At 46.5% G+C, this 354,491-nt stretch carries 379 protein-coding genes, 1 pseudogene and 4 riboswitches (1 of these 384 cut by a window edge); of the genes and pseudogenes, 272 read left to right on the plus strand and 108 right to left on the minus strand.

What is annotated here, in order from left to right; all coding sequences use genetic code 11:
* On the minus strand, positions 1-378 hold the 5' portion of the coding sequence (locus RBB45_RS08800) for a hypothetical protein (RefSeq protein WP_306009452.1). Its footprint begins 273 nt before the window's first position; 378 of the gene's 651 nt are visible here — the first part of the coding sequence; the start codon lies at positions 376-378; its stop codon lies beyond the left edge, outside the window.
* Positions 379-633: 255 nt separating this feature from the next.
* Between RBB45_RS08800 and RBB45_RS08805 the strand changes: the two genes are divergently transcribed.
* The 4 genes from RBB45_RS08805 to RBB45_RS08820 all read left to right on the plus strand — a co-directional run bounded on the left by RBB45_RS08805 (position 634) and on the right by RBB45_RS08820 (position 3,263).
* Positions 634-882, plus strand: a complete 249-nt coding sequence (locus tag RBB45_RS08805; protein WP_009792511.1) for a hypothetical protein — start codon at positions 634-636, stop codon at positions 880-882.
* A gap of 15 nt (positions 883-897) precedes the next feature.
* Complete coding sequence (locus RBB45_RS08810; RefSeq protein ID WP_306009453.1) at positions 898-1,455, plus strand: GNAT family N-acetyltransferase; 558 nt, start codon at positions 898-900, stop codon at positions 1,453-1,455.
* Positions 1,456-2,070 carry a TetR/AcrR family transcriptional regulator gene (locus RBB45_RS08815; RefSeq protein ID WP_101552088.1) on the plus strand — a complete coding sequence of 205 codons (615 nt, stop codon included), beginning with the start codon at positions 1,456-1,458 and terminating at the stop codon, positions 2,068-2,070.
* Positions 2,071-2,333: 263 nt separating this feature from the next.
* A complete protein-coding gene (locus RBB45_RS08820) occupies positions 2,334-3,263 on the plus strand; it encodes a diacylglycerol kinase (RefSeq protein ID WP_224905552.1) in 930 nt (309 codons plus the stop codon).
* A 235-nt stretch (positions 3,264-3,498) separates the two neighbouring features.
* On the opposite strand, the gene RBB45_RS08825 is transcribed toward RBB45_RS08820, so the two are convergent.
* The gene (locus tag RBB45_RS08825; protein WP_022543270.1) at positions 3,499-3,828 is read right to left on the minus strand and encodes a hypothetical protein; all 330 of its coding nucleotides are present in this window, start codon (positions 3,826-3,828) and stop codon (positions 3,499-3,501) included.
* Between the two features lie 623 nt (positions 3,829-4,451).
* On the opposite strand from RBB45_RS08825, the gene rlmD (RBB45_RS08830) reads away from it, so the two are divergent.
* Together rlmD (RBB45_RS08830) and glsA are read left to right on the plus strand one after the other, a co-directional pair.
* Complete coding sequence (gene rlmD, locus RBB45_RS08830) at positions 4,452-5,828, plus strand: 23S rRNA (uracil(1939)-C(5))-methyltransferase RlmD (RefSeq protein ID WP_129613854.1); 1,377 nt, start codon at positions 4,452-4,454, stop codon at positions 5,826-5,828.
* 84 nt (positions 5,829-5,912) lie between these two features.
* Positions 5,913-6,842: a glutaminase A gene (gene glsA, locus RBB45_RS08835; RefSeq protein WP_306009454.1), complete on the plus strand. Its 930-nt coding sequence runs from the start codon at positions 5,913-5,915 to the stop codon at positions 6,840-6,842.
* 41 nt (positions 6,843-6,883) lie between these two features.
* Here glsA and RBB45_RS08840 read toward each other — a convergent pair whose 3' ends face one another.
* On the minus strand, positions 6,884-7,774 hold the full coding sequence (locus RBB45_RS08840; protein ID WP_148950650.1) for a TetR/AcrR family transcriptional regulator: 891 nt from the start codon (positions 7,772-7,774) through the stop codon (positions 6,884-6,886).
* 182 nt (positions 7,775-7,956) lie between these two features.
* Between RBB45_RS08840 and RBB45_RS08845 the strand changes: the two genes are divergently transcribed.
* Complete coding sequence (locus tag RBB45_RS08845) at positions 7,957-9,501, plus strand: DHA2 family efflux MFS transporter permease subunit (RefSeq protein ID WP_009792502.1); 1,545 nt, start codon at positions 7,957-7,959, stop codon at positions 9,499-9,501.
* Between the two features lie 78 nt (positions 9,502-9,579).
* Here the strand turns inward: RBB45_RS08845 and RBB45_RS08850 are convergent, their stop codons facing one another.
* Positions 9,580-10,254, minus strand: coding sequence for an NAD(P)H-dependent oxidoreductase (locus RBB45_RS08850; RefSeq protein ID WP_009792501.1), 675 nt, complete (start codon positions 10,252-10,254; stop codon positions 9,580-9,582).
* Between the two features lie 279 nt (positions 10,255-10,533).
* Here RBB45_RS08850 and RBB45_RS08855 point away from each other — a divergent pair, with 279 nt between their 5' ends.
* The 6 genes from RBB45_RS08855 to RBB45_RS08880 all read left to right on the plus strand — a co-directional run bounded on the left by RBB45_RS08855 (position 10,534) and on the right by RBB45_RS08880 (position 15,282).
* Positions 10,534-11,619 (plus strand): YsnF/AvaK domain-containing protein, encoded by a 1,086-nt coding sequence (locus tag RBB45_RS08855; RefSeq protein WP_306009455.1) that lies wholly within the window; start codon positions 10,534-10,536, stop codon positions 11,617-11,619.
* Between the two features lie 116 nt (positions 11,620-11,735).
* Positions 11,736-12,359: a LysE family translocator gene (locus RBB45_RS08860; RefSeq protein ID WP_306009456.1), complete on the plus strand. Its 624-nt coding sequence runs from the start codon at positions 11,736-11,738 to the stop codon at positions 12,357-12,359.
* Positions 12,360-12,425: 66 nt separating this feature from the next.
* Positions 12,426-12,656: an excisionase family DNA-binding protein gene (locus tag RBB45_RS08865; RefSeq protein WP_009792498.1), complete on the plus strand. Its 231-nt coding sequence runs from the start codon at positions 12,426-12,428 to the stop codon at positions 12,654-12,656.
* A 372-nt stretch (positions 12,657-13,028) separates the two neighbouring features.
* Positions 13,029-13,298: a hypothetical protein gene (locus RBB45_RS08870; RefSeq protein WP_306009457.1), complete on the plus strand. Its 270-nt coding sequence runs from the start codon at positions 13,029-13,031 to the stop codon at positions 13,296-13,298.
* A 306-nt stretch (positions 13,299-13,604) separates the two neighbouring features.
* Entirely contained in the window at positions 13,605-13,784 is a 180-nt protein-coding gene (locus RBB45_RS08875) for a hypothetical protein (RefSeq protein WP_306009458.1), read from the plus strand.
* A 448-nt stretch (positions 13,785-14,232) separates the two neighbouring features.
* A complete protein-coding gene (locus RBB45_RS08880) occupies positions 14,233-15,282 on the plus strand; it encodes an NAD(P)/FAD-dependent oxidoreductase (RefSeq protein WP_306009459.1) in 1,050 nt (349 codons plus the stop codon).
* A 43-nt stretch (positions 15,283-15,325) separates the two neighbouring features.
* Here the strand turns inward: RBB45_RS08880 and RBB45_RS08885 are convergent, their stop codons facing one another.
* A complete protein-coding gene (locus RBB45_RS08885) occupies positions 15,326-16,855 on the minus strand; it encodes a PH domain-containing protein (RefSeq protein WP_306009460.1) in 1,530 nt (509 codons plus the stop codon).
* The gene (locus RBB45_RS08890; RefSeq protein WP_306009461.1) at positions 16,852-17,346 is read right to left on the minus strand and encodes a PH domain-containing protein; all 495 of its coding nucleotides are present in this window, start codon (positions 17,344-17,346) and stop codon (positions 16,852-16,854) included. The genes RBB45_RS08885 and RBB45_RS08890 overlap by 4 nt, the downstream gene beginning before the upstream one ends.
* Before the next feature lie 333 nt (positions 17,347-17,679).
* Here RBB45_RS08890 and guaC point away from each other — a divergent pair, with 333 nt between their 5' ends.
* The 4 genes from guaC (at position 17,680) to RBB45_RS08910 (ending at position 21,415) form a co-directional block, all read left to right on the plus strand.
* On the plus strand, positions 17,680-18,663 hold the full coding sequence (guaC, locus tag RBB45_RS08895) for a GMP reductase (protein WP_306009462.1): 984 nt from the start codon (positions 17,680-17,682) through the stop codon (positions 18,661-18,663).
* Positions 18,664-18,738: 75 nt separating this feature from the next.
* On the plus strand, positions 18,739-19,329 hold the full coding sequence (locus RBB45_RS08900) for a sigma-70 family RNA polymerase sigma factor (RefSeq protein WP_306009463.1): 591 nt from the start codon (positions 18,739-18,741) through the stop codon (positions 19,327-19,329).
* Positions 19,310-20,473 carry a hypothetical protein gene (locus RBB45_RS08905; protein WP_306009464.1) on the plus strand — a complete coding sequence of 388 codons (1,164 nt, stop codon included), beginning with the start codon at positions 19,310-19,312 and terminating at the stop codon, positions 20,471-20,473. Before RBB45_RS08900 ends, RBB45_RS08905 begins: the two co-directional genes overlap by 20 nt.
* A 117-nt stretch (positions 20,474-20,590) precedes the next feature.
* The gene (locus RBB45_RS08910) at positions 20,591-21,415 is read left to right on the plus strand and encodes a hypothetical protein (RefSeq protein ID WP_306009465.1); all 825 of its coding nucleotides are present in this window, start codon (positions 20,591-20,593) and stop codon (positions 21,413-21,415) included.
* 50 nt (positions 21,416-21,465) lie between these two features.
* Here RBB45_RS08910 and RBB45_RS08915 read toward each other — a convergent pair whose 3' ends face one another.
* A complete protein-coding gene (locus tag RBB45_RS08915) occupies positions 21,466-22,674 on the minus strand; it encodes an MFS transporter (RefSeq protein ID WP_253616145.1) in 1,209 nt (402 codons plus the stop codon).
* A 182-nt stretch (positions 22,675-22,856) separates the two neighbouring features.
* Between RBB45_RS08915 and RBB45_RS08920 the strand changes: the two genes are divergently transcribed.
* Together RBB45_RS08920 and RBB45_RS08925 are read left to right on the plus strand one after the other, a co-directional pair.
* Positions 22,857-23,378, plus strand: a complete 522-nt coding sequence (locus tag RBB45_RS08920; RefSeq protein ID WP_009792486.1) for a sigma-70 family RNA polymerase sigma factor — start codon at positions 22,857-22,859, stop codon at positions 23,376-23,378.
* Positions 23,368-24,678: a DUF4179 domain-containing protein gene (locus RBB45_RS08925; RefSeq protein WP_306009466.1), complete on the plus strand. Its 1,311-nt coding sequence runs from the start codon at positions 23,368-23,370 to the stop codon at positions 24,676-24,678. Before RBB45_RS08920 ends, RBB45_RS08925 begins: the two co-directional genes overlap by 11 nt.
* Positions 24,679-24,720: 42 nt before the next feature.
* On the opposite strand, the gene RBB45_RS08930 is transcribed toward RBB45_RS08925, so the two are convergent.
* Both RBB45_RS08930 and RBB45_RS08935 read right to left on the minus strand, forming a co-directional pair.
* On the minus strand, positions 24,721-25,920 hold the full coding sequence (locus RBB45_RS08930; RefSeq protein WP_094767998.1) for an MFS transporter: 1,200 nt from the start codon (positions 25,918-25,920) through the stop codon (positions 24,721-24,723).
* Positions 25,917-26,315, minus strand: coding sequence for a MarR family winged helix-turn-helix transcriptional regulator (locus tag RBB45_RS08935; protein ID WP_170939467.1), 399 nt, complete (start codon positions 26,313-26,315; stop codon positions 25,917-25,919). The genes RBB45_RS08930 and RBB45_RS08935 overlap by 4 nt, the downstream gene beginning before the upstream one ends.
* A 232-nt stretch (positions 26,316-26,547) precedes the next feature.
* Between RBB45_RS08935 and RBB45_RS08940 the strand changes: the two genes are divergently transcribed.
* The 23 genes from RBB45_RS08940 to RBB45_RS09050 all read left to right on the plus strand — a co-directional run bounded on the left by RBB45_RS08940 (position 26,548) and on the right by RBB45_RS09050 (position 48,979).
* Positions 26,548-29,745, plus strand: a complete 3,198-nt coding sequence (locus tag RBB45_RS08940; RefSeq protein ID WP_306009467.1) for a DEAD/DEAH box helicase — start codon at positions 26,548-26,550, stop codon at positions 29,743-29,745.
* A gap of 230 nt (positions 29,746-29,975) precedes the next feature.
* A complete protein-coding gene (locus tag RBB45_RS08945; protein WP_371931565.1) occupies positions 29,976-30,515 on the plus strand; it encodes a bifunctional transcriptional activator/DNA repair enzyme AdaA in 540 nt (179 codons plus the stop codon).
* Positions 30,512-31,138, plus strand: a complete 627-nt coding sequence (locus tag RBB45_RS08950; RefSeq protein WP_306009469.1) for a DNA-3-methyladenine glycosylase family protein — start codon at positions 30,512-30,514, stop codon at positions 31,136-31,138. Before RBB45_RS08945 ends, RBB45_RS08950 begins: the two co-directional genes overlap by 4 nt.
* Before the next feature lie 44 nt (positions 31,139-31,182).
* Positions 31,183-31,410 carry a DNA glycosylase family protein gene (locus tag RBB45_RS08955; protein ID WP_306009470.1) on the plus strand — a complete coding sequence of 76 codons (228 nt, stop codon included), beginning with the start codon at positions 31,183-31,185 and terminating at the stop codon, positions 31,408-31,410.
* Positions 31,403-31,891, plus strand: coding sequence for a methylated-DNA--[protein]-cysteine S-methyltransferase (locus tag RBB45_RS08960; protein ID WP_306009471.1), 489 nt, complete (start codon positions 31,403-31,405; stop codon positions 31,889-31,891). Before RBB45_RS08955 ends, RBB45_RS08960 begins: the two co-directional genes overlap by 8 nt.
* A 91-nt stretch (positions 31,892-31,982) precedes the next feature.
* Positions 31,983-32,219 (plus strand): hypothetical protein, encoded by a 237-nt coding sequence (locus tag RBB45_RS08965; protein WP_371931562.1) that lies wholly within the window; start codon positions 31,983-31,985, stop codon positions 32,217-32,219.
* Positions 32,220-32,473: 254 nt separating this feature from the next.
* Complete coding sequence (locus tag RBB45_RS08970) at positions 32,474-32,785, plus strand: YrhK family protein (RefSeq protein ID WP_306009472.1); 312 nt, start codon at positions 32,474-32,476, stop codon at positions 32,783-32,785.
* Between the two features lie 316 nt (positions 32,786-33,101).
* Positions 33,102-34,157, plus strand: coding sequence for a glycoside hydrolase family 43 protein (locus RBB45_RS08975; protein WP_306009473.1), 1,056 nt, complete (start codon positions 33,102-33,104; stop codon positions 34,155-34,157).
* A 1-nt stretch (position 34,158) separates the two neighbouring features.
* Positions 34,159-35,400: an extracellular solute-binding protein gene (locus tag RBB45_RS08980; RefSeq protein WP_306009474.1), complete on the plus strand. Its 1,242-nt coding sequence runs from the start codon at positions 34,159-34,161 to the stop codon at positions 35,398-35,400.
* Between the two features lie 67 nt (positions 35,401-35,467).
* Positions 35,468-36,382 carry a carbohydrate ABC transporter permease gene (locus tag RBB45_RS08985; RefSeq protein WP_306009475.1) on the plus strand — a complete coding sequence of 305 codons (915 nt, stop codon included), beginning with the start codon at positions 35,468-35,470 and terminating at the stop codon, positions 36,380-36,382.
* 12 nt (positions 36,383-36,394) lie between these two features.
* The gene (locus tag RBB45_RS08990) at positions 36,395-37,231 is read left to right on the plus strand and encodes a carbohydrate ABC transporter permease (RefSeq protein ID WP_306009476.1); all 837 of its coding nucleotides are present in this window, start codon (positions 36,395-36,397) and stop codon (positions 37,229-37,231) included.
* A 33-nt stretch (positions 37,232-37,264) separates the two neighbouring features.
* Complete coding sequence (locus RBB45_RS08995) at positions 37,265-37,678, plus strand: hypothetical protein (protein WP_306009477.1); 414 nt, start codon at positions 37,265-37,267, stop codon at positions 37,676-37,678.
* Positions 37,679-37,710: 32 nt separating this feature from the next.
* Positions 37,711-38,787 carry a glycoside hydrolase family 172 protein gene (locus tag RBB45_RS09000; RefSeq protein WP_306009478.1) on the plus strand — a complete coding sequence of 359 codons (1,077 nt, stop codon included), beginning with the start codon at positions 37,711-37,713 and terminating at the stop codon, positions 38,785-38,787.
* Between the two features lie 22 nt (positions 38,788-38,809).
* Entirely contained in the window at positions 38,810-40,615 is a 1,806-nt protein-coding gene (locus RBB45_RS09005) for a glycoside hydrolase family 2 protein (RefSeq protein ID WP_306009479.1), read from the plus strand.
* Positions 40,616-40,828: 213 nt separating this feature from the next.
* Positions 40,829-41,815 carry a LacI family DNA-binding transcriptional regulator gene (locus tag RBB45_RS09010; RefSeq protein ID WP_306009480.1) on the plus strand — a complete coding sequence of 329 codons (987 nt, stop codon included), beginning with the start codon at positions 40,829-40,831 and terminating at the stop codon, positions 41,813-41,815.
* 33 nt (positions 41,816-41,848) lie between these two features.
* Positions 41,849-43,039, plus strand: coding sequence for a galactokinase (locus RBB45_RS09015; RefSeq protein ID WP_306009481.1), 1,191 nt, complete (start codon positions 41,849-41,851; stop codon positions 43,037-43,039).
* Positions 43,036-44,025: a UDP-glucose 4-epimerase GalE gene (gene galE, locus RBB45_RS09020; RefSeq protein ID WP_306009482.1), complete on the plus strand. Its 990-nt coding sequence runs from the start codon at positions 43,036-43,038 to the stop codon at positions 44,023-44,025. The genes RBB45_RS09015 and galE overlap by 4 nt, the downstream gene beginning before the upstream one ends.
* A gap of 12 nt (positions 44,026-44,037) precedes the next feature.
* A complete protein-coding gene (gene galT, locus RBB45_RS09025; protein WP_306009483.1) occupies positions 44,038-45,537 on the plus strand; it encodes a UDP-glucose--hexose-1-phosphate uridylyltransferase in 1,500 nt (499 codons plus the stop codon).
* Positions 45,538-45,582: 45 nt separating this feature from the next.
* On the plus strand, positions 45,583-46,638 hold the full coding sequence (locus RBB45_RS09030; protein ID WP_306009484.1) for an aldose epimerase family protein: 1,056 nt from the start codon (positions 45,583-45,585) through the stop codon (positions 46,636-46,638).
* Positions 46,635-47,594 (plus strand): glycoside hydrolase family 43 protein, encoded by a 960-nt coding sequence (locus RBB45_RS09035; RefSeq protein ID WP_306009485.1) that lies wholly within the window; start codon positions 46,635-46,637, stop codon positions 47,592-47,594. Before RBB45_RS09030 ends, RBB45_RS09035 begins: the two co-directional genes overlap by 4 nt.
* Before the next feature lie 267 nt (positions 47,595-47,861).
* The gene (locus RBB45_RS09040) at positions 47,862-48,134 is read left to right on the plus strand and encodes a hypothetical protein (RefSeq protein WP_009792471.1); all 273 of its coding nucleotides are present in this window, start codon (positions 47,862-47,864) and stop codon (positions 48,132-48,134) included.
* An 18-nt stretch (positions 48,135-48,152) separates the two neighbouring features.
* Positions 48,153-48,695, plus strand: a complete 543-nt coding sequence (locus tag RBB45_RS09045; RefSeq protein WP_306009486.1) for a GNAT family N-acetyltransferase — start codon at positions 48,153-48,155, stop codon at positions 48,693-48,695.
* Positions 48,696-48,778: 83 nt separating this feature from the next.
* Positions 48,779-48,979, plus strand: coding sequence for a hypothetical protein (locus RBB45_RS09050; RefSeq protein ID WP_009792469.1), 201 nt, complete (start codon positions 48,779-48,781; stop codon positions 48,977-48,979).
* A 104-nt stretch (positions 48,980-49,083) separates the two neighbouring features.
* Here the strand turns inward: RBB45_RS09050 and RBB45_RS09055 are convergent, their stop codons facing one another.
* On the minus strand, positions 49,084-49,392 hold the full coding sequence (locus RBB45_RS09055) for a hypothetical protein (RefSeq protein ID WP_306009487.1): 309 nt from the start codon (positions 49,390-49,392) through the stop codon (positions 49,084-49,086).
* A 273-nt stretch (positions 49,393-49,665) separates the two neighbouring features.
* Between RBB45_RS09055 and RBB45_RS09060 the strand changes: the two genes are divergently transcribed.
* The gene (locus RBB45_RS09060; protein ID WP_306009488.1) at positions 49,666-50,682 is read left to right on the plus strand and encodes an NADP-dependent oxidoreductase; all 1,017 of its coding nucleotides are present in this window, start codon (positions 49,666-49,668) and stop codon (positions 50,680-50,682) included.
* 261 nt (positions 50,683-50,943) lie between these two features.
* On the plus strand, positions 50,944-53,994 hold the full coding sequence (gene lacZ / locus RBB45_RS09065; RefSeq protein WP_306009489.1) for a beta-galactosidase, LacZ type: 3,051 nt from the start codon (positions 50,944-50,946) through the stop codon (positions 53,992-53,994).
* Positions 53,995-54,031: 37 nt separating this feature from the next.
* Here lacZ and RBB45_RS09070 read toward each other — a convergent pair whose 3' ends face one another.
* The 3 genes from RBB45_RS09070 to RBB45_RS09080 form a co-directional block, all read right to left on the minus strand.
* Positions 54,032-54,520, minus strand: a complete 489-nt coding sequence (locus RBB45_RS09070; protein ID WP_306009490.1) for a DUF2798 domain-containing protein — start codon at positions 54,518-54,520, stop codon at positions 54,032-54,034.
* Positions 54,521-54,636: 116 nt separating this feature from the next.
* Positions 54,637-54,993, minus strand: a complete 357-nt coding sequence (locus RBB45_RS09075; RefSeq protein ID WP_101552029.1) for a hypothetical protein — start codon at positions 54,991-54,993, stop codon at positions 54,637-54,639.
* Between the two features lie 33 nt (positions 54,994-55,026).
* The gene (locus tag RBB45_RS09080) at positions 55,027-55,731 is read right to left on the minus strand and encodes a FadR/GntR family transcriptional regulator (RefSeq protein WP_165352694.1); all 705 of its coding nucleotides are present in this window, start codon (positions 55,729-55,731) and stop codon (positions 55,027-55,029) included.
* 185 nt (positions 55,732-55,916) lie between these two features.
* Here RBB45_RS09080 and RBB45_RS09085 point away from each other — a divergent pair, with 185 nt between their 5' ends.
* Together RBB45_RS09085 and RBB45_RS09090 are read left to right on the plus strand one after the other, a co-directional pair.
* The gene (locus RBB45_RS09085) at positions 55,917-57,290 is read left to right on the plus strand and encodes an FAD-binding oxidoreductase (RefSeq protein WP_094768016.1); all 1,374 of its coding nucleotides are present in this window, start codon (positions 55,917-55,919) and stop codon (positions 57,288-57,290) included.
* 21 nt (positions 57,291-57,311) lie between these two features.
* Complete coding sequence (locus RBB45_RS09090) at positions 57,312-58,295, plus strand: bile acid:sodium symporter family protein (RefSeq protein WP_094768017.1); 984 nt, start codon at positions 57,312-57,314, stop codon at positions 58,293-58,295.
* A gap of 135 nt (positions 58,296-58,430) precedes the next feature.
* Here the strand turns inward: RBB45_RS09090 and htpX are convergent, their stop codons facing one another.
* The gene (gene htpX / locus RBB45_RS09095) at positions 58,431-59,309 is read right to left on the minus strand and encodes a protease HtpX (RefSeq protein WP_101552025.1); all 879 of its coding nucleotides are present in this window, start codon (positions 59,307-59,309) and stop codon (positions 58,431-58,433) included.
* A gap of 249 nt (positions 59,310-59,558) precedes the next feature.
* Here htpX and RBB45_RS09100 point away from each other — a divergent pair, with 249 nt between their 5' ends.
* The 7 genes from RBB45_RS09100 to RBB45_RS09130 all read left to right on the plus strand — a co-directional run bounded on the left by RBB45_RS09100 (position 59,559) and on the right by RBB45_RS09130 (position 66,703).
* Positions 59,559-60,299: a DUF1836 domain-containing protein gene (locus RBB45_RS09100; RefSeq protein WP_094768019.1), complete on the plus strand. Its 741-nt coding sequence runs from the start codon at positions 59,559-59,561 to the stop codon at positions 60,297-60,299.
* Positions 60,300-60,420: 121 nt separating this feature from the next.
* Complete coding sequence (locus tag RBB45_RS09105; RefSeq protein ID WP_129613878.1) at positions 60,421-61,935, plus strand: MDR family MFS transporter; 1,515 nt, start codon at positions 60,421-60,423, stop codon at positions 61,933-61,935.
* 147 nt (positions 61,936-62,082) lie between these two features.
* Positions 62,083-62,649: an RNA polymerase sigma factor gene (locus tag RBB45_RS09110; RefSeq protein WP_148950626.1), complete on the plus strand. Its 567-nt coding sequence runs from the start codon at positions 62,083-62,085 to the stop codon at positions 62,647-62,649.
* The gene (locus RBB45_RS09115; protein ID WP_129613880.1) at positions 62,636-63,406 is read left to right on the plus strand and encodes a hypothetical protein; all 771 of its coding nucleotides are present in this window, start codon (positions 62,636-62,638) and stop codon (positions 63,404-63,406) included. The genes RBB45_RS09110 and RBB45_RS09115 overlap by 14 nt, the downstream gene beginning before the upstream one ends.
* A complete protein-coding gene (locus tag RBB45_RS09120) occupies positions 63,400-64,278 on the plus strand; it encodes an ABC transporter ATP-binding protein (protein WP_129613881.1) in 879 nt (292 codons plus the stop codon). Before RBB45_RS09115 ends, RBB45_RS09120 begins: the two co-directional genes overlap by 7 nt.
* Complete coding sequence (locus RBB45_RS09125) at positions 64,275-65,531, plus strand: hypothetical protein (RefSeq protein ID WP_165352695.1); 1,257 nt, start codon at positions 64,275-64,277, stop codon at positions 65,529-65,531. Before RBB45_RS09120 ends, RBB45_RS09125 begins: the two co-directional genes overlap by 4 nt.
* Positions 65,516-66,703, plus strand: a complete 1,188-nt coding sequence (locus RBB45_RS09130; RefSeq protein WP_306009491.1) for a hypothetical protein — start codon at positions 65,516-65,518, stop codon at positions 66,701-66,703. The genes RBB45_RS09125 and RBB45_RS09130 overlap by 16 nt, the downstream gene beginning before the upstream one ends.
* 163 nt (positions 66,704-66,866) lie before the next feature.
* Here the strand turns inward: RBB45_RS09130 and RBB45_RS09135 are convergent, their stop codons facing one another.
* A complete protein-coding gene (locus RBB45_RS09135; protein ID WP_306009492.1) occupies positions 66,867-67,925 on the minus strand; it encodes a sulfite oxidase in 1,059 nt (352 codons plus the stop codon).
* Positions 67,926-68,099: 174 nt separating this feature from the next.
* Here RBB45_RS09135 and ypfJ point away from each other — a divergent pair, with 174 nt between their 5' ends.
* Positions 68,100-68,945: a KPN_02809 family neutral zinc metallopeptidase gene (ypfJ, locus tag RBB45_RS09140; protein WP_094768025.1), complete on the plus strand. Its 846-nt coding sequence runs from the start codon at positions 68,100-68,102 to the stop codon at positions 68,943-68,945.
* A 21-nt stretch (positions 68,946-68,966) separates the two neighbouring features.
* The gene (locus tag RBB45_RS09145) at positions 68,967-69,467 is read left to right on the plus strand and encodes a cupin domain-containing protein (protein WP_022543290.1); all 501 of its coding nucleotides are present in this window, start codon (positions 68,967-68,969) and stop codon (positions 69,465-69,467) included.
* 44 nt (positions 69,468-69,511) lie between these two features.
* Here RBB45_RS09145 and RBB45_RS09150 read toward each other — a convergent pair whose 3' ends face one another.
* Positions 69,512-69,889 carry a YidH family protein gene (locus RBB45_RS09150; protein ID WP_094768026.1) on the minus strand — a complete coding sequence of 126 codons (378 nt, stop codon included), beginning with the start codon at positions 69,887-69,889 and terminating at the stop codon, positions 69,512-69,514.
* Positions 69,890-70,036: 147 nt separating this feature from the next.
* On the opposite strand from RBB45_RS09150, the gene RBB45_RS09155 reads away from it, so the two are divergent.
* The gene (locus tag RBB45_RS09155) at positions 70,037-70,597 is read left to right on the plus strand and encodes a sugar O-acetyltransferase (protein WP_094768027.1); all 561 of its coding nucleotides are present in this window, start codon (positions 70,037-70,039) and stop codon (positions 70,595-70,597) included.
* A 51-nt stretch (positions 70,598-70,648) separates the two neighbouring features.
* Here the strand turns inward: RBB45_RS09155 and RBB45_RS09160 are convergent, their stop codons facing one another.
* The gene (locus RBB45_RS09160; protein WP_094768028.1) at positions 70,649-71,131 is read right to left on the minus strand and encodes a DinB family protein; all 483 of its coding nucleotides are present in this window, start codon (positions 71,129-71,131) and stop codon (positions 70,649-70,651) included.
* Between the two features lie 102 nt (positions 71,132-71,233).
* Entirely contained in the window at positions 71,234-72,031 is a 798-nt protein-coding gene (locus tag RBB45_RS09165) for a hypothetical protein (protein WP_094768029.1), read from the minus strand.
* Between the two features lie 211 nt (positions 72,032-72,242).
* Between RBB45_RS09165 and RBB45_RS09170 the strand changes: the two genes are divergently transcribed.
* From RBB45_RS09170 to RBB45_RS09190, 5 genes are all read left to right on the plus strand, one after another.
* A complete protein-coding gene (locus RBB45_RS09170) occupies positions 72,243-72,524 on the plus strand; it encodes a hypothetical protein (RefSeq protein WP_009792437.1) in 282 nt (93 codons plus the stop codon).
* A gap of 154 nt (positions 72,525-72,678) precedes the next feature.
* A complete protein-coding gene (locus RBB45_RS09175; RefSeq protein ID WP_022543291.1) occupies positions 72,679-73,353 on the plus strand; it encodes a response regulator transcription factor in 675 nt (224 codons plus the stop codon).
* Positions 73,343-74,728, plus strand: a complete 1,386-nt coding sequence (locus RBB45_RS09180; RefSeq protein ID WP_009792435.1) for a sensor histidine kinase — start codon at positions 73,343-73,345, stop codon at positions 74,726-74,728. Before RBB45_RS09175 ends, RBB45_RS09180 begins: the two co-directional genes overlap by 11 nt.
* A 192-nt stretch (positions 74,729-74,920) precedes the next feature.
* Positions 74,921-76,009 carry an NAD(P)-dependent alcohol dehydrogenase gene (locus RBB45_RS09185; protein WP_009792434.1) on the plus strand — a complete coding sequence of 363 codons (1,089 nt, stop codon included), beginning with the start codon at positions 74,921-74,923 and terminating at the stop codon, positions 76,007-76,009.
* Between the two features lie 224 nt (positions 76,010-76,233).
* Complete coding sequence (locus RBB45_RS09190; protein ID WP_224952170.1) at positions 76,234-77,148, plus strand: peptidoglycan recognition protein family protein; 915 nt, start codon at positions 76,234-76,236, stop codon at positions 77,146-77,148.
* Between the two features lie 28 nt (positions 77,149-77,176).
* Here the strand turns inward: RBB45_RS09190 and RBB45_RS09195 are convergent, their stop codons facing one another.
* Positions 77,177-78,163 (minus strand): NAD(P)-dependent alcohol dehydrogenase, encoded by a 987-nt coding sequence (locus RBB45_RS09195; protein WP_224952124.1) that lies wholly within the window; start codon positions 78,161-78,163, stop codon positions 77,177-77,179.
* A gap of 226 nt (positions 78,164-78,389) precedes the next feature.
* Here RBB45_RS09195 and RBB45_RS09200 point away from each other — a divergent pair, with 226 nt between their 5' ends.
* The 11 genes and pseudogenes from RBB45_RS09200 (at position 78,390) to RBB45_RS09250 (ending at position 85,420) form a co-directional block, all read left to right on the plus strand.
* The gene (locus RBB45_RS09200; RefSeq protein ID WP_224952126.1) at positions 78,390-78,905 is read left to right on the plus strand and encodes a hypothetical protein; all 516 of its coding nucleotides are present in this window, start codon (positions 78,390-78,392) and stop codon (positions 78,903-78,905) included.
* Between the two features lie 5 nt (positions 78,906-78,910).
* Positions 78,911-79,561, plus strand: coding sequence for a PspA/IM30 family protein (locus RBB45_RS09205; protein ID WP_022543294.1), 651 nt, complete (start codon positions 78,911-78,913; stop codon positions 79,559-79,561).
* A 103-nt stretch (positions 79,562-79,664) separates the two neighbouring features.
* Complete coding sequence (locus RBB45_RS09210) at positions 79,665-81,143, plus strand: aldehyde dehydrogenase family protein (protein ID WP_022543295.1); 1,479 nt, start codon at positions 79,665-79,667, stop codon at positions 81,141-81,143.
* 110 nt (positions 81,144-81,253) lie between these two features.
* Positions 81,254-81,670 carry a hypothetical protein gene (locus tag RBB45_RS09215; RefSeq protein WP_094768038.1) on the plus strand — a complete coding sequence of 139 codons (417 nt, stop codon included), beginning with the start codon at positions 81,254-81,256 and terminating at the stop codon, positions 81,668-81,670.
* Between the two features lie 68 nt (positions 81,671-81,738).
* Positions 81,739-82,749, plus strand: coding sequence for a GNAT family N-acetyltransferase (locus RBB45_RS09220; RefSeq protein WP_224952128.1), 1,011 nt, complete (start codon positions 81,739-81,741; stop codon positions 82,747-82,749).
* A gap of 43 nt (positions 82,750-82,792) precedes the next feature.
* Positions 82,793-82,984, plus strand: coding sequence for a hypothetical protein (locus tag RBB45_RS09225; RefSeq protein ID WP_224952130.1), 192 nt, complete (start codon positions 82,793-82,795; stop codon positions 82,982-82,984).
* A gap of 77 nt (positions 82,985-83,061) precedes the next feature.
* Positions 83,062-83,685 (plus strand): alpha/beta family hydrolase, encoded by a 624-nt coding sequence (locus RBB45_RS09230; protein WP_224952132.1) that lies wholly within the window; start codon positions 83,062-83,064, stop codon positions 83,683-83,685.
* Positions 83,686-83,695: 10 nt separating this feature from the next.
* A pseudogene (locus tag RBB45_RS09235) lies at positions 83,696-84,137 on the plus strand (NUDIX hydrolase).
* A gap of 143 nt (positions 84,138-84,280) precedes the next feature.
* Positions 84,281-84,490 (plus strand): helix-turn-helix transcriptional regulator, encoded by a 210-nt coding sequence (locus tag RBB45_RS09240; RefSeq protein ID WP_009792421.1) that lies wholly within the window; start codon positions 84,281-84,283, stop codon positions 84,488-84,490.
* Positions 84,487-84,876 (plus strand): hypothetical protein, encoded by a 390-nt coding sequence (locus tag RBB45_RS09245; protein WP_224952134.1) that lies wholly within the window; start codon positions 84,487-84,489, stop codon positions 84,874-84,876. Before RBB45_RS09240 ends, RBB45_RS09245 begins: the two co-directional genes overlap by 4 nt.
* Before the next feature lie 118 nt (positions 84,877-84,994).
* Positions 84,995-85,420 carry an organic hydroperoxide resistance protein gene (locus tag RBB45_RS09250; RefSeq protein WP_009792419.1) on the plus strand — a complete coding sequence of 142 codons (426 nt, stop codon included), beginning with the start codon at positions 84,995-84,997 and terminating at the stop codon, positions 85,418-85,420.
* Between the two features lie 36 nt (positions 85,421-85,456).
* On the opposite strand, the gene RBB45_RS09255 is transcribed toward RBB45_RS09250, so the two are convergent.
* Both RBB45_RS09255 and RBB45_RS09260 read right to left on the minus strand, forming a co-directional pair.
* Positions 85,457-85,906, minus strand: a complete 450-nt coding sequence (locus RBB45_RS09255; protein ID WP_009792418.1) for a MarR family winged helix-turn-helix transcriptional regulator — start codon at positions 85,904-85,906, stop codon at positions 85,457-85,459.
* An 84-nt stretch (positions 85,907-85,990) separates the two neighbouring features.
* Positions 85,991-86,506 (minus strand): CBO0543 family protein, encoded by a 516-nt coding sequence (locus RBB45_RS09260; RefSeq protein ID WP_224952136.1) that lies wholly within the window; start codon positions 86,504-86,506, stop codon positions 85,991-85,993.
* Positions 86,507-86,659: 153 nt separating this feature from the next.
* Here RBB45_RS09260 and RBB45_RS09265 point away from each other — a divergent pair, with 153 nt between their 5' ends.
* Positions 86,660-87,505, plus strand: a complete 846-nt coding sequence (locus RBB45_RS09265) for a P-loop NTPase family protein (RefSeq protein ID WP_224952138.1) — start codon at positions 86,660-86,662, stop codon at positions 87,503-87,505.
* Positions 87,506-87,593: 88 nt separating this feature from the next.
* Complete coding sequence (locus RBB45_RS09270; RefSeq protein ID WP_009792415.1) at positions 87,594-87,767, plus strand: hypothetical protein; 174 nt, start codon at positions 87,594-87,596, stop codon at positions 87,765-87,767.
* A gap of 47 nt (positions 87,768-87,814) precedes the next feature.
* Here RBB45_RS09270 and RBB45_RS09275 read toward each other — a convergent pair whose 3' ends face one another.
* Complete coding sequence (locus tag RBB45_RS09275) at positions 87,815-88,051, minus strand: alpha/beta hydrolase (RefSeq protein ID WP_318246888.1); 237 nt, start codon at positions 88,049-88,051, stop codon at positions 87,815-87,817.
* A complete protein-coding gene (locus RBB45_RS09280; RefSeq protein WP_263625798.1) occupies positions 88,012-88,545 on the minus strand; it encodes an alpha/beta hydrolase in 534 nt (177 codons plus the stop codon). The genes RBB45_RS09275 and RBB45_RS09280 overlap by 40 nt, the downstream gene beginning before the upstream one ends.
* Before the next feature lie 135 nt (positions 88,546-88,680).
* Between RBB45_RS09280 and RBB45_RS09285 the strand changes: the two genes are divergently transcribed.
* From RBB45_RS09285 to RBB45_RS09295, 3 genes are all read left to right on the plus strand, one after another.
* Complete coding sequence (locus tag RBB45_RS09285) at positions 88,681-88,977, plus strand: hypothetical protein (protein WP_224952140.1); 297 nt, start codon at positions 88,681-88,683, stop codon at positions 88,975-88,977.
* A gap of 458 nt (positions 88,978-89,435) precedes the next feature.
* On the plus strand, positions 89,436-89,930 hold the full coding sequence (locus RBB45_RS09290) for a GNAT family N-acetyltransferase (RefSeq protein ID WP_094768044.1): 495 nt from the start codon (positions 89,436-89,438) through the stop codon (positions 89,928-89,930).
* 15 nt (positions 89,931-89,945) lie between these two features.
* Positions 89,946-90,962 carry a S66 family peptidase gene (locus RBB45_RS09295; protein ID WP_009792409.1) on the plus strand — a complete coding sequence of 339 codons (1,017 nt, stop codon included), beginning with the start codon at positions 89,946-89,948 and terminating at the stop codon, positions 90,960-90,962.
* A gap of 56 nt (positions 90,963-91,018) precedes the next feature.
* Here the strand turns inward: RBB45_RS09295 and RBB45_RS09300 are convergent, their stop codons facing one another.
* The gene (locus RBB45_RS09300; RefSeq protein WP_022543298.1) at positions 91,019-91,330 is read right to left on the minus strand and encodes a hypothetical protein; all 312 of its coding nucleotides are present in this window, start codon (positions 91,328-91,330) and stop codon (positions 91,019-91,021) included.
* Between the two features lie 94 nt (positions 91,331-91,424).
* On the opposite strand from RBB45_RS09300, the gene RBB45_RS09305 reads away from it, so the two are divergent.
* Positions 91,425-91,763: a hypothetical protein gene (locus RBB45_RS09305; protein ID WP_022543299.1), complete on the plus strand. Its 339-nt coding sequence runs from the start codon at positions 91,425-91,427 to the stop codon at positions 91,761-91,763.
* A 220-nt stretch (positions 91,764-91,983) separates the two neighbouring features.
* Here the strand turns inward: RBB45_RS09305 and RBB45_RS09310 are convergent, their stop codons facing one another.
* From RBB45_RS09310 to RBB45_RS09330, 5 genes are all read right to left on the minus strand, one after another.
* Positions 91,984-92,166, minus strand: a complete 183-nt coding sequence (locus tag RBB45_RS09310; RefSeq protein ID WP_009792406.1) for a DUF1272 domain-containing protein — start codon at positions 92,164-92,166, stop codon at positions 91,984-91,986.
* A gap of 108 nt (positions 92,167-92,274) precedes the next feature.
* Entirely contained in the window at positions 92,275-93,096 is an 822-nt protein-coding gene (locus RBB45_RS09315; RefSeq protein ID WP_022543301.1) for an SPL family radical SAM protein, read from the minus strand.
* Between the two features lie 11 nt (positions 93,097-93,107).
* Positions 93,108-93,821 carry a 2OG-Fe(II) oxygenase gene (locus RBB45_RS09320; RefSeq protein ID WP_009792404.1) on the minus strand — a complete coding sequence of 238 codons (714 nt, stop codon included), beginning with the start codon at positions 93,819-93,821 and terminating at the stop codon, positions 93,108-93,110.
* A 277-nt stretch (positions 93,822-94,098) separates the two neighbouring features.
* Entirely contained in the window at positions 94,099-95,046 is a 948-nt protein-coding gene (locus RBB45_RS09325) for an L-lactate dehydrogenase (protein ID WP_306009493.1), read from the minus strand.
* A 197-nt stretch (positions 95,047-95,243) separates the two neighbouring features.
* Positions 95,244-95,570, minus strand: a complete 327-nt coding sequence (locus RBB45_RS09330) for a hypothetical protein (RefSeq protein WP_009792402.1) — start codon at positions 95,568-95,570, stop codon at positions 95,244-95,246.
* Positions 95,571-95,688: 118 nt separating this feature from the next.
* Between RBB45_RS09330 and RBB45_RS09335 the strand changes: the two genes are divergently transcribed.
* The 4 genes from RBB45_RS09335 (at position 95,689) to RBB45_RS09350 (ending at position 97,439) form a co-directional block, all read left to right on the plus strand.
* Positions 95,689-95,841 carry a YfhE family protein gene (locus tag RBB45_RS09335; RefSeq protein ID WP_009792401.1) on the plus strand — a complete coding sequence of 51 codons (153 nt, stop codon included), beginning with the start codon at positions 95,689-95,691 and terminating at the stop codon, positions 95,839-95,841.
* A 349-nt stretch (positions 95,842-96,190) separates the two neighbouring features.
* The gene (locus RBB45_RS09340; RefSeq protein ID WP_094768049.1) at positions 96,191-96,613 is read left to right on the plus strand and encodes a DUF1801 domain-containing protein; all 423 of its coding nucleotides are present in this window, start codon (positions 96,191-96,193) and stop codon (positions 96,611-96,613) included.
* 18 nt (positions 96,614-96,631) lie between these two features.
* Positions 96,632-97,150, plus strand: a complete 519-nt coding sequence (locus RBB45_RS09345; protein WP_094768050.1) for a GNAT family N-acetyltransferase — start codon at positions 96,632-96,634, stop codon at positions 97,148-97,150.
* 34 nt (positions 97,151-97,184) lie between these two features.
* Positions 97,185-97,439: a hypothetical protein gene (locus tag RBB45_RS09350; RefSeq protein ID WP_022543303.1), complete on the plus strand. Its 255-nt coding sequence runs from the start codon at positions 97,185-97,187 to the stop codon at positions 97,437-97,439.
* A 26-nt stretch (positions 97,440-97,465) separates the two neighbouring features.
* On the opposite strand, the gene RBB45_RS09355 is transcribed toward RBB45_RS09350, so the two are convergent.
* Positions 97,466-98,131 carry a hypothetical protein gene (locus RBB45_RS09355; protein ID WP_009792396.1) on the minus strand — a complete coding sequence of 222 codons (666 nt, stop codon included), beginning with the start codon at positions 98,129-98,131 and terminating at the stop codon, positions 97,466-97,468.
* A 93-nt stretch (positions 98,132-98,224) separates the two neighbouring features.
* Between RBB45_RS09355 and RBB45_RS09360 the strand changes: the two genes are divergently transcribed.
* Together RBB45_RS09360 and RBB45_RS09365 are read left to right on the plus strand one after the other, a co-directional pair.
* Positions 98,225-99,061 (plus strand): GNAT family N-acetyltransferase, encoded by an 837-nt coding sequence (locus RBB45_RS09360; protein ID WP_224952144.1) that lies wholly within the window; start codon positions 98,225-98,227, stop codon positions 99,059-99,061.
* A gap of 134 nt (positions 99,062-99,195) precedes the next feature.
* Positions 99,196-101,241, plus strand: a complete 2,046-nt coding sequence (locus RBB45_RS09365; protein ID WP_224952146.1) for a catalase — start codon at positions 99,196-99,198, stop codon at positions 101,239-101,241.
* 43 nt (positions 101,242-101,284) lie between these two features.
* On the opposite strand, the gene RBB45_RS09370 is transcribed toward RBB45_RS09365, so the two are convergent.
* Entirely contained in the window at positions 101,285-102,535 is a 1,251-nt protein-coding gene (locus tag RBB45_RS09370; RefSeq protein WP_224952148.1) for a GGDEF domain-containing protein, read from the minus strand.
* 420 nt (positions 102,536-102,955) lie between these two features.
* Here RBB45_RS09370 and RBB45_RS09375 point away from each other — a divergent pair, with 420 nt between their 5' ends.
* Positions 102,956-103,156, plus strand: coding sequence for a cold-shock protein (locus RBB45_RS09375; protein WP_009792392.1), 201 nt, complete (start codon positions 102,956-102,958; stop codon positions 103,154-103,156).
* Between the two features lie 95 nt (positions 103,157-103,251).
* On the opposite strand, the gene cypC is transcribed toward RBB45_RS09375, so the two are convergent.
* On the minus strand, positions 103,252-104,508 hold the full coding sequence (gene cypC, locus RBB45_RS09380; RefSeq protein ID WP_224952173.1) for a CYP152 family fatty-acid peroxygenase CypC: 1,257 nt from the start codon (positions 104,506-104,508) through the stop codon (positions 103,252-103,254).
* 172 nt (positions 104,509-104,680) lie between these two features.
* Positions 104,681-105,190, minus strand: coding sequence for an SRPBCC family protein (locus RBB45_RS09385; RefSeq protein ID WP_224952150.1), 510 nt, complete (start codon positions 105,188-105,190; stop codon positions 104,681-104,683).
* 230 nt (positions 105,191-105,420) lie between these two features.
* Here RBB45_RS09385 and RBB45_RS09390 point away from each other — a divergent pair, with 230 nt between their 5' ends.
* From RBB45_RS09390 to RBB45_RS09400, 3 genes are all read left to right on the plus strand, one after another.
* Positions 105,421-106,047, plus strand: a complete 627-nt coding sequence (locus RBB45_RS09390; protein WP_009792389.1) for a metal-dependent hydrolase — start codon at positions 105,421-105,423, stop codon at positions 106,045-106,047.
* Positions 106,048-106,205: 158 nt separating this feature from the next.
* On the plus strand, positions 106,206-106,781 hold the full coding sequence (locus tag RBB45_RS09395; protein WP_148975977.1) for a LemA family protein: 576 nt from the start codon (positions 106,206-106,208) through the stop codon (positions 106,779-106,781).
* On the plus strand, positions 106,781-107,515 hold the full coding sequence (locus RBB45_RS09400; protein WP_224952155.1) for a TPM domain-containing protein: 735 nt from the start codon (positions 106,781-106,783) through the stop codon (positions 107,513-107,515). Before RBB45_RS09395 ends, RBB45_RS09400 begins: the two co-directional genes overlap by 1 nt.
* Before the next feature lie 246 nt (positions 107,516-107,761).
* Here the strand turns inward: RBB45_RS09400 and RBB45_RS09405 are convergent, their stop codons facing one another.
* Positions 107,762-108,436 carry an AlkZ-related protein gene (locus tag RBB45_RS09405; protein WP_148950601.1) on the minus strand — a complete coding sequence of 225 codons (675 nt, stop codon included), beginning with the start codon at positions 108,434-108,436 and terminating at the stop codon, positions 107,762-107,764.
* Positions 108,433-109,392 (minus strand): DUF2268 domain-containing putative Zn-dependent protease, encoded by a 960-nt coding sequence (locus RBB45_RS09410; protein ID WP_306009494.1) that lies wholly within the window; start codon positions 109,390-109,392, stop codon positions 108,433-108,435. Before RBB45_RS09410 ends, RBB45_RS09405 begins: the two co-directional genes overlap by 4 nt.
* A 138-nt stretch (positions 109,393-109,530) precedes the next feature.
* Between RBB45_RS09410 and RBB45_RS09415 the strand changes: the two genes are divergently transcribed.
* Positions 109,531-110,349: a sugar nucleotide-binding protein gene (locus tag RBB45_RS09415; RefSeq protein WP_101551967.1), complete on the plus strand. Its 819-nt coding sequence runs from the start codon at positions 109,531-109,533 to the stop codon at positions 110,347-110,349.
* 30 nt (positions 110,350-110,379) lie between these two features.
* On the opposite strand, the gene RBB45_RS09420 is transcribed toward RBB45_RS09415, so the two are convergent.
* Positions 110,380-111,816, minus strand: a complete 1,437-nt coding sequence (locus RBB45_RS09420) for a carbon starvation CstA family protein (protein ID WP_022543309.1) — start codon at positions 111,814-111,816, stop codon at positions 110,380-110,382.
* 300 nt (positions 111,817-112,116) lie between these two features.
* On the opposite strand from RBB45_RS09420, the gene RBB45_RS09425 reads away from it, so the two are divergent.
* From RBB45_RS09425 to RBB45_RS09435, 3 genes are all read left to right on the plus strand, one after another.
* Positions 112,117-112,677 carry a CBO0543 family protein gene (locus tag RBB45_RS09425; protein ID WP_022543310.1) on the plus strand — a complete coding sequence of 187 codons (561 nt, stop codon included), beginning with the start codon at positions 112,117-112,119 and terminating at the stop codon, positions 112,675-112,677.
* A gap of 111 nt (positions 112,678-112,788) precedes the next feature.
* On the plus strand, positions 112,789-113,487 hold the full coding sequence (locus RBB45_RS09430; protein ID WP_224952157.1) for an HAD family hydrolase: 699 nt from the start codon (positions 112,789-112,791) through the stop codon (positions 113,485-113,487).
* Entirely contained in the window at positions 113,456-113,917 is a 462-nt protein-coding gene (locus tag RBB45_RS09435; protein WP_224952159.1) for a DUF4275 family protein, read from the plus strand. Before RBB45_RS09430 ends, RBB45_RS09435 begins: the two co-directional genes overlap by 32 nt.
* A 54-nt stretch (positions 113,918-113,971) precedes the next feature.
* On the opposite strand, the gene RBB45_RS09440 is transcribed toward RBB45_RS09435, so the two are convergent.
* Entirely contained in the window at positions 113,972-114,367 is a 396-nt protein-coding gene (locus tag RBB45_RS09440; protein ID WP_009792377.1) for a DUF2512 family protein, read from the minus strand.
* A gap of 205 nt (positions 114,368-114,572) precedes the next feature.
* Between RBB45_RS09440 and RBB45_RS09445 the strand changes: the two genes are divergently transcribed.
* Complete coding sequence (locus tag RBB45_RS09445; protein ID WP_009792375.1) at positions 114,573-114,791, plus strand: hypothetical protein; 219 nt, start codon at positions 114,573-114,575, stop codon at positions 114,789-114,791.
* Between the two features lie 56 nt (positions 114,792-114,847).
* Entirely contained in the window at positions 114,848-115,579 is a 732-nt protein-coding gene (locus RBB45_RS09450; RefSeq protein WP_094768062.1) for a ZIP family metal transporter, read from the plus strand.
* Positions 115,580-115,660: 81 nt separating this feature from the next.
* On the opposite strand, the gene RBB45_RS09455 is transcribed toward RBB45_RS09450, so the two are convergent.
* Both RBB45_RS09455 and RBB45_RS09460 read right to left on the minus strand, forming a co-directional pair.
* The gene (locus tag RBB45_RS09455; protein WP_224952161.1) at positions 115,661-116,380 is read right to left on the minus strand and encodes a DUF3784 domain-containing protein; all 720 of its coding nucleotides are present in this window, start codon (positions 116,378-116,380) and stop codon (positions 115,661-115,663) included.
* A 110-nt stretch (positions 116,381-116,490) separates the two neighbouring features.
* Positions 116,491-118,167 (minus strand): glycoside hydrolase family 55 protein, encoded by a 1,677-nt coding sequence (locus tag RBB45_RS09460; RefSeq protein WP_224952162.1) that lies wholly within the window; start codon positions 118,165-118,167, stop codon positions 116,491-116,493.
* A gap of 271 nt (positions 118,168-118,438) precedes the next feature.
* On the opposite strand from RBB45_RS09460, the gene RBB45_RS09465 reads away from it, so the two are divergent.
* From RBB45_RS09465 to RBB45_RS09490, 6 genes are all read left to right on the plus strand, one after another.
* Positions 118,439-119,272: a DODA-type extradiol aromatic ring-opening family dioxygenase gene (locus tag RBB45_RS09465; protein WP_094768065.1), complete on the plus strand. Its 834-nt coding sequence runs from the start codon at positions 118,439-118,441 to the stop codon at positions 119,270-119,272.
* Positions 119,265-120,674 carry a dipeptidase PepV gene (gene pepV, locus RBB45_RS09470; protein ID WP_224952163.1) on the plus strand — a complete coding sequence of 470 codons (1,410 nt, stop codon included), beginning with the start codon at positions 119,265-119,267 and terminating at the stop codon, positions 120,672-120,674. The genes RBB45_RS09465 and pepV overlap by 8 nt, the downstream gene beginning before the upstream one ends.
* 212 nt (positions 120,675-120,886) lie before the next feature.
* Positions 120,887-122,326, plus strand: a complete 1,440-nt coding sequence (locus RBB45_RS09475) for a PstS family phosphate ABC transporter substrate-binding protein (protein WP_224952164.1) — start codon at positions 120,887-120,889, stop codon at positions 122,324-122,326.
* Positions 122,327-122,436: 110 nt separating this feature from the next.
* Complete coding sequence (locus RBB45_RS09480; protein WP_009792368.1) at positions 122,437-122,775, plus strand: DUF6054 family protein; 339 nt, start codon at positions 122,437-122,439, stop codon at positions 122,773-122,775.
* Positions 122,776-122,874: 99 nt separating this feature from the next.
* The gene (locus RBB45_RS09485) at positions 122,875-123,585 is read left to right on the plus strand and encodes a hypothetical protein (protein ID WP_009792367.1); all 711 of its coding nucleotides are present in this window, start codon (positions 122,875-122,877) and stop codon (positions 123,583-123,585) included.
* 236 nt (positions 123,586-123,821) lie between these two features.
* Positions 123,822-124,541 (plus strand): YebC/PmpR family DNA-binding transcriptional regulator, encoded by a 720-nt coding sequence (locus RBB45_RS09490; RefSeq protein ID WP_009792366.1) that lies wholly within the window; start codon positions 123,822-123,824, stop codon positions 124,539-124,541.
* Positions 124,542-124,587: 46 nt separating this feature from the next.
* Here the strand turns inward: RBB45_RS09490 and RBB45_RS09495 are convergent, their stop codons facing one another.
* Positions 124,588-125,043, minus strand: a complete 456-nt coding sequence (locus tag RBB45_RS09495; protein WP_224952165.1) for a DinB family protein — start codon at positions 125,041-125,043, stop codon at positions 124,588-124,590.
* A gap of 170 nt (positions 125,044-125,213) precedes the next feature.
* Between RBB45_RS09495 and RBB45_RS09500 the strand changes: the two genes are divergently transcribed.
* A complete protein-coding gene (locus RBB45_RS09500; protein ID WP_224952175.1) occupies positions 125,214-125,609 on the plus strand; it encodes a VOC family protein in 396 nt (131 codons plus the stop codon).
* Positions 125,610-125,645: 36 nt separating this feature from the next.
* Here the strand turns inward: RBB45_RS09500 and RBB45_RS09505 are convergent, their stop codons facing one another.
* From RBB45_RS09505 to corA, 3 genes are all read right to left on the minus strand, one after another.
* Positions 125,646-126,515 (minus strand): hypothetical protein, encoded by an 870-nt coding sequence (locus RBB45_RS09505; RefSeq protein ID WP_009792363.1) that lies wholly within the window; start codon positions 126,513-126,515, stop codon positions 125,646-125,648.
* A 765-nt stretch (positions 126,516-127,280) separates the two neighbouring features.
* Positions 127,281-127,988 (minus strand): hypothetical protein, encoded by a 708-nt coding sequence (locus RBB45_RS09510; protein ID WP_129613639.1) that lies wholly within the window; start codon positions 127,986-127,988, stop codon positions 127,281-127,283.
* A gap of 24 nt (positions 127,989-128,012) precedes the next feature.
* Positions 128,013-128,963, minus strand: coding sequence for a magnesium/cobalt transporter CorA (gene corA, locus RBB45_RS09515; RefSeq protein ID WP_009792360.1), 951 nt, complete (start codon positions 128,961-128,963; stop codon positions 128,013-128,015).
* A gap of 208 nt (positions 128,964-129,171) precedes the next feature.
* Here corA and RBB45_RS09520 point away from each other — a divergent pair, with 208 nt between their 5' ends.
* On the plus strand, positions 129,172-129,441 hold the full coding sequence (locus RBB45_RS09520; RefSeq protein WP_009792359.1) for an IDEAL domain-containing protein: 270 nt from the start codon (positions 129,172-129,174) through the stop codon (positions 129,439-129,441).
* Between the two features lie 168 nt (positions 129,442-129,609).
* Complete coding sequence (locus RBB45_RS09525; RefSeq protein WP_224950847.1) at positions 129,610-131,844, plus strand: bifunctional diguanylate cyclase/phosphodiesterase; 2,235 nt, start codon at positions 129,610-129,612, stop codon at positions 131,842-131,844.
* 37 nt (positions 131,845-131,881) lie between these two features.
* Here RBB45_RS09525 and RBB45_RS09530 read toward each other — a convergent pair whose 3' ends face one another.
* Together RBB45_RS09530 and RBB45_RS09535 are read right to left on the minus strand one after the other, a co-directional pair.
* Positions 131,882-132,625, minus strand: coding sequence for a MerR family transcriptional regulator (locus RBB45_RS09530; RefSeq protein WP_224950849.1), 744 nt, complete (start codon positions 132,623-132,625; stop codon positions 131,882-131,884).
* 179 nt (positions 132,626-132,804) lie between these two features.
* A complete protein-coding gene (locus RBB45_RS09535; protein ID WP_022543312.1) occupies positions 132,805-133,176 on the minus strand; it encodes a winged helix-turn-helix transcriptional regulator in 372 nt (123 codons plus the stop codon).
* 174 nt (positions 133,177-133,350) lie between these two features.
* On the opposite strand from RBB45_RS09535, the gene RBB45_RS09540 reads away from it, so the two are divergent.
* Positions 133,351-134,562, plus strand: coding sequence for an MFS transporter (locus tag RBB45_RS09540; protein WP_009792355.1), 1,212 nt, complete (start codon positions 133,351-133,353; stop codon positions 134,560-134,562).
* Between the two features lie 36 nt (positions 134,563-134,598).
* On the plus strand, positions 134,599-135,438 hold the full coding sequence (locus RBB45_RS09545; RefSeq protein ID WP_306009565.1) for an aldo/keto reductase: 840 nt from the start codon (positions 134,599-134,601) through the stop codon (positions 135,436-135,438).
* Positions 135,439-135,482: 44 nt separating this feature from the next.
* Here RBB45_RS09545 and RBB45_RS09550 read toward each other — a convergent pair whose 3' ends face one another.
* The gene (locus RBB45_RS09550) at positions 135,483-136,913 is read right to left on the minus strand and encodes a vWA domain-containing protein (RefSeq protein ID WP_224950854.1); all 1,431 of its coding nucleotides are present in this window, start codon (positions 136,911-136,913) and stop codon (positions 135,483-135,485) included.
* A 206-nt stretch (positions 136,914-137,119) separates the two neighbouring features.
* On the opposite strand from RBB45_RS09550, the gene RBB45_RS09555 reads away from it, so the two are divergent.
* The gene (locus RBB45_RS09555; RefSeq protein WP_224950856.1) at positions 137,120-137,668 is read left to right on the plus strand and encodes a glutathione peroxidase; all 549 of its coding nucleotides are present in this window, start codon (positions 137,120-137,122) and stop codon (positions 137,666-137,668) included.
* A 44-nt stretch (positions 137,669-137,712) separates the two neighbouring features.
* Here the strand turns inward: RBB45_RS09555 and RBB45_RS09560 are convergent, their stop codons facing one another.
* Positions 137,713-138,306 carry a hypothetical protein gene (locus RBB45_RS09560; protein WP_148950588.1) on the minus strand — a complete coding sequence of 198 codons (594 nt, stop codon included), beginning with the start codon at positions 138,304-138,306 and terminating at the stop codon, positions 137,713-137,715.
* 172 nt (positions 138,307-138,478) lie between these two features.
* On the opposite strand from RBB45_RS09560, the gene RBB45_RS09565 reads away from it, so the two are divergent.
* Complete coding sequence (locus RBB45_RS09565; RefSeq protein WP_101552144.1) at positions 138,479-138,913, plus strand: DUF2383 domain-containing protein; 435 nt, start codon at positions 138,479-138,481, stop codon at positions 138,911-138,913.
* 299 nt (positions 138,914-139,212) lie between these two features.
* Here RBB45_RS09565 and RBB45_RS09570 read toward each other — a convergent pair whose 3' ends face one another.
* Together RBB45_RS09570 and RBB45_RS09575 are read right to left on the minus strand one after the other, a co-directional pair.
* Positions 139,213-140,706, minus strand: coding sequence for a peptide MFS transporter (locus RBB45_RS09570; protein WP_009792349.1), 1,494 nt, complete (start codon positions 140,704-140,706; stop codon positions 139,213-139,215).
* A gap of 363 nt (positions 140,707-141,069) precedes the next feature.
* On the minus strand, positions 141,070-141,777 hold the full coding sequence (locus RBB45_RS09575) for a nitroreductase family protein (RefSeq protein ID WP_224950858.1): 708 nt from the start codon (positions 141,775-141,777) through the stop codon (positions 141,070-141,072).
* A gap of 223 nt (positions 141,778-142,000) precedes the next feature.
* Here RBB45_RS09575 and RBB45_RS09580 point away from each other — a divergent pair, with 223 nt between their 5' ends.
* The gene (locus RBB45_RS09580; RefSeq protein ID WP_094768079.1) at positions 142,001-142,351 is read left to right on the plus strand and encodes a hypothetical protein; all 351 of its coding nucleotides are present in this window, start codon (positions 142,001-142,003) and stop codon (positions 142,349-142,351) included.
* Positions 142,352-142,406: 55 nt separating this feature from the next.
* On the opposite strand, the gene RBB45_RS09585 is transcribed toward RBB45_RS09580, so the two are convergent.
* Together RBB45_RS09585 and RBB45_RS09590 are read right to left on the minus strand one after the other, a co-directional pair.
* Positions 142,407-142,832 (minus strand): RrF2 family transcriptional regulator, encoded by a 426-nt coding sequence (locus tag RBB45_RS09585; RefSeq protein WP_009792345.1) that lies wholly within the window; start codon positions 142,830-142,832, stop codon positions 142,407-142,409.
* Positions 142,833-142,970: 138 nt separating this feature from the next.
* Positions 142,971-144,629, minus strand: coding sequence for a glutamine--tRNA ligase/YqeY domain fusion protein (locus RBB45_RS09590; RefSeq protein WP_009792344.1), 1,659 nt, complete (start codon positions 144,627-144,629; stop codon positions 142,971-142,973).
* Positions 144,630-144,902: 273 nt separating this feature from the next.
* On the opposite strand from RBB45_RS09590, the gene RBB45_RS09595 reads away from it, so the two are divergent.
* From RBB45_RS09595 to RBB45_RS09605, 3 genes are all read left to right on the plus strand, one after another.
* The gene (locus RBB45_RS09595) at positions 144,903-145,136 is read left to right on the plus strand and encodes a hypothetical protein (protein WP_129613631.1); all 234 of its coding nucleotides are present in this window, start codon (positions 144,903-144,905) and stop codon (positions 145,134-145,136) included.
* Between the two features lie 113 nt (positions 145,137-145,249).
* On the plus strand, positions 145,250-146,155 hold the full coding sequence (locus tag RBB45_RS09600; protein WP_224950859.1) for a hypothetical protein: 906 nt from the start codon (positions 145,250-145,252) through the stop codon (positions 146,153-146,155).
* Between the two features lie 39 nt (positions 146,156-146,194).
* The gene (locus RBB45_RS09605) at positions 146,195-146,389 is read left to right on the plus strand and encodes a hypothetical protein (RefSeq protein WP_009792341.1); all 195 of its coding nucleotides are present in this window, start codon (positions 146,195-146,197) and stop codon (positions 146,387-146,389) included.
* Positions 146,390-146,571: 182 nt separating this feature from the next.
* Here RBB45_RS09605 and RBB45_RS09610 read toward each other — a convergent pair whose 3' ends face one another.
* Positions 146,572-146,757 carry a hypothetical protein gene (locus tag RBB45_RS09610; protein WP_009792339.1) on the minus strand — a complete coding sequence of 62 codons (186 nt, stop codon included), beginning with the start codon at positions 146,755-146,757 and terminating at the stop codon, positions 146,572-146,574.
* 173 nt (positions 146,758-146,930) lie between these two features.
* Here RBB45_RS09610 and RBB45_RS09615 point away from each other — a divergent pair, with 173 nt between their 5' ends.
* The 5 genes from RBB45_RS09615 (at position 146,931) to RBB45_RS09635 (ending at position 154,049) form a co-directional block, all read left to right on the plus strand.
* The gene (locus RBB45_RS09615; RefSeq protein ID WP_224950862.1) at positions 146,931-147,674 is read left to right on the plus strand and encodes an alpha/beta hydrolase; all 744 of its coding nucleotides are present in this window, start codon (positions 146,931-146,933) and stop codon (positions 147,672-147,674) included.
* 236 nt (positions 147,675-147,910) lie between these two features.
* A complete protein-coding gene (locus RBB45_RS09620; RefSeq protein WP_050767264.1) occupies positions 147,911-149,068 on the plus strand; it encodes an MFS transporter in 1,158 nt (385 codons plus the stop codon).
* A 181-nt stretch (positions 149,069-149,249) separates the two neighbouring features.
* On the plus strand, positions 149,250-150,446 hold the full coding sequence (locus RBB45_RS09625) for a class I SAM-dependent rRNA methyltransferase (RefSeq protein WP_306009495.1): 1,197 nt from the start codon (positions 149,250-149,252) through the stop codon (positions 150,444-150,446).
* Positions 150,447-150,516: 70 nt separating this feature from the next.
* Positions 150,517-151,038, plus strand: a complete 522-nt coding sequence (locus RBB45_RS09630; protein ID WP_009792335.1) for a YflT domain-containing protein — start codon at positions 150,517-150,519, stop codon at positions 151,036-151,038.
* A gap of 284 nt (positions 151,039-151,322) precedes the next feature.
* Positions 151,323-154,049 (plus strand): dynamin family protein, encoded by a 2,727-nt coding sequence (locus RBB45_RS09635; protein WP_129613627.1) that lies wholly within the window; start codon positions 151,323-151,325, stop codon positions 154,047-154,049.
* A 124-nt stretch (positions 154,050-154,173) separates the two neighbouring features.
* Here the strand turns inward: RBB45_RS09635 and yiaA are convergent, their stop codons facing one another.
* On the minus strand, positions 154,174-154,647 hold the full coding sequence (gene yiaA, locus RBB45_RS09640; RefSeq protein ID WP_009792332.1) for an inner membrane protein YiaA: 474 nt from the start codon (positions 154,645-154,647) through the stop codon (positions 154,174-154,176).
* Between the two features lie 301 nt (positions 154,648-154,948).
* Here yiaA and RBB45_RS09645 point away from each other — a divergent pair, with 301 nt between their 5' ends.
* The 19 genes from RBB45_RS09645 to RBB45_RS09735 all read left to right on the plus strand — a co-directional run bounded on the left by RBB45_RS09645 (position 154,949) and on the right by RBB45_RS09735 (position 174,273).
* Complete coding sequence (locus RBB45_RS09645) at positions 154,949-155,908, plus strand: ABC transporter ATP-binding protein (protein WP_224950864.1); 960 nt, start codon at positions 154,949-154,951, stop codon at positions 155,906-155,908.
* Positions 155,905-156,645: an ABC transporter permease gene (locus RBB45_RS09650; RefSeq protein ID WP_009792330.1), complete on the plus strand. Its 741-nt coding sequence runs from the start codon at positions 155,905-155,907 to the stop codon at positions 156,643-156,645. The genes RBB45_RS09645 and RBB45_RS09650 overlap by 4 nt, the downstream gene beginning before the upstream one ends.
* Positions 156,646-157,767: a sensor histidine kinase gene (locus RBB45_RS09655; RefSeq protein ID WP_224950865.1), complete on the plus strand. Its 1,122-nt coding sequence runs from the start codon at positions 156,646-156,648 to the stop codon at positions 157,765-157,767.
* Positions 157,768-157,782: 15 nt separating this feature from the next.
* Complete coding sequence (locus tag RBB45_RS09660; RefSeq protein WP_224950867.1) at positions 157,783-158,388, plus strand: response regulator transcription factor; 606 nt, start codon at positions 157,783-157,785, stop codon at positions 158,386-158,388.
* A gap of 888 nt (positions 158,389-159,276) precedes the next feature.
* Positions 159,277-160,644 carry an aspartate kinase gene (locus tag RBB45_RS09665; protein ID WP_035401868.1) on the plus strand — a complete coding sequence of 456 codons (1,368 nt, stop codon included), beginning with the start codon at positions 159,277-159,279 and terminating at the stop codon, positions 160,642-160,644.
* Between the two features lie 101 nt (positions 160,645-160,745).
* On the plus strand, positions 160,746-161,144 hold the full coding sequence (locus tag RBB45_RS09670; RefSeq protein ID WP_101551918.1) for a MarR family winged helix-turn-helix transcriptional regulator: 399 nt from the start codon (positions 160,746-160,748) through the stop codon (positions 161,142-161,144).
* Positions 161,145-161,486, plus strand: a complete 342-nt coding sequence (locus RBB45_RS09675) for a DUF3147 family protein (protein ID WP_224950868.1) — start codon at positions 161,145-161,147, stop codon at positions 161,484-161,486.
* Positions 161,487-161,752: 266 nt separating this feature from the next.
* A complete protein-coding gene (locus tag RBB45_RS09680; protein WP_224950870.1) occupies positions 161,753-162,640 on the plus strand; it encodes an alpha/beta hydrolase in 888 nt (295 codons plus the stop codon).
* Positions 162,641-162,806: 166 nt separating this feature from the next.
* Positions 162,807-163,703 carry a phytoene/squalene synthase family protein gene (locus tag RBB45_RS09685; RefSeq protein ID WP_224950872.1) on the plus strand — a complete coding sequence of 299 codons (897 nt, stop codon included), beginning with the start codon at positions 162,807-162,809 and terminating at the stop codon, positions 163,701-163,703.
* Positions 163,693-165,189 (plus strand): phytoene desaturase family protein, encoded by a 1,497-nt coding sequence (locus tag RBB45_RS09690; RefSeq protein ID WP_009792321.1) that lies wholly within the window; start codon positions 163,693-163,695, stop codon positions 165,187-165,189. Before RBB45_RS09685 ends, RBB45_RS09690 begins: the two co-directional genes overlap by 11 nt.
* Entirely contained in the window at positions 165,182-166,579 is a 1,398-nt protein-coding gene (locus RBB45_RS09695; protein WP_224950874.1) for an aldehyde dehydrogenase family protein, read from the plus strand. Before RBB45_RS09690 ends, RBB45_RS09695 begins: the two co-directional genes overlap by 8 nt.
* Before the next feature lie 31 nt (positions 166,580-166,610).
* Positions 166,611-167,087 (plus strand): glycosyl-4,4'-diaponeurosporenoate acyltransferase CrtO family protein, encoded by a 477-nt coding sequence (locus RBB45_RS09700; protein ID WP_129613619.1) that lies wholly within the window; start codon positions 166,611-166,613, stop codon positions 167,085-167,087.
* A gap of 32 nt (positions 167,088-167,119) precedes the next feature.
* Positions 167,120-168,646 carry a phytoene desaturase family protein gene (locus RBB45_RS09705; RefSeq protein ID WP_224950876.1) on the plus strand — a complete coding sequence of 509 codons (1,527 nt, stop codon included), beginning with the start codon at positions 167,120-167,122 and terminating at the stop codon, positions 168,644-168,646.
* Positions 168,647-168,702: 56 nt separating this feature from the next.
* Entirely contained in the window at positions 168,703-169,809 is a 1,107-nt protein-coding gene (locus tag RBB45_RS09710; RefSeq protein ID WP_224950878.1) for a glycosyltransferase family 2 protein, read from the plus strand.
* Between the two features lie 292 nt (positions 169,810-170,101).
* On the plus strand, positions 170,102-171,115 hold the full coding sequence (locus RBB45_RS09715; protein WP_094768094.1) for a helix-turn-helix transcriptional regulator: 1,014 nt from the start codon (positions 170,102-170,104) through the stop codon (positions 171,113-171,115).
* A gap of 43 nt (positions 171,116-171,158) precedes the next feature.
* Complete coding sequence (locus RBB45_RS09720) at positions 171,159-171,953, plus strand: SDR family NAD(P)-dependent oxidoreductase (RefSeq protein ID WP_224950880.1); 795 nt, start codon at positions 171,159-171,161, stop codon at positions 171,951-171,953.
* Positions 171,954-172,036: 83 nt separating this feature from the next.
* Positions 172,037-172,861 (plus strand): class I SAM-dependent methyltransferase, encoded by an 825-nt coding sequence (locus tag RBB45_RS09725; RefSeq protein WP_306009496.1) that lies wholly within the window; start codon positions 172,037-172,039, stop codon positions 172,859-172,861.
* Between the two features lie 582 nt (positions 172,862-173,443).
* Entirely contained in the window at positions 173,444-173,842 is a 399-nt protein-coding gene (locus tag RBB45_RS09730; RefSeq protein WP_306009497.1) for a hypothetical protein, read from the plus strand.
* A 5-nt stretch (positions 173,843-173,847) separates the two neighbouring features.
* Positions 173,848-174,273, plus strand: a complete 426-nt coding sequence (locus tag RBB45_RS09735) for a hypothetical protein (protein WP_224950886.1) — start codon at positions 173,848-173,850, stop codon at positions 174,271-174,273.
* A gap of 153 nt (positions 174,274-174,426) precedes the next feature.
* Here RBB45_RS09735 and RBB45_RS26280 read toward each other — a convergent pair whose 3' ends face one another.
* Positions 174,427-174,630 (minus strand): DUF3995 domain-containing protein, encoded by a 204-nt coding sequence (locus tag RBB45_RS26280; RefSeq protein ID WP_224950888.1) that lies wholly within the window; start codon positions 174,628-174,630, stop codon positions 174,427-174,429.
* A gap of 222 nt (positions 174,631-174,852) precedes the next feature.
* Between RBB45_RS26280 and modA the strand changes: the two genes are divergently transcribed.
* The 6 genes from modA (at position 174,853) to RBB45_RS09765 (ending at position 178,970) form a co-directional block, all read left to right on the plus strand.
* A complete protein-coding gene (gene modA, locus RBB45_RS09740) occupies positions 174,853-175,650 on the plus strand; it encodes a molybdate ABC transporter substrate-binding protein (RefSeq protein ID WP_224950890.1) in 798 nt (265 codons plus the stop codon).
* A gap of 159 nt (positions 175,651-175,809) precedes the next feature.
* A complete protein-coding gene (locus RBB45_RS09745) occupies positions 175,810-176,379 on the plus strand; it encodes a YdhK family protein (RefSeq protein WP_129613612.1) in 570 nt (189 codons plus the stop codon).
* Positions 176,380-176,780: 401 nt separating this feature from the next.
* Positions 176,781-177,020 carry a helix-turn-helix transcriptional regulator gene (locus RBB45_RS09750; RefSeq protein ID WP_022543327.1) on the plus strand — a complete coding sequence of 80 codons (240 nt, stop codon included), beginning with the start codon at positions 176,781-176,783 and terminating at the stop codon, positions 177,018-177,020.
* Positions 177,010-177,360, plus strand: coding sequence for a DUF2178 domain-containing protein (locus RBB45_RS09755; protein WP_094768101.1), 351 nt, complete (start codon positions 177,010-177,012; stop codon positions 177,358-177,360). Before RBB45_RS09750 ends, RBB45_RS09755 begins: the two co-directional genes overlap by 11 nt.
* 31 nt (positions 177,361-177,391) lie before the next feature.
* Positions 177,392-178,261 (plus strand): ABC transporter ATP-binding protein, encoded by an 870-nt coding sequence (locus RBB45_RS09760; RefSeq protein ID WP_094768102.1) that lies wholly within the window; start codon positions 177,392-177,394, stop codon positions 178,259-178,261.
* A complete protein-coding gene (locus RBB45_RS09765) occupies positions 178,245-178,970 on the plus strand; it encodes an ABC transporter permease (RefSeq protein WP_224950892.1) in 726 nt (241 codons plus the stop codon). The genes RBB45_RS09760 and RBB45_RS09765 overlap by 17 nt, the downstream gene beginning before the upstream one ends.
* Positions 178,971-179,052: 82 nt before the next feature.
* On the opposite strand, the gene RBB45_RS09770 is transcribed toward RBB45_RS09765, so the two are convergent.
* Entirely contained in the window at positions 179,053-179,454 is a 402-nt protein-coding gene (locus RBB45_RS09770) for a DUF4362 domain-containing protein (protein ID WP_224950894.1), read from the minus strand.
* A 247-nt stretch (positions 179,455-179,701) separates the two neighbouring features.
* Between RBB45_RS09770 and RBB45_RS09775 the strand changes: the two genes are divergently transcribed.
* From RBB45_RS09775 to RBB45_RS09840, 14 genes are all read left to right on the plus strand, one after another.
* Positions 179,702-180,136, plus strand: a complete 435-nt coding sequence (locus tag RBB45_RS09775) for a DUF4181 domain-containing protein (RefSeq protein ID WP_187445479.1) — start codon at positions 179,702-179,704, stop codon at positions 180,134-180,136.
* 175 nt (positions 180,137-180,311) lie between these two features.
* Positions 180,312-180,695 carry a hypothetical protein gene (locus tag RBB45_RS09780; RefSeq protein ID WP_248138748.1) on the plus strand — a complete coding sequence of 128 codons (384 nt, stop codon included), beginning with the start codon at positions 180,312-180,314 and terminating at the stop codon, positions 180,693-180,695.
* 210 nt (positions 180,696-180,905) lie between these two features.
* Positions 180,906-181,355 (plus strand): hypothetical protein, encoded by a 450-nt coding sequence (locus tag RBB45_RS09785; RefSeq protein WP_224950897.1) that lies wholly within the window; start codon positions 180,906-180,908, stop codon positions 181,353-181,355.
* Between the two features lie 34 nt (positions 181,356-181,389).
* Positions 181,390-181,617, plus strand: coding sequence for a hypothetical protein (locus tag RBB45_RS09790; RefSeq protein WP_306009498.1), 228 nt, complete (start codon positions 181,390-181,392; stop codon positions 181,615-181,617).
* Positions 181,618-181,668: 51 nt separating this feature from the next.
* A complete protein-coding gene (locus RBB45_RS09795; RefSeq protein ID WP_224950901.1) occupies positions 181,669-182,142 on the plus strand; it encodes a GNAT family N-acetyltransferase in 474 nt (157 codons plus the stop codon).
* A 53-nt stretch (positions 182,143-182,195) separates the two neighbouring features.
* A complete protein-coding gene (locus tag RBB45_RS09800; protein ID WP_224950902.1) occupies positions 182,196-182,744 on the plus strand; it encodes a GNAT family N-acetyltransferase in 549 nt (182 codons plus the stop codon).
* A gap of 99 nt (positions 182,745-182,843) precedes the next feature.
* A complete protein-coding gene (locus RBB45_RS09805; RefSeq protein ID WP_224950905.1) occupies positions 182,844-183,356 on the plus strand; it encodes a GNAT family N-acetyltransferase in 513 nt (170 codons plus the stop codon).
* A gap of 146 nt (positions 183,357-183,502) precedes the next feature.
* Positions 183,503-183,706 (plus strand): PLDc N-terminal domain-containing protein, encoded by a 204-nt coding sequence (locus RBB45_RS09810; RefSeq protein WP_035401859.1) that lies wholly within the window; start codon positions 183,503-183,505, stop codon positions 183,704-183,706.
* The gene (locus RBB45_RS09815; protein WP_094768111.1) at positions 183,706-184,611 is read left to right on the plus strand and encodes an ABC transporter ATP-binding protein; all 906 of its coding nucleotides are present in this window, start codon (positions 183,706-183,708) and stop codon (positions 184,609-184,611) included. The genes RBB45_RS09810 and RBB45_RS09815 overlap by 1 nt, the downstream gene beginning before the upstream one ends.
* A complete protein-coding gene (locus RBB45_RS09820) occupies positions 184,608-185,387 on the plus strand; it encodes an ABC transporter permease (RefSeq protein ID WP_224950907.1) in 780 nt (259 codons plus the stop codon). Before RBB45_RS09815 ends, RBB45_RS09820 begins: the two co-directional genes overlap by 4 nt.
* 623 nt (positions 185,388-186,010) lie before the next feature.
* On the plus strand, positions 186,011-186,580 hold the full coding sequence (locus RBB45_RS09825) for a dienelactone hydrolase family protein (RefSeq protein WP_129613602.1): 570 nt from the start codon (positions 186,011-186,013) through the stop codon (positions 186,578-186,580).
* A gap of 155 nt (positions 186,581-186,735) precedes the next feature.
* The gene (locus RBB45_RS09830; RefSeq protein WP_187445495.1) at positions 186,736-187,257 is read left to right on the plus strand and encodes a YfiT family bacillithiol transferase; all 522 of its coding nucleotides are present in this window, start codon (positions 186,736-186,738) and stop codon (positions 187,255-187,257) included.
* A 145-nt stretch (positions 187,258-187,402) separates the two neighbouring features.
* Positions 187,403-187,969 carry a dihydrofolate reductase family protein gene (locus tag RBB45_RS09835; RefSeq protein ID WP_224951413.1) on the plus strand — a complete coding sequence of 189 codons (567 nt, stop codon included), beginning with the start codon at positions 187,403-187,405 and terminating at the stop codon, positions 187,967-187,969.
* Between the two features lie 346 nt (positions 187,970-188,315).
* The gene (locus tag RBB45_RS09840) at positions 188,316-189,614 is read left to right on the plus strand and encodes a DUF5667 domain-containing protein (protein ID WP_253616228.1); all 1,299 of its coding nucleotides are present in this window, start codon (positions 188,316-188,318) and stop codon (positions 189,612-189,614) included.
* Between the two features lie 288 nt (positions 189,615-189,902).
* On the opposite strand, the gene RBB45_RS09845 is transcribed toward RBB45_RS09840, so the two are convergent.
* Together RBB45_RS09845 and RBB45_RS09850 are read right to left on the minus strand one after the other, a co-directional pair.
* Complete coding sequence (locus RBB45_RS09845; RefSeq protein WP_129613600.1) at positions 189,903-191,678, minus strand: sensor histidine kinase; 1,776 nt, start codon at positions 191,676-191,678, stop codon at positions 189,903-189,905.
* Positions 191,675-192,385 carry a response regulator transcription factor gene (locus RBB45_RS09850; protein ID WP_009792285.1) on the minus strand — a complete coding sequence of 237 codons (711 nt, stop codon included), beginning with the start codon at positions 192,383-192,385 and terminating at the stop codon, positions 191,675-191,677. The genes RBB45_RS09845 and RBB45_RS09850 overlap by 4 nt, the downstream gene beginning before the upstream one ends.
* A gap of 174 nt (positions 192,386-192,559) precedes the next feature.
* On the opposite strand from RBB45_RS09850, the gene RBB45_RS09855 reads away from it, so the two are divergent.
* The 12 genes from RBB45_RS09855 to RBB45_RS09910 all read left to right on the plus strand — a co-directional run bounded on the left by RBB45_RS09855 (position 192,560) and on the right by RBB45_RS09910 (position 205,510).
* Entirely contained in the window at positions 192,560-193,765 is a 1,206-nt protein-coding gene (locus RBB45_RS09855; protein WP_224950911.1) for a DUF418 domain-containing protein, read from the plus strand.
* Positions 193,766-193,878: 113 nt separating this feature from the next.
* Positions 193,879-194,508 carry an NUDIX hydrolase gene (locus tag RBB45_RS09860; RefSeq protein ID WP_224950913.1) on the plus strand — a complete coding sequence of 210 codons (630 nt, stop codon included), beginning with the start codon at positions 193,879-193,881 and terminating at the stop codon, positions 194,506-194,508.
* A gap of 80 nt (positions 194,509-194,588) precedes the next feature.
* Entirely contained in the window at positions 194,589-195,014 is a 426-nt protein-coding gene (locus RBB45_RS09865) for an ASCH domain-containing protein (RefSeq protein WP_022543336.1), read from the plus strand.
* Positions 195,015-195,111: 97 nt separating this feature from the next.
* On the plus strand, positions 195,112-195,822 hold the full coding sequence (locus RBB45_RS09870) for a class I SAM-dependent methyltransferase (RefSeq protein ID WP_306009499.1): 711 nt from the start codon (positions 195,112-195,114) through the stop codon (positions 195,820-195,822).
* A 199-nt stretch (positions 195,823-196,021) separates the two neighbouring features.
* A complete protein-coding gene (locus RBB45_RS09875; RefSeq protein ID WP_224950916.1) occupies positions 196,022-197,257 on the plus strand; it encodes a cation:proton antiporter in 1,236 nt (411 codons plus the stop codon).
* A 262-nt stretch (positions 197,258-197,519) separates the two neighbouring features.
* Positions 197,520-198,302 carry a threonine/serine exporter family protein gene (locus RBB45_RS09880; protein ID WP_094768122.1) on the plus strand — a complete coding sequence of 261 codons (783 nt, stop codon included), beginning with the start codon at positions 197,520-197,522 and terminating at the stop codon, positions 198,300-198,302.
* 11 nt (positions 198,303-198,313) lie between these two features.
* A complete protein-coding gene (locus tag RBB45_RS09885) occupies positions 198,314-198,754 on the plus strand; it encodes a threonine/serine exporter family protein (protein ID WP_009792276.1) in 441 nt (146 codons plus the stop codon).
* Positions 198,755-198,971: 217 nt separating this feature from the next.
* A complete protein-coding gene (locus RBB45_RS09890) occupies positions 198,972-200,714 on the plus strand; it encodes an ABC transporter ATP-binding protein (RefSeq protein WP_009792275.1) in 1,743 nt (580 codons plus the stop codon).
* Entirely contained in the window at positions 200,695-202,542 is a 1,848-nt protein-coding gene (locus RBB45_RS09895; protein ID WP_148950556.1) for an ABC transporter ATP-binding protein, read from the plus strand. Before RBB45_RS09890 ends, RBB45_RS09895 begins: the two co-directional genes overlap by 20 nt.
* Positions 202,543-202,715: 173 nt before the next feature.
* Entirely contained in the window at positions 202,716-204,173 is a 1,458-nt protein-coding gene (locus tag RBB45_RS09900; protein ID WP_101551830.1) for an alanine/glycine:cation symporter family protein, read from the plus strand.
* A gap of 399 nt (positions 204,174-204,572) precedes the next feature.
* Entirely contained in the window at positions 204,573-205,088 is a 516-nt protein-coding gene (locus RBB45_RS09905; RefSeq protein WP_022543339.1) for a hypothetical protein, read from the plus strand.
* 137 nt (positions 205,089-205,225) lie between these two features.
* Positions 205,226-205,510 carry a hypothetical protein gene (locus RBB45_RS09910; protein WP_009792269.1) on the plus strand — a complete coding sequence of 95 codons (285 nt, stop codon included), beginning with the start codon at positions 205,226-205,228 and terminating at the stop codon, positions 205,508-205,510.
* Between the two features lie 185 nt (positions 205,511-205,695).
* On the opposite strand, the gene RBB45_RS09915 is transcribed toward RBB45_RS09910, so the two are convergent.
* Complete coding sequence (locus RBB45_RS09915; RefSeq protein ID WP_022543340.1) at positions 205,696-206,622, minus strand: DMT family transporter; 927 nt, start codon at positions 206,620-206,622, stop codon at positions 205,696-205,698.
* A 184-nt stretch (positions 206,623-206,806) separates the two neighbouring features.
* Here RBB45_RS09915 and RBB45_RS09920 point away from each other — a divergent pair, with 184 nt between their 5' ends.
* From RBB45_RS09920 to RBB45_RS09945, 6 genes are all read left to right on the plus strand, one after another.
* Positions 206,807-207,301 (plus strand): Lrp/AsnC family transcriptional regulator, encoded by a 495-nt coding sequence (locus tag RBB45_RS09920; protein ID WP_009792267.1) that lies wholly within the window; start codon positions 206,807-206,809, stop codon positions 207,299-207,301.
* A gap of 65 nt (positions 207,302-207,366) precedes the next feature.
* Positions 207,367-207,468, plus strand: a riboswitch (TPP riboswitch).
* A 61-nt stretch (positions 207,469-207,529) separates the two neighbouring features.
* Positions 207,530-208,195: a thiamine phosphate synthase gene (locus RBB45_RS09925; protein WP_101551826.1), complete on the plus strand. Its 666-nt coding sequence runs from the start codon at positions 207,530-207,532 to the stop codon at positions 208,193-208,195.
* Positions 208,179-209,330 carry a glycine oxidase ThiO gene (gene thiO, locus RBB45_RS09930; RefSeq protein WP_129613591.1) on the plus strand — a complete coding sequence of 384 codons (1,152 nt, stop codon included), beginning with the start codon at positions 208,179-208,181 and terminating at the stop codon, positions 209,328-209,330. The genes RBB45_RS09925 and thiO overlap by 17 nt, the downstream gene beginning before the upstream one ends.
* Positions 209,327-209,530 carry a sulfur carrier protein ThiS gene (thiS, locus tag RBB45_RS09935; protein ID WP_009792264.1) on the plus strand — a complete coding sequence of 68 codons (204 nt, stop codon included), beginning with the start codon at positions 209,327-209,329 and terminating at the stop codon, positions 209,528-209,530. Before thiO ends, thiS begins: the two co-directional genes overlap by 4 nt.
* A 1-nt stretch (position 209,531) precedes the next feature.
* Positions 209,532-210,299 carry a thiazole synthase gene (locus RBB45_RS09940; protein ID WP_009792263.1) on the plus strand — a complete coding sequence of 256 codons (768 nt, stop codon included), beginning with the start codon at positions 209,532-209,534 and terminating at the stop codon, positions 210,297-210,299.
* Positions 210,296-211,315 (plus strand): thiazole biosynthesis adenylyltransferase ThiF, encoded by a 1,020-nt coding sequence (locus tag RBB45_RS09945; RefSeq protein ID WP_306009500.1) that lies wholly within the window; start codon positions 210,296-210,298, stop codon positions 211,313-211,315. The genes RBB45_RS09940 and RBB45_RS09945 overlap by 4 nt, the downstream gene beginning before the upstream one ends.
* A gap of 571 nt (positions 211,316-211,886) precedes the next feature.
* Here RBB45_RS09945 and RBB45_RS09950 read toward each other — a convergent pair.
* The 4 genes from RBB45_RS09950 to RBB45_RS09965 all read right to left on the minus strand — a co-directional run bounded on the left by RBB45_RS09950 (position 211,887) and on the right by RBB45_RS09965 (position 216,317).
* Entirely contained in the window at positions 211,887-212,858 is a 972-nt protein-coding gene (locus RBB45_RS09950; protein ID WP_224952218.1) for an IS3 family transposase, read from the minus strand.
* A complete protein-coding gene (locus tag RBB45_RS09955) occupies positions 212,849-213,166 on the minus strand; it encodes a transposase (protein WP_224952183.1) in 318 nt (105 codons plus the stop codon). The genes RBB45_RS09950 and RBB45_RS09955 overlap by 10 nt, the downstream gene beginning before the upstream one ends.
* Before the next feature lie 274 nt (positions 213,167-213,440).
* Positions 213,441-215,108, minus strand: coding sequence for a hypothetical protein (locus RBB45_RS09960; RefSeq protein WP_306009501.1), 1,668 nt, complete (start codon positions 215,106-215,108; stop codon positions 213,441-213,443).
* Between the two features lie 30 nt (positions 215,109-215,138).
* Positions 215,139-216,317 (minus strand): hypothetical protein, encoded by a 1,179-nt coding sequence (locus RBB45_RS09965; protein WP_306009502.1) that lies wholly within the window; start codon positions 216,315-216,317, stop codon positions 215,139-215,141.
* Positions 216,318-216,647: 330 nt separating this feature from the next.
* Between RBB45_RS09965 and RBB45_RS09970 the strand changes: the two genes are divergently transcribed.
* The 9 genes from RBB45_RS09970 (at position 216,648) to RBB45_RS10010 (ending at position 225,866) form a co-directional block, all read left to right on the plus strand.
* Positions 216,648-217,781 (plus strand): zinc-dependent alcohol dehydrogenase, encoded by a 1,134-nt coding sequence (locus RBB45_RS09970; RefSeq protein ID WP_009792256.1) that lies wholly within the window; start codon positions 216,648-216,650, stop codon positions 217,779-217,781.
* A 110-nt stretch (positions 217,782-217,891) separates the two neighbouring features.
* On the plus strand, positions 217,892-219,370 hold the full coding sequence (locus tag RBB45_RS09975) for an amidase (protein WP_022543344.1): 1,479 nt from the start codon (positions 217,892-217,894) through the stop codon (positions 219,368-219,370).
* 176 nt (positions 219,371-219,546) lie between these two features.
* Positions 219,547-220,692 carry a DEAD/DEAH box helicase gene (locus tag RBB45_RS09980; protein WP_094768136.1) on the plus strand — a complete coding sequence of 382 codons (1,146 nt, stop codon included), beginning with the start codon at positions 219,547-219,549 and terminating at the stop codon, positions 220,690-220,692.
* Positions 220,693-221,099: 407 nt separating this feature from the next.
* On the plus strand, positions 221,100-222,572 hold the full coding sequence (locus RBB45_RS09985) for an amidase (protein ID WP_101552128.1): 1,473 nt from the start codon (positions 221,100-221,102) through the stop codon (positions 222,570-222,572).
* 76 nt (positions 222,573-222,648) lie between these two features.
* A complete protein-coding gene (locus RBB45_RS09990) occupies positions 222,649-222,783 on the plus strand; it encodes a hypothetical protein (protein ID WP_009792252.1) in 135 nt (44 codons plus the stop codon).
* An 87-nt stretch (positions 222,784-222,870) separates the two neighbouring features.
* Positions 222,871-222,957, plus strand: a riboswitch (cyclic di-GMP riboswitch).
* A 45-nt stretch (positions 222,958-223,002) separates the two neighbouring features.
* Entirely contained in the window at positions 223,003-223,881 is an 879-nt protein-coding gene (locus tag RBB45_RS09995) for an amidase (RefSeq protein WP_306009503.1), read from the plus strand.
* A 155-nt stretch (positions 223,882-224,036) separates the two neighbouring features.
* The gene (locus RBB45_RS10000; protein WP_022543345.1) at positions 224,037-224,366 is read left to right on the plus strand and encodes a PadR family transcriptional regulator; all 330 of its coding nucleotides are present in this window, start codon (positions 224,037-224,039) and stop codon (positions 224,364-224,366) included.
* Positions 224,353-224,916 carry a DUF1700 domain-containing protein gene (locus RBB45_RS10005; protein WP_009792249.1) on the plus strand — a complete coding sequence of 188 codons (564 nt, stop codon included), beginning with the start codon at positions 224,353-224,355 and terminating at the stop codon, positions 224,914-224,916. Before RBB45_RS10000 ends, RBB45_RS10005 begins: the two co-directional genes overlap by 14 nt.
* Positions 224,913-225,866, plus strand: a complete 954-nt coding sequence (locus RBB45_RS10010) for a DUF4097 domain-containing protein (protein ID WP_306009504.1) — start codon at positions 224,913-224,915, stop codon at positions 225,864-225,866. Before RBB45_RS10005 ends, RBB45_RS10010 begins: the two co-directional genes overlap by 4 nt.
* Positions 225,867-225,927: 61 nt before the next feature.
* Here the strand turns inward: RBB45_RS10010 and RBB45_RS10015 are convergent, their stop codons facing one another.
* The 3 genes from RBB45_RS10015 to RBB45_RS10025 form a co-directional block, all read right to left on the minus strand.
* Complete coding sequence (locus RBB45_RS10015; protein WP_306009505.1) at positions 225,928-227,694, minus strand: glycoside hydrolase family 66 protein; 1,767 nt, start codon at positions 227,692-227,694, stop codon at positions 225,928-225,930.
* A 60-nt stretch (positions 227,695-227,754) separates the two neighbouring features.
* Positions 227,755-230,292, minus strand: a complete 2,538-nt coding sequence (locus tag RBB45_RS10020; RefSeq protein ID WP_129613975.1) for a glycoside hydrolase family 31 protein — start codon at positions 230,290-230,292, stop codon at positions 227,755-227,757.
* A gap of 414 nt (positions 230,293-230,706) precedes the next feature.
* Positions 230,707-232,230 (minus strand): FAD-dependent oxidoreductase, encoded by a 1,524-nt coding sequence (locus RBB45_RS10025; RefSeq protein WP_094768142.1) that lies wholly within the window; start codon positions 232,228-232,230, stop codon positions 230,707-230,709.
* 211 nt (positions 232,231-232,441) lie between these two features.
* Here RBB45_RS10025 and RBB45_RS10030 point away from each other — a divergent pair, with 211 nt between their 5' ends.
* The 7 genes from RBB45_RS10030 to RBB45_RS10060 all read left to right on the plus strand — a co-directional run bounded on the left by RBB45_RS10030 (position 232,442) and on the right by RBB45_RS10060 (position 239,152).
* Positions 232,442-232,693: a hypothetical protein gene (locus RBB45_RS10030; RefSeq protein ID WP_009792243.1), complete on the plus strand. Its 252-nt coding sequence runs from the start codon at positions 232,442-232,444 to the stop codon at positions 232,691-232,693.
* Positions 232,693-233,811, plus strand: a complete 1,119-nt coding sequence (locus RBB45_RS10035) for a GerAB/ArcD/ProY family transporter (protein ID WP_306009506.1) — start codon at positions 232,693-232,695, stop codon at positions 233,809-233,811. Before RBB45_RS10030 ends, RBB45_RS10035 begins: the two co-directional genes overlap by 1 nt.
* Positions 233,805-235,397, plus strand: a complete 1,593-nt coding sequence (locus tag RBB45_RS10040) for a spore germination protein (protein WP_306009507.1) — start codon at positions 233,805-233,807, stop codon at positions 235,395-235,397. Before RBB45_RS10035 ends, RBB45_RS10040 begins: the two co-directional genes overlap by 7 nt.
* On the plus strand, positions 235,394-236,578 hold the full coding sequence (locus RBB45_RS10045; RefSeq protein WP_009792240.1) for a Ger(x)C family spore germination protein: 1,185 nt from the start codon (positions 235,394-235,396) through the stop codon (positions 236,576-236,578). Before RBB45_RS10040 ends, RBB45_RS10045 begins: the two co-directional genes overlap by 4 nt.
* Positions 236,579-236,675: 97 nt before the next feature.
* Positions 236,676-237,290 carry a YflT domain-containing protein gene (locus RBB45_RS10050; protein ID WP_009792239.1) on the plus strand — a complete coding sequence of 205 codons (615 nt, stop codon included), beginning with the start codon at positions 236,676-236,678 and terminating at the stop codon, positions 237,288-237,290.
* 90 nt (positions 237,291-237,380) lie between these two features.
* Positions 237,381-238,283 carry a phosphotransferase gene (locus RBB45_RS10055; RefSeq protein WP_306009508.1) on the plus strand — a complete coding sequence of 301 codons (903 nt, stop codon included), beginning with the start codon at positions 237,381-237,383 and terminating at the stop codon, positions 238,281-238,283.
* Between the two features lie 59 nt (positions 238,284-238,342).
* Positions 238,343-239,152 (plus strand): Fpg/Nei family DNA glycosylase, encoded by an 810-nt coding sequence (locus RBB45_RS10060; protein ID WP_306009509.1) that lies wholly within the window; start codon positions 238,343-238,345, stop codon positions 239,150-239,152.
* Positions 239,153-239,445: 293 nt separating this feature from the next.
* Here the strand turns inward: RBB45_RS10060 and RBB45_RS10065 are convergent, their stop codons facing one another.
* Complete coding sequence (locus RBB45_RS10065) at positions 239,446-239,598, minus strand: hypothetical protein (RefSeq protein ID WP_009792235.1); 153 nt, start codon at positions 239,596-239,598, stop codon at positions 239,446-239,448.
* 148 nt (positions 239,599-239,746) lie between these two features.
* On the opposite strand from RBB45_RS10065, the gene shc reads away from it, so the two are divergent.
* Entirely contained in the window at positions 239,747-241,633 is a 1,887-nt protein-coding gene (gene shc / locus RBB45_RS10070) for a squalene--hopene cyclase (RefSeq protein ID WP_306009510.1), read from the plus strand.
* A 15-nt stretch (positions 241,634-241,648) separates the two neighbouring features.
* Here shc and RBB45_RS10075 read toward each other — a convergent pair whose 3' ends face one another.
* The gene (locus tag RBB45_RS10075; protein WP_253616246.1) at positions 241,649-242,149 is read right to left on the minus strand and encodes a hypothetical protein; all 501 of its coding nucleotides are present in this window, start codon (positions 242,147-242,149) and stop codon (positions 241,649-241,651) included.
* A gap of 211 nt (positions 242,150-242,360) precedes the next feature.
* On the opposite strand from RBB45_RS10075, the gene RBB45_RS10080 reads away from it, so the two are divergent.
* The 5 genes from RBB45_RS10080 (at position 242,361) to RBB45_RS10100 (ending at position 245,907) form a co-directional block, all read left to right on the plus strand.
* Positions 242,361-242,705 carry a lmo0954 family membrane protein gene (locus RBB45_RS10080; protein WP_009792231.1) on the plus strand — a complete coding sequence of 115 codons (345 nt, stop codon included), beginning with the start codon at positions 242,361-242,363 and terminating at the stop codon, positions 242,703-242,705.
* A gap of 24 nt (positions 242,706-242,729) precedes the next feature.
* The gene (locus RBB45_RS10085; RefSeq protein WP_148973405.1) at positions 242,730-243,377 is read left to right on the plus strand and encodes a PspA/IM30 family protein; all 648 of its coding nucleotides are present in this window, start codon (positions 242,730-242,732) and stop codon (positions 243,375-243,377) included.
* A gap of 124 nt (positions 243,378-243,501) precedes the next feature.
* The gene (gene liaF / locus RBB45_RS10090) at positions 243,502-244,242 is read left to right on the plus strand and encodes a cell wall-active antibiotics response protein LiaF (protein ID WP_009792229.1); all 741 of its coding nucleotides are present in this window, start codon (positions 243,502-243,504) and stop codon (positions 244,240-244,242) included.
* Positions 244,239-245,282: a sensor histidine kinase gene (locus RBB45_RS10095; RefSeq protein ID WP_009792228.1), complete on the plus strand. Its 1,044-nt coding sequence runs from the start codon at positions 244,239-244,241 to the stop codon at positions 245,280-245,282. The genes liaF and RBB45_RS10095 overlap by 4 nt, the downstream gene beginning before the upstream one ends.
* The gene (locus RBB45_RS10100; protein WP_009792227.1) at positions 245,275-245,907 is read left to right on the plus strand and encodes a response regulator transcription factor; all 633 of its coding nucleotides are present in this window, start codon (positions 245,275-245,277) and stop codon (positions 245,905-245,907) included. Before RBB45_RS10095 ends, RBB45_RS10100 begins: the two co-directional genes overlap by 8 nt.
* 576 nt (positions 245,908-246,483) lie before the next feature.
* Here RBB45_RS10100 and RBB45_RS10105 read toward each other — a convergent pair.
* Positions 246,484-247,203 carry a tryptophan-rich sensory protein gene (locus RBB45_RS10105; RefSeq protein ID WP_306009511.1) on the minus strand — a complete coding sequence of 240 codons (720 nt, stop codon included), beginning with the start codon at positions 247,201-247,203 and terminating at the stop codon, positions 246,484-246,486.
* 108 nt (positions 247,204-247,311) lie between these two features.
* Between RBB45_RS10105 and RBB45_RS10110 the strand changes: the two genes are divergently transcribed.
* The 3 genes from RBB45_RS10110 to abc-f all read left to right on the plus strand — a co-directional run bounded on the left by RBB45_RS10110 (position 247,312) and on the right by abc-f (position 249,674).
* A complete protein-coding gene (locus RBB45_RS10110; protein WP_009792224.1) occupies positions 247,312-247,446 on the plus strand; it encodes a hypothetical protein in 135 nt (44 codons plus the stop codon).
* 26 nt (positions 247,447-247,472) lie between these two features.
* On the plus strand, positions 247,473-247,607 hold the full coding sequence (locus RBB45_RS10115) for an RAxF-45 family protein (protein ID WP_306009512.1): 135 nt from the start codon (positions 247,473-247,475) through the stop codon (positions 247,605-247,607).
* Positions 247,608-247,790: 183 nt separating this feature from the next.
* Positions 247,791-249,674, plus strand: coding sequence for a ribosomal protection-like ABC-F family protein (abc-f, locus tag RBB45_RS10120; RefSeq protein ID WP_009792221.1), 1,884 nt, complete (start codon positions 247,791-247,793; stop codon positions 249,672-249,674).
* Between the two features lie 45 nt (positions 249,675-249,719).
* Here abc-f and cotJC read toward each other — a convergent pair whose 3' ends face one another.
* The 3 genes from cotJC to RBB45_RS10135 are packed head-to-tail and all read right to left on the minus strand — an operon-like array spanning position 249,720 to position 250,776.
* Positions 249,720-250,289, minus strand: coding sequence for a spore coat protein CotJC (gene cotJC / locus RBB45_RS10125; RefSeq protein WP_009792220.1), 570 nt, complete (start codon positions 250,287-250,289; stop codon positions 249,720-249,722).
* Between the two features lie 12 nt (positions 250,290-250,301).
* Positions 250,302-250,568, minus strand: a complete 267-nt coding sequence (locus RBB45_RS10130) for a spore coat protein CotJB (protein WP_022543351.1) — start codon at positions 250,566-250,568, stop codon at positions 250,302-250,304.
* On the minus strand, positions 250,561-250,776 hold the full coding sequence (locus RBB45_RS10135) for a spore coat associated protein CotJA (RefSeq protein ID WP_035401830.1): 216 nt from the start codon (positions 250,774-250,776) through the stop codon (positions 250,561-250,563). The genes RBB45_RS10130 and RBB45_RS10135 overlap by 8 nt, the downstream gene beginning before the upstream one ends.
* 247 nt (positions 250,777-251,023) lie before the next feature.
* Here RBB45_RS10135 and RBB45_RS10140 point away from each other — a divergent pair, with 247 nt between their 5' ends.
* From RBB45_RS10140 to RBB45_RS10150, 3 genes are all read left to right on the plus strand, one after another.
* Entirely contained in the window at positions 251,024-252,349 is a 1,326-nt protein-coding gene (locus tag RBB45_RS10140; protein ID WP_129613982.1) for a polysaccharide biosynthesis protein, read from the plus strand.
* 51 nt (positions 252,350-252,400) lie between these two features.
* Positions 252,401-252,838, plus strand: a complete 438-nt coding sequence (locus RBB45_RS10145; protein WP_094768151.1) for a DUF1284 domain-containing protein — start codon at positions 252,401-252,403, stop codon at positions 252,836-252,838.
* Between the two features lie 82 nt (positions 252,839-252,920).
* The gene (locus RBB45_RS10150; protein ID WP_224950953.1) at positions 252,921-253,454 is read left to right on the plus strand and encodes an RNA polymerase sigma factor; all 534 of its coding nucleotides are present in this window, start codon (positions 252,921-252,923) and stop codon (positions 253,452-253,454) included.
* A 3-nt stretch (positions 253,455-253,457) separates the two neighbouring features.
* Here RBB45_RS10150 and RBB45_RS10155 read toward each other — a convergent pair whose 3' ends face one another.
* Both RBB45_RS10155 and RBB45_RS10160 read right to left on the minus strand, forming a co-directional pair.
* A complete protein-coding gene (locus RBB45_RS10155; protein ID WP_009792213.1) occupies positions 253,458-254,150 on the minus strand; it encodes a TrkA C-terminal domain-containing protein in 693 nt (230 codons plus the stop codon).
* 54 nt (positions 254,151-254,204) lie between these two features.
* Positions 254,205-254,471, minus strand: a complete 267-nt coding sequence (locus tag RBB45_RS10160) for a hypothetical protein (RefSeq protein ID WP_022543355.1) — start codon at positions 254,469-254,471, stop codon at positions 254,205-254,207.
* A gap of 191 nt (positions 254,472-254,662) precedes the next feature.
* On the opposite strand from RBB45_RS10160, the gene RBB45_RS10165 reads away from it, so the two are divergent.
* Complete coding sequence (locus tag RBB45_RS10165; protein WP_306009513.1) at positions 254,663-255,604, plus strand: magnesium transporter CorA family protein; 942 nt, start codon at positions 254,663-254,665, stop codon at positions 255,602-255,604.
* A gap of 826 nt (positions 255,605-256,430) precedes the next feature.
* On the opposite strand, the gene RBB45_RS10170 is transcribed toward RBB45_RS10165, so the two are convergent.
* On the minus strand, positions 256,431-257,372 hold the full coding sequence (locus RBB45_RS10170; RefSeq protein ID WP_306009514.1) for an SDR family NAD(P)-dependent oxidoreductase: 942 nt from the start codon (positions 257,370-257,372) through the stop codon (positions 256,431-256,433).
* 77 nt (positions 257,373-257,449) lie between these two features.
* The gene (locus RBB45_RS10175) at positions 257,450-258,037 is read right to left on the minus strand and encodes a TetR/AcrR family transcriptional regulator (RefSeq protein ID WP_009792209.1); all 588 of its coding nucleotides are present in this window, start codon (positions 258,035-258,037) and stop codon (positions 257,450-257,452) included.
* A gap of 199 nt (positions 258,038-258,236) precedes the next feature.
* On the opposite strand from RBB45_RS10175, the gene RBB45_RS10180 reads away from it, so the two are divergent.
* The 4 genes from RBB45_RS10180 to RBB45_RS10195 all read left to right on the plus strand — a co-directional run bounded on the left by RBB45_RS10180 (position 258,237) and on the right by RBB45_RS10195 (position 260,986).
* Entirely contained in the window at positions 258,237-258,764 is a 528-nt protein-coding gene (locus tag RBB45_RS10180) for an acyl-CoA thioesterase (RefSeq protein ID WP_009792208.1), read from the plus strand.
* Between the two features lie 118 nt (positions 258,765-258,882).
* The gene (locus RBB45_RS10185) at positions 258,883-259,362 is read left to right on the plus strand and encodes a DUF4367 domain-containing protein (RefSeq protein WP_009792206.1); all 480 of its coding nucleotides are present in this window, start codon (positions 258,883-258,885) and stop codon (positions 259,360-259,362) included.
* A 37-nt stretch (positions 259,363-259,399) separates the two neighbouring features.
* On the plus strand, positions 259,400-259,861 hold the full coding sequence (locus tag RBB45_RS10190; protein ID WP_009792205.1) for a GNAT family N-acetyltransferase: 462 nt from the start codon (positions 259,400-259,402) through the stop codon (positions 259,859-259,861).
* Positions 259,862-260,113: 252 nt separating this feature from the next.
* Complete coding sequence (locus RBB45_RS10195) at positions 260,114-260,986, plus strand: cation diffusion facilitator family transporter (protein ID WP_148950526.1); 873 nt, start codon at positions 260,114-260,116, stop codon at positions 260,984-260,986.
* 401 nt (positions 260,987-261,387) lie between these two features.
* Here RBB45_RS10195 and RBB45_RS10200 read toward each other — a convergent pair whose 3' ends face one another.
* The 5 genes from RBB45_RS10200 to RBB45_RS10220 form a co-directional block, all read right to left on the minus strand.
* The gene (locus RBB45_RS10200) at positions 261,388-261,732 is read right to left on the minus strand and encodes a DUF3243 domain-containing protein (RefSeq protein ID WP_306009515.1); all 345 of its coding nucleotides are present in this window, start codon (positions 261,730-261,732) and stop codon (positions 261,388-261,390) included.
* Between the two features lie 73 nt (positions 261,733-261,805).
* A complete protein-coding gene (tatC, locus tag RBB45_RS10205; RefSeq protein WP_306009516.1) occupies positions 261,806-262,537 on the minus strand; it encodes a twin-arginine translocase subunit TatC in 732 nt (243 codons plus the stop codon).
* Positions 262,538-262,555: 18 nt separating this feature from the next.
* A complete protein-coding gene (tatA, locus tag RBB45_RS10210) occupies positions 262,556-262,771 on the minus strand; it encodes a twin-arginine translocase TatA/TatE family subunit (protein WP_101551768.1) in 216 nt (71 codons plus the stop codon).
* Between the two features lie 20 nt (positions 262,772-262,791).
* Positions 262,792-264,501 carry a GMC family oxidoreductase gene (locus tag RBB45_RS10215; protein WP_306009517.1) on the minus strand — a complete coding sequence of 570 codons (1,710 nt, stop codon included), beginning with the start codon at positions 264,499-264,501 and terminating at the stop codon, positions 262,792-262,794.
* A gap of 19 nt (positions 264,502-264,520) precedes the next feature.
* Complete coding sequence (locus RBB45_RS10220) at positions 264,521-265,276, minus strand: gluconate 2-dehydrogenase subunit 3 family protein (RefSeq protein ID WP_022543357.1); 756 nt, start codon at positions 265,274-265,276, stop codon at positions 264,521-264,523.
* Positions 265,277-265,547: 271 nt separating this feature from the next.
* Between RBB45_RS10220 and cccB the strand changes: the two genes are divergently transcribed.
* Positions 265,548-265,877 (plus strand): cytochrome c551, encoded by a 330-nt coding sequence (gene cccB / locus RBB45_RS10225; RefSeq protein ID WP_022543358.1) that lies wholly within the window; start codon positions 265,548-265,550, stop codon positions 265,875-265,877.
* 342 nt (positions 265,878-266,219) lie between these two features.
* On the opposite strand, the gene RBB45_RS10230 is transcribed toward cccB, so the two are convergent.
* Positions 266,220-266,954, minus strand: coding sequence for a ZIP family metal transporter (locus RBB45_RS10230; protein WP_022543359.1), 735 nt, complete (start codon positions 266,952-266,954; stop codon positions 266,220-266,222).
* 512 nt (positions 266,955-267,466) lie between these two features.
* On the opposite strand from RBB45_RS10230, the gene RBB45_RS10235 reads away from it, so the two are divergent.
* The 10 genes from RBB45_RS10235 (at position 267,467) to RBB45_RS10280 (ending at position 273,848) form a co-directional block, all read left to right on the plus strand.
* Positions 267,467-268,066 (plus strand): hypothetical protein, encoded by a 600-nt coding sequence (locus tag RBB45_RS10235; RefSeq protein ID WP_009792196.1) that lies wholly within the window; start codon positions 267,467-267,469, stop codon positions 268,064-268,066.
* Positions 268,067-268,295: 229 nt separating this feature from the next.
* Positions 268,296-268,775 (plus strand): hypothetical protein, encoded by a 480-nt coding sequence (locus RBB45_RS10240; protein ID WP_022543360.1) that lies wholly within the window; start codon positions 268,296-268,298, stop codon positions 268,773-268,775.
* 154 nt (positions 268,776-268,929) lie between these two features.
* Complete coding sequence (locus RBB45_RS10245; RefSeq protein ID WP_306009518.1) at positions 268,930-269,505, plus strand: hypothetical protein; 576 nt, start codon at positions 268,930-268,932, stop codon at positions 269,503-269,505.
* A 143-nt stretch (positions 269,506-269,648) separates the two neighbouring features.
* Complete coding sequence (locus tag RBB45_RS10250) at positions 269,649-269,852, plus strand: hypothetical protein (RefSeq protein WP_306009519.1); 204 nt, start codon at positions 269,649-269,651, stop codon at positions 269,850-269,852.
* Positions 269,819-270,325 carry an alpha/beta fold hydrolase gene (locus RBB45_RS10255; RefSeq protein WP_306009520.1) on the plus strand — a complete coding sequence of 169 codons (507 nt, stop codon included), beginning with the start codon at positions 269,819-269,821 and terminating at the stop codon, positions 270,323-270,325. The genes RBB45_RS10250 and RBB45_RS10255 overlap by 34 nt, the downstream gene beginning before the upstream one ends.
* A 91-nt stretch (positions 270,326-270,416) precedes the next feature.
* Positions 270,417-270,797: a nuclear transport factor 2 family protein gene (locus tag RBB45_RS10260; RefSeq protein WP_306009521.1), complete on the plus strand. Its 381-nt coding sequence runs from the start codon at positions 270,417-270,419 to the stop codon at positions 270,795-270,797.
* Between the two features lie 126 nt (positions 270,798-270,923).
* Positions 270,924-271,346 (plus strand): HIT family protein, encoded by a 423-nt coding sequence (locus tag RBB45_RS10265; protein WP_371931563.1) that lies wholly within the window; start codon positions 270,924-270,926, stop codon positions 271,344-271,346.
* Positions 271,347-272,012: 666 nt separating this feature from the next.
* A complete protein-coding gene (locus RBB45_RS10270; RefSeq protein ID WP_306009522.1) occupies positions 272,013-272,534 on the plus strand; it encodes a GNAT family N-acetyltransferase in 522 nt (173 codons plus the stop codon).
* 305 nt (positions 272,535-272,839) lie between these two features.
* Positions 272,840-273,322: a GNAT family N-acetyltransferase gene (locus tag RBB45_RS10275; protein WP_306009523.1), complete on the plus strand. Its 483-nt coding sequence runs from the start codon at positions 272,840-272,842 to the stop codon at positions 273,320-273,322.
* 217 nt (positions 273,323-273,539) lie between these two features.
* Positions 273,540-273,848: a nucleoside triphosphate pyrophosphohydrolase family protein gene (locus tag RBB45_RS10280; RefSeq protein WP_306009524.1), complete on the plus strand. Its 309-nt coding sequence runs from the start codon at positions 273,540-273,542 to the stop codon at positions 273,846-273,848.
* 334 nt (positions 273,849-274,182) lie between these two features.
* Here RBB45_RS10280 and RBB45_RS10285 read toward each other — a convergent pair whose 3' ends face one another.
* From RBB45_RS10285 to mscL, 3 genes are all read right to left on the minus strand, one after another.
* Positions 274,183-274,602: an AhpC/TSA family protein gene (locus RBB45_RS10285; RefSeq protein ID WP_148950519.1), complete on the minus strand. Its 420-nt coding sequence runs from the start codon at positions 274,600-274,602 to the stop codon at positions 274,183-274,185.
* A gap of 325 nt (positions 274,603-274,927) precedes the next feature.
* Positions 274,928-275,566, minus strand: a complete 639-nt coding sequence (locus tag RBB45_RS10290) for a Bax inhibitor-1/YccA family protein (RefSeq protein ID WP_224950959.1) — start codon at positions 275,564-275,566, stop codon at positions 274,928-274,930.
* Positions 275,567-275,622: 56 nt separating this feature from the next.
* Positions 275,623-276,012 (minus strand): large conductance mechanosensitive channel protein MscL, encoded by a 390-nt coding sequence (gene mscL / locus RBB45_RS10295; RefSeq protein WP_009792187.1) that lies wholly within the window; start codon positions 276,010-276,012, stop codon positions 275,623-275,625.
* A 335-nt stretch (positions 276,013-276,347) separates the two neighbouring features.
* Between mscL and queF the strand changes: the two genes are divergently transcribed.
* The 4 genes from queF to panF all read left to right on the plus strand — a co-directional run bounded on the left by queF (position 276,348) and on the right by panF (position 279,550).
* Positions 276,348-276,845 (plus strand): preQ(1) synthase, encoded by a 498-nt coding sequence (queF, locus tag RBB45_RS10300; protein ID WP_009792185.1) that lies wholly within the window; start codon positions 276,348-276,350, stop codon positions 276,843-276,845.
* A 15-nt stretch (positions 276,846-276,860) separates the two neighbouring features.
* Entirely contained in the window at positions 276,861-277,490 is a 630-nt protein-coding gene (locus RBB45_RS10305; RefSeq protein ID WP_224950961.1) for a queuosine precursor transporter, read from the plus strand.
* Positions 277,491-277,814: 324 nt separating this feature from the next.
* Entirely contained in the window at positions 277,815-278,105 is a 291-nt protein-coding gene (locus RBB45_RS10310) for a YhdT family protein (RefSeq protein WP_094769790.1), read from the plus strand.
* Positions 278,102-279,550: a sodium/pantothenate symporter gene (gene panF / locus RBB45_RS10315; protein ID WP_306009525.1), complete on the plus strand. Its 1,449-nt coding sequence runs from the start codon at positions 278,102-278,104 to the stop codon at positions 279,548-279,550. Before RBB45_RS10310 ends, panF begins: the two co-directional genes overlap by 4 nt.
* Positions 279,551-279,596: 46 nt before the next feature.
* Here the strand turns inward: panF and RBB45_RS10320 are convergent, their stop codons facing one another.
* Positions 279,597-279,872: an acylphosphatase gene (locus RBB45_RS10320; protein ID WP_129613995.1), complete on the minus strand. Its 276-nt coding sequence runs from the start codon at positions 279,870-279,872 to the stop codon at positions 279,597-279,599.
* Between the two features lie 351 nt (positions 279,873-280,223).
* Here RBB45_RS10320 and RBB45_RS10325 point away from each other — a divergent pair, with 351 nt between their 5' ends.
* On the plus strand, positions 280,224-281,405 hold the full coding sequence (locus RBB45_RS10325) for a DUF4309 domain-containing protein (RefSeq protein ID WP_306009526.1): 1,182 nt from the start codon (positions 280,224-280,226) through the stop codon (positions 281,403-281,405).
* A gap of 499 nt (positions 281,406-281,904) precedes the next feature.
* Here the strand turns inward: RBB45_RS10325 and RBB45_RS10330 are convergent, their stop codons facing one another.
* The 3 genes from RBB45_RS10330 to RBB45_RS10340 all read right to left on the minus strand — a co-directional run bounded on the left by RBB45_RS10330 (position 281,905) and on the right by RBB45_RS10340 (position 287,187).
* The gene (locus RBB45_RS10330) at positions 281,905-283,137 is read right to left on the minus strand and encodes an aminopeptidase (RefSeq protein WP_306009527.1); all 1,233 of its coding nucleotides are present in this window, start codon (positions 283,135-283,137) and stop codon (positions 281,905-281,907) included.
* 189 nt (positions 283,138-283,326) lie between these two features.
* Positions 283,327-284,607: an MDR family MFS transporter gene (locus RBB45_RS10335; RefSeq protein WP_306009528.1), complete on the minus strand. Its 1,281-nt coding sequence runs from the start codon at positions 284,605-284,607 to the stop codon at positions 283,327-283,329.
* 483 nt (positions 284,608-285,090) lie between these two features.
* The gene (locus RBB45_RS10340) at positions 285,091-287,187 is read right to left on the minus strand and encodes a DNA topoisomerase III (RefSeq protein WP_022543364.1); all 2,097 of its coding nucleotides are present in this window, start codon (positions 287,185-287,187) and stop codon (positions 285,091-285,093) included.
* Positions 287,188-287,470: 283 nt separating this feature from the next.
* On the opposite strand from RBB45_RS10340, the gene RBB45_RS10345 reads away from it, so the two are divergent.
* The 5 genes from RBB45_RS10345 to hutH all read left to right on the plus strand — a co-directional run bounded on the left by RBB45_RS10345 (position 287,471) and on the right by hutH (position 291,519).
* Positions 287,471-288,016, plus strand: a complete 546-nt coding sequence (locus RBB45_RS10345) for a sigma factor-like helix-turn-helix DNA-binding protein (protein ID WP_101551177.1) — start codon at positions 287,471-287,473, stop codon at positions 288,014-288,016.
* On the plus strand, positions 288,009-288,173 hold the full coding sequence (locus tag RBB45_RS10350; protein WP_101551179.1) for a YvrJ family protein: 165 nt from the start codon (positions 288,009-288,011) through the stop codon (positions 288,171-288,173). Before RBB45_RS10345 ends, RBB45_RS10350 begins: the two co-directional genes overlap by 8 nt.
* A gap of 4 nt (positions 288,174-288,177) precedes the next feature.
* On the plus strand, positions 288,178-288,381 hold the full coding sequence (locus RBB45_RS10355) for a hypothetical protein (RefSeq protein ID WP_035401818.1): 204 nt from the start codon (positions 288,178-288,180) through the stop codon (positions 288,379-288,381).
* Between the two features lie 231 nt (positions 288,382-288,612).
* Positions 288,613-289,314 (plus strand): CDP-diacylglycerol--serine O-phosphatidyltransferase, encoded by a 702-nt coding sequence (pssA, locus tag RBB45_RS10360; protein WP_022543365.1) that lies wholly within the window; start codon positions 288,613-288,615, stop codon positions 289,312-289,314.
* Positions 289,315-290,031: 717 nt separating this feature from the next.
* The gene (gene hutH / locus RBB45_RS10365) at positions 290,032-291,519 is read left to right on the plus strand and encodes a histidine ammonia-lyase (RefSeq protein WP_306009529.1); all 1,488 of its coding nucleotides are present in this window, start codon (positions 290,032-290,034) and stop codon (positions 291,517-291,519) included.
* A gap of 24 nt (positions 291,520-291,543) precedes the next feature.
* On the opposite strand, the gene RBB45_RS10370 is transcribed toward hutH, so the two are convergent.
* Complete coding sequence (locus RBB45_RS10370) at positions 291,544-291,702, minus strand: hypothetical protein (protein ID WP_022543366.1); 159 nt, start codon at positions 291,700-291,702, stop codon at positions 291,544-291,546.
* 191 nt (positions 291,703-291,893) lie between these two features.
* Here RBB45_RS10370 and RBB45_RS10375 point away from each other — a divergent pair, with 191 nt between their 5' ends.
* Positions 291,894-292,463, plus strand: a complete 570-nt coding sequence (locus RBB45_RS10375) for a peroxiredoxin (RefSeq protein WP_306009567.1) — start codon at positions 291,894-291,896, stop codon at positions 292,461-292,463.
* A gap of 115 nt (positions 292,464-292,578) precedes the next feature.
* On the opposite strand, the gene RBB45_RS10380 is transcribed toward RBB45_RS10375, so the two are convergent.
* Positions 292,579-294,411: a solute:sodium symporter family transporter gene (locus RBB45_RS10380; protein ID WP_306009530.1), complete on the minus strand. Its 1,833-nt coding sequence runs from the start codon at positions 294,409-294,411 to the stop codon at positions 292,579-292,581.
* 149 nt (positions 294,412-294,560) lie between these two features.
* On the opposite strand from RBB45_RS10380, the gene RBB45_RS10385 reads away from it, so the two are divergent.
* From RBB45_RS10385 to RBB45_RS10405, 5 genes are all read left to right on the plus strand, one after another.
* On the plus strand, positions 294,561-294,938 hold the full coding sequence (locus tag RBB45_RS10385) for a DnaJ family domain-containing protein (RefSeq protein WP_306009531.1): 378 nt from the start codon (positions 294,561-294,563) through the stop codon (positions 294,936-294,938).
* A gap of 145 nt (positions 294,939-295,083) precedes the next feature.
* Positions 295,084-295,779: a DUF421 domain-containing protein gene (locus RBB45_RS10390; protein ID WP_306009532.1), complete on the plus strand. Its 696-nt coding sequence runs from the start codon at positions 295,084-295,086 to the stop codon at positions 295,777-295,779.
* Positions 295,780-295,920: 141 nt separating this feature from the next.
* The gene (motA, locus tag RBB45_RS10395; RefSeq protein WP_306009533.1) at positions 295,921-296,715 is read left to right on the plus strand and encodes a flagellar motor stator protein MotA; all 795 of its coding nucleotides are present in this window, start codon (positions 295,921-295,923) and stop codon (positions 296,713-296,715) included.
* On the plus strand, positions 296,708-297,517 hold the full coding sequence (gene motB, locus RBB45_RS10400; RefSeq protein ID WP_009792159.1) for a flagellar motor protein MotB: 810 nt from the start codon (positions 296,708-296,710) through the stop codon (positions 297,515-297,517). Before motA ends, motB begins: the two co-directional genes overlap by 8 nt.
* Positions 297,518-297,624: 107 nt before the next feature.
* The gene (locus tag RBB45_RS10405; RefSeq protein ID WP_306009534.1) at positions 297,625-298,842 is read left to right on the plus strand and encodes an MDR family MFS transporter; all 1,218 of its coding nucleotides are present in this window, start codon (positions 297,625-297,627) and stop codon (positions 298,840-298,842) included.
* A gap of 384 nt (positions 298,843-299,226) precedes the next feature.
* Here RBB45_RS10405 and RBB45_RS10410 read toward each other — a convergent pair whose 3' ends face one another.
* Positions 299,227-300,429 (minus strand): MFS transporter, encoded by a 1,203-nt coding sequence (locus tag RBB45_RS10410; protein ID WP_009792154.1) that lies wholly within the window; start codon positions 300,427-300,429, stop codon positions 299,227-299,229.
* A 78-nt stretch (positions 300,430-300,507) separates the two neighbouring features.
* On the minus strand, positions 300,508-300,927 hold the full coding sequence (locus RBB45_RS10415; RefSeq protein ID WP_009792153.1) for a MarR family winged helix-turn-helix transcriptional regulator: 420 nt from the start codon (positions 300,925-300,927) through the stop codon (positions 300,508-300,510).
* A gap of 154 nt (positions 300,928-301,081) precedes the next feature.
* Here RBB45_RS10415 and RBB45_RS10420 point away from each other — a divergent pair, with 154 nt between their 5' ends.
* From RBB45_RS10420 to RBB45_RS10430, 3 genes are all read left to right on the plus strand, one after another.
* Entirely contained in the window at positions 301,082-302,467 is a 1,386-nt protein-coding gene (locus tag RBB45_RS10420) for an alanine/glycine:cation symporter family protein (RefSeq protein ID WP_306009535.1), read from the plus strand.
* Positions 302,468-302,625: 158 nt separating this feature from the next.
* Entirely contained in the window at positions 302,626-303,723 is a 1,098-nt protein-coding gene (locus RBB45_RS10425) for a carbohydrate kinase (RefSeq protein ID WP_306009536.1), read from the plus strand.
* A gap of 17 nt (positions 303,724-303,740) precedes the next feature.
* A complete protein-coding gene (locus RBB45_RS10430) occupies positions 303,741-304,652 on the plus strand; it encodes a pseudouridine-5'-phosphate glycosidase (RefSeq protein WP_101551192.1) in 912 nt (303 codons plus the stop codon).
* Positions 304,653-304,762: 110 nt separating this feature from the next.
* On the opposite strand, the gene RBB45_RS10435 is transcribed toward RBB45_RS10430, so the two are convergent.
* Together RBB45_RS10435 and RBB45_RS10440 are read right to left on the minus strand one after the other, a co-directional pair.
* Complete coding sequence (locus RBB45_RS10435) at positions 304,763-305,383, minus strand: class D sortase (RefSeq protein WP_306009537.1); 621 nt, start codon at positions 305,381-305,383, stop codon at positions 304,763-304,765.
* Positions 305,380-305,727, minus strand: a complete 348-nt coding sequence (locus tag RBB45_RS10440) for a helix-turn-helix domain-containing protein (RefSeq protein ID WP_009792148.1) — start codon at positions 305,725-305,727, stop codon at positions 305,380-305,382. Before RBB45_RS10440 ends, RBB45_RS10435 begins: the two co-directional genes overlap by 4 nt.
* Positions 305,728-305,957: 230 nt before the next feature.
* On the opposite strand from RBB45_RS10440, the gene sipW reads away from it, so the two are divergent.
* The 5 genes from sipW (at position 305,958) to RBB45_RS10465 (ending at position 309,028) form a co-directional block, all read left to right on the plus strand.
* Positions 305,958-306,593 carry a signal peptidase I SipW gene (gene sipW, locus RBB45_RS10445; protein ID WP_009792147.1) on the plus strand — a complete coding sequence of 212 codons (636 nt, stop codon included), beginning with the start codon at positions 305,958-305,960 and terminating at the stop codon, positions 306,591-306,593.
* A gap of 82 nt (positions 306,594-306,675) precedes the next feature.
* Positions 306,676-307,272, plus strand: coding sequence for a CalY family protein (locus RBB45_RS10450; RefSeq protein WP_306009538.1), 597 nt, complete (start codon positions 306,676-306,678; stop codon positions 307,270-307,272).
* A gap of 71 nt (positions 307,273-307,343) precedes the next feature.
* Positions 307,344-308,255: an LPXTG cell wall anchor domain-containing protein gene (locus RBB45_RS10455; RefSeq protein WP_306009539.1), complete on the plus strand. Its 912-nt coding sequence runs from the start codon at positions 307,344-307,346 to the stop codon at positions 308,253-308,255.
* Between the two features lie 51 nt (positions 308,256-308,306).
* Positions 308,307-308,504, plus strand: a complete 198-nt coding sequence (locus RBB45_RS10460; RefSeq protein ID WP_022543371.1) for a hypothetical protein — start codon at positions 308,307-308,309, stop codon at positions 308,502-308,504.
* Between the two features lie 241 nt (positions 308,505-308,745).
* A riboswitch (cyclic di-GMP riboswitch) is annotated at positions 308,746-308,852 on the plus strand.
* Positions 308,853-308,887: 35 nt separating this feature from the next.
* The gene (locus tag RBB45_RS10465) at positions 308,888-309,028 is read left to right on the plus strand and encodes an anti-repressor SinI family protein (RefSeq protein ID WP_101551199.1); all 141 of its coding nucleotides are present in this window, start codon (positions 308,888-308,890) and stop codon (positions 309,026-309,028) included.
* A gap of 139 nt (positions 309,029-309,167) precedes the next feature.
* Here RBB45_RS10465 and RBB45_RS10470 read toward each other — a convergent pair whose 3' ends face one another.
* A complete protein-coding gene (locus RBB45_RS10470) occupies positions 309,168-309,491 on the minus strand; it encodes a helix-turn-helix domain-containing protein (protein ID WP_009792142.1) in 324 nt (107 codons plus the stop codon).
* A gap of 231 nt (positions 309,492-309,722) precedes the next feature.
* Here RBB45_RS10470 and RBB45_RS10475 point away from each other — a divergent pair, with 231 nt between their 5' ends.
* The 5 genes from RBB45_RS10475 to RBB45_RS10495 all read left to right on the plus strand — a co-directional run bounded on the left by RBB45_RS10475 (position 309,723) and on the right by RBB45_RS10495 (position 316,091).
* Positions 309,723-310,106 carry a MerR family transcriptional regulator gene (locus RBB45_RS10475; protein WP_101551202.1) on the plus strand — a complete coding sequence of 128 codons (384 nt, stop codon included), beginning with the start codon at positions 309,723-309,725 and terminating at the stop codon, positions 310,104-310,106.
* Positions 310,103-311,620, plus strand: coding sequence for a class I adenylate-forming enzyme family protein (locus RBB45_RS10480; RefSeq protein ID WP_306009540.1), 1,518 nt, complete (start codon positions 310,103-310,105; stop codon positions 311,618-311,620). The genes RBB45_RS10475 and RBB45_RS10480 overlap by 4 nt, the downstream gene beginning before the upstream one ends.
* 13 nt (positions 311,621-311,633) lie before the next feature.
* Positions 311,634-313,307, plus strand: a complete 1,674-nt coding sequence (locus RBB45_RS10485; protein WP_306009541.1) for an acyl-CoA dehydrogenase family protein — start codon at positions 311,634-311,636, stop codon at positions 313,305-313,307.
* A gap of 478 nt (positions 313,308-313,785) precedes the next feature.
* On the plus strand, positions 313,786-315,105 hold the full coding sequence (locus RBB45_RS10490; protein WP_009792136.1) for an FAD-dependent oxidoreductase: 1,320 nt from the start codon (positions 313,786-313,788) through the stop codon (positions 315,103-315,105).
* Positions 315,102-316,091, plus strand: a complete 990-nt coding sequence (locus tag RBB45_RS10495; RefSeq protein ID WP_101551213.1) for a class I SAM-dependent methyltransferase — start codon at positions 315,102-315,104, stop codon at positions 316,089-316,091. The genes RBB45_RS10490 and RBB45_RS10495 overlap by 4 nt, the downstream gene beginning before the upstream one ends.
* A 55-nt stretch (positions 316,092-316,146) precedes the next feature.
* Here the strand turns inward: RBB45_RS10495 and RBB45_RS10500 are convergent, their stop codons facing one another.
* A complete protein-coding gene (locus RBB45_RS10500) occupies positions 316,147-319,455 on the minus strand; it encodes an EAL domain-containing protein (RefSeq protein WP_306009542.1) in 3,309 nt (1,102 codons plus the stop codon).
* Between the two features lie 51 nt (positions 319,456-319,506).
* Positions 319,507-319,589: riboswitch (cyclic di-GMP riboswitch) on the minus strand.
* Between the two features lie 116 nt (positions 319,590-319,705).
* Here RBB45_RS10500 and treR point away from each other — a divergent pair.
* From treR to map, 4 genes are all read left to right on the plus strand, one after another.
* Positions 319,706-320,431 carry a trehalose operon repressor gene (gene treR, locus RBB45_RS10505; protein ID WP_306009543.1) on the plus strand — a complete coding sequence of 242 codons (726 nt, stop codon included), beginning with the start codon at positions 319,706-319,708 and terminating at the stop codon, positions 320,429-320,431.
* A 108-nt stretch (positions 320,432-320,539) separates the two neighbouring features.
* Positions 320,540-321,859: a lysine N(6)-hydroxylase/L-ornithine N(5)-oxygenase family protein gene (locus tag RBB45_RS10510; protein WP_306009544.1), complete on the plus strand. Its 1,320-nt coding sequence runs from the start codon at positions 320,540-320,542 to the stop codon at positions 321,857-321,859.
* Between the two features lie 61 nt (positions 321,860-321,920).
* On the plus strand, positions 321,921-322,445 hold the full coding sequence (locus RBB45_RS10515; protein WP_253616268.1) for a type 1 glutamine amidotransferase domain-containing protein: 525 nt from the start codon (positions 321,921-321,923) through the stop codon (positions 322,443-322,445).
* 831 nt (positions 322,446-323,276) lie between these two features.
* On the plus strand, positions 323,277-324,026 hold the full coding sequence (map, locus tag RBB45_RS10520; protein ID WP_009792130.1) for a type I methionyl aminopeptidase: 750 nt from the start codon (positions 323,277-323,279) through the stop codon (positions 324,024-324,026).
* Positions 324,027-324,085: 59 nt separating this feature from the next.
* On the opposite strand, the gene RBB45_RS10525 is transcribed toward map, so the two are convergent.
* The 3 genes from RBB45_RS10525 to RBB45_RS10535 all read right to left on the minus strand — a co-directional run bounded on the left by RBB45_RS10525 (position 324,086) and on the right by RBB45_RS10535 (position 326,140).
* Positions 324,086-324,808, minus strand: coding sequence for a class I SAM-dependent methyltransferase (locus RBB45_RS10525; protein WP_306009545.1), 723 nt, complete (start codon positions 324,806-324,808; stop codon positions 324,086-324,088).
* Between the two features lie 226 nt (positions 324,809-325,034).
* Entirely contained in the window at positions 325,035-325,856 is an 822-nt protein-coding gene (locus RBB45_RS10530) for an MBL fold metallo-hydrolase (protein ID WP_306009546.1), read from the minus strand.
* Between the two features lie 59 nt (positions 325,857-325,915).
* Positions 325,916-326,140, minus strand: a complete 225-nt coding sequence (locus tag RBB45_RS10535; protein WP_094769334.1) for a DUF1128 domain-containing protein — start codon at positions 326,138-326,140, stop codon at positions 325,916-325,918.
* Between the two features lie 170 nt (positions 326,141-326,310).
* Between RBB45_RS10535 and RBB45_RS10540 the strand changes: the two genes are divergently transcribed.
* From RBB45_RS10540 to RBB45_RS10555, 4 genes are all read left to right on the plus strand, one after another.
* Positions 326,311-326,778, plus strand: a complete 468-nt coding sequence (locus tag RBB45_RS10540; RefSeq protein ID WP_306009547.1) for a low molecular weight protein-tyrosine-phosphatase — start codon at positions 326,311-326,313, stop codon at positions 326,776-326,778.
* A 25-nt stretch (positions 326,779-326,803) separates the two neighbouring features.
* The gene (locus RBB45_RS10545; protein ID WP_022543382.1) at positions 326,804-327,190 is read left to right on the plus strand and encodes a YtxH domain-containing protein; all 387 of its coding nucleotides are present in this window, start codon (positions 326,804-326,806) and stop codon (positions 327,188-327,190) included.
* Between the two features lie 17 nt (positions 327,191-327,207).
* Complete coding sequence (locus RBB45_RS10550; protein ID WP_022543383.1) at positions 327,208-328,020, plus strand: YihY/virulence factor BrkB family protein; 813 nt, start codon at positions 327,208-327,210, stop codon at positions 328,018-328,020.
* 482 nt (positions 328,021-328,502) lie between these two features.
* On the plus strand, positions 328,503-329,495 hold the full coding sequence (locus tag RBB45_RS10555; protein WP_306009548.1) for a DUF3231 family protein: 993 nt from the start codon (positions 328,503-328,505) through the stop codon (positions 329,493-329,495).
* Between the two features lie 36 nt (positions 329,496-329,531).
* On the opposite strand, the gene RBB45_RS10560 is transcribed toward RBB45_RS10555, so the two are convergent.
* Entirely contained in the window at positions 329,532-331,451 is a 1,920-nt protein-coding gene (locus tag RBB45_RS10560; RefSeq protein WP_306009549.1) for a heavy metal translocating P-type ATPase, read from the minus strand.
* A 244-nt stretch (positions 331,452-331,695) separates the two neighbouring features.
* Entirely contained in the window at positions 331,696-332,877 is a 1,182-nt protein-coding gene (locus RBB45_RS10565; RefSeq protein WP_094769330.1) for an MFS transporter, read from the minus strand.
* Positions 332,878-333,029: 152 nt separating this feature from the next.
* On the opposite strand from RBB45_RS10565, the gene RBB45_RS10570 reads away from it, so the two are divergent.
* Positions 333,030-333,416 carry an OsmC family protein gene (locus tag RBB45_RS10570; RefSeq protein WP_306009550.1) on the plus strand — a complete coding sequence of 129 codons (387 nt, stop codon included), beginning with the start codon at positions 333,030-333,032 and terminating at the stop codon, positions 333,414-333,416.
* A gap of 43 nt (positions 333,417-333,459) precedes the next feature.
* On the opposite strand, the gene RBB45_RS10575 is transcribed toward RBB45_RS10570, so the two are convergent.
* Positions 333,460-333,921: a pyridoxamine 5'-phosphate oxidase family protein gene (locus tag RBB45_RS10575; RefSeq protein WP_306009551.1), complete on the minus strand. Its 462-nt coding sequence runs from the start codon at positions 333,919-333,921 to the stop codon at positions 333,460-333,462.
* 169 nt (positions 333,922-334,090) lie between these two features.
* On the opposite strand from RBB45_RS10575, the gene cax reads away from it, so the two are divergent.
* The 6 genes from cax to RBB45_RS10605 all read left to right on the plus strand — a co-directional run bounded on the left by cax (position 334,091) and on the right by RBB45_RS10605 (position 339,640).
* Positions 334,091-335,161, plus strand: a complete 1,071-nt coding sequence (gene cax, locus RBB45_RS10580; protein WP_022543387.1) for a calcium/proton exchanger — start codon at positions 334,091-334,093, stop codon at positions 335,159-335,161.
* A gap of 332 nt (positions 335,162-335,493) precedes the next feature.
* Entirely contained in the window at positions 335,494-336,105 is a 612-nt protein-coding gene (locus RBB45_RS10585; protein ID WP_009792115.1) for a YczE/YyaS/YitT family protein, read from the plus strand.
* Positions 336,106-336,170: 65 nt separating this feature from the next.
* Complete coding sequence (locus RBB45_RS10590; RefSeq protein ID WP_022543388.1) at positions 336,171-336,992, plus strand: YfkD famly protein; 822 nt, start codon at positions 336,171-336,173, stop codon at positions 336,990-336,992.
* Positions 336,993-337,153: 161 nt separating this feature from the next.
* On the plus strand, positions 337,154-338,131 hold the full coding sequence (locus RBB45_RS10595; protein WP_101551230.1) for a ring-cleaving dioxygenase: 978 nt from the start codon (positions 337,154-337,156) through the stop codon (positions 338,129-338,131).
* 484 nt (positions 338,132-338,615) lie between these two features.
* Positions 338,616-339,101 (plus strand): GNAT family N-acetyltransferase, encoded by a 486-nt coding sequence (locus tag RBB45_RS10600; RefSeq protein WP_009792109.1) that lies wholly within the window; start codon positions 338,616-338,618, stop codon positions 339,099-339,101.
* Positions 339,098-339,640 carry an HAD-IIIA family hydrolase gene (locus tag RBB45_RS10605; RefSeq protein ID WP_009792108.1) on the plus strand — a complete coding sequence of 181 codons (543 nt, stop codon included), beginning with the start codon at positions 339,098-339,100 and terminating at the stop codon, positions 339,638-339,640. The genes RBB45_RS10600 and RBB45_RS10605 overlap by 4 nt, the downstream gene beginning before the upstream one ends.
* Before the next feature lie 42 nt (positions 339,641-339,682).
* On the opposite strand, the gene RBB45_RS10610 is transcribed toward RBB45_RS10605, so the two are convergent.
* A complete protein-coding gene (locus RBB45_RS10610; protein WP_306009552.1) occupies positions 339,683-340,138 on the minus strand; it encodes an AraC family transcriptional regulator in 456 nt (151 codons plus the stop codon).
* A gap of 175 nt (positions 340,139-340,313) precedes the next feature.
* Between RBB45_RS10610 and RBB45_RS10615 the strand changes: the two genes are divergently transcribed.
* Together RBB45_RS10615 and RBB45_RS10620 are read left to right on the plus strand one after the other, a co-directional pair.
* Complete coding sequence (locus RBB45_RS10615) at positions 340,314-341,327, plus strand: NAD(P)-dependent alcohol dehydrogenase (RefSeq protein ID WP_306009553.1); 1,014 nt, start codon at positions 340,314-340,316, stop codon at positions 341,325-341,327.
* Between the two features lie 23 nt (positions 341,328-341,350).
* A complete protein-coding gene (locus RBB45_RS10620; protein WP_009792105.1) occupies positions 341,351-341,923 on the plus strand; it encodes an NUDIX hydrolase in 573 nt (190 codons plus the stop codon).
* An 11-nt stretch (positions 341,924-341,934) separates the two neighbouring features.
* Here RBB45_RS10620 and RBB45_RS10625 read toward each other — a convergent pair whose 3' ends face one another.
* Positions 341,935-342,270, minus strand: coding sequence for a hypothetical protein (locus RBB45_RS10625; RefSeq protein WP_009792104.1), 336 nt, complete (start codon positions 342,268-342,270; stop codon positions 341,935-341,937).
* A 188-nt stretch (positions 342,271-342,458) separates the two neighbouring features.
* On the opposite strand from RBB45_RS10625, the gene RBB45_RS10630 reads away from it, so the two are divergent.
* Complete coding sequence (locus tag RBB45_RS10630; protein ID WP_009792103.1) at positions 342,459-343,223, plus strand: 2-phosphosulfolactate phosphatase; 765 nt, start codon at positions 342,459-342,461, stop codon at positions 343,221-343,223.
* 107 nt (positions 343,224-343,330) lie between these two features.
* Positions 343,331-343,690, plus strand: a complete 360-nt coding sequence (locus RBB45_RS10635) for a hypothetical protein (RefSeq protein WP_306009554.1) — start codon at positions 343,331-343,333, stop codon at positions 343,688-343,690.
* A 43-nt stretch (positions 343,691-343,733) separates the two neighbouring features.
* Here the strand turns inward: RBB45_RS10635 and RBB45_RS10640 are convergent, their stop codons facing one another.
* Both RBB45_RS10640 and yfkAB read right to left on the minus strand, forming a co-directional pair.
* Entirely contained in the window at positions 343,734-344,036 is a 303-nt protein-coding gene (locus RBB45_RS10640) for a hypothetical protein (protein WP_009792101.1), read from the minus strand.
* A 60-nt stretch (positions 344,037-344,096) separates the two neighbouring features.
* Positions 344,097-345,212: a radical SAM/CxCxxxxC motif protein YfkAB gene (yfkAB, locus tag RBB45_RS10645; RefSeq protein ID WP_306009555.1), complete on the minus strand. Its 1,116-nt coding sequence runs from the start codon at positions 345,210-345,212 to the stop codon at positions 344,097-344,099.
* Positions 345,213-345,368: 156 nt separating this feature from the next.
* Between yfkAB and RBB45_RS10650 the strand changes: the two genes are divergently transcribed.
* Both RBB45_RS10650 and ggt read left to right on the plus strand, forming a co-directional pair.
* Entirely contained in the window at positions 345,369-346,223 is an 855-nt protein-coding gene (locus tag RBB45_RS10650; protein WP_306009556.1) for a hypothetical protein, read from the plus strand.
* Positions 346,224-346,392: 169 nt separating this feature from the next.
* Positions 346,393-348,081 carry a gamma-glutamyltransferase gene (gene ggt / locus RBB45_RS10655; RefSeq protein ID WP_306009557.1) on the plus strand — a complete coding sequence of 563 codons (1,689 nt, stop codon included), beginning with the start codon at positions 346,393-346,395 and terminating at the stop codon, positions 348,079-348,081.
* Positions 348,082-348,120: 39 nt separating this feature from the next.
* Here the strand turns inward: ggt and RBB45_RS10660 are convergent, their stop codons facing one another.
* Positions 348,121-348,630, minus strand: coding sequence for a DUF421 domain-containing protein (locus RBB45_RS10660; protein ID WP_483861643.1), 510 nt, complete (start codon positions 348,628-348,630; stop codon positions 348,121-348,123).
* Positions 348,631-348,809: 179 nt separating this feature from the next.
* Between RBB45_RS10660 and RBB45_RS10665 the strand changes: the two genes are divergently transcribed.
* The 5 genes from RBB45_RS10665 to rlmD (RBB45_RS10685) all read left to right on the plus strand — a co-directional run bounded on the left by RBB45_RS10665 (position 348,810) and on the right by rlmD (RBB45_RS10685) (position 354,173).
* On the plus strand, positions 348,810-348,995 hold the full coding sequence (locus RBB45_RS10665; RefSeq protein WP_009792096.1) for an SE1561 family protein: 186 nt from the start codon (positions 348,810-348,812) through the stop codon (positions 348,993-348,995).
* Between the two features lie 371 nt (positions 348,996-349,366).
* The gene (locus RBB45_RS10670) at positions 349,367-350,890 is read left to right on the plus strand and encodes a fumarate hydratase (protein WP_371931569.1); all 1,524 of its coding nucleotides are present in this window, start codon (positions 349,367-349,369) and stop codon (positions 350,888-350,890) included.
* Between the two features lie 112 nt (positions 350,891-351,002).
* Positions 351,003-351,800: a delta-lactam-biosynthetic de-N-acetylase gene (gene pdaA, locus RBB45_RS10675; protein ID WP_306009560.1), complete on the plus strand. Its 798-nt coding sequence runs from the start codon at positions 351,003-351,005 to the stop codon at positions 351,798-351,800.
* Positions 351,801-351,914: 114 nt separating this feature from the next.
* A complete protein-coding gene (locus RBB45_RS10680) occupies positions 351,915-352,760 on the plus strand; it encodes a DNA-3-methyladenine glycosylase family protein (RefSeq protein WP_306009568.1) in 846 nt (281 codons plus the stop codon).
* Positions 352,761-352,778: 18 nt separating this feature from the next.
* Entirely contained in the window at positions 352,779-354,173 is a 1,395-nt protein-coding gene (rlmD, locus tag RBB45_RS10685; protein WP_306009561.1) for a 23S rRNA (uracil(1939)-C(5))-methyltransferase RlmD, read from the plus strand.
* A 96-nt stretch (positions 354,174-354,269) separates the two neighbouring features.
* Here rlmD (RBB45_RS10685) and RBB45_RS10690 read toward each other — a convergent pair.
* Positions 354,270-354,491: hypothetical protein (locus tag RBB45_RS10690; protein ID WP_306009562.1), on the minus strand; the 222-nt coding region annotated here is incomplete at its 5' end.

Raw genomic sequence — 354,491 nt, forward strand, 5'->3', positions numbered from 1 at the left:
TTCTACAAACAGGAACTCTTTATTTTCATAGGCATCCTTATCCTTGTAGAGCAGATGGGCTTCGTGTATGAAATATCCCCCGGATGCGAGGAAGACTATGGTAAAAAGAGAGATAATAATTCCCCCCGACCAGCTTTCTGCAGTCCATACTAAAGCCAGGAAAGCAAGGCCTGCGCAAAGGCATATAGAGACAGCAATAATTAAGCTGAGTACCTCCGACCAGAGGAAATCGTTAATCAATCCGGACACACCCCAAAGAATGAGCGAACAAATCAAAAAGAAAAGGCTTCCAATGCCAGAGATTGCAGTCAGCCATTCCAGGACAGACTGCGGCCTTTTAATTTTTTTGTTTTTGAAGTTCGGCTTCTTTTTCTTCATATAAACCTCCATCTGCCTTTTTCTTTTTATACGTTAAAAAAGGAGAGAAGTTTCGTCAAGAAAAGCAGAAGGCATTCAGGGAGATCCGGAAAGCAAAGAGCGCCAAATCAGGACTCTATGCATTTTAATCAAGTAAAAGATAAAATGTTTGAATTTTTAGATATATATCCTTATAATTAAATAAACTAATTGGTTTATTTAATGGGGAAACAGGGAAACACAATGCGGTTGTTTTAAGAAAAGCGGGTGAGAAAGATGAGCAGAAGAAGAATCTCAAGCGAGATGAAGAAAACGAGCAAGAGCATCCATATGGAAGAATGGATATGGGAGCTTTCCGGGCATATCCAGCCTTGCCGGTCAGGTGCGATTAAGGAGCTGTTCTTAGATAGAATCAGAACAGAACTGGTGAAAGAGGGGCTGATAGGTGAAGATGCTGTTATTACCAAAGAGCATGGGGAACTTTTTGCAGTGCTGATGGAGAAGCGTGCAAAAAGCTGCGGATAGAAAGGATTTTGCGTGATGGAAAACTATTTTACAGGAAACCGGGTCAGTCTGCGGCCTTTTAGAGAAGGAGACAGCATCCATATTTATCAGGCCCTCCTCGATCCTGAGTTCAGGAAGCTTACAGGGACACAGACCTTTTTTACAGAAGACAGCCTTGAAAAAGCCTATAAGAACTTTGCTGAAGCCAAATCACGGATCGATCTTGTCATAACAGACAAAGAGACAGGAGCTGCGATAGGGGATCTGGCTCTGACGGAAATTGATTATATCAATAAAAATGCCAGCCTCAGAATTGCTCTTTATAAAAAAGAGCATTACGGAAAGGGGCTTGGAACGGAGGCTATTTCGCTTCTGCTTCAATATGCCTTTGAAGTACTCAGCCTTTACCGCGTGTATCTCAATGTGTATGAGTATAACAGCCGGGCCATCAGGGCTTATGAAAAACTGGGATTTGTAAAGGAAGGGGCTTTCAGAGGAGAACTGCTTTGGAATGGAGTCCACTACGACAATCTGATCATGGGCATTCTCAGGCATGAGTTCCGTCCTATGAGCACAAACAGGGAGGGGAATTGAGTGCCTCCGATTGTATCAGAGGAGTATAAACGGAATAAGAAGAAGGAGATTTTGGCCAGTGCGCTGAGATGCTTCGCCAGGAAAGGCTTCCAGGCTGCATCCATCGACGACATCGTTGCAGAATCAGGCATCAGCAAGGGTGCCATCTACAACTATTTTAAAAGCAAGGATGATATTTATATCACCCTTATGATGGAGCAGACGGAGGAAGCTAATGACCGCCTCCTGAAGGAAATCGAGGCACTTGATTCCGCCGGTGCCAGGCTTTCTTATCTTTTTGACCGCTACAGCCGCTCAAGGCCGGATAAAGACATGAAAGATTACATCGTCGTCCATTATGAATTTACACTTCATTCTTCGCGGAATGAAGAGATCAGCAGAGTGCTGAAACAGCGCGGCAATCAATTCTTCATTAACCTCATCCTCAAAATTGTGGAAGAGGGCAAGAAATCGGGAGAGTTTGCAGCTGAAACAGATTCCCGCCTTATTGCCAATATGTTCTGGGTGGTGGTTGACGGAACGAATATCCAGCGCATCCTCTTTGAAGATTTTCCTTCAGATAAAGTTTTTCAGACGTTTAAGCAGTTTATGATGTCGTATATTAAGAGTGGATGAGGCTGAGAATTACCTCACCGGAATATCCCCGAAAATCTGCCGCCGGCAGGTTTTTTATTTTTTCAGCAGCTGATGCAGAGAGAGGATAATTATCTCCAAAAGGGGTATAATGCCAAGGTGCATAATCGAAAAAATTAAGGGTAAAATTATGCTTTTCAAACTGTATGGTGTTAAAATTATGAAGGAAGCTTATTTCCTATATTAAGGAAAAAGTAATGGACAGTTTTGAATTGAGCGTCAATTTTATTAATAGGATGATGGGTATGAAAAGAGCAAGAATCATTTATAATCCAACCTCTGGACGGGAAATTTTCAAGAAGAATCTCCCTGAGGTGCTGCAGAAGCTGGAGGAAGCGGGCTATGAAACCTCGTGCCATGCTACAACCTGTGAGGGTGATGCCACTAAGGCGGCACGTGTAGCAGTGGAACGGAAATATGATTTGGTCATAGCAGCCGGGGGAGACGGAACGATCAATGAAGTGGTCAATGGGATGGCCGAGCAGGAGTACCGGCCGAAGCTTGGCATCATTCCGTGCGGCACAACCAATGACTTTGCCCGTGCGGTCCATATTCCCCGAGATGTACAGGCTGCAGTTGATATCATCATACAGGGCGATACGATTCCTGTTGATATCGGCCGGTTCAATGATAAATATTTTATTAATATAGCCGGGGGCGGAAGGCTGACCGAGCTTACTTATGAAGTGCCGAGCAAGCTGAAAACCATGCTGGGGCAGCTGGCCTATTATCTGAAGGGCATTGAAATGCTTCCTTCGATCAAATCCACGGAAGTCAGCATTGAATACGATGGGAAGCTGTATGAAGGTGAAGCCATGCTCTTTTTGGTTGGGCTCACCAACTCGGTGGGGGGCTTTGAACGCCTGGCCCCGGATGCGTCGATCAATGACGGGCTGTTTTCCCTGCTGATCCTGAAAAAGACGAATCTCGCCGATTTCATCCGGATTGCATCCATGGCAGTAAGAGGAGAGCATATCCATGATCCCCATGTCATCTATACACAGGCCAACCGGATAAAAGTTACCTCCAAAGAAAAAGTCCAGCTGAACCTGGACGGAGAATTCGGCGGACTGCTTCCAGCTGAATTCGTCAATCTTTACCGCCATCTTGAAGTATTCGTGCCGATCGATAAAATCCGCAAGGAAGACCGGCCGTACGAAACTGTGGAGGAATAAGAAACAGGGAAGAGAGCTGGTGTCTCTTCCCTGTTTTTTTTGTTTTACAAAAGGCGCGGAAAAGCTCCCGCGCCTTGTCTCATCTTATTTATGCTTTATGCTTAATCAAATCAGTAATTGCGTGGTAAATCTCCATTCCCTGGTAAAGAAACAGAGTAGACGCCGTTAATGAAAAAGCGCCGATCATTAAGAATCGAATCCACATAATATTGTCCTCCTTATTGTTTGTTTAGCTTTAGCTGAACAATGCAGGAGAACGGTCCACATAGTTGGACTGATAAAAGACGCTTTTCAGGAAAAAATGATGAAGTGCGAAAGCAAGATGGCGGACAGCCAGGAATACCATGATAGCTGCCAGCAGGATAACAGTGGAACTGCCGGGTAATGCGGAAGGTTCGTGCTTTTCATCCGCAGTCAGCTGGAATGATTCCCCGGTTTCTCCGAGAAGGGCTGCCTTGCTTTCATGGACGGGCTGGTGATCCTGATGGATTGGCTGATAATGAACGAACAAAAATGACAGGATTGTCATTAAAAGCAGTGCTGAAACAGCTCTCGCCTTTCTCATCTTCTCACACCCCTTCGCCAAATAGAATATTACCATCATATCGCCTTTGTTCATGTTTTAAAACAAAAAAGTTTTGACAAAATCCCCAGTTTTGACGCGATTTGGGGATGAAAAGGTTTACTTTGCTGCTGTATCAAGGGTGGGGAAATTTTGTGTGTTTTTCATGTGCATGCGGTTGGTTTCAGCTAGTGAGAATGTGGCAGGGGAGGCGGTTATTTGCGAGTTTTGGGATTTATTTGCGGGATATGATTTTTATTTGCGACTTTTAAGATATATTTGCAGTTTTCAATAATATTTGTGACTTTCGGCATATATTTGCGACTGTCCTCAGATCGGGGGACTCTGCAAGCAGGCCGCACATTCCGGTTATTAGCAACTTTTCAAGTTTATTAGCAAGTTTCCTGTTTTATTAGCAACTTTTCCCATATACTAGCAACTTTTCGATTTTATTAGCAACTTCTTCAATATATTAGCAACTCCACTCCGCCCAACCTCCAAACCCAGCTCCCCAGCCAACCCCTCATCCCCAAAAATCTCCCTGCCTTCGCTTTCCCCCACCCTTTGTGGTACAATCTTGCTAGTCAATAGAGCCACGGAAATTAACACAGCAAAGGACGAACGTGATGAAGGGTACTGTTCCAGTTCAGAAGAATGATTATATAGATGTAATGTTTGAAGATTTGACGCATGATGGGGCAGGAGTCGCGAAGGTGGATGGCTATCCGCTGTTTGTGCCGAATGGCCTGCCGGGCGAGAGGGCACAGGTGAAGGTGACGAAGGTGAATAAAGGGTACGGGTTTGGGCGTTTGATGGAGATTTATGAAAAGAGCCCGCACCGTGTCGTTGCTCCCTGCCCGATTTATAAGGAGTGCGGCGGCTGCCAGCTGCAGCATCTCAGCTATCAGGGCCAGATGCTGGCAAAGGAAAAGCAGGTGCGTGATGTGCTTACAAGGATCGGAAAGCTTGAGGACGTGAAGGTTCATCCGGTTCTCGGGATGAGTGAGCCGTGGAGATACCGGAATAAGGCACAGGTGCCGATAGGCGAGCATGAAGGCGGCCTGATCGGCGGCTTCTACCAGCAGCGATCTCACCAGATCATCGATATGAAAGAGTGTCTGATCCAGCAGGAAAAAAATGATGAAGTCGTCCAGACAGTCAAAGAGATCTGCGCCAAGTATGGAGTCAGGGCTTATAATGAAGGGCGCCATAAAGGTGAGCTCCGCCACATCATGGCGCGGCATGGACTTGTAACCGGAGAAGTGATGGTCGTGCTGATTACAAGGACCAATGAGCTTCCGAACCGGAAAAAGATCACCGAGGAAATTGCAGCGAGCATAAAAGGAATCAAGTCGATCGTGCATAATGTGAACCCGAAGAAAACGAATGTGATCTTTGGAGACGTCACCCGTGTCATCTGGGGCGAAGAAGTGATCTACGATTATATTGGCGATATCAAGTTCGCCATCTCAGCCCGCTCTTTTTACCAGGTCAATCCGGAGCAGACGAAGGTGCTTTACGAGAAGGCGCTTGAATATGCAGATCTGTCAGGCGAAGAAAGCGTCATAGATGCTTATTGCGGAATCGGCACCATTTCTCTTTTTCTCGCTCAAAAGGCAAAGAAGGTCTTTGGAGTGGAAATCGTGCCTGAGGCAATTGAGGATGCCAAACGCAATGCGGCTCTTAACGGGATAACAAATGCGGAGTTTGCGGTTGGGGAAGCGGAAAAGGTCATCCCTGATTGGTATAAGGAAGGAAACCAGGCGGATGTCCTGGTTGTCGATCCGCCGCGCAAAGGCTGTGATGAAGCCTTGCTGCAGACGATTCTAAGCATGAAGCCGAAAAAAGTGGTCTATGTTTCCTGCAATCCTGCCACGCTTGCCCGCGATTTGCGGATCCTTGAAGACGGCGGGTATAAGACAGAGGAAGTCCAGCCGGTTGATATGTTCCCGCAGACGATGCATTGTGAAGCAGTGGCAAAAATCACCCTAAAAGATCAATAATCCATAAAACTGAGGCAGCCCCAACCAGGCTGCCTTTTCACATACTTCCAAACACTCTGACCAATACTAAAACGGGTGATGAAAATGGCATGCCGTTCTAGTGATGAATTAAAAAAACTGGTTGAGGAAGCGCGGAAGGAGACGGTGCACGGAAGGGTGGCCGATTATATCCCTGCGCTTGGTAAGGCGGATCCGGGAGATTTATCCATTGCGATCCAATATCCTGGCGGCGAATGCGTCTCTGCCGGTGTTGTTGAGGAAAAGATTACGCTTCAAAGTGTGTCAAAAGTAATCAGCCTGGCCTATGTTTTAATGGAAAGGGGCCCTGATTATGTGTTCGACCGTGTGGGGATGGAGCCGACGGGCGATCCGTTCAACTCGATTGCCAAGCTTGAGACCATGGCGCCTGCCAAACCGCTGAATCCCATGATTAATGCAGGGGCGCTTGTCGTTACACACATGGTGGAAGGAAGTTCTCCTGGTGAGCGTTTCGAAAAGCTTCTTGGTTTCGTCCGGCGGCTCGCAGATGATGAAACGATCGGCTACTGCCGGGAAGTAGCAGAGTCCGAATTGAGGACAGCCGACCTGAACAGGGCGCTTTGCTATTTCCTGAAGCAGCATGATGTTATCCAAGAAGATGTAGAAGATCTGCTCGACTTATATACGAGGCAGTGTGCTATTGAAATGAACTGCCTGAACCTGGCTAGGATTGGCCTTGTTTTTGCGCTGGATGGAAAAGACCCGCGGACAGGCGGGGAAATCATGCCTAGGGACATCGCGCGGATCTGCAAGACCTTTATGGTAACCTGCGGCATGTACAATGCTTCAGGCGAATTTGCGATCAAAATCGGGATCCCGGCGAAAAGCGGTGTTTCAGGAGGGATCATGGGTGCGGTCCCTGGCCGTTTTGGCATTGGCATCTTCGGGCCGGCCCTTGATGAGAGGGGAAACAGCATTGCAGGGATCCGGCTTTTGGAACTGCTGTCGAAGAATTACAGTTTAAGCATGTTTTAATCCAATCATAAAACCCGCTGCAATTACAGCGGGTTTCTGGCTTATGCCGGTTCCTTGATCTGGTCAAAAAATGCCGAAATAAGCTGTTCAAGTTTGTCGGTATCCATCGGTTTGAATAAGCCGCTTGCCTTAATGGTTGCCAATGTGCTCTCAATCAAAAACCTTCTCGGATTCTTGGATCTTAGAAGCTCTTCCTGTATAAAATCAAGAAGCTCCACATATTTAGGCTCTTCTTTGTTGATTGCTTTTTTCAGCGTTAGGACCGTGTGGTGGAGATCCTTTTGGAAGCCGGGATTTGGGTGTCTGCAGTCTGGCGCCCATTTATCCAGAAGTTCAGGCTGAAACAGCTGGTCTTCTGTACTGGATACCTCTTCAACCATTTTCACAATTCTCTTTACACTGTACTGTACCACCTGGTGGATGCTGGCATTCACTTCATTCGCAATTGTGTGATATTTCAAGTTCTGGTTAAGGATCCCGAGAAATATGATCGAGCAGTCAAGAAGATAGTATTTCTTGCTTTCGCCGAACAGATCGATGAACCGCTGATACAGCCAGCGCAGCATGCGGAGCTGTCCGCGTTTGATGAATTCCTTCAGGTCTTCATCATTTAAGATGTAGACTTCTTCGAAAAGGGCGATCAGCTTATTCGCTCGGTTCGTTATCAGCTGAAGCTCGATCTGCTGGATGAATATATCTATATCGGCAGGATCCTGGCCAATGAGCAGTTCATTGCGTTCTTTTTCCAGCTGGGAATAGATGCTTCTGACCATTTCAATCAGGAGTTCATTCTTAGATGGAAAATAATTATAGAAGGTTCCTTTGGAGATGCCGCTGTACTCCAGGATATCCTGAATGCTGGTGGCCTGGAAGCCTTTATCGATAAACAGCTGGTGTGCCATTTTGATCACATGCTGTTTCCTGTCATTCATAAAATCACCTTTTTTAAGTAGTATACTGCCTGTATAAATTTTATAGTACACCATTTATTATGCCAAAACAAATCCAGTTATTTCAACGGAATTTAATGATTGCAATCTTTGTACCGATGGTATATGATATGTTTTGTGAAACAGGAGTCCAATATATTGGACTTAAAGTATAGGAGGAAAAAATGGAACAAAAAATAAATAATACAGGCAGGCCGCCGTACGGTATGATCGCGGTTCTGATGATTGGCGCCTTTATTGCTTTCTTGAATAATACGCTCTTGAATATCGCGCTGCCTTCTATCATGAAGGAGCTTGAAATCGGCGCATCAACCGTTCAATGGCTGACTACCGGCTTCATGCTCGTAAACGGAATTCTAATCCCGACAACTGCTTTCCTTATTCAAAAATATTCTGTACGCAGGCTGTTCCTTGCAGCCATGCTTTTATTTACAGCGGGGACTGTGCTGGCCGGAACTGCGCATATTTTCCCGGTATTGCTGGCTGGAAGGATGCTTCAGGCATCAGGTTCGGCTATTCTTATGCCGCTTTTGATGAATGTTATGCTGATCAGCTTCCCTGTTGAAAAAAGGGGAACGGCGATGGGTGTATTTGGACTGATCCTCATGTTTGCACCTGCAATCGGCCCTACGCTGTCAGGATGGATCATTGAGCACTATGATTGGAGAATGCTGTTCCACTTCATTACTCCGATTGCGGCTGTAGTTCTGCTTGTCGGATTCTTCCTGCTGAAGGATAAGAAGGAAAAAGTGAACATCCGCCTGGATATGCTGTCTCTTATCCTGTCCAGCATCGGTTTCGGCGGAATCCTTTACGGGTTCAGCTCCGCGGGGGACAAAGGCTGGGACAGCCCGCATGTGTATGTAACCATTACAGTGGGTGTTATCTCGCTGATTATTTTCATCCTGCGCCAGACAAAGCAGGAGCGCCCGATGCTGAACTTCGGGGTTTATAAATATCCGATGTTTGCTTTATCATCAGCCATTACAATGGTAGTCAATATGGCACTGTTCTCAGGGATGATCCTTCTGCCGATCTATGTGCAGACCCTTCGCGGAATCTCGCCTATGGATGCAGGGCTTCTGCTTCTGCCTGGAGCCATCATCATGGCATTCATGTCGCCTATTACCGGCCGTTTGTTCGATAAATTCGGAGGCCGCGTGCTTGCGATCATCGGACTTGCGATCACTGTAGTAACGACTTACCTGTTCTCAAAGCTTACTCTTGATACAACTTATACAAATTTGATCATTCTTTACTCTGTCCGTATGCTTGGGATGTCCATGGTTATGATGCCGGTATCAACTAATGGCCTTAACCAGCTGCCAGCCCAGTACTATCCGCACGGGACAGCGATGAATAACACTTTGAACCAGGTATCTGGCGCGATTGGAACAGCGTTGCTTGTGACAATCATGTCAACGCGGACCAAAACCCATGCTGAAGAGATTGCTGCTGATGCATTGCAGCAGTCGGCAGGGTCAAATGCCGGCGTCCAGCCGACAGAAGCTGCGCTTGCCCAAATGGAGCAGCAGATCGGCATGCAGGCTATGCTTGAAGGCATCAATGATGCTTTCCTTGTGGCAACCTTCATTGCTGGTGTTGCCCTTGTGCTTGCCTTCTTCATCAAGCGTGCCAAGCCGGCTGAAGAACCATCTGAAGCAAAATCTTCACAGGAAAAGACTGCACCAAAGCTGGCTGAAAACTAATAGAGAAAAGGAGAATGTCCATGGGGCATTCTCCTTTTTACATTAAAAAAAGGAAGAGCAGAATCTTCCTTTTCCCTTTTAATATGTTTTTACCACATCATCGAAAGCCCTTCTTGATTTCGGACGCGGATCTTTTGTACGGTAGCCGAATGCAACCATGACGGATATGCCGAAGTGGCCGTCCTCGAGGATGCCTTCCTCCTGGAGCAGTTCATTCATTTTTTCAATATTAAAGCCTTCGATCGGACAGGAATCGATGCCAATCTGGGCAGCAGCTGTCATCATATTAGCAAGGGCGATGTAGGTCTGCTTGGAAGCCCAGTCATACAGCGGACGGTCTCCTTCAAGAAGCTTGAAATCATCTTTCTGGAATTCCTCAACCCGGCCAAGGTATTTTTCGAGTATATCAGAAGGCATATTCAGAACATTGGTGAATTGGTCTTTTAAATAATCCGAATCATACTTAGTATCCATTTTGGTCCGCGCCAGAATGACGACGAAATGGCTCGCATCAGGCAGCTTGCTGTAAGCACCCCAGGAAGCGTTTTTAATTTTTTCCCGAAGTTCCGGGCTTTCAATGACAGCAAAGCGCCAAGGCTCAAATCCGAATGAGCTTGGAGAGAGACGGCCGGTTTCCATGATGAAGCGGAAGTCATCCTCCGGGATTTTTTTATCTGGATCAAATTCCTTTGTTGCGTGGCGGAAATGGTAAGCGTCCAGAATCTCCTGCTTTAATTCTTCTTTATTGCGCATCTCGTCAACTCCTTCTATTTTACTCTCATTAAAATTACCATAATCCATTTTTTAATTCATGAAATCGGCTCGGCGGGAAATGGTAATGGAAAAATCTGTTTATTATTCCTCTATTTCCATAAATTATTGGGCAGGCGGTGCGGGTACATAACAACTACACCTGAATAATAGAACATCTTGGAAAGGCTGGATGAGGCAGAACATTTTTTGTATGTTTCCAGCAGAGTCCATCGGGTAATTAAAAAGCATATTAAAATCTAAAATTTACAGGAGGTAATCATGATGAATGACAACAAAAAGTTCATTGGAGTATTCGATACACAGGAAGAAGCAATCAAGAAGATTGACGACTTAAAACTCCAGGGCTACGGAGAATCGGATATTTATGCGGTTGCGAAGGATGCCGATGATATCTCTATGGTAAGAGGGCGAACCGGTGCAGAAGTGGAAGGAACGGATGCAGACGGCGGTTCATGGCTGGACAAGTTTATGTCATTCCTGACTGGTGAGGATGAGGTCCGCGGAGGAATGCAGAATATGGGACTGACAGATGCAGAGGCTGACCGCTATTACAGTGATATTCAGGCGGGAAAAATTCTGCTGTACGTTGATAAGGATTATGATCAATACTATGGAGAACGGACACTTGCTAATGAAGCAAACCCTACGAGCCCTGCTGCTCCGACCCTTGATGCCACAGGCTATGGGGCAGTAACCGGTCCGAATAATACAGCAGGTACAGCCGGCATGGCAAACACTGCAGGAATGCGTACAGGCAGACTGACCGACGAGCCGGACGGCTATGTAGAGGGTGTCAAGGCAGATGAATTGACCGGCTCTGCTGATGTAGAGGGTGTCAAGGCAGATAAATTGAATGGCTATGCTGATGAAGATGACTTGACTGACGAACAGCGCCTGCGCCTGCGTGAGGAGCGCCTGCAGGTTGACAAAGAGCGCGTCCAGACCGGTGAGGTTCACGTTGAAAAAGACGTTGTAGAAGAAGAGCGTTCAGTTGATGTGAATGTCAGCCATGATGAAGTATATGTAGAACGGCGCAAAGTTGACGGGCAGGCCGTTGATGGAGATGCCGGACCGATTGTCGATGACAATGACGATATAAGAATTCCCATTACTGAAGAACGTCTGGAAGTTACGAAGAAACCTGTCGTGACTGAGGAGCTTGTTGTCGGCAAGCGGAAGGTTGAGGATACAGAGACTGTCAGGGATACAGTCAAGCGTGAAAAAGCCCATGTGGATGGTGCGGATGATTACGATGAAGATGACCGTGATTCCGGCACAGCCTATCTGGGCAGCGATCAGGACGACAGCCTGGCAGACCGTATGGACGATCGCGGCCGCTTCTAATCTGAATAAAGACGAAACAGCCAGCATCATGCTGGCTGTTTTTTCTGTGCAGAATTTTATTTACATTCACATATCGGTGGTATAAATTGGTATATAAAAAGAAAGCGGGTAAGCGTATGGTGAACTTCTATTTATTTGCTTTGATGTGCATTTTTCTGATCATCCTGCCAGGGCCTGATACAGCGGTTGCTACAAGAAATACACTCTCTGCAGGCAGGATGGGCGGACTCAAAACGGCGGCAGGCACATGCTCTGCGCTGGCAATCCATACACTTGCTGCGGTTGCCGGGCTTTCCGCCCTGATTGTCAAGTCGGCTATGCTTTTTTCTGTATTGAAATATGCCGGTGCTGCTTATTTGGTCTATCTTGGAATCAAAAGCCTGCTATCAATCAGGAATGGCGGACAGGAACTTGATAAGAACAGCGAGCAGGTGATTAAAGGGAAAACGTTCTTCAGGCAGGGCTTTTTGACGAATCTGCTGAATCCGAAGGTCGCTGTATTTTTCCTGACCTTTCTGCCGCAGTTTGTTGAAGAGGGGACCGCGCCATTTTTCCCATTCTTCCTTATGGGAGCGGTCTATACCATTTTGACTGCTGTCTGGTTTTTCTTATATGTACTCTTAATCCAGCAGATTAGTTCTTTTATGAAAAAACCGAAAACTCAGAAGGCAATCGAAGGGCTGACCGGGACCATTCTCATCGGTTTCGGGGTCAAGCTTGCTCTGGAGAAGGCGCGGTAGTCTCCTCATTTCCATTAAAACATGCTATTCTGTAAATAAGATCATAAGAACAGAAGGGCTGAGTCCATGTATTTAACTATTGAAGAAACGGCAGAATATCTGTCAATGCCAGCTGCTGCTGTCGAAAAGCTTGTACAGCAGAAGAAAATCCGCGCCATTTTTGACGGCGAGCAGTATCTCATTTATAAAGAGCAATTCAAGACTCATTTGGAACAGATGGAGAAGTATAAAAGGCTGGTCGAGGAAGTACTGAATGAACCGATTCCGGAAGATCGGGATATAAAGGATGAAGACTAACACAAAGCGCCTGGGCTGCCGGGTGCTTTTCTATTTTTTAAAAGCTCTGTTAAAATCTGTTGTTGATAATTTGATTACATGGAGATATAAAAACAGGAAGTCGCCTTATGGAGTGGCCAGCAAGCTTTAAAATAAGCGGAAATTTTCCGGTTAAGCTGCTAAATATGGCACGAGTGGGTATAAATAAGCGGAGAATTTCCGTTTAAGCGGAGCAAAGTTGCCCATTTTCCTGTTTTTTGAGTTGATAGGCGGAATTTCTCCGTCTATTTGAGCTGTTTTTAGAGGTTTTAAGAAATTAGGGGGAATTTCTCCGCTTATTTTTCAGCCGGTCACTGATTCCCTCATATCAGGTCAAGGAAGGTTCACTCTTTTATGGCTGGAAATGAAGACCTGGGTGAAAATCACTTTAATATTGATATAAGACCACTAAAGAATAAGATTGAATTCAGGAATAAAGGTGGTCAAAAAATATACAGACTTCAAAATGGAGAAGAAGCTATTTACATTGTTGACAGGAACCATACAAAGCTTGTCTTTGAAAAGGACCATTGGCAATACATGCTCGGTGTTTCAAAGAGGATTGCCGATAGAGTACCACCAGAAATGAAATGTTGGTTTCGATTGCTAACTCAACTTTTCTAGACTAATAAGACCTCTTTGTTATTAATAGCGATCACCGAAAAGGGACGCTTTTTTTCTTGGTAATTTGCCTTGTCAAAGTGATATTTAGTTTGTGTAAATAAAGAGTGCCTGTGTCTAATAGAAGCTGCCAATAGCATTAGGCGGCTTTTTTTTATTCTAGAAAAGGGGCAGGTTAGTATTGGAGGATAAGCCGATATAGAAACAATGAAACTTTTGTTTTATATAAGCGTATTAGTGTGTAAGAGGAACACATTAGGTTTTGTCAATGGCATTATTGAAGGAAATTGAGAAATAAGGGGATATTATATGTCACCATTTTCGTTAGGATTAATACTAGGTGCCTTTTTAGTTATAGGGGTACAACAAATGATTTACACTTTAATATGGGTATATACAGGGGAAAATATGGGGATGTTGCGAAACATTAGAACAGCTATAAAGATTCTAAAGAATAAGGAAAAAGAGAAAAGTGGAGAAAGTTATTAAGAAATTGTTGAATGACAACAAAGTCGGGAAAGACTTGAATTTGTCAATCAACTACCGTGTAAAAAAAAGTTCAATAAAGACTCGTTACAAATTTAGGATTGAGTCTTATTTAATGAGAATTTGGAACAAAAATTGTAGATATTGTATTATTAAAATGCAATAGTTATTTATGTTAAGATAAACAATTGTGAAAATGCACTTAAACAAACGGGTGCTTTAGTCTACCAAGCAATTATTACAAAATGGAACTTCCACAAATCAGGAAGTTCCATTTTTATTTTTAATCTCAACATGGAACTTAGCTCTATTAATTATGCACCAGCCTGGTGAGACAGAAAAAGAGAAACAATGACATTTTGGATAAGTTTATTGTTGTGCTGATGGATAAAAAGGAGTATATTTAAATGAGAATGATAATCAATTCTATTGGTTATGAGGAGTGAGCGGAATGAATCAGCAGGAGATTTTTGATGTCACCATTATCGGCGGGGGGCCAGCAGGCCTATATTCAGCCTTTTACAGCGGCCTCAGGGAAATGAAAACAAAACTGATTGAATTTCAGCCGCAGCTTGGCGGAAAAATACATGTTTATCCTGAAAAGATGATTTGGGACGTCGGCGGCCTGACGCCAACTCCAGGTGCAAAGCTGATTACACAGCTGGTAGAGCAGGGGCTGACCTTTGATCCGGAGGTTGTGCTTAATGAAAAGGTGGAAGCGATCTCCCGCAGGGAGGATGGAATTTTTGTCCTTTCCGGATCTTCGGGAAGGCTGCATTACTCAAGGACAATCATTGTCGCTGTAGGCAGCGGAATTCTGAATCCTCAGAAGCTGAACATAGAGGGCGCTGAACGGTTTGAGGTTTCCAATCTGAATTATACGGTAAAATCACTGCAGCATTTCAAGGATAAAACGGTCATCATTTCAGGCGGCGGCAATTCTGCGATTGATTGGGCGAATGAGCTGGAGCCGGTCGCACGCCAGGTGTATATCGCTTTCCGGAAGGAGAACCTTTCCGGACATGAGGCGCAGGTGTCCCAGCTTCTTGGGAGCTCGGCCATCTGCCTTGGCTGCACGTCTATCACAAAGCTGATTGCCGGTGAAAGCCATGAGGAGATTGAAAAGGTCGAGCTGACCAATTGTGAAACAGGAGAAGTTTCTTATCTGGATGTGGACGAAGTCATCATCAACCATGGCTATGAGCAGGATGCTTCATTATTGAAGAATAGCGGATTGAAGATTGATATTGCCCAGGATTTCTATATTTCCGGGAACAGCTGCAGTGAGTCATCCATTGAGGGTCTCTATGCAGCAGGGGATATCCTTCAGCATGAAGGCAAGCTCAATCTGATTGCAGGCGCGTTCCAGGATGCTGCCAATGCGGTGAACAAAGCAAAGCAATACATCCAGCCGGACGCCGGCAGGGCCGCGATGGTCTCGTCCCATAATGATGTATTTAAGCAGCGCAACCGTAAGATTGTCCAGCAGATGATTAAATAATAGACGTAAAGGCAGGTACCCTGATTTGGGCGCCTGCCTTTTTTTAGTATTCTTGATACTTGATTTCCGTTCCTCTTCCCACATACCATTCATAGAAGTCTGCCGCCATTTCTTTCGGCACATCATCAAGGCTGGAATGGAGGACCGGCTTGGCTCTGTTGACGGTTTCAATTGAAGCAAGTCCGAGCCACTTTTGAAAAAGATTGCTTGTTACACTGACCTCGATCACCTTTTCCCGTTTAGAAATGAACAGTGAAGTGGATAGGCTTCCGGATTTCATCTGGATGAACTGGCTGTTCAGAGTGTATCTTGTATTCCAGTAATCCAGGATTCTTAACAGGGCTATGATGATTAGGAGGCCAGCAGAAACGAACAGCCAGGCTCTCTCTGTATCAAGGATTTCAGGCTTGAACCATGCCAGCCCTGCAGTGGCCAGAATCCACACCCAGCTTGGCTTTAACAGGCGGATCCAGAAAGACTTCCCTGGCAGCCGCTTCATTTCCCTGGTGACCTCGTATTGCGGCAGGATTTCAGAAATCATTTCATAGGCTCTTTTAACAGGGAGGAACGGATACAATGTGCTGATTTCAGGCGAATCCTCACCGAGGCTTACACCGCCGGCGCTTGTCAGCTTTACTTCTGCAAGTCCCAGCAGCCTTTTGATGGGCGGCTGTTTCACCTCAATAGCCTGCACCCTCTCTTTTAAAATGGAGAATCTGGATTCATCGAGCACTCCCTGGACGATATAGATCCGTTCCTGATCTGAGGAAATTTCATATTTCCCGTATTTAAGATAAGTCCTTGTCACTCCGATCCCGGTCGAAACGAGCAGCAGAAGGATTAGGATGCCAGCAAGAAGAAGACTTGAACCCATCAATGCGGCAAAAAGACCCTGGGCCTTCTCATCCAGGTCAAATACTTCATCGATTTTAAAATAAATGGACACAATGGCGGAAAAAAGGACAAGAAAGCTGAAGGAAGTGAATGATGCTTTAAGGATGTCCTTTTTTCCAGGGGTAAAATGGACGATCCTCCCGGCAGGAAGCACAGGCTGTGCAGTTTTCTCGTTTCCGGCTTCCTGGCCAGCCGGAGGAGCGTCCGCCGGATCCACAAGTGAAATGCCTTCCTCCTGCGGACGGGAAACATGTTCTTCCAGCTTTTCAGCTTCTTCCTTTCGGATGACCTTGAATTCAATCGCTGAATCTGCGCCTGTCATTCCTGTTTCAAACCGGATTGAAGTCAACCCGAATATCCGGTGAAAAAGGGAGGTGCGGTAATTCACATTCTGTACCTTTGAAAAAGGGATGGTCTGATTCGATTTGGTAAAAATCCCTTCTTTTAAATGAAAGGAACTGCCGTCAAGCTTATAGGTGCTTGTCAGCCATTTCAGGACAATTGAAACAGCGGAAACAGCCATGAAAAGGAAGAATACCAGCCTTCCGTATTTAACATACGCAGCATCAGAGCCAAATTTGATGACAAACAGAAAGAAAACGATGAATATGGAACCCTTCACCAGCTGGTAAAGATTCATCAGCATGATAAGCGGGTGATGGCGTTTTTCCTCGATCATTGTTCCACTTCCTTTATTTTGGCGAAACGGGCAATCGTATCCCGCAGCTGCATAGCCACTTCGTCAGGCAATGCAGGAATAGTGTGGGAAGAGCCCATCGTTTCAATCGAGATGGAATAGAGGCCATATCTCCTCATCAATGGTCCCTGGCTGGCAGATACAGATTGGATTTTTGTCATAGGGACCAGCTGGTGCTTCTCGATAATCGCCCCGAACTTCAGCTTCAGGAATTCCTCGTCCACTCCATACCGCCAATTTTTATAAAGCAGCATCGGCCTGATGATCGACCAGGGAATAGAGAGAACTGTAATCACCACTAACCCGATCAGAATCCAGCCGATCCACTCTTTCCATGCAAAATAATGATCCAGATACAATAGTATGCCGAGAACGGCGAAGGCAATAATGTCGCCGATCATATCGGCCGTAATCCAAACTTTTACCGCGTTTTTTGATAATCTGTTTTGAGGCGGTGCGATCCGCGATTCCAAAAATACCACTCCTGAAAACAATTTAATAGAAAGATTAAGTCCTTATGTTACTTACGTCGAAGGTTCTCATAAAGATTCATTTAATTTTGCGGATAAGAGGGGGATTTCTAGTTTACAGCCTGTTTCACACGAAAAATGGAATGTATCTGTTTTCAAAAGATGTTTCACTTGTAAAATACGAACATTATTATAAGTTGACTTTTTATCGTTCGTATATTAAACTCTTTAATGGGTTGGGGCAATAAATGCCCGCCGAATAATAATAATAGTGACTCTGGATGCTTCCGAGGAAGCAGGACCTTGATTTTATACACATATAAGGAGTGTTTACTCATGGATAATGTATTTGATTACGAGGATATTCAATTAATTCCGGCAAAATCAATTGTGAACAGCAGGACTGAGTGTGATACAACGGTTGAGTTTGGAGGACGCACCTTTAAGCTGCCGGTTGTGCCTGCCAATATGCAGACCATTATTGATGAGCGCATTTCCATTCAATTAGCAGAAAAGAATTATTTTTATATCATGCACCGCTTCCAGCCTGAGAAGCGCCTTGCATTTGTAAGGGATATGAAATCACGCGGATTATATGCGTCAATCAGCGTCGGTGTTAAAGAGGAAGAATACACTTTCGTTCAGCAGCTGGCTGAGGAAAATCTGGTTCCTGAATATATTACAATCGACATCGCCCATGGCCATTCCAATGCAGTGATTAAAATGATTCAGCATATCAAGAAGCTCCTTCCGGGAAGCTTTGTCATCGCAGGAAATGTCGGCACGCCTGAAGCAGTCCGTGAGCTGGAGAATGCGGGTGCTGATGCAACGAAAGTTGGAATCGGGCCAGGGAAGGTCTGCATTACGAAAATCAAAACCGGCTTTGGAACCGGCGGCTGGCAGCTGGCGGCATTAAGATGGTGCGCCAAGGCAGCAAGCAAGCCGATCATTGCGGATGGGGGCATCCGCACACATGGCGATATCGCCAAATCAGTCCGTTTCGGCGCTTCCATGGTCATGATCGGTTCCCTTTTTGCGGGACATGAAGAATCCCCTGGAGAAACAGTCGAAGTCAACGGGAAGCTGTACAAAGAATACTTCGGATCTGCTTCCGAGTTCCAAAAAGGCGAAAAGAAGAATGTTGAAGGCAAGAAAATGCACGTAGAATACAAAGGTGCTTTAGAAGATACGCTGATCGAAATGGAGCAGGATCTTCAGTCCTCCATCTCCTATGCGGGAGGAAACAAGCTGTCCGCCATCAAGAACGTGGACTATGTGATTGTCAAGAACTCCATCTTTAATGGAGATAAAGTATACTAATCAGCAAGCCGCCTGTCCTGGATAGGCGGTTTTTTGCTGCATTCAGAGGATAAAAATAAAATAAGAGGGACTTTTTTGAAACCAAAAACGGTTTGGAATTGTCTAACTGCCAGGAAGAAGGGGGGAAGGAATTGGAGAAAAAAGAAAAGAGACCAATTGCTGACAGAAGCCATGGATGAATATGGGCATTACCTGACCCGGCTCGCTTATGCTTTTGTAAAAGACGAAGCGAAAGCCGAGGATATCATCCAGGAGGTCTATATCCGCTATTATCTGAAACTGGAACAATTCGAAGGCCGGTCCAGTGTTAAAACCTATTTATACAGAATGACCGTGAATGAATGCAAAAACTACCTGAAAAGCTGGGGTTTCCGAAAAATAGATTTTTTTAATAGAAAAAGTGTGATGCCTTCATCCGATTTTACGCCTGAAGAGGAAGTGCTGAGGCGGGATGAGGAAAGCAGGACTTTCCGGCTGATTGACAGGCTGCCGGTCAAATATAAGGAAGTTCTTTGGCTTCATTATTATGCAGAGCTTTCTGTAAAGGAGATCGGAGATATTTTGAAGTGCCCGGCCAATACGGTGAAAACCAGGCTGGCCAGGGGAAGGGAGATGGCTCGTCTGACAATGGGAGAGGAGGAGATTGATGATGCCAAAGAATATTAAACAGGAACTTGAGGACAGCATCCCGGATCATATCACCATGTCAGGCAGGCAGAAGCAGACAATTTTAACAGAGGCGGCCAAACGCCTCGAACGCAAGCCCCGCCGCACCAGCAGGCTCATTCTGCCCCTTGTCAGTGCTGCTGCTATCCTGGGATTGTCCGGTATACTTGCCGCACCCTATGTCAAGGAGGAGCTGAAAGAGAGTGAATTCCGCCAGCAGCTTGACGCCTCTTTAGAAAAAGTGACGGTTCCAGACGCAAGCTATCCTTCTTTAATCAACTCTCAATATATTGGGGACACCAAAGAGCTGGTCTACACAGACGGAAAAGGGTTCTATTCCTTTAATAAGGAAACGAAAACAACCGAGATGCTGGTCAAGCCGGAAGAGGGGGCGGGTTTGTATGAATTTGCGGTGAATGGAGATTGGCTTGTGTGGGACAGCAGGAACAAGCTGTACGCCTTTGACCGTCATACTAAAGAAATTGAAGAGATTCCTGGTAGTGCTGCTGCAGGCGATTTTCAGATTGAAGAGGATAAACTGAGCTACCTCTCGGCTGATGGCCAATCATGGGGATATAAACTGCTGGATTTGCTCACGTTATCTGAATCTAATTTCCATGAGATTACAGGAGAAGGCACAAACAGCCAGGCATCCTTAAATGAAGGACATATTGTCATACCAGAAACCATTATGGAAAATGGTGAAAAGAATATTCATTTTACCCTCTATGACTTAAAAGGCAGGGAAGAGGAAGAGGAATTCACAGTTCCTTATGATCAGGCTGTCAATGTTACACTGACCGATGACAAAATCTATGCGGAGCTTTCAAATGAGGGGAGGTCTCCGGTTTTAGCATACATCAGCCTGGAAGACGGGAAGCTTTACAAAGTAAAGACTCCTCCCTTCAATGCCTATGCCGTATACGAAGATTACCTGGCTTTGAGTATACCTGAAAAAGAAGATTCGAATACGGTCAAGCTGTACAGGATCGTCGATGACGGTGCAGAGCCCCTGCCTGCCTTTGAGCATGTAGAAGAACGGCTGGTCAAACCGAGGTTTACAGATGATGGGATGCTTGTGGTAAACGGGGAAGGCGAGGACTTTTCTATGTATCTTCTGGATACAGGAAAAATTAATAATTGAAGGAGAGATTTACTTCAGCTTGGTGCTGAGCAGAGAAAATCTCTCCACCCATTCGTCGCTGGCGCTATAATAATTGTAAATGGGAGATAAAAGAGGAGAGGGGCGGTTTCAATCGATTTGTTTGAATTGTACTATAAAAAATACAATGAAACGGTGCAGGCGGAGGATTATATTGAGTGGGCCATCGGCTGCCTGGCGCTTGGTACACGCGAAATCCTGAAGCTCGCCGGTATGAGGGCACCCTTAAATTTATTTGAAGTGGAAAGCATGTTTGCGGATGCAATGAAAAGTGCTGGATATGAAGCTCCTCCTGAAGAAGAGTGCCTTGAATACCATCTAAAGCAGCTGCATGCAAAGTTATTGATGCCTGCAGAGAATGCCATTGAAAGGGTTAAAGAGATTTATGTCTGTACGGCGCGAAATGGCTTATCAGAAGAACAGATGGATTGGCAGGAGGTCAGCGATGCCATTGATGACTTTGAGTTCGGTGATAATATCCCTGGCTATAACATGGATAAGATCCATGAACTGATCATTACAAACGCCAGGAGGCTCTGGCATACTAAATTCAGCAAAATATCTTTCGGGGATTTCATTGGGCAAAAAATTACTAAAGTCGAGACAGAAGGTCAATTTATAATTGAATTTGAGAAGGGATATCTCAGTATCGAGTGCCCCTGGAGGATACGAAAGGCAGATGGAATTCTGCTGGGAGAAACTGATATACGCTCAAATTCAAGAGAATGGAAGTCTGTCAAAGAACTTTTGGCCGGCAAAAGAATTGAGGATGTCAGGCTGCTGGAGCAGTGTCCGTTTCTTATAGTACAGTGCGGTGACCTGTTCCTGGATTTATTCCATGCAAGTTCTTTTTTCGACGGATGGACCTTGGCTGACGAGGAAGATTTCTATCTGTTTTCCATGCATGGCGGGAGTATAGCTTAACTATAAGAAGGAACAAGAAAAACGGCACCCATCCAGGTGCCGTTTTCTGGTTATCCGGCTTTCTCAGCCAGCTCCATCCCGTTTTTCAGGCTTTTGAACCTCAGGTAAAAGGCGCATGTCATGACCAGGGACAAGGCCCCGAAGATGACACTCATATACTGCAGGCCGACCGCGTCAAGCAGGAAGCCGGTCATCAGGAGGACAATCTGGAAGACCAGGCGGTCGAGCATGTTCCGGAAAGAGAAAAAGCGGCCATGGAAATCTTTTGGCACTCTTGTCTGAAAGATGGTGGCTGCAGTCGGGAAGAAGCAGCCGACCGCGAAACCGAAGATCAGGAATGCCAGGACAGACAGAACAGGTATATCAGCAAAATAAAGGATCAGCTGCGATATGCCGATGATAAAGGAAAAGAAAAACAGGATGCTGTATGGCGAGCTTTTGCCGCTGATTTTTTTTACCGCAAAGGCGCCGAGCATGAAGGCGACTCCCTCCGCAGTATAAATCCACCCTTTAATGGCCGAGCTGTCCTGAAGCTCGCTGATATTGATGACCATCAGGTTGAATCCGCCAAGAAATAACAGCGGGACAAGCGTCAGCACGAGTGTCATGAATACAATCGGAAGCCCCTTGATGACAGGGAAGACCTCTGAAAATCCTGCAGGCTTCTGTTTGACATCCTTCTGCTTCTCCAGCTCCTTTTTCTCATCAAAGCTCAGGAAGCATGTGAGAATGAATAAGCCCAGATAGGCAGCGAGGGACAAGAGATACAGCATGGATAAAGACATGATGACCAGGAATACCCCGGCAACGGCCGTTCCAAGTACTCGTGAAAGAGTGGATACATTCATGTACACGCCGTTCAGCTGCAAGAGATCTTTCTCGCCGACTACCATCGGGATTGCTGCCTGGAGGGCAGGGAAATAGAAGGCAGCCGAAATCTGCAGGCAGACGAGGAAGACGACCATCCACCAGACTGAGCCGGTGTGGATGGCGATCAGCATAAATACAACGCTCACAGAGCGGGCGAAGCCGGAAACAAGCATGACGGTTTTCTTGCTTGCCTGATCTGTAATCCTGCCGGCTGCAGGACCGACTGCAAGGCCGGCAAGCAGGCCTGCTGCAAGTATTAAAGATTTCAAGAAATCTGACGGCACTTTTTCCTGCATAAATTCAAGGTTTCCGATAATTCCGAGCCACAGGCCGAGCCCTGCAATGAACTCCCCTGTCAGTAAAATCCACACATTCTTATTTCTCCACATATCTGCAGCCTCACGTTTCTGAATTATTTCGTTTCTCTAAAGATACTACAGAATTGAAATTTAATGAATGGGTTTACAAAAACTTCTTGCTTTATACAAAAATAAAGAAAAAATTAGAAATGGAAGTCTTTTTGCGCTTGTGCCCTGTCTAACAGATAGAAATAAAAAAAGGGGGTATCTCCTTGGATACAGCAAAGTTCATTAAGAAAGCCAGGAAAGGGGATGATGAAGCTTTTTATGAGCTGATGCAAGCGCACAAAGTGCAGCTGCTCAAAATTGCCTATTCTTATTTAAGAAACGAGGAGGAGGCGCTTGAAGCCCTGCAGGAGGTCACATTCAGGGCATACCGGTCAATCCGCAGCCTTAAGAAGGCAGATTATTTCTCCACATGGCTGATCCGGATCATGCTTAACTACTGCCATGATCAAAGCAGAAAGAAGAAAAGAGCAGCACCTTTGGATCTTACAGAGTCATTGGCAGAAACATACAATTACAGCCAAGCGCTTGAAATTGAGGAAGCATTGGAAAAAATAGATTCAAAGTGCCGGGAAGTTATTATCCTGAAGTATTATCATGATATGAAAATAAAAGAAATCGCGAACCTGCTGGAAAGTCCGGAAAGTACCATTAAAACATGGCTGTATAAAGGGCTCAAGGCTCTTCGTGAGCAGCTGGGTGAAAGAGGTGAAGCCAATGTTCAGTAATGAAGAGAGAGAGCTGGACCGTTCAAGGAAAGAACTCGACCGTTTGATGGTTTCGAATGAGCTGGCAGACCAGGCCATCATGGCTGGAATCAGGCAGGCTAAAGCGGCAGGCAGGAAAAGGAAAAGATATGCCTCTCTTTTTACTGCAGGGGCCGCCGCTCTCATTTTGCTGTTTTCTGTTAAAGGAGGCAGCACGATGGCTGAGTATTTCTCTAAAATGCCAGGCCTTGAGAAAGTTATGGAGCTTGTCAGCGGCGACAGAGGTCTGATGGCAGCAGCTGAAAATGAATATATACAAAAAATCGGAGCGTCTGCTGAACATAATGGCATAAAGGCAACCCTGGACTCCGCGATTTACGATGAACAGGCATTGATTCTTTTTTACAGCTATGAGGCAGAAAATAAAACTGCAGATGTTTACACGACAGATATAACCCTGCTTGACCGGGAAGGAAATAAGCTGCCATACCAAGCGAATCATGGGACTTTTTGGACTGCGGATAGAGAAGATTTGCATGAAATCCGTTTTCAGCTGGATGATGCGGCAGATCTTCCTGATGAATTGAGCCTTTCAATGGGGTTCACAGTGAATGATAGCCGCCAGTCTGAATCGGTCGTTCTGCCGTTTGCACTGGATAAAGAGAAGCTGGCTGAGAAAAAGGTATACAGCCTGAATAAAACAGTAAAGGTTGAAGGGCAGAAGATGACTGTAAAGGATGTCAGCATCTATCCATCACAAACAGCGGTGAGTATTGCTTTTGATCCGGATAATACGAAAAAAATCTTTGGGTTTAACGATCTCCATATCGCTGATGAAAATGGGGGCAAGTGGAAGGCCAATCATGTAAAAGATGAAAAAGTGAATGACAACGAAACAGTCATTTATTTAGAAAGTAGCTATTTTGCAGATCCGAAAGAATTGTATCTGCGCTTCAACAGCATCCGTGCCCTTGATAAGGATGAACTCATTGTCCGGGTGAACCCCTCAGATAATAAAATCATAAAGGCGCCAAAGGATGGAAAGCTGAAATCAGCAAGTGTTTTCAAAGACGAGCTCCGTCTTAACCTGGAAGCACCTTTCAGTTTCCTAGATACAATGATTTTCATGCATGCAGCCGATCTGGAAGGCCGGACTATTGGAGAGGGGCTGTCTTTTGGGGCAGGCGGTTCGCCAGTCGATAAGGAGATCACCTATTATGTTCCGTATCCAAAGGAAGAAGCCGGTGATCAAGATATCCTTCTCGAGCTTCTTGACTACCCTGCATCCATCAATGGGAATGCAGAAATAAAATTGAAATAAGAAAAGGGGTATCCTCACATCTGAAGGATACCCCTTTTCTAATTACACTGCATCAGCAGCTGACCGTAAAGCAGAATCCTTCCTGCCATGCAGGAAATAATACAGCACAGCAGACAACAGGATCAGTGCAGCCATCATGATATACAGGCTGCTGTAGCCTGTTATGGGAATGACGAGTCCAAGCAGGTAAGGGCCGAATCCAAGGCCGGCATCAAGGAAAATAAAGAAAGTGGAAGTGGCCAGCCCCAGCCTGTGCGGAGCCGTCAGCTTGACGGCGATCGCCTGTGTGCTTGACTGCATATTCCCGAATCCAAGGCCGATCAGGACACCTGATAGGAGCAGGACAAAGCTTGACCCTGCTGTGCTTAACAGAATCATACCGGCTGCGAACAGGATGAATGCCGGATACATGATATAGTTGGCGCCCTTCAGGTCCATCATGCGCCCTGTAAACGGACGGGACAGCAGGACGGCAACTGCATAGACAATAAAGAAAAAGCTTGCCGCGTCCACAAGATCAAGCTCCATCGCATAGAAATTGATGAAAGAAAGGACGCTGGAATAACAAAATGCGATTGCCAGGGTGATGACCGCAATCGGCAGCGCTTTTGGTTCCACAAAGTCCGAAACCCTGAAGCCTTTTGCTTCTGCGCTCTTCGGAGAGCCTGTGACAGGCGGGACAGTGACAAGAAAGGCAGTCACAAGACTGATAATTCCCAATGCCAGACAAAAGCTGAATATCATTTCAAAGCTTGTATGCTGGCTCATATAAATCCCGATAAATGGTCCGACGGCTGTCGCCAGTGTCGCGCTCATGCTATAGTAGCCGATCCCTTCGCCTTTCCGGGCTGCCGGAATGATCTGCGCAACGATTGTGCCTGTAGCGGTACTGGCCATGCCAAGCGTAATTCCGTGAACGAAACGGTTGGCAAGAAGAAAGGCAACCCCGGCGTGGACAAAATATAAAAGAGTAGTCAGCGTAAAGAAAATCAGTCCGATGAACAGCATTCTTTTGCGGCCGACCAGATCGATATAGCGCCCGATGAACAGCCTCCCGATGAGCGTCCCGATAATAAAGATCCCTGTTACAAGTCCGGCCTGGCTTGTCGATGCATCATATTCATTGACGGCATAGACAGAGATGGTGACCATCAGCAAGTAAAAGACAAGTGTTAAAAAAAAGTTGATGGAGGATACAACGATGAAGTCCTTCGTCCAAAGTTTTGCTTCTGAGCTGTTCAATGTGCTTCCCCCTGTTCCATTAAGTTGCTGCGGATGCCTTCCATGATGCGAATGGCTTCGAGCTGTTCTTCTTCTGTAAAACCTTTAAGGATTCTCTGCTCAAATTCATCAATGGTCAGCCGCACTTCACTGTAGACTTTATGGCCGAGCCCTGTGAGCTGCATCCTTTTTTCACGTCGGTCTTTGCTTGGCACCTGCTCTACAAAGCCGAGCTCCTCCAGTCTGGTGATAGTCCGTGTGACGGTCGGTTTTTCGACACCCTGATAGTGGGAGAGCTCCACAAGAGTGGCTGAACCGAAATTAGCGATATAATATAAAATCGTCCATTGCGCCCTCTGAAGCTGATGCTGTGCAAGAAGCTGGTTAAGCTTATTTTCAAACGGGCGGTAGAGCATCAATAGCTGATGAAAAAATTTCTGAAACGTTTTGATAGCAAACACCTCTATATAGTTATCAATAATAATAGTTACCGTGAGTAACTATAATAATATAACAGAAAATGTCTGCCTCTGTCCAGGGAACAGGCTTTTTTTTACAATTTTAAGGCGGGGCGGCAGGAAAGAGACATGGGGTTTTCCCTTTCTCTATGATAAAATTTTATTATCAAAAACGGACGAGGGGATATAGTTGAACATTCAATTGGACAGCAAAAAAATAAAAGAGGCGTGCGGGCTGGTTTCTTTTAGGAAAGGGGATTCTTTCTACCGTTCCAAAAAGGTAGTGTTCAGCCTGTATGAGCCGGAATATTGCGAGGCAGATGTGATGGCTGCCGAGGATTTCCATGTCATCATCCAGGGGGATGGGAAAGGCGGCTATCATGCGGACTGCAGCTGTCCGAGACTTGCTTCGGTCAAAACAGACTGCCAGCATATTGCCGCCGTCCTGCTGGCCATTCTTGACCATCAGAAAAAGGGTACAGCCCCGTTGGCGGATGTGGAGAGAGCGGGGCATGAGTCGCTGGCGGAAAGTCTGCTGACGATTTTTGAAAAAGAGCATTCCCGCTCAAGCGGGGAACAGCTTCACTTCGAAGACAGACAGCCGGCAGAAGTCTCCTTTACCTGCATGCCGATATCTCTTGCGGATGGAAGCACCATGCTGGGAATAGAAGCCAGCATAGACCTGCATCCGGTCAGGGACATCAGAAAATTCCTTATGGATGTAAAAGAAAGAAGCTCGAGTGCAGTTTCCCCCTTCTTTACATACGAACCTGCCGGGCATTATTTTCGGAAAGAGGATGATGCTGTGCTCCAGGAGCTGATGCGGATCATTGAGGATGAGCAGGCCCATAAAGAAGGACAGACTTTAGAAGCTGAACCGTCTATCCTGCTGATCCCGCCTACCTCCTGGAGGCGGCTCCTTTCCCTTCTCACAGCTGCCCCGATGGTTCAGCTCAAAAATAAAGGGCAGGTATACGAAGGCATCAGCTTGCCGGTGGAGCCGCTTCCACTGTCGTTCCGTTTTGAATTAAACGAAGATAAAGGCGGCCGGCTTGTGGTGAAAGGCATGGACAAAATCTTAATTCTGCAGGCATATCAGTCTGTTTTATACCGGGGGATGATCTATCAGCTGGAAAATGAGGACTGCAAGCGCCTGGCGGACCTGAAGGGGATGCTCTCGGCTTCAGGGACAGACCGGATTCCCATACAAAAAGAACAGGTCGGCTTTCTGCTGGAAAAGGTCGTACCAGGATTGAAAAAGCTGGGGGAAGTGCATCTCCCGGGCGGGATCAATACCCAGCTCATCCAGTCGCCGCTGACAGCCAAACTCTACTTGGACCGCCTGAAAAACAGGCTCCTTGCAAGCCTTGAATTTCAGTATGATAATGTCGTCTTTAATCCGCTTGAGGAGAAGGAATTCCATACAGATTTCCTTCTGATCAGAGATGAAGAGAAGGAAAGAAGCATCCTGGAAGTGATGGAGGAAAGCAGCTTTGCCAGAACCGACAGCGGCTACTATCTCCAGAATGAAGAGCTGGAATATGAATTCCTGTACCGGCAGCTTCCAAAGCTTCAGACGATGGTCAAGGTCTATGCGACAACTGCGATCAGGAACCGCATCTTCAGGGAAAGCATTCATCCGCGCATTTCCGTTAAAGTGAAAAAAGAACGGACCAATTGGCTGGAATTCAAATTTGCTATGGACGGGATCCCTGAGCATGAAGTTCGCGGCCTTTTGGCTTCGCTTGAGGAAAAAAGGAAATATTACCGGCTGCGGGACGGGGCGCTGCTCTCCCTTGAATCCAGAGAGTTTGATGAAATCAGACGGTTTTTGAATGAGGTTCCTGCCCAGGATGAGGATCTGGAAGAGGGGCTGAACGTCCCCATGGTCCCAGGGCTCCGCCTTATGGGATCACTGGAGGAAGGGGAGGTATTCAGCTTTGAAGATTCTTTCCGGAACTTTATTGAGGAGGTCCGGACCCCTGGCAGCCGCCAAATTGCCGTACCTGAAAGCCTTGAGCCTGTACTGCGCGACTATCAAAAACAAGGCTATCAATGGCTGAAAACACTGGCGGTCTATGGTTTCGGCGGCATCCTTGCTGATGATATGGGACTGGGAAAGACACTCCAGGCTATCGCCTATATCCAGTCCGAGCTTCCGGCAATCCGGAGGCTGCAGCAGCCTGCCCTCATCGTATGCCCATCCTCCCTGACCTATAACTGGCAGAGTGAATTTGAGAGATTTGCACCGGAGATCAAGAGCATGGTGATGGACGGCAGCAAAGCTGAGAGGGAGAAGCTGCTCGCAGAAGCAGGAGAGCTGGATGTCCTGATTGTGTCATATCCGCTGCTCCGCAAGGACATCAGCAGCTATGAGAAACAGCCTTTCAGCACAGTCTTTTTTGATGAGGCACAGGCGTTTAAAAATCCTGTCACCCAAACGGCAAGGACGGTTAAAAAGATCCAGGCAGGAAACCGGTTCGCGCTTACAGGGACACCGATTGAAAATTCACTGGAGGAACTATGGTCGATTTTTCATGTGATCTTCCCGGAGCTCTTCCAGGGGCTCCGTGAGTTCAGCTTTCTTGAAAGGAAAACAATCAGCAGGAGGACCAGCCTGTTCCTCCTCAGAAGGTTAAAATCGGATGTGCTTTCTGAGCTCCCGGAAAAAACGGAATATCTTGAGTCGGCCGAGCTGCTGCCAGATCAGAAAAAGCTCTATGCCGCCTATTTGGCCAAGCTCCGCCATGACACACTCAAGCATCTGGACAAAGATACACTCCGAAAAAACAAGATCAGGATCCTTGCCGGACTCACCAGGCTGAGGCAAATCTGCTGCCATCCGGCCCTTTTCGTGGACGGGTACAAAGGAAGCTCGGCGAAATATGAGCAGCTGCTGCAGATCATTAAAGAATCACGTCTGTCAGGCAGGCGGGTGCTGATTTTTTCCCAATTCACAAAGATGCTCGATATGATTGGAAGAGAATTGGCCAGGCAGGGCATCGGCTTCTTCTACCTGGATGGCCAGACGCCCTCAGAGGAGAGGGTCAAGCTGTGCGGGCGCTTTAACAGCGGTGAGCATGACTTTTTCCTGATTTCCCTGAAGGCGGGCGGAACCGGCCTGAATCTGACCGGCGCCGATACGGTCATCCTTTATGATCTCTGGTGGAATCCGGCAGTCGAGAACCAGGCTGCAGACCGTGCCTACAGAATGGGCCAAAGGCATAATGTGCAGGTGATCAAGCTGCTGGCCCGCGGCACCATTGAGGAAAAGATGAACGAATTGCAGGATAAGAAACGGAATCTCATTGAAGAGGTCATCGAGCCTGGCGGAAAAAGTCAGGGAATGCTCACAGAGGATGATATCCGGGAGATTTTGAATGTTTGATACTCTTTTAAATAGCAGAAATAGACCTTGAGGACAGGACACAGTCTGCTAATAGAAATCTGGCTGCTGTTTAATTGGCTGGCCTGAGAAATGGCTCCGGGATTCGCAGAACCTGGACCATAACAGCAAGATTGAAGACAAAACCGGGAGCCTTATCCTGTAAAATGGCAGTACAAAGCTGAAGACAGGAGGGGAGAGGTTTGGAGAAACTTTCTTTGTCATTTGAAGAAATGTGGGAGAAAATCCTTGCCTGTGACCGGAAGTATGACGGACTCTTTTTTACAGCAGTGAAAACAACCAAAATCTATTGGAGGCCATCCTGCCGGTCAAGGAAGCCGAAAAAGATCAATGTAGAATTCTATTTTAGTAAGGCGGAGGCGGAGCAGAATGGCTATCGGGCCTGCAAAAGATGCCAGCCGGAAGTGGAGCATTCCCCTCAAGTCGGGCTGGTCCGGAAGGTCGTTGCTTTTCTGATCAATCATTACGGGGAGAAAGTGACGCTGCAGGATATTGCTGAGGATGCCGGAGTGAGCGCATTTTATCTGGAGCGGTTATTTAAGGAGGAAACTTCTGAAACACCGCGGGAATACCTGGAAAAGGTTCGGGTGGATAAAGCTGCCCATCTGCTGGCTCACTCCAGGCTGACGAATTTGGAGATATGCTTGGAAGCAGGCTTTCACAGTCCTTCGAGTTTTTATAAAAGCTTCCGGAGGTTGAATGGCTGCACCCCGAGTGAATACCGGAAACGAAAGCAGGTGCCTCAGGAATGAAGTGGAAGGACGATCAATCTTCAATGGAGCTGGAGCTGCCTGCACATTTTCACTTTAGAGAAGCCTTCGTCTTTCTGGGCAGATCCAGCTATGAAATTCTTCACTATGTTGAAGGTTCTGCAGTTTTTAAGGGGATTATCTTTGAAGGGGAAGTGATCCTTCTGAAGATAAGCTCGACAGAAACCCATCTTCAAGCGAGCTTTCTGCTTGGACCTCCATCCCATAATGGAAGAAAGAAGGCAGCAGCCTTTATTGAAGAGTGGCTTGATTTAAGGTGCGATGCAAGTGGATTTGCAAGGATGGCCGCTGGAGACCCGCTCCTGAAGGGCCTGGCAGAACGTTATGCTGGGCTGCGGATCATAGGAATCCCGGATTTATTTGAAGCGCTTGTCTGGGCGGTCATCGGCCAGCAGATCAATCTCACCTTCGCCTATAAGCTGAAAAAGGCATTCACCGAAAAGTATGGGACATGCTTTTCTTATGAGGGCAGGTGCTTTTGGTTATTTCCTGAACCAGGGATGATTGCTGCCCTTGAACCGGAAGAGCTGAAGCAGCTGCAGTTTACAGGCCGGAAAGCAGAATACATTATTGGAATTGCAAAGCTGATGGCAGAAAAAAGCTGAAAAAGGATGATCTGTTAGGCCAGCCGGGGGCAAGGGATGTGCTGATGTCTCTTAAAGGAGTCGGAGCATGGACCGCAGATTATGTGAGGATGAAATGTCTGCTGGACCCTGCCGCTTTTCCCATTGGGGACGCGGGGTTTCAGAACGCCTTAAAGCTGCAGATGGGCTTAGACAGAAAACCATCCATTGAAGAAGTTGAAAAAGCCGCAAGCCGGTGGGCTGGCTGGCAGGCTTATGCAGTCTTTTATTTTTGGAGGTCTTTATATGAATAAAATATACCGGGCTGATTATGAATCGCCAATCGGAACCATTGAAATTGCCGGCAATGACCAGGCTGTTGTCTCAATTTTATTTACTGATCGTGAAAAAGCAGAATACCCTTTGGAAAAAGGGCATCCTGATGCCATTAAAGAATGCTGGCAGCAGCTGGATGAGTATTTTAAAGGGGAACGCCGGGAATTTTCCTTCCCATACATGATGGAGGGAACTGATTTTCAGCAGCGTGTCTGGAATGCTTTGACTTCCATTCCTTATGCCAGCACAGGCACTTACAAGGATATTGCTTCCCTGATTGAAAACGAAAAGGCGGTAAGGGCAGTAGGGACAGCAAACGGAAGAAATAAGCTGAGCATTGTGCTCCCTTGCCACCGGATCATTGGCACAAATGGGACGATGACCGGCTATGCCGGGGGGATTTGGAGGAAAGAGTGGCTTTTGGAGCATGAGCGGAAGCATTTCAGCAAGAAGGACTGAGGGAAATTCACTCTGTACTTCTTTTTACTTATGTAAATTTTTAGAAAATAATGATAATATAATGGGAGAATGCAATGATAGGAGGCCATCTATGGACAGGAAATACAACGATTTAATCGGCGACATCCTTGAAAATGCAGGTGAAAAAGATAACTTCAACGGTAAAGGAAAGCCGTTGCCTAAAGAGTATTTGGAGCAGGATACCTACCAGCGCTTCCAGAAAATCGCCAAGGATGCCGGCTATTCTGCCCCCATGGCTCAAGCTCCAGAAAGAAATCTCCGAAATGGTCCATGCATGCCACTCAGAGCAGGATGCTGCTGCTATTAACGAAAAGATCAGGAAATACAATATGGCATGCCCCCCGCCGATGCAGAAAAACATTATCCGTTTCCATGACCTGGAACAGGCAAAGAGGATATGGCAGGTATAGGGGACTTTAACAGCTGCTTGCGGGCGGCTTTTTATTTTGTAAAAAGAGAAAAATTTGTGCACAGGCCATCACTCCTTCGACTTTGTTTTCCAGTAAATAACACGAATCCTTGCAGTGAAAAAGGGAAAACCCCAATGGGAGGGTGATAGCATTGCAGATTGAAAAAAAGGTACATGAATTTGATGAAGACGTGCATATCCAGATTGGGAAATATAAAATGATTGTTGAGAAAAGGTATAAGGTGCTTTCCTGGCTGAATGATTTTTTTCTTGGCGTCTTATATCTTATCGGCAGCAGCCTGTACCTGACAGATGTGGACCAAAGAATAGCCATATCATTTTTTCTCGCCGGCAGTGTCCTCATGATTGCCAGGGCGGTTTTGAATATATTGAAGGACTTGCATATCAGGAGTATTAAGCCGGGCAGCGGTAAAGGGAGATGGAAGGAACGGGATGATGAATAGGAGAGAAATCGAGGGAGGAGAAATTCTTCACTCGATTTTTTATTTCGGTAAAACTAACGATAATTTTACTAAAAAGTAGCTCTGTTTTTCTTATAATATATAATGAAATGTAAATTTTAGTTGAAATTTATTAAAACAAAGAAGGAAATTATAGATTGACATTTATTTGATATGAGTATATATTCGATTTATAGTAAAAATTTAATAAAATTTTACTTGAGTTATTTTTTTTGAATGATGATGAAAGCGCAATCATTCTACTAATCTGAGAAGCCAAGGAGGAGATCGAAGAATATATAGGTAAGGAGATGATGAATTGTTAGAAAATTTTAGTAAATCTAAAAAAGAGATTCTAATAGCTTTAACTATTATTCTACTTTTGGCCATGATTGGAATGATTTTGTTGTCTAAGAAGCAAAACGAAGCTGTTGCCTATACAAATCCTGTCGGGGACATGACAAACATTGGCGATCCTTTTGTTTTAAAAGATAAAGATAAATACTATATGTACGCCACTTCTGCGGCAACAATAGGCTTTAGAGCATGGGAGTCTAATAACCTTGTGGATTGGGAAGAGAAAGGTCTCGTATACGAGCATGAAAATCAGCCTGATCAGTGGGCTACTGGAGACTTTTGGGCGCCGGAGGTCATAAAGCATAATGAGCGATATTACATGAGTTACAGTGCACGCAATCAGGAAGGGCATTTGCAAATATCAATTGCTGCAAGCGACGAGCCGCTTGGTCCTTATCAGGATATAAGTACTGAAATCATCAAAGAGGAAGGCTCTTACATTGATGGCCATATTTTCATAGAGGATGATGGCACACCTTATCTCTATTATGTTAAAGATTGCTCAGAAAACATAATAGATGGCTACCATGTGAGCCAGATATTCGTTCAGGAAATGAGCGGGGATCTTACAGGGCTCATTGGGAAACCAAAGCTACTGCTTGAGCCTGATCAAGCATGGGAAGGGCTCGGTGGAGATTATCAGTGGAACGAGGGACCGTTTGTCCTTAAGAAAGATAAAAAGTATTACCTAATGTATTCTTCTAACTACTATGCCAGTGAGGATTATGGAGTCGGATATGCTGTTTCGGAAAGCCCTATGGGACCATTTAAAAAGGCGGAGGAAAATCCTGTACTTACAAAGGATCTTGAGAGGGGAATTTCCGGGCCCGGCCACAACAGTGTAACAACTGGGCTTGATGGTCAAACACTATATGCGGTTTACCATACGCATACCTTTCCTGAGGCTCCGAGTGGAGACAGGCAAATGAATATAGATAAAATATTATTCAAAGATGGCAAACTAGTGATTGATGGACCTACGAACACTGAACAAAAAATAAATACGGGGGGAAAATGAAATGAAAAAATTCAGGCTGCTTATGATTTTTGCAATCATGTCTGCTCTAATGCTTAGCGCGTGCAGCAATGAGGAAAAGGCTTCAAGTGAAGGTGGAAAGAAGGAGATTCTGTTGTGGAGCGGAACGACAGGACCGGATGGAGACCTTATCCAAAAGAATATTGATCAGTATAATGCAACAAACCCGGAATATAAGGTGAAAATAGTTGCTATGAAAGGTGATGTCCTCGGCAATAAACTGGCTTCTATCACTAGATCTGGTAAAGGTGTTCCGGATATTGCCCTGATCGCTTCAGAGGCTGTTTCCACGTACCATTCACAAGGAATGCTGGACTCATGGGACAAATATATCGAAGGTACTGAAGTTAAGGGAGAAAATTACCTTGAAGAAGCATGGAATGTAGGAACAGTTGAAGGTGAGCAATTTGGGCTTCCGGCTACCATGGGAAGCTGGGTGATGTACTATAACAAAGATCTCGTTGATAAGTATGCGCCTGGTGCTGCTGATGACAACATTATTACCTATGAGGAAATTGAAAAAGCTGGTGCAGCTGCGAAAGCAGACGGAATTTATGCTTACGGATTCTCTTGGCCAATGCAGAACTTCAACAACCTGTACCTGCAAATGGGCGGTAAATTCTCAGAAGACGGAAAACCGACTATTGATAACGAAACAGCAGCAGCAACTGCAGAAGAGTTTAAAATGCTTTTTGATAATGGCTATATGAACAAAAACGGTGAAGATGTTAACAAGCTTTTCAACAACGGCAAAGTAATCTTCCTTCCTGAAGGTACATGGATGCTTTCACAAATGGAAAAAATCCAGGATTTTGAATGGGCGCAAACATTTACCCCGCAGTGGGATGCTTCTAACATTATTCAGGGAAGCGGTGCTGACCAGTTTGCTATGTTCAAGAGCAAAGAGCGTTCAGAAGAGAAGATTAAAGCAACAGTTGAATTCATTGAATGGCTCCAGGGTAACCAGACAGAATGGATTAAATCAGGTGCTAACCCTACCTCCCTTGGAATGCTTGACAATGAAGAATATACTAGCATGCCTCAATCATTCCTATTAAAAACTGAGGAAGCGCGTGATGCTGTTACCATCATCACGGATCCAGGAAGCTCATATATCTTTGGAGAGATCGATGCTGCTCTTTGGGATATGATCCAAGGCAAATCGGATATTAAAGATCGATTAAAGCAAATCCAGCAAACTGTTAATGACAAAATGAATCAATAATGCAAAAAAAGGAGGGGGAGGAGAAATATTTCCTCCTTCTCTTTTTTAAAAATACGAGGTGAAGCAAATGGCAGCCCTTGCGGAAAAATCAAACGGCAAAGAAGGAAAAAAACGGAGCCGGCTCAGCCTATGGCCTGTTCTTTTTGTCGGCCCGCACCTTCTTTTATTTCTAATGTTCTTCCTTGTTCCTTCGGTGTTTGGGATCTATATTGCATTTACAAAGTGGGACTTATTCACATCCCCAGAATTTGTTGGCCTTGATAATTTCAAGACGATCCTATTTGACCAGGATTCAAGCTTTCACGGGCAGTTTTACAATGGCCTTGAAAATACCTTTATTTTTGTGCTTATTACTGTACCCTTATGTATCATTGTACCGCTGCTTATTGCTACAGCCCTATCGGCGAAGCCTAAGATGAATCGGCTTTTCCAATCTATGTTCTACCTGCCATCCTTATTTGCTATTTCGGCAGTGATGATTATATGGCAATTTTTGCTCAGTGTTTCTTATGGACCACTTCAAAATTATTTTAATATATCTACCAATATGCTGGATAATCAGCCGCATGCCTGGATATCGCTTGTCATTGTTACAGTTTGGTGGACAATCGGCGGTAACATGGTCATTTATCTTGCTGCACTCAACGGGGTGCCCAAAGATTTGATTGAAGCGGCAGAACTTGATGGTGCCGGCACTCTATCTAAGTTTTTCCGGGTGACCCTTCCGAGCATCAAGTATCAGATCCTTTTTACAACCGTTATGACTACTATTGCCCAATTCAATGTGTATGGACAGCCGCTCATGCTTACTGGGGGCGGGCCGACTGAATCTACCAAAGTGCTTTTAATGTATATACAGCAGAACGCGTTTGGCAGCGGGATGTCAGTTGCAGGCATATCCTCTGCAATGGCAGTCATGCTCGGTTTCTGCATTATGATTGTTTCAGCTATACAATTTTACCTGCTACGGGATAAGGATTAGGGGGGAGTTAAGATGAATCAAGGAAAAAAAACAAAGGCTATCGCATTCGTCTTTCTGCTGCTGATGGCTATTCTGTGGATTTTCCCTATCCTCTGGGGAGTCTTTACTTCATTTAAGTCAGAAGAAGAAATTACAGCAGCAGGAGTAAGCTTTCTGCCGATCCATTGGACGATCAGCAATTACAGCGAGCTGTTATTCAATAATGAGTCTAGCCCGGTTATTAAATGGTTCATTAATTCTTTAGTTATTTCTGTGAGCCATACTGTACTGGTTTTAGTAGTTGTTTCATTGGCAGCTTATGGTTATACCAGGCTTCAATTTAAAGGGAGAGACCTTTTATTCGGATTCCTGCTTGCATCGATGATGTTTCCAGGGGTAGTCAATCTGATTCCTTTATACAGCATAATGGATTCACTGGGATGGGTTAACAATCTTCTGGCCGTTATCGTGCCAGGTGCAGCGGGAGTATTTAATATATTCCTGGTTAGGCAGTTTGTTCTGGGTATTCCAAAGACTTTTGATGAATCAGCCAGAATTGATGGTGCAAACGAGTTTCAGATATTCTACATGATTATACTGCCGCTGCTCAAGCCTGTATTGACTGTTGTTGCTTTATTCAGCTTCACAGGGGCTTGGAACGACTTTTTATGGCCGTCAATCGTGTTGAACGATATAGATAAAATGCCGATCACCCCAGGACTTCAGCTGCTGCAAGGGCAGTATTTGACCTATCCGGGTATAGGTACAGCAGGCGCATTGATTGCACTCGTTCCAACCTTCCTTCTTTATCTATTTGCACAGAAATATTTCATGCAGTCTATGTCCTTATCTTCTGGAGTGAAGGGATAAATGAAAAAGAAGCACCATTGAGGAGTGAGCGAAATGAGCAGAGCTTTTGAACGCAAAATCATTTATGCTGCGGGCGGTTGGCAGATATTTACCGGGTTAATCACCGTATTTATTTACTCCTTGTATATAAAACAGCAGGGAGCGGGTCTTGAAAATCTGGATATTGTCCAGCAGAAAGGAATTCAATCCTATTTTGACAGCTTGTTTAGCTTTGCTGTAACGTATGGCATATTTTTTGTATTGGTTGGAGTCTTGAACATTATTTTTGCAAAAAAACTCCTAAAGGACAATACACTTCAGGTTAAAATCCCAATCTATCTGATCTGCCTTGCCTGCATCTTTTATTTTCTGACAGACTTTATCAGCCTGATGCTTTGCCTTGCAGCTGCAGTGATTGCTCTTGCAAAAAATAAGCCGGTAAAAGTTTTGCTGGCTGATATTAAATAATAGCCTGCTGTATCAGAAATAGGAGGGATTAAATGTTTAATGGATTAGGAATGGGATTGGGGCAGTTATCGCGCCTCTCTAGAGCTAAAACCCGCTCTATAAGCCCTGAAAATTTCACCGGTGACAAGGGAAAAGGCGGAATGGCCACATCTGGAACTGGTTCCGGCCCTTCAAGGGAGCTGGGGCAAGGCTGGAAGGTTTCTCCCTCGGTATTGGTCAAACAACAAAGTACTTTTACAATAGCAGAGATTAACGAACAGGGAGCCATTCAGCATATTTGGATGACTTGCCATCCGGATTCCTGGCGAAAAATGATCTTGAGAATGTATTGGGATGGAGAAGAATTCCCTTCTATTGAAGTGCCGCTCGGCGATTTCTTCTGCAATGGATGGGGCGAACGTGTCAATGTAAATTCCATTCCAATTGCAGTTAACCCTGCTGGCGGGTTTAACAGCTATTGGGAAATGCCTTACAGGAAATCGGCCAGGATTACAATCGAAAATATTTCTAATGAAGATTATTACCTCTATTATCAGATTGACTATACGATTACGGATGTTCCTTCTGATGCTGCTTATTTTCATGCACAGTGGAATAGGAGCAATCCAGTCAAATATAAAGATGTCCATACAATTCTGGAAGGGGTTAAAGGACATGGGCATTATGTGGGAACCTATCTTGCTTGGCAGGTTAACAGCTGTGACTGGTGGGGAGAAGGAGAAATAAAGTTTTATATGGATGGGGACAGTGAGTTCCCTACTATCTGCGGCACTGGAACTGAAGATTATGTTGGAGGTGCCTGGAACTGGGAGCAGCCTAAAGGCGAATATTGCACCTACTCCACGCCGTATCTCGGGATGCACCAGGTCATCAAGCCTGATGGACTCTACCGGAGCCAGCAACGGTTTGGGATGTACAGGTGGCATGTAATGGACCCGATTCGTTTTGAGGAAGATCTGAGAGTGACAATTCAAGCGCTGGGCTGGAGGTCGGAAGGGAGGTATCTGCCTTTGCAGGACGATATAGCATCGGTTGCTTATTGGTATCAAGCAGAGCCTCATAATCCTTTTCCTAAAATTGCAGGAAAAGATGAACTGGAAGTAATTTAATAGCTAAAGGAGAGAGAGATAGATGACTTCAAGACCGGAATATCCAAGACCGCAATTTGTAAGAGAAGAGTGGCTAAACTTAAATGGAGAATGGGATTTTGCTTTTGATGATGAAAAGATTGGAATGAAAGATAAGTGGCATGAACACGGGGCTCCTTTTGACCGGAAAATCAATGTGCCTTTTGCCTATCAGTCCAAGCTGAGCGGCATTAATGATCCTTCCTTCCATGACCAGGTCTGGTACCGCCGCAGCTTTGAAGTGCCTCAGGGCTGGAATGGCAAAAACGTAATTCTGCATTTTGGAGCTGTGGACTATCGTGCGTGGGTTTATGTGAATGGAAAATACGCAGGGTTCCATGAAGGCGGGCATGTTTCGTTCTCACTGGATGTTACGGAACTGCTGAGCTGGGGCACAGAGACGGTTGTTGTAAGGGTTGAGGATCCTTCTACAGATGAGACAATTCCACGCGGAAAACAATTCTGGGTTGAGAAGTCAGATGCTATCTGGTATACAAGGACAACCGGGATTTGGCAGACTGTATGGATGGAAGCAGTAAATCCTGTCCATATTGAAAAGCTTAGAACGACTCCGGATATTGACAGGGGTCAGATTAACATAGAACTGACTGCCGCAGGGGATTTCATCGGGAAGAAAGCTGAGTTTGAAATAAGCTTTAAAGGTGAGATAGTGGCAAAGGATGTAATCGAATTATTTGAAGCCTACAATAAAAGATCAATAGATCTATATAACCGGAAAATTTTCAGGACAGCCTTCCATCATTCAGGATGGAACTGGACTCCGGAAAATCCAAATTTATTTGATTTGAAAATTACCTTAAAAGATAATAATGAAACTGCAATGGATACTGTCGAAGCTTATTTTGGGATGAGGAAGGTCCATCAGGAAAATGGCATGGTCTATTTAAATAACAGGCCGTATTACCAAAAGCTTGTTCTTGACCAAGGCTATTGGCCTGAAGGTCTGCTGACAGCACCAACTGACGAAGATTTAAAGAGAGACATAGAACTGACACTCGAAATGGGCTTTAACGGATGCAGGAAACACCAGAAGGTTGAAGATCCAAGATTCCTCTATTGGGCAGACAAACTTGGATTCCTAGTGTGGGGTGAGTGTGCTGCATCACCTTCATACAGTGAAGATGCTGCGGCACGCTTAACAAGAGAATGGATTGAAATCATTGAGAGAGACTATAATCACCCTTCTCTTGTTGCATGGGTACCAGTTAATGAGAGCTGGGGAGTCCCCTTCATAAAAGACAATAAGCAGCAGCAGCACCATTCGCTTGCTCTTTATCACCTGATTCATTCTTTGGACACAACAAGGCTGGTTATTTCAAACGACGGCTGGGAGCTTACCAGAACTGATATATGTGCAATTCATAACTATAATCATGGGTCAGCAGAAGAAAAAGCTAAATATTTGGCATTTAAAGAGTCACTTTCAACAAAGGAAAGCCTCCTGAAATCTATGCCTGCTCTGCGCGGTATTTACGCAGACGGATTTAAACATAGAGGAGAACCAATCATTCTGACAGAGTTCGGAGGAATTGGTTTTAAGGTTGGGGAAGACAGTGGATGGGGCTATACCTCTGTAAAAAATGAAGAAGAGTTCGTAGGAGATTACAAGCGGGTTATGGAGGCAGTCTATGCTTCGGAAGCCCTTCATGGTTACTGCTACACACAGCTTACAGATGTAGAACAGGAAATAAATGGCCTCCTGGCTTATAATAGAGAGCCGAAGTGTGAGCTATCCAAAATCAAAGAAATTAACGATATGTGGCATCTGCCAACAGTTAAGCAAGATTAAAGTTTAAATTTTAGTAAAATAGTTGATATTTTTAGTAAAAGTATTATGATAGATGTAAGCGATTCATTTTTATAAAACGATAGCAAAGCAAATAGCATCCTTTCCTATTAGATCGCTGAGGAACCTTTTATTCGTGTTCGCCGTTCTTTTAAAAGGGGTGCTTTTTCTTTCGGAAAAAACTGATCTATTCTATTCAAAGAAAGGAGGAAGTGTATGGCGACAATTAAAGAAATTGCCGAGAAGGCAGGGGTCTCTATTTCGACTGTGTCACGAGTGCTGAATTATGATTCCTCGCTGTCGGTAACAGATGATACCAGAAAGAAAATCTTTGAAGTAGCTGAAGCGCTTTCTTATAAAAAAAAGGCCCTCAAGAAAGCGACGGCCTCCAAAATTGCCATCATCCATTGGTATACAGAAAAAGAAGAGCTGGAAGATCTTTATTACATGTCAATCCGCTATGGAATTGAACAGCGCTGCCAGCAGCTGGATATTCAGTACGTGAACTATTTTTACGATGATTTAGATGAGATAAAAAATGAAAACCTCCAGGGAATCATAGCAGTAGGAAAGTTCAGCAGAAAGCAGGCTGATTCATTAGCAGAAATCACAGAGAGCATAGTTTTTGCAGACTATAGCCCGGATGAGGATTATGATTCAGTTGTTATCGACTTTGAACGGGCAACAAGAAAAATCATTGACTATCTGCTGGAGAAGGGCCACCGCTCGATTGGGTTTATCGGGGGCAGGGAAACCTTTAAAGATGGCTTCAGCGAGATTGAAGATACCCGTGAAACTGCGTTTCGTTCCTATACAGCCCAGAAAGGCATTTTTGATGAACAATATATTTATATTGGCAGTTTCAGTGTCAATACTGGCTATATAATGATGAAAAAGGCTATAGAAGAGCACGGAGACCGCTTGCCAACCGCTATTTTCGCAGGCAATGATCTTATAGCCATCGGCTCCCTAAGAGCGCTCCATGAAGCAAATATCCAGGTGCCTGAGCGGGTGAATGTAATTGGAATTAATGACATCAGTGTGTCCAAGTATATTTTTCCATCGCTGACAACCCTCAAGGTTCACACAGAGCTGATGGGGGAGACGGCAGTTGATCTATTAGTAGAAAGAAACGAGGGCAGGAAAATTGCCAAGAAGGTATTTCTCGCTACTGAACTGATTGCCCGCAGCAGCAGTTTTTAATGCTTTGATATTACGATGCAAGGAGACAACAATATGGAACCTCATACACTCATTAATGAATTTCAGACTATATACCCCGATTCTGGAGCGGGAGAAACGCGGCTGTTCTTCTCTCCAGGGCGCATTAATTTAATTGGAGAGCATACGGACTATAACGGCGGGCATGTCTTCCCTTGTGCCATTACTTTTGGGACTTACGGGGCAGCGAAAAAGAGAAGTGACAGGCTTATCAGAGTATATTCAAAAAACTTTCAGGATGCAGGCATAATTGAATTTTCCCTGGATGAACTGAAATATAAAAAAGAACATAGCTGGGCGAACTTCCCGAAAGGCATGATAGGCTATATTGAAAAATCCGGCTGGAATCTTCCTTCAGGAGTGGATATATACGTGTACGGAAACATTCCAAATGGTGCCGGACTATCTTCATCTGCTTCTCTTGAAATGCTTGTTGGGGTCATGGTTAATGAGCTATTTGGGTTCAATATCAGCAGGATCGACCTTGTTAAGCTGGGGAAAAAGGTTGAAAACGAATTCATTGGCGTCAACAGCGGTATAATGGATCAATTTTCCATTGGCATGGGACAAAACGGCAGTGCCATCCTGCTTGACTGCAATACCTTGAAGTATGAATATGCTCCTATTAATCTGGAAGGCTATCAGATTATTATTATGAACACAAATAAGCGCAGGGAGCTGGCTGATTCTAAATATAATGAGAGGCGGAGCGAGTGTGAAGAAGCGCTTGCTAAGCTTCAGTCTAAGCTTTCCATTTCATCACTTGGTGAATTATCAGAGGATGAATTTGAACAGCATAAGCAGCTGATCGGAAATGAAATCCTTCAAAAAAGGGCAAAACATGCCGTCTATGAAAACCAGAGGACGCTAAAGGCATTCAAAGCTTTGCAGGAAGGGCGCCTTGAGGACTTCGGCAAGCTGATGAATGAGTCGCATCAGTCGCTCAAGAGTGATTACCAGGTAACAGGAAAAGAGCTTGATGCTCTGGTGGAAGCCGCCTGGCAGCAGGAAGGCACACTTGGGGCCCGTATGACTGGTGCAGGGTTTGGCGGATGTGCGATTGCGATTGTTGATAAAGACAAGGCTGCTTCTTTCATTGAAGAGGTAGGCAATAAATATATGGAAAGAATCGGCTATGCTGCAGATTTCTACGCAGCGAGTGTCGGGGATGGAACCAAGGAAATCATTTTGGAGGTGCAGGGATGAGTATTTTAGTTCTTGGCGGTGCAGGATATATCGGTTCACATGCTGTTTATCAGCTGATCGACCAGGATTATGAAGCGGTAGTTGTCGATAGCCTGGAGACAGGCCACAGGGAAGCGGTTCACCCTGATGCAAAGTTTCATCAGGGAGACATCCGCGACAAGGAGTTTCTGCGCAGTGTGTTTGAAAAGGAAAGCATTGACGGCGTCCTCCATTTTGCGGCCAACTCGCTTGTAGGCGAATCTATGGAGAATCCGCTGAAATACTTTAACAATAATGTTTACGGTACTCAGGTGCTGCTCGAAGTTATGACTGAGTTCGATGTGAAGAATATTGTGTTCTCTTCGACCGCTGCCACCTATGGAGAGCAGAAAACAATGCCGATCACGGAAGAGATGCCTGCCAATCCTACGAATGCCTATGGCGAAACCAAGCTGACGATGGAAAAAATCATGAAATGGTGTGAAACGGCCCATGATTTGAAATACGTATCACTCCGCTATTTTAATGTAGCGGGAGCAAGATCGACAGGAGAGATTGGCGAAGACCATCAGCCTGAAACACATCTGATCCCGATCATTCTCCAGGTCGCCCTTGGACAGAGGGAGCATATTTCAATATTCGGCGATGACTATGACACAGAGGATGGAACCTGCATCCGCGATTACATCCATGTCGAAGATCTAATCAATGCCCACCTGCTTGCCCTCCAGTATCTGCAGAATGGCGGAAAAAGCGAGATCATTAACCTTGGAAGCGGGCAGGGTTTTTCTGTTAAGGAAATGATCGAGGCAGTCCGTGAGGTGACTGGACATGAGATCCCGGATAAAGTCGTTCCTAGAAGAAGCGGGGACCCAAGCACCCTTATCGCTTCCTCGCAGAAAGCAAAAACGGTTCTCGGCTGGAATCCACAGAGAACAAGCATCAAGCAGATCATTGAAGATGCCTGGAGCTGGCATCAGGCACATCCGCACGGCTATAACGATTAAGGAGGGCTCGGAATGGATGTATATGCGAGCATAGAGACGCTGGTCAATAAGTCCGCTGCCTTAGGCATGATTGAGGATCGCGACAGAATATATGCACGAAATCAAATCATGTCTTTGCTCGGGCTAGTCGAGTATCCGGAACATGCCGAAGCGGTGGAAAAGGCCATTCCTGATGTATTGGAAGACCTTATCGGGTTTGCGGTTGCTGAAGGCAGGATAGCCGGCCTTGAAAGTGATAAAGATATTCTCTCAAGCAAGATCATGGATGTGCTTGTTCCAAAGCCTTCTGCCGTAAATAGAGAGTTCTATGGAAAGTATGAAGATAGCCCTGCAGAGGCTACCAGGTATTTTTACGACCTCAGCCGGAACAGCAACTATATTCAGACCAAAAGCATCGCAAAGAATATAAATTATAAAATCGCCACCGAATATGGCGAGCTGGACATCACGATCAATCTGTCCAAGCCTGAGAAGGATCCGGAGCAGATAGCACGCGAACGGGAGATGAAGATTGTTTCCTCCAATTATCCGAAATGCCTGCTATGTGCAGAAAATGAAGGATATGCAGGGCGTCCGGGGCATCCGGCACGCTCCAACCACCGAATTATCGACCTGGAGCTGTCTGGTGAATCGTGGTTCCTGCAGTATTCGCCGTATGTATATTATAACGAGCACTGTATCGTCCTTTGCGGGGAGCACCGCAATATGAAAATCGACCGCAGCACTTTTGCGAGACTGCTGGAGTTTACAGGGAAATTTCCGCATTATTTCGTTGGCTCCAATGCGGATCTGCCGATTGTCGGCGGATCCATACTCAGCCATGATCACTATCAGGGAGGCAGCTATGAGTTTGCTATGGCTGGTGCAGATGAAATCGGCTCGTTCCAGCTAACCCGTTTCCCCGATATAAGCGCCAGCATGCTAAGATGGCCGTTATCTGTTATACGCCTGAGAGGCCAAAAACAGGAAGAGCTCGCTGATGCTGCTGAAATGATTTCTGAAGCATGGGTTCAATACAGTGATACAGAAGCTGAAATAGAGGCATTTACTGAAGAGACGAGGCATAACACCATTACACCAATTGCGAGAAAGCGGGATGGCCTCTATGAATTGGATCTTGTCCTCAGGAACAACCGCACGAGCACTGAGCATCCGCTCGGCATTTTTCATCCGCATGCCGACGTCCATCATATCAAAAAGGAAAACATCGGCCTGATTGAAGTAATGGGACTGGCCGTTCTGCCTGCGCGTCTGGAAAAGGAAATCAGTGAGATAGAAAAGTTTCTGCTCGACCAGCCTGCAGAGGTAAAAGATTACCATCTGCCATGGGCTGCTGAAATGAAAGTGAAGTATGCAGCTGAGTTAACCGGCAAAACAGCGGGATCTATTATACGGAAAGAAATCGGGTATAAGTTTGTAAGGGTTCTTGAGGATGCAGGCGTGTTCAAGCAGACTGAATCCGGCCTGGCGGCATTCCGCAGGTTTGCTGATCTCCTGGAGGGACTTGATTGATTGGAGCAATGAATTACATTTTTTAAAAGAATGGGAGTCTTGCAAATGAAGGCAGTTAGAGAGAAGTTTGCAGAGCTGGATGGACGGACAGTTTCCATCTTTACACTGGTGAATAGGCAGGGAATGGAGGTTTCCTGCCTCGATTATGGGTGTATCATCACGAAAATCCTTGTGCCGGACCGGGATGGGCGGATGGAAAATGTGGTCCTGGGCTTTGATACTCTGGAAGAATACCAGCAGCATTCCCCTTACTTTGGAGCAGTTTGCGGGCGCCATGCCGGGAGGATTGCCGGAGGGGAATTCGAGCTGAACGGGAAAACCTATAAGCTTGCCAAAAATAATGGCGGAAATAATCTTCACGGCGGCGTGGAAGGTTTTGATAAAAAGCTCTGGGATGCAGAAATGTCTGAAAGGCCGGGCTCTGCAAGCGTCATTTTCCGGTATGTCAGCAGGGATGGCGAAGAAGGCTATCCCGGGAATCTTGAAATGCAAGTCACATACACATTGAATGACCGAAACGAGCTGGAGATCAGCTATGAGGGAATCAGTGATCAGGATACGGTTGTCAATCTCACAAATCATTCGTATTTTAACTTGAGCGGGGATTTGAAGAGGGACATCCTTGATCATGAACTTATACTGAAGAGCGAACGATTTGCGGAACTGGACGAAGCGCTTTTACCAACCGGTGAACTCCTATCTGTCAACGATACCGTATTTGATTTCACTGAAGGACGGAAGGTTTCTGAAGGCAAGAATTCAGATGATACCCAGAATATATTTGCGGGCAGCGGCTACGATCATCCATTCTTGCTTACTGAAAACAAAAATGAAGAAATTAGCTTATACGACGCAGAAAGCGGCCGACTGCTTGTAGTTGAAACAGATCAGCCCGCTGTTGTAGTATATACCGGGAACCAGCTGGAGGAGAATTTCTCCATACGGGGTATTCCATCCAGAAATCACTTGGGGATGTGCCTTGAAACCCAAGGTCTTCCGGATGCCGTGCATCATACAAATTTTCCTTCCAGTGTACTGAGAAAGGGAGAAAGATACCAAACTTCAACAAAGTATACCTTTAGGGCAGAAGACCGAAAATGAACAAGGGATTTCGCAGCATCAAGTTTTTAAAAACAGACTGCATTCATATGAGAGATCCATTTATCTTTACATCAATGAAAGAGCAAAAGTACTATATGTTCGGTACAACCTTTGCTGACGGCTGCGGGGATGTGGAGCCAATGTTTGAGGTATATGTAAGCAGCAACCTTGAAGACTGGGAAGGTCCCTATGCTGCTTTCCAGCCGCCAAACGGCTTCTGGGGAGTGAGACATTATTGGGCCCCTGAGGTTTTTGAAATTGACGGCAGCTTCTATATGTTTGCTTCCTTTAAAGGAGGCATAGGAGAAAACCGTGGAACAGCTATATTAAGAGCCGATCATCCTGCCGGTCCCTATGCTCCTCATAGTGAGGGCCCAGTCACCCCTAGGGGTGCAGAATGCCTGGATGGAACATATTTTGAGGACAGGCATGGACAGAAGTGGTTAATCTATTGCCATGAATGGACCCAGCTGCATGAAGGCAGAATCAAGGCGATCCGGCTTTCTCAAGATCTGCGAAAGTCGCAGGGAGAGCCGATTGAAATACTGAATGCGGCTGAAATCCCGTGGGTCCGGCATTTTAGTGATCCCAGAATCGAGAAAAAAGGCTATCTCACCGATGCACCATTTATGTATAAGGCTAGAAATGGTGAGCTGATCATGCTATGGTCCAGCTATTCTGTGCCAGCCTATGGTGATGTCGGAATGGGGGGCTATACTGTGGCTATTGCAAAATCGGCAAATGGCGAATTGGCTGGCGAATGGCAGCATGAATCAAACTTGCTTCTTGACCGAAACGCCGGCCATTCTAGCCTCTTCAGAGATCTCAGTGGTAAGCTCTATATTTGCACTCACTTTCCCGATACTCCTCATGGGGACGAGAGGCCGCACTTCATCCCGATGAAAGAACTGGAGGATGGAATTGCACTTGCAGAACAGAAACCTGTACAGCTTTGAGGCTGGCAGGTTTTTTTGATGGCCTACTCCTAAAACCTCCGCCTGAAAGTGTGGATGCTGAACCATCGGTCAGATAACTAGGTTTAGTCCAGATATATACAGTTTATATCTTGAAATTTTTCAAAATAAAGATGCAACGCACCGCATACTTGATCGTAATATAGAAAAGATATTATTTATTTGGCTACAGTAAGAGAAATTTTCTTTAATTCTATATTATGCGTTTTTTTTATCTGTGTTTCCTATTGTAGAAGGGAGCTATGACCAATGAAAAAGATAAAGCTGTTTGCGGGTCTATTCTTAAGAGAACCGCTGTGGTTCAAGATTTTGATCACAGGATCTCTGTTTTTATCGATTCTATTCAGCAGTTCTGTTTTTGCAGATGGTGGCGCATTTTTTCAAGGAACTTCGAAAATTGCGGCTGCGGTATTCTTCGGTGCTTGGGGGATAAAGCTTAAGGCAAGCCGGGGGGCTTCAGCTGCTTTATTCATAGCAGCAGCAGTTTGCCTTGGACTCGGTGCAGCGGCCTTTTATTATTAGATAGGGGTAATCAAAAAGATGAAAAACATAAAGATTAGAAGACCCGTTTATGAAGATACAGCTGAACTAAATGATTTTTTTAATATGGTCATAACCGATACGTTTATCAAGGAAGGCATCGGCGGACTTTTAGAGGATATGGAGAAAGAGATTGAAGTGAAAAAAGAGTACCTGCTGCAGGATCTATCAAGCCGGGGAGAGGCCCGGTATTTTTTGCTTGCGCAGGCAGGCGGGAAGATAATCGGGACTGTTGAATTTGGGCCGGCCAGCAGGCTGATTCTTGAGAACACCAATCAGGAGTACAGCCATTTATTTGAAGTTGGCACCGTCTTTGTTCATCCTGATGTTCAGGGAGAGGGTATCGGCAGCAAGTTGCTGAGCAGCCTTTACCCTGTTTTTTGCGAAAGGGGAATTGAAGAATTCTGTATGGACAGCGGGTACAAAAGGGCCCAGGAAATTTGGAAGATGAAGTTCGGACAGCCTGCGGTTGTAATAGAGAATTATTGGGGAAAGGGTTCCCATCATATGATTTGGCGGCCGCGGACGGATGAACTGCTGTGAAGTTTCAGTTAAGGTAGCAATCAAGATTAGCGGAATGTTTTCGTATTTAATACAAAGGAGTGCTAAAAAGGGGAGGAATTACGATGAAAAAAATAGCGGGGGAATGCCCAAAATGCGAAGGGAAGGAATTGGGCAAAGGCAGTCAGCACGGATATGGGACAATCATACCCGACAATAGGATGAGCTTTGGATCACCCGTTGAGCATATCATCTGCACGGGCTGCGGTTACATAATTGAGAGCTATGTTACAAAGCCGGAAAAATTTAAGGGGACCATTTTCTAGAAGAATGCTGCCAGTGCCAGGCACCGTCTGTGGACAAATAGCGGGTAGTTGTCTTTTTGCGGTGCCAGGCACGCTGAATGAGGAAAAGGCATGATCTCAGCCGATCATGCCTTTTCCTGCTGCTTCCACTTATAGTAGTTATAGCAGAACTGGCCAATGAACACGAAGAACAGCAGGGCGGAAAGGGACAGCTTATAGATAGTTTCAAGTTCCGTGAGATAAAACATCAGGATCAGGAAGAGAATGAGGAAAGGGAGCTCCCATAAGGAGCGAATCACTTTTCTTCTATGGCTCAATTGATAGTAAGACAAAACAAATCCCTTGTCCTTCTTTTCTCCATTCTTCGTAATATAGGACATAAAAGCAGACAGAACTAAAACAATGCAAAGGTTAACAACAAGAAAGGTTGGCATAGGCGTTCACCTCTTTCATGATTACCAGCAGGGATGTAAGAGTTGTGATTACATAATATTCCTTGTCATTATATACGAACGAGCAGCCATTTTGTTTCACCGTGTCTGGCACCCTTCGTGGACAAAAGGCCGGAAACTGTCTGTTTGCGGTGCCTGGCACGGCGGGAGGAACGCTGGGTATTTCGTCGGGATATGCGGAAGCTGGCCCTTCAAGATTGAATCACCATTCATCAATATGGTAAAGTGCAATTATCATTTAAGAGGAGGATAACCATGCTACCGAATACTCAGCAGCAAATTCAGCTTGCTTCACGTCCGAAAGGGACACCTGTGAAGGATGATTTCCGTTTTGCCGATGTTAAGGTCGAAGAGCCGAAGGAAGGAGAGGTTCTTCTTCAGACGGTCTACCTGTCTGTGGATCCTTATATGCGCGGGCGGATGTCTGACGCAAAATCGTATGTAGAGCCATTTAAGCTCGATGAGGCGCTTCACGGCGGAGGGGTGGCCAAGGTTGTAAAGTCCAAATCGGCTGCATTTAATGAAGGTGATTATATTGTCGGAATGCTGCCTTGGCAGGAATATTCCGTTGCCTCAGAAAAGGCTGTCCGCAAAATTGATCCTCAGGTTGCACCGGTCTCAACTCACCTTGGGATCCTGGGAATGCCAGGTTTGACTGCCTATTTTGGGCTTCTTGATATCGGGCAGCCGAAGGAAAATGAAACCGTCGTTGTTTCAGGTGCGGCAGGAGCAGTAGGATCCGCAGTCGGCCAGATTGCTAAGATCAAGGGTGCCCGGGTAGTCGGGATTGCAGGGTCTGATGAGAAGATTTCTTATCTGAAGGATGAGCTTGGATTCGATGAAGCCATCAATTACAAAACAGCTGGCGATATCCGCGAGGCTTTGGAAAAGGCCTGTCCGGACGGCATTGATGTTTATTTTGAAAATGTCGGCGGGGAAATTGGCGATGCAGCCATCAGCCTTTTGAACAAATTTGGCAGGGTGCCGGTATGCGGAGCTATCTCAGCTTATAACAAGCAGGGTGAAGATACAGGTCCGCGCGTCCAGGGCCAGCTGATCAAAACGAGCGCGCTCATGAAAGGCTTCACAGTCGGGGATTACGCCAGCCGCTACAAAGAAGCAGCTGCCGACCTCGGCAAATGGGTCAGCGAAGGAAAGCTCAAATACGAAGAAACAGTAACGGAAGGATTTGATAATATCCTTGATGCCTTCCTTGGACTATTTGAAGGAAAGAATATGGGCAAGCAGCTGGTGAAGGTTGCAGCTGAATAATATCTATTTTTAGGTGAGTGCCGGTCCTCGGGGACCGGCGCTTTTCCTTAGCATGTTGTAACTTTGGGGTTAAATTTTGCGATTTGTATGGAAAAATTCGAGGTAGAGTTAATCAGCTTTTGGTCTATTCTTTTAAAAGTTTTTCGAAACAGCCTATTAATCACATTTAAATGCTATAAATAATTATGAAACCGCTTCCTATAATTAAGTATAATTAACTAATGGAATATACAATTTTAATTAGAAGGAAGTGCAGGAAAAATGTCTTCAACTCCATCTTTAAATTGGCTATCGGATGTCAGTGTGTTTGCAGTGAACCGCCTCCCCGCACACTCAGACCATAAATACTATAAAACTCTGGAAGAAGCCAGGGCGGGTGCTTCCATGAGCATGCGACACAGCCTGAATGGCAGCTGGAAATTTAATTATTCGGTGAACCCCGATATGAGGCCTGCCGAATTTTACAAGGAAAAATTTTCGTGTGATGGCTGGGATTTCATCAATGTCCCCGGACACATCCAGCTGCAGGGCTACGGCAAACCCCAATATGCGAATACGATGTATCCATGGGACGGCCTTGCTGATATCCGCCCGCCTGAGATTCCGCAGGACGTTAATCCTGTCGGAAGTTATGTAAAAGAATTTACGGTGCCTGAATCTATGGAAGGCAAGCCTCTTTATATTTCATTCCAGGGAGTGGAGTCCGCTTTTTATGTGTGGCTGAACGGAGAATTCGTCGGCTACAGCGAGGACAGCTTTACTCCTGCTGAGTTTGAGCTGACACCATACCTTAAGGATGGTGATAACAAGCTGGCTGTAGAAGTATACCAGCGCAGTACAGGAAGCTGGCTGGAGGATCAGGATTTCTGGCGCTTCTCCGGGATATTCCGGGATGTGTATCTGTATACGGTGCCCGGCACTCACATCAATGACCTTGATGTCAGGACAGAGCTTGATGATCATTTCACCAGCGGTACGCTGAAGGGAAGATTGGAACTGCTGAAGGGCAGTGATGTTCCGTCACGGATTGCAGCAGATTTATATGACGACCTTGGGAACCGTGTTTCCTCAGGAGAGGCAGTTGAAAGCGGCGGGAGCTGGGAATTCACTCTCGGGCTCGACTCTCCTGCATTATGGAGTGCAGAGCAGCCTAACCTGTATAAGCTTTATCTTACGGTATATGGAGAAAACGGAAGCATAGAAGAAGTTATACCGGAAAGGGTTGGGTTCAGAAGGTTTGAGATGAAGGATAAAATCATGACCCTGAACGGACAGCGGATTGTCTTTAAGGGCGTCAACCGGCATGAATTCAATTGCCGGACGGGGAGGGCAATCACCAGGGAAGATATGCTCTGGGATATAAAGACACTCAAGCAGCATAACATCAACGCTGTGCGCACCTCTCATTATCCGAACCAGAGCCTGTGGTATGAGCTTTGTGATGAATACGGGATTTACGTGATTGATGAAATGAATCTTGAAACACATGGATCATGGCAGAAGATGGGCAAAGTCGAGCCTTCCTGGAATATACCGGGGAATCTGCCGGAATGGCAGGATATCGTCATGGACCGGGCAATTTCCATGTATGAGCGGGATAAGAACCATCCATCCATCCTGATCTGGTCCTGCGGCAATGAATCATATGCCGGCGATGTGATCCTGAACGTCTCAAAATACTTCAAGGAAAAAGATCCCGGCAGGCTCGTTCATTATGAAGGGGTATTCTATGACCGGAATTACAGCGAAACGAGTGACATGGAAAGCCGGATGTATGCCAAGCCGACCGATATTGAAAAATACTTAACCGAAGATCCCGAAAAGCCATACATCAGCTGTGAATATATGCATGCGATGGGCAACTCGCTTGGAGGCATGTACAAATATACTGATCTGGAAAACAAATACCCGATGTACCAGGGCGGCTTTATTTGGGATTATATTGATCAGTCACTGGTGAAAAAAGACCGTTTCGGCAAAGAATTCCTTGCCTATGGGGGGGACTTTGACGACCGGCCGACCGATTATGGCTTCTGCACGAACGGCATTGTATATGCCAACCGGGAGCTGTCCCCGAAAATGCAGGAAGTGAAATTCCTGTATCAGGACTTCAAGCTGGAAGTAGAATGGGCCGGTGCCAGGATTAAGAATGAAAGCTTGTTTACTAATCTGGAACAGTATGATCTGCAGTATACACTGCAGCATGAGGGAAATGAGATTTTTAAAGGATTTTCGTCCTTGTCTGTAAATCCAGGTGAAGAAGGATATGCAGCCTTCGAATGGCCTGAAGCTATCAGAGAGAAGGCTGGTGAGTACTGCATTACAGCTTCGCTTATCCTTAGAGAGCCGGAGCAATGGGCTGAGCAGGGGCATGAAGCTGCATTCGGCCAATATATTTTCGAGGTGGAAGGTGAGCAAAAAGCTGAAGCAGTGTATGGGAAACTAAGGATTGTAGAAGGAGACGTAAATATCGGTGTCCATGGAAGCGATTTTTCCATCATATTCTCTAAGCAGGCTGGAACACTTGTCTCGCTCAAATATGCCGGAAAAGAAATGATTTCGTATCCGGTCTTCCCGCTGTTCTGGAGAGCAACTACAGACAATGACAGGGGATTTGCACAGGGATTCACATCAGGGGCATGGTATGCGGCGAGCCTGGCAAGGCAGTGTACAGCGGTGGAAGTAAAGGAAGAAGAAGCGGGCTCTGCCGAAATTGCGTTCAGCTATCAATTTTCCATCAGCGAAAAGATGAGCGTAAAGGTTCATTACACAGTACGCGAGAATGGTTCCCTGCATGTAAGATCCGTATACAATGGTGCAGATAACCTACCGCAAATGCCGACATTCGCCCTTTCCTTCAAGGTGCCGGCTGAATATGAAAAGCTTGACTGGTATGCCCTTGGGCCGGAGGAGAATTATGATGACCGCAGCCGTGGGGCCAGGCTTGGAAGATTCCAGAACACAGTGAAAGATAATGTCTCCGGCTATGTGATGCCGCAGGAGTCCGGAAACCGTACCGGCGTCCGCTCAGTGGACATAACCAATCAGAATGGTTCAGGCATCAGGATCTCAGCAGAAGGGGAGCCGGTGGAGTGTACAGTCTCTCCATACACGGCATTCGAATTGGAGCATGCAAACCATCACTATGAACTGCCTGATATCCATTACACAGTGGTGACGGTTGCCGGCCGCCAGATGGGTGTGGGCGGCGATGACAGCTGGGGGGCTCCTGTCCACAGCGAACATACAATCCAGCCGGAGAAAGACATGGTATTCGAGTTTGTCATTGAACGGTTAGATAAAAATAATTAAAGGGGCGGGAGAACCGCCCTTTTTCCTTTGAAGACTATTAAACTGCTGATCCCGCCATCTCTTTGCCTTTAACAAATCTCCCGAATAGAAAGCGGACAAGCGGCCCCATAATGAGAAGCTGCAGGGGCAGGGCGAAGATAAAGTTTTTAAAAGCGATTGATCCATAGTTTTGCACCCATGATTCCCCAGTCAGGTTTCCGGTCATATAGGCTGTGATGAGTCCATATATAGACATAAGGAGCACCATTCCCGCTACCATGCATAATGACATGGAAACAATGTTATAGACCTTATTCGATTTGTCATAAGGCATCATAGAAGCAATCCTTCCGGCAGCAGGTCCCACGATAAATATTTCCAGCACGACCGCCACTGCAAAGCCGGCAATATACTGAAAGAGTAAGGTAAAGAACGGTATTTCACCGATTATTCCATTGATTACGAGATTATAAGTCGTCATTGCGACCACCATTCCCAGGCACATCATCAGCCCGAACTGCAGGCTTTCTTTTTTCGTTGTCGGCACGTTCATCATCCCTTCTCTTGATACCCAGTTATTATAGGAAGAGAAGGAACCCCGTCGTAAGTGAACATTTTGTGAACTTTTTTAAGATTGCATATGCCCCAAGTGCTGAAGCCTCTTTAATCAAACGTTTGATTAAGAAGAAATCTCCTTACTTTTCCTGTGATGACACCTCTTTTGAAAAAGAAAAGGAACCACCACAGCATCAAATATAAATAACCTGCCAGCGAAAATAAGGTCCAGCCGATGCCCTGCTGCAGCTGGCCGATAAAGTATTCCATTTCATTTATTCCGGGTCCTCTTTCAGTGCTGGCAGCCATGCTGGCAATAGGTACACTCAGTACAAAGAAAATCAAAATGACAGATGGAATCTTCAGCTGTTCTTTCATAATACAATAGACAGCGGCAACCATCGAGCTAAACAGAATAGAATAATAAATGGCCCAAAACCAGCCGGGCATAGTCTCCCAATACATAATGATCCTCCTGATTTCAGCCTTATAAAAAGCTCACTGTACCTGCTGCCTATCTATCATTCCTAAAGAAAGCTCTCTCCTGATTAGGGAGATATGCTTTTCCATGGAGAGCCTTGCTTCTTGGACCTGGCCTGAAGCGATGGCCAGAAAGATTTCTTTATGCTCTTCAATGGTATCCTGCCTTCTCGATGGATCGAGGAGCCTTTCCTTCCTAGTAGCACGGATGGTGTCATTCATATGTCCGCTTACCGTTTCAAACAGTTTGGCAAAGATGGAATTGCGGGCGGCATTGACAATGGCGAAATGAAAGTCGACATCCGCCTTAATCCCCAGCTCTGCATCATCCGTGCTCTCCATCAGGAGAAGGGCCTGTCTGATCGGCTCCAAATCCAGAGAGCCTGCCCTCTGTGCTGCAAGCCCGGCACATTCTACTTCCAAGGCGCGCCTGAGCTCGAGCATCTCATAGACAAGCTTGGTTTTTTCATTTTCGATGGTAAAAGAGACGCTCTCCGGCCGGGAATTCGGACGGGCTTTCAGATAGCTCCCGCTGCCCTGCCTGATTTCGAGCACCCCCTGTGCTTCGAGCTGCCTTAAGGCTTCTCTGACAGATGTGCGGCTCGCCTTAAAGCGGGATGCCAGTTCCCTTTCAGTCGGAAGCCTGTCCCCGGGCTGGAAGGCACCGGAAAAAAGTATATTCTGGAGGTGATCTATTATAGTTTCATAGGCCTTTTTTTTCATATTTTTCACTCCCTAAAAATGACAGGTAAAGCGATTTCATCATACAGAAAATCCAGGGAAAGCTCAATACTTTGAAAGAAGTTATTGATTTTTTCAGACAATTTAGTAAAATGGACGAAAAGGTTGGACCAATCTGAATATATAACTAATTGGTATGAACCATTATTCAGCAGGGAGAGAGATGCATGAATACAGTCAGCGCGGAAGCGATAGGAGAACTGCAGAGTATGTTAAGAGAAGGGCAGGTTTCTGTCAATCAAACAGAAAGGGAGCAGCGAAGCCGGGATGAATCCTATCATAAAGAAAGCCTGCCGGATGTCGTCGTCTTTCCGGAATCGACGGAGGATGTCCAAAAAATCATCATAACTGCCAGGCGGCATAAAATGCCGGTTATCCCATTTGGGCGCGGAACCAGCCTGGAAGGACATGTGATCCCCTATAACGGCGGGATAACTGTCGATTTTTCAAAAATGGATAAAGTGCTGGAGGTCAGGGAAAAGGATTTTCTTGTGCGGGTGCAGCCGGGCGTTACCCGGTCCCAGCTTAACAAAGTCCTGAAGAAATATGGTTTGTTTTTCCCGGTTGATCCTGGGGCAGATGCCACTTTAGGCGGGATGGCTGCGACCAATGCAAGCGGGACAACCTCGGTCAGGTATGGAGTGATGCGGGATCAGGTTCGCGATCTTGAAGTGGTGACAGCTGACGGGACCATTATACATACAGGCAATCTGGCGGCCAAATCATCCTCCGGCTATCATTTGAATGGACTGTTTGTCGGATCTGAAGGGACGCTGGGATGCTTTACTGAATTGACCTTGAAGGTGTATGGCATACCGGAAGCCATTCTGGCGGCAAGGGCTTCATTTCCCACCATCACCTCTGCGGTCGAAGCAATCGTCAGCATCCTCCAGGCAGGAATTCCGATAGCCAGGGGAGAGCTAGTTGATGAGGCTTCAATGAAGCAGGTTAATTTATTCAGCGGTACCGGGTATGCTGAAAAGCCGACGCTGTTTCTGGAGTTTCATGGAAACGGGGCCGGGCTGAAGCAGGATGTTGAATTCATGAAGGCGATCGCTGAGGAATGCCAGGCAGAACAAATTGACTTTGAAACTGACAACGCTTCCAGGACGCAGCTCTGGGAGGCGCGCCATAATCTCGCTTATGCTTATATTCACGGGTATCCTGGAAAGAAGATGATGGTAACAGATGTATGCCTGCCTATATCAGAACTGGCCGGAGCTGTGGAACACAGCAAGGTCCACCTCGATGCACTGGGATTGGCCGGGGGCATAGTCGGGCATGTCGGGGACGGGAATTTTCATGTGCTGCTGATGATCAATATGGATGATCCGCTGGAGGTGCAGCAGGCAGAGGAGTTCAATGAACGGATTGTCATGTATGCACTGGAGCGCGGCGGGACCTGTACAGGAGAGCATGGGGTCGGAATCGGCAAGCAGAAGTATCAGGAGAAGGAGCATGGCGCGGCCTATGAGGTGATGAAGAAAATCAAGCGGGCCATTGATCCTGAAGGCCTCCTGAATCCCAATAAACTTGTTTAAAAAGAAAGCGGGGGAAAATTGATGAAGGTTCTTGAAACAATCAGTACAATTGCCGGCAAATATTTTGCCATATGGGTCATCTGCATGGCGATAATTGCTTACCTGCTGCCTGACCCATTCCTTGTGTTCGGCAGCTATATCACCATCCTGCTTGGCGTTGTTATGTTTGGAATGGGGCTGACCTTGAAAGGGACCGACTTTAATCTTATTTTTAAAAATCCGGTGCCTGTTATCATCGGTGTCTGTGCCCAGTTCATCATCATGCCGCTCGGGGCATTTGCAATTGCTTACCTTCTGGATCTGCCTGCAGAGCTTGCAGCCGGCCTGGTCCTGCTTGGGTCTGTACCAGGGGGAACGGCTTCCAATGTGATGGTTTACTTGGCAAAAGGGAATCTGCCTCTTTCCATCGCTATGACTTCGTTTTCAACGCTGCTTGCCCCGCTGGCAACCCCCTTTATCCTGCTGCTGCTGGCAGGCCAGTGGATGCCGGTGGATGCGAAAGCCATGATCCTATCAATTGTTCAGGTCATCATTGTACCGATCGTTCTAGGCCTGCTTATCCGCCGTTTTATGCCGCAGGCTGTAGAAAAAGGCATCACGATCATTCCGCTTATTTCCGTACTTGCCATCATTATTATTGTCGCAGCTGTGGTAGCAGGAAATGTAGCCAACATTGCATCGGCAGGGCTGCTGACCTTTGCAGCTGTAGCGCTTCACAATGGATTGGGGCTTTTATTGGGCTATTTGGCCGCGTCAGCCTTAAGGCTGGATGAAAGCACAAGGAGAGCCATCAGCATTGAGGTCGGCATGCAGAACTCAGGTCTTGGTGTGGCGCTTGCCACGGCCCATTTTGGCCCTCTCGCAGCACTGCCGAGTGTAGCTGGTGCTGTATGGCATAATATATCCGGCCCGATTTTGGCTACCTATTGGTCGAAGAAGCCTGTTTCCGAAAGAGCGGAAGAAGATTACCCCATTAGTGAAGGAAATGCGAAAACAAATGTATAGCAGAATTTGAGATTTAGGAGAAGCACTGCAGCAGCAGTGCTTTTCGTTTTCAGGAAAGAAAGCAGAAGCAAAAAAATGCCGGCCCGCTAAATCCGCCGGGGGAAGGCGGCCTTTAACGGGCCAGCATTTGTGTTATTAGCTGTTCAAACGTCTGATTCTCTCATCCAGATCAGGGTGGGTTGAGAATAGGGAACGCTTGCCTTTGTTATTAATTTTCAAGGTTGATATCGCTGTCTGCTCTTCGCCTTTCATACGGGCAGAGTAGGCTTTCAGCATTTGGAGGGCATGGGTCATTTTATCCCTGCCGGCAAGATCTGCGCCTCCCCGGTCTGCGTGGTATTCACGATGCCTTGAGTAGGCGAACACGACCAGGCTTCCAAGGATCGAGAATGCGATCTGGAAGATAATCACTGCGATGAAGTGGACAATCGGAGCCATCTCTTCCCTTACAAAACGTGATGCCACCCAGGCAGCAATACGGGCCAGGAAGACGACGAATGTGTTGACTACACCCTGCAGGAGGGTCATGGTCACCATATCGCCATTGGCAATATGGGCAACTTCATGGGCAATAACGCCTTCAATGGCATCATCATCCATTTCCTGAAGCAGGCCAGTCGATACTGCAACCAATGAACGCTTTTTGGAAGGCCCGGTCGCAAATGCGTTAACCTCAGGGGAATGATAGATTCCGACCTCCGGCATATGTGTGAGTCCTGCTGCCCTTGAGAGGCGGTGGACTTTTTCAACAATCTGTCTTTCAGAAGGAGATAAAGACCCTTCAGGCTTCAGCACCTGGACATTCATCATCCGCTTTGCCATCCAGCGCGACATTGCCAGGGAGATGAAAGATCCGGAGAAACCAATGACAGCACTGAATATCAGCAGGGAAGCGAAATCAATCCCGCCCTGTGCATTCATGTAATTTCCGCCGCCGATCAGTGAAAAAATAATCGAGATGGTCAACAGAACCAGCACATTGGTCAATAAAAAGTAAAATATCCTTTTACCCAATTCTTCTCATCCTTTTTATATAAAATTTTAAGGTCATTTGAACTTGTAACTTGACCTTATTTTATATGATTATGCACAAATAAGCAAGTATAAAACATTCTCCTCAAACACTCCGTGCCTGACACCGGAAAAAGACAAATACGCCATTTTTATCCACGGATGGTGCCAGGCACGCGGAAGCACCGTTGACGGTGTCAGGGGAAAGATTTAGGATAGGGTTACAAAGTATCGGTCGGGAGATGAATGAGTATGGAGTTGTTTCAGTTGTCGAGGGCCAGGATGGCGGAGCTTTTATTTGCCCTCAGGGGGGAAGGGGAGAAGAACCCGAAGGCTGTGCTGCAAGAAGCATGGAAATCGGGCCATCTGACCAATATATATGGAAAGAAGCTTGAGATATTTATAGAGACGGATATGCCTGCTGTATTTGAAAAAATTATGAGGCAGACTCCCCCGGTTCCGGGCTTCAGCGTCAATGAAATTGTCTCGCTCGGAAATCAGATCGAGTATACGAATCTTTCCTCCACAGCAGTCCAGAACTGGGTGAAAAGAGAAATGCGCGAGCTGGTTGGGACGCCGCAGGCCGGGAAGAAGTATACCATTGACCAGGCGGCCATTCTTTTTATTGTGGAGGATCTGAAGTCGGCTTTGGATTTTGGCTCTATCCGTAAGATACTGACACTTCTTTTTAATAATCCGGAAGATAGGACAGACGATGTGATTGATCCGATCATCTTCTACGCTGGATATGCCGGCATTTTTGAAAAGGTGCATCCGCAGAAGCTGGCTGAAGGCACCGCGCAATTTCAGGTAGAACAGGAGATCCGGAGAGAATCGGCTTCAATAGTGGAAGGATACACGAATTTGACCAGACCTCAAAAAGAGATTGTATCCAATGTGCTGACAACCGCCGCCCTCACTGTGCTGTCAGCCTACTATAAGACACTGACAAGGAAATATGTGAGTGCGACCCTGTTTCTTAACGGAGAATAGGGTACCGCAGTGTACTTCTGTAAGAGTTTGTCGAACGGGCGGCATTGATGTTTGGAAGGATAAAAATTAAAATTGAATAGATATCTTATCTATCCTATTTCAGTTTTAATGGAGGTTTAACGTGGCAGAACAAAAGAATGTAAATCTTGTAGTGGCAGGGCTTCTGCTGGGCATCCTGATGGCAGCGATGGACAACACGATTGTTGCCACAGCGATGGGGACCATTGTGGCAGACCTGGGCGGATTCGAACAGTTTGTCTGGGTTACTTCAGCCTATATGGTCACCGTCATGGCGGGCATGCCGATTTTTGGGAAGCTTTCCGATATGTACGGCCGCAAGCGCTTTTTTATTTTTGGACTGGCTGTATTCCTGATCGGCTCTGCCCTTTGCGGACTTGCCCAGTCGATGGTCCAGCTCAGCGTTTACCGGGCTATCCAGGGGGTTGGCGGAGGAGCCCTCATGCCGATAGCCTTTACAATTGTATTTGATATTTTTCCGCCTGAAAAACGGGGGAAAATGACCGGCCTTCTCGGGGCTGTGTTCGGGACAGCCAGTGTCCTGGGCCCGCTGCTCGGAGCATTCATTACCGACTGGATCAGCTGGCATTGGGTTTTCTACATAAATGTACCGATCGGCATCGTTTCCGTCTTCCTGATCATCAAGTACTATCATGAATCCAATGACTATCAAAGGCAGAAGATTGACTGGGCCGGTGCTTTCACCCTGGTGGCTGCAGTTGTCAGCCTTATGTTCGGCCTTGAGCTCGGCGGAAAGGAATTCGCCTGGGACTCTTTCCAGATTATCGGACTGTTCGCCGGCTTTGTCTTCTTTTTCGTTGCATTCCTGTGGGTGGAAACGCGGGCGGATGAACCGATCATTTCCTTTTGGATGTTCAAGCGCCGCCTTTTTGCAACTTCCCAGATCCTTGCATTCCTTTACGGCGGCACCTTTGTCGTCCTGGCTGTGTACATCCCGATTTTTGTCCAGGCCGTATACGGCGGATCAGCCAAAAATGCGGGACTGATCCTGACGCCGATGATGCTTGGTTCTGTAGCAGGAAGCGCCATCGGGGGGATCTTCCAGACAAAAACCAGCTATCGGAATCTGATGGTCATCTCGGTCATTTCCTTTTTTACCGGCATGCTTCTCCTTGGCAATATGACACCGGATACAGCCAGATGGGCTTTGACTCTGTTTATGATCCTCACCGGCTTTGGAGTAGGGTTTTCATTTTCGCTGCTTCCGACAGCATCCATCCACAATCTGGATCCGAGATACCGCGGTTCAGCCAACTCAACGAACTCATTCTTGCGTTCGCTTGGCATGACGCTTGGCATTACCATCTTCGGAATCGTCCAGCAGAATGTATTTGCTGACAAACTGCAGAATGCTTTTAAAGGCATGCAGGGCGGCGGGGCCATGCCGATGGGCGACCCGCAGCAGCTGTTTGAACCGGCGGAGCGGGCGAAAATCCCGGCTCCGGTTCTTGATAAAATCATTGCAGGGATGTCAGACAGCATCACCATCATATTTATGCTGGCCCTCATCCCGATCGGCATTGCGGCAGTGACCATTCTCTTTATGGGGAAAGAACGCGTAGAAATCAACAAAAAAATAGAGAAGCCGCAGGAGTAGCGGCAGGTGGCCGGCAGGGGGGAATCCTGCCGGTTGTTTTTTTGCAAAAAAAGAAATAAAGTTCAAAACTAATTGCCGCCTTGTTACGAATACATAGATATAAGCTTATGAATCAACAGAATTCTGAAAGGAATAGAGTGGTGGGAAATGCATCGGGACTTGAAGCTCATACAAAAGATAATTAAGAAGGGAAGCGAAGAGGCTGCAAATGAGCTTGTTTCCCGTTACTACCGCGAGATCTATCATTATGTCTACAAACAGACTCTTGATCAGGAGCAATCGAAGGATTTGACCCAGGAAATTTTCATTAATATGCTGCATGGACTTCATCAGTTTGAAGGAAAGAGGGCCCTTTTCCGCACGTGGCTGTATAAAATAGCAACCTATAAAATTGTCGATTATTACAGGTCAAAGCATTACAAAGCAAGCAGGAGGATGGCGGATATTGAAGATCTTGAAATTGGCAGCCATGAAGATTCTTCCGAGTCTATCCTGCAAAAAGAAGAGATAGAAGCAGTTTTGGCCGTGCTGGGTCGAATGGAAGCTTCGTATCAGCAGATATTCCGGATGAAGCTATTTGGCGAGCAAACCTTTCAGGAAATTGCCTCTTCACTTCAGGTTCCAGAATCAACTGTAAAAACAAAGTATTATCGCAGCCTCAAATTTATCAGAGAGGAAGCTAAAAAGGAGGGATTTACGCATGCAGAAAGATAAAGAATGGCAAATTCACGAGCTAAAGATTTCAGAAGAGGAAATAACGTCGATTGTCCAAAAGGGCAATGTCAGGAAAGAGTCATTCATTACTTTGATAAAGGGAATGTACAGGAGAATCGGCTTCAGGTTTCTTATGAAGGATTGGCTTGAAATGCTCCTGGCCGCCGGCATGCTGGCAATGCTAATGATTGGAATCACAGCCACAGCCAGTGAAGGAGAGGCGGCTGGCGGGGGAACAAGCTTGTACAGCTTGATCATGATTGTTTCCCCGCTTCTCTATGCCTTCCTCGCCTTCCTGCCGTACTTAAAAAGCAGGGCCAGCGGGACGTACGAGCTGGAAATGGTCTGCAAATATAATCTTCACCAGCTGGCAGCTTTCCGGATGCTGATATTCAGCGTCTTCTGTTTTCTTCTTAATAGCATTTGGGTGCTGGCTCTTGCTGCACGGTTTGCTGCTGTGGAATTTGTACAGGGCTTATTGATATCAACGGCTTCCCTGCTGATTTTTTCTGTGCTGTTCTTATATGTATTAAGCTTCTTTAAAACGAATATGGCGCGGGCGGCAGCTCTGGTTATTTGGATAGCCGGCAATATTATTCTTGTCATACTGAATAATTCCATATATATGGGCTTGCTCATATCTGTTCCCAGGTACTTATATGGGGCAGTCATCGCTCTGTTTTTCTATTTATATATGAAAAAATTGAAGGAACTGCTTATTCGTAACAAAAGAAGAGGGGGTTACACACTATGCTGACAGTGAATAGCGTAAGCAAACATTTTGGCAGCCATGCAGTATTGGAAGATGTGCAGCTGGAATTCTCAAACGGGGTATATGGTTTGCTTGCCCCGAATGGTGCAGGGAAAACGACCCTTATCAAGATGCTGACTACTCTGCTGCATCCAGGAAAAGGTGAAATCCTGTACAGCGGGCAGAATATCTTGAGCATGGGCGAGACATACCGTGAGTTAATTGGCTATCTGCCCCAGGATTTTGGCTATTACAAAAATTATACTCCCTATCAGTATCTCCAATATCTTGCTGCTTTGAAGGGCATATCAAAGAAGGAGGCGGATGAAAAAATTCCGCATCTCATGAAGCTTGTCGCGCTTGAGGGTGCGGTTAAAAAGAAAATGGGGAAGTTTTCAGGAGGGATGATTCAGCGGGTGGGGATTGCCCAGGCGATGTTGAATGATCCGAAGATCCTGATTCTCGATGAACCGACAGCAGGCCTTGACCCAAAAGAACGGGTCAGATTCAGGAACCTCCTGTCTGATTTGGCAAGAGACCGGATTGTCATCCTATCCACTCATATCGTTTCAGATGTTGAGTCGATCGCCAATGAAATTATTATGATAAAGGATGCGAAGGTCCTTTATAAGGATTCAATCGCTAATATCTGCCGATGGCTGGACGGGAAAGTATTTGAAACAGAAATCGAATTCAGTGAAGCAGCCGATTTTAGAAGAAACTTTTTGTCTCTGTCTGAACGGCAGGAACAGGGCCGGATGAATATCCGTTTTATGGCAGAGGAAAGACAGTCAGCTCACTGGAAACAGGTTCAGCCTGTTCTGGAGGATATTTTTCTCTATGAGTATAGAGATGAAGCAGGCATTACGGCTCAATGAGAGTTCTGCGCTGGGAAATCCGCAAAGCCTTTTTATCGCCTTCGGTCCTTGGTCTTGTTTTTCTGTTCATGGCCTTTAATTTGTATCTTGTGCTCAACAATTCGGTCATAAAAGAAGATTTGAAAAAAACATCAGCATTCGCGGCGGCCTACGGGACAGATATTACTGGCGAGAGCCTGGATGCAATGAAGGATGATTATGACTCCCTGATGAAGCAAGTGAATCTTGCGATAGAAGAGAAAGAATCAAAGACCTACAAGGATATGAATTCTTTTTTCACGGATCATGCCTTCGATCCATTAGAAAACTATACAAAAGAAGAAAGGGAGCTATTTAATGACGCAGGGCTGCTGGAATACTATTATTCAAGCAGTTTATATGCTGATGAAGAATACCGGAAGATAGATCCGGTGGGCATTGCTGAGTACAATATTCAGAAGTATGGATTGACAGGTTCGGCAGCAGAGCTGGTAAGGAGCCAGTATGGAAAATTTGAGGAGCGGTTCAAGGAAGTCCTGGAAAATGGAGAGCATATGCATCTGTTCCATTCACAGGAGGCCTTCGGTACACACTTGCTTCTGTTTAAAACCATGTTTAAAGCTTTCCTGCTCGAAGGAGTGATTCTTGCGGCACTGATTACAGGCCATGTCATTAATTTTGAATTTGACCGGGGAACGCATCTGCTTGCCTACAGCTCCAAGAGGGGGAGGAGGCTTTGGCAGGATAAATTCTGGGCAGCCCTGACGTCCAATCTGGTACTGTTCACAGTCCTGCTGGCAGCCGGGCTCGCTGTCTATTTTGCAGTATTTCCCTACAGCCAGTTTTGGCAAGTTCCAATGTCAAGCTATTTTAATAAAGGGGAGCATTGGTTCATGACAGTGAGGGAGATGACGTTTTCACAGTATCTTGCTGCAGTTATCGGCCTTTCCTATGTCATGATAATCATCTTCACCCTTATGGCTGCCTTAATTTCAAGATGGATACGAAACAGCTATCTTGTTTTTTTTGCCTTTCTCTTGTTATTCGGCATGATTTTTGCTGTTCAGAAGCTCTTTCCAACCAGTCATGCCAGTTACTTTATAGGCCTTTTCACACCTGTGAATCTGGTGCTGAATCCTTTTGTCTGGTTTATGCACCGCGCCATGCACGTCATTTCAGGATTTGAGCTGGCGGTTTCAGTTGTCTGGCTGATTTTCCTCGCAGCAGCTGTAATGCTGTCCTGCAAGAGCTTTAATAGATGCGACTTAACATGAAGGGGATGAACCGGGATTTGAGAATTATCTGGCAGGAAATGAAAAAGATCTTCCGACCAATCATGCTAATCATGCTTGTCTTAATTAATTTGCTGATGTACTACATTTTTATAGACTTCGATATTTCTTATTTTGCAAATGGCCGTCCAGCCAAAGATTATTATGAAATCAGCAGTGAGATGATAGAAGATTACGGAAGAAAGCTGGATGAAAAAGAGTACGATGATTTCAAGCGGGCATACCAGGAGGCATTGGACCGTGCAGACGCCTATATTCAGAAGCTTGACGAAGCGCAGCAAACTGATGTTGCTTCGTACGCAGAATTAGTAGAATTAAATAATAAGAATGATTTAAGCAGCCCTGAAAGACAATTGTACGACAAGCTTTTCTCTGAGAAGGAGATAGGCTGGGAAATTCAGACGCGGGAAGGCATCATGGAAGATATGGATTCTGCCGGCACAGACTTTGGTTACGGCTATATTTCAGGTAAGCCGTCTGAAAGGCAGGAAGCAAGGATCAATGATCTGCTAGAGGATGAATCCTTCCGTTCCATTTTCCCGGCATATCCTGTAGGTGATAATTTTCACAGCATCAGCCAAAATATCTGCCTAACAATCCTGGTGAGCATTCTTTTTATGATTCTCCCTATTACGATCAGAGATTATAAGAACCGTATGATTGATCTGCAGTATACCTCCAGGGCTGGGAGAAAATTGTTTATAAAGAAGGCAGCGGCAGGCGTCCTGTCAGCATTCATCATTGCAACAGTCCTTCTTTGTGTCTATTACGGGTTATATTTTACCAATAATATTACAATCTTTTTGAACAGTGATATCAACAGCTTTCTTGGGTATCCATACTGGTACAACCTTACTTTCTGGCAGCTTATGCTGATTGTCATCGGGCTAACCTATATCCTGGCTTTGTCCACCGCTCTTTGTGCCATATTCATTTCAAGCATCAGCAAAAATTATATCAGTGTCATCGGCCTCCAGTTCCCGATTTTTGCATGTGTCTGCTTGCTGCTTACGCAAAGGATGCTCCTCGGAAACGCATTGGCAATTGATCATCCGCAGCCTCAATTCTTCTTTACTTATGGAGTGATCATCCTATTGCCCGCAGTAGCTATTCTCTGGAAAAAGCAGCGGGAGCAGCAGCGAGATATCTTATAGTGGCCTGATATAGAAGATTTGAAGTAAATCTAAAGTCGGTTAAGCCCGGGCTGCCAGGCACATCTGTCTGTGCATCTGACCGTCAATCAGGATATGCTTAAAGAATTTTAGTTGAAGTCCATGATAATAGCCAGGCACCTTTCATCGGTGCCTGGCTATTATTTCACTCCACCTTAACACTCACCATATCAATCGCATGATACCCATACCCTTTCCTATTCCAAAATGGGGAAGCCGGCTGTACACGGCCATGTGTATCATACGCTCTGGACATAAGAGTATATTCTCCTTTACCGGCCTTCCAATCATACACCCAAGGCTGCCACTCATACCCGCTTGCTGCCGGGCTTTCAAGCCTTGCCTCCTTCCAGTTTTCACCCCCGTCAGTGCTTACCTCCACTTTTTCGATTTTCCCTTTACCGGTCCATGCGATGCCTTTGACAGGATGGCTCCCGGTTTGAAGAATCTGTCCGTCCAATGGATGGCGGATGGAACTGTTGACATGGAGCTTCGTTACTGGCGCTGTTCCTTCATCCTTTTCTTTATGAGGATAATAGACATAATCGATTGTTTGGAAAGGTCCTGTAAACGGGGCATCTGCAACAGTGATGCTCTTGAGCCATTTTACGGAAGCCATTGCGTACCACTGGGGAACGATAAGTCTTAGTGGAAAGCCGTGCTTGAAAGGGATCGGCTTTCCGTTGTATTCGTAGGCAACCAGTGTATCCGGATGCAGGGCTTTTTCCAGCGGAAGGCTTCTTGTAAACGAATATACCTCGTCAAGATCGGTTCTTTCTCCAAAGTCATAGCCCTCAAAGATGACTTCTGCCGCTCCATTTTGGATGCCTGCACCCTCGAGGAGGGAGGCAAGCGGAACGCCCTTCCAGCTCCCCTGGCTGACCGCGCCTTTTTCCCATTGCTCACCGAAGGTTTTGGGTTCAAAAAGGCTCCTCTTGTTCCCGGCGCATTCCAAAACGGCGGTCACGGTCCTCGATGGGAGATTCATCAATTCGGTCAGGGAATAGAGCCGGGGTGAAGAAACTGACCCATTGACAGGCAGCCAATAGGCAGATGCTGAAAGCGAAGGATAGGCAAAATGATTTCTCCGGTAAAAAAGCGAATTGCCGACTCTCCTGCCTGAAATGAACTCAATGGGCGATTCCTGATTCTCAGGCTGCAGGCTATGAGTGGTCAAATAGGGCCTTACAAAAGGTTTTTGCATAATACGGCCTCCTGAATCGGTAAATATCCATTTATATGATAGAAACAGGATGATCATGCCTTTCCTATATGTAAAAAATTCCGGCCCTTAATGGAGATAATTCCTGTCCTGTGCGGGTATATGACTAAAAGATATGATTCTTGCGAAAGAAAATGGCAGCAGGGAGGATAAACCATGAAATGGAAGGGAAGAAGAGCGAGCTCCAATGTTGAGGATAGAAGGGGAATGGGCGGCAAAACGCTCGTCGGGGGAGGCCTCGGAGGTATTGTCATTGTCCTGATTATTACACTATTGGGAGGCAATCCCGGCGAACTTCTTGGCGGTCTGGGGATGACCGGAGGCGAGCAGTCGCCTGCACCTTATGAAGAAACGGCCGAGGAAAGGGAACTGGCCGATTTTGTATCAGTAGTGCTGGCGGATACAGAGGAAGTCTGGAGTGAGATTTTCCAGGAGCGGGGGATGGAGTACAAGGAGCCTACCCTTGTTCTGTATACCGGCAGCGTCCAGTCTGCCTGCGGAGCAGCAGGAGCATCGGTCGGGCCATTTTATTGCCCTGGGGACCAAAAGCTTTATATTGATTTAAGCTTCTATAGGGAGCTTCGGGAAAAATTCCAGGCGCCTGGCGATTTTGCCATGGCCTATGTTGTTGCCCATGAAGTCGGCCATCATGTCCAGACGCTCCTTGGCACTACGGATGAAATTATGCCTCTCCGCCAAAAGCTCAGCCAGGAAGAATTCAATAAATATCAGGTCAGGTTTGAGCTTCAGGCTGATTATTATGCCGGCGTTTGGGCGCATCATGCACAGGGAATGGGTTATCTAGAGCAAGGTGATCTGGAGGAAGCGATCCAGGCAGCCCATGCAGTCGGGGATGATACAATCCAGAAAAAGGCACAGGGCTATGCAGTCCCGGAAAGCTTTACTCACGGCACCTCTGAACAGAGGAAGCGCTGGTTCAATAGAGGCTTCCAGAGTGGAACGATAGAGGGCGGCGATACGTTCAGCGCCCGCAATCTATAACTTACAAAGGAGTGGATGCACATGGCAACGCAGGTCAGATCATTTTTTCTGCAGGACAATGGTGATATCCCGAACAATCAGGAATTGCCTGTCATCATCTATGAAGGGATCTTCAGTGACAATGCCAATACGATAGAGGGAACATTTACCCGCCATAACTGGCTCGGCACATGGACAGGCGGTGTGTTCGACTACCATCACTATCACAGCAACTCTCACGAAGTCCTCGGTGTCCGTTCAGGCCGCGCTACTATTCTGTTAGGCGGGGACGGTGGAGAAAGAGTTGAAGTGAAAGCGGGGGATGTCATTGTGCTGCCTGCAGGGACAGGACATAAAAACGTCGACAGCTCAGAAGACTTTGAGGTTGTTGGGGCCTACCCGGATGGAATGAGTCATGATTTGAAAAAGAAAGATCCGGGAGGGCGCGCGCAGGCACTCTCAGATATCCGCAGTGTACCGGTGCCTGCAACAGACCCTGTCTATGGAGATACAGGCCCGCTGCTTGAAAAATGGGTGAAATAAACAAAAAAGCCTGGCACAAGATGAGTGCCAGGCTTTTGATTGCTTTAAAGAATTCCCCAAACGAACATATAATAAAACCCGAACACGGCGAAGATGAGCAGCAAAAGAGCTGAGAGGAGAACAATCATCCTTCTGGAAAACCTGAATGATTGGCTGTTGATTTCATGCCCTTTCCTGAAGTAGCCGATTGTCGTCATGATGATCGTCAATATACCCACAATAATGGAGGCAAGCCCGATGATCTGCGCCAGGGCGTCTCCTATCATCGAAGCAGCCGGAAGAGTGGAAAAGTGAAGATTTGTGATAAGGAAGCCGACTCCTATAATTGTGATGCTTGTCCTGACCCAGGCCAGATAGGTCCGCTCATTGGCCAAATGCTGCTGGATATACTTAGAATCCTTTGTAGGCTGCCCATTGTCCATCCTCAATCACCACACTATCAGTTTGTTGGATAAATGGTAGCATACACTGGGAAAATTGGCTAATCTGCAACCTGATGCAACTGGCTCCTTGTCCAAAGAGCAAGTAGAATAAGGGTAAACTCTCAATCTGGAAGGGGTACCACTAATATGCTGTCTGAAAAAGAAAAGATGCTTGCAGGTGAGCTATATGATGCGGCAGATCCAATCCTTGTAAAAGAAAGGGCCAATGCACGCAGACTGACACGGCTGTTCAATCTGACAGAAGAAACTGAAGAGAAGAAACGGGCAGCGCTTTTAAAAGAGCTGTTGGGATCGACTGGGAAGCAGCTTTATATTGAACCAAGCTTCCGCTGTGACTATGGCTATAACATCAAGGTTGGCGAAAATTTTTATGCGAATTTTGACTGTGTCATCCTGGACGTGTGTGAAGTGAATATCGGCGATCACTGCTTTATGGCTCCAGGTGTACATATCTATACAGCAGGGCATCCGCTGCATCCGGAAGAGCGGAATGCCGGTCCGGAGTTCGGGAAGCCCGTCACCATCGGAAATAATGTCTGGATCGGGGGCAGGGCGGTTATTAATCCGGGCGTTAAAATCGGGAATAATGCAGTCATCGCCTCAGGTGCAGTTGTAACAAAGGATGTGCCTGATAATGCTGTAGTAGGCGGAAACCCGGCGAGAGTGATTAAGTTTATAGACGTCTAATCTTCTTCATGATCAACTCTCAAAGATTCACTATAAAAAAAGCAGACTGGCCTATTGCCGGCTGGTCTGCTTCACATAATGCTCCCAATGATCCTCAATTTCCTTCTTATGCTTGTGGTCATGCTCAATCAATCCGGCAAAGTATTGGCCGATTGTCATGTCCCTCCCGGGGTACAGCTCCTGAAATCTTTCCGGCTCCAGTTTTTCCAAAAGTAAGAGAAGCTCTTTTCTTGCCTCAGCAAACTCACTGATCAGCATTTTTTTGCTGATGCCTGACCTCGCGTATTGTCCCGCTTCCATATTCATTGCATCTGCATCAATTTTTTCAGAAGGAATTTCCTCTTTGCTCAGCAGGGCAGACATACGCCGGCTGATGACAAATCGATCCCAGGTAATAAAGTGGGAAACCACATCGGCTGTTCCCCAGGAGCCTTCCCGGAAAGGGAGGAACCATAGTTCTTCATCCATTTGTGCCAGTGAGTTCACCCAGTTAATGAAACTTGATTTTTCTTCAATAATATCTTCTTTCCTCATAAGCTTCCCCCTTAATTAGTTATCACTCTCTTTTCTTTCTGAGCAGAGTGAATTCCTGCTTTTAAAAAGAAGAGGGACCTCCGTATGAAGGTCCCTGCACTATTAAAATTTGTGTCCGCCCATCAGAGGCTTCTCTACACCAAGCTCTTCCAGTTCTTCTTTGGCAGAATCCATAATGCTCTCGGCTTTAGCTTTCGTCTCTTCATCGAGATCAGCGAACGGATCTCCTTTGCCATGCCTCCCAGGAAGAGTGATGCCTAGTGCTTTTATTTGCTCATTAGCTTCATCACGAGTAAGTGAGCCATCTTTGACCTTATCTTGAATGGCCTGTACTTTAGCTTTCGTTTCTTCATCCAGATCCGCGAAAGGACCTCCTTTGCCATGATGGTCAGGAAGAGTGATGCCAAGAGCCTTCAATTGCTCATTAGCTTCATCACGAGTAAGGGAGCCGTCTTTGACCTTATCTTGAATGGCCTGTACTTTAGCTTTCGTATCCTCATCCAGATCCGCAAAAGGATCTCCTTTGCCATGATGGTCAGGAAGAGTGATGCCGAGAGCCTTTAACTGCTCATTAGCTTCTTCGCGGGCGAGAGAGCCAGCCATAACCTGATCCTGAATAGCCTGAGCTTTTGCTTTTGTCTCTTCATCAAGGTTAGCAAAAAGGTCCTCTTTTTCTCTTTTTGCAGGAACTTCAACACCGATCGCAGCCAGTTCTTCTTTCATTTTGTCCATGATCGCCTGAACCTTTGCCTTGGTGCTGTCATCCAATACTTGTCCGGCCGAAGCAGGTGCAGTCCCTGTCCCGCTTTCCTCTGCGGCCATTGCCTTGAATGCCGTTCCGCCAATGAGGCTTAGCGACAATGCTCCTGTAAGTGCATATCCAGCCCATTTTTTCTTCATCAATAAATACCTCCATTTTTTATTAGAATTTTGGATCGTCTTGCTGTGTACATGCTTTACTATAGGGAACCTTGGTGAAAAACAGGTGAAAATAAAATAGAATTAAAAATATGAAAGGATTTATTTTTTCTTAATTTTTGGTAATATAAGGATATGGTTGTGTGTAACCCCATAACGGCAAGCTTGCAATGTTCTTAATTGGGAGGTTTATATGCAAAAAGTGAATGTCTGGTCTTTCATTTTCTCTATCATTTGTTTCCTGCTGTTTATGGAGGCTGCTTTTTCAGGACCGATCGATGATTCCCTCTTCGGCCTTGACCCGCTCGAAATATTGCTTTACCTTACTCTGGCGGCCTTTGTTGTAGCTGTTATGGGATTTGGCGGCATCCAGAACAGGATGGGACTGGTGAGGAGTGTTGCTTCACTTGCAATAACACTGGGACTTTCAGGATTCTTAACTTATATCGTTTTTTTCGGAAAACTGTTAAGCTAGCAGCTCAAAACATAATAGTTGAAAGCAGAAAGACTCATAAGCAGAGTCTTTTTTCTTTTGGACAATGAGGCAGATGGAGAAGGCTGATTTTTTCACTCGTTTTTCACCTACGTATGGTATCTTAATCATACAGAATTGCGGGAAGGTGGACATATTGAAAATACTGCTTGCAGAAGATGATGAATATCTTGGTGAATTGATCGTCCATTTGCTGAAGAAGAAAGGGTTTGGAAAAGCAGATTGGGTGATGGAAGGCGAGGATGCTTATGAATATGCAAAGGCTTCCTATTATGATGTGCTCATCCTGGATTGGATGATGCCGAATGGAGATGGCATTTCCGTCTGCCGCCGGCTGCGCCGGGAAGGATACAGCGGTGCCATTTTAATGCTGACTGCGAGGGATGCAGTCTCTGACAGGGTCGAAGGGCTTGAAGCAGGCGCTGACGACTATTTGATTAAGCCGTTTGAAATTGATGAGCTGGCAGCCCGGCTGAAGGCTTTATCGCGGAGGATGCTTGCTCCGCTTCAGGAGGATGTTATCCAATGGAAAAGTCTTGAGCTGAACCGGACGAGCCATACGCTGTTCCTGAACGGAGAAGAAATCTTCCTGACCCCGAGGGAGTACCAGCTTCTTGAAATGCTCCTGCGCAATAAAGGGCAGGTCCTGACAAGAGAGATGATTTTGGACCGGATATGGGGCATTGAATCAGATGTTTCAATGAAAACGATTGATGCGACCATCAAGCTGCTGCGAAAGAAAATAGATAAGCACGGTACAAACAGCCTCATTGAAACCATCCGCGGAGTGGGGTATAAAATTGAAGCCTAGACCTTTCCTGGATAGATGGAAAAAGAAGCTGCCTCAGGAGGTGTTCGGCCAGACCAGCCTTCGCCTGACACTGTTCTACAGCGGCATCATCACTCTTTTTCTGATTATATTTGTTATCATTGTCCTCTTTATTTTATACGGTGTCATCTATGCCGACCAGGAACGGAAAATTACGGAGCTGGCTAACCGGGAAACAAATGAGTTTCAGGAGGATGGCTTCCGCCGGCACAGGCCTCAGCAAAGGGAAGGAGACAAGCAGGTGTTTCTCAGTGAGAATCAGCTGTTTTATTATGTTGCTGCCGGGGATGGCAGCCTGGTCAGTGCCAATGAAAGTTTTGGCCCGCTGCGGCCATTGTTTTTGGACCTTGTAAAAAACTGGACCCCCGGCCAGAGTGAAATCAGGCAGAAGACACTCCAGATTCCCGAAGATGATGCCGACTACAGCCAGTTCAGGGACTTTGACATCAGGGTCCTTATGCTTGCAAGGCCGGTCATTATAAATGGACAGGCAGCCGGGATGATGTATATCGGATTGGATATATCTAATTTAAATACCATTTTTAAATGGGTGGTCATCGTTTTAAGCAGCCTGGCCGCTGTTTTTATCGGCATTGGTGTCTGGCTCAGCCGGATGATGTCAAGGAGGGCGCTTATCCCGATTGAGAAGTCGTATAATCAGCAGCGTGAATTTGTGGCGAATGCCTCCCATGAACTCCGGACCCCGCTGAGTGTTATCTTTTCTTCGGTTGAAGCGATTGAAATGGAGCTGGAGGATCCGGATCCTTTTACAAGGAAAATGATGAATGGACTGAAGCATGAAGTAAAAAGGATGACTAAGCTGATCAATGACCTCCTGACCCTGGCCCGATCTGACTCTGCTGATGGTGCAGTGCTGGAACGGAAATGGGAGGATATGCGTCCATTGGGCGCGCAGGTCCTTGATTCTTTTGAAAGTTTTGCGGCTGAAAAACAGATCAGGCTCTCACTCCACGCTCCTGAACAGGTAATGGTCCATGCTGACAGCGGGATGCTTGTCCAGCTCTTATATATTCTGGTGGATAACGCTATCAAGTACAGCCCCTCTGGGGGAGAAGTCAGCGTGAATCTCGGTGTGAAGCGGGAGAAGCAGTCAGGCATTTTTGTTCTCTCGGTAAAAGATACGGGGATGGGCATGAGCAGGGAGGAGCAGGCCCAGGTATTTGACCGCTTCTTCCGGGCAGATAAAGCCAGGAGCCGAAAGGAAGGCGGACACGGGCTCGGGCTTTCAATCGCCAAGTGGATTGCAGATGTTCATAGAGGGAGGATCACTGTGGAAAGCGAACCTGGGGAAGGAACAGAATTCCGTGTCGTGATACCATTTGAAAAAAACAATTAAGTATGATTGAAATGGTTCTTTAACTGCCATACTAAAAAGCGGGTACATGAGTACCTGCTTTTTTTAGTATTTCGAAATAACTAGGGATCGGTGTTTTGTACTTTAAAATATAGATGTGACAAAAGGTAATAGTCTGAACTGGATACTTTGAGGTGGAGATATATACCATTTATTTTAGGAGATGAACTTCTTATGAAGATTAAAGCAGCTGTCACCCATGGCCAGGGAGAAAACTTCAAGATTGAAGAAGTAGAACTGGCTGAACCAAAGGCAAATGAAGTCCTGATTAAAATCATTGCTTCCGGCGTCTGCCATACAGATGCAGTGGCTCGTGATCTGGGCCTGACTCCTTATCCGGTTGTACTGGGCCATGAAGGTTCCGGGATTGTAGAAAAAGTAGGCGCCGGCGTAAAAACAATCGAGCCGGGAGACCATGTTGTGCTTTCTTTTGCCTCATGCGGGCATTGTGAAAACTGCCTGACAGGCCACCCGACAGTCTGCACCGAATTCAATGATCTTAACTTCGGCGGCAAAATGGAAGACGAAACCCATCGCCTGCATCAGAATGACCGCAACCTTTCTACGTTCTTTGGGCAATCTTCCTTTGGTACATATGCAGTTGCCAATGAGCGAAATGTCGTTAAGGTCGACAAAGATGTTGATCTGGCACTGCTTGGACCTTTAGGATGCGGCATCCAAACCGGAAGCGGAACAGTATTGAACCGCCTGAAACCGGATTTTGGAACATCCATTGCTGTTTACGGCACAGGGGCAGTAGGCTTGAGCGGCATCATGGCGGCCAAAATAACCGGATGCAGGCATATCATCGCCATTGATATCCATGACAGCCGCCTCGAAAAAGCAAAAGAGCTTGGAGCTACACATGTCATCAACAGCAAAAACGAAGATGTTGTTGAACGCATCAAAGAAATTACAAATGGCGGAGTGCATTACGGACTTGAAACCACCGGAGTTCCGGTTGTGGTGCGCCAGGGGCTTCGGGCTCTCCGTCCGCTTGGGACGCTGGCAATCGTCGGTGTGACGCCGGAAATGGAAATCAATGTTCATGAAGAAATCATGGCAGAAGGGAAAACCATGGTCGGCGTCATCGAAGGAGATGCTGTGCCGCAATTATTCATCCCTCAATTGGTCGATTATTATAAAAATGGCCTGTTCCCATTCGACAAACTAGTGGAATTCTATGACTTCAGCGACATCAACCAGGCCTTTGAAGATTCTAAAAAAGGCCTTGCGATCAAGCCGATTGTCAAAATTGGATAACAGAGAATAAACCCTCGCCGCCTGCGGCGGGGGTTTATTTGTATACAGTGCAGCGGGGAGAGCTGGCGGGAATAATTTCATTGCTGACAACCAAACTAATAGCAGGATGGAATCACAATGAAAGGACATCACAGATGAAAAAACAACTAGCTGTTTTACTTAGCGTTCTTCTATCAGCCTCGGCATTGGCTGCCCCCGCCAGTGCAGCGAATAATCCCCGAAACATGTACGATGTAAAGCGGGGGGATACCTTGTGGAGAATATCGGAAATTTATAAGACAACAACTGAAGAATTAAAGAAAATCAACGGGCTGCAGACGTCCCTTCTTTTGCCGGGCCAGAAACTGCGGGTGCCCATCATGTATGAGGTGAAATCCGGAGATACATTATGGAAGCTGTCACAGAGCTTCAGCTCTGATGCCGCGGCCATAAAGAAAGTGAACCGGCTTGCAACTGACCGGATTTATACGGGGCAGAAACTGAGAATACCGCCGAAGAAACTTCAAATGGAAGGGCAGTTTGTCCTGATGACAAGAGAAGAATTCCAGGATTGGATCTTCAATCAGAAATTCACAAGGAAGGTCGGCAAGGTCCAGCAGCATCATACATTTCAGCCTTCCTACGAGCAATTCAACGGGAGCAACCATTTTTCCATGCTGAAAGGCATGAAAGAATATCATGTGACAGGAATGGGCTGGAGTGATATCAGCCAGCATCTGACCACTTTCCCGGATGGAAAAGTAGCTGTCGGGCGATCCTTCAATACTGCACCTGAAGGGTCATTCGGACTGCAGAATAAAGCCGCCATGCACAGGATTGAAACAGATAGCATAGCAATCGAAAATGTCGGCAATTTTGACAAAAACAAAATGACAAAAGAGCAAAAGGAGACCATCACTGCAGTTACAGCCCTGCTTATGCTCAAATACGACCTTTCCCCATCAGTGGACACCATCACCTATCATCATTGGTGGGATATTAACACCGGTGAGAAAGTGCTGGACAAAAGCAGCGGACATGCAGTCAAGACATGTCCCGGAACAGAATTCTTCGGCGGGAATTCCACTGAGGACGCCAAGAAAGGCTTTTATCCGCTGGTGGTGAGGAAAATGAAAGAAATATCGGCTTCCATTCAGTAGTAGGAAAGGCCTGGACTTCTAAGAGTAATCATGCACTGGAGGAATGGGACATAGATATAACGACCTTTCCCCGTGCATGCCCTTCAGCAAAGTACCGGAATGCCTCCGGAACGTCTTTAAGACTATAGATGCGGTCAATGATTGGCCGCACCTTGCCTTCTTCAATAAGATCGGCCAAAAATATCAGGTCCTTCTGATTGTGCCTTTGAAGAAAACTGCCCACCTTTTGTCTTCCTGTTAAGGAAACCCACGGACCCATCATCAAAGCTTGAAACATCTGCTTGCCTGATCCGCCGACATGGACAAACTGCCCGTCTGGCCGCAATGAACGCCTGTACGTCCTTATTGAATTAGACCCGTTCACGCCAAGAATCAGGTCGTACTGATCATTGAGTATAGTAAAGTCTGTCTTCTTATAATCGATGCATCGGTCAGCGCCAAGCGACTGTAAAATATCTATATTCCCTGTACTGCACACCCCGGTTACCTCAGCTTCGAAGGATTTGGCAATCTGTACGGCAAATGTTCCGACACCTCCGGATGCTCCGTATATCATCACCTTTTGCCCCTTTTTAATCTTTCCCTTATCACGCAGGCTTTGCAGGGCAGTGGCAGCTGCCATCGGCACAGCGGCTGCTTCCGTGAAGGATATTCCTGCAGGCATCAGCGCTAATGAACTTTCCGGAACAGCAGCATATTCCGCAAAGCTGCCCCAGCCGCTCCCCGAAAGATCGCCGAACACTTTGTCGCCAGGCCTGAACTGTTTAACCTTTTTGCCTGCTGCTTCTACCACCCCGGCCATATCCCCGCCGGGTATGAGGTAATTCGGCTTGAAAAGCCCAAAGGCAAAACGCGCAAGAAACGGCTCCCCTTTCAATAAAACCAAATTGCCAAAGTTGATGGAAGCAGCATGTATCTTAACCAGGACCTGATCATCTCCAGGAACGGGCTTATCAATCTCTGCTAATTTTAGTACTTCGGGCGAGCCATATTTTTCGCTTATGATGGCTTTCATTTTGTGCCTCCTTCTCTTTCTTTTGGGAAAAAGATATTCCTGAAACTAATGAATAAGACTATTGCTTTAGGAAAAATATATCTTGTATTTATGCGTTTGCGAGAAGAACAAGGACCAGATTGGTCTTTCTTATATCTCCTGAAAAAATCTGTTTTTTTCACCAGATTTTCTCCTAAGCACTTTAATATTCTCTTTGCAGCCATCAACTAACAAGGAGGTGAAGAAAATGAAAATGAAGATGCTTATTGGAGGCGCTATCGGTGCTGCCGGAGTATACGCCATTTATAAATCAGCAGAGGGCTGGTTCTATGGACAAGCTTCAAGGCCGATGGCAGCAGAGGGTCAGATCCACTTTGCTCCTCATCACCGGGGCCGCGGATTCCACCAGCATGTGATCGAGTTTACATCAGCCGCGCAGCCTCACCCCTGGATGCAGGCAGGAAGCTTTATGGCGGTTATCCTGCAGCTGCTTTTGATTGCAGCAGGCTTTCTTTTATGGAAAACGGCCCGAAATGGGGGGCTGAAGAAATGGGCTGGCATACTTCTCGCGGGTCTGGGGTTATTCCTGCTCCTTCCTGAGATTGTGTTCATTCCAGTGGCACTCATTGGACTGTACACGATCTATAAAATCCGCAGAAATGAGGAGACGGCCGCTTTTTCATATGATTGGACAAGCACCGTCTTTCAGGGAAACAGAGACTTCCTGGATGAGTGGGAACAGAAAACGAAAATGGAGGAATAGGAGAAATGGGCGTATTAAAAAGAATGAAACGCATCGTTACTGCTGACTTGCATGATGCAGTTGATAAAATGGAGAATCCAATAAGCCTTTTGAAGCAGTATATAAGGGAAGTGGAGGAACAGCTGGAAAAAGGAAAGCAGGCAATGGCCCAGCAGTATGCTGTTGAACAGAAATACTCGTTACTGATTGCATCGGAACAGGAAACAGCAGAGAAGCGCAACAGACAGGCGGAACTGGCCGTATCAAAGGGTGAGGAAGATATTGCAAAGCTTGCCTTGCAGGAGAAGATCGTCAGCGAGCGGAAACTTTCGGTCTACGTCCAGCAATATGAAATGATTCAGGAAAAAACAAATGAACTGGCAGGGCAGCTTGAATGGCTCCACCAGCAATATGAAGAGCTGAAGCTGAAGAAAAATGAGCTGGCAGCCCGCTATCAGGCTGCAGCAGCCATCAGGAACATACAGGAAAGCACAGTTTCCTTTAAGGCGGAACAGGCTCTTAGCGGGTTTGCCAGAATGGAAGAAAAGGTACTTGAACAGGAATCTTATATAAAGGCAGGGCGGCTGCTCTCTGCTAATGCTTATAAACCGTCTGTCAGCCCGTATCTGGCAGATGAAGTGGAGCTTGAGCTGGAAAAGCTGAAAACAAAGGGATAAAGGTAAGGGACTCCGGTTCCTTGCTTTTTCAAATTTTGGGAATATATCCTTGAAGATTTCATCATACTAAGGCTTATCTATGATTATGGGAGGCTATGCTTTGATGAACAGGGAGCCAGTAAAGATTGATGCAATCATAAATGGAGAGAAAACACCGACTGGGAAAAACTTTCCCCGTGAAAATCCTGCCCATCCGGAGGAAATCGCAGGATATGCACCTGTAAATACAAAGGAAGAAGCTATCAAGGCCATTGATGCGGCTTACGATGCATTCAGCGGGTGGAAAGTCAGCAAGGTAGAAGACCGGGTCGAACGTATGGAGCGCGCTATCCGGAAAATCAAAGATGCCACCCCGGAAATTGCGGAGCTGTTGTCGCGGGAGCATGGCAAGGCACTGTGGGATTCGAAAGGGGAGATTGCCGTTTCCCTGATGTGGATGGAATTTGCCTGCCAGAATGTAAAAGAGGTAACAGAACCGCAGGTGAAGGAGCATGACAACGGAAGAACCCTTATTACCTATGATCCCATCGGCGTGGTGTCAGCCATCACGCCGTGGAATTATCCGATATCGCTATCAACGATTAAAATAGCCCCTGCACTGCTGACAGGAAATACGATGGTGCTGAAGCCAAGCCCATTTGCGCCCCTTGCTGTCAGCCGGGTGGTGGAGATCATTGCTTCCGAATTCCCGCCGGGGGTCCTTAATCTTGTTCATGGGGAGGCAGATGTCGGGGTTGAGCTTACATCCAATCCAAAGGTAGCAAAAATTGCGTTTACTGGCGGAACTAAAACAGCTAAGAGCATTATGAAGGCTGCCTCTGAGACGATCAAGAAAATGACACTTGAGCTGGGCGGGAATGATGCTGCCATCGTGCTGCCAAGCTTTGATGTTAATGATGGGAAGGCGATGCGCCGTATGGTCATCTCCAACTTCCTGACGTCAGGCCAGATCTGCATGATTGCCAAAAGAGTGTATGTGCATCAATCCATTTATAAAAGTTTCGTGGAGAAATACAGGGAAGCCGCAGATAAATGGATCCGGGTTGGTGATCCATTTAACCCGAAAGTAACCGTCGGGCCGGTCAATAACCCTGGACAGGTGAAGTATGTGAAAAGTCTGGTTGAGGATGCAAGGAGCAAGGGTGCAGAAGTCATCCAGCTCGGCAAAATCCTTGACCCGGATCTGATGGACAACGGCTACTTCCTTCAGCCCACACTGGTCCTCGGTGCAGATCCGCATGACCCGATCGTAGTGGAAGAGCAATTCGGGCCGACTGTCCCGATCATTCCCTATGATGACGAAGAGCAGGTGATCCAGCTTCATAATGAAAGCATTTATGGACTGACCAGCTCTGTCTGGGGAGATGAAGAAGAAGCGATCAAGGTTGCACGCAGGATTGAGGCCGGCACCACAATGATCAATACCGCTGCCGTACAGGGACTTGATGTCCGCTTTCCTTTCGGAGGCGTAAAGCAGTCCGGTGTGGGCCGCGAATACGGCAAAGAAGGGCTGAAATCCTATCTCGAAGTGCATGTCATCAATATCCCGAAGACATTGGAGCTGCCATATATCCCAGAATAATGAACGAAAAAAAACGAAGGCTGCTAAAGAAGCAGTCTTCGTTTTTTGTGAGTTTACAGAGTTGGAACGCGAATGTATAATTATGGAAACTTGTATAAAGGAGTTGTGCTATGAAGAGGCTGATATGGCCATGGTTCCTTGCTGCGGCCGGCTTTATTTTTACAGCTATGGGAATAATCTTCGGAATCATTGGAGCAGACGTTCTAAACATTCCATTTACAAGGATGGATTTAGTTCCAATCGCAGTCAGTTTCCTTGGGATCATGCTTTTGTTTGCAGGCATTATGTTCATTATGGATAAAAGATTTGAAACTTTGAAAGAAAAGGACAAAGGAAGTGAAAAAATCGTCCAAAAGGCAAAATCCAAAGCATTCAATTTAATGATTGGGCTATATTCCATTGGCACCATTACACTGGCACTGCTTGGTTACTTAAATGAAGTTTCTTTTTTCAGCCTGATTGGCCTGTACATCATTGGCCTGCTTTTCTATAGTTATCAGCTTGTGATGAATAGGCGTGCTGCTTGAATAAGGTGATAGGGGGGGATAGAATCTCTCCATTAACTGATATTTTTTTAAAAGGGAGGCAGGGCTCTTTGATCCGTGAAGCCGAAGAAGCCGATCAGAAGCAAATTTCCGAACTTTATGGAATGCTGGTTCCTCATAGCAGGAAAAGGAATGTTTTGGGAGAACAAATTAAGATAATTAAAACTGACCCCAATAATTTTTTGCTTGTCTACGATGAAGAAGGAATCCTTCTCGGAACGCTGACACTCAATATATGTCTGCAGGCCTTGCATGGCTTAAGGCCTTATGGCGTAATTGAGAACTTTGTGGTTCATGAACATCATCGCGGCTGCGGGATTGGGCAGAAGCTATTGCAATATGCAGAGAATTACTGCAGATCGCTGGATTGCCATAGAATTATGCTGTTAAGCAGCTCCAAGCGGCAAATGGCCCATCAGTTTTTTGAACATGAGGGATTTGACGGGGCAGTGAGCAAGGATTCAAGAAGTACTTATAGAAGTAAGATATCAACCTGGCTATATGGGAGGGTTTCGATGAAGAAGTACTTCCTCGCGGCTGTAATTGCCATACTGGGTATTGCGTTTTGGTATTATTCTCCGAAAAACATTCATAGGGATCTGAGCGGATTGATTTACCAGTTGGGAGAAGCTGAGAATGGAAAGAAAGTTAATATTAAAATAGACGGGCAGCAGCGCTTTACAATGACTGGGGATAGAATCTTTGAAGGAACGATTGAGATTGAGATTGAGGGGCAAAGCATTTCTGTGCCGCCCGAGGACAGGAAATTGGAGCTGAAATTTGATCAAAACAATTCTGCACACGTATCCTATGTCCACTTCCCTCACAAGAATGGCATTTCAAATACTGAAATCATTCCTTTTGGCCAGATTCATGCTGCCAAGTCCTTTAGCCGGCTTACAATTCAAAAATTCAATAAGGACGGTGTTTGGACTGGTTCTGAAGGAATGATGATTGCAGCTCCGGCAGACAATTGGAAGGAAGCCATCAGGCTGTCTGATGACCTAATTGAAGAATATCAGCTGAACGGGAATGTTTTTATGGAGGCAAAGACAGAATAAATGGGCTGAAAGACCTCTGTACTTTTTAGAAAGGGTGAAGGCTATGAATGAGAAAAAGCGGGAAACCTGGAAGCTCTGGGATGCCATGTTCACCTCGGGTATTTTATCTCTTCTTAAGGACGGGGAAGAAGCTCAAACCGACAATGAAAAGTTCAGGCAATTATTGTGGCAGCTGTTGTTTGGGGTTATTTTTACGGTCTTATTGTTTATTATTCTGGCTATCTTTTTCTATTAGAAAGAGCCTGTCGGCTGAGGGTCAGCAGACAGAGCATTTATTTATGTGAAAATCACAGCGTCCGAAGGAGGGTCCTTATGACAGCAAACAAAGTAAATCATGCTAAAATTTCTTCCAGATTAATAGAGCAAAAAGAAACAGCTGATAGCCTGGCGATTATTTTGCCGGGGGCAGGGTATACGGCACAGGCTCCGCTGCTTCATTTTTGTACAGGGTTATTTTACTCCAAGGGCTTCGATGTTCTTCATCTCAACTACACATTTAATCGTGAAGAGCAGATGGCCTTATCTGGAGAAGGCCTGGCTGAAGCGGTCCGGCCTGCGATTGAAGATGCACTGAAAAATAAAGGGTATGACCATTATTATATCGCTGCTAAATCGATAGGAACCATGGCACTGCCTTATCTATTGAAGGATCAAAGCTTTCTGGATGCGAAAGCAGTATGGCTGACCCCTTTGCTTCAAAAAGAGTTTGTATTGACTAGCATGGCGGCGGGCAGCCATAAAGGGCTCTGTATCATTGGGGATCAGGATCCTTTTTTCACTTGGGAACGGATTGAAAGGATTAAAGGGAATCCCAATCTTTCTATTAAAGTAGTGGAGGGAGGCGATCACAGCCTGGAACTTAGCGGTGATCCCATCCAATCTATCGATCTGTTAAAGAACATCATTTCTGATATTCGTCAATTCCAGTCTTTCTAAAGGAGTTCCTATGAATTATATTCAATCTTTACGGAAATATATCGGTACAGAGCCAATCATTGCTCCCGGTTCAGCGGTCATCGTTCTCAATGATAAGGGAGAGATTCTGCTTCAATTGAGGTCAGATACACTGGATTGGGGGATTCCTGGAGGCGGGATGGAATTGGGCGATTCTTTTGAAGAGACGGCACGGAAAGAGCTTTTCGAGGAAACGGGCTTAACGGCCCCAATCTTTGGAGCTGCTGTCGCTCGTCTCAGGGAAAGAGTTTTATTATCAATTTCCCCATGGAGATGAAATTTATAATGCAACGGCAGTCTATAAAGCGGTTGACATAGAGGGCATCTTAAAAAAAGACGGAGAAAGCCTGGAGCTGGCCTACTTCCCCCTGCACTCCCTTCCATCACTGAATAGTACAGCCCGGAAAATGCTTGAAAAGACAGGATATATCTAATAAGTATTCTTTCATGTGAAAAAGAGCCTCTGCGGTTCTTTTTTATTTTAGGGAAATGTAAAACATGTTTGACATGTAAAATCCTGTCATGTTATTCTGTAAATGTAAAACATGTTTGACAAAAATACGGCAGAGTGGTGTGAATGGAAAATCAAATCAAAGAAGTGAGAAAAAGCAGCGGCCTTTCCCAGGAAGAGCTGGCTAAAGCATGCGGCGTTTCACGCCAGACGATTAATGCAATCGAGAACAATAAATATGATCCCAGCCTTGCACTTGCCTTTCAGCTGGCAGAGTCCCTTGGCATGACAGTGGATCAGCTATTCCATTTTAGGAGCAGGGGGAATGAGAGATGAAAGGTAAAGAAATAGCAGCGCTCGTATTACTGATAGCGGCAACACTTTATTTTGGGGGAACCTTCATCAGTTATATTAAAATTGATGGAGCATCTATTGGGTCAGCAGAGCTGCTCGTGATCATCGCCTTGCTGATTGGATGGGTCCAGTTCATCACATGGGGAACGAGGAAGGAAGTTCAGAAAGATGAAATGGGCAGGCAAATCATTATGGACAGTGCCAGAGTCAGCTATTATGTTGTATTAGCGGCACTAATGCTGTTATGGATCATCGACTTCTTCCTTGTCAGCAAGGGAGAGAATTACACACTTTTTATCGCTTTGTGTATCGCCTATATTACGTATCCAATCATCCAATATGTACTTGTTAAAAGATTTGCGGATTAATATCATTCCAAAACCACAGTGCCTGCTGTGGTTTTTATTTTTGAGCAAAAACATTGATATTTCGTTATTGATTTTATAAAATTTAATTGTACACAACTAAAATACAGGAGTGATTCACATGACAAAACCATTATTCACAGCATCAGTAACAGCAGTTGGCGGACGAGAAGGCCGGGTTTCATCAGCAGAAGGGAATTTGGCTTTGGATGTAGCGATGCCCGGAACTCCAAGAAAAAAGGAAGTTCCTGAAGCTACAAATCCTGAGCAGCTGTTTGCGGCCGGCTATGCAGCCTGCTTTGACAGTGCGCTGCAGATGGTTGCAAGGAAAGAAAGAGTCTCTTTTCAATCTGAAGTGACTGCAAATGTTAGTCTTTTAAAAGACGAAAGCGATCAAGGCTTTAAGCTCGGGGTTGTTCTGCAGGTGAAAGGAACAGGCATCGAGGACAGCCTACTGAATGAACTGGTAGAGAAAGCACATGGGGTCTGCCCATATTCAAAAGCTGTGAATGGGAATATTGAAGTTCAGCTTGAAGTAGTTCAGTAAAATAAAAAAGGATGCCCGCTTGGCTGGCATCCTTTTTTATTGCTCATGTTTATGATGAAGGATCTGTAAAAGCTGCAGAAGGGAGGTTTTCAGCGAGTTGTATTCCTCTTCGTTTGCGCCGCTCATTTCGAAGATCTTCCCAGGGATGGATTCTGCCTGACCCTGAAGAGATATTCCTTTTTCTGTCAGTGTTACAAATACAGAGCGCTGATCCTCAGCAGATCTCTCCCGGTTCAGGAGCCCCTGCTGCTCCATCCTCTTCAGCATGGGTGTAAGGGTGCCGGAATCGAGGTAGAGAAGCTCCCCCAGTTTTTTTACGGTCAGGCTTTTCTTTTCCCAAAGAAGGAGAAGGACAAGATATTGAGGATAGGTGACTTCAAGCTTATCTAAAAGTGGCTTATACTGCTTGGTCATCTCTCTTGAAGCAGCATAAAGAAGGAAGCAAAGCTGATTTTCGAGCTTTAACTGGCTGTACTCGTTTGTCATTTTTTCACCGCTTATCGTTATAGTCTGTATATATACTATAACCTCCGCACTATATTTAATAAACTAAACTGCATACCGTTTTCCTTAATAGGGAGTCGGAACATCAAATATAAGATAGAGAGCTGCTATAAAAATCCCGCCAAGGAGCCAGGCGAGCCATGGCTTGCGATAATGGGCAATCAGAAGTGTGAAGGTCACGATATTGAACAAAAAGGACCAGCGGAAGGACCAGCCATGATGATGAATAATGCTGTCATTTATATAGGCGATGAGCTCCACACCAGTGAACAAGATTGACCAAAGAAGAATCCAGCCAGCCTGTGCCTTCAGCTTTTCCGGAAGCCGCCCGAGAAAAATGGGCAGGACGAAAGGGTAGATAATAAAAGCAATCGCCATCGAAATGGAATTGTGAGTAGGCAATAATAAATGATCAATCCAAACAGGCTTGAATTCCCAGACCCGATAATTATACAGGAGAAGCTCATAAACAAGATTGGCAATAATCCAGAATAAGAGCGTGCTGTAGTATTGTGCAAAGCTTCTCCAGACTCCAAGGACGAGCCCTGCAATAATGAAAAATATAACGAATGATGACTGCATTTTTTTACCCTCTTATCAATGATATAAGAATAGGTTTTCCAATAACCTGGAAAATAACCTGCTCCCAAAGGCCTGCTGAAAAAGGAAATACGCCAGCTGGCGGCGAATTAGAAGAAAGCAAAAGTTTATCCCAAGACAACAGAGGTGCAAAGAATGAAAACCAAACTAATACTCGTTGAGGGGCTTCCCGGTTTCGGTAAGTCAACAACTGCCAGATATACAAAAGAGATACTCGATGAGGCAGGGCTGGAGACCAGATTATTTCTGGAAGGCAATCTCGACCATCCTGCCGACTATGATGGAGTCGCTTATGCGGCGGAAGCAGAGATGGAGAAACTGCTGAAGGAAGCAGGCGGCCAAGGAGAACTTATTAAACAATATACAATCAAAAAGAATGGCTATTATCTAGTTCTATATGAAAAAATGAAACGGAAATATCCTGATGCATTTCCTGAAGGCCTGCTGGATCCTATTATCCGGACTGATATTTACGAACTGCCTATGAAGCTGCATATGGAGCTGATGGAGGCCAGCTGGCTCAGCTTTGCAGAAGAAGCAAATGGAGATGCGGTGTATATATTCGAATGCTGCTTCATTCAGAATCCTTTAACCATCGGGATGATCAAGTACAATGAGCCGGCAAATGAAATCATGGCTTATGTTAAGCGGCTTGGCGAAACGATTAAAGAACTTGATCCGCTTCTTATTTATCTGGAGCAGGACGATCCTGAGTCGGCCTTCAGAAAGGCTGTGAAAGAGAGGCCGGCAGAGTGGTTCGAGGGCTTCACCGAATATTACACTGGCCAAGGGTACGGACTCAGCCGCGGATGGAAAGGCCTGGAGGGAACGCTGAAGGTACTGGATGCAAGGAAGCAGCTGGAGCTGGACACGATGAAGCAGCTTGATCTGAAAAAGGCTGTGGTGAATAATTCCTGGTTCGATCCGGACAGCCATAAGGAAATGATCAGGCAGGTGCTGAAGGAACAAGGCGTAATTTAAGAAGAATTCCTATACCAAAACAGCCTGATGTGTTTGATAAAGCAGCTGTCCGGGAATATCCCCAAAAAACAGGCAAGGGGGATTAGAATTGAAGTTCAATAAAGATGACCTCACGAAAGTAATTAAAACGGCGGCAGATAAAGTAAGTGGAGACAATGCAGGCCAAACATCCAACAATGATGTTCAAACCCAGATAAACAGCATCAACAGACGGCTCTCATTGCTCGAGGAAGAGCTTAGGCAGATAAAGGAGAAGGTATAAGGGCCATTGAGGCCCTTTTTTGTTTAGGACAGTAATAATAATCCTGGTCAGGAACGGGCTTCAAGCCACCTCAAAATTTCTTTTACTATTAAATCCTGCTGTCTTTGAGGCGGAATGCTAGCATGATTGTCTCCTTTTTGAGGTCCATACATGCCGAATTGTGCATGGTTGCCGCCTTCTATTCCATATAAGTCTGCTCCATCAGAAAGCAAATGCCGTGTTTTCTCAATCTTCCCGGGTGTGGTCAGTCCATCTTTTTCCGCATAGATCGAAAGCATGGGCATCGTGGAATCTGAAAAGTCAGAGCCGCTGCTTGGATAGGAACGAGCAGGATGACCCCATCAATCTGGTCCGCATGGTTAAACGCATAAGTAGCAGCGGAAACTCCTCCGAGGGAATGTCCTCCAATATACCATCTCTCAATCTCTGGATAATGCTCGATTAGTTCGTCTGCTTTATTTCCCTCGAGGATGGAGAAATTCAGGCGCATTTCCGGCACCAGCACCAGGTACCCATTCTCAGCAAGCCGCCCGCCCAAATAGCTGTATGCCTCTGGCTCCACCTTGGCTCCAGGGTAAATGATGATCCCTGCTTTCTTCACTGCACCCGGATCAAAGACAATCCAATCATTCTCATGCCGGATATTTTCTTCACCGATTAATTTAAAGAGTTCTTCAGACGGTTTATACGTTGCCTGGGCCCAAATGTAAAATCCCGCACCGCCTGCGATGATAACAGCTAAAACAATGATAAGGGCAACTTTAATGATCTTTTTCATAAAAAAGCCTCCTGCCCGCTGGATATATATCTTATTGTATTTTAAAAAAGGAGAAGGTTCCAGATTTGCGTGTACAGCCTGAAACCTTCCCTGTGCTCAGCACGTATATGAAGGAAAGCTATGGGAGGGTTTCAAATGAAAAGGTATAGAGTGCTGGCTGCGGCTGCTATTCTAATCATCTTCTTCCTGCTTGCCGGAAACCATTTCATCATACATACAGGAGAAGCAGAAGCGGCGGCAGTTGAAGATAAAGGAAAAGAGGGCACAGAATATTATATTCTCCTTAATGGGCGGAAGCTGATGGTCGAGGACGAAAATGTCTGGAATCTGATTGAAGTGGGCGGAATCTACGACATTGCTTATGAATGGTATGGATATAAAGATCCTGTCATAACAAGCATTACATTTCCAGGGCATGAGGGCAGCCATTGATGGGAAGCGGGATTTAATGATGTTAACTCTCCGGGCTATTGAAACCCTGCAGGTTTGCATAAAAGGCTATTATGGGGTGTTTTAATTAGAAATTCCGGTTAAGCGGAGCGCAGTAGCCCGTTTTCCTGTTTTTCTAATCGATAGCCGGAATTTCTCCGTCTATTAGAGCTATATTTTGAGCTTTTTTGAAAATAAGGGAAATTTCTCCGCTAATTTTTCGGCCTGTCGCTGATTCCCTCATTCAGGTCGGGGAAGGTCCGCTCTTTTATGGACGGGCGGGGAACCCGCAATCAGAGCTTAAAATATGTAATGTGTGTTTCATTGAGCTTTTTTATAAAAATATTGAGGAATTAGCAGGAATAAGAGCCTGCCTAATCGAATATACGTTCTTTAACGAAAGGCTGGGTACCCTAAGGTAATTGCGGCATCGGGGCCTGAAAGATAGAAGGTGATCTTACATGGAAAAAACAGCACTGATAAAAACAGTCTCCCTTGAATTTTATAAAAACGAAGATGAATCGCGGCTTAAGGGCTATCAGCTCCCGGAAGAGCAGCTCGCCTTTACCTCAATGCCGGTTCCTGCGATTGAGGCCTGCCTGCAGGAGGATGACCGCCATCCTATTATCATTCAATATGGAGAGGATATAGCAGGCTTCTTCGTCCTTCATGGCAAGGGCGGGGCCATCAAGTACAGCCCGAATGAACAGGCGATCCTGCTTCGCGCCTACTCGATCAGCTCCAGCTATCAGGGGAAAGGGATTGCGGGTGAATCATTGAGGCTCCTGCCTGACTTTGTAAAAAAGCATTTTCCTGATAAAAATGAAATCGTCCTTGGGGTCAATCACAGCAATCATGCGGCCCAGCATGTCTATAAAAAGGCTGGTTTCATTGACCAGGGCCTTCGAATCACCGGAAAAAAGGGCGAGCAGTATGTGCTGCACATGCAGCTTTAGAAAGGGAATGAAATCATGATCAAATATCCGATTTTAAAGGAAGAGGCCGTAATTGGCGTAACAGCAACATCGTCAGGAGTGCCGGAAGAGCTCCACGGCATGATCCGCTCCGCCTGCAGCCGCATGGAGTCAAGGGGATTCCGCGTAAAGTGCGGGGACACTCTGTGGACACAGGAAAAAGCAAAGTCGGCCCCGGCGACAGTCAGAGCGGATGAATTCAATGAAATGATGGCAGACAGCGGGATAGACTTAATCATTCCTCCGTGGGGAGGGGAGCTTTTAGTAGAAATTCTGGATAAAGTGGATTTCGCCGGAATGGAAGAAAAGTGGATATTAGGCTATTCGGATACGAGTTTGCTACTGTTGGCCGTCACTTTGATGACCGGGATGGCGACGGCCCATGGAACCAATCTTGCCGACCTGCGCGGTGAGCAAATGGATGAAACAACAGCCAGATGGCTGGATGTTTTGAAAACAGAAGAGGGCGGATCGGTCCAACAGGAATCTTCCAGCAACTATCAGAAAGAATGGCAGCATGAGAATCCTTCACCATATGTATTTCATTTAACAGAGCCGACGAGCTGGAAATCTATATCCGGCAGTCCGGAGAGGATGGAAGGCCGGCTGCTCGGCGGATGCATTGATGTTATCAGGCATCTGATCGGCACCCCTTACGGCCGTGTCCGTGAATTTCAGCGGGAGCACCTTGGCGGGGATCCTATTGTCTGGTATTTTGAGAACTGTGAAATGACAACAACCGATCTGCGCAGGACTTTGGTTCATATGAAGATGGCCGGCTGGTTTGAAGACTGTGCGGGAATCATGTTTGGTCGCAGCAGCGCCAACACAGCAGTTGGCGGCTATACTGCAGAGGATGTATATAAAGAGCTTTCAGCTGAGCTTGAAGTGCCCGTTATTTATGACATCGACTGCGGCCATGTCCCTCCGCAGGTCACTTTGATCAACGGAGCATACGCGGAAATTGAGGTCCGGGACGGGAAAGGCAACATAGTTCAGCATTTTAAAGCATAAGAAGAGGCAGGCTGCGGAGTCTGCCTTTTTAATCGTGCCTTAATGAGGCATGGCATTTAAGTTTCACCATAATACTCAGCAAAATAAAGGAAGCCGAATTTCCTTACAAGATAGTTTCTTAAAAGGCCTTCAGTTGCTTTTTCAATTGGAGGATCTGTAAGTGTATAAGCCTTGCCGTTAAGCCTGGCAAATTTCTTGGAATCTGCTTTGTTATGGTAGTCATCCTCGATAATGCCTGAAGTCAAAGCAGCACCTGGATAGCCGCTTATAAAAACATGGGTCCTGAGAGCAAGGTGAGGGGTTGAATGCAGCAGCAGGAAAATGATCACTATACCGGCAAGAACCAGTTTCTCTTTTTTATATTTCATGAAAGATATTCTCCTTACCATTAAGTTCTTTTAACTATTCAGTGATCCTTATGATAATCCTGCTAAAATCTAACAAAAAGGAGTGAAGCAAATTATGAAACGAATAGTGCTGTTTCTCTTTCTGGCAGCCGCTGCCATTCTGGCTGCATGCGGAGCATCCGGCCAATCTTCGGGAAGTTATCAAGTCGTTATCATAGGGGGTAATGAGGATTTGAGCGGAGCATTCAGCGATTTTGCCGGCAGCGGCGGACCGGTTGGCGAGCTCCGGTATATTGCTGATCCTGAAGAGGCCCGCAAAGAATTTTCGAAGTATTCCTTTGAAGAGGTCCCGGCCATATTCATTTTTGAGACCGGGGGAAGTGAAATGAAAAAGCTTATGCTGGAAACGAACGAGGTAGAAGAGGCACAGGCGTTTTTAGAGGGGAAGGACTAAAAAAGAGGCAGTTGGTAAATTAACTGGTGAAGTTGGTAGAATAACGTATGAAGTCGGTAGATTATGCCCTGAATCGGTAGAATAACCGTCGAATTTGGCAGATTATCAGGCCGATTAATAAAATGAGCTCAAAAAGGGGCAGGCTGCCGGCTCTCCCAGCGCCATATTGTCTGAAAACCGGCTTGAAGAACGCTATCCAAGCCGGCAAAAACAGCTTTCTTCATCCAGCAGCAGTCTTTCTTGGCCTCTTGACAAGCTCGCCGCCGCAGTTCGGGCAAATATTCTCCATCTCTTCCGTGCAATCCCGGCAAAAAGTGCATTCATATACGCATATAAAAGCTGTATCGTCCAACCTCAAAGGAGCACTGCATCTTTCACATTCTTTTCTCATTTCCAAACCCATAGAAAGCCCTCCATCCGTCTATTTTCATAGCTAAGATTAGCAGAAATTCAGGCAATCATTCAGGGTCAGATCCCAACTATTTTCCGGGGTCAGCAGCGGCTGAAAACCTTATTGCGGAAGGAAGCCCTCTTTGCTGATCAGAACCTTTTCCGGAGGAAATACTTCTGTAAATCGCTTATATAGTTTCCTGTATGCGGTCCGGTTGTACCATTCTTTTAGATTCAGTTCTTCGTAAAGAGAAGGGATGCCGATCTTTTCCGTTCTTCGTCCTCCGCTTCCATCTCCCATAAAATAATCATCGATGCAGATCCGGTTTACAATGGGGAAAAGCAATTCCGGAAACCTCTCACTGCTGGGGAGCATAGGGGCAATGGCAGCCTGGACGGGTATTCCTGCTTCCTTCAGCTCCCGCAGGGCCTTCAGCCTTGCGGGGATCGGCGGGGCGGAGGGCGTAAAATGCTTTCTTATTCTCTCGCTGTCCGTTTCCACTGTCATGCTGATCCGGACCTTTTCTCCAAGCTTTTGAAACAGATCCGCATCCCTTGCTGCAAGGGGGCTTCTTGTTTGGACAAACAAGAAATCCGGCTGGTTTTCTGCCATAGCTTCAAGCAGGGAGCGGGTAATTCTCTCTGTGTGCTCAGCCGGCTGATAGGGGTCTGTGCTGGAAGACATAAAAATGGTCACAGGGCCTTTCTGTTTTGCTTTTGTTATTTCTTTATCAAGCAGTTCTGCCGCACCCTGTTTTACGTCGACCCAGCTGCCCCATTCTTCGCTGCGGAAGATGGAGACTGGCATTTCTCTGACATAGCAGTAGGAGCAGCCAAACGCACAGCCTGTATAAGGGTTAAGTGAGTGGCTGTAGCCGGAAAGGAACCCGGTGCCTTTTGTCAAAATGGTCTTAGGTGTTTTATAAGCTATATTAGCTTTCATTGTTATCATCCTTATTTTGCATTGTGGAAGATGATTCCCAATCCATACCTGGTACCAGAGGAGAGTGTACTGACACCGTGGCGGACAGTGTTTTTGTAGTAGCCTCTTTTCCCCTGGACCGGCCTGCTGCTCGTTGGGAAAATCAGGGCCTCACCCTGTTCGAGCGTAATTACATGCCCGCGGCTTTGCGCTCTTGGACGCTGTTCTACGAGAAGAGACTCACCGCCGGTGTAATCCTGTCCTCTTCTGCTCAAAGTGAATAATACCTGGAAAGGAAAAAACACATCTCCGTAAAGATCCTGGTGCAGGCAGTTGTAGCCTCCCTGCTCATATTTCAGGATAAGCGGGGTTGTCCGTTCCTGTCCGTGCTGCCTGCACTCTTCCAGAAATTCCTCCAGGGTGCCGGGATAGGCAGGCTCTTTGCCAAGCAAGGCAAGCCAGCGGTTGGCAGCTTTCGCAAGCTCAGGGTAAAAAGCTGAGCGGAGCTCCTGCAAAAGAGGGGGAAGGGGATCCGCGAAGTACTTGTATTCACCTTCCCCAAAACGGTAGCGCTCCATATTGATGGTGCTTCGATAAAGGCTTTCATCCTCATACATACCGATAAGAGAATCGCATTGCGCGGGGGATAGGAGGGTGCCTAATTTTACAAATCCAGCCTCATCCAAGGATTGATGAAGCGCCTCCCAATCAAGTGTGCTTATCTTTTTGCCCATTTCGCTGTCCATGCTGCGGCCTCCTTTATTTCTAATGATATGTTCTATTATTAGCAAAGTCTTGTATTAAGAATGAGTTATATAGTGGTAAATAAAGGATATTTGAACTGATATTTAGGAAGGAGTAGTATGATGATTGTGCTTGCCGCTGTTACCGCACTACTTTCCATTGGGCTTAATCTGCGGAAGACAGTGAAACAAAATCTAAGGATATGAAGAAAGGAGAAGAGTAGTTTGATATATCTAAAACAAAAAGAAGCCGGCATCGGTTTGCCGGCTCCTATTTGAATTAAAGTGTACTGGCCATAATCTCCTTTAATACTTTCGCAGAGGTGCTGAACTGCTCTTTCTCTTTCTCATTCAGGTCGATTTCAATTATTTCACGGATGCCTTCCCGGTTGATGATGGCGGGAACACCTATATAAAGGTCCTTTTCTCCATACTCACCGTCCAAATAAGCAGAAATGGTCAGGATGCAATTTTCGTTATGGAGGATTGCTTTCGTAATCCTGGCCAGTGACATTCCGATCCCATAATAGGTCGAACCTTTTCTTTGAATGATATCGTAGGCTGCATCACGTACATTGACGAATATTTTTTCGAGACAGTCCGGGTTCACGTCTTCTTTGCGCTTCAAAAAGCTGCCAAGAGATTCAATTCCAATGCTGCTATGGCTCCAAACAGGGAATTCTGTATCTCCGTGTTCTCCGATGATGGCTGCGTGGACATTCCTTGTATCCACTTTGAAATACTCGCCCAGCTTAAAGCGCAGCCTGGCTGAATCAAGTACGGTGCCTGATCCGATGACTCTTTCCTTCGGGAGGCCGGATTCTTTCCACGTCACATATGTCAGGATGTCAACCGGATTTGTTGCGACCAGAAAAATGCCGTCAAAGCCGCTCGCCATAATCTGTTTGACAATGGTTTTGAAAATGCCGGTGTTCTTCGCTACAAGGTCAAGCCTTGTTTCACCGGGCTTTTGGGGCAAGCCTGCAGTGATGACGACAAGATCAGCTTCCCTGCAGTCATCATAGGTTCCGTTCCACAGTCTGACTGGGGAAGGGGCAAACGGCATTCCGTGATTAAGATCCATTGCTTCACCTTCGGCCTTAGCTTCGTTCACATCTATCAGGACAATTTCTTCTGCGGCGCCCTGGTTGACCATTGAGTATGCATAGCTGCAGCCCACAGCTCCAGTGCCAATTACAACAACCCTGTTCACTTTGTTTGTTTTCATCTCGAATTTCTCCCTTCAATTGTAAGAGTTATATGTCTGCTATTCCCGCGAGGCGGTTAACTAAGATACTTTTATTATATATTAAAAATGTGAAATAATTCACAAACTCTATGGCTATTTTGTGAAATTTTTCACAAGTTCTCTGCGGAATAACGGTTATGATCCTGTCATAACCGTTAAAGCAGCTTCAGAGCCCTTTATTCAGCACTTTCCAGCCTTTTTCTGAAATCTGAGGGGGAGAGGAGGGTGTGATCTGTATTTTCCTTCAATCCTTCCAGGAAACCAAGGTCGGCTTCGTAAAGATCCTCTTCATCGTATTTATTGCTGTAGTAAAGCTGTTCAGAGCCAGTTTGGAGAAGGAGACTAAGCTCCAGACCCATCGCGGAGCCGCTGGGACTGTCTTCGTCCCCGAGAACAGCACCAGGACGAGAGGATTCCTCCTGGCTGATGTATAAACGGGAACCAGCCGCATTTTCCGCCCTCTTCACCAATTCGGGAAGCGTCCCTATCTTTTTCAATGTCATTCTTCATCACCTCTGTTCTTTGTTTACCTAATTAGAGGGGGCCTCTAAACTTTCCGTTTGCAGGAATGTCCGGAGGGTAAAAGAATAATGAATATAAATTGGAAAGGAGAATGCTAAAATGGCAGACAAAAAACCACCATACAAAGGGTTCAACACAGAGCAGAACAACGGTCTCTCCGATACCCAGGAAGTGAACTACAGCAGTGATTTCAAGAAAGCCTATAAAGCAGAAAAGAAACAAGACTCCGATTCCAGCGAAAAAAGTGAATGATGGAAAGGAAGCCCTGCCGCAAGACGGCGGGGCTTTTTGCATCTTATAAGATAAGAAAGAATATCTTTTCTACTTTGTCTACTGTCTAGCAGCTGCGCCTACCCCCTCGAGGTCACAAGCCAATACTCCCAAAAAGGCAAAGAACGCCTTTCCGGGAGTATTGGCTTGAGGCCCCCAGGATGGGGGACATGCAGACGTTGCCACAGGACGTGGCGTTCTTAGTCTGCGTTCCTATAGGATGATCAAGGCGCTTGCGATTTTCTTTGTAAAAAGGCCGTCTGCAGGAAGGAGAACAGCCCCTGCTGTAGAAATGTACACTAAGTAAAATAGAAACTTAAGGAGGGAAATGATGTACGAGCAGAAGACGAGGGAAAATGATAAAAGTGTAGAAGAATTCATTGAAAATGTAGACAGCCCGAAGAAACGGCAGGATGCATACAGACTGATTGAAATTTTTGAAGATACAAGCGGATACAAGGCGAAGATGTGGGGAGAGAGCATTATCGGATTTGGATCTTATCATTATAAATATAAGACCGGGCATGAAGGAGACGCACCGCTTGTCGGCTTTTCCCCGAGGAAGGCAAAGATCAGCCTCTATTTTGCCACAGGAGACACTCAAAGGGGAGAACTGCTTGAAAGATTCGGCAAGCATACAGCCGGCAAGGCCTGTGTGTACATCAATAAGCTGGCAGATGTGGATGAAGAGGTATTAAGGGAGCTGATCCTCCAATCGATCCGGTTTCTAAGGAATACATATCCGGAATCCTAGGGGACGGGAGGGGCAAGAATGAAGATCAGGAGAGCGAAGGACCAGGATGCAGAAGGAATCGCCAAAGTCCATGTGGAAACATGGAGGACTGCTTATAGGGGCATTATTGATGATGAATATCTAGCAGCTCTTTCCGTGGAAAAAAGGACCGAACTGTGGCACAGGAATATCGCGATACCCGGAAATATTGTACTTGTGGCAGAGGAAAATGGCAGGATAGTTGGTTTTGCAGACGGAAGTCAAGAGGAAACAGGGGAGTATGGCGGTTTCAAGGGGGATGTCACCTGTCTATATGTGCTTGAAGAGCATCAGGGGGCTGGCCTTGGAAAGGCACTCCTGCAAGAGCTTTTTCAAGTATTTCAAAAAGAGGGGATTCGTTCTGCTATCGTAAAGGTGCTGAAAGAAAATGACGCCTGCAGCTTTTATGAACGCACTGGTGCAAGGCTGCTGAAGGATGCTATCCCAATAAAAATCGGCAGCGGCCGGGAGCTCGAGCTCTGTGTGTATGGATGGAAGGATTTTAACGCTGCATTTTAGCAGCCAGAAAATCAAGAATAGGAGAGATGAAGCGATGAAGCTGGCAGTAAAGGCATGTATCCTTTCAGCATCATGCCATCTAATATATGCGGCTTATTCTATGGTGAATGGCTATATACAAACCAAAAACTATGAACCTGATATGGACAGGGCCTGGCATGAAGCTGCCTCAGCACCGGCCTTGGTTTCATTTGGACCGGCACCGTCCCCCTGGATATTACCTCTGACTTTTATAGCAGGTGCGCTCCTGTTTGGAGCAGTGCTGTCGTGGAAAAAAAGTGCCCGGTGACAGGAGCCGTAAAAAATCCTCCAGCATTATGCCCCGCTGGAGGATTCCTTTTTACTCTCATATTCACTTGAACTGGTTCTTTCTATACCTATATTTCCAAGCAGGTTTTCTATTGCTGTTAAGTGCTTTTTATCCGGCACAGCAATGAGGCCTGGCTGAAACAAACGATTCTTCACCTTGAGTTTTAATTGATAGCCATTGTCTGCGCGGGAGTCCAGCCCGTAAAGAGGATGCCAGCGGACAATTTTCTCTGTTTCAAAAGAGCGGATTTCGGTCTGGCTGTAAAACCTTCCGTGCAGAATCATGCCGTCCTTCATGATAAATAGATTCTGCGGCTGGCGGATGAAGCTTGCAATGGCAAAGAATATATAAGCCGCATTCAAGAAGGCGGGGTCAAACCAATCGGTTAAAAGTAGGAGCAGGAGGAAGCCGGCCATGAGGAAAAAAGCACATACGGTTCCCCATTTTATATACTGATAGGATCTAGTATTTTTCGTGATTGGCTGCATTTCCTTCCATTCGCCTGGCAGCAGGATGCCTGAATATTCTTCCTGTGTGCGTGGGAATAAAGCTTGTCCCGACAAATCGGCCGCTTTTTTTATACGGAGCCGGAGCTGCAGCAGGTAGTAGCATCCGATAAGGAACATCATAATAAAAAACAGGTCAAGCCACATCGTTTTCCGCCCTTTCATTGTCTAAAATTTTTGCCCCTTGCCCTCCTAATTAATACGGAGAAGATGGAAAAAGGTTCCCTATTTTTAAAAATCAGAAGGAGGCTAAGAAAAATGAAGATGACAGACCGCCTGAAAAGGATCATCCACTTGGCAGAAGGAGAACGGGTGGAGACTGGCTGCCGGTTTATCCAGCCGGAGCATCTGCTATCAGGGTGCCTGCTTGAAAGGACCGGGGCATTTGCGGAACTGGCGAATAAGTGCCGTTTAGACATAAGCAGCCTCCGCTCAGCCTCAGTCAAAAATTCTGAAGAAGGGGGGAGCTTGCTGCTTGGATTTCCGGCAGAGATATCTGAGGAAACAAAGGTCGTGATGGAGGCGGCGGCTGGATATATGAAGAAATACGGCCAGATGATCCTTAATGAAGGCCATCTCCTGAAGGCGCTGCTTTCCTGTGATTGTCTTGCTGATTTGGCAGGGAAGGAAGATAAACAGCAGATGCTAGCAGTCGGGGCAGCAGCCAGAGATTTAGCTGTACATCTGGCATCGTACTCACCGCCTGACAAGCTGCTCTCTGCGGTCAGGAGAGCAGGGAAAAAGGATAGAGAGATGCTTGCCGCATTTGCAGAAGCCCATTTTTCGGCTGAATGGACCCAAACGGCTGAAGCTGGGATGGAGCAGGAGGAACCGCCGGTCTACATAGCTTTCAGTGGAGACGGGGAACTGATTGGGTTTGCAGTATTTGATTCATACAAGGGAAAAAAGGGATATTTCGGGCCGATGGGAGTGGCTGGAGGCATTCGGGAAAAAGGAACAGGAAGCGCCCTTCTCCATGCCTGCCTGAAGAATATGAAAGAAATCGGCTATGAATATGCGGTCATCGGCGGGGCGGGGCCAATTGAATTCTATGAAAAGTCGTGCCAGGCTGTCGTCATTCCATATCCAGATTAAAATAACCACTGTTCAAAAAATTGAAACATTTAGTCTGCTTTCTCTGTTTAGCTCTCTCTTCTACTGGGAATGGGTAAGGGACTTGTACATAGCTGCCAGTCAGCATGAGCCATTCTATATGAGGAGGAGACTGAATGAAAGATAACCGCAATGTAAATGAATCCAGCAAAAACAAACAGCTGGAGCAATTCAGGACAGACGACCGTGGAGAAAAGCTGACAACCAATCAGGGAGTCAAAGTATCAGAGGACGAGTTCTCGCTTAAAGCCGGTGTCCGGGGGCCTACCTTGCTGGAGGATTTTCATTTCCGGGAAAAAATGACTCATTTTGACCACGAACGGATCCCCGAGCGGGTCGTTCATGCACGCGGCTTTGCAGCGCATGGGGAATTCCAGGTATATGAATCTATGAAAAAGTATACAAAGGCAAAGTTCCTGCAGGACCCTGCTGTGAAAACCCCTGTATTTGTAAGATTCTCAACGGTTGTCGGCTTCCGGGGATCAGCCGAGACTGTCAGGGATGTGCGCGGGTTTGCGACAAAGTTCTATACAGAAGAAGGCAATTATGACCTGGTAGGAAATAATATGCCGGTATTTTTTATACAGGATGCCATTAAGTTCCCGGATCTTGTTCATGCAATCAAGCCTGAGCCGCATAATGAAATGCCGCAGGCTTCTGCTGCCCACGATACCTTCTGGGATTTTGTCGCCAACAATCAGGAATCCGCCCATATGATCATGTGGGCTTTGTCAGACCGCGCATTGCCAAGAAGCTTCCGCATGATGGAAGGGTTTGGCGTCCATACATTCCGCCTTGTGAATGAGGAGGGTATCTCGCATTTTGTGAAATTCCACTGGAAGCCTGTGCTTGGCGTCCATTCCCTCGTCTGGGACGAAGCACAGAAAATAGCCGGCAAGGATCCTGATTTTAACCGCAGGGATCTTTGGGAGTCTATTGAACAGGGCAACTATCCAGAATTCGAGCTGGGGATCCAGGTGATAAAAGAAGAAGACGAATTCTCCTTTGATTTCGATATACTTGATCCTACGAAACTCTGGCCGGAGGAGGACATACCCGTCCAAATCATTGGAAAAATGACGCTCAACCGGAATGTGGACAATGTTTTTGCGGAGACTGAGCAGGTCGCTTTCCACCCGGGCCATGTAGTGCCGGGGATTGATTTTACCAATGATCCGCTGCTGCAGGGGCGCTTGTTCTCCTATACTGATACACAGCTCCTTCGTCTGGGAGGGCCAAACTTCCATGAGATACCGATTAACCGCCCGGTTTGCCCTTTCCATAACAACCAGCGGGATGGTTTCCACCGGCAGACCATCAACAAGGGACCGGTGAGCTATCATAATAACTCAATCGCCAATAATACCCCTTCTCCTGCGTCAGAGGAAGAGGGCGGGTATGTTCATTACCAGGAGAAGGTCGAGGGTCGCAAGGTAAGGGCGAGGAGCGATAGTTTCAAGGACCACTTTTCACAGGCGAAGCTTTTCTGGAACAGTATGAGCGGACCGGAAAAGCAGCATATCATCGATGCGTTCAGCTTTGAACTCGGCAAAGTGAAGAGCAAGTCGATCCAGCAGCAGGTTGTGGACATGTTTGCCAATGTCGATCTTGAAATGACAAGAGAATTTGCAAAAAATATCGGGGCAGTCCCTCCTGAAGAGGGCGGTTCTGCTGTAACAAAATCCTCGCCTGCACTCAGCCAGGAAAAAACGAAGAAGCTTCCTGCAACACGCAAGGTGGGAGTCATTGCCGCTGATGGATTTAATGGAGAAATCATGAAGGTACTGGAAGCCTTGAAGGCAGAAGGCATTATGCCCGTCATAATCAGCAGCAGGCTCGGGACGATTAAAGGCTCTGATGGTAGCGAGCTTGAAGTCCAAGATACATTCCTTACCACTGAATCTGTCTTGGTGGATGCCATATATGCCGCAGGAGGCAGTGGCGGGACAAAGAAATTTCAGCAGGATGCAGCCTATTTCATCCATGAGGCCTTCGCTCACTATAAGCCGATCGGAGCGACTCATGAAGGCAGGAACTGGCTTGAAAACAGAGGTAAAAACAATGCTGCAGGAATTGTACTTGGAGATGGAGCGGAAAGCTTCGCAGAGGAGTTTATCCAGGCAATTGCCCAGCACCGCTTTTGGGAGCGGGAGCTGGTATAAAAGGAAAGCAGCGGAACATGATTCCGCTGCTTTCTTTGTAATGCTAAGACCCTATAGCTTCCAGGCTGACTAAACCGTTCTTGGCCGAAACACGGTTCCTGCCAAGATCTTTTGCCTGAAAAAGCAGCTGGTCTGCCAGGATATAGGCTTTTTCCATTGGAGTTTCTGTGTTCACCTTCCCATAATAAAGACCGAAAGAGGCTGTATAGCCTATCTGAATCCTTTTTCCGTGGAAATCGGCTTCAGCCGGCTTTTCCAAAAGCCCCCGGTTAATATCTTCAATCAGCTTGCTGCATTGATTAAAGTTCCTGCCGCGGAGGAAAAGAGTGAATTCCTCTCCGCCGCTCCGGATAAGGATATCTTCCTCTGTGAGCACCCCTTTCAGGCAATCCGCAAAATGCCTGATAACGCAGTCGCCTACTGCGTGGTTATAAGAGTCATTGATCAGTTTAAATTTGTCTATATCGGCCACTATGATCCCAACCGTTTCCTGGGCCTTGTCCAATTCCTTCATTTTCTGATCCATGAAGGCGCGGTTATGGACACCTGTGAGAAAGTCGGTATATGCCATCTGCTCAAATTTATCGCGCTCATATTTATGCTGTGCACTCTGTGACTTGGAAAGGAAAGACCGGCTCACAAGATAATTCAGCAGGAACAGGCCAAGGAGCATATCCCATTTCCCTTGCTGGAGGAAAAGAAGGAGGAATCCGTTTGTAAAAGCGATCTTTCCCATATCAAGGACACTCCTGCTTTTTATAAAATCGATTGCCTCCCTGCGCGTATTGATTTCTCCAAGGAACGAGAAGAAAATGATCAAATAAAGGTCAGACAGGATGGCTGTCACGGTAATAAGCAGCAGCATCAGCAGCCAGAAGCCGAATGGGATGCCTTCCATCCTGGGATACAGAGATTGAAAGATGAAATAGGCAATGCTGTTATTCAGCGTAAAGGCACCGATATTGTAAAAGGTATGGACGAATTCATCAGGATCTGCTGTTTTGGTCTTCACTTTTGTAAAATAAACCGTAAAGCGATAGAGCGTCTCGAATATCAGCAGCCCTGCCGGCCCGGCGAAAAGTCCGAATGAAAGGCTGTAGGTAATGCCATAGTCAATGGTCGAGCTGCCCAGCTTGCTGTGTATCCTAAGATGGAAATAAGAAATAGAAAAGATCCAATAAAAAGCAAGGGCCAGGAGATATAGATTCATCTCCGGAACCGTCCAATCCGATTGGGAAGCAACAGCAAGTGAGGTGAAGAAAATAAAAAAGATAAATAATCGCGCCTTTAGCATAATTGGTATTTGGACCCCTTCCCCGCGATTGTTATAAAAAAATCGGTCTTAAAAAGTCAAACAGCTTAATTGCCACAAACCTATTTTCTAATTATATAGCAATTTAAAAATTCAGAACATAAAAAAAACAAATATTACATGATTTTCCCAACTAGAATAGAAGGGTGCCAGGCACGGCAGATGGACATTTGTCCAACTAGGGTGCCTGGCACATAAGAAAATTGTCGAGATTTATCGGATTGTTACCGTTTCCATTTTTTTAACGAATAAATTTGCTTATCCTTTGTTAATCTGTTATCATAAAGTGAAATTATTTTTGTTCGGTATATAAGGAAAGAACAGTTTTGATACTTTTCGCCTTGATAACTTTGAGCAAGAATAGTAATACAATGTGTGTTTACACGCAAGGAGGCAACAAACATGGCTACAGGTAAAGTTAAATGGTTTAATGCAGAAAAAGGATTCGGATTCATCGAAACTTCAGAAGGTCAAGATGTATTCGTTCACTTCTCAGCTATCCAAGGCGAAGGTTTCAAAACTCTTGACGAAGGTCAAGAAGTTTCTTTCGACATCGAAGAAGGTCAGCGCGGACCTCAAGCTTCTAACGTAGTTAAAGGCTAATACGCAAAGAATGGGCACTCAATTGAGTGCCTGTTTTTTTTTCGGCAAAAAGGAAAGGACACCCGCCCTATAAACGGCGGAGTCCTCTATAACGGTCATTTCCTTTTAATATTGCTCATAATAAAGCCGCTCTCTGGAAATGTCGGCATCCTGGAAAGGCTGAAGCTCAAGTCCTGATTCTCCGGAACAGAATAGTCGATCTCGTTCACGAGGAAGTCAAGGCTTGCTTTCATAACCTCAATCGTTATGCCTTCTCCGGGACAGCGGTGGCCTTTCGAGGCATCGCCGCCGCCTTGAGGGATCAGGTCAAATAGGTTGCCGTCCCAATTTCCGAAACGCTCCGGCCGGAATTCGTACGGTTCCTCCCAAAGCAGCGGGTCATGGTTGGTTCCATAAATGTCGAGAAGGACAAGCATCCCCTCTTTGAATTCCGCCTCATTCCAGATGAAGTCTTTGCGTACAATCGCTCCAAGGAACGGACCGAAAGGATAAAAGCGCCGCACTTCCTGGACAAACATTTCAAGCTCGCTGCCGCTGCGGGTCTGCAGCATCTCCTTATAGCGGGGATGACCGTGAAGGGCAAGGGCAGAAAAGGCAATGAAAGTCGAAATGGCAACAATCGGGCGGAGAACATTGATGAGCTCGACAGCGGCCATTTGTGAATCAAGATGAGTCCCATCCAGATTTTTGTGGAAGGCCATTTCATACAGGGCAGTACCTTCTTCTGCAGCCAGCTTTCCATCTCTGACATCCTCGATAAGACCCCGTATCCAGTCTTCTGAGCTGCCCCTCGCATGCCTGCCTTTCCAATGGCGGGGACCAACCGCCCCGAAGGCGTCTACCATATCGGCAAACTCTTCAGCTCTCTCTTTTTCATCCTCCTGCTTCAGCGGGACACCCGCCCATGCACAGGCTGTGCGGCAGAGAATAACCTTTGCTTCTTCCATCAGCACAACTTCACGGCCGTCTTCCTGCCATTTGGCTGCCGCTGCCTTCCATTCATTCATGACCATCCCGGCAAGCCTTTTTTGGTGGGGAGGCGTCATCAGGGACATGAACAACAGTTTACGGTGGATATGGGCGTCACCGTCCATCGTCTGGATGGCATTTTCACCAAACAATGTTTTTTGTATCCGTTTGGGAGCGGCCCCGTTTCTTTTGAAACGGTCTGTATCATAGAATAGCCGAGCCGCTTCTTGTCCGCTCATGCAAATCACCTTTTGCCCGAGCAGCCGGGCTTCAAAAAGCTCTGTTCCGTACCGTTCTTTTCTGTTAGGAATAAATTCGTAGCCTTCCTTCATTAAAGTAAGGCTGTTATCAAGACTTTTATCATGAGGAATCTGCCCGTTCATGGCCATCAGCATCTGCTCCTTTGTATACCTGCATTTGTCTTGTATTATTTTTCACTAATTGCAGGCGGTTAAACACCGGGCTTAAGTTTCTTTAATAGAAACTTCTGAAACCCGGCAATATTGTTTGCAGGAACAAAAAAACTCCCCATCAAGTAATGGGGAGAATGACAGATTATTTAATCATCCTTAAGTATTCATCCAGCTGGCTGAAGGTGCTGGAGTATTCCTGGTGCAAACCATCAAGTGCAGCTTCAAAGCTGCGCTGCTCATGATCTTCAGGATTTAGAGGGGACGCGAACAGCTCTATCTCGGTTTGATCCTCCGAACTGAGGAAGCTTACATGATTGACCACTTCAAGAGGCCATCCGGAATTAAAAGGAGCGCGGACAGCACTCCCTTCTTCATCTGAAAATGAATTTATAAATACGAGCTTATCCGGAGGAGAAATTTCATCAAAGATGAACCGGCCCCATATTTCATATCCTTCGGGAGACTTTTGGCTATAGTGGAACATTCCTTTTGGATGGAGTTCCAGCATGGTGACCTTCATGGCATAACCTTTTGGGCCCCACCAGTTCTTGAGGTGCTCTGCTTCTGTCCATGCTTTGAATACAAGCTCGCGCGGCGCATCGAATTTCCTTGAAACCACTAGCCCGGTTCGGGTATCTTTTAGCATTGTCATGTCCTCCTCCTTTGAAATATTCAGCCGAGGGAGGTGGGAAATAGAAGCTGCGAAGTCTGGCCCGGCCATAATTATACTATTCTAAATATACGTTAAAAGAATGAAAGCTGTAAATTTATTTATCAAAAATGAAGTTATATTTTTCCTGGAAAAGACTAATTCCCTATGCAATCATATGTTCTATTATGCTAGTATAATAAGTAACTTATAAAAATAGACAGGATGACAGCATGAACGGAACAGCGCATATGACAGTCGGGGCCGTCATTGGATTTATGGCAGCAAATGCCGTGCAATCAAGCCCTGCGGAAACTCTTGTACTAGTGGGGATCGGCACAGCTTCAGCCCTCTTGCCGGATGCCGATATCGACGGCAAGCTCAGCAATAAAATTACGATATCACATAAAGCAATCCGCTCGATAGCCCAGACGATAGGGCTTTTGATGTGTTTGTACAGCTTTCTTGAAGGAGGAGATCAGGAGCGCTGGCTCGGAATGGGGGCTGGTGCAGCCATTGTAATCCTGGCATCCTTCATCACGAAGAGGAGGATGCTGACGGTTACAGGAATCGGGATAGCGGCCGGCGGCTTGTCTCTTCAGGAAAGCTGGCTTTTGCTTTTGGGCATATACATCATTGCAGCATCATTTGTCTCCCATAGGACCTACACGCATTCAGCGGCTGGCCTGATTTTCTTTGGGGTGATTGCCTATCAGCTCGATAGCTCCCTTGGGATAGAAGGAGTCTTTAAGACCTGCATGGCTGCCTATGCGAGCCATCTTATCACCGATATGAAGTTTTTACCTTTTAACAGGCGCGGCATTAAATTATTGCTGCCATTTTCATCAAAAGAGATATGAAGAAGCAGTCCTGAAGGGGGCTGCTTCTTTTTATAAGCTGGAAAGTTATATCCTGAAAATGCCATCTTTCATTCCCTTCTTGAAAGTTTAGCTTTCCGGAAAAGAAGGAAAAATAATGTTCAAGCAGATAAATCATCTATGAATTGGAAGTGGACAACTTGAAAAAGGGTTTTGCAGGGATAGCGATTGCCGTTGTAGCCTTAGTCATCATTTTTATGATGCTGGGATCCAGCTATAATGGATTTGTAAATGCTGAGGAAGATGTGGACAAAGCGTATGCGCAGATCGAAAACCAGCTTCAGCGAAGGCTGGATCTGATCCCGAACCTCGTTAATACAGTCAAAGGGTATGCTGCCCACGAAAAGGAAGTCATCCAATCCATCTCTGATGCCAGGGCGAGGCTGGCAGGAGCAAGGACACCGGAAGAAGAAGCGACGGCCAATACCGAGCTTTCGAATGCATTGAGCAGGCTGCTCGTTGTGGTTGAGAACTACCCGAATCTGAAGGCGGACAAGCAATTTACGCAGCTGATGGATGAACTTGCCGGAACAGAGAACCGGATATCCGTAGCCCGCCAGGATTATAATGAGCAGGTGGGAAGCTATAACAAAAGAGTCCAAAATTTTCCCGGTGTAATTGTTGCTAAAGTGACAGGCTTCGATGAAAAAGAATACTTCCGGGCCGATCCAGCTGCCGAAGAAGCGCCTGAAGTTGACTTTGGGGGCAATGAGTAATGATCCGGCATCGGGCATTCCCGCTTGTTCTGGCGCTGCTCCTGCTGTTTGTCTCTGCAGGCGCGGCACACGGTGAAGAAAACGGAATTCCCGCCCCATCCGGGGATATATATGTCCAGGACTTTGCAGATGTCTTAAGTCCGGAGCAGGAAAATGAAATACGGGCCCTCGGGCGCTCTCTTGAAGACCGGACCACTGCCCAGGTAGCAGTCCTGACAGTGGAAACAACCGGGGGAAGGCCAATTGAGGAATACGCGAACCAGGCATTCCGGCAATATGCAATCGGCAGTGCCGAAGAAAACAATGGCGTCCTGCTTGTTCTTGCCATGAAGGACAAAAAAGCCCGGATTGAAGTCGGCTATGGGCTGGAGGGCCGGATACCTGACGGCAAAGCCGGAAGGATACTGGATGAAATGACGATTCCGCTGCTCCAGGCCGGACAGCCGGGGCAGGCTGTCCTTGACACATATAAAACACTTGCCGGCGAAGCCGCAGCGGAGTATGGCCAGGGTACAGCACAGCCTGCAGGAGAGCAGGGCACAGGCATTCCTTCCTGGCTATTATTTATTATTATCGTCGGGGTCATTGTGCTGGATTTCATGTTCTTTGGCGGTACACTGACCTATATTCTTCTTTCTGTCATTTCGCGGGGCGGAGGAAGAGGCGGCGGAGGCGGACCACGCGGCGGCGGGGGCGGCTCATCCGGCGGCGGAGGTGCCAGCAGGGGCTGGTGAGAGAGAAAAGAAGGGCTGCTTGCGTGTGATTTTGCCGATTCGGTAGAAAAAGTCAGGAAATAATCAAAAAAACACCGGCTTTAAGTGAATGAATCCTTCAATCGGTAAATTCAAGCACCGCTCTGATTCTAAACCACTCACATTCAACCGCTGCAAACACGTCTTAAGGCTAACCCCGAGCTTTAGACGAACAGATTAATAAAAAGCCGGAAACTATGAATGATTAGTTTTCGGCTTTTCACCATTTTAGGATAATATTTTTGAAATCTTCTTCATCGCTTCGTCCGGGCAGAAACCGGAGAAATGCTGCAATAGTTTTTCTCTGGCATCCTCTCTGCTGATAGCGAGGCGCTCAATCCCGTTTTTCTCCAGCCAGCTTTCCATCGTTTCATAGGAGGTGCTGTTCCATCCGTTCGTTTCCCCTGCTTCATTTTGTTTTTCCTTTATTCCGGAAATGACAATATCCATGCTTCCCTGCAGTTCCTGCAATCCTTGGTCGAAAGCCTTTTTGTGCTCTTTGCCAAGCAGATTAGCTTTTTTTCGCAAAAGGCGCGTGTCGATATCTTCATGGGCACTGATGAGGCTGAACAGAGTCAGCGCTTCTTTTGATAGCTCCCCCTTATGGTATCTTTCTTCAGGCCCATCGTTTTTCCCCAGAACAGCGAGAAAAAGAGGTACCCAGTCTTTTGAAATGAAAACTGCCTTTTTACTGATGAACTTTCCGTAAGCGGCAATCCCTTCTCCCGCAAACCGGGTCCGCCATGTCCAAGGGTCTGAATCTCCTCCTGCATGCCAGCTTTCAGGATCCGTAATGGTATTGAGCGCCGGGTATCCCGGAATGAGGGGAGCCAGCGGCAGCAGGCCTGTCTCCTTGATGATGACTGCTGCTTCATTAAATTCCACTGCTTTGTAATCTTTCATGATTCAGCTTCCTCCTTTGGATAATATCTTTCTATGTATCTGCCTTTTTTCAATATTTCATCAGGCGAAGCGGCTGTCGACTCTTCGACGGTGCTGCCTGTTTCTTCAATGTAGGCTTTCACGATTTTGTATCCTTCGCTGTAGCCGTAATGGAGGGGAAGGGGGCCACCGCCATTAAGCACTTCAAGTGATCGGCTAAAGTCAGCCTTATGGAGGTCGTCTCTCACCTTATTCCAGAAAACTGGAGCTGCCTTTGTATCGAGGGGGAGGCTGGTCATTCCCGGATATACTGTTTCTTCAAACATGACGGCTTTTCCCTCAAAAACAAGGTTGTCCAAAACTGTATTCTGATGAGAACTCTCAAAATGCTGCTCTGTCCATGTGCTGTGATGGTATTCATGGGATATTGAACTTTTGATCATGCGATCAGAAGAATTATAATCACTATAATAAAAAATAATCCTGCCTGCACCGGTGGCCACCATGGTTTTAACCATTGTGTTGTCTGTCGGAAAAATGCACACATTGATGTCTTTAGTGGATGGGAGAATTTCAGAAGATTTTTCGAGCGCTTCTTTAATCAGGGAGTCCAAACGCTCTTTGTTCATTGAATTTATTACTTTTTTAAGGGTGCCTGGAAATTTGTTCACCTGATAATCCTGGATTTCCTCTGCCATATGAGGGTAATCAAGGTCTGTAAAACATTCCTTTTCAATAGGCTTAAGAATTTTTTCTTCATAAAGTGCCTGCCGTTCCTGGCGTGGTGTCTGTTCAAGATTATCCAGATAATCTTCATAGAGGTACTGTGCATGGACAATGTTGAAATTCTGGTTTCCGCCATCATTTTTGAAGGATGAGACGACCGGCTTAGTTGCTTCATCGGCCTCTTTTTCACATCCGGCAAGAACTGCAGAAATGAGTATGAGAGTAACCAGCGTAAGGAGGGGCTGTTTCATCACTGGTACCTGCCTTTCTGTTAAATTAGGATATAAATATTATAGTTTAATTTGGAAAAAATTACATGGTGTATCCCGTATCTCCTTTCACCTTGAAAACGTTAAGCATATGTCCAGGAAAATGATTGGAGGCCGATTATGAAAAAACTGCTTATTTTAGGAGCAAGCGGGCTTATAGGAAAAGCTTTGGCGGAACAGGTAAGGGAGGATTTTAAGATTTATGCTACTTATCATTCTGCGGTGAATAGAACTGTGTCCGAGAGGGACATTCAGCTTGATGTCGGTGACCCTGGTGCTGCAGGGAGCCTGATTTCATCCATCAGGCCGGATATCACGGTTTCCTGCTTAAGGGGGGACTTTTCCGCTCAGCTGAAGTTCCATCAGGAGCTTGCGGAAGCAATGAAGGATGGAAACTCCATGCTTTATTATTTTTCAACAGCTAATGTTTTTGATGGGGATTTTTCAAAGCACCATAACGAGAATGATATGCCTCAATCACAGACCGATTATGGCCGTTTTAAGATCCGGTGTGAAAGCATGCTGCAGGGGGTTCTGGGGGAGAGGGCAGCGATCATCCGGATTCCTGCAATATGGGGGAAGAAATCTCAAAGGTTAAGCCATCTTAAAGATGCGCTTCAGAAGAAGGAAGGGATGGAGGCTTACACTCATCTGGCATGCAATCATTTAACGGATGTACAGCTGGCGAGGGCGGTGAGTTATATGATGGAGAACAGGCTGAAGGGAATCTTCCATTTAGGAACAAAAGATATGCTTTCGCAGTTTGCATTTGCCGCCAGGCTGGCAGAGCGTCTGCCAGGAAATCAGGAGAGTATCCGGCCTGTCATTTTCAAGGACGAACATAACAGCTATCATTTTGGCCTTGAGTCCATCAGGCAGGATATTCCTCCGCATCTGGTATTCTCTCATGACGATATGATCGAAGAATTATTGAAGTAAACAAAAAAGGGCCGAGGCCCTTTTTGTAGTTTATGCCGCGCGGAAATCCTTGCTGTTCACCCGCAGCTGGCGGTATTTGAATATCTGGCTGATATACCAGGCGAGCACGGCGGCCGCCAGCGAGAAGCCAATGATCATGGACAGCCGGTAATCCATCCCCAATCCTTCCGGTGCGTAAAAAATATACGTGCAGACGACGCCTGTCATAAACAGGGCCGGCACCCCGCAGATCCAGTGAAAGCGGCTGTTCTTCAGAAGGTATACAGTGCCTGTCCACAGCATGACGGTAGCAACCACCTGATTGGTCCAGCCCACATATCTCCAGAGGAAAGTGTAGTCAATGGTTGCCAGGAACAGAGCCGGCACTGCAACCAGCACGGTTACCAGAAGAATCTTGATTTTGCTTTCCATATTAAAGAATTTGGCAAAGATTTCAGTCAGGATCATACGGGAAGAGCGAAGTGCCGTATCTCCCGTGGTGATAGGCAGAATGATAACGCCAAGAATGGCCAGGATTCCGCCAAGTGTCCCAAGAAGGGAGGTGGAGATTTCATTCACGACTCCGGATGGGCCTCCTGCTGCGAGTGCCTCTCCCAGGCCGGCTGTTCCATTGAAAAAGGTCATGCCGGCTGCTGCCCAGATAAGGGCGATGACGCCTTCAGTAACCATGGCGCCATAAAAGATTTTGCGGCCGTCTGATTCTTTTTTCATCGTACAGGCGACAATCGGGCTTTGCGTACAGTGGAATCCTGAAATGGCTCCGCATGAAATGGTGACCATCAATAGCGGCCAGATCGGCAGCTCCCCTGGATGAAGGTTCTCCAATGTCAGGTTGGGGATGCTTTTACCGGAAAAAAGTAATGAAATGCCGATTGCCAATGCCATGAAAAGCAGGATGCCGCCGAGCAGAGGGTAAATCTTCCCGATAACGCGGTTGATCGGCAGGATGGTTGCCAGCAGGAAATAGGCAAAAATAATCAGCAGCGAGACCGTAAAACTGAGAGGTGTCAGCTGGGCGATCAGCTGGGCGGGGCCGGCGGTGAACGCGGCTGCCACCAGCACCATCAATACAAGCGAAACGACGCTGATAATGGTTTTAACGGTTTGTCCGAGATAACGGCCGACAAGGGAAGGGTATTGTTCTCCCTGATGGCGGAGGGACATCATGCCTGAAAAATAGTCATGGACGCCTCCTGCAAAAATTGTTCCTGCCACTATCCAAATAAAGGCTGCAGGACCGTATAAGGCTCCGGCCACCGCTCCGTAGATCGGCCCGAGGCCAGCTATATTTAAGAGCTGAATCAGGTTTCCCTTCCACCAGCTCATCGGTACATAATCGAGATTGTCCCTTTTCGTATATGCAGGTGTCGGAGTGCTGTCATTAATGATGAATACGCGTTCCACAAATTTAGAATAAAAAACGTAGCCGAGTACAAGCAGGACTAGTGCTCCAAAAAAAGTAGCCATTATTGTTCTCCTCCTGTTGATTGCTTTTGGAATATGAAACATTTTAACACTTTTATGCATAAAAACAACAGATTTTTCAGAAAAAATATAAAATTTGGTTTATTGGCTCTGGACACCATTCTTGCACCAGAGCCTATTTAATCATAAAGAAAGCCCTTACTGCCCAGCGGACTTTTTTCCTGAATTCCAATAAGCTATGGGCTGTTGCTTCTAGAGGAAATGGGGAAGATGCATGAATGATATTCCGATAGTGCGGGACACTAACGGCTATTAAGACACATGACGGCAGGAGCATTCAATATGAGCCACACAGCTGCCCATTACGCCATTTTATGGACCGTTCTGATTGCTACCGGTGCAGGCAGTCTATATTTGATAAGGTATAACACTCTCCGCTATGGGATTATGTTCATATTGAGCAGCATCACTGCCGCACTATTCTGCGTAATGTTTTTCAGGATGGGCTTTTACCGCTATGCTCTGCCAATGAAAGAGGTTCTGCCGGCAGCAGCCGTCAGCTTCAGTTTCCTGGCAATATTATTGATTAGGTACAGACCTGAAAAAAACACTTTTCCTTTCTTTTTTATCAGTATCACAGCCGTGTTTTCCATTGAAGTCCTTTTAAAGGATTATGCGGGCTTTATAAGGTTTCACAATGGCTGGGATTATTGGGACTCTTATTCCCTTTATTGGCTTTTCCTCCGCCTGATGGGGTTTGTCGGCGAGTTTTTTATCCCAAGAGCCTACCGGACCCCAATCAGAACAAATACAAAGGGTTATTGGCTTCTTTTTATTGCCATGTTGATTTATGCCTGCTTTGGTGTGTATATACTAAATAAAGGATGGGCGGAAATATTGTAGTTGTGCAAAAGCTGCTGCCAGGCAGCTTTTTCCAATTAATTAAGGTAAATATATCCACTTTAGAGAAAAGGATGTAAAATGGGGGGGACGAAGTAATCGGGAGGAGCTGTAATGAAAGCTGTTTTCTTTGATCTGGATGGGACCCTGCTGGACCGTGATGCTTCTATAAAAGAATTCTCAATTCAGCAGTATCAGAGATATTACGATAAACTCAGCCACATCCCTCAAGCTGTGTTCACGAATAGATTCAAAGAACTGGATGCCCGGGGATATGTCTGGAAAGATAAAGTCTATCAGCAGATGGAAGCGGAATTCACTTTCCAAGGGATTGCGGCTGAAGATCTTTTAATGGATTATCTTAATCATTTCCACCAAAGCTGTGTTCCGTTTCCCCATCTAATTGAAACATTGTCTGATTTGAGAGACAGGCAGATAAAGATGGGGATTATCTCGAATGGCAGATGGGGTTTTCAAATGGCGAGTATCCAGGCTCTTCAGGTTGAGGAATATTTCGGAGTGATCCTGATTTCGGAGCGGGAGGGCATCAGCAAGCCGGATCCGCAAATCTTTCACAGAGCTATGGACAGGCTCTGCGTTTCTCCATATGAGAGTGTGTTTGTCGGAGACCATCCGGTTAACGATATAGAAGGCTCAAAGAGGTGCGGAATGGAAGCTGTATGGAAGAGGGATCCAAACTGGAATAATACGGCTGTGAAGTGGAAGATTGATGATTTAAAAGAACTTCCGTTGTTGATAGATAGAATGAGAGGCGGCGAAGATGATGGACTTGGTGCAAAAGCTGCTGAATAAAAATATTCGGGTGACTGAGCTTCAGGCTTGGGGCGCCTATTTGCGTTTTCAATGGGAATATAGCTTCGCAGGAGGGCTGAGCGCTGCTGAGAAGGCTGGCGTCTATCTGCACGATTCGGACGGAGCGTGCGGATATCTCTGGCATCTCTTCAGCTGGAAGAAAGCGGAGTGTCTCGAAGGGGACAGTGCGGATGCGGCATTCAGCTGGGCAGAAAAAGCAGGCTGCTATCTTTTTTACCAACATTGCGACAAGGCTCTGATTCTCGATGATGCCTTTGCCCTTCAAACCTGCGATCTGCTGGGAGAGGAAGATGTGTATATAACAGACAGGCAGTTTCGCTGGACCTATGTCAGAACACATGAGACAGGTTTGTGCGGGCCGTATTTCCATCATCTTGACAAATCTCCGGCTGCTATTAAATTCAAGTAGGCTCGGCCAGCATAAGAAAGTCCCGGGAAATGGCCCCGGGACTCTTTATTTTAATTAATATGCATCTGTTCTATGCTTTTCACCGAAAACATGGCTGTCCAGGTATTTATGGAAGAACCATTCTCCTGCTGCAATGACGATGGCGCTGATGATAGAAGCGATGATGATGTCACTGTCATTGGCAACAAGGTTATTGCCCATGAACCAGATAACCAGGAATGCGAGCACCGCATCTGAAATAGTCGCAATCAAATTTCTTTTTCCCTGGTCTGAACGGTCTCCTGTTGTACGGAAGATTAACAGGTCGCCGGCAATATAAGCCAGAATGGTCAGAACCACACTAATGAGCAGGGAATCGGTCAGACTTACATCAAAAAAGCCGGTTAAGATAATGCCCAATACAACAGCAATCATCACAAATTTAATGAGAAGTGCCTTAACATGTTCCATTGTTCATCCTCCTTCTGTGGTGTTGGTATATCCATTACTTAGCCTGGCCAGCCCGGGCATAAACCCAAATATTTTCCTGCAGGAAAGGGAATTAATACCAAAAATAATCATGCTTAAAAGGGTGGCAAGCGGGTAATGATTGGTAAAATCCTGAAAAAATTGCTTCATACTGATTCAATAAAATAGCAGTAATCCAGGGAAATATATGGCCAACATCCAACATGAAATGGAGCTGAGCAGCATGGACGGTAAAGGGACCGACCAGATCATCAAACTTCTGGAAGATGAGAAAAAGCTCTATGAAGATAAACAGATCAAGCTGGCTATCGAAAAGGGGAGCAAAGAGAAGGAAGCTTATGTAAAGGGAATTTCAGAAGGATTATCGATTGCTGCAGCCATCATTTCCGGTGCTGGTGAGAAGTAATCGACCCGGGGGAAGTAAAGGACAGCGGACATTGGTGAGGAAAGGCAAGGGCTGAAATGGACAATTCTTTCATTGGCATTATACTATCTGCAATGGCAACAGGATTGGGCGCTGTTCCAATCCTGTTTTTGGATAAAATTAACGGGAAAATGAAGTGCATCCTGCTGGGATTTGCTTCAGGGGTCATGATGGCAGCGACAGCTTTCAGCCTTATCCCTGAGGCACTTAAGGCCTCTAATTTACTGGTGCTCTCAATAGGGATGCTTGCCGGTACAATTATACTGAACTATGTGAATTCAAAGGTTTCGGAGCTGGATGCCGGCGACATACGCTTTAATCCAGGCATCGACAGAAAAACGCTTATCATCGTCATTGCAATCATGCTTCATAATTTGCCGGAAGGCCTTTCGGTGGGGGTGAGCTACGGATCGGGCGAAGATAATCTCGGAACGATCATTGCTTTGGCTATCGGTCTGCAGAATGCCCCCGAGGGGTTCCTGGTCGCCATTTATTTACTCTCAGAAAATATCTCAAGAATTAAATCCCTCCTGATTGCCGCTCTTACGGGAGCGGTCGAAATTGTTACAGGGACGATCGGCTACTTTCTGGCATCAAAGGTGGATGGCCTTGTTCCATATGGCCTGAGCTTTGCGGCCGGGGCTATGCTTTTCGTGATCTTTAAAGAGCTGATCCCTGACAGCAATGAAAGGAAGGAAGAGAAAATTCCAACTTATGCTTTTGTGCTCGGGCTCCTTGCTATGCTGTTCCTTGTCCAGGAGTTTGGATAAGGAAAGGAAAAGGCAATGGCCGCAGGTTCGGAGAAGAATCCGGAACCTGCGGCCATTGTTCTGAGAAAAAGCCGGCAGCATTTACTCGACACTGTTCGCCAGCTGTTCATGCCATTTTAAAGTCTGTTCTTCGTTCTCCCCATTGATGAAGATATGCTTTCTTCCCATTTCAATATAAATATAGGGGGCTTCTTTGTGGATAAAGAGAAGGCTGCTTCCATAGCCTTCTACCGTAAACCGGCCTTTTGCAAGGGTTGACAGGCCAAAGCCGTTTTCCTTCCAGGTAACCTCCGGCATTTCCTCAAGCAGTTCTAGTTTCGTAATACTCTCAATTGGCCATTCATCCCCATACATGCCTGTTATTTCAAACGTATCTTCTGTGATTGCGAGATCCGGCTTTTGATAGCCGAGATAGGTAAGGCCGCTGATGAATCCAATCACGACGAAGGAGAGGATGCTGGTGAACCAAAACATTCTTTTTCTTTTGCGGGGAATTTCGAACTTGGACAAATAGATGCTGCCGCCGAGGAGGAAAAGAAGCATAAAGCCAATTTGGACTTCCATTGCATATGTGAAGCCCGTAAAGGCAAGTGGAAGAAGGATGAGCATCCCGATTGCCGTCGCCAGCAGGAGGCCGCCCGTTTTCTGGGGCATTTTATTCTGAATGAGTTCCTCCTGCTCTGCTGCGGGACGTCCGGCAAAACCAGAAATGAGCCAGTAGTTCTTTTTATAGCGGATGGCCCATCCGAGAATAGAAAAAAGCACAATAACAAATACCTGTATACCTGCGAGGAACCACATAAAAACCACTCCTTTTTTGTTCGCTGTCTACTCTACGGATGGAGAGGGGCTTTGGATTCACCTTTATGCGGTTCCTGAAAATAATAACCCTGAAAGATTTATTTGCTGCTTTATGCCATCCCGTGCTTTTTGCCTCCAACAGATACAGGGGTTTTGTAGCCTTCTGCGTGCACATCTTCAATACTGGCATGTTCACTGTTATCAGCCAGACCGAACCTGCCGTTCTCTCCTTCTGCCCGTACCTCCGAAACGCTGACATGCCGGATGCCTTCGCCAATCTGGATTCCCTGCTTTGCAGACCCTTGGATGGAGGCTTTGCTGATCTCTACATGATCAGCCCGCTGAGCTCCGCCGAACACTTTAATATCCACTCCTGCTTGTTTAAAGCCCTGAATGGCCAGGCGGTTCAGAACGACATTCCTCGCTCGGTATTGGATGGCAATGATGGGATTGCCGGCATAGTCATATTCAGGGTCGCCTATCAGTGTGAATTGGTTGATCACAACATTTTTATAAGCTGATACGACCAATCCCCTGGGTGCAGAGCCCGCATAAAGGTCTGTATGCACCGGGTGGATGCTCACTATCTTTGTTGCCCTGATGTTGCGGGCGGTCTGCGATTCTGGATCGCCGGCTTTATGATGGCCGATGTGGCGGAAGTTAAAGGAGCGGTTATCATTAACGGAAAGGTGGCCGATGATCTGGACATCAGAGGCTGCTGAAGAATTATGATGTGCCTTGATTTCCACCCCGCCGAAGCAGCGTGCGGATGAGTTATTGACGAGCCAGACATTTCTTGAGCCATCATCCACTTCAATGCCGTTTGAATTGGAGAAGCCTTTTTTGTGGGTACGGCCGCTTGGATCGCACATATGGCAGTTGGAGATCAGTATATTGTCGCTGTGATGGGTGGTGATCCCGTCATCTCCAAATCCATAGCCGTTCAGCTTGTCCAGCCAGACATAGCGGCTGCCTCCGCGTGCGCGGTATCCATCTCCTGAGTAGTTATAGAGTGTGGACGAAATATCAAAACAGTGAAGGCCGGGATTGATGGCTTCCACATTTTTTACCCATCCATACATCACGTTTGCATACGTAAGGCAGCTGGAGTGGTTTCCCCAGGTGCTGGTTTTAGCTGCATTGCCGAGCCTTTCGACGTTCCAGTCCAGGCTCAGGTTCCGGACAAGGATATGATGGTTCCCTTTCCAGTGATTTGAATTGGTCACCAGCCTTGCCGCCTTAGGAGACTGGTCAAGAAGTTTTATGACTGTCAGGCCTTTTCCTTCCCCCTGCAAGAGAGTCCATGAAGGAAGCTGAATGCCAGACACCAGATAGGTGCCGGCCGGAATGCTGACTTTTGCCTTGCCTCTGCCGATGGCCCGCCTGAAGGCTTCTGTATCATCGGTTATCCCATCTCCAGCTGCTCCGCATTCTTTAACACAAACCTCTTTTTCTAAGGCATGGTATAGCCTGGTATATTCCTGGTCAAGCTTTTTTTTCCAGAGAGGGAAGGCAATGCCGGATTCATCAACTATTGTACTATCGGTCTCTTCATTATTCCGGTCTGCGGTCAGGATCAGGTTTTCTGCTGCTTTAATCAATTTCTTGAAAAACCCTTTGCCGTAATCAGGCGTTTTTCCGCTGTGGCCCGGGCCGGAAGGGGTTCTTCTCTCGTTAAACAGCCTGTCTGTCTCCTCGGCAAGCGTTTTTGTATCAAGCCCCGGGCTAAACTTATCTATCAGCTCTTTATTGCGGCACGGATCATGCTGCTTATCCAAAAATAGCATTTACGGATCACCTCTATTTCTTTGAGCCTGCTGGGCTATTGTATTATTCCCGTCCGGACAGGCTGCTAACCTTATTGCATCCAGAGGAGGGGAGAGAACAGCAAATAGGAAATTAATAGACAGAAAATTGCAACTGGGTTAGTTTTATTATTAGAATACATGCGAAAAGGGGATGAGTGCAAAGAAGCTGTAAGGTTCTGTCTGAAAAAGGTTCACTTCAGAAGGATAATATCTGAATGAATTTAGATTATACACGAAGGGAAGAGACTGGATGAATCCGTTTGTATTTGCCTGCATCACTCCGCATGGTGGAGAAATCATACCTGAACTGCAAGGGGAAAAGCCGGAGCGCATGGAAAAGACGAGAAAGAGCATGGGGAGGCTTGGGGCTCTGATGGATAAAGCCCGACCTGACAGCCTGATTGTGCTCACTCCCCATGGAACGCGCATCAATGGACAATTCGCAGTGGCTGTTTCTGAAAGGCTTGAGGGGGAAGCGGCTGAAAATGGTTCCTCCTTTATGATGGAGAGAAAAACCGATCTGATGCTTGCTTCCTCTATTTTGGCGGAGGCTGAAGCGAAAGGGCTTCCTGCAGCCGGAATTAATTACGGAACAAGTGCCGGACCGCTATCCTGCCTTCCCCTTGATTGGGGTGCAATAGTACCGCTTCGTTTTATGCCCGAGGTGCCGGTTGTGGTCATTACGCCTTCGAGAGAAATAACTTATGAGCAGCATATCGCTTTTGGCAGGGCAATCAGAAAAGCAGCAGGGGAATCAGGGAGAAAAGTCGGCCTGATCGCCAGCTGCGACTGGTCTCATACGCATGACAGCGAAGGGCCTTATGGCTATCATCCGGCTGCGGAGGAATTGGACCGCCGGACAGCAGAATTGATAGAGTCAGGGAGGCTGGAAGACCTTGCTTTGTTCGATCCGGAGCTCGTGGAGAATGCAAAGCCGGACGGGATCTGGCAGACACTGATCCTGGCGGGGGCAGTCCCGGAGGAGGAACGGCACAGCAGGCTGCTCTCTTTCGAAGCGCCCACCTATTTTGGATTGATTTGCGCCGCTTATTATCAGAACCGGGAGGCAAGGAAAAATGATTGATTGGCAAAGGGAAGCAGAGGTACGGAAAAACGATCTGATGAAGGATCTGATTGGGATATTAGAAATTGCCAGCATCAAAGATTTATCCACGGCAACTGCAGAAAGGCCGATGGGGGATAAAATCGGCGAAGCGCTGGAGTATATGCTGAAGCTTTCCGGAGAAGCAGGCTTTACAGTGAAAAATGTGGATGGAATGGCCGGGCATGCCGAGCTGGAAGGCGGCGGGGAGGGAACAATCGGCATTCTTTGCCATGTGGATGTCGTTCCGGCCCCCGGCGAATGGACAACACCGCCCTTTGAACCTGAGGTAAGGGACGGCAGACTGTATGCACGTGGAAGCATAGATGACAAAGGTCCGACACTTGCCGCTTTTTATGGATTGAAAATGGTCAGGGAACTTGGACTTGAGCTAAGGAAAAATGTCCGGATCATCTTCGGGACAGATGAGGAAAGCGGGATGAGCTGCATGCGCCATTATGCAGAAGCAGAGCTTATGCCGGAGGAAGGCTTTGCTCCTGATGCGGTTTTTCCGATCATCAATGCTGAAAAAGGCCAGATGAATGTGAAATTGGCAATTGGGACGGGCAGGAAAGAACCGGGGCGGGAGAGGGTCTTGTCACTGCTGTCCTTCCAATCGGGCAGCCGCATTAATATGGTGCCTGAAAGTGCTTCTGCCAGTGTGGCCGGTCCTGATGCAGGACAGCTGGAAAAAGACTTTATCCTTTTCTGTGATGTAAACGGCGTCCGCGGAGATGTTGCTATAACTGATGATGTTGCTACTTTCAATCTGTATGGAACTGCAGCCCATGGGATGGAGCCTTTCAAAGGTGTGAATGCCGGGACCCTGCTTGCCGTTTTCCTGGCAGATTTGGAAGTGCAGCACACCGGGGCGGAATTCCTTTCTTTCTTAAAGCTTCTCCATGGGGATTTTTACGGCCACAGGCTTGGCATTTCATACAAAGATGAAGTATCCGGTCCGCTGACAGTCAATCCGGGCATCATCTCCTTTGATCAGGCTGGTGAAAGCTTTGTGCAGCTGAATATCCGCTGTCCGGTTTCCTCTGTTTATGAAGATTTGAAAAACAGGCTGGAGGAAGCGGCTGAGTCTCAGGGGTTTAACCTTGAAGATTACAGAGAGTCGCAGCCCCATTACGTGGCCCCGGGGCACCCTGTGATTGAAGCCCTTCAAAAGGCATACCAGGAAGAGACAGGAAAAGAGCCGGTCCTTTTGTCAACAGGCGGAGCCACATACGCCAGGTTCATGAAAAAAGGGGTCGCTTTTGGCGCCTGCTTCCCTGGGAAAGAGATGACTGCCCACCAGAAAGACGAATACATTGAAGTGGATGATCTGGTGAAGGCGGCAGCCATCTATGCAAGGGCTATTTATGAGCTTGCAAAATAAAAACAGGCTGTTTGATCAACTTTTATTCAGGTGGCGGCAGCCGGTCTGGCATAGATGATCCCTCTCGATTTTAAAAGGTTAAACTAAACCGATTTAAGCAAAGAAGCTCAGCATGAAGCTGAGTTTTTTTGCTGTTCATCTTTATTTGTTATTGTAAATATTTAGTCAAAAGTGTAAAATTACACTAATTACAAAATAAAGGAAGTGCTGGAATGCCTGGTAAATGGATTCTGTATTTTGGGATTGCCCCGTTCCTTCTATCTATGCTGTCTTTCCTTTTCCTGGGGGCCTGGCCGGACTATGCCTTTCTCCTGCAGATTATTGTGCTTGTGGCAGGCGGACTGCTGATTGGTACATTTAAAAGCAGGAAGCTAAACGAGAACGATTGGCTTCTTGCCTGTGGACCGCTGGTATATACAGCAGTCATCTGGGCGGTTTTTATGATACTGACAGGAGGGTTTTCCGGCCACGAATCCTGGCTGTTTTATGGTATCCTCCATATTCCCTTTGCCCCGATCTTCATCTTCTCTTCCCTCATGGGCGAAGGGCGGACTTTCTTATGGGCTCCGATGGCATTTGAGCTGGCGTTCCTGGTGCCTATTGCAGTTTCAATGATTAAGAGGAAGAATGCCATTCGGATGATTCCCAAAAAGAAGGCTATCATTCTATCTTTAGTATTTGCGCTCTCGATAGGCAGCGGAGCCTTCATCCATTGGGAGCGGAGCAGAACCGTCCTCCCTTCTTATGGTTTCGATTATGCTGGCGGCTACTCAAGCACAGATCTGACACCCTATGATATAACCAATACGAACAACCGGCTTCCGAAACTTGAGGGAGGAGCTGATTTTTCAATTTCGGATGCTGATTCCATGCCTGTGCTGGATGGAGCAGAAGCGGCATTCCCTGTATATTCAGCCTTTGCGAACGCAGTTTATAAAAACGTCCGGGAAGTTTCTCTGGAAAAGGAAGTGGTGAGCTTCACTAACACCATCTACGCCTATGAACGCCTCCTGTCGGGAGATGCGGATATTTACTTCGGTGCTGAGCCCTCCGCCGAGCAGCGGAAAATGGCCGAAGATGCAGGGAAGGAACTGGTAATGACCCCCATTGGAAAAGAGGCATTCGTATTCTTCGCCAACCCGGAAAACAGCATTAAAAGCCTTACTGTTGAACAGATAAAAGACATTTATTCAGGAAAAATAAAAAACTGGTCGGAGGTAGGCGGAAGCAGCGGCAAAATCATTGCGTTTCAGCGGCCAAAAAATTCAGGGAGCCAGACACTCCTGGAAAAAATCATGGGTGATACACCTATCATAGAGCCGTTGAAGGAAGAGGTCCCTGAGGGCATGGGCGGAATTATTGAGCAGGTTGCGGATTACCGGAACTATGACAATTCTATTGGATTTTCCTTTCGCTTCTTCGCCACAGGAATGAACGGAAGCACGGACATCAGGCTTTTAGCGATAGATGGCGTGGACCCAAGCCCGGAGAACATTGCCTCTGGAACATATCCATTTACTGCTTCCCTGTACGCCATAACCCTCAAATCAAATCCCAACAAAAACATCCCTCCGTTCCTGGAATGGATGCAGGGTGAGCAAGGGCAGCAAATAGTGGAAGAAATCGGGTATATAAAGGAATTTGAAAGCTGAGCCGGGTTACTATAGAAGGGGAAAACCAGGGGACTAAACGGTCCCTTTTTCCAATGGCTGGAACCTTTTCATGCTCCAATCCGTAATACAGACAGACAGGAGGAGACACTATGAATCATTTATCGGATTTGAAAACTTCTATAACCCCTTTTGAATGTGCTATCAAACTGCTGGAATCGGAATCATTGAACACAGATAAAATCCACGAAGAGTACCATACGCCTGCCGAAGGAATTGAGTTCTGTGTCCTTGTGTTTGAGAGATTTTATTTCCGCACGGGTGGAAGAGCGTCGCTGACGGTCATCATGGAAAATGTAAGAGGAGACAACAAAGTGAGATGCATTTCTGCGGGAAGTGCGGAAAGTCTGATCAGCTTTGATTGGGGAGCAGGCAAAAGCTTTGTCAATAAGGTGAGGGAAATTCTGGTTCCTTATACATTGGGAAAATAATTTAAAAAGGAAAACTTATGATAGAAACTCACCTGATAACAAATTCCTTAATATGGTAAACTATTAAATAGAACAATAATAGATTAAGAGGTGTGTTTCGTGCTGAAAAAGAAAAAGCTGGTAATAGGGATAGGAATTCTTGCAGCCCTGGCCATTATGCTGCTGATGGACGCTGTTAAAATCTCAAATGAGAAGCGACCTCCAAATCCGGTGGTCATGGTTGACGGGGAGAAAGTAGATGCCGATCTGCGGGGCTATACCTGGCATGGTGAGACACAGGCAGTGAAAAGGGCGAATGCAGCTTCTGTAACAGAAGTAAAACCCCGTTCTGAAATAACGGTACAATTTGGGACAAAGGACGAGCCTGAATCCATTGCACTGGACACGATTTATGGAACTGACCGCAAGAAGCCGGTGTATACAGGCACATATACGTTATCCAACAAGCCCGGCCCCATCACGATGAGAATAAAGGCAAAATGGGAAGGCAAAGGCCAGGCAGAATATACAGTGAGCCTGGACGTTGAAGAGGAATCGTCATACCAGGAACTGCTGGCTGAAGAAGCTGGTGAATATACTGTCCTGGCTATAAGGGAAAATGACCAGTCAGACCTGGGCGTTACTGAGGATGTTTATCAAGCTGGCGCCAACCGTGTGGAATATAGAAATCTGGATACAGTTCAACGAATATATACTGACCTGGAAGTCCGGCAGGCCCCGTATTTTATTGTGTTTAGCTTTGAAAAGCCTGTCCTGGGAACGAGCGATCCTGGTGAAGCTGCTGAGTACATAAGAACTCATGCTGACTGAAAATCGTCTGGCTTAAAAAGGGTCAGGCTGCTGCCCCTTCATCAGAAGTCTCTTTTCAGCATAGCTTGAAGCGCATCAATATAAAGCCGGGGTTTGGGTTTCCGCATATTCATTTAACTCGAAATAGCTGCCCTGTTTCATGTATAATAGTGGATGAGACTTACTATTTTCTGCAGGCATGGAAAGGTTTTTCCATGCAGCCATAGATCAGATATAAGTGAAAGAGAGTGGAACAGATGGGCCGTAAATGGAATAATATCAAAGAAAAAAAGGCATCCAAGGATGCAAATACAAGCCGTGTGTACTCTAAATTCGCATTGGAAATATATGTAGCGGCAAAGCAGGGGGAGCCGGATCCGGAATCCAATCAGGCTCTTAAATTTGTGCTCGAGCGTGCCAAAACCTATAATGTGCCAAGAGTCATCATCGACCGTGCGATTGATAAAGCAAAGGGCGGCGGAGAAGAGAGCTATGACAACCTCCGCTATGAAGGCTTTGGGCCGAGCGGTTCCATGGTCATCGTGGATGCTCTCACCAATAATGTGAACAGGACCGCATCCAATGTCCGCGCGGCATTCGGAAAAAATGGCGGAAACATGGGCGTCAGCGGCTCTGTATCCTATATGTTTGATGCAACGGCTGTTTTCGGTCTTGAAGGCAAATCAGCTGATGAAGTGCTGGAAATCCTGATGGAAGCAGATGTTGATGCACGTGATATCCTTGAAGAAGAGGATACAGTCATCGTTTATGCCGAGCCAGATCAATTCCATGCCGTTCAGGAAGCTTTAAAGGCTGCCGGGGTTGATGAGTTTACAGTGGCAGAGCAAACGATGCTTGCCCAGAATGAGCTTTCCTTATCAGAGGAAGACCTTGCCCAGTTCGAAAAACTGGTCGACGCCCTTGAGGATCTGGAAGATGTCCAGCGTGTATACCACAACGTGGATTTAGGAGAATAATTAGAAAAGCAGGCTTTCCTTGTTGGGGAGCCTGCTTTTTTCTTATTTATCTGCTCACAAAGAAAGGCAGTTTCTCGATGCCTGCGAGGCGGGCGTATGTAAACAGCTGTCCTTTATGATGGATTTCATGGTCTTTGGCATTCTCAAGGAGTACGATCCCGGGCATGGTCATGCCATAGAAATCGATTGTTTTGCCCAGCTGGTCCTGGGTCAGCTCTTCAAGTGCTGATTTTGTTTTTGAAGTTTCCTCCTGGACAAGTGCTTTTAGCTGCTCCAATGTTTCAATGGCCGGATACTCAGGCGGCGGCGTAAATTCGCCTTTCTTCACTGTCTGCACGAACATCTCCATAGAGCCTGTTATATGTGCTGTCAGCTCAGAAACAGACATCCCCTGCTCCCATGCTTTGAAATCCTGCTGCCCTTCTTCAAATGTGCTGAGCAGTTCGATCAGCGCATTCCTGTGGCCGAGCCAGCCTTGGATGAATCCATTCCATTTATCCATTAAGATCTTCCTCTCTTCTTATGAAAAATTCAGGCTGTGCCTCCACATCCTGCTGCCATCAGTATAATTCACTTTCCCGGGGCATTCAAAGGTGGTGCCTGCATATAAGAGCGTTCACTCAAAGGGGGCCTTTGGTAGAATGGAATGTATAGATTCGAAAGGGGGGCAGGATTATGCCTGGACATATCCATCATATTGAAATGAACGTATCTGATTTGCAGAAAACCATTGAATTCTGGGGCTGGTTTTTAGAAGAGCTTGGCTATGAATCTTTTCAGGAATGGGAAAAGGGGCGGAGCTGGAGGCTGGATGAAGCCTACATCGTATTTGTGCAGACAGAGGAAAAATATCTTCATTTCCCTTATCACCGCTCGGGAACGGGCCTCAATCATATTGCCTTTCATGCTGATTCCCGCATCCAGGTCGACCGGATGGCAGAACAGCTAAAAAAGAAGGGGGTCAGCCTCCTTTATGAGGACAGATATCCATATGCCGGCGGAGAGGGTCATTATGCTGTATTTTTCGAGGATCCGGACCGGATAAAGGTTGAGCTTGCCGCACCATAAAACAGGCCGGAAGAATAGACTCCGGCCTGTTTTGCTTTATTTTATACTAACAGCCATTTCCAGAGCTTCAAGCGGTACCTTCTTTGTTTGAAGCTCGTAGATTCTTTCTCCATCTTCCCAGTAAATATCATTTTCGACCTCATTGCCGCCCTGCCTGTAATGAACCTTGATGCGCCCATCATCGTGTGGTGCAGGGAGGTAATGGGATTCAAGATAATCAACCATCTGGCGTGCAATTGCCTGATCATCCATTTGATCTTCTGAGACTGAGCTGATCTGGAGAATCCAGTTGCCTTCTTTCCAGTTTAAATATTTATGGCCTGCCGCTCCTTCTCCCATACCCTTGATGCCATGACCGAGATCAATGGCCATTTCTGCCGGTATATCGTCGAGTGACATCGGCGGGAACAATTCCTGCTCATTGTATGCTGCCGTTTTGTTATGTGCCTTAAAGACAGCGACAACAGGGGCGCTTCCATCAGGTGTTAATGAAGGGTCGTTGACAGGCACCATTTCATTCGTCTGATAGAAGGTGACCTGATAGGAATCTGTCTTATCCTCCTCGATTGAGGCTGAAAGATGGGTGCCTTCCTTCAGAGGGAATGAAGCGGGCAGGATAGCATTCTCCATCTTCAGCTGCTCTTTCACACTCCCGATGACGTCATCGGTTGTCTGGGTGCTGCCAGACTGGCTGTTATCTTCCTCTGTGCTGTTTTCTTCTGTCCCATCTGCTTCGGCTTCATTTTCTTCTGTACCGGTTTCTGCATTCTGATCATCAGGTACAGTAGTCTGTTCCTGCTGGGAATCTTCCGGAGCAGGAGAACCCGCGTCATCCGTCCCCGAACAGCCTGCTGCAGATATGGCAAAGGCAAGTGAAACCGGAAGCATCAGTCTTTTTTTATACATTGAAAATCCTCCTATTAGAATTGATATTAGATGTTTTCCCTATCTTTGCTGGAGGAAACGGTAGGTCAGCGCTGGAAAATTGAGAGACTGAATACAAAGATATATAAATACTATGCAATAAATAATTACCGATGAATTTACCGACGTAGTAAATACTTTTGCTGGGTACTACGAGAATAGGATGGATTTTCGGATGGGGCTGCTAATTTCCGTTCCAGGCACTTCGCTTTCCGCGGGGCGAAGTTGAGCCTCCTCGCGCTGCGCGCTGTGGGGTCTCAACATTTCCGCTGCAATCCCGCAGGAGTCTACGTGCCTTGCACTCCAATTAGCAGGTTTTCCAAAAATTTTTGGGCAAGGAAACAGGCAAGGATTCTATGTTTATCCATTACTGCACAAACATTGCTGTTTTCCGGCAGTATCATACAGAACTATTTTATTCTGGGGTATAAGGATAGCTATCAGGATGGGGCTGCTAATTTCCGTTCCAGGCACTTCGCTTTCCGCGGGGCGAAGTTGAGCCTCCTCGCGCTGCGCGCTGTGGGGTCTCAACATTTCCGCTGCAATCCCGCAGGAGTCTACGTGCCTTGCACTCCAATTAGCAGGTTTTCCAAAAATTTTTGGGCAAGGAAACAGGCAAGGCATTGTATGTTTATCCATTTTCATACCAACAGTGTTTAATGTATATCTACGTAAAAATTAAAGGAAGGACAGAAGGTTTCGTCTGTCCTCTTTATCTGTCAATCGTCACTGAAACAGCTGCCGTCCTTAATCCTCCTGCTTCTTAATCTTGGAAGGATTATTGATCTTATAGCGCACATCCTTATTCAGCTTCCGGTCGACGATTTTGGCTTCGAAGGTCAGCCTGTTCCCTTCAGTGAGCTCTGCCTTTTTCAGTGTTTTGCTGTAGCTGCACCAGGCTTCGCCAACTTCGAGCGGGCTTTCTCCTGTAATCTGCACCTGCTCAAAGACGATGATTTCTTCATCGGTCTCGTTAAAATGGTTATATTTTGTGGTGAATTCTTTAATGGCCGCCTCAAATGGAACCTTATCTGCCGGAAGGTCAAGGGCAGGAGCTTTTCTCTTTTTCTTCTCTGCCGGCTTTTTGTCATCGTCTGCCTTTGCCGGGGCCTTCACCGGCTCTCCTGCTTCCGGAAGCCCGGTATCCTGCGGGGAATCTCCCGTTTCAAGGGCACTGCCTTTGCCAAAGGAAGAGCTCTGCATTTCTTTTAAGTATGCAGGATGGACGCAGTGAAGGGCGTCATTGGAAAACGCCACTACAGCCGTTTCATGAGTGCCTGTCTGCAAAAATCCTTTTATGATGACAGTATAAGCGGAAGCACCGCGTTTATAAGAAAATTCCTGTTTAGCATTTTTGGCGGAGGCCGTAATCAATCCCCACTCCCTTAATTTAGCCGCATAGTCATTTTCATCGGCAAAGGTGAAAAATTCGCCGGGTGGTATCGTTTTAAACATAAGTGATCCTCCGATCTTTATTTTCTACTTGAACCAGCCTTTTTTCTTGAACCAGGCAAACATGGCAAGCCCGATAGTGAGCATGACCAGCAGGGTGGCAAAATAGCCGCTGTCCCATTCCAGCTCTGGCATGTGCTCAAAATTCATCCCGTATATCCCTGCGATGAAGGTGAGTGGCATGAATATGGTCGTAATGACCGTCAGCACCTTCATGACCCTGTTTGTCTGATGGGCATTCAATGATAAATAGCTGTCCCTGATATCGGTAGTCAGCTCCCTATTCTCTTCAATCATCTCGGCAAGCTTCAGGAGATGATCATGGATATCGGAAAAATATTTGATTTTTTCCTGAAAGCCAGCGAGCCGCTGGGAGTTCAGCATCCTGTAGATTAAATCCCTCATCGGAGCGACAGTGTGCCTCAGGGCCAGAAGATCGTGCCTGGCATCAAAGAGATCCTCAAGCAGAAGCTCCATCGGCCTGTCCTTTGAATTTTCGTCAATATCATTCAGCGTGTCCTCCAGCTGGTAGACGAGCGGAAAGTAGTTGTCCACAATTTTATCAAGAATATGGTATAGAACCAAGAGCGGCTCCCATTTATCAGGCGAGTTGGACAGCCTGAGCCTTTCCCTGACATCTTCTATTTCAGTGGAGGGATGGTGATGGAAAGTAATCACATAATTCTGCCCGAGGAAAAAGTTAACTTCTTCACGGTCAATCGTATCCGGATTGACACTATGCGTAACAAAAAATGCATAGTCTTCATAATAGTCGAGCTTTGGGCGCTGAAGCACATGGATACAGTCCTCGATGGCCAGAGGATGGAAATTCAGCGGTTTTCTCAGCAGTTCGATTTCTGCATCGGAAGGATTGCTGAAATCCGCCCAATACCAGAGAATATCCTCTTCGAGCAGCCTGGTGATATCCCAATTGCTCTTAATTTCATGATTCTTAGTAACCGCAATCGTTCTGATCATATTATCTCCTTTTAACAGTGCATCCTCTTTATAATAAACGAAATAATCGCTTTAATAAAATTTGAAAATAGGTTGATGATACAGGCTTTTTAAGTGAAATAAAGACATATGACCGATTGACCCGTTATTTTTTAGGAAATTCGGGTAATAAATAAGTACTAACACAATTGAATGATAATATCTTATAAAAACAGGAGGCAGGAACGATATGAATTCCGAGTACAAACCGAACCAATTCAACCAGGATCAGTATTTATCATCCATCCATGACCTAGCGGATAAAGACAGCTGGAAGACAAGAAAGATTCTGTCTCAGGAAACAACAGAATATACAGATGCAGTGAACGAAGTCATTGGAAAAGTGCAGGGCGAGTGGCTTGAAGCCAAACGATATGATGAAATAGACAAAGCTTTGGATAATAAAGATGAAGAGCGTTTTCAGGCCCTTACATCAGAAAACTGGGAAGCGGTGTTATAAAACAGGATGAATAGAGGAAAGAATATATTTATATTTCCGAGATCGGGCCCATCTTTTCAATTTGGAAATGAGCCCGATTTTTTTTTTTGTTTACCCGTTATTTATGGGATAATAGTGGAAATAACGGATATTTCCTTTTAAAAGCATATACATAGGAGCTTGCCATAAATGAGATTTTTCGCCAGGAATTATACCATACTGGTATGGATTATTATATTATGTTTCATATTTTTAGTGGATGAGGCTATTAAAACAGCTCTTGCCTATTATTTTCCTCCCCGGAACTTGTGGGTGTTCGAATTGATCCATACAGTGATCAGCGTAGGGCTCCTGATTGTATTGTTCCTCGTTTTTATCCAAAAAGGCATCCAGAAAACAACAGCCGAACTGAGAAAAAGCAATCAAAGGCTTAACAATATCTTTGATACCCTGGACGTCGCCATATGGCATCATAATATGAAGAGCGGCAGGCTGATGATTACCTCAGGAATTGAAAAGCTGTATGGCTTTCCTCGGGAATCGTTTTATAGGGATCCGGATTTGTGGAGAAAAGTGATCCATCCGAATGATGTGTCTGTCCTGAATGAACGGGAACAAAAAGTCAAACAGGGAGAACCGGTCGTAAGCATATACCGAATCATCCGCCCTGAAGGGGGAATCCGGTGGATACAGGATAGAGGAATCCCCGTCCTTGATAAAAAAGGCAGGCTGATTGAATTTTCGAGCGTCCTGTTTGATATAACAGACAGACAAGAAAGTGAAGACCGGTACCGGGGCCTTGTTGAGCTGTCTCCTGACTTCATCGGTGTTATTTCCGGGAATGTCATTGTTTATATCAATGAAGCAGGGTGCAGGCTGATCGGCGCTTCCAGTAAAGAACAGCTTCTTGGGAAGCCTATTATTAACTTTGTGAATAAAGAGGCAACCTTTGAAATTTATAATACACTGCTGGCAGCAGACAGCGACCTGGCTGGGAAGAGGCGCTTTGAGGTACAGGCGAAAAGGCTTGATGGCGTCCTTGTTGATGTGGAAGTATCCTCCATGCCGATCCGGTACGGCGGCAGAGAAGCTGTACAGGTGATTGGCCGGGATATTACGGAACGGAAAAAGTCTGAAAGGACCATGGAGTATATGGCCTTTTATGACACATTGACAGGCCTGCCAAACCGGAATGAAATCATGAGGCGGCTGCAGGGAATTCTGAACAGCGGAAAAGAGAAAGCGGCGGTTTTATTCCTGGACTTGGACCGCTTCAAAATTATCAATGACACAAAAGGCCATTCTACCGGCGATCTGCTCCTTAAAAAGGCAGGGATCCGTTTGGAGGATACTGTAGGAAGCCTCGGGCTTGTAGCCAGGCAGGGCGGCGATGAATTCATCATCCTTTTTGAAGAAAAAGAAAAGCAGCAGATAGAAGGTGCGGCACGGGCAATCCTCGAGCAGTTCAACAAGCCTTTCATCCTGGAAGGAGAAGAGTTTTATATTACACCAAGTATCGGCATCAGCCTGTATCCTGAGCATGGGACTGATCAGGAAACGCTGATCAAGCATGCAGATACAGCCATGTATCTGGCCAAGGAAAGAGGAAAGAATAATTTTCAATTTTACACCTCTTCCCTTGAGGGGCTGGCCTCCCGGAAAATGGCTTTGGAGAATGGACTGCGCAAAGCGCTTGACCGCGGAGAGCTTCTGCTTCATTACCAGCCGCAGATAGATCTGAAGACAGGGAAGCTGAAAGGGACGGAGGCGCTCGTGCGCTGGCAGCGTCCAGATGGAGGGCTTGTTCCTCCCGGGGAATTCATACCGCTGGCAGAAGAGACCGGTCTGATTGTGCCGATGGGAAAATGGATTCTGCGGACAGCATGTGAACAGCATAAGCGCTGGAAATCGGAGGGAGCCGGATCGGTTCCGATAGCAGTCAATATATCAGTCCGGCAGCTGGAGGATCCTGAATTCATCATGTATGTAAAATCTGTTCTGTCTTCCTGCGATATTGAGCCTGGCTGCCTTGAATTGGAGATTACAGAAAGCATCATGCAGAACATCGAAAAGGCGACCATTGCCCTGAATGAATTAAAAAAGATAGGCATCCGGCTTTCCATTGATGATTTCGGAAAAGGATATTCCTCATTAAGCTATTTGAAGCACCTGCCGATCGACACCATCAAGATTGATAAGTCGTTTGTAGACGATATACTGGATCCTGCCCAAAATGGATCGCTTGTGAAGGCCATAATCGATATGGGCTTAAATCTGAATTTCAGTGTAGTCGCTGAAGGCATTGAACATAAAGAACAGGCAGAGTTCCTGCTGGAAAACAATTGCCCGGTTGGCCAGGGATATTACTTCAGCAGGCCTGTAACAGGGGAAGTATTTAAGGAGTTCATCAAAAGTTTACAATAAGGAAAACCCAAGCCGCAGAAGGGCTTGGGTTTTCTCTTTATTTATTTTTGTCTGCATATATAGCCATGCTGTCGCGCATAAAGCTGGCGAGGCCTTCCCCGAATTGATCAATATTTTTGGTGAAGCGCTCATCATCGACATACAGCTGCCCAAGCCCCTTGAAGGCATCCAGTGAGTAGCTGCCCATTTTGTTCAGGAATTTAAACCAATCTCCTATTGCCTCTTGGGCTTCATCAGAGTCAGGGGCCATATGCCGCACTTCCGCGAGGCTCCGGTAAATCCCGTTCATGGAATCCCCCAGTTTTTGCTGCTCTTCTTCTGTCATATTGGAAATCTTTTTATTTGAGGCATCTACAGCTTCATCCCCCCAGCGTTCACGGGCCTCCTGCTCATAGGGGTTGGAGCTGAAGTCAAAGCCTTCAAATCTTTCTTTATTTGACATGTGTATCTCTCCTTTTGCATGCCTGATCGTTTTATCCAGCGATGCAATCATCTTATCCAGGCGGCTGCGCTTTTCGAGCAGCATTTCCCGGTGCAGCTCGAAGGCCTTCTGCTGGTCAAACGAAGGGCTGCTGATAATATCTTTGATTTTCTTCAAAGGGAAGCCGAGCTCTTTGAAAAAGAGGATCTGCTGCAGGGTTTGCAGGTTTTCATCTGAGTACAGCCGGTAGCCTGCCTCCGAGAGCTCATCAGGGACGAGGAGCCCGATTTCATCATAATGATGCAGTGTGCGCACACTGATGCCGGCCAGATCGGCGGCTTCTTTCACTTTCATGGCCATTGTTCCGGCCTCCCTTCAACCATTACTTTAAAGTATTACGCAGCGTGAGAGTCAACATGTAAAATAGAAGAATTTATAAAAAGGCACAATAAAAAAGAAAGCCCGCGGAGGTGCAGGCCGGGAGGGGGACAAGGTGTCATTACCTGCGTTCCTTATATGAGCAAGCGCCCTCCGCATTTCTATTTCAATTTATCGTTCAGTACACTTTCTTCCAGAACGGAAAATTTATCGCCATAGACTTTGGTGATATGGCGTTCGCCCCAGGCACAGAGTGCGTCAAGGATGCTTTCCAGAGATTTGCCGTAGTCGCTGAGCTCGTATTCGACTTTGGGAGGCACCTGATTGTATACAATCCTGTTGATGACACCGTCCTCCTCAAGCTCGCGAAGCTGCTGGGTGAGCATTTTCTGTGTGATATTCGGCATGAGCCGTTTCAGCTCGCTCGTCCGTTTCTTCCCGTGGGTCAGGTGGCAGAGGATCACTGTCTTCCATTTCCCGCCGATTACTTCAAGGGTGGCTTCCACCGATATATTGTATTTCTTTTTCTCCATCATGATCACTCCTGTTTCATAGGAACTAAAAGGTGCCTATAGAACTTTTCGGTGCCTATAGCACTATAAAGTACGTACTTTTCAAAAGAAACGCTATATCCCATAATAGCATTTGCCGGCAGGAAATTGCTATACTCATAAAACTTTCATAGATAGGAATAGGAGGAGAAAAATATGCCATCTGGCAAACAAACAAGTTTGCTTCCGCTGCTTGCGCTTGCAGTCAGTGCGTTTGCAATCGGAACAACTGAGTTCATTTCAGTCGGGCTGCTGCCGATGATCGCGGAAGATTTGAATATTCCCGTCACCACAGCAGGACTGACTGTTTCTATATATGCACTGGGAGTCATGTTCGGAGCGCCTGTCCTTACCTCGCTCACAGCTAAAATGTCCCGCAAATCACTTTTGCTTTGGATCATGGTGGTATTCATTGCAGGGAATATCATTGCTGCATCATCAGGCAGCATAGGTATTCTCCTTGCAGCGCGGATTATTTCGGCCTTGAGCCACGGGGTGTTCATGTCCATCGGCTCTACCATTGCCGCCGATTTAGTGCCGAAGGATAAGAGGGCAAGCGCCATTTCCATCATGTTCACAGGCCTGACTGTTGCCACAGTAACAGGCGTTCCGTTTGGGACATTCCTCGGCCAGCAGTTTGGCTGGAGATTTGCTTTTGTGGCCATTGTCGTAATCGGCGTCATTGCCTTTATTGCCAACAGCATCCTTGTGCCAAAAAATCTTTCAAAAGGATCGAAAGCTGCATTTGCCGATCAGATCAGACTAATTACGAACGGCAGGCTGCTGCTGGTTTTTATCATTACTGCGCTTGGCTACGGCGGCACATTCGTTGTATTTACGTATCTGTCACCGCTGCTGCAGGAAGTGACCGGCTTTAAAGCTGGTACAGTGGCTGCCATTTTGCTTTTATATGGAATTGCCATTGCGATAGGAAATATGGCCGGCGGCCGGCTGGCGAACAAAAATCCGATCAGGGCACTCTTTTATATGTTCATCATTCAGGCCGTGGTGCTGCTGCTGCTCACATTTGCAGCACCCTATAAGACTGCAGGCTTGATTGTCATCCTGCTGATGGGGCTGTTTGCATTCATGAACGTCCCAGGGCTGCAGGTATATGTGGTCATGCTGGCAGAACGGTTTGTCCCTGGAGCGGTGGATGTTGCTTCTGCTATTAATATTGCCGCCTTCAACGCCGGAATTGCGATTGGCTCTTACTTGGGCGGCCTCGTCACAGACTCTATCGGGCTGATCCATACACCATGGATCGGTGCCGCAATGGTGCTTGGCGCTGTCATTCTAACAGGCTGGAGCATGAAGCTGGAAAACCAGGATATGAAAACAACAAGCATCAATGGGGGAGCTGCGTAAAGCAGCTTCCGGAAAAATAAAGGAGGAACAGTGATGATAAAAAGCATTCAAGATAAAACAGTTTTAAATAATGGTGTGGAAATGCCATGGATGGGATTGGGCGTTTTCAAAGTAGAAGAAGGGCCGGAGCTTGTTAACGCCGTAAAATCAGCCATTAAGCTGGGTTACCGGAGCATAGACACGGCAGCTATCTATGGAAATGAAGAGGGTGTCGGACAGGGAATCAGGGAGGGAATTGCGGAAGCAGGCATATCCCGCGAGGACCTTTTTATTACATCAAAGGTGTGGAACAGCGATTTAGGCTTTGAATCAGCAATCCAGGCGTATGAAACAAGCCTGCAGAAGCTTGGGCTTGAATATCTGGATCTGTATCTTATCCATTGGCCGGTGGAAGGGAAGTATAAAGACGCATGGCGTGCGCTTGAAGCTCTTTATAAAGAAGAAAAAGTAAGAGCTATAGGCGTGAGCAACTTCCAAGTGCACCACCTGGAGGAATTGTTGAAGGATGCAGAGGTCAAGCCGGTGATCAATCAGGTAGAATACCATCCGCGTCTTACTCAGCAGGAATTAAAAGCATTCTGCAGGGAAAATGGAATCCAGCTTGAGGCATGGAGCCCGCTTATGCAGGGGCAGCTATTGGACAATGAAATCATTGCTGCCATTGCTGAAAAGCATGGCAAATCTGCAGCCCAGGTCATCCTGCGCTGGGATCTGCAGAATGGTGTCATTACAATCCCTAAATCAACGAAAGAGCACAGAATTGCTGCCAATGCTTCTATTTTTGATTTTGAACTGTCAAGCGATGAAATGGAGCAGATCAGTTCACTGAATCAAAACCTGCGTGTAGGGCCGGACCCGAATCATTTTGATTTTTAATAGGAAAACGAAAAAGCCCCGGCAATGTCCGGGGCTTTTTCACATTAGTTGTCGTCCTTTAATACCTCATACCATTTATCCTTCCAGGCTTCTACTTTACCGTTGATTTCATCTCTTGCCTTTTGTGCTTCTTCTTCTTTTTGTTCGTATAAGTCCTTGAAATGCGAGTCGCGGATTTCATGCCTGGTTTCCGCCAGTTCCTCTGCTTCTTCTGCCGCCTCAGGACTGATCAGCTCTTCGCTCTCCAGGAAAGACACTGCACTTTTAATCCTGTCTTTCTCTCTATCTGATATTAATCTGATCGGGTTCGATATATCAAGGAGCCTTTCTTTCTGGTCTACCGTCTCATGCAATGGTACTCCCAGCTGGGAAAATATCTGGCCCAGGCTCGGCTTCCATTTTTTCAGCACCTGGTCCTCCAGCTCATCTTTATCCCTTACAGTTGCATAAGTTCCGCCGCCCGCCTCCGCAACCTCCTTCAGCTGTTTTTGCCCTTCGTCATCAACATCGAAGCCAATGATATTGACCTTTGCCTCAATATTGCTGCCCTGAAGCTGCTGTGCTGCTTCTACAGGATCTCCGTCACAGGTCTCGACCCCATCGCTGACAATATAGATGGTGTTTTTATAATCCGTGCTGTTATAGGCGGACAAAAGCTCCCGTGCTTTGTCAATCGCTCCAGCCAGCGGGGTCCAGCCGCTTGCCTCAAATGAATCCATGGATTTGTTGAAGGCAGTTTTCTCATAGGCCCCCAAAGGGAATACCTCATCAATGCGGCTGCAGGATTCAGCTTTATCTTCATCGTTCCCTGTTCCTACATGGCCGTAAGCCATTAAGGAAACACTGGCACCATCCTCCAGAGAACTTGTAAATTCCTTGATGGTTTCTTTGGCAAGCGCCATTTTATTGCCGCCGCTGACATCAGCTTTCATGCTACCGCTTGCATCCATTAAAATGACTATATTAGATTTCTGGTTCTTTGCCTGCTGGATTTCATCTTCTCCATCAGGGAGTTCTGGCATCTCATGACCATGCTCAAAGGAAACAAGTTCCTCATAGTAGGACTGGTATAAACCTGAGCCCAGCTGATAGACCAGATAGTCGTATACCTGGCTGCCGGATAAATCCTTCTGCTCAGAGAAATATGCTTTCATTTCTTTCTCTGCTGCCGGCTGGAGTGTCTCTTCATTAAAACCGGTATATTTTTTGGCGTCCCATAGATCGGCAATCTCCACCTCAGGTTCCAGTTTGCCTTCAAGTATCTTTCCGGGCTTTTGTGCAACCATGCCCTCAATATCGTCCGCTGCTTCTGGTATCTTTTCATCGGAGGATGTTTCCTGTTCCCGGGCTTCCTCCTGGGGCGGATCATTTTTCTTTTCGCCTGAAGCCTTTTCATCTTCCCCGCTGCAGCCTGCCAGAACCAGGATGCATAGAAGTGCGAGTAATCTCGCAAGAATATGTATTTTTCTTTTCATTGTTCTGCCCTCCTCTTTAGAGATTTTACAATATTTACTAAGCTGCTGCCCTTTTTTACCCAAAATCAGGCATTTAGTAACCCGCTTAATTAAAAATATAGGAAAAAAGAGGTCCAGAGAGTTTAAACTTTCTAAACAAGGGAAATGTCTTTATAGTTATAAAGAACTATTACATAAAGACTATAGAGATAGATGGGGGAATTACAATGAGTGTTTATCAATTTTCAGCTCCGGCCATGAACGGAAGACAAATCTCTCTGGAGGAATACAGGGGGAAGGTAATGCTGATTGTCAATACAGCAAGCCAGTGCGGCTTTACTTTTCAATATCAGGATCTGCAGAAGCTTTACGACCGCTACAAAGAAAAAGGGCTGGTGGTATTAGGTTTCCCGTGCAATCAATTTGATAATCAGGAGCCTGGGAGTGATGAGGAAGTCCAATCCTTCTGTGAGCTCCGCTATGGTGTATCATTCCCGATGTTTCAAAAAATGGATGTGCGCGACGGAAATGCCCATCCTTTATTCAATTACCTGACTGCACAGAAGCCATTCGAAGGATTCAATGAGAATCATCCGGTTGCAAGAGTCCTCATTCCTTTGTTGAAGGAAAAGCATCCTGAATACCTGCTCGGCGACTCAATCAAATGGAACTTCACAAAGTTTTTGATAGATGCAGAGGGAAATGTAATACGGAGGTTCGAGGCTACGACAGATCCGTTCGAGATGGAAGCGGACATAGAACAGCTGCTGGGCTGATAGCAAAAAGGAGCTCCATTGCCGGAGCTCCTTTTTGTCTGCAGTTATTCCGGAAACTCCCTGGTCACCTGGATGCCTTTTTCCTGGAGCTTCACATTAAAGATAGGATAAGCCTTCCGTACGGTTTCTGTAATGAGGAAGCTGTACTGTTCCCCGTCCTTAAACACAAATGTCAGATTCTTATCCTTCAGTCCATTTTTTTCTTCAACAGCAATCTGCTTCGCTTCCTCTACATCCGCCCACAGAAATTCCTTTTCGCCAAAGCCGAAGAAGGGATTGATATAAATGCCATTGCCGTTCATATAGTGATAATGGTCTACACTCAAGACGGACAGCAGGATGCTTGCAAAGATGCCCGCAGCAATCAATCCCTTGGCCAATTTATTTTTTGCCAAGCCGGAAATCATCAGGAGCAGGCTGAGGCTCAATAAAATGAGGGAGCCGGTGAAAATAAAATAGGCTGATCTCGGCGGCTCCAGAAACCAGTATCCGAATGGATGATACAGGGCCTGCTGAAGAGGGAGCAGCACCACCAGCGGTATAAAGAATGATCCCAGCAGAAGAACAAAGGAAATGCCAAGGATATATTGATTTTTGTCCCGTTTCTTTTTTTTAGTAATGGTATAGCTGCTGGACATTGTTGAACCACCTCTGATTTGATAATACCAGACAGTCATCATAAAAATAAGAAAAATTTTAATAATTCTACCAAATGGAATGGATATAGTTTTGGGTTTACCATTTTGAATGTTATTGGAAGGTTTAGATTACACTATTAATGCTAGAAACTATTTAAGGTGGGGACAAAAGGTGGACAATCACTCAGTTGCCAAGGAGCTGAATAAGTTCCTGAAAGGGATGTACATGGGCATCCATGCCTACGAGCATTTTATTGGAAAACTTGAAGATGAAGGTGTCAGAGCCGAATTCCAGAGAATGCAGCAGGAGCACAAACATAATGCGGCCCTGATTGCGGAAAGAATCCAAAACCTTGGGGCTGTACCTGCTGACGATGAAGGCATAGCCGGTTCCATTCAAGGATATATCAGCAGTCTCTTCCTGCCGGACAGCCAGGATGCCATAGTCGATAAAACCCTTACCGGCGAAGACTATTATGCCATCCAAATGTCCGAAGAAAACGTAAGAGGCGACCTCGACCCAGAAAGCCGCCGACTGGTTGAAACTGTCCTCGACACAGACCGGAAGCATGTGGAATATTTGAATACATTGAAGGGGAGAGTCTGAAGCCTTGTCTAAGAGCAAGGGTACTAAAGGGGTCAGCCAAACAAATTATTAAACCCTGCTGATTGGAGTGGAAGGCACGAAGACTCCTCATAAAATGCAGCGCGCAGCGTAAGAAGGCTCAGCGTCGCCCCGCGGAAAGCGAAGTGCCTGGAACGGAAATCAGCAGACTACATTTGAGGAAGTATCCAGGTAACTGATCAAAGAACTACATAAAATTAGAATCGGATTGCAAAAAAAAGTATCAAACCCATTTATAAGCAAAACAAAGGCAGTGCACTCAAAATGCACTGCCTTTGCGATTATTTAATACCCTTCATCAATCTCTGAATAGAAGGTGACATGAAAATCAGGACGCCGCCTAAAACGACAGCCAAAAGTCCAAGCGTACCAAAATACATAATCTCATTATTAGGATCATACAGCTTAACAAGCTGAGCATTTACCGCCTGTGCCGCTGCATTGGATAAGAACCATAAGCTCATCGTCTGAGCCGAGAATGCCGCCGGCGCAAGCTTTGTTGTAGCTGACAGCCCTACAGGGGACAGGCACAGCTCACCGATAACGACAAGGAAGAAGCTCAGTACAAGCCATAATGGATTAACCAAAGATTCCCCGCCGCTCATATAAGCAGGGATAATCAGGACAAGGAAAGACAAGCCCGCGAAAATCAAGCCAAGTGAGAACTTCTTAGGCGTTGATGGCTGCCTGTTTCCTAACTTAACCCATAGCCACGCAAACAATGGTGCGAGTGCAATAATGAACAATGGATTAAGGGACTGGAACCATGAAGCCTGCAGGTGGATGCCTGCAAAATCCAGGTCAGTACGCTTGTCCGCATATTGAGCAAGGATGATGGAACCTTGTTCCTGGATCGCCCAGAACATAACCGATGCTATAAACAGCGGGATGTAGGCGATAATTCTTGACCGCTCATCTGAAGTTGTTTTCGGACTGCGGTACATCACAATAAAGTATGCGGTCGGAATGGCAATCCCGAGGATACTGATGAGTACCGTGAAGCGGTTAATCGTTAAGAATCCGGTTGAAATACTGATAAAAGCAATAATAGCAATAATAACTGCGGCAATGGCAATGCGGCCGAATACTTTTTTGCGCTCTTCAGGGAGCAGCGGGTTTGGTACATAGCTGCCTGCAAGCCCAAGGTTTTTCTTTCTTGTAGCAAGATAAGTGATCAATCCAATCAGCATACCGATTGCTGCAATGCCGAAGCCCCAATGGAAGTTATACTTTTCACCGATTGTTCCGACAATTAACGGCGCAATGAAAGCACCAGCGTTGATTCCCATATAGAAAATCGAGAAACCTGAATCACGGCGGACATCTTCCTTGCTGTAAAGGTCGCCGACAACGCTTGAAACGTTAGGCTTTAATAGACCTGTACCAATGACAATCAATGCCATGGAGATGAACAGGGCTGTAATGCCTCCAGGGAATGCAAGGGCAATATGGCCAAGCATAATCAGGACCCCGCCGTAGAATACGGTCCTGGCAGTTCCGAGTATACGGTCGGCAATCCAGCCTCCGATTACCCCGGACATATATACGAGTGAGCCGTACACGGCCATTACAGAAGCGGCTGTCGTCTCATCGATCCCAAGTCCGCCCTTAGAAACTTCGTAATACATATAGTATAGTAGGATAGCTTTCATCCCATAGTAGGAGAAGCGTTCCCAGAACTCTGTGAAGAAGAGCGTAAACAAGCCCTTAGGGTGGCCGAAAAAGCCTTTCTGCGGCACACTATTCACAATTTTCTGTTTATCAAAAGCTGTCATTTTTCTGCCTCCTTTAGTACAAAAACCATCATACTAAAATTGAATTGCGATTGTCAAAAAATTTTGGGGATATAATAAAAAAGTACCAGGTTTCTATACCATATATCTACTCCTTTTTCTTTATTTGGAAACAATTGTGAGTTTACCCTATAATCCTTGCCTGAAACCAGGATAAATGAATCATTAATGGTATGGTATTTCAGGCGCTGGGTCTTGCCAGTCCTGCAGCTTTTCGGGCTTTCTGTTTATAAGATGCCCTTTTAGAGAATAAAACTAATCCCTATAGGTATAAATAACTCCCGCTCCTATCCTCACGATTCAAGCCGCAAAAAATACCCGGGCATCCTGGCCCGGGCAAGTTGATTAGAATCTGTTCCAGTTTAAAACATCATCCAAAGGCAGGCGGTTTTTCTCAAAGCCGGCCTTTTCGCCTTTTCCTAAGGAAATAAGCATTACTGGCTTGAAGTTTTCCGGCACATTAAAGGCTTCAATAAATTGCCCTTCGTCATAGCCGCCCATAGGAACCGTGTCATAGCCTTTTGCTTTAGCTGCCAGCATCAGCTGCATAGAGACAAGGCCGCCGTCGATCATAGCAGTCTTAAGTGCTCTCTCATCAGAGAAACCGCCATAGGTCTTCATAATGGATGCTACATAGGAATCTTTGATTTCTTCCGTCATGCGGCCCATCTTTACAAGGCCTCCGTAAATTTCACCTGCATTCTTATACGCGTCTACATCCGCAAGTACTGCAACTACGACAGAAGCATCTGTGATCTGCTGCTGGTTGTTTGCGATTGGCAGCAGTTCTTTTTTCGCTTCCTGGTCCTTGATGACTAGGAATCTCCATGGCTGGAGGTTAGAAGAAGACGGTGCCAGGATGGCTGCTTCAAGGATTTCACGGATTTCACTGTCTTCCATAATATAATCGGCATCATACTGGCGGACAGAGCGGCGCTCTTTTGCCACCGTGAAGAAATCTGTATCTTCCAGCTCCTTTGGCGCTTCAGTGGTTTGGTCAAGATCTTTTACTTTATTTAAATACTCTTCTTTGCTCATTGTATTATCACTCATCTATGCCATCTCCCTTTAACTGTGTTTATTACAAGAACAGTATATGGTGTTACTGTTCTTTTGTCAAACACAGTTTATATTCCAATAAATAATAGGCATGAAAAGGGAAGACAGTCTATTTGCCGGTCAAAAGTCTTTTGTAAGGATAGGATTACCTTCCTGACTCAGAAAGCTGAAACCAATTGTATCCCGGCCCGTAGATGTTATAAAAGGAGGGATGGTTTTGCAGGTTGATTATAAGCCGGCTTCAGAGCAGGTGCTGAAAGCTAATAAAGGAATATCTGTTCAAAAACTGCTCAACATTGCCGGGAGCTTCATGCTGCTAGGCCTGCTGATCAGCATTTTTACTGTACCATTTTCATTAAATGAAGAGCTGCAGCTGTATTATGATAACAGGCTGGTCTTGAAGGGAGAAAAGCTGGAGGAATTTCTGTCTTTTGTTGTTGCAGCAGGCTTTGCCTACTTCATGCTGGTCCGGCTGTATTTTACACAGCGGAGACTTTTCTATATTTTTTTGTGGTTGATACTGATCGACTCCATCATCATGGTATTTCTATTATACGGATCTCATTAACATCCGCTGCGTGAATATAAAAAAGGAAACGAAACACAATGATGTCCCGTTTCCTTTATTTTTTACCCATCAGGTCTTTAAGGGTCTTTTCTTCTAATCCGTTCAGGATCCATTGCTCCATTTCATTCTTCAGGCCGGATAAGGCACTGCGGGTGCATGGTTCAAAGCACTCTTTGCTGCTGACATCCAGGAAACCTTTTGAGAATGGCTCTGCGCGCATTCCCGCATATACATCAGAGAGCCTGATATCCTCCGGCGGTTTTGCGAGAAAATATCCGCCGTCCCGGCCTTCCTTGGCCTGGACAAGGCCTTCCTTAACCAAATTCCGCAAAATCTTCCGCAGAAACCCTGATTCTGAACCGATTTTGTCCGCTAGCCTTGCGCTCGGGCACAGGCCTTCATTGTCTGCCATAATAAGCAAAGCCTGCAGGGCCAGGCTGAACCATCTTATGCTGGAGGCAGAGGATGTTTTCTCGTTCAATATACTCACCTCTGCTTTAACTGTATCGTATTTTCTGCTAAAAAGACAATCCCCTTGAAAAAATTGTTAGAAAAAAGAGAACGGCTCTGCGGCCGTTCTCCTCCTGAAAATAGCACCCACTGGCTGGTGGCTTTGCTTTTATAATTTAAATGAGCTCTTCAGCGAAACGATCCGGTTAAATACAATGTGATCTTCTGCTGTATGCTTTGGATCGACATTGAAATAGCCGTGGCGGAAGAACTGGAACTTATCTTGAGGCTTGACATCCTTCATGTTCGGCTCGATGAAGCCGTTGACGATTTCCAGAGAATTTTCATTCACGTGGTCAAGGAAGGTCTTGCCTTCATTTTCTTCACTGTTCAATTCTTCGTCAAGGATCAGCGGCTCATACAGGCGGAATTCAGCCGGAACTGCCTGGGATGCCTCGACCCAGTGGATGGTCCCTTTTACCTTCCGTCCGGTAAAGCCGGTGCCGCTCTTGGTTTCCGGATCATATGTGCAATGGATTTCAACCACTTCACCGTTTTCATCCTTGATGACATCTTCACATTTAATGAAGTATGCATGCTTCAGACGCACTTCATTTCCAGGGAAGAGGCGGAAATATTTCTTTGGCGGATCTTCCATGAAATCATCCTGCTCGATATAAATTTCTCTTGAAAACGGAATCTGGCGGCTGCCCATTTCCGGGTTCTCCGGATTGATTTCCGCTTCGAGCATTTCTGTCTGTCCTTCAGGATAATTGGTAATCACAACCTTCAGCGGCTTCAGGATTCCCATTGTCCGAGGGGAAGACAGCTTGAGGTCTTCACGGACAAAATGCTCAAGCATCGCAGTATCAACGGCTCCGGACCCTTTTGAGACGCCTGTCGCTTCAACAAATTCACGGATGGCGCCAGGTGTAAAGCCTTTTCTTCTCAGCCCTGAAACGGTCGGCATGCGCGGGTCATCCCAGCCATCCACATACTTTTCGTCGACCAGCTGCTTCAGCTTTCTTTTGCTCATAACTGTGTTGATCAGGTTCAGGCGCCCGAACTCAATCTGCTGAGGCTTGCTTTCCATCTCACAAGCTTCAATGACCCAGTTATAAAGCGGTCTTTGATCCTCGAATTCTGTTGTGCAGAGAGAGTGGGTGACGCCCTCGATTGCATCCTCGATCGGATGGGCAAATGCATACATCGGATAAATGCACCATTTGTCGCCTGTGTTATGGTGATGGGCATGTGATACACGGTAAATGACCGGATCCCTCAGGTTAATATTAGGTGAGCTCATATCAATTTTTGCTCTGAGCACCTTTTCTCCATTCTGGAATTCTCCTGCACGCATACGCTTGAAGAGATCAAGATTTTCCTCGACAGAACGGCTGCGGTATGGGCTTTCCTTTCCGGGCTCTGTCAAAGTTCCGCGATATTCCCTGATTTCATCTGCATTCAGGTCATCAACATAAGCAAGGTCTTTTTTGATCAGCAGGACTGCACGCTCGTACATTTCCTCAAAATAATCGGAAGCAAAGCGAAGCTCCTCCCATTCAAACCCCAGCCATTTGACATCTTCTTTAATGGCATCCACATACTCCTGGTCTTCTTTCAGCGGATTGGTATCATCAAAGCGCAGATTGGTTTTGCCGTTAAAATCATCGGCGAGTCCAAAGTTGATGATGATTGACTTTGCGTGTCCAATATGAAGATAGCCGTTCGGCTCTGGAGGGAAGCGGGTAACGACTTCATTCCTTTTTCCGGATTCCAGGTCCTCCTTAATGATCGTGCGAATAAAATTGGATGAGTTTTGTTCCAAACCAGTATCAGCCTTTCTTTTATATACTTTAGGAAATTATAGAATTTTTTTGCCTGAAGCTCAATCGGCTCCAAACATTTTTTATTAAAATAGCCCTTTTTTAAAATAGTTGTATTGAACATTGTTGTCGATTTTGGGCTCATTTCAGCTGTGCTGAAATGCGTGTGAAACAGAGCTTCACACACATGAGCCCAAAATCACCATGCAGTCACAATAGTCTAAAAAAACCGGGCTCGTTCACTTATAGTCTAATGGAATCTGAAAAGATATGCCATGAACTTAATACTACTCATTAAGAAGGATAAAAACAAGGAGCAGGCAAGCAAAATCAGGAAAGCGGAGGGGCTTGGCGGGAAAAAACTTTTGGATAAAGCTTCCTGCCGGCCTGCGGATGCATACAATAGCTTTATGTACCCATCTTCATTGCCCTGGAGCCAGGCTGCTGCACCAATTGAAGCGAAAGAACTAGGGGAGAAATCTTCCTGGTATGATAAACTGTTAAGGTAATATAATGGATCATATGGTTTTTTTACCCACAGCGTTATCGTTTCCGAATCTTTCAATTACACCATGAAACCTCCAACATTGCTGAATGACGAACAGGCTAAAGGGGGATGAAAATGGAAAGGATGATGGTTAAAGATCTGCCTGTCATTGAAGATAAGGTAAGGAAATGGTCTGCGATCGTGTATTGGACGGGAGTAGGGATCATCATATTGCTTGCAGCTATCAGCTTATATCATGCTGCGCAGCTGCCGGATGGCGCGGGCCAGCCGGATGCAGGCAGCCAGGCCGCTGCACAGGATACGGTCACAAGCCTGATTATCAAGCCGATTGCCGAGTCGCCGAAATTCCAGGTCATTTTTGAATATCTTTTCTACCTGCTTTTATGGCTGCTGCTCTGGCTTTTAGTGCCTTCCGCATCCAGGAGGATCATCCGCTTCAAGCTCGGAAATCTGGAGTTTGACCTGGACCAGAGCCAGAAGGAAGTCATATCCATCATTGATGACCAGATGAGAAAGTTTAAATTCCTGACGTATTTAATGAAGGAAGAAAACAAGAATGTCCTGAAAACGAGCTTTGATTCAGAGCATCCCAGATTCCATGATGCCCTCGATTTTGCACTTGCCAAAATGCAGGAATTCTATTTAAGTGAATGGGATGAACATCTTACCTTTGAAGTAATGACGCTTGCCGAGTTTCATCAGGCATCATTTCCTTCGGCTGTAAAGAGGTCGCTCGAGCTTGTGGACTTATACAAAACAGGGATCCCGATCAACAAGGAAAATCCGGAAGTTATCCATGATAAAAATTATCTGGTTTATACCACCTCAGAAGAGGAAAATATTTATACAAGCGGTACAGAAGTCGTCGACTATGTCATTTGTGTTTCAAGCTACAGATCTGAATTCAATGAAAATGACGGCTATCTGGTCGCAGGCATTACTTCCCTTGTTTCGGAGCTCCATAAACGGGCATGGGAGAACTTGGGGCTTACAAAGCTTCGGGAAAGATTGAATCTTTAGCCCTAATGAGGTAAACTTATAGTAAAGAGGTGGTTAAAAATGTCAGCCAAAAAGCATGTGTTAAAAGTCCAGAAGCCAAGTGGCGAGGAAGACATTTTTGATTTTGATCGGTTATTCAAAGATGCTGCCAATTATAATAAAAAAGCAGACCAGCAGGATATTCAATATCCTCGCGGAGCATCAATATCAAGGAAAAGCTCCATCGTGAAAGGACTTTTCGCTGCCAAGGCCTGATGAATCGGCAAGGCTGGTCCAAAGAGGACCGGCTGCAGGCATTTGGCAGGGCTGAAATAAAAAACGCCCGATTCACGGGCGGCAAGCAGTATCTTGGGATTCTGGAAAAGATCCGCTGATTCCGGCCTGATAGTTTTTTAGATGGACAAGCCATAAGGGCTCTTGTAACTTGCGTATGCAGGTTATTTTTTTATGCCCAGATATTTGGACAAGAACTGCTGCATATTGTGGCTGTTTCCAACGATTTGGGAAGACCGGTGCACCTTATTGATGGGGCTGCCTTTTGGGTATTGGATTTCCCGCTGTCCCTTTTTATGAAAAAAGCTTTCTGCATTGGCAAATAGCTTTGAGAAATTAAATTCATCCATTTCTGTTCTCCGCCTCCAACTTAAATGCTCTCCTTATTGTATTCTATGCAGGCAGTACTATACGGGAAATGAAATTTGTGTGTATAGAGAAAAACGGGCTTTTTTCCGGAGCTGGCAGGGTTTGCGGCATAGGGAGTCGAACTTTTTCAAAGTGAGAAAGAGGAGGGAAAGAAATGGCGGATAACTATCCAGTATTAAACGGAGCAGAACCCTTTTATTTTGAAGGCGGCAGGACAGGCATCCTGGTTTCGCACGGTTTTACAGGCTCGACACAAAGCATGCGGCCGCTCGGGGAGGCATATGCGAAAGCAGGGTATACGGTCTGCGGCCCAAGGCTTAAAGGTCATGGGACCCATTATGAGGAAATGGAGCAAACGCAGTACAGCGACTGGATTGCAAGCATTGAAGAAGGCTTTCAATGGCTGAAAGAACGGTGCGACGATATTTTCGTCACAGGCTTATCCATGGGAGGGACACTTACTCTTTATATGGCTGAGAAGCATTCCGAAATCAAGGCCATTATCCCAATTAATGCTGCCGTAGAGATTTCGGATATGGAAGGTGCTGCAGCCCTTCAGGACGCCCGCTTCCTCGATGCCATCGGCTCAGATATAAAGAAAGCTGATGTAAAAGAGCTGGCCTATGAGAAGACCCCGGTCAAATCCATCGGTGAAATCGTCCAGTTAATGGAGCTGGTAAAAGGAGGGCTGGCTGACATACAGTGCCCGGCATTGATTTTTGTTTCCAGCGAAGACCATGTTGTCCCGCCTGATAATTCCCGGCTCATCCTTGACCGCATCTCAAGCAAAGACAAAAAACTGATTACGATGGAAAACAGCTATCATGTTGCCACGCTCGATAATGATCAGCAGCTGATCATTGATGAGACCTTGGCGTTTATAAAAAAATATCAATAAGAACGGGGGCTGCGGCCTCCCTTTTTTTGTGGGAGCAGGACAAAAATACAGCATTGCCATCAATTAAATAACTGTGTTAACATTTAGTGAATCGAAATATATTCTCTATAGAAGATCTGTTCGAGCCTTTTATATGCTCGTAAAAGTTAAATACTGCACAAGTTTTTATTTTTTTGAAAAGGGGGCTTTACCGCTTGAGTGAACAAAAAGAAAAGCTTTGGACGAAATCCTTCGTCATGCTGATGGCAGGGAATCTGTTTGTCTTTATGTCCTTTCAAATGCTGATCCCGACAATGCCGCCATACATAAAATCAATAGGCGCCTCCGGCTTGGAAATCGGCCTGGTCACAACTCTATTCTCTGCTGGCGCAATTCTGTGCAGGCCCTTTATCGGCTATATGCTTGAGTACAGGACAAGAAAGCCCCTCGTCCTGGCCGGTGCAGCCGCCCTGCTGCTGATTACTTTGGTTTACCCGCTTTCCAGCGTGGTTGTTATGTTTCTTCTCTTCAGGCTAGTGCACGGGCTTGCCTGGGGCTGGTCGACGACTGTCAACGGGACGGCAGCGGTAGATGTTGTTCCGAACTCCCGCCTCGGCGAGGGGATGGGCTATTATGGGCTGTCTGTGACTCTCGGGATGATCATAGCCCCCAGCCTGGGCATTTATTTATTCCAGGTTACGACCTTTGAAAATCTGGTTTATATATCGGCCGGTCTTGGCATTATCAGCATCATACTCCTGTCGCTGGTGAGCTACAGAACGCCCCAGTCGGTTAAGGAAGCGAAAAAAGAGGAATTAGCTTTCTCTTATTTAGGGTCACTGATTGAAAAAACGAGCTGGTACCCGGCACTTATCACGGTCATCGTTACCTTCGGCTATGGATCCATTGTCACGTTCATTGTCATTTTTGGGGAAGAGCGGGGAATAGAGCAGATTTTCCTTTTCTACCTGTTCAATGCCGTACTGGCATCGGCCTCGCGTCCTGCAGCTGGAAAATGGTTTGACAGAAATGGGCCGAGAGGGCTCGTCCTGTTCTGTACACTCATTACATTCGCCGGGATGTGGGTGCTGTCCTTTGCCCATTCTAATGTTTTGATTGCTGCAGCCGGAGTTCTTTTCGGGATCGGCTTCGGATCACTGATTCCGACGCTTCAGTCGTGGACATTGTCCCTTACGCCGCCAAACCGCAGAGGTGTTGCCAATGGCATGTTCTTTTCAGCCATCGACCTTGGCATCGGATTGAGCGGACTGGTATTCGGCGTCATAGCCCAGTACGTGGAAACAGGCAGGCTGTTCCAAATCTCGAGTATCTTCCTGCTGATTGCCATCGCCATGATCATGGCCGAAGGGCGGAGGCGAAAAAACAGCATAAAAAAACAGGCTGCTGCCGTATAAGGCCGGGGATGCTTCCCTGGTCTTTTCTTTGCTGGGCTGGTGGCTGCGGGATTTTTGACACCCTTCTTCTTTAGAATTTTCTCAGCGATTGGCTTCTCCTGCGGCTGGAATGATAAGATAGAACCAAAAGATACAGCTGGCAAACAGGGCAGCTGATCTCAGGATATAGAAGGGTGATAATATGGCACAGGAAATAAAGCTGCGTCTGAAGGCGCGTTCTGATGAAGAGTATAGAAAAGGGCTGCCCCTTGTTTATAAAGATAGAATAGAGAATCTTGCGGATCTGAAGGAGGAGGGGGCAATCTTCCGCCTTGCAGACAGCAGGAACAAATTCATCGGCAAAGGCTATTATGGCCTGCAGAATAAAGGCTGCGGCTGGATCCTGACGCGTGATGAGCAAGAAGTGATCGACCAGGGATTTTTTGAGAAAAAACTTCAGAAGGCTCTTAAGCATCGGGAATCTTTCTTCAACAGCTCTGATACGACTGCTTTCCGCGTTTTCAATGGCGAAGGCGACGGGATCGGCGGGCTGACAATCGATTATTTTGCCGGCTATTATCTGCTGACTTGGTACAGTGAAGGCATATACCGATTTAAGGAAGAAATCCTGCAGTCTTTAAGGAATCTTGCTGATTTAAAAGGGATCTACGAAAAGAAACGCTTTGATGCGAAAGGCTCTTATATGGAGGATGATGACTTTGTTGAAGGAGAGCGCGGAGAGTTCCCGCTCATTGTCAAAGAAAATGGCGAAAACTTTGCCATCTACCTGAACGATGGAGCAATGACAGGCGTGTTCCTTGACCAGCGCGATGTCAGAAAAACAATCAGGGATGTATATGCAAAGGGCAGGACAGTCCTCAATACGTTTTCCTATACAGGGGCCTTCTCCATTTTTGCGGCAAAAGGCGGAGCAGTGAAAACGACAAGCGTGGACCTTGCGAACAGGAGCAAAAGCAAAACGATTGAACAGTTCAGCATCAATGGGATCGACTATGAGGCACAGGATATCATTGTAGAGGATGTTTTCAATTATTTTAAATATGCCGTAAGGAAAAAGCTTCTTTTTGATATGGTGATCCTCGATCCTCCAAGCTTTGCCCGCTCCAAGAAGCATACCTTCAGTGCAAGCAAGGATTATAAGAACCTGCTGAAGGAAGCGATTGCGATTACGGAAAAGGATGGCATCATCGTCGCCTCTACCAACTGCAGCACCTTTGGAATGAGCAAGTTCAAAGGATTTATTGAAGCCGCCTTTAAGGAAAGCGGCGGAAAGTACAAGCTGCTGGAGGAATTCTCCCTGCCAAAGGATTTTCGGACCATCAGTGAGTTCAAGGAAGGGAATTATTTAAAAGTGGCATTCATTCGTAAACTGTCTTGAGTATGCCTGCGTTTTGCCTGCAGCACTAAAGGGTAAACAGCCTATATATGATTTTCATATAGGAGGCATAATGATGAAACGCGATATTATCGGTGTATACAGTTCAATAGATGAAACGATCGAGGCAATCAGGGAGCTGACGGCGAAAGGCTATGATTCAAAGGATCTGGCTGTCATTTCAAAGCGGCAGGATATTTACACCCTTGATTCGTACACAAATGCAGATGTGGAAAAGGCTGCCGGCTCAGCGCCGAAAGAGCATGATGATGAATCGTTCTGGGATAAACTGAAAGAAGCCTTCTCGCTGGACGGCGACTTTGGCGAATCCCATGAAAGGCTGACAAAGTATGGAATTGCTGAGGAAAATGTAGAGTCATATGCAGCAGATATGGATAATGACAAAATTCTCCTGGCTGTGAACGCAGATTCTGCTTTTGCCAACGCTGAAACCGGTGCTGATGAGTGGTATGGCGCAGGCCAAATCGAGAGCGGAGATGAAGGGGAAGGCACGTCAGGCAGCCCATCATTATCCGGGGAGCCAACCGTCTATACAACAGATGAACAAAACAACCTGAGAAGAGGCTCCCGCTAAGGGCTTCCATCCTTCGTCAGAGCGAACCCGCCTTCTCTAGAGGCGGGTTTTGCTTGATTAACGGTGTTTCAGGCAGTACAGAAAGAAGTTCCTGCGTAAAATTTACCATATCTGAAGGTTGCTGTTAGAATTATTACAGAAGGAAACATTTCTGTATCAAAAATGAAAGTAAAATGAAATTTGTTGCATTCCATTCTTTGCTAGAATACAAGGATAGAGAGCGCAGAATAATAGGAATCTCTTTAGCATATAGTAGGTCAATCTATTTACATAAGGGGATAACAATGACGATAGAACAACAATTAATCGATAAATCATATTACGAAATGTTTATGGAAGGCCATAGCGGGGAGCAGCCTGCACAGGTGCTCGGCGAGGCATATTTCCTGGAGCAGAAAAAAGAAATACCGGAGCTTTCGGTCATCAGGTTTGCACAGGGTGAAATCTATTTCCACCATAAAGACTATGAAGCAGCCATTTTCAAATGGGAAAACATACATAACGATTTGGGGGAGTGGGCCAAAAAAAATACCGCAGACGCCTATATGGAACTGGAGCTGCATGCAACAGCCGAAGAAATATACAAGGCCATCAGGACAGAGTCACTTGTGCTCCAGACTGAGGTCCTGCTCCAGCTGTTTTCCTTATATGTCCATCAGGGCAAGCTTGATAAGGCCGTGCAGACAATAAAGGAAGCTGTTCTCCTCAATCCGGATTATCCGGATGTAACAGAGCTGGCAAGAGCCTTTTTCGAAAAGCACCAGGATTGGGGCAATGCCATTGAACTCGCTGTCAACGAAGGAGTCCGCACAAGCTCGCTCAAATGGTTTGAGGTCCTGAATGGCTATATTGATCAAGGGGCGGCAAGGAAGCTTGAGCCTGTTTATTTCCTTGACGCGCTGAAAACGGTCTTTTATAAAGATGAATCAAGATTTGAAAAGCTGTCTGTCTCCCTTTGGCAGCATTATCAGAATCAGAGCAGCAGCCATCAATGGCTTAAGGATTTCAACGGGATGATGCTGGAGCTTGAAGCGGACAGATCTTATGCATGGCATGAACTTTCCGCTATGTACAGGGAGACCTACCTGCAGCTTATCACAGGCAATTATTACGTGAAGGAATTGACTCCGCTCGTTCCTGAGCTGCTTGTGAACTGGGTTAGGATCACTGATTCCGCCAACGCGGTGCACGCTTCCGCTGCATTGCTTGCCTGGAATAAGCTATTTGCCGGATTAGACTCTAACGCTGTAGCGGATGCAGAAAATCTGATAGAGCGCTCAAGCCTTTATAACGGAGGACTGGAAGACAGCTACAAATTGTTTATGGATATTAAGAAATGGGCACTCAAAAATGATCTCCCGCTTGGTCAGAGGCTGGAATGGATCGTCGAAGAGCTCCTTGATCTTGATAACAGCCATGTCCTTGTTGCCGGCAGGCCTGGAAGCGGGAAGTCCGCATTCATTAATTATGTGCTGGGCAAGCCGGTTCTTGGAGAGGACACATCTTCCATCAGTATGTTCAAGGCTGGCGAAGACGCTGCTTTCAGTGAAGTTACCGACAGCAGGCTGATCATGATGAAAGATCTTCCGCAATATCAGGAAAATGAAGCTGCCGCCGGCCTTGAAGGAGAAAAGGTTGCTTTCAACTGCCGGGTACCGGTTCCCTTCCTGCAGGAAAACAGGATTGCGCTCATTGACACCCCGGGAGTCAAAGGGAGCGGCAGGGCAAGTGGAGAGCTGGCCCATTATCTCCCGCTTGCAGACAGCATTTTATATGTCATTAATGCAGCAGAAGGCCTTGTAGAGGAGGACCTCCTGGCGCTGGAAAGAATTCGTGAGTCTGCTCCTTTCAAAAAGGTGCACTTCCTCCTGAACAAGGTGGATGCGATTCATGATCAACGTGAGGCAGAAAGGCTGGTCGACGAGATATCCGCACAAATCCGGTCTTATTTCCCGCAAGGAAAAGTATTTGCCTTTTCCTCCCATTATGGAAGCAGAGAGCAGCTGGCAGATTTGGCCGGATTTTTCGATGACAGCCTGAGCCGCGACTGGTATGAGCTCCGGACACAAAGTGTGCTTGTCTATATCCAGCGCGCCTTAAGCTATCTGCTTGATAAGCGGGTGGAGGTGGAGAACTCGCTGCAGGAGGATATCCGCTGGAATGAAGAGATGGTCACGAAGCTGAATGGCGCCATCAACCAGCTCAGCGATATTGAAGAAGAAAAGACAAGGACGATCACAAAATCCTATCAATCTATCAAAGACAGGATGAGGAAGAAGCTTGAGGAGGAAATTCCCGGGATTCTGCGGGGCACTTCCGAGCTGGTCACAGAAGACAGCGACTTCCGGAAAATCCATCTTGAGCTGAACGATGCAATGAACGAGCGCGTCCAGCAGTATCTGGAGGATTCTGTCCTCCCTGAATTCTACGGCTCCATCCAGAAGTGGATTGCCCTCACCACTGAAGAGTTCAATCACAGCCAGGCTTATTTATATGAAATGGGCGAAGGGTTCAATGAGTTATATGGAGAGGAAAAAATCCGGCTGGAGTGCGACTTCAAAGTCCTGGATGACTGGCGCAGGGATGCCGACAGGATGACAAGCGGAGTGAGGATGGAAAAAGTGAACATCCTACTGCGCTTCACTCCTTCGCAATTCCTGCTGAAAAGCGCCGGAAAGCTGTTTGGCGCAATCCCGCAGAATAAAGGAATGCTGTATAATAGATATAAACAATTCCTCGAAAATGAGGATTACAGCGAAAGCGTCGACGCCATTGTCAGCAAGTTCATGCAGCAGTTTGAACTGTTCGAAAAAGCACTGGAGAGGGATATTAAGATCTTTTTCCGCAATCCATTCAACGTGCTCAATATGACAGTTGAGGAAACCTTGAACACTATTGAAGCCAACGGGCAGGCCCTCAGCAAAATGAAGGAAAATCCGGAGGCTTACCGCGATCCGATCACTTTGTTTGAGCTTAGGAAGCTGCAGTATGAGCGGATGGTTCGCGTATAGAATGCAGGGGATTGTGTGCTTTCCCAAATAAAAGACTGGCCGGAATTAATTCTGGCCAGTCTTTTTGTATTTTTTCAGCAGGGTTACTGTCATGATCTGTTCCGAAGCAATGTTCTTTGCTGCTTCAATCTCTGTCTTTAGCCTGCTGGGTATCCCGGATGTTCTTCTGGACTGTAACAGCGGCAAAGACGCTGAGCACGAATGACATCGCATAAAATCCTTTTTCGCTCAGGATGATGCTTCCTGCATTGTACAAGCCGATAGCCATCAATAGTACGGCCACAATAAGTGCGAACCAGCTCAGTCCATAATAGATGCCGGTAACCGGTATTCCCTCTTCTTTGTCTCGTACCGCCTTTTGCAAAGAGACCGCAGAGTAGAGGCCGAAAATCAGGACAGCAAAATAATATCCTTTCTCGTTCAGCTGCATCGTGTCCGCATTGAACAGCCCAATCAGATAAGCCCCAGCCCCGACCATTAAAGCAGCCCAGGAAGCTCCTTTAAAAGCGGCAGTCGGTTCCCCTTCTTTCCGTTCTTCCTTCTTCTTCGGCGCTTTATTAGTGCCTTTATCTAACAAAACATCATCTTCATAAGCCATTCTCGAATCGCCTCCAGCCAGTCAAATAATTTTTTAGCACCGCAAAAGCCTGCAGCACTCTACTTCCAACATCTATTATATAGAAAATTTTTGAAATTAATAGAAAAAATTGCAATGGCTCCAGCGTGCCAGGCACCGTTCGTGGACAAATAGGGGGAAAGTGTCTTTTTAAGGTGCCAGGCACCACCCGTGGACAGAATGGGCAATAGTGTCTTTTTTGCGTACCAGGTACGGAAAATGACATTTGTCATATGAATTTGATGACATCAGGTACTAATGAGTATGGCTGGAAGGTTTTACAATGAAGTTAATTAATGGAGACGGAGCTGATGAGTATATGCAACAGGCAGTTGTTTTTGAAAATGTGGTGAAGGCTTTTGGGTCCTTCAGGGCGCTTGATGGATTAAATCTGAAGGTCAATGCGGGGGAGGTTACAGCACTCCTGGGTCCGAATGGAGCCGGCAAGACTACCGCGGTGGGGCTGATGCTGAATATGCTCAAGCCTTCCTCTGGCAGGATTGAAATATTCGGGCGGGAGCCGAAGAGCAAGGAGCTCAGGGAAATGACGGGGGCCCTGCTCCAGGAAACAAAGCCTGCAGACGGCTTGCGTACAGGCGAAATCCTCCAGCTTTTTCGCAGCTATTATAAAAATCCCTTATCGTATGAAAGGCTGCTGGATCTTTCGGGACTGCATAAGGAAGAAAAAAGGAAGGCCACTGCGCTTTCAGGGGGCCAGCGGAGAAGGCTTGCATTCGCACAGGCACTTGCCGGAAATCCGAGCCTTATTATTCTGGATGAACCGACTGTCGGGATGGATGTGGAATCAAGATTCCGCTTTTGGGAAGTGATCAGCGCTCTTGCAAATGATGGGAAGACCATTCTTCTGACCACCCACTACCTGGAGGAGGCGGATGCTGTTTCTGACCAGATCTGTGTGATGGCAGAAGGAAGGCTCGTCGCTTCCGGGACTCCGCAGGCACTTAAGGCAAGGGTATCATCAAGAACAGTTTCGTTCCGTTCCTCCCAGGAGCTGGACCTGAATCTCCTGAATGGACTGCCGGGCGTCGAGAGGGCGGAGAAAAGCGGAAATGCTTATTCTCTATATGCGAGGGAAACGGATGAGCTATTGCGGAACATCATTACATCAGGCTGGGAAATCAGGGATGTCCAGGTATCCTCAGGCAGTCTCGAAGCCGCTTTCAGGCAGCTGACAGACATACAGGATCAGCATTCAGAAATAAGGAAGGTGCGTAAAATATGAATATGTTCATTTCCCAATGGAAGGCAGAGAGCCTCCGGATCATCAGAAGCCCATTTTTCCTGCTGTTTTCCCTTTTGATGCCATTTGTTTTTTACTTTCTGTTCGCCAGCTTGAATGGCGCGGATAAGGAAATAGCGGGCACTTCATGGGGGGCATACTCACTTATGTCCATGACCGCTTTTTCACTGATAGGGACGGCGACTTCCCAGTTTGGCATCCGCCTTGCTTTTGAAAGGAAGGAAGGGTGGATCCGCCAGCTTCAGCTTACACCTTTGTCCCACTTCACCTGGATCAGCGCCAAGGTTGCCTCGCAGATGCTTATCCATCTGCTGATCATCCTGCTGCTGTTCCCGCTGGCCGCTATTGTTTATGATCTCCATCTGACTCCCCTGCAGTGGGCAGCCTGCACGATCTGGCTGCTGTTCGGAAGCCTTCCGTTCCTGGCGCTGGGCGCCCTTGTCGGGACAATGAAGAATGCAGATGCCGCCATTGCGATTTCCAATGTCCTCTTGATGGGGCTGGCGATCGCCGGCGGGCTGTGGATGCCATTGGAGGCACTGCCAGTGTGGCTGCAGAGCATCGGCAAATGGCTGCCATCCTACCATTATGCAAATGGGGCATGGGAAGTGCTTTCAGGCAATCTCATCTCATTGGAAAATATTTTCTATCTTGGCGCCTGCACGGTTTTATTTATGATACTATCAAGCTATATTCTAAAGAAACGGGATGCGGTATAAGTGAATCCTTACTGGAAAAAGTTATTTCCTGCCTCGGAAAGCTGGCCTCCGTATATCTATCTGGCCAACTTTGCACTGCCTGTATACTTCATGCTCGGAGAAGCCCCGCTTAAGAGGGAAGCGGGCTTTTTCCTGCTGCTGGCCTACCTCTTTTTTTACAGGCATCTGTACTGGTCCAGAAAATATGAAACTCTCATCATTGCATTGATGGTCGGCATGACGCTGTTATTCAGCTTTTTCTATAATCCTCTGTATCTGTATCTCATCTTTCTGGTGCTCAATCATCTGGTCAGGCTGCCGCTGAAAACGATCTATATCCTGTGTGCTTGCTTTGGTGCAGCCAGTGCAGCTGTCCTGGTCCAGTCCGGCCTTTATCTTGAGCCCCTCATGCTCTCCGGCATCAGTCCGCCATTGTTCGGGGGGACGATCCTTCCTTTCGTTGTTAAAGCTTCTGCAAAATATAAGGATATGTCAGAGCAGCTGCAGGTGGCCAATATGCAGATCGAGCGCCTGGCACAGCAGGAGGAAAGGCAGAGAATTGCGAGGGAGCTTCATGATACACTAGGCCACACCCTTTCATTGATCGCACTGAAAAGCGAGCTGACAGCCCGGCTGGCATCCAAGGACCCGGTACGGACAGAAAAGGAAGCAATGGACATCCAGCTCACGGCGCGGATGGCCTTGAAGGAGATGCGTGACCTTGTTTCAGATATGAATCTTGTCAGGCTTGAAGAGGAAATCGAACATGCCCAGACGCTTTGTGCGGCTGCCGGCATAGAATTCATTTATGAAAAACCGCCTGTGCCAGCCGGCCTGACTCCGCTCCAGGAAAGGATCCTGGCTATGTGCTTGCGAGAGTCTATCACCAATATGGTCAAATACAGCAGAGCAGCCAGATGCGTTCTGTCAGCTGCCGAAACAGATGATAAAATTCATCTTTCTGTAAGGGACAATGGCATCGGGTTTGATTTATCAGTGATCGCCAAACATTCGGGAAATGGCCTTGCAGGGATGAAGGAGAGGCTCCAGCTTGTAGAAGGGAGCCTCCAAATCAGTTCAGCACCAGGAAAAGGAACGGATATTATGATGAGCATTCCACTGGTCATCAGGGAAGGATTTTAAAGGGGGAGATGGCAAATGATCAGGATTGTACTGGGTGAGGATCAGCGCCTTCTGCTTGGCGCACTCGCCTCTCTGCTTGAGCTGGAGGAAGATATTGAAGTAGCTGCGCAGGGGGAAAACGGCAGGCAAACCCTGGAGCTCGTCAAAAAGCACCAGCCTGATGTATTGATCGTCGATATTGAAATGCCTTTAATGACCGGGCTGGAGGTGGCAGAGGCGCTAAAGGAAGCCGGATCTTCCTGCAAAGTGATCATTCTGACCACTTTTGCAAGGCCAGGCTATTTTCAGCGGGCGATCGCGGCAGGAGTGGGCGGCTATCTGCTGAAGGATACCCCAAGCAGGGATCTGGCGGAAGCAGTCCGCCGGGTGCATGCCGGGAACAGAATGATTTCACCGGAGCTTTCCCTTGCCATGTGGGAGGAAAAAAGCCCGCTCACACCAAGGGAAACCGAGATACTTGAATCCGCTGCAGCAGGGCACACAATGGCCCAGATCGCCTCACAGCTGTACTTGTCACATGGCACAGTCCGAAACTACATGTCCGAAATCATCGGCAAGCTAGGTGCCGCCAACCGGTTTGAAGCCGTCAATCAGGCAAAGGCGAAAGGCTGGATTAAATAGCGAAGAGAGAATAAGTGGGAATCAGGCTCTGGCTTTTTGCCGGGGCTTTTTTGTTGGGCAGGCACCTGCTCGGGCGGCAAGTACATGACTGGCGGAGGGAAGGGCAAGTTATATATGGCGGGATTGGGGTTTGGAGTACATGGGTGGTGTGAAGAAGAGGAAGTCATGTATGTGGGGAGTGTTTTGGGGTACATGAGTGCTTCGGAAAAGAGGGAGTCGTGTATGCCGGGAGAGTTTTGGAGTACACGAGTGGTGTGAAAAAGAGGAAGTCATGTATGCCGCGATCGTTTTGGAGTACATGAGTGGTGTGAAAAAGAGGAAGTCATGTATGCCGGAATTGTTTTGGAGTACATGAGTGCTTCGGAAAAGAGGAAGTCGTGTATCTCGTGATCGTTCTGGAGTACATGAGTGGTGTGAAAAAGAGGAAGTCATGTATGCCGGGATCGTTTTGGAGTACATGAGTGGTGTGGAGAAGAGGGGGTCATGTATCACGGGATCGTCCTGAAGTACATGAGTGGTGTGAAAAAAAGGAAGTCATGTATGCCGGGATCGTTTTGGAGTACATGAGTGGTGTGGAAAAGAGGGAGTCGTGTATCTCGGGAGAGTTTTGGAGTACATGAGTGGTGTGGAGAAGAGGAAGTCATGTATCCCGGGATCGTCATGAAGTACAAGAGTGGTGTGAAAAAAAGGAAGTCATGTATCCCGCCATCGGAATCCGCGCAATACATAACTGCATTCACTTCAAACCCCAACACTAACCAGTCTTTTGTACACCTGTAAAAAACATTTGTGCTTTCTGGAAGGAAAAACTATTGATTTTTCTGCTTTAAAGCGTGATAATAAGAGTTAAATTTTAGCAGGGAAACTGCAGCTATGGGAGATGTGTAAATGAAGGTTGTAAAGTTTGGCGGTTCTTCTCTTGCTTCCGGCCGAGCAGTCGAAAAGGTCTTTGAGATTGCAGCAGCCGATGAGAGCCGTAAGATCATTGTTGTATCAGCTCCGGGCAAGCGATTCCCGGAGGACGAGAAAGTGACAGATATGCTGATTGACTGCGGGATATATGCCCTCGAGAAAGAGGGGATGCCTCCGAAGCTGGAAAAAATCGTTGAACGGTACAGCCGGATAGCAGCGGAGCTGGGCCTTGATAATAAGGCAGAAGAAGTCAGGGGCAGGCTCCTCGATACAATGGCCTCCGGCAAAGAGCGGCCGGAATATTTCCTTGAAAAAGTAAAGGCATGCGGCGAGGATTTGAATGCGAGATTGATAGCGGAATATTTCTCTTCCAGGGGAATTGAAGCATCATATGTAAATCCGGGGGAGGCTGGGCTTTATGTGACGGATGAACCCGGCAATGCAAGGGCGCTTCCTGAAGCCTACATCAATTTAAAGTCATTGCGGGAACGCAAAGGCATCATTATTTTTCCCGGCTTTTTCGGCTACAGCAAGCAGGGGGATGTGCTTACTTTTTCAAGGAGCGGTTCGGATATTACCGGATCCATATTGGCAAATGGCATTGAAGCGGAGCTTTATGAAAATTTCACCGATGTGGATGCTGTCTATTCGGTGAATCCCCACACGGTAAGTTCGCCGAAGGAAATCAGGGAACTCACATACAGGGAGATGCGGGAGCTGTCATACGCAGGATTTTCTGTATTCCATGATGAAGCGCTGATACCTGCCTACAAGGCCGGCATTACCGTGAATGTGAAAAATACGAATAATCCGGAGGCGCCAGGCACCAGGATTGTCGGTGAGAGGGACAATACAAATGGGCCGGTCATCGGAATTGCCAGTGATAAAGGATTCTGCAGCATCTATGTGAGCAAATATCTGATGAACCGGGAAATCGGGTTCGGCCGCAGGATCCTGCAGATTCTTGAGGATTTCGGATTGTCCTATGAACACACTCCTTCGGGGATCGATGACCTTTCCATTATTCTCAGGCAGCACCAATTTGATCATGCTGCTGAGGAACAAATAGCGGCAAGGATCAAGGAAGAGCTGGAGGCAGACGAAGTGGTCATTGAGCATGATCTTGCCCTCATTATGGTTGTCGGCGAAGGGATGAGGCATAATGTAGGCACAATGGCCAGGGCTTCAAAGGCGCTGGCAGCAGCGAAGGTAAATATAGAGATGATCAACCAGGGTTCATCAGAAGTGAGCATGATGTTCGGTGTAAAAGAAAATGATGAAAGTAGGGCTGTCAAAGCGCTTTATGAAGAGTTTTTTGAACCGGCCCGGACAGCTGTAAGATAGTTTAGGAAACCTGATTGCATGGCAGTCAGGTATTTTCCTGTGTTATTATATCGTTATATACGATATAATCGTAAAAAACGATTTAAAGTAGGAGGAATACGATGATTGATCAAATCAATGAATACTTTACCGATATTTATTTCCATCTACACCCTGAACAGCAAGAGCCCATTTCCCACCAAAGCGTACGCATCCTGCAAATGGTAGATAAAAGACAATCCGTCATGATCCGCGATATTGCTTCGCTGCTGTCTATTTCGCATAACACAGCTTCAGAGCATGTGAAAAAGCTGACAGCGGGCGGATGGCTTTATAAAGAGAGGGATGAAAAGGATCAGCGAAAGGTGTATTTGCACCTCACAGAATCAGGAATAACGGTTCTCAAAAAGAATACAGAACTGGACGGGGGAAAACTGAAGGCGGCACTCGAAAAATTGTCTGCGGAAGAAAGGCAGCAGATTTTCAACGCCTTTAAGCTGCTGAGCGAGGCATCCAAATAAATGTATATGCTCATCAAAATATTTAGCTCTGCAGCAATCATTGGCATCATAACGGAATTCGCAAGGAGATTTCCGGTATATGGAGGCATGATTGCCGCCTTGCCGCTGGTCAGTCTGCTGAGCATCATCTGGCTGTCTGTACAGGGGGAACCTGCACAGAATGTCACCCGTTTCACCCTGGGTGTTCTGTCCGGACTCCCCGCCACGATCGTTATGCTGCTTGTCATTTACACCGCCTTCAAACATGCAATCCAGCTGCCTTTGGCAATTATAATGGGAATCGCAGCATGGGGGATTTTCCTGCTCATTCAAAATTATTTCATGCAATCATTTATTAGATGAAAAAGTGTCCCGTCTATCATACAAATAACAGGCGTAACTCCAAAGCAGGGTCACGCTTCTTTTTGTGGAATAGTTTTATAGAAAAGTAACACATCCTTGAAAATGTTTCGCAGCATGACTATTACCCGGATACGAAAACGGGAATGAAGAAAAATGAAAAAAGAGATCCAGAGAAACACGCGGAATGAAAAACAATCCATCGCTGTAGCAATCAGGTATAAATGCGTTTCATTCCAGCTAAAATGTTAAAAAGTGAGGTTACTATTATGTTCACTCTTGTGGTTGCAAAAATGCTGCGCCTCCTTCCTAATCAAGCAAAAAAGAACCCTTTGATTACCAGGCAGCCTGTAAAAATGAAAAAAGATGTGAAAGTTGAAACTTCTGTTCAGCCTGCCGGCATTTCCTTATATTATCCGCTGGAATCAGAGCAGGAAAGCTTTCCTGTCTATATCAATTTCCATGGGGGAGCATTCATCATGAATGAAAAAGAGATGGATGATCCTTATTGCCGCTACCTGGCCAATCAGGCAAAATGTGTTGTTATAAATGTGGATTATGCAAAAGCACCGGAATACCCTTTTCCAAAACCGATTGAACAGGGCTATGAAGTGATTCAATGGTTAAAGAGAAACGCCGGTGAGTTAAATATCGATAAGGAGAAAATCATGGTTGGCGGACAAAGCTCAGGGGCAAATATAGCAGCAGCCCTCTGTCTCTATTTGGAGGAGAAAGGGGACAGTCAGCCGCTGCTCCAGGTGCTGTCCTGCCCGATGCTGGATTTTGCCACCCCGCATGCTGATAAGCCGGAACCGGACAAGTGGCGCGCCAGATATCCGCAAGCGGCCCATTTTTTAAATATGTGCTATGTACCTGGCAAAGAACAGGCGGAGCATCCCCACGCTTCCCCTGTCCGAGCAGAATTGAGTGAGGGCTTAGCTTCAGCTCTTATCCTGATAGCGGAATACGATGCATTCAGGCCGGAAGCCGAATATTATGCTGAGAAATTAAAAGCAGCCGGGGTGAATGTTCAAGAGGAGCTGTTCAGGGACTGTAAGCATGCTTTCACCCATAATGGCCCAAAAGAAAGTGCCGAAAAGGCCTGGAGGATGGTTGCATCTGCAATCAAAGCTGCGGCTGAATCGTATGGAAATTGAGGCACCACTTGTATAATGTGTCTTTTCAGCACATCCAAGTTTTTGCAGGTGGAAACAAGGGTATAAAATATTTTTAAGGCTGCAGACCTCCGCGGCAGCAGATAAAAAGACAATTGATGGACTGTCATATTTCAATGATCTGTTAATAGATCCAAAGGAGATGAATATGGACACAGAGCAAAGGCAAGCGGACTTTGATTATTGTGAAAGAATCATAAAAAAACATTCCAAAAGCTTTTACTATGCTTTTTCACAGCTCCCGCCTGAAAAAGCAAATGCTGTTTATGCCATCTATGCTTTTTGCCGGACCGCAGATGAGTGTGCAGATGGGAAACATTCATTTAAGAAAAAGGTTCAGCTGCTGAGGCAGCTAAAAAAGGAACTTGATCTGTTTAATGATCATGCTGAATTGGATAAGCCGTTATGGCGCGCGCTCAGACAAGTGTTCAATACATACGAAATGGATATCAGCCCATTTTATGACCAGCTGGACGGGCAGTCCATGGATTTATCCTTTACCGCCCCGAACACAATGAATGAACTGGAAAAATACAGCTACTATGTAGCCGGGTCTGTTGGTTTAATGCTTTTGCCTGTCATCGCTTCAAAACCTTCGGCGGATCTGCATTCAACCGTGGTAAACCTTGGCGTAGCCATGCAGATAACCAATATCCTGCGTGATATTGGCGAAGATTACCATGAGAAAAAACGCATCTATCTGCCCGGAGAAGAATTAAGCCATTTTCAATATTCACAGGAAGATTTACATAAAGGCATCATCAATGAAAATTTCATCAGCTTATGGGAGAAGCTTGCTGCACGTGCTGAATCATTATATAACAATTTCTTGCTCAATATAGAGCTGCTGGATGAGGACAGCCGGATACCGGTCTATTTGTCTGCTCACGTTTACAGGGGCATACTTGACGCTGTACGGAACAATGGATATCAATGTCTGACCAAACGGAACTATGTCACAAAAGAGAAAATGGCCCAAATCAATGCTGCTGTGAAAAGAGTCTTTGATTTGCGGGAAGGAGATGCATTAACAGTTGAAAAATAAAACCGTACTAGTCATCGGAGGCGGGCTCGGAGGGCTGTCAGCTGCCATTTCACTTGCCCAGGCCGGATACGATGTCTCCTTATATGAGAAAAATGACCATATCGGAGGAAAGCTGAACCGGCTCGATCAGGATGGCTTTGGATTTGATCTTGGCCCATCCATCCTGACGATGCCGCAGATTTTTGAAAAATTGTTTGCTGCCAGCGGGAAATCCATGAAGGACTATGTCCCGATTGAAAAGCTGGACCATCAATGGCGCTCCTTTTTTCCTGATGGAAATGTCATAGATTTGTATGAAGATCTGAAGGAAATGCAAGAGAAGAACGCGTCCCTGAGTGAAAAGGACATGCAGGAATATCAAAATCTGCTCGATTATTCAAAACGGATTTATGATCTGACAGATAAAACCTACTTTCAGCATGGCGTTGATACAACGAGAGAAATCATGAAGCATACGGGTCTGTTCACTGCTTTGAGGAACTTTGATTTATTTTCTACTGTTCATGGAGCCATTGATAAGCGGATCAGCAATGAACAATTCCGCGATATGCTTTCCTATTTTATCAAGTACGTAGGTTCGTCCCCTTATGATGCACCGGCGGTTTTGAATATGATGATCTATATGCAGCATGACCAGGGGGTCTGGTATGTACCCGGCGGACTGCACAATCTGGCAGGCGGCCTGGTGAAGCTGGCTGAAGAAGTGGGTGTGAAGTTCCACCTCGGCAGGAAGATCGTCAAGCTTGAAAAAAAGAACGGCGAAATTACAGGAGCCGTTATGGAAGACGGAACCGTGCTGACAGCAGATTATTTTGTTTCCAATATGGAAGTCATACCGGTATATGAACGATTGCTGGAGGAAGACAGCTCTTATGTGAAAAAATTAAAAAAGAAATTCGAGCCCGCCAGTTCCGGCCTTGTAATGCATTTGGGCGTAAAAAAGAGCTATCCGCAGCTGCGCCATCATAATTTCTTTTTTGCAGAAAACATGAAGCAGCAAATGCAATCGATCTTTCATAAGCATGAACTGCCGGAAGACCCTGTCATTTATTTAGTCAACGTCAATAAAACAGATCCTTCGCAGGCACCTGACGGACATGAAAATATTAAAGTGCTGCCCCATATTCCCTATATCCGGGATCAGAAGCCTTTTACGCAGCAGGACTATGAACAATTTGCTGAGAAGGTCCTTATCAAACTGGAAAGAATGGGACTGCAAGGGCTGCGGGAAAATATTGTCACAAAGGATGTATGGACACCGGAGGATATCAGACGGATGTATGGCTCTGACCGTGGTGCCATCTATGGAACAGTCTCAGACCGCAAGAAAAATAAAGGATTCAAGCACCCGAAACAAAGTGAACGCTATAGTAATCTATATTTTGTCGGCGGAACCGTGAACCCGGGCGGGGGTATGCCTATGGTCACTTTAAGCGGCCAGCTTGTAGGCAAGAAAATTGTTCAGCGGGATTCTTCCCATGCCTGACAATGACAGCCATTCTCTGAAATCCTTGCCGGAGAGGCAGAGGGAGGATCTGTTTTCGGCGGGGAGCCCCTCTCTTGAAGCGCGCAAAAAACAGCTTTCAAAGCTGAAAACCATGATTGTGGACCATGAAGAGGCATTTACCAGAGCCCTTCATGCAGATTTGGGGAAACCGGCATTCGAATCCTTTTCCTCTGAAATTGCCGTTTTATTGAATGAGATCGATCATATATGCAAGCATATAGCAAAATGGAACCGGCAATCCCGGTCCCGCTATCTTAAAATGGGATATATAGAATCGATTAAAAGGAAGCGGCATCCCTATGGGAGTGTACTCATTATCGGTTCGTGGAATTATCCGCTCCAGCTTTCCCTGATGCCTGCCATCGGCGCAATAGCCGCGGGGAACCGCTGCGTGATCAAGCCATCTGAACATGCACCGGCAACAGCTGAACTGCTGAAAAAGATCATCAATGATGCATTTCCTCCCGAACAGCTGCTTGTTGTGACGGGAGATGCACAGATCGCGAGCCAGTTGACTGCAGCCCCATTTGACCTGATTTTCTTTACAGGCAGCGGCCAGACAGGGAAGGCTGTGGCAGAGCAGGCAGCCAGGCAGCTCACTCCGGTGATACTCGAACTCGGCGGGAAAAATCCGTGCATCATCGATGAAACAGGGTTTTCAAAAGAGGCCGTCAGGGAAATCGTCTGGGGTAAGTTCCTGAATGCGGGACAAACCTGCATTGCGCCTGACACCCTTTTTGTCCATGAGTCCATTTATGAAAAAACGCTGAATGAAATTTCTGCAGCGGTTTCTGCTTTCTATGGCGAGCAGCCCAGGGAAAGCAGTGATTATGGACGGATCTGCACCGATGATCATTTTCAGAAGGTGATTAAGTTTATCGGACAGGGTGATGTCCGGCATGGAGGGTCCTATGATCGCTCCGACCGGTTCATTGCCCCGACCGTGCTAACGGATATAGAACCGGGAAGTCCGATCCTGCAGGAAGAAATATTCGGCCCTGTCCTTCCTGTCATTCCTTATACAGACATGAGAACATTATTATCCAGCGGCAGGATTCAGCGTGATGCACTTACAGGATATATTTTCAGCAAGAACAAGGACAACATCCAGCTGTTCAAGGAACATATGCGGTCATCAACCATCAGCGTCAATCAAGTCATCCACCATGCCGCAAGTCCGCATATCGCATTTGGCGGAGTAGGGACAAGCGGATACGGAGCTTATCACGGCAAAGCGGGTTTTCTGGCTTTCAGTTATGAAAAAACAGAATACAGAACACATCATTACATCCATTTTCAAGGTAAATTCCCGCCATATTCTGATACAAATATGAAAGCTTTGAAAAAGTTAAGAAAATGGCTTCTCTAATAGAAGCCTCATCATAATAAGGAGTTTTATCATGATTGCTTCACTCCCGTTTCATTGGATCATGGTCATTGATGTACTTGCATGGGCTTTCTTTCATCTATCCATTTCGGCCATTTGCCTGAAGCTGCCTTTATCCTGGTTTCTAAAAGACACTTTCTGGTTCCGGATTTTCTCCTGGGAAAAGTCAGGTGAGTTGTGGCAGCGTTTATTCCGGGTGAAAAAATGGAAAGGCTATCTGATAGATGGCACGATTTTTCTCAAAAAAGGATACAGTAAAAAGGAGCTGCATGGCATCGGACCGAGGGACTTGACTATCTTTGCGGCGGAAACAAAGCGCGCGGAATTGACGCACTGGCTTTCCATCGTGCCTGCCCCGCTGTTCTTCTTGTGGAATCCGGCAGGGGCGGGCTGGGCAATGATTCTGTATGCACTTGGTTTCAATCTTCCCATTATCGTGGTTCAACGCTACAATCGGGGGCGCATGACTAGCATTGCTTCTAAAAGATGAAGCGGAATATTGTTTGGAAATGAGGGATTTAGATGAGTAAGAAAGTTATTGTCATTGGTGCGGGTGTAGCCGGGCTTGCCACTAGCATAAGGCTGCAGCATGCAGGATACCAGGTGGAGATATATGAAAAAGGAGAGACACCCGGCGGCAAAATGAACCGGATTGAATTGGATGGCTATAAATTTGATCTGGGGCCAAGCATCGTCATGATGCCGGAATTATATCAGGAAATATTCGAATTGTGCGGCCGCGATCCTGATGATTATATTCCTATGGAAAAGCTGGACCCGATTTACCGGGCTTATTTCAGTGATATTCCCGACCAGCCTTTTGATATCTCATCAGACCTTACCAAATTGACAAAGATGATTGAATCAATCAGCGAAGATGACACGGCAGGCTTTTTTCAGTATCTGCAGGAAATTTACAAGCGCTTTGTCATCGCGAAGCATCATATTCTTCAAAGGCCATTCCGCAAAAGGTCCGATTTTTATAACCTCCCGATGCTGAAGAAAGCCTTGAAACTGAAACCATATGACACTGCCGAAACGTTCATAGGAAAATACATTAAGAATGAACGGCTGAAACAGCTGATCAGTTTTCAGACATTGTACATAGGCATTTCCCCTCTTAAAAGCCCTTCTTTTTATACCATGATCCCCATGATTCAATTTTTGTATGGAGTATGGTTTATTAAAGGCGGTATGTATACGATGGCCCTGGCCATGGAGAGGCTCTTCGGGGAACTGGGGGGAACCATTCACTATGGCAGCGATGTGCAGGAAATATCCATTCAAAATGGAGAGGCAGATGGAATCATCGTGGATGGCCAAAAGGTTTCCTCAGATTATGTTGTCTGCAATGCCGACTTCCCGCATGCGATGAAGCATCTGGTGAAAGACAAGGCAGCCAAAGGGAAATATACCGACAAAAAAATCGACAGCATGAAATACTCCTGCTCATGTTTTCTGTTATATCTCGGCATGGACCGCAAATATGAAGAAATCGACCATGTACATAATTTTATTTTCAACGAAAATCTTAATAAGAATCTGGAGGACATTTTTTCCGGAAAGAAATTGGACAATGCCTCCTTTTATGTATACATCGCTTCAAAAATGGATCCCTCCCTTGCACCCGAGGGGAAGGATGGATTGTATATCCTGATGCCCGTATCCGACAAATCTACAGCAGACTATGAATGGAACGAGGAAACCATTTCATATTACCGGGGCTATATCTTGAGTGAATTGAAGAAAATCCGCGGCTTTGAAAATATTGAAAATGAGATTGTCACCGAAACGTATACAACACCACAAGACTTTGAGTCGAAATTCAATGCCTATAATGGTGCCACGTTCGGCTTACAGCCCATTTTGAAGCAAAGCAACCACTATCGTCCGCAAAGCAAGGCCAGCACTTGTGAAAATCTGTACTTTACAGGAAGCAGCACACATCCCGGCGCCGGTGTCCCGATCGTGCTGCTTTCCGCCAGGATCACCGCACAGGAACTGATACAGGACGATACAGGCAATCTATATGATTACTCAGCAAAATAGAGGCAGGCCGGAGATCATTAAAGCTGTGTGCCGGCACACAGGGGAAGGAGGCAGGCATGGCAGCTGCAGAAGCAATTAATCTTGCTATTGGATTTCTGGCATTTATCGTTGGCATGATTATGTTCTGGTCTTTGCCGGTCCCTGTTTTCTCCTCCAGGCTTAAGGAGGATATCCCGTTTCTGTCCATCATTATCCCAGCCAGGAATGAAGAAGCCAGGATATCACCGCTACTGCTGTCATTGCAGGAGCAGCGATTCAGGCACTTTGAAATTCTGGTCATTGATGACGATTCCTCTGACAATACCAGGGCTGTTGCGGAAAGCTATGGTGCCAGGGTTTTGAAGAATACAGGCTCGGGTAAATCATCAGCCTGCTGGCAGGGTGCGGAACAGGCCAAAGGAAATTGGCTATTATTTTTAGACGCAGATACAAAATTCACCAGCGTGGACGGGCTGAGAAATCTGCTCCATTTCTATCAGGGCAAGGGAGCCAGGGGCATTGTGGCATTACAGCCCTTTCATACCGTTGAGCGCTTGTATGAACACCTCTCCGTTGTATTTAACATCATTGTCGTGGTAGGGATGAATCTATTTACAATCTGGGGATCAAAATTTAAAACCGCCGGCTCGTTCGGACCCTGCATTCTTTGCAATCGGGAAGATTACTTTTTGAGCGGAGGGCATAAAAAAATAGAGGGAGCCATCATGGATGACCTGGCACTGGGTGAGGCATTTCTGGAGCATGATCTCCCGGTCCGCTGCCTCGGCGGCAAAGGGATTATTTCCTTGCGCATGTATCCGGAAGGATTGGGCAGCCTTATCGAAGGCTGGTGCAAAAGCTTTGCCGTCGGCAGCAAATCCACTCATCCCGCCGTCATGCTGATGGTCATCTTCTGGATCGCCGGCAGCTTCATCGCTGCAGGAGCATTGATCTCTTCGATAACTGAATGGAACCCTGCAGCCATGATATTCAGTGCAGCACTGTATATCCTCTACAGTATTCAAACAGCATGGTTTGCCCGCAGAGTCGGCAACTTCAGATGGGCGATCTTCCCCTTTTACCCGGTATTGTTCGTGTTCTTCGCAGGAATCTATCTATACTCCTTCATCCGCGTCAACATATTCCACTCAGTGAAGTGGAAGGGGCGTAACATTAAGGTTTGAGCCAGGGGGACAGACCCCATGGCTCATTTTTTGGAACAGGGCCGGGGGGACAGACCCCATGGCTCATTTTTTGGAGCAGGGCCGGGGGGACAGAGCCCATGGCTCTTTTTTTGGAACAGGGCCGAGTGCCTGTTCCTGTGGTCTTTTAAATTTGACGCAGTTTGCAAGTGGAATGTCGCCATTGGCTAGTCACAGGGCAGGTTAGGGATGATAATATAATATCTGTTCTGTTAAACAAGCTGAAACGGTAATTAAATTTGCAAGTGTGCAGATGGCCAAAGGAGGGACGATTATGACTTCTCTTACCCGGATTAAGATGCCAGCAGGATTTTGGACTGGGTTACAGCAATTAGGGATCTCGGCACAAGACGTGGTTCGAAAAGCACGAGTGCCCCTCACTATCTTGAATGAACCAGTTGTTACTGCTGCTCAGTATTTTGCAATCTGGCAGGCATATTCAGACCTGGTTGACGACATTGCGGAAGGAATCATTAAACTTACAACAGTTTTTGAAACGGCGCATTATCCACCGGCGGTTTTAGCGGCTTACCATGCGCGTGATTATCGCGATGCACTAAACCGGATGGTCAGATATAAACAGCTCTGTCCTCCCGAAAGCTTACTTGTCACTACGGAAGGCGAGTATTGCCATATTGATCTGGAATGGCAGCATACCGGTGAATCTGGTCCTCCATTGCTGGCAGGCATTACATTATCATTTCTTATAGAGTTAGGGAGAAGAGGCACAGGTAAACCTTTGATTGCGAGATTCGTTGAATTTTCGCACCCAATGGGCAATGTAAACGCGCTTGAAGCTTATTTCGGCTGCAGTATCCGAATTGGAGCAGATAGAAACCGTTTAACTCTGCACCAAAAAGACCTGGGCCTCCCTTTTATCTCGTATAACTTAGAATTGCTGGAAGCTTTGACCCCTGTATTGGATCAATCATTGAACGAACAGCAGCGCAGCCGCTCAAACACCGAAGTGGTTAAGTGGATCATTGAACGCAGCTTAGCAGATGGGCGCCCCAACATTCATACAGTCGCGGGCGAACTGGGAATGAGTGATCGCACCTTACAACGCCGGCTAACGGAAGAAGGTACAGGGTTCAATCATCTGCTCGCAGAAGTTCGGCATAGCCAGGCGCGAAAATATTTATCAAACCCTTCTATAGATATTAAAGAAGTGGCATTCCTGGTTGGCTACGAAGATCAAAATGCATTTTTCCGAGCCTTTCGCCTCTGGGAAGGAGATACTCCTTCAAATTGGCGTAATGAACATATGGAGGCAAACTCAATACATTAACCTTGTCTTTTTATTGCGATATTACGAGCAGGGGGAAAATTTTATGGACATGGGTCTAAAAAATAAAACAGCTTTAGTTACAGGTTCCACCCGAGGCATTGGGAGAGCAATTGCTATTGAACTTGCCAAAGAAGGTGTGAATGTACTGATTAATGGACGAAACGGCGAAGAGGTAGAGCGAATTGTGAATGAAATGAAGTTGGATTTCCCGAATACGGCTCCCGGGAATGCAACGGCAGACATAGTGGATCGCAATCAAAGAGAAGCCTTGTTTAGAAAGCACCCCAATATTGATATTTTAGTTAACAATATGGGTATTTACGAAGTCATGGAATATGAGGACGTTGACGACGAGGTTTGGGAGAAGTACTTCCGGACAAATGTTCTTGCCGCAAATGGATTATCTAAATTTTATTTACCGCAAATGCTGAATAATGGCTTTGGCCGTGTTATCTTTATTGCAAGCGAGGAAGCAGTTATGCCTTCAGGACAGATGCCGCAATATTGTATGACAAAATCAATGGTATTATCATTGTCTAAAAGCTTATCTAAATTAACAAAAGGTACGGAAGTCACAGTCAATACCATTATGCCAGGACCGACACTCTCTGAAAATGTGCATCAAATAATTGATGGGATTTACCCGGATGAGGATATGAGTTTCCCGGAAAAAGAGAAAAAATTTATGAATTTAAACTTACCTCAATCCGAGTTACAGCGATTTATCAGACCAATAGAAATAGGACGACTGGCTGCATTTGTTTGCAGTCCCTATGCAAATGCGTTTAAAGGGTCCCCTATCCGTATGGACGGAGGAATGGTGCCAACTATTTATTAGAAGAACCAAGGGGACAGACCCCGTGGCTCTTTTTTGAAATTGGGCCGGGGGGTCTGTCCCCTTGGCCTCTAGGAGGCAGATGCATGATAAAATTCGAGATCAATGAAATGACTCAAGCCTTTATCAAGAAATATAAACTCTTTGAAGAGGATACTGTACAGCAGATCCAGCTGCAGCACCGGCTGGATCTGGCTGCGGCCTTTCAGATCAAGGAAGGCATGCGTGTGCTTGAGGTAGGATGCGGGCAAGGAGACACAACGGCGGCTCTTGCAGATGCAGTAGGGAATGACGGATTTGTGGTGGCGATGGATGTAGCCAGTCCGGAATATGGGGCTCCGTTCACTTTGGGGGAAGCAGCGGAAAGAATTAAGAAATCCTCCTTAGGGAGCCGGGTATCTTTTCACTTTGTAGCCGATCTTGAAGACTTTACAGGGGAGGCTCCTTTTGATGTAGCAGTTCTGTCTCATTGCTCCTGGTACTTTAAGCATCCGGAGGACTTGCTCCGCACTTTTACAAGGCTGCGACAGCTGGCAAAAAGGATCTGTTTTGCAGAGTGGGACCTGGATTTTACAAGAATGGACCAGCGTGCCCATTTTTGTGCTGCTTCCATTCTCGCTTTATATTCTAATTTTGTAGACAACGAGGGGAACATCCAGAACTTGTTTCATAAATCTCGTATCCAGGAGCTGCTGAAGGAGGCAGGATTTACAGTTGAGGGACAATTGACTGTAGATGCGTCTTATCTGCAGGATGCCAAATGGGAAAAAGATTATGCGAACAGTATCCGGCCTGAATTCTCAAAAGCACCTGAAATGATCCAGACTTTAGTGAACAGCTATTATGAACTGATGAATCACAGCAATATTAATGAAAAGTCACTTGATAGTTTTATACTTTGTGCAAGATGAGCCAGGGGGACAGGTCCCTTGGCTCTTTTTGAGGCGGGGACGGCGGAGCTGTCCCTGCGGCCTCTGTAAGCAATTGCTAATTCTGATTGGGTGAAAAAATGTTTATTAAAGAAGCGCAGGAATGTTTCCCGGGTTTCTTTTTTGTATAGGGAAATTAGGTGAACTGCCTCTCTTTGTCCAGTCCACCTCTAAAATTCTGCATATGATAACAACAAGTATTTAGAAGCGGAAATCAGGAATAGGACGATACAGCAAAAGGGGTGGTTTGTACAGTGCGGATATTATCAACTGGCCCTATAGAAAATAATCTTGTGAACGGTATCCGGGCCACGCAGAAACTGACAATCCGATTTGTGAACAGGAATACTGTTAATCCAGCAACAGTAGAAGTCCAGGGATACAGATTAGATGGGGCCAGAAGTATATACGTTCTGGAATTGTTTTCTTTATCGCCAAACCAGGTGATTACTAAGGATTACTATGCCAACCTTAACGCATTTGAATTTATATTCACTGCAAACGGCCCAGGGGAAGAGGACACGGAAATCTCAGTTTGGGGGAAAAATAATGCCGGGGAATTAATTGACATTCACCGCCTTGTTTCTTCAGAGCTTTTGGGATCTGAAACAGGCCAGCAAGGTCCCCAAGGAGCATCGGGGCCGCAAGGAGCTCAAGGCACACAAGGAATTCAAGGACCGCAAGGAGCCCAAGGCACACAAGGAAATCAAGGACCGCAAGGAGATCAAGGTACACAAGGGGTTCAAGGACCGCAGGGAGATCAGGGCCAGCAAGGGGTTCAAGGACCACAAGGAGACCAAGGCACACAAGGGGTTCAAGGACCGCAAGGGGATCAAGGCGCACAAGGAGTTCAGGGACCGCAGGGAGATCAAGGTACACAAGGGGTTCAAGGACCGCAGGGAGACCAAGGCACACAAGGAGTTCAAGGACTACAAGGAAACCAAGGGCCACAGGGACCTGTAACTTTAATGGATATAAGAAGCCAAATTTTCCGTAATGCAAATATAACTTTACCTGGAGGAGAGCGGGAAATTATTACAATCCCCCTTTTGCCTGCTATAACTCTTACAAAAAATACAACTTTAGAACTTACAGGATCTTTTAGAATGGAGTTTATTTCTAACGCTACAGCAAATTATTATACGTATGAAGCTATTCTTGACTTAGGCGGGACTGGTATAGGAGGCATGGGAACAGAAGCCGTTTTTTCTAATGAGGTTTTTAAAAGGGATCTTACCTCAAAAAGTACAATAATAAGCCCTTCAGCCAGTTACTTGCTTCCAAACCTGTCTCCCGGAACATACACTTTTGTTATGGATATTAATACGGCTGGTGAACAGCTCCTCCAGCGAAAGCTTTATGAATTTGTTTTCTATGTCAAAGTATATTCTTGAACCAAGGGGACAGGTCCCGTGGCGTTTTTGAGCCAAGGGGTCTGTCCCCCTGGCCTTTTTCAATAGCGCGAAGCAGGAACACAGTTCCACCAGCTATACAAAGCCATTTTGAAAGAGTGGAGGATTTGATGATGGTGAGCAGATCTGCTTGAACTAATAAAAGTACAGAGCAAAAAAGCAAAGCAGCCCGATAAAAAGTGTGCCTGCCATTCTTGGCTGTAAAACTGGCAATTGACCATCATCCTTAGTTGGAAGCACCAAATTTATCCCCCACTTACCCCCAAATGCCCAAAAAACGTGTAATATACCAATACTGATTAATATAAGAGACGTTATACTTATTATTGCGTTTACCAAAAGACCACCTCTTCTGCATGTTATGATCCTCCGTTACCACCTTGCTGCATCATAATTATACTTATTTATTTCTCAATTCAGCACAAATTTTGCCAAGGAAGAACCAAGGGGACAGGTCCCTTGGCTCTTTTGGGCCGAGGGACCTGTCCCCTTGGCCTTTCCGGCCATAAATAGTTATGATTATGTATGAATAGTTTTGTTTAGTCGGAAAGGAAGAAATATATGAAAAAGCAATTTGTTATTTTATTTTATGTCCTGCTGCTTTTTGGAGTGATGGCAGGGTGTTCGGGTAATGAAGCTGAGGATGGACAAGAGGGCGGGAGGGAGAAGAAAGAGGAATTGACAGTTTCTGCGGCGGCAAGCCTTCAAGATGCTTTAAATAATATAAAAGCTTCTTTTGAAAAAGAACATCCTAATGTGACAGTCAACTTTAACTTTGGGGGTTCAGGGGCACTCCAGCAGCAAATATCCCAAGGAGCACCGGTTGATCTTTTTTTCTCGGCGGCAGAAGATAAATTCGATAAACTGGTAGAGGATGGGGTAATTGGTAGTGCCGACGGATTAGATCTGGTCGGAAATGACCTTGTGCTGGTCGTGCCAAAGAATTCTAATAAAAACATTCAATCATTTGAAGACCTGGCTAATGCTGATAAAATCTCAATTGGCACCCCGGAGGCTGTGCCAGCAGGACAATATGCCAAAGATACACTGGAATATTTAAATGTATGGAAATCTATCGAAGGCCAAGTTGTTTATGCGAAGGATGTCAGGCAGGTCCTTACATATGTAGAAACAAACAATGTTGACGCAGGCATCGTCTATAAAACAGATGCCATGGTTTCGCAAAAGGTAAAGATTGCAGCAACTGCGGAAGAGGATGCCCATGCTCCTATCATTTATCCTGTTGGTGTGATTAAGGATAGTGCCCATTCTGAAGAAGCCCATTTATTTTACGATTATCTGCAAAATGAAACGTCAATCAAGATTTTTGAAAAGCATGGGTTTAAGGGTTTGAGATGAATTGTGAATAGGTATTTTGTATTCAGCTGCCATTTCAGGCGGCTTTTTTTATATGACAAATAGGACAATGCAGTTCAAAAATAATTCATAATTCTTATATTTATTTTATACCGCATGGGGGTATAATATATAACAACTGATATTGAGGAGTGAATTAGAATGAAGAAAAAACTAATTAGTGTTCTTAGCCTTGCTGCAGTTATTGGCCTAAGCGGCTGCGGAAATGATTCAAGCACAGAGAATCACAATAATGAAACTGAAGAGGGGCAGACGGATCATTCAGAGCATTCGGAAATGAACCATTCTAGTTCCGGGGAAGTGCCTGAAGGGCTAAAAGAAGCAGATAATCCCACATATCCAGTCGGAAGCACAGTTATTTTAGAAACCGGCCATATGGATGGAATGGAAGGTGCTGAAGCAGAAGTTTCCGGTGCCTATGACACAACAGTATATGCCGTTTCTTATACGCCAACAACTGGTGGGGAGAAGGTGGAAAATCATAAGTGGATCATCCAAGAGGATATAAAAGATGCTGGAGATTCTCCATATAAAGCGGGAGATGAAGTCACTTTGGACGTAGAGCATATGGAAGGAATGAAGGGTGCTAAAGCTGTAATTGATTCAGCAGAAAGTACGACTGTTTATATGGTTGATTTCACGCCGACAACAGGTGGAGAAAAAGTGGAAAATCACCAGTGGGTTACAGGAGACGAGATTTCAGCGAAATAGAAGCCAAGGGGCCAGACCCCTTGGCTTTTTTTGAGATTGGGCCAGGGGGCCAGACCCCTTGGCTTTTTTTGAGATTGGGCCAGGGGGCCAGACCCCTTGGCTCTTTTTTGAGACTGGGCCAGGGGACCAGACCCCTTGGCTCTTTTTTGAGACTGGGCCAGAGGGCCAGACCCCTTGGCTTTTTTTGAGATTGGACCAGGGGACCAGACCCCTTGGCTCTTTTTTGAGACTGGGCCAAGGGGCCAGACCCCTTGGCTCTTTTTTGAGACTGGGCCAGGGGGCCAGACCCCTTGGCTTTCTAAAAGTATTTAATACTTAAATTAAAATTAAATTAAATAAAGTATAAGTTTACTTTACTTTTATATATGAATGGTTTATATTTTATTCAAGAGGTGATGGTCATGAAGAAAGATTTTGGTGACTCCATATCAAATAAGGTTTATGAATACCGGGTACTTGCCAGGATGTCTCAGCAAGAATTGGCTGAGCAAGTCGGGGTCTCTAAACAAACCATCTTCGTAATGGAAAAAGGGAATTATGTTCCCACGCTGCTGCTGGCTTTTCGTATTGCTGAATTTTTTAAAGTTGATGTAAACGATATTTTCACTTATGAGAAAGGAAATGATTCTAATGGAAATTAAGTCTATATCAGATATCCCTAACGCTCTTTTTTACCCTTTGAAGACATGGGCGGAACAATCCTCCGGGAATTGGAATATCCTTGTGGGAATCGGTTTTTTACTGCTCATAGGCAGTGCCATTTTTGCTTATATTTTTTATAAGAAGATTGGGCATGATGACGAACGGACAAATAAGATCTTTTTGAAAAGCAGTTACTTTATGCTGCTGGCCATTATTATATGTGACACCATTTTTCCGAGGGACTATATGTGGAATATATTTTTCTTATTTAAATATGCTTTGGCAATTCTGGCTTGCGGCATTTATTTGGCAGCTCAATATAAAAAGGATTTCACGTAAGGAATTCCAGTTTAGGATGGAGGGTTAAACGATGCTGATAAGTAATCTGACTAAGCAATACGGAAGTTCAACAGTCTTACACGATCTCTCTTTAGAGTTACATCCAGGAGAAATCGTTGGTCTGGTTGGCAGAAATGGCGCTGGAAAAAGTACGCTGATGAGGATTATTGCGCAAACTGTTCAAACCTATAAGGGGTCAGTTGCTGACAATCTTCAGGTAGGATACTTAATAGAAGAACCAAAGCTATTCAGCAATAAAACGGGACTGTTTCACTTAACCTATTTTTCGGGGATTTACGGAAATACTTTTAAGCTATCTGATTATGAGGAGCTTTTGAGAAACCTGCACTTATTCGAGGTGCTGAATAAAAAGGTAAAAGAATACTCGCTTGGAATGCGGCAGAAGCTGGGAATCGTCATAAGCCTGCTTAATAATCCAAGCTATATTGTTTTAGATGAACCTACTAACGGCATGGATGTGGAAACTTCTTTTGAGGTTTTGCAGGAACTGAGAAAAATGGCTGATGAGCGGAATGTCGGTATTTTGATTTCCAGCCACAAGCTTGAGGATATTGAAGCGGTCTGTGACCGGGTTTTATTCATAGAGGATGGCGCAATTGCTGCTGAGCAGAACTTTTTACAGGAAGAGCAGCGTATGATCAGGCTAGTCTTTGATAATCCAGATGATTTAGCCGAATTCACTTCGGAACAGCATTTCGGCAGGGTAATCTATTCGGGCGACAAAGATATTCAGTTTGAAACAGCTGCGGAAAACGCTGAGATTTTTCACATGCTAAATCGCCTGGGCATCCGGCTGACTGATTTTACTGCGGAGAAGAAAACCCTGCGCAGTGTGTATATGAACAAATTCAGAGGTGAAAATCATGACCATCAGTATTAAAAGATATGTGGCTTATAACCTGAAAGAGCTGCTTAAAAATGGCTATCTGGCTGCTGGTTTGCTGGTGGCGTGTATACCTGCATTGATTATGGGTTTCGTGATTCTTAAGGGGGGCACTCCGTTCAACATCAAACATGTTTCTAATTTTTACTGTATGCTGGGCATGCTCGCGGCAGTCTTAATGCCGCTTTACTTTATCAATAGAGACTACTCGGCCAGAACAATTTCTCTGATTAATAACTCAGTGAAGAATAGAAGAAACTATGTTTTCGCTAATGGTATTATCGCACTTTCGGTAAGTTTCCTTTATGCAGTCACAGGAATAGTGCTGTTTCAAGCGGCAAAAATGATGGGTGTGTCCGGTGACTTAGAACTCTCTTTCCTGGCTGGCTTCTCAGTGAATGTCTTTCTCCTCGTTGTGACCTATTTCTTAATTGGCTATCTGCTATTCTTATATAACTTTCGCAGTGGTGCGGTATATGGAATTTTAACAGCCATACTATTGTTTTTCCCCAATGCCCTGGCCAGTATCCAAGGGATGGTCCATAACGAGTTTCTTTCAGATATCATTGAGAACTTTCCCGGGTACTTCTATCCCATCATGGTCGGATCAAATCCGCTCTCCCCTCTGCAATATTCAATTGGGTGCCTTACACTGGCCGTTTTGTTTATGGCTGTACTTAAAAAAAGTGAAAGAATCGAAATTTAGAGCCAAGGGGACAGGCCCCTCGGCTCTTTTTTATGAAATTGGGCCAGGGGACCTGTCCCCCTGGCTCCATAGAGTGTAGCCGCTAATTATTAATAATGTAGGTCACATGTATGACGTCTTCCTTGTCTTTACATCCTTCTAACTGATAAATCGTTTGTTTATTTTTGTCTAATTTCTTTATGCTTTCACACACATCTTCTTTTACTAATTGATCCCCAAATTCATCTTCTCTTGTATCCTTTATCGATGTTAATTGACCATTGGAATAGTTTAAGTCATGAATAATCGGATCGCCTTCGTGTGTGTAATTTACTACCCGGACTTCACTGTCCTTATTCAAAGAAACATCTGCTATGAATTTTTCAAGTAAACTAATATTCACAATGCTTCCATGTATATTAACTACATCATGCTTAGAAGGAGAATATTCGCCACAGCCTGAAAGAAAAAATAGCAATAAAAAGCTCATAAATAATTTCCTCATTTAATCACTCCCTAACAGTACGATATCATCAATTATTGCGTATCAGAGGATTTGTTGTTGAAAAAGCGATCCGGCTTTTCTATATAATTTCTTGAAGGGCCAGCTGACAGAGCCATGCAGCTGGTCTTCTTTCATAAGTGACAGATTCATAAAAAAGGGAAAAATTTGAAACTCTTCACCGGGTGAACCGTATATTATATAAGGATATTATAAACGCATATTGAATATTCAGATAGGCGGTTTTGTTATGTACGTATATGGTGTTGAACCTGCAATTGGGGCGAGACTAGCCTTATTTTTAGCGATCAATCTAATATTGTTATTTAGCTTCAATATGTTAGCAAGAAAGTGGTTTAAAGTAGAGAAGAAGAAATCCTTTTCTTATAACCATGTGAATGATAAACATATGAAGATTGATTGGACAATCAGGCTTACATCAATGGCCAGCATCTTGGTGGGATATGCGATAAACATAACAAGAGACCCATCAGACTGGTATTGGTTTTTACAGCCGTGGTTTTTCCTGCCAGTTTTTATCGTCATTTCTCAAGCAGTCACAGCAGTCATGGAAAAGAAGTATGCCCAGAATCCCAATGCCTATAAAGTAACACTCAGTGAGTTAATATTTATACTTATATTGTTTTTTACACTATACCAGACTGATTTTTGGGGATTAGGGTGAGCCAGGGGGACAGGTACCTTGGCTCTTTTTGGAACTGGGCCAGGGGACCTGTCCCCCTGGCTCCAAGAGGAGGGTGATTTTTATTAGGAAATCTGTTCAGTTCTTTATGCTTGTTTTTATTTTAGGTCTGTTTAGCTGCTCGAAAAATCACATAAATGACAATGATGTCTTAGAAATGCTGAAAATGTATAAAAAGGAACAATATACAATTGAGGAGCCATCTGATCCACCCGCAAATGATGAAATAGTTCAACGCGTAAAGCCATATTTGAGCACAGAAGCACTAGAGAAACTGAATGCAAATCGTGTCTTTAGCATTGCACCGGATATTGCGTCCAGCACAAACAAATCTATTAAGGTGAACAATGTTCAGATTAAAGAGTCGGAGAAAAATGAAGATGGGACAGCTGATTATACTTATACTGTAGAAATCCAGCTTGGTGAAGGGTCTAATGCGGAAATCATTAAAAACAATGGACAATTAACTGTTTCACCTGAAGATGGCTTGAAAATTATTAGGGACTGGGAAGAAAAAGATCATTTTAAAAAATTTTATTAAAGTTTAGCTGCCAAACCAGGCGGCTTTTCTTATTCCGTAAAAAGGGACAGTTTATCGAAAGAAGGACATGGAGAATAAAAATAGAATCTATTGATAGAAACGATAAGGGGGTGATGCATAGGTTCATGATTATCTTCAAAACCATGCAGCCTCTTGTTTTCAAAGGGATATAAGAACTAGAGAAATAGTTATCAAAAAGGAAGTTGCCATTTGAAAAAAATAATAACAGTCATAATGTTAATCCTTGTTTTATTAATGGCGTCATGCAGTAAAACAGACTTTGAAGATGGAAGTCTAATTCATGATGAGCAAACACAATCAGCAGACCAACTGAGTAAGGCTGTAGAGGTGGCATACAGTGAAAAAGAATTTGCTGAATTGTGGAAGATCTTTAACTTTGAAAAAGAACTTCCCAGTGTTGATTTTGAAAAATCGGTTATTTTAATCGCACAAACAATGGAAAACTCTTGTCCTAAAGAGATCGAAAAATTAGAGTTGGACAAGGCAGGAGAATATTTAATAATTGAAACCACGCAAAAAGAGACTACCTGTAACGATATTGGAATTCCAAGGACTTTTGTTTTCAAGTTAGACAAAGAAAAGTTAGAAAAAGTTGAAATGGTTAGGTTTGAAGGCGAGGAATTTACCTTAGAAGATTAAGCATCAAAGATATTATTTGAATAGGAGATAGCAGATGAAGCCAACATACAACAAGGTTTATATACCTTTAACTATTATTGCAATTATTGTATTGATCCTGCATAAATTTGGGCCGATTGCTGGGCAATTAAGACTTGCTGGCTTTACTCTCTTCACTATACTTTGTGCTGCCTTAGTTATCGAAAATCGAAGAACTAAAGGAAAAGTATTTGCGGCTATTGTTTATTTCTTTTTTGGATTTGTTATGTATAAATTTAGTTAAGCGCTTAATGATGCAAGGCGATTTAACATACTCCTAAAGGAGGATCAATCCATGAATATTTCAATCGATACAGCAAAGATCGATGACCACAACGCTATCAATTTAATAGTTAAAGAGGGGCAGGATGAGCACTCAGAAGCACTGCCATACATATTTAATAAGGTGGACCAGGTTATGCCTGAAAGCTACTACCGTGAGTTGCTGGAAGATCCAAAGAGTGAGATTTTAATTGCTAAAATCTCTGAAGAAATAGTGGGGTTTGCGGTTATGGAATTAAATGAATCTCCGCCATTTGACTCAATGGTAACAAGGAAATTTGCTTATATGAATGATTTTGGCATAAAGAGAAGCTGCCAAAGAAAAGGAATAGGGAAAATCTTATTTGAAGCATGTGTGGAATGGTCTAAAAACAAAGATGCTGCATCCTTAGATCTAAATGTATGGGAGTTTAACAAAAAAGCCATTTCGTTCTATGAGAATTTTGGGATGGAAGCCATCAGCAGAAAAATGACATTGCGTTTATGAACCAAGGGGTCTGTCCCTGTGGCATATTCATTACATAAAGTCTTCTTAGGGAGTTGGAAAGTTTGGAAAGCCATCAGTTACCCAGAGTAATACTTAGGGAATTATCTCTTGATGATGTTGAGGACCGTTATAACTGGTGTCTGGATAGAGAGGTTACAAAATATCTGAATATGCCAAATAAATATCCGCCGTTTAGCAGGGAAGAGACAAAGACGTGGGTTGAAATGTGTATGAACCGAACGAATGGCTATGAACAAAGAGCGATTATGACGGAAGAAGGAAGGCATATTGGCTGGGTAGATTTGAAGAATATAGATCAATTGAATAAACATGCTGAACTGGGAATAGCCATCGGTGATAAAGATTACTGGCATAAGGGGTTTGGTTTAGCAGCTATGCAAGAAATGCTGAAGGTTGGCTTTAATGAATTAGGCTTAAATAAGATTTGGCTTAGGGTAGAAGTGGATAATGAAAAAGCAATTAAGTCATATAGTCGAGCAGGATATAAAGAAGAAGGTATCCTGAGGCAGGATAGATTGAGAAATGGAGAATTTGTTGACCGTCTGAGGATGAGCATTCTTAAAGATGAATTCTTCGGGTGACAGGTCATTGAGTAAAAAAACCACGGGGACAGGTCCCTTGGCTCTTTTTAAGCTGGGCCAAGGGACCTGTCCCCTTGGCTTATTATGGGAGGATACCAAATGAACGTAACCTTATTACTTTGTCCTTATGAAGATAAAACGGTACTATCTAATTTGATTCAGTTATATCGTTATGACAGCAGTGAGTTTGATGGCCACGTTTTAAGTCAGCATGGTTTATATTCATATAAATACCTGGATCATCAATGGACAGAAGAGTACCGCCGTCCGTTTATAGTTAAAGTTGATGGGGAAATAGCAGGGTTCGTATTAGTCATTCTTGATGTACCAAGAGAATTTACAAAACTGAGCAACGAGAAAAAAACAAACGTAATAAGCGATTTTTTCATCATGCGAAAGTTTAGAGGCAGAGGCATTGGCAGGCATGTTGCTTTTTCTATATTCGAACAGTTTAAAGGTGTTTGGGAAGTGAGGCAAACCTCTGAAAATAAACCGGCATATGCTTTTTGGAAAAAGGTGATTGCTGAGTTTACTATAGACTCTTCATATCAAGAGGAAATATTGGAGAGTAATCTTTGGAAAGGTCCGGTTATGGTATTTCAGTCTAATTAAAGTGATGGATGTAATAAATCAGTTTGTTTCGATACACGGAGCATCTCGGGATTAAATTCCTGAGATTTTTTTATTTTTTCAAGAGTGAACGTTTCGACGATCGTAATCGTATTAAAAGTAAAAAAACAATTGGGGTGGAGAAGAAAATGAATGAACTGTTAAATGCAATCCCATGGGAAGCGATTGCGCCCATTCTTGTCTTACAGCTAATACTGATGACTGCCGCATTAGTTTCCTGCATTAGAGAAGAAAAAACGAACGGACCCAAATGGCTTTGGATTCTTATTATTCTCATGATCAACATTATAGGACCAGTCCTTTATTTTGTGGTGGGAAGGAGAAATGATTAATGGCGTTATTAAAGGCAGATGATCTAGTAAAAAGATTTGGAAATATGAATGCTGTTAAAGGAATCAATTTTTATATTGAAGAAGGCAGATGCGTTTCTTTACTTGGACCAAATGGAGCAGGAAAAACAACGACGTTAAAAATGCTGTCCGGATTGCTGGAGCCGACTTCAGGAAGCATTGATTTTAAAGGGAAAAAAGCAAAGGATTTAAGGCAGTTCATTGGGTATTTACCTCAATATCCTGCTTTCTTTAATTGGATGAGCGGAAAGGAGTTTCTTGTTTTCGCCGGCCAATTAGCAAAGCTGAGTCGGAAAGAAGCAGAGATAAGAAGTGAAGAATTACTTGAACGGGTGGGTCTGGCGGATGCGAAGAAAAGAAGAATAAGGGGGTATTCAGGCGGAATGAAGCAGCGGCTTGGATTGGCACAGGCACTCATTCACCGTCCAAGCCTGCTTATTTTAGATGAGCCTGTTTCAGCACTCGACCCGCTTGGGAGACGGGAAGTATTGGACATGATGAGGGAGATTAAAGAGGAAACCACCATTCTCTTCTCAACGCATGTCCTTCACGATGCAGAAGAAATAAGTGACGACATTCTTATCATGCATGCAGGGGAAATTGCGGTATCAGGCAGCCTGGGAAGTGTAATGGCAGAGTATCAGCAGCCTATTATTCAAGTTGAATTCGAATCGCCGGCAGCCGATTGGCTTAAGAGCATAGCAGATTACGGCTTTGTATCTGAAGTAAACACCCAGGGCAATAAGGCGAGCATTGTATTAAAAGATATGGTAGAAGCAAAGCAAAAATTGTTAAAAGATATCGTGGACCTCGAACTCCCGATCCGTAAGTTCGAGGTTTCCCAGACGACATTAGAGGATTTATTTATGAAAGTGGTGAAATCATGACACAATGGACTGTTCTTTATCGAAAAGAAATGCTGGAAATGGCACGGAATTATAAAATCTTATGGATTCCCATTGTCTTTATTTTGCTGGGTGTGATGCAGCCGGTCAGTTCATACTATATGCCGGAAATTTTAGATACTTTTGGCGGTCTTCCAGAAGGTACAATCCTGGAAATGCCTGTTCCAACTGGCGGGGAAGTATTAATGGCGGTTCTATCCAATTATGGAATGCTGGGTGTACTTATTCTTGTATTGAGTGCAATGGGTGTCGTATCTGCAGAAAGACAGAGTGGGGCAGCGGGTATGGTGATGATTAAACCAGTTCCTTATTCCTCGTATATATTATCGAAATGGGCCGGGTTACTGACCATCACACTTCTTTCATTGTTTATCGGATATGCAGCTTCCTGGTATTATACGAAGATACTGATTGAAACAGTCGCTGTTGGGCAGGTATTTCAAAGTGCAGCGATCTACAGCATATGGTTAATTTTTATTGTTACACTAACGCTGTTTTTTAGCACGGTCATGAAAGGAAATGCCAGTGCCGCTTTTCTTACAATCCTTGTGGCCTTTGGTCTTTCGACGGTTACAAGCTTTCTGGAAAAGTATATGAAATGGAGTCCGGCTGCAATGACTGAACACACAGGACAGGTCTTGCTGTCAGGGGAACTGGATTCCAGTTTCTTGCCAGCCTTAATAACAACTATTGCTATTATCATCGTCATTCTTATCTCATCCATACAAATCTTTAAGCAAAAAGAGCTTTTGGAATGAGCCAAGGGGACAGGTCCCTTGGCTCGTTTTTAGGCTGTAGGCCATGGGGTCAGTCCCGGGGGCCTGTGGAACATGTCACTCAAACTATAAATAGCTTGTTTAAATCAGCTGCCAAACAGAAGTATTAATGTTGGTGTTAACTATACAAATTCCTTTTTATTATTTCAATTCTAAAAAAGCAATAAGCAGGAGGTGACTTCTAACTCCTTGCATTCAAGTAAACGAATGCCACAGATGAAGTTTTGAATATAGATATTTTCTACATTTAATTAAAATAAAGAGATCGGGAATTTGGTGGAGGAAATGGAGGCGGGGTAAGAAATGATTAGATTTATAATTAGATGGATTGGTGTGCTTATGACTACAAGTACAGTTCTTTTAATTGGATACGAAATAGTTAACGGATTTTTGGCTTTCATATATTTCACAATAGGTGGCATTCTCATGTTTTTATTTAGAAATAAAAGTAAAAAAAGCATTTGGGAATAACTTTATTCTTGGGGCGGCATAAAGGCTGAGCTTTATTAAGGTGAATATATCTAAATCGTAAAGTTCTTGCAGGTCAAACAGGTGTTCTTGTCGAAGCTAGACATATGAAATTCATTTAATTAGGGGTGGAAACGATGGCAGAGGTTTTGTTGTTACACCATGTTCTGGGCCGAACGAAAGGGATTGAAGCAATTGCCGATCAACTGAGAGATGCGGGGCATACTGTTCACGTGCCAGATTTATTTAAAGGCCGTGTATTTACCACGCTGGAGGAAGGCTTGGCATTTGTGAAGGAAATTGGATTTGAAGAAGTGACGGCGCGCGGCGTTCGGGCAGCCACCGAGCTTTCACGCGATGTCGTCTATGCCGGTTTTTCACTCGGTGTCCCGGCAGCACAGCAGCTCGCTCAAACACGTGAGGGTGCGAGAGGGGCACTGTTTTTTCATGCATGCCTCCCGCCCTCAGTGTTCAAATCTGAGTGGCCGGCCGACTTGCCTGTGCAAATTCACGCCATGGACACAGATCCTTTCTTCGTTGAAGACGGTGACATCGACGCGGCCCGTGAGCTTGTGGCTTCGGCTGATCATGCTGAACTTTTTCTGTACGAAGGCAGGGAACATCTATTCACCGACAGCAGCTTACCGTCTTACGATGCTGTCGCGACGAAACTTGTGATCAAGAGGGTTCTCGACTTTCTCGCATAGTTGCTAACAAAAAAAATTCACCAGAGCTTGAGCTGGCTGCCAAACCAGGCAGCTTTTCTTATTTGATTATAGAGCTGGTTAGTTAAATAACAAATGGATTTTAAAATGAACTATTTAGTTAGTCTAAAAATCAAGGGACTATGAGGAGGGAATAGCTGATGGATTTGAGATATCCAATTGGCAATTTTCAATACGATGGTGAGATTACTAACAGCGTTACAAGGGATTGGATATATGAGATTGAAATTTTACCAAGATTGCTGCGGGATGCTGTAAAGGACTTAGATGATGAACAGCTTGATACACCTTATCGTTCAGGTGGGTGGACTGTTCGACAAGTAATACATCACCTTGCAGATAGTCATATGAATGCCTACGTTCGATTTAAATTGGCTCTTACAGAAAAAACACCTGTAATTAAACCATACGATGAAACGAATTGGGCGGAACTCTCTGATTATAAACTGCCAATTGATATCTCACTATCTTTGCTTGAAGCATTACACAAACGTTGGACTGGCCTTTTACGGAGTCTAATCCCAGCTGATATGGAAAAGACATTTATCCACCCGGATTCTGGTGAAGTTACAGTAGGCAAAAATATAGGAATCTACGCTTGGCACGGACGGCACCATCTTGCACATATTACGTCTTTGTGTAATCGTGAGGGCTGGTAATGGAAAAATAAGCATGGCAGGTACTGATACAGGGGTGTAAGCAGTCTTAATCGAATTGAGGAATCCTAAATAAAGGTAAATAATCGCCAAAGGATTTGTTGAAGAATGATAGTTTTTACGTTGGCAATCAAAAGGAGGATGAATGATGGTTTTATACCAAAGACCAAGGAAAATAATATTAGATTTGGCAGTTACTTTAGATGGATTTATTGAAGGACTGAAAGGGGAAGTAGACTGGTGTATAATGGATCCTGATATGAACTTCAATAACTTCTTAAATGAAATCGATACTATCTTATATGGAAGAAAAAGTTATGATTTATGGGGTCAGTATATACCCGATACTGAAGTATCTGATACTGAAAAAGAAGCTTGGGAATTGATCCACAGTAAAAAGAAATATGTGTTTTCAAGAGCACAAAATAAGTCCGAAAATAACGTTTTATTTATAAATGAAGACATTAAGGAAGAAATAATCAAATTAAAGAACGAGCCTGGAAAAGATATTTGGCTCTATGGCGGGGCAAGTCTAATTACAACCTTTATAAACTTAAAGCTTGTAGATGAATTTAGATTGTCTGTTCATCCTGTTGTTCTAGGAGAAGGAAAACCCCTTTTTACTGACATTAAGCAACGGGTAAATCTAAAACTTGCTGAAACAAAAAAGTTTTCATCTGGAGTAGTTCAACTATGTTATCAGCTTGATGAGTAAGCCAAGGGGACAGGTCCCTTGGCTCTTTTTGAGGAAGTGGGTGTAATTAAGCGAAGAATTTCCTGTCAAGCAGAGCGAAGTTGTCCATTTCCCTTTGTTTTGAGTCAATAGTCAGAAATTCTCCGCTTATTTTTCAATCTGTCACTGATTCTTTCATTCAGGTCAGGGAAGGTCCGCTCTTTTAGGGCTGGTAGGGGAAGGGGGCTTTTTTTCAAAACCAGCTTCCCATTCCAGGAAGCTTTTCTTATGATTTAGAAAAGTTATTTTATTTTTTTCAAAAGACCGTCACAAACCTGTCTGTTTTTGTCGAAAGGTATACCGAAAAACAGATCAGGAGGAAACAGACTTGAAAAATAAGAAATCATTATTAAGCGGTGTCGCAGCATCAGCACTTCTTCTTTCTTCATTGGGGACAAGCGCTGTGTATGCGGATGAGAGTGCGGTTGAACAAAATGCAGATACGGAAGAAGCAGCGGAAGTTGATGTAAACGATGAAACGTCAGCCGCAGAAGAAAACTCAGCTGATACTGAAGCTGCAGCCGAGGAAGAAGTAACTGAAGAAGAAGCAGATGACAATGGGACAGCAGACAAGGATCAAGAGCTAGAAGAGGCACCGGCTTTAGTTCCTGGGGATTTCTTCTACTTTGTAAAGTTAATGATGGAAAAAGTAAGACTTGCTGTCACAATGGATGATTACAAGGAAGCGCGTCTTTTAGCTGACTTTGCAGCTGAGCGTATTGCTGAAGCAAATACACTGCTTGCAGAGGGAAAAACGGATGAGGCTACAGCACTTTTAGAAGAGGCAATTGCTACTCAACAGGAAGCAGCTGAGAGTTTAACAGATTCAGCAGATAGTGCCGGTGATGATACAGAAGCGACAGAAGAGACTGCTGAGGAAACTGAAGTAGCTGAGGGACAGCCGGCTGAAGACACTGAAGGAACAACAGAAATAACGGAAGGCGAAGAACCTGCAGCAGAAGATGAAGGGACAGAAGATGAAGTTGAAGTAAAGCTTGCTCAAAACATCGATGCATTAGCTGCCGCATTGTCACATGTTAAAAACCCTACAGCTCAGAAGGCATTAATGAAGAATATTCAAAAGTCTTTCGCAAAATTAGACAAAAAACTTGCAATGCTTGAAGCAAAAGCAGAAAAATTTAAGGTTGAGACAACTGATGATGATAAAGCCGCTGAGGAAGAAGCCGCAGCAGATACTGAAACTGCAACAGAAGCAGCCTCAGAAGCAACAAAGGAAAAGACTGTTGAGGAAGCCGTAACAGAAGAAACAGTAATTGATGAACAAGCTGAGACTGAAGCTGCGGAAGAACCTAAAAAAACAGCTGCTGTTGCCCCTGAATTAACTAAGAAAGAGGAAGCAAAGGCTAAGGCAGCTGAGAAGCGTGCTGAAGGCCAGGCAACTGCTGCTGTTAAAAAGCAAGAAGCTCAAGAAAAGAAAACTGATAAGCAACAGCAAGTTCAAGAAAAGAAAGCAGATAAACAACAGCAGGTTCAAGAAAAGAAAGCTGATAAACAGCAGCAGGTTCAAGAAAAGAAAGTTGAAAGGCAGCAAGCAAACGAAAAGAAACAAAATGGCCAAAACACAGGCGCGGAAAATAATAAAGACCGCGGTAAAGGAAAAGAATAATACTTTTCATAAACCTGGTACTTCGAGTACTGGGTTTATTTTTTTGCCTGTATGTCTTGGTTGCAGGTCTTAAGATTGATTTATAATTGAATGGCAGCGATTGATATAAGGTACTTACCTGAAATTTTCCCACCGGGTCTTTTAATTAAACAAGACAATGACAGCAACAAAACGCTCGGACGAAGAGCCCAAGCGTTTTTGTATGTTTTTAGGAAGTTATTTCTTTCGTTTCTTACACTTTTCCTCATTTTAACGGACTGCCTAAGCTAATTACCAGCATTTTATTATCTATGCCAACCCCTCCAGCCAGCCTTCTTTCTCCAGCCCCTCTCCCAAAGGAAATTCCAGCCTGAAAACAGTCCCCCTATGTTTGACAGAAGAGACATGAATGCTCCCGCCATGCAGCTCGGCGATGGCGCGGGCAATGCTCATGCCGAGGCCGGCGCCTTCTGTTTGTTCGTCTGTGCTTGTGCCGCGGAAGTAGCGGTCGAAGAGGTGCCTGACTGTTTCTTCGTCCATTCCTGTACCGTTGTCAGAGATGGAGACAATGGCGGTTCCCCCCTGTCTGCTGACTGAGGCGGTAATGCTAGTGCCCTTTGGGTTATGCTTGATGCAGTTATAGATAAGGTTATCGAGCATCCGCTCAAACCAGCGTATATCTGCTTGTATAAAAAGAGCTGTATTTGCACCTTCAAAGTTAAAGGGAACATCCTCAAGGGTGCGGTCGTTGACAAATTTCAGCATGATGCCTCGCACAAGTTCATTCAGATCGGCAGGCTTCAGCTGATGGGGGAGCGACTGATTTTTGAGCTGGAAGGCAAGGGAGAAGTCCTCAATGAGGGCGGTCATATAATCTCCTTTTTCCCGGATCATTTTGCCCATGTCCAGAAGCTCTTCTTCTGTCCAGCGGTACTGCCCGCTTTCAAGCAGATGGGCATAGCCCTGGATCGTTGAAAGGGGTGTCCGGAGATCGTGGGAAATGCCGGTCATCCACTCTTCACGCGTTTTGTCCAGCCGGTCCCTTTCCTTGTCTGAGGCAGAAAGCTTTTCAGCCATTTCGTAAAATGCCCCGATCACTTCTTTATAAAGCTTGTATCTCAGGCGCACCTTTCCATTATTACGGAAGACCTTTTTGCGTTCTTTCTCTGTCAGCACTTCCTCGTAATTTCCGTAGCCCATCCTTTCCAGCCAGCCGGTGAAGAGAAGGAGAGGCTGGCCGTACCGGAAGCCATGCCAGAAGGAAATGCCTATGGTCAATGCGAGCAGGACAGCTGCGAGGATGACGATGACCCTCATTACCTCGGAGAGAAACGCAAATCCTTCAGGCTCTGCCTCTTGCCTGGGTGTGTGCATAATCCAAGTGAAACCCGATTCCGGATCATTGAAGATCGTTGTATGGGTTTCGAATTTTCCCGGTGATTTTGTCCTGACAAGCACATCGAGCGGCTTGTAGTCTTCTTTCATTATTTCAGACCCGGCGGATTGGACAATTTTCCCTTCCTGGTTTACCACATGGATGGAGCCTTCCAATGGCTCTAATTCCCTTTCAAGCTTCTTCAGGTTTTCATCAGGGAGCCTGCCGCTGCTGGAATACTGTGAAAACCAGCGCTGGAGGCTCTCCAGCTCATTGTTTTCATAGCCGAGCATATAAAAATAAGGGTCTTTAAAAGTGGTGTCGACCTCGGAGTAAACATAGAAGCCTTCATATTGATTCGTTTTTTCAATCTGGAGGATCTCGCTGACAGAGTATGAGTCAGGCAGGAGTTCAGGCGTATTTTCAGACCCGATGACCTCTCCTTCCATATCTACAACCTGCACCCAGAGATTCCGTTCTTCGAGCTGATGCTTCCAGGCATCGCTGATGGTGGCCTTGTTATCTTCAATCAGCGTATCGATCGTAATGCCTTCCAGGGCACCCGCGGGCCAATTTTGCTTCATCTCTTCTCTGTTTAAATGCATCAGCAGCACAAATAGAAGCACCAGAGAAAAAATCGCGACAAACACGATAATGGAAATGAACTGAAGAGAGAAGTGAAGGGCAAGCCTGCGCCTGAGCGACTTCATCCTTTTTTCCCCTTCACCAGCTTGTAGCCCAGCCCGCGCACGGTCACGAGCAGTTCCGGATGGCTCGGGTCTTTTTCGATTCTTTCCCTAATCCTCCGAATATGTACCGTAACGGTATTGTCATCCACAAAGCTGTCAAAGCCCCATACGGCTTCCAGCATCTGCGTTTTTGAGATGACGGTGTTCGGATGCTGGCACAAATACTGCAGAAGGAGAAATACCTGGGCAGGCGTCTGTACGGCCTTGCCCTCAACAATCAGGTCCCCTGCCTCTTCGTCCAGGATAAAACGCCCGAAATCATGCTTTCTGCCAGCCTCTTTTAAAGCAGGGGAAGGAGCCTGATTCCGCCGGAGCCTTGCCTTGATCCTCGCTGCGATTTCAAGCGGGTTGAAGGGCTTGGTAATATAATCGTCCCCGCCGATCGCAAATCCAGTCAGCACATCAAGGTCAGAGACGCGCGCTGTTAAAAATAGAATATAAGCGTCTGAGATCTCCCTGATTTTCGGGCAGATATCAAAGCCGCTCTGTCCGGGAAGCATGACATCAAGCACCACGATATCAATGGGGTGCCGGGAAACACACTCAAGCGCCTCTTCTGCTGTATAAGCTGTATGTATAGAGCTGAATCCTTCTTTTCTCAGAACAGTCTCCATTAATTTAACAATTGATTTCTCATCATCTACTAATAAAATTTCTGCATTTTCCACTTTTGCCCACCTCGGTCACTATCGTAGCACAGAAACCTTACGAGCATATTAACAACTTTTTCAAAAGTTTATCAGAAAGTAAACTTCTGTTTCTTCAAGGGAAATAGAAGCGGACTATACTAAGTGATAGATTTTAAGCTTCCTAATTAGGAAAGCAGATAAAGGAGTATGAAAATGGACGGGGAAAATAGGCGGATTCACGTAATCGATGGAATGAGGGGCTTTAGCCTGCTGGGTATCCTGGCAGCTAATATGCTGATTTTTCAATACGGAATGTTTGGGAAAGATGAGATGGAGGCTTTTTCACCTTCAGGGCTGGATCACTTCCTGCATGAGTTTTTGAAGGTTTTTGTTGAGAGCAGCTTCATGCCGATCTTCACTTTTTTATTCGGCTATTCTTTGATCAAGCTGAAAGAGGGGCTTGAAGATAAAGGTTTGAAATATAGAAGGCATCTGGTGCGGAGGTTTTTCCTGCTCCTTGTGCTGGGCGGATTGCACGGCGGTCTTCTGTGGGAAGGCGATATTCTTTTTTCTTATGGAATCATGGGCTTCTTTCTGCTCTTCTTCCTGAACAGGAAAAAGAAAACCCTGCTAGTATGGGGCATAGTGCTGTTGATTCTTGCTTCCTTCATGGGATATGGCATGCATACAGAGGTCCCAGCCGAAGAAGCAAAGAGGATGGAAGAGTATGTGGCCGATACAAATAAAATATTCGGCACAGGCACATACAGTGAGATTTCTCTTCATCGAAGCAATGCCGATCCTTTCGGCATGCCGGACTCTTTTTACCTGTTCATGATGCTGGCCATGCCATTCATCACAGCGCCATTATTCCTGTTTGGCATGTATGCTGCCAGGCGCCGCGCCTTCCATGAAATCGGCAGGAATAAAAGCAGATATCTGCTGTGGGGAGGTATCCTCGCCGGAGCGGGAATACTGCTGAAAGCTTCGCCGCTCATGGTGCAGGAAACAGGCTGGACGGGTGTTCTGTATATGTTTGGAGGAAATATCTTATCACTGGGCTACATCTTCCTTTTTGCCTGGCTGTACGCGGTGAAAGGAAGATTCGTCCTATTCAGGACCTTTGAAAGTGTTGGACGGCTTTCGCTGAGTAATTATCTATTGCAGTCTGTTATCTGCACCACTGTGTTTTATGGCTATGGCCTGGGAATGTTCGGCAAACTTGGCGTACTGGCAGGCATCCTGCTGACGGTGGCGATCTACAGCATCCAGCTGGCCGGAAGCTATTTCTATCTGAAGTGGTTCCGTACCGGCCCGTTTGAAAAAATCATGCGGATGTGGACCTATTTCTCCTTATCAGGAAGACCTAAGGCGAAGAAAGCCAAGGAAGCAGGCGACCTTCTTGCAGAAGCGCAATGACGGAAAGACCTGGAACTTATGCCTTCCGGGTCTTTTTGCCATGCAGGATTTTCCTGGTTATGGGAGAATAACTCTAAAGAACTGCAATTAACAACAAGCAGAGGAGAGATCATATGGAGCAGGAGCTTTTGAAAATATTCGATGATGAAGGAAATCAGATCGGAACGGCCACCAGGAAGGATGTGCACCGGCAGGGCTTTTGGCATGAAGCTTTCCACTGCTGGTTCATTCAGCGGGAAGAGGACAAGGTTTATATATATGTACAGCTCAGAAGCAAAGAGAAAAAAGATTATCCTGACCTTCTGGATATTACGGCGGCCGGTCATCTGCTGGCCGAAGAAACCGTTGAAGATGGCGTGAGGGAGATCAAGGAGGAAATCGGGATCGATGTCGATATCGAAGAGCTGTCACCGCTGGGCACCATTAGATATTGCATTGAGAAGGAGAACTTCATTGATAAAGAAATGGCAAATGTGTTTCTCTACGAATGCTCCCAGCCGTTCAGCGAGTATGAGCTGCAGCAGGAGGAAGTAGCCGGGATTTACCGGATCGAATGGGACAGCTTCAAGAAGCTTTGGGAAGGCGAGGACGGCAAGGTGCAGATGGAAGGCTTTGAGATTGGCAGTGCCGGCGAGAAAATCTATCTGGAAAAAGAAGCTGACATCGGAGATTTCGTACCGCATGACCGCTCTTACTACCAGGAAGTCATTAAAGGCATTTCGCAGCGGCTTGATTTGATGTAGCAGACCGGTCCGCTCCTCAAAACATAAATTCTCCCTGAGATAGCAGACTATAGATAGATAGCAGGAGGGGAGGATCAAGATTGAAGGTATTAACAATGAAGCAGCCCTGGGCCAGCCTGTTTGCCCTGCGGGAGGCAGAATATGAAACGAGAACATGGAAAACCGCCTACAGAGGTGCTTTAGCCATCCATACCAGCCAGAAAATCGATGTGAAAGCCTGCCGGAGAAAGAATGTGTCGGAGCTTTTGGGCAGGCACGGGTACTCAGAAGAAAATCTTCCTGCCGGGCAGATCATAGCAGTCTGCACCCTGGTGGATTGCTTTAAAGTCATAGATCACTCCGAGTCAGGGGCAGTGCTTGAAAATGGGGTGATTATATCCGGTCAGGAGCTCTATCTGGGTGACTACCGGATTGGCTGCTATGCCTGGCAGGTCAGCGGCATGGAAATCCTGAAAGAGCCAATTCCTGCCAAAGGCCGTCTGGGCTTATGGGAATACCCGCTTTGATGCGGGTTTTTCTATTTAAGCAGGAAAAGACTGACTAGGCGGCATTTTTATAAAACAAACACAATACCTATTCCTGAAAAACGAGGTGACATCCAAAATGAAGGCAAAGGTCAAACAAACATTTAACAGTCTGGCGGGCATTTATGAGCATCAGGTGGATGATGGGAGTTTGTTTAACAGCGAGTTTGAAAGGCCGGCGATGCTTGAGCAGATCCCGGACAGCCTGGAGGGTAAGGATATTCTGGACGCAGGATGTGCGGCCGGTTGGTATACGGCTGAACTGGCCAGGCGGGGTGCAAATGTAACGGGTGCAGACCTGAGCCCTGAAATGATCAGCTCTGCGAAGAGGCGCATTGGCAATAAAGCGAGACTTGTCTGCTGTGACCTGGAGGGAGAGCTGCCCTTTGACAGCCATTCTTTCGACTGGATCATCAGCTCTCTTACTCTTCATTATCTGAAGGACTGGAATCAAACCTTTGCAGAATTCCACCGGATTTTAAGGCCGGGCGGAACGATCCTTTTTTCCGTCCACCACCCGTTCATGGATATGAAGCTGCTGGATGAACCGGACTACCTGGCTGCAGAAATGATTGTGGATCGATGGACAAAAGCAGGGCAAACCTTTGATGTCCCTTTTTACCGAAGGCCGCTCCAGGATATCATCAATAAGACAATTGCCCGCTTTTCAATGCAGGAGCTGATTGAGCCCCGCCCGACACAGGTCTTTAAAGAGCGAAGGCCAGAACAGTATGAAAAGCTCATGAAGGCGCCTCATTTTTTAATTGTGCGGGCCGCAAAAGCTTTGTGAAACCCAATGGCCTTTAAATCATATAGTCAGCACTAAAGCATTCTTCCTGTGCATGAAAAATACTCCCAGAAGGGATACTTGGGCTATAGCGGCATCCTTTTTCAATAGGTGGTTTTCTGCTGCCATTTTGAGGTAAAGGCTAATGGCAGGGCATCTGCCAAATGCTTGCCGCTGCAAGGTCAGAAAGGGGAATTTTTCAGTGCATCATTTTGACGAGGTATTTATACAAATTTTATTCTTGCTTGCTATTTCAGTAACAGTCATCGCTATTGCCAAACTGGCAAAACAGCCTTATTCCATCGCCCTTGTACTGGTGGGGCTGATTCTGGGGCTTACCCATATACCGCTTCTTGAAGAAGCAGAGCAGTTCATTACACAATCGCATATTTTTCAGGCGATCATCATTTCTTTATTTCTTCCCATCCTGTTGGGCGATGCTTCCATTAAAATGCCATTTTCCCATGTGAAACAGGTAAGGAGGCCGATCCTGGCGCTTGCCTTTGGGGGGACCTTTCTGTCATTCATTATTATAGGCTTGGGCTCCTATTATCTGCTGGATCTTCCGCTGGTGCTTTCCTTCACGTTTGCTTCCCTTATGAGCGCTACAGACCCGATCAGTGTCATATCAATATTCAAAACATTGGGCGTGCCAAAAAAACTGGTCACAATTATAGAAGGGGAATCCCTCCTCAATGATGGTGTGGCCGTTGTATTGTTCCAGATATCCTCCATCTACCTGCTTACGTACATAGAAATGGGCTGGGCCGGGATTGCGAGCGGTGTTTGGCTGTTCATCAAATTCAGTGTAGGCGGAGCCCTGCTTGGAGCCTTGCTGGGCTATATTTTTTCACAGATCATCCGCATTTATGATGACTACCCGCTCGAAATTGCGTTCTCGATCCTGCTGTTCTTCGGCAGCTATTTTATCGCAGAGCATCTGGAGGTATCAGGTGTTATCGCGGTAGTGGTCGGAGGGGTCATTTTCGGGAATTATGGCGCAAGAATCGGCATGTCCGAGACAACGAAGACCAATATCAGCTCTTTCTGGGATGTGATCACCCTGATCGCCAATTCTCTGATTTTCCTGATGATCGGCCTGGAAATCAAAAATATCAGCTTTATCAATAACTGGTGGACGATTATCCTGGCCATTGTCATTGTGCTGGCAGGCCGAACCATTGCCCTTTACAGCAGCCTTGCATTTGTCAAAGACTTTTCCGGCCAATACAAAATCCTGCTGAACTGGGGAGGCTTAAAGGGAAGCCTGTCTATTGCACTTGCTTTGAGCCTTCCGCCTTCTTTTGCAGGCAGGGATACAGTCCTCCTCCTTGCTTTCAGCGTGGTTCTGTTCTCCCTGATCGTCCAGGGACTTACGATTAAGCCGATTATCCAGAGGCTTGGGATAAAGCCTGTCCCTGAGGCGGATAAATATTGACCGGAAATCCATTCAGCATGCTGGATGGATTTTTTGGCTGGTGAAGGAAAGACCGATAGCTTTAAAAAGGTCTGGAAGTTATGCGATTTATCTTTCTTTTATAAGGAAAGGAAATTAAAATTGCCTCTGCCATCCTTCATGCTTTACACTGTAAAAAGTGCATGGGGGAATATATATCCCAGCAGGGTAAAATTCCGGAAGAATACAAAGGCGGGATCGCTCCTGCTTTGTTTGACCAGGACCTCAGCCAAGTATTTTGTGCATGGAGGGAGAGCCAGTGGAGGAATTCAAGAACGATACATATGAAATCATGGAGGTTTGCCTTCTTGCCGGAAAAATCATGCTCCAAAGCGGTGCTGAAACATACCGGGTTGAGGATACGATGATGCGGATCGCTGCTTCCTTCGGGGTTGACCAGTCACACAGCTATGTCACGCCGACTGGCATCATTTTTTCCATTGAAGGCCATGAACCGACCAAAACGAAGCTGATCAGGATTTCCGAACGGGGAACTGATCTTGATAAAGTCACCATCGTCAACAGCATTTCCCGCAATATCAGCAGCGGGGAGCTGACAGTGAAGGAGGCTCTGCAGTCATTGCGGGAAGTAGAGGCTGCACCAATGGCGTATTCGCTGCTTCTTCAGATACTGGCGGCTGCCATTTCCAGCGGCTGTTTCCTGATCATGTTCAAGGGAAGCTGGGAGGACTTTCTGCCCGCGGTAGTATGCGGCGGACTTGGTTTCATTTCTTTTATCTATTTTCATAAATGGGTGCCGATCAAGTTCTTTGCTGAATTTGTGGCGGCATTTGTCATTGGTCTTGCTTCTTATGCGTTTGTTTTTTCAGGGGCCGGCAATGAGCTGGATAAAATCATCATCGGATCGGTGATGCCGCTTGTGCCCGGCCTATTGATTACAAATGCGGTCAGGGATTTGATCGCGGGGCATTTGGTATCAGGACTGTCAAAAGGCGCTGAAGCATTTCTGACTGCCTTTGCCATCGGATCAGGCATCGCGGTGGTACTATCTTTCATCTCATTTTAAGGAGGCATTGCATGGAAACGATTGAACAGCTTGCAACAAGCTTTGTAGCATCGGCAGCATTCGGGATTCTATTCAATGCTCCGAAAAAGTCTTTGATCAAGTGCGGCACGGTCGGAACAATCGGCTGGCTCGTCTACTTCTGGATGGAATCATCAGGTGTGGATGCGGTTGGTGCCACCATTAGCGCTGCTTTTTTCGTGGCATTCACAAGCCAGTTTTTTGCAAGGGCCTATAAGACGCCGATCATCATTTTCAGCGTAGCCGGGATCATTCCGCTTGTACCGGGAGGGCTTGCGTATGATGCAATGAGGAATTTTGTTGAGAACGACTATAACACAGCCATCAGCCTTGCTGCGCGGGCCTTCATGATCTCCGGGGCAATCGCCATCGGGCTTGTATTCTCAGAGGTCATCAACCAGATTATCAAGAATGCGAGAAGGGTTCAGAGCTGAAGGATTTCCAGTAGATAAAACAAGGGAAGGCATGTATCTGCATGCCTTTTTGCATACAGTAAAAAGAATTAGCAGATAAATAATTTCAAAATTCCGTAAAAAGTCGTATGATAGTGTATATATTTAGTTAAACGAAAGATTAAGATTCTGAACTTTTTCCTCGAAAGGCGGGTAAAGGAAAAGCAATTCAGCAGGAATCAGACTTGGAGGACGATTTATGGGAAAGGTGTTTGGATTTTTAAAAATATACAGGGTTGCCGTCATTGTCGCTCTTTCATTGATGCTGACGGAGCTTGCGGTTGAGCTGCTTCAGCCGCTTTTGATGGCCAAAATCATTGATGAAGGAATCATGAAGAAGGATATGGATGAGGTCCTGATTTGGGGAGGGGTCATGGTTGGCATCTCGCTGATTGCCTTCGCGGCCGGCATCATCAATTCCTTTTATGCTGCGCATGTCAGCCAGAGCTTCGGCTTTGATATCAGGAAGAGTGTATTCAGGAAAGTGCAATCCTTCTCGTTCGCCAACTTTGCTATGTTTCCGGGCTCCTCTCTTATCACGAGGATGACCAATGATGTCACATTGCTCCAGAATATCGTCTTCATGAGCCTGCGCATCATGATGCGTGCCCCGCTCCTGGTTATTGGAGGCCTGATCATGGCGTTTGTTGTCAATGTGAAGCTCGCTTTGATTCTGAGTGCGGTTGTTCCATTTTTATTTATTTTCCTCATTTTTATTATGAATAAAGGCGGAGCCTTGTTTAAAAAAGTTCAGGAAAAACTGGATGACGTCAATAATGTCATGCAGGAAAATCTGGCTGGCATCAGGCTCATTAAAGCGTTTTTGCGCAGGAATCATGAAAGCGAAAGGTTCACAGAGGTAACAGGGGACCTGAAGGATCAGACTGTTTTTGCTCTGCGGCTGATGGAAGTGACGATGCCGATGCTTCTTTTGATCATGAATATAAGCATTATCGGTGTCCTCTGGTTTGGAAGCATCCAGGTGGATGACGGAAGCGCCAAAGTCGGGGAAGTGGTTGCTGTCATCAACTATGCCACAAGAATTACGGGTGCTCTTTCAATGCTTTCTTTTATCATCATGGCCTTTTCAAGGGCGAAAGCCTCGGCCGGCAGGATTGCCGATGTCCTGAATACAGAAGTGGATCTGAAGGATTCTGAGCAGGCCCTGGCTGGATTTGAAATTGAGGGAGGAGAAATCGAGTTTGATTCTGTGAGCTTCCGTTATCCAGGCACAGACACAGTGGTGCTTGACGGTGTATCCTTCAAAATAAAGGCCGGCGAGACGGCAGCCATCCTCGGTGCCACAGGTGCCGGCAAATCATCTCTGTTTCAGCTGATTCCCCGGCTGTATGACGTGACAGGCGGAACCGTCCGGATTGACGGCCAGGATATCGGCCGGGTCAAACTGGATGATTTGCGCAAGCAGATCGGCTTCGTCCCGCAGGAAGCACTGCTCTTTACAGGAAGCGTCCAGGAAAATATCCGCTGGGGAAAAGAAGATGCGACCCCTGCAGAGGTGGAGGAAGCGGCAAAGAAGGCCCAGATTCATTCTTCCATTGAAAGGCTCTCCGCTAAATATGACACGAAGATCGGGCAAAAGGGCGTCAACCTTTCAGGAGGGCAGAAGCAGCGCCTTTCCATCGCCCGGGCCCTTGTCCGCAAGCCGAAGATACTTCTGCTGGATGACAGCACAAGTGCTTTGGATTTGAAAACAGAGGCAAAGCTGCTGCAGGCATTGCGGACGTATACCGCGACTACGCTGATCATTACGCAAAAAATCAGTACAGCGATAGAATCGGACCATATTCTGCTGCTTGAAGACGGCAGGCTGATTGCCGAGGGAGACCACGAAACACTTCTGAGGGAATCGGAGCTGTATCAAAAGATCTTCAGGTCACAGTTCGGGGAGGAGGCGCTGGAGCATGTTCAGGGAGCTGACTGATCCATTCCGCTACAAGAAGATTGCTGTCCTGGAGAAAGAGAATCTCAAAAAGACAGCCGATGATGCAAAGAAACCAAAAGTAAAATCGAAGAACTGGGCAGGGACTCTCCGCAGGATCTGGAACTATCTCGCCGAGGAAAAAGGGCTCCTCTTCCTCGTCCTGCTCATGGTCATTCTCAGCAGTGTACTGGGGCTGCTAGGTCCGTTCCTCCTTGGGAGAGGGATTGACCAGTATATCGTTGAAAGAAGCAACAGCGGCTTTGCTGCCCTGCTAGCCGGGCTTGCTGCTATATATATTGTCTATTCTGCGTCCCTTTGGTTCCAGAACTATTGGATGATCGGGATTGCCCAGAACACAGTCTTTAAAATGAGGACCCAGCTTTTCCGACACCTTCACAAACTGCCGATTCCGTTCTTTGATAAAAGGCAGCATGGAGAGCTGATGAGCCGGGTGACAAATGATATCGAAAATGTCAGCTCCACGCTGAACAGCTCGGTCATACAGGTTTTTTCCAGTGTGCTCACCCTTGTTGGGACCGTAGGGGTCATGCTGTGGCTGAGTCCGCTGCTTACCCTGATCACCATGATCATTGTTCCGGTCATGTTTTATGGGATGAAGTGGATAACCAACCGGACGGGCCGGCTTTTCAAGGAGCAGCAGCGCAACTTGGGAGAGCTGAATGGCTTTGTCCAGGAGACGATTTCCGGCCAGCGGATCGTCAAGACTTTTTCCCAGGAAGACAGAGTGATTGAAGAATTCATCGGCAAAGGCGAAAAGCTGCGGGCCGCAGGATTCTGGGCCCAGACGTATTCAGGCTTCATCCCCAAGCTGATGAACATGCTGAATAATATGAGCTTTGCCATCATTGCAGGAGTGGGCGGCATTTTTGTCCTAAAAGGGATGATATCGATCGGCGTCATCGTCATTTTTGCCGAGTATGCCCGCCAGTTCACCCGCCCCCTGAATGACCTGGCCAACCAGTTCAATACCCTCTTGTCGGCTATCGCCGGTGCTGAACGGGTGTTTGAAATCATGGACCAGAAAGAAGAATTCGAGGATGAAGCAGATGCAGAAGAAATCAGCTTTATCAAAGGGGAAGTCGAGTTCAGGGATGTCTCTTTTTCTTATGAAAAGGGTGAGAATACAGTAACGGGCATAAATTTCAGGGCAAACACCGGGCAGACTGTGGCCCTTGTCGGCCCGACCGGCGCCGGGAAGTCTACGATTATCAACCTGATCTCCCGGTTCTATAATTATGACAGCGGAAGCATCACGATCGATGGCCGTGAGCTGAAAAAAATTAAGCGAGAAAGCTTAAGGCAGCATATGGCATTCGTCCTCCAGGATTCACTCCTGTTCCAGGGGACCGTCAGGGAAAATATCCGCTACGGAAAGCTGGATGCGACAGATGACGAAGTGGAAAAAGCTGCAAAAATGGCGAATGCACACTCGTTCATCATGAAGCTGCCGCAGCAGTATGATACCCTCCTGAAGGGGGACGCCAGCGGAATCAGCCAGGGGCAGCGCCAGCTTTTATCCATTGCCAGAGCTTTCCTTGCCGATCCTTCGATATTGATTTTGGATGAAGCAACAAGCAGCATCGATACAATTACAGAAATGAAAATCCAGGAAGCCCTCCAGACCTTGATGGAAGGAAGAACAAGCTTTGTGGTGGCCCACAGGCTGAACACCATCCAGCAGGCCGACCAGATTCTTGTCCTTGATGAGGGCAGCATCATCGAGAAAGGCTCCCATGAAGAACTTCTTGAACAGGAAGGATTCTACCATGGGCTTTACCACAGCCAGCTGAAGGAAGAGGCCATATAGGAAAAAGGTGCACGGCCGTTTGGGCTGTGCACCTTTTTTGTATTTCGGGGCGGGAGAGTTCTGTTCCTTCATTAATGTCTGTAGAAGGCAGAGCAAAAAAAGATTGTACTCCATTACCATTTCACATATAATTCTTAATAGGAAAAAGATTCAGAATAAAAGGGGGAATTTGTTTGGAAGGTTTTGTTAGCCAATTAAACGGCATTCTTTGGAGTACACCGGTCATTTATATCTGTCTTGCCGTCGGACTCCTGTTTTCCGTGTTAACCCGTTTTCTGCAGGTCAGGCACATTAAAGACATGGTGCTGCTCATGTTCAAAGGCAAAAGTTCCGATGCGGGCGTTTCTTCTTTCCAGGCCTTATCTATTGCTCTTTCCGGCCGCGTGGGAACTGGTAACATCGCTGGTACCGCTACAGCAATAGCTATGGGCGGACCTGGTGCCGTCTTTTGGATGTGGGCAATTGCATTCATCGGTGCAGGAAGCGCCTTTGTGGAATCGACTCTTGCACAAATCTACAAAGTAAAACAGGATGGCTTATACCGCGGGGGCCCTGCTTATTATATTGAAAAGGGCATCGGCATCAAATGGTTTGCAGTTTTATTTGCGGTGGCTGCCCTGCTGGCTATGTCAGTGCTAATGCCTGGCATCCAGTCAAATTCCATTGCTCTGGGCATAGAAAATGCATTTGGTGTTAATGTATATATCACTGGCGGCATCATTGTCGTCCTTCTTGGACTGATAATCTTTGGCGGGGTAAAAAGGATTGCAACGGTTGCTCAATATGCTGTTCCATTTATGGCGGTAGGGTATATCCTGGTGGCCTTGATTATCATTGCCATGAATATCGGCGAGCTTCCAGGCGTATTCTCTCTCATCTTCAGGAGTGCTTTTGCCGCAGATTCCATGTTTGGCGGAATTGTCGGCAGTGCGATCGCCTGGGGTGTGAAAAGGGGAATCTATTCGAACGAAGCCGGCCAGGGTACAGGTGCGCATGCTGCTGCGGCTGCAGAGGTATCACACCCGGCAAAGCAGGGGCTTGTCCAGGCCTTCTCTGTTTATATCGATACGCTTTTCGTATGTTCAGCAACAGCCTTTATGATTCTTTTCACCGGCATGTACAATACAGTCGGTGAGGACGGCACGACAATGATTGTAAACGGCCTTCCGGGAGTGGAAGCAGGCCCGGCATTCACCCAGGCTGCAGTTGACTCTGCACTTCCTGGCTTCGGTGCAGGATTTGTGGCAGTATCTCTATTCTTCTTTGCCTTTACAACAATCATGGCTTACTACTATATCGCCGAAACCAATATGGCGTATCTGATGCGCAATAAGGACGGCAGACTTTTGACTTTTCTTCTGAAGATTGTATTGCTGGGGGCGACTTTTTACGGGGCCGTCAATGCAGCAGATCTTGCCTGGGCGCTTGGGGATGTCGGGCTCGGCCTGATGGTATGGCTCAATCTGATTGCCATCCTGATCCTTGCCAAACCGGCACTCATTGCCCTCAAGGATTACGAAGCACAGAAGAAGCAGGGTCTTGATCCGGTCTTCAACTCGAAAAAACTCGGCATCAAAAATGCCGAGTATTGGGAAGAGGAATATGTGCAGCAGGATGAAAGAGTTTCATAAATGGAAAAAGGATGCCCTGGATGGTGAGCAGTCCCGTCTTGGTGGAGAAACATTTGAAATAGCACACTAATGAACAGGCCAAATCTCATATGATTTGGTCTGTTGTTTTTTTTGTGTTTTTATGATTTTTAACGCATGAATGGACAAGCAAAATTACATCCAATGTGATAATGACTATTTTTAAAAAACAGGAAGCCTTATCCTTATTTAAGTAATCAGCAAGCATCAAAATAAGCGGAGATTTTCCGTTTAAGCTGCATGGCACGGTAGGTTGATATAGGCGATGTTTCGGGACAGCTGCCAACATAGGCAGCTGTTCTTATTCCATAAAAGAGGCAGAATACTTCAAAAAAATATATGGGATTTTATGGTATAGTTTGATAGGTAAGGGGGTTAGAAATGTATAGAAAAAAATACATATCATTAATGCTGATTTTCGCATTAACAGCTTGTACTCAAAGTCCTGATTTTGAGTTGTATGAAGGAAAACCTTTAAAAATAGCGGTGGTTGGAAAACGACCAGAAGTAAATGAAAAACAAGTGATGTTTACAGAGATCGCATTTGATGAAATGGCAAGTGAAGAACTGAAATATTTTGACGCAGTAGTTATCAGGGAAAATAACCTTTTAGAGGCTGCTGAAAGCCAATATGCAGATGTTTACCTAAATTCTACAATTCCATTCTTTTTTATATCAGCTAATAATCATATCCCTTTCTCCACAAAAGAAACAGAATATAATGAGTCTTGGAATTGGACTGCTGGTCAAAGCTATGCTGTTGGGGTTCTTACATTAAAAGAAGATGAGTCGTTAAAAAGCTGGGAATTCGGTTTGTATAATGATAGAAAAACAGATGAACACATAAAAGAAATATATTCAAGAATATTTAAATCGATTGATGAACTTAATCAATAATATAAAAAAGATCTATGAATAAATTCACTTGAAGCAACGGGTGCTTATGTTCCAGATCAGTGACCAACCTGGCAGTCTTTTTATGTGACAAACGAAGCAGGATACTTGAACCAAAAATATAACTTGGGGGTATAGTTATGTGGTTAATATTAGGGGTTTTTGCAATAGTATTAACTGTTATAAATCTTTCTTTGTATGCAGCAGGAAAGGATTATAATCTTGCTATGGCGATGGCATTATCATTTACAGCATTAACAATTTGCGCAGATTACAGTTATTTAACTCGGTGGGTAAATGCGGAAGATTGGGCGGCTTTATCGGATGTAATACCTGGTATGGCAAGGGCATTTTGGTTTCTGACAATTGTTTCTATCTTGCTGAATATAGCACCTATATTCTTAGAACGAAAACGTAAGAAATAATGACTTATTATGTAAGTCTTTATGTATGACTAACGGGTAAAAAAGAACGCTTGGAATATCCATAATCCAAGCGTTTTTCTATGCTCTTGCATTGTTATTTATAGTGCTGAACAAAGTGCATCTTAGTGTATATTTTACCTTTTCTAACAGTGGAGTAACTATTTAACTTTTTGTTCATTCCTTTTCTAGTCTATAGCTGTAAGGGAAGCTTCCGGTTTGCCGCGAAGGCTTTTTCTTTGCCGCTGTGCCTGAAGGCGGGTAAACAGGTAGCAGCCAAGGATGACGATCATGCCTCCGAGAAACTGGATTGCTTCAAGCTTTTCTCCGAGCAGCAGAAAAGCCAGGATAGCAGTGAAAACAGGGTTGAAATTCAGGAACACCCCTGCGGTGACAGCCCCGATTTTCTGGACCCCTTTATTCCAGAGCACCATGCATACAACGGTTGAAATGAGTCCGGTATAAAGCATGGATCCTGCAAAGGACAGATCAGGATTTTTGATTTGGAGATCAGAATAGCTGAATGGAAGCAGGATGGCCAATCCGAAGATCCCTGAATAAAAGGTCGACAGGATTGGAGAAGTATATTTTCCGGCCCACTTGCCGAGGATCGAATAGATTCCCCAAATGCACACCGCTGCCAACATCCATAAATCTCCTTTATTAAACGTCAAAGACAGCAGCATTTCCAGATGGCCTTTGGTAAGGACAAGCAGGACGCCGAAGAGTGAAAACATCATGGTCAGAATCTGCGGCAGGTTAATTCTGTCTTTTAAAAAGATTGCTGAAAAAACAGCTATTGAAATAGCGTTAAGCGTTGAAATCAGTCCGACATTTGTGGCCGTTGTTTCTTCCAGCGCCCAAAATTGAAAGATATTGAACAGCACTACACCTGTGATGCCCATCAGAATCAGCGGGACAAGCGATTTTGCAGGAGGCAGAAGCTTTTTTTCCTTCCGCAGCACGATAGGCAACAGGAAGATAACAGCAATGATCCATCTAAATGCGGTCAAGGCCACAGGGGAAGCATGCTCCACAAGCGACTTGCCTACAACAAAATTCCCGCCCCACAGCAGGGAGGTGAGAAGCATCAGGCATACATATAAAGCTGGCATAGGAGCAGCTCCTTCGATAGTTATTGAATTAATTTTAACATTTTCTCTTTGTGTTTTAATGATTATTTCGTACAATAGAGTAAATATGAAATTTTATTAAGAGCAATTGTGTTTTTTGTGAATGAAATTAAATTAAGGATAGACTTAAACGGAGTTGGCGGAATAATCATAAGGAGGCTGTAAGATGGAATCGATTGTGAACAAGGTGCTGGATGACGTGGACTTAAAAATCCTTGATCTGCTCCAGAAGGATAGCCAAATAAGCAACGCTGAGCTTGCCAGGAGGGTCAGCCTGTCTGCCCCCGCCATTCATGGGAGGGTGAAGCGGCTTGAAAATGAAGGCTATATCGAGAAGCAGGTGGCAATTTTAAGCCAGGAAAAACTGGGCTTTGATCTGCTCTGCTTTATTTTCATCAGCACTAACATCCATCAGGCGGAAAAGCTGGAAGCACTGGAGGGCACGCTGGTGGATATGGCTGAGGTGCTGGAATGCCACTGCCTGACAGGAGAATATGATTATATCTTAAAAGTGGCCATCAAAGACCGGAAAGGGCTGGAACAATTCATCCGAAAGCTGAATCAGCTCGGAATCACGAAGATACAGACAAGCCTCTCCTTGAGGGAAGTCAAATATTCAACGGTACTGCCGATTCTGCCTGGAGGGGAAACATCAGTCTGATTCAAATTGCGGGTTCTACAGGCTGAATGTCTATGCTAAAATAAAAGAGAACAATTGAATAATAGAATTATCACTAGGGGAGCCTGCAAGAGGCTGAGATCAAGCATTTGAGACCCTTTGAACCTGATCTAGTTCATACTAGCGTAGGGAAGTGTGCGGACGGTTATAAAAAGTACATATTTTTTTAGCCATAGATCATTAATCAGCCACTTTCCTGCGCAATGGGGAGTGGTTTTTTTGCGTCGTTTACAAGGTTGGCCCAGCAGGGATAAACTGCAGCTCCACGCCATTTCTGCAGGACAGCCGGCGGAGGAATTTATCAGGATAGCTTCAAGCATCTCGCGGAATGTGGACTATATTCATATCAGGGAGCATCACCTGACAGCGGCTGACATCTACGAGATGGGGAGAATTCTGCTGGAAAAGGGAGTCCCGGGGGAGCAGATCATCATTAATAACAGAGTGGATGCAGCGGCCGCATTGGGAGTGAAGGGAGTCCAGCTCGGCTATCACAGTCTTCCGGTACGGGAAGTGCGGATAACATTCCCTGGCCTGCTCATCGGAAAATCCGTCCACTCAATTGAAGAAGCTGTTCAGGCAGAAGAGGATGGCGCAGATTATGTCATGTATGGCCACTGTTTTCCGACCAGTTCCAAGCCAGGTATGGAGCCAAGGGGCCTCTCCAGCCTTGAGGAAATGACAGGAAGGCTTTCTATTCCGGTGATAGCGCTCGGGGGAATTTCTCCTGACAATATGGAACAGGTGATAAGGGCCGGAGCTTCAGGTGCTGCTGTACTCTCGGGAATTTTTAAAGCCGTCAGTCCGGAGGAGGCAGCCGGCGCATATAGGGTTGCACTGAACCGGGGAGGAGGCAGATATGAAGAAAGTTTATGATGTGATCATTGCCGGGGGCGGCATTATAGGGTGCTCTATCGCCTATCAGCAGGCGAAGCTTGGCAAGCAGGTGCTCATTCTGGAAAAAAGGGAGCTGTGTTCTGAAGCTTCTTCTGCCGCAGCCGGAATGCTCGGTGCCCAGGCAGAAATAGATGAGAATCTATCAATGCTGAAGCTGGCCCTGAAAAGCAGGGCCATGTTCCCTGACATCATCCAGGAGCTTGAGGATCTGACAGGAATCAGCATCGGCCTTGTTAATGAAGGAATGATAAAAATTGCTTGGGATGATACAGAGGCAGAGGTCCTTCAAAAGCAGGTCAGATTCCATGAAGAGTGGGACGGACAGGTAAGGTGGATGGACCAGGGAGAAATCTGCGAAAGGGAGCCCCATCTCTCCCGGGGGCTCGCAGGGGGTATGCTGATTCCGAATGACGGCCAGCTGATCGCACCGAACCTGGCGCGGGCATTTGCGGTGGGGGCAATGGCCCGAGGTGCAGTTGTGCTGGAAGGGACGGAGATCGAAGACTTCATATTTGATAAAGAATCCGTCGAGGGTGTGATGACCAGCAAAGGAAGTTTTTATGGAGAAACCGTGATTGCTGCCGCAGGTGCCTGGACGGGGAAGCTGCTGAAAAAGGCAGATCTTGAGCTTCCTATTTTTCCTGTGAAAGGGGAGTGCCTCTCGGTCATTCCTGAAGGGCCTTTGATACGGTCGACGATCTTTTCCGATTCTGGCGGGTATCTTGTGCCCAAGAAGGATGGCCGCCTGATCATAGGTGCAACAAGCTATGAAAATGAGTTCAATCCTTCCGTTTCGTTTGGCGGAGTCAGGATGCTGGCCGAACGGGCCTATAAGCTGCTGCCCCAGCTCGCATCGGCACGGTGGGAAAAGGCATGGGCAGGAATCCGGCCGCAGACAGGTGACGGCCTTCCCTATATCGGCTGGCACCCGGCCTATAAGGGCCTGTTCATTGCAGCCGGCCATTACCGGAACGGCATCCTGCTCAGCCCAATCACGGGAAAAATGGTTTCTGATTCTATTGAAGGAACCGCAGCCGCAGAGGATAAGGAGCTTTACAGAGAATTTGAGATTGAGAGAGGTTTGAAAAAAGTGCAGGAGGGGTGGATTCGTTGAAGCTTCATGTGAATAGCAGTGATATCCTGGTGCCTGGCACCGTCAAGTCGGTAGGGGATTTACTGGAACATTTGAAACTGAATCAAAAGGCGGCGATTGTAGAATTGAACGCCGCTATTTTGGAAAAAAGCCAGCATGCTGAAACAGAGCTTGCAGAAGGTGATCGCATAGAAATCGTACATTTTGTAGGAGGCGGATGAAATGCTGAAAATCGGAACATATGAATTTAACTCAAGGCTATTGCTCGGAACAGGGAAGTATCCGGATTATGAAACGCAGAAAATGGCGGTCAAAGCATCACATACAGAGGTGCTGACTTTTTCAGTACGCCGCATGGATATTTTTGACCCGGAACAGCCGAATCTGCTGGAGGAGCTGGATGTGGAAAACTACAGGCTGCTCCCCAATACGGCGGGTGCAAAGACAGCAGAGGAAGCAGTCCGTACGGCAAAACTGGCCAGGGCTTCAGGCCTTTGCGACATGATCAAAGTCGAGGTGATCGGCGATATGAAAACACTGCTGCCGGATCCGATTGAAACCTTGAAGGCGTCCGAGGAGCTCTTAAAGGAAGGCTTCATTGTCCTTCCGTATATTTCGGATGATGTGATGCTGGCGAAAAGGCTGCAGGAAATGGGCGTGCATGCCATCATGCCGGGAGCATCGCCAATCGGCTCAGGCCAGGGAATCATCAATCCCCTCAATCTCAGCTTTATCATTGAACAAGCTGAAGTCCCTGTCATAGTCGATGCCGGGATCGGCTCCCCTGCAGACGCGGCCCTGGCGATGGAGCTCGGAGCGGACGGGGTCCTGCTGAACACGGCTGTTTCGGCCGCCAAGGATCCGGTCAAGATGGCCGAAGCAATGAAGCTTGCCGTGGAGGCGGGGAGGCTTGGCTATGAAGCCGGACGCATGCCAAAGAAAAAGTATGCTTCTGCAAGCAGTCCGATGGAAGGATTGAGCACTGTTTGAACGGCAGATACTCCAGGCAGGAGCTCTTTGCCCCGATCGGCGCCGAGGGGCAAGAGAACTTAAGCCGGAAGCATGTTCTGATCATCGGTGCCGGGGCACTCGGGAGCGGCAATGCCGAAGTGCTTGTGAGGGCTGGAGTTGGTAAAATTACCATCATTGACCGCGATTATGTAGAGTGGAGCAATCTGCAGAGGCAGCAGCTTTATACAGAGGAGGATGCGGCGGGGAGGGTCCCGAAGGCAATAGCTGCAGGCCGCCGTCTTCAGTCGGTCAATTCATCGGTTCAGATTGAGAGTATCGTAGGTGATGCCGGGCCTGAAGAGCTTGAGGCTCTCGCTGGCAGCATCGATCTGATCATGGACAGCACCGATAATTTTGACACGAGGATGGTCATCAATGACATTGCGGCCAAGCACTCAGTCCCATGGATCTACGGAGCCTGTGTAGGAAGCTATGGCATCAGCACAGCCTTCCTGCCCGGAGAAACACCCTGCCTCAGCTGCCTGCTTGAACAGGTGCCGATCGGCGGGGCGACCTGTGATACAGCGGGGATCATTGCTCCCGCAGTCGGGATGACCGTCGCCTATCAGACGGCCGAAGCGCTGAAAATATTGGTTGGAGATTTTAAGTCGGTGAGGCGGAAGCTAGTTACCTTTGATTTGTGGGAAAACCAGTTCTCAGCGGTGTCTACTAGCGCTTTGAAAAAAGAAGACTGCTCTTCCTGCGGGGTGAATGCTGTGTATCCTTATCTTGCTTACGAAAACAGGATGAAGACAGCGGTTTTGTGCGGGAGGAATACCGTTCAAATCCGGCCGGGAGCTGGAGTCGTGCTTAGCCTGGATGCTGCAGCAGAGCAGCTTCGGCTTGCAGGCGGGATAGTAGAAAGAAATCCATTCCTGCTTTCTTTTGAAAAAGACGGTCAGCGGCTTGTTCTTTTTAAAGACGGACGGGCGCTGGTTCACGGAACGAAGGATATCCAGGAGGCGAAGCGGGTTTATCATCGGTATTTGGGGTAGATGGGGGCTGAATCGCAGATTTGGCTGCTTTTTCTATGAGGATGGGGTTAGCTGGGGTAATTCAGGGGAGGATATTTGCGAGTTCTGGATTTTATTTGCGGGAATTTGGATATATTTGCGAGTTTCGCTCTTTATTTGCGACTTTTCAATTATATTGGCGAGTTTCTGGATATATTTGCGACTTCCCCAGGTTGCGGGTTTATGCGGTCAACCGGATATTAGCAACTTTTGGATTTTATTAGCAACTTCTCTGTTTTATTAGCAAGTTTTCAATTTTACTAGCAACTTCGGCTTGGCCCCCTAATTTTCACACACAATCTCCGTTTTCCTAACGCTACCTTAGTTTTTCATTTTTTCTATAAGGAAATGGCCCCCACTTGGCTCCTGTAGTCATTTTACATGCCTAGGTTGGCTTGACATGGAGCCTCTCCACGCATAATTCTCGCACCAGGAAACCAGCTGTTCATACCACTGGATTCACCGAATAAGGTTATTATGCGTGGCTCTCCATATCAAGCCGTGCACAGATGGGATTCCCTTCTTTCCTCTAATAGGGGACCCATTTCCTTCCCTATAAATTGACTACCATACCAGGTTCTAGGCCTGTGCTCTTGAAACTTTCCAAGAATTGAACAGGGGAACGCTGCTTTAAGCTACCGTGATACCTTCTGGCATTATAAAAATCCATAAATTGATCAATGTAGTAATAGGCTTCCTCAAAAAATTCCATATCATATCGGGAATAACATTCCCGTTCAATGATGCTATGAAAAGATTCAATATACGCATTGAGATTTGGAGACTTCGGTGGAATTCTCTCGTGATACACTTTATTGTCAGCACAGAACTGCCCAAATTTAATGCCCGTAAATTGGGGGCCATTATCACTCCGAATGATGATGCTGAAAGCATCTTCTTCCCCTTCCTCAGGGATAGGCACCTCGCGGTCTAATACGGCTTGTTCAAGCATCGCTGTGATCTGGTCTGCTTTACAGTGCGGACCTCGATAGTACCCGACAATCTGACGGTCAAATACATCAATGGCGCTTGCCAGAAAAAAGAAGCGCCCACTTCCTTTTAGGGAGCCATACTTAATATCTACTTGCCAAAGTTGATTGGGACCTGTGATTTCATGTTTCTTGGATAACCTTTTGGGAAATGGAGAAGGGAGATTTCGTCTATCTGCTAAAATATCCAATTTCACGCATATCCGGTATACCTTTTTATGATTGATGACTAGCTGATGCTCTTCATTTAAGTACTTGGTCAATTTTCTATATCCGTATGCCCCTACTTCTCCCTCAATTGCTTCAGATAAAAATTCCTCAATTTGCTCGTCAGGGACTGCCAGTCCAGATTTAGTAAGTGAATATCCTGGAGTGGGTCTGCCTCGTTTACTTCCTTCCACTTTCTTCGAATTCCTTTCGATTAGATAATAGTAATATAAAGACCTTGTGATACCGAGTATTTCAAGTGATCTCTTGATTCCGAAGCCTTCCTCTGCCCAGAGACATGCTTCTTCTAGCCTTTCTCTTACTGAGATGGACTTTTTTTTAACAAGCTTCTCAACATGGCTATTTCTAACTCTTTCTCTCCAACAAGACGCATCGCTTGCTCATATTTATTTCGCATTTCATTTAGAGAAGGTGTCTCTGGCAAGATAGCTGTGGTAACGTCTTCTGACTCCATCTCCTCACGAATTTCCATTTCATATTCATTCATCCATGTCTTTAAAGTACCTCTGGAAATCCCAGCTTGATAAGCAACGGAAGTCTGCTTCCCTGTTTCAATGGCCATTCTCACATACTGTTTCTTTACGTCCTCAATTACTTGTATTTTTTTCTTCGCCATGGCTGTTATTTCGCCTCCTTAAATTAAGGATGGACACATTGAGTAAAGTGTAACCTAAGGCTCAACCGTGTCCAAATTAATTAGGGGGCCAAAAAGACTTTCCCCATATACTAGCAACTTCCCCATTTTATTAGCAACTCGCCCCTCCAACAGCCAATAAAAAGGAGCCCTGCCGTCGCAGAGCTCCTTTCTTTTCGCAAGTTAACCAGATTCCTGCGCCAGTCTCTCCTGAAGTCGCGAGTTTCAGCAGGTACAGCGCTGGAAGTTTGTAAGCTTACATCAGGTTTTCGAGTTCAAGACCAAGGTCAAGATCTAAACCTAATGAGGAGAAATCTTCCTCTTCATATTCGCTGGACATGCCTGCAAGGTGAAGGCCAAGCTTTGCCCATAAAATAGCTTCTTCTTCATCGCTTAAAGAGGCAAGTCCCAAATCAGTCATTGCATCCAGGCGGGAAGCAGAGTAATCTTCGTCATCATTATTCATGGCAGAAGCTGAAAGTCCAAGCTTGCTCCAAAGACCTGAATAATCTTCATCGTCTTGTGAAAATAAACCAAGATCGTTCATCAGATCAAAACGGGCAGAAGACTCATCATTTTCGTCATTGTTCATTGTAGAAGCATTCAAGCCTGTTTTGTTCCAAAATGAAGATTTATCTTCGTCATCTTCAGAAACGAAACCTAAATCATTTAAAAAATTTAAGCTGGCAGAAGATTCTTCATCATCCTTGTTCATCGCAAAAGCGTTCAAACCAGTGTTATTCCAAAAAGAAGTCATTTCATCTTCGTCTTCAGAAACAAAACCAAGCTTGTTCATTGCATCAAGATTAGCAGTAGATTCTTCGTCATCCTTGTTCATCGCAAAAGCGTTCAAACCAGTGTTATTCCAAAAAGAAGTCATTTCGTCTTCGTCTTCAGAAACAAAACCTAGATTGTTCATTGCATCAAGATTGGCAGAAGATTCTTCATCATCCTTGTTCATCGCAAAAGCGTTCAAACCAGTGTTATTCCAAAAAGAAGTCATTTCATCTTCGTCTTCAGAAACAAAACCGAGCTTGTTCATTGCATCAAGATTGGCAGAAGATTCTTCATCTTCAGAAGTCATCGCACCAAGATCCAATCCAGTGTTCAGATCAGCAGAAGACTCTTCGTCCTCGTCTTTGTTCATAGCAGAAGCATCAACATCAGTATCCGCCCAAAGAGAAGATTCTTCATCTTCAGAAGTCATCGCACCAAGATCCAATCCAGTGTTCAAATCAGCAGAAGACTCTTCATCCTCGTCTTTGTTCATAGCAGAAGCATCAACATCAGCACCTGCCATAAGAGAAGACTCATCGTCAGAAGTCATCGCACCAAGATCTAATCCAGTGTTCAGATCCGCAGAAGACTCTTCGTCCTTGTCTTTGTTCATAGCAGAAGCATCGACATCAGCACCTGCCATAAGAGAAGACTCATCATCAGAAGTGGAAGCACCGAGATCAAGATTGGTTCCAAGATTGGCAGAAGATTGCTCTTCTCCGTTGTCTTCACTTGAGGACGATTGTACATCTGCGTTTGTGTTTGCATCTAAAGATGAACCTTCTTCAGAGCTTTCGAGTCCCAGACCCAGGCCGAGATTGGTATCCAGGCTGCTTGAGTCTTCGGATTGTTCATGTCCATCGGAATTCACACTTTCTTGTCCATTAGCTGTTTTGGCAGCTGTTTCACCGTTTTCAGATGAACTTTCTGATACAGACTTAAGATTCAGGTTGGCCTTTAAGTTTGAAGTGAGTGAGGAGCTGTCATTCTCCTCGCTTGAATTCAAGCTTGTCAGTAGATTGGTTGAAAGTCCAAGTGAATTTTGGTTAGTGTCTTCAGATGCCAGAGTGTAGGAGCCTCCTGCAAAAAGACCTGCTGCAGCAAAACCTGTGATCGCTAATGTTTTCAATAAGTGTTTGTTTTTCAATTGAATTCTCTCCTTCTTCTTTTTAGTTTTTTATATAAAAACGTGTAAGAAGAAGGTTGTTTGCGGCGGCTGTGAAGGAGGAGCATTTAACCATTGATCATGGAAAAAAGCAACTGCACTATATCTGGCCGCTTTTTCAGACATTGCATCAATCATAGGAACACCGGCAAAGTATATGGAAGGGAGTGCTGCCCCGCTTGATGCGGATTGTCCTCCGCTTGCTGTAGTGCTGGTGCCATTTGTTCCGCTGTTGGCAGGTACGTAGGCAATTGCGGCTTGTACCGGCTTTTCAGCTGGTGCCTTATCAGTGGCCTTGTTTTGGAACTTGTTTCCGCTTTCAGCAGAAGGCGCTGTTCCAGACTCTGCTGAAGAACCGAAGAACTGTTCAGAAGCGTCTGCTGCCAAAGGTTCTGGCTGAGACAATCCATCAGTTGCAACTCCATCAGACTTGACAGGTGTTTTATCATTAACCGAATCTGGCTCTGTTTGATTGGCCGGTGTGTCTGCTGCCGCCATACCATCCGGGATGTTTGTATCAGCAGGTGTTGTAATGCTGATAGAATCGGTCCTGCCATTATCGGCAGACGGCGTATTCACCTTGGTGGAATCCCCCGCTCCAATATCAGCCGCCGGAGTTTTAACAGAAATAGAATCAGACACATCTACATCTGCGGCCGGAGTATTCACTTTGATGGAGTCGCCCACTTCGGCATCGACAACCGGAGTTTTAACAGAAATAGAATCAGACACATCTACATCTGCGACCGGAGTGTTCACCTTGATGGAATCGCCCACTTCGGCATCGACAACCGGAGTTTTGACGGAAATGGAATCGGAAACGCTGGCTTCGGCAATCTTTGCGTCCACTTTTATGGAAGGGTCCTCGGAAAGGTTAATATTCACCAGGGATTTTTCTTCCGCATTTTCGTCCTTTTCCACAGTGATGATTGGCTTTGTCACCGTCTTGACTGTTTCTTCTACTGCACCGGTCACTGTGCCAAGAAGAGAGGCATCTTTTGGTTTGGCTTTGTCATTATTCTGTTGTCCGCTTTGATCCTGGCTTTTCTCGCTTCGCTGCAGGGGGACCGTTTCTTTAACGGTGCTTGTGACTTTTTCTGTCGCAGAGCCCAGCAGCCCGTCCGCCAGTGCAGTCGAAGGGATGAAGCAGAAAGCCGCAAGAACAAAGGCTTGTACGAATCTGGCTGACACTCGAATCGCTCACCTCCTTTCAAAATTCCGCCTGAATTGGAACTTATTCCATCCTTTTGTACCCGGCGGAAATGCTTATAAACTTTTCGGTGTTCTGCTGAACTAACGAAAAAGAATTCGTTTTGGATCACTTTTTCATAAAAAAAATTTGAAGTTTTTTAGAAAATCCTTTTAGGAGTAAGGGACTGGGATGATGGGCATATTTGGAAAGCGATAAGTAAAATAAAATATTCCTGCCAAAAAAATTTTGGAATACTTTTCTGAAAAAACATGTTCCCTTCCTCAGGTAATAGGGTATATCCAAATAGATTCTGGATAGGAGTGTGAGAGATGAAAGCCGTAACTTACCAAGGTTCCAAAGATATTCAAGTCAAGGAAGTTGAAGATCCAAGGATTGAGAAAAATGATGATGTTATTGTCAAAATAACTTCCACAGCGATTTGCGGGTCAGATCTGCATATCTACCAGGGAAATATGCCCCTGAGGGAAGGCTATATTATCGGACATGAACCGATGGGCATTGTTGAAGAGGTTGGCCCTGAGGTTACGAAGGTGAAAAAAGGGGACAGGGTTGTCATTCCTTTTAACGTTTCCTGCGGGCAGTGCTTCTTCTGCCAGCATGACATGGAAAGCCAATGCGATAATTCCAATCCTCACCAGGATACAGGCGCTTACTTTGGCTATACAGAAAGATACGGAAACTACCCTGGCGGCCAGGCAGAGTATCTGCGCGTCCCTTATGGAAATTTTGTACCGTTTGTTGTACCCGAATCCAATGAAATGGAAGACGAGGAGCTGCTGTTCCTTTCCGATGTTCTCCCGACTGCTTATTGGAGCGTTCTTCATTCCGGCGTCAAAAAGGGTGACACGGTCGTCGTCCTGGGCTGCGGACCGATCGGCTTGATGGCCCAGAAATTCGCCTGGATGAAAGGCGCTTCCCGAGTGATTGCAGTCGACCATCTTGACTACCGCCTGCAGCATGCCAAGCTCGTCAATAAGGTTGAAACCTTCAACTTCAGTGAACATGATGATATGGGTGATTATCTGAAGGAAATCACAAGCGGCGGTGCCGAGGTTGTCATCGACTGCGTCGGCATGGACGGGAAGAAATCAGCGATTGAAAAAATCGAGCAAAAGCTGAAGCTTCAGGGAGGAACACTCGGGCCTATCCAGATGGCAACGAAGGCTGTCAAGAAATTCGGAACAGTCCAGCTGACCGGCGTTTACGGTGCAACCTACAATATGTTCCCGCTTGAAGCTTTCTTCTCCAGGAACGTAACGATTAAAACAGGACAGGCACCAGTTATCCATCTGATGCCGGAAATCTATAATATGATTGAAGAGAAAAAGATTGATCCGACCCACATTGTCAGCCACAAACTGCCCCTCGCAGATGCGGCACGCGGCTACCATCTGTTCAATGAACATGAAGACGATTGCACAAAGGTTGTATTGAAGCCATAAACAGCAGGCAGGTCCTTTCCGGGCCTGCCTTTCCTTTTGGCATTTTGCAGGATATCCACCTGATGTCAGAGAAATGTATGGGTACTATTTCTTTTAAAGCAGGTGGAAAAATGAACAAACTGTTTTTGGAAAATGATGCCCTTGCGCTGGCGGAGCTGGTCAAAAAGAAAGAAGCTGCGCCGATTGAGCTGGCAGAAGCCGCCATTGAGAATATTGAAGCGTTGAATCCTGGGCTTAATGCGGTAATCAATAAAATGTATGACCAGGCAAAAAAGGCTGCTTTATCTGCTGATCTGGAGGGAAGTTTTGCAGGAGTGCCGATGCTGCTGAAAGATATCACGCAGGAAATCGCGGGAGAAAGAATCACTTCAGGCTCTAAGGCGCTGCAGAATTACCGTGCAAAGAGCGATTCTGAATTTGTGGCCAGGCTCCGGCGGACGGGTGCCATTTTTATAGGGCAGACGAATGTTCCCGAGCTTGCCTTAATGGGGATTACAGAGCCTGAATTTCACGGACCGGCCAGGAATCCATGGAATCCTGATTACACTCCGGGCGGCTCAAGCGGCGGTTCCGCTGCAGCAGTGGCGAGCGGGATGGTGCCGATTGCAGGCGCCAATGACGGCGGCGGCTCGATCCGCATCCCTGCCGCTTATTGCGGCCTGTTCGGCCTGAAGCCGGGCAGGGGAAGGACACCGGCCGGCCCTGGGATTGGCCGGCATTGGCAGGGGGCTTCATCCGACCATGTGCTCACCCGTTCGGTCAGGGACAGCGCTGCCATGCTAGATGAGCTGCATGGACCGGAAAAAGGCGGCGCCTTCTACGCTATTCCCCCATCAGAATCGTATCTGGGCTGTCTGGAAAAGCCGCTCCCAAAAACCATGAAAATTGCTTATACCACAGCTTCCCCGCTTGGCACCGATGTCCATCCCGACTGCAGGGAAGCTGTGCTCCGCACGGCTGCTATCCTCGAAGATCTGGGGTACCGGACCGAAGAAGCTGAACCGGATATAGACGGGAAGAAGCTTGCCCAAAGCTATATCACCATGTACTTTGGAGAGGTGGCTGCGGCGCTGGCTGGAATGGAGGCAACACTCGGGCGGAAGGTGTCCAGGACGGATGTGGAAGCATCTACATGGCTCCTCGGGATGCTTGGAAAAACAATCTCTGCCGGGGATTTTGTCCTGAGCATGAGGGAATGGGACAAAGCCGCCTATGTGATGGATTCTTTCCATGAGACCTATGACTTTTATTTGACTCCTGCCACTGCTTTTCCGCCTGCAAGGATCGGCGAGCTCAGCCTTAAAAATGCAGAAAAAACAGCTGTCCGGCTGATCAGCATGCTGAAGCTGGGAAAGCTTGCCCAAAAGGCCGGGCTTGCCGGCCAGCTCGCTGAAAACAGCCTGAAGCGGACGCCGTTCACCCAGCTCGCCAACCTGACAGGGCAGCCGGCGATGAGCGTGCCCCTGCACAGTACAGCAGAGGGCTTGCCATGCGGTGTTCAGTTTATGGCAGCCAAAGGGCGGGAGGATCTTTTGTTCCGGCTTGCATTTGAACTGGAACAGACGCCTCATTGGCTAAGGAAATATTGAGAGGCAGTTAGGGGGATTTTTTACTGTGGGACCCAGCTCAGCTGGCATGAAGGCTGGACATCTGGAACATCATAAGCTAGTATCAGAACGGTACACAACTTTTTGTAAAACTGGGCATGCTCTAAAAAAGCAGCTCTGGAATAGATGAGATTTTTTTGCAAAAGAAGGAGATAGTTATGACTGAAAATCAATCTGTAGTTACCGGCCTGAAGCCTTTTATCCAGGAAGTCTGGGAAAAATCCGGCTTTAATGAGCCAACCGCCGTTCAATCGAAGAGCATCCCCCTTATCCAGGAGGGCAGGGACGTGATCGCCGAATCGCCGACAGGGACAGGCAAGACGCTTGCTTACCTGCTGCCGCTTCTTGATAAAATCGATCCCGGCAAAAAAGCGGTTCAAGCCGTTATTGTGGCCCCTTCACAGGAGCTTGTTATGCAAATCTTCTCGGAGGTCCAAAAGTGGGCAGAAGGAAGCGGCATAAAAGGAGCCACCTTCATCGGCGGCGCCAATACGAAAAGACAGCTAGAAAAGCTGAAGAAGCACCCGCAGATCGCTTTGGGCACGCCTGGGCGGATGCTCGAGCTGATCAAACAGAAAAAACTGAAGATGCATGAAGTCAAAACGGTTGTGCTCGATGAGGGAGATCAGCTCCTTGTTCCTGAGCATCTTGAGACAGTAAAGACCATTTTAAAGTCAACCCTTGCTGACAGGCAGCTTGCTTTCTTTTCAGCAACACTTCCTGAAAGCACCGCGAAGGTTGCACAGGAGCTCTCCGCTGATGCCGAGCTCATCCGCGTAGGGAAGGAAGAGGCAATCCCTTCAGATGTGGACCATATTTATTTTGCCTGTGAGCAGCGGGATAAAATTAAACTCCTTGAAAAGATCTCCCGTGTGAAGGATATCAAGGGGCTTGCCTTTGTAAAGGATATCGGCAATCTGGCTGTCCTTTCCGAAAAGCTTGATTTTAAAGGCGTGAAGGCCGGAATCCTGCATAGCGACCTGGACAAAATGGACAGGCAGAAGCATTTGAAAAATTTCCGCGAAGGAAAAAGCAGCCTGCTGTTCGCAACAGATGTGGCAGCAAGGGGCCTTGACATCCAGGGTGTCACTCATGTTGTGCACTATGATTTTCCGAAAGACATCAAGCAATATGTCCACCGCTCAGGGCGCACGGGCCGTTTCGGCGCAAGCGGGACGGTCATCTCGCTCGTCACCGAAAGGGAAGAACGCGAACTGAAGAAGTTTTGCCAGGAGCTTGGCATCACGCCGGAGAAGAAAGTGTTTTATTCCGGTGATATCGTGGACGCTGATAGAAGAAGATAATAGGGAGCTGACAATCCGGGTTTGGGTTGTCAGCTTTTTTTGTTGGGGTTTTTTGAAAAAATGTAAGGTGGAAAAAATATCGGCTGTTTTGGGTGGAATAATTGAAAAAGTAGGGTGAATAAACGGAAAAGTAGGATGAATAAACGGAAAAGTAGGGTGATTAACTTAAATTGACCGGGGATCCACTCTAAATGAATCAGGATCCACTCTAAATTGGTCTGATTCAACAAGATGGAACAGCAGAATTAAACCCAGCCTTAAAGAAAAGAATCATTTCCTAGAAAAACACCACAAATCCACCAGCGAATATTCGATGTCCTCTCTAACCAACCTTCATTATAGTAAAGGATTCAGAAAATATGCTAAAATATGAAAGTAAACTCAATGTGAAAGGAATCGATTCCTATATGAAAAATCCAAGGCTGAAAAAGCTCCAGGAAGAATGGCTCCTGGAGGCCACTATAGATGAGATGCAGGAGAAATTGGAGAAGGGCGAGGTTTCTTCGAAAGAGCTTGTGCTGATGTACCTGCACAGGATTGCGCAGAAGGATAAGAACGGCCCGGCCATCAACTCTGTACTTGAGGTCAATCCGGATGCTGCCCAGATTGCGGCGGCACTGGATGCCGAACGTAAGCTGAAGGGCAGCCGCGGGCCGCTGCATGGCATTCCTGTACTGATCAAGGATAATATTGATACTGCTGATAAAATGCACACCAGTGCCGGATCTCTTGCACTGAAGGAGTCGGTTGCAAAAGAGGATTCCTATGTGGCTGAAGCTTTAAGAAAGGCCGGAGCCGTTATTCTCGGAAAAACGAATATGACGGAATGGGCCAATTTTATGACAGAGGGCATGCCGAGCGGCTACAGCTCAAGGGGCGGGCAGGTGCTGAATCCTTATGGGCCGGGTAATTTTGATGTCGGCGGCTCCAGTTCGGGTTCAGGTGCAGCCATCGCTTCGAACTTTGCGGCAGTGGCTGTCGGAACGGAGACGTCAGGCTCGATTCTCAGCCCGGCAAGCCAAAACTCGCTTGTAGGCATTAAGCCGACGGTCGGCCTGATCAGCAGAAGGGGGATCATCCCGATTGCGCATTCCCAGGATACGGCAGGCCCGATGGCAAGAACCGTCAGGGATGCCGTTTACCTTCTCGATGTGCTTGCCGGCAATGATGACAGGGATCCTGCTGTGCTGAACAATCCAGAGTCAGACTATACCGAGTTTGCTGGTTTTCTTGATGAAAACGGGCTGAAGGGCAAAAGGATCGGCATTGCACGTGAAGTGTATTTTGATTATTTGAGCGGGGACAAGCTTGAAGTGATGAACCATGCGGTTGAACAGCTGAAAGCTCTTGGTGCCGAGGTGGTTGACCCTGTAGAAATCCCTTCTACAAAAAATAATTGGAAGTATGATGTACTTACATACGAATTCAAAGCAGATCTTAACGCCTACCTGCGCGGCGTTGCTCCTCATATAAAAGTGAAATCTCTTGCCGATGTGATTGCCTTTAACCTCGAAAACAGTGATGCAGCCCTTAAGTACGGGCAGACCATCCTGGAGGAAGCCGAAAGAACAAGCGGGACTCTGACTGAAGAGGCTTATATCAGCTCGCTTGAGGAGGATGTCTACTTTTCGACTGAGCAGGGAATTGATCATGTTCTGAAAGAGCATCATCTTGATGCAATCGTGACGCCGAACAATTTTGGAGCGGGCATTCCGGCAAAGGCAGGCTATCCTTCCATCACAGTACCGGCAGGCTATTCTTTAGAGAATGAGCCTGTGGGCATTACGTTTACCGGCACTGCTTTTTCAGAAGCCGGTCTGATCAGCATGGCCTATGCTTTCGAGCAGGGGACAAAAGTGAGGAAATCCCCTCTCCTGTAAGGCCGCCAAAGCAGAATAACACATAGTGAAAAGGCCCATACTACCAGAGAAAACGCTAGTAAAGGAGCGAGGCAGCATGGGCAGGACAAAGCTTGGAAATGCAAATGCACAGCGCAACAATAATAAAAAAAGAGAAGGCTGGACAAGCGAAGAGCTGGTGGAATTCAACACCGGCACGAAAAGCAAGAAAGAAAATCAGCCTAAAGACTAAGAAGAAGGCCCCCGTCATCAGGGGGCCTTTTTGCGTAAAAAATATCTTTATTTTTCCTGAAAAGTGATTATAATCAAATTAACAACTTACTGATAAAGGCAAACCTGTCGAAAGGCAGGGACGCAAAGCTATGGGCCTTCCCGCGGATATGCGGCTGGCTGCCAGGCTGCCGGGCTCCTTTTTATGGATGTCATGGCATCATACAAAGGAGAGTATACAATGACTATCAAATTTTTTAAGACAGCTCTTTTGGCTGTACTGCTCGTGTTTGCAGCCTGCCCCGTGAAAGGAGAGGCTGCTGATATGAAGCGCTCAACCTGGCTGTGGGATACAGCAGCCATAAAGGACAGGTCTGATGAAATCATTCAATTCCTGGCGGACAGGCAGGCAGATCAGCTGTATCTGCAGATTGACCAGAGCCTGCCGGCCGCTGTCTACCAATCTTTTATAGAAAAAGCAAATGCCGGCGGAATCAGTGTCCATGCATTGGATGGAGCACCTAAATGGGCCACGGCAAAAGGTGAAGCAGCCATGCGCAGCTTCTTCTTCTGGGTAGCTGCTTATCAGGAGCAGGCAAGCCCTGCCCAGCAGTTTTCAGGCATCCATCTGGATATCGAGCCCTATCTTCTGCCAGGCTGGGAAAGCAATTATAAAAGCACTGTGGTGAATTATCAGACCCGGATGCTTCAGGCTGCTTCCTTGTCCGCAGAGCTCAGTCTTCCGTTGGGGGCAGATATGCCTTTCTGGTTTGATGAAATGATGTTCAGCAATAAATTCGGCAAAGATTCCCTCGCAGGCTGGGTCATAAAGAATACTGACAGTGTGACGATCATGGCCTACAGAGATACAGCAGCAGGCCCTAATGGGATGATTGAGCTGTCCAGGAACGAGGTTGAGCTTGCGGCACAATATGGGAAAAAGATAGAAATTGCCGCAGAAACAGGGGCTTCTTCTGAAGCTGCGTATATCACTTTTTATGAGGAAGGCACACTAAGAATGGAAGAACAGCTTTCACTTGTCCGTGACGCTTATTCCTCAGATTCCCATGTGGGATTCGCTGTCCATCATCTTCAAAGCTGGATGGATTTGAGGCCATAATCATCTTTGGAAAATGCCTATTTTTAAAAAATAGGTATTTTTTTACGTTCAGTACCTTGTAATGTTCAATAGTGTATTGTATGATGGGTTTGTGAATGAATGGAAGGATTTACATGACTACTGAATAATGTTCACTACCGGTGGAGGTGCAAGGATTGAATGTTCAATTCAAGAAGGGTGTTCTTGAGCTGTGCGTGCTGCTGCTGATTTCTAAGAAAGATCAGTATGGCTACGAGCTCGCGCAAAACATCTCGGATAAAATCGAGGTGGCTGAAGGGACGCTCTATCCTTTGCTCAGAAGACTGACAAAAGAAGAGTATTTAACAACCTATCTGGCAGAATCAACGGAAGGGCCTCCCAGAAAATACTATTCACTGACAGAAAAGGGCAGGGATTATATGAATATGCTGATCGAGGAATGGCAGCAGTTTTCATTGGCGGTTAATCAATTTGTTGAGGAGGGAAAGTCCAGTGGCAGGGAATGAGTTTTTAGAAAGGCTGGAAAAGCTGCTTGGTAAGGTGCCGGAATATGACCGGCGGGAAATGCTGTACGATTATGAGGAGCATTTTGAAATCGGGCTTGCAAACGGCAGGACGGAAAGGGAAATCATGGAGGAGCTCGGTGACCCGCATGTCATTGCGCGCGACCTGCTTGCAGACTACAGGATTGTCAAAGCGGAGAAAACGCAGTCGGTCTCCAATATTTTTCAAGCTGCGACAGCGGCGGTCAGCCTCAGCTTTTTCAATCTGGTCTTTATACTTGGGCCGCTGATCGGCCTCGCAGGCGTCTATATTTCACTATGTGCGGTGGCGCTCGTTTTGACATTGTCGCCATTTGCCTTGCTGGGGTCTTCGTTTTTTACGGGCTTTGAGGATATGACCCTGAATTTCTTTGCTTCGCTGGCACTGTTCAGCCTGGGCCTGCTGCTTAGCATCGGAATGATTTATGTCGGCAAATTTTTCTACCGGGTACTTCTCGGCTATATCAAATTCAATGTCAGGCTAGTCAAAGGAAAAGGAGAGAAGGCGGCATGAAGAAACTGGTGGCGGGTTTGGTCGTTTTATTCCTGATCGGTGTCGGCGGTTCAGCCATTACACTCAGCGCTTCGGGAGGTCTGAATTTTAACACGGTTGAGATTAATCAAAGCGAGACGATAAAAGCAGATTCCATCCAGCATATCTCAGTAAATAGCGCTTCTACAGATGTGGTCATCAGGGAAGCTGGCAGCGAGAAAGATATAAAGGTGGCACTAACGGGGAAAGTCAGCAAAAAGCTCAAAGATGATTATAAACTGAAGGTCAGCGAAGATGACGGCACCCTGAATGTCGACCTTGATGTGAAGAATATGTTCCGCATGGGAGTGGTTATCATCCGTGATGTGAAAATCGAGGTGCTTCTTCCGAAAAAGGAATATGAGGAACTGGCAGTACAGGTATTATCCGGCGATATCAAAGCGGAAAACATTCAAAGCAAGGACAGCATTTTTGAGACAAAGAGCGGTGATGTTGCGCTGAAGAGAATGGAAGCCGGAGGCCAAATGGAAATCCAGGTGGCGAGCGGCGATGTAAGGGTAGAAGATTCAAAGGCGAAGGAATTGAAGTTTAAGGCAGCAAGCGGGGACATGCAAATCGATGGGTCAGCCGCAGAGTCAGCAGATTTATATACAGCTTCAGGGGATATAAAAATCAGCGAACTTTCCGGGGATATCGCTGCAAAAATTACTTCGGGCGACCTGAACATCAGCAATGATCAGCTGGCAGCCAGCATTACTGCCGAAACGGCAAGCGGGGATGTCAATATTTCATTCAAAGAGGAGCCAAGCGATATGATGGTTGATTTTAAGGCAACCTCCGGGGAGGGCAATGTCCAGCTTGATGGATTTCTTTTTGAAGAAAAAGAAGAAGACAGGATTCTCGGCAAAATTGGTTCAGGCGAGCATGTGGTAAAGGTTCATACTGCGTCCGGGGATTTTAATCTAAACTAACAATAGCGTGTCCAGGCGGAAAGCCCGGGCACGCTTTTATTTTTGGACAGGAATCTGTGTCCTAGTATTCAGCAACCACCATATCCCAGTAGGTTAATGACGGAATGCTGAATATGACATTCCCGTTTTCCTGCCTGAACGGAAGCTCTTCAGGCCTGCCGCCTTTAATATCAGGGGAGGCAAACCATAGGTTTTTGACCTTCCGATCTTCCTCTAAACTAAATGTAAGGTCCCGCCGTTCCTTTGGCTTAGCTTGATCGGCATTTGTATCGCGCCATTCCATATGGACCGCATCCAGGAAGTTGATGAAATGGAGGATTTTCCTGTTTCCGGATTCTTTCGGCAGCACCCAGATCTTTTGCTGTTCAGGATCTCCCATCGCTAATGGCAGCCCTTCATGGGATATGATCGCTGCCTCAGAGTCCCGCGTATAATCTCGCAGGATATTCTCATAAGCTGTTAAAAAATCATAATAACTGGCCATTTCTTGCTGAAGGCCTTCGGACACCTGAAGTTGATTGTGAGGGAAATATTCCTTGGAAAGCATATGCTCGCCCAATTCCAGATGTGCTCCGCCATTGGAAAAGATAACAGCATCTGTAAGCAGGACGCCGGCTTCATTAAACATTCCCTGCTCATCAGAATGACGGTAATTCATATAAGCGGCCAGAACAGAGGCCTGTCCGTTATTTGTAAGGTTCCTATTTTCATCCAGTATCTTCTTGAGATCCCCATAATGCTTATACGGATCCCATACTTCGGTATACAGAAACGCAGCACCTGCTCTGCTGATGGCCGGCTGGCCATACTGATTCACGGCATTCATCACAATCTCTTTTTCAGGCAGCTTCTGTTTGATTTTCTCCAGGAAAGGCTGGAAGCTTTCTGCAAGGTGGATGCTGTCTCCAAGCTCATTAAAAACTTCTCCCCTGTCACCAAGCTGATCGATATGCCAGCCATCAAAGTCCAGGTATTGGTATACCATTTTCTGCTGTTCTATCAGATGGTCCTGCCACCATGGATTGGTGGGATTCATGATCAGCAGATTGCTTTTCCAGCCGCCAGGGAGGGGATGGATGTCAGGCTCCGGGCTGCTCTGATCCTTAAAAAGCTGCCATTCACGGGGCAAGCCGTTATCTTCAAAAGATCCGTACAGTAGATTATATGCCATGGTTTTTATGTTCCTCTGTTTGGCTTCGCCGATATACTGCTGTACTTTCTGCAATGAGATGCGGCGGTTTGCGACATCCTCCCAATGGCCCGCCGGCAGCTTATCCTCCATCTTCAGGGGCTCCTGATGCTCAAAATGCCAGTCATAGAATTGAAGCCCATTAAGATGATAGCGGTTCAAGTCGGATATGATAGCGGCAGCTGTTTCGGGGGAAGAGTCAGCAAAGTCAGACAGAAACCCGTAGCGGGGAAACCGGCTCCAGCTGCTTGAAACGTCTACAGCAATTGTTTCGGTCTGTATGCTGCCGCCATTTTCCACAGATACGACGGCCAAGTAGCCTTTATAATTCTTTTCCGGAGGATTCCAGCTCCATCTGTGGGTGCCGGGAGCCTTCAGTTCTGCAGCCACTGTGTCCAATGGGCGGCCAAGATGATAATAGGTGACCTCCACCGTGCTCCCAGCCTCTGCTTTTATTGAAAATTGGACAGAGTCCCCGGGATTATAGCGGGCTTTATCGGTCTGCAGATTGAAAAATAAATCTTTTGACTCCTGCAGGGAGGGAGCATCATGAGTGGTTTTCTCTTCCTTTTCTTTCAGGCAGAAGCTGGCAAGCGCCGCCAGCAGCAGAAGTCCGAGGATGGCTGCTTTGCCTTTCAATATGATCACCTCTTTCAAAAAAGAAGGGCTAATCCCTGTCAGATTAGCCCCCTAGATCTTTTAGAATTTAATTTGAACCTTTTTGCCTTCTGCTGCAGGCACATTTACATACAATGTTTTTGAGTTTGTTTCATAAAAATAAGATTCTTTTGTTTGTGTCATTTCTTCCAGTGAGAAGACGGCGCGGTATTTCTTGCCGGCTGCCTGGATGCGCTTAGGCGCTTTCTCATTATTAAGCTTCAATGTCACCTGCTGGAGAGCTGAATCGTAGTTATCAGTCTCTTTCTTTTGGGTGAATTCGATCTTATTCGGTTTTTCATTCAGTGTAAAGTTTGTGATATCAAATTCACCGTCCTGATGGTCGAGTGATTTGCCGTCATCTTCATAGAAGCTGTAGCTTGCTTCTTTGTCCAAATAGGTGTCGAGCACCAGGTTTGTCAGTTCCTTTTCTCCTGTATACTGCTGGACTTCACGTGTTGGAATGATGCTGTCTTTTTTCACGAAAATCGGCAGATGCTCTAATGGGGCGCTGACATTGATTGTCTGTCCGCCTTTATATTCCTTCTTGGTCCAGAAGTCCACCCATGTGTCGCCTTTTGGCAGATATACATCGCGGCGTGTCTGTCCTTCTTTTACGACAGGGGCAAGCATCATAGAGTCGCCGAACATGAACTGGTCAGCAATGTCATATGTGTTGGCATCTTCCTGGTAGTGATAAACAAGCGGCTGCTGGACCGGCTTGCCTGTCTCGGAGGAATCCTTGAAGGCATTATAAAGATAAGGCATCAGCTGGTAGCGCATTTCAATATACTTCTTGGCGATTCCTTCAACCTCAGGCCCGAATGCCCATGGCTCCTGTCCCTGCTTTACTTCTGCTTTGGCGTCTGAATCATAATGGATACGGGAGAAAGGAAGGAAGGCTCCAACCTCGATCCAGCGTGTATAAAGTTCTTTATCTGGGCGGGAAGCAAATCCGCCAATATCATTACCGACGAAGGAAACACCGGATAAGCCTAGGTTCATATTCATCGGCAGGCTCATCTGAAGATGCTCCCAATTGCTTTCATTATCTCCTGTCCACAGTGCTGCATAGCGCTGGGAGCCGGCAAACATGTCACGCGTCAGGACAAACGGACGCTCATTAGGCTTATGCATGGCCCAGGCATTGTATGTTGCTTCTGCCTCGTCATGGCCATAAAGATTATGGTATTCCGTGTGCATGATTTTGTCATCTTCATATCCGAAATAAGTATCAAGCGGCATTGTATGATTATACTCTCCGCCATCCACAAAGACTGCAGGCTCATTCATATCATTCCAGATGCCGTCGATTCCTGCATCGAACAGGACGTTATGGTTTTTGGCCCACCAGTCCCGCACTTCCTCTTTGGAGAAATCAGGGAAAGCAGAGTCGCCAGGCCAAACTGGGCCAATGAAGTTTGTGCCATCCGGATTTTTGCCCCAGAAGTCTTTGGCAGTGCCTTCCTGATAGATTTTGTAATTTTCATCCTGCTTGACCGCAGGGTCGTTGATGGCAATAGCATGGAAGCCTTCCATTGATTTCAGCTTTGAAAGGGCATCTTTATATTTCTGATCCCAAGTGAAGACCCTGTAGCCCTGCATATAATCGATATCAAAATGCATGGTATCAAGCGGGATATTTTTATCTCGGTAGGTTTGGGCCACATCGGTAATTTCATCGGCGGTATAGCCCCATTTGCTCTGGTGCAGTCCCAATGTCCATTCGGCTGGCATGTCCATTTTGCCTGTCAGTTCAGTATACCGGTCAAGCACATCCGAAATTTCCGGTCCATACATAAAGTAATAGGTAAGCGGTCCGCCGTTGGCATAGAAGTAGTAATAGTCATCTGACTCGCTTGCCATTTCATAGTAAGAGCGGTAGGAGTTATCAAAAAGGATCCCGTAGGCTTTTTTGTCTTTCAGGCCCATAAAGAATGGGATGCTTGTATAAACATATTTTGTATCCTTTGTATAAGCATAAGCATCAGTATTCCACATCCCGATGCTTTCGCCGCGCTGGTTCATATTCAGGCCGGCCTGTTCGCCGAAGCCGTAGAAGTTCTCGCCCTTTTCGGTTTTCTTGAAAACATATGGCTTTCCATCTTCATAGCCGGATGAGGCACCGTTTTGAAGATAATCTTCATTGATTACTTGGCCCTCTTTATCAAGGAATTTCACCCCGAATGGCGACTTGCTTACTTTAATGGTCAGCTCGCCGGTTTTGATGGTATATTCTTTTTTGCCGTCTTCAGTGCTGAAGAGAGGAGTTTTCCAATCCTTCTTTGCAATGGCAGGAGTTTCTTCTTCTTTCTGGCCGTCCTTTAAGACAGAAACTTTGACAAGGTCTTCTGAATAAATACGTATAAATGCTTCATAATCGCCAAGGTCGAATTGGACCCCGTTTTTAAGCTTTTTCACACTCTTGGCTGAAAGAGTCTGAAGGTTCTCCTTTTTGAGCGGAGTGTCAGCCTCAGGCTGTGTGACTGCAAGCGCACCTGGTATGCTTGCAGATAGTGCGACACCGGCAGCGATTGCCGCGGCAGCCAGCATCCGGAGGGTTTTCCTGGACTTTGCCATATGTATCTCCCCAATTCTGTATAGTTTTTACAACCTGACTTTAGAGGAGAACGTGGAGGTGGTCAATACTTGTATATACAACTAAACAGATGAAGTCATTGGACCCAGAAGCCCCAGAAATGCTGCTGTGAAATCGTTTGCGTCACTTCGTGAAAGCGTTTTGCTGATTGATGCAAAATGAATCCTTTACACTAAGCCTTTACAGTTTGTCATATTAAAGGGGACTTATGGGTCAAATCCTGTAATATAGTAAAAAAAGGATTGGAACAGAGGAGAAGAGGGAAAGAGTAGAATTTGTTTGATGCGGGAGTTGGAAGTGGAAAAGAAGTGCCGGATTATCTTTTTGAAGCCCCAGCCAGTACCCGATGGCAGGCAGAAAGCCCCCGCAGCAGCCAGCCGCAGGAGTTTCCCAAATCATTCACCCTGGATTTTTTTAAGCGGAGTTTCTGCCGGGCCTTCGACAACTTCTCCTGTGTAAGAAAAGCGCGAGCCGTGGCACGGGCAGTCCCAGGTCCGTTCGCCATTATTCCATTCACATTCGCAGCCCATATGTGTACAGGTGGTGTCGACGATATGAAGGGCTCCTTCTTTATCCCGGTAGGCCCCGGCCCTTTTGCCATTTACGATGACAGGTGCACCGTGGTCCGGTTCAATATCATCGAGCTCGGCAGGGATATATTCGAGCTTCCCTTTAATCAGCTGGCCTGCAACATCGGTATTGAATTTAATGAATTCCTTGATGCTTGGATCGGCTTTAAATCGGGAAGGGGTGAATACTTCCTTATAAGGGCTTTCCTTTTTGGCAATAAAATCATTCAGCAAATGGGCAGCCGCAATTCCGTTCGTCATCCCCCATTTACGGTAGCCGGTGGCAACATAAATGTTCGAGGCATTTTCAGTGATTGGGCCAACATACGGGATCTTATCCAATGTGATTAAATCCTGTGCAGACCATCTGTATGGATACTCCTCTATGCCCATAACCTCCTCTGCGAATTCCTCCAAAGCCTCGTAATGCTTAAGAGTATCCGATTCGTGCCCGGTTTTGTGGCTGTCACCGCTGATAAGGACCAGCTTCTCGCCATTTACCGGTGTATAACGCAGGGAGCGTGTCGGCTGATCGGCACTGTAGTACATCCCGCCCGGATATTCCTCACGGGTCTTCACAGCGACAATATAGGATCTTTCCGGCTCCATTCTCGCAAAATAGAAGCCCTTGCCATCATAGAATGGGAAGTGTGAGGCGACAATCACATGCTTGGCTGTAACGGTTTGGCCATTCCTTGTTTTAACTGAGGCAGGCTGTCCTTCCTCAATATCGACAGCTGTCGTGTTTTCATACACTTTGCCGCCTGCTGCTGTAAATTCCTCAAGAAGCACCTTCAGGAATTTCAAGGGGTGAAATTGTGCCTGCCCCTTCATGACAGCTGCCCCTTTAATGTCTATGTTAAATGGGATGCTATCAGCAAAGCTGCTGTCGATTCCAAGCTTCTGGTAGGCTTCATACTCCTTTTGCACCTTGCCGGCAGCCTGGTCGGAAACCGCATAGATATAAGCGTCCTCGATACTGAAGTCACAGTCGATCTTTTTTTCCTCGACAAGGTTTTTTACAAAAGTGATTGCTTCTGCATTCGCCTGATAATAAAGCTTCGTTTTGTCTTCCCCAAAGTGGCTGATCAGCTCATCATAGATGACTCCGTGCTGGGCGGTCAGTTTGGCAGTTGTATGCCCCGTTGTTCCGTTGAGGACGTTTCCTGCTTCAAGGATCGCTACCTTAAATCCCTCTTTTGCGAGAAGGTAGGCAGCGGTGATTCCTGTAATTCCTCCGCCGACGATTGCGACATCAGTCTCGATATTTTCATTAAGCGCCTCATAGGATGAGAGCGGGGTTTCCCTCCAGTACGGTTCCGGAAACTGCGGCATTTGTGAATGATTCATATCTTTCCTCCTCAGGTTTTTCTTCTAGTAGATAATCTTTCCTTTCCAAGGGGGGCATATTCGTTCTTCTGCATAGCTGCTGTAAATTTCATACCCTTTTGGGCCGGAAGATAATCGCAGGAAAAAGAGTTGCGGCAGGGACGGAATTATTGGATAAAATAAGCAGCAAACTTAAATACTAGAAATGCAACTTTAAAATGGATGGGAAGATATGATGGTCACTCTTTCGTTTATATTGGTTTCCACAGGCTTGTTTGTGCTGACTCTTCTCTTTGATTTATTTGTTTTTAAAAGTACAGTCACTGAAGCAATTCTGAATATTTTTTATGCCGAAATCGCTGCAGGAAGGGTCATTGCATTGTTTGTTTTTTTCCTCGGCATGGGTTCCAGCCTGTTTATCGACATAAGGCTTTATAAAAATAAAAAAGCTGAAAAAGCACAGTCGAAGGGAAGTGGGAGCTGATGTTAAAAGAAAGTATATCGCTCAGCCAGCTGATGACGCTGGTCATTAATTTCCTGCTCGGCAGTGCGATTATCATTGGTGTCGGCAAAGGCGCAGAGCAGGATGCCTGGATAGCCATGGTCATTTCTACAGGCTTTGGAATGGGAATTGTCTACTTTTACTGGTTCCTGATCAGCCGACTTCCCGGAAAAAACCTTTATGAAATCATGGAGCACTGCTTTAAGCGCTATCTTGTCATTCCAATGGCATTACTATATGTCATTTATTTTCTCTACATATCCAGCAGGGTGGTGAGGGATTTTGGCGAGCTGATCGCGTCTGCCATTCTTCCCAATACGCCAATTGAAATGATATCCCTTACCATCGCTTTGACGATGGGCTATATCCTTTACCTTGGCATTGAAGTGCTTGGGCGGACATCTGAAATTTTCTCTCCTTATGTGGTGCTGTTTGTGCTATTGCTGACGATTTTCCTGCTGGCAAGCGGAAACCTGGAATTCAGCCGGATCGAGCCGGTCCTTGGCGAGGGCATCATGCCTGTGGCCAAAGCTGTTTTTCCTTCGCTGTTTGTATTTCCATTCGGCGAGCTTATCGCCTTTACGGTCATCCTCGGAAAAGTCACCAGCTTCAAATATGTCAAAAGAGTCTCATTAATGGGAACAGCGATTGCCGGGCTGCTGCTGACCCATGCGACCATTCTGATGGTCATGACGCTCGGTTCGGATGCGATGGTCCGATCCAATTTTCCGATGCTCAGTGCCGCAAGGCAGGTTTCCATCGGCAATTTTATTGAGCGGATCGATGCCCTCGTCGTTTTCATTATGATGCTCGGCATCCTGATAAAAGGCTCGGTCTTTCTTTTTGGCGCGCTGAAAGGGCTGGAATACGTTTTCCGGCTGCCCTATCGATACTTTGCCCTTCCTATGTCAGCGGTCGTGTCCCTGTTTTCTGTACTGATTTCGGTCAATTTTGCCGACCATCTGGAGGAAGGGCTTGTTGTAGTCCCTTATTTTGTTCATTTGCCGATGCAATTCGGCATTCCATCTGTCCTCCTGGCTGTCTTGCTGTGGAAAAACCGAAGCCGGAAGAGTTCCGGGAAAAATGGGGTGAAATGTTGAAACGCATTAAAACACTCAGCCGCATAAAAAGAGTCGAAAAAGAGAGGGAGGAAAAGACTGAAAAGGAAACTGGCGATAAGAGCCTTGACAGCTATGAGCTAGAAGAACTTAAAGAGGAATTATCCTGCCGTTTCGGGGCTTCAGCCGATCTGAAAATTGAAGAACTCAAGGCCGGAGCGGCTGATGCCCTTCTTTTTTATTTGGAAACCATGATCGACAGCAATGTGCTTAAGGAAATCATTCATTCAATTGCCAAAGAGCCAGGACCTGATTCAAAGGTAAAAACCATTGATGATGTCAAGGGCTACGGCAAAGAGCATTTCGGAGGATCAGGCTATAAGCTTGTAGAGACAGTCTCGCAAATGACTGACTTTATGCTTTCGGGAAGCATTATCCTTGCTTTTAAAGGTGTACCCCGGGCCATTTCCATTCCTGTTCCCACCACGGAAAGCCGGTCGATAGCTGAACCAAGCACTCAGACCGTCGTCAGGGGGCCTAAGGATGGATTTGTAGAAACTTTATCGGTAAACGTCAGTCTGATCCGCAGGAGGATCAAGAATCCCAGGCTTCAATTTGAGGAATTTACTATCGGAAATGACACGCGCACAACGGTCTTTATCAGTTATATGAAGGATATTGCCGACAGCGGGATTGTCGAGGAGGTCCGCAAACGGCTGAAAAAGATTGATACGGGCGCGATTTTAGAAACAGGGAATATTGAAGAACTGATTGCAGATAAAACGGCCACTCTATTTCCGTTGGCCCTCAACACCGAGAGGCCAGATGCAGTAGCGGCCAATCTGCTGGAGGGAAAGGTGGCCATCCTTTGTGACGGAACGCCATTTGTGCTGCTCGTGCCTGCGGTGCTGGTCGACTTTTTTTCCGTCTCAGAAGACTATTACCAAAACTTCCTGATGGGCACATTCATCCGTTTTATCCGCTATATTTCGTTTATGATTGCACTTATCACGCCTTCCCTGTATGTCGGCATTCTTACCTTTCATCATGAACTGCTTCCGACCACGCTGCTTTTGAGTGTAATCGCGCAGCGGGAAGGGGTGCCGTTCCCGGCTGTGATTGAAGTTCTGCTGATGGAAATCACCTTTGAAATCCTGCGTGAGGCAGGCGTCAGAATGCCGCGCGCTGTCGGGCAGACGGTATCGATCGTCGGAGCGCTCGTCATCGGGCAGGCTGCAGCCGAGGCGGGGATCATATCCAATATTATGGTCATTATCGTTGCCATCACAGCCATTGCCAATTTTGTTTCACCCACATACAGCTTCGCCAATGCCTCGAGGCTGCTGAGATTCCTGCTGATCATCACAGCCGCTTTCCTTGGCCTGTATGGAGTCCTGATTGTGCTTGTTCTGATGGTGGCTCACTTAAGCGCTCTCCGTTCCTTTGGAGTTCCTTATCTGGCCCCAGTAGCCCCGTTTATCATTGAAAGCCAGAAGGATGTGTTCTTCCGCTTTCCTTTCTGGAGCATGAATAAAAGGCCAAGCTATTTGAAGCCGCAAAAAGAAGAGAAGCAGCCTAAGACCGGCTCCCCTTCTCCGCCTCCGATGAATGGGGGTAATGGGAATTGAAAAAGATCATAGCTGTTATGGCTTTGTGCTGCCTGCTGACTGGATGCTGGGACCAAAAGGAGCTGGCAGAGGTTACCGTAATTACCGGTATGGCTGTGGACAAGGGGAAAGATGAAAAATACTACCTGTCTGTAGAAGGCATTAATGCTGCGGAGCTGAATAACCGGACTGCCGGCGGTAATGCACCTTCGATTGTGTATGGGAAGGAAGGGAATTCCCTGTCCGAATTGACGAACCAAATGAGTGAGGGCATTTCGCGAAACCTGGTTTATTCGCATATGAGGACTTTGATCATCAGTGAAGAAGTGGCGGAGGACGGGATGCTGGAGTTTCTGGATTACCTGGAGCGCAATAGGGAGATGCGGGATGATTTTAATATCGTAATTTCAAGGGGAGTAAGGGCCGAAGAAGTGCTGAAGGTGACGTACCAGTTCCAAAAGTCCACTTCCCTTAAGCTCCATACACAGCTGGACACGATGGAAGAAACCTGGGGAGGCGACCCCGGCGTGAGGCTGAATGATGTGATCAGCGCCTGGACGTCCCCTGGCCGGCAGCCGGTCATGGCTGCTGTTGCCATTAAGGGGGATCCGGAAAAGGGATCGAGTGTAGAGAATATGAAGAAAGTAACACCGGATGCGCTGGTTGTGCTGGATTCGCTTGCAATTTTTGAAGGCGGCAGGCTGGATGGTTTTCTAAGTCTTGAGGATGCTCGGAATTACCTCTGGACACAGGACAAGATTAAGAGTACAAGCCTAACAATAAGCTGCGGGGAAAACCGCTACATCGACATCAGAATCTATAATACAACAACAAAGACAAAAGCAAGGATTGAGGACGGCAAGGCGAAAGTTAAGATCGACATAAGAGGGGAGAGTTATTTGGAGGGCACCCAATGCGCTGATTCAGTCGACTCTGTATCAACTTATGAAGATTATGAGGAGAAGACAGAGAACCACATTGAAAAAATCGTTGCAGATACTATCAGAAGAGTGCAAAAAGAAGACAAAGCAGATATCTTCGGATTCGGTGATGTGGTCAGAAGAAAAGATTATAAACACTTCCACGAGATAGAAGCCGATTGGGACCAATACTTTTCTGAGGCGGATGTCGAGGTGACCGCTCTCATTAAAATGAGAAGGACGGGGATCAGAACCAAATCATTCTTATCAGAGACCAACTAGCTGATGTTTACAGGATGCGCCTGCGGGTAAAATCACTCTATAGGCTCGCCTGAAAAGCTTGTCTATTTATCTTAGCTAATTAAGGAGGCAAAAGATAATGGCAGAAGAACAGAAGCATATAGTAGGCGTTTATGATACACAAAGTGAAGCCATTGAAGCTGTAGAGGAATTAAGGGCCCAAGGCTATGACACAAAGGATATTTCAGTGGTAGGGAAAAATGATGATGACGTGGAAGCAGTAACAGAGCAGACAGGGACGAAGGCGGAAGAAGGCCTTGCTGCCGGAGCTGCTGCCGGAGGTACGCTCGGCGGACTTGCAGGACTGCTGGCAGGAGCCGGAGCCCTTGCCATCCCGGGCATCGGTCCGGTGCTCGCCGCAGGACCCCTTGCAGGAGCGCTCACAGGGGCAGCTGCCGGAGCCGGACTTGGAGGGCTTACAGGAGCCCTCGTCGGTATGGGGATTCCGGAAGATGATGCCGAGCATTACAGCGGCCAAATCAAGGAAGGCAAAATACTGGTGTTTGTTGACGGCAGATCGGACAAGCTGCGTGAGCAGAAAATGAATCCTGGTGAAGCTGGCATGCCGGACAATGAACCAGTTATGCCGGTCGACAACGTCTATGTTCCCCCTCAAGGGACAAGGTCGCCTGTCTCAGATGACCCGGAAATTGTAAAAGACAGAATGAAGGTCGACAACAATAAAATGTATTAAAGAAAGGGCACCCGCTGCAAAGGGTGCCTTTTTCCTTATGTTGAAAAACGGAGCGGCCAGTAGTATAACTAAGAAAAAAGGGGGATCTATATGCAGAATCAGCTATGGAATGGAGAAGTGTCCATTGCTCCCCTTGAGGCGAGGGAACTCCTGTTGAGCCAGTTTCCCGAATTGGCGCCTGCTGAGGTGGAGCACTTTGGAGAAGGCTTTGATAACAGAGTGTTTTTAGTCAATGATGAATATGTATTCCGCTTTCCGCGGAAAGCGGCAGCAGAAGAGCTGTTGAAGACAGAAAGCCGGATACTGCCTGAGCTCCGAATTGCTGCCGGAGTCGATTATCCTGTGCCGGTATTTAGCGGAAAACCTGATAAAGGCTATCCGTGGTTTTTTTCCGGATACAGAAAAATCAGCGGATCAGCTCCAGCCGGGCCGGGCGGGACGAAGTCGGCCATCAGGCTGGCTGAATTCCTGAAACAGCACCACTCTTTTCCCGTTAAAAGAGCTAAGGAACTTGGCGTCCCGTTTGATACATACAACAGGCTTGATATGGAAACAAGGCTCGTGAAGATGGAAGAGTACGCAGAAAAAGGGAAAGCGGCTGGAATCCTTAAGGAGGAAGAAAGCCTTTTTTCTTATATCAAAAAAGCCATACCCATAAAAGTGGAATGTGATCCAGTTCTTGTGCACGGCGATCTGCATATAAGAAATATCCTGGCCGATCCTGAAGGGGAAATCAGCGGAATCATTGACTGGGGCGATGTTCATCTCGGCAATCCGAGCATTGACCTTTCCATTGCGTACAGCTATCTCCGGCCGGATGCCAGGGAAGAGTTTTTTGGGGCATATGGAGAACCTGGGCCCGAAGCAAGGGATCTCGCAAGATTCAAAGGCATCTATACAGCCTTGCTGCTTGCGGTATATGCCCATGACCGCGGGGATGCAGTTCTAGTTGGCGCTGCAAGTGACAGCCTGGCCCTGGCGCTGGCTGACTGAACCGGTACATGAAGATCCCCTTTTCATTTCATACTAGTTATATGAAAGGGGGCCATCTTATGCCCGAGCTTCCTGAAATGGAAACCTACCGCCAGCTGCTGGGCCGTCAGCTGACGGGGCTTATGATCACAGAGGCCGAAATCAACAGAGAAAAATCTATCAATGTTCCGCCGGCAGAATTTACCAGGCAGGTGCAGAACAGCACAATCACAAGCATCGATAGGCGCGCAAAGCATCTGATCTTCCGGCTCAGCTCCGGAAAAAATCTTCTCCTCCATCTGATGCTTGGAGGATGGATGTATCTTGGCAATGACGAAGATAATCCTGACAGGACAAAGCAGGTGATCCTGTCATTTGGCAGCCGGAAGCTGTACTTCATCGGCCTGCGGCTCGGCTACCTGCATCTGCTTTCTGCTGAGGAGCTCGAGAAAGATTTTGAAGAACTTGGACCCGAGCCTCTGGATCCTGGATTTACGGCAGCCTCATTTGCCCAGTTATTGGAGAAAAAGCGCGGAATGCTCAAGACATCGCTTGTGAATCAGCATTTCATTGCAGGAATCGGCAACTGCTATTCAGATGAAATCTGCCACCAGGCCGGGCTTTTGCCGATGAGGAAAATCGAGGAGCTCAGCGAAATGGAGAAGAGCAGACTGTATTCGGCAATAAAAACAGTGTTTGCAAACGCAATCCAGAGCGGAGGCTATATGGATGAGCCGCTTTTTAAAGGCGATCTGATAACCGGCGGTTATAATGAACGCTGCATGGTATATGACAGAAAAGGGGAAAGCTGCCTCCGCTGCGGCTCACAGATCGTAAAGGAAGAAATTTCATCACGGAAAACCTTTTATTGTCCAGGCTGCCAGTCGTGAATTCTTTTTTATATGCGTAAAAATAGCCCAGGGAGGAGGTCCTTGGGCTTTTTATGTTTTTACATGAATTGGCGGCCCGATTTTTAAGGCAGGCTGGCGTTTTCTAATTGATGAGCCGGTTAATTTACCAGCTTAAAGATTTTTTCGATCAATTCGCGGAATAATCTACCGAATTTCCTTCTTTTTTAATCAAATGAAAAGATAATCTACCAAGTCCAGCTTACAGCCTATTTCGCCGCCCTGAAGACCTGCATCATCCAGCTCGGCGCTGGACCATATGTCGAGCTGCCCCTTTATTTGATTTCCTCACTAGTTTCCTCCGGCGCCGGGTCGACCGTAACAGAATCATGGGTGTGCATGGCGGCACGCAGATAATGGATGAACATGCCGCCAACTAGCCCCAGGCAAAGGATAAAGCCGGCAGTAATGATCCATGAAAGAAGCATATGTCCTCCCCCTTTCTTATAGTTGTCCTCACTGAACTATATGCAGGGGCATGAAAGATATTGCCTATCGGCCATAAGCTGCTTCAGAATCTGACAGGCTTCTCCTGAATACATATTTATGAAGAATAGAAATAAGGGGGCGGGCTGCATGCAGCTGGTGAAAAGCGAAATTGAACGGTTAAAGCAGCAGCTTTTAAGTGAGCAGACACCGGACGGTTCCTGGAATCATCCTTTTGATACAGGGTGCATGACCGATATTTATATGATTGTCCTTTTGCGGATGCTTGAGGAAGAGGATGAGGAAGAGCTGATCAAAGAGCTGGCAAAGGGAATCCTGAGCCGGCAGGGAAAGGACGGGGCATGGCGGCTTTTCCATGACCATTATGAAGGGAGCCTTTCACTAACGATTGAGGCCTATTACGCGCTCCTCTACTCAGGGTATTATGAGAAAAATCATCCTGCTCTGGTGAAGGCAAGAAGGGTTATTACAAAAGGAGGGGGCCTGAAGAAGGCAGGAATGTATACGAAAATCATGCTTGCCTTGACAGGGCAGTATCCATGGCCCATTCTTTTTCCGGTCCCGATGGAAGTGATCCTCCTGCCGAGAAGCTTTCCGCTCAATATGTATGATATTTCGGTCTTTGGCCGCTCCAATCTGATTCCGGTCATTCTTCTGGGCAATAAAAAATTCAGCAGAAAGACGGCCTTGAGCCCGGATCTTGGCGATTTATCCGTCAGGGATGATGATGATCCATGGCCGGAGCTGAGGAGTGCAGAATGGAGGAGCTTAACTTCTTTTCTTGCCGCCGGGGTTAAGGCGCTTGTGGGCATTCCGCGTCAGATCCGGGCATGGTCGATAGAAAAAGCGAGGGAATATATGCAGTCGCATACAGAGCCGGACGGGACGCTTTATAATTATTTCAGCAGCACATTTTATATGATTTTTGCTCTGCTGGCATTGGGAGGCGGCCCGGAGGAACCCGCGATCAGAAATGCTGTTGCCGGCTTGAAGCGGATGACTGTAAAAGCCGACGGCCGTACGCATATTCAATATACAACGGCTGCTGTCTGGAATACAGCACTGATCAGCCATGCCCTTCAGGAAGCAGGCGTCCCTCCGAAAGAGAATGCCATCCAAAAAGCCAACCAGTATCTGGCGGGCCAGCAGCATCGCCGGTTTGGGGACTGGATTGTCCATAATACAAAGGCAGAGCCGGGCGGCTGGGGATTTTCGCGTTTCAATACAATCAATCCTGATGTGGATGACACAACCGCCGCCCTGAGAAGCCTTTACCAGCCTGCCCGGGAAAAGCCGCATTATGATGATATATGGAAAAAGGGTCTTCTTTGGACACTGTCTATGCAGAACAGGGACGGGGGCTGGCCTGCGTTTGAAAGGAATGTCGATAAGAAGCTGCTGCATCTCCTTCCCATCCAGGGAGCAGAGTTTATCCTGACCGATCCCTCAACTGCCGACCTGACGGGGAGGACTCTTGAATTCCTTGGCAAGGCCGGCTATTCGGATGCTTCTCTTCCGCCTATCAAAAAAGCGGTCAAGTGGCTCAAAAAGCATCAGGAACCGAATGGATCCTGGTATGGCCGCTGGGGAATCTGCTATATATACGGAACCTGGGCGGCAGTAACCGGAATGGCGGCTGTTGGTGTCACATTAGAGGATAAAAGCATGAAAAAAGGGATCGACTGGCTTTTGTCCATCCAGAATGAAGATGGCGGCTGGGGAGAATCCTGCCGGAGCGATATGGAGAAAAAGTATATCCCGCTGAAGGAAAGCACCCTCACCCAGACCGCATGGGCCGTTGATGCCCTTGCTGCTGCCGGCATGGCGGATAGCACGCCAGCAAGGAAAGGGGCTGCCTTCCTGGTGAGGGAAGGCAAGCGCAAGGATTGGACTGCCGATTATCCAATGGGTCAGGGGATGGCCAATTTCTTTTATATTCATTACCACAGCTACCGCTGTATATGGCCGCTCCTGGCCTTGAGCCATTATATAGAAAAAAGTGAAGCCCCGGACTGAAATCCGGGGCTTTATCTATTCAACCTTCCATTGGCAATCATCAGTAGAATCAACCTTCTTGTCTCTGATAATCCGGTAAAAGGCTTTGCCGTCACTTGGATTGCCGTCAGGGAAATCCATCGGGAATAGAGCGAAGAACACAAAATAAAAAGAGAAATAGATAAATTGGTACCAAAGCAAAGATGCTTCAAGTACGCCTGAGCCGATCAGGTAGTTGATAAGAAAGATACTGATCATGTTGAAGAGTGTGCCGCCAAGATATATAAAAGAGAGGCTGATTTTATTTTCGTACTTCAGGCTTTGGAACTCACAGCCGCTATACCAGAAGTAGAACCGCTTTATCTCAAAGTATTTAAAAGAAAATAAACTTTTACCGCAGCCGATAATGACTTTAAGGCCCTTCCCTCCAAAGATTCCGGCGAAAAAAACATGTCCGGCCACATGGATGAGTGTCACGATAGGAAAAACAATAAAAAATGCCTGCATAAACTTTACAAAATCATCGAAGCCAAACACATTGGTGTCCTCCTGATTGTCTCAATTGTAATTCCTCCTTTATCTACCCTTCCTGCCAGCACAATAACAGGTTTTCCCCTTCCAATATTTACGCCTTCCGCAAAGTCTGACCAGCTCCTAAGCCCCAGGTCCTATATGAAAATAAAGCTCAGGCTCGTTATAGGATTTTGGCTGGAAAGGTAAGATGGAAACATGAAAGGAGGAAACGTACATGAAAAAATTTGGCTTACTTTTAGCAGGGGGAATCGCAGGGCTGGTGCTTCTATCCAATTTGGGGCCGATGATCGGCCTGGCCATCTCATTGCTGATTCTATACTTCGTATTCAAGCAGTTCCTGAAGGCTGATTCAACAGGGGCAAAAATCGGCTGGGGCATTGTCGGGGTGTTCGCCCTCACGGCAGCTGCCTCCAATATTCCGGCTATCCTCGGAATTGCCGCTGCTTACATCCTTTATGTGATCTATAAAAAGTGGAATGACAAGAAAACATTTGTCAAAGAAGACCAGGATCCATTCACTAACTTTGAAAAAGAATGGTCAAAAATCAATCAATATTAATCTGAAAACGAAAGGGAGATTATTATGGCAAACTTATTTACCAGACTGAAAAATACCATCATGGCAGATCTGCACGAGGCAATGGACCAGAAAGAGCAGAAGAATCCGGTATCACTTCTTAACCAGTACCTGCGCCAATGCGAGCAGGAAACAGAGAAAGTCCGCAAGCTCCTTGAGCGCCAGTATTCTCTGAAAGAGGAATTTGCAAAAGAATATAAGGGAGCGGCTGAATTGGCTGAAAAGCGCAAGCGCCAGGCAGAAGTTGCTTCAGAGGCAGGGGAGACAGAATTATCCCAATTTGCAGTCCAGGAACAGCTTCAATATGAAGAGCGGGCTGTAAGGCTGAAGCAGGCCCTCGAGCAGGCTTCCCAGCAGCTGGTTGAGCTGGAAAGAAAATATGAAGATATGAAGCATAAGCTGAAGGATATGCATATCCGCCGCCTTGAGCTCATGGGAAGGGAAAATGTGACCAGGGCCAACCGCAAGATGGACCAGGTGATTGACAGCAGCTCCCAATCAGGCAAAGCTGAATCAAGGTTTGAAAATATCGAGTCATATCTTGACCGGCTTGAGCAGAAGGTGAACGATGCCTACTATCAGAGCACAATCGATTCAAAAATCGCCCAGCTTGAAAAAGATATGAAAAAGAAAGAAACTCATTCTATTTCATAAAACAAACTGGTATTCTAAAGAGGCGTAGAGTTCCTGCGCCTTTTTTCGCCATTATGCTGAAACAGCTTACAATAGAGAATCGCGTACATCATGCGCCAGTCATCATGAAGGGAGGAAATGATCAATGCTTAAAAAAATCAAAAGCGAATATATCAGCTGGATTCTATTGCTTGGTGCCCTTGTCCTTTTTCTGGAGGTATCTTTTTTTAATCACGGGCTGATTTTCTCCCTTCTGGTTTCGATTGGAATGGTGTATTTCGGAAGGAAACGCCTTCCCCACAGCTCCGGAAAAATCCTCTTCTGGGCAGGACTTGCCTTCTTTGTCATCAGTGTCTTCAATATGATGACCTTCAAATTTTTCCTGCTGGCCATCCTGATCCATTTTGTCATCCAATATGCGCAGTCCAAACGGGACGCCGACCGTATCAGGCCGGTCATCAAGGAAGCAGATCCTTTTGATTCAAAGCCGAGTGAAGAGATCATCAAAGGGCGCCCGCTTTTTGAAAACATTCTGTTCGGGCGGCAGAAAACGCCTGAGCATGTATATGAATGGAGCGACATCAATATCCAGGCCGGCATCGGCGATACGATCATCGATTTGAGCTATACGGTGCTCCCAAAAGGGGAGACGGTCATATTCATCCGCAATTTTATCGGTAATATACAGATCCTTGTTCCGTATGATCTCGAAGTGAATGTGTATCATTCTGTGATTGCCGGATCTGCCGGTATTTTTGATAAACGAGAGCCGCAGATGTTCAATCAGACACTGCAGTTCAAAACACCAGGCTATGAAGAAGCAGAGCAGAAGATTAAGATCTTTACTTCGCTCCTTGTTGGGGATATCGAGGTGAAGCGTGTATGAAGACAATCCAGCGGCAGATTGCGTTAGGACTGTCGGTTGCTCTCCTTGTGTCCATCTTTCTTGGCGTTTCCTATTTTACCGTCTTTCCGCTGGCCGATTGGAGCGGGCTTTGGGAACGGGAGATCATGGATATTCCCTTTCTCCTGTTTGCAGCAAGCATCTGTGCGGCAATCGGCATTCTCTCTGGGCTTGTATCCGGCATCTACAGGAAAAAACAGCTCCAGACGGTTGACGACTGGCTTTACCAGCTGGAGGAAGGCAGGGCCATCAGCCTTCATGATGATAACACCCCTTCAGAGCTCCAGCCCCTATGGATGAGGGTAGGCAAAATCCAGCGGCAGATTTCGGAGCAGGCAAAGATTTCGCAGAAGCTTGCGACAGAAAAGGCAGAGGATCTGGAAAGCCGGATCCAGGAAATCATTTCCCAGGAGCGCAACCGGCTGGCGCGCGAGCTTCATGACTCTGTGAGCCAGCAGCTGTTCGCGGCCTCCATGCTGATGTCTGCCATCAATGAAACACGGAGCCAGGAAGACAGGGAAACCAAGCAGCTGAAGATGGTCGAAGCGATGATCCATCAATCACAGCTTGAGATGCGCGCCCTGCTCCTCCATCTGCGTCCGGCCGCCCTGAAGGGAAAAACACTGCAGGAGGGCATAGAAGAGCTGCTGCTTGAGCTCTCCCAGAAAGTCACCATGAAAATCCAGTGGAAGGTTGAAGAGTTTTTGATGGATAAAGGAGTCGAGGACCATCTGTTCCGGATCCTCCAGGAATCTGTCTCCAATACGCTGCGCCATGCCAAGTCGACCCAGCTTGAAGTGCTGCTGATCCAGAGGGACGGGCTGATCATCATGCGGATTGCCGATGATGGGATCGGATTTGACGTCGAGGAAACGAAGGCAGGCTCTTATGGGATGCAGAATATGTATGAACGGGCAGTGGAGATCGGCGGCTCCCTGAAAATCATCAGCCTCAAAAATAAAGGAACGCGCCTCGAAGTGAAGGTGCCTATGATGAAGAGTGAGGGTGAAGAGAATGATTAAAGTATTATTTGTTGATGACCATGAAATGGTTAGGATCGGTGTATCTTCCTATCTTTCCGCCCAGCCGGATATCGAGGTGATCGGGGAAGCTGACAACGGCCGGACAGCGATTGATCTGGCCCTTGAGCTCCGGCCGGATATTATCCTGATGGACCTGGTCATGAAGGAAATGGACGGAATCGAGGCAACACGTGGAATCATTGAAGCGTGGCCGGAAGCGAAGGTGATTATCGTCACAAGCTTCCTGGACGATGAAAAGGTCTATCCTGCACTGGAAGCAGGTGCTTCCAGCTATATGCTGAAAACGTCCAAGGCAAGCGAGATTGCCGATGCGGTCCGTGCTACTTTCCATGGCCAATCGGTGCTTGAGCCTGAGGTTACAGGGAAAATGATGGTGAAAATGCGGCAGAAGCAGACTGTGCTTCCCCATGAAGAGCTCACGAGCAGGGAAATGGAAATCCTGCTGCTGATGACAGAAGGGAAGACGAACCAGGAAATTGCGGATGAGCTTTTTATTGCCTTAAAGACAGTGAAGACGCATGTCAGCAATATCCTCAGCAAGCTTCAGGTCCAGGACCGGACACAGGCTGTGATTTATGCGTTTAAGCATTCGCTGGCGAACTAACCGGGGATTCTGTTTTTTTAAAAGCTGAAGACTGTAGATAAACTTGAACAAATCATCGAGTTTATTTACAGTCTTCTTTTACTTATAAATGGGGGCTGTTGATTTCCGCTGCAGGCACTTCGCTTTCCGCGGGGCGGCGCTGAGCCTCCTCACGCTTGCGCGCTGCGGGGTCTCAGCCCTGCCGCTACTTCCCGCAGGACGTTGAATCCTCTTCTTCGCAATTGCACCGCACGAGAAAAATGCGCATGCATTTTATGAGGAGTCTTCGTGCCTTCCACTGCAATCAACAGGTCTTCGGAATTTTGTGGCAATCCTTCAATCCATATGAATGAGATGTCTCCTAAATGGGGCTGTTGATTTCCGCTGCAGGCACTTCGCTTTCCGCGGGGCGACGCTGAGCCTCCTCACGCTTGCGCGCTGCGGGGTCTCAGCCCTGCCGCTACTTCCCGCAAGAGTCTTCGTGCCTTCCACTGCAATCAACAGGGCTCTATAATTTTATGGGAATTCTTAACTCCCTTGTACACTAGTCTCCCTATAGCCGAAAAACTCCTGCCCACCACCGGGCAGGAGTTTTCATCAATCCCTCTTAAAAGGAATGACTGCAAAAACCAATATAACCGCTGCCAATCCCAGCGCTGTGTAAGATACTGCAGCATGTTCATCCCAGTTCCTGACGGCGATGCCGATGAAGGCCCAGACAAAGACGAGCGGGTATACGGGGTCGCTGTTTTTGATCCGGAATATGATGGCTAGGGCTGAAGCGACGCAGAGCATGATGATTGTCCAGGCGGCATCCGGCAGGCCGAAACCGTCCCAGCCGATATACTCGAGATAATAGCTGATATTTGCAATGACTGCGACGCTGACCCAGCCGAGATAAACGGAGAAGGGCAGCCTGTCGAAGAAGGATGGGCTGGCAGCCTGCAGACGGACATAAAGAAAGATCAAAGTTAGCAGAAGTCCGATCAGCAGCAGGACTGATACAAGGAAGAATTCATAATGCCAGGCAAAAATCCACGCGCTGTTCAGCAGGCAGCTGAGGATAAAGAACAAGCTGGTATTTTCATAAAGCGGAAGGTTCCGCCGGTCCTTTGGAAATTCCCTCAGTACCCAGATCCCCAGCAGTATATAAATAAGTCCCCATATTGAAAATACATAGCCGGCAGGGGTGAACAGCACACCGAGCCGGTTCGAGATTTCCCCGGTGGTCTGCCCATTCAAGGGAAGCGCATTTGCCAGTATATTAACGCCCACAACAAGTAAAAAGAAAATAACATGCAGGATGGCACGAAGCATCAATATTTCTCCTCTCTCTATAAATTGAGCATGGTGGCAGGCACCAGCTGCCTATTTACCTTATTCCTCACAGAGGGAGAAGATAACCACTGGGGAGAGCGCTGATCTATGCAAAAGAATGAAAAAGCCCTCAATATCATGCTCCAGCCGGGTGTGGCCGGTCAGCTACTGCTGCACAAGGGAATGTATACCCCTAATAATCAGGCTTGCAAAATGATTCTGACAACGGTAAAATATAGCTAACTATAACAAAGGGAGGTGGAGAAGAGATGAATAACGCTGTTTTGCTGCGCGGAGACTGGATGTCATACCTGTCGATCTGCCGTGCAATTTTTCATGAAGCTGCTGTTAACGGGACAAGTCTGTCCATTTTCAGCAGATTCATATGGAAAACAAAACGGTGAGAAACATCTCTGATCCGCTTATTTATGAACGGGCAAAAGGGGAGCTTCTTATGGATGCTCCCCTTTTTTTTGGCTTTGTCCTGCTATCAGGACGGGTCTGTCATAAAAGCAGGGCCATGGGTGAATTTTTCCCATGGCTTTTTATTATGCAAAAAAATAACTGAAATTTGGAGGAAATGAAAAATGATCGCATGCAGCGGAAATGATATAGCAAAAATGTACGCAGGCACAACAATCTTTGAGGAAGTGGCTTTTGAAATTCATGAAGGGGACCGCGTCGGCCTTGTAGGAAGGAATGGCAGCGGCAAGACAACTTTATTCAAACTGCTGGCCGGCATCGAAACACCTGATAAAGGCCAGGTCCATTGGAAAAAAGGCACGAGGATTGGCTATCTCTCGCAGATCCCTGAATATCCTGAGCATTTTTCAGGCAGGGATGTACTCCTTCAGGCATTCAAGGAACTGACAGTGGTTGAGAGGAAGATGAAAGAGTGCGAGCAGGCAATGGCCGAGGAAAAAGATGCTAGCAGGCTGGAGCGGTATATCGCAGAGTATGGCGTGCTTCAGGAGCAATTTGCCCACGGCGGCGGCTATGAAATGGAGGCAAGTCTGGCCAGGGTGGCATCTGGCCTGAAGATTGAAGATTTGCTGAGCAAAAGCTTTTCGTCCTTGAGCGGCGGGGAAAAAACAAAAGTATCCCTCGGCTTCACCCTTCTCCAAAATCCTGATTTCCTCCTGCTCGATGAGCCGACTAATCATCTGGATATCGATGCGGTAGAGTGGCTGGGGGTATTTTTAAAAGAATACGATGGAACGGTGATTGTTGTATCCCACGACCGCTATTTCCTGGATGAAATCGCCAACAGGATTTTTGACCTTGAAGATGGGGAGCTCACTTCTTATCAGACCGGCTACAGCGGATTTGTAAAAGAAAAAGAAGAAAGGCTTTTGAGGGAATTCCAGCAGTACGAAGAGCAGCAGAAGAAAATCAAGAAAATGAAGGAAGCCATCAAACGCCTGCGTGAATGGGCCAATCAGGCCAACCCGCCGAATGAGGGGCTGCACAAAAGGGCGAGAAGCATGGAAAGAGCGCTTGAACGGATGGAAAAGCTCGACCGTCCCATCCTGAACCGGAAGAAAATGAATATGGAACTTGATTCTGCCCAGCGGAGCGGCAAGGATGTAGTGGTGGTGAAAGGGGCTTCCAAGCATTTTGGCAGTCAGACGCTTTTTGAAGATGCCTATCTCCATATCCAGTTTCAGGAAAGGACAGCGATTGTCGGCAGCAACGGCAGCGGCAAGTCGACACTCTTGAAAATGATCCTCGGCGAGGTGCCGGCAGATGCAGGCGAGGTGCGGATTGGGAGCAATGTGAAAATAGGCTATCTTTCGCAGCATATCCAGCCTGGCTCGGAAGATGAAACCGTCCTTGAAGCATTCCGGAATGAGGTTTCTGTGGCAGAAGGGGAGGCGCGTAATATCCTGGCAGGCTTCCTGTTCTACGGCCATGCGGTCTTCCGCAGGGTGTCCAAATTGAGCGGCGGTGAAAAAATGCGCCTGCGGCTCGCCCAGCTGATGTACCAGGATATCAACTTTCTGATTCTGGATGAGCCGACAAACCATCTCGACATTGAATCCCGGGAGGTGCTGGAGGAGGCGCTGCAGGACTATAAAGGGACCATTCTCGCAGTCTCGCATGACCGCTATTTCCTGAATAAGCTGTTCACCAGGATCAGCTGGATTGAAAACCGGCAGCTGCTTACCTTTGCTGGCAGCTATGATTGGGCTAAGGGGAAGAAGGCAGAAAAAAAGCAGGCGTCCTTTACAAAAGAAAAGCTTGCGAAAAAGAAGCCGGCAGTGCATCGTGCAGTCCAAAAGGTGAGCAGTGAGAATCCTGAGCAGACCGAAAAAGACATTATGCTGATAGAAGCGGAAATCTCTGCACTGGACGGCAGACTGGAGGCTGAAAAGGATTTGTCTGCCCTGCAAAATATGTTCAGGGAGAAAGAAGAGCTGGAACAAAGAAGAGAAGAATTGTATAGGAAGCTGGAAGAATGCCTTTCATAACAGACAGAAGCCGGATGAGGATCCGGCTTCTTCATTTTGGATCTATTAGAATATCTTCTTTTTATCACGCTCATCCTTCAGGATCTCCACCGCTTCACGGAAGCGCATGCTGTGGACGATTTCCCTTTCCCTCAGGAAGCGGAGGCTGTCATTCAGATCAGGGTCGTCAGAGATGTCGATCAGCCATTGATAGGTGGCCCGTGCTTTTTCCTCTGCCGCGATATCCTCGTACAGGTCGGCAATCGGGTCCCCTTTCGCCTGTATGTAGGAGGCGGTCCATGGGACACCGGCGGCATTATGATAAAACAGTGCACTGTCGTGATTAACATAATGCTCGCCAAGACCCGCTTCCTTCAGCTGTTCAGGGGTGGCGTCCTTGGTCAGCTTGTAAATCATAGTAGCGATCATCTCAAGATGGGCGAATTCCTCTGTTCCGATGTCTGTGAGGAGTCCGATCACTTTTTCCGGGATGGTATAGCGCTGATTCAAGTAGCGGAGGGCAGCCGCCAGCTCGCCGTCTGCTCCGCCGTACTGCTCGATTAAGTACTTCGCCAATGTCGGATTGCATGTGCTTACTTTCACTGGATATTGCAGTTTTTTCTCATAAACCCACATGAAGGATCCTCCTTATACTTGCCAGGGCCAGGGTCCCTGGCTCCATTTCCAGGTGTCGCCGGGGTTGTTGCTGACCCCGAATTGCAGGAGCGGCCCGAATTCTTTTTCGTATCGCTTCTTCAGTTTTCGTGAATAGTCGGAGAACTGCTGGAACTGCTGCAGAGCCTGCCTGTCGCCGGGATGAGTATCGAGGTATAATGTCAGCTCCACAAGCACGAAATCGGCAGCCTGAATCTCATGCATCAGCTGGTAATAGTCACTGCCCATCTGTTTAGCCATGGCCATGGATTCCTTTCTTATAAGGATTATCATAATAATCATAGAGAGGCTTCCAGAGCGTTCCCCTCATCAGGGCTTCGTGGGGCGGGAATTGCTCAAGATTCGGCGGCTGAAAATGCATATATAATTGAGGCGGTGTACTGTAGTATTTGATTTTCAAAGGCGGGCAGGGATCATAAGGGCTGTGGTAGGGACTATAGGCTTTCATGGGGGTAAAATGCACTTCATTCTGATAGTTCAAGCCTTTAACCTCCTTCAGGATAAAACTCGTCATTTCATCTTATGCGGAAAATGGGAGGATATAACTGATGCGAACGGGAAGGCAGGCTCCTTCCTGTTAAAAAGCGGAATCACCAGCGTAATCCTGCATGAGGATAATAATTCATAGACTTGTCTCATATCTTTTAAAAGTATGGCTGCCGGCCAAAGATCGAGAGACAAGGAGAATCTGAACAATGAATTCGTTTTTAAAGGGAACACTCGTGTTGGTAATTGCCTCTTTTTTGGGGGAGTGCATAGAATTTCTGGTCAATATGGTGCTGGCACGGGAATTGGGCGAACAGGGGCTTGGGATGTATATGTCGATTCTTCCAACGATATTCCTTGTAATGCTGCTTGCCAGTTTTGAGCTGCCTATTTCCGTTTCTAAATTCGTCGCGGAAAAAGAAGAAAAATATCATCGGAGCATGCTGGGGCATGCCATCAGGCTGACCATCGTTTTTTCCTCGGTGCTATTTCTTGCCGCGATCGCCATTCTGCCTTTTGTCCCGGTTTTCCAGCACTTCTCTCCGCTGCTCAGATGGCTGGTCATCCTCCTGATTCCGATCATTTCTTTTTCATCGATTGCCCGCGGATTTTTTATGGGGAAGAACGAGATGGGGAAAATTGCCTACACCAGCCTGCTGCGGAAGCTGGTCCAGCTGCTGCTGCTTGTTTTTCTGTATCAGCTCTTTGACTTTAATACAGAAACAGCGATGCTGGTCGCCATCTGTACGTTCATCGGCAGTGAAATCGTCATTTTCCTGTATCTGCTGCATGTGTTTTTTATTCAGTATCATCAGCTGAAGGGACGTCCTTCGGAAAGCCTGAAGGGGGCGGCGGTGAGGAAGAATCTGATGGCTGTGTCCATCCCGACGACTGCTTTGCGTGTATTCCATTCTATTACACATGCCATACAGCCATTTTTGATAAAAGCTGCACTTGTGCAGGCCGGCCTCAGCCAGGAGATGGCACTCGGGCAATTTGGGATGCTGACGGGAATCGCCATGGCCATCGGCTTTTTTCCTGCTTTTATTGCCCATTCCTTTTTGATCATGCTGATTCCGGCAGTGTCCAAGGCCCAGGCACGCAGCGAAACGGGTGTGCTCATCGGGCTGCTGAAGCAGGTGATGCTGATTACGGCCATCTATGGCATTCCTGCAGCTGCTGCCATCTATTTCTTTGCGGAGCCGCTAACAGAAACATTTTTCCATTCCTCGGATGCCGCTGTATATCTGATGCTGCTGTGCCCTTATTTCCTGCTCCATTATTTTGTCATTCCCATGCAGGCTTATCTGATCGGACTCGGTCTGATGAAGGATGCTTTTATCCATACTGTCTGGTCCACGCTCGTTTCGTTTTCGATCATGTATTTCCTCGGCGGGAGGCTTGGGATGGACGGCATTATCATCGGCATGAATACAGGGATTATGCTGCTGACATTCATGCATTACCTGACCATATGCAAAAGAATCGGCATCACCTTCTGGACTCTTAAGGCTGACAGGCCGGGGATTCTCTAAAAGGATTTTCCAGCACAATGGAGAATTGATAGGTGGAAGGGAGAGAAGCTTATGGATCGAACGCTCAGAGGCCACCATTTATTATGTGTCCACGGTTTTCGCGGGATGGGCTACAGTCAGGGATTCGTTGAAAATATGGCAGAAATTGTGGAGGATATCCGCAATGACCGCAAGCAATTCCGGATAAAGGCAGTGGCTGATTTCGACCACGCCTGCCAGGCATGCCCGCATAAGGGAAAGGTGATTTGCGAGGCAAGCGAAGGGTCTAACACCCATGTGCTGTCCATGGATGCAAAGGTGATCGAGCATCTTGGTATAGAGGAAAACAGGGAATATGATAAGCATCTGCTGCTCAGCCTGACAGCTGCCAAGGTCCATCCGGATGACCTGGATTATTTATGTGAAGGCTGCTCATGGCTTCCCTATGGAGTATGCAAGGAGGGAATCTCCCGCTTGAGGGAAAAGTACAGGCATGAGTCAATGACATAATTTTTTTTTGAAAACTGTAGGGGAGGCATTCCTTTTATGCGTTTATTAAATGAAAACGCAAATGGGGAAAGGAGAAGAAAGCATGCTGCCCCAATATCATGAAAACACAAACGGCCACAGCCGTTTTGACCAGCTGATCAAGGAAAACGGACTATTTATCTATAAATATATTTATTCGCTGATTCGCCATAAAGAGCAGACAGAAGACCTTTATCAGGAGGTTCTGATATCTGCCTTCCTCGCTTTTCCGGCCTTCAAGGAAGAAGCTAAATTCAGGAGCTGGCTGTACAGGATTGCCATCAATAAGTGCAGAGACTTCTGGAGAAAAGAGAAAAAGGAAAAGAGATTCTGGGAAGAAGAAGCTTATAAATATCCCATGGAAGCAGAAAAAAGCCCGGAGCCCGAGGAGGAATTCCTCCATAAATCCGAACGTGAGGAAATGGTGGAAACGATAAGCTCACTGCCGGATATGTACCGGGATCCGCTTCTGCTATTCTACTATCATAACCGGACATTGATGGAAATCAGCGCTGAAGTGGATGCGCCGATGTCCACTGTCAAAACAAGAATGAAAAGAGGGAAAGAAAGGCTTAAAGCCAGGCTGGGCAGCGAGTAGATGTCAGCCCTCTTTTTTGACCTCTTTTCCTTCTGAATCGTCCCCGAAGGTTTTTTTGATGGTTTTTTCATCCCCGTAAACGACTATATCATCACCCTCCTGTATTTCAGTGGACAGGCATTCCTTCCGGATCGTAATTTCGCCTCTGCTGACATACAGGACAACCACATCATCCTTCTCGGGATCTATGATCTCACTCAGTTTTTTGCCGGCGAACGGAGAATCCTCCAGTACCGGATATTTTAAAATATAATCGTCTTCATTTGTCAAAAGGACATCTTTAATGGGCAGATCAGTAAAGTCGTAATGCTCTTCCACATCGTGTTTCAGCCAGTCAATGAATTTGTTTTTGACTGACGGCATTTTTAATATAAGGATAATCAAGATAAGACCGGCTGCAATATAGCCAACCTCCTTTGTGAGGAACTCCTCTGACAGAATGCTGCTGATGGAAGAAATGATGACGGCAAGGGAGAACGCACCGAATAATATCAGGAAGGCGCAGATCTTCCTCCTCAATGGGTGCTCGAGGATCAGCTCAGATTCCCCGGTCGTGAACCCGGTCCCGGTCATCATGGATATAACCTGAAAGCGGGCGATCTGCTTATCAAGCCCTGTATAAATAAAGAGCAGGGCACTGATCTCAATGACCGCCAGAATGATTAAAATATAAATAAAAATAAACAGATAGGCCATAATATCCCCCTAATTTCCTCTGGACAAAAATAAGCCTGAAGGATAAAAATCGCTTCAGGCCTGCTCTTTCTCGTTGTAGTAATTTACAGCGTACATGGATCCTTCATCCACCATTTTATTATCCTGGACATCATATGGATCTGGATGCCCGCCTTTTTCAACAGGTACCACCCGGTGGTTCTTCGCTTTCGAAGGTAGTACTTTGTTTGTAACATTCACTGTAAATGTCTGGATTCTCTTTCTGCTCTTCAAAGCCAGCAAGAGGATACTGCTGATGCCGACTCCGGCAAGGATATACGAATTCAATGGACGAGTATTCATGGTTAAAAGCTCCTCCTTAAAAAATGATTTAAATTTGACTTGCTTTATATGTACCCTTTTGAACCCTGCTCAAACCCGGCCCGCAGCATCAGTATTTGGAGAAACTGGTAAAACCTTTATCTGCTTCCTTGCTAAATTGGTTTAAGGAAGCCTTTGAGCAGGGAAACAGGAAAAGAAAGGCGGGGGATAATATGAAGTATAAATTGAATGATAAAAAATGGGCTTGGCATAATTTTCATACAATAGATGAATCATTGAGTTTGAATGAGGTACATTTTGAAAAAGCGATCAAGGAGTGGAGGGACTCGTCGAGCGATAATGATACGAACTGCCTCCAAATGGATACACTGATCCCTGGCAGGGAGCATATCCGCGGCTCCCTGATCTACCAGCAGACGCTGGAGGACCAGAAGGATTACAATTTTTTTCATTTCTTTCTAACTCGTGATTTCTTAATTACCGTTAATTTTAAATTTGATGCGATTGAATCTGTCCGTGAGGATTTGCTCCTGAAGCAGATGGACGATGCGGATAACGCTATTGAAGGTTTTTTTGTCTTTTTGGGGCAGATACTGGACTCCAATTTAACGAAGATAGATGGTTATGAGAAAAAACTGAACGATCTTCTCTGGAAGGTCAAGCAAAGAAACAGCCTCAGCACCTTTGAGGAAATCTATGAATCCCGCCATGAGCTTCTTGTCTGGAAAAACCTGACGGTGCCTTTCCAGGAACTGAAAATTGCGGCAGAAGAGGCATTTGGCGATTTTGCAGCAGAAGGAAGGCAATATCAGCGGACCGCCAAGAGGACGGACCGGGCCCTGATGCTGATCAGGGAATACCAGCAGGAAATCGCGACGCTAGTCAGTATCGAAGAAGTTGTTTCTGCCCACAGGGGAAATGAAATCATGAAGACACTCACCGTGCTTACAACCCTCTTTACACCAATAACCGCTCTCGGGGCAATCTGGGGAATGAACTTTAAGCTTATGCCGGAGCTGGAGTGGAAATGGGGTTATCTATTCGCCATCGTCCTCATGATTGTCTCCACCATCGGCATCTATATGATTCTGCGAAGCAAAGGCTGGATGGGCGATATTCTTAAAGGCAGGAAAAAGAATTCGTTTTTTAAATAAGATGCGCCTTTAGTGTGATCCCTTTCAGGCAGACAGTAGGAAAATGTCTGCCTGGAGGGATTTTTTTATGGACGTGATTTCTTTTGGGAAATGGAGGGTCTTTGATGAAGTCGTTGGGGGCTCTGAATGTCTTTTTGGAGGATAGAGGGTCTTAGTTCGCTGGACTAGAACCCTCTGAATTACTTTTTTAAGGATAGAGGGTCATAGTTGGCTCGACTAGAACCCTCTGAATCACATTTTGGAGGATAGAGGGTCTTAGTTCGCTGGACTAGAACCCTCTGAATCTCTTTTTTAAGAATAGAGGGTGTTAGTCCGGTCGACTAGAACCCCCTGAATCACATTTTCGAGGATAGAGGGTCTTAGTTCGGTTGACTAGAACCCCTCTGAATCACATTTTCGAGAATAGGGGGTCTTAGTTCGCTCGACTAGAACCCTCTGAATCTCTTTTTTAAGGATAGAGGGTCTTAGTCCGCTCTACTAGAGCCCCCTGAATCACATTTTCGAGAATAGAGGGTCTTAGTCCGCTCGCCTAGAACCCTCTGAATCACATTTTGGAGGATAGAGGGTGTTAGTCCGGTCGACTAGAACCCTCTGAATCACATTTTCGAGAATAGAGGGTCTTAGTCCGCTCGACTAGAACCTTCTGAATCACATTTTCGAGAATAGGGGGTCTTAGTTCGCTGGACTAGAACCCTCTGAAGCCACATTTTCTAAAGTAGAGCCTCAGATCCACACTCGAAGTCTAAATCTCATGATCTATCATCAGAAGTTCTCAGTTCACCCTGCAAAACCAAAAGTCTGCCAGCCAAGAGCAGCCATCTCATTATTATCGTGCAGCGGGCTGGGACTCGAGCTGCCGCAGTGCTGCAGTTATGCCCTCGCTATAAGGAGTCCTTGGAATAGGAGCAATCAGGCGTTCATATTTGGAGCCATCCAGAATAACGGGCGTTTCGTTCAGATACATCATTTCGGCGTATTCCCTCATGAAGGGATCAAAGAGGCCAATGGACTGGATCATCCAGCGTGAGATGGGCCACAGCTTGATCGGCCTTCCGAAGTACCTGGCCAGGACTGCTTCGATTTCCTTTCCGGTGATGGTGCCGGATCCGGGAATATTCCAGTCCTCCCCGTATGCCTCCTCATGCAGCGCAAGCTCTGCCAGTGCTTCGGCGGCATCTTTAATAAAAATGAATTCCCGTTCCAGATCAGTTTTGCCGAGAAAGCCTGCCTTGTTCTTGGCCATAGCCTGCCTAAACGTATAGTCAAGCAGGGTATTGCTTGTGTCAGGGCCATAGAGATCAGGGAAATGGGTGATGATGTAGCGGGTCCCTGACTTCCGGATCTGTTCAAGCAGTTCCAGGCGGATTTTGCCTTTTTTCGTATGCGGATTCTTAACCGCACTTTCATTGACAGGGGAAGCTTGCCTTCCGTAAGCATAGATATTGTCTGTGTAGATGAAAGGCTTGTTCTGGATGCGGCATTCTTCGAGGATGTTGGTCATGATGATAGACAGGCTGCCCCATTCCTGATAAGGGATATTGATGCTGTGAAAAATAAGGTCTGCCTGGGAAACGGCCTTCTTTACCTGAGCCCTGTCCATGGCATCACATGCGATGATATCAGGCAGCATCCCCGGAATCCTGCGCAGTTTTTCCAGATTTTCAAGCGATCTTGAAGCAGCAATGACATGAAAGCCCTTATTAAGCAGCGCTTCCGTGAGGGAATAGCCCATCCCGCCGGCAGCGCCTAATACTAATGCAGTTTTCATAATGATTCTCTCCCTTTCATTTATTGACCAGTGTTCAATTGTTCGTTTAAAAAAAAGAAATGGATTCCATTTCTTTTTTATGATTTAGCTGCAGCCTCTAATCCGCCAATGATAAAGCGCGCGTGTGTGCGGGCAAGGCCTTGTGTTTCCTCAAACTCAGCCTCTGAGCGGCTGAAGTGGGTGACAAATCCGTGCAGGCTAATAAAAGCGGACCAGATTTGCTGGGCTGCAGGCGGCTTTGAAAGAAGGGCGGCAACCGCTTCGGCAAAGTGCCGGTAGCTTTCATAAGGAGCTTCCTGCATATAGCAGTCCAGTTCTTCATCACGGATCAGAAACATCACTTCATAATGCTTTTGATGGGTCAATCCGAAACGGATATAGCCGAGAAGGATCTCAAACAGCTTTTCTTCATTCGACAACCCTGTGCGGCCCATGATTTCCTTCAGCAGAGCATTTAATTTTTCAAACCCTTGCTCCGCTATGCCGTAGAAAAGCTCAGCTTTATTTTTAAAATGATAATAAAGGGCGCCATGGCTGCAGTTCAGGGCCTGGGCCACCTTCCTCATAGAGGCGGAGCTGTAGCCTTGTGATACAAATAGTTCTCTTGCGGCGTCCAGGATTGCTTCTTTTGTCAGCTCAGACTGGGCAGATTTTCTTGGAGACATGATGATCACCTTTGCTGAATATATTTTATTGAACAGTGGTTAATTAAATTATATGCATTCAAAAAGGAATTTTCAACCATATTAATAAAAAGCAGCCAGTTTTTATTAAAACTTCACACAAGAAAAGGATTCCCGGGCCGCTAAAGAGGGAATCTGATAAGATGGATACATAAGTTTATTTTTGCAAAGGGGTACTATCATGGAAAATAAAAAATTTTGCCGGGAGTCTTTTGTCGTAAAAACGAGCATTGTGCTCCCGCCGGATACAAATAATTATGGAACTTTATTTGGCGGCAGGCTGATGGCCTATATTGATGATGTTGCAGCCATCTCGGCTATGCGCCATGCCAGGATGAATGTGCTGACAGCTTCTACTGACTCTGTCGATTTCCTCCATCCGATCTATGAAAGCAATTCCGTCTGTCTGGAATCTTTCGTCACTTATACAGGAAGATCTTCAATGGAAATCTTCGTCAAGGTCATTGCCGAGGACCTGATCACAGGAGAGAGGAATGTCTGCGCCGTCTCATTCCTGACTTTTGTCGCAATAGATGATCAGGGCAAGCCGACTGCAGTGCCGCAGGTTGTCCCGGAAACAGAAGAAGAGAAAAGTCTTCATGAATCAGCCAAGGAGCGCCTCGAAATCCGCAAAAAACGCCGGAAAGACAGCGAAGCGCGAGCAAATAAATATGGTGCAGACCTTCCCTGGCAGCGGGACAGGGGATGACCGGCACACGAAGGAGCAGCTGGAAGAGCTGCTTCTTTTTTTGCCGAGATCAGAGCAAAAAGATGAAAGGAAATGGTAGAATATAGGAAAAGTCTATATTGAAGGAGAGAATAGGAGCTTGAATAAACGGGGAATTTTAGTTCTTGTTGTTCTTTTATTGGCAGCAGCGGGCGGCGGCTGGACGTATGCAAGGGGAAATATGCATGAATATGACTACACACAGGAAACGAAGCAGCTAAAAAGGGAAAAGCTGCCGATGGCAATCAAGCTGCCGGAAAGAATGCCTTTCCCTGACATGAAAGTATGGGAAACCTATTCAGACGGTGTTGGCCAGGTGGAAATGGCTTTTATGAATAAAAACAAAAACACCGTGGAGCTGGTCATTAAAAAAGAAGAATTTGAGTACCAGGAAGGGTTAAAGCAGGAAGAGGTCCGAATCGGAGACCTGGAAGGCTTATTTATTCCAGATGATGGCGATAAAAGGATTCTGTACTGGGAGGATGAAGGCATCCACTATCAAATTACATATATACCATTATTGACGCCTGGCGAAGTCAGCCGAACCCAGATGATCAAGATGGCAGAGTCTTTTAATTAAGATAAATTTAGGAAGCTGGTTAAGCGGAGGGGTTGAATTGGAAGTTATCATAAAGGCTTCAACTGAGCATATTGAGAGTATCTTAAATTTAAGGATTCTTCTCTTAAAAGAGCTGGGTGAGCTGGCATCGCCTAAAGAGGAAGACATACTTTCCGCGGCAACAAGGGATTATCTTCAAGTAGCTTTAGCTAACGGGGAATTTATCTCTTATCTCGCGGAGAGAGATGGAAAAATGGCAGCCTCCAGCGGGATTGCTATTTTCCGAAGGCCTCCTTATCCGGGGAACATTAAAGGAGTGGAAGCTTATATTCTGAACATGTATACACTGCCGGAATTCCGCGGACTTGGCATTGGGAAGAGGCTTTTGCAGGAATGTTTGGATGAATGCAGGGCCAGGGGAGTCAAGAGGGTTTGGCTCCATGCTTCCCAGGACGGCGAGCCGCTCTACAGAAAAGCTGGCTTCACTGGAAATAAAGGAGAATTGGAGCTGCTGCTCTAAAAATTCCGAGATGTTTTTGTAAAGATGATGTTGGGATAGAGACACTAACCTCACACAAGGCGGCTGCAAGGCTTTGTGTGTTTTCTGGAGCTCCCAGTATACTGGGCGGCTTTTTTTCTGCACGCAGTTAATTTTCCTCCAGCCAACTTACTTGCTTGCTTCTTAATTAGTTAAGGGGACACAATAAGATTGCTCTAGACCCACCCGATTCCTGCCTGCTATTATAGTCAAGTGCTAAAAAGGAGGTCCGGGATGGAAGAACAAAAGTATAAGGATCTGAAGCTTGGGGAGCGCGGGGCCATCATAAGCATCATCGCTTACATATGCCTTTCGGTCCTTAAGCTCGCAGTAGGATATATAAGTGACTCGGCTGCCCTGAAGGCAGACGGTTTAAATAATACAACGGATATTATCGCATCTATCGCCGTATTGATCGGACTGAAGATATCGCAGCGGCCGCCTGACCAGAATCATGGCTATGGCCATTGGAAGAGCGAGACGATCGCCTCCATGGTTGCTTCGTTCATCATGGCTGCTGTCGGACTGCAGGTGTTAATAGAAGGAGCAGCTTCCATTTTTGATGGGGGGAAGGAAACGCCGCCTGATATCATCGCGGCCTATACAGGCATCTTTTCAGCGCTAGCCATGTATTTTGTCTACCGGTATAATAAGCGGCTGGCTGATAAAATTAAAAGCAAAGCCGTCATGGCTGCGGCGAAGGATAATCTATCCGATGCCTGGGTGAGTATCGGTACGGCCATCGGGATCTTTGGTTCGCAATTGAAAATGCCCTGGCTTGATACCGTAACAGCCATCATTGTCGGGCTGCTGATCTGCAAGACTGCCTGGGATATATTCATACAGGCCTCACATGACCTTTCCGACGGATTTGATGAAAATTTGCTCCTCACATACAGCGACGAAATCCTGAAGGTGCCCGGCGTAAAGGGCATTAAAGCAATCAAGGGAAGGAATTACGGCAATAATGAAGTATTGGATGTAGTCATCCTGGTCAATTCAACCCTGGATATCAGGCAAGCGCATGATATCGCCACACATGTGGAAAAAGTGCTGATGAAGGATCACGGGGTTTATGATGTCCATGTTCATGTGGAGCCTAATTAAGGGGAGGAAGGGGCAGTTTAGACTGTCTCTTTTTTATCGTTAAGGGGGATCCTGGTTTGATGGGGCTGTTGATTTCCGTTCCAGGCACTTCGCTTTCCGCGGGGCGGAGTTGAGCCTCCTCGGAGCAAGCTCCTGTGGGGTCTCAACTCTTCCGCTATTTCCCGCAGGAGTCTACGTGCCTTGCACTCCAATCAACAGGCTCTTTGAACATTGTTGGGCAAAAGCCACAAGTTCCAATAATTAATCCAAACAGACTTAAAAAAGGAGGTGCGGAAAATCTCTTCCGCACCTCCTTTTGTCTGCCAATGAACCAAAAAGGGTCCATTTTTCATTTTTACTAAACAGCCCCATCCAAAATATTATCCTAATCTATTAAGCAGTCCTAACAATTTCCTGGTCTATCAAGCAGCCCCATCCGCAAATTTCAAAAGCAGATGTGACAGTTTCTCTTTTTCTTCCTCGTTTCCGGCTTTCCATAATTCCTTCAGCAGCTTTTCTTCGCGGTTTTGCGGGTCGACATTTTGAGCAAGATATTCTGCGATCTTTTTTGCTGTAGCGGTAAGCTGTTCTTCATTTAAACCAATCTTCTTGCCAAGCTCGATCCGCTCCGCCAGGTAGCCTCGGAACTCGTCAAAGCTGCTTAAGATATCCGCTGCCTTGTCTTCTGAGATTCTGCTGACAGTATCCTCAATATTATTCTCGTTCAGTTCGCCATTCTCATTTACCATATGGTTTTGTTCTGACATTCCTGATCCCTCCGTGTGATGAAGTCTATGATTCTTCAATACCTCGCCCATTCGTCTTTTAAACTAGCAGGCTTTAAACCTCTGTTGCCTGCAGTGCTGCTTCCTGCCTGAGGATTTTGCGGAATGACAGCTTTGACAGCAGGATGCCGACTTCATATAATCCGATCAGCGGAATGAGGACGATCATCTGCGAAAACAGATCAGGCGGTGTGATCAAGGCAGAAACGACTGCAAGTACGAGATAGGCATACTTGCGCATCGAGCTTAACTGCTTTGGTGTGACGATATTGATGGTTGTCAGGAACATCAGCATCAGCGGTACCTCGAACAGGAAGCCGAATGGAATGGTGGACATCATCATGAATGAAAAATATTCCCTCGCTGTGATCATCATATCAAAATGATGATTGCCCAAATTGATCAGAAACCGGTAGACGGTAGGGAAGATGATGTAAAACCCGAATGCAATGCCTCCGGTGAAGCTTAAAAAGATGGCCGGAAGGTACATGACGGTGGTTTTGCTTTCTTTCTCAGTCAATGCCGGCTTCACAAAGATCCACAGCTGGTAAGCGATGAAAGGGAGGGAGAGGCCGAGGCTGATGCAGCCGGCAATCCCTGTGTACAGCCTCACCACATCCAGCGGCCCCAGCATGACCAGCTTATATTCCTGGGAAAGGAGGGGGAGCAGCTTGTTAATGAACACGAACGACAAGATAAAGCAGGATAGGAAAAAGATCAGTGACCGGATGATTGCTTTCCTGAGATCGGTTATATGTTCAACAAGTGTTTGCTCATCGGTTTTCATTGTAATCCCTCCCTGCTGTTAGATCTGCTGGTTCTTGTCCTTGGACAGATCTGCTTTTTTTGCTTTGTCTTCTTCATCGTCATCATTCATCAGGCTGTTGGCTGATTTCTTGAACTCGGATAAAGTCTTCCCGAAGGCTGAACCGATTTCAGGCAGTTTTTTCGGTCCAAAGATGATCAGGGTGATGACGAGAATGATGATTAAGCCGGGAATGCCGATATTAGTGAATCCCATTTCTTTTCACTCCTTTTCATTTATACAAGGGCTCCGCCTTGTTTGCTGTATTTGATGATGCCTTCTGCGGCACGGTAGGCAAATGCGCCGACAGTGCCGGTAGGGTTGTAGCCGCCATTATGGGCAAATGCGGATGCTCCGACTACAAAGACGTTCTCTGCATCCCACATCTGCAGATAATTGTTCACTGCTGACGTTTCTGGTTCAGCCCCCATGATGACACCGCCAGTGTTATGTGTGGTCTGGTAAGGGACGATATCATAATGCTCAAGCGGGCTGCGGTCATTGACCAGGTTTGCGCCCATTTCCTTCATGATATTGTCGGTGATCTTGCCGATATAGTTATACAAATTCTTGTCCTGCTGGGTAAAGTCATACGTCAGCCTCAATAGCGGAAGCCCGAATGCATCTTTGTAGGATGGATCAAGATCAAGATAATTGTACTGTGTCGGCATGGATGCACCCTGGGTCCCGATATTCAGGTGGCGTGTATAATATTTAACAGACTGCTGCTTGAATTCTTTACCCCATCTTGGCGTATCCTGCGGCACCGGATTTGTCTGGATCGGGCGCTTTCCTGATTGGTTCAGTGAAATGGAGCCCCCATGGATAAAGTCGACTTCAGAATGGTCGAAATTGTCTCCGTTATAATCATCGACTGTGGCCCCTAGTGCTCCTGCACCCATGAATGTATTGAACTGCTCTTCATCAAAGAATCCTGTTGAGCCTGGCAGGATCTGATAGCAGTAATTTTTCCCGATGACGCCCTGTCCGGTTTCCGGATTATAAGGCCTGCCAAGGTTTGAAGACAGCAGCAGGCGTGCATTATTCATGACATAGCTTGTCAGAACGACGATGTCTGCTGGCTGGATGAATTCTTCCTTTGTCAGCACATCCACATATCTGACTCCGGTTGCCTTCGTTCCGTCATGAAGGACCTCGGTTACATTGGAATAGGTGCGGAGCTCGAAGTTTCCAGTATCCTTTGCATAAGGGATGACTGAAACCGTCGGATCCGCTTTTGCACCATATTCACAGCCGAAGCGCTCGCAGAAAGCACAGTACTGGCAGGCTGCCATTTTGGCGCCATATTGGTTCTCGTAAGCCTGGCTCATATTGGCAGAAGGCATGTGGTAAGGCTTCATTCCCAGGTTTTTAGCCGCATTCTTGAATCGCTGTGTTAAAGGCGTTTCCTTCATTGGCGGGTTTGGGTAAGGATTGGACCTTTTGCCGCCAAGGGGATTTTCCTCGCCGCTGATTCCTGCTGTTTTTTCAAAAGTATCGTAGTACGGTTCAAGTTCATCATAGGTGATGCCCCAGTCCTGCACCTGGAGGCCTTTTATTTTGCTTTCGCCGTACTTGGCCACCGTTTGTGATTTGATTTCAAAATCATAAGGCAGGAAACGGAAGGTATGGCCATTCCAGTGCACACCTGAACCGCCAAGCCCTTCCCCAAGCAGGAATGATCCGAGCTGGCGCATCGGCAAAGCCCGTTCCTTTGCAGTGTTTCGGAAAGTGAGTGTTTCTTTTGATAAATCCTGCATCAATTCGTAGCGGATCGCGTAGCGCAGCTCATCATGGACAACATAATAGTCCTTGACGCCCCTTTCCTTACCGCGTTCAAGCCCGACAACCTTCATGCCCTGTTTAGCGAGCTCGGCGGAAATGATGCCGCCTGCCCATCCTACTCCGACTACCACTACATCTGTCTTTGGTAAAGTTTTTGCCATGATATCCCCCGATTTCTATCTAGTTTGTATAAGAATGAAGTGCTTTTGGTTCGATTTCCATAAATTCGTCTGATTCGATTTTGTCTATGTAGCTCATCTGATGCCCCGGGAAGTCCTTCATCTTCCAGCCTTCCATGCCGATGTTTCCGCTGTAAGCCGGATCCGCATAGACTCCTTCTATCGTTGCGGCCCTGAGCTGATTGAAAAAGGTCTTGGAAGACACGCCGCGAATTTTAACTTTATCAGCCTCAAAATCTTTCAGAATCTCATCCTGCTGATCTCCTTCCAGATCGGCGAAGCCCTTCATGAACTTCTCCTGGCTGTAGGATTCAATCCGGTCAATCCCGGTATCAAACATTTCATTCCTCTTAAGAGGCGATTGATAGCCCTGGAAATTGGAGCCTGGGAAAAATGGGCCCTGCATATACTCCCGTGCATTATTGCCCCACGCACCTGCCAGCTGATGGTCGATGAAAAAGGGCACCCCGAGTTCGATTGCGCCAGGACCGGTTTCGTCCTGTGGATAAATGCGCTCGACTGCCTGCTGCAGCACTTCGAATTTCTGCGGGTTTGTAAAATAAAGCGGTGCCTGCTGATGTGAATTGGACGAGCTGTGTCCTTCAGAGTTGGAGCTGGACGCCTGTTCAGAACCGTTCATCCTGGATCCGATCAGTCCCCCGAGCAGCCCGCCACCAACCAATCCACCTGCAACATAGCTGGAATTGCGTATGAATTTACGTCTCGACATTTTTGAACCAGTCGATTGGTCAGCCATAATTGTTCCTCCTTCTTGAAAAAAATATATTAAATAGGAAAGAAAATACTCTATCAAGCTTCCACTCTTGTTTTTCTACTAAACATAGAATGCAGGATTCTTTTTTGAATTGATACTTTAGTCCTAAATAACTGGGATAACAATTACATTTTTGGAGAAAGAAGTGCCGCGGGTTTTTAAGCCAAGGATGTCACCTTAAAAATTCAGGTTTAGCTTAAAAGTCAAAGTGGAACTGTTATATGTAATCAGCAGAAAGAAAGAGGGAGATAGAATGTTAAAAAGAGCGATGGTTGTTTCCGGTCTTGTACTCAGCCTGGCAGCCTGCGGCGGCGGGGAAGAAAGCAGCGGCGGCGAAAGCAATGGAGGCGGCGGTGAGGTAGATACGGCAGCTGCAGAGGAAACCTTCCAGCAGAGCTGCGCATCCTGCCATGGCGGTGATCTCAGCGGCGGAGCCGGTCCTGCCCTGGAGAATGTTGGAAGTGATTTAAGTGAAGAAGAAATCCGCACTAAGATTGAAGAAGGCGGCGGCGGAATGCCGGCTAACCTGATTGAAGGCGAGAAGGCTGACAATGTTGCAGCTTGGCTGGCAGAGAAAAAATAATATAATATCATAAAAAAAGCTGGCGTTCCGAGAAGGATGCCAGCTTTTATGGTTGTTTTTTTACAAAATAAAAAAGGCAGGCCATCCAGCCTGCCTTTTTTCTCAGCACTTCAAATTACATGGGGGAAATCGGTTCTAAGTATATCGGTTATATACTGTAGTGCCTTTTGTCCTCCTTGCAAAATCCGTGCCTTTTGCATCGCCAATGCCTAACGGTGAAGTCGCTGTTAACCTTTTCATCGTTTACCAGTCCCTTCTGTTTTGTTATTGGCTTTGCATTATACATATACCCGGCTGTACAAGGTTAAAACATTTAAACCCCGGAAATATATGGGAATAAGTCTAACCGCCGAAGCTGTTGATCATGACGAGCATGGTCACAAGGCCAAGGATGAAGGAATAGGTCGAGAACCGTTCGTTTCCATCCCCATGGCTTTCCGGTATTAATTCCTTGTAGATGATGAACAGCATCGCTCCGGCTGCAAAGCTCAGCCCATAAGGAACAAGTCCCTCAATATTGCGGGAAAGGAAGTAGCCGATAATGGCTGTCACGATCTCTACCATCCCGGTCAGTGTGGCAACGGCCAAAGCCTTCCATCTGGAAATATTCTGATTGACGAGAAAAAGAGCGACCAGAAATCCTTCCGGCGCATTCTGCAGGCCGATGGCAAATGCGATCAGCGGACCAAGCTCACCGCCGTCAGATGCATAGCTGACACCGACCGACAGGCCCTCGGGCAGATTGTGGAGTGTAATGGCTGCGACAATCAGCACGGCCTTTTGCTCCAGTTTCATATTCAGCTTGGTATGCTCCAGATCGATATGCGGTGTATGCTTTTCCAGAAAGTTCAGCACAAACGTCCCCAGGAGGAGACCGATGGTCAGAACAATCATATTGGAGGATTCAAGCGCCTGCGGTATCAAACTGAAGGTGGACGCCGCCATCATGATGCCTGCCGTATAGGCCAATAGCACATCCCGCCACTTGTGTGTGACGCTTTTGAAAAAAAGGATCGGAATCGCTCCGGCCCCTGTTGCCATGGCAGAAAGAATGCTGCCGATAATTGCCTCTTGCATGATAAGCCCCCTGATCTTTGCCAGACTGAAAATATGCAGACGTTTAACACAGATAATTTGTGTTAAGTATACAGCCAACCATAAGGCAAATAAAGTATTTTAATTCGGGCATGCACAAATTTTGCTTTTGGGCAAAAAAAATAACGCCCTCCAAATGTGATAACGGGTTTAGTCCAGGAGTGCAAACATGATATAACACATAGGAAAACCCACATGAATTCACAATATCATTCACAGTGCGTTTTTATTGATATACCAATATATTTGCGAGTTTAAGTCATTCACTTTTTCCCAATTCACATATCAAATCATAGTATGTAATGAGTTTTGTGCGAAAATTTTAGTGAGTGCATTATGTTGCAATTACGAAGGTTATTGGGAATATATGTTAAATTAATATTAGAAATATATATCAGAGTTTATGAAAAGATTTACTTATGCTAACGGGGCGGGTTAGTGAAAGAAGGCTGGCTTATTCCGAAAACCATACAATTTGAAATGGGAGGAGTTTAATGAAAAGATTTTTAAATCTAAATACAGTATATATGGTTGCAGCAATTATAGTTCTTGGTGTTTTGTTTTTACCTCGAGCAGTGGATATATACAACCTTCGGACACAGGGGATAAATTATTTTACTAATGACATTGAAAATTATCACAATATTGCACACCCTATTGAAGGAGAATATATAATCGAGATTGATTTGAATAATTTGGATAAAAACAAAGGAAAAGTGCTTTTTGATGATGAAGAAAACCAAATTTATGTGTCGAAAGTAATCGCTCATAATACTAATGAATATGAATTGTTCTTTAGGTCAAGCGGAAGTTCTAGTTTAGGTGGTGCAACAATAATATCAGGTGTTGAACACAAACATAATAATGAAGGTTTAATAAGCAAATTTCAAGCGAAAGCAGAAGCAACGTATAGAGGTTATACTTGTGAACTAATTCCTTCTGAATATTCCGGCTTAAACTACAGTGATGCAGATGAGTTTGGCTTTTATTTGGAGTTACCAAAAGAGTTAGTTCCTGATTTTGAAGAAGAAGGAATGATTGATGTGACAGTTACAAACTTATATATGAATTTATGGGCAGAGAAATCATTTTAACTAAATGGTGATTATCTAGAGTGATTCGTCTAAAGACAATGCCAGCCATGGCCTCATTCTATACCCATGTATTTACAATAAGATTAACTGGGCAAGTTTAAATCACATGAATAAAAGGGTTTTGGCAGCTTTTTGTTGAGTTTTTTTGGTACTAACGGGCAGGTTAGTTGAATAAGAAATCACAAAAGTAATGAGCTTTTACTTTAAAATAAAATTAAATGGGGGGAATATGCGAAAAATTTATCTAGATAGAACAGCATTCTCTGGAGCCATAGGTGTTAATTTAGAAGATACTGAGATTATATCAGCAGGAACATCCATTTTTTCAATGGGTGTTCATGATAGAAATGAGGAATATCAAAGATACGCTAACGATTATGCTATTCAATTTATCTTTGACGATGATATTCCGCATTTAGAGTTTTTTACGGTTCCACATGTAGATATTATGGCAAAAGATAGTAAAGGAGGATTTATCGGAACTGTTTATCAACAGTGTGATTCGGAAAATGACGCACCAATTTGTTATATCAATAGGGATTTAGAGTGCTTTATAATTTCTGAAAACGCAGGAGATTTTCTGATTAATATAGGGACATGGCAAGACAACATGAAACCCTATGATAAACTTACCGTATATCGTTCGAAAGCAGAGGCTGAAACTGAACTAGAATTTATCAATTTGTCTGATATTCTTCCATTATCATAATTTCTTCTTGAACTAACAGGTGCTTATGTTATAGATCAGCTGCCAAACCAGGCAGCTTTTCTTATATAACAAACGGGGCAGGATTGTTGAATAAGAATTTCTTGTGTAATTCCTTTATTACTGAAATAATGACTTACAAATAGGAGGGAAAGATGTGGAAAAATCATTAGAGATGGAGACAGATACATCATTTACTTTAAACTTTTTGATTTACATACAGAATATTTATCTTAATCAAAATCGAAATGAAGATGACCAAAGATTCCCTTACTTATCAACAAAAATGATGTTTAAAGACGACTTTGAAATAAAGTATAAGGAACTATGGGATGAAGTTTTGCAAAAAATATTTAGCAGTGATAACGATTTAAGAATATTTTATGAAGATAAAGATTTATTTTATCAAAAATTGTTTGAGAATAGTACAGAGAGTTCAAAGAGCTTTAATGAAGTTTATAAAGCCTTTCAGGTTTGGTGGGGGAGTTTTGCAGGTCGATTCTCAATAGAAAGATCTATTGATGAAACTGGTCATAAGTTATATGTAGATTTGACGAACTGGTTTATGCAAATTGGCAAATCACCTCAAAGGAGATTACATATTAGTTTAGTTTATGATGAATGTGTATTGGCTAATCTCCCAGTCTCTTCATACCTTGCAGTCATTCCAACAAAAGAATTTTTTATTAACTATAAAGAGTTAGTTCCAAGAATTCATAATTGTTTTTATTAAGCTAACATGTCCTTTTAGTCCAATTCTGTTGCCAAATAAAGCTGCCTTTCTTATTCCATAAAAGGGGCAGTTTAGTGGAAGAAGGAGTTTGGAGTATTTAGGAAGAATATCAGCATTAAAATTTTGTTTCAAGGGTGATATTGTTGGTTGAAAAGTACATTAAAGTGGAAAATGGCAAGCTATGGACAGAAAAAAGAGGGCAGGGAGTTCCAGTTATTTTAATCAGTGGTGGACCTGGCTCTTGTAATTATTTGGAACCTTTATCAAATCTTATTGAAGATATTTGTGAAGTTATTATGTTTGATCCTAAAGGTTGTGGCCGTATGACGGGAATGGATACAATTTAGAAGCTTGTCTTCAAGACATTGAACAAATTCGGGAAGAGTACGGCCTAAAAAATTGGGTAGTAATTGGGCACTCCTGGGGAGCTGATTTAGGGTTGGCTTATTCGCTTTTATATCCGAAATCCGTAATAGGATATGTTTCAATTTCAGGAACTGGAATCCAAAATGATAGAGATTGGAAGGAAACTTATAATCGAAACAAAGTAGAAATTGATGAATTGAAACCGAATTTTGAGTATGAGGCTAATAAGATTGTTCATCGTTCTCTTATTAATTCTTGGAGAGAATTTATAAAGAAACCATTACTGCTAAGAGAAATCTCACAGATTGACTTACCTTCACTGTTTATTTATGCCGAGAATGATATTCGCCCTTCTTGGTCAATTAAACAAGTCTCAAACCTTATTCCTAATTCTAGATATATCGTAATTGAAGGAACATTATATTTGGTTAAACAAAGAGAAAGAATTAAGTGAAGTCTTAAAACCTTTTATTAAGCTAACGATGCAGATTTGTTGAAGATTCCGGTCGAAATTAAAGTGAAAAAATATATGGGGGGTTGGAGATATGGATGTGAACTTAAAGAAACTTATAAAAGAATTGGAAGAAAGACACACAGGACTTGAAGTTCGTACAAACCGTGAAGAGCTAGATAAATTACTTGCAGATGATTTCTTTGAAATAGGTAGTTCTGGTTATATGTTTGATAAAAAGGAATGTCTGGAATCTGGTGTTGTGCTAACTGAAATGTCACTACATAATCACGAGATATATCCGTTATCGTCAGACGTAGTTTTATCCACTTATTTTGTAGTGGATAAAACTAGAAATCGGAATACACTTCGTAGTTCCATATGGAAACTTATAGATGGTAGATGGCAATTATATTTCCATCAAGGCACAATATCTCCATTACAATTAAGAGATGTTTTAAAAGGCACCAATTGAAAAATTGTGCAGGCGGGTGCTTATATTCCAGATCAGCTGCCACACCAGGCAGCTATTCTTATACAATAAAAGGGGCAGGTTAGTAGAATAACACAAAAGAAAAATAAACAAAGGGCAGTGTTTAAAGTGGAATGTTTCGGTTGTAATTTAGCAAATAAAAAGGAACCAGTTAATGTAGTTTGGGAAGATGACTATGTTTTTTCCTTCTTGGACCATGATCCATTTAACGAAGGGCATATCTTAATATTACCTAAAAAACATGTAAGGTATTTTGATGAACTTGATGAAAATACTGCCACTTCAATAATGAAGGCTGCTGGGCTTCTTTCAAAGGTTATTAAGGAATTGTTTAATCCAGATGGTATTACCGTTTGTCAAAATGGGGCTAGTTTTGATGAGCTAACTCACTTTCATATGCACGTTGTACCGAGATATGAAGGACAAAACTTCGCAAACTTTTATTCCGAAGAAACTGAAGAAGTTGCAGTAGATGAAGTCGGTTTATCTAAGACCAGAAGGATAATAATCAATGCGATAAACAGTATATAAAAAATGAACGCTTATTTTGCTAACAGTTCCTATGTTCCAGCCCAGCAGCCAAGCCAGGCAGCTTTTCTTATATTACTAAAGGGGCAGTGTAATAAGGCGTAAACGTTAAATAAATATTTAGTTGAGTATTTAAACCAATTAAAGATTAGAAAAGAAAATATATAGAAAACCTAACGAGAGTACTGAGTGTAAAGATGCCTTTTTATAAGAGTTAGCTTTAAAGTATTCATAACCAAGTATTCCATTGTGTATAGAGATAATTATATAACAAAAGATTAAAGCGACACTAAACTTCCCCATTATCAGCGAGGTTGTAACTAATATTAGAAAAACCAAGCCTATGACTTTTTTGACTAACTGAAATGTTTTGTGCAAAATAATCACCTCAATACCAGATTAATTACAATAGATAAATTTGTATATAGAAAAATAGCGCATTATTCGACTTAGTATGTATGTTTGTGAACAAGTGTTAGTTATGAAACGGAGGCATTGATTCTAGAAGGATTAATGCCCTTTGTTATGGAATCTCTTGTGGTATGAAAGGGGCAGGTTAGTGAAAGAAGATTTTATTTACGGTGAAATATGAATCAAGATAAAATCTAAGAAGGAGGTTTAAATACTTTGAAATTAATGCTTTGTAGATGAATGTAAGGGGGAGCTAACTTGGAATTATCAACTGAAAGATTAATAATTAGGCCTTTTAAGAGTACTGATTTACAGAATGTATTTGCTATTTATGATAATGATGATACATGTAGGTTTCTATTACATAATAAGTGGACTCATGAAGATATGCAGAAAAGATTTAATAAGAAGTTAGCAAACAGTGTACTCACTAAAGAATCAATGTTAAGTTTGGCAGTTGAATACAAGACTAAAGTAGTTGGTGATTTATCCGTATGGTATACAGATATGAAAGACACTGTTGAGATTGGTTATAGTTTTTCAAATGAAGTAGCTGGGAGAGGCTTGGCAACAGAAGCAGTAAGTAGTTTGGTTTATAAATTATTTGATGAATTGAATGTGCATCGTATACAAGCTAATCTTGATGCAAGGAATACGGCTTCACAAAAATTGTGTGAACGAATAGGCATGAGAAAGGAAGCTCATTTCATACAAGATTTTTGGAATAAAAATGAATGGACAGATAGTATTGTATATGGAATGTTACCTTCCGATTTGTAGTAATAGACTTAGTAATTTTATTGTGCTAACGGGTGCTTATGCTTCAGATTGCTGCCAATTCAGGTGGCTTTTCTTATATAACAAACGGGGCAGGTTTGTTTATAAGAATTAAAAGCTAATACCTTAAAATCCATTTAAAATTGATAACACTAAGGTTTGTTAGAATAGGGTATTAGGGCGTGAATTATGAAAAACAACCCTTGTTAGACTTTCTTACACTAAGCTATTTATTGAATGTATTGTATGATAGTTTTATTTCAGTAAAAGGTAATATAGTTGCTTGGAGTATTTAGGGAGGAAGTTATATGAATATAGAAATAAGGCTAGCAACTGTGGAGGAAGCGCATATTGTTCATAAACTTATGATAGAGGCGTTTGAAGAATATCGACACCTTGAAGTGCCATCCAGTGCAACAGATGAATCATTGGATGTTTTAGTTAATGAACTTAAAAACGGCACAAAAAAAGCCCTATTGTGTATCGTAAATGGAGAACCAAAAGGTTCCTTGAGCTTTACTATTAAAAGAGAATCAATATATTTTTCAAGATTATCGGTAGCACCTGACTCGAGAGGACAAGGGATTGCAAGGGCATTATTATTGTGGCTTGAAAACTACTCCAATGAAAATGGACTAAAGAAAATGGAATGTCGAGTTCGTGCTTCATTGTCTAAAAATATAAGTTTATACGAGAATATGGGTTATATTGTTACTAAAGAAGAAATTATAACTAATCCTAATGGTTACCCTGTTAATACAGTTGAAATGGAAAAGAATATGGCTATTTAATGACTTATTAAAACAAACGGGTGCTCATGCCCCAAGCCAGCTGCCAAACAAGGCGGCTTTTCTTATTTCACAAAAGGGGCAGGTTAGTTGAAGAAATTATTGTTGTGTTTTCATTAGAATAAGGTTAAAATTTTTTGAGAACATATGTTTCTATATGCCTTCTCCAAAAACAGGTGAACAATAAATGTCTATAAAAGAAAGGGAGTAAATGAAATATATGAAAATAAATGAAGCGGTTGAACGTTCTATACAGCTAAGAAAAATCTACCATCGTTTAGAACGACAGTATCACGAAAAAGAATGGACAGTAGAAGAAGATGCTTTAGCTTTCTTGACAGATGCTGGTTTGGTCGGTCGTCTAACAATGTCTCAACAGGGTCGATGGCCAACAAATGGGGAAACTGCATCCGAACTTGAACATAAGATTGGTGAATGCATGTGGTGGTTAATTATTTTGGCTGAACGTATGAATATTGATAGCAGTGAAGCATTAGAAAAATTCTTGACCAAAACTGAAAAAAATTAGGTGATTGAGATAATAAACCTGTTGGAAGGAGGCAATCGAGGTCTATTCAGTCTCTTTTTTAAAAACGCAAACCCTATCCACAAACCCTTTCCATACAGAAATTATCGATGACACTTTGCACAGAAATAGGAAACGTTTTTTCTTGTTAAACTAACAGGTGCTTTAGTGTAACAAGTTATTACAAAAAAGGCTTAGAGTTGGAAATACTCTAAGCCTTTTTTTGACTGAAAATATATTGTGATTTGTGTTGTGGAATTTATGTGATATCGATTTAACGTTTTGTACCTCACAAGTAAACCCGTTACAAATGTGGAGGAGCGTCATTTTACAGCTCTCAGCCCCGGCTGTCAATGACCGCCAAAACTTCATCAATGCTGGCATGGTTTTCCGGTGAAGGATCAATATGCTTCCACAGCAACTCACCCTGTGATGAATATAGCCAAGTTCCGCCCTGGATATAAACATCCTGCGTCTTCATCGATTTCATCACAAATTGCTTCTGTTTTTCTTCATCCGGGATAAAGCCTTTCACCTGTCCGGTGACAAATCCGAACCCTGCCTTTGCAAGAAGCTTCCACTTCGGCATCGTCTGATGGCCCATTCCTTTATACGCTGCCCGGGACGGATCACCGTAAATCGGGAACGGAAACGGCCCGAAATGCTCCAGGAACTGTTCAATGAACGCCCCTTTGGAAGGCGCCACAATTTTCACGTGAAACTTTTTATCTTCAATTTCTGCTATGCGCTCACGCAACTGCGCGAGATATTCCCTGCAGACTGGTCAGCCAAGGTGGCGGACAAAAACGAGCATCGTATCCTGTCCGCTGATTGCTTCACCCAATGTGATCGTATCCTGCGAACCGGGGATCTCTAATTTGTAATCCATACCCATCCCTCTTTCAGAACAAATTTAATAGAATTAGCTCTATCATAACGGAAGAGGGGGGAATGGGCAAAAAAAGGGGATCGGGTGATGTGCTTGAAGGAAAATGCCAAAGTTTCCGAATCTGCCGGACTTCGGGACTCTCTGCCGGGAAAAAGCGCCCGATTCATTTACAGAATCAAGGCGCATTATTTTCTTAGTCATCACTGGCCAGAATGCCGAAGATCCTAAGAATATTGATAAACAGATTGATAAAATCAAGATACAGATTCAGCGCCATGAGCGGCACTTCCTCAGCGCTTACTCCATACTGCTTCATGCGGTTAAAGTCGAACAGGACATAGCCGCTGAAGACTAGCACGCCGATAAAGGAAAAAGCGAGCAAAGCTGTGGAGCTTAACGGCCAGATCATATGGAAAATGGAGATGCAGATCAGAGCCAGCAGGGCAGCCATCAGCATGCCGCCGAGAAATGAGAGGTCACGCTTGGTTGTGGTTGCATAAAAAGCAAGTCCGCCAAATACAACAGCTGTTGTTCCGACGGCCATCAGGACGGTATTGGCACCTGATGTCGCAATATAATGCGCAATGATCGGGTAGGTTGTAATCCCCGAAATAAAGGTGAAGCTGTACAGAAAAGTGTAGGAAATTGCTTTTTTCTTTCTTAAGAAGAACGCTCCGATCAGCATGGCCAGCTCAAGGATGACGAGCGGCAGAAACAGCGCCGGAGGGACATAGACGCCAGCCATCGTCCCGAGAAAGGCAAATGCCAGTGACAGGGCAAAGGCTCTTAAAACAGATGGAAGATAGCCGGTGTTGGCAGTTTGTGCATACATATGTTTCACCTCATATGAATTGATTACCTTTTATACGCAGAAAATCAGGTAAGGTTTCAATTCATTTTTTCTTCTTTTAATAGATCACGGATTTCTTTCAGCAGTTCTTCCTTCGCATCGACGGTCGGTGCTTCTTCTACCTGCTTTTCCTGTTCATGCCTGCTCTTCAGCCTGTTGATGAACCTGACAAAGAGGAAGATGGAAAAGGCGATGATGACAAAATCAATGATAGATTGGATGAATGCACCATATTTGATGGTAGCGTCCTCGATTTTTACAGACCGCTCGGAAAAATCAACCCCTCCGGTGAGCAGTCCGAGAAATGGCATGACAATATCATTGACGAGCGAGGTGACGATTTTTCCAAAGGCTCCGCCGATGATCACACCGACTGCCAGATCGACCACATTGCCTTTGATGGCAAATTTCTTGAATTCCTTCAGCATATAGGTCATTCCTTTCTTTTTTGTCCAAGGTGTATAGCGATAAAAGTTATTATACTTATAAAAGAGCCGGTTGTTAAGGAGAGAAAAGCTTCCCGCGCATGGTATTGACAGAATCCGGCTTTTTCACTATAGTTACAGAGGACAAAAAAATATACGACATTCCTGCATCATGCAGGAGAGGTTCATAGCAACAAACCCTCTATAAAAAACTATGGTTCTGATAAAATTGATCAGCCATATCCGCGGGGATATGGTTTTTATTTTTTTCGGGCTGATTTTTATATATCGAGGAGCCTCTCTTGTATGCGCAGTACCATATGAGGAGGCTTTTTTCTATGTCTGGAAGAAAAGATGAAGAATTGAAGGATGTTACTTTGCTTGGCAATCAGGGGACACAGTATTTGTTTGAATACTCGCCGTCCATCCTGGAGGCTTTTGATAATAAGCACCCGAACCGTGACTATTTCGTAAAATTCAACTGCCCGGAGTTTACGAGCCTGTGCCCGAAAACGGGCCAGCCGGACTTTGCGACCATCTATATCAGCTATATTCCTGATCAGAGAATGGTTGAAAGCAAGTCACTGAAGCTGTATCTGTTCAGCTTCCGCAATCATGGCGACTTTCATGAAGACTGCATGAACATCATCATGAATGATCTGATTGAGCTGATGGATCCGCGCTATATCGAGGTATGGGGCAAATTCACTCCGCGCGGCGGCATTTCCATCGATCCGTATACCAATTACGGAAAGCCGGGCACAAAATATGAAAAGATGGCAGAGTACAGGATGATGAACCACGATCTTTACCCTGAAACCATCGACAACCGTTAAAAGGAGACAGACGTTTTGCTATTATATTTGAATGCCGCATTTGCCGGCCTGCTCATATTATCCAATATTCTTGCCGTCAAACTGTTCAGCCTGGGATCCTGGGCTGTTCTGCCGGCGGCTGTGATTGTTTATGTTTTTACGTATCCGATTACTGATATCATCGGTGAAGTTTATGGAAAAGAAGCTGCCAGGAAGACCGTGCTCGCCGGATTCGTAACACAGCTCCTGTCAGCCGTTTTCATTTTTGCAGCGATCCATCTGCCATCAGCGCCATTCTTTGGAGCACAGGCTGAATTTGAAACGATTTTAAGCGGAAGCTTCCGCATCACCATTGCAAGCCTTATTTCTTATCTGGTCAGCCAAAACCTGGATGTGTATGTCTTCCATAAGCTGAAGGAAAAGCATGGCAGCAGGAAACTGTGGATCCGCAATAATCTGTCCACAGTCTCAAGCCAGCTGATCGATACTTCTGTGTTCATTCTGATCGCTTTTTACGGCACCATGCCTGCAGGGGCGCTCCTTGCGATGATCGGAACACAATATGCCTTTAAGTTCCTTGTCGCGCTGATTGATACACCCCTGGTTTACCTGCTGGTCGGCATGGCCAGAAAAGAAAAAAAGCAGCCTGCCGAGTTCGCAGGCTGACAGCAGAATCTGCGTCATGAAAACAGTCTCTAGCAGGGGGCTGTTTTTTGATGCTGCTGCATGATGGTGCCAGGTACCATGAAAAGACAATGTGGCCAAAGTGTCCACCGATGGTGCCAGGTACCATGAAAAGACATACATAGCCAAAGTGTCCACTGAAGGTACCTGGCACCGCAAAAAGATAATTGGGGCAAAAGTGTCCACCAGCGGTGCCTGGCACGGAAACCAAGTTTTTGTTTCTGGTTCGGTGTTTTTGGTTTACAATCAAGGTGGAAATAATTCTTAATTTTTTTGTGAAGGATAATGGGATAAGGAGGGAAGGACTTGGATAATAAAGCCGGGGGGAAGGATCCCCGTTTTAAGGTGGCGAAGAGGGAAGCCTGGATCGGTATCGGTCTTGTCCTTTTTAATTTTCTGTGGTGGTTTGGCTTTGCTTACGGGATGGGCTCAGGTCCTGTCGAAGAGTATACATATATCATGGGGCTGCCTGCGTGGTTTTTCTATAGCTGTGTGGCGGGATTTGCGGTTGTGTTTGTCCTTGTTTGGGCAGCCGTGAAGTTTCTGTTTAAAGAAGTCCCTTTCGATGACAGTGAAGAAGGGGGGAAGGCGGAATGAATATAGGTGTCATTATCCCGCTTCTTGTGTTCCTGGTGGCGATTTTCCTGGTAGGCTTTTGGGCGAGCAGGCATGTCCGCTCGACAGATTCTTTTCTGCAGGAATACTTCCTCGGCGGAAGGGAGCTGGGCGGATTCATCCTCGCCATGACGATGATTGCCACTTACGGCAGCGCCAGCAGCTTCATCGGCGGACCCGGTGTCGCCTACACCCAGGGGCTCGGCTGGGTGCTGCTTGCGATGTCACAGCTTGTGACAGGCTATTTTGTGCTGATGGTGCTCGGGAAAAAATTTGCAATTGTCGCCAGGCAGTATAATGCTGTCACACTGATCGACTTTTTGAAAGAAAGGTATCAGAGCAAGTGGGTGGTGCTGCTCTCAGCGCTCAGCATCATCATCTTCCTGTTCGCTTCCATGGCGGCCCAGTGGGTCGGCGGCGCCCGTCTGATCGAATCGCTGACAGGCCTTTCATATGGGGCTGCCCTGTTCATTTTTGCGGCATCAGTCCTTGTATATGTCATCATTGGCGGCTTCAGGGCCGTGGCTGTAACAGATGCGGTCCAGGGAGTCATCATGTTTGTTGGGACCCTGATCCTTCTGATCGCTGTCATTATTGCCGGCGGAGGGATTGGGAATATCATCACCGACCTAAGGACGGAAAACCCTGGGCTTGTTTCACCGTACGGCTTTGACGGCGGGCTGTCCCCGCTCTATGTTTCTTCCTTTTGGATTCTTGTCGGCGTCGGGGTGGTCGGCCTGCCGCAGGTGACTGTCAGGGCGATGAGCTACAAAAACTCCAGGGCCATGCACAGGGCGATCATCATCGGCACCTTTGTGGTCGGCTTCATCATGCTTGGCATGCATCTGATCGGCGTGTTCGCGCGTCCGATCCTGCCTGGTATTGAGGTGGGGGACAAGGTGATGCCGCTCATTGCGATGGAGGTCCTGCCACCGTGGCTGGCAGGGGTAGTATTGGCCGCTCCGATGGCAGCGATCATGTCGACTGTCGATTCTCTGCTCCTCCTCGTCAGCTCGGCTGTCGTGAAGGATGTGTATCTGAATTATATCAATCCTGATGCAAGTGAAGGGACGGTTAAGAAGCTGAGCCTCGGCGTTACAGCGGTCCTCGGAATCCTGGTCTGCCTGATGGCGCTCAGTCCGCCGGATCTGATCATCTGGCTCAATCTGTTTTCCTTTGGAGGGCTTGAGGCTGCCTTCATATGGCCGGTCGTCCTTGGCCTGTACTGGAGTAGGGGAAATAAGCATGGAGCCATTGCCTCCATGATCACCGGGGTAGTCTCGTATATCCTTTTTTATACATACTATCCGAATGCCTTTGGCATGAACACAGTCATCATGCCGATCATCCTGTCATTTGCCGCTTACATGCTCATCAGCATGCTGACGGCCGGGACAGCACAGAAAGATATGGGGCAGACAGCCTGAAAAAAAACGGGACAGCTTTTGCAGGTCCCGTCTTTTTGTGTATGAACTAATATTTTATCTTAAAGGAAGAAGACAGCTCGCCCTGGCCATCCAGTTCATCCACTTGCATCTGATCGATCGCCGAGAAGGGGTTCCCTCTCTTTAAATCCCTCATAAAAGAATCCAACTGCTTCTTGTCCCCCATTGCCCGGATCTCCACAGAACCGTCATCCCGGTTGCGCACCCAGCCATTGATGCCGTATTGAACAGCTTTTCTCTGTGCGAAAAAGCGGAAGCCCACTCCCTGCACCTTTCCGGAAACTATAATGTTCAAATGGATCATCTTCTTCTCCTCCGGCACCATAATTACCTACATCGTCCCACAAAAGAGGGGCTAATGCAATATTCAAGAAGACAGAAAAAATAAAGGTCGGCCCCCATAAAATTTTCCGGCCTAACGAATGGTGTAGATAGTCTTTAAAAAGAAATAAGATGGAAATACCTGCCTGTAAAAGAAGGGGTTAAAAAAGTTTCCGGTTTTATGTTACAATTAGATTACAAACTGTTTAAAAACCAGTTAAAACAGATTTGTAGAATACAAATGTCTTTGTTAAACTTTAGAAATGTGACCGGCCATGACAGGGAAAAAGCGTCAGCCGGCATCAAAATCGAGCTAAAATGAGTGGGAGATAAGATGAATAAATATATATATGCAATGCTAATGGTGCTGTCAATGTTAACCGCCGCGTGCAGCAATCAGATCCACACATCACTTGCAGAGGAAATTTCGCACAAAACAGAGAAACAGAAAGACGATTCTGCTATCCTGACGATCCAGACAGAAGGCAAGGATAAAAAGGATACTTCATGGCTTAAGGAAAAGTCCCTTTACCGCATTGAAGCTGCCGATGAAGGCCTGGCTTATGAAGTCTATATTTATGCGGAAAATGAAACAACCGTCAAGCTTGAACAAGCAGGCGTTTTAGGAGATAAGCAGGACACGGTGCATGAAGGGAATTATTCAGTCTATATGGCCAAAAAAGGGGCAAAGTCTGCCTTTAAGCAGGATATTCTTTCATCCCTGCCGCTTGTTTTCAATGAAGAAGTAAAAGGGGCGTATCCGCTTAAGCTTGGTGATAAGACCCTGCTTGCCATCGTCCAGCCTGAGGGGGACAGCCGGTTCTCGGCAGAGCTGTACAGCATCCAGAATGGAGAGCTGAAAATCGTCCAGTCCGGTGAGGGAATCAGGTCCATACTCGGACCTGAAATCAAAGCAATCAAACAGGAATACATCCAGACAGTCAATTCTATTGATGACAATGAAGGATGGGTTTTTTCAACATGGGCATTCGACAAGGAAAAGCTGGAAATCAAACAGGTCAGCGAGACGGTCTACGATGATTCTGACATGAAGGACGGTCTGGGCGAAGGGGAAAAATGGTTTGAAATCTGGAGTGCAGCCGAAGAAAACTATCATCCGTTCTACAACATTCAGCTTGAAAAGGGCATTATCGATAAAGCCTCCCAAGGCATACTGACCGGGAGCCAATATCCGATCGGCACGAATATCAATGATGTCAAAAAGGCGAGCCCCCCTTCTATCGAGGCAGGGAAAAAAGACAAATATGCGTACCTGAAATATCCGGAAGTAACGTATTTTTATGATGAAGCCACACAAGAGGTAGCTGTCGTTTCAATTCCCGGAATCCGCCTGCAGTCAACGCTTGCAGATATCAAGAAAATGTTCGGCGAGCCGTTCAGGGAGAGCAGGAGAGGAACAGAGGTGCTGGCGATCTATGCTGCCGGAAAATACAATATTGATGTGTATGCAGACCAGTCAGGAAAAATAAAGTCTGTTCAGCTTAGGAAGCTTTAAGGATCCAGAAAAAATCCCGCGGGTGCATGGCCTGTTGAATGGAACAGTTAAACTGGCCACTGTTGGCCATAGTTCGAGGGGACGGATCATTTAAACATAAAGGTTATTTTTTAGTATGGTATTTTAATTTGAGTCTTAAAATAAGCGGAGATTTTCTGGTTACGCTGCTGAATATGGCAAAAGTGGGTGTAAATAAGCGGAGAATTTCCGGTTAAGCGGAGCGAAGCAGCCCATTTTCCTGTTTTTTAAATCGATAGGGGGAATTTCTCCGTCTATTTGAGCTATTTTTAGAGTGTTTTTAAAAATAGGGGGAATTTCTCCGCTTATTTTTCAACTCATTCGGGTCCGGAAAGGTGCGCTCTTTAGGAAAAACCTCTTCAGAAAGAATACTTTTTCTCACGTCTTATAAGGATGGCAAGATCGCAGCGATATATGCGAATAGAGCTAACAAAAAAAGCTGCAGGCCTAAATGGCCCGCAGCTTCCTTTTGTTATATCAATTAAAATGCCCAGTCGCCTTTGCGGAAAACGGGCTCTGACTGTCCGTCTTCCTTGATGCCGTCAATATCCATTTCGGCTGAGCCGATCATGAAGTCGACATGTGTAAGGCTTTCGTTCAGGCCATTTTCAGCAAGCTCTTCAGAGGACATTTTTTTGCCGCCCTCGATGCAGAATGCATAAGCGCTTCCGATTGCCAGGTGATTAGAGGCATTTTCGTCAAACAAAGTGTTGTAGAAAAGCAGATTGGACTGTGAGATCGGCGAGTTGAACGGCACAAGGGCTACTTCTCCAAGGTAATGGGAGCCTTCATCTGTCTCAACAAGCTGCTTCAGGATCTCTTCGCCTTCTTCAGCCTTCACATCCACAATGCGCCCGTTTTCAAAGGTAATCGTGAAGTTATCAATGATATTGCCGCCATAGCTGAGTGGCTTTGTGCTGGAAACATGCCCGTTGACACCGGTTTTAAGCGGAACGGTAAAGACTTCCTCAGTCGGCATATTAGCCATGAATTCATGGCCTTTTTCATTGACGCTGCCTGCCCCGACCCACAGATGCTTCTCAGGAAGCTCGATGGTCAAATCAGTGCCTGGCGCTGTATAATGCAGCTTTTTGAAGCCTTTGCTGTTCAGGTAATCGACTTTTTCATGCAGGGAAGCGTCATGATCCTTCCATGCCTGCACAGGATCTTCAAGGTCTGCGCGCGTTGCTTTAAAAATCGCATCCCAAAGTTTTTCCACGCGGCTTTCCTTAGGATCGTCTGCGAATACTTTGTCTGCCCAGCCTTCAGATGGGACAGCGATGACCGTCCAGCTTACCTTATCAGACTGTGCGTAGCGGCGGTATTTGCTCAACGCTTTCCCGGCTGCTTTTTGGAAATTGGCGATCCGCTCGGATTTGACCCCTTTGAGCAGGTCAGGGCTTGCAGATACGATTGACATGAACGCAGCGCCCTTCTCTGCGAGGTCTTCCATTTCCTTGGCGCGGAACTCAGGATACTCTGTAAAAGATTCCTCAGGCGCTAGATCATACTTCAGGCGTGTCACTGTATCATCAGACCAGTTGACCACCACATTGGCTGCTCCTGTTTCATAGGCTTTTTTAACGGCAAGGCGTACAAACTCTGCTGCATCAAGTGTTGCGTTGATTACAAGCGTCTGGCCCTCCTGGACATTGACGCCGACCTTGACTGCCAGCTCGGCATATTTTTCGAGATTTTGCTGGAATTGGCTCATATTATGTATCTCCTTTTTCAGAATCTTCTTCTACATTTTATCGGTTTCTGCGTGAAAAAGAAACAGTTTGGCCTGATTCCTTTTTCACGGGAAAAATGCAAGGCCCCCTAATACGAACCTGCAATGGGAGCACCGAAATACCTCCCATCAGGCTATTTTAAAAATGAAAAAGCCGGCTTATCGCCGGCCTTAAATCGAGTTTTGTCTGGCAGGGTGTTTTTCCTGCTTTTCATATAAGGCAAACATGAGCCAATAAAGAAATGCGCTTATCACTGCAAGCACCGCGAGAATGGCAAAGGTCCAGTTATAGCCGATCCAGACGGTCAGTGGAATCGATATGGGAGCGATGGTCTTCCCGACGGTAAAACGAAGGCTGGCTGCTGCAAAATACTGGCCCCTCATATGCTCCGGGGCGATGCGCGACACAAAGCTCTGCTGAAGCCCGACCGCCATCAGCTCTCCTAAAGTAAAGATGGCCATGGCAATGATCAGGCCCCAGATCCACTGCGTCTGCCCGAACATAATAATGCTGGCAGCGTAGAAAAGGGAAGAGGTGACAAATACATTCCGCTCTTTAAATTTGGCTGCATATCTAGTGACAGCGACTGTGAACAATGCCACCAGGAATCCATTTTCCGAGAGCAGGACGCCAAAGGCCTGCTCGCCGTGGACAGTGAACGACCAGCTTCCAATGCTGAAGAGGGACTGGTTGTCGACGGCCTCTTTCGTATAAACAGGAATCAGCAGGTCCAGCTGCATGAATGTCTGGGCGGCCAGGACGCCTGCGATGATAAAAAGCAGGAAGGTCCTGTCCCTGAAAATGATGCCGTAATCCTTCACCTGGGCCCCAAGGAAGCTGTACCATTTATCATTTTCCCCTGCGACAGCTGTATTCTCCGGAACCGTTTCGCGCGTCCATTTCGCCAGAACCAATGCGAGCAGGATGCAGACAATGCCCGCGATCAAGAGGAGCTGTGAGCGGTACTGCACATAAAAGAGCGCCCCAAGGATCGGCCCGACAACCACCGCAATATTGATGGAAGTATAAAAGATCGCAAACACATCGCTGCGGTGCTTTTCCTCGACCACGTCGGCCACCATCGCTTGGCTTGCCGGCCAGTAGAAGGCGCCGAACACTCCGACAAAGGTGAAGCAGATAAAGCCGAGCCAATAGGATTCGATGGCAGGGGAGCTGGCGACTGCAAACAGGATAAAGCAGATCCCCTGCCCGAAGGCCGACAGTACCATCATCGTCTTCCTGCCGAAACGGTCGGCGCAATAGCCGCCCATCAGGTTCGCCAATACAGAAAACACCTGCGATAAAATAAGCAGAAGGCCGGCCTTATCCTTGCCGAACGCCTCCGCAAAATAAATCGTCAAAAACGGAAAAAACATCCAAAACGTAATATTCATCAAAGATTCGCCGAACAGGCGCACCTTCAGATTAAAATCCCAATCTCTGATTCTCATGCTGAAATCCTCACTTCTCTGGTCAATATCGCTATCATACTACCTTTTTGAAAAAAATGACAGGTGCACGAGTGCTGAATTTTCTTTTGAAGAGAGGGAGAGATAACAAAGTTTTATAAGGCAACATATGGTGCGAAGAGTATGTCAGGCACGGCAAATGGACAAATAGAGGGAAAGTGTCTTTTGAAGGTGCCAGGCACTCTCTAGTGCTATGGCGCCTTCCGAAAGTTTCGCAGCCTCCCTCTGAACGAATGGCCTTTCGGGCAAAAGCCTTCCGAGGCATTCGGAACCTCTTTCGGAACCTGTCCGCTTATTTATAAATCTCTCGGAACCCCCCTCCGAAAGCTTCGGAGGGGCATGATAAATTCTTATGTGACGCCAAAACTGCCTGTTCCGGGAAGCAAGGGGAGTCGGGAACGTGCCTGCAGTCTCAGCCTTCAGCCCATAAAAAGACCCCAGCCGCTGCCGGCCGGGGTCCTGTTATCAATCTTCGTCCTTCATGGCCGCTTTCAGCAGATCGCCGAGGCTGGTTCCGAAGGATTCTTCGTTTTTGCTGTATTTCTGCACAAGCTTGCGTTCTTCCCGCTTGTTGACAGCTTTCTTTTTATCCTGCGCCTTCTCTACAACATTGCACGGGCGGCACTGGAAGTAGGTGCCGGCCTTGCCGTTGTGGATCTCCATTTTTTTATGGCACTGCGGGCAGCGGCGGTTGGAAAGCTTCGGATCCTTGCGCTTCCGGTAGCTGCATTCCATGTCAGAGCAGACGAGCACTTTGCCGTCTTTCGTATTGCGCTCTTTCAGGAAGGAGCCGCATTCCGGGCATTTTGAGCCGGTCAGATTATGGGCTCTGTAGGATTTATCGCTTGTCTTGATTTCGGAAACCAGCTGCTGTGTCTGCTGACGGATCTTTTTCAGGAATTCCTTCGGGCTCGCTTTACCGCGCGCGATCGCTTCAAGCTCCTGCTCCCATTTGGCTGTGAGCTCAGGTGATTTCAAGTCCTCGTTCACAAGGTCCATCAGCTGCTTGCCCTTCCCTGTAGGGTGGAGGCGTCCGCCGTTCTGGCGTTCAACTGCTTCGGTCGTAAGCAGGCGTTCAATGATCTCTGCCCTTGTTGCCGGTGTCCCAAGGCTGTATTTCTCCATTTGGGATAAAATATCGGCCTCAGTATAGCGACCAGGCGGCTCAGTCAGTTTTTGCTCGGAAGAAACTGATTTTACCGTCAAGGTCTGGCCTTTTGAGAGGGAAGAGAGATTCAGCTTCAATTCCTTTTCTTCTCCCTTGCCTGTCACCTGCCGGAAGCCTTCTTCAATGACGGCGGTTTCTCTTGTTGAAAAGATTTCGCCGTTCAGATCAAAGGAAGCTTGAATGGTTTCATATTTGTACGGCTCATGGAAAAGGGCCAGGAAGCGGCGGACAATGATGTCGTACAGCTTTTTCTCATCACTGTCCAGGTCGCTCAGATGAAGGCGCTCCTCGGTCGGGATGATGGCATGGTGATCGGTCACCTTTTCATTGTTGAACACGCGCTTGGCAAGGACCTTCCCTTTTTTCGCCAGTAGCGGCTTCACTTCATCCCTGTAGCCTGAGGCGATTCCATGGAGGCGGTCCAGCATCGTTGCTTCCATATCCTTTGTCAGGTAGCGGGAATCTGTCCTTGGATAGGTGACGAGCTTGTATTGCTCATACAATCGCTGCAGGACATTAGATGTCTTTTTCGCCGAAAAACCGAAGCGCTTATTGGCATCCCGCTGCAGCTCGGTCAGATCATAAGGAAGCGGCTGCTGCTCGCTTTTTTCCTTGCGGCTGATGGACTGGATCACGGCCTTTGCTGAATCGGTTTTTGCAACAATGGCTTCGGCTGTTTCTTTAGAAAAAGTCCTTTTCTCGCCGTTCTTTTCCCAGTCTGCCTTAAACGGCCCAACCTGGGCGGAAATCGTCCAGTATTCCTTCGGGGTGAAGGATTGGATCATTTTCTCCCTTTCCATGATCAGGGCAAGCGTCGGTGTCTGCACACGCCCGGCAGACAGCGGGTCATTATATTTCGTCGTCAAGGCACGTGTCACATTCAAACCGATCAGCCAGTCGGCTTCAGCACGGCATACCGCTGAATCGTAAAGGGCGAGGAACTGATCCCCGGGCTTCAGGCTTTGAAAGCCTTCTTTAATCGCACGGTCTGTGACAGAGGAGATCCACAGGCGCTTGACCTGCTTTTTCCAATAAATCTTCTCAAGAATCCAGCGGGCTACCAGCTCACCTTCACGTCCGGCATCAGTCGCGATGATGATTTCATTGATGTCCTTCCGCTTGGAAAGCGTGTCGATGGCCCGGAACTGGTGGCTCGTCTGCTTCATGACCTTTAGCCCCATCCGGTCAGGGATGATCGGCAGGTCTTCCAGGTTCCAATGCTTGAATTTTGTATCATAATTCTCAGGCATTTTCAGTTCAACCAGATGGCCGAGCGCCCAAGTGACAATGTATTTATTTCCTTCTATATAAGATTTATGTGTCTGCGTACATCCGAGCACACGGGCAATCTCCCGGGCCACACTCGGTTTTTCCGCAAGTACGAGTGATTTCATGTAAAGCTCCTTTCAAATCTGTGCTTCCTCTATAAGTATAACGGAAACGCAGGAAAATTTGTAATGGACAAAACGGAATGGGAACCCGATAAAAAGGATATACAGTAAATATCAGTGCCTGGCACCAAAGACCCTTATAAAAAAGGGGCAGCGATGTTAAAATAATGCAGGACAGGTTGTTTTTTTTCCTGATTTTTATACTTTATAAAATAGAACAGGCAAGCTTGTTCTCCTTTTTTTAACCCAAAAACAGAACATACGTTCTAAAGGTGGAGGTGGCAAAATGGAAGGCAGGGAGCCAAGTTTGGTGGTTCGTGAATTTTTGAGGCAGGAAGAGCATCAAAAGCTGTATGAGACTTATCTGGATGATCCCCATGAGAAAAATAAAGCCCGGCTCGAAGCAGCCTTTAAAAGGTACTTCAGACATATCCGCTTCGTTTCTTATTTAAATAAGACTATATATTATGAGTCAAGGAAGTTCGACATGAAGGCGCGGGAATTGCGCGCCAGGTATCAGCTCACACTGGATCGGCCTGCAGCAGAAGCAGAGAGCGGCGCAGAACCGCTGACACAGCTCCTCGAAGATGAGACGGCGCTCCAGCCTTTCATGGAAATCCCCTCCGGAAGGCTGGAAGATTACACAGCCGATCCCCGGCTCGCCAGAATCATCAAAGAACTGACACCAAGGCAGCAGGAAATTCTCTTTTACGCATTTGTCCGCAGCCTCCCTGATGCCGAAACAGCGAGATTGCTCGGCATCAGCCCGCAGGCAGTATCAAAGACCAAAAATAAAGCGATTGAAACCATAAGGAGGAAATACAATGCTTGAACAGCTGAATCTTTTGCAGATCATCGGCAATTTTGGATTCCCCATCGCCATCACCATGTATTTGCTGCACCGCTATGAAAACCGGTTCGAACAGCTGAAAATGAAAATGGAGGACATTTCCCGAAGCATCGCACAGATTGAAAAAGACAAAGGGTGAAAGCATGAATTTGTCACAGCAGGAAATAGAGGAAATCATGAAGGCCATCGAGCCTAAAATCAAAAAATCCTTATACCAGACAGGCAAGGAAAACCGGGAGGACCTCGAGCAGGAGCTGCGTGAAGCCGTCCTCCGCAAGCTCCGCGACAACAAACTTGAGGAAGTTCCCGGCTTTTTCGAGATGATGGAGGGAGGGGAGAGAAGGTAGAGAAGGCAGAGAAGGTGACAGGCTCCTATACCAGTTATAGACCAGTTGCAAACGGCTTGAGGTTAGCCGTTCAGGACTGCGGGTAAAGGGAAAGACAAACTTTCTGCCCGGTTTTTTTCTTCCCTGCCGCATTGAAGTGGTATAATGGCTGTAACGGCTGCGGGTGCCAGGCATGAGACTAGTGCCTGGCACCGGCGTACATATTATGTTGCTGGAGTGTGATGGAAGCCTGTGCGATTACGATTTACGAAATCTATCCCCAATCTGGTCACTCAAGGAAACCTGTACTGCGGTTTTCTCTCTATAGGATTTGCAGCGAACGGCCAATTCAAAAATGCGGCGATCCTCATTCTGATCGGCATGATGCTCGACAGCATGGACGGCAGACTTGCCCGGATGCTGAAGGCTGACAGCGCGCTCGGAAAAGAGCTCGACTCGCTCGCAGACATCGTCACTTTCGGAGTGGCGCCGTCCTTTTTAGTGTATTATACATATTTCTATCAATTCGACCTTCTTGGCCTTGCCATCGCCGGCCTTTTCCCGCTCTTCGGAGCATTCAGGCTGGCCAGGTTCAATATCAGTTCCCCAAAATCGTCCATGAATTATTTCGTCGGCGTCCCGATCACAGCCGCAGGAGGCATCATGGCACTCCTCACGCTGTTCGGGGACAAAATCCCGAATATCGTCACGACTGTCATTTTTACCGCATTATGCTTTCTAATGGTCTCGAAAATCAGGATCCCAAGCCTGAAGGAAGTCCCGCTTCCGAAATACGGAACCATCGTTACCATCTTTCTCGGCTGCCTTCTGTATCTGATCTACAAAGGGACATACGGCCAATTTCCCTACCTGATCTATATTGCAGCACCCATGTATATCGCCTATCTGGCCTATATCTTTGTAAAAGGGAAAAATAAGAAGGATATCGACTGAAAAAACCGCTGAGAAGCGGTTTTTTTGATTGGGCGGAGATTTCGAGGCGGAGGATGATCCGGTAATGTGGTTAATGAGGTGTGCGGATGAAGGGAGAGAGCTCTGGGAGGCGGGGAATCTACCGAACTAGCGAATTAATCTACCGATTGAGAGCATTAATCTACCGAATTAGCGATTAATTTAACCAATTGAGCGGATAATCTACCAACTCAGCGAAATCGGCTGCAAATTCGTGGTTTTTAACCAGTTGGAGAGCGGGAGCAGCCAGGGTTCGCGGTATTTTTATGAGTGGGGTGCTTCCATTGCGGCTATTTTAATGGTATGAGAGAGGAATCTACCGACCTACTAACGATTCTACCGATTGAGAGCATTAATCTACCGAATTAGCGATTAATTTAACCAATTGAGCGGATAATCTACCAACTCAATTATTCATCCACCCGAAAAGCCACAAAACAGTCCGCTGCCAAAAAACTTCACCCCGCTACCATGCTAATCATCTGCCAATCTAATATGTTAAAATATGGTAAAAATCTGTTGACACTATAAAAATTTTATTCATACAATGAAGAATAGAATAAATAAATCATAATGGATGATGCGCAATGAAGAGAAAAAACACATCAACTTATAATTTTCGAAAGAGGCTGCATGTCAAACCCCTGGTTTGATGGCAGCCTCTTCTTTATTTCGCTAATATGCTGAGGGGGAAAGATCATGATTGAATTGACAGGCAGCACATTGACATTGGAACAGGTAAAGGTAATTGTTTTTGAAAAAGAGCATGCGGCAGCATCAGCAGGTAGTATGGAGAGGGTGAAGGAAAGCCATGAGGCGGTCCGGAAGATTGTTGAAGAAGAAAGGGTCATTTATGGCATCAACACCGGCTTTGGGAAGTTCAGCGATGTGCTCATTAACCAGAAGGATGTAAAGGCGCTTCAGCTGAATCTGATCCGTTCCCATGCATGCGGGGTGGGGGAGCCTTTTCCGGAGTCAGTTTCAAGGGCGATGCTGCTGCTGAGGGCTAATGCGCTTTTGAAAGGATTTTCAGGTGTAAGGCCGGAGCTGGTTGAAAGGCTGCTGGCTTTCTTAAATGAAGAAATCCATCCTGTCATTCCGCAGCAAGGGTCGCTTGGGGCGAGCGGGGATCTTGCACCATTGTCCCATCTTGCTCTTGCTCTGATCGGTGAGGGGGAGGTTTTTTATAAAGGAAAGAGGATGCCTTCATCAGAGGCCATCGAATCTGCCGGACTCCCTCCGTTCCATCTGGAGGCGAAGGAGGGGCTTGCCCTCATCAATGGCACCCAGGCGATGACGAGCATGGGGGCGGTCGCCTATCTGGAAGCCGAGCAGCTGGCTTTTCAAAGTGAGATGATCGCTGCAATGACGATGGAGGGCCTGAACGGCATCACAGACGCATTTGATGAAAGAATCCATCAGGCCCGCGGCTACCAGCAGCAGATAGATACAGCCGCTCGTATGAGGGATTATCTGGCCGGTAGCAGGCTGACGACCGTTCAAGGTGAGCTGCGTGTCCAGGATGCCTATTCTCTCCGGTGCATCCCCCAGGTTCATGGGGCAAGCTGGCAGGCGCTCGATTATGTAAAAGAAAAATTGGAGATTGAAATGAATGCGGCGACCGATAATCCGCTGATTTTTGATGAGGGGGAAAAGGTCATTTCCGGCGGGAATTTTCATGGGCAGCCGATTGCGTTTGCGATGGATTTTATGAAAATTGCTGTTGCGGAGCTGGCCAATATTTCGGAAAGGAGAATCGAGCGGCTCGTCAATCCGCAGCTCAGTGACCTGCCTGCTTTTTTAAGTCCGGAGCCTGGCCTGCAGTCAGGTGCGATGATCATGCAATACAGTGCGGCCTCTCTGGTTTCGGAAAATAAGACGCTGGCACATCCGGCGAGCGTTGATTCTATTCCGTCCTCCGCCAACCAGGAGGATCATGTAAGCATGGGGACGATTGGATCCCGCCATGCGTGGCAGATCATCCAGAATGCGACCCGGGTGCTGGCGATCGAGCTGATCTGCGCGATGCAGGCAGCCGAGTTCAGGGGTGTTGAAAAAATGGCCCCTAAAACAAGAAAAATCTACGAAAAAGCAAGGGAAATCGTCCCATCCATTACAAAAGACAGGGTATTCTCAAAGGATATTGAAAATTGTGCGGCCTGGCTGAAGGAAGGAATAATGAAATAAGGGGAGGACTGCCTCCCCTTATGTTTAATCTTCTTCTTCGATCCGGTTTTTGAAGGCTTCCTGGACGACGATGAATTCTTCATCCTCAATCGCGTCCTTAGAGTGCCTTTCCACTAGCGTCCCCTCAGGGAATTTTCCGGGATGCCCTTTTCGTTTATGGTCAAAATGTTCTCCGCGTGACATAAGCAGATCGTCTCCTTTCATAGGTGGAAATCGGTTCTTTCCGTAGCTTTCCCGCCCCGGCCGCCGGATATGTGCGCAAAACTTGTTCAGCTTTTGCAGGAAGTGCATATCTATATTGATATATAGCAAATTAGAAAGGAGCGGTGCATATGCGGGAAGCGTTCCAGGCGGAGGATCTGGCCAAACAGCCCATGCCTTTTACAGCTTCAAAAGGGGATCCAGCCCCGCTGTTTACAGCGGATGCTGTGATTGACCAGGGAATCCAGAAGGTCAGCCTGCAGGATTTCCAGGGCCAGTGGGTGCTGCTGTTTTTTTACCCCAGTGATTTCACCTTTGTCTGACCGACAGAATTGGCGGCGGTCGCCGCTATTTACCCTTATGTAAAGAACATGAATGTGGAAGTCCTTGCCATCAGCACGGACAGCGTCTATTCCCACAAAGTGTTCAAAGAAACATCGCCTTCCCTGAAGCATGTGACCTTCCCGCTCCTGAGCGACCGGACCCACAACATCAGCAAGGCATACCGCGTGCTTGATGAAAATTCAGGTGCGTCCTTCCGGGCATCTGTGTTCTTGAACCCGGAGCAGATCATCCAGGCAAAACTGATTTATCCCGGCAATATCGGCCGCAATCTCCATGAGCATGTCCGCATCCTTCAGGCCCTCCAATATGCAAAACAGACTGGCAAAGGCACACCTGCCAACTGGATGCCGGGCCAGCAGGGGATGATGAGCGACCCGAATATGATTGGGAAAATATAAATTGGAGCTGCTGGTATAGGAATGCAGCAGGGAACAGTGGTATCCAAAAAAAGAAGACCCGCCTTCCTTAAGCGGGTCTTTCAGCTTGATATATGAACTGCGGAACGCAGGCTTCCTAGTCTTTACCCGTACTCTGCTTGGCATTCACAATCAGCGGGTTCAAGCCTGAACCTGTTCTTTTGATCTGTGTGGCGCCTTCTGTGTTCTGGCCTTCCAGATAGGAAGCATATTTTCTGTTCCAGTATTTCATGGACAGATAGATGAAGATGCCGGCAATGATCAAGATGGCAACTGTGGCTGGCCAGAAGGCTGGGGAAACGACAGCAGCTTCATAAGCAAGGCCGATTTTTGAAAAGACGATATACGTAAAAGCGACAAGCGAGAGAAGAATGATGGAAACCGGAATGACGCCCTTCCAGGGAACCATATTCACCTGGGCATCTGCACGGAAATGATAGGCAGAGGCTCTCGGCTTTATTTTTCCGATAATGATCATCATCAGGATTTCGACAGCAAACAGGATGGCATAGATATGGATAAAGTGGATTGGCACCGTATAGCCAAACAGATGGTCAGTGCCCCATACGAGCATATAATAAGCAATCACATGGAAAATGATGACTACTTTCGGAGCCAATGCCGGAATATATTTCGAGAAAATACCGACGAGTACGATGGCGATGATCGGTATGTTGAAAAATCCAGTGAATCTTCTGATCAGGTCCCAAAGGCCGTCAGATGCGTTCATCAGCATCGGAGAGATGAATAAAGAGACAATGGCGAGAATGGTTCCGAACCATTTGCTGATGCTGATCAGCTTTTCATCACTCACATTAGGATTGATCCTTGGCTTGTAGATATCCAGTGCAAAAAGGGTGGCGGCGCTGTTCAGCAATGAATTGAAGGAGCTGAACACGGCTCCCAGCAGGACCGCAAGGAAAAATCCGGACAGATAGCCGGGCATCACATCTGAAATCAGGGTTGGGTAGGCAAGGTCGACTGATTTCAGCGAATTGCCGTAAAGATGAAAGGCGATAACGCCGGGAATCATCATAAAAACAGGGACAAGCAGCTTATAGAAGCCTGAAATCATAACACCCTTTTGGCCTTCAGCCAGGTTTTTCGCGCCTAATGTACGCTGGATGACATATTGATTAGAAGCCCAGTAGAAGAGATTGGCAAAAATCATCCCGGTAAAAATGGTGCCGAATGGAACAGAATCTTCCTTTGTCCCAATGCTGTTCAATTTTTCAGGATGCTCAGTGGCAATGGTTTTCAGGCCGCTGAAGAAATTGCCGTCACCAAGGGCGAAAAAGCCAAGAACCGGGATCAGAATACCGATGATTAAAAGGCCGATCCCGTTTAATGTATCAGAAACAGCAACAGCCTTCAGTCCGCCGAAGATGGCGTAAATGGCTCCGATGATGCCGATGATCCAGATGACGAGCCAAACAGAAGATTGGTATGTAATGCCCAACAGGGACGGCACATCAAACAGCTGCAGCACAGCCAATGCCCCCGAATAAAGCATGGATGGAATAGTAACAAGGATATAGCCAAGCATGAACAGGATGACGGTGTAGCGCCTCACCCCTTCATCAAAGCGCTTGCTTAAAAATTCAGGCAGTGTCGTGAAGTTTCCGCCCAAATACTTTGGCAGCAGATAAACAGCCATGAAGATGATGGCAAAAGCAGCGGTAACTTCCCAGGCCATATTGCTCAAATTGGTCCGGTAGGCCTGTCCATTCAGGCCGATCAGCTGCTCGGCCGACAGGTTTGTCAGCAATAGCGATCCGGCGATGAAGCCCCCTGTCAGTCCCCTCCCTGCCAGGAAATATCCTGTAGAATCGCTGACTGCCCCTTTCGTTTTCACATACGAAATCCAGGCAACGATCGCCATAAAAAAGGCGCAGGATATTAAAGTGAAAGCAATTCCCCCAGTAAACATAGGTGCACTTCCTTTTCTCTTTTTTGTTCGTTTAATAACCTGAAATGGCACATTTCAAACCTTTTGCTCTAGTGGGATATAATGCCATCAGCTTTCAAATAGAGAGAAAGGCATTTATAATAAAGGAAAGGATTGAAAGGAGGCCGCAGATGGACTTTTTTGGAATCATTTCAGAAGAACGGATCAAGAAAGGCTATAAAGAAGGCGAATTTGAAAACCTTCCCGGCTTTGGAAAACCGCTTCCGCATGATGAGCTCTCCCATGTTCCTGACGATTTGCGCATGGCTTACAGAATGATGAAAAATGCAGGCTATACAGAAGAAGACAATGCTGTGAAGCAGGAAATGGCCACCATCGAGGATCTTATAAAAAAATGCGAAGACCCTGCAGAAAAGAAAGATCTTCAGAAGCAGCTGAACCAGAAGCTGCTGAAATTCAACAGCATGATGTCTCAAAGGCGGGCAAGCACAAACTCCTCGATATTTAAAAACTATGAAGATAAAATTCATCATAAATTAGTTGATTGAAAGCTCCTGTGTCAGGGGCTTTTTTCTTTTAAAATCACCCTGCACGAATAGCATGAGGAAATTCTCCCCTTTTTGGTTAGAATGTTTTGCCGAAATTCAGAGTTGGGAATTGACTGGAATAGAATAAAAATGGGAGGGATGGTCCGTGTATTTATCTATTGCAATCAAGCTCCTGCTGGGACTGATATCCCTGCTGGTTATCATGCGGGTGCTGGGAAAAAAGGAGATGGCACAGGCAACTCCATTCGATTTTATTTATGCATTGGTCCTTGGAGGGATTCTTGAGGAAGGTTTGTACGACAGCAAAGTCTCTATTTTACATATTCTGTTCACCTTCGCCGTCTGGGCTGTCCTCATCTATGCGATTGAAATTCTCGTCCAGCGGAAGGATAATCTTCGGGCACCCATCAAAGGGCAGCCCGCCCTCCTTATTGAGAACGGCAATATTAATATTAAAGCGATGGATAAAAACCATATGGAACTGGAGCAGCTGCTCTCGATGCTCAGGGGCAAGGGGGTGTTTTCACTTCGTGATGTGAAGTATGCCATCCTGGAAACAGGAGGAACGCTCAGCGTCATGAAGAACGCTGAGGCAGAGCCGCCGACAGCTAAAATGATGGATATAAAGCCGCCTTCCAAGGAAATTAGCATTCTGCTGATCGATGAAGGAGCCATAGAAAAGGAAAATCTTACATTTGCAGGAAAAACCACTGATTGGCTTCTCTCGGAAATTGAAAAGCTGGGGTACGAAAGAGCAGAAGATATTTATTATGCAGAATGGAATAAAGAGGAGGGTTTTTATATCAAAGGCTATGATGAAGAAAGAGAAACAGCCAAATAGCAGGTATATGGACCTGGTTATTGTGGCGATTTTATTTTAAAAGTAAAAGAATTGCAGATTAATATTAGGAATGTCCTAAATAAATGAGGGTCCCTGTCGAAATAAATAGAAATAGACATTTTATTAAGACAGGTGACGTATATGGATAAATCATCATTAATTGGGGTTATTCTGGCAATCATTGGCGTAGGGGTCGGTATGGTGCTGAAAGGGGTGCATCCTTCAGCATTGGTGAACCCGGCTGCCATCCTGATCATCATCGTTGGAACTATAGCCGCAGTTACCATCGCTTTTCCAATGAATGAGCTGAAAAAGGTGCCAAAGCTTTTCGGCATATTATTCAAAGAAAGAAAACAAATGGTGCCGACAGAACTGATCAGAATGTTTTCAGAGTGGGCACAGCTGGCGAGGAAGGAAGGCCTTCTTGCACTGGAAGCCAAAACAAACGAGATTGAAGACCCTTTCCTGAAAAACGGCCTCTCGCTCGCAGTGGATGGTCAAAGTGCCGATTATATCAGGGATGTACTCTCTGAAGAGATCGAGTCAATGGAAGAAAGGCATCTTTCAGGAGCAGCCATTTTCACACAGGCCGGTACATATGCACCGACACTTGGTGTGCTTGGTGCGGTTGTCGGACTGATTGCCGCCCTGGGGGATATGAGCAACACCGACGCGCTCGGACATGCCATCAGTGCAGCCTTTGTGGCAACCCTGCTTGGGATTTTCACTGGATACGTGCTTTGGCATCCTTTTGCCAACAAACTGAAGCGCAAATCAAAGCAGGAGTCAAAGCTGAAATATATGATGATCGAGGGGGTCCTCTCCATCCTTGAAGGAGAAGCACCGCGCGTCATCGAGCAAAAGCTGGCATCTTATCTGCCTTCAGGGGAAAGGAAGCAATTCCTCGAGGAAAGCGAAGTGAAGGCAAATGAGTAAGCGGAAGAAAAAGGAGCATCATGAGGAGCATGTTGACGAGTCCTGGCTGATTCCCTATGCTGACATCCTGACGCTCCTGCTTGCCCTTTTCATCGTCCTGTTTGCGATGAGCTCAGTGGATGCCAGGAAATTCGAGGCCCTGTCAAAGGCCTTCAATGATGCATTCAATGGCGGGACCGGCTTCTTCGACTTCCCGAGCCCGATGCCGGATGGCGCCATGCAGTCAGCCGACAAGGCCGATACCGAAAACAAAGACGAGGTAGAAAAGGCCTCTGCTGCCGGCACTTTAGAAGAAGGCCAGAACGATATGGAAGCAGAAGGCAAAATCCAGAAACTCACAGATAAGCAGGAACTCAAGGAAGTCGAAGAAAAGGTGAAAACCTATATTCAAAACAATGGCCTCACAGACAAGCTTGAGACCTCGCTGACAGATGAAGGACTGCTTGTAACGATCCGGGACAACGTCTTTTTCGCTTCCGGAAGCGCTGAAGTAAGATCCGGCGAATTGACGATCGCCGACGAAATCGGCGAATTGCTCGTCATGGACCCGCCGCGCAATATCATCATCAGCGGACATACTGACAATATGCCGATCAAAAACTCCGAGTTTGAATCCAACTGGGAATTAAGCGTCATGAGAGCCGTAAACTTCATGAAAATCCTGCTGCATAACAAAGACCTGGACGCCCGGGCCTTCAGTGCGAAAGGATTTGGCGAATTCCAGCCGGCCGCCTCCAATGACACAAAAGAAGGCCGGGACAAAAACAGGCGGGTTGAAATTTTAATATTGCCGAGAACATAAGCCGAGCCGAAATGGTTCGGTTTTTTTATATAAATTTATATAGTGTATCTGCTTTTGCTTTGATAAAATTTAGAAATCACAAAATTTACTAAAAGAAGGCTATGAAAATGAACAGACTAAAGTTATATGCTAAGCAGTTCCATCCAGTGGTATGGGTCCTTCTGGGAGGGACGGTACTGGCAAGAGGCGCTTCCTTTATGACGCTGCCCTTCCTCGCCATTTACCTTTCCAGTACAATGGACCTCCACCCGCTTTTGATCGGCCTGACCATTGGGATCAGTCCGCTGACCGGGACCATTGGCGGCTTTATAGGCGGCTATCTTTCGGACAGATTTGGCCGAAAGCCCGTCATGCTGAGTGCCCTGATGATGTGGTGCCTCGTTTTTTACGGGTTTGCCCTGGCTGATTCACCGGCCTTATTTGTCATATTGAATGCTTTAAACGGCTTGTGCAGCTCCTTTTTTGAGCCGACCTCTCAAGCGCTTATAGCCGACCTGACAGACAAGAAATACCGGATGAAGGCCTTTTCGCTCCGCTATACCGCCATCAATGTCGGAGCATCTGCCGGCCCGCTGCTTGGCGCCTATCTGGCTGCTGTTTCCGCAGACAGCACATTTGTGATAACCGGGACGATCTATCTGCTGTATGGAATATTCCTGGCAGTATTTTTGGCCAGATATAAGATTAAAAAAACAGCAGATCCCGCCAAGAAGGGGGCGACCTTCAAGGAGTCGATCCGTGTGGTCAGACGGGACAAAGCACTGCTCTTCCTGATACTGGGAAGCATTCTGATCAATTTCGGCTATGCCCAGATTGACTCAACCCTCCCGCAATTTTTGGAAAACGAACTGGCCAATGGCATAGTTGTATACTCAAGCCTGCTTTCCATCAATGCTGTGATGGTGGTGATCCTGCAGCTGCCGATCAGCTCTTTTGCTGAAAAATTCCAGCCGCTGCAGGTGATGATGTGCGGCTCTGTCCTTCTATCGCTCGGACTGGTATGCTTCAGCTTTACAAATGGCTGGATCATTGGCATCCTGGCCATGCTCATCGTTACAATCGGGGAAATCCTGATCTTCCCTTCCAGCAGCATCATGATTGACCAGCTGGCAGACGATACGAACAGAGGAACCTACTTTGGGGCCAGCCAATTCCGGAAAATCGGCCATTTCGCAGGCCCGATCCTCGGCGGCTTCCTGCTCGGCCAGACCGGAGGGCAGATTGCCTTCTGGATGATCGCGGGGCTGTCATTGGGCAGTATCGTCTTTTACAGGATGGGGAATCTGGTGACAGTGAAGGCGGGAGTGCGGAGTGTGGAAGGGTAGGGTGTTTTGTAATGGGTGAGGTGCTGGGGGAGGAGCAGCTGGCAAAGCACGGAGTCGCAAATATATAGGGGAAACTCGCAAATAAAGTCGGAGAGTCGCAAATATAATGGAAAACTCGCAAATAAGAGCCAGGGGCCGGTTTTTGCAGAGTTGCTAATAAAAGCCAGAAGTAGCTAATATACTGGAAAAGTTGCTAATAAAATGAAAAAGTTGCTAATAAAAGTGGAAACTTGCTAATAAAACGAAAAACTTGCTAATAACCGCAAAATGAGCTGCCCAATGAACGTTTAAAGCTGACCATTAGCCCAAAAACCGCAACTAAACGCCCAAATTCCATCCCCAAACACAAAAACAGGACCCTCCAGCCAAGGGTCCTGTTCAATATTACAAAGAAATATTAACTTCTGACTGCATTTCTTCTTTGGCTGCTGCTGTTTTTTTCCCATGAAGGATATAGTAGAGCCCAAGGCCGATCAGCGAGACAAGAACGAGCACCATGTATAGCTTGGCAAACCCTGTGTAGACGGCGACGATGCCGAGTACATAGGAGCCCAGGCCGATGCCGGAGTCGAACATCGTAAAGAAGGTGGAGGTGGCCAGCCCTCTTTTCGAAGGATCCGCATTTTTGATGGCAACGGTCTGCATGCTTGGCACGATGGTGCCGTAGCCCAGGCCGATCACGGCGCCGGCAAGCAGGAACAGGAAGCTGTTGTCTGCAAGGCTGAGCAGGAAAAGGCCGGCGGCAAATAAAACGATTGCCGGATAGATGACCCGGTTTTCTCCGTACATGTCAAACCAGCGGCCAGTGAACGGGCGTGAAATCAGGATGAAGGCTGCATAGACGACAAAGAAAAAGGATGCCGCCTGCATGAGTCCGAGCTCCTTGGCGTATACGGAAATGAAGGATAATACGCCTGAATAGGCAAACGCAAGCGTGCCGGCTGCAATCGAAACCGGAACGGCATTTTTTTCAAACAAGCTTGAAAAAGCGAATGAAGGCTGCTTTGTTTTTTCACCGCTGTTTTCCGGGATGCTGATGATAGATGAAAGCACCAGAGCCAGAACGGCAAGCACCGTACATAAAACAAAAATCCAGCTGTATGCGGCATATTGAATGATGGTCAGCCCGGTAAAAGGCCCAATAACCATGGCAAGATTCATGAACATGGCATAATAGCCAAGTCCTTCGCCGCGCCTTTCAGCCGGGACGATATCAGCGACAATGGCACCAGTGGCCGTTGTGGCCATCCCGAAGCCCGCGCCATGCAGGAAGCGGACTGCCAAAAGCATGGGCAGGCTGTCTGCCGTAAAATAAAGTGCAGAAGCCACTGTAAAAATAACCATAGAAATCATCAGGATTTTCTTGCGGCCGATTTCGTCGATCCATTTTCCGGTAAAGGGCCGGGAAATGACGGCGGCAATCAGGAATACCGAGATGATGAGGCCGACCTGTGATTCGCTTCCTTTTAAATCATCAAGAATATAAATGGGAAGGGTCGTCAGCAATATATAAAAGCCAATAAATAAGAAAAAACTAGTAATGGAAACGCCTAAAAAGTCCTTTGTCCAAAGGGGTTGTTTCTTCATGTTTGTCCTCCTTGATGTCTTGTTTACTGAGAGTCTGTGAAGTAGTGAGAAGAAAAACGGAAGATCTTGCGGGGCTGATCAACGTCCGGAATTTTGCTTCATTTTTTGCATGACTGATATGGCAGCCATTAATTCTTCTTCAGATATATCCTCCAGCATTTTTTGTTCGTATTGTTCTACAGCGGCCAGCCAATCCGGATATTTAGTGAGGGCCGCATCCGTCAGCAGAATCTTTTTTTCCCGTTTGTCTTTCCCCTGCACCCTGCTGATCCAGCCGGATTTTTCAAGACGCAGAAGGGCTCTTGTCATGGTCGGGGCCTCAACGCTGAGATAGGTGGATAGCTCAACCTGTGTGCTGGTGCCTGTTGTTTTCAGCCTGTAGATGATCGGCCATTGTGCGGCATAAAGCCCCATGGGGGTCAGCACATCGTTCAGGCCTTTGGAGAACTGCCGAGTGCATTGATTGAAGCTGTGAAAAAAAGGATCCATTTTATTCATAAACGATCACCCGTTTCAATTAGTTGCCTAGCTAACTATAAGGTAAAAAGACATTTTTGTCCAGTCCGTTTTAAGAAACAGGTTTGAAGAGTAGCTTGAAGGGAATGGGTTAAACAGCAGCAATGTGCAATTTATCTACTAGGGGGAAATTCAATTGGACTCATTTTTAGAGCTTGTGGGAAGTATATCGGCTTGGCTGTGGGGGCCGCCGATCATTATTATCCTGGCTGGAACAGGCATATATTTAACCTTTTTATTGGGATTCTTCCAATTCAGATACCCTATTTATATTTTCAAGCAGACCTTCGGCAGCGTGTTTAAAAAGCCGAAAGGGGAGGGGACGGTCACTCCGCTTCAGGCACTGACATCTGCACTGTCTTCGACAATCGGAGCAGCAAATATCGTAGGTGTACCGGCAGCCATCATGTTCGGCGGACCGAGAGCCGTCTTCTGGATGTGGGTAATTGCTTTGATCGGCATGGCTATTAAATTTTCGGAAAGCGTTCTGGCGGTCAAGTACCGCGAGAAAAATGAGGACGGCGAATATGTCGGCGGGCCGATGTATTATATGACAAAAGGGCTCAATATGAAGTGGCTGGGCGTCTGGTTTGCCTTTGCCCTGATGATCGAGCTGATCCCGAGCATCATGGTGCAGGGAAATGCCGTTTCATCTGCTGTTTCAGAGACTTTTGAAATCAATGGACTGTGGACGGGAATTGCCGTTGCAGCAGTAGTATCATTAATTGTATTCGGCGGCATCAAGAGGATCGGGCAGGTAACCGAAATCCTGGTTCCATTTATGGCATTGATTTATGTGGGAACAGCGCTTGTGATCCTTTTTATGAACTTCAGCAAGGTTCCTGAGGTATTGGAATTAATCTTCACTTACGCGTTCCAGCCGGCAGCGGCAATGGGCGGTTTCGCAGGTGCAGCCATCGGCGAGGTCATCCGCTGGGGCTTTGCACGAGGATTATATTCCAATGAAGCAGGACTTGGGACGGCTCCGATCGCCCATGCGGCTGCACAGACGGACCATCCTGTCAGGCAGGGCTTCTGGGCGATTGTCGGCATAGTCGTCGATACACTGATTGTCTGCTCCGCGACAGCTTTTGTCGTGCTGTCTTCAGGCGTCTGGCAGAGGGAAGGGGCCATGGATGATCCATCATCCCTGACAACAGCAGCCTTCTCTCAATATTTCGGACAGACAGGCAGCCTCATTGTTACCATTTCACTCATATTCTTTGTGGTTTCAACCATCATTGTTGTCATTTTCTACGGGTCGAAGCAGGCGGAATTCCTCTTTGGCGATTTCGCAGGACAGGCCATCAAGTTTGTTTATATCGGAGCAATCGTGCTTGGGTCGGTAGGCGCCGCGCAAACAATCTGGCAGTTCCTTGACCTCGCGCTGGCCGCCATATTGTTTCCGAACATCATAGCCGTCCTTCTGCTGAGCAAGCAGGTGAAAGAGCTTAAAAATGAGTTCTTTACCTCGGAAAAATATTATTTGAAGGATATTAAAAAGAAAGATGATGCTGCTTAAAGAGGCGGGGAATTTCCCCGTCTTTTTTTGTGCAATCCCTTGGGCGGTCTGACTTCATACCTATAAGTCAGACCTATATTTTTCCATAAAAACCATTGCTCTTCCCGTCAACAAATGTTTATAATTTAGACAAAAGTTTATGAAGGCGGTGACACGCTGTGAATGAAAAAGAACAATCCATTTTAACTTTGATAAAAGAGGACCCGTTCATTTCCCAGAATGAAATTGCAGAAAAGACCGGGTTATCACGCTCGGCCGCAGCCGGCTATATATCCTCGCTTGCCAAGCAGGGCAAAATCCTGGGAAGGGCTTATATGCTGCCGAACAAGAAAGAAGTTCTCTGCATCGGCGGGGCAAATATTGACCGGAAAATTCAGGCGATTGGCAAAATTGAAAGCGGTACCTCGAATCCTTCTGCCAGCTCCCAGTCATGCGGGGGCGTTGCCAGGAATATTGCCGAAAACCTTGGGCGCCTTGGCTGCGACGCAAGTCTTATGACGGCAGTGGGCGATGATGCTGAGGGCAGCTGGCTGCTGGGCTATACAAAGGATTTTGTCGACATTTCCCCGTCCCAGACATTGCCTAATACAGCAACAGGAACATATACAGCAGTTTTGGACCATGACGGCGAAATGACAGTCGCTTTTGCCGATATGGTCTTATACGATAGCATAGATTCAGATTTTATCGAAAAAAGATGGGGCTATATTGCCTCGGCAGAGATTGTCCTGCTCGATACCAATTTTCCGGCAGAAGTATTGAAAAAGACGATTTCCCGCTGCTACGAAGAGTCTGTTCCGCTTTGCATCACGCCGGTCTCGTCCCCAAAGGTGAAGAAGCTGCCCGAAAATCTGATGGGTGTCACATGGCTGATCGCCAATCATGACGAAGCTGAGACACTGTCAGGAATGAAGATTAATAGTGATGGAGATTTCTTTAAAGCAGCCGAGAAGATCATGAAAAAAGGCGTGGAGAAGGTCGTCATCACAAGAGGAGACAAAGGGCTGATTTTCTACACGAAGGAAGGCGAGGCAGGGGTGCTGCTTCCGCCTAAGATCAAGGTACAGGATGTGACTGGGGCAGGCGACTCGCTGGTTGCCGGAATCCTTTACGCCCACCTGAAAGGGCTTAATACAGAAAATGCCTGCAAAATCGGCATTGCCTGCAGCATGCTGACACTGCAATCAGAAGAAACCGTCAGTCCGATTTTAAATAATGTCAGACTTCAGGAAACATTTCAGCAAAATTTCAGCTAAAAAAGGAGACTCATACTATGTTAGAAAACTATCTTGAATTCTCAGAAGAAGTATTGGAAGCAAGAAAAGCAAATAAACCGGTTGTCGCATTGGAATCAACAATCATTTCCCACGGCATGCCATACCCGCAGAATATCGTGACAGCCAAAGAAGTAGAAGAAATCATCCGCCAAAATGGTGCGGTGCCTGCAACCATCGCCATCATCAATGGAAAAATAAAAATCGGCATCTCTGAGGACGAGCTCGAATTCCTCGCCCAAAGCAAGGACATTGAAAAAGCCAGCCGCCGCGACCTTCCTTATCTGATCGCCCAGGGCAAAAATGGCGCAACCACTGTTGCAGCAACCATGATCTGCGCAGAGCTTGCCGGCATTGAAGTATTCGTCACAGGCGGCATCGGCGGCGTCCACCGTGAAGCGGAAACAACCATGGATATCTCTGCTGACCTGCAGGAGCTCGCCCAGACCAATGTTGCAGTCGTCTGTGCAGGCGCCAAATCCATACTGGATATCGGTCTGACCCTTGAATACCTGGAAACACACGGCGTCCCGGTCGTCGGCTACGAAACAGACAAGCTGCCGGCATTCTACACCCGGACAAGCCCATTTGACGTCAACCACCGCGTGGATGCGCCTGAAGATGCCGCCAGCCTGATCCGCACAAAATGGGAGCTTGGCCTGAACGGCGGAGTCGTCATTGCCAATCCGATACCGGAAGGGGATGCCCTGGAAGAAAGCTTCATCACCAACGTCATCGAAACAGCGCTTCAAGAAGCGAAAGACAATCAGATTGCCGGAAAGCTGGTCACACCTTTCCTCCTAAGCAAAGTAAAAGAACTGACAGAAGGAACAAGCCTCACAGCCAACATCGCGCTAGTTAAGCATAATGCCGAAGTTGGAGCGAAGATTGCGGTTGGGCTGCAGAAATAAAATGGTGGAGAGCCGGTCCCAGGTGGGGGCCGGTTTTTTTGATTGGTGCTGACATCAAGATATCAGTGCTGGTTGCACTCGTGTGTCAATTTTTCAATCGCAGAGATTCGTCAAGAGTGTGGAGCTTCAACCCTCTTTGCAGTCAAAATATACCGCTCCGGTGCACTGCCGACAAAATAAAATGGATAGCATGTTGAAAGTGTCAGTATTTCCTCCGGAGCCGTCGGCTTAATGACAGTAGTATCATCTGCATCGACAATAAAAGAGTTGATGATTTCATATGTGAAATCGCCATAGGGCATTTTCACAACCAGCTCATCCCCCATTTTTAGTTCACCTATTTTGCGGAAAACGGTATCTCTATGGCCGGAGAGAAGAATCTGATCTTTCTGCCCAGGGAATACAGTGCCAGCGTAATGCCCGACTCCTTTTTCCAGTTCTTCTTCATCGGTTCCTTCTATTATAGGAAGCTCTGCTTTTAGTGCCGGGATTTCTAAAATGCCGATAATGTCGCCTGTTTTAAAGACAGGGATGATTGGCTTCTCAGCTGGGCGTTCTTTCGAGGGCAAAGCTGCTTCCTTTATTGGAAGTGTTCTCTTTGCAGCCTCAAGGGCTTCCTCAGTTTGCTGGCTTTGTTCTGCTGCTTCCTTTACAGAGAACAACAGCAGCCCTCCGCCAGCCAGAATGAATATTATAGCTGAGTATAATAGTAATGTGCCTTTAGCCTTCACTTGCCGTCATTGCCTCCATGTGTGTTTTTAAAGCGGATAAAATCAAGGTAATAGCTGAAATCCTCTTTTGTAATGCCCTGGTCGATCGCCTCCTGGACAAGGCCCAGCCATTCGGGATCAAGCTCTGTTGGCTCAATATTACTTCTCACTTTATAGTCCAGAAGCTCTTCTACCGATGTACCAAGCGTAGCTGCAAGCTTGGAGAGAACCTGAAGGGAAGGGTTTTTCTGAATATCACGTTCAATATAGCTTAAGTACGACTTAGAGACCCCTGATTTTTCAGCAAGCTCATTTATGGAAAAGCCTCTGAGAAGCCGCAAGCGTTTTATCCTCTCACCGACCATTGGAATTCCCCTCTATCTTATAATATAGACGCTCTTCCATTATAACGAACATTAAGTTCATTAAAAAATACAAAAAAGTAAGAATAATTGAGAAAGTCTGAGAAAAACCTTGAAAAACGTTCGTTAAAAAGAAAATACGGCTAAATTTGGTAATTTTCAAAGACTGGACTAATATACTATACTCATCTTGTGAGTTCGATAAAAAGAACAAAAGTGAACAGTTACTAAGAATGGGTAGATTAATAGAGAAGTTAGAGGAAGGTGAACAAAGGGTGAAATTCAACTGGAAAACCGTCAGGAAAATCATCAGCAGCATCATTACATGGCTATTATTTATCAATCTCATTTTAATGGCATTTCTCGTGATCTCGTCCAAAGCTTCCGGCGGAGAGCCCCAGGCATTTGGCTATCAAATAAAAACTGTTCTCTCCGGTTCAATGGAGCCGACCTTTATGACCGGATCAATCATCGCAGTCAAACCTCTTGAAGGCAACGATAAGAAAGAACTGAAGAAAGGCGACATCATCACTTTCATGGAAGAGGACAAGAAACTGATCACCCACAGAATTACAGATGTAACCGTCAGCGGAGAGCATGTCTTATACGAAACAAAAGGGGACAATAACAAATCCAAAGACATGGACCCGGTCCTCTCTGACAATGTCACTGCCGTCTACACCGGATATACCCTGCCGTATGCAGGTTATTTCATAGACTTCGCCAAATCGCAGAAAGGCGCCGCTATCCTATTGATCGGCCCTGGCATCCTCATGTTAGGCTATGCAGCCTTCACCATCTACCAGGCCATGAGGGAACTCGAGGCCAGAGCAAAAGGCAAAAATGACTCAAATGAAAAAACAGCTTGATCAAGGTTGAAATCTCTGTGGCAACACAGGGTTCAATATAAAAAATTATACATACCCAAAGGGTAAGAGGAGGAAACGGAACATGGGATTTAAAAAGAAAGTTGGAATGGGGATTGCATCTGCGGCGCTTGGAATGTCTTTGGTTGGTGGGGGAACGTTTGCTTACTTTAGTGACAGTGCTGACGCAACTGCAAAATTCCAAGCAGGAACGTTGGATCTGAGTGTTAATCCAACAGAAATCATAAATGTGGGTAAAATTAAACCAGGAGATACTATGCTGCGTTCCTTTAAACTTGTAAATGGTGGAAATCTTGATATTGCTACGATTGATTTAAAGACTCAATACGAGATTTCTGATTGGAAGGGAGATAATGCAGGAGATGACTTTGGTAAGCACATCCGTGTTAATTTCCTTACGAATGCTGATAAATTAGATTCGCCAATCTGGTCAACAACCCTTTATGATTTACAAACAATGTCTCCAGATGTAATTGAAGGAAATTTTTGGAGCGGTTGGTTTGCTGAAAATGGAGGCAAACTTGCAGCAGGAACTACAGACACACTGTATGTACAATATGAATTTGTTGAAAACAATGCAGATCAAAACAAATTCCAAGGTGACTCTCTATCCCTTAAATGGACATTTGAAGGCAAACAAGGTGCTGGGGTAGCAAAATAAGTTAAATAAAGAAAGGCGGGATAATTCTCTATCCCGCCTTTTCCTAAATAACCAATCAGTGAGGTAATGCCATGACCAACCTGCATAAGTTGGCAAAACCGAAGGTAATATTCACCATTTTAACCTTGTTACTTTTAACTCTATTTCCAACATTAAAAGCCTTTGCTGAAGACAAAGAAATCGACATTAATACTAACCTGAACGGCTATTTTTTCCACGTTGGTGATTTAAAGCCTGGCGATTGGATGCCCCGTGACATCACTATCATCAATAACGGAAAGCAGGATTTCAGATACACCACAATCATCGGGAAAAAGAAATCTGTTAAGGGTCTTTTCGAAGAGTTAGAGCTTTTAGTCAAAAAAGGCAATGACACTTTATATGAAGGAAAGATGAAGGATTTCAAAGGCTTCACCCCAAGACCACTTAACAAAGGCCAATCTGAAACTCTATTTTTCCAGGTGACAATGCCTTACGAGCTCGGCAATGCCTTCCAGGATTCTTCTGCAGAGGTAGAGATACTGTTTGTAGCTGAAGCGCTTGATGGCGGAGGCGACCCGCCAGGAGATGGAGATCCACCAGGGGACGGAGATCCTCCAGGAGACGGAGATCCGCCTGATGATGGGGACCCGCCGGGAGAGGGTAATCCAGGAGAAGACCCAGGGGATAATCCCGGTGATGAAGATCCTCCAGGTGAAGACAATCCTGATGACGGGGACAATGGCGAGGATCCGGGTGAAGGGGACAGTGAGGACCCAGGAGATGACAGCAGCGGCCCAGGAAATAATCCCGATGAACCGGCAAGCGGAAACCCAGGCAGCGATCCAGGTGACGGTATAACGGTCACACCAGAAATCAGAGAAAATATACTCCCTGACACGGCAACCAACACATATAATTTCATGCTTCTCGGAGGCATTTTGCTGGGGGCAGGCGGCATATTATTGCTAGTAAGATACCGCAGGATCAGGAAAGACCATTAACAGGGCCTTGGAATGCTATTCAAGGCCTTTTATCTAAGGAGGAACCCCCCTATGTACCGAAAAAACTGCCCTAAATGCCACCGCCCATCCTACAGCAGCAGTGAAATGGGCGAATGGCTCTGTCCGGTGTGCGGCAATGATCTGACGCTGTTTCCCTTTTTTGATGCGTTTACATTTGAGCAGCTGCCGGTGAAGGTGGTGCCTTTTAAGAGGAAGATGGAGAGCTATAAGGGAAGGGCCGTTAAATAGATAGAGGAAATAAGGCCTACCTAAAAGCTGTCGACGGAATGAGCAAAAATCTTACACTATACCCAGATTTACCGGGCCAGAAGTCTTATGGGTTTCCGGAAGATTTCTAAATCTATCCAATTATCCTTCATTTTGTCGAATAATATCTTAAAATAATTTGAAGAATTTGACAAAATACAACACGCAAATGCTGGGAAAACTTTTATAGTAGTCTTAAGAGGATATGAAAAAAGCAGGAGTGAGCAGAAAAAGGCAAACCTGTTGAAAGATGGGGACGCAAAGTCACAGGTCTACCGCGCTTATCGATAGTAAAGTCGGATGAGGCGCCAGGACGGCTGGATTGCCTGGAATACGAAATGTATTTTAGGGGGAAGAGAAGGGTTATGAAAAATAATTTGCAGGAATTGGACTTGGAATGGGTGGCACTAATTGCTGAAGCAAAGAATATTGGCCTGAAAAAAGAAGATATACTTAACTTTCTTGCCGGCCAGCCGGCAGTGGATCTGATAGCGGATAACGGCTGAAAACTAACAACAGAATATAGAAAGCTAAGTGTTTCTCTGCAGGAGAAATGCTTTTTTATTTTGCGGGGACATTGGAGGTTACGGAGGCTGTCAAGCTTGATGACTGGTTGTCCTTTTTTGTATAACAGCCTCGGAGCAGTTATTTTTTTTGATTGATCCTCCATTTATTGAATTCGAGGAATTCGCGGAACTGGTCCTTTGAGATGCCGGAATCCATTGCTTCTTTGACGATGTTCATCCATTCAGAATCCAATTCTTCTTTATTGGGCTGGTCCAGGATCAGTGTATCAACCGGAACATGAAGAACAGCAGAAATTTTTTCTAAAAATTGAATGGAAGGATTCGTCTGAAGATTTCTTTCCAGGGAGCTTAGGTAGGATTTTGCTACGCCTGCCTGTTCAGCGAGCTCTGATAATGACATCTTTCTCTCCTGACGCAGTCTTTTTACACGTTCGCCAATCATTGTTCCACACACCTTTTATCCAGAAGTTATTTGATCGAAGAGTTATTTATTAAGAACGATTTGTTCAATCACTATATTTCATTTTAACACAATTGTAATATCTTTTCCTAAGAGTCCAGACGAAAAAATCAAATTTTTCTTAATAGAAACTGAATCCGCTGAAGACTTGAACTTTACGTTAACGTAAATGTTATATTGGTGTCAGAATAGTTAAAGAATTTAGGTGATAGTGTGGAATACACCATTTCGGAGCTGGCAAAGGCTTTCGATGTCAGCACCAGGACCATCAGATATTATGAAGAGCTTGGCTTATTATGCCCTAATAGAAATGAAAATGGAAGAAGAATTTTTGCCAAAAAGGATTATATCCGCCTGAAGCTGATTTTCCGGGGCAAGCGCTTCGGATTTAAGCTGGATGAAATAAAAGAAATGATCGTGCTCTTTGACCAGGACCGTTCAGGGCGGAAACAGCTGGAGCGAACGGTCGAGTATGGCAGGGACAGAGTAAAGGAGGTGAACGCCCGCATCGAGGAGCTGCTTTTTTTAAAAGAAGAAATGGAAAAGATGCTGGACCAATTTGAAAAAAGGCTGAACGAAAAGGGGGATCATATATGAACGTATCTGAATTGCTGGCGAGGAACGGAAGGAAATATCCAAACAGGGAGGCTGTCATTTCCGGGGAGGAGAGGCTGTCTTATAAAGAGCTGAACAGCAGGGTCAATAAGCTGGCAGATGCATTGAGGACGAGGGGCTATGAGAAAGGAGATAGAATTCTGCTTTTCATGCCAAATGTTTCGGAATTTGTGGTTACGTATTTCGCGGCGATTAGGATTGGTGCGCTGATTGTGCCGGTGAACAGCCGGCTGACGGCCTCGGAATTGGGTTATATCCTCGAACATAGCGGAGCGAGAGCTTTATTTGCTCATGAAATGCTGGTTGAACAGACGGGAACCCTGAATGAAAGGCCTGGTCTCGAGTGTGTGAAGACAGGTGCAGCAGCGGCTGGCTGGGCCAGTTTTGAAGAGCTGGTGACGGGCGGCCGGGATATGGATGCGGGAATTCCTTTGATGGAGGATGACGAGGCCGCGATCCTTTATACGTCAGGGACGACCGGAAATCCGAAAGGGGTTCTATTTACACACCGCAATATTCTTTCGGCAGCGATCATGATGGCGGTGGAAATGTCCATGCAGCCGGAAAGCCGCATGCTCCATTTGATGCCGCTGAGCCACTCGGCGCCGCTCCATCTGTTCCTGATTGCAGGGACCTATGTGGGGACAGCCCATATCATGGCTCCCATTTTCACACCGGAAGTTTTGTTAAAGCTCGTTTCTTCGGAAAAAGCGACCCATTTCTTCGGTGCACCGGTTGCCTATCTTTTCACAGCCAAGCAGCCTGATATCGAAAAATATGATTTGTCTTCAATGGAGTATTGGGTATACGGCGGGGCTCCGCTTGGAGAAAAGGAAGTCAGGCTGGTGAAGGAGCGGCTGAAAACGGACAGCCTTTATTGTGTGTATGGACTGACAGAGGCCGGTCCGAGCGGGACCCTGCTGCTGGCTGGCGAGCATGGACAGAAGGCAGGCAGCATCGGGAAGAGAGCGGCGCTCGGAACGGAGATCATGATTGCCGATGAAAAAGGCAATCCAGTCGAGCCAGGCGAGGCTGGCGAAATCCTTCTGAAGGGCGAAGGCGTCATGAAGGGATATTATAAAGGTCTCGAAAAAACAGCGGAAACGATTAAGGACGGCTGGCTCTATTCCGGTGATATGGCCAGATTTGATGAGGACGGCTATATCTGGGTCGTCGACCGGAAGAAGGATATGATCATTTCGGGCGGCGTCAATATTTTTCCGAAAGAGATTGAGGAGCTGCTGGCTTCGCATCCTGCCATTGCCGAGACAGCAGTTGTCGGCGTGCCGCATCCGGAGTGGGGCGAGACAGTAAAGGCCTATGTTGTGCTGAAGCAGCCGGGCAGTCTGGATGAGAGTGAGTTAAAGGCATTTTTGTCAGGAAAAATAGCTGATTATAAGATACCTAAATTATATGAAGAAATAGAGGCGCTGCCGCGGAATGCGACAGGTAAGATTTTGAAGCAGTCATTGAGGCAGCAGAAGCAATCTGTTTGAGGAGGGGCAACCTATGAATTTTTATCAGGAAGATCCGAATTTGGCATTTGTGCTGAAGCAGTATATGGATGAGGAATTTTTTGCATGGGCTGAAAAGGAGCTTGAAACGTTCGGGGGGTTATGTGCCGGGGAAATTGACGAGCGGGCGGTCCATACCGACAGGGAAGGCCAGCCGCGGCTGATCAAGTATGACAAAATGGGCAATGATATTTCCCATGTCTGGCTGAATGAGGGATACAGGAAAACGGTGGAGCAGACTTATAATGCCGGCATTGTCGGCTATGTCCATAAGGAAATTCCCGAGCTTGGGCGCAAGGGGAATTATGTGTATTCGTATGCACAGGGATATCTGCTGTCACAGACGGAGCCTGGCTTTTACTGCCCGGTCACTTTAACGATGGCGACCGCTTATCTGATCGATCATTATGCGGATGAAGAGCTGAAGGAGAAGTATTTGCCTCATGTGATCAGCACGGGCGAGACCGAGCTGTTTGAAGGTGCGACCTTTCTGACGGAGAGGCAGGGCGGCTCTGATGTAGGCGCCAATGAAGTGAAGGCCGTGCTGGAGGACGGCCAGTACCGGATTTATGGGGAAAAATATTTTGCCTCCAATGCGGGTGCGTGCGGAGTGGCGATGGTTTTGGCAAGGAGAGAGGGGGCGGCTTCTGGATCGAAAGGCTTGAGCTTGTTCCTTGTTCCATGGCGGAAGGAGACCGGCGAGCTGAACGGACTTGAGATCAGGCGGCTGAAGGATAAGCTTGGCGTCCGCGCTGTGCCGTCAGGAGAAGTGGTCTTCCACGGGGCAGAGGCCCATCTGGTAGGCGATGCGGATAAAGGAATCCACTATATGATGGAGGCGCTTAATCTGTCGCGGATCTGCAATAGCGTGGCTAGCATCGGCATCATGCAGCGGGCTTTTTTGGAGGCGAAACAATACGCTTTTGTGCGGAACGCCTTTGGCAGCAGGCTTGCTGACTTTCCGATGGTAAAAGAGACACTTGCCAAGCTGGCTTCAAAGCAGGAGGTTGAGACGAGTGCCGTGTTCAGTCTGATTGCGCTGTATGACCGGGTGGCGGCAGGCGAAGCTTCGCGCGAAGAGGAAGCGATGAACCGGCTTTTGATCGCACTGCTGAAGAAAGAAACAGCTGAGCAGGCCATTCATTTTGCGCATGAATCGATTGAGATGCATGGCGGGAACGGCTATATTGAAGACTTTGTCACACCGCGGCTATTGCGGGATGCGCAGGTGCTGACGGTTTGGGAAGGTACAGCTAATATTCTGGGGCTTGAGATTTTGAGATTGATAGAGAAGTTTCGGGCAGATGAGCTGTTTGTCGGGAAAATGGAGGCGGAGCTTGAGGGGCTGGATGAGCGGCTTCAGGAGTTTGCGGCACCAGTTTATGCGGGTCTTTTGAAGTTGAAGGAACTGCTTGCGGCTGTTGGACGCGGGGATCGCGATATGCAGACGTACCACTGCAAGCGGGCAGCTGTGCTGATGGGGAAAATCTATGAAAGTGTGATCGCTTTGAAGGATGCAGCTGTCGGTGGTGAGCGGAAAGAGATTGTAGCGCGGGTGTTTTTGAATGATGCGTGGGGGCTGACTGAGGTGCTGGATGAAGAAATGCTGCCGGTGAAGCATTTTGATGTACTGATGCATGTTGGGGAAGCGGCGGAAGTGGAGATTTGAGTGGAGTGTGCGCTGAATCTGGGATTTGGCGCTTTTTTTGTGCTGGTGCGGAGGTTTGCTGGTGGTTCGGCGGGAGGTTATTTGCGAGTTTGGGAGGATATTTGCGAGTTTTGGGATATATTTGCGACTTGGGGCGGCGGGGGTGGCTCGGTTGAGCGTGCGCTGGCTGGAAGGGAACTGCTGCCGGGCGGATATTAGCAACTTTTTCGTTTTATTAGCAAGTTTTCCAGTATATTAGCAACTTTCGCCATATATTAGCAACTTTTCATTTATATTAGCAACTTTCAGGTTTTATTAGCAACTCCGCCGTCAGAGCTCTCCACCGCATCCCGGTGCCAGGCACCACCCCGCACAAAACAGCGCCGTTTCTGCATCCCCGCAGCTCCGGTACCAGGCACCACTCCAAAAACCCCAGCACACCCCCTGGTTTCAAAATCCCAATTCCAGGCTATAAGATGAGAAAAAGGTGGTGGACTGGATGGTTCTTAAGACAGAGGTGGCGATATTGGGCGGCGGAATCGGCGGGCTGACGCTGGGGCTGAAGCTGGCGCAGGCGGATGTGCATGTGACGGTGATTGAAAAGCTTGATGGTCCGTCGCCGGTGTATAAGGGAGAGCTGCTGCAGCCGAAGAGTCTGCAGATTTTTGAGCAGCTGGAGATCCTGAGTGAGATTGAGTATAACGGCCATAAGTTTTCGAGGATCAATTTTTCCGAGATTGATGAAGAGGAAGAAGAGCTGGCGATGGATTACCAGGTGCTTCCCGGGGAATTTGATTATGCGCTGATGATTGAGCATGAGACGCTGAAGGGCATTCTCCTGAAGCATGCGATGAGCTATTCCAATTTCGAATATATAAAAGGCGGGCTTGGCAAAGGGTATTGCGAAGACCGGCTGATTGTGGAGGTGCGGAAGCGGAAGGAGCAGTTTTCGCTGAAGGCGGATTTCTATGTCGGGGCAGAGGGCCGCAACTCCCTGACGAGAAAGAAGATTGAGAGCGAGACGAAGAAGATTGATTATAATCATCATTTCCTGACGGTGACTTTCCCGCGGCCGGACAGTTTGACAGAAGGGCAGATCATTACGGCGAAGGATAAGTTCCTCGGATTGTTCCCGCTTCCGGACAACAAGGTCCGTTCGGTGTATCTCATACCGGAGGGGACTTATAAGGAGTTTCAGGAGAAGGGGATCGAGCATTTCCATCAGAAGTACATCGAGCTGTACCCGGAGCTTGATGGTTATGTGACGAAGCTGAAGAGCTGGAAGGATATTCAGCTGATGATTCCGACCGCCTTTTATGCAGATAAATATGTGGACGGCAACCATGTCATCCTTGGCGATGCGGCGCATACGGTCCATCCGATGGCCGGTGAGGGCATGAATATGGCGATCCAGGATGCCGATGTGCTCGGCGAGCTGCTGGTGACGATGTATGAGACAGGGAATCTCAGCCCGAAATGGCTGAGCTGCTATGAAAAAGTCCGCAAGCACCGGGCGGAAAAAATGATCAAGTTCAGCCATTTATCAGCACTTGCCTATTCCTATCCTTATCAGCTTGTGACAGGGATCAGGCAGAAGGGGCTGAAGCAGATCGAAAGGGACAAGAAGCTGCAGTTCAAACAGATGCTGAATATTTCAGGACTCGGATTCTGGCAGGAAAGCCTGCTGGACCGCGCCATTCAGATCGGGATGCTGCCTGCCCGCGAGAAGAAGCTCTCGCCTGCAGAGAAGGAAAGTTATTTTTACAAAGAAAAGGATGACTATCCTTGGAAAACGAAATTGGCAGGAGGCGTGCTATGATCTCGGAATATATAAGACTATTAAAAGCAAGGAACTGGATGAAGAAAAACCAGCCTTTCCTGTACAGCTGGCATGCTTATGTGGGATTTGAGCTGGATTTGTTCTCCCAGTTCAAGGATCCGAAGACGGTCCGCGAGGTGGCGGCGGCGCATGATTACCAGGAGGAGCTCCTCACCAGATGGGTGGAGGTGGGACTGGCGGTCAAGCATCTGAAGAAGAAGCGCGATGGAAAAATCAAGACCGCCTCAAAATTCAGCCTCCCCTCATCGCCTAAGAATCCGCGTTCGACAGGTGTCATCCTGAAGGAAATGATGGAGCTCCATATCCCGACACTGCTGACCTATCCGGATATGCTGCGGAAAAATGAGCGGAACACATTTGACAATGACGAGCACGGACCGACCGTGGCACGGACTTCCTCCCTCTTGGAGCAGCTCGCACTGCCAAAGATGTCCAAGGTAATAAAGAATAATGATATAAAATCGATTCTGGATGTAGGATGCGGCGAAGGAGGGTATCTTAAACGGATCAGCCAGAAACATCCGGACATTACCATGACCGGTATTGAAATCAATGAAGATGTTGCAGAATCTGCAGCCGGCAATTGTGCTGACAATCCGAATATCAGCATCGTCCATGCGGATATGCAGGAATATGAACCGGAGAAAAAGGCAGATTTGATCATGATCAATAATCTCCTTCATTATATTGAGCCTGAGGAACGGGAAGGCTTGTTTGAGCGGATGAGCGGCTGGCTGTCGGATAAGGGGACGATCACTGTCATTACCCCGATTCTTCATTCCAAGAAGGGCGAGGAATTTTCAAGCGTCTTCAACAGCTTTTTCTCGGCATTTGAAAATCTGTATGCCACCCCGACGGAAGAAGATATGATGAAAATAGCCGGCAAGCTCGGGATGGAAATAAAGACCTTCAAGCCGATCATCACAGAAGGCGGATGGTATTTCGTTGAGCTGGGACGGGCATAGAAAAAAGACGGGGCAGGTGCTCCGTCTTTTCCTGTGCAGATGGCAATAAGGCACTCTAGCCGAAATAATCAACCGGGCATTCTGCCTCTACTTGCCGGGAGCCGGGAATCCTTGTGCCTTTTTCGGCAGGTCCCTGTATTTCATTCAGAAGCTGGGTGAGCTCTTCCCGGCGCTTGTCATCTATGCTGAACTCCAGCCCATATTGTGTGACAAGGTCCGATTTTTCTTCTTTCCAGACAATATGCCCATCAAGGCTGAGTGTTTCTCCAAGAATCTTTGTTTGGATCTGAAAGAGAATATCCTGTCTGATCGGCAGTTTGATGTTGGTATACAATCTGGCGCCGCCGGGTCCGATATTTTCGATCAGCACTTCATTTTTGCCCATCTCGACCTTTTTATCTTTCAGCTTGAGGATGGTCAGGTCAGCACCGAGAGGGAGGGGAAGATCGATCCGGAAATACTTCCTTTGTTTTTTCAGCTTGTCCAAGCCTTTACCGCCGTCCGGCAGAATATACCCTTCTTTTAGAAAGTCCCTGAACACTATGCCGGAAACAGGCCGGGAAAAGAGAAAGCCCTGGATTTCATCGCAGCCCTTCTTTTTGAGAAAATCCAGCTGTTCAAATTCCTCGACTCCCTCAGCGACTACCTTCATATTCAGACCATGGGCCATGTCGATCAGGCTGGAGGTAATGGTGGCGTCCTCCAGATTGGAGATGATATTTTTGGTAAAAGATTTGTCTATTTTTAGCGTATTGAACTTGAATTTCCTAAGGTGCGTTAGCGATGAAAAGCCTGTTCCAAAGTCATCGAGAGACAGTTTTATTTTTAGCTGCCCAAGCTTTTCAAGCTCCTGGAGGACCTGGTCCGAATAGTGGATCAGGCTGGATTCAGTCAGCTCCAATTCAAGCAGCGTGGGGGAAATTCCATGCTTTTGGCAAAGGTCCCCGATCATTTCGGCCAGATTATTTTTGTAAAAGCGCTGTCCTGACACATTGATGGAGATTGGCACAAGGGAGAGGCCGCCTTTCTGCCATTCCTCCATCTTGGCTATCACATTTTCAATTACCCAGTCGCCGATTTCAACGATCAGCCCTGACTCTTCCGCAACAGGAATGAATTCCATCGGGGATACGATGCCCCAGTCAGGATGGTTCCAGCGCAGCAGCGCTTCGGCGCCTGCCAGCTTATGGGTCCTTGGCTCGATCTTTGGCTGGAATTCCACGTAAAATTGGTCATCCTTCAAAGCATTCCGCATATCTCTTTCCAGGCAGTACTTTTTGAATGATTCAATATTCATGGATGCGTTGTAAACCTGATGGCTGCTTTTGCCCATCTGCTTGGCATGGTACAGGGCGGCATCGGCATTGCGCGCCAGTTCCTCCGGCGTGCTGCCATTATTGGGATACAGGCTGATCCCGATACTTGCCGTAATGAATAATTCGTAGCCTTCAATCTCGTATGGCTTCTGGATGGTGCCTGTAATTTCCGCTGCCAGTCTGCTTGCATCCTCAATGCTCTCAACGTTCGGCGCGATAATGGCAAATTCATCGCCGCCCATCCTGGAAGCAAAATCATCCTTCCGAATGGAGGCCTTTATCCTGTCCGCCGCCTCTTTCAGCACCTGATCGCCAATCGGATGGCCCAGGGTGTCATTGATATGCTTGAATCGGTCAAGATCCAGATACATGATCGCGAATTTTTCCGGATTTTTGTCCTCGAACAGGCCATTCAGGGTCTGGTCGAACAGGCGCCTGTTCGGCAGGCCTGTCATATAATCATGATAGGCGAGGAATTCCATTTGTGCCTCGGCCTGCTTTTGGGCTGTAATATCAGCCACAATGCCATCCAGGCGAATGAGCCGGCCATTTTCATCATAGATGGGGATGAGGTGGTCGCTTACCCATTTGAGCTTTCCATCCCTCGTGATGATTCTGTATTGCTGCTTGATAATATTTCCTTCTGATATTTTATTCTGATTGTTCATCACTTCCCGCATATCATCCGGATGAATAGATCTATTCCATATACGGGGATCTCTATACAGTTCTTTTTTGGTATACCCATAGATAGCAAGGATCGCATCAGAACAGATCAGAACCTTTTTGCCAGCGGGGTCGAGCGACCATACACCCACATCTGAATTATTATAAAAGCTCTTAAATTGCTCTGTGTTCTCAGCCAGTCTGTCCTCTATTTCCCGCTGTTCCGTAACATCGCGCGAAATGCCGACGGCCCTTTCAGGACAGCCGTCACCATCGAGGATCAAGGTGGACTGATGGTGGAGCCGGCGTACTTGGCCGTCCTTCCGGATGATTCGGTATTCCAGATCTGCCGGGGTCTTTTCCTCCAGTGAAGCATGGTAATTTTTCAGAAACGGTGCAAGGTCCTCCGGGTGGATAAAGTTTTTATAATAATCAAAAGAAGGAATGAATTCATCTTTTGATACTCCGAACATTTCATACATATGCTCAGACCAGTAGGCGGAGTCTTCCTTGAAATAGTAGTCCCAATATCCGAAGTTAGCCGTCTTCTGGGCGAGATTGAGCCTTTCCTCCGCTTTCTGCAGCTTGCGCTCCTTTTCAGCCAGTTCTGTGATGTCCTTGGCAATCCCGAATACGCCGGTTATCTGATTATCTGTAATGATAGGAATATTTGTGATATTTGCATCAAACTTTTCCCCGGATCTGTTGATGCCGGTCATATTGTAGTTTTGCGGTTTTCCTTTTGCGGCCAGTTTAAACATGCACATCACAAGGCTCATAGATTCCGGGGCAACAAATTGCCTGAAAGATATTCCATGCATGTCGGGATCATAATGGAACAAACGGACGAGGGATTCGTTAAAGGCTGTCACATCTCCGTTTAAATCCAGTGAATATACGGCATCCGGATGGTTGTCAAAAAGAGATCTGTACATCTGTTCACTTATGCTGAGCTTTTGCTTTAAGTTTTCCTCGGCTGTAATATCCTTTGAGATCCCAATGATCCCGATGGTTTGGTTTTCCTGGATAATCGGGATGGCGACACTGTTTAACAGAATCAGCCCGCCGTCTCTGCGGTTGATCCGGAAAATATGTGTTTGGGTAGAACCCTGCAATACTGCCTGGAAGCTTGTCTCTGCCTTGGGGAGATCTTCCTTGCAGACAAAGGGAAAAAATCCCCTCTTTTGAATTTCTTCTGCACTAAATCCTGTGGCCTTAACGGCCGCCTCATTTACTTTAAGGATTTGGCCTTCTTTATCCAGTATGTAAGCCAGGTCTGATGTGTTCAGGAATAAGCTTTCATAGATATGTATATTTTCAACCAGGGGGGCACCTGGTTCTTGAATAGTTGTTTTCAATTTGTGATTTTCTATTTTTTTCAATGATTTCTTCACCTTTCTATTAATCTGGCAAGGTGTCATGCTAAAAAAATAGCAAGCAGCCCGGCTGCCATAGCAAAAGCCTTAGGCCCGCAGCTTTGCGTCTTTTACTTTCGTAAAATTTGCCACTTATATAGTAACATATCCCTAATGTGGAAATCCTGGCAATTATTTTGGTAATATATAACTGATAACATGATTAGGCATTCTCAAACCGCTTCTATAACGGTAAAATAACCTTAGGTGATTAATAATGAAGAATAAATATCTGCTCATATACGAAGAACTGGCATCAAAGATACAGGATGGATATTATCCTGCAAGAAGCATTCTGCCGTCTGAAAATGAATTGACGGAGATGTTTGAGACATCGAGGGAAACGATTCGGAAGGCGCTGAATCTGCTGGCGCAGAACGGGTTCATCCAGAAGATACGCGGGAAGGGCTCGATTGTGCTTGATCTGAAGAAGCTGCAGTTCCCGATTTCCGGTCTGGTCAGCTTTAAGGAGCTGGCAGGAAAGATGGGCCAGAAGGCGGAAACCGATGTCGCGGAGTTTGCGCTTGCGTTCCCGGATGATGATTTGATGAGGCAGCTGCATATCAAGGAAGAGGAAAAGATATGGAAGGTATGCCGTGTGCGGAAAATCGAGGGTGAGCGGATCATCCTTGATAAAGATTTCCTGGTAGAAAAATTGGTTCCCGGCCTGACAGAAGAGATTTGCCGCAATTCAATATTTGAATATATCGAGAACACGCTGAACCAGAAAATCAGTTTTGCGAAAAAGGAATTCACTGTCGAGGAGCCGACAGAGGAAGACCGGAGGATGCTTGACCTGGAAGGATACCATTCCGTCGTCGTCGTGAAAAATTATATCTATTTTGATGATGCATCCCTTTTCCAATATACTGAATCACGCCACCGGCCGGACAAGTTCCGATTTGTCGATTTTGCCAGGCGGATGGATATGCCTTCAGTCTGACAGGATGTGCTGGATCGGGCTTGAAAAAATAAGAAAATGGGTAAAAACTAACAGATTAAAGTCTGTTAGTTTTTTTGTTGTGAAAAATCCTTGAGAAGGGGTAATAGCATGAACATATATAATCTGATTGGCATCGGCATTGGTCCCTATAATTTAAGCCTGGCCGTTATGCTGGAGAAGGTCCCTGGACTGACGGGGCTCTTTTTTGACAAAACACCGGAATTTTCCTGGCATCCCGGCATGCTGATTGAAGGCTCGGAGATGCAGGTGCCGTTTCTGGATGACCTGGTCACACTGGCTGATCCGACAAGCCCATATACGTATTTAAATTATCTGCACGAGCATGACCGGCTGACCCAGTTTTCCTATTTTCACCGGCTGGAGATCCCGAGGAAGGAATATAATCATTACTGCCAATGGGCAGCTTCAAACCTGGACAATTGCAGGTTCGGCATGGAAGTGGCGGATGTGCGGGACAGGGAGGAGAATGGTGAGCGCTTTTTTGAGGTGACAGTGCTGAATATGGACAATGGGCAGGAAGAGACTTATTTTGCCTATAATCTGATTCTAGGCACAGGGAATGAACCATTGGTGCCGGAGCATATAAAGGAATTCCTGGGGGAGGATTGCATCCACTCCAGCCGCTATCTGCAGTACAAGGACAAGCTGGTTGAGGGCGGGTCCATCAGTGTCATCGGTTCAGGGCAGAGTGCCGCGGAAATCTTTTATGATCTTCTGCAATGCCAGAAAACGCATGATTTTCAGCTCAACTGGCTGGCCCGCTCTGCCGGATTCCTGCAGCTGGAAAGCACAAAGCTCGGCCAGGAGTTTTTTTCACCGGAATATGTGAATTATTTTCACAGCCTGCCATATGAGGAACGGATCCAGTCACTGGATACATTGAACGGCCTCCGCAATGGCATTGAGCCGGGGCTGCTGGATCTTATCTACAAAGAGCTTTATCACCAGACAATCGGCGGCGAGTCCAGCCTAGCGAGGATTCAGCCGCACGCGGAGCTTCAGGGGATGGAACGCACATCATCCGGCTTCTGGCTGCAGCTCCAGCAGAAGCAGTCAGAAACACCTTTCAAGCTGGATTCTGACAAGGTGGTCCTGGCGACAGGATATCGGCCGCATCTGCCGGACTGGCTGCTCAGCCGCTATGCTGACGAAATCATCTGGGAGGGAGAACGCGAATTCAAAGTGTCTCTCTCATATGAAATCCTTTTTAAAAAGAAGCGCACAAACAGGATCTTCACCCTGACCAATATTGAGCATTCCCACGGGGCCGCTGCCACCCATCTCGGCTTGTCAGTCGACAGGAACAGGCGGATCATCAACACCCTTGCTGAAAAAGAAATCTATAAAAGCAACAAGAAAAACGTCTTTCACCGCTTTGTCCCGAGGGAAGAAGAAGTTGTACTGTAAAACAAGGTTTTATCACTGCCCAGGGAGGGAAATCTCATTAATGTGATCAAATTTAAAGGAGATGACCAAATTGGCTAAAATCGCATGCTTAATTACCGAAATGTTTGAAGACGTAGAGTATACAGATCCTGCGAAAGCTTTCAAAGAAGCAGGACATGAAATTACGGCAATCGAGAAGGAAGCAGGCAAATCTGTCAAAGGCAAGCAGGGAGACGCAACCGTGCAGATTGATAAAGGGATCGATGATGTAAATCCTTCCGACTTTGATGCACTATTCCTGCCAGGCGGATTTTCTCCTGACCAGCTTCGTGCCGATGACCGTTTTGTCCAGTTTGCAAAATCCTTCATGGACGACATGAAGCCGGTATTGGCAATCTGCCACGGACCGCAGCTGCTCATCACAGCAAAAACGCTTGATGGAAGAGATGCGACAGGCTTCAAATCCATCCGCGTCGACATGGAAAACGCCGGCGTCAACTTCAAGGACCAGGAAGTTGTCGTATGCCAGAACCAGCTGGTAACAAGCCGCAACCCGGATGACATCCCGGCGTTCATTAAAGAGTCATTGAATGTACTTTCAAAATAAAATGGAGCAGGAGCGGGGGCGATTGGTTGAGCGTGGCCCGCTCTTTTTTTGCGCTTGGATTTGGGTATTTTTGTAAAGTGGAAAAATTATTGCTGTTTTTGGGGTGAATCCTGCTTAAAGGGGGGTGAAAAAACCGCAATCCGGGGAGAAAAAAACAGATTTTGGCATGAATAATTTAAAATGTAGAGACAATGGCTTTTTTCCCAGCTGGAAATGCCCATAAAACACACTCAAAATAGAAGGGGGCGGGGCGGTTACATGAGTGGTGACCGTTCTTTTTTTGATGGTAAATAGGTATTTTTGTAAAGAGGAAAAATTATTGCTGTTTTTGGGGTGAATCCTGCTTAAAGTGGGGTGAAAAAACCGCAATCCGGGGAGAAAAAATCAGATTTTGGGATGAATAATTTAAAATGTAGAGAGAATGGCTTTTTTCCCAGCTAGCTGGAAATGCCGATAAAACACACTCAAAATAGAAGGGGGCGGGGCGGTTACATGAGTGGTGACCGTTCTTTTTTTAATGGTAAATGGGTATTTTTGTGAAATGGAAAAATTATCGCTGTTTTTGGGGTGAATCCTGCTTAAAGTGGGGTGAAAAAACCGCAATCCGGGGAGAAAAAATCAAATTCTAGGCAGAATAATCCTAAATCCAGGGAGAATGGCCATTTCCTGTTTTGTGGCACACCCAGCCCTCCAAACATATAGTGGTAAAAGGCATAAGGCGCCATTCCTTTGAAATTCTTCCTTTGTCGCGATAAGATAGAGAAAGGGACTTTTTTGCTATCTGAACCATATACAGTTTTACATAAATGAGCGGGAAAGGCAGGTAAAATGATGATTGTATTGAAATCAGCGCGTGAGATTGAAGCGATGAAAAAAGCGGGCGAAATTCTCGCCTCGTGCCATAAAGAGATTGCGAAGAGAATCAAGCCGGGTGTGACCACTTGGGAAATCGATGAGTTTGTGGAGGGATTCCTTAAGGAACATGATGCGACTCCGGAGCAGAAAGGCTATAAAGGCTATAAATATGCGACCTGTGCCAGCATCAATGATGAAATCTGCCACGGTTTTCCGCGCAGGGAAGAATTGAAGGACGGCGATATTGTCACGATTGATATGGTTGTCAGATATAACGGGGCGCTCGCAGATTCTGCCTGGACCTATGCGGTCGGCAATCTGTCCGAGAAGCACCGCAAGCTGCTGGAGGTCACAAAGGAAGCCCTCTATAAAGGGATCGAGCAGGCTGTGCCTGGCAAGCGGATCGGGGATATCGGCCACGCCATCCAGACCTATGTCGAGGGTGAGGGCTTCTCTGTTGTCCGCAATTTCATCGGGCACGGAATCGGCAATGTGATTCATGAAAAGCCGGATGTGCCGCACTTTGGCCTTGCTGGAAAAGGGCCGCGCATCAAGGAAGGGATGGTTTTCACCATCGAGCCGATGGTCAATGTCGGCGTGTATGACACGAAAATGGACAATAACGGCTGGACAGCGAGGACGGCAGACGGCAAATTCTCTGCGCAGTATGAGCATACTATTGCGGTTACAAAAGAAGGCACATTGATTTTAACAGATCAGGAATAGAAGGAAGGGCAGGTCTTCGGATCAGTCTTTTTTTCTAAAAAGCGTGGCCCTGTGAGTACTCACAGGGCCTTTTTCCTTCCGATATACAGTGTATCGCCTGCCGATAATCCATACTTTCTTGCTTCCTCGAGGCCGTGATGCTCAGCAAAATCATACTGTTCCAGTAAAAAGCCTGCAGCTTCAAGCCTGCCCGTAAAATCTTCCTTGCTGTAGAGCCTGACATGGTCACTCTGGCCAAAATACCTCAGCTTATCCGCGGGAGAGGTGATCAAGGGATTCTCAAGGCTTTTCTTCAGGTTCAGGCTGATGGGTACCTGCAGAATGCTCCAGCCACCGGGCTTCAGCACCCGGTAAATCTCGTCCATGGCAGCTTGATCTTCAAGTATATGCTCCAGCACATGGCTGCACAGAATCACATCGAAGCTGCCCTCAGGATAAGGAATGGCCCGAATGTCCATCTGTATGGTTTCTGCATCCGCGGGCATCAGATCCCCCGCCAGATAGTCAACTGTTGAAACTTTGCTGATCCATCGCCGTAAATTCGTTTCAGGGGCGATATGCAGCAGCTTCTGCTTTTTTTCCAGCAGATTTGTTTCCCTTTCGATGTAAAGCCTGTAGAGCCGCTCACGGTCAAGGGAGTGGCAATGAGGGCAGATGGCGGTTTCTTTGTTCCACATTTCATAGATATGGCTGGGAAAGTCATATTTGTCCGGCCACGGAATAAAAGAGTCAAAGCTTTGACTGCAAAAAGGGCAATGATATGGTGTTCGAGTGTCTGTCATTGTGCATCCTTTCCATTCTTCTTTATCCAGATATAATCGCGCGCGCAGTGTAGTATATAAATATGGAAAAGTGAATGGAAGGTTACTATAAAGAGGCTTATCCCCATAAAACAGTCAAACTATCCACAAAAGTGTATATCTTTCTGAAAAATCACGCTTATCCACAGGGTGATTTTTATCGGAAAATGGCTTATCCACAGAAAAAAGCCCGGCATATGCCACGCAATCAGTTACCGAATTCTTTTTTCATCAGTTCAATATTGCCCTCATGGAAATCCTTCATGATGCGGGGATACTTATATTCCTCAAAGAGTACATAGCTTTCAGCTTCTTTACCTTCAGCCACATATTCCTTCAGTTTTGCAAGATAAACGGCAGAGGAGTGGATGCGGGACGAAATTTCCTCATTGCTGTAGGCCGGCAGTCCGTGTCCGGTCATCATGAGCCGGAAGCTGTAATCTGCGAGGCTGTCCGCGAATTTTTCCAAAGTGAGCAGATAATCGGTGCTGGAAAAATAAACATAAGGGAATTCTGTATCACAGAGATAGTCTCCTGCGATCAGCAGGTCAAGCGACGGGATGATGCAGGCAATCCCGCAGTCAGTATGGCCGGGCGTCAGGAAAAACTTCAGCTCTGTCCCGCCGACAGCCAGTGCCTGCCCGTCCTGTGAAATGACGATGTCAGCTCCCGGATAAGAAGGTGTATAGTCCCGGTCGATATAATAGGAATCATCAAATGAGAGGATCTGCTCGATTATTTTTTCCCTTTCCTGCCCGTCCTTTTCGTTCAAGGCTTTGCTTGCGATGATGGTTGCATCAGGGAAAGCGCCGTGGCCGATAATATGGTCATAGTCAGAATGGGTGTACAGTACAAACATCGGGCGGCTTCCTGCTGAGCGGTACACATAGGAGCGGATTTCTTCAATTTCATGGGGAAGCCAGCATGGATCGATGACGAGGACCAGATCCTCTGTTTGAATGACGGCAGAATTGGTCTTAAACAGGCTGCTTTGGAAAATGGCTGTGTTTTGGTCTTTATGGATGAGCATGGGAATCCTCCTTTGATGGTAATAAAACAAAAGCAGACCCTATAGGCCTGCTGCTTTTCTTACATTTTTCTCAAGTTGCCGAGCTCTTCTACGAGCGCCTGCATTTCGTTGGGGCTGAAAGAATCTTTTTTCATGACAAGATCGTAGATTTCCTTCAGTTCTGTGTACATTTCCTCGTCAAAATGGGACGGCTTGATGGCACCGAGGTTCAGGACCTTCAGCTTTTCTTTGATCTGTTCAATCATATATTCTACATTTTCCGTAGATTTTTCCGATAGGTTCATGGGGGAGTCATCCTCTCATAACGATATCAACAGGCCTTGCCTGTCTTCTTTACTCTTCATCTTTCCATGATAAGAGCGGAATGTCAATCAAATTATAGAGTGGCCTTCCTGCTTATAGTTGCATGAAAGCAGTGAAATAGAAGAAAATGTAGCTAAGGGGGAATGTGATTGTGATTCGCGTTTTGTTTGTGTGCCTCGGCAATATCTGCCGCTCGCCGATGGCAGAAGCCCTGTTCAGGGACCAGGTCAAAAAGGAAGGGCTTGAGCATGCGATTGAGGCTGATTCTGCCGGGACAGGTGACTGGCATATCGGCAAGCCGCCCCATGAAGGAACCAGGAAAATCCTTGAGAAATACAAGGTGGATGCTGCAGGATTGGCCGCACGGCAGATTAAAGCAGCCGACCTGGATGAATTCCAGTGGATCGTGGCGATGGACAGCCAAAACCAGGCAGATATTCTGAGCCTTAAAAAAGGCAATCCTGATGCCAGGGTAGTCAGGCTCCTCGACTACAGCGACCTTAGTGATAAAGACGTGCCGGACCCATACTATACCGGCAACTTCGAGGAAGTCTACAGCCTTCTGAAGGAGAGCTGCGAAAGGCTCCTGAAAGAAATAAGCATAAATCATCATTTATAAAGTAAAAATGGAAAGAGGGATAAGCATGGGGAAAACGAAATTACTGCAGGGAATGCTGCTTGGTGCGATTGCAGGCGGTGCATTGTCATTATTTGATAAAGAAACACGCCGGGCCGTACTGGAGACAAGCCGCAAAACAGCGGGAAGTGCAGCCTATTACATAAAAAATCCTTCAAAAGCAGCCGAGTCGGTCAAACAGACGGCCAGCTCGATCCGCACGACCATTGAACAGGTAACGGAAGATGTTGCGTTTATCACGGAAAAAGTCGAGGAGTTGAGGGAAGTGACTCCCCAGGTGGTGGATATTGTCCAGGAAACACGCTCCGCTTTTTCAAAAGAAAGCAAGAAAGCTCCTTTAGCCGAGGATGAGCCATTAAAGAAGACTTCAGCTATCAGTACAGAAGAAGAATGAGCAGAGGAGGGGCTGCAATGAGGCCGGGAATTCCGTATGTATGGAAAAAAATCCACGAAGACGATATCTTTGGCCTCGCAGCCCAGCTGGCCTATTTTTTTCTGCTCTCCCTTTTTCCGCTCCTCATCTTCCTCGTCACCCTCATCACCTATCTGCCCGTCAGCCAGGTGGATATCCTCGGCTTCATCAGGGATTATGCGCCAGGCGATACGATGGCGCTGATTGAGTCGAACCTTAACCAGATCGCCGACCGGAGCGGAACGCTTCTGTCTGTTGGGATCATCGGGACTATCTGGTCGGCATCCAATGGAATTCATGCAATTGTTAAAGCCTTCAATCTGGCTTATGAGGTCAAAGAAAGCCGTCCGCTGATCGTGGCGCGCGGCATGGCGATTTTATTGACGTTCGCCATGATATTTGTATTTGTCGTGGCCCTTCTGCTGCCGGTGTTCGGGAAGCAGATCGGCGTTTTCCTGTTTTCCGCTTTTGATTTGTCATCCGAATTCCTCTCAGCCTGGAACGCCCTGCGCTGGCTTGTCAGTATCGTCATCCTGTTCATTGTTTTTCTTGTGCTCTACTGGATTGCCCCCAATGTGAAAATGAAATGCATCAGCGCGCTGCCCGGCGCCATTTTTGCCACCGCCGGCTGGATCCTTGCTTCACTCGCTTTCTCCTATTATGTTGGCAACTTTGCCAATTATACCGCGGCCTACGGAAGCATCGGCGCCATCATTGTCCTGATGGTCTGGTTCTATCTGACCGGCGTCATCATCATCCTCGGCGGCGAGGTCAACGCCTATGTCAGCAAGCGGAAGAATGGGGATTGCTAGGATGCCGCCCCTTATATTGCCTTCTTAGAAAAAGGGTGTGATGTTCACACTATTAAAGGGGAACACACCACCATCATCAGGAGGGGAAGCACATGGGAAAAGGCAAAACCAAGCAAAAAGGCAAAGACAGCCCGAAGCATAAAACATCGGGATCAGCTAATAAATCGAATGGATATCATTAATAGAGAGGACGCCCTTTGGGGGGCGTTCTTTTTTTGGGTTTGGCGGGGGATTAGTGAGGCTGCCGAGGCGGTGGTCGAGCGGGAGTTGCTAATAAAACGGGAGAGTTGCTAATAAAAATGAAAAGTTGCTAATAAAAGGAAAAATTTGCTAATAAACCAGAAAACTTGCTAATAAAACCCAAAAGTTGCTAATAACCCAAATATCCACACCCTCACACCGCACAAAATCCCCCCGCCACACCCCATCCCCCGGTTAATCTTCCCCAAAATAGCTAAAACTAAGTCCCGGAGGTGTTCTACATGCAGCAGGAAAGGCTGACTTCATCAGAAATATCAAATTTATGGACTCATTATATCCGCGAAACGATGGCGGTCTGCATTACGAAATATATGCTGAAGGGCATAAAAGATAAGGAGATATACGATTTTCTTCAATATGCGCTCGATCTGTCATTTCAGCATATCGATTCGCTCACTGAGCTTTTCAAAAAAGAGAAGTTCCCAATCCCCAAGGGGTTTTCGAAGGAAGATGTGAATATGGATGCACCAGCACTGTTCACAGACGCCTACTGCCTCTTATACATGCACACAATGACGATGCACGGGATGCAGGCGTATGGCCTGGCTTCAAGCGTGTCCATCCGAAAGGACGTCCGCGATTTTTACGGCCGGTGCAATCAGGATACGCACGATCTCTACAACAAAGCGATCGACCTTCTGTCCGAGAAAAATCTGCTCGAAAAACCGCCGCTTTACGCAACGCCCGAAAAACCGGTGTTTGTCCCGGACTTTAAATATGTCACCGATGTGTTCGGGAAAAAGCGGAAAATCAATACAATCGAGGCGGGCAATATCTTTTTCAATCTGCAGAAAAGCTATATCGCGAAAAGCAGCTTTATTGCGTTCAAGCAGGTTTCCCAGGATAGTGATGTGCAAAGGTTCCTGGATAAATGCATCAATAATAAAAACAAGCATATCGCAAGCTTTGCTTCTATGCTTTTAAAAGAAGGACTCCATTCACCAAGGCCATTCGAGTCGGAGATCACAAACTCGACGACTGCTCCTTTTTCGGAAAAGCTGATGCTGTTTCATTCCGGCTTTTTCTTTGCGGCGGCGATCTCGTATTACGGCGCAGCTGCGGTTGCCTGTATGAGGGCGGATATCGCCGTGCTTGCCGAGAAAGCGATATTGGATGATCTGCTTGTGTATGGAAACTTCGGCAAGCTGATGATCGAGAAGAATTGGATCGAGCAGCCGCCTGATGCGGATGATCGGAAAGTGCTGGAGCAATAGAAAAAACGCCCGGGCACCATCCCCGAGCGTTTTTTCCTATGACTTCAACAATCTCAAGCTGTTCAAAATGACCAGAATGGTGCTGCCTTCATGCCCGATGACACCGAACGGCAAATCAAGGATCTGCAGGAAGTTCGACGCGATCAGAAGCATGATGACCGTGATGGAAAAAATCACATTCTGCTTGATGATTTTGTTCATCCGCTGAGAGAGGGTGATGGCTTCAGCAATCTTCGGAAGCTCATTTTTCATCAGGACTACATCTGCTGTTTCCAGCGCAACATCTGTTCCTTCGCCCATGGCAATCCCGACATTGGCAGCGGCGAGGGCCGGGGCGTCATTGATGCCGTCGCCGACCATGGCCACATTTTCGTAGCGGTTTTTCAAGTCCTTCAAATGCTCAACTTTATTGGCCGGCAGGCACTCGGCGATATATTCATCGACCGTGCTTTCCGCGGCAATCGCCTGGGCGGTCTTTTCGCTGTCGCCGGTCAGCATCACTGTGTAGATGCCCTGAGCGTTCAGGGTGCTGATCGCTGCCTTCGTTTCCTCGCGGACAACATCCTTCAGTGCAAGCAGTCCGGCGATACGTGGACCTTTTTTAATAAAAACAATCGTCTTGCCTTCTCCGGCCAGAGAAAGCGCTGCTCCATCAGCAAACCTCTCGGCTTCTTCACGGCCGATAAAATCAGCTTTGCCGATCTTCCATTCTTCATCCTGCAGCATCGCCTTGACGCCGAATCCGGAGATATCTTCAATGCTTTCCGGGCTCACAAGCGGCTGTTTCAGCTCATTCTTCGCATATTTGACGATGGCGCCTGCGAGGGGGTGATTGGAGTGGCTTTCAATCGACGCGGCCGCCAAAAGGATTTCCTCTTCAACCATTTCCTCGCCGACCAGATAATCAGTTACCTCAGGCCGGCCCTTCGTCAGGGTGCCGGTTTTATCAAAAGCAATGGCCTTCAGGTGGCCGAGATTCTCCAGATGGACACCGCCTTTGAACAGGATTCCGCGGCGCGCGCCGTTGGAGATGGCGGATAATGTGGCCGGCATGATGCTTGCGACAAGGGCGCACGGACTGGCGACTACGAGCAGGATCATCGCCCGGTAGAAGGTTTCTGTCCAGCTCCAGCCCAGCAGATAATGGGGCAGGATCATCATGGCAGCCACTGCAGCAAGCACTACTTTTACATAGGTGCCTTCAAATTTTTCAATAAAAAGCTGGGATGGCGACTTTTCGCTCTGTGCGGTCTGGACAAGCTGGATGATCTTTTGGAAGAGGGTGTCGCTGGCAGGCTTTGTGATCTCGACTGTAATCGAGCCGTTCAGATTCACCGTTCCTGCGAAAACTTCATCGGCATTCGATTTGCTAACGGGAATGGATTCCCCGGTGATCGCGGCTTCATCCAGGGTGGTGGTGCCCTTCAGGATCATACCGTCTGAAGGCACACGCTCACCCGGCTTCACGAGGATCTGGTCCCCAATGCTCAGCTCGGAGACATGCACACGCTGTTCTCCGCCATCTGTTAAAAGCAGGGCTTCCTCAGGCTGCAGCTCCATCAGCGATGATATCTCTTTATTGCTTTTGTTCATCGTGTACGTTTCCAGGGCGCCGCTGACGGCGAAAATGAAGATCAGGATGGCGCCTTCCGTCCAGTAGCCGATGATGGCCGAGCCGATGGCGGCGAAAATCATCAGCATTTCCACATTCAATTCTTTGTTTTCAATTGTTTCTTCGATGCCTTCCTTGGCTTTCGCAAAGCCGCCGATCACAAAGGCGAGCAGATAGGCGGTGATGGAGGCGGCCCCCATATCATTCCGCGCAAGCAGCCAGCCGGCAAGGATAAGGACTCCGCTCAGGATGGCGGCGATCAGCTCGGCGTGAGGGAGTATTTTTTGGAGCAGGCTTTCCTGTTCTTGCTTCAGTTCTAATAGTGCTTTGGCTTCTGTCGTCATTGGAATTCCCTCCTGGGTTATCGGTTTCTCATTGAGAAGAATAATCAACATCAATACCCCTATAAAACGACGAAAGCTGCCCCCGCCGGAGGATTCTACCTCTTTTGGGGACAGCATTTTCGCATAGGTTTCTAGATTAGTATCGTTATCATATCATAGTCATTTTTATTTAGAAAGGGGGTTAGGGGGAAAAAATAAAAATGGCCTATATTTCTTTTTTACCCAGCCCGCCGAAAGGCAAACCTCATTGGCTCAGCGAATGCTGTTCGTCCCTCTGCCCCGCTCCGCGGTTTGTCAGAACAGCCAGGAAAATCACGAGCAGCATGATGCTGATAATATTGAAGAACGAGATATTCTTGAAAAATTGAATGAAGATCCCGCCCAGATAAGGGCCAGCCAGGCTCCCTAGGCTGAAGGCGATGCCGCAGAGCAGATTGCCGGTCGGCAGCAGATCCTTTGGCATCAGGTCGGTCATATAGCTGATCCCGAGTGAAAAAGTCGAGCCAACCGCCATCCCGGCAAGGAATAGCGTGATAGTCAGTGCCCAGACAGCTCCTTCCAGGAAGCTCGCCAGGAAAAAGAAGACGGAGCCTGACAGAAGGATAATCGTCAGGATTCTTTGCCTGCCCCATTTATCACTTAAAATCCCGAGCGGAAGCTGGAAGACGATTCCGCCGATCGCAAAAGCGGTCAAGAGGACCGAAACACTGCTCACCTCAAGCCCGATGCGGAGTCCGTAAACCGGAAAGCTGCCATTCAGGGAAGATTCCAGGAATCCATAGCCGAGCGGCGGCAGGAAAGCGACCCACGCATATTTAAAGGCAGACGAGAAGCGCTTCACTGTATTTTTCATTGAATTGACTTCAATGGTCTGCTCCGGATAATCATTTTTCAAAAGGAACAGGAATACCCATGCCACGAGGCAGAGTACCGATGACAGGATGAACGGCAGGGTTTCATGCACGTTGACGAGCGGCGCCATCAGCGGGCCTACCGCAAAGCCGACACCGAAGAACAGTCCGTAAAGGGAAATATTCCGGCCGCGCTTATGTTCCGGCGAGAAGCTGGTGATCCAGGTCTGCGTCCCGAAGTGGAGGGCATGGTCGCCGATGCCGATCAGGAGCCTGAGCACGAACCAGAACCAGAATGATTTCCATAATGGAAACAGCACGAGCGAGACGATGACGAGCAGTCCGCCAAAAATGATGACCGGCTTGTAGCCGTACTTCCGGAGGGGCTGCTCCATAAAAGGAGAAACGAGCAGGATGCCGACATAAAGGCCGGTCGCATTCAGGCCGTTCATGCTTGAAGACAGCCCGTCATTTTCAAATATAATCGCAATCAGGGGAAGCAGCATGCCCTGGCTGAAACCCGAGATTGCCACAATGCTGATTAAAATCCAGAAACGCATATTTTCTTTATTCATGTTGTTGGCCTCAGTTTCTAAAAAAATTCTTTCCAAATTGATGGTAACGGCTCCCCATCGGCTTTGCAAGGAAAAAAGAGCGTATTGTTCATAGCTATGGCAGAAATAGTAGTATAATCACTGCATACAGCAGAAAAGAGGGAGTGGAAACGATGGAATTTACGATGAAGGATGTCGGCTTTTCCACGGAAACGAGCTATGGCAAGCTGGATGTAGCCGGTGATGAAGCGTACGGCTTCAGGCCTTATCAGCTGCTTGTTTCCTCAGTGGCGGTCTGCAGCGGCGGCGTGCTCCGCAAGATTCTGGAGAAGCAGAGGATCGATGTCGAGGATATCAAAATCAATGCAGAGGCAGAGAGAGTGGAAGAGGAAGCCAATCGGGTATCGAAGATCTCAGTCCATTTTACGATCACTGGAAAAGGCTTGAAAGAGGAGAAGATCCAAAAGGCCATGGAGCTGACGCGTAAGAACTGCAGCATGGTTCAGTCTGTCAAGGACAGCATTGAAATCGAAGAAACATTCACATTGGTGGAAGCATAAGAAAAGCAGGGGGCGGATCCATAGACGGGTCCGCCCCTTTCTTCTATAGTGACAATTCCTCAGGCTCCGCACCCGCTTTTTCAAAATAGCGGATCAGCGATGGCTCCATTTTCAGGAGCAGATAATCCGGATCGTCAGGGCCGGAGAGCCAATCCTTCAGCTTTTCGCTCCAGAATTTCTTTTTCAGTTCGCCGGAATCCTCGAATGAGGCTTTCGCTTCAATTTCACAGTACGGCCCGTCATATCCGCCCTGCTCCACCCCCAGCAGAATATGGACATTTGGATTTTTCTCGATGTCTTCTACTTTATGGGCATCTTTGTCGGTAGCGGCAAAAAGAATCAAATCATCATGGAAAAACAGCATAAAGCGGCTGTACGGCCTGTCATTCCGGATGGATGCCAGTGTGCCGATGCTGTATTTCTCGAACATATCAAGCACCTTCTGCTTTGTGTCTGCCATTGTCATTTCACTCCTTACAATTTTCTTCCCTTTATAATCTGTCATTTTTCCTCTTGTATTATCCGAGCGAAAAAAACATCAGGAATGCAATTTGTAAAAGCGGGTATATATGTTGAAGGGCCGCGCCGGGATATTTATCCCCGGTCAGGAAAACCTGTACATAAGGAGTTTTTTTTACGCGGCTTCAAAAATAGAAAGGTGGGGATCGGAAAGAATGGTCAATAAAATTTTTATGGTGCTCACCTTTGCAGGTGTGCCATTGTCTGTCATCGGGACGCTTCTGGGCTGGCCGAGTGTTGCACTTTTTATTATCTATTGCTTAACCATCATTGCCCTTGCAAGCTATATGGGCAGGGCGACAGAAAGCCTGGCGATTGTGGCCGGGCCAAGGATCGGCGGACTATTGAACGCAACCTTCGGGAATGCGGTCGAGCTGATCATTTCGATTTTTGCGCTGAGAGAAGGGCTTGTTGAGGTCGTCCTGGCGTCACTCACGGGGTCAGTGCTTGGGAATCTTCTGCTGGTCGCGGGACTCAGCTTTTTTATCGGCGGGGTCAAATATAAGCGCCAGAAATTCAATGTGTATGATGCCAGGCATAATTCAGGCCTGCTGATGTTTGCTGTTGTCGTTGCGTTCGTCATTCCCGAAGTATTTTCCATGACAATGGGAGAAGGAGAGCGGATGACGTTCAGCATCGGGATTTCTGTTATTCTGATTGCTTTATACCTGGCTGCGCTTTTGTTCAAGCTTGTCACTCACCGCGGGGTCTACCAGCCGGCTGGTGAAGAAGGGGCAGCAGCTCAAGCTCATCATGAAGAAGAGCCGGAATGGAGCAAAGGCAAGGCGATCGCGATACTGGCCATTGCGACTGTAGCGGTTGCCTATGTATCGGAAAACCTTGTCCACACCTTTGAAGCGGTCGGCGAGACATTTGGCTGGTCAGAGCTCTTCATCGGGGTTGTCATCGTGGCGATTGTCGGAAATGCGGCTGAGCATGCTTCCGCCATCATCATGGCGTTCAAGAACAAGATGGACATTGCCGTTGAAATTGCCATCGGCTCAACCCTGCAGGTAGCGATGTTCGTTGCACCGGTGCTGGTGATTGCGTCACTGTTTTTCCCAACATCGATGCCGCTCGTCTTTACATTGCCGGAGCTGATCACGATGGTCACCGCCGTGCTTCTCATGGTCGTCATCTCCAATGACGGGGAAACGAACTGGTTTGAAGGGGCGACGCTCCTCGCAGCCTATATTATTGTGGGCATCGGTTTTTATCTGTTATAAAGGCAGCAAGAGAAGGCTCTGCATTGTGCAGAGCCTTTTTTGTGCTTTCTATTGGCGGTGCTTTTTCTATCATAAGTATCCTTTTGGACGAATATGTTGTAAAAGACAGAAATCATCGCTTGACTCTACCTGCATCTATCACCCGCTTTCATGTCTTGTTGGACAAGCTCTTCATGAACAAATGGATAATAATGAGTGTTTAGCCTCCTTTTGCTGTGATAGAAGCGATTCCTTCAGCCCTCCTTTGCTGTTGTTAAGGTAAGTATAGATTATTTTTACAAAAATGTAAATATTCAGATTTTTACAATTGTGTAACAGTTGGGGGAGTGAATATGAAACTGCTAGTGAGGGTTATTTTTTATGTAGCGGGCCTGGTCATTCTGACATTGGGCATCTGTATTGCGATCCTATCTAATCTCGGGGCGGGTCCTTGGGATGCGCTGAATGCAGGCCTTGCCAGGACCGCCGGGCTCACGATCGGGAGCTGGGTCATCATCATCGGCATCATCCTGATGATGGTCAATGCCTGGCTTTTAAAAGCCAAGCCGGATTATCTGGCGCTATTGACCGTATGCCTGATCGGCTTTATGGTCGACTTTTGGATATTGCGGGTCTTTTCCGGTGTGTACATACTGACTATCTATTTTCAAATCGCCGCGCTGATCATGGGCCTGGCACTCATCGGATTGGGTGCAGCTCTTTACCTGCAGGCAGAGTTTCCCCTCAATCCGATCGACCATTTTATGATGGCCATCAAAGAGCGGTTCGGGGTGAGTCTGATGATGGCGAAAACGATCGGGGAGGCTGGGGCGCTGCTTTTGGCCATCGTTTTCCACGGGCCAGTAGGTGCAGGGACCATCGTTATCGCAGTCCTGATCGGGCCGTTCATCCAATTATTCTTTCCTTACTGCCAGCAGCTGCTAAAAAGATTTTCCGGCACTTAGGATAAATCAGGGGAACTCCGAAAAAACTAAGAACAGATACAAGGATTTGAAAGGAGTTCCACATCATGAGAAAGTATGTATCTGTTCTAATTATAACTCTTCTTGCCATGCTTTCTTTTTTGCCCGATGCCGGAGCAGAGAAAAAGCAGGACAAGACCGAGCAAAAGCAGCAGCTGAGCATTCCGATCCCCAGTTCAGTCCTGAATATCACAAAGGAAAATACGTATCCCAATCCGGTGCAGGATCAGCCGACACTGCAGCCGAGCGAGCTGACACAGTCGCTGCTTGATACATCCAAGGTCAAGATTGAAAACCCGGACCTGATCAGGATGCTGAATGAGTCTTCTGTCAATAGCACGCCGTTTGCATTCGGCTACAGGGCCATCGTCTATCTTGGGCAGTGGCCGCTCAATTACGAAAGCACAGAAACGGCGCCAAACTGGGAATACCAGAAAATCAACACGAATTATTTTGATAACAGAGGCGGCAAAGCGCCTTATCAGATCCACTATGTCCAGGAAGCCCAGAAGGTCGTGAGGGGCGCACTGACAGCCAAAATTCCGAAGGCCCAGGATGTCCAGAATATGATGCTCCTGAAGGCGATGGAAAAATCGAAGCTGCCGCTCGCTTTTGAAACCGTGATCGGGGCCGGGACGAAAAAGGATCAGGTCTACAATATCCCGCCAAAACGGCTTGGCTATTTATACGGATATGCACCTGCCGTCAATGAGAAGGGAAAAGTCACTTACGGTGAGGTATACCTGATGCTGAAGGGAAGCAAAAGATTCCTCGTCATCAAGAATGTCACCTCCCAGGGAATCGGCGCCTGGATTCCTGTCCAGGACCATATTTCCTTCGGGTTCATGGCATCAGAACGACCGCGTTAATCTTGCGCCGGCTCTTGCAGCCGGTGCTTTTTCTATAGGAAGAGACATTCCTTGCATACAGAGCGGGCAGTGTTTTATAATTAAATTATCTTGAGTTCGAGATAAATTGAACCCTTTAGCGGGTATAGATAAAAAAGTCTTAATTACGGAGGTCCAACATCATGAACCATTTAAAAGGCATACACCATGTCACTGCGATCACAAGCAGCGCGGAAAAGAATTATGAGTTTTTCACTTTTGTCCTTGGGATGCGCCTGGTCAAGAAAACAGTCAACCAGGACGATATCCAGACCTACCATCTGTTTTTTGCTGATGACAAAGGCAGCCCGGGAACAGATATGACGTTCTTTGATTTTCCCGGCATACCTAAAGGAAGGCACGGCACAAATGAAATCTCCAAAACATCCTTCCGGGTGCCGAATGACGCGGCACTGAATTACTGGGTAGAGCGCTTTGACCGCCTTGATGTGAAGCACACAGGAATCAAAGAGCAATTTGGGAAAAAGACTTTGTCATTCGCAGACTTTGATGACCAGCAATATCAATTGATTTCTGATGAACATAATACCGGTGTCGCTTCCGGCACGCCTTGGCAGAAGGGGCCGATTCCATTGGAGCATGCAATCACCGGTCTCGGGCCGATTTTTGTCCGCATCGCAAACTTCGATTTTTTCAAAGAGATGATGGAAAAAGTCCTTCTTTTCAAGGAAATCGGACAGGAGGGCGCCTTCCATCTGTTTGAGGTCGGAGAAGGCGGAAACGGCGCCCAGGTCGTGGTGGAGCATAATGCTGTCCTGCCGCAGGCTATGCAGGGCTTCGGTACCGTCCACCACGCTGCGTTCCGTGTGGAGGACCGGGCTGTACTGGATGAATGGACCGAGCGCCTGCCGCAATTCGGTTTCCAGACGTCCGGCTTTGTGGACCGCTTTTTCTTCCAGTCTCTTTATGCACGGGTGGCACCGCAGATTCTGTTCGAATTTGCCACAGACGGACCAGGCTTCATGGGCGACGAGCCATATGAAACACTGGGCGAAAAGCTGTCATTGCCGCCATTCCTTGAAAACAAGCGCGAGCAGATCGAAAAGCTTGTCCGTCCGATCGACACGGTCAGGAGCACGATCGATTTTACAAAAGAATGATAAGTGGAGCCTTCCTTGGCGGGGAGGCTCTTTTCTCTTTTCGTGAATATTTTTGGGTATCGCATCTTCATTTGATAGGCCGGCAAGCCATAAAATAAGCGGAGATTTTCCCGTTACGCTGCAGAACATGGCCTGGTTCGGTGTAAATAAGCGGAAAATTTCCGGTTAAGAGGAGCGAAACTGCCCATTTTCCTGTTTTTTGAGTTGATAGCCGGAATTTCTCCCTCTATTTGAGCCATTTTTGAGAGTTTTTTCAAATTAGGGGGAATTCCTCGCTTATTTTTCAGCCTGACAAGGATTCCCCTCATTCAGGTCCTGGAAAATCCGCTCTTTTATAGCTGGGCAGTGAAGAAACCGCTTTGTTGTCAGGCACACTTTCCGCAATTTTTTTCCCAACTTTTTCTGTCGAAAAAACACTTTCCTGAAAAAGGAAAAGGGAAGGTGCCTAGCGAAGTAAGTAAGCAAATCAAAGGAGCTGGTGAAAATGGAAATCAGATTAGCGGGAACGGCAGATACTGAGGAAGTGTTCTTGGTTTTGAAAGGGGCGGCCCAATGGCTGCATGATCAACATTTTAGTCAATGGAGCTTTCTGCTCAGCGGCGGCGAGGATGGAGAAATCAAGCAGGCGATCCTCGACCGTGAAACCTATGTGCTGTGCGATAAAGGCAAGGTGAAGGCGACCTTCACCCTCTATGAGGGGCCATCAGGCTGGGACCGGCATATTTGGGACGGAGAAGCAGACGGAGCTATTTATCTTCACAGGCTTGCAGTTCATCCTGATAGCATGGGGAATGGACTTGGAAAAAAAGCAGTCGATTGGATCTGCAGGAAGTACAGCGGCACACCGCTGAGACTCGATTGTGTGGGTGACAATGAGAAGCTGAATGCTTATTATCAAGGACTCGGGTTTGTGCTGAAAGGCGTAACAGACAGCCATTCGCGGTATGAGAAGGCAGGGGCTGGAAAGTGAAGATAGAGGCAGTATTCCTCGACCGGGATGGAACAATCGGCGGGGATGATACCGTGCATTATCCAGGAAAGTTTGAATTATTTCCTTATTCCCGTGAGCTGATTGAGAAATTGAAGGGCAGCGGGTTCAAAGTATTTTCCTTCACGAACCAGCCGGGGATTGCCAGGGGGGAAGCGGCAGCTGAGGAATTTTTTGACGAGCTGCAGGATTTCGGCTTTGATGATGTTTATATTTGTCCCCATGCCCATCATGACGGCTGCAGCTGCCGGAAGCCAGCAGCAGGCATGCTTCTCAGCGCGGCTGAGAAACATCATGTGAATCTGGAGAATTGCGTGGTCATCGGCGACAGATGGAGCGATATGGCGGCGGCATCCAAGACAAAAAGCATGAAGATTCTTGTGAAAACGGGAGCCGGGATAATCACACTGAACGAGCATAGTGACAAACTGAAAGAAATTGAAATTGAGTATATTGCTGAAGATCTGCGGGCTGCGGTTGAGTGGCTGTATCTACAGCAGGGGACTGCTATTCCTACATAGAAGAACCGGGACGGGAGATATTCCCGTCCTTTCGTGCTCAAGCTACAATTCTTTGACTGGAAGGCATACTTCGCACTGATGATTCAATAGCATGGCACCGGTGTACCTTTCAAAAGCAGGCCTGTTATCGAGCTGGAATCCGAGGTTATGGAGGGATGGAAGGATTTCTGCCCAGAGTTTCTGAATCTCTTCTTCTGTATGCTGGACCTGGAATACAGCGTATTCTCCGCCAGGAAATTCACCTTCTTCAAGTGATGCGTCCATCCGAAAATCTTCTGGTATGACAATGCAGGCATCATACCGGCAGCATTCAGCTGGTGTTGTCTGCGGATGATCATGGGAAATACCGAGTATGATGGCGGATTCGTCCAGCAGGCTCTTTTCATTTGCCCACAGTTTCAATTCCTCCATCACATGCTGGTTGGCAGGTCCATAAGGGCCGGTCTGGCGTACATAGGCGATTCGATATTCAGGCACCATTTCAGTTTTGAAGTCCATCTTACATTCTCCTCTCTTTCCTGTACTGTCTTTGATGCTAGCATGATATAAAAAAATATTCACAGCTATTTTTTAAAAAATAGATCATTGATAGTGGGATAAAGCCCCGGGCGGAAGGACTATATCTGCGGGAAACTCCGTATATATTATGGACTAATGAATACGAGGTGGAGATATGAAGGCAATTGTATATAAAAAGTACGGTCCTCCAGAAGTCCTTCAGCTGAAAGAAATGGAAAAGCCAGTCCCAAAAGAACATGAGATCCTGATCAAGATCATGGCCACAACAGTCACCGCAGCAGATATCCGGGCGCGGAGCTTTACAGTGCCCCGCTCTGTGGTGCTGCCCGCGCGCCTTGCCCTTGGAATCCGGAAGCCGAAGAAAGCGATATTGGGTGCGGAGCTTGCCGGGGAAGTGGAAGCAGTCGGGAGGAATGTAAAGAAATTTAAGGCAGGCGATTCTGTTTTTGCTGCTTCACTGGAGGATTTCGGCGCTTATGCTGAATATATTTGCCTCCGGGAGGACGGGCCTGTATCAATCAAACCTGCCAGCATCACGTTTGAAGAAGCCGCCGCCATTCCGATTGGCGCGCGGACAGCTTTGTATTTCCTGCAAAGAGCCAATGTCGGGAAGGGCCAGAAGGTATTGGTGTACGGGGCTTCCGGCAGTGTCGGCAGCTATGCGGTACAGATTGCCAGACATTTGGGGGCAGAGGTTGATGCTGTCTGCAGCGGTCATAATCTTGAATGGGTAAAATCTCTTGGGGCCGGCAGGGTCCTGGAGTATCGTTCAGGGAACCTCCCAGTGGCGGACGGTGCCTATGATGTGATATTCGAAGCAGTGAACAAAAGTTCCTTTAAAGATTGCATGAAGTGGCTGAAAAAGAGCGGCACCTATATAAATGTCACAGAGCCGCTCCCCAGCGCGCAAATGCTGTGGGCTAAATGGAAGGGCGGCACGAAAATACTGCTGAGCCGCAATGCGCCGGAAACACCTGAAGCCTTAGACTATTTAGGAGAAATGGCGGCGGCGGGAAAGCTTAAGGTGAAAATTGACCGAAGCTATAAGTTAGATGAAATAGTTGATGCCCATCGGTATGTTGATGGCGGGCATAAGAAGGGGAATGTGGCGGTGTTAGTAAGCCGGGATCTAATAGACCCAGGCCCTGATGCTTCTTCCTTTGATTAAAGCAGAACGGGAGTAGATTTATTGTGGAAAAGTGGAAAACGTTAAAGTCGGAATATCTGCATCATAGCCCATTCGGCAATATCAGAAAAGACCGCTGTGAGCTGCCGAATGGGCTGGTTATAGATGATTATGTTGTTAACGAATTTTCAGATTGGGTCAACGCGGTTGTCATCACCAAGGAAAAGCAGATTGTGCTTGTAGAGCAATACCGCTATGCTGGCGGGGAGTTTTTTCTGGAGGTGCCTGCTGGTAAAAGAGAAGCAGGAGAGACGCATGAAGAAGGACTGATCCGGGAGGTCAGGGAAGAGACAGGCTATATGTCGCTGCAGAAGCCGATTTTTCTTGGCGAATTCATGGTCAATCCGGCCACGCAGAATAATAAAGTGATCTCTTATTTGATAGTGGATGCCTTTAAGCAATATGATCAGAAGCTTGATGATACAGAGGAGATCAGGGTGCAATTAGTGGATTTTGAGGAATTTGGGGATGTGCTGATGAGGCAGGAGCTTCCTGTGCAGCTGTTTACAGCGCATGCTTATTTGCTGGCGAAGAATTATCTGGCCAAAAGATTTGAAAATAATGAACATAGTTTTTAGAGGATGCGGCTTTAGCCTCTCCCATACTCAGCATGCAATTTTCTTTTACACTCGTCCCAAATGGGGATATTTCCTGATTCCCAGTGGATATATTCCAGCTCATCAGCTAATTTCCAGGATGCTTTCATAGCTTCTAAATGATGGCCGGTATTTCGGTAGTTCCTCATCATCTCTTTATTTTCCCAAACCGTCAGAGTCCAGAAGGTAGTCCAGCCTTCTTTGTTAAAAGAAGAGAATTTTAACCCTGGAGCTTTTTTTAATTGTATTGTTGATCTGAGTGTATGCAGAGAAAATCCCGGCAGTTTTCTTTTGCCACTTAAATGGAGCCTTGTCACTGAAATAAACATAGCATTCACTCCTGACAGCCTATAAGATAACAGCTCTAGACAGAAATCCCTCCCCAAAACAGGAGAGGGATTTTTCACGCAGAACTCAACCATAATTATAAATATTTTCCAATTATAAGTCTATATTTTATTTCTCTTTTCTTTAAAATGAGGCATATAGGATGCTATAAAAAATAGAGGGTGACGTTATGCTGTTTGATCAATCTCCTTATCAGTGCCGGGTGGAATGGGGAAAGCGGGGCGCGCGGGAGGCTGCTGCCCGGGGCGATATTATCATAGTTGTCGATGTTCTTTCATTTTCTTCTGCTGTTGTTTCAGCAGCGGCTTTTGGTGCGGAAATATATCCGTATCCTCCCCATCTGGATGGGCAGAAATATGCGGAAAGTCTGGGAGCTGAGTATATCTTTGGGAGGGCGGAAGCGGCGAAGCTGGGGAAGCCGACTTTGTCTCCTGTTTCTTTTAATAAAGAGCATGCAGGAAAAAAATATGTGTTGATCTCCCTGAATGGCGCCTATTGCACCTGGATCGGTGCTAAGGCGACGGCCGTCCTTGCAGGGTCACTGCTTAATGCATCAGCCGCTGCTGCTGCGGCTAATATACTGCAAAAGCAGCTTGGCGCCGGAATCACGATCATTCCGTGTGGAGAAAAATGGGCTGATTCCGGGGAGCATGAAGATGCTCTCAGGCCAGCAGTAGAGGATTATTTGGGGGCCGGTGCCATCCTCTCTTATTTAGATGGAGAAAAATCACCAGAGGCAGCGGTATGTGAAGGAGCTTTTCGGTCCGCGGAGCCTAAGCTGGCAGAATACTTATGGGAATGCGGCAGCGGCAGGGAGCTGCGTGCGCGCGGGTTTGAACAGGATGTGGTCCATTGCAGCAGGCTGGATGCCATGGATACTGTCCCTATTTTAAGAGGAAATTATTTTGTTTCCTTGCCGCAAACGGGTATATAAAGCAAAATGGGGCAGGCGGCTTGAATTTTAGACCCTATGAATGCTTCGGTTAAAATACCCACAAAGACCTGCAGCAGCTGCTGCAAAAAAGAAAGGCAGGCAACCTGGTGCTAAAATGGCTGAAGAAATACATCAAATTCGAAACAACAAAAAAATGGGGCTACACATACAAAAAGTCCGGCAATGGTGTGAGTGTGTCCTACAAAACCTTTACCGGTACAGATTTTTATAATTTCACATTCAAAAAGGGAGCCGAGGTTACGATTTCCTGCGAGGCAGTGGTTGAAGAGGGAGAACTGACGATTGAATGGAATGATGGAAGAGAGATGATATGGAGGAAGACTTTTAAAGAAAGCGGGAAGGAAACTTTTACAGCGGCGGCCTCAAGCCGGCTTCATGGCATTAACCTGATAGGTGCTGATGCTAGAGGCAGCTGTAGGGTTGAGTTTACCGATACGAAGGTTTAATATCTCCACAAAAAAAGCCCAGAACACAGCGCTCTGAGCTTTTTCAATCCTTCTCATCTGTATAAATACGTAATGCCCCAATGACAAACACAACTGGAAGAATCACCACACCCAATCGGAAAGGGCCGATGTCCAGTGTCATGAGCAATATAAAAACGGGCAGTCCAATCATGATAAACAGTGACATGAATTTAGTATAGCGGATTGCCGCCCGCGAAACTTCCGGTTCCTCGGTATACATCCATCTCTGCCCCTTAAGCACACTTTCTTCGGGGTTAATATAAGTCCAAAGCAGAAAGCCATATACAGGAATCATCAATACAATGAAGAGATAGGCTTCAACCATAAGAGGCCTCCCAAGTATGTCTTACTATTCATACGGGCGGCCTCCTGGAAAAGTTCCACATTATATCCGTGAAGTGTTTTTCTGAAAATCAACATCCTGATAATAACTGTTCTTCACCAATACATTCGGGCCAAGGCATTTAACAGCCGGGCAGTGGCAGTTGAGTTCAGCTGCGAGCTTTGTTTCCTGCCAGCTGTTGAAGATGTCAGGCAGGGCATCCCTCTGGATATTGCCAAGCGCAGGGGTGTCGCCGAAGTCGGTTACGATGACATCCCCTGTGAAGATATTGACGTTGAGCCGGGAGCGGCCGTCCGGGTCATTGCGGACGGTGACATTTTTGCAGCTGTACAAGCGCTTCAGGAGCTCCAGGTCCTCGTCGCTCGTGCTGCACGGATAAAACGGGAGGGTGCCGAACAGCATCCAGGTGTTTTCATCCCTCACATCCAGGAGGTGGTGGATTGCCTTCCTGATTTCATCAAGATTCAAAGTTTCCAGTGATGAAGCAAAATCTGATGGGTACATAGGGTGAATCTCATGCCTCTGGCACTTCATTTCCTCAGTAATCTGCTTATGTATGCTTTCGAGATATGGCAGGGTCCGTTTATTGAGCATGGTTTCTGCAGACACCATCACACCGGCATCCACCAAAGCGCGGCTGTTTTCAATCATCCGGTGGAACAGCCTGACGCGCTGCTCTCTTGTCGGCTTCCGTTCCATCATCGCAAATCCGCCTTCAATGAAGTCCTCCTCTGTTCCCCAGTTATGGGAAATATGCAGCACATCGAGGTAAGGGGCGATCAGCTCGTATCTGTCCATATCAAGTGTGAGATTACTGTTGATCTGGGTGCGGACGCCGCGCTCGGATGCATATTTGAGAAGAGGAAGCACATAATTCTCTACCGATTTTTTTGAAAGCATCGGTTCTCCGCCTGTGATGCTGATTGAGCGGAGGGCAGGGATTTCCTCAAGTCGCTTCAGCAGCAGGGGGAGGGGCAGGGCATTCGGGTCCTTCGGCTGCAGTGTATAGCCGACGGCGCAATGCTCGCATCTCATATTGCAGAGAACTGTAGTTGTAAATTCAATATTGGTTAATGTCAGCTTGTTATATTGTTCCATATCCATATAAGCTTCCCATGGATCGTGGCTCGGTGTAATGCTTGTTTTTTCAATAATCATGCGGTATCTCCTTCTAAAAATGTCCTTAATCATTACTATGCCGTGAAGACTATGTCAATGATTTTTTGCGTCCCTCTGAAAAATCATAGTTTATGAATCTCTCAAAATGGGAAATAACCTAGTAATGATAGCATAAATCAAGAGGAGGAATGCAAGATGGCACAGCAATTTGGCAGTACGAATACGAATTCTGAAAATACTGGAACGAGCGCGGGTGTATCTGTACCAGGAACTGGAACAAGCGCGGAATCAAGAACAGGTACAAGCTCAAACACAGGCATGTCAACAAGCGTAAACCCTGACACTTCGAGCACCAATTCAGGTACAGGCTCAAACTTTAGTACAGGTACAAGCTCAAGTTCAAGCTTCAGCTCAGGCTCAAATTCAAGCAACCACTATGGTTCAACGAATGACAACAGCAAGCTCCTGAAAGGGATTGTGCTTGGCGGGATTGTCGGCGGAGCCCTTGCCCTGCTCGATACTTCAACACGCAACAAAGTGATGGGCACTGCGACTGACCTGAAGGATTCTTCTATGAAAATGTTCAATGAAGTAAAGGAAAACCCTGGTGAAGCCAAGGATAATATGATCAGCCAATTCAAGTCTGCATCTTCGACTTTGAAAGAAGCGATCAGCGATGCCCAGAAGCTGTACGAGCGCGTTAATAATGACGTATTCGGAAAAGTGAATGAGTTTAAGGGCATGTCAGGTGATGCGAAGTCTAACTTCCAAGACGCGAAAAGCGGTCTCATGGACGCAAAGGACGATCTGATGGATATCGGCAGCAAGGTAAAAGATGCCGGCTCTGAACTGGTTGAAAGCCCAGTGGGCGGTTCAGGCTCATCTGACAGCACAAGCTCGTCAAACAGCTCTGACAGCTCATCTTCAACTTCAAACAGCAGCAAGTCAAACACTTCAAGCTCAAATGGAACAACTGCGTTCTCAAGTGATTCCAGCAAGAGCACAGCGACTGCAACTCCATCTACTCAAAAGAACAGCAAAAACCTTTAATAGATCAGATCATCCAGGGGCGGCATCAATCAGATGCCGCCTTTTTGTGCGTGAATTACATTATCTGGCCGCGCTGGAAACTTCTTAACTGCCGCTCTTCGTTTCTCTTTTGAAGAGAAGGGGTATTGATTGATACAAGAGTAAAGCCAATTGTACTGGAGGAATATAGATGATGTTTCGCAAAGGAAAGAACATGACAGCGGAGGATGAAAAAACTTCACATGAAAGGGAGAGTGCAGAAGGAACGAAAGCGATGGTGGCGGCGCCGCATCATGTGGCAGCTGACATTGGCGAGAAGATTTTAAAACAAGGCGGAAACGCGGTCGACGCGGTCATCGCCATTCAATTTGCCCTTAATGTCGTTGAGCCGATGATGACAGGGATCGGCGGCAGCGGCTTCATGATGGTCTATGACAACGAGAAGAAGGATACCAAAATCTACGACGGCCACACAAGAGCGCCTAAAGCGGCACATCCGAAAATGTTCCTCGATGAAAATGGCGAGGTCATCCCGTTCCGTGAGCGGAGCACACATGCCACAGCAGTCGGGGTTCCCGGCATCCTGAAGGCGATGGACGAGGCCCTTAAAGCGCACGGAACCATGAAGCTGGCCGACCTCATCCAGCCGGCAATCGAAATTGCGGAAGAAGGAATTGAAGTCAACTGGGTGCTTGCTGAAGCGCTCGAGAATTTCCACTACCGCCTCGGCCAGCATGCGAAGGATTTCTTTATGCCCGAAGGGAAAGCCCTGAAGGAAGGCGACATTCTGGTGAAAAAGAAGCTGGCCAGCACATTCAGGACCCTGCAGGAAAAAGGGGTTGAGGCTTTTTATGAAGGAGAAATTGCTGAAGCCATCATCAAGGCGCTGGATGATCTCGACGGGTTCATGACACTGGATGACTTGAAAAATTACCGCGTAACGGTAGATGAGCCGATCTGGGGCGAATACCGCGGCTATAAGATCGCTTCTTCAGCGCCTCCAAGCGCCGGCGGACTGACAGTGATCCAGATTCTCAAGCTTCTTGAAAAATTTGACCTCAAGCAATATGGTCCGAAATCATGGGAAAAGTACTATCTGTTCACAGAGGCCATGAGGATTGCTTTTTCCGATAAAATCGCCTTCAACACGGATCCGGAGTTCGAGGATATGCCGATCAAGGGCCTTCTTCACGATGACTATATAAAAGAGCGCCAGAAGCTGATCAATTTTGAAAGAAGAAATGACGCGGTTGATTTCGGCAATCCGTGGAAATACGAAGACGGCGAGCCGAAAAAGGTAATCCGCCAGCCGGATGATCTGGAAAAGAGCGAAACGACGCACTTTACCGTCCGCGACCAATGGGGCAATATTGCCGCTGTCACCTCGACGGTTGAGCATCCATTCGGTTCAGGGATCTTCGTACCGGACCATGGCTTTATGCTGAATAATGAACTGACTGACTTTGATGCCAATCCTGGTGGCATCAACGAGGTAGAGCCTGAAAAGCGTCCGGTCAGCTGTAAAAGTCCTACGATTCTTTTCAAGGACGGTGAACCGGTCCTTACCCTCGGATCACCGGGCGGACCGACGATCATCGCATCTGTCTTCCAGACGATCGTCAATGTCATCGACTTTGGGATGGATCTGAAGGATGCTGTTGAAGAGCCGCGCATTTTCGCAGCCACCGGCCCGCTCGTCGAATGGGAGCCAGGAATCAGTATGGAAGCAAAGGGTGAATTGGAGTCCCGCGGATATGAATTCGGGGACAACCCGAGCCGGATCGGAAACGTCCAGGCTATTAAAATTGATAAAAAAGCAGGCAAGCTTTACGGTGCGGCTGATTCGAGCCGAGAAGGAAAAGCAGTCGGGCTGGAATAATAAAAAACAGGCTGCCTTTCCCGGCAGCCTGTTTTTCTGTTATTTTTTGCTGATGTTCTGCAAGGTGGAGGATTCCTCTTTATCCGACTTCTTAATGACTGAAAAAGATCCGTCGGACTCAAGCACAACCGCTTCTGCTTGTTCAAGCGAGGAGAGGCCCTGGCTCCTTGCGGCCTGGAGGATCTCCACTTCCAGAACACGCTCTTTCTTCATTTCATCGCGAAGATAGCTGCCTTTATAGTATAAAAGCGTCGGATTCGATTTGATCAGCTTGCTTACGGTCTTGCTATGGACAGAAGTCCAGGCCACCAGGTATTGAAGCCCGATGAGGACGCAAAAAGCGGTGAATCCTTCGACCAATGCCACTTTTTTATTCAAAAGGATTGTGGCGAGCGTCGAACCGAGTGCGACCGTCACAATCAGGTCGAAGGCATTCATCTTCGACAGCGTCCGTTTTCCTGAAATACGGAGCACAAGAATGAGCAGAAGATAGCTGCATATCCCGACGATCACCGTTCTGTATACATTATCCCAGCTGTTAAAAAACATCATATACCTCCCAGTAGTCTTTACTTAGCCTTTTTCCTCCCAGATTGCCGCTGAAACATCCAGGAGGTTTGGGTTATACTAAAATTCGTCAGCATTTGCGAAAAATCGATATTTCCGGTAAAGTAAAAAGAGCATTTCGGGTGCCTGCGACAGGCACCGGTATGAAAGGAGAGATTGCTTTGGGCAGTCCAATACAAGATAAAAACCAGCAGGTTACATTCCTAAAGCACCGCTTAAATATGTTCATGGATGTCCTGGATGCGATAGATCCAGAGGACACAGAGCTTGAAGACATAGACCGTCTGATCGAAATGATCGACGAACTGGAATCTAAATGTAAAGAATTTAATAACCGCGAAGAGTAGGAGGGAGCCCTGGTTTGAGGGCTCTTTTTATTTTAGGCTGTGCGGCTGTCAGGTGGCTGGTCGCAAAAAAAGGTTGAAGGCCGCGATATGGTTGAAGTCGCAAATAAAAACCAAAACTCGCAAATATATCCGGAAACTCGCAAATAAAACGAAAATGTCGCAAATATCTACAAAAACTCGCAAATATCCCCGGCCGCCGCACCCCACAGCCCAGCAAACACACCCCTGTAACCGATTTCACCTTACCCTTTAAATCACCAAAGGATAGGAGTATAATAAAATCGTGAAAATTCGTACAGAAACAGAAGATTTTTGAGGGGAACGAAAGGGAAGGGGATCTTGCTGTGAATTTCGAGACATTACAGGAAAGCATGTACCAGTTGATTGTGGAGACTTCTACGAACCTGCCGAAGGATGTGCGCCGCGCGATCAAGAGTGCGAAGGAGCGCGAGAGTGCCGGCACGCGTTCGGCGATGAGCCTTGGGACGATTACGAATAATATTAAGATGGCGGACGATAATGTATCGCCGATATGCCAGGATACAGGCTTGCCGACTTTCAAAATCAAGACGCCGGTCGGTGTGAACCAGCTGGAAATCAAGGAAGCGATCAAGAACGCGATCGCGCTTGCAACGAAAAACGGGAAGCTGCGCCCGAACTCTGTGGATTCACTGACAGGAGACAACAGCGGCGACAATCTTGGTGCCGGCACGCCGGTCATCAAGTTTGAGCAATGGGAAAAAGATTATATCGACGCGCGCCTGATCTTAAAGGGCGGCGGCTGTGAAAATAAAAATATCCAGTACAGCCTTCCATGCGAGCTGGACGGACTGGGCCGCGCCGGCCGCGATTTGGACGGCATCCGCAAGTGCATCCTGCATTCTGTGTACCAGGCACAGGGACAGGGCTGCAGCGCCGGCTTCATCGGCGTCGGCATCGGCGGCGACCGCTCTTCCGGCTATGACCTGGCCAAAGAGCAGCTGTTCCGTTCCGTGGATGATGTGAACCCGCATCCAGACCTGCAGAAGGTGGAAGAATATGTACTCGAAAATGCCAACAAGCTTGGCATCGGCACAATGGGCTTCGGCGGCGAAACAACCTTGCTCGGCTGTAAAATCGGTGTCATGAACCGCATCCCGGCCAGCTTCTTCGTTTCAGTCGCTTATAACTGCTGGGCATTCCGCCGTCTCGGCATCAGCATTTCTCCTGCAACAGGTGAAATCAATGAGTGGATGTACCAGGAAGGCGAGAAAATCGACTTCGCCCCGACAGAAGCCGAGCTTGAATCAGCGGCTGCTGTAGAAGAAACTGCTCAGAATGTGGTGACGCTGCAGGCGCCGATCACGGAAGAGCAGATCCGCGCGCTCAACGTCGGCGACGTCGTGCAGATCAACGGCATGATGTACACCGGCCGTGACGCGATCCATCACCATCTGATGGACCATGATGCACCGATCGACCTTAATGGCCAGGTCATCTACCACTGCGGTCCGGTTATGATGAAGGATGAAGCAGGCGAATGGCATGTCAAAGCGGCAGGGCCGACGACAAGCATCCGCGAGGAGCCTTACCAGGGCGACATCATGAAAAAATTCGGCATCCGCGCCGTGATCGGCAAAGGCGGAATGGGGCCGAAAACACTGGCAGCCCTCCAGGAGCATGGCGGCGTTTATCTCAATGCCATCGGCGGCGCAGCCCAGTATTATGCAGACTGCATCAAAAAAGTCGAAGGCGTTGACCTGATGGAATTCGGCATTCCGGAAGCGATGTGGCATCTGAAGGTTGAAGGCTTCACAGCTGTCGTAACGATGGATTCACACGGCAACAGCCTCCACCAGGATGTGGATAAATCTTCACTTGAAAAGCTGTCCCAATTCAAAGAACGGGTTTACTAATAAGAAAAGAAAGCGGGGAGCCAGATGCTTCCCGCTTTTTCTAATGTTTGACAGAATGCTACCGCCCATTTTCACAAACACTAAACCTAAAAGGTTTGAAGGAGGAAATGGGATGAGATACGGGAAGCAGCTGATGCTGGCCCTTGTGCTGTTTTTTGCCGGGAGTGCTTCTGCCCACGCAGGGACCGCCAATTCACCGATCCACTGGGGCTTCAAGAAGGCAAGCAACGAAGTGCCGGCCGAGGCAGGCAAGCCGCTCGATGATCTGCTGGAGCGGTACGGGTCTTATTATAAAGGGGATACAAGCAAAAAGGATATTTACCTGACATTTGATAACGGCTATGAAAACGGCTATACCGAGAAGGTTCTTGACGTTTTGAAAAAAGAACAGGTTCCGGCCGCCTTTTTCGTGACAGGCCATTATTTGAACAGCGCCCCGGACCTCGTCAAGCGGATGGCGAAGGAAGGCCATATTGTCGGCAACCACTCCTGGCACCACCCGGATATGACGCGGATCAGCGATGAGAAGCTGGCGAAGGAGCTGGAGATGGTGCGTGCCAAGACGGAGGAGCTGACAGGCATCAAGCAGATGTCGTACCTGAGGCCGCCGCGCGGCGTTTTCAGCGAGCGCACACTCGACCTTGCGAAAAAGCAGGGCTATACCCATGTATTCTGGTCGCTTGCCTTCGTCGACTGGCATACGAACGCACAGAAGGGCTGGGAATATTCCTATAACAATATCATGAAGCAGATTCACCCCGGCTGCATCCTCCTGCTGCATACCGTCTCAAAGGACAATGCCGACGCATTGGAAAAAGCGATCCAGGATCTGAAGAAAAGGGGCTATACGTTTAAAAGCCTTGATCAATTGGAGATGAATAAAGCGTTCGAACATGATATGCTGTACTAGACACCTGCCCAAATCATCATGGATTTGGGCTTGTTTCTTGGGAGCAGCATACCTCCCGGTGTTATAATAAGGGTAAAAAACACAAGGGATGGATGCAAGTTGGCTATTTTTCAAATGAAAGGACCTTATAACTTTGATCTTGTATTGGACAGGCTTTCGCTTGATCCGCTTCATGCTGTTGACAAGGAAAAGCGGAGCGTGAAGGTTCCTTTGATGATTGAAAATGAACCGATCGCTGCAGAGGTGACAGCGACGGGAACAACTGAGCATCCGGAATTCATCATAAACGGCATAGATGGAAAACATAAAGAAAAAGCGGAAGAGCGCCTGGCGAAGATCTTTCAATGGCATATCCCGCTTGAGGATATCCATACCCATTTCCAGGCTACAGAGCTGAAGGCGATTTTTGACGAGCATTACGGCACACCGGTCGTGCTCGATTTCGACCCGTACGGCTGCCTGCTGAAATGCATCATCCACCAGCAGCTCAACCTGTCCTTTGCCTTCACACTGACGAAGCGGTTTGTCGAAGCATTCGGCTTCCAAAAAGACGGCGTCTGGTTCTACCCGCGCCCAGAAACAGTGGCAGCCCTGACGGTAGAGCAGCTTCGTGAGCTACAGTTCAGCGGGAGGAAGGCAGAGTACGCCATCGGCCTCTCACAGGAAATCACCGAGGGAAGATTGAATCTTGAGGAGCTGGCAGAAGAGCCGGACGAAATGATCATGAAAAAGCTCATCAAAATCCGCGGCATCGGCCCGTGGACGGTCCAGAACTTCCTGATGTTCGGACTCGGTCGCCCCAATCTTTTCCCGAAGGCAGATATCGGGCTGCAAAATGCCCTGAAGAAATTATATAAGCTTGAAGCAAAGCCGACCCACGAGCAGATGGATGAATATATGCTCAGCTGGGATCCTTATCTAACCTATGCTTCCCTGTATCTATGGCGAAGCATTGAATAAATGGAGTGAAGCAGCACGATGAAAAACGAACAAACCGTGAAAATACAAGAAAAGCAGACCTTCCCGCTCACAATCAAGCGGCTCGGCATCAATGGGGAGGGCGTCGGCTATTTTAAAAGACAGGTCGTCTTCGTGCCAGGTGCACTGCCAGGCGAAGAGGTCGTAGTCGAAGCGACAAAGGTGAGCCCGAAATTCGCCGAAGCCAAAATCAAAACGATCCGCAAAGAGTCCGAGTACCGCGTCCAGGCGCCATGCCCGGTCTATGAGCTGTGCGGCGGCTGCCAGCTGCAGCATCTCCGCTATGACCGGCAGCTGCAGGAAAAGCGCGACATCGTCATCCAGGCCCTCGAACGCCATACGAAGCTTCCGGTAGCAGGGCTCGACATCCGCGACACGATTGGCATGGAGGATCCGTGGAACTACCGCAACAAAGCGGCCTTCCAGGTGGGCCAGGAGGATGGAAAAATCATTGCCGGCCTCTATGGGCTCAACTCCCATAACCTGATTAACATCCCGCAATGCGTCGTGCAGCATCCGCATACCAACAAAGCGATCGGTGTCGTCAAAAAGGTCATGAACAAAATAGGCATCTCTGTCTATAACGAAAAGACGAAAAAAGGAACCGTCCGCACCATCATGGCCCGGACCGGCATCCAGAGCGGCGAGCTCCAGATCGTCATCATCACATCAACCAAGGACCTTCCGAAAAAAGAGCAGCTCATCACAGAAATCACCAAAAGGCTGCCGCAGGTCAAATCAATCATGCAAAACATCAACGGAGAGAAGACATCCCTGATCTTCGGAAAAGAAACGCGCCATATGCACGGGGAAGAATACATCCAGGAAACACTCGGCGACCTGTCCTTCGAGCTGTCCGCCCGTACCTTCTTCCAGCTCAACCCCGAGCAGACCGTCAAGCTCTATAACGAAGTCAAAAAAGCCGCCAGCCTCACAGGCAAAGAAAAAGTCGCCGACGCCTACTGCGGCGTAGGCACCATCGGCCTCTGGCTCGCAGACCAGGCAGGCGAAATCCGCGGAATGGACATCATCCCAGAATCCATCCAGGACGCCAAGAAAAACGCCGCCCGCAACAACATCCAACACGCCAAATACGAAACAGGCAAAGCCGAAGTCCTGCTTCCGAAATGGATGAAAGAAGGATGGAGACCGGACGTGATTGTGGTTGATCCGCCAAGGACCGGGCTTGACCAGGCACTGCTGAAAACGATTTTGAAGGTGAAGCCTAAGAAAGTTGTGTATGTGTCCTGTAATCCGTCGACATTGGCGAAGGATATTGCAGTGCTGGATCCGGAGTATAGGGTGGAGTATATGCAGCCGGTGGATATGTTTCCGCAGACGGCGCATGTTGAAGTGGTGAGTGAATTAGTATTGAGGAGTGGAGCAGGTTCCTGAGGAGGGGGCCTGTTTTTTATATATAGAATAAAGTATTTGCTCTTCAAAAATAAAAACACCCATTAAGGGTGTTTACTTTTTATTACTGTGTTATATCTAGAAGCCAAAGTCATCTTCTTCTTTTGTAGCTCCTGTTTCTTGCAAAGTCTCTTCTAATGTTTCCGGAATAAAATTTCTTTCTAATAAAAAGTAATATCTAGCTTCCTCTAATTGCTTCCATTCATATTCATCAACAATGCCCATTATTGGATAATCATCAAATACCATATCATTTAATTCATGAAGAATTTTCTTTTTATTAAAGTGCTCAACTGTATC

The sequence above is a fragment of the Bacillus sp. MMSF_3328 genome (genome assembly GCF_030733525.1).
In the GTDB taxonomy this organism is placed as follows: Bacteria; Bacillota; Bacilli; order Bacillales; family Cytobacillaceae; genus Bacillus_AB; species Bacillus_AB infantis.

Bases quoted from the DNA above. Each gene is read 5' to 3' on its own strand.
- RBB45_RS08805 (WP_009792511.1), top strand. From the start codon at position 634: ATGAGCAGAAGAAGAATCTCAAGCGAGATGAAGAAAACGAGCAAGAGC.
- RBB45_RS08810 (WP_306009453.1), top strand. From the start codon at position 898: ATGGAAAACTATTTTACAGGAAACCGGGTCAGTCTGCGGCCTTTTAGA.
- RBB45_RS08820 (WP_224905552.1), top strand. From the start codon at position 2,334: ATGAAAAGAGCAAGAATCATTTATAATCCAACCTCTGGACGGGAAATT.
- RBB45_RS08825 (WP_022543270.1), bottom strand. From the start codon at position 3,828: ATGAGAAAGGCGAGAGCTGTTTCAGCACTGCTTTTAATGACAATCCTG.
- rlmD (WP_129613854.1), top strand. From the start codon at position 4,452: ATGAAGGGTACTGTTCCAGTTCAGAAGAATGATTATATAGATGTAATG.
- glsA (WP_306009454.1), top strand. From the start codon at position 5,913: ATGGCATGCCGTTCTAGTGATGAATTAAAAAAACTGGTTGAGGAAGCG.
- RBB45_RS08840 (WP_148950650.1), bottom strand. From the start codon at position 7,774: ATGAATGACAGGAAACAGCATGTGATCAAAATGGCACACCAGCTGTTT.
- RBB45_RS08845 (WP_009792502.1), top strand. From the start codon at position 7,957: ATGGAACAAAAAATAAATAATACAGGCAGGCCGCCGTACGGTATGATC.
- RBB45_RS08850 (WP_009792501.1), bottom strand. From the start codon at position 10,254: ATGCGCAATAAAGAAGAATTAAAGCAGGAGATTCTGGACGCTTACCAT.
- RBB45_RS08855 (WP_306009455.1), top strand. From the start codon at position 10,534: ATGATGAATGACAACAAAAAGTTCATTGGAGTATTCGATACACAGGAA.
- RBB45_RS08860 (WP_306009456.1), top strand. From the start codon at position 11,736: ATGGTGAACTTCTATTTATTTGCTTTGATGTGCATTTTTCTGATCATC.
- RBB45_RS08865 (WP_009792498.1), top strand. From the start codon at position 12,426: ATGTATTTAACTATTGAAGAAACGGCAGAATATCTGTCAATGCCAGCT.
- RBB45_RS08870 (WP_306009457.1), top strand. From the start codon at position 13,029: ATGGCTGGAAATGAAGACCTGGGTGAAAATCACTTTAATATTGATATA.
- RBB45_RS08875 (WP_306009458.1), top strand. From the start codon at position 13,605: ATGTCACCATTTTCGTTAGGATTAATACTAGGTGCCTTTTTAGTTATA.
- RBB45_RS08880 (WP_306009459.1), top strand. From the start codon at position 14,233: ATGAATCAGCAGGAGATTTTTGATGTCACCATTATCGGCGGGGGGCCA.
- RBB45_RS08885 (WP_306009460.1), bottom strand. From the start codon at position 16,855: ATGATCGAGGAAAAACGCCATCACCCGCTTATCATGCTGATGAATCTT.
- guaC (WP_306009462.1), top strand. From the start codon at position 17,680: ATGGATAATGTATTTGATTACGAGGATATTCAATTAATTCCGGCAAAA.
- RBB45_RS08905 (WP_306009464.1), top strand. From the start codon at position 19,310: ATGATGCCAAAGAATATTAAACAGGAACTTGAGGACAGCATCCCGGAT.
- RBB45_RS08915 (WP_253616145.1), bottom strand. From the start codon at position 22,674: ATGTGGAGAAATAAGAATGTGTGGATTTTACTGACAGGGGAGTTCATT.
- RBB45_RS08925 (WP_306009466.1), top strand. From the start codon at position 23,368: ATGTTCAGTAATGAAGAGAGAGAGCTGGACCGTTCAAGGAAAGAACTC.
- RBB45_RS08935 (WP_170939467.1), bottom strand. From the start codon at position 26,315: ATGCTCTACCGCCCGTTTGAAAATAAGCTTAACCAGCTTCTTGCACAG.
- RBB45_RS08945 (WP_371931565.1), top strand. From the start codon at position 29,976: ATGTGGGAGAAAATCCTTGCCTGTGACCGGAAGTATGACGGACTCTTT.
- RBB45_RS08950 (WP_306009469.1), top strand. From the start codon at position 30,512: ATGAAGTGGAAGGACGATCAATCTTCAATGGAGCTGGAGCTGCCTGCA.
- RBB45_RS08955 (WP_306009470.1), top strand. From the start codon at position 31,183: ATGTCTCTTAAAGGAGTCGGAGCATGGACCGCAGATTATGTGAGGATG.
- RBB45_RS08960 (WP_306009471.1), top strand. From the start codon at position 31,403: ATGAATAAAATATACCGGGCTGATTATGAATCGCCAATCGGAACCATT.
- RBB45_RS08965 (WP_371931562.1), top strand. From the start codon at position 31,983: ATGGACAGGAAATACAACGATTTAATCGGCGACATCCTTGAAAATGCA.
- RBB45_RS08980 (WP_306009474.1), top strand. From the start codon at position 34,159: ATGAAAAAATTCAGGCTGCTTATGATTTTTGCAATCATGTCTGCTCTA.
- RBB45_RS08985 (WP_306009475.1), top strand. From the start codon at position 35,468: ATGGCAGCCCTTGCGGAAAAATCAAACGGCAAAGAAGGAAAAAAACGG.
- RBB45_RS08990 (WP_306009476.1), top strand. From the start codon at position 36,395: ATGAATCAAGGAAAAAAAACAAAGGCTATCGCATTCGTCTTTCTGCTG.
- RBB45_RS08995 (WP_306009477.1), top strand. From the start codon at position 37,265: ATGAGCAGAGCTTTTGAACGCAAAATCATTTATGCTGCGGGCGGTTGG.
- RBB45_RS09000 (WP_306009478.1), top strand. From the start codon at position 37,711: ATGTTTAATGGATTAGGAATGGGATTGGGGCAGTTATCGCGCCTCTCT.
- RBB45_RS09005 (WP_306009479.1), top strand. From the start codon at position 38,810: ATGACTTCAAGACCGGAATATCCAAGACCGCAATTTGTAAGAGAAGAG.
- RBB45_RS09010 (WP_306009480.1), top strand. From the start codon at position 40,829: ATGGCGACAATTAAAGAAATTGCCGAGAAGGCAGGGGTCTCTATTTCG.
- RBB45_RS09015 (WP_306009481.1), top strand. From the start codon at position 41,849: ATGGAACCTCATACACTCATTAATGAATTTCAGACTATATACCCCGAT.
- galE (WP_306009482.1), top strand. From the start codon at position 43,036: ATGAGTATTTTAGTTCTTGGCGGTGCAGGATATATCGGTTCACATGCT.
- galT (WP_306009483.1), top strand. From the start codon at position 44,038: ATGGATGTATATGCGAGCATAGAGACGCTGGTCAATAAGTCCGCTGCC.
- RBB45_RS09030 (WP_306009484.1), top strand. From the start codon at position 45,583: ATGAAGGCAGTTAGAGAGAAGTTTGCAGAGCTGGATGGACGGACAGTT.
- RBB45_RS09035 (WP_306009485.1), top strand. From the start codon at position 46,635: ATGAACAAGGGATTTCGCAGCATCAAGTTTTTAAAAACAGACTGCATT.
- RBB45_RS09040 (WP_009792471.1), top strand. From the start codon at position 47,862: ATGAAAAAGATAAAGCTGTTTGCGGGTCTATTCTTAAGAGAACCGCTG.
- RBB45_RS09045 (WP_306009486.1), top strand. From the start codon at position 48,153: ATGAAAAACATAAAGATTAGAAGACCCGTTTATGAAGATACAGCTGAA.
- RBB45_RS09050 (WP_009792469.1), top strand. From the start codon at position 48,779: ATGAAAAAAATAGCGGGGGAATGCCCAAAATGCGAAGGGAAGGAATTG.
- RBB45_RS09055 (WP_306009487.1), bottom strand. From the start codon at position 49,392: ATGCCAACCTTTCTTGTTGTTAACCTTTGCATTGTTTTAGTTCTGTCT.
- RBB45_RS09060 (WP_306009488.1), top strand. From the start codon at position 49,666: ATGCTACCGAATACTCAGCAGCAAATTCAGCTTGCTTCACGTCCGAAA.
- lacZ (WP_306009489.1), top strand. From the start codon at position 50,944: ATGTCTTCAACTCCATCTTTAAATTGGCTATCGGATGTCAGTGTGTTT.
- RBB45_RS09075 (WP_101552029.1), bottom strand. From the start codon at position 54,993: ATGTATTGGGAGACTATGCCCGGCTGGTTTTGGGCCATTTATTATTCT.
- RBB45_RS09080 (WP_165352694.1), bottom strand. From the start codon at position 55,731: ATGAAAAAAAAGGCCTATGAAACTATAATAGATCACCTCCAGAATATA.
- RBB45_RS09085 (WP_094768016.1), top strand. From the start codon at position 55,917: ATGAATACAGTCAGCGCGGAAGCGATAGGAGAACTGCAGAGTATGTTA.
- RBB45_RS09090 (WP_094768017.1), top strand. From the start codon at position 57,312: ATGAAGGTTCTTGAAACAATCAGTACAATTGCCGGCAAATATTTTGCC.
- RBB45_RS09100 (WP_094768019.1), top strand. From the start codon at position 59,559: ATGGAGTTGTTTCAGTTGTCGAGGGCCAGGATGGCGGAGCTTTTATTT.
- RBB45_RS09110 (WP_148950626.1), top strand. From the start codon at position 62,083: ATGCATCGGGACTTGAAGCTCATACAAAAGATAATTAAGAAGGGAAGC.
- RBB45_RS09115 (WP_129613880.1), top strand. From the start codon at position 62,636: ATGCAGAAAGATAAAGAATGGCAAATTCACGAGCTAAAGATTTCAGAA.
- RBB45_RS09120 (WP_129613881.1), top strand. From the start codon at position 63,400: ATGCTGACAGTGAATAGCGTAAGCAAACATTTTGGCAGCCATGCAGTA.
- RBB45_RS09125 (WP_165352695.1), top strand. From the start codon at position 64,275: ATGAGAGTTCTGCGCTGGGAAATCCGCAAAGCCTTTTTATCGCCTTCG.
- RBB45_RS09130 (WP_306009491.1), top strand. From the start codon at position 65,516: ATGCGACTTAACATGAAGGGGATGAACCGGGATTTGAGAATTATCTGG.
- RBB45_RS09135 (WP_306009492.1), bottom strand. From the start codon at position 67,925: ATGCAAAAACCTTTTGTAAGGCCCTATTTGACCACTCATAGCCTGCAG.
- ypfJ (WP_094768025.1), top strand. From the start codon at position 68,100: ATGAAATGGAAGGGAAGAAGAGCGAGCTCCAATGTTGAGGATAGAAGG.
- RBB45_RS09145 (WP_022543290.1), top strand. From the start codon at position 68,967: ATGGCAACGCAGGTCAGATCATTTTTTCTGCAGGACAATGGTGATATC.
- RBB45_RS09150 (WP_094768026.1), bottom strand. From the start codon at position 69,889: ATGGACAATGGGCAGCCTACAAAGGATTCTAAGTATATCCAGCAGCAT.
- RBB45_RS09155 (WP_094768027.1), top strand. From the start codon at position 70,037: ATGCTGTCTGAAAAAGAAAAGATGCTTGCAGGTGAGCTATATGATGCG.
- RBB45_RS09160 (WP_094768028.1), bottom strand. From the start codon at position 71,131: ATGAGGAAAGAAGATATTATTGAAGAAAAATCAAGTTTCATTAACTGG.
- RBB45_RS09165 (WP_094768029.1), bottom strand. From the start codon at position 72,031: ATGAAGAAAAAATGGGCTGGATATGCACTTACAGGAGCATTGTCGCTA.
- RBB45_RS09170 (WP_009792437.1), top strand. From the start codon at position 72,243: ATGCAAAAAGTGAATGTCTGGTCTTTCATTTTCTCTATCATTTGTTTC.
- RBB45_RS09185 (WP_009792434.1), top strand. From the start codon at position 74,921: ATGAAGATTAAAGCAGCTGTCACCCATGGCCAGGGAGAAAACTTCAAG.
- RBB45_RS09190 (WP_224952170.1), top strand. From the start codon at position 76,234: ATGTACGATGTAAAGCGGGGGGATACCTTGTGGAGAATATCGGAAATT.
- RBB45_RS09195 (WP_224952124.1), bottom strand. From the start codon at position 78,163: ATGAAAGCCATCATAAGCGAAAAATATGGCTCGCCCGAAGTACTAAAA.
- RBB45_RS09200 (WP_224952126.1), top strand. From the start codon at position 78,390: ATGAAAATGAAGATGCTTATTGGAGGCGCTATCGGTGCTGCCGGAGTA.
- RBB45_RS09205 (WP_022543294.1), top strand. From the start codon at position 78,911: ATGGGCGTATTAAAAAGAATGAAACGCATCGTTACTGCTGACTTGCAT.
- RBB45_RS09210 (WP_022543295.1), top strand. From the start codon at position 79,665: ATGAACAGGGAGCCAGTAAAGATTGATGCAATCATAAATGGAGAGAAA.
- RBB45_RS09215 (WP_094768038.1), top strand. From the start codon at position 81,254: ATGAAGAGGCTGATATGGCCATGGTTCCTTGCTGCGGCCGGCTTTATT.
- RBB45_RS09225 (WP_224952130.1), top strand. From the start codon at position 82,793: ATGAATGAGAAAAAGCGGGAAACCTGGAAGCTCTGGGATGCCATGTTC.
- RBB45_RS09230 (WP_224952132.1), top strand. From the start codon at position 83,062: ATGACAGCAAACAAAGTAAATCATGCTAAAATTTCTTCCAGATTAATA.
- RBB45_RS09240 (WP_009792421.1), top strand. From the start codon at position 84,281: ATGGAAAATCAAATCAAAGAAGTGAGAAAAAGCAGCGGCCTTTCCCAG.
- RBB45_RS09245 (WP_224952134.1), top strand. From the start codon at position 84,487: ATGAAAGGTAAAGAAATAGCAGCGCTCGTATTACTGATAGCGGCAACA.
- RBB45_RS09250 (WP_009792419.1), top strand. From the start codon at position 84,995: ATGACAAAACCATTATTCACAGCATCAGTAACAGCAGTTGGCGGACGA.
- RBB45_RS09255 (WP_009792418.1), bottom strand. From the start codon at position 85,906: ATGACAAACGAGTACAGCCAGTTAAAGCTCGAAAATCAGCTTTGCTTC.
- RBB45_RS09260 (WP_224952136.1), bottom strand. From the start codon at position 86,506: ATGCAGTCATCATTCGTTATATTTTTCATTATTGCAGGGCTCGTCCTT.
- RBB45_RS09265 (WP_224952138.1), top strand. From the start codon at position 86,660: ATGAAAACCAAACTAATACTCGTTGAGGGGCTTCCCGGTTTCGGTAAG.
- RBB45_RS09275 (WP_318246888.1), bottom strand. From the start codon at position 88,051: ATGCCCATGCTTTCGATCTATGCGGAAAAAGATGGACTGACCACACCC.
- RBB45_RS09280 (WP_263625798.1), bottom strand. From the start codon at position 88,545: ATGAAAAAGATCATTAAAGTTGCCCTTATCATTGTTTTAGCTGTTATC.
- RBB45_RS09285 (WP_224952140.1), top strand. From the start codon at position 88,681: ATGAAAAGGTATAGAGTGCTGGCTGCGGCTGCTATTCTAATCATCTTC.
- RBB45_RS09290 (WP_094768044.1), top strand. From the start codon at position 89,436: ATGGAAAAAACAGCACTGATAAAAACAGTCTCCCTTGAATTTTATAAA.
- RBB45_RS09295 (WP_009792409.1), top strand. From the start codon at position 89,946: ATGATCAAATATCCGATTTTAAAGGAAGAGGCCGTAATTGGCGTAACA.
- RBB45_RS09300 (WP_022543298.1), bottom strand. From the start codon at position 91,330: ATGAAATATAAAAAAGAGAAACTGGTTCTTGCCGGTATAGTGATCATT.
- RBB45_RS09305 (WP_022543299.1), top strand. From the start codon at position 91,425: ATGAAACGAATAGTGCTGTTTCTCTTTCTGGCAGCCGCTGCCATTCTG.
- RBB45_RS09310 (WP_009792406.1), bottom strand. From the start codon at position 92,166: ATGGGTTTGGAAATGAGAAAAGAATGTGAAAGATGCAGTGCTCCTTTG.
- RBB45_RS09315 (WP_022543301.1), bottom strand. From the start codon at position 93,096: ATGAAAGCTAATATAGCTTATAAAACACCTAAGACCATTTTGACAAAA.
- RBB45_RS09320 (WP_009792404.1), bottom strand. From the start codon at position 93,821: ATGGACAGCGAAATGGGCAAAAAGATAAGCACACTTGATTGGGAGGCG.
- RBB45_RS09325 (WP_306009493.1), bottom strand. From the start codon at position 95,046: ATGAAAACAAACAAAGTGAACAGGGTTGTTGTAATTGGCACTGGAGCT.
- RBB45_RS09330 (WP_009792402.1), bottom strand. From the start codon at position 95,570: ATGACATTGAAAAAGATAGGGACGCTTCCCGAATTGGTGAAGAGGGCG.
- RBB45_RS09335 (WP_009792401.1), top strand. From the start codon at position 95,689: ATGGCAGACAAAAAACCACCATACAAAGGGTTCAACACAGAGCAGAAC.
- RBB45_RS09340 (WP_094768049.1), top strand. From the start codon at position 96,191: ATGTACGAGCAGAAGACGAGGGAAAATGATAAAAGTGTAGAAGAATTC.
- RBB45_RS09345 (WP_094768050.1), top strand. From the start codon at position 96,632: ATGAAGATCAGGAGAGCGAAGGACCAGGATGCAGAAGGAATCGCCAAA.
- RBB45_RS09350 (WP_022543303.1), top strand. From the start codon at position 97,185: ATGAAGCTGGCAGTAAAGGCATGTATCCTTTCAGCATCATGCCATCTA.
- RBB45_RS09355 (WP_009792396.1), bottom strand. From the start codon at position 98,131: ATGAAAGGGCGGAAAACGATGTGGCTTGACCTGTTTTTTATTATGATG.
- RBB45_RS09360 (WP_224952144.1), top strand. From the start codon at position 98,225: ATGAAGATGACAGACCGCCTGAAAAGGATCATCCACTTGGCAGAAGGA.
- RBB45_RS09365 (WP_224952146.1), top strand. From the start codon at position 99,196: ATGAAAGATAACCGCAATGTAAATGAATCCAGCAAAAACAAACAGCTG.
- RBB45_RS09370 (WP_224952148.1), bottom strand. From the start codon at position 102,535: ATGCTAAAGGCGCGATTATTTATCTTTTTTATTTTCTTCACCTCACTT.
- RBB45_RS09375 (WP_009792392.1), top strand. From the start codon at position 102,956: ATGGCTACAGGTAAAGTTAAATGGTTTAATGCAGAAAAAGGATTCGGA.
- cypC (WP_224952173.1), bottom strand. From the start codon at position 104,508: ATGAACGGGCAGATTCCTCATGATAAAAGTCTTGATAACAGCCTTACT.
- RBB45_RS09385 (WP_224952150.1), bottom strand. From the start codon at position 105,190: ATGACAATGCTAAAAGATACCCGAACCGGGCTAGTGGTTTCAAGGAAA.
- RBB45_RS09390 (WP_009792389.1), top strand. From the start codon at position 105,421: ATGAACGGAACAGCGCATATGACAGTCGGGGCCGTCATTGGATTTATG.
- RBB45_RS09400 (WP_224952155.1), top strand. From the start codon at position 106,781: ATGATCCGGCATCGGGCATTCCCGCTTGTTCTGGCGCTGCTCCTGCTG.
- RBB45_RS09405 (WP_148950601.1), bottom strand. From the start codon at position 108,436: ATGAAAGATTACAAAGCAGTGGAATTTAATGAAGCAGCAGTCATCATC.
- RBB45_RS09410 (WP_306009494.1), bottom strand. From the start codon at position 109,392: ATGAAACAGCCCCTCCTTACGCTGGTTACTCTCATACTCATTTCTGCA.
- RBB45_RS09415 (WP_101551967.1), top strand. From the start codon at position 109,531: ATGAAAAAACTGCTTATTTTAGGAGCAAGCGGGCTTATAGGAAAAGCT.
- RBB45_RS09420 (WP_022543309.1), bottom strand. From the start codon at position 111,816: ATGGCTACTTTTTTTGGAGCACTAGTCCTGCTTGTACTCGGCTACGTT.
- RBB45_RS09425 (WP_022543310.1), top strand. From the start codon at position 112,117: ATGAGCCACACAGCTGCCCATTACGCCATTTTATGGACCGTTCTGATT.
- RBB45_RS09430 (WP_224952157.1), top strand. From the start codon at position 112,789: ATGAAAGCTGTTTTCTTTGATCTGGATGGGACCCTGCTGGACCGTGAT.
- RBB45_RS09435 (WP_224952159.1), top strand. From the start codon at position 113,456: ATGATGGACTTGGTGCAAAAGCTGCTGAATAAAAATATTCGGGTGACT.
- RBB45_RS09440 (WP_009792377.1), bottom strand. From the start codon at position 114,367: ATGGAACATGTTAAGGCACTTCTCATTAAATTTGTGATGATTGCTGTT.
- RBB45_RS09445 (WP_009792375.1), top strand. From the start codon at position 114,573: ATGGCCAACATCCAACATGAAATGGAGCTGAGCAGCATGGACGGTAAA.
- RBB45_RS09450 (WP_094768062.1), top strand. From the start codon at position 114,848: ATGGACAATTCTTTCATTGGCATTATACTATCTGCAATGGCAACAGGA.
- RBB45_RS09455 (WP_224952161.1), bottom strand. From the start codon at position 116,380: ATGTGGTTCCTCGCAGGTATACAGGTATTTGTTATTGTGCTTTTTTCT.
- RBB45_RS09460 (WP_224952162.1), bottom strand. From the start codon at position 118,167: ATGCTATTTTTGGATAAGCAGCATGATCCGTGCCGCAATAAAGAGCTG.
- RBB45_RS09465 (WP_094768065.1), top strand. From the start codon at position 118,439: ATGAATCCGTTTGTATTTGCCTGCATCACTCCGCATGGTGGAGAAATC.
- pepV (WP_224952163.1), top strand. From the start codon at position 119,265: ATGATTGATTGGCAAAGGGAAGCAGAGGTACGGAAAAACGATCTGATG.
- RBB45_RS09475 (WP_224952164.1), top strand. From the start codon at position 120,887: ATGCCTGGTAAATGGATTCTGTATTTTGGGATTGCCCCGTTCCTTCTA.
- RBB45_RS09480 (WP_009792368.1), top strand. From the start codon at position 122,437: ATGAATCATTTATCGGATTTGAAAACTTCTATAACCCCTTTTGAATGT.
- RBB45_RS09490 (WP_009792366.1), top strand. From the start codon at position 123,822: ATGGGCCGTAAATGGAATAATATCAAAGAAAAAAAGGCATCCAAGGAT.
- RBB45_RS09495 (WP_224952165.1), bottom strand. From the start codon at position 125,043: ATGGATAAATGGAATGGATTCATCCAAGGCTGGCTCGGCCACAGGAAT.
- RBB45_RS09505 (WP_009792363.1), bottom strand. From the start codon at position 126,515: ATGTATAAAAAAAGACTGATGCTTCCGGTTTCACTTGCCTTTGCCATA.
- RBB45_RS09510 (WP_129613639.1), bottom strand. From the start codon at position 127,988: ATGTTTAAAACGATACCACCCGGCGAATTTTTCACCTTTGCCGATGAA.
- corA (WP_009792360.1), bottom strand. From the start codon at position 128,963: ATGATCAGAACGATTGCGGTTACTAAGAATCATGAAATTAAGAGCAAT.
- RBB45_RS09520 (WP_009792359.1), top strand. From the start codon at position 129,172: ATGAATTCCGAGTACAAACCGAACCAATTCAACCAGGATCAGTATTTA.
- RBB45_RS09525 (WP_224950847.1), top strand. From the start codon at position 129,610: ATGAGATTTTTCGCCAGGAATTATACCATACTGGTATGGATTATTATA.
- RBB45_RS09530 (WP_224950849.1), bottom strand. From the start codon at position 132,625: ATGGCCATGAAAGTGAAAGAAGCCGCCGATCTGGCCGGCATCAGTGTG.
- RBB45_RS09535 (WP_022543312.1), bottom strand. From the start codon at position 133,176: ATGGAGAAAAAGAAATACAATATATCGGTGGAAGCCACCCTTGAAGTA.
- RBB45_RS09540 (WP_009792355.1), top strand. From the start codon at position 133,351: ATGCCATCTGGCAAACAAACAAGTTTGCTTCCGCTGCTTGCGCTTGCA.
- RBB45_RS09550 (WP_224950854.1), bottom strand. From the start codon at position 136,913: ATGAAAAGAAAAATACATATTCTTGCGAGATTACTCGCACTTCTATGC.
- RBB45_RS09555 (WP_224950856.1), top strand. From the start codon at position 137,120: ATGAGTGTTTATCAATTTTCAGCTCCGGCCATGAACGGAAGACAAATC.
- RBB45_RS09560 (WP_148950588.1), bottom strand. From the start codon at position 138,306: ATGTCCAGCAGCTATACCATTACTAAAAAAAAGAAACGGGACAAAAAT.
- RBB45_RS09570 (WP_009792349.1), bottom strand. From the start codon at position 140,706: ATGACAGCTTTTGATAAACAGAAAATTGTGAATAGTGTGCCGCAGAAA.
- RBB45_RS09575 (WP_224950858.1), bottom strand. From the start codon at position 141,777: ATGAGTGATAATACAATGAGCAAAGAAGAGTATTTAAATAAAGTAAAA.
- RBB45_RS09595 (WP_129613631.1), top strand. From the start codon at position 144,903: ATGAACTTAATACTACTCATTAAGAAGGATAAAAACAAGGAGCAGGCA.
- RBB45_RS09600 (WP_224950859.1), top strand. From the start codon at position 145,250: ATGGAAAGGATGATGGTTAAAGATCTGCCTGTCATTGAAGATAAGGTA.
- RBB45_RS09605 (WP_009792341.1), top strand. From the start codon at position 146,195: ATGTCAGCCAAAAAGCATGTGTTAAAAGTCCAGAAGCCAAGTGGCGAG.
- RBB45_RS09610 (WP_009792339.1), bottom strand. From the start codon at position 146,757: ATGGATGAATTTAATTTCTCAAAGCTATTTGCCAATGCAGAAAGCTTT.
- RBB45_RS09615 (WP_224950862.1), top strand. From the start codon at position 146,931: ATGGCGGATAACTATCCAGTATTAAACGGAGCAGAACCCTTTTATTTT.
- RBB45_RS09620 (WP_050767264.1), top strand. From the start codon at position 147,911: ATGCTGATGGCAGGGAATCTGTTTGTCTTTATGTCCTTTCAAATGCTG.
- RBB45_RS09625 (WP_306009495.1), top strand. From the start codon at position 149,250: ATGGCACAGGAAATAAAGCTGCGTCTGAAGGCGCGTTCTGATGAAGAG.
- RBB45_RS09630 (WP_009792335.1), top strand. From the start codon at position 150,517: ATGATGAAACGCGATATTATCGGTGTATACAGTTCAATAGATGAAACG.
- RBB45_RS09635 (WP_129613627.1), top strand. From the start codon at position 151,323: ATGACGATAGAACAACAATTAATCGATAAATCATATTACGAAATGTTT.
- yiaA (WP_009792332.1), bottom strand. From the start codon at position 154,647: ATGGCTTATGAAGATGATGTTTTGTTAGATAAAGGCACTAATAAAGCG.
- RBB45_RS09645 (WP_224950864.1), top strand. From the start codon at position 154,949: ATGAAGTTAATTAATGGAGACGGAGCTGATGAGTATATGCAACAGGCA.
- RBB45_RS09650 (WP_009792330.1), top strand. From the start codon at position 155,905: ATGAATATGTTCATTTCCCAATGGAAGGCAGAGAGCCTCCGGATCATC.
- RBB45_RS09660 (WP_224950867.1), top strand. From the start codon at position 157,783: ATGATCAGGATTGTACTGGGTGAGGATCAGCGCCTTCTGCTTGGCGCA.
- RBB45_RS09665 (WP_035401868.1), top strand. From the start codon at position 159,277: ATGAAGGTTGTAAAGTTTGGCGGTTCTTCTCTTGCTTCCGGCCGAGCA.
- RBB45_RS09670 (WP_101551918.1), top strand. From the start codon at position 160,746: ATGATTGATCAAATCAATGAATACTTTACCGATATTTATTTCCATCTA.
- RBB45_RS09675 (WP_224950868.1), top strand. From the start codon at position 161,145: ATGTATATGCTCATCAAAATATTTAGCTCTGCAGCAATCATTGGCATC.
- RBB45_RS09680 (WP_224950870.1), top strand. From the start codon at position 161,753: ATGTTCACTCTTGTGGTTGCAAAAATGCTGCGCCTCCTTCCTAATCAA.
- RBB45_RS09685 (WP_224950872.1), top strand. From the start codon at position 162,807: ATGGACACAGAGCAAAGGCAAGCGGACTTTGATTATTGTGAAAGAATC.
- RBB45_RS09695 (WP_224950874.1), top strand. From the start codon at position 165,182: ATGCCTGACAATGACAGCCATTCTCTGAAATCCTTGCCGGAGAGGCAG.
- RBB45_RS09700 (WP_129613619.1), top strand. From the start codon at position 166,611: ATGATTGCTTCACTCCCGTTTCATTGGATCATGGTCATTGATGTACTT.
- RBB45_RS09705 (WP_224950876.1), top strand. From the start codon at position 167,120: ATGAGTAAGAAAGTTATTGTCATTGGTGCGGGTGTAGCCGGGCTTGCC.
- RBB45_RS09710 (WP_224950878.1), top strand. From the start codon at position 168,703: ATGGCAGCTGCAGAAGCAATTAATCTTGCTATTGGATTTCTGGCATTT.
- RBB45_RS09715 (WP_094768094.1), top strand. From the start codon at position 170,102: ATGACTTCTCTTACCCGGATTAAGATGCCAGCAGGATTTTGGACTGGG.
- RBB45_RS09720 (WP_224950880.1), top strand. From the start codon at position 171,159: ATGGACATGGGTCTAAAAAATAAAACAGCTTTAGTTACAGGTTCCACC.
- RBB45_RS09725 (WP_306009496.1), top strand. From the start codon at position 172,037: ATGATAAAATTCGAGATCAATGAAATGACTCAAGCCTTTATCAAGAAA.
- RBB45_RS09735 (WP_224950886.1), top strand. From the start codon at position 173,848: ATGGATATAAGAAGCCAAATTTTCCGTAATGCAAATATAACTTTACCT.
- modA (WP_224950890.1), top strand. From the start codon at position 174,853: ATGAAAAAGCAATTTGTTATTTTATTTTATGTCCTGCTGCTTTTTGGA.
- RBB45_RS09745 (WP_129613612.1), top strand. From the start codon at position 175,810: ATGAAGAAAAAACTAATTAGTGTTCTTAGCCTTGCTGCAGTTATTGGC.
- RBB45_RS09750 (WP_022543327.1), top strand. From the start codon at position 176,781: ATGAAGAAAGATTTTGGTGACTCCATATCAAATAAGGTTTATGAATAC.
- RBB45_RS09755 (WP_094768101.1), top strand. From the start codon at position 177,010: ATGGAAATTAAGTCTATATCAGATATCCCTAACGCTCTTTTTTACCCT.
- RBB45_RS09760 (WP_094768102.1), top strand. From the start codon at position 177,392: ATGCTGATAAGTAATCTGACTAAGCAATACGGAAGTTCAACAGTCTTA.
- RBB45_RS09765 (WP_224950892.1), top strand. From the start codon at position 178,245: ATGACCATCAGTATTAAAAGATATGTGGCTTATAACCTGAAAGAGCTG.
- RBB45_RS09770 (WP_224950894.1), bottom strand. From the start codon at position 179,454: ATGAGGAAATTATTTATGAGCTTTTTATTGCTATTTTTTCTTTCAGGC.
- RBB45_RS09775 (WP_187445479.1), top strand. From the start codon at position 179,702: ATGTACGTATATGGTGTTGAACCTGCAATTGGGGCGAGACTAGCCTTA.
- RBB45_RS09780 (WP_248138748.1), top strand. From the start codon at position 180,312: ATGCTGAAAATGTATAAAAAGGAACAATATACAATTGAGGAGCCATCT.
- RBB45_RS09790 (WP_306009498.1), top strand. From the start codon at position 181,390: ATGAAGCCAACATACAACAAGGTTTATATACCTTTAACTATTATTGCA.
- RBB45_RS09795 (WP_224950901.1), top strand. From the start codon at position 181,669: ATGAATATTTCAATCGATACAGCAAAGATCGATGACCACAACGCTATC.
- RBB45_RS09805 (WP_224950905.1), top strand. From the start codon at position 182,844: ATGAACGTAACCTTATTACTTTGTCCTTATGAAGATAAAACGGTACTA.
- RBB45_RS09810 (WP_035401859.1), top strand. From the start codon at position 183,503: ATGAATGAACTGTTAAATGCAATCCCATGGGAAGCGATTGCGCCCATT.
- RBB45_RS09815 (WP_094768111.1), top strand. From the start codon at position 183,706: ATGGCGTTATTAAAGGCAGATGATCTAGTAAAAAGATTTGGAAATATG.
- RBB45_RS09820 (WP_224950907.1), top strand. From the start codon at position 184,608: ATGACACAATGGACTGTTCTTTATCGAAAAGAAATGCTGGAAATGGCA.
- RBB45_RS09825 (WP_129613602.1), top strand. From the start codon at position 186,011: ATGGCAGAGGTTTTGTTGTTACACCATGTTCTGGGCCGAACGAAAGGG.
- RBB45_RS09835 (WP_224951413.1), top strand. From the start codon at position 187,403: ATGGTTTTATACCAAAGACCAAGGAAAATAATATTAGATTTGGCAGTT.
- RBB45_RS09845 (WP_129613600.1), bottom strand. From the start codon at position 191,678: ATGAAGTCGCTCAGGCGCAGGCTTGCCCTTCACTTCTCTCTTCAGTTC.
- RBB45_RS09855 (WP_224950911.1), top strand. From the start codon at position 192,560: ATGGACGGGGAAAATAGGCGGATTCACGTAATCGATGGAATGAGGGGC.
- RBB45_RS09860 (WP_224950913.1), top strand. From the start codon at position 193,879: ATGGAGCAGGAGCTTTTGAAAATATTCGATGATGAAGGAAATCAGATC.
- RBB45_RS09870 (WP_306009499.1), top strand. From the start codon at position 195,112: ATGAAGGCAAAGGTCAAACAAACATTTAACAGTCTGGCGGGCATTTAT.
- RBB45_RS09880 (WP_094768122.1), top strand. From the start codon at position 197,520: ATGGAGGGAGAGCCAGTGGAGGAATTCAAGAACGATACATATGAAATC.
- RBB45_RS09885 (WP_009792276.1), top strand. From the start codon at position 198,314: ATGGAAACGATTGAACAGCTTGCAACAAGCTTTGTAGCATCGGCAGCA.
- RBB45_RS09890 (WP_009792275.1), top strand. From the start codon at position 198,972: ATGGGAAAGGTGTTTGGATTTTTAAAAATATACAGGGTTGCCGTCATT.
- RBB45_RS09895 (WP_148950556.1), top strand. From the start codon at position 200,695: ATGTTCAGGGAGCTGACTGATCCATTCCGCTACAAGAAGATTGCTGTC.
- RBB45_RS09905 (WP_022543339.1), top strand. From the start codon at position 204,573: ATGTATAGAAAAAAATACATATCATTAATGCTGATTTTCGCATTAACA.
- RBB45_RS09910 (WP_009792269.1), top strand. From the start codon at position 205,226: ATGTGGTTAATATTAGGGGTTTTTGCAATAGTATTAACTGTTATAAAT.
- RBB45_RS09915 (WP_022543340.1), bottom strand. From the start codon at position 206,622: ATGCCAGCTTTATATGTATGCCTGATGCTTCTCACCTCCCTGCTGTGG.
- RBB45_RS09920 (WP_009792267.1), top strand. From the start codon at position 206,807: ATGGAATCGATTGTGAACAAGGTGCTGGATGACGTGGACTTAAAAATC.
- thiO (WP_129613591.1), top strand. From the start codon at position 208,179: ATGAAGAAAGTTTATGATGTGATCATTGCCGGGGGCGGCATTATAGGG.
- RBB45_RS09940 (WP_009792263.1), top strand. From the start codon at position 209,532: ATGCTGAAAATCGGAACATATGAATTTAACTCAAGGCTATTGCTCGGA.
- RBB45_RS09955 (WP_224952183.1), bottom strand. From the start codon at position 213,166: ATGGCGAAGAAAAAAATACAAGTAATTGAGGACGTAAAGAAACAGTAT.
- RBB45_RS09970 (WP_009792256.1), top strand. From the start codon at position 216,648: ATGAAAGCCGTAACTTACCAAGGTTCCAAAGATATTCAAGTCAAGGAA.
- RBB45_RS09975 (WP_022543344.1), top strand. From the start codon at position 217,892: ATGAACAAACTGTTTTTGGAAAATGATGCCCTTGCGCTGGCGGAGCTG.
- RBB45_RS09980 (WP_094768136.1), top strand. From the start codon at position 219,547: ATGACTGAAAATCAATCTGTAGTTACCGGCCTGAAGCCTTTTATCCAG.
- RBB45_RS09985 (WP_101552128.1), top strand. From the start codon at position 221,100: ATGAAAAATCCAAGGCTGAAAAAGCTCCAGGAAGAATGGCTCCTGGAG.
- RBB45_RS09990 (WP_009792252.1), top strand. From the start codon at position 222,649: ATGGGCAGGACAAAGCTTGGAAATGCAAATGCACAGCGCAACAATAAT.
- RBB45_RS09995 (WP_306009503.1), top strand. From the start codon at position 223,003: ATGACTATCAAATTTTTTAAGACAGCTCTTTTGGCTGTACTGCTCGTG.
- RBB45_RS10010 (WP_306009504.1), top strand. From the start codon at position 224,913: ATGAAGAAACTGGTGGCGGGTTTGGTCGTTTTATTCCTGATCGGTGTC.
- RBB45_RS10020 (WP_129613975.1), bottom strand. From the start codon at position 230,292: ATGGCAAAGTCCAGGAAAACCCTCCGGATGCTGGCTGCCGCGGCAATC.
- RBB45_RS10025 (WP_094768142.1), bottom strand. From the start codon at position 232,230: ATGAATCATTCACAAATGCCGCAGTTTCCGGAACCGTACTGGAGGGAA.
- RBB45_RS10030 (WP_009792243.1), top strand. From the start codon at position 232,442: ATGATGGTCACTCTTTCGTTTATATTGGTTTCCACAGGCTTGTTTGTG.
- RBB45_RS10035 (WP_306009506.1), top strand. From the start codon at position 232,693: ATGTTAAAAGAAAGTATATCGCTCAGCCAGCTGATGACGCTGGTCATT.
- RBB45_RS10040 (WP_306009507.1), top strand. From the start codon at position 233,805: ATGTTGAAACGCATTAAAACACTCAGCCGCATAAAAAGAGTCGAAAAA.
- RBB45_RS10050 (WP_009792239.1), top strand. From the start codon at position 236,676: ATGGCAGAAGAACAGAAGCATATAGTAGGCGTTTATGATACACAAAGT.
- RBB45_RS10055 (WP_306009508.1), top strand. From the start codon at position 237,381: ATGCAGAATCAGCTATGGAATGGAGAAGTGTCCATTGCTCCCCTTGAG.
- RBB45_RS10060 (WP_306009509.1), top strand. From the start codon at position 238,343: ATGCCCGAGCTTCCTGAAATGGAAACCTACCGCCAGCTGCTGGGCCGT.
- RBB45_RS10065 (WP_009792235.1), bottom strand. From the start codon at position 239,598: ATGCTTCTTTCATGGATCATTACTGCCGGCTTTATCCTTTGCCTGGGG.
- shc (WP_306009510.1), top strand. From the start codon at position 239,747: ATGCAGCTGGTGAAAAGCGAAATTGAACGGTTAAAGCAGCAGCTTTTA.
- RBB45_RS10080 (WP_009792231.1), top strand. From the start codon at position 242,361: ATGAAAAAATTTGGCTTACTTTTAGCAGGGGGAATCGCAGGGCTGGTG.
- RBB45_RS10085 (WP_148973405.1), top strand. From the start codon at position 242,730: ATGGCAAACTTATTTACCAGACTGAAAAATACCATCATGGCAGATCTG.
- liaF (WP_009792229.1), top strand. From the start codon at position 243,502: ATGCTTAAAAAAATCAAAAGCGAATATATCAGCTGGATTCTATTGCTT.
- RBB45_RS10095 (WP_009792228.1), top strand. From the start codon at position 244,239: ATGAAGACAATCCAGCGGCAGATTGCGTTAGGACTGTCGGTTGCTCTC.
- RBB45_RS10100 (WP_009792227.1), top strand. From the start codon at position 245,275: ATGATTAAAGTATTATTTGTTGATGACCATGAAATGGTTAGGATCGGT.
- RBB45_RS10105 (WP_306009511.1), bottom strand. From the start codon at position 247,203: ATGCTTCGTGCCATCCTGCATGTTATTTTCTTTTTACTTGTTGTGGGC.
- RBB45_RS10110 (WP_009792224.1), top strand. From the start codon at position 247,312: ATGCAAAAGAATGAAAAAGCCCTCAATATCATGCTCCAGCCGGGTGTG.
- RBB45_RS10115 (WP_306009512.1), top strand. From the start codon at position 247,473: ATGAATAACGCTGTTTTGCTGCGCGGAGACTGGATGTCATACCTGTCG.
- abc-f (WP_009792221.1), top strand. From the start codon at position 247,791: ATGATCGCATGCAGCGGAAATGATATAGCAAAAATGTACGCAGGCACA.
- cotJC (WP_009792220.1), bottom strand. From the start codon at position 250,289: ATGTGGGTTTATGAGAAAAAACTGCAATATCCAGTGAAAGTAAGCACA.
- RBB45_RS10130 (WP_022543351.1), bottom strand. From the start codon at position 250,568: ATGGCTAAACAGATGGGCAGTGACTATTACCAGCTGATGCATGAGATT.
- RBB45_RS10135 (WP_035401830.1), bottom strand. From the start codon at position 250,776: ATGAAAGCCTATAGTCCCTACCACAGCCCTTATGATCCCTGCCCGCCT.
- RBB45_RS10140 (WP_129613982.1), top strand. From the start codon at position 251,024: ATGAATTCGTTTTTAAAGGGAACACTCGTGTTGGTAATTGCCTCTTTT.
- RBB45_RS10145 (WP_094768151.1), top strand. From the start codon at position 252,401: ATGGATCGAACGCTCAGAGGCCACCATTTATTATGTGTCCACGGTTTT.
- RBB45_RS10150 (WP_224950953.1), top strand. From the start codon at position 252,921: ATGCTGCCCCAATATCATGAAAACACAAACGGCCACAGCCGTTTTGAC.
- RBB45_RS10155 (WP_009792213.1), bottom strand. From the start codon at position 254,150: ATGGCCTATCTGTTTATTTTTATTTATATTTTAATCATTCTGGCGGTC.
- RBB45_RS10160 (WP_022543355.1), bottom strand. From the start codon at position 254,471: ATGAATACTCGTCCATTGAATTCGTATATCCTTGCCGGAGTCGGCATC.
- RBB45_RS10165 (WP_306009513.1), top strand. From the start codon at position 254,663: ATGAAGTATAAATTGAATGATAAAAAATGGGCTTGGCATAATTTTCAT.
- RBB45_RS10170 (WP_306009514.1), bottom strand. From the start codon at position 257,372: ATGAAAACTGCATTAGTATTAGGCGCTGCCGGCGGGATGGGCTATTCC.
- RBB45_RS10175 (WP_009792209.1), bottom strand. From the start codon at position 258,037: ATGTCTCCAAGAAAATCTGCCCAGTCTGAGCTGACAAAAGAAGCAATC.
- RBB45_RS10180 (WP_009792208.1), top strand. From the start codon at position 258,237: ATGGAAAATAAAAAATTTTGCCGGGAGTCTTTTGTCGTAAAAACGAGC.
- RBB45_RS10195 (WP_148950526.1), top strand. From the start codon at position 260,114: ATGGAAGAACAAAAGTATAAGGATCTGAAGCTTGGGGAGCGCGGGGCC.
- RBB45_RS10200 (WP_306009515.1), bottom strand. From the start codon at position 261,732: ATGTCAGAACAAAACCATATGGTAAATGAGAATGGCGAACTGAACGAG.
- tatC (WP_306009516.1), bottom strand. From the start codon at position 262,537: ATGAAAACCGATGAGCAAACACTTGTTGAACATATAACCGATCTCAGG.
- tatA (WP_101551768.1), bottom strand. From the start codon at position 262,771: ATGGGATTCACTAATATCGGCATTCCCGGCTTAATCATCATTCTCGTC.
- RBB45_RS10215 (WP_306009517.1), bottom strand. From the start codon at position 264,501: ATGGCAAAAACTTTACCAAAGACAGATGTAGTGGTAGTCGGAGTAGGA.
- RBB45_RS10220 (WP_022543357.1), bottom strand. From the start codon at position 265,276: ATGGCTGACCAATCGACTGGTTCAAAAATGTCGAGACGTAAATTCATA.
- cccB (WP_022543358.1), top strand. From the start codon at position 265,548: ATGTTAAAAAGAGCGATGGTTGTTTCCGGTCTTGTACTCAGCCTGGCA.
- RBB45_RS10230 (WP_022543359.1), bottom strand. From the start codon at position 266,954: ATGCAAGAGGCAATTATCGGCAGCATTCTTTCTGCCATGGCAACAGGG.
- RBB45_RS10235 (WP_009792196.1), top strand. From the start codon at position 267,467: ATGAAAAGATTTTTAAATCTAAATACAGTATATATGGTTGCAGCAATT.
- RBB45_RS10240 (WP_022543360.1), top strand. From the start codon at position 268,296: ATGCGAAAAATTTATCTAGATAGAACAGCATTCTCTGGAGCCATAGGT.
- RBB45_RS10260 (WP_306009521.1), top strand. From the start codon at position 270,417: ATGGATGTGAACTTAAAGAAACTTATAAAAGAATTGGAAGAAAGACAC.
- RBB45_RS10275 (WP_306009523.1), top strand. From the start codon at position 272,840: ATGAATATAGAAATAAGGCTAGCAACTGTGGAGGAAGCGCATATTGTT.
- RBB45_RS10280 (WP_306009524.1), top strand. From the start codon at position 273,540: ATGAAAATAAATGAAGCGGTTGAACGTTCTATACAGCTAAGAAAAATC.
- RBB45_RS10290 (WP_224950959.1), bottom strand. From the start codon at position 275,566: ATGTATGCACAAACTGCCAACACCGGCTATCTTCCATCTGTTTTAAGA.
- mscL (WP_009792187.1), bottom strand. From the start codon at position 276,012: ATGCTGAAGGAATTCAAGAAATTTGCCATCAAAGGCAATGTGGTCGAT.
- queF (WP_009792185.1), top strand. From the start codon at position 276,348: ATGTCTGGAAGAAAAGATGAAGAATTGAAGGATGTTACTTTGCTTGGC.
- panF (WP_306009525.1), top strand. From the start codon at position 278,102: ATGAATATAGGTGTCATTATCCCGCTTCTTGTGTTCCTGGTGGCGATT.
- RBB45_RS10320 (WP_129613995.1), bottom strand. From the start codon at position 279,872: ATGATCCATTTGAACATTATAGTTTCCGGAAAGGTGCAGGGAGTGGGC.
- RBB45_RS10325 (WP_306009526.1), top strand. From the start codon at position 280,224: ATGAATAAATATATATATGCAATGCTAATGGTGCTGTCAATGTTAACC.
- RBB45_RS10330 (WP_306009527.1), bottom strand. From the start codon at position 283,137: ATGAGCCAATTCCAGCAAAATCTCGAAAAATATGCCGAGCTGGCAGTC.
- RBB45_RS10335 (WP_306009528.1), bottom strand. From the start codon at position 284,607: ATGAGAATCAGAGATTGGGATTTTAATCTGAAGGTGCGCCTGTTCGGC.
- RBB45_RS10340 (WP_022543364.1), bottom strand. From the start codon at position 287,187: ATGAAATCACTCGTACTTGCGGAAAAACCGAGTGTGGCCCGGGAGATT.
- RBB45_RS10345 (WP_101551177.1), top strand. From the start codon at position 287,471: ATGGAAGGCAGGGAGCCAAGTTTGGTGGTTCGTGAATTTTTGAGGCAG.
- RBB45_RS10350 (WP_101551179.1), top strand. From the start codon at position 288,009: ATGCTTGAACAGCTGAATCTTTTGCAGATCATCGGCAATTTTGGATTC.
- RBB45_RS10355 (WP_035401818.1), top strand. From the start codon at position 288,178: ATGAATTTGTCACAGCAGGAAATAGAGGAAATCATGAAGGCCATCGAG.
- hutH (WP_306009529.1), top strand. From the start codon at position 290,032: ATGATTGAATTGACAGGCAGCACATTGACATTGGAACAGGTAAAGGTA.
- RBB45_RS10370 (WP_022543366.1), bottom strand. From the start codon at position 291,702: ATGTCACGCGGAGAACATTTTGACCATAAACGAAAAGGGCATCCCGGA.
- RBB45_RS10380 (WP_306009530.1), bottom strand. From the start codon at position 294,411: ATGTTTACTGGGGGAATTGCTTTCACTTTAATATCCTGCGCCTTTTTT.
- RBB45_RS10385 (WP_306009531.1), top strand. From the start codon at position 294,561: ATGGACTTTTTTGGAATCATTTCAGAAGAACGGATCAAGAAAGGCTAT.
- motA (WP_306009533.1), top strand. From the start codon at position 295,921: ATGGATAAATCATCATTAATTGGGGTTATTCTGGCAATCATTGGCGTA.
- motB (WP_009792159.1), top strand. From the start codon at position 296,708: ATGAGTAAGCGGAAGAAAAAGGAGCATCATGAGGAGCATGTTGACGAG.
- RBB45_RS10405 (WP_306009534.1), top strand. From the start codon at position 297,625: ATGAACAGACTAAAGTTATATGCTAAGCAGTTCCATCCAGTGGTATGG.
- RBB45_RS10410 (WP_009792154.1), bottom strand. From the start codon at position 300,429: ATGAAGAAACAACCCCTTTGGACAAAGGACTTTTTAGGCGTTTCCATT.
- RBB45_RS10415 (WP_009792153.1), bottom strand. From the start codon at position 300,927: ATGAATAAAATGGATCCTTTTTTTCACAGCTTCAATCAATGCACTCGG.
- RBB45_RS10430 (WP_101551192.1), top strand. From the start codon at position 303,741: ATGTTAGAAAACTATCTTGAATTCTCAGAAGAAGTATTGGAAGCAAGA.
- RBB45_RS10440 (WP_009792148.1), bottom strand. From the start codon at position 305,727: ATGGTCGGTGAGAGGATAAAACGCTTGCGGCTTCTCAGAGGCTTTTCC.
- sipW (WP_009792147.1), top strand. From the start codon at position 305,958: ATGGGTAGATTAATAGAGAAGTTAGAGGAAGGTGAACAAAGGGTGAAA.
- RBB45_RS10450 (WP_306009538.1), top strand. From the start codon at position 306,676: ATGGGATTTAAAAAGAAAGTTGGAATGGGGATTGCATCTGCGGCGCTT.
- RBB45_RS10455 (WP_306009539.1), top strand. From the start codon at position 307,344: ATGACCAACCTGCATAAGTTGGCAAAACCGAAGGTAATATTCACCATT.
- RBB45_RS10460 (WP_022543371.1), top strand. From the start codon at position 308,307: ATGTACCGAAAAAACTGCCCTAAATGCCACCGCCCATCCTACAGCAGC.
- RBB45_RS10465 (WP_101551199.1), top strand. From the start codon at position 308,888: ATGAAAAATAATTTGCAGGAATTGGACTTGGAATGGGTGGCACTAATT.
- RBB45_RS10470 (WP_009792142.1), bottom strand. From the start codon at position 309,491: ATGATTGGCGAACGTGTAAAAAGACTGCGTCAGGAGAGAAAGATGTCA.
- RBB45_RS10480 (WP_306009540.1), top strand. From the start codon at position 310,103: ATGAACGTATCTGAATTGCTGGCGAGGAACGGAAGGAAATATCCAAAC.
- RBB45_RS10485 (WP_306009541.1), top strand. From the start codon at position 311,634: ATGAATTTTTATCAGGAAGATCCGAATTTGGCATTTGTGCTGAAGCAG.
- RBB45_RS10490 (WP_009792136.1), top strand. From the start codon at position 313,786: ATGGTTCTTAAGACAGAGGTGGCGATATTGGGCGGCGGAATCGGCGGG.
- RBB45_RS10495 (WP_101551213.1), top strand. From the start codon at position 315,102: ATGATCTCGGAATATATAAGACTATTAAAAGCAAGGAACTGGATGAAG.
- treR (WP_306009543.1), top strand. From the start codon at position 319,706: ATGAAGAATAAATATCTGCTCATATACGAAGAACTGGCATCAAAGATA.
- RBB45_RS10510 (WP_306009544.1), top strand. From the start codon at position 320,540: ATGAACATATATAATCTGATTGGCATCGGCATTGGTCCCTATAATTTA.
- RBB45_RS10515 (WP_253616268.1), top strand. From the start codon at position 321,921: ATGACCAAATTGGCTAAAATCGCATGCTTAATTACCGAAATGTTTGAA.
- map (WP_009792130.1), top strand. From the start codon at position 323,277: ATGATTGTATTGAAATCAGCGCGTGAGATTGAAGCGATGAAAAAAGCG.
- RBB45_RS10525 (WP_306009545.1), bottom strand. From the start codon at position 324,808: ATGACAGACACTCGAACACCATATCATTGCCCTTTTTGCAGTCAAAGC.
- RBB45_RS10530 (WP_306009546.1), bottom strand. From the start codon at position 325,856: ATGCTCATCCATAAAGACCAAAACACAGCCATTTTCCAAAGCAGCCTG.
- RBB45_RS10535 (WP_094769334.1), bottom strand. From the start codon at position 326,140: ATGAACCTATCGGAAAAATCTACGGAAAATGTAGAATATATGATTGAA.
- RBB45_RS10545 (WP_022543382.1), top strand. From the start codon at position 326,804: ATGGGGAAAACGAAATTACTGCAGGGAATGCTGCTTGGTGCGATTGCA.
- RBB45_RS10550 (WP_022543383.1), top strand. From the start codon at position 327,208: ATGAGGCCGGGAATTCCGTATGTATGGAAAAAAATCCACGAAGACGAT.
- RBB45_RS10555 (WP_306009548.1), top strand. From the start codon at position 328,503: ATGCAGCAGGAAAGGCTGACTTCATCAGAAATATCAAATTTATGGACT.
- RBB45_RS10560 (WP_306009549.1), bottom strand. From the start codon at position 331,451: ATGACGACAGAAGCCAAAGCACTATTAGAACTGAAGCAAGAACAGGAA.
- RBB45_RS10565 (WP_094769330.1), bottom strand. From the start codon at position 332,877: ATGAATAAAGAAAATATGCGTTTCTGGATTTTAATCAGCATTGTGGCA.
- RBB45_RS10570 (WP_306009550.1), top strand. From the start codon at position 333,030: ATGGAATTTACGATGAAGGATGTCGGCTTTTCCACGGAAACGAGCTAT.
- RBB45_RS10575 (WP_306009551.1), bottom strand. From the start codon at position 333,921: ATGACAGATTATAAAGGGAAGAAAATTGTAAGGAGTGAAATGACAATG.
- cax (WP_022543387.1), top strand. From the start codon at position 334,091: ATGGTCAATAAAATTTTTATGGTGCTCACCTTTGCAGGTGTGCCATTG.
- RBB45_RS10585 (WP_009792115.1), top strand. From the start codon at position 335,494: ATGAAACTGCTAGTGAGGGTTATTTTTTATGTAGCGGGCCTGGTCATT.
- RBB45_RS10590 (WP_022543388.1), top strand. From the start codon at position 336,171: ATGAGAAAGTATGTATCTGTTCTAATTATAACTCTTCTTGCCATGCTT.
- RBB45_RS10595 (WP_101551230.1), top strand. From the start codon at position 337,154: ATGAACCATTTAAAAGGCATACACCATGTCACTGCGATCACAAGCAGC.
- RBB45_RS10600 (WP_009792109.1), top strand. From the start codon at position 338,616: ATGGAAATCAGATTAGCGGGAACGGCAGATACTGAGGAAGTGTTCTTG.
- RBB45_RS10610 (WP_306009552.1), bottom strand. From the start codon at position 340,138: ATGGACTTCAAAACTGAAATGGTGCCTGAATATCGAATCGCCTATGTA.
- RBB45_RS10615 (WP_306009553.1), top strand. From the start codon at position 340,314: ATGAAGGCAATTGTATATAAAAAGTACGGTCCTCCAGAAGTCCTTCAG.
- RBB45_RS10625 (WP_009792104.1), bottom strand. From the start codon at position 342,270: ATGTTTATTTCAGTGACAAGGCTCCATTTAAGTGGCAAAAGAAAACTG.
- RBB45_RS10630 (WP_009792103.1), top strand. From the start codon at position 342,459: ATGCTGTTTGATCAATCTCCTTATCAGTGCCGGGTGGAATGGGGAAAG.
- RBB45_RS10640 (WP_009792101.1), bottom strand. From the start codon at position 344,036: ATGGTTGAAGCCTATCTCTTCATTGTATTGATGATTCCTGTATATGGC.
- yfkAB (WP_306009555.1), bottom strand. From the start codon at position 345,212: ATGATTATTGAAAAAACAAGCATTACACCGAGCCACGATCCATGGGAA.
- RBB45_RS10650 (WP_306009556.1), top strand. From the start codon at position 345,369: ATGGCACAGCAATTTGGCAGTACGAATACGAATTCTGAAAATACTGGA.
- ggt (WP_306009557.1), top strand. From the start codon at position 346,393: ATGATGTTTCGCAAAGGAAAGAACATGACAGCGGAGGATGAAAAAACT.
- RBB45_RS10660 (WP_483861643.1), bottom strand. From the start codon at position 348,630: ATGTTTTTTAACAGCTGGGATAATGTATACAGAACGGTGATCGTCGGG.
- RBB45_RS10670 (WP_371931569.1), top strand. From the start codon at position 349,367: ATGTACCAGTTGATTGTGGAGACTTCTACGAACCTGCCGAAGGATGTG.
- pdaA (WP_306009560.1), top strand. From the start codon at position 351,003: ATGAGATACGGGAAGCAGCTGATGCTGGCCCTTGTGCTGTTTTTTGCC.
- RBB45_RS10680 (WP_306009568.1), top strand. From the start codon at position 351,915: ATGAAAGGACCTTATAACTTTGATCTTGTATTGGACAGGCTTTCGCTT.
- rlmD (WP_306009561.1), top strand. From the start codon at position 352,779: ATGAAAAACGAACAAACCGTGAAAATACAAGAAAAGCAGACCTTCCCG.